Origin of the sequence: Geobacillus sp. FSL K6-3411 (genome assembly GCF_037965715.1) — a bacterium.
GTDB classification, from domain to species: Bacteria; Bacillota; Bacilli; order Bacillales; family Anoxybacillaceae; genus Geobacillus; species Geobacillus thermodenitrificans.
Window position 1 is genome coordinate 1,583,892 of record NZ_CP150187.1, and the last position, 461,373, is coordinate 2,045,264.

The following is a 461,373-nucleotide window of genomic DNA, read 5'->3' on the forward strand; positions in this document are numbered from 1 at the left end:
TCACTGCGCCACAATTTTTCCATCCAGATGGGCATTGGACGGTTGGAAAATCGTTCGATACGTTCACACCGCTAGGGCCGGTTATTGAAACGGAACTCGAGCCACGGTCGGTGTCGGTTAAAGCGCGGGTCAATGGCGAGGAAAAACAAAACAGTCCGACCGAGCTGATGATTATCTCGATCAGCAAAATGATTTCGTATTTGTCTTCTGTGATGACGCTGCAGCCGGGTGATGTCATTTTAACGGGAAGCCCAGTTGGCGCTGAGCTTGTCGGTCCGGGAACTGTCATTGAGTGCGAAGTGGACGGCATCGGCACGCTCCGCAATACGTTCGTCGCCGCCAAAGCGCCGGCCGTCTCTTCCTAGCAAGGATCACACGCTATGTTCCGCTGTTTAGGAGAGGCGCTTATCGGCGTAGTGCCCGACGTGACACGGCGTCGCCTTCTGTGCCCGCTGCTGCCGAGGCGCCTGCAAACGCCCGGCCGTTCGTGTATAATGGCGAGTGGAGAGAACAAATCGAGGTGAACAAAATGGAAAAAGAGAATATCGTCAAGTCTGTCAGCCGGGCACTTCAGATTATTGACATCGTCAGCACGAAAAAAGATGGGCTGGGTGTTACGGAAATCGCTAAACAAATGGACATTAACAAAAGCTCAGTGTACCGCATTTTAACGACGCTCGCCCAGCATGGTTATATCGAGCAGCATCCGGAAACAGAGCGATATAAGCTCGGTTATAAGTTTTTAGAAATTAGCTCGAAATTGCTTGATTCGATCGATTTGCGCCAAGAGGCGCGGCCGTATTTGCGCCAGCTTGAAAAAGAAACGAACGAAGTCGTCCATCTCGTCGTCTATGATCAAGGGGAAGTCATTTATATTGAAAAATTAGAGGGAACGGAAACGCTGCGCATGCATTCGAAAGTCGGCAAGCGGGCGCCGATGCATTGTACAGCGGTCGGCAAGGCGATTTTAGCTTATTTGCCGCCAACAGTTACCGCAGAGATCATCGATCGGAAAGGGCTGCCCAAGCATACCGATTTGACGATCACGGACCGCGAGGCGTTTTTCCGTGAGCTCGATTCCGTCCGGCAAAACGGATATGCACTCGATTTGGAAGAAAACGAGTATGGCATCCGTTGTGTGGCTGTTCCGATTTTTGATTACACCGGCAGTGTTGTTGCTGCTGTCAGCGTCTCCGGCCCGACGATTCGCATGACGGATGACCGTATCGCCGGGCTCGCTATGCGCATGCGCCAGATCGGCAAGGAACTCTCTGCTCGGCTTGGCCATCGATCGGCCCATTCCGTCCAGCTGTAACAGCTGGGCGTTTTTTTCTGTAGCCGGCTATAGCGTCGACAGTACATCATGGCGAGGCATGCCATCTAATAGGTGATAAGCGTTGTATCAAAAACTCCACACGGGCTATTTCCGTGAGCATCACGGGGCAAGCAGAGACAGGGGAAGGGGCATGGGGAGAGCAGTTTGCTTTGGCTGCCGCTGTTTTTTGCCATGCAAATAGAAGGAGTAGGCTATTCTCTCTTATTTCTTGTAAAATAGAAACGAGGTGATTTGCAACGTGAAAAAACAGACGCTTTCTGAATGGATCGAACAGCTCCGCCAAGATCCGAATGTCGTGTATTGGCACGAAATCGAACCAAAAGAAGCTGATACGGTCCCGTTTCCAGCCGAGATCGACGCGCGGCTGCGCGCGGCGCTTGAAGCGCGCGGCATCGCCTCGCTTTATACGCACCAAGCGGCGGCGTATGAGGCGGTGCAAAGCGGGCGGAATGTTGTTGCTGTGACACCGACTGCTTCCGGAAAAACGCTTTGTTACAATTTGCCTGTGCTTCAGGCGATCGCTAAAGCGCCCGAAAGCCGCGCCCTCTACTTATTTCCAACCAAAGCGCTCGCTCAAGACCAAAAAAATGAATTGAACGAAATAATCGCTGAGATGGACGTGCCGATTTATAGCTATACATATGACGGCGATACAGCACCGGCGTTGCGGCAAAAAATCCGCCAAGCCGGCCATATTGTAATCACGAATCCGGATATGCTTCATACGGCGATTTTGCCGCATCATACGAAATGGATTTCACTGTTTGAACAGTTGCGTTATGTCGTCATCGATGAACTGCATACATATCGAGGGGTGTTTGGCAGCCATGTGGCAAACGTCATCCGCCGCTTAAAACGAATATGTGCGTTTTACGGCAGCCAGCCGACATTTATTTGTACGTCAGCAACGATTGCTAATCCGCAAGAGCTGGCTGAGCGGTTGACCGGCGAGCCGATGACGCTCATTGACAACAACGGGGCACCGCGCGGGCGGAAACATATCGTATTTTACAACCCGCCGGTCGTCGAACGGACGATGAACGTTCGCCAAAGCGCAACAAAAACAGCGGTGGAACTGGCACGGCAACTGCTTGTCAATCGCATCCCGACGATTGTTTTTGCCCGCAGCCGCGTCCGTACCGAACTCATTTTGAGCCATTTGCAGGCGGCGGTGAAGGAACGGATTGGCGAAACGACGATTCGAGGCTACCGCGGTGGCTATTTGCCGAATGAACGGCGTGCCATTGAAAACGGGCTACGCAATGGGGACATTATCGGCGTGGTCAGTACGAACGCACTCGAGCTTGGCGTCGATATCGGCCAGCTGCAGGCGTGCATTTTGACCGGCTATCCGGGAACGATCGCCAGCACGTGGCAGCAAGCCGGGCGTGCCGGACGGCGTCATGGCGACTCGCTTGTGATTATGGTTGCCAGCTCGAGTCCGCTTGACCAATATATCGTCTCCCATCCGGAATACTTTTTCGCCCGTTCTCCGGAGACGGCCCGCATCAATCCAGACAATATGCTCATTTTGGTCGATCATTTGAAATGTGCCGCATATGAGCTTCCGTTCCGGCGCGGCGAGACGTTTGGCGGCATCGACGTTGAAGACGTGCTCGACTTTCTGGTCGACCAAGGAGTGCTTCACGAGCGGGCCGGGCGTTGGCATTGGATGAGTGATGCCTTTCCGGCGCAAAACATTAGCTTGCGCTCGGCGGCCCAGGAAAATGTGGTAATCATCGATATTTCAAATATAGCGCGCCACCGCGTCATCGGCGAAATGGACCGCTTCAGCGCCATGACGCTGCTCCATGAAGAAGCGATTTATTTGCACGAAGGGACGCAATATCAGGTTGAAAAGCTTGACTGGGAGGAGAAAAAAGCGTACGTCCGCCAAGTCGATGTCGAGTATTTCACCGATGCCAATTTGGCTGTACAGCTTGACGTGCTGTCTAATGACCGGAGCGAAGAGCGCGGGGCGATGGCGGTGCACTACGGTGATGTGTCCGTCCGGGCGATGTCGACGATTTTTAAAAAATTGAAACTGTCAACGTTTGAAAATATCGGCTCGGGACCGATTCGCCTTCCGGAAGAAACGCTTCATACGTCGGCAGCATGGTTTGAATGGAAAGAAGTTCCATCGGAATTTTCCCCAGCATTATTCGAACATTTGCTTGTCGGCCTCGCCAACGTGCTCAGCCATCTTGTTCCGATCTTTGTCATGTGCGACCGCTCGGACGTTCACGTTGTTCCACAGCTGAAGGCGCCGCACTCCGGACGGCCGACGATTTTTCTTTACGACCGCTATCCGGGCGGTGTCGGCTTATCGGAAGCTGTATTTGAACGGTATGAAGAAATACTCGAGAACGTAAAGGAATGGGTGAAGCGCTGTCCGTGCAGCGATGGTTGCCCGTCATGCATCGGCGTTTCCGACACAGGGGGGCAGCCGGTGAAGCGTGAGCTTATTCAGTTTTTAGATGAACAGCTTGCAGTATGGAGCGGCTCGCTTGTTTCGCACCGCAGTTGTGAAGAAAACTGAGTGGCGTCGCCAAGCTTGAGTGCCAGCGGGCGGGGAAACTAAAGCGGCTTTCTTGAGCGTTCGCGCGCTAAATTTAATTTATAGAAGGAAGAGAGCGAGCGGAAAGGAGGAGGGTGAATGAAACCGAAGCTGTCGCAGTGGAAAGAGCTGCTTGCCGCTCGGCACAAAAAAAAGACGGCGGATGAAAAGAACGAAATGGAACCGAGCGAACGTGGGGCGACGGACGTGCCTTATGTTGACATTTGGCAGGAATACGGGACGAAGCCGTACTGGTTTGCCGGGGATTATTGCCTCATCCGGGAGACGGTGTACCCGCTTGATTATCAGCATGGCTGCTATCGTCTTGGGGCGCTGCATGATGTGCACCGGCGCTGGCAGGAAGCGTCGTTTTCCCACCCGCTCTCGTGCCGCGGATTCGCTGTTAGCGACCTATTCTTTTTTGACACAGAAACGATGGGGCTTTCAAGCGGAGTGGGAACGGTCATGTTTCTGCTCGGCCATGCCCGCGTCCTTGGCGATCGCATCATCATCCGCCAGCACGTTTTGCCGCATCCGGGGGCGGAGGTGGCGCTGTATCAAAGCTTTTTATCCGATGTCGACTATACGACTCTTGTTACGTATAATGGAAAGGCGTTCGACTGGCCGCGGCTAAAAACACGCCATGCCCTTGTCCGCGACATGGTGCCGAAGCTGCCGGCGTTTGGTCACTTTGATTTGTATCACGCCGCTCGTCGTTTATGGAAAGACAAGCTCGATTCGCTTCGCCTAGCGGAGGTCGAAAAGCACATTCTTCAGATTGAGCGGGATGATGATGTGCCCGGCTTTTTGGCACCGATGATATACCAGGAATTTTTGCAAACGCCTCATCCGGATCGGATTATGCCGGTATTGCGCCACAACGAACAAGACGTGTTGTCGCTCATTGCGCTCTACATCCATTTATCGATTCAGTTGCTCGAAGCGATGCAGATCTCTGACCCGCGGGAGCAGCTGGCCGCGGCCCGTTGGCTCGAAGCGGTGGGGGAAACGGCGGCTGCTCGGGGTGTGTATGAACAAGCGAGCAGCAAAGAGGTGAAAGAAGCGCAGGCGGCGAAATGGCAGCTGTCGCTTTTGTATCGGAGAGAAAGGCGCTATGAAGAGGCGGTTGCCATTTGGCGCGACTTGTTCAATCATGGAAGCGCCTCTTGGAAGACGAAAGCCGGTCTTGAGCTGGCAAAAGCGTATGAGCATCATTTTCGCGATGCAGCCGAAGCGCACCGCTATGCCGCCGCAGCGTATGAAGCCTGGTGCTCGCTTGCCAAAGCAAGTCGGCAAGGCATGGAGAAGGAGGAACAGGAGTGGCGCAAGCGGCTTGAGCGGTTAACGCGCAAGAAAAATAAGTTAGGGAAATGATAGGCCCATTTCCCTGGCAAGCGCAAAATATGACAGAAAAATAAAAAAATTTTCCTTTTCGTTTCGAATCTTGTAGAAAAAAAGAAAAATGTGTACAATGGCATCGGAGTGAACGAAAACGATGGCAGGGAGAAGAGCGCGATGCGGAGCATGTACAAAAAAATTTTGTACCTCTTTTTTATTGTTATTGGCTTGACGTTTGTCGTTTTCCATTATGTGTATTAACGCAGTAATTCGTGAACGTTTTCCCAAATGAGGCTATGGCCGAACCGGGTTGCGCGGCGTCTTGAAATCGCGGGGCGGAGGAATAAGTGCGGCTGTCATTATGTATAAAATGGGTGCTTACACTAGTACAAGACCGACCTGTTCATCATAGGCTAGTATTGTCAATCAATAGCTTAGATGATGAAAGGAGAAGGATGCTATGCATTGCCCACCGTATGTGACGGCGCCGATCGTCCATCCGCCTCTATGCCGTGTTCAACACCATTTCCAAGCAACGATTGTACCACACATTCATCCATCACACACAACACACGTTTTTCATCACTTGTATGAACATCGTCATTATTTCCCGCATACGGAATCGGCTGTTGCTCAGGACGCCAACCGGCACTTGTGTTGTCCGGGGCCGATGGGGCCGTTTCCAGCTAGATACTAGATGTGAAAAACAGGGGCCGCTTCGTCGGCTTCTGTTTTTTTGGCGGCGAATGGCCAACGCTGCCGGTTGTGTCGTCTTGGTTAGCGAGCGTTTTTCCGCGCGGGCAGGAAGGTTGCCTTCTAGCGTTATGTTGTCTGATTCTACGTGTTCGGCAGCACAAACATCAATTGACAACCGGCGTAATTTCTGAAAAAATAAAGGAAAGATGATTGTTGAATGCGGATTTGAGGTGAAAAGCCATGTCAGCCAATCAGGTAAAACTGACACCAAAAGACATTTTGGAAAAGGAATTTAAGGTAAGTATGCGGGGGTACAATCAAGACGAAGTGGATCAATTTTTGGACATCGTTATTAAAGATTACGAGGCGTTCCAGCAAGAACTTGACGAGCTGCGCCAAGAAAATGCCCGACTGAAGCGGCAAGTTGAGGAGTTGCAAAAGCGGCCGACCACGCCGACAGGGACGACGAACTACGATATTTTGCAGCGCCTGTCGAACTTAGAGAAACATGTGTTCGGCCGGAAGCTGTATGAATAGATAGTTAGAAGAACAAGGTCAGTATATAAAAATAACAAAATTTCCCTCTTGATTTCATTCGAAAAATCATCTATACTGTAAGATGCTCGCAACGTTAATCATGTTCGGGTAATCGCTGCGGCCGGTTTCGGCCGTAGAGGAAAGTCCATGCTCGCACGGTGCTGAGATGCCCGTAGTGTTCGTGCCTAGCGAATCCATAAGCTAGGGCAGTCTGGCTTCGGCTGGGCTGACGGCGGGGAAAGAACCTACGTCCGAATGCGGATATGGTTCGATTACCCTGAAAGTGCCACAGTGACGGAGCTCTAAGGGAAACCTTAGAGGTGGAACGCGGTAAACCCCACGAGCGAGAAACCCAAATGATGGTAGGGGCACCTTCCCGAAGGAAATGAACGGAGGGAAGGACAGGCGACGCGTGTTGCCTGTAGATAGATGATTACCGCCGGAGTACGAGGCGAAAAGCCGTTGGCAGTACGAAGGTACAGAACATGGCTTACAGAACATGATTAACGTGGTGATGGAAGCGTGAAAAGCCCTCCTGCATGAAGGAGGGCTTTTCGTTTGCGTGTTTTTCGCAACTAGGTGGATATAATGGAAGTATGTCCAATTGGTGCAATACATACCGTTTGCGAGGGGGAATAGAATGAAATCATTTTCCATCATTGCGACGGCTGCGATGGGGCTCGAGTCGGTTGTTGCCGAAGAAGTGCGACGGCTCGGCTACGAATGCCGGGTGGAGAACGGCAAAGTGGCGTTCGAAGGCGATGCGCTCGCCATTTGCCGAGCCAACCTTTGGCTGCGCACCGCCGACCGCGTGAAACTGAAAGTTGGCGAATTTCGAGCGACGACGTTCGAGGAGCTGTTTGAACAGACGAAAGCATTGCCGTGGGCCGATTATTTGCCGAAAGACGCTGAGTTTCCGGTCATCGGGAAATCGGTGAAGTCGACGTTGTTTAGCATTTCAGACTGTCAAGCTATCGTCAAAAAAGCGGTCGTGGAAAGTTTAAAAGAGCGCTACCACCTGTCATGGTTTCCCGAAACCGGCCCGCTTTGCCGCATTGAAGTAGCCCTTCATAAAGACATTGCCACGTTGACAATTGATACAAGCGGTGTCGGGTTGCATAAGCGCGGCTACCGTGCTCGTCAAGGAGAAGCGCCGCTTCGGGAAACGCTTGCCGCTGCCTTAGTATTGCTCACGAACTGGACGCCGGATCGCCCGTTTGTCGATCCGTTTTGCGGTTCGGGCACGATCGCCATCGAAGCGGCGCTCATCGGGCAAAACATCGCCCCTGGGTTTAACCGCGATTTCGTTTCTGAACAATGGCCTTGGATCGGGGAGCGCGCATGGAATGAAGCACGCCAAGAAGTGGAAGATATGGCACGCTATGATGAGCCATTGGATATTTGCGGGATTGACCTTGACCCACACATGGTGGAAATGGCCAAGGCGAATGCAGCCGAAGCTGGGTTGGCCGATCTCATTTCTTTTCAAACAGGACGGGCGGAACAGTTTCGGACAGATAAATCGTACGGGGTGATTGTCAGTAATCCGCCATACGGTGAACGGCTCGGCGAACGGCGGGAGGTCGAAGCCCTCTACCGCGCCATCGGCCGCACTTTCTCCGCCTTAGACACATGGTCGGTATACATTTTAACTGCCCATCGCGGCTTTGAAACTCATTATGGCCGCCCGGCGACGAAGCGGCGCAAGCTGTTTAATGGCTTTATTGAGACGCATTACTATCAATATTGGGGGCCGCGGCCGCCACGCCGAAGCTAGAAGTTGACTTCTCGACGGTCATCCATCATAATATAATCTTGTTACTAGAATTAAGGCGCGCAACGATGTGGTTGCGCGCTTATGCATGATGATGCCGGGGGACTTTATGTCAATTGGAGGGGTGGCGGTGATGAGCCATAAACGTTATCCGTTTCTGTTAGAAAAAAACGAAAACTTTTTTGATAAGCTCAGCCAGTGGATCGGTGATGTCTTTTACGATACGTTGCCGGAGGCCGGCTTTGAGCTGCGCGATGAGCAAGTTTATATGGCGTTCCAGCTCGAGCGCGCATTTCGCGAAAAAAAGGTGATGTTTGCCGAAGCCGGAGTCGGTACAGGGAAGACGATCGTCTACTTGCTATACGCGATTTGTTACGCACGTTATACCGGCAAGCCGGCCATCATCGCCTGTGCAGATGAAACGCTTATTGAGCAGCTCGTCAAAAAAGAAGGAGATATCGCCAAATTGTCCAATGTGCTCGGGCTGCATATTGATGTCCGACTGGCGAAATCACCCGATCAATATTTATGTTTAAACAAGCTTGAAGAAGTGACGACATACGACGATGGCGATATTGAGCTATATGAACAAATTTATGACAATCTGCCGGCTTTCGTCCATGACAATAAAACGATGCAGTCGTTTTATCGTTACGGCGACCGGAAAGAATACGCCCATTTAACCGATGAGCAATGGAAAAAAATCGCCTGGGATCCGTTTCAAGATTGTTTTACGTGTGAAAAGCGGCACCGTTGCGGTCAGACGCTTTGGCGCGACTATTACCGGAAAGCGGCCGATTTGATCGTCTGTTCACACGACTTTTATATGGAGCATGTGTGGACGTACGAGGCGCGCAAGCGGGAAGGACAACTGCCGCTCTTGCCGGAGGCGAGCTGCGTCGTGTTCGACGAAGGACACTTGCTTGAGTTTGCCGCACAAAAGGCGCTTACATACCGAATGAAAGAGACGACGCTTGAGATGTTGCTGACGCGGCTTCTTGAAAACGATATTCGCGAAGAACTCGCCTATTTAATTGAAGAAACCATCGAAACGAGTGGGCGCTTTTTTACCGAATTGAAAGCGTGCGCGAAAGACATCCCTGGCTCAAACCGGAAAGAAATTTCACCGTCGCCGCAGCCCGAGCGCTGGGCGAAGCGGCTGCGTGACCAAATCGTTAGAATCGGCAATGAGCTCGTGTTTGAAAGTGAAACGTATACGATTGACCATTATCAGCTGAATATTGTTGACGAATACTTAGACCAAATTCACTATTTGCTCGACTTGTTTTTAACAAGCGCTGATGCCATCGCGTGGCTCGAGTCGTCGCGCCAAGAGGCCACACTTGTTGTCATGCCGCACACTGTGCAAGAAGTACTGCGTGAAAAAGTGTTTGCGAAACGCATGCCGTTTATCTTCTCATCGGCGACGTTATCGAACGGCAAGTCATTTCAATATATGGCTGACAGCTTAGGGATCGATGACTATTTATCGTTCAGTGTGCCGTCGCCATTTGATTATGACGAGCAAATGACCATTTATATGCCGACGTTCCGCGCTAATGAGGCGCTGTTTGCTGAAAAATACGCCTATGCGATGAAGAAATTGCGTGAAACGGGCGGACGGGCGCTCATCTTGTTTCCAACGCGCGAGGAGCTGCTTCAGTTTAAAGAAGCGGCGGCCGGGGAACCGTTCTCATTTTTGTTTGAAGGCGACCGCGAGATTAGCGATTTAGTCGCCGAGTTCCAACGCAACGAAGAAACCGTGCTTTGTTCGGAACATTTATGGGAAGGGCTTGACATTCCGGGATCGTCGCTGTCCAATGTTATCATTTGGTCACTGCCATATCCGCCAAACGATCCAGTGTTTCAGGCGAAGCGGAAGGCATATAGCGATCCGTTTTGGGATGTCGATGTCCCGTATATGCTTCTCCGTCTCCGCCAAGGGGTCGGACGGCTCATCCGCACGCGCGATGATCGCGGCATCGTCTCCATTTTTGTTACCGACCAGGAAGACAAGCAGGTCATCGCTGCGATCAAATCGGTCTTGCCAACATCTGTGAGGGAAGAGTAGCGTTCTTCCCTCTTTTCTTTTGGTGAAAAATGACGTTTCTTCGCGATCAAGGAGGAAAAGAGCACCTAGTTATGGAAATGATGATACGGCCATCCAAAACGAATAGGGGGACTGAGCATGGTGAAGCGAATGGAAGAACAGTTTTTGCAGTATGTCAAAAAAATGATGGGGTATCATGAGGCCATCAATTTAATGTATTGGGATTTGCGGACCGGTGCTCCGAAAAAAGGGGTGGAGCAGCGCTCTGAAGTGATCGGCATGCTGTCGGAAGAAGCGTTTAAAATGTCCACGTCAGAGGAAATGGCAGCGTTTATCGCCAAGCTGTCGCCAAAAGAGGTGTATGAACAGCTTGATGAAGTGACAAAACATACGCTTGATGAATGCAAAAAAGAGTATGAACGGAATAAAAAAATTCCAGTTGATGAGTATAAAGAGTATGTCGTGCTTTGCTCAAAGGCGGAAAGCGTCTGGGAAGAAGCAAAAGCGGCCGCCGATTTTGCCCGTTTTCGCCCGTATTTGGAGCAAATCATCGAGTTTCAGCGCCGCTTTATCAGCTATTGGGGATATGAAGGGCATCCGTACAATACGCTGCTTGATCAGTACGAGCCGGGCATGACGGTTGAGTTGCTTGACGGATTGTTCGGTCAATTGCGCGAACGCATCGTTCCCCTTGTGCACGCCATTTCTGCTGTGTCCGATAAGCCGGATACGTCGTTTTTGTTTGCGCCGTTTCCAAAGGAAAAGCAGCGCGCCTTTCTTTTGGAGTTGCTCAGGGAACTCGGCTACGATTTCGGCAAAGGGCGGCTTGATGAGACGGTCCATCCGTTTGCGATCGGGCTTAATCCGAACGATGTACGCATCACAACACGGTATGATGAGCGCGATTTTCGCACCGCTGTTTTCGGTACGATTCACGAGTGCGGCCATGCCCTCTATGAACAGCACATTTCTGAAGCGCTTGTCGGCACGCCGCTCGCGAGTGGGGCGTCGATGGGCATCCATGAATCGCAGTCACTTTTTTTGGAAAATATGATCGGCCGTCATCCATCGTTTTGGAAACGGCATTATCCACGTTTGCAGCAATACGCACCGGAACAGTTTGCGGACGTTTCACTTGATGCGTTTTATCGGGCGATCAATGAGGCGAAGCCGTCGCTGATTCGCATTGAGGCTGACGAGCTAACGTATTCGCTTCACATTATGGTTCGATACGAAATAGAAAAGCAGCTGTTTGCCGGAGAGCTCGAGGCTGCTGATTTACCGGACGTATGGAACGAGAAATATGAACAATATCTTGGCATCCGTCCGCATAATGATGCGGTCGGCGTTTTGCAGGATGTCCACTGGTCAGGTGGCAGCTTCGGCTATTTTCCATCCTATGCGCTCGGCTATATGTACGCGGCGCAGTTTAAACAGGCGCTCGAAAAAGAGTTGGATCTTGCCCAATTGCTTGAGGAAGGGAACATCACGCCAATTCGTGAATGGCTGACGGCCAACATTCATCGGTTCGGCAAAACAAAAAAGCCGCTTGATCTTGTGCGTGATGCGACGGGGGAACCGCTTAAAGCCGATTATTTAATTCAATACTTGGAAGCGAAATATAAACCTCTTTATAGACTGTAACATCGTTGCTGAGGAAGTCTTCGGATTCAATCGAGACGACGTGGAAGCAGCTCAAACAATATCCCCCTCTTCGGTGTGAAGAGGGGGATAGCTTTTACCATAATTTATATCCTTTCGACCCTGGCGGGGCGTTTTGAATAATGTCGATGAGCGGAACGGTATATGCGATCAAAATAAGCGCAACGACAATGCCGATCCAAAGTTTCCAGTTTTCAAACACCAACACGACCCGTTCCTGCGGGGTGGCCGCTTCGGCGACTGGAAATTCTGTTTCGCCTTTCGGAGCGAAAAACGCCAAATTGATGACGATGACGAGCATGAGAATAATGCCGATAAACAAGATCGTTCCGCCGACAGCTTGTGCGATTTGGTACGGAATCCATTCAAGTGCTTGCGGCGAATTGCCGTACGTTGAGAACGCTGAACGTCTCGGTGCCCCAAGCAAACCGGCAAAATGCATCGAGCCGGACATAAATGTCATCCCGACGGCCCAAACGATCGTTTGAATGATGGCAAGGCGGTTCATCGCCTTCGTCAGCACCCGACCGGTCAAATGCGGGATGAGCCAGTACGATGCACCGAAAAATGTTAAGACAACGGTTGTCGCCACCGTCAGATGGAAGTGCCCAGTCACCCAAATCGTATTATGGACGACTTGGTTGAGCTGATGCGAGGCGTTAATAATCCCGCCTGTACCGGCCGGAATGAAAAACAGCATTCCGACAAACGGTGCGAAAAAGCGCGCATCTCCCCACGGCAGTTTCCGCAGCCAGCCAAACAAGCCTTTTGCTCCTTGCGAGCGGCCGTATGATTCAAACGTCGCAAACATGGAGAACGCCGTCATCAATGATGGAATGATGACCATAAACGTCAAGACGACTTGCACGTATTTCCAAAACGGTGAAATCCCCGGCTCAAGCAATTGATGGTGGAAACCGACCGGAATCGAAAACAGCAAGAACAAGATAAACGCTAACCGTGCGAGCGAATCGGAGAACATTTTGCCCCCGATCACTTTCGGAATGACGGCGTACCAAACCATATACGCCGGTAACAGCCAGAAGTAAACGAGCGGATGCCCGAAATACCAAAACAGCGTCCGGCTTAACAGCACGTTCACCCGTTCAGAGAGCCCGAGCGACCATGGGATAAGCTGAAAGACGACGGTTGCGGCAACACCGAGCGTACAGATGAGCCATAGCGCCATATTCGTTACTGACATGAATGTCAACAACGGGCTCGCCTGGCCGCGATGCGCTTTCCGCCAGCGCGCATAATGGGCAAACATCGCAAAACCGCTCACCCAGCTGCCGACGACAACAAGCGCTAAACCGATGTAAAAGCCGGCATGCGCTTGCAGCGGGGCATAAAATGTATACAATACAGCCGCTTGCCCCGTGAGGATGAAAAAGGCGCTCATGGCTGTTCCAATCGTCATCAGCCAAAAACCAATCCATCCGACCCGGCGCGTGCTGTCCGTGAATGCCCCAGCCGTGCGGCTGACAGCAGCAAACTGAAAGCCGATAATGAAAAAGGTCGTCAGTACAAGTCCGAGCAAGACGCCGTGCGTTGTTAAAATCGTATAGTAGCTGATGCCACCCGGCAATTCAAACTTGCCGGAACGGACGAGCGTTTGCAATAAGCCGGCAAAGCCGCCTAATCCGAGAGCGATAAAAGCGACAAATAAATGCGCCAACGCCAGTTTGGCGTCGCGGCGATCGACTTTTTCCAACGGTTGTACCATGTTACTCCACCACCTTAATGCGTGCCGTCATCATATGATGGCCGGCGCCGCAATATTCATTACAAAGGATCGTATATTCGCCCGGTTCATCAAACGTAGCCGTCAAGCTGTTGACGTAGCCAGGTTCGACCATCATGTTTATGTTTGTTCCTGGAATTTGAAATCCATGGATAACATCCTTCGAAGTAACGTTAATCGTCACTTTTGCTCCTTTTGGAATTTCAATTGCATTTGGTGTAAAGGAAAAGGCAGCAACGACGATGTTCAGTTCGTATTCATTCTCTCCTTTTTTGACAAGACCCGGCTGATCAAATGGCGGGGTCGTGTCTACTTTCTCTGGATCGATTGTCGTCAGGCAGCTTGGCGGCTGCTGTCCGGCAGCGAAAGCGCTCACACCGACGACGGTTAAGAAGACAACGAGACAGCCGATACCAAACGTCAGCCAAATTTTTTCGTACTTATGAATGTGCACATCAAGTTCCTCCTTCGCCGCTTATATCCGGTTTAGAAATAAAAAGTAGACGCTGACCCAAGCGAAAATGATGAAAAAGCCGAGCAAAAATACGGACGCCAGCGTGCCGCCGAGACCCGGCTCTTTCTCTTTTTTCGTTTGCTGGATCGTCGTAGTCGTTTTTGTCCACTCCGGTTTTGCCATGCTGTATCCCTCCTCTTTTTCAAATTCATCCCCCAGAACAGTAGTGAGGCAGGAGCGCCAACCGGCGGATTTCCCTGCTTTGACACTATCATAACTGTAGGAAACTGTGGTCACAGTGACTTTTCTCACAAAAATGATGTAGGAAGTTTGAACAAATGGTGACGATTGTGAAAAATGTATGAACAAGATGGAAAAAAAGAGGTGCTGCAATGAATGATGGTTCTTCGTTGTGGCGTAGCTGGCATTGGTTTTGTTAATGAAAAGAATGAGAATGATAGTAAAAGGATAAAAGCGAATAATTGTCATTTTTTATCCATCAATGTTCGTCTTTTTTAGTAAAAAATGCTTCTCAACCGCTGTCGCTCATGGTATACTGCTAATAAATGAATCACGCTGACTCACTCATATAATCGCAAGAATACGGCTTGCGAGTCTCTACCAGCCGACCGTAAATCGGCTGACTATGAGTGGCAATGTCAGGAGGGAGGCGGTCATGGCCGCCTTGTGCCTTCCGTTTTGCTTCGGCTTAAAAGACATTGCCTGACTCATGGAATGGGTGAGGCCGGTGTTTTTTAAGCTTTTTTTATTGGAGGGAATCAGTATGCGCGAATTGCTCGAGAAAATTGCCGCCGAGGGGGAGGTCGTCGCGGACGGAGTGCTCAAAGTCGACCGCTTCTTAAACCATCAAGTCGACCCGCACCTTATGAAACGGATCGGTGAGGAGTTTGCTGCTCAGTTTCACCGTGAGCGGCCGACGAAAGTGCTAACGCTTGAGTCATCCGGTATTAGCCCGGCGCTTATGGCTGCCTATGAGCTCGGTGTACCTCTTGTCGTTGCCCGCAAGCGGCGACCGCTGACGATGACTAGTGAAGTGTATCGCGCGGAAGTATATTCTTTTACGAAGAAGGAGACGAACGAAATCATTGTTTCCCGGCCGCTACTGGATAGCAGTGACCGGGTGCTGATTATCGATGACTTTTTAGCCAACGGCCAAGCGGCGCTCGGGATGGTGGAGGTCGTCCGTCAAGCTGGAGCGGATGTTGTCGGCATCGGTATTGTCATTGAAAAAGCGTTTCAAGACGGCGGCCGGCTCCTTCGTTCGCAAGGATTCCGCGTCGTTTCGCTCGCCCGCATCGCCTCGCTCAGCGATGGCGTCATTCGATTTCACGAAGAGGTGATGAGCTGATGAAAATGAAATGGTGGCAAATCGGGTCATTAGGCATTCAGCACGTATTGGCAATGTATGCCGGGGCGATCGTCGTTCCGCTTGTCGTCGGCGGTGCGCTTCAGCTATCGGGAGAGCAGCTCACCTATTTAGTAGCCGTTGATTTATTGACGTGCGGCATCGCGACGTTTTTGCAAGTATGGAAGAATAAGTTGTTTGGCATCGGCTTGCCGGTCATGCTTGGCTGTACGTTTACGGCGGTCGGGCCGATGATCGCCATCGGCGGTCAATACGGAATGACAGCCGTATATGGTTCGATCCTTTGCGCTGGGCTTGTCGTCGTGCTCATCAGCCCGTATTTCGGCAAGTTGCGGGCGTTGTTCCCTCCGGTTGTCACCGGTTCGGTCGTAACAATTATTGGCTTGACGCTCATTCCGGCGGCTGTGAACAATATGGCTGGAGGACAAGGAGCAGAAGATTTCGGCGATCCAACCAACTTGGCGCTGTCGTTTGGCGTGCTCGCGCTCATTGTTGTATTGTACCGCTGTTTCAAAGGCTTCATTCGCTCGATTGCCATTTTGCTTGGAATGGCCGCCGGCACTGTTGTCGCGGCCGTGATGGGAAAAGTAGACTGGACGGCCGTCACCGAAGCATCGTGGGTTCATCTGCCGCAGCCGTTTTATTTCGGTGTTCCATCATTCCATGGCTCGGCCATCTTGACGATGGTGTTGGTCGCTATCGTCAGCCTCGTCGAATCGACCGGCGTCTACTTCGCGTTGTCTGATATTTGCCGTCGCCGGTTGACGGATGAGGATTTGGCGGGCGGTTACCGCGCCGAAGGGTTGGCGATCATCGTCGGCGGGCTGCTAAATGCGTTTCCGTATACGACATACTCGCAAAACGTTGGCCTCGTTCAATTATCGGGGGTGAAAACGCGAAACGTCATTTATGCTGCCGCTCTGTTTCTCATCTTGCTTGGATTTGTGCCGAAAATCGCCGCTGTGGCGACGATCATTCCAGCCCCGGTGCTCGGCGGGGCGATGCTCGCCATGTTTGGCATGGTCATCGCTTATGGCGTGAAAATGTTGAGCCAAGTCGACTTGACTGTGCAAGAAAACTTGCTGATTATCGCTTGCTCGATCGGCGTGGGGCTCGGGGTGACGGCGGTACCGAACTTATTCGCCGAGCTCCCGGCCGGCCTCCGCATTTTGACGGATAGCGGCATCGTCGCCGGCAGCATGACGGCCATCATCTTAAATGCAGTCTTCCATTTCGGTAAGGTAAGAAGATCGGCTACATTGCCGTTGCAGGAACAAAAAATTTCCTAATCGTGTTGTCCTTTCTAAATATCCAACATATTTAGACTCAAAATATGTTAGAGTGTCGTCTACATGTCATCAACGTTTTCTGATCAGATTGATTAAGAAAACGGGGGTGACATTTTTTTATTTGCCATGAAAAAAATCAACTATGTGTTTAGATAATGTGTGGTGAACCATATCAAAAGTAAATGAGGTTTTTGTGAAAATTTGAAAAAGCGAGTTTGAAGTTCAATTCTGATCTGGTAATTATTTGAATTTCGTGAGATTACATCTCTGTTATATGAATATAATAGGACTTAACATGCTTACTCTTGTTTCTTTCCCGATTCATAAACAAAACCCCTACTCATTAAAAGCAGGGGTTTTGCTATAAGTAAATGATGATTCGTTTGGTTCCAAAGTCGAAGCAACCTCTGAAATAATGACTACTCTCCCCCAGAACGGGGATCCTTGTTCGGTGTTACATCTTAAAAACTGAAAGAATCATCGCGTTTTAGTTTGCCATCTTCCATTTTATACACTTTATCGCAGTATTCCAGCATTCGTTCGTCATGGGTAACCATAATCGCTGCTTTGTTTCTTGTTTTTGTTTCTTTTGCTATGAGTTGAACCACTTCATGGGCGTTTTTCGAATCAAGACTTGCTGTTGGTTCATCTGCCAAAATAATAGAAGGATTGTTTATAAAAGCTCGAGCAATTGCAACTCGTTGGCGTTCTCCTCCTGATAATTGTTCGGGTAATTTTTCCATTTTTGCTGCTAAACCGAGGCTTTGTAACAATTCTTTAGCGAATTCCTTATCTTCCTTTACAAGTTTCCCTGACATTCTTTTCACGACAAGTAATTGTTCCAGAACATTTAAATAAGGGACGAGATTACTGTTTTGTAAGATAAATCCGATTTCCTTGAGCCGTAATTGGGCCAAATCCTTAGGTTTTAATTCATTCAGGCTCTTACCGTTAATGATGACCTCACCTTTCGTTGCATGAAGCAATGCACCTGCAATCGCTAGAAATGTACTTTTACCTGAACCTGATGGACCAATGACAGCAATAAACTCACCTTGTTCCACCGTTAGGGAGACATTATCAAGGGCAAGAACTTGATTTTCACCTTGTTGATACAGTTTAGAGACATTCTTGAATTGTATTACGGACATTATTCCATCCTCCCAATCGCTTGAAGCGGATCGATTTTTGTAATTTTTCGAACGGAAATCAAGGAACTTAAAATCGAAACTACAAGTAATAAAAGGGCATAAACAACAACTAATTTAGTATCAAGTGAAAATGGCATTTCATCCGGAAGAATAAGGGCTGTCCCATAAGTTAACAAGATTCCTACCACAATACTAATTGATGATAATAGAAATACTTGAGATACAATAGCTTTTCCGAGAAAACGATTGCTGGCACCAATGGCTTTTAAAATGCCAAACTGATTCGACTTTTGCAAGGTAAGTACATAAAAGAATACTCCGATTACAAATGCCGAGATAGCCAAAAGGAAGGCGAGCATCATCATAATCGTGCCATTCTCTTCTTTATAACCAGGCATTCCTTGTATGGCTGCGGCCTTGGTGACTGTTTCAGTATTCTTGAAGTGCTTATTTAATTTCTCTGGATCAATATTTTCCCCTTGCAGCATAATGGCATTTACAGGTTTTTCAATTCCTTTATCAGAGCCCGGTGCTGCAAATTGAATAGAGCGCCATTTATCTAGAGTAGTAAAAATAGCCGGTAAATGGTTGTATGTTTCATTTGTAACAACCCCTACAATTTTCACTTTTTCTAATGAGCCTTCTATTTCCAGCGTATCACCAATCTTAAAGCCTTTTTTCTTTAACGTATCATTGACTATAACTTCTAAAGGCTTATCTGCTTGAAGTGGCTTGCCTTCGATCACACTCGGTTCTAGAAAACTGCCAGGTGTGATTCCCAAGATGGCAACATCTACTTTTACTTTATCAGCAGAAGCAGACTTAAATACAGTTCCCATGGTTGCACCCATTGCTGATGCAGCTGTAACATTAGTTTGGTTTTCCAGTTCTTTTACCAATGATTCACTCAATAACGATCGGCTCATAGAGGCTCTCGATCCTTCTTCAAAAGTTACATAATGGGCATTCATATTTTTAAATGTTGCTGCACTAAGAGTGGAAAGGCCATTACCCAGTCCCGAAAGAATGAATACCAACCATGCAATCAGGACAGTAATAAGCCCAATCATTGAAAATCGTAATTTTCCATGCTTTAACTCTCTTATAGCAAGAAACAATGTACGCCACTCCTTCTATAAAAAATTTTTAATCACATTTGATTAATTAGAGTTTATTAGTTTTTTGTGATTAGTCAAATGTGACTATATGCAAAAAAATTATTTGTTTATTGCGTTGATGGTGTTGCAAAACTAGAGTAAAAACTCAAAATGATGGATGAGTATGCATAATTGCACATGTAATAGATAGCGATGAAGCCCGTGCCACCGAGGTTGTTCTAACCCATTCATCTTTCATTGGTTAAATACTCGTTCGATGGTGCTACGGAGACCAAACAGCCACTTTCCAAATCGAGTGTTCAAGAAGACGGGGATCACCCGGCCATAGGCATCGTGTCGTTCCTCGCTATTGCGTCAGTTCATCAGGGAAACGAAAAAGATGTCCCATTGCTCGGCCGTTTTACAGATCTGTTCCCTGTCATAGGCGGCATCCTCAAGTGCAAACTCGATGTCCCATCCTTGCAGAGACGAAAGCAGTTCCGGTGCCACTGCTGCGTCATTTCGATGGGCGGTAGTCAAAACATGGGATAAAATGGATCCCTTCCGTGGTGGTACACAGATGCAGTTTATCTCCTTTGAACCAATGGTACCGAGTCGACATGCCCTAATTTGCTTGGGAATCATACAGGCTGCTTCGAAGAGCTGTACGATCGATCATCACTACTTTTGGTTTTTGAACACCTAAATCGTTTAGAAGTTGGTCATTCCAATCGGAAAATCTTTGTTCTTGAAACCATTGACTGGCTCTTGAAAAAGTAGACAGATGAGGAACCTCCAGACGTTCACAAATTCGTCGGAAATAGCCAAACCGGTGGAGGATGTTCACCAACTGCCGTAAAGAATCCATCGCGAAGTAGGTTTTCAAAAAGAAACATGTGAGCAGTCCCTTTTTAGACACTGGGGGTCTTCCTGTCACATACGATGTTTCCAGAAAAGAAAGTTGGTCGATGTATCGAAATCATGCCTCTAAAAGAGGATCAATTTCACCCATCAGTGCATGTTCGATCACGAAATTAGAAATCATGATCGTGTCCACCCCCCCGGTAGTTTCTTTTGGTCACTGTATATGATTTCCAAGGTGGTGGATTTTTTATGTGCATTTATGCATTCGTTATGTGTTTTGTAACACGTTCTGCGTTGGTAATAAAAAAGAATCCTCGGTGGCTTTAACATCATAAGTATATAAAACTTAATTCGAATAAAGAAGAGATTGAATGGTTTTTTCAAGAAAGGAAATTTCTGCTTCTAACATTGTAATTTTATGTTCGACTGCAAGATTAACACCAGTTTGATTTACATGTACAGGGGTTTGTTTAAGTTGATCAATTAGTGTTTTGTTTTTCTTTAATCGTTCTTTCAAGGCTGGTATTGCTTGGTCCATAGGAAGAAAATCAATAAACATTAGCCCAATATCCCCTTGATAATTAACACTTTCAGCAGAAGACAGATTGTTTAATAGCAATTGGTAAAAATACTTTCGACCTCTTTCATTTATAGAATACACTTTACGGATGGGTCTATTTCCTTTTTGCTCAAACTTAATATCAATAAAGCCCTTTTGATGTAGTTTATCCAGCGTAGCGTAAGCAGTAGACTTTTTCATATCTGTAACTATACTTAGGTTTTTTTCGATGAATTCATTAATCTGATATCCGTGTTGGCTTTGTCCCATTAGTAACCCAAGTAGAATTAGTGAGCGGTGTTCCACCGATATCCTCCTTTCTTTCACACTCTTTCTACGTTCTCTCGTATATTTTATTGGTAGTCAATTGAATGTCAATTCAATATTTTGGAGTTTTGGGTAAAGTTTGGATTTTCTTCGTTATTTTTAGAAAGTTATCGACTGTTTAATATCTATATTAACAGGGCCCCATCATCATTTTTTAATCGGAATAATCATCTTTATCGATTTTTAAATTCATTATAGGATATAAGCAATCAAAGAACAAATAGTTAAATTGATCGATGGTCACAGACATTAAGGGACATGAAATATCCCGCCGCTTTTCGGCTAGGAAACCATCGCTCACAGAACGCAGCAAAAAGTCAACGAAGTGTCGCTAAACGAATCTGGCAAGGGCTCATTCCTCAATCATTTGTACTATGCTTGCTTGAGTAGGAAAGCGAAATCCGCATCTTGAAAGCTGGATACACAACAAACGTCTTTATAGATGTCCCCGCTTATGACCATTTTTCCTTCCAAAACAGGCTGGTTTTGCCCACACCTGTTTTTTTGTTTGCCATAACGTTTCTTTCATTTTTTATGCTGCTTTTCTGTCGGCCACGAAGAAAAGGAGAAAATCGACCTGCTGTTTCCGAAAAAATAGGCGTATAAATGTGTTTTCGCCTGCATATAGTCCGGCTTGTTGCACACTCTAATAGAAAAGAAGAACAAACCGAGGTGTTTGTATGCCGATCCTTTTATCTATCGGCACCGCAAAGATGCCATACATGGTTTCTCAACATGAGGTGAAACGTTATGTCGCCGAGTTGTTTGCCGGGCGTCTAATGCGCGCTGAACGGCTGCTGCAGGCGTTTGACAACGGCGGCATCCGCACGCGCACCTTTGTCAAGCCGCTTGCTTGGTATAGCCTGCCGCGCGGCTTCGGGGAGAAAAATGAGGTGTATATCGACAGTGCCGTTCGTTACAGTGGCGAGGCCGTCAACGACTGCTTGCATAAAGCCTCTACCGGCCCGATTCCGTATGAAGCGGTCGATGCGCTGTTTTACATCTCAACGACCGGTTTGTCGACGCCAAGCATCGAGGCGCGGCTGATGAACGTGCTGCCGTTTTCACCTTCTGTCGTTCGGGTTCCGATTTGGGGGCTTGGCTGTGCGGGCGGGGCAGCGGGACTGGCTCGAGCAGCCGATTATTGCCGAGCGTTTCCTAATGCCAAAGCGCTCGTGATTGCCGCTGAGTTTTGCAGTTTGACGTTCCAAGCGAATGACTTATCAAAAAGCAATGTAATCGGCACATCGCTTTTTTCTGACGGGGTGGCATGTGTGCTTGTCGCCGGCGATGAAGCGGCGCCAAAAAGCGGTGCGCTGCGTATCATCGCTGCTCGGTCGGTGCTTATGCCTCGTTCGGAGGACGTGATGGGTTGGGATATTCGTGATGAAGGGCTGTTTGTCATCTTTTCGAAAGATATTCCGTCAATCGTCCGCAGCTGGCTGCGACCGCAAGTGGAATCGTTTTTACAGGAAAACAAACTGCTGCTCAGTGACCTTCGCTATTTTATTGCCCACCCGGGCGGGAAGAAAGTGATCGAGGCGTACGAAGAAGCGTTCGGGTTCGGCCCGAAGCAGACAGAGGCTGCTAGAGAGGTGTTAGCCCAGTATGGCAATATGTCGTCAGCCACCGTTTATTTTGTGCTGGAGCAAGTGATGCAGAAGCCGCTTGCGCCTGGGTATGGGCTGCTCGTCGCCCTCGGCCCTGGCTTTAGCGCCGAGATGGTGCTGCTTAAATGGGAGGGATGATGATGCGGTTTGCATTCGTATTTTTGGTGGTGGCTGGGATGCGCTTGTTTGAGCTTGTGCTTGCAAAACGGAACGAACGGTATGTGAAAGCACTCGGAGCGAAAGAGGTTGGCGCCCGCCATTATCCGTGGATTGTATTGATGCATATACTCTTTCTTTTGTCGTTGGCTGTTGAGGCACTGCGAAAAGGCGCGCGCCCGTCGCCACGCTGGCCATTTTTGTTTCCGTTCTTTCTTGCTGTCGAAGGGCTGCGCGTATGGACGATTTTATCGCTCGGCCGCTTTTGGAATACGAAAATTTTGATCGTGCCCGACCGCCCGGTCGTGAAAAAAGGACCGTACCGGTGGATCCGCCACCCTAATTATGTCGTCGTCGCTTTGGAGATCGTGTTGCTGCCGCTTTTGTTCCAAGCACCTATGACCGCGCTTATCTTTTCACTTCTTAACGCAATCATGTTATCCATTCGCATCACCGCTGAAGAACAGGCGCTGTCAGCGTTCACTGATTATAAGGAGGCGTTTCAGGCTCGGCCGCGTTTTTTGCCGCTAGGAAGAAAAACGGTCGTGCGCGTTTAAGCAACTGCATGAAAAAACAGGAACAGCTAATCAGCGAAAGGGGACCGCGGATCGTTCTTATTTGGCAACAGCGGTCGCCCTTTTGCGGTTGACACAAAGGGAAACAAGCATATTTCCAACTAACTCCTGCTTGCCAAACGAACGGGCGGGATTTTTTTGTTTTTCTATTGGGAAATGGGACGAAATACAGTAAAATGAATGTAAACGATATTGACGGAAACAAGGGGTTTGGGTCATGGGATATGTTGCAACTGAGCGGCCGTCATTGCGGCCGTGGCTGGCGAAAATGATCGAGATGTATGAACAGCTTCAGACAACGGGGGACAAAGAAAACGCGAACAAAGTGAAGCAGCTTATGGAAAAAATGGCAGCCGGGGAGCTTATTGTCGCATTTTGCGGTCATTTTTCTGCCGGCAAATCAAGTTTGATCAACGCGCTGCTCGGCGAACCGCTGTTGCCGTCGAGCCCGATTCCGACGAGTGCGAATCTTGTGAAAGTGAAAGCCGGTCGGGATTATGTGCGCGTCTTTTACCACCGTGATGCGCCGGTCGAGTACGAACCGCCGTACGATCCGGAACTGATTCGTGCTCAATGCCGGGACGGGGAGACGATTGAATGGATTGAGATTAGTCGTGAAACAGACGCCATTCCGCCAGGAGTCGCCATCTTGGACACGCCGGGCATCGACTCGACGGACGACGCCCACCGACTGGCGACCGAGTCTGCACTTCATTTAGCTGATGTCGTCTTTTATGTCATGGATTATAACCATGTACAAGCGGAATTAAACTTTCAATTTACGAAACAATTAACGGACGAAGGAAAAACCGTCTATTTGATCATCAATCAAATCGACAAACACCGTGAGGACGAACTGCCGTTTGCTGCGTTTCGCGACTCGGCGGCTAGGGCGTTCCGAAGTTGGGAAGTCGAGGCGGCCGGCCTGTTTTTCCTCTCGTTAAAAGCGCCGGACCATCCGCATAACGAATGGCATGAGCTGTCAGCCTGTTTGCGTCAGTTGTTTGCGGACAAAGATGAGTGGCTCGTCCGCGGCGCCGAAGCCGGTTTAAAACGGATCGCCGACCGTCATATCGAACAGCTTTGTACCCGACATGAGCCGCTTGAACAAGAAATGCGCATGCAGCTTCAGAAGCTTGGCGGCGCGGATGATGAGGCGGCGGCTATGGAGGAGCTTGGACGGTTGGAGACGGAGTTGGCTAAGTGGCAGACGGCACCCAAGCGGGTGGAGGAGACATTTCGGACCGAACTTGAGCACGTGCTACAAAACGCCTATTTGATGCCGTTTGAAACAAGAGCGCGGGCGGAAGCGTACTTGCAGGCCATGCGGCCCGATTTTAAGGTGGGGTGGTGGTTTGCAAAGGCGAAAACAGAAGAGGAGCGACAACGGCGGTTCGCTGCGTTTTACGAAAGCGTCAAGGCACAAGCGGAGGCGCAAATTGAATGGCACGTCCGCCAGTTGCTTCTTCGGGTTGGAAACGAATGGAATGCTGACCGTGCTTGGCTTGGTAAGTGCCAGCAATGGACGGTGGAGTGGGAGGCGACGCTGCTCGCCAGCCTCGTCAAACAAGGCGCGGATACAAGCGGTGCGGCGCTATTAAACTATACGGATGAGGTCGCTGCAGCGCTGAAAAAATGTTACCGTGACTCGGCGTTCACCTTGTTTGCTGAGCTCTTGGAACAAATCGCCAAACAGGCGGCTGCCCAAATGGATGCATTGAGTGATGAGCTTTCGAGGGCGCGTGAAAAGGTGGAGCTCATCGGCCGCCTCGCCCGCCTCAAATTCGAGCGGGAAGAGCGCCAACGCTCATTTGAACAGCTCATCGCCGCTCCGGGTGATGACGCAACGCTTGATGAGACCCGCCTTGCTTTGCTGACTGCGCCGCCTGATTTCCGCAAGGCGCGCCATGTGGAAACGCCAAAACAGCAAGTCGCTGCCAAAGAGCAAGCGCTCGGTCAGAAAGGCGCGGTGGCTGGCAACGAATTGGAGGACGAAAGAACAGGGGAATCCCGTACGCCGTCAGCCGGTGGAAAACGGCGTAGCGAACAGGCCGCCGACCGGCTTGATGAAGCGGCGGCTTACCTTGAACAAGCGGATTTGTTGCGCCGTTTCGCTGGCCCGCTGCGCGACAAGGCGAGCCGGCTCCGCACGCGCGCGTTTACGGTTGCCTTGTTTGGCGCTTTCAGCGCCGGCAAGTCATCACTTGCCAACGCTTTGCTTGGCGCACCGCTTTTGCCGTCTTCGCCGAACCCGACGACCGCCGCTATCAGCAAAATCGCACCGCCCGACAAAGAGCACCCGCACGGTACGGCGATCGTAAAAGTGAAAAGCGAATCGCAAATTTGGGCTGATATACAAGCATCGCTCAGCCAGTTCGGCCATCAGGCGGATACATGGGAGGAAGCGCTTCGCCTCTGTGCCCGTCTTGCCGAGTCTGGGGCCGAACATCCGGCGCAAAAGCCGCATGTTGCCTTTTTGGCGGCCGTTGCGGCCGGCTACGAGCGGATGTGCGATCGATTTGGGGCAACGCTGTCGATCCGTTTCGAGGAGCTGGAGGGGTATGTGGCTGACGAAGCGGTGTCGTGTTTCTTAGATGAGGTTGTGCTGTATGCCGACTGTCCGCTCACCCGCCAAGGGGTGACGCTTGTCGATACGCCGGGAGTCGATTCGCTAAACGCCCGCCATACCGGAGTGGCGTTCCATTATATGAAACATGCGGACGCGCTACTGTTTGTGACGTATTACAACCATGCGTTTTCGAAAGCGGACCGCGAGTTTTTGCTTCAGCTCGGGCGGGTCAAAGATGCGTTTGCGCTTGACAAAATGTTTTTCATCATCAATGCGGCCGACTTGGCTCAATCAAAGGAAGAACTTGATGCTGTCATCGCCTACATGAACGATGAGCTCGCCCGTTTTGGCATCCGTTTTCCGCGTCTTTATGCTCTCTCAAGCCGCATGGCGCTGGCGGAAAAAATGGGGGTGGAGCCTAGCGCGCGCGGCGTCTTGGCGGATTCCGGTTTGCCCGCCTTCGAAGCAGACTTTTTCCGTTTCTTGACGGAAGAGCTGACTGAGGTGGCGGTCGAGAGCGCCTATGCTGAGCTCGAGCGGGCGTGGCAGACGGCGGCGGAATACGCGCGGGCCGCTGGGCAGAGCGAGGCGGAAAAAGCGGCGAAGCGGCGCGCGCTTGAGGAAGTCAAGGTAAAAATGCGCACCGTGCTCGCCGATGCCGTCGATGCCTACGGCCAGCACGCACTTGGCCAAGAAGCCGACGAACTGCTTTATTACGTGAAACAGCGTGCCTTTTTCCGCTTGAATGACACGTTTAAAGAGGCGTTCAATCCGTCGGTGCTTCGCGACGACCAAGGTCCAGTGCGCCGGGTGCTTGAGCGTTGTCTTGACGAGCTGCTTGCGTCCGTTGGCTTTGATTTGGCGCAAGAGATGCGGGCAACGAGCTTGCGTGTTGAGGCATTTTTGCATAAACGGCTTGCCGAGCAGTTCGCTCGCTTGAGCAGTGAGCTTCGCCGCCTTGATGAGGCGCTCGCACTCGTGCCGCCGGAGTCGTTTGCTTTTGCGGCACCGGAGTTCGCCAACGCCCTTAGCGATGTGGATCGGGGACGGTTTGCTAAGGCGCTTTCACTCTATAAAAACGCGAAATCGTTTTTTGAGCGCGATGAGAAGCGGCGGATGAAAGAAGAGATTGAAGCAGCGCTCGTTGAGCCGGTTGATCGGTATTTGGCCGAGCAAAAAGAGCGGCTCATCTCCGTATATGCCAAGCAATACGAGGATGCCGTCGCTGCGCTTACGGCTGCGCTCACCGATCAAGTTGACAGCTATATGGACGGTTTAATGGCAGCGCTCGCTGAAACAGCAGACTCCGAGGCGCTCAGCCGGATCGAAGCGGCGCTTCGCGGCCTTCTTTCTAGAGAAGACAGGGAGGCGCGCTGATGAACCGGTTTCACGCTTGTGCGACATGTATCCACTACGGCATAGAAAAGCGGGCCAACGGGTTATACACGTATTGCCGCCGGCTCGGCTATGCGACGAAACCGAATTACCAATTCAACTGCTGGATACCCAAACCTAATGTCCAGCGTTTGATGGAAAAAGAAGCAAGAAAGGACGAGAACCATTGAGTGAAGTGCATCAAGCGATTACTGCCCACGTACAAAAGCAGCACGCCATCTTAAAAAAGTTTGCCATGCTCGATGCTGAGCGCGAGCGGCATATCGAAGAAGCGGTCGAGCGGTGCCGCCGCGGCGAGTCGTTTACGGTCGAGCTGATCAATGAAGTGACGAAACAAATGAATGAACTGGCCAAAGGGGGCCTCGTACCGACCCGCCGGTACGTGACGCCGGAAATGGTGCGCGAATATGTGAGCCGCCTTGAAGGAAAGCGATCGTAACAGCGGGGAATAGATGAGGCTGTCATCAAGCTGCAGCCCATAGGAGCAGCGGCTGCCCGTCCATCCTCCTAGGGGCAGGCTGATTGGCAGGCAAAATGAAAAGGGGGAGAAGAACATGGCGTCTCTCGTTTCCCATGAATGGTTGCTTACTCATTTGTCTGAAGAAAACATCCGCATTCTTGATTGCCGGTTTTGGCTTGGTGATCCGTCTAAAGGAGCGGCCGTTTACCAGGACGATCATATTCCTGGAGCGGTGTATATGGATTTGGAACGCGATTTGTCCGGTCCGGTGGCGGAGCATGGGGGGCGTCATCCGCTGCCGTCCGCTGCTCAGGCGGCAGAGGTGTTTGGCCGTGCCGGCATCGATGAAACGGTGACGGTCGTTGTCTACGATGATCAACATGGGGCGATGGCTGCGCGCTGTTGGTGGCTGCTTCGCTATTTTGGCCATGAGCGCGTTTATGTGTTAGACGGCAATTACAGCGAATGGAAAAAGAAAGGGTATCCGGTGACCGACACGATTCCTGCCGTGTCGCCGCGGCGGTTTCAGCCGCAGCCCGATCGGTCATGGCTGGCAACGGTCGATGAGGTGCGCGCTGCTGTCCGCGATCGATCGGCCGTGCTCATCGATTCGCGCGAGTGGAAGCGATACGCCGGTTTAGAAGAACCGATCGACCGCCGACCTGGCCGCATTCCGGGAGCAGTGCATCGGTTTTGGAAAGATGGAGTGGCAGAAGGAGGCTATTGGAAAAGCGCAGCCGATCAAGCCGCTCGGTTTGCCGATCTTGACCGTGAGGCTCCGTTGATCGTCTATTGCGGCTCCGGCGTCACTGCCTGTCCGAACGTGCTCGCATTAAAAGAAGCCGGCTACCGAAACGTTCGGCTGTATGTCGGCAGTTTCAGCGACTGGATTTCCTACCCGGACCATCCGGTCGAAACGGACGATCCGTCATCTTCTGCATAAATGTTTTCAGGCAAGCGTATGGCAGGACCGCCGTCCCATGCATAGTTTTTCTCCGGCGGGCGATACTATGCGTGAATTGACTGAACTAGAGGAGGAGAGAGCGCATGGGACGGACTAAGCTCGGTAATGCCAATGCCCAACGGAACAACAACGCGAAAAAGAAAAATGGTTTTAACGAGTGGACGAGCGAATTCGCTTCCTACGCTGAAGTGGAAGCAGAAAAAATGAAAAATGACCATAAAAACATCCGTTAACGACGAGGGAGGTGTCCCTCGTTTTTTGGTGCAATCATTAGCGTTGGCAAGGACAAACGTATGTGCTATAATCATGGACAGAATGCCAAAGGACGCTGGCCGGCAGGGAGGGAAAAAGGTGCGAAAATGGTTGGTCATTTTGTTGTTTTTAACGGTTACTGGATACGGCCTTTGGAACGCGATGGCCGCGGAGAAACCGAATGAGGCAAGCGAAACCGAAACCGGCCCGAAAATCGGCCATGCTGCCCCCGATCTGACGCTGCCGACGCTTGGCGGCGAGCCGGTCAAGCTGTCTGATTTGCGTGGCAAGGCGGTCGTCCTCAACTTTTGGACGTCATGGTGCCCGCCGTGCAAAAAGGAAATGCCGGAACTTGAGAAGTTTTACAAACAGCATGGTCGTGAAGTCACATTGCTTGCTGTTCATTTGACTACACAAGACACGCTCGATAATGCGGAACGGTTTGTGAAAAGCAAGAAGTTAGCGCTGCCTGTCGCTTTAGATGTCCGCGGCGAAGCGCTTCATTACTATCGGGTTCAAACGATTCCAACGACCTATATCATTGATCCGAACGGCGTCATTCGGCAAAAAATCGTCGGTCCGGTGACTGCGGCTCGGCTTGAGAAAGAAACAGCGCGTTTCCGTTAACCATCAGTTGGTTTAACGGAAGGCGCTTTTTTTCATGACTCATTATTTTTCGAAAAGTTGTCATAATTTTTATCTTTTTTGGGCATGAATAAAAGTACAATAAAAGTGAGGGGAGGTTGGAGCAATGAAACGATCCCGCAAAATGACTCTCCAAGAATTGATCAGCGAGAATAAGCGGCAATTGCTAAATGACCGGGAAGCGCTCGAAAAGATCGAGAAAAAGCTGGAAGAGCGGATGCTTAAGAAAGCAGAATAACCCATGCATAGCGGTTCTCCGGGCGGACAGACTAGATGGCGAGGAGGCGAAGATGATGAGCAATCCGAAAAGAAGCCCCAACCACTTTGCGCCGAACCATATCGGCACACAGCCTCGCGCCGCTGGTGGAAACAAAGGCAAACAAATGCAAGACCAGTCCGGCCAACACGCTCAAGTCATCCAAACGAAGGGTGAATGAACCGAAACTTGCGTGAAGGAGGAAACGTCATGCCACGTCCGAAACCGGATGACCGCAGCGACAACGTCGAAAAGTTGCAAGATATGGTGCAAAATACAATTGAAAACATCGAAAAAGCCGAGGAAACGATGCAGTTTGCTTCTCCTGAAGAGCGGGAGCGAATCCGCGAGAAAAATCGCCGCCGCGAAGAGGCGATTGCCGCCATGCGCGCGGAAATTAAAGATGAAGCAGCTGCTCGCGAACACGGTTACCAATAAACGAAGCTGCCCCAATCGGGGCGGCTTTGTTTTTTCTGCTTGCCGCTTGAGCCGCCGGACGAACCAATGGTAACATAAAAGAGGAGAACCGGCAAAAAATGGAGGGAGAACGAACATGAAAGTAGCAGAAAAACAAATTGAAGTGCGCTATGCGGAAACGGACCAAATGGGCGTCGTTTACCATGCAAACTACTTAGTTTGGATGGAAGTTGGGCGTACGGAGTTAATCAAACAACTTGGCTTCCATTATGCCGAGATGGAGAAAGAGGGCGTCATTTCGCCGGTCATCGACTTGCAAGTGTCGTACAAAAAACCGCTTCATTACGGGGAAACGGCGACCGTCCGCACATGGATCGACGCTTATGATGGTATCCGTGTCACGTATGGCTACGAAATTCTCGCCCCGGACGGGGAGGTGGCAGTGACCGGCAAGTCGCAGCACGTTTGCGTCAAGCGCGATACGTTTCGGCCGATCGTCATTCGCAAATATTTTCCCGATTGGCACGAAGCGTATGAGCGGGCGAAACGGTAAAGGAGAGCATTGCGATGGCGTTTGGCATTCGCCGACATGAACTCGCGGCGTGGAAGGAGAAAGTGAGGCGCGGAGAAATCGCTTTTTTGACCCATTATTGGTATGACGAACGGTTTCCGCATTGCACGACGGTGACGAAAGTTGGTTGCGCCGATATTGATAAGCTGGCTGCTTGGGGACGGCAATACGGGCTGAAAGAAGAGTGGATCGACCGGCGCAATGAATTTCCGCACTTTGATTTGCTCGGAGAGACGCAAGCGCGCATTTTGCGGCAAGAAGGGCGGCTTGATGAGCTGGCACGGTTTACGAAACGGGGGAGGAAGGAATCATGATCGATTTGACAGTGATGAAAGAAATGGCGAAACATACGCTAATTGACACACTTGGCATCGAAATTGTCGAACTTGGTGAAGGACGCGTCGTGGCGACGATGCCAGTCGACCAGCGCACGCACCAGCCAGCTGGAATCTTGCATGGTGGGGCCTCAGTCGCGTTGGCTGAAACGGTGGCGAGCATCGGCGCGTACGCGCTTGTGGATCCGCAAACGGAAAACGTCGTTGGTTTAGAAATTAATGCAAACCATGTTCGCGCTGTTCGCAGCGGAACGGTGACGGCAACGGGAACAGTGCTGCACCGCGGCCGAACGACGATGGTGTGGGATGTACGCATCACGGATGAACAAGGGCAGCTCGTCTGCGTCTCCCGCTGCACGATCGCCATCATTCGAAAAAGCTAGCGCTAAGGCTAGCTTTTTCACTGTTTATTGGATCAGAAATACCGGTTCATCACCTTTTTCGTCTAAATCGATCGTCAAATCGTGCCCGTCAAAATACCATTGGTCGCTGTCTTCGACAAAAAAGGTCACGCCATCAACCGTCGTCTGCGCCGCTGGCTCTCCTGCCGGCTCGTCCTTTGCTATGCCGAGTGAAAACCCTTTTTGTACGGTGCCGCATCCCCCGTAGCGGGCGAACAGGCGAATCGCATCACCGGGTTTTAGTCCGAGCTCTCGCTTGTACCAATCGAACGCTTTTTTCGTGATCGTAATGTTCATGGCTTCCCCTCCTCACTTATTTATTATAAATGAACGGATGGAGCCGGTAAAATGATTGTGTGAACATTGGCTGACAATTTTAGGATAAAACGCTTTCCACAAAGTAGCACCCTCTTGCCTTGCTTCAATCGAGTAAAATGACGGCTAGCAGCAAACAGTAAAAGCAAAGGAGGTGAGAGCGGTGAATAAAAAGCTGCCATTTGCGCCAAGTTACGAATCCGATGGGGTAATGGGAAAGAGCAAAAAGCATCCGCGCCGTTCAGAACGAGGACAAACCAACAAACAAGCGTCTGATTTTTTCAACACAACGCCATCGAGTGAATAAGGCAGCCGGAGCAGCAATGTTTGAACATTATGCCGTTTGATGAATAAAGTAGCCAGTAGGCTGCTTTTTTTCATGGCAACTACTATACAAATGAACTGGTCCGCGTTATCATTACTTGAGGAACATTTTTTTGAAAGGAGTGGCGTTTTCGTATTATGAGTAGTTCAAGTTCGAACGAACCGGAACCGGAATATAGCGGGGAACGCGGCCTGTTCCTTTTCTCGCCCGCTGCTCATCATACGAAAACGGGCTCCGGGCGGAAAGGAAGAGGCGCCGCCTTCCTCGCGTGAAAAGGAGGAAGGATGCCAAATGATGAAAATGTATTTGTCCGATGCCAACGGAAAAATGCGGGAAATTGACCGGATTGAAAACGGCTGCTGGATCAATCTCGTTGCCCCGACGGAGGATGAAATTCGCTACATCGCTCACCATTTAGACATTCCGATCGATTCGATCAAAGACGCGCTTGATGACGAAGAGCGGTCGCGCGTCGAAAAAGAGGATAATCATGTGTTGATTATCGTCGACATCCCGATTGTCGCCCATGACGAAGTTGACGGCCCGATGTACGAAACGATTCCGATCGGCATGATCATTACGAATACGTGCTTTATTACGGTCTGTTTGCAAGAAAATCCGATTTTTGAGGAATTTTCAAAAAACAAAATCAAAAACTTTTACACGTTTATGAAAACACGGTTCGCTTTGCAAATGCTTTACATGATTTCGACATATTATTTGCGTTATTTGAAGCAGATTAACCGGCGGACGAGTGAAATTGAAAAAGAGCTGCACCAGTCGATGAAAAACAAAGAGCTGTTTTCACTTCTTAGCATGGAAAAAAGTTTAGTGTATTTTATGACGTCGCTGAAAGCGAACAATATCGTCATGGAGCGGCTCATGCGTCTGAACTATTTGCGCATGTACGAAGATGATCAAGATTTGCTGCAAGATGTTATTATTGAAAACAAGCAGGCGATCGAAATGGCGGAAGTATACAGCAGCATTTTAAGCGGCATGATGGATGCATTTGCTTCCGTCATCTCGAACAACTTAAACATTGTGATGAAATTTTTGACTGCCATTACGATCGTCATTTCGCTGCCAACGATGGTGGCGAGTTTTTACGGCATGAACGTGCCGATTCCGTTCCAACACTCCCCGTACGCCTTTGCCGTCGCTATGGTGCTTGCCGGTTCGCTGTCGGCAGTAACGGCATACATCTTTTGGAAAAAACGATATTTTTAACGGTCAGGACATATTTGAGTTGGCAAGAACGTATGTTGGTCGGAAATATGAACGGCTGCCCCAATGATAGGGCAGCCGTTTTTGTTTGCGGACCGCGACGCCGCCGGAGAGGATAAACTTCATTGCCTCTTCCGGCGAGATATCGATGACTTCGACTTGCTCTTTCGGGACGAGAAGGGTAAGCCCGGCGACTTGAAACGTCTGTGGAATATAGACGGCGACATAATCAGCAAGCGGATCGTGCCAGGCGCCGACATTGTCCATCGTAATGAAGCCAAGGCATTTCCAGCCGCTCTCCGGCATTGTGACGAGCACGACTTGCGAAAACGACCGTTTTTCTCCGACAAAAGAAGCAATCGTATCTTTAGCGACCGAATAAACGGTCTTCATCAAGGGAATGCTTTCAAGCAACCGATCGACAAGCCGAATGAGACGGCCGCTCACATATTGCGTCGATAGCCAGCCGCAAACAGTGATGAGCACCACTGTTGCGAGCAAGCCAAGGCCGGGGATGTAGCGGCCATCCAAATACGGCCGGACATACTGGCCGAGCAACCCGTCCAAAACAGCGAACACTTTATAGCATACATAGACGGCTAATAAAATCGGCACGATCGTTAGCATGCCGTTTACAAAATTTTTCACAAAAAAGCGCATCTGTTCTCCTCCCGTTCCTTTACCTTCTATCAACATACCAATTTTTTTCGATTTGCACAACCATTAATAATGTCGAACATTATAGATTTATATCGCTATAAAAGTTCGGTTTTTGTCTTGACGAATAGGTGAATGTCGCGTATACTTCCGAATGGAACATATGAAATGGGGGATGGCACAATGAACAACCATTACGATGTGATTGTGGTGGGCGCTGGACCTGCCGGCATTTTTACGTGTTACGAACTGACGCTCAAACTGCCTGGAGCGAATGTGCTGCTCATTGACAAAGGGCATGATATATATAAACGCAACTGTCCGATTTTGCAGAAAAAAATTGAGAAATGCCCGCCGCCAGCCGGCAAAAAAGATTATGCCGGCTGTGTGCCCGCCTGTTCGATCACGAACGGCTTTGGCGGGGCTGGAGCGTATTCGGACGGCAAGTTCAACATCACGAGCGAATTTGGCGGCTGGATGACCGACTATTTGCCGGCCTCAACCGTGCTTGAGCTCATCCGTTATGTGGATGAAATCAACTTAAAACATGGGGCGACGACGTCGATTACCGACCCGATGACGGACAAAGTGAAAGAGATTGAGCGGCGCGCTTATGCCGCTGGGTTGAAGCTGTTGCGCGCCTATGTTCGCCATTTAGGCACAGAGCAAAACTTAGCGATTTTACAAAGCATTTTTGAATATTTGCGCGAGCGGATTACGATGCGCTTTAAAACAGAAGTAGATGATATCGTGACGGAGCGGACGGAAGACGGCCATGAAGTGAAAGGGGTCGTCCTGAAAAACGGTGAAACGTTGACGGCGGAAAAAGTCGTCATCGCTCCGGGACGCGACGGCTCAGTCTGGCTGAGCAAATTGTTGCGCAAGCGCCGCCTGCGAATGATCAACAACCAAGTCGATATCGGGGTGCGCGTCGAAACATCGAACATTGTCATGCAAGAAATTAATGAGCATTTGTATGAAGGAAAATTTATCTTCAACACGTCGGTCGGGACGCAAGTGCGTACGTTTTGCAGCAATCCGTCGGGGCACGTGGTTGTCGAAAATCATTCTGGCATTATGCTTGCCAACGGCCACGCGTACAAAGATCCGAAGCTCGGCAGCAGCAACACGAACTTTGCGCTCCTTGTCTCGCATAAATTTGCCGATCCGTTTGATAAGCCGAATGAATACGCCCATGAAATTTCCCGGTTGGCGAACGCTTTATCTAACGGCGGCATCATTGTGCAAAAATACGGGGACATTTTAAAAGGACGGCGGTCGACGGAGAAACGGATCAAAGAAGGATTTATTGAACCGACACTAAAAGAGGCGGTGCCAGGCGATTTAGGTCTTGTCTTGCCGTACAACACGATGAAAAGTTTGATCGAGATGACAGAAGCGCTTAACCATGTCACTCCAGGGCTCGCGTCTGAGCATACGCTGTTTTACGGCGTTGAGGCGAAGTTTTATTCGGCGCGTCCAAAACTGAACGATCGGTTTGAAACAGAAATCGCGGGGCTGTATGTCGGTGGCGACGGCGCCGGCATTACGCGCGGCCTCGCCCAGGCAAGCGCTTGCGGCGTTTGGATCGCCCGCGACATCGTTGAAAAACTGACGCGTTAAGCAAAGGAACAAGACAGGCTGTCCCAAAACGGCGGCCTGTCTTTTTTGTGTTGAGCGAAGGTGGCCATTCACAACACCGCGGACGTTGCTGTTTTGGATGTTGAATTATAGTAAACCAAATTTATAAATAGGTTGACAATTATCTATCTTGTCCGCTACGATAAATGTAATGATGTGGAAAGGGGAGAGGGAAAATGCCGAATTGGCTGTCATTAGCCGAACAGGTGATGGAAGGATACGAGCTGGCCGATGAAGAGGCGTTGGCGATACTCGACTGTCCGGACGACGAGCTGCTCCTTCTTTTGCAAGGGGCGTACCGAATCCGCTCGGTCTATTACGGCAATAAGGTGAAATTGAATATGATCATGAACGCCAAATCCGGCCTTTGTCCGGAAAACTGCGGCTACTGTTCGCAGTCTGCCGTGGCGACGGCGCCGGTGAAGACGTATAAAATGCTCGATAAAGAAACGCTGCTGCGCGGGGCTGAAGAAGCGTACCGTTTGCAGATAGGGACATATTGCATTGTCGCAAGCGGCCGCGGTCCGAGCGATAAGGAAGTAGACATTGTCGTTTCCGCCGTGAAAGAAATTAAAGAACGGTTCGGTCTGAAAGTGTGCGCCTGTCTCGGGCTGTTGAAGCCGGAACAAGCAGCGAGGCTGAAAGAAGCGGGCGTGGATCGCTACAACCATAATATTAATACGTCGAAACAACACCATCCGAACATTACGACGTCTCATACATATGATGACCGGGTGCGGACGGTGGAAACGGTGAAGGAAGCCGGTCTTTCGCCGTGCTCGGGCGTTATTATCGGCATGAAAGAAACGAAGCAAGATATTGTCGATATGGCGCGCAGCTTGCGGGAGCTCGATGCCGATTCGATCCCGGTCAACTTTTTGCATGCGATCGACGGAACGCCGCTGGCCGGAACGAATGAATTAAATCCGCGTTATTGCTTGAAAGTGTTGGCGCTGTTCCGCTATATGAACCCGACAAAAGAGATACGCATCGCCGGTGGACGGGAAGTGAATTTGCGCTCGCTCCAGCCGCTCGGGCTGTATGCCGCCAACTCCATTTTCGTCGGCGATTATTTAACAACCCTCGGGCAGGAAAAGTCCGCCGATTACAAGATGCTTGAGGACCTTGGCTTTGAGATCGAGTTTTCTCCAGCGCCGCAAATCGGAGCCGTATAACGGTTGATAAGGTTGGCCTAAAAGGTTGCCCTTCCTTAAGAGGTGCAACATATTGTCTTACGGTATATGATGACGGAAAAGGGTGCCCCGGTTGTTTTTTGGGACACTCTTTTTTCATGTGCGCCGCTAGAAAGAATCATAGGTGTGGAGGCGGCATACTAGGAGTGAGATCTAGGGCAATCAATTATTGAGGCGGTTTGACCAACGGAGGGAGCTAGCCTATTTGTGCTTCTTTGTTGGCACGAAGGGATGGTTATAAAAGTCGCCTATCTTTGGCATGAAAAACGGGTTTAGCGCGTACGATGACAATACAAGCGGTGAAAAAAGGCTTCACAAACATGAAAAAGCTCATTATAATAGCAACAAAGAGAAAGGAAGAGGATGGGGAAACATGGAAAAATCGTTTTACCGCTACTTATTGCGCTTCCGCCATGGGTATGAAGAAGATCCTGTTGTGCGGTTTGCGAACGGGGCGTATGACGACCACGGCTTTCCGAAAGGATCAGCGGATTATGAAGAATTAAGCGGCTATTTGGAGTTAAACGGTGATTATTTGGAAAGCATGGTTATTTTTGATGAACTGTGGGAGCAGTTTTTGCATGAAACATAACTAGGAAGGCGTTCCTGTTTTGAATATTGGTAGCGTTTTCAATCTGCTTTTTCCGCGCTGGCAAAGGTGTCCACCCTTTCATGCATGCATATACTATACTAACCATTTGTTCAAAAGGGTGGGAGATGCCAATGAGCACGCCGAAACGCCCGAAGTTTTCCGTCGGCGATATCGTTGTCAATACATTGTACGGAACGGTCGGAACTGTGACGGATATTCAACAAATTGATGGCACGTTTTTATACGAAATTAACCATGGCCATAGTTTGTTTACCGAGCAGACGCTCGTTTTATTATCTGAATTTACAGATGATTTGTGGATCGCTGAAGAAATTGAAATCGAGTTGCCGTTTTTTCTCGGCGAAATTGTCCGTGTTCGTGATTATGACGGCCATTTGTTCAAAGTCGTCGGGGTTCGGACGGAAATTTACCGCTACTATGGAGAAGGATGGGAAGAGACGATTTATGAATTGAAGCGGCTGACGGACGGTTGGGAAATTGAAGTCCATCTTGAAGACATTACTCCGCTAGCTGATGGGGAAGAAACGTCCGTCACGCTTGTGCAAGATATTGTCATCGCTACGCCGATGAACGCATCGCTTCTGCTGCCGTCGGCTGATAGCGAAAACCGCGAACCATCGGTCGACGAGCTGCTCGACATGTACAACGACTATAAAGCGCTGTATAAATGGTTTGGCGATGATCAATATAAACGGATGATGGAAACGGTTGTTCAACGTTTACAAGAGATCGTCAATCACCAGAATAGAAACTGACAAAGAATAAAGAGAAAATATGGAATGCCGGCGAAAATGACGAGCGCAGCCAATCCGTTTACAACTGTTTCCATCATTTTATCCAATGCAGTCAGCTTGTCCATTTCGTTCCGACCTCCGTCTTTTTGTTTTGTTAATACATATGTATGGGGAAGGCCGAAAAAGTAGTACAACATGATTTTTGACATAAAACGGAAGACGGAGACATACAACATTACAAAGGGGGCGAAATGCGGTGAAGGAAATTGAAGTGATTATTGATACAGAGGAAATTGCCGAGTTTTTTTACCAAGAGCTCATTCGCCGCGGCTTTGTGCCAACGCAAGAGGAGCTGGAAGAGCTTGCTGATATCACGTTTGACTATTTGCTAGAAAAATGCATTATTGATGAAGAAATTGATGTCGACGACGAGTAAACCTCGTCGTTTTTATGATTTCTAAGGCGGGGTTAGACGCCCGCTGACTTGGCCGCCGCGATGGCGGCTGCTTTCATCATGGCCAAATGCCGTTTGTAACGATCGGTCATTTCACCTGACGCTGGAAGCGGAAGCGTCTCAAGCGCCCCCACGATCGTGTCATCGGTGAACCAGTCGCGCTGATCGCTAAAAGAGTGCGTAAGATCCGGCCACGCGGCCTCAAGACGAGGGCTGTAAAGGCGGCGGCCATCGTATGTTGCAGTGAACGATTGCGGCCAAAAGTCGGCGCGTGAACCGCTATGGGGAACACGGCGGGCAAAGCGATAAGCGCGGCGAAACAGGCGCGCATTAAACAGCAGTAAACTGTACAGCGTTTTGCCAATGTGGATGCGGTGATGAACATCAGCAAAATCGCGCACGGTCGTGCCAACTAAAGCACCGCGCCGGCCGCGCCCTAGAGGGATGAGCACATCATTGAACCCGAGCCATTGCTCAGCAATAAACGGCCAGCTGGACAGCACACGGGTGCGGAAAAACGGGTGCTCGATGACGCGAAGCTGGATGTACTGCTGTTCGTTAATGATTAAGGCGACAGTCAGCAGTGCCGCGTCGCCCGTTTCCCAAAAATGTTCCCAAAACGCTTTCATAAACCGGGAGACAGACAAAGATGGCAGCAAATGAAACAGCGGCGTTCCTTGACGCTTGCTTTCCTCATACAACAAGAGCTGCGGATAAGCGTCGTGAAAAATCAATGCATTGGCTCGCTCCAAAAACAAAAAGAGCGGCGCAGCCGTTTCTTTTGGCAATAAAAACGGGAGAAGGCCGCCGCGCAAGTCGGTCATGTTCCAGCCACCGTTACGCGAGACGAGATGAGCCAAAAACGCCCAATGTATTTCCGAATGGCGCTCGAAAAACGCCAAATAGGCCGCCGTACGTGTGACGTTATTGCGGTTATGTTCCGCTGTTTTCCGACGGATGGCTGCAACGATCGCTGTCTCCTCGGCGCTAAGTTGCCTAGGCGGCGAGGGCGAAAGGCGGGCGGTCATCCGGCGAAGCAAGTCAGCATCAGCAAGGCGAACCGGATGGCGGTATAAAAACGAACGATAAGCGTATTGGAGCGGGCGGCGCAACAAGGCGAGCGGGCGGTTGGGCATCTAGTGTTCCTCCCTTGTATAGATCGCAGATTTTGTCAAAAAAACCATGGCCGTTTCGACAAAAGGTGTGCCGTTTTGCCGAAGGAATCGACAAATGCAATCACTAATATTATAGGATAAAGACGACCGATTTATCGTGGGAAGGAAGAGGAAAACCATGGTTCGTTTATGGAGGAAAAAGATGTGGATGGCAAAACGTGCATATGAAGCGACTATTTTTCAAACGCCGCGCTTCGGGGAACCGAAATACCGACAAGTATGCCGGCTTACGGTGACAGCTTCAGATCATCACGAGGCGCTGTCAATCTTGTACCGAATGTTTAACGTTGTCGATTTGATGCCAAAAAACTGCCAGGCCCGATTTATGGGGACGGGTGATATTGTGCTCATCGATGAAGGACGCAAAGGGCAGACGTATTACCGTCTCTGCTCGGGTGGGTGGAAACCGGTGGAACGCCAGCGTGTTATTTTGACGGAATATTCAAAAATATAATCACACACGGATGGCTGATGGTGGTATAATAAAAGAAAAAATGTCGAATAACAGCTAGCGTTTTAGGGAACGGATAAGAAAGGAAAGGAGGCGGATTCGGTGGAAAATCAAAACCAGCGCCGCGACAACCGGATGGTGGCGCCGGGAATTGATGATGACGAGGAACTGAACGAAAAAGCAACGAAAGAAGAAATCGAACGCGGGGACTACACGAGAGTTGTCACGCTTGCTTGGGACGAAGTTGAGCCGTCGGAACCACGATAGAAACCCTTGTGTGGCACAAGGGTTTCTGCGATTTGTCACGATTCGGGGTTGTCGTGATGACCTGGACCGTTTTTCCGACCGCCGGCCGCGGAATATTCTTTGGCGTGCGCTTCGTCTTCGGCGATCAACGCTTCTTTTGGAATATGGTTATTCTTTTTCTGCCCGTTAATGCGGTTGCGGTGTTTTTTACCCACTGTTTTCCCTCCTTGAACCGTTGTCGTCGTTAGTGTATGCGGTCAAGGGGAGGTTCATTGGAGGAAAATGTTTGCAAACAGCTTCAGAACAGGCAGACCGGAATGAAGAGAGTAGAGGGAAGGGGACGAAACGATGGCCGCACTTGCGTTGTCACTGCTCTTATGTATTGTCTTGATCGCCGTGTCGCTTTGGGTGAAAGGGCAGATTGAACGGTTTTTGTTCCGCTGGAGAAACATTCCTCTTCTCCACGCCGCTAATATCGTAGCCATTGCCGCCATCGTCGCTGCTATATATTATCGATTGGGCGGCATTGACGTTTACTTGCGCAACTTGACGGAAATCAGCGGATTTTGGTATGTGTTCATCGGAGCCATGCAGCTGATTTTGCCGCTGTATTTGTTTGCTTGCTGGCTGCTCGCTAGGCAGCGCGAGCGTGAGAAAAAATATACACGCAGCAAAGATAAAAAGGTGCTGTATATCAATGAAAAGTATTTGGCGCGTCGCCACCGCGACCATTATCGGTCCAAAACGTCATAAAGGGAGAGCGGTTCTCCCTTAAAATTTTGTCTTCTCTTTTTTTGACGTCGACGGTTGGTTGTTGGCTTTTGACGACGGATTTGTTTTATTCGCATACTCCACCGCCTGCTCCAGTTTCTTTTTCACCGTCTTTCCTCCTTTCCTGACAAGTGAGCACGAATAGTATGCCCGATTGCCCCCACAGCTACTCGAGATAAGACTGCCATTTTCCGCAAACATATGATATGATAAACAACGTCTAGCTTGATCATGATAGAAGGAGGAATTGCATTGAGCGTTCATATCGGAGCAAAGCCAGGGGAGATTGCCGAACATATTTTGCTGCCGGGCGACCCGCTGCGTGCCAAATATATTGCTGAAACGTTTTTGGAAGGGGCGGTATGCTACAACGAAGTGCGCGGCATGCTCGGTTTTACCGGAACGTATAAAGGGCATCGCATTTCCGTACAAGGAACCGGGATGGGAGTTCCATCGATTTCAATCTATGTTAATGAATTGATTCAAAGCTATGGGGTCAAGACGCTCATCCGCGTCGGCACGTGTGGGGCGATTCAGCCGGATGTGCGCGTGCGCGACGTGATTTTGGCGATGAGCGCATCAACGGATTCGAACATGAACCGGCTCATTTTCCGCGGCCGCGATTATGCGCCGACAGCTGATTTCCACTTGCTGCGGACGGCATACGACGTTGGCATGGAAAAAGGGCTGGCACTTAAAGTCGGCAACGTCTTTACTGCGGATATGTTTTACAACGATGAGCCGAATTGGGAAACGTGGGCGCGTTACGGCGTGTTGGCCGTTGAGATGGAAACAGCGGCGCTCTATACGCTGGCGGCGAAATTCGACTGCCGGGCGTTGTCTGTGCTGACCGTGAGCGATCATATTATCACTGGGGAAGAAACGACAGCCGAGGAACGGCAAACGACGTTTAACGACATGATTGAAGTGGCGCTCGAAGCGGCGATTCGCAACGATGCGTAACAGTTGTGCCGAGACCGTCTAGCGCGCTTCAAGAAACAGAAAAGGGGAAGACGAATGAACCAACGATGGAAAATAGCAATGTTGGCGTGCCTGCTGCTCGCTGGCTGCCAAACAGGGGAAAGTGGTGATCGCAGCTCGGTCGGCTCGTCCGAACAGCCCCCGGAAAGCGCGGTGCAGCCAGGCAGCCATGAACCGGGTGAAACAGACCAACACCCGGTTGACCCAGTTGACCCCGACTTGCAGCTTGAGGCGAAATATTGGAACGTCATTAAGGTGGAAAACGGGAAAAAAGTGATTATGAACCCGGATAACATTTTAGTGCTCGTTAATAAAGAACAGTCGCTTCCGCCTAGCTACAAGCCGGCCGATTTAGTTGTGCCGAACGTGCGGTTCTCGTTTGATGACCCGAAGGCAGAGAAGCGGCATATGCGGGCTGAGGCGGCTGCGGCGCTTGAAGAGCTGTTTGCTGCCGCCCGCCGCGACGGCATTGAACTTGTGGCTGTCTCCGCCTACCGGTCGTATGAGCGGCAGCAAGTGGTTTTTGCGGAAGAAGTGCGGCAAAAAGGGGAAGCAGAAGCCGTCCAAGCGGTCGCCTATCCGGGGCAGAGCGAGCATCAAACCGGGCTTGCGATCGACATTAGCAGCCGCTCGGCCGGCTATCAGCTGACGGAAGCGTTCGGAGCGACAAAAGAAGGACAATGGGTCGCCGCCCATGCGCACGAGTACGGGTTTATTATCCGCTATCCGAAAGGAAAGGAAGCGGTGACCGGCTATAAGTATGAGCCATGGCATATCCGTTATGTCGGGCGGAAGGCGGCCGTGGTGATGAAGAAGCGTGACTGGACGCTTGAAGAATATTTTCAAGCAGTAAAAAAAGTGTAAACAGAACTAGGCGCCTCCTTTCGTGTGATGACACATGAAAGGAGGCGTTGTTCATTGACTGGAAAGGGGGCATCATTGTTTAGAACAGTGATGAATGTCTTGTAAGCTATGTTTCGCACCAAAACACGCAATAACCGAGCCGGTCGCTGAATTGTGCAGTCAGCTGCTGATGCATCTGCCACATCTTTGCCATTTCCGGCGTCGATGGAAAGGCGACGATGAACGGTGCTCCTTGGCTCGGCGCTTCCGCAGCGGCTGCGTAGGAAAAATGGCGGCAACGGAATCCGTTTTGTTCAAGCGCCTCTTTCCACCCAGCCGGCGTCATCAGCCGCCGGAAGCCATAAAAAGCGGCAATTTGCTGCTGCTCGGTTGCGGTTAACTTCTCATGACATGCTTCAATGCCGACGAACGTTCCACCTTTTTTGAGCACTCGGCGAATTTCAGCGAGCGCTTCTGGCAGTGAAACGAAGGCAAGCACTGACTCAGAAAGCACGAGATCGAATGTTTCGGCAGGAAACGGCAGCGCTTCGACCGAAGCGCGGTACAGGCAAACCGGGACGGCCATAGCGGCAAAGCGCTGTTTTGCTTTGGCGATCATTGTTGGATGGAGATCGATCGCCGTCACATCGGCACCGTACTGTTCGGCGATATACGCCGCTGTCTGTCCCGTTCCACAGCCGACGTCAAGCACCAAAGTTGAATGATCAATATAGAGTTTACGTAATATATTTTTTGTTAACATAAAACCTCCCGGGTGGGCGCCATCGATCCCCATTTCGGCCAACCAGTCCAAATACGAAGTCATGTTTTTCTCTCCTTTTTGCTTGAATTGGTTTATCATACGCAAAAGAGCTCGGTTTTGTCTTTAGGCAAAAAAGTTTGCTTGTCTCTATACTCATGAAGGGAGGCAATTTTCTTGCTATAGACCCAACCGATACCAAGCTGGTACACTGATACGTGCAAGAACGAAACAGCTAGGTTGGTGAAAAACGTGGAGTGGAAACAACGGGCTGAGGCCGGCGCGCTGTTAAGCATCGGTGTCTATCTTCTGCTGGCGGCCTGCAAACTTTTGGCTGGATCTTTAGCCGGGTCGGACGGAGTGAAGGCGGACGGCTGGAACAATTTGAGCGATGTGATCGCTTCAGTGGCTGTCTATATTGGCATGAAAATTGCCCAAAAACCACGCGATCGCAATCATCCGTACGGACATTCGCGGGCGGAGAACATTTCATCGCTTTTGGCCGCTTTTTTGATGATGTCGATCGGTATTGATGTTGTCATCAGCGGAGCTGGTGCGCTGCTTCATGGCGGAAAGGCGGACGCCCCTGATTGGCCGGCAGCGGCGGTTGCCCTTGCTTCGGCAGCGGTCATGTTCCTTATTTACACGGTCAATACCCGGTTGGCGCGGCGGACGAATAGTACAGCGCTCGCCGCTGTGGCGAAAGACAATTTATCGGATGCCCTTGTCAGCGTTGGAGCGGCAATCGGCATCATCGGGGCGCAGCTTGAGTGGCTCTGGCTTGATCCGCTGGCGGCTCTCATCATCGGCGCGATCATTTGTAAAACAGCATGGGAAGTTTTTATGGAAACAGCGCACACGTTGACCGACGGTTTTGATGAAAAGCGGCTTGCCGTTTACCGGGAAGAAATTGCTGCGGTGGAGGGTGTGCGTGATGTCGCTGACATTAAGGCGCGCACATTAGGTAATGATATTGTGCTTGAAGTGACGATCCGCGTTGATTCGCGTTTAACAGTGGCGAAAGGTCACGAAATCGCTGACGAAGTCGAACGTCTGATGAAAAAACGGCATAACATTCGTTCAACGCATGTCCATGTCGAACCAGAAGCGCGTGTGGATCGGCAAGGTTAAGGCGGCTCGCTTGTTCGTGTTTTACGGCGGACGTTTTCGACATAGCCAACGGCTCCTGCTAGGGGGGAAAGTCGTTGTTTGCACCATATCGGTCGAATGCTGTCGTGCTCACGACAAGCTTTGTTTTTAACGAAGGGCGGGGAGTCGTTTTTTGGCAAACAGCACACAATAGAACTGACACTGTACAGAAAGAGCATCAGCCTATGGCGATCAACCATTCCCCTCGTCCGTTGCTGGAAGGAACGTTCAAACGCCATGCACCGACGGGCGGCCAATCGTGTTGGTTTCATTTTATCGCTGCTGTCAAGTCCGATTTGGAGCGACTTCTCTCGTCATTGTCGATCCACCCGCTCGCCGAAAAACGGCTGATCGATGGAACAGGCATTCTAACCGTCGATGAGTATGAAGGATACATCTTTCTTTCGTTGTTTATCATCGACCCGTCCGGTCGGATGGCAAACGTCCGCCTGCTCGCCGCGGAGCGGCATATCATCAGCTACATGGATGAGTCTCACTCGTTCATCGACCCTGTGAAAGAACGGCTGTTGGACCATTGCGATCAGGTGCTTTACCCTGGTTATGTGTTATTACCACTTTTTAAACTTGGCTGCTGCCTGCTTTTTTGCAGGTGATTGACCAAATGGCTGACCGCATCCAAGGGCTCGAACGGCAAGTATTCGAGACTCTGTTCGCGAATGAAATCAGGCGCGATATTTATCGGATGAAAACGTATCTTCATGAGCTGCGGCAAGTCGCCGAAGCACAGGAAAAACGATTCGCCATGTTGAGCTTCCGTATATGAACGCAGAAACGAACCCGTATATCGACGAGGTGGCGTCCCGGTTTGCCTGCGTTCCGGCGGCGCTTGATGCATTTAAGGAATCGTTGTCCGCCATCTTCGATTTGCAGCTGTCGCTTAAATCCGACCATATGAACGTCATTATGAAGACGGTAACATTAGTGAGCGTCATGTTTTTACCGATGACGTTTATTGTCGATGTCTATGGCATGAATTTTACATTCATGCCGGAGTTGAAATGGCGATACGGTTATCCGTTCGCTCTGTTGCTTATGGCTGCTGTCGCCGCACTCATCGTCCTCTATTTCAAACGAAACGGCTGGTGGGGGGAGATAGAAAGAAAAATAGGCGTTTTTCCACAAATATGGGCATTTGCCCGGCCGTTTGGGCAGGTGGGCGCATATGATGGCTCCGTGAATCCATAAGGGGAGGTGCCCGCCATGAGCGGTTTCGTCAGCAACGGTTATACACTTGTTATCGTCTTATTCATTTTATTAATTATTGTCGGTTGTGTTTGTGTCGGTTGGTAAGCGCCAGCCTAGAAAAACATAAAAACGGAAACAGGCAAAACAGTGCAGCCAAGCAAGGCTGCAAAAGGAAGCGGGGACGAGCGCCGTCTCCGTTTTTCGTTTGCTCGTCGGACGGCGCGTCCTGTTTTTTGATAGATAAAATGAGGCGGCAGCGGTATAATGGAACGGAAATGATCAAGGAAAAGGGGAACGTGACATGGGGTATTTTCGGGAAGAAAAGCAAGGTATCATATATACCGCCGTCTCGTATTTGTTATGGGGTGTGCTGCCGCTCTATTGGAAACTGCTTGAGGCGCGCCCAGCGCTTGAAATTTTAGCCCATCGCATCATTTGGTCGTTTGTCTTTATGGTGATTCTTTTGGCGGGGACTGGCCAGCTCACTATCTGGAGACAAGAGCTTAAGGCGATGCGCCGCCGGCCGGCGTTGGCGTGGGGGATTGCCGCCGCCGCCCTGCTCATTAGTGCCAACTGGTTTATTTACATATGGGCGGTGACCAACCACCATATTGTCGAGGCCAGCCTCGGCTATTACATCAATCCGCTTGTCAGCGTGGCGCTTGGGACGATCGTATTGCGTGAACGGCTCAGCGTTGGACAATGGTTTGCCGTTTTTCTTGCTGCGGCCGGCGTGACCGTGATGGCAGCGGAATACGGCTCATTTCCATGGGTTGCTCTATCACTCGCTTTGTCATTCGGACTTTACGGCTTAGTGAAAAAGTTAGCGAGTGTTGACTCATCCGTCGGGCTGACGTTGGAAACGATGGTTGTGATGCCGCTTTCGGCCGTTTACTTATTATGGTTATACAATGAAACACCGGCGCTCGTCGAGGCAGCGGCATGGTGGCAATGGGTGCTCCTCGCCGGGGCCGGACCGGCTACGGCTGTGCCGCTTTTGTATTTTGCCAAAGGGGCAAAGCGCGTGTCGATGACAATGCTCGGCTTTTTGCAATACATTGCGCCGACAATCAGCCTTCTCCTTGGCGTCTTTTTGTTTGACGAACCGTTCACGAAAGCCCATTTGTACGCATTCAGCTGCATTTGGGCGGCGCTGATCTTGTTTTCTGTCGTACAAATTCGGCAGGCGTCGGGGCGAAAAAAATGGAAGCGAGATTCGCTGCAAGCGTAACGGCGGTCCGGGTGACGGGCCGTCTTTCTTTTTGCCTTCCGCGCGGCAAATACCCATTTTTGCTGAAACATCTAACCAATTTCTCGCTTCGTGAATAGTCTACTAGTACAAAAATGAAGGAGGTGCTGGCAAATGGGTGCAACTTACGGCGGCGGGTTTGCGTTGATCGTCGTTCTGTTCATTTTGTTAATCATTGTCGGATGTGCATGTATCGGTGGTTGGGTGTATTAATGCCCCCTACCTGCTAGCAAGGAGGTGACGAATATGCCATACGGCTTTTGCGGCTGGGGCGGCTGGGGCGGCTATGGCTTCGGTTATCCGGGCTATGGCGGCTACGGCTACGGCTTCGTGTTGATCGTCGTCTTGTTTATTTTGCTCATTATCGTCGGGGCAACTTGGTGCTAAGTGGATGATGGCACGGGGGAAGCAGCCAAGAAACGGTTGTTTCCCCTGCCATTTTTTCAAAAGAGACAGGAGGGAGGAAAGAGAGAAAGTGCGGTTCAAGGCGATATGTTAGCTGGAGAGGAAACCGGGCTGGCAATGGAAAAACGTTGAAACAGGCGAAAGGCCCGCTCGCCGCTCAGCTGTTAAGAGCGCTTCCAGCGGCAGAAGAGGATCACTTGCTTGTCGGAAAAGAAGGAGGGGATACAGCGGCTGCAACGATCGTTATTATCGATTGGCGCATCGATGACCATCCGCAGCCAATCGAGGAGTTGGTTCGTCTGCCCCAATGGCGCCAGCTATATTTTAAGATGCCGCGGGTGGAGAAAGCGGCAATGATGGAAGGGATGATCAAGGACGAGGTTGGCACCGTGCTGTTCCGTCTTGGCTGTTTGCGAGAAGAGGAGCCGGGGGATGGCGAGGAGCTGACTGCGTATGTACATACGAAAAGCTTTGAAGAGCGCGAGGTGGGAAAAGACAAGGATCGGCTTTGACGCGCTGGCGTATAGGAAACAGCAGCCATCGGCAAAAGTGGCGGACTAAACGGAAACCGGTTATCAACCGGAACGGTTCACCGGTGAATCGTTTTGACGTCGTCGTAAAGAGGACGCCCGTCTATGGGCATCCTCTTTTTGCTGATATAGACGCTGCCCGGACGTCCCTCACGAGATGTGCGGCGCGCGTTGGTTTCCGTGGCGGCGCCAGATGGCCTGCAGGCGAAAACTGAGGAAGAGCGCCCCGGCAGCCAGCCCGGCGATGAGGCCAATCCAATAGCCGAACGCTCCGGCAGGGGTCAGCAGGGCGAGCGCACAGCCGACGGGAAGCCCGATGCCCCAATAGGCAAGAAGGGCAGCCCAAAATACGGCGTTGACATCTTTATAGCCGCGCAGCGCTCCTTGAATGGGGGCAGCGATAGCATCGGAAAATTGGAAGAAGATTGCATATAACAAAAATTTTCCGGTCAACGCTGCCACAGCGGGATCGCTCGTGTACAGTCGGGCGACATGGCTGCGGAAGGCGTAAAGAAACAGAGCGGCAGCCGCGGCGACGGCCAAGGCGATGGCAATGCCAATCAAGCAAAACTTTTTCGCATCTTCATACCGTTTAGCCCCCGCTTCGAAACCGACTGCGATCGTCAGCGCCATTGACAAACTGAGCGGGATCATATACAACAGTGAAGCGAAGTTAAGGGCGCTCTGATGGGCGGCAACCGTTTCGGCGCCAAATCGCCCGACAAGCAGCGTTACAGCAGCAAAAATACTCGTCTCAAAAAAGATAGCCGACCCGATCGGCACCCCTGTTTTAAGCAGCTCTTTCCATGAGGCCCATGAAGGGCGGTAAACACGCACGAGCGCACGATACATAGCAAAACGGCGGAGTTTGATGGCAGCCAAGGCAGCGACAAAGCAGTACGTATACGTGATTGCTGTCGCATAGCCGGTGCCGATGCCGCCAAGACGTGGGAATCCGCCGTGTCCGTAAATGAACAGCCAGTTGAACAGCATGTTAATAGGCAAAGCGGTGAGCGTAATCCACATTGTCACTTTCGTCTGCCCGAGCGCATCGATCGAGTAGCGAAGCACTGAATAAAGGAACAGCGGGATAATTCCAAACGACAATGCGAGCAAATAGTGAGAGGCAATGTACCGGACATCCTCTTCGAGTTGCATCTGTTTCAAAATAAACGGCACGGCAACCGAGCCGGCCAGGACGATGGCGAGTGCAATCGCGACGGACAAATAAAGCGCTTGGACGACGGTGCGAGCGATATCTTCATGACGTCCGGCGCCGAAATGCTGGGAGACGATGGGGGACAGAGCGAGCAAAATGCCACCAACCCCGGTAAACACCGGCACCCATAGGCTCGAACCAATCGCCACGCCGGCCAGATCTTCGGCGCTCGCGTGGCCGGACATAGCGACATCGGTAAAGTTCATCATATATTGGCCGGCTTGCGAAACAAAAATCGGTAAAAACAAAGTGAACAAACGCTTCCACTTTCCGCTGGCTGAAGCGGTCATTGCCATCATGGCTCCTCCTTTGTCTAAAAACAGCACATTGTGCTAAATCATCAATCTTTCCGTCTCCCCCGAGCTAGGGGGAGCGATCCCCCTGGAGAAGCCGCTTATGACGAAAAATAAGGCGGCTGGCTACGAAGCGGAAATTCCATAAGAAAACAAGTGCCACATGCGTCACTTTGCACTTTTATCGTTCCTCGATGCAGTTCGACAATTTTTTTCGACAGCGAAAGACCAAGCCCTGTTCCCGTTTCTTTCGTCGAGAAAAATGGCTCAAAAATATGGTCGATGACCGGTGACGGAATGCCGGGCCCGTCGTCGCAGAAGCGAAGCTGGACGATATGGTTTACTTTCCGGCTGCTGACTTTCACATTCATTGTCTTTGCGACTTTCGCCTCGATGGCGTTGCGGAATAAGTTTAAAAACACTTGCAGCAGTTGGCTGCGGTCGCCATTCATTTCATAATCGTCAAGCTGTTCATCAAGATCAAAATGGACGTTGACGTTGTGAAGCAGCGCCTCACTTTGCAGCAGAACACCGACGTCATCACGCAAAAAGCGGTGCAAGTTGAACGTCTCCATTTTCACGTCCCGTGGTTTGGCGATATTTAAAAAGTCGGTAATGATGTCATTCGCCCGGTCGAGTTCGGGGATGAGCAGCCGCTCAACGAGCGATGTAATGCGATCTGGCAAATCGTTTTTCAACAACTGCAAATAGCCGCGTACTGTCGTCAGCGGATTGCGGATTTCATGAGCGATGCCGGCCGCAATGCGACCTGCGGCAGCCAATTTTTCCGTCTCTTTCATCATGTTGAGCGATTGGAATATGCTAATGACCCGTTTGACCGATCCGTCATCATTATAAATAAAGCGGGTGTTGACGATGCCGTAAAAGCGATCGAGCACTTCGCGATTGTAAAGAGGCTCGCGCTTTTCCAACGATTCTAGTGTTGCGATTAGCTCATCGGGAAGTTTCAGCAGCTCGCGAATATGTTTGCCGATGATGGCATCGCGGTCGACGCCGGTATCCATGGCCGCTTGTAAATTGCAAAGCGTAATGATTCCATGATCGTCGACGAAGACGATATGGTGCGGAACAAGGTCAAGCAGCGGTGTTAAAAACGCTTCGACTTTTTCAAACGGCACATCACGATATAAGTCAATGTCCCACTGCCATTCTGTTTCCTTTCCAGGGGCGATCCGAGCCGGCGAAAGGCGCGGTTGGACATCACCGCGCCTTTTTTCGATGGTGATTCCGGTTTCGTAATCGGTAAACATGAATGGGAACGGGAGTTTTTCGATGAGCCGCTCATAAGCGCGCAGCTTTCGTTCAAGCTCTTCAGTTTGCTGTTGTACCAATCGATCGTTCATCCTTCCAAACTCCTTAACTACACATCTCATTTCCTATTTTACAAAAGTGAATCGCCTTTGGCTATGACGAATGTCCCTATGTCGGGCACTAAGACGGCCGATGACGGTTGGCACCGTTGCTAACTGTTTCAGCGCAGGCCATCAAGCGCCTTAATAGAAAAATAGCTTGCGTCTTGTCCCTTTGCTGCCAAATAGGGGGGCTTCAAACACATCAAGCACTGACAAGTCGACGATTGTGCCAGCGTCAGACATCTGGCTGCCTTTTAGGTAAAACGTCGTTTCGGCCAATGTAACGACAGATGGATCACTGTCTTGCCGTCGTCGCCCTTGCTGCAACGTCCGGCGCTGCACAATGTGATTTTTCGGTCACAACCGTTTCATCCCTTCGCGTTCTGAATTCCTTTCTTTCATATTAGCAAATCCGCCTATGTTTTCCTATTCTCAAGCAAATTCATTTATCTTTAGAAAAACATGTGTCTATGACGACTGTTCAGTAATTACTTTATATTTTTATAAAACTATGTGCTAAATAACCAATAAAAAATCCGCCGTAGCGGATTAAGAAGACAAGCGCCCCACTTCGTTGCGGGCGGCAAACAACCCGTACAATCCTGCGCCGACAACGCAAAGAACGATGCCGAGCAAGTAAGGGAGCCCTGCCATATAGCTGAACAAGCCACCGCCGACAATCGGGCCGATGATGCGGCCGAGCGAGTCAAACGATGACAATAGTCCGGCAGCACTTCCTTGCCGACCGGCTGCCTGTTTCGTAATGAGCGATGAGACGCAAGGGCGGATGACGCCGTTTCCGATGCCGAAGATGGATAGAAAAAGAGCAGCCGTCCAAAAGTCTTGTACGAGCAAAATAGCTGCAAATCCAAGAGCCGAGACGGCAAGACCGCCCTGTAAGACACGTCCTTCACCGAACCGTTTAATCAGCCGTCCAAGGAGTCCTCCTTGAACGAGGGCGCTGGCGATTCCCATGATCATAAAAATATACCCGAGTTGAACGGAATCAAGACCGGCGCGGCGATCGGCGAAGTAAGCGAACGTTGCCTCAAGTCCGGCGAGGGCGAGCGTCGCCGTCCATTGCAGCAAATATAAATAAAGAAGCGGGCTTTGTATCATTTCTCTCAGCGACCGCTGGCCTTCCGATTTAGCGGTCGTTGACAGGCGCGAAGGTTCTGGCAAAGCGAGCCATACGAACAGCGCTGTCGCCGCTGATAGTGCTCCTGCGATGGCGAACGGCAGATGCAAGCTCGTTTGCGAAAACATTCCTCCGATGGCTGGCCCGCAAATAAAGCCGAGCCCGGTTGCTGCACCGATCGCTCCCATCGCTTTTCCCCGTTCATCTGGCGGCGTGACGTCGGCGGCATATGCCATTACCGTCGGCATCGCTGCCGCTGACAGTGCCCCACCAAGAAAACGGGCGACAAACAGCATGATGAGCGTCTCAGCTACAGAAAAAAGAAAAAACGATAACGACAGCCCGGTGATGCCGATGAGCAACACCGGCTTACGGCCATAGCGGTCGGACAGCTGTCCCCACACCGGGGAAAACAACAGCTGCATTAACGAATAAACCGCCATTAACAGCCCGAGCTCAAGTGGAGTAGCTCCCACTTCTTCAGCAAGAAACGGCAATACCGGAATAATGATGCCAAACCCTGACATGACCAAAAACATGACCATCCATAAAAGCAACAGCGGGCGTCGCCGCATAAATCTTCCCCTCCTTCACCCTATTATCGTACGTCATCCGCCGAGGAAAAAGCAATATTTGTCGGCGATGAAACGTTTTGTATATAATAAAGCCGGGTGAAAAAGAACCGGTTGCCTGATCAGAAAGGGTGGTTTAGTGATGTTGACGTTGACAGACATTGAGCAAGCGCGGTTGAAAATGAAAGGCATTGTTCATGAAACACCACTTGAGCATTCGCAAACGTTCAGCCGGTTGTCCGGCAATAATGTATATATGAAACTCGAAAACTTGCAAAAAACGGGCTCATTTAAAGTAAGAGGGTCATTCAATAAAATTATGTCGTTGACCGATGAAGAGCGGTCGCGCGGCGTCATCGCCGCCTCCGCCGGCAACCATGCTCAGGGGGTCGCCTATGCAAGCGGCATGCTTCATATTCCGTGCACGATCGTTATGCCAAAAGGTGCGCCGCTGAGCAAAATAGAAGCGACGAAAAACTATGGAGCGGAAGTCGTTTTGCACGGCGATGTGTTTGATGAGTCGCTCGAGTATGCGCTCGAACTGCAGCGCGAGCGGGGGATGACGTTTGTACATCCGTTCGACGATTTGGCCGTCATGGCCGGCCAAGGAACGATCGGCTTGGAGTTGGTTGAGCAGCTTCCTGATGTGGACGTCGTCCTTTGCCCGGTCGGTGGCGGCGGCTTGCTCGCGGGGTTAGCGTTTACATTAAAACAGCTGAAACCGTCTGTCGAGGTGTACGGCGTCGAATCGTCAGCCTGCCCTGGAATGACCGCAGCCCTCCGCCATAAACAGCCGGTCGCCATCGCTGCATCGGATACGATCGCCGATGGCATCGCCGTGAAAAAGCCAGGCAATATTACGTACCAATATATTGAGCAGTACGTCGATGGAATCGTTTGCGTTGAAGAGGCGGAAATTTCACGGACGATGCTTTATTTGCTTGAACGGAACAAATTGCTCGTCGAAGGGTCGGCGGCTTGTCCGCTGGCGGCGCTTTTGTACCAAAAGTTGCCGTTTCGTGATAAAAAAGTCGCCGCCATTTTAAGCGGCGGCAACGTCGACGTGACATTGATTTCCCGCATCATCGAGCGCGGTCTTGTCGAGGCCGGTCGGTTTGTGACGTTTACGACGATCATTTCCGATAAGCCGGGCCAATTGAACAAGCTGCTTCGCATTATCGCCGAACTAGAAGCAAATGTGATGTCGATCCACCATCAACGCATCGGTGCCAAAGTGTTGCCAGGCCAGGCGGAAATCCACTTTTCGCTTGAGACGAAAAATGAGGATCATATCCAGCAAATTTACCAAGTGTTATTGAAAGAAGGATATGATGTACAGTTTTATCGGTAGGTGGCTCGAAAACGTTTTTTCTTTATTCTTTATTTCAAAAGAAGCGCTCCGGTTTCTAAGCGGGGTGAAAGTGGGAGACTTATTCGCTGTGGGCTGATGACCGGGCACGTTCCGTACAATTCGCGGGGTTCGTCATTCCGTCAGAGATCTTTGCATGATAACGACCCGGTCTTTGCTCGTAAAATGTGGCTGTCCCCAGTGCAGACGGCTTTGTCTGGCGGGGACAGCCGTTTTTGTCAATGGATGCGCGGCCCTTCTTGCGGTCGTGTGGCGCCGAGGCCTTCACGAGCCATTTTCGCTTTCAAGCTTTCGAACAAGTACAAGCCAAACATGCCGAGCAGCTCTTCATCGGTCATCTCACCGATCAGCTTGAGCACATCGCGGCGGTTGAGTTCATCCAAAATCGACATCGCCACCGCTTCAGCGTCTTCTTCATCCCCGGTCAGCCGGTCTTTGTAATATTCGTACAGATCGTCAATAAACTTCATCTGCATGACCGTCTCGCAGACAGAGAGCGGCCTTCCTCCTTTCTTCACGGTCAGCCGAAACTAACCATTCCCTCATATTCCGCCATTGGCAGCGGATATACACTATAGTATAATGGAAAAAATATCATTCGAAAAGCGGGGGAGTGCTATGATTCGTCGGTTAACGGCCGAAGACCACCAACAACTATTTTCATTTTTGCAGCAAGATCCGTCGTTCAACTTATTTATCATTGGCGACATCGAGTCGTTTGGCTATGACGCTGATTTCCAAGACGTTTGGGGGCAATTTGACGATGCCGGTTCGCTGAAAGCGGTGTTGCTTCGTTATTATGATTCTTATATTTCATACGCGCCCGGCGATTTTGATGCTGATGGTTTTGCCCGCCTTATCGGTGAGACAGCCCGCACATTGACGATCGAGCTGTCCGGCAAAGAGGAAATTGCCAGGCAGTTTGAAGGACGGCTGGCGCTTGGGACGAAGCGGACGCTTTACTTTTGTGAGTGCCGGACGGACGAATATGCCCGTCAACAAATAGGGGCGTTCTCCATCAAGAAAGCTGGATTGGCCGATGTTGATCGGATTGTTGACTTGCGGCGCCGCATTCCTGAATTTGACACGAGACCGACGGCGCGCGCCATGCTGGTGAAGGGGATGGAAACGAATTCAGCGAGAACGTATTATATTGAACAAGATGGCAAGATGGTGGCGGCGGCATCGACAACGGCGGAAAATTCGCTGTCGGCGATGATCGTCGGCGTCTGCACCGATCCGGAACATCGAGGAAAAGGGTACGCGAGCGCCATTGTGGCGAAGCTCGTTTACGATTTGCTCGCCGAAGGAAAGATGCCATGCTTGTTTTACGACAACCCAGACGCCGGGCGCATTTACCATCGTCTTGGCTTTCGGGATATCGGACTGTGGGCGATGTACCGCTAGAAAGGCGGAAGCCCCGCCAGCTTGCTTGTGTGCAAAAGCAAGCTGGCGGTTATTGTCCGTCTGCGCCGTTAGGCGTGACTCGGCGAATGTGTTGGTCGCCGTGCTCCCGCATCGCTTTTGTCTTGTCGTTGACAAGCTGTTTTTGGTCAACGATTGAGGATGGTGTTTGTTTTTGGTTTGCCATGTTGATCACCCCAGTGGAGAAGATTTGGCGCGCTGAATGAACATGTCCGCATCTTCAATCAATCCGCAGACTCCGCATTGGACGCGGTAGCTTGGACCGCGGTACGGGAGATGAAACGGTTCGAGCGCTTCATTTGTGTACTCTTGTTCAATGTCACCGGTATGGGGGTCGAGCTTGACCGCCCGCGGTTGCTGCTCGATAAGGTGAAACCGCGTCCGGTTTGTTTTGCAATTTGGGCATAACATCGGTTCCAACAGAAGCCACCTCCGTTTTTATCTTTTGGAAAAACAGTCGTGATTATGTATGAGACATTTGTTTCGGTTCGTGCCGTTAGGAAACATGGTTCGAGCGATCGTTCCGGATGTCATGCGGCGAAAGACGCCTCCCATTTTTTCAGTCGGCGGAACAATTTTTATTGACAACAGCTACAACTGTCGAATATCTTAATAAACAGGAAGAATATTTTATCTTTTTAGAAATGTTTTACGATCGATGTGAAGGAGACTGTTATGGCCGATAAACCACTCAGAGATCGCATTATTGACACCGCTCTTCATTTATTTGAGAAATATGGCTACCACGGTGTAACGGTCGACCGTATCGTGGCGGAAAGTGACACATCAAAAGGTGGTTTTTACCATAATTTTAAATCGAAAGACGAGTTGCTTTACCATATTCATGACGTCTTTATCACGTATGCGCTTACAAAAGCACGGGAAGCGTATGAAAGCTGCTCGACGCCGACCGAGCGCTTGTACGCCATCGTTCAATCGTTTGTCAAAGTGTTTCATTTATATAAGCCGCATATTACCGTCTTTTATCAGGAAAGCACGTACTTAAAACCGGAATATGCCGAGCTGATCAATAAGAAGCGAGAAGAATTTAAACAAATTATTTTTCGTGTCATCCGTGAGGGGATTGAGGCAGGCGAGTTTCGTCCGGAACTGTCGGTGGAGATCGCTGGCATGTCGATCATCGGCATGGTGAACTGGACGTACAAATGGTACAATCCGGACGGACCGCTGTCAATTGAAGAGATTGCGAGCTATTTTGCCGATTTCATTTTGCATGCGGTGCTTCGTGACCCGGAGCATCCGGCGGCGGCACAGTTTTTGTTGCGGCCGATCGTCGAATAAGCCGCTTATTGTTTCCAGACCAACTAGTCGGTCTTGGTTGCTGGACAAAGCAACTCATTTTCAACGTGATTAAAAACCGACTAGTCGGTTTTTATATAGTTATTCTTCAAATGGGGGAGAGGGAGAATATGGATTTTTCGCTGACGAAAGAACAACAAATGATTAAAGAAATGGTTCGCGACTTTGCGGAGAAGGAAATTGCGCCATACGCGGCGAAATGGGATGAAGAGGCGTATTTTCCGCGTGAAGTGTTCCGCAAAATGGGCGAGTTGGGGCTGTTGGGCCTTCCGTTTCCGGAATCGTATGGCGGCGCCGGGGGCGATACGATTTCGTACGCCATTGCCGTCGAAGAAATCGGCCGCGCCTGCGGTGGCACGGGGCTAAGTTATGCGGCTGCCGTTTCGCTCGGAGCGAGCCCGATTTATTACTTCGGATCAGAAGAGCAAAAACAAACGTGGCTTGTGCCAATGGCAAAGGGAGAAACGCTTGGCGCTTTCGGCCTCACGGAGCCGAACGCCGGGTCGGACGCCGGCGGCACGCGCACAACTGCGGTGCTTGACGGCGATGAGTATGTCATCAATGGCGAAAAATGCTGGATTACAAACGCCCAATACGCGCGGCAAGTGATCGTCACTGCGGTCACGGGCAAAGATGCGCGCGGCAAAAACATCATCACCGCTCTCATCGTACCAACCGACTCCCCAGGATTTACGATCCGTTCAAATTATGACAAAATGGGTGTCCGCGCTTCCAATACGTGCGAACTCGTTTTTGAGAACGTCCGTGTGCCGAAAGAAAACGTGTTAGGCGACCCGCAAAAAGGGTTTAAGCAGTTTTTGTACACGCTTGATGGCGGGCGCATATCGATCGCCGCTTTAGCTGTCGGTATTGCACAAGCAGCGTTTGAGAAAGCGCTTCAATATGCGAAAGAGCGCGTTCAATTTGGGCAATCGATTTCCAAGTTCCAAGCGATCCAATTTAAGCTCGCGGATATGGCGATGGAAATCGAGCTTGCCCGCAATATGGTGTACAAAGCAGCCTGGCTGAAAGACCAGGGGAAACCGTTCACAAAAGAAGCGTCATTTGCCAAGCTGTTCGCGTCGGAAATGGGGTTTCGCGTCTGCAACCAGGCGATTCAAATTCATGGTGGCTACGGCTATATGAAAGAATACGGCGTCGAACGCCACTTGCGAGATATTAAGCTCATGGAAATCGGCGAAGGCACATCGGAAATCCAACGTCTCGTCATCGCCCGCCAGCTCGGATGCTAAAAGCGGAAATATGCGCATATCCATAACAGTGAATTCGGACAAAGGGGAGGAGACGGTCGATGTTAACGGTGACTGTGGGGAAATTGTTAGAGGAGCGTGCCAGGCAATACCCGGATCGTGAAGCGGTCGTGTATGCCGATCGCAATCTGCGCCTGACGTACCGGCAGTTTAATGACTATTGCCGCCTTGTGGCGCGCGGTTTGATGCGGCTTGGCATTGAAAAAGGGGAACATGTCGCTATTTGGGCGACAAACGTTCCAGAATGGATCGCCTGCCAGTTCGCGACGGGGAAAATGGGGGCGGTACTTGTTACGGTCAATACGAACTATCAAGCGGCAGAACTTGAGTATTTGCTTAAGCAGTCCGATTCGACGACGCTCTTTTTGATCGAACAATACCGCGATTCTTCGTATATCGACATTTTGTACAGCATTGTTCCAGAGTTGCGTACTGCCGAACCGGGGAAGCTCCAGTCCAAGCGGCTGCCGAAGCTGAAAAACGTCGTTTTGCTCGGCGATAAGCGTTATCCGGGCATGTTCACATGGAACGACATCTTGGCGATGGCGCATGAGGTGACGGAAGAAGAACTCGGTGAACGGTTAGAGAGCCTCGACCCGCACGATGCGATCAACATGCAGTACACATCTGGAACGACCGGATTCCCGAAAGGGGTCATGTTGTCGCATTATAACATCGTCAATAATGCCCACCAAGTAGCGCAATGTATGAAACTTGGCGAAGGCGACCGTCTTTGTATCCCGGTGCCGTTTTTCCATTGCTTTGGCTGCGTCATGAGCACCCTCGCGTGCGTCACCGTTGGAGCGACGATGGTGCCAGTGGTGGAGTTCCATCCAAAGCGGGTGCTCGAGACGGTTGCGGCGGAGCGGTGCACGGCGCTGCACGGCGTGCCGACGATGTTTATCGCTGAACTGAATGACCCGGATTTTGATCAATACGATTTGTCATCGCTGCGCACGGGCATTATGGCTGGTTCTCCTTGCCCAGTCGAAGTGATGAAAGCAGTCATCAACAAAATGGGTATGACCGATATTACGATCGCTTACGGGCAGACGGAATCGTCCCCGGTGATTACCCAGACGCGCACTGATGACCCGATTGAGCTGCGCGTCGAAACGGTCGGCCGCGCGCTGCCGGGTGTAGAAGTGAAAATCGTTGAGCCCGGCACGTGCAACGAAGTGCCGCGGGGCGTGCAAGGCGAGTTATGCACGCGCGGTTACCATGTGATGAAAGGATATTACAACAATCCGGAAGCGACCAATGAAGCAATTGACGAAGACGGTTGGCTGCATACCGGCGATTTGGCGACGATGGATGAAAACGGTTACTGCCGCATTACCGGCCGGCTGAAAGATATGATCATCCGCGGCGGCGAAAACATTTACCCGCGCGAGATCGAAGAATTCTTATACAAACACCCGAAAATTTTGGACGTCCAAGTGGTCGGGGTGCCCGATGAAAGGTATGGGGAAGAAGTGATGGCGTGGATCATCTTAAAGGACGGTGAAACGGCGACCGCTGAGGAAATTCGCGAGTTTTGCCGCGGCAACATTTCCCGCCACAAAATCCCGCGCTATATCGAGTTTACCGATTCCTATCCGATGACGGCGTCTGGGAAAATTCAAAAGTTTAAGCTGCGAGAAATGGCGAAACAGCGCCTCGGCTTGACGACTTAAACCGCCGCGCCGGGCGGGCGAACCGTCCGGCGCCGGCAGCCCACTTTTTGTGAAAGGGTGAGAGGATGTTTGCGAAAGTGTTGATTGCCAACCGTGGCGAAATCGCCGCCCGCATCATTCGCACATGCCAAAAGCTCGGCATCCAAACGGTTGCTGTCTACTCGGAAGCGGATGCGGATTCGCTCCATGTTCAGCTCGCTGATGAAGCGTATTTGATCGGCAAGCCGCGCGTAGCGGAAAGCTACTTAAATATCGAAAAAATCATCGAAGTCGCCAAAGCGGCGAAAGCGGAAGCGATTCATCCCGGTTACGGACTGCTCTCGGAAAACCCAGCGTTTGCCCGTCGCTGTGAGGAAGAAGGGATTGTCTTTATCGGCCCGAAGGCGGACGTCATTGCTGCGATGGGCAGCAAAATCGAAGCACGCCAGACGATGGAAAAAGCTGGCGTTCCGATCGTCCCAGGCGTTTCCTTTGCATTAGACAGCCCCGATGAAGCGGCTGCAGCCGCAGCTTCCATCGGTTACCCAGTCATGCTGAAGGCATCATCAGGCGGCGGCGGTATTGGCATGCACATCGCTCGCGATGAAGCCGACCTGCGCCAAGCGTTTGAAGGCAGTCAAAAACGAGCTGCTTCGTTTTTCGGCGACGGGACGATGTATATCGAAAAATATATTGAACGCCCGCGCCATATTGAAATTCAGCTGCTCGCCGATGGGCACGGCAACTGCGTCTACTTATGGGAACGCGAATGCTCGATCCAGCGCCGCCATCAAAAAGTGGTTGAGGAAGCGCCATCGCCGTTTTTGGATGAAGAAACGCGGCGGAAAATGGGCGAAGCCGCCGTCCAGGCAGCACGTTATATCGGTTATGCGAACGCCGGTACAATCGAGTTTTTGGTTGATGAACAAAAAAACTTTTATTTTCTCGAGATGAATACTCGTCTCCAAGTCGAACATCCGGTGACCGAGGAAATCACCGGCATTGACATCGTCGAAGAGCAACTGCGCATCGCTGCCGGCGAGCCGCTTCGGTATAAGCAGGAAGACATTCGCCGCGATGGACACGCCATTGAAGTGCGAATTTATGCGGAAGACCCGAACACGTTTTACCCGTCGCCTGGCCGCATTGCCGCCTTTTCCGTTCCTCAAGGTGAAGGGATTCGTCATGAAACGGCGGTTCAAAGCGGCATCACCGTTACGCCGTTTTACGACCCGATGATCGCCAAAATGATCGCCAAAGGTTCGGATCGAACATCGGCGATTGAACGCTTGCTCGAAGCGCTTCGGGATTATCGCGTCGAAGGCATTAAAACGAACATCCCGCTGCTTGAGGCGGTGTTGTCCCACCCGGCGTTCCATGCTGGGGAAACGACGACCGATTTTCTTTCGAACTATTGGCAGCCAACTAAAACAAAATGAAGCAGAAACGGAGGAAGAAACGATGAACAAAGTCACTGCCACAATGGCCGGAAGTGTATGGAAAATTGTTGTCGCCGTCGGTGACCGTGTTGAAGAAGGACAAGATGTCGTCATTTTGGAATCTATGAAAATGGAAATCCCGGTCGCCGCTGAGACATCCGGCACGGTGAAGAGCATTCATGTGCAAGAAGGGGATTTCGTCAACGAGGGCGACGTGCTTGTCGAGATTGAGTAGGAAAACATGCGCGTGAACCGTTCTACCAACAATGAAGTTCAGACTCGCCATCAGACGTGGCGAAAGGAACAAAAAGTACCTGAGGGACGGGGATAAAACGAAAAGGGGGGAGCGGACATGGGGCGATGGCCGACGAAGGTGACGATTAAGGAAGTCGGCCCGCGCGACGGTCTGCAAAACGAAGCATCACCGGTCGCCACGGCTGACAAAATTGCTTGGATCAATTTATTATCGGAAACCGGGTTGTCGTATATTGAAGTGACGTCATTTGTCCATCCAAAATGGATTCCGCAGCTTGCCGATGCCGCCGAAGTCGCAGCCGGCATCCGCCGCAAAGACGGCGTCACGTATGCTGCGCTCGTTCCGAATGAAAAAGGATTAGAACGGGCGCTTCGTGTCGGGGTGGATGAAGTCGGCGTCTTCATGTCAGCAAGCGAGACGCATAACCAAAAAAACATTAACAAAACAATCGCTGCTACGTTTCCGGTGTTGGAAGGTGTCGTGAAAGCGGCGAAGCAAGAAAGAAAAACGGTGCGCGGCTATGTTTCGACAGTGTTTGGCTGTCCGTACGAAGGGACGGTTGCTGTCGATCAAGTGCTCATGGTCGCTGACCGGTTGTTTGCGATGGGGGTCGATGAGCTGTCGTTAGGCGATACGATCGGTGTGGCGACGCCAAAACAAGTCGAAGACGTGCTTGCCGAGGTGCTCCGCCGTTTTCCGGCTGAGCAGATCGCCATGCATTTTCACGACACGAGGGGGACGGCGCTCGCCAATATTTTAGTCTCGATGGAGATGGGAATCACAACGTTTGACAGCTCTCTTGGCGGTCTTGGCGGTTGCCCGTATGCCCCCGGGGCATCAGGAAACGTTGCCACCGATGATTTAGTGTACATGCTGCATGGCATGGGGGTTGAAACCGGCATTGATGTGGAGCAACTGACGAAAGCAGCCTTGTTTATTCGCGACAAAATTGGTCGTCCGCTCCCAAGCCGCTATTTACAAACGATTTCATCATAAGCAAATTCATTTTGGGAGGAAGAGGAAAGTGGGAACGTTCGTATCGTTTGACATGCAGGAAAACGGCATTGGTATTGTGACGTTAAACCGCCCCGAGGCGGCCAATGCGCTTTCAAGAGCGCTTCTCCTAGAGCTTGGCAACTTGTTGCAAGAGATTAAGTTTCAAAAAGACGTGCGTGTCGTCATTTTGACCGGGGCGGGAGAAAAAGTGTTTTGCGCCGGCGCCGACTTGAAGGAGCGGGCGGGAATGAATGAAACGGAAGTGCGGCAGGCGGTCGCCTTGATCAGCAAAACAATCAATGAGGTCGAGAAAGTGCCGCAGCCGGTTATCGCCGCCCTAAACGGCTCGGCGTTTGGCGGCGGGCTCGAGCTCGCTTTAGCATGCGACATTCGTTACGCTGCTGATGACATCCAACTCGGATTGACAGAAACGTCACTTGGCATCATTCCAGGCGCGGGCGGCACGCAACGGTTGCCGCGTCTTGTCGGCATCGGAAAGGCGAAAGAGTTGATTTTTGCCGCGAAACGGATCACGGCCAAGGAGGCGGAGCGAATCGGCCTCGTGGAATACGCTGTACCACGCGCCGAACTAATGGAGCGGGCGCTTGAATTGGCTCGGCAAATCGCCGATAATGCACCAATTGCCGTCCGCCAAGCGAAACGGGCGGTGCAAAGCGTGTTTAACGTTGACTTGGAGACCGGATTGGCGATTGAGCAGCTCGCCTATGAGGCGACGATCCCGACAAAAGACCGACTCGAAGGCTTGCAGGCGTTTAAAGAGAGACGGAAACCGGTATACAAAGGGGAATAAGACGCTTCGACGCGGCCGGCTGAAAGCCCGGGGAACGCTACAGGCATAGGTTCAAATGGCCGTAAGCGCTTCAATGCCAAGGGGGAAACCGACGCGGCCAAGCGCGGCGTCAAAGCGGCTGCTTTGCGGTGCGGCACATTGTGAAATATGCCGCCAAAGCGCTGCCTCAAAGTAGCCGGCCGCGGTGTGCAATGCTGTTGGACGTATTGGCGATGACATTCGATGGATAAAAGTACCGCCTGAGAAAACAGCGGAATGAACGAAGCAAGGAGGCGACAACATGGGGATGAAGGAAATAGCTAATCAACGAGTCACGCTGGCTGAGGAGCTAGCGAAACGGGCAGCTGACATTAAAAAAGGTGGAGCGCCGAAATATCATGAAAAGAACGCTGCCCAAGGAAAGCTGTTTGTGCGCGATCGGTTGAATTTGTTGCTTGACGATGGCTTAGAAGTGGAAGACGGATTGTTTGCCAACTGTTTGGCGGATGGCCTGCCGGCTGACGGGGTGGTGACCGGGATCGGCAAAATCAACGGCCGCACCGTCTGCGTGATGGCGAACGATTCGACGGTCAAAGCCGGCTCATGGGGAGCGCGCACGGTCGAAAAAATCATCCGCATTCAAGAGACAGCGGAAAAACTGCGCTGCCCGATCATTTATTTGGTGGACTCGGCCGGCGCCCGCATTACGGACCAACTCGAAATGTTTCCCGGCCGGCGCGGGGCAGGGCGCATTTTTTACAATGAGGTGAAGCTGTCCGGCAAAGTGCCGCAAGTGTGCCTGTTGTTTGGCCCGTCAGCAGCCGGCGGCGCTTATATTCCGGCGTTTTGCGACATCGTCATCATGGTCGAGGGCAACGCCTCGATGTACTTGGGCTCGCCGCGCATGGCGGAAATGGTGATTGGGGAAAAAGTCACGCTCGAAGAGATGGGCGGCGCTCGCATGCATTGCACCGTCTCCGGCTGCGGCGACGTGCTCGTGAAAACCGAAGAAGAAGCGATTGCCTATGCGCGCCGTTATTTGTCATATTTTCCGTCCCATTACGGCGAAAAACCGCCGGTGGTCGAGGCGAAGCCGCCGAAATCGTTCGACAAAACGATCGAAGACATTTTGCCGGAAAACCAAAATGCGCCGTTCAACATGTATGATTTGATTGAGCGAATCATTGACGAAGGATCGTTTTGCGAAATCAAAAAACTGTTTGCGCCGGAAATCATTACGGGACTGGCGCGCCTTAACGGCCAGCCGATCGGCATCATCGCCAACCAGCCGCGCGTCAAAGGCGGTGTCTTGTTCCACGATTCGGCTGATAAAGCGGCGAAATTCATCACGCTTTGCGACGCGTTCCATATCCCGCTTCTGTTTTTGGCCGACGTCCCTGGCTTTATGATCGGCACGAAGGTCGAGCGGGCCGGCATCATCCGCCATGGGGCGAAAATGATCGCCGCCATGGCGGAAGCCACCGTACCGAAGATCTCGGTCATCGTCCGCAAAGCGTACGGCGCCGGGTTGTATGCCATGGCCGGCCCGGCGTTTGAACCGGACTGCTGCCTCGCGTTTCCGAACGCGCAAATCGCCGTCATGGGGCCGGAGGCGGCCGTCAACGCCGTTTATGCGAACAAAATCGCCGAGCTGCCGCCGGAAGAGCGGCCGGCGTTTGTCGAACAAAAACGCGAGGAATACCGGCGCGACATCGATATCTACCGGCTCGCTTCTGAATTGGTCGTTGATGGCATCGTCGCGCCGAACGACTTGCGCGACGAACTCATCCGGCGGTTTGCCGCGTATATGTCCAAATATATGGTCTTTTCCGAGCGGAAACACGGGGTGTATCCGGTTTGAAAAAACTGGATAAACGTCCCCCTTGTCAAACGAAGAAAGATTGTGTATGATAATAATCACCAATCCGTTGCTGCGTTGTGCGTTGTAGAATGAAGTTTCAACCGATGGCAATCAAAAGGGAGTTCTACATTGAAGCGGGAATGTCATGCCCCTTATTCGTCTGCGGGGACGACAGGAACGCTTCTGCGAACACCCACCTGGTGGAGCGTGGTTGAGAAACTGCATTCAGCCGACGGCAACCGCGGCGCGGATTCATGAATGAGAAGCGGGCAAAAGAGTCCGATTGGATGCCAAACATCCAGTCGGACTCTTTTTGTTGCGTATGTTTTTGCCAAGACAATGAAACAATATAGTTGATTTTCCTCGTTTTCATGTTATAATCATATTTCGTGCAGAAATAATTCGCATTGAAACTATTCCAACAAGAAAGATGAAGCAAGGAGGGGGGATGAATGGAAGGAATCAGCCGGGACATCATGTACGCCGTCTTCCGGACGCAAAAGGTGCTTTACCGCCTCATCCGCGAGGACGCGGCTCGCGTCGGAGTGACGGAGGTGCAGCTGATCGTCTTGTATACGCTGTTGAAAAAAGAACATATTCGCCTGAATGACTTGGCGGAAAAATTAAATTTAAGCAACAGCAACGTCAGCGGCACGGTCGATCGGCTCGTCGGCGCCGGCCTTGTTGTCCGCGAGCCGTCGAAGCAAGATCGGCGCGCGGTCATTTTGAGTTTGACGGAAAAAGGAAAAGAGACAGTGTCGGAAGCGTTTGGCGAGCAGTCGGTGCTGCGCCGGCGGCTTCGCCGCATTCAAGAACTCGTCTCTCCAGAGGAGATTGAACAGTTTTTGCATCTTCATGAAAAAATTAAAGCGATTTTACTCGGGGAGGAATAGACAGTGAACGTGAAACGATTGGTGGCGCTGAACATCATTGTGCTCATTTTGCTTGTCGGCGGCGGCTTTGCCGCTTACTACTATGTGAACGAAGCGACGAATTACATTAAAACAGACAACGCCCGCATCGACGGCCAGGTCATCTCGGTTGCGGCGCCGTTGTCCGGAAAACTGACATCCTGGCGGGGCGACACGGGAAAAACGTTCTCAGCCGGGGAAGAAATCGGTGAGGTGTTTGACGGCAAAACGACGGTGCCGGTGACAGTGCCTCATCGGATGACCATCGTGCAGCAAAACGCGGTCAAAGACTCGTTTGTCGCCGCGGGGACGCCGCTTGCCCGAGGGTTTGATTTGAACGATTTGTGGGTGACGGCGAACATTGAAGAGACCGATATTGAAGACGTGAAAGTCGGGCAAGACGTCGATATTTATGTCGATGCGTATCCGGACCGCAAATTCAGCGGCAAAGTCGAAAAGATTGGCAATGCGACAGCGAATACGTTCAGCCTGCTGCCGAGCTCCAATGCGACCGGCAACTACACGAAAGTGACCCAAGTGATTCCGGTCACGATTTCCATTGACAATTACAGCGGAGCCGGACTTGTGCCGGGCATGAACGTCACCGTCCGCATCCATAAGTAGGTGATGGGACATGACAACATTTGTCATTGGTTATATTGTGTTTGCCGTTTTGGTTTTGGCGGCGGTCAACATCGCGCTGCGCCGCCGCAAACCGGCTTCAGCTGCAGGGAAGGCGGCGGATGAAGCGGCGGAAGCCAACGCTCAACCGTTAGCGGAAACGAAAGCAGAGCCAGCGGCAGAAACGGATGGGCGCCCGGCCGCTCCAGCCGGGCAAGGCGGCCTCGGGGATATCGGCAGCCGCGGAAAAGTTGTGGCGACGGTCATGCTGGGCGCGTTTGTCGCCATCTTGAACCAAACGTTGATCAACGTCGCCTTGCCCCATATGATGCAAGATTTCAACGTGGAAACGTCGACGATTCAATGGCTCGTGACAGGATATATGCTCGTCAACGGGGTGCTCATCCCGATCAGCCCGTTTTTAATTGCGAAGTTTCCAGCGAAACGGCTGTTTTTGTCTGGCATGTCGTTTTTCGCCATCGGCGCGTTTGTTTGCTCGATCGCTCCAACCTTTGCCGTCATGCTCGCAGGGCGGCTGACGCAGGCGGTCGGGGCGGGCATCATCATGCAGCTGATGATGGTCATTATGCTGTCGATTTTCCCGCCGGAACGCCGCGGAGTGGCCATGGGGACGGTCGGAATCGCCATGATGTTCGCGCCGGCGATCGGGCCGACGTTATCCGGATGGCTTGTCGAACATTATACATGGCGGCTGTTGTTTTACGTCGTTTTGCCGATCGCGATTGTAGACATTGTGCTTGCCTCCGCCTGGCTGAAACATACGCCGCGCAAGGGCAATCCGGTGCTGGACGTGCAAGGGGCGGTCTACTCCACGATCGGGTTTGGCGGCGTTCTGTATGGCTTCAGCGAAGCCGGCAGCAAAGGATGGGGCGAGACGGAAGTCGTTGTGTCGCTTATCATCGGCGTCTTGTTCTTGATCATGTTCACATGGCGTTCGCTCCGCTCGGAGCATCCGGTGCTCAATTTCCGTGTGTTCCGCTACCCAGTGTTTACGTTGGCGACCGTCATCGGATCGGTCATCAATATGGCGATGTTTGCAGCGATGGTGCTGCTGCCGGTGTATTTGCAAAACTTGCGCGGCTTTACGCCGCTTGATGCCGGTTTGCTGTTGCTACCGGGAGCGATTGTCATGGCGATCATGTCGCCGATTTCCGGCTGGGTGTTTGACCGCATCGGCGCGCGGGCGCTGGCGATCGTCGGCTTGATCATCACCGCGGTCACGACGTGGGAATTCAGCAAGCTGACGATGGATACACCGTACAGCCAGTTAATTTGGCTTTATATTTTCCGCATGTTCGGCATGTCGATGCTCGGAATGCCGATTATGACGGAAGGATTGAACGCCTTGCCGCGCCATTTGTACAGCCACGGCACGGCGATGTCCAATACGATCCGCCAAGTGGCCGCTTCGCTCGGAACGGCGTTCTTGGTGACGATCATGTCCAACCGGGCCAAATTCCATGCGGACATGTACCGAAATGAGATGACGGAAAACAATCCGTTTTTCATGAGCCTTGTCGGCCAGCTGAAGCAGGCGATTCCGAGCGATGAAGCGGTGGTGCAGCTGCTGTATGGGCTCGTGCAGCAGAGATCGACTGTCGAAGGGATTAACGACGCCTTTTTCGTCGCCACCGGCTTGACGGTATTGGCGTTAATGATGGCGTTTTTCTTAAAGGGAAAAAAGCATAAATCGCCATCAGCGTAAACAAAGGAAGCGGCGCAGAAGCCGCTTCTTTTTTTGTTTTATGCCATATGGACAACAATGTTCTTGCTCCCTTTTTGCACACATATACATCATAAAGACAAGCGGATGACAAAAGAGGGGGGGGGAGCGCCATGGCGCATTTTGGCTCGAAAGGATGGCTTGTTGCCGAGTTGAAAAAGGCAGGCATCGCCCGCCATCCGGTCGGACGGAAAAAAATTGAGACATACAAAGCAGCCGAGCTGTATGGGCTGTACCGAAAATATGTGCAGAAAACGCGCTAGGCCGGATGAAACATCCGGCTTCTTTTTTGGGCAACCTAAAGGGGAAAGGAGGGAGGCGCGCCTGATGGTTGACAAACGCGCCGGAAGCGATGAAGAAAAAACGGTTTACGGTAGCGGAAGGGGAAACGATCGCCGCCTGTTTAGCGCGAATGAAACAGGAAGGCTACCGCCCCATCCGCCGCATCGAGCAGCCAATTTTCCGCGAAGTGGAAACGAACGGCGAAACGATGGTTGAGCCGTGCGGGCGCATCATCGAATTTGAGGGGGTGCGCGATGAGCCGTAGCAACAGGTCGTTAGCACGGTTGCCCGCCGCCGCCAACGATTTGAGGCGTCGGCCATAGCGGCAAATGGCGAATGGGACGTTGCAGCCGGTTGTCCGGGTCGCTACAATAAAGAAGGGGAAAAATATAAAGAGAAGGAGATGACGCCATGATTCATTCCACATGGGCGACCCGGCCGACGATCAAAAAAGTAAAGTGCGTTCACACGAACGCGGAAAAGTACATGGTCAGCAATGTATTGACGCCGGGCAAAGTATATGAAGTAAAAAACGAAACCGACGAGTTTTATTTTGTCATTGACAACAGCGGAAAAGTCGGCGGGTTTTACAAAGATTATTTTGAGGAAGTCAAATGATCGCGCCAATCACCAAGAAAAAACGGATGTCCAAAACAGGGCATCCGTTTTTTCGTTCAGCCGACGGCGCTTTGTTCTGCCGTCGGCGGTCCCACCCGACTTGCCGGCAGCGTGATCGTCAACGTCGTCCCTTTTTGTACGGCGCTTTCGATCGTCCACGTTCCTCCCATTTGTTCGATGATTTTGACGGCGACCATCGCACCAAGCCCAGTGCCTTTTTCTTTTGTGCTGAAGTATGGCTCGCCGAAGCGGCGCACTTGTTCTTTCGTCATGCCAACGCCGTTGTCGGAAATGGTAATGACGACTGATGCCCCCCGGTTCTCAGCCGCGACATGAAGCGTGCCGCCGTTTGGCATCGCTTCGATGCTGTTTTTTAACAAATTGAGGAAACACTGTTGGAAATATTGCACATTCCCAATGACGATGCCGTGTTCAAGGGAAGAAGAGAGATCGACCGAATGCATATGCGCCATCGGTGCGATCATTTGCAACACCTTGCGAAGCTCGACGGCCACATCGATCGGTTCGGTCTCTTTCGGTGCTGGTTTGGCAAACGTCAAATAGTCGCGGATGATGGCTTCCGCCCGCTCGAGTTCCTCTAAGGCGATGCGAATGTAGCGCTCTTCGGTTTCGCGCGGCAGCCGACCCGTTTGCATCAGCTGGATGAACCCTTTGACGACCGTCAACGGGTTGCGGATTTCATGGGAAATGCTCGCTGCCATCTGGCTGACGATCTCCATTTTTTCCATCTTCATCAGCTCCGCCCGAGCGAGCTGCGCCTCATGAAGCGTCTCCATCAAATAGACAGCGAACATCATGACGAATGGCGGCATCATAATAAAATACACGATATATGGCTTCGTTACCGGAAAATCAGCAACAATCACGGCGACAAATGTCGTCAGCACCGCGAGCAAAAACGTCAGCCAAAGCGACATAACGAGCTTGCTCGACTGCGGCAGCTTGCGAAACAGCGGCGAAGCGGCCGCCGCTATGGCAAACATGATGGCGTAAACGATCAACGTGAGCGGCTGAAATCCGTACAAAACGGTGCGTGCCAGCATCAAGACAACAAACAGCACCGCCCCGACTGCGCCGCCGCCATACAATGTTCCAAGCAAAAACGGAATTTGCCGGAAATCATGGACGCACAGCGGATCCATGTAAATCGGAAATTTCATGCACAACACGGCCGCCAACGCCAAACAAACCCCAAGCAGCGCCCGGCCATAGAGCGGGCGCTGCCGGATCGCTCGACTATGGTCATAAATAAAGGAAAAGGCAAAGATCGTGACCAAAATATAAAATAAGTTGTTCAAGACGTGCTGGTTAATGTATAAACCGGCCATACGAAAAATCTCCTAACTGAATAGACATCATCACCTTTCATTATAGCGGAAAGAGATTGAAAGAAAAATATGCATTGGCTATGTCCGGTCTTTCAGCAGCCAAACCGCCAAGGCGCCAAGGAGCGGCAGCGAGCGTAAACGAAGCCGCCGTCGAGCGCAAAATCGGAAAGAGCGCCGGGATGACCGCCTGCATCGCATCGTTCAAAAAGTGGCCGAGGCTGATGCGAACAAAATCGGGTAGACGGTCATGCTGACGGCGCTTGTTCGTTCCGTATGAACCCCCATCGTTCTCCCCCGTTCCAACCATAGATCTTAATATGGCTAAATTATACTTGATCCTTGCCACCAGAGAAAGCCCCATTTCCCAGCGTGAGCGCAGGCAAGAGGGCGCTTCATTTTTGTCTTTTCAATCGCCAGCGCGGTAATTCAGCTTTTCTTTTCCAGATGCACTGATGACGAGCTCGACGTTTACGAATAGCGTGTTGTTATGGAGTGGGATGAGGCCGTTGATCTGATGTTTTTTCCAGAGATCCGGACGCTGGCGATACAGTTGCTCCGCTAGATTCAATATATCGATCTGTTGCTCTTTCCCAAGTTTATATAAGCGGTGGATTTCTTGTTTCACCGTTTGTTCCGCCAGTTTGGTCAGTTGTTTTCGTGAGAGCGGTTCACGCAGTTCGAGGAGATTTCCTTGCGCCTTGACGTTTACAGTAAAAGCATACTTTCCGTTCTTCACGTCGACCGACCACTTCGTTGTTGGATTATGGACGATTAGGGAGGCAACGGTTTTCTCTTTTTGCTTGACATAAATCGGGGTGCGCCGAACGTCCTGCTCCAACCAACGAAGCCCTTGCAAATCGGAACGGCCCTCGCATCCTTGCAGGCGGTAATCGTGAAGAAAACAAATGCCGGATATAGCCAACATTTGTTTTGGCTTCTTATTTTCCACCCAACGATTGTCTTCAATTGTTAAATAAGGGAGTCTAGCTACATCAGCTTTTTCATCCATCGCAGCAATCAATCGGATGAGACGGATCGGGCGGATAAACGAACTTTGCTGGAAGATTTCCTCAGGATTGGACAACAGTGAATAATATGAGGAAGCATTGAGCAACGGTGTTGCTTGAAATAAGTCGGAAATCGGCTCATCGGTCGCGTACACCCACGCCGTATGGCGAATTTCATTGTAACGGTTCAGCACGTCGATCACATCGGCTACGATGCCTTTTTGCAAGGCCCGTTTGGTAAAGACAATGCTTTTTACATGGCCCCATGACACCCTTTGTTGAATGGAAGGGTAGATTTTGTCGGTCGCGATATTAAACGTTTCGCCAGCGGCTTTGCCGACGGAAATCGCCGCTTTTTCTCTGCCGCCCCCCGCTTCGACTTTGGCAAGGGCGGTGAAATCGATCAATTGCACGTAGGCGATTACTTGGCCATCTTTGTAGTCGATCCCGATTGAATGAATGTAGACAGCGTGATCGATGTTGCGTGTGTCCCAGCAACCGCCAAGCAGCATGATAGAGGCGATGATGGGAATGACTCGCTTCCTCATTTTCGTTCCCTCTCTTTTGCAATGAGATCATTTGGACGGATAATGCGGTCGCGCGTGCGGAACTGCTTCCATGTGCTCGGGATAAACACTTTCCTGATATCTTTGGACGGCGGCGCCAGCGGCATCAAGTACGGAATGCCGCAGGTGCGTAAGTTGACTGCATAAGTCAAGATGAAAAACAGCGACAGAATGAAGCCAAACAGGCCAAGAACGGTGGAAGCCGTCAAGACAATAAACCGCAGCAAGGTGACGCTTCCGGCCATATTTTGATTGACGAGCGTGAACGTCGAGATGACGGAAATGGCGGCAATCACGAGTGTGGCTGGGGCGGCAAGTCCAGCGTTGATCGCCGCCTGTCCGATGATCAAGCCGCCGACGACGGACAGCGTCTGCCCGATGGCGATTGGCAGACGCATTCCAGCTTCTTTAAACAATTCAAACAAAATCGTCATCACAAACATTTCAAGCGGCACCGGAAGCGGCACTCCTTGGCGCGACAAAATGAGCGTCGCCAATAAGGTGAACGGCAGCTGATCCGGATGGAAGGAGGTCAAGGCGACCCAGGCGCCCGGCAAATAAATGGCGACCGAAGTGCCGACAAGCCGGAGCAGGCGTTGAAATACGACAAACAAGAAAAACGTGTTGTCGTCTTCCGACGTGTTCAGCAAAAACGTTAAATTGCCCGGTCCGATCAAGGCGGTCGGCGCCCCGTCGACCAAGATGATAAAACGGCCGTTGAGGAGCGAATCGACGGCAAAATCGGGCCGCCCGGTATAACCGAACATCGGGAACAAAGAAAACCGGGTGTCAGACAACCACTCTTCAATTTGGTTGGTGCTTGTCACCGAGTCGATGTACAAACTGAGCAGACGGCTTCTCACCTCATCGATGATGGTCGTGTTGGCAATATCATCGACATAAAGGAGCCCGACTTTTGTCTGGCTGCGCGTGCCGATGACAAACGGTTCATAGACGAGCCGGTGCGAGCGCAGCCGCTTGCGGATGAGCGCCACGTTTTTGCTGATTTCTTCAATAAATCCATCTTTGGGTCCACGGATCGATACTTCCGTGTTTGGCTCCTCTGGGTCACGGTTGGGCGGACTCGCGAGCGGCATCGTGTACAAGACATCGGCTTCATGGAAATAAATGAGCAAATCACCGCTAAACAGCTTGAAGTTGAGATCATCGATCCGCACTTCTTTTCCCATATACTCAAGCGCCGCCGGTTTGCGGGCCTCGATGTCAGCAGCCGTAAAGCACGGATGCTGTTCGCACAGTTCACGGAACATCGGATAGACGGCTTTTTGCAGCATTTGTGCATCGCACAGTTCCTCGCAATAGATAAACAGCAAGTGCACGACAGCCGCCGAGCCGTCAAAAGAGGTTGGAATCGCGGCTTCCGTCATGATGACATCCGGGCATTTCGCGTACATCGTGCGCAACGCCTCTTCGGAGATGATGACGGTCTCGAGCCCCGTGTAATCGTCTTTCAACCGTTTGCCTTCGGCGGCTCGCATCGGTCGTTTCATCCTGCCACCCCTCTTTTCTTTTTGCGATATGCCAACAAAGTGAAACCACTTAACACAACGGACAGCGCAAGACTAAACAGCAGCGATGTCGGCAGCACCCCATGTTTGACAAAATGCAAAAACTGTTCATCGCTGACCGGTGCCAGCGCCGCCAATGTGATCGCCAAGTAGAGGACAATGAGCACCCAACGGCGGGTTTGCGGATGGCGGATCGGGAACAGCTCTACAATGAGCGCCATCGACAAGGAGATGCGGATAAAGGCGCCTGATATCCACTGGTAGATCGACATAAAGTCGACATGTTCAATGTACGTCCCTAAGCTGACCATCCGCCATTGCTCAAATGCCGGATAGCGAAGGCGCGTCGCCTGCTCGGGGCCAAACTCGGTGATGGCGCCAATCGTCGGCCCGATGCTCAGCCCGGCGGTGAAGAAGGCAATCGCGGCAAGCGCCTTCCATGAAAACGGGCGAGGCAGGCGATGAGAAAGAAACAAAAGAACAATCACTTCCGCATATCCGGTCCCCGCGTACATCATGGCGCGCCATACAGGCTCCATGCCGTGCTCAAGCATTGGTTTGAGCAGTGAATAATCTTTATGCGGTGTGGTCGAGAGCATCACGAAAAAGCCAAACACAATCACGAACGGGTAAATAATCATCGCTGTATTGGCAATGGAATCGATGCCCCGATACGTATTATAAAAACAAGCCATCACCATAAAGAGAATGAGCGCCCACTTCGGCGTCGCTGTCAAATAGGAGGTAGTGGTGAACGTGATCGTATCGTTTAACGTGACAAAACTATGAAGAAGCAAAAAAGCGCTGCTGACACCGGCCACCGCATAAGCAGCCGCGCTCGAAAACCGGCTTTTCAGCCAGTCAAACAGCCGCTCGCCGTTCAGTTGTCGGATGGTGAAATAAAGCAGCGGCAGCCAGAGGAGCAAACCTCCCAACGCTCCCAAGGCGGCGATCCACGCATCGCGGTGGGCGGCCTCAAGCATAAAGGGGATGATGATGACATGATTCATCAGCCCGACCGACAGCATGATCATGAATAACAATTGCAGGGCGCTAAGCGGTTGTCCGTTCATCATGAATCCCTTTCTTTCCATGCAATCTCCAAAGGGCGGGGGATGTAGGGCAAAAGGCTGCTGATTCCAGAAACCTTGCTGAACCGGCTTCTTTTCTGATGAAATGCCGCTGATTGGCTTTCTAAAACGATAGTGTTTCCAGTCCAGGGGAATTTATCCGTTCCAACGGCAAACCAACAGTGAAACTTCTCAGGAGGCAGGGGGCACAATACAGGGAAGAAAGGGCGAACATCAACGGCATGCAAGGGGGGCGCAGCATGAAATGGCTTCATTTGACGATCGGCGTGAAGATTTCCAGCTGCCGCCCCACCCGGTGTATGTCCCGGTGACGCTGATCCGCGATGGCCAGCTGTTGGCAGACGAATTAGCGGAGCTTGGGAAAACGGAGCAATGGCTGGCCGCCAAACTGCAAAAACAAGGAATTGCCTCGCCAAAAGACGTGTTGATCGCCGAGTGGCTCGAAGGAGATGGGCTGTTTGTTCAGACGTATCAGCCCGCCGAGCAGCAACGGTCAACACGGCGGCAAACGGCGCCGGAATGAGATGAAGAAAGAATCCGGGAATGGATTCTTTCTTTATTTTGGAAAAAATTCTTGCCTTTCTTCTGTTTTAAGTGTACTATTAGTTATAGTACGGTTGTGACGATGAGAGGAGGAGGGGAGATGTTTGAACTTGATGTACGAAGCCGGCAGCCGATTTATGAACAGCTGATCGAAAAAATGAAAGAAATGATCGTCCGCGAATTATGGCAGCCGCATGATCAGTTGCCGTCGGTCAGGGCGATGGCGAAACAACTGATGGTCAACCCGAATACGATTCAGAAAGCGTACCGCGAACTCGAACGCGATGGCTGGATTTATTCTGTTCCAGGGAAGGGGAGTTTTGTTGCGTCGCGCCCGAAAGAGCCAAACGCCGAGGCGATCGCTGCTGTTCATGAACAGTTCATCCGCCTCGTCAAGGAAGCGCGGTTTTTAGGAGTGACAAACGAGCTGTTATGGCAATGGATCATAGAAGGGGAGGAAGAGGAGGAGAACAATGATTCAACTCGTAGACGTGACGAAAACGTTTGATCGGTTTCCCGCTGTCAACGGTGCAACGATGACCGTGCCGAAAGGGGTGATTTATGGGCTGCTCGGACCGAACGGAGCGGGAAAAACAACGTTGCTGAAGCTAATGGCTGGCATTCTCCGCCAAGATCGAGGGACGATCGTGATCGATGGAGAAGAGGTATGGGAAAATACCAACGTGAAGCAACGCATTTTATTTTTGCCGGACTTCGTATATTTTTTTCCGCATACGACGATTCGGCAAATGGCGGACTTTTACGAACAAGTGTATCCGTCATTCAGCCGCGAGCGGTTTGTGGAGCTGCAGGAGGCGTTTTCGTTGGATCTTGATAAAAAAATTCAGCAGTTTTCCAAAGGAATGCAGCGTCAAGCCGCGTTTTGGCTCGCCTTTTCCGTTCAACCCGATGTGCTCATTATGGATGAGCCGCTCGATGGGCTCGATGCGTTCGTTCGTCGCCATGTGAAACAATTGTTGATTGATGAAGTGGTGGAACGGGAAATGACGATTGTCATCTCGTCACATAATTTGCGCGAGCTCGAAGATTTATGTGGCATTGTTGGGTTGATGGAGCGCGGCACGGTGCGGTTAGAACGAGATTTGGATGAACTGCGCGCCGGCATGCATAAGTTGCAGCTCGCTTTTCGCGATGGCTTTCCGAGTGAATTGGTGGAACGCCTCGATATTGTGCATCGCGAGGAACGAGGAAGCATCGTCCTGCTTGTCGTCCGTGGGGAAAAGCGGCGCATAGAGGAGACGGTTCGCGCGTTTCATCCTCTCATCCTTGATGTGTTGCCGCTATCACTTGAGGAAATTTTTATGTATGAAATAGGGAGGGGCGCTCATGTCTAGGAAACGGTGGTCGGCGAACCGCGCCATGTGGACGCAAAATATTCGCCAAATAGGTTGGATTGCGATCCTTCATTTGCTGCTATGGCTGGCGGCGATCGTGCTGCCGATCGCCTTGGTTTATTCCCAATATGACCCGAAAGTAGGCAATATGCCACAGTGGGACAGTGTATACCATATATCGAATGCGTTAGAAGCGCTGATCGCCTGGCTTGTTCCTGTGTTGGCGGCTGCCGGTGTGCTTCGCTATATGCATGACAAACGGTCGGCTGATTTTATTCATGGTTTGCCCATCCGCCGCACCGAGTTGCTCACAGGCCAAATCGTGTTTGGCTGGCTCATGTTGGTTATACCGCTCGTTATGGTGGCTCTTGTTGCCATCGGCTGCTTGTACGGGCTAGACCTCCCGTGGCGGCTCAAAGCGGCGGACGTATGGCACTGGTTCGGTGAAACGATTGTCATTGAAACGTTCATCTTTGCCCTTGGTATCGCTGTTGGTATTCTTGTCGGCCAATCAGTGCTCCATGTCGTGCTGACGAATATTTTTCTCTTTTTTCCAGCCGGCATGCTTGTTCTGATTTACAAGAATTTATCATTATTATTGTCTGGGTTTCCGGATATACACTATTATTTATCAACAGAATTGGAGCGGTTGGTGATCCCGATTCGTTACGTGATGTTAATGGATCAGCCCATGAGTGCAGGGGAGATAGGGCTGTTGCTCTTATTGTCACTTCTCTTTTTTGCCATTGCTGTTTGGTTGTATGAGCGGCGACCGACAGAAGCGGCTGGGCAGGCGTTGGCGTTTCGGGCGCTCCGTCCACTGTTTGTGTATGGAGTAGCGTTTTGCACGTGGCTTGTTGGCGGTTTTTATTTTGAAGAAGTGGAGCGGCAATGGGGTTGGATTGTATTCGGTTATGTAACGTTTTCTTTGCTTGGGTACGCAATTGCTCAGATGGTCATCGCGAAAACGTGGCGCGTATTTCACCGCTGGAAAGGGTATGTCGCGTTTATAGGGGTAATGGTCGTTCTTTCCTTCATCATTCGCGCCGATCTTACCGGTTACGAGCAGCGTGTGCCGGCGGAGGCAGACATTAAGCAAGTGTACTTTGGTCAGTCGACGATGAACTTTGAACGGCCAGAGCAGATCGGCCGCTCGTTCGTGGAATATGACCAATTTCTCCGCACAAAAGAAAACATCGAGGCGGTGCGGGCGTTTCACGAACAGCTCACGCACGATCAACCGTCGCCGTCCCATCTCAGCAACGTTCAGCGGGTGGTGATCGGTTATGTGCTCAAAGACGGCACGCGCCTCATTCGCTGCTATGAAGTACCGATCGAATCGTATATGACGCATTTTCGCCGCATCATGGAGTCGAAAGAATATAAACAGCAATACTATTTATTGCTTCGCCCAAGCGGCTACTCGCCAATCCGCGAGGTAACGATACGAAACATGAATACAGGACAGCCAGTGCTTGTTTTAGCTGAGCCGAAGGGAATTGAAGCGTTTATCGAGGCGCTCAAACAAGATTTATGGAACGAACCGGTTGAAAACATCATCATGGGGAGAGAAGTGTACGGAGAGATTGAGCTTTTGCAGAGCGATGGCGATACACTGTATTTTTCGATCAACGCGGATTATGTGCACGTTCGTCAATGGCTCAAACAACAAAAAGTATGGAACAAACTCACAGAATGACCGACTGAGTCAAAAGCGGGGAAGCGGATAGGATTCCCCGCTTGATTTGTCAAGAGGGCGTGTTTTTTCGCCGCCGAAGCCATACAGTAAGCAAGTTAAGCAGCCAAAAGGCGAAAAAAAGAAACAACAGAAACAGCTCAGCCGCTTCCATCATGGAAAATCGATTGAGTATGTTATCAAGCGATTGGTACACCGTTAATCCTAACAACATGTCCATTCCTAGAACTGTTCCGACTAACAGAAGCAGAAAGGTGAGGGAGGAGAATACGACTTTCAAAGCAAGCCACACCTGCCGTTTTTTGCTTAGTGTTCACCGGCTAGGGAGGAATGATGCACCCTCGTATATACTTTTGCCCGATTGCCTATAATGGAGGATAAAAGTGCCATGAAGCAAGGAGGAGAAGGGCATGTTGTTTCAATGGGGGATGCGTCGGCAAAAAAAACAGATGAACGATGGCGTGCAGCAAGAAGGCGCCGACCATAGCGGTGAAGCGGCGGATGTCCCACAAGAGCCAATGTCAGCTGAACTGGCGGTGAACATCGACATCATCCGGCGGGCGACCGGAGAAAGCGACGATGTCGTCATTCGCCGTTTTTCCCTCGGCCAGGAAAAGCAAATGAAAGCAGCCGTTGTCTTTGTTGACGGGCTCGTTGATGAAAAAAACGTGTACGAGTTTTTGCTCACGCCGCTGCTTACGGCGTCTTTTCCGATCGCACTCGAGGAAAAAGAGCGATTGCAATGGATCGAACAAAAGCTCGCTGCGGTTGGCGGAGTGAAGCATGTTGCTGACTGGAAACTACTGTTTTGCGAGTTGTTTTCCGGAGCGACGGTAATGATGATTGATGGGACATCGTTTGCCATTTGCGCGAGCACGAAAGGCGGACAATACCGTTCGATTGAAGAACCGCAAACGCAAATCGCTGTTCGTGGACCACGTGATGGGTTTACGGAATCATTGCGCACGAATACAGCGATGATCCGCCGCCGCATCAAAAACCCGAACCTTTGGCTTGAGACGATGCAAATCGGCACGGTGACGCAAACCGATGTGGCTATCATGTATGTAAAAGGGATCGCCAATGACGAAATCATCGAGGAAGTGAAGAAGCGCCTTCGCCGCATCGATATTGATGGTGTGCTCGAGTCCGGCTATATCGAACAATTGATTGAAGATCAGACGTTCACGCCGTTTCCAACTACTTATCATACGGAACGGCCCGATATTGTCGCCGCTAATTTGCTTGAAGGGCGGGTCGCCATTTTTGTTGAAGGGACACCGTTTGTCCTTGTTGCACCAGCATTGTTTATTCAGTTTTTTCAAGCGGTCGAAGACTACTACGCTCGCTTTGATATTGCAACGGCTCTTCGCTTTTTGCGCGTGCTCATTTTTTTTATTTCACTTGTCGCACCAGCAGCCTACATCGCTGGGACAATGTTTCATCAGGAGATGATTCCGACTCCGCTCGTGATTGCCATTGCTGCCCAGCGTGAGGCGGTGCCGTTTCCGGCGTTCGTTGAGGCGCTCATTATGGAAGTGACGTTTGAAATTTTGCGCGAAGCGGGTATCCGCTTGCCGCGCGCCGTTGGCCAGGCGGTATCGATTGTCGGAGCGCTTGTCATCGGTCAGACGGCGGTTGAGGCCGGTTTAGTATCGTCAGCAATGGTGATCGTCGTTTCAATTACGGCTATCGCCAGCTTTGCGACGCCATCGTTTGCTATTGCCATCTCGGCGCGGCTCATCCGGTTTGCTCTCATGTTTTTGGCGGCGATGTTCGGGTTTTACGGCATTATGATGGGTCTTTTGGTCATGACGATTCATCTGTGCAGCTTACGTTCGTTCGGCGTCCCGTACATGTCGCCGCTTGCTCCGTTTATGCCGTCGAATATGGGTGATACGCTGTTTCGCCTCCCGACATGGATGTTTCGTGAGCGGCCTCATCTTATCAGCCAAAAAAATATCGTTCGGCAATCAGGCGATCAAAAGCCACAACAGCCAACGCCGTCACGCCAAGGGAAGGGGGATGAGTCATGAAACGAGCCTTCGCCCTTTTTATATCACTCACCGCCTATGTTTGTTTGCTTGCGGGTTGCTGGAGTCAAAGAGAACTGACTGATTTGGCGTTTGTCATTGCCATTGGCCTTGATAAAACGGAAGAAGGCGAATATTTAGCCTCGCTTCAAGTCGTCAATCCGGGCAACGTTGCCGGGGCAATGCCGAGCGGTGGTGGGGCGGGAGGCGTGCCGGTGTCGATCTATACGTCGACCGGAGACAGTGTGTCCGAAGCATCCAGGAAAGCTACGGAAAAAGTGTCGCGTCTCTTGTATTATGCCCATACGAACTTAGTTGTCATCAGTGAAGAGCTGGCGCGCGAAGGATTGGATGAGGTGTTTGATGCCTTGGAGCGGCACTATCAATTCCGGACGACAGCCAAACTTGTCATCGCTCGCGGCCATTCAGCGAAAGAGGTGCTCTCGGTGCTAACGCCGATCGATAAAATTTCTGCCAGACAAATTATTCAAATGCTTAAGTTTTCCGAGCTGGCATGGGGAGAAACGAGCAATATCGATATATGGCAGACGGTTCGCGACATAGCCCTGTCTCAGAGAAACCCAGTGATGACCGGTGTAGCCATTGAAGGGGATCCTAGAAAAGGAAAACGGCAAGAAAATGTTCAGTCGTCCGTACCGGATGCACGCATCAAATTAGACGGGCTCGCTCTGTTTAAAAATGACCGCCTCGTTCGTTGGGTAGACGGGCCGACAGCAAGGGGCATGATGTGGGTATTAGAACGTATTCAGTACACAAATCTTACCGTTCCTTGGGAAGGAAAGAAAGAAGCGATCGGCTATCGGACGACGCGGTCAAAAACGAAGGTAAAGGCGAAAATCAAAAACGGCCGTCCGTCCATTTCGATCCATATCATAGCGGAAGGAGAACTCAGCGAGTCAAGAGTTCCTATTAACTTAGCCGACACTAGTTTGTTATTCCGCTTAGAAAAAGAACTTGAACGTAGCGCTAAGGAGGACGTCACAAAAGCGATTAAAGCGGCCCAGCGTGAAAAAACAGATGTTTTCGGGTTTGGCGCCGCGGTTCACCGCGCTGCTCCACGCTTATGGAAGAAGATCGAGAAAGAGTGGCACGATCGCTATTTTCCTGAACTTGATGTCACTGTGACAACAGATATGCATATCCGTCGCACGAGAATGGGGGATAAGCCGTATTAATAATCAATCGTCGCCGGCACAGCCGGCACGTGGGGATGGGGGGACTAGGCAAAGGCGGTGAATACGATTGGAATCGAGCAAAATCAACGTGCGCCAGTTATTTGTGTTAATTGTGCTATTCGAGCACGGCAGTGCCGTCGTCATTCCACTTGGTGTGAGCGCCAAGCAAGATATATGGATTTCCATTTTGCTTAGCTTGGCGATCGGACTGCTGTTATTTTTCGTTTATCGCCGTTTGTTTGAGTATTATCCCGATCAGCCGCTGACTGCTTATCTGCCACAAATTGTCGGAGCACCGCTCGGCAAGCTGTTAGCTATTGTCTATATTACATATTTTCTTTATATTGCCGCCCGTGTGCTGCGCGACTTTGGCGAACTGTTGTTGACGTTTGCCTATCCGGAGACGCCGTTGTTTGTGTTAAATGCGATTATGGCGTTGACTGTGATGTATGGCGTCTATAAAGGAATTGAAGTATTGGCGCGCACTGGTGAACTGTTTTTGATAGTGCTTTACTTTTTGGCAATCATCGGATTTGTCCTTGTTTTTGTTTCAGGGATCGTTGACGTGACCCAACTGCAGCCGATGTTGGAAGAAGGATGGAGGCGGGTATGGAAAACGGTGTTTACCGAAACGTTATATGTTCCGTTCGGTGAGATGATCGTGTTTACGATGCTGTTTCCCTATATCAATACTCCGACAAAAGTAGGACGAGCCGGGGTGGTCGGCATGGTGCTGAGCGGGATCAATTTGGCGCTCATTATGGCGATCAATGTGGCTGTCCTCGGACCGGACACGGTATCGCGCTCGTCGTTTCCGCTTTTGGATACGATCCGTCGCGTGCAAGTGGCTGATTTTTTAGAGCGTCTCGACGTCTTTTTTATGATTATCTTGATCGCCGGCGGCTTTTTTAAAATCTCTATCTTTTTTTACGCCGGGATCGTTGGGGCGGCCAACTTGTTTGGTATTTCGAGCTACCGGCGGCTCGTCTATCCACTCGGTCTGCTTATTCTCATTTTGTCCGTTGTTATTGCCAGCAATTATGCGGAACATATTCAAGAAGGATTGAAAATCGTCACCTTTTACGTGCATGTTCCGCTCCAAGTCATTATTCCGGTGTTGCTGCTCATCATTGCGGCGATTCGTCGGCGGTTTAACCAGCCGGCAAAATAAGAAAAACGGACTAGATGGTTTTTGGCGAAAAAAGAAGGAAAATGAATGAAAAAGAGCGAATGAAACAATAGCATTGTTTTTTATTTCGAAACAAATGGGTGGAATGGTGATAAAAATACATCCCGAAGGCGGGGTGGAAGAAGCACGGCGCCGAGACGCATCTTTCGTTTCGGAAAGCCGGTGTCGGCTGAGGAACTAAAGATTTTACTATTAAAAGAAAAAGGGTTGAACGATGGTGAAAGCGAATGTACAGGCGATCGACCAGCTAGACGCTGAACGGTTGGGCAGCGGCATGATGATTACGGACCGCCGATTTTTCATTCTTGCGGTCAGCGAGCGAATGACACAGCGGCTCGGATGGGCCAAAGAGGAATTGATCGGGCGGCCGGCCAGCTCTCTTTTTCCGGCAGAACGATCTGCCGGCTTGTTTGACCATATTGCCCAAGCGGTGAAAAAGGACGGATATTGGCAAGGGGAGGCGCACCATGTAGTCAAAGATGGGCAGATGTACGCGAGTCGGATGAGCGTTTATGCCCTGTCGGGGAGCGAAGGGGAATGGCTCGTTTGGGAGTTTGCTGAACGAAAGACCTCGCTCTCTGCCTCCACTTTGACGTCGGCTGAGGTGTTGCGCACCATTTATGCTTCTGCGCCGTTTGCCGTTGTTCCAGTGGCAGCGGACGGGACGGTGCAAGATTGGGGGAACGGTGCCGAAGCGCTGTTCGGATACCGAAAAGAGGAAGCGATCGGACGTCCGATATGGACGCTTTTCCGCCACAGCGGTCAAACGCCGCTCCCGTTTCCACCTGAGAGGCGGCAATGCGGTGAAGGAATTGTACAACGCGAAGACGGTACGCCGGTCTATATCGCCTATACGATCATTCCGGTGCCAAGTTCAAGCGGATATGTTGTTCTTGCAGAAGATATCACCAAGCGAAAACAAAAGGAAGGTGAGCGTCGGCGCCAAGTCGAGCTGGCGAAAAAAATTCAGCACAATTTGTTGACACCGCTCATCCAAAATAAGGAAGTAACGATGGAAGCGGTCTATATTCCGTCCGATGATTTGTCCGGCGATATTTATGCCTGCTACCAAATCGATTTATACCGCTATGGGGTGATCGTCATCGACGTAATGGGTCATGGCATTTCCTCGGCTTTAGTGAGCATGCTGCTCCGCTCGCTTTTACGTGGGTTGATTGTGCGAGTTATTGATCCCGTTTCCGTGGCAAGTGAGCTGGAGAAGCATGTGCAAAACTTATTCCCGGACGAGACGAATGACATGCGTTATTTATTTTCGATGATTTATTTAGTTATTGATACAAAAGAGCGCAAAATTGAATACACGAATGCCGGCCATCCTGCCGGGCTGCTTGTCTTTGAGGATGGGAGTGTGCATGAGTTGGATAAAGGCGGCTTGGCGATCGGCAGCCCGTTTTCTTTGCCGTTTGAAAAAGGGGTGATCGATTACAATAGGCGAGCCCGCCTGCTTCTATATACGGACGGCATTTTAGAGGAAATGGATCCGTCAATTTTGCGAAGTATTGAAAAAATTCGGACATGCACGCAAATGTACCGTCATTTGCCGGATAAAGGTTTCCTAGAACAATTAATCAGCCAAAGTCCTTCGCTCGCCAGGCCGACTGATGACGTTTGTTTGCTGTCAATTACAGTCCATGGGTAGGAGAGAGCTCACTTGGTGGCTGAGTGGGTGGTGCGCTGTAAGGCGAGCGAGGAGGCGATTGCATTTTGCGATCTGATCGCAGAGCAAACCGCCTGTTTATTTGCTGTCCGCGATGCCGAATTGTTTGTGCTGGCTGTGCATGAGGCGATTGTTAATGCGGTGAAAGCCGTTCGGCGGTTAGGACTGAACGAGGGGACGATTTTATTGTTTTTTTCCATTACAGATGATGAAGTGACGGTGGCGGTCGAGGATGACGGTGACGGTATCCCAAAGGAAATGTTCAAACAGCTTGGTAGAAAAACGCTTTCCGATGTGCTCCTAGCTGAATCAGGTCGCGGGCTATTGCTGATTCATGAAATTATGGATATGACGGCTGTAGTGGAGCGGGCGGATGGACGGCGGACGCTGGTGATGAAAATGCAAAGAGCGCAACAAAGACCGTTTTAGTCCAGCTTCTCGATGAACATAGGCGGCAGGGGCGGAGCAGGGTTGGTCAATGATAGGGGGATATGATGAAACAGCATTGGTTGTCGTTTGAACTGGAAATGATTACAGAACCTGCGTACGAGTGCATTAAGCTGACCGGGCGGCTCGCTTATGATACGCAGCTGGCTGCGGAACAAAAGCTGTTGGTTGCAGCAGCCGCCGTCAAGCGTCGCCTTGTTGTGATCGATGTAAGCGGCCTCCAATTTTTGGATAGCACCGGATTGGCGTTTCTTGTCCGCTTTTTCAAACAAGTGGTCAGCGCCAACCGTGCGATGGCCATGATCGTCCGGGATAATGCTGTGCTAAAAAAGATTTTGCTAATTGCCAAGCTTGACCGGCTATTGCCAATCGTTGCTGATGAACAGGAACTGCTATCGCTCCCTCCGTTGCGCTCCCCGGATTCTATCGGCCAAGAGGAGCTCTATTCGGCATGGCAACAATGCCGATCGTAAACCGGCCCCGTTGGGAACGGGATTATAAAAAGTGAGCCCCGGCTGTTTTGCAACTGCCGTTGGGTCAACTGTCGACTGGCAGCGTGAATGTTGACGCTGCGAGACCCCGAGCGGCCATGATCGGCTGTTCGGGGTTTTTTTGTTCACATCGCAAATAAGTTCTCAAGGCGTCATCATTGTCAAAGAAATGGTTCGAGTTTAGAATAAAACTAGAAATGAAGGTAAAGGGCGGCTCGGCACTTTGGCTGGAACAGGAGAGGGGAGGGGCGCAACGTGCGGCGAGTGCTTCTTTATTTGCGGCCGTATCGGAAGTGGATGGCTTTAGCTTGGCTGTTCATGTTGACAGAGCTGACGATTGAACTTTGGCAGCCGCTATTAATGGGGAAAATCATTGATGATGGTGTGATGAAACGGGATGTTACCGCCATTTTTACGTGGGGCGCCGTCATGCTTGGCGCTTCGCTGTTGGCGTTTGTCGCCGGCATTGCCAATTCGTTTGCCGCTGCTTACGTTGGGCAGGAGTACGGCTTTATGCTGCGCACAACGTTATTTGCCAAAATCCAGTCATTTTCGTTAGCGCGCATTGAACAGCTGTCGGCGGCTTCACTCATTACCCGGATGACGAACGATGTAACGCAAGTGCAAAACATGCTGTTTATGAGCTTGCGTATCGCTTTGCGTGCACCGCTTCTCGTCGTCTTTGGCGTTGCCATGGCGTTTGTCGTCCATTCCCGTCTAGCTCTTATTTTGGCAGTGGCTGTTCCGCTTTCAGCCGCTTTTTTATTATGGGTGATGAAAAAGGCGGTGTCATCGTTTTCCGCCGTTCAACGGGCATTGGACCGTGTCAATGGCGTGATGCGTGAAAATTTGGCCGGCATGCGTCTCATTAAGGCGTGGATGCGGGGAGGATATGAGCAGGAGCGGTTTACTGCAGCAAACGATGCACTTATGCGGCAGACGATGAGCGTGCTCCGCCTCGTTGAGACGATCGCGCCGGTATTATTGTTTGTCATGAACGCAGCCATCGTCGCGATTCTGTTTTTTGGACGCCTCGATATTGAGAGCGGGACGGCCAGCGCCGGGGAAGTCGTTGCCGTTGTCAATTATGCGACGCGGGCGACGGCGGCGTTATCGCTGTTTACGTTCATTACGATGGCGTTGTCGCGGGCGCGCGCCTCGGCCGCCCGCCTTGCCGAACTGCTTGATGCGCCGACAGAACAAACCGAAGCGAGCGAGACGGATGGGCTGACGATCCGGCGCGGCGAAATTCGGTTTGAGCGCGTGTCGTTCCGTTATCCGAACAGCAAGCATGATGCTCTTTCCGACGTATCGTTTGTCATCCGCCCACAAGAGACGGCGGCGATTTTAGGAATGACCGGATCCGGGAAATCGACGCTTCTTCAGCTGATCCCCCGCTTGTATGAACCGAGCGCTGGACGGGTGTTGATTGATGGCATCGATGTGCGTGAATTCTCAGCTAAGCAGTTGCGGACGGCCGTCCGTTTCGTCCCTCAGGAGGTGCTGTTGTTCTCTGGCACGATCGCCGATAACCTACGGTTCGGCCACACGTCGGCGACGGCAGAAGAGATGATGCAAGCGGCCACCGATGCGCAAATCCATGAAACGATCGCTCAGTTTCCGGACGGGTATGACGCTGTAGTCGGTCAAAAAGGCGTCAATTTATCGGGCGGGCAAAAGCAACGGCTGTCGATCGCCCGCGCGTTAGTCGGCGATCCAAGCATTTTGCTTTTGGATGACAGCACGAGCGCGCTCGACGCGGCGACGGAAGCGAAGTTGCTCGCTGCCTTGCGGCGATATGCGTGTACGACGGTGATGGTGACACAAAAAGTGAGTACAGCGATGGCGGCCGATACGATTTTGCTTTTAGAAGACGGGCGCTTAATCGCCCAAGGAAGTCATGAACAATTGCTGGCGACAAGCGAACGATACCGACGGATTGTCGCTACGCAGGAAGGAAAGAAGGGACAAAGCAATGTCACTACGGCATAGCCACCACGGAGCCCGCCTTGGGACGGGGCAGCGGGCCAAAAACAGCGTTGGCACACTGCGGCGGCTTTGGACGTTTATCGCCCCGCAAAAGCGAAAGCTGCTCGCGGCGGTGACGATGGTCGTCACCAGCTCGGCGCTGGCGCTTGCCGGCCCGTATGTGATCGGCCGGGCAGTCGATCTGTATATTGTCGAGCGGAAGACGGACGGTTTCATCGCGACGCTTGTTTTTCTGCTGTCAATTTATGCTGCCCTTGGCGCAACGACGTTTTTGCAAAACTATTGGATGGTCGACGTCGCCCAACGGACGGTGCACGCGATTAGAGAACAGCTGTTTCGCCATTTTCATGAGCTGCCGATTTCCTTTTTTGACCGCCGCCAGCAAGGCGAATTGATGAGCCGGATTACAAACGACATCGATAACATGAGTCAGACCTTTAACAGCACAGTGACCCAAGTGATCGCAAGTACGTTGACGCTGCTCGGCGCTATGGCGGTGATGATTTCGCTTAGCATAATATTGACGGTCGTAACGCTCGTCGTTGTGCCGCTCATGTACGCCGGGATGCGCTGGATTACGCGTCGGACGCAAGCGCGCTTCCGTGAGCAGCAGCGCGCCCTTGGCGAGATGAATGGCTTTATTGAAGAGGTCATTTCTGGACAAAAAGTCGTGAAACTGTTCTCGCAAGAAAAGCGGATGGAAGCCGAATTGGCGCGTAAAAATGCCGAGTTGAAACAAGCTGGGTTTTGGGCACAAACGTATTCGGGCTTCATTCCGAAGTTGATGAACTTTTTAAACAACTTGAGTTTCGCGCTTATTGCCGGCATCGGCGGATGGCTCGCGGCGAAAGGGGCGGTGTCAGTCGGAACGATCGTCGTATTTGTCGAATACGCCCGTCAATTTACCCGTCCGCTCAACGACTTGGCCAACCAATGGAATACGCTGCTGTCGGCATTAGCCGGTGCGGAGCGGGTGTTGGAAATTTTTGATACACCACGCGAAGCGGAAGATGAACAGGAAGCAGAAGCGATCGATCGGATCAATGGGCGCATCGAGTTTCGCGATGTCGTTTTTTCATATAACAAGCATCACCCGGCGCTTGTCGGTGTGACATTTTCCGTCTCCCCGGGAGAAACGGTTGCGCTCGTTGGCCCGACCGGAGCGGGCAAAACGACTGTGCTCCAACTATTGACTCGCTTTTACGATCCGGATGAGGGGGCTATTTTCATCGATGGCCGTGACAGCCGCACGATCAAGCGGGCAAGCTTGCGGCGGCATATGGCGTTCGTGCTTCAGGATACGTTTTTGTTTGAGGGAACGATTCGTGACAACATTCGCTACGGGCGGCTTGAGGCGACGGATGAAGAAGTGGAGGAAGCGGCGCGGAAGGCAAACGCCCATTCTTTTATTATGAAGCTGCCGAATGGCTATGACACCATCTTGACACCGGGCGGCGGAGGAATCAGCCAAGGTCAGCGGCAGCTGTTGGCCATCGCTCGAGCGATGATCGCCGACCCGGCAGTATTGATTTTGGATGAAGCGACAAGCAATATCGATACGGTGACAGAAGTGCGCATTCAAGAAGCGCTCACACGGCTGATGGACGGTCGGACGTGTTTTGTCATCGCCCATCGGCTGAACACGATCCAACATGCTGACCGCATTCTCGTGCTTAACGAGGGGAAAGTGATCGAACAAGGAACACACGATGAATTGCTAGCGACGAAAGGATTTTACTTCCATTTGTACCGCCGCTATTGGGAACGCGGCACACAGCAAGCATAGGACAAAGTGTAAAAGGCGCCCCGACAGGCAAACGGAGTCTTGCAAAGCAAGCAGGAGTGCCGTTCCAATAGGGGCGCCTGTGTTGTGATTGGTGATATTTCGCCAGTTGCGCTAAACAGGTGAACGATGTTATCTTAATGGTTTATCGTTTCCTCTGATTGGTGAGGCGGTGAAGAAACGCTTCGCACCAGCTCGTTGATAGGGCTGGGTGATGGGCGATTTGTTCTAGGGCTGCGATATTGTCCCGCTCATGATAGTAAATGTGATTCATATAGGCGATCGATAACTCCCCAGCGCCACGTTCAATGAGGATAAGCGGTGCATCCGGCTCGACGATGCCCTCTTTCAGCACCCGAAAATAAAATCCGCTTTTTCCCGTTTGACAGACGGCTTTCGGCAAATCCGGGAGCCGGTGGCGAAGTGCGAGTTTTGAACATGGTTGGCGCGGCTGCGACACTTGCACGAGCGCCGTGCCGGCGGCATAAATGTCGCCAAGGCATGCATTTTCTTCGGTCAGTCCAGAGAGCGTCCAGTTTTCTCCAAACGAGCTTGGGGGAAACGGACGGGCATATTTCTGTTCCCAATAGGCAAAATGTTCTGATGGATAGGCACAAATGGCTTTGTCTTCCCCGCCGTGATGGATAAGATCCGCTTGCCCGTCCCCGGCTACGTTTTGTTTGCCGACAGCGACCGGTCCGGCGACTGGTGTTTTGTAAATGCCGGTCACTAGCCGCTCGCCATTGACCTCCACTGTTTTTGGCTTTCCGATGTTAATCGAAAGGATTCGCATTCGTTTCACCCCCATACCGCCTCAGCGATCAGCCGAAAAGAGGTGAGCTTGTCATGAAAATCGTATGTAATCGTGACGAGCATGATCTCTTCTGTTTCATACGCTTCGCTTAACCGGTATAATTCGTCTTTGACGCGCGCTGGACTGCCGACGATCATTCGTCTCCGGTTGTCCGCGACCCGTTTGCGTTCATACGGACTGTATGAGTACGCCGCAGCTTTTTCTGGGCTTGGCGTACCGTTCACCGCCATCCCTTGCTCGAGCATGAGCAACGTTAAGTCTAGACTCCCGGCAATCCACTCTGCCTTTTCATCTGTCTCGGCGCAAATCGCAAACACGGCGACCATCGAGCGCGGCTCGGCTAAATACGGTGACGGAACAAACCGCTCGCGATACAAGCGCATATATTGTTCGCCGCCTTCACCGTTAATAAATTGGGCGAACGCATATGGCAATCCTTTAGCCGCGGCCAACTTAGCCGTTTCTGAGCTTGAACCGAGCAGCCATACATCAGGTGGCGATTGGACGATCGGCGTCGCTTTCACTCCGTAAAGCGGATGCACCGGTGGAAGGGTATCATACAAGTAGCTGAGCAAATCATCGATTTGTTCCGGATAACGGTCGACCGGTCGGCGTCTGTCGCCTTGCAGCGCGATCGTCGCCCGCGGCATGCCGCCGGGCGCCCGTCCAATGCCTAAGTCGACGCGGCCGGGATGGAGTCCGGCAAGTACATGAAAGTTTTCCGCGATTTTATAAGGGCTGTAATGCGGCAGCATGACGCCGCCGGAGCCGATGCGAATGCGCGACGTTTTCGCCCCGATATGACCGAGCAGCACTTCCGGAGACGAGCCAGCAAGGCTGGTTGTATCATGATGTTCCGACACCCAAAACCGCTTATAGCCGAGCTCTTCGACAAATTGTGCGAGTCGGACGGTGTTTGCAAGCGCCTCTTCTGCTGTCATGCCTTCAGCGATTGGCGATTGGTCAAGGACGCTGAGTTGCAACGGCATGTTCGTTCCTCCTCTTTGTTCAAGGTGAAAAATGGTTAGTTCTTATTATGCTTGGTTAGTCTTCGTTTTGTCTATTGATTTGCCCGACGTTGCAGCGGGCAAAAAATCATCCGCCGTTTCAAGGTGGCGGATTCTTCAAGAGTTTCCAAGGGAGCTTAGTTGTCGGCGATCGGTCGTGAAGTCAAATGGGGAAGAGTCTAAAGGTGAACGGATTCTTTCTGTTCGGCCGTTTGACGATTCGTTTTTTGATGGCGTGCGCGTCCGGGGAAGAAGGAATGAAAGAGTTGTTTAACGCTGTCAACGATAAATGAACACCGTTCGTATAGCGCTTCTTTTAAGCTGTCGAGCTGGCGGGTGATTTTGTATTGTGACGCCTCTTGCGCTTCGAGCCGTTCGATCACCGTCTGATGAAAGACTTGCTGCAACTCGAGCTGATCAATGAGCTGTTGGTATAGTTTTTCTTGCTCTTCAAGGCGGCTAGTCATCGCTTCGGTCAGCTGTTCCCGCTCAGCCGTTCGCTGTTCAAGCTGGCGCAACGTTTCGCTTTGTACTGTCAACGCTTCAATGACCGATTGGCGCGCTGTTTCTTCTTTCGCGAACTGCTCTTCCCATTTATGCTGTTGTTCGTTTTCTGTTTGCTGTTGAGCGATGAGCGATTGCTCAAGGCGAGCGAGCATGTCGGTGAGCTCGGCTTGCTCTGTCTGTCTGACAGCGAGCCGCTGTTCGATGCGGGTGAGCGCTTCTGTCCATCGTTCGTTTTGCTGTGTCTGCTGTTCTTGTCCGGTTTCAACGGATTGCAAGAGGAGAGCAAGCGTTCCGGCAAGCTCCTGATAGAGCCTTGTTTGCTCCGTCTGCCCCGCTGCCATCGTCTGCTTGAGATCAGCGAGCGACCGGACGAGCTGACCACCAAGCTCATTCTGTTCCGCCTGTTCATTGATAAGCGATTGTTCGAGGTGAGCCAAGGTGCCAGCCGTCTGTTCGTACTGTTGCGCCTGTTTCAGCTGCCCTTCTTCCACCGTTTGCTCGATCCGAGCGAGTGTTTCCGCCAACTGTTCAAATAACTGTTTTTGCTGGTCGAGCAGTTCGTCTGCGGCGGTTCGGCGGTGATAGAACACGACGTGTGAGGATGGAGGAGGAGTCGCGCTGTATACGCGCGGGGTCATCCGCTTGTTCATGTAAATCAATGCATGCAAGCCTCCTTTCCATTCGCCTATGTGTCATCATATGCCATGCTTTTCGGTTCGGTTTGGGCGGCATATTTGTCGGGGTGTTCGCTCTTTGGTATAATGAGGAAGAAAAAACGGGAGAAAGGGTGTTCATGATGCCAGCTGTCGAATCGAATATGTTTCCGCTTGGCAAACAGGCCCCGTCGTTTGCCTTGACGAACGCCGTCGATGGCCGACTCGTTCGCCTTGATGACGTGAAATCTGACGTGGCGACTGTCATTATGTTTATTTGCAACCATTGTCCGTTTGTGAAGCATGTACAGCACGAGCTCGTCCGTTTAGCGAACGATTACATGCCAAAAGGGGTGTCATTTGTCGCGATCAACGCCAATGACGCCGAACAATATCCGGAAGACTCACCCGAAAACATGAAAAAAGTGGCCGAAGAGTTCAACTATCCGTTTCCATACTTATACGATGAGACGCAGGAAGTGGCGAAGGCATATGATGCCGCTTGCACCCCGGACTTTTACATTTTTGACCGTGAACTGAAATGCGTCTATCGTGGCCAGCTCGATGATTCACGTCCAAACAACGGCATTCCAGTGACCGGGGAGTCGATTCGCGCAGCGCTTGATGCCTTGCTGGCGGGTCGTCCCGTGCCGGAAAACCAAAAGCCGAGCATCGGCTGCAGCATTAAATGGAAGCCAACATCATAGTGATTTACTTGACTTCTCATTGTCAAACGGGTATGATAGGAAGAACATCATTCGCTCATCAAGGAATCGTCAACGCCGTGCCGTTGCATGCGAGTGCAGCTGGCACGGCGTTTTGTTGCCGCCAATCGCTGACAAATTCACACTGGCGCCGCTTCGGAGCGGCAAGGATGGATGAGAGGAAGGGCTTCCATTGTTTTTGTTTCATTCTTTGAGTTTTCATAATTAACATTATGTAAACAACAAAGAGTGAGAAGATGGCGGCAAACGATATCGAGTATTGGTTTGTGAATAGCCTATTAGAAGAGAGAGGGGGAAGGCGCCTTCTTCCCCTAGTTACTCATTGGGCTCCGCCCTTCTCATTCGTTGCACCGGGGCCTCCTGCGCTAAAATGATGAAGATGGGCGGGATGCTGGCAACCGCTTATGAGGGGCGCATACGTTTATCGAGCGGTTTTCCGCTGATTCCGTTCGGATTATGGCAATGTGTGGAGAAAATGTAACATGGATAGCGAATGACTAAGAACGGCTTGGGAGAGATAATCATTTCCCAAGCCGTTCCTTTTTGCATAAACATTCGTTTTTTCACCCTTTTTTTTGAAACCGATTGCAAAAAACATTATAAAAATGCAGAAAAATTTTCGAAAAAAGGTTGCCAAATGATCGGTCTTTTTCTATAATAAAAACATGTTAGGAAAATAAACGTGTGAATGTGAGGTAATGTAACATGTTGAAATCGTTCGTTTCCTCTACCCAAGCGCCCCTGTTAGAACAAATTAAAGAAACGATCAAACAAAAAAGTGTTGAGCTTCTCCATTTGCAGTTCGTTGACATTGAAGGAATTTTAAAACATGTGACGGTGACGGTTGAACAGCTCGATGATGTCGTTGCGGGGAAAATCATGTTTGATGGTTCGTCGATCAAAGGGTTCTCGCCGATCAATCGTTCTGACTTGTACCTTGTTCCGGATTTAAATACGTTTGCGGTGTTGCCGTGGACGGTCGAGGAAGGTTATGCGGAAGCGCGCTTCCTCTGCTCGGTGGCTAATCCTGACGGCACGCCGTTTGAAGGTGATCCGCGCAACGTGTTGAAAAAAACGGTTGAGCGGGCAGCAGAAAAAGGATACGCGATCTCAGTCGGTCCGGAACTCGAATTTTTCCTGTTTAAAGCGGATGAAAATGGCAATCCGACGCTTGAGCTCCATGATAACGGCGGCTATTTTGAACCGTCCCCGAAAGACTTAGGGGAACGCGTCCGTCTTGAAATTTACCGCGCCCTCAAAGCGATGGGGTTTACGATCGAAGCATCGCACCATGAAGTGGCGGAAGGTCAGCATGAGATCAACTTCAAATACGCAGACGCGCTCGGCGCGGCAGACAATGCGACGACATACAAATGGGTCGTCAAAACGATCGCCGGCAAATTCGGTCTTCATGCGACGTTCATGCCGAAACCGGTTTTTGGTATTAACGGTTCAGGGATGCATGTGAATATGTCGCTCTTTAAAGACGGCGAAAATGCGTTCTTTGATCCGAATGATGCTAACCAGCTCTCGGAAACAGCGTACCAGTTTATCGCGGGGTTGCTGCATCATGTCAAACATTTCGCGGTGGTGACGAATCCGCTCGTCAATTCGTATAAACGGCTTGTGCCAGGTTACGAAGCGCCTTGCTACATCGCGTGGTCTGCTTCGAACCGCTCCGCGCTCATCCGCATTCCGGCGAAACGCGGTATGGCAACGCGTGTCGAGCTGCGCTGCCCAGACCCGTCGGCCAACCCGTACTTGGCGTACGCCATCATTGCTGCAGCTGGTTTGGATGGTGTGGAAAAAGGCCTAACGCCGCCGGCTGCAGTTGATGAAGACATTTTCCATATGTCAGAAGACCGCCGTGCCAAACTTGGCATTGATAACTTGCCGGAAAACTTAGGTGCTGCCATTGCGGCATTCGAAGGTGGAGAAATCGGCCGCGCAACGCTTGGCGAGCACGTATTCAATGAATACGTGGCGATGAAAAAAGACGAATGGAACAGCTACTGCACGGCGGTTCATGCGTGGGAAATCGAGCAATATCAAGGGAAGTTCTAATGGAACAAAGGGTGCTCTGCTTTGTTCAGGGCGTCCTTTTTATTTTTTTAAAAATTCATAGTTGACAACTATGTATAGTTGGAATTAAATTAAATGCATAAGTTACTCATGCCAAATCATGCAAACGGAGGGAGACGGATGAAAAAACTCATCGTTTTTGTGTTCGTTGGCTTCATCGCTCAGCTCATTGACGGATCGCTCGGGATGGCGTACGGCGTCACGTCAACGACGCTCTTATTGACGTTCGGCATTGCTCCGGCCGTTGCCTCAGCGTCCGTTCATCTGGCGGAAGTCGTGACGACTGCGGCGTCTGGTGTGTCTCATTGGAAATTTGGCAACATCGACCGCGATATGGTAGTTAAGCTGATCATTCCTGGATCGGTCGGCGCGTTTGTAGGAGCGTGCTTTTTAAGCAATTTGCCGGGGGATTTGATCAAACCGTACATTTCGTTGTTTTTATTGGCGCTTGGCTTTTATATTATTTATCGCTTTTTGTTTTTAAACGGCCGTTCGTCATCCAAATCGAAGAAGCAATGGTCAAATAAGCAGCTTATTCCGCTCGGATTGACGGCTGGTTTTCTTGATGCCACCGGCGGCGGGGGTTGGGGGCCGATCGCGACACCAATCTTGTTGGCGAATAAAAGCACGGAAGCGCGCAAAGTCATCGGCACAGTCGATACGTCCGAATTTGCCATCGCATTATCAGCGACATTGGGCTTTGCGATCTCCCTCGGTTGGGAGCAAGTGAACTGGTATTGGGTGCTGACGCTCATGGCTGGCGGGATTGTCGCTGCTCCGATTGCCGCCTGGCTTGTGCGCAAACTGCCGTCCCATTTGCTCGGAGTGCTCGTTGGCGGATTAATTATTTTGACGAATGCCCGCACACTCCTTCACGCTTGGGAGGTGCCGGCGCCAGTATATCCGACCGTTTATGGGCTTATCGTTATTGGTTGGGCCACCGCGGTATGGATGGCAATAAAAAACGGGCGGAAAGGGAAAGTGGCCAGCGGGGAGATGGTGTCATAAGCGTTCAAGAAAGTGTAAGTAGTAACAGTTTGAGTCAGATGATTGTTATGGATCATAGGTCATGGTATGGCATGAATAATGAAAAATGCTGGTGGGAGCAGCGATCGGTTGATTGGTGCAGGGATCGTCTCGCTCCCATTTCGTTTTTTGGGCAGATATAAGTCTGAATATTATAAAATGATTGACAGATAATTCAGTGAGTGATAAAATGCTTCTTGTAAAACGATTTACTAAAACGTTTTACAAAACGAATAATAAAGGGGGTGATGTGAATATGAGAAATGTTGTGATCCCGCTCAATGCTTTGGATAGAAACGAAGTGCGAGAAAAAGGGCAACGGTTTTTTATTCAAAAAATGTACGGGACGGGAGTTTCTGGAGTAGAGATTCGGAGGGAGCTGTTAACGGTTCACGATCATCCGCTTGGGCATTTGAAAACGATTGCTGACGAAATGGGGATGTTTCTTGTTTACTCTTCTCCCAGTCCTCTTTGGGCGGCAAACGGGCGGTTAAATGAAGAACTTCATCTTGTCATCCAGGAAGCAAAAGAGTTAGGAGCGGTGATGTTAAAAGTACCGTTAGGCTGTTACGATCCCCTTCTTTGCGAGATGGACGATTTAAAGACATTGTTAGAAGAAATCAAGGAACAGTTGCAACTGTTCATCGAAAATGATCAAACCCCTAATGGGGGGACCATTTCCTCTTTATACCGGTTTTTCAACGACATTCATGAGTATCAACTGCCTGTTTATATGACGTTCGATATTGGAAATTGGAAATATTGCGGAGAAAGTGCAGCGGTTGCCCTAAGCCATTTTCATCCCTTTATCCGTTACGTCCATCTGAAACATGTGGAAAAGTATGATGGGAGATTGAAAACGGTTCCGTTAACAGAAGAAAACTCGAAAGAATGGAAGGCGATTTTAAGGGCATTTTCGACTGACTTGCCGATTGCACTAGAATTTCCGATCAATGATGTTGAGTTCATACCATATTACATTCGTTTGCTTCAAGCACCGTAGAAAGAGGGGAGTCTGCGAATGGATGTTGTGACATTCGGAGAAGCGATGGTGATGTTTATTGCGACCGAAATAGGGCCGCTGCACCGTGTGCGTTGTTTTCATAAAGCGCTGGCCGGGGCGGAAGTGAATACGGCCATTGGTTTTGCCCGATTAGGTTTAAAAAGCGGATGGGTAAGTAAAGTTGGGAATGACGCCTTTGGCGCCTATATTATCGAACAGTTGCAAAGTGAGGGAGTCAATATTGAACAAGTAGCAATCGATCCGGAGCATCCGACCGGTTTTCAGCTGAAATCGAAAATGTCAGAGGGCGACCCGGAGGTGCAATATTTTCGGAAGGGATCTGCGGCCAGCTATATGCATATAGGTGATTTCAATGAAGCATATTTTCGGACAGCGAGGCATTTGCACATGACTGGAATTCCATTGGCTATTTCCGATTCAATGAGAGAGTTCGCTAAGCATGTTCAATCGTTCATGCGAAAAGAGGGGAAAACGATATCGTTTGATCCGAACTTGCGTCCTTCTTTATGGAAATCAAGGGAAGAGATGATCCGTGTGATTAATGAGGTGGCGTTGGAAAGCGATTGCTTCTTGCCGGGGGTGCATGAGGGGGAGCTATTGACGGGATGTGCCGACCCAAGAGACATTGCCGACTTTTACTTAGAAAAAGGAGTGCGGCTCGTTGTCGTTAAGCTTGGGGACAAAGGTGCTTTCTATAAATGCGCCAATGATGAAGGATATGTTCCAAGTTTTTCGGTTTTGAAAGTCGTCGATACCGTTGGAGCGGGGGATGGTTTTGCTGTTGGCGTCATTAGTGGCTTGCTTGAAGGGCTTCCGATACGCGAAGCGGTTTTGCGGGGGAATGCCATCGGGGCGTTAGCCGTTCAGTCAGAAGGGGACAGTGATGGATATCCAACTCGACAACAGTTGGAACAGTTTATCAACATTCGGGAGGAGGGCCTAGCGTGAAAGGGACATTGGCGAAATCGCGGTGGTACCGCCTGATTCCGGTCGTATTTATTACGTATAGTTTGGCTTATCTTGATCGGGCGAATTACGGATTTGGCGCAGCAGGAGGTTTGGCCGAAGACTTAAACATTTCCGCTGCCACCTCGTCTTTGTTAGGGTCGCTGTTTTTCCTTGGATATTTTTTATTTCAGATACCAGGCGCCCATTACGCAGAAAAGAAGAGTGCGAAGAAATTGATTTTCTGGTCGTTAATTCTTTGGGGCGGACTGGCGAGTGCGACGGGGTTAGTCAGCAATATTCATTGGTTGATGGTAATTCGCTTTTTATTAGGGGTTGTCGAAAGCGCTGTCATGCCTGCGATGCTTGTCTTTTTAAGCCATTGGTTTACGAAAGAAGAGAGATCTCGGGCAAATACGTTTTTAATTCTTGGCAACCCAGTGACGGTATTATGGATGTCCATTGTATCAGGCTATTTGATTGAATCATTCGGTTGGAGATGGATGTTTGTTATTGAAGGAGTTCCTGCTATCATATGGGCATTTATTTGGTGGAAGTTGGTTGAAGATGAACCGAAGATGGCCAAATGGTTGACAGGAGAAGAGAAAGAGCAATTGCAGAAGCAGCTAGAACAGGAGCAACGAGGATTAAAACCGGTGAAAAATTATCGTGAAGCATTTCGGTCCAAAATTGTCATTCTATTAAGTTTGCAATATGCGTTGTGGAGTATTGGAGTATATGGGTTTGTGATGTGGTTGCCATCCATTATTAAAGCGGCGCCGCATATGGATATTGTTACAACAGGGTGGCTGTCATCAGTGCCTTACATCTTTGCGGTTATTTTTATGATTGTTTCTTCTTACTTCTCTGATAAAACATTAAATCGTTCAGGATTTGTATGGCCCTCTTTATTAATTGGTGCCATTGCGTTTTACGCTTCGTATGCCATCGGGACGAACCATTTTTGGATTTCATTCATCCTGTTGGTCGTTGCAGGAGCGGCTATGTATGCACCGTACGGACCATTTTTTGCGATCATTCCCGAGATTTTGCCTCGGAATGTCGCCGGTGGGGCGATGGCGTTAATTAACAGCATGGGAGCGCTTGGGTCATTTGCAGGGTCGTATGTTGTTGGTTATTTAAACGGAGCTACTGGCGGATTTGGAGCATCGTATATTTTTATGGCAGCTTCATTGCTTCTTGCATCATGGTTAACCATCATTGCTGTTAAAGGGGGCAATAAACAAAAAAAGGTGCCTGATGAGTGGGTTGCCCATCAAGCACAAAAAAGCATTGGCAACTAAATATTATACTATAGATAACAGGTTCTTGCATAGTTAACGTATCATGAGGAGTACGTTCATTTTCGCTACAGCCGGCAGTCAGGCATTCACTAGTCGGCTGGCTGTAGCTGTTGTAAAGGGGAGAAAGTATGTCGGTTTATTTTGAAATTGAAAAAATTGGGATTATTGCTATCCTTCGCCATATTCAGCCACATATGATGATGCCGGTTGCCGAGGTGTTACAAGAGGCAGGAATCACCATATTGGAGGTAACAATGGAAACTCCTGGGGCCTTAAAAATGATCGAAACATTGCGTACGGAGTTTCCTGATCATTTAACGGTAGGGGCTGGCACGGTCTTGGATGCCGAGACAGCTAGAGCGGCTATGCTCTCTGGGGCGCAGTTTGTCGTTTCACCGACGGTCAATATCGAAATGATCCGTACTGTCAAGCGATATGGTGGATTATGCATGCCAGGGGCGATGACACCAACAGAAATCGTCATGGCCTATGAGAACGGAGCGGATATGGTGAAAATTTTTCCAGCCCATGTTCTTGGACCAATGTATTTTCGGGCGGTTTCCAGTCCGCTTCCACATATTCCATTCGTAGCAACAGGGGGAATCAACTTGGAAAATGCCGGATCTTACATTTCGGCGAGGGCTGTTGCGGTCGGATTAGGCCACTCGCTTTTTGATCCGCGTAAAGAAATGACGGATGAAGGATTCATTCAATTAAAAAAGACAGCTAGCAAATTTGTGGAAAATGTAAGGAATGCCAAACGCTCATCAACCAATAGGGCAGCCAAATAGCTCCGAATTTGGGGAGACTTTGTTATTCTTGCTAAAATAAAAGGGATGACAAAACCAATTCATGGATAACAAAGGATGAGGCAAGTGAAAAAGGTCACATTGGCTGATGTTGCAAAAGAGGCAGGAGTATCGAAAAGCACAGTATCGCAATTTTTAAATCAACGGTATGAACATATGGGCGATGAAACGAGGGAACGGATTAAAGCGGCCATTGAAAAACTTGGTTATCGCCCAAACTATGTTGCCCGAAGTTTAAAACAAAAACGGACATCTATGATCGGGATTATTATCGCCAATATTATGCATCGGGTGTCAACGGAGTTTAGCCGAGCCATTGAAGATTATTGTCATGAACATGATATGCAGGCGATCATCTGTAATGCAGATGATGACCCTGCCAAAGAGAGAAAGTATATTGAAGTGTTGCGTGCGCGTCAAGTAGATGGGTTAGTCATTGTTCCGACTGGAGGCAATATCGAGCTTTATCAACAAATGGAACGGGAAAACTATCCTGTGGTCTTTATGGACCGGAAAGTTGATGGGATCAATGTCCATACGATCGTAGTGAATAACAAGGGAGCGGCATATGAAGCGGTATCTCATCTTATTGAACAAGGGCATACACGCATTGGAATCGTAACCCCACCTTTAACCGTCTCTCCACGCATTGAGCGGATGAGTGGCTATAAACAGGCATTAATTGATCATGGAATTGAGATCAGACCAGAATATATGATTTCTGATGAAATTCATCGTCTTACATCGCGATTAGAGGAGATGTTCTCCCTGCCGCAAAAGCCAACCGCTTTATTAGCAGGAAATGATTTATCCTTCTTTGAAGTGATGGCGTTTATTAAGCAGAATCGGATCCGCGTTCCCGAAGACTTAGCGGTCGTTGTTTTTGATAATATTCCATTTGCCGCTATTTCAACTCCAACGATCACCACCATTGCCCAGCCGGCATATGAAATGGGCAAAAAAGCGGCCGAATTGTTATGGAAACAAATTCATAATGAATGTGACGAGGCGCAATTATATACGTTTTTCTGTCAGTTAATCGTTCGTGAGTCTTCGGGAACGAAAAAAGCTGATGGCTAACTTACAGGATGAATGGAGAGTGGAAGATGTATATTCAGCTTGCGCTTGATCGAATGGATATCAATCAAGCAATTCAAATCACTCAACAAGTTGAGAAGTATATTGATTGGATTGAAGTAGGAACCTCGCTGATTAAAGAGTTTGGCATCAAAAGTATTGAAGCGATAAAGCGTGCGTTCCCTAGCAAAATGATTGTCGCGGATACGAAAACGATGGATAACGCTGTGTATGAATGCAACCTATGTTTCGAGGCGGGGGCGGACGTGATGACAGTCATGGGCGTTGCACCGCTAATGACGGTGGAAGCGTGTTTGAAGGAGGCTAGCATCCGCGGAAAAAAAGTCATGATCGATTTATTAAATACAAACGAGTCGGTGAGGCAGCAACTATTGCAGTATAAGGAAGCGATTTTTTGCATCCATGTCAGCAAGGATGAACAGGAGTTTGCACAGCAGCACAAAAACTTCAATTTCGCACATTTTCATCGCCCAACTGGTTGCAATCTAGCGGTTGCTGGAGGAATTTCAGCTGCTACAATGAAACAAATTCAACCGCTTCACCCCTCGATTGTGATTATCGGTTCGGCCATCACGCGGGCGGAGCATCCGGAACGGGCGGCGAGAGAATTGAGACAATTGGTTCGAAATAGGGGGATCGATGATGCATCCAATTGAAGTCATTTTTTCAGAAATAGAACAAGTATTTGCCGAATTTGACCATATGAGCATTGAGTGTGTAGCGATGCGTCTGGCGAAAGCGAAGCGGATTTTTGTGGCTGGCGAGGGGCGTTCCGGATTCATGGGAAAGGCGTTTGCTATGCGGCTGATGCATCTCGGCGCAACGGTCTATGCTGTGGGAGAAACGGTCACTCCTTCACTGCAAAGCGGAGATACGTTAATTGCTATCTCGGGCTCGGGAGTGACAAAACAGACGGTGTGGATTGCAGAAAAGGCGAAACAACTTGGATGTGAGGTGATTGCCGTCACTACGGATTTATCGTCCGCTTTGGCGAATATCGCTTCTCTTACCGTTCATGTTCCGGCGGCCACCAAATACCGGCGTGGTCATGAGACGCAAAGTAAACAACCGCTAGGTTCCTTATTTGACCAATGTACGCACCTGATTTTAGATGCCATCTGCTTGCAATATGCGAACAATCAACAAGTTGAACACCAGAAAGCATTTCAACGGCATAGTAATTTAGAATAAGTGAAAGGAGCTCCAAGTCAAAAGGTGACTTGGGGCTCTTTTCATTTATGAAAAGTGAAATTGTTGGTTGATTTGTGTTAGGGTCATTAGTAGCGTGAAATCAATCTTTATGTTAGAATATTCTGCATATGACATGTGAGGGGAGGAGAACAATGACACAGCCAATTAGTCTTGGGCATCGTATGTCGCTCATCGATTTATACGACTTGCGTATGCCGCAGCGCACCGGTACATACGTGCTTCATGAAGAAAACTTAGCGATTATTGAAACGGGTCCAAGCCCGTCGGTGCCGCATTTGCTCGCTGGATTGAAAGCGCTTCATATTGATCCGGCTGATATTCGCTATATCATTGTTACCCATATTCATTTGGACCATGCCGGCGGTGTTGGGGTGTTGCTTGAACATTGCCCAAACGCTACGGTCATCGTCCATCCGAAAGGAAAGCGGCATTTGGCTGATCCGTCGCGTCTGATCGCCGGAGCGAAGGCGGTATACGGGGAGCAGTTTGACGCACTCTTTGATCCGATTGTTCCGGTTCCGGAAGAGCGGCTGCTCGTAAAAGAGGATGGGGAGACGCTTGTGCTGAGTGCGGAACGGACGCTCACGTTTTACGATACGCCCGGGCATGCCAACCATCATTTTTCCATTTATGATTCATACAGCGGTGGAGTGTTTACCGGTGATACGATCGGTGTTTTTTATCCGCAGTTGCAAGAAGCGGGGCTCGCGTTTTGCCTGCCGTCGACCTCTCCGAACCAGTTTAACCCCGAAGCGATGAAACAGTCGGCGGAGCGGCTCGAGAAGTTGAACCCGACGCGCATCTATTTTGGTCATTTTGGTGCGCTCGATCAACCGGAGGAGGCATTCCGCCAGCTTCGTTTTTGGCTGCCGAAGTTTGTTGCGGCCGGAAAAGAAGTAATCGCCCGTCATCCTGAGGCGCCGGCGGCTGAACAGGCGAAAGCGGTCACGAAACTGCTGCATAACGACATTACGGCGTTTCTTAACGAGTGCAGCATCCCGGCTTCATCACCGGTTTACAAGGTGATCGAGCTCGATTTACAAGTGTGTGCGATGGGGATCATCGATTATTGGCGGAAACAACGATAATCATTTGTCCTAGCTGATTCGGCTAGGCTTCTTTTTTGTAGGATGGCGTTTACATATGGAAGGCTTTGCGTCGTTTTTTGTATGGGAGGTTCTCTATGCAGTCGTATAGCCTGTCCGTAACAAATGGTATACATATTGATGCTCATACGTGTTTTGGCTGATTCCAACCGCTTCTCTCTGCTGATTGCCAAGATGTGCTCTTCACATGCTTGAAGCGGGAGTCTTCTTTCGGAACTATGATAAAATTGTGATACGTATGTTAGGGTGAAAATAAGTGGTCGACCATAAATGGAATGGAGGGGCACGAAAGGATGAAGCAGAGGCGGCCTGTCATGTACCGGATTGGCATCGGGCTTATCATTGCGTCGTTTGTTGTGTGGATCATTCCACCTCTTGCTCCGTTTTTGCCGCTTTCTGCGGCGGGCAAAACGTTGGTCGCTACCGGTGCCATTGTGGCGGCGGAAATCATGTTCTGGATAGGGGCTGTGTTGGTTGGAAAGGAAGCGGCCGCGAAGTTGAGAAAGTATTGGAATCCGAAACATTGGCGAATCAAACAGCGCCGCTTGGACGAAACAAATGATGACGAGACAAGTCGAGACCAAACGCAAGAGGGAATAATGCGGAAGTGAGGTGATTGGCATGCGACGCAACATTGTATCGCTTTTAATGATGGTTGCCGCGCTGTCTGCGCTGCTTTGGCTCGGCGGCCTTGCCTTAGTGGTGCAAGACCAGTTGTTTACGGCTGCCAAACCCTCGGTCGAACAAAAGCGGCCATCAGCCAACGAAGCAAAGAAGCGCGATGGGGAGATTGACATTGTCGCCTTAGGCGACTCGCTGACGCGGGGAACGGGCGATGAAAGTGGCAAAGGGTATATCGGCTATATGGTCGATGAGCTTCGCCAACAGACAGATGAACCGATTCGCGTCACCAATTTGGCGATCCGCGGCTTGCGCTCCGACGGACTGCTCCGTCAGCTTGGCCAGTCTGAGATTCAGCGGCAAATCGCCATGGCCGATCTGATTGTGATGACGATCGGCGGCAACGATTTGTTTCAGGGGGGAGAGGCGCTTGAGTGGAATGTGAAAGAGCTCGATGAGGCGAAACGGCAGTATATTGCGAACCTTGACCGCATTTTTGCCTTGCTTCGCCGCTTGAACAGCGAAGCGGTCATTTTTGCGATCGGCCTGTACAATCCGTTTAGCGATTTAGATGATGCCAAACGAACGTCGGCCATTGTTCGCGATTGGAATTTTGCATCAGCCGAAGTGGCGGCCCACTATCCGAATATCGTCGCTGTGCCGACGTTTGACTTATTTGCCTTGCATGTCAACGACTATTTGTATAGCGATCATTTCCATCCGAATAAGGAAGGGTACAAGCGGATCGGGGAGCGCGTTGCCTCGCTCATTACGTTGACGGAGGAGGATCGCCAGTGACGAAACAGGTAACGTTAGCAGTTAAAGAGCTGCGGAAAACGATTCGTGGCAAAGAAATTATTAAAGGGATTTCGTTTGAATTGCGCGAAGGGGAAGTGTTCGGATTTTTAGGACCGAACGGCGCAGGCAAAACGACGACAATCCGCATGCTTGTCGGACTTATTCGTCCGACGTCGGGAACGGTGGCGATTTGCGGGTATGATCTTCATCACCGGTTCACCGAAGCGATCCGTCATATCGGCTGTATTGTCGAAAATCCAGAAATGTATCCGTATTTAACAGGTTGGGAAAACCTTGAACATTTCGCCCGCATGATGCCCGAAGTGGGTGAGGAGCGGATCATGGAAGTGACGAAGCTCGTCGGCCTTGAACAGCGCATTCATGACCGGGTGAGCACGTATTCGCTCGGCATGCGGCAGCGGCTTGGCATTGCCCAGGCGCTGCTCGGGAAACCGAAGGTGCTCATTTTGGATGAGCCGACGAACGGCCTTGATCCGGCCGGCATTCGTGAAATGCGAGCCTTCATCCGCTTTTTGGCGGAAACGGAAGGACTGAGCGTTCTCGTATCGTCGCACTTGTTAAGTGAAATTCAGCTCATGTGCGACCGCGTTGCCATTATGGCGAAAGGGCGGCTTTTAGCTGTCGATACGGTCGAGCGGCTGTTAAAAGAACAGGCGCGTGTCGTTTGGAAAGCTGACCCTGTTGACAAAGCGCGGGCGCTGTTGGCCGAGGAAACGGAAGTGCTAAGAGCAAACGAGGAGATCATCGTCACGCCGTATGAGCCGGCCAAGCTTGCTGCTTGGAACACTAAACTCATTCGCGCCGGCGTGGCGGTCGCTCAAATTGAACCACGGCTGCCAACGCTCGAAGATTTGTTTATCGAGCTGACAGGGGGCGAAACGATTGATTAAGCTTGTGTACAATGAAATGCTGAAAATCGTCCGCAAAAAGCGGTTATGGGTGATCGCCGCCATTGTTGCGGTGCTTGTTGCTCTATTTACATACGCCCAATACCGGGAGACAGAAGAATTGAAGAAGCGGCTTGGCACGACTGATTGGCGGACGCAGCTGCAGCAGCAAATCGTCGACTTGCAAAACCGTCTCCAGTCACCAAGCATGTCAGAAGAGTGGCGCAAATATTTGCAAATCCGCCTTCAACAACAACAATATTACTTAGAGCATGACATTAACCCGTCCGCTCCCGGCGCGCCGACGTTTATGCGCGTTTTTATCGAAAACGCAATCGATTTGTTTTTGCCGCTGTTAGTGATGGTGGTGGCGGCTGATCTTGTGTCATCAGAGGCGAGCACCGGAACGATCAAACTGCTGCTCGTCCGGCCGGTGAAGCGATGGAAAGTGTTGCTAAGCAAATATATTGCTCTCTTGTTGTCTGTATCGTTTATTATGCTAACGACTGCGGTGTTGTCATATGTTATTTCCGGCCTTGTGTTCGGGTACGGCGGCTTCCGTCTGCCGCTATTGACCGGATTTGTACCTCAAGGGGAGGATCTCAATACAACGAACGTCCATATGATTCCTCAATGGGAATACGTGCTTATGGAGCTTGGTTTGGCAACATTTGTCAGTATTGTTGTCGGCACGTTGACATTTATGCTTTCCGTGCTCTTGCGGAGCACAGCGGCGGTAATGGGGATTATGTTGGCGTCGTTAATTTCTGGTGCCATTTTGTCCAATATGGTGTCGTCATGGCATTCGGCAAAATATTTGTTTATGGTCAATTTGCGTCTCACCGACTATATTAAAGGAACGACGCCACCGGTGGAAGGAATGACGCTCGGCTTTTCAATGGCGGTGTTGGCCGTTTGGGGACTCGTCGCTCTCATCGTGGCTTTTGTTGTTTTTACGCGGCGGGATGTGTATTGAGAAGCAAACGAAACCCGTGGGGGGACTCCCCACGGGTGTTTCAATGAGTGTTCATGCGTCGGAATCGCTCATCCGTTTCCCTGTTAAGGGAGCGCCTCCCCAATCGGCGCATCTGCTCGGTCAACGAGTCAATCCAGCTGATTCAAATCCACTGAACTGCGGTAGCTGTCCAAAAAGCCGTATATGTCGATCGCGACATAAAGCATGAGTCATCGCTCATCAAGCAGCGCTTTTGACTTTTCAAAATCACCAAGAAGCGAGTATAATATACGTGTGCTTTTCTATAAACAGCTCCCAAAAGATTAAAATAAAAGTCCGTGATATAACGATGTTGCCTTAAATTGCCGAACTAGGGAAAACGACGACGATCAGTGGGGGCATAAATGAATATGGGGATGGCAAGCTAAGAAAAATAAGCCTGTTTGCGCCGCGCCGGCGGAATGAGTGTCACAAAATCGCCTCCTTTTCCATGGTGCTGCATAATCGCCGCGTTGTTAATAGTTTTCTAAAAAGCAGTGACTATGTAGCTGGCAGTGGAAAAGCAATGGATTTCCGTTTTTTTACGCAAAAAAATATAAAAAACTATTGACTTTCTTAAAAGGTTCATATAGAATATGAATTGTCGCAAGGGAAAATAAACAAATGACGGGAAGTAGCTCAGCTTGGTAGAGCACACGGTTCGGGTCCGTGAGGTCGCAGGTTCAAATCCTGTCTTCCCGATCACTCTATACGGGGCCTTAGCTCAGCTGGGAGAGCGCCTGCCCCGCACGCAGGAGGTCATCGGTTCAAATCCGATAGGCTCCATTTGAACGCGGAGGAATACCCAAGTCTGGCTGAAGGGGGCGGTTTCGAAAACCGCTAGGGGTGTCACAGCCCGCGGGGGTTCGAATCCCTCTTCCTCCGCCATATTACATAGAAATACTAACCTGCCGATTATCGGCGGGTTTTTTGTTTTTGTTAGTCTCTATGACCACAAAAATGGAAGCAGATAATTTGCCTAGTTTTAACTAGATCGAGTACGATGAAGGGGAAGAGAGGCGGTTGGCCGGAGATCGGCTGTCTCCTCTCACGGCTGTGTCCAGAGTGGAAAAGAGGAGGAAGATGATATGGCTGTTCAACGCCACATTCGCCGTATCAAAACGGTGCAAATGACTGTCAACAGCCCGATTCACCAGAGCGGCCCAGTGCTCGAGCCCGGGAATTGGCAAGAGTATGATCCGTTTTTGTTGTTGATGGAGGACATTTTTCAGCGGGGCGCGTTTGATGTTCATCCGCACCGTGGCATCGAGACGGTCACGTATGTGATTCGTGGCGAACTCGAACATTTCGACAACAAAGCCGGTCACGACATGCTTGGACCTGGGGATGTACAATGGATGACTGCTGGCCGCGGCGTCGTCCATAAAGAAGATCCTGCACCCGGTTCGACCGTCCATAGTCTTCAGCTGTGGATCAACTTACCGAGCACGCATAAACTGACTGAGCCGCGCTATCAAAACTTGCGCGCCGAGGATATGCCTATACGGAAAGAAGAAGGGGCGGTGATCCGCGTCTTTTCCGGCTCATCAAAAGGGGTGCAAGCGCCGACGAAAAACATCGTTCCAGTGACGATGGTCGAAATGACTGTTGAGCCAGGAATAACGGTTGTGCAAGATTTGCCGGGCCATTACAACGGCTTTTTGTATATTTTGGAAGGGAGCGGCACGTTTGGCGCCGGCAACACGGAAGGAAAGGCCGGGCAAGTGTTGTTGCTAAGCCGCCACAGCCGCGGCGAGGAAACGGAGTTAAAAGTGACCGCTCGCGAAAAACTGCGGCTCCTTCTTTACGCTGGCGAGCCGGTAAACGAACCGGTCGTTGCTTACGGTCCGTTTGTCATGAATACGCCCGAGCAAATTCGCGAAGCGATTCGTGATTACCAAGAAGGGCGGTTTGAATAGTGAATATGAGAACAGAGCCGGTTGCTTTTCGGCTCTTTCTCTTTTGTGACCCTGTAAGTAAAGGATTTAGCCGCAATGATTTTGGAAAACTCTAAACATTAAGGTTTATCTATTAGAGAAATACCTTGTTGCATTGCCTATTTGATTGACATCACTACTCTTAAGAATGAACCGAATTTTTGGATGAGGAGGACAAGGACATGAATAAAGTCATCGAAACCATTTTACAGCACCGTTCGATCCGCCGTTTTGAAGACCGGCCGCTGACTGATGAACAAATTCGTATGATCGTTGAATGCGCTCAATCGGCGTCGACTTCAAGTTATATCCAAGCATATTCGATCATTGGGGTGAAAGACCCGGAGAAAAAACGAAAGCTCGCCGAACTGGCAGGGAATCAATCCTATGTCGAGCATAACGGCCATTTCTTTGTCTTTTGCGCTGATTTTCACCGCCACGAACAGATCGGTGAAATGGAAGAAAAAGACGTACTCCCATCGCTAGAAAGCACGGAAAAATTTATGGTGGCGCTCATCGATACGGCGCTTGCGGCGCAAAATGCGGCGATTGCTGCTGAGTCGATGGGGCTTGGCATTTGCTATATCGGGGGGCTTCGCAACAACCTGCCGGAAGTATGCGAACTGCTTAACATACCGAAACGGGTCATTCCGCTGTTCGGGCTTGCCGTCGGTTATCCAGCTGAACAGCCGGGAAAAAAACCGCGGTTACCGTTAGACCACGTGTATCATGAGGATGAATACGATCAAGACCGCGGCCGGTTCATCGAGCAGTTGCAGCGATATAATGAAACGGTGTCAGCTTACTATGAACAGCGGACAAATGGCCGCCGCTCTGATACATGGACGGGGCAAATGGCTGACATGCTAAGCCGCCAAGTTCGGATGTACATGAAAGAATTTGTGGAAGGGAAAGGGTTTCATTTGCGGTAGTCTTTCTTCAGGCGGAAGCAAAAAGGAGGGGAAACATGCAGCTGTTGTTTAAGAAGCGCGGAGCCATGCTGATTTTGATGTTCAATTTATTGCTGATTTTCATTGGCATCGGTTTGATTATCCCGATCATGCCGACGTTTATCGAGCAATTGGGCATCTCAGGAGGAACGGTTGGACTGCTTGTGGCCGTTTTCTCTTTAACACAATTTCTTTTTTCACCGGTAGCCGGCAGAATGGCAGATGCGGTCGGCCGAAAAAAATTGATCGTCTCAGGAATGCTGCTGTTTGCCTTTTCTGAGTGGCAGTTTGGCTATGCCGATCATGTTTTCGAGATGTTTTTTTCGCGGGTCATCGGCGGGATAAGCGCCGCCCTCACCATGCCAGCAGTGATGGCTTATGCTGCGGACATAACGACGAATGAAGAACGGGCGGCAGGCATTGGGTATATTAACGCAGCGATTACGATGGGATTTATGATTGGCCCAGGTATTGGCGGATACATGGCAGAATGGGGCATCCGCGTTCCGTTCAATTGTGCGGCGGCCGTTGGAGTGATGGCCGCTGTCATTACGGCGCTGTTTCTCCCGGAATCGCATTCATCTGCTTCCACGGGCACGGTTCAAAAGGATCACGTGCCGTTTTTTGTGCAGCTTGCCCAAGTTCATCGGCAACCGTATTTTTTCAGTTTGTTGATCATTTTTGCGCTGTCGTTTGGTCTTGCCAATTTTGAAACGATTTTCAGCTTGTTTGTCGATCATCGATTTGGCTTCTCACCGAAAGAAATCGCTTTGATCATTACAATTGGCTCGATTGGCGGCCCGCTCGTTCAGTTGACGACATTCGGCTGGTTGTTAGGCCACTTTGGTGAACAGCGCGTCGTTTCAGCTTGTTTGTTACTATCCGCCTTATTCATCGTGTTGACGTTGTTGGCTTCGACATGGACGATGCTTTTAGTGGCAACGGTGTTAGTATTTTTGGCAATTGATATTTTGCGTCCGGCGGTCAGCACGCAGATGTCTAAAATCGATGAGACCCAACAAGGCTATATCGCCGGCTTGAACTCCGCGTTTACAAGCCTTGGAAATATTATTGGTCCAGCTGTTGCGGGCGTTTTGTTTGATGTAGATATTCGTTTTCCTTATATTCTCGCAAGCGTTGTGCTTTTTCTATGCTTTGTGCTCTCATTACGGCAGGAAAAAGCGGTGCTCCACAAGGCCAGCAGCGATGCGTTGCGCATGACGAGAAAATGAAGAGAGACGCCAATAAAACAAGGAAGGATGATCGTGTGGAAAGTTGGCAGGCCAAAATATTTGGTGCTCCATCAACGAGGAAGTGGCAAAATCATCTGTCTTTTGCCTGTCGCCGTTGATTGTTGGTGGTTTTTTAGGTAGTAAAGGTAGGGACGCTCCATTTGCCTTAGCGGCAGATGGAGCGTAAGTGATACTCGATGATTTCTTCCATTTGTGAAGGAGATAGCTTGTCAGGTTGCATGATGCCGTGCATGGCCAAACCGTCAACCAAAGCGTATAGGCGCTCTGTTTCCAACTCAATCGACACGTCGGGTCTTAACAACCCGAGATTACGTAACAGTTCAAGCAACCTCTTTATTGCCGTTTGCAACTCGTTATAGATTTGCTCGCTCAGCGGTTGAAGTTCGGAATCCCAAAGCGCCCTTTGTGTAAAAACAAGCCACACCTCCATTTCTTTTTTCGTTTCATCGGTTAACGGCAAAATTTCAAGGAGACAACGTTTGATTCCTTCAAGAGGCGGAGTGGAGCGAGGGATGGCTTCAATCCGTTTCCGCACCCGTTCGGAGACAAGCTTCATCGAAAAGGCTAACAACTCCGATTGGGAAGAAAAGTAATAGCGTAGCGCCCCTGCAGACATCCCTGCCTCTTTAGCGATATTTCGTACGGTTGCTTTTTCGATACCGTCCCGCATGATCACGGCCCATGTCGCTTCTGCGATTCGTTCCCTCTGCTTTTCATGATCCACGATTTTAGGCATGTATCTAGTGTAACACAGTTGTTTTTTTGATACAATTGTGTTACTATTTTTTTGATACAATTGTATTAAAAAGGGGCGGCTGATATGATTGGGTGGTTGATTGTCGCGTGTGAAGTGCTGTTTTGGGTATTCGTCGTATCCGGATTGTTTACGCGTTATGTGTTAAAATGGAAAATGATCAGTGTATGTCTTTTTTCATGCACCATTTTGGCAGATCTTATTTTACTCGTAGTGTCGGTCGTAGACTTAGCACACGGCCAGACAGCGAAGTTATCCCATGCGTTGGCAGCTGTTTATATCAGTGTGTCCGTTGTGTATGGACGTCGTATGATTCAATGGGCGGACAATCAGTTTGCTCACCTTTTTTTGAAAATGCCTAAGCCGAAAAAAGCCCCGCTCTTTGGAAAGGAGCATGCAAAGCAAGAACGAGAAGGATGGTATCGCCATTTAGGGGCTTGGGCGATCGGTCAAGCGATTTTGTGGGGGATGGTTTGGTTTGCTGATGATGTGTCAAAAGCACAACAGCTGCTCGTGATGGCGGGCCGTTGGACGTTGGTGTTGGTGATTGATTTTGTATGGAGTTTCAGCTATACATTATGGCCTCGAAAAGAACCAAAGGCGACATTAGAAAAACCAAGCGATTGATAGGAAGGGAGAGAAACAACATGAATCCCATCGAACAGTTTGGACAGTGGATTCGAGAGGCTAACACGATCGCCGTCTTGACTGGAGCGGGGATGAGCACGGAGTCCGGCATCCCTGATTTCCGTAGCGAAAACGGCATTTACGCTCAAGAGGAACGTGTGGAATATTATTTGTCTGAGCATTATTATCAAAAAAATCCGGTTGATTTTTGGCGGCGGTTCAAGCGGATGTTTTCATTGAAACTGATGGGAGACTTTGCACCGAACGCCGGGCATCGGTTTCTTCGTTGGCTGGAGGATATTGGGAAAACAGTGGTGATTTTGACGCAAAATATCGATGGGCTGCACACAAAAGCAGGAAACACGAACGTCATTGAGCTGCACGGTACGTTGCAGACAGCGACGTGCCCATCGTGCGGCAAAACGTATGACTTGGCGTTTGTCAACCGCACCGATGTGCCGTGCTGCGGTGAGTGTGGGACGATTTTGAAACCGGATGTTGTTTTGTTTGGCGGACTCGTTCCCCATATCGAAGAAGCGTTTGCTAGGGCGGCGGAGAGCGACTTGTTGTTGGCTATGGGGACGAGTTTAGAGGTGGCGCCTGTGAATCAAATTCCGTTTTACGTTGCTGCTGAATCTCCGGCAACACGGAAAGTGTTAATTAACAAAACGGCGACAAGGATGGACGGAATGTTTGATCTTATCATTTATGGTGGAATCGGTGAAACGGTTGCCGCTGTACGAGAGCGACTCGAGCAAAAATAAATAAGGAGTAGAGCTGAAAACAGAAATGATTGGAAAAGGAAAGGACGATCATGGAGAAGCTACAATCGGTCTTGGGGCGATGGAATACTGCCAGCCAACGTCCCCAAAGACGCTTGTATCGTCGCTGATATGGAAAAGGCGGTCGGTTACCTTGCCAGTAAATCAGTATGGAACGCGGTGTTGGGCCATATCGTTCAAACGGCTGAACATCCTTGATTCGCAGCACTGGCACCAACAGGAGAACGTACTCAACGTTTTCCTGTTGGACAAAAGCATAAAAAAGTATTGTACTTTTCAGAACATTCGAATATAATGAAGGTAACATACCAACCGGTTGGTATTTATGGGAGTGGGAAGTCGCTTCAAAGTGTAATGAAAACGGGGGGAACCATTATGTACTTGCGCTTAACGGATGAGCAACGCATGGTCCAAAAGGCCATTCGCAAGTTTGTTGAAAAAGAGTTGATGCCGCTAGAAAATGAAGTATTGCGCAACGAGCGGGAAGGGAAGCCCGGGCTTACGCCGGAGAAATTAAAAGAGCTGCAATTAAAGGCGAAAGAGGCGGGTTTTTGGGGGATTAATACGCCAGAGGAGTACGGTGGCGCGAATCTTGGCCATGTCATGCAGGCGATTGTGCTCATGGAAGTGGCAAAAACGCTCGTTCCCTTCCAGTTTGGCGGGTCGGCGGATAACATTTTGTATTACGCCAACGAAGAACAAAAGAAAAAATATTTAATCCCAACGATCAACGGTGAGAAAAAATCGTGCTTTGCCATGACCGAGCCGGGGGCAGGGTCTGATACGCGCAACATTAAAATGACAGCGGTCAAAGACGGGGACGAATGGGTGCTCAACGGGGAAAAAACGTTCATCACTGGGGGCAATGACGCCGATTTCGTTATGGTCATTGCCATTACCGACAAAGAGCGGCATCAAGCGACAAACGGCCGTGAAGGGGTGACGTGCTTTATCGTCGACCGCGACATGGGCTGGCGCTCCGAGCCGATACATACAATGGGGCCGTCAACACCGGCTAGCTTAATTTTTGAAAACGTGCGCGTGCCGGAAGAAAACATTTTAGGTGAGCTGCACTACGGCTACAAGCTCGGTCTTGAGTGGATCGGCTATGCGCGATGGGTCGTCGGCGCACGCGCGGTCGGAACGGCCGAGCGGCTGTTGCAAATGGCGATCGATTATGCGAAAGAGCGTGTCACATTCGGCAAGCCGATCGCCGAACGGCAAGCGATCCAATGGATGATCGCCGATTCAGCAGTGGAAATTGAAGCAGCGAAATGGCTCGTCTTAAACGCAGCGTTTACGCTTGATGAAGGGGAGGACAACCGTCATTTGGCTTCGATGGCGAAACTGTTTGGTGCGAACATGGGCAACCGTGTGGTTGACCGGGTGATGCAAATTCACGGGGGCATGGGCTATACGAAAGAGATGCCGATTGAGCGTTGGTACCGCGAGGCGAGATTGTGGCGCATTTACGATGGCACCGATGAAATTCAACGTCTTATTATTGCCCGCAACTTAATTAAAGGACACGTCAAGCTTGGGCAGTTTCTCTAACAAAATGAAAGCGTTACTAAAAGGGGAGGAGAAAAACATGAGTCAACGGTTTGCAGGAAGAGTGGCGTTTGTGACAGGAGGAAGCCGCGGCATCGGAAAGGCCGTTGTTACCCGCTTTGCCGAAGAAGGAGCTAAGGTGGCGTTCATCGACCTAAACGCGGAGGCGCTTGAAGCAACGGCAGCTGAGTTGCGGGAAAAAGGATACGATGTTTACGCCAAAGTGGCGAGCGTCACTGACCGCGAACAAGTGGAAACGACGATTCAAGAAGTGGTTGAACGATTCGGATCGCTTGATATTTTGGTTAACAATGCCGGCGTCATTCGTGACAACTTGCTGTTTAAAATGACGGACGACGATTGGCAAACGGTCATGGACGTCCATTTGAAAGGGGCATTTTACTGTGCCCGCGCCGCGCAAAAATATATGGTCGAAAAAGGATATGGCCGCATCATCAACGTTTCGTCGACATCAGCGCTCGGCAACCGCGGCCAAGCGAACTATTCGGCAGCGAAAGCCGGCATTCAAGGGTTTACGAAAACATTGGCGATTGAGCTTGGCAAGTTCGGCATTACGACAAACGCTGTCGCGCCGGGATTTATTGAGACGGATATGACGAAAGCGACTGCCGAACGGCTCGGCATCTCGTTTGAGCAACTCATTCAGGCCAGCGTCGCCAACATCCCGGTCGGACGCAGCGGCCGCCCGGAAGATATCGCCAATGCGGTCGCATTTTTCGCTGATGAAAAATCATCGTTTGTCAACGGTCAAGTGCTGTACGTTGCCGGCGGTCCGAAATGCTGAAAAATGAGGAGGGCGAGTGATGTACCAAGACGATATTGGCAAACGGTCAGAGAAAGTAAAAAATGTCGTTGAGCGCGGAGCGGTGAAAAAATTCGCTGAAGCGATCGGCGACTTGAATCCGATTTATTGGGATGAAGAGACGGGAAAACGGTCGCGCTATGGGCGCAACATCGCACCGCCGACGTTTCCGCGCGTGTTTGACTACGGTGTGATTGAAGGGCTGAAATTACCGCCCAAAGGACTGATCCACGGCGAGCAGCGTTTCCGTTATGAGCGCCCGCTGTTTGTCGGTGAAGAGCTGTACTGCTATGCAGAGGTAAAAGACTATTATGAAAAACAAAGCAGCATGGGTCAGCTCGGCTTTTTAATCATCGCCAACAACGGCGAAGACACGAACGGGAATCTTCTATTCACTTCCACCTCGACGATTATTATCAACGAGGCGGTTAGAAAGGCGATGAGCGTATGACAACGATTCGCGAATGGCAAGTGGGACAGTCGCTTCCCGAGGTGACGCTTTCACCCGTATCCCGGCTTGACTTAATCAAATATGCCGGAGCATCGGGTGACTACAATCCGATTCATACGATCGATGAAGAGGCAAAAAAGGCCGGCTTGCCGGGGATTATCGCCCACGGCATGTGGACGATGGGCAACTTGGCGAAACTGTTTACGCCGTATTACGAGGAAGGGTTTGTTCAAGATTATTTCGTTCGCTTTCAATCAATGGTGTTTTTAAACGATATCATTACGTTAAAAGCAACGGTCAAAGAAAAGGATGACAAGACGATTCGGTTTGCCGTTGCCGCTGTCAATCAGCACGGGAAGGAAGTCGTCAAAGGCGAAGCCGTTTTTTCGCTGTATGAGTGAGGGGGCGCCGGGCACCGCTCCCTTTCCGCATACAGCACAAACGGGGGCTCGTCTCTCTCTGTTTAAACGCCGAGTCGATTCGGAGCCGTCTAAAAAAGTGAGGGGGGAATCGCGATGAAACGAGATGCCGTCATTGTGTCGGCTGTAAGAACGGCCATCGCCCGCCAAGGGGGCGCCTTGGCGACGCTGCCAGCGCACGTTTACGGTGCGGAAGTCATCAAAGAAGCGATGCGGCGGGCGAACATCGGCCCGGAACTTGTCGCTGATGTCATCATGGGCAATGTCTTAAGCGGCGGTGGCAACATTGCCCGGCTGACGGCGTTGCAGACGGGGCTGTCGCTTGAGCTGACCGGGCTGACCGTCGACCGCCAATGCGGTTCAGGCATTAATGCCGTCAATTTAGCGGCGCAAGCCATTTGGGCAGGCGACGGGGACGTCTATATCGCTGGAGGGGTGGAAAGCATGAGCCGCGCGCCGTATTTGATGGACCGCCCGGAAAAGCCGTACAGTTCGACGCCGCCAAGCTTCCGTAAATCGCAGTTGTCGCCGAAAGAGATTGGCGACCCGCCGATGGGCATCACGGCAGAAAATTTAGTGAAAAAATACGGCATCAGTCGTGAAGAACAAGATGCCTTTGCCCTGCGCAGCCAGCAGCGCATGGCGCGTGCTATGCAAGAAGGGCGGTTTGACGAACAAATTGTGCCGATTACCGTTCCGGTGAAAAAAGGGGAGCCGTTTGTCTTCGATACGGATGAACACCCGCGTCCGAACACGACGATGGAAGCACTCGCGAAACTGCCGCCGGCGTTTTTGGAAGGCGGAACAGTGACGGCAGGGAATAGTTCGGGACTCAATGACGCCGCTGCTGCACTCGTCGTCATGTCGCGGGAAAAAGCGGAACAGCTCGGCTTAACACCGCTTGCCGTCGTCCGCGCCTATGCGGTCGCCGGAGTCGACCCGAACATTATGGGCATCGGTCCGGTACCAGCGACAAGAAAGGTGCTTGAAAAGGTTGGACTGACGCTTGATGAGATGGATATCATCGAAATTAATGAAGCGTTTGCCGCTCAGGTGATCGCCTGTGACCGCGAGCTTGAGATGAATCCGGAAAAAGTAAATGTCAACGGCGGCGCCATCGCCCACGGCCATCCGCTTGGTGCGACGGGTGCAATTTTGATTACGAAAGCCGTGTATGAACTAAAGCGTCGCGGTGGGACATACGCCCTCATTACGGCGTGCATCGGCGGCGGCCAAGGGATCGCGACGATCATTGAACGAGCCTGAACACATGGAGACAATGGATATGAAAGAAAAACTGATGGAAGCCAGCATAGAGCTATTTGACCGCAAAGGGTTCAAAGAAACGTCTGTACAGGAAATCGTCGAAGCGGTCGGGGCAACAAAAGGGGCGTTCTATTACTATTACAGAAGCAAAGAAGAACTGTTGCGCGATATATGCATCTCCTATATCGAAGATTTGCTTGACCAGCAGAGTCGCCTGCTGCAGGAACCCGAGAAGAGCTGTACAGAAAAACTGCATGCGATCGTCTATATGGTGATTCGCAACATTCGCACACGGAAGAAAAGCGCCCGCATTTTCTTTCGCGAGATGCGGCATTTGGCTGATGAACATTTGAAGGAAATCCGCGAGAAGCGGCGGGCGTTCCGCAAGCAGTATGAACAGCTCATCCAGGAAGGGGTCGCCCGCGGCGAATTTAAGCCGTCGCTTCATGCAGAAATGATCACGTTCGGCCTGCTTGGCATCACGAATTGGAGCTACTACTGGTTTCAACCGGACGGGAGCGTTTCCGAAGAGGAGTTAACCGACATTTATGTCGACTTAATTTTAAACGGCATTCGAGGGCAGGAACGGCCAAAACGATAGGTTCTATCGAACTGTTCAAGTTGTTCACCTGTTTTCGGTGCAAGAGATAAGGGGGGGATCGGGGTGGAATTGTTTATCCAGCAGCTCATAAACGGGCTGACTGTTGGAAGCGTTTACAGTCTTGTCGCCTTAGGCTTAACGCTCGTCTACGGCATTTTGCATATTCCAAACTTTGCCCACGGCGCGCTTTATATGATGGGAGGGTATGTTACGCTCACCGCGATGAGCCAAGCCGGGCTGCCGTATGGGCTTGCCATTGTTGTGTCGATGGTCGTAGTCGGGCTGCTCGGTGTCTTGATGGAACGATTGGTGTTTTATCCACTCCGTGATGCGCCGCCGCTTCACGATAAGATTGCGGCGATCGGTATTTTGTTGTTTTTGGAAGCATTTGCCCAATTCGTCTGGGGGGCGGACTATCAAACGATGCCGACGCCATATGGGAATGTTGTCACTGTTTTCGGCTTGACACTCACTGTTCAACGCATCCTCATCATCGCATCCACTGTTGTCATCATGATGCTGCTCTACCTCTTCCTGAAAAAGACATTCATCGGTGCTTCGATCATTGCGATGGCGCAAAACCGCGAAGGAGCGAACTTAGTCGGCATTAACACAAACAAAGTCGCCATGATGACGTTCCTTCTTTCCGGCGGTTTGGCAGCACTCGCCGCTTCGCTCGCTTCGCCGATCAACCTCGTGTTTCCCGGTATGGGTCATCTCGTCATCTTGAAAGCGTTTGTCATCATCATTCTCGGCGGCATGGGAAGCATCCCCGGCGCGATTGTCGGCGGCTATATTTTAGGGTTTAGTGAAAGCTTAGGGGCAACATACGTGTCGAACGACTATAAAGACATTATTGCTTTCGCCATTCTTGTCATCATTTTAACGGTCAAACCGAACGGACTATTTGCCAAGGAGGGACATTGATGGCCGTTTTCGAAAAACGACACCTATGGCTCGCTGTTCTTGCGGTGTTGGCACTTGCCCTCCCGTTGCTTGTGGCCAACGGCTATTACTTGCACATGATGACGATGTCCTTTATTTGGATGATCGCCGTTTACGGGTTGAACTTATTTGCTGGCTACACCGGGTATTTGTCGCTTGCCCACGCTGGATTTTTTGCCGTTGGCGCCTATACGCTTGGCATTTTGACCGTGAAGGTCGGACTGCCGTTTTGGGGGGCGTTCGCGCTCTCATGTGCATTCACATCGCTGCTTGGCCTTGCCATCGGACTGGTCGCCTTGCGGACGAAAGAGCACTTTTTCGCCATTTATACACTATGTGTCGGATATATCATTTATTTAGTGATTGATAAATGGGACAGCCTAACCGGCGGAGTGCGTGGATTCATCGGCATTCCGGCGCCAAGCGACATCGGACCGCTGTCGTTTCAGACACCGGTTGCCCAATATTATTTAGTTTTGTTTTTCTTGTTCGCCGTCATATTTGTGATGTACCGGCTCGTCTATTCGCTGACTGGAAGGACGTATATCGCGATTCGCAACAGCGAGGAGCTCGCATTGACGCTTGGCATCTCAACGATGAAAAACAAGCTCGCCTCATTCGTTTTGTCGGTCTTTTTCACTTCGCTTGCTGGGGCGCTGTATGCATCATTCATCCGTTTTCTTGGACCGGATATCGCGTATGTCACTGTCATGTTTGACTTTTTAACGTACTTGCTTGTCGGCGGTATCGGTACGCTGGCCGGACCGGTTGTCGGCACGCTGTTGATCACGTTTTTATCGCAGCAGTTGCAATTTTTGCAAGACTATCGAATGCTCATTTTTGGCCCGGTGTTGACACTTTTAATCATCTTTTATCCGCACGGCATTGCTGGCGGCTTCATCCGTTATCAAGCGAAGCGTGCAGAGGCGCGGCGCCTTGAACGGGAGGCCAACCAGACCGCTGCTGAACTAGCTGCCTCGCGCCAAGGACGAGACGGTCGGTACGTCAAGGAGGGATAAACATGTTTTTGCACGTCGAACGGTTGACGAAACGATTCGGTGGGTTGTTGGCGGTCAATGACGTCACATTTTCCGTCGAACAAGGGAAAATCAACGCCATCATCGGCCCGAACGGTGCCGGTAAATCGACGTTCTTCAATTTGATTAGCGGCTTGCACCGGCCGACATCCGGGACGATTACGTTTAAAGGACGCGACATTACCCGCCTGCCGGCGAATGAGCGGGCGAAACTCGGCATCGCCCGCACGTTTCAAACGACCCATTTGTTTGAACAGTCGACGGTGATGGACAACGTCATCATCGGCCATCGGCTTCGCACCGAATCGAATTTGTTTGACGCCATTTTGCGTACAAAACGACATCGCCGCGAGGAGCAGGCGTGTAAAGAAAAAGCGATGGAAGTGCTCGATTTCGTTGGGCTCACCGGTGTGGCGGATCGGCTCGTTGCGAATTTGTCGCAAGAACAGAAGAAGCGAGTGGCGTTTGCGCTCGCCTTGGCGACCGACCCAGAGCTTGTCTTGCTTGACGAACCGGCTGCCGGCGTCAACCCAGACGAAACAGAAGGATTGGAAGAGCTGATCGTCAAAATGGTCGAGGGCGGCCTGACGGTTTGTCTTATTGAACATAAAATGTCGATGATTATGAAAATCGCTGACCGCATTATGGTGCTGAATTACGGCGAAAAAATTGCCGAAGGGACGCCGGAAGAAGTGCAAAATAACGAGGCGGTCATTCAAGCGTATTTAGGGGGGAGCACCGTTGCTTGAAGTGACAAACGTGTCTGTCCGCTACGGCAGCTTCACGGCGATTCGCGATGTGACGTTTTCCGTTAGGTCGGGGGAAATCGCGGTGTTGCTTGGCGCCAACGGAGCTGGGAAAAGCACGCTGTTTCGCACAATTAGCGGATTGCATAAACCAGCGCAAGGCGAAATTCGCCTTGACGGAGAGCGCATCGACTCACTGCCGCCTGATCGGATCGTTCAGCGCGGTGTCGTGCAATGCGCCGAGGGGCGCAAACTGTTTGCCCGCATGAGTGTATACGAAAATTTGCTGATGGGTGCGTACGTTCATCGAAAAGATAAAGAAGGCATCCGCCGTTCAATCGAACATGTATATGAGCTGTTTCCGATTTTGCATGAAAAGCGAAATGAGACGGCTGGATCGCTTAGCGGCGGCCAGCAGCAAATGCTCGCTATCGGCCGCGCCTTAATGTCGCGTCCTGCGGTGCTCTTGCTTGACGAGCCGTCGATCGGGCTTGCCCCCCTCATCGTTGAACAAATGTTTGCAACGATTAAACAAATTAACGAAGAAGGGACGACGATTTTGCTCGCTGAACAAAATGCTCATGCGGCACTATCCATTGCTCATCGAGGCTATGTATTTGAAAACGGAACGATCGTCGCATCAGGAACAGCAGAGGAACTACTCGCCAATGACGATGTCCGCAAAGCGTACATCGGAACATGACATGTCACTGCTAGGACATTTCTACAGACGTTTATGGACGAGTTTCAGTCCGTCATGAACGCCAAAAGATGCTAATCCATCAACGATGAAAGGAGGTGAGCAACGAGTACTACCTTCATTCATCTGAATATTCGGTATAAAAATGGGGGGAGCAGAATGAAAAAAAGAAAATGGCCGATCGCCGCTATGATGACAGCGGTCATGGCGTTGATGCTTGCGGGGTGCAACAGCTCGACGACGAACAATCATGCCGACAGCGGCAACAATGACGACGGGAAGAACGTCGTCAATATTGGTTACAGCGGCCCGTTAAGCGGACCAGCTGCCTACTACGGGGAGCGGACATTAAACGGCGTGAAAATGGCAGCGGAAGAAATCAATAAGAACGGCGGGTTTGAAGTGAATGGAAAAACTTATCAAATTAATGTTGTATCATTAGACGACAAATATTTGCCGAACGAAACAGCGGCAAATGCAAAACGGCTTGTCCAAGAACATCATACGCCAATCATCTTCACTCCGCACAGCGGCGGCGTCATGGCGATGCAAGTGTTCAACCAAACGGACAATTTCATTATCGCGGCCTATACAAGCGAGCCGAAAATTACAGAAACAGGGAACAAGATGACGATACGTATTCCGCCGCGGTATGATGGGTACATTCCAACATTTACCGACTATGTGATAAAGCGATTTGGCAAAAAGCTGGCTGCTTTGCCGACGGCGACGCAATATGGGAAAGATTGGACGGAACAACTGTTACCATATTGGGAAAAACAAGGCGGAGAAGTTGTTTACAACACATCCATTGACTTCACCAAAGACACCGATTTCTTCACGATCATCACGAACGCATTGAAAGAAAAGCCGGACGTCTTATTTATCGGTGGACCGTCGGAACCGACGGCGAAAGTGGTGAAACAGGCGCGTGAGCTCGGTTTTAAAGGCGGTTTTATTGTCATGGACCAAGCGAAGTTAGATGAAATGAAGCGGACCATCGGATCTTACGAGATGCTTGAGGGAGCGATCGGCGTCATGCCGCTTGTTGAGTCGAAAGAGGCGGGAGCCCCGCAATTTGCGGAAAACTATCGAGCGAAATACAATGCCGAACCGAGTTCGGAATCTGCCTATAACTACTTGGCTCTTTACGCCTTTGTCGAAGCGATGAAAGCAGCTGGCACGGTTGATGATCCGGTTGCTATCCGCGAACATATGAACGAAGGGTTGAAAAACATCCCGGAAGACAAGCAAGTGTATATCGTCCCGAGTGTTGGTGAGGACGGCGGATTTGAATCGAAAATTACCGTTGGAGCGGTGGAAAAAGGCAAAGTGGTGCCGATTGAACTGAAGAAATAAGCAAACCAACACACGCGGAAAACGGGATGATTTTTCCTGTGTTGCGAGGCGAGCGATGACCTGATCGCCCCATCTTTTCCAATCGATTTGGAGCAAACATAACGTGATTCCATTCATGATAGCCGGCAAACGATCATCCAAGCGCGTCCACCTTCTTGCGTGGACGCTTTTTTTACGGTTTGTTGCCGCAAAAGTGGCAAAATAATCATTCCGATATTAAGTAAAACTATGTTCTAAATAATCAACATAAAAACAACAAAATCCAAAATTATAATAGAGAAGAGGTGGAATCGATGCAAGAAACAGCCATCGGCCTTGTTGTTCCATTCTTTTTTGACATCATTGGCGAGGTCGAGGTGCTGTTCTTGTCAGCTCCGTTTCCGAACCGGTGAGCGTTGCTCGGCTTTGCTATCATTGTCACCGGAATTTGTCGGCATAGCTTTGAGTGAGTAAGAAGAGTGGAACAACCGGCGCCGCTCATTCCAACCGTTCAGCACTTCGGTTAGATAGGGGGAGAGCCATGAGAATCATCGTGTATGTACTGCTCGCCTGTCAGGCGGCCGTCATCTACTATTGGATCAGCGATTGGCGCCAGCTTGTTACCCCAGTTGGCCTCTTCATATGGGGTGGCACAATCGCTGTCAGCCTTGCCGTTCTTCGTATGGGGAGATCCATATCGCCAAGATGGCGAGGCATGCTGAAAATGACGACAGCAGGAGTCAGCTTGCTTGCCGTTGTTTCCCTACTCATTGAATGGGCCACTCGTTCGATGCCATAGTCAAAATAGATGTTGAGGCCCGCAAAGTTGGTAAACACCTTCTTTGCGGGCCTATGAAGAATGCACCATTTAACAGGGCGGGCACTCTATATGCTGTGCCAAACGAGACGAGCTGCTAACGGCTTTGATGGACAGAATCGAACATCCCCGGTGCCAAACGGCGGCCAACAGCATACATGATCGGCGCGCCGATTGCCATGACGACAAACTCGCCGATGGCTGTCGTCAGCCATGTGAGCCAAAATGGGAAGCCGAGCGCCAGTTTCAGTTCGAGGGCGATGATGCCCATGGTGACAGTAAACGACAACGTATTGATCGCCATACGAGCCCAAACGTTCTCAATATAGCGCATAGAAACAATTGTGATGAGAAGCGCCAACACCGATTGGCCGACGCCAAATACAAGATCATACGCAACGATCGGTGAGAAAAATAAATTGGCGAAAAAGACGCCAAGCACGATGCCGATGGCGTATGTTTTGCGAAATACGACTAAGTGGTTTAATAGTTCTGATGCGCGAAACTGAATGTTCGTAAAGCCAAACGGCTGGATGAGCATCGTCACCGCGATATACACAGCGGCGATTAACCCGTTTGTTGCCAGCATTCGAACGTTCATGATGTTCTCTCTCCTCTTGTCAATGATGATATGATTGTAGCATGACCATCTCACAAACGGAAGGGCCGAGATAGATGGCTATTGAGGTCAACCAGCAAACAGGCAAGCTCGGCTCCGTCTGTGAGGTCGGAATCACGCCGCTGCCTCGGTTTGACGTCGTTTGGCGGACTGATGGCTCACCTTGGCTATTTTTCGGAATGGCCGGTGTGGGCAGTTGTTCTCGTTTCCCTCGTTGGCGTTGACTTCGCCTTTTGTTCGGTTGATATTTGATGTCTAACGGGCGGGCGTTCGGGGGTGTTCCCCCATCCGTCTAGGGACAGACGATCTTCTTGTTAACACAGACATATGTAAGTAGATGTTAAGGTCGATCAACAGCAAGGCGAGCCATGTGCCGACGGCCAAATGGATGATCGCCCAGGAAAGACGAATTTCTGTCGCAACGGTGATCACTCCGATCACTACTTGCAGCAGTCCGACTGCTGCAGCCAAAAGGAGTCGTCGCTCTAGCGGGCGCCCCCAGCGGCGCTTGTGCGCAACAAAAGCCGTCCAAATGGTATACAACACCGTCGCAGCAGCGGCGGTTCGATGGGCGGTTTGCCACATTTGGGCTTCATTGGACGGCCATAGTTGTTCTCCGCATGTCAGCCATCCGCATGACAGACCGTAATGTTGATGTTTCACATAGGCGCCAAGCAGCAACGTAGCTGCCAACAAAACGAAAAGAAGATGGATATGCCGTTTCGCCTCTATTCCAATAGATGTCCGCTTGACTGGTTGGTGCAGGTGTGGAGAATGATGAGCGCGCCGCCAAATCCAAAGGAGACAGCCTAAAAAGAGAAACGCGATGAAGAAATGAGTCGTGACGACGATAGGCGGGAGGTCAAACCAAACGACGAAAGCCCCTAGTATAATTTGGATGGCAAGCAAAACCGCAGCGGCCGCTGAAACAAAACGATCCGTTCCACTTCGGGAAGAGCGCCATAAGCGAAGGCAAAGCATCACCGTCAACAGCGTGAGCAAAGCGCCGATCAATCGATGGGCGTACTCGATCAGCGTCGCTCCTTTTAACACCGGGATGAGCACCCCGTTGCAAAGCGGCCAGTCGGGGCCACACCCCATTCCTGAATTCGAGGACGCTACATACCCGCCAAATACAATGAGAAAGTACGTCGTACATAGGGTCCAAAAAGCCAACGATTTCATCTCCATTCCCCCCTAACACCATTTCTCCCATTATAGCAAGTCCGCTGTCACATAACTGTGTACTCTATCACATCAGACAAAAAAATCCAAATTGTGAGAAAAATTGTCTGTTTTGTGATGAAGTTAACTGTGAGAAAACGCTACCATGCCCTATAGTGAAACTATCTTGACGAGGGAAAAGGGGGAATGGATAGCCATGTACCAACAAGCAGCGTGGGTCATCTCCGTTGTTTTCATCTTGTTTGTCATTTTCGTTTTTTTATACGTCGTCGCTCATTCCGGCCAGCGCTCCGAATATGAGCCAATTCAGAAAAAAGGCTATCGGATCCGGAATGTATGGTTTTTGGTCGTCATTGCGGCCATGGGTCTAGCGACGTTTTATACGCTGCGCGATTTGCCGTTTGAAAGGCCAGCGCATGCTGCCGATCCGACCGTTGTTCAAGTGGAAGCGCGGCAATTTGGTTTTGTATTAAGCCGAAATGAATTTCGTGTCGGTGAGCCGATCGCCTTTCAAGTGACGAGCGTAGATGTCAATCACGGAGTCGGCATTTATGATGAAAACATGGAACTGTTGGCCCAGACGCAAGCCATGCCGAAGTATACCAATACGATGTATTACACGTTTGAGAAGCCGGGGACGTATCAAGTACTTTGTTTAGAATATTGTGGCATCGGCCACCATGTGATGACGGCGACCATTACCGTCGTGCCGTCCCAAGAAGGGGAGGGGAAATAATGGAAGCGAACGTTCGGAAGATGACCGCCTTGTACATGTTCGTCAGCGGTATTGCGATTTTGCTTATGATGGTGCTTGGGCTGTTGATGTTGTTGGCACAAGGAAAGATGATTCCGCTTGGACAAGATACATTTTATGAAATGATGACCGCGCATGGCACGTTTATGGTTGGAGCGGCTGCGTTTGCTGCGTCGACGGTTATGTGGTACTTTTTGCGCCAGTACGTCCGTTTATCGTTTCCGATTTTTGTGACCCATTTCGTGTTGTTTTTAACGGGGGCGGTGATGACAGCCATCAGTATTTTTGTCTTCCGTTTCGCTGGAGCATGGACGTTTTTGTACCCGTTGCCGGCGATGTCAGCCGGCATGTGGGGGAAAACAGGAGCGAGCCTGTACTTGATTGGCATGTTGCTGATTGGTGTCAGCTTTTTGCTTCTTTATCTTGATACGTCGCGAGCCATTATTCGCGAATACGGAAGCCTTGGTCACGGCCTTGGATGGCCGCAAATTCTCGGAAAAGTGAAAGGTTACGGTCCGCCGCCTACGGTAGTGGCGAGCACGATGGTTTCGATTGTCAATCTCGTTTCTTTAACGGTCGGGGCGAGCGTCCTAGTCATGAGCTTAATCAATTTGTTTCAACCATCGATTGAAATGGATCCGTTGCTGGCGAAAAACTTGATTTACGCCTTCGGACATATTTTCGCCAACTCGGTCATTTACATGGGAGTAATCGCTGTATATGAAATTTTGCCAAAATATACAAATCGTCCATGGAAATCATACAAAATTTTCCTTATTGCGTGGAACATGTCGACGTTGTTTACGATTATCGTTTATCCGCACCATTTATTGATGGACTTTGTCATGCCGAAATGGATGTTGATTATCGGACAAGTATTTTCCTATTTGAATGGCTTGCCGGTTTTGGTCGTGACCGCCTTTGGCGCGTTAATGATCGTCTATCGTTCCGGCATTGAATGGGATAGGGCGTCAAGCTTCATCTTCCTTTCAATGTTCGGTTGGGTTGCGGGCGTTATACCGGCGATTGCGGATGCGACCATCGTCATCAACCATGTGATGCACAACACGAAATGGGTGCCAGGACATTTCCATATGTATATGGGAGTCGGCGCGGTTTCTATGTTATTCGGTTTTATGTATTATTTCATTCGCGGAAATGAGCGAAAAATCGGCTATGCGGATATGGTCAGCTTCTGGGTGTATACGGTTTTCTTCCTCAGTTTATGCGGCACGTTCTTGCTTTCCGGTAAAGTGAGTGCACCGCGGCGGTGGGCTGTGCATTTTCCGGAATGGGTCCCGTATGACCGCATGGGAGCAGTGTTTGCCGTTGTCATTATCGCCGCGGTCACGGTGTTCCTTTACCGCTTTTTCGTTTCCGTGATCATCGTTCAGGCAAAGCAAAATATTGAGGTGGGGCCGCGTGCGTAACACCATAGCAATTGTCCTCACCCTTGTTTTTGGGTTTGGACTTCTATGGCACGGGACGGACGGGTTTCGCGCGTTTACGAGCGAAACCGCCCGTCGTCTTGCTATCTTGCAAGAGCCAAAACTGCTTCCGGCCGTTCAGTTGGAGGATCAAAACGGTCATACGTTTTCTTGGCAAGATCAGCGCGGCCAATGGGTTTTAGCCACTTTTATATATACAAGGTGCAGCGATGTGTGCCCGGTTGTTGAGATGAACTTGCGCCGCATTTATGATGCCATTCGCCAGTCTCCGCATAGTCATCGTCTTTCGTTTTTAAGTATTAGTTTCGACAGCCAAAACGATACCCCGGAGATGTTGATGCATCACGCCCATCATTATGGGGCAGATGGCGTCACTTGGCGTATGGCTCGTGTACCAAACGAGCGGGAACTTCAACGGCTATTAAACATGATGGGAGTCATTGTGATCCCCGATGGAAAAGGCGGGTATGAACATAACGCGGCGTTTTATTTGCTCGACAAAAAAAGGCGGCTCGTCCGCATTTTTGATTACAACAATCCGCAAGCGGTCATCGCTGAACTGAATCACCTGCTGGCCAAAGAGGCGTCCTCTAAGGTGGTGAAAAAGTGAGTGGAAAACGATATGCAGTTGGCGGGGCTTTCTTCATGGCGATACTCGTGCTGCCGCCGGTGTTGCGTTGGATGGAATCATCAATGATTGGCGTCATGCTCGGGCAAATTCCCGTGCTGGTGGTAGCCGGCTGGCTGTTTGGTTTCGCGTTGCCCCGCCGTTTCATCGAATGGCTCAACTGTTGGAACGAAAACGGCTTGCCTGGATTACTGTTGGCCATCAGCGTCCTCACTTTTTGGCTATTGCCGCGTTCGGTAGATGCTTCGTTGAACGAACCGTTGCTACGGCTTGCCAAATGGATGATGTTGCCGCTACTTGTAGGGATGCCGCTATCGTTAAGCTGGAAACGGCTTCACCCGATCGCCCGCGGCATCGTTCATACGAACGCGATTTCGATGCTCGTTGTCATGGGCTGGTTGTATTTATCTGTGCCAGTACGTGTGTGCAACAGCTACTTGCTCAGCCAACAAAATGCACTCGGCCGCATGATGATCGCGTTAGCCATCGTGCTCGCTGCTTTTTGGTCGCTGCGCCTGTTCGTTGCTACAACGCCAAATGAACCAACGACTCGCTAAGATAAATGAATCATTCCCTTTTGTTGGTGAACTCAGATTGACAGACATGCAGACGGATCTTTGTCATGAAGATTCGTCTGTTTTTTGTATCCTCTCCTTTTCGTTTGGGCGAAAAGAAGGATTTTTCATCGCCATGTCAAATACTTTTACCGATATTGGGGAAATGCGCTTGCTTCCGCTGCATGAACGCTAGATTTGGTTGGCAAGAAGGGGCATTCAAGTTAGATGATGCGGGTAAAAGAAGCGACAGTCCGTGCTTCTTTAAGCCGAGGTGGACGTTTGTCGAAGAAGGATAGCGAAAAGGGGAGGATAAAAGACAGATGAAGTGGCTATGGATGCTGATGGCTCTAGCGGCCGGGATGGCCGTCTCCATACAGGCAGGGGTGAACGGCGGCCTTGGCAGGCGGGTCGGGGTGTTGGAAGGGTCGTTCGTTTCATTTTTCATCGGAACGATCGTTTTATTTTTAGTGCAATTGTTTTTCGGAAAAGGCGAGTTGCTGGCCATGTTTTCTGTGCCGAAATGGCAGCTGCTGGGCGGCATTCTCGGCGCCTTTTACGTATTTGTCATCGTGCTGATCGTTCCGAAAGTCGGCGTGGCCAATTCGTTGATTGCCGTGATCGCCGGACAGCTTGTGATGAGTTCGATGATTGACCATTTTGGTTTGTTCGGCGGACAGCGCATTCCGTTTGATCTGACGCGCCTAGCCGCCCTAGGCTTTCTATTTTTGGCACTTTGGCTTTTTTTCCGTAAATGAACATAAGTGGCCCAGTTTCGTTTAGTTTTCATGGATTCGCTCATACTAACAAAGGTCATCTATCATCGAAGAAAGGAAAGCGGATCCGTTATGAGAAAAGCTCTGTCCATATACATGAGCGATTTGAAGCAGCTGACGACCAATTGGGCCGCGGCTGTATTGGCTGCCGGACTGATCGTTCTCCCATCGCTTTATGCATGGATCAATGTGGAGGCCTCATTGGATCCTTATGATAATACGGTGAACTTGCGCGTTGGTGTCGTCAATGAAGACCGTGGAGCGGAATTAGCCGGCCATCGATTCCATGCCGGTAAAGAAATCATCAACGCACTTCGAAACAACCATCGCCTCGGTTGGCAGTTTGTCACAAAGGCCAAAGGAATGGAGGGCGTACGAAAAGGGGACTATTTTGCGACGATCGTCATCCCCGAGGATTTTTCCGCCAACTTGGCGACCATTGTCCGCGACCGGCCAAAGCGAGCTGTGATTCATTACTATGAAAACGACAAACGAAACGCCATCGTACCGAAAATTACTGAACGCGGGGTCAGCACGCTGTCGGCGCAAGTCGGGGATGAGTTTACAGCGATTGTCAACACAGTGCTGTTTTCCTTATTCCATGAAGCAGGAGTGACGCTTGAGCAACAGCTCCCGGATATTCGTCATTTTGAAACGCTATTGTTTCGACTGCAAAACGATTTGCCGACAATTGAGAGGCAGCTCGATAAAGCCAGTCGTGACGCTGCACAGGCAAGGCAGTTCATCCAACGAGCAGAACAGCTGTTGCCGAAAGCGGAACAGGTAGTCAATCAAGGGAGAGAGTGGCTGGATGGGGCGGGACGTTTTTTTGCTCAAACAAAGGAAACTCCCCGGCTGTTTATGGCACCGACTGAAGCGTGGCTGCGCACTCTTGAAGAGCTCACTGTTTCGTTGGAACAGTGGGCAGCTGCCCCGCCTCGTTCTGATGATGATTTCGAACGGTGGGCAGCAACCGGCAAGGCAATAGCAACAGATGGCGAACAGCTTTTGTCCCAGTTGGACGATGCACTGCATCGGCTAGAAGGAGCTGCGGATATCGATCGCCCTGCTCATCTAAGGAATGCGCTGATTCGTTTGCGTCAGACGTTTGCGGACATGCAAGACATGGCAATGAGACCGGCTGGGCAATCATTTGAAACGATAGTTGAACATGTTCAAACGCAAGCTGCGGCTGTGGACGCTGCTGTGAAAGGCGTTCGGCAAGCATACGAACAACAGGCGTTGCCGCTCATCCAAACGAAATGGGCGGAAATGGCGCCGCTCTTTCAGCAGACGAAGCAAAGACTTGAAAACATGGCTGGAGTCATTTCTCGACTTGAACGTCTATTTACGAACGCCGACCGTGACCTTAAGGCAACCGAACAGTGGTTGACGGCGGCAAAAACGGAGTATCCGTTTCTTGCCCGCCATGTTAGCGAATTGACGGCGTTAGTCGCCAAAATGAAATCAGAAACGGACATCAATGAACTCATCCACTTATTGAAACAAGATCCGCAGGCGAAAGGTGCCTTTTTAGCCCATCCGGTCGATGTCAAAACTTATCGTCTCTTTCCGCTGCCGAACTATGGATCGGGCATGAATCCGTTTTATACGGTGCTAGCGATTTGGGTTGGAGGGTTGTTGCTTGTTTCAGTGCTAGTGATTGACCCATTTAGAGAAAACGGCAATACGGCACGAGCGATGTATATCGGCCGACTGCTCACATTTTGGACGCTCAATCTATTGCAGGCGTTTGTCGTTACGGTTGGTGCAGCCATGTTTTTGCCTCACATTTTCATTCGTGATCCGCACTGGTTTGTGATGTTCGGCCTGCTGGCCGGCATGGTATTTACGGTCATTATTTTTACTTTGGTGTCTTTGTTTGGCAATGTGGGAAAAGCGATGGCGATTATCCTGCTTGTCTTGCAAATCGCTGGAGCAGGGGGAACGTACCCTGTTGAGCTGATTCCCCCATTTTTTCGCCTGTTGAATCCTTGGTTGCCGTTTACGTACGCAATTGATTTGATGCGCGAGGCGGTTGGTGGCATCGTATGGGAAAACGTGAGGCGCGATGTGGTGCGACTCTGTTTGTTCGCGGTCGCAGCGCTTTTAGCCGGCCTGTCGTTCCAAGCTCCGCTTAGCCGATGGATGCGGGTGTTCAAAGAAAAAGTCGCTGAGAGTAAGTTGTTTCATTGAGTGCCTGCTGCCCGCGTCCATGCGGTCGAACCGGAACATACAGGCGTCTTATATCGGTTTGCCAAACAGCGGGTTCCTGCTGCCGCACTGTAAAGGCTGGTGATTGGATGAGGAATACGGATCAAAAAGACAGCTTCTGCAATGGAAAGGTTCACCTTCGCTTCCTTTGAAAACCGCTGTACGGCAGGGAATGATCGTTTTTCACTAGCCTGATGAGAAAAACCCCTATTTTCCTTTGGAAATGTTTGCTACAATACAAATGGGAATGAACGTCTTTATCGCCAACCGGGCAGCCCGCGGGCGGGAGCATCACTTTTCACTTCTTGACGGCTGCCTAATGGCCTGATGCATTTGATTTCGCCGCTTGTTGGAATCCAAACGTGGCGGGCGGCTAAAAGGGGAGAGAATCGTGTCAGTTTATCGACTGCTTGGCCTTGCTCTCATTTTCTTTGGCATTTCCTTGTTTGTTGAGCGCGTTTGGTGGGCCGGCGCGGTTTGCCTATTGATTGGCGGGGCCATGATCTTGATGCACCGGCCGCGGCGAAACCGTATGGCGGAAACAACAGAAGCTGAAAAGATGCTTGATGTTCGCAGCAAAGAACGTAGGGAAGAATCGATTCCACTTCGTCCAAGCGGCAAAAAGGGAAGTCGCCCCGTGCGCTGAAGCCTGAATGACACTAGCAAATGTTACGAATTTAGCATTGGGATGAAAGATTGAAGCCAATGCACAATCAAGAGATGGAACGGTTAAACAAATGAGAATGAGGGATTTAAACAGAAAAAAGCGCCTTAGACCGGGCGCACAGCACGACTAGCGCCAAGTAGGGGGCCCCCTCGAACGTGTTGTGAAATTTGAGACAGCGCCCATGTAAAGGCAATTGGAAACACTTGATTTCACACAAAAATCCCGTGGCTTTATCCATTGGGAGGTTCAGACTCGATAAAGGAGAGGGGAACGATGACGTCCATTATTCGTATGAACGATGTCTCGTGGGTGCGGGGAGAGCGCACGATTTTACACGGGGTTAACTGGGAAGTGAAAGAGGGAGAACAATGGGCCATTCTTGGTTTAAACGGCTCGGGGAAAACGTCGCTTCTCAATATCGTCACTGGTTATCAATACCCGACGCGCGGTGAGGTGGAAGTTTTAGGCTATCGATTTGGGCAGGTGAGCCTGCCGGAGTTGCGCCGGCAGATCGGGTTTGTGAGCAGTTCACTGGATCAGTTTCATGAAACTTTGCAAGCCGAGGCGGTCGAAGATATCATTGTGAGCGGCAAGTTTGCCACGATCGGCTTGTATGATGCCGTCACTGATGATGATCGGAGCATGGCGGAATCGTTCATCGAATCGTTCCGCCTTGAAGCCCTCAAAGGGAAACGGTATGCGACGCTGTCGCAAGGGGAAAAGCGAAAAACATTGATCGCCCGGGCGCTGATGGCGAATCCAAAGCTGTTGATCTTGGACGAGCCGACCGTCGGCCTAGATTTATTGGCGCGCGAAGAGATGCTTTCTTTGATCGAACAAATCATCGCTCGGCCGTGCCATGTGTTATACGTCACCCATTATATTGAAGAGATTGTGGAATCGATCACCCATGTGTTGCTCTTGCAAGACGGCCGCATCGCTGCCGCCGGCCGAAAAGAGGATGTGTTGACCGATGAGCGGCTCTCAGAGGCGTTTCGCCTCCATATCCGCGTTCATTGGGAAAACGGGCGGCCTTGGGTGTCCGTGCGCCGCTAAACCGGCCGATTCCATCATGGTGGGTTCAGTGTAAACAGACCGTGCCTCCGAGGAGATCGGCCGCTATGTTTGTGCAAACCGCCAATCCCTCTTGGCCAAGGTAGCGGCCGACCGTGCGGTTGCTCATAGTACTGTCATGTCAATCAGCATAGCCCCTTCAACACAAAGAGGATGTCCGAAAGACAGCGCGACATCCTCTTTGTGACTGTGACAGAAGGCGCTATGTCCTAACGCTTCAAAACGCCCGGTCAGCAGGTGGAAAATCGATATCGTCCGCATCTGCCTCTTGGCGACCGTCAGCTGGCGTGATTTCAATGACCGGCGGCCGCCCGTTTTCAAAGCCGCGGGCGATATCGCGAATCGGACTCATTTCATCAGGAACACCTGTTCCTGGAGTGTAGCGCGGACAGCCAAACGTAGCGCCTGATTCATCCCAGCGATCCATCATGCCAATGCACCTCCATTTTTAGTATCGCTGTTTCCCGACAGGATACGAATGGCAATGTCCTCCTCTCCGCCCAGCTCTTTTCGGAGCGGCAACCGTCGTCTGAGGCATACTATAAACGACAAGGCTTATGGGCAACGTAATGGTCGACTCGGAAGACACGCGTTATAAATGATGGCGGATTTGGCGACGTCAATGCAGAATGCAAGGGCGTAGCAATGTCGCTTGTGTTCCAGCGTTTTTGGCGGAATGTGTAGAGCTTGGCTCCACAAGGTAGCCCCAATTGGATCACATTGCGCACTTCGCTGAATCTGGCAGCGCCGCAGCTGTAGTGGATGCGGTGCTACACTAGGCGAACGAACATCCGTCGACCGACTCCCTCGATTTCATGGATTGGGGTGGAACATGAGCGGACATAAACGTCAATGATCATCAAAGCAAGGGGAAGAAAGGCGGTGTAGGGATGGTATGGGTCATCAAAGCGAAGCATGAGAGTGAAGATGGGAAGACCACTGCACTCGAACTGGAAAGCGAGGATGGTTGGCTTGACGCCAACGTCCGTTGGGACGGATGCATGGAAATTCATTTGTACTCGGTTACCGAGGAAGGACGTGAATGGAGCGATACGTTCCGCACGTGCGATTTGCAAGGGTTGATTGAACAACTGCAATCGCTTGATGCGCTCTGCCAATCATTTTTCGAGTCTCAAGACAACTGGGGAGAGGACAAAGGACGCACCGATGACGGTGCGGCTGATCTCATCGATCGATGAACGGAAAGCCCATATCGCGGCTTCCCCTCTTTTTGATGGTTCTCGCTTTCTTGCTTGCGATTCAAGCGTCCTTTCCGCGAAGCGAGCGGGTGATCATCGCCTCCGTTTCTCCTTTTACTGTGCTCGGAAGCGGAGGCTTCTCAATGAGGAGGATAAAAGGATTTAAAATATTCTAAATATATTGTATAATAAAAGAAACAACATACTGACCAGTTAGTATACATTGTTTTGAAAGCGGGTGTAAAAAGAGTGGAAAGGAGGGAGAAACGTGAGGTTGAACGGAAAAGCCGCCATTGTCACCGGCGGCGCCAGCGGCATCGGCCGGGCGACGGCGGTACGGTTTGCGGCTGAGGGGGCGAAAGTCGCTGTGAGCGATATTGATGAGGTAGGTGGAGAGGAGACGGTTCGTCTCATTCGGGAACGCGGAGGCGAAGCCATTTTTGTCAAGACGGATGTGTCCGATTCCAAGGGGGTGAACGATCTTGTTCAAACAACAGTCAATGCGTTTGGGGGCCTACATATTCTTTTTAACAACGCGGGCATCGGCCATTCGGAAGTGCGGAGCACCGATTTGTCCGAAGAAGAGTGGGATCGGGTCATCGACGTCAACTTGAAAGGGGTGTTCCTTGGCATCAAATACGCAGTGCCAGCCATGAAAACATCAGGTGGTGGGGCGATTGTCAATACATCGAGCTTGCTTGGAATGAAAGGAAAAAAATATGAATCGGCTTATAACGCTTCCAAGGCCGGTGTCATTTTGTTAACGAAAAATGCAGCGCTCGAATACGGCAAGTTCAATATTCGCGTCAACGCCGTCGCCCCAGGCGTCATTGACACAAATATTATCACGCCTTGGAAACAAGATGCGCGCAAATGGCCGATCATCTCGAAAGCGAACGCCCTCGGCCGCATCGGAACACCGGAAGAAGTGGCGAACGCTGTGTTGTTTTTGGCATCCGATGAGGCGTCCTTTATCACCGGAGCGACGTTGTCGGTCGACGGCGGTGGACTGACGTTTTAGAAGTGGGAAGGCTTATGAGAGCAACGACTGTATTTGAAATAGGTCCTGTGTGATCGAGGGAACAAAAGAGAAAGGGAGAGGAAAACGGTGCGTTTTTCGAATACAGTAGCAGTGGTCACGGGAGGGGGAAGCGGCATTGGCCGGGCGACGGCCATCCGCTTGGCTCAAGAAGGAGCGCACGTCGTGCTTGTTGGCCGCACCGCCGCCAAACTGGAAGAAACGGTACAAGAAATCGCGCGTCTCGAGGCGCCGGCGGCTGCAGACTGGTTTGCGGCCGATGTCACTGATCGCGAACAAGTGAAAGCGTTAGCCGAGTATGTGGAAAGCCGATACGGCGACTTGCATGTGCTTATCAATAATGCTGGCATTTCGACCCATACGAAATGGCTCGAGCTCACGGAACAAGAGTGGGATGATGTGCAACGCGTCAATATCAAAAGCGTCTTTCTCGTATCACAAACGCTCGCGCCGCTGATGATCGAAGGGGCGAAGAGGGAGCGCGTCAACCGGGCGATTGTCAATGTCGCATCGCTATCCGGACATCAGGCAGGAGCGCACATTCCGCACTACAGTGCCGCCAAAGCCGGTGTGATCAACTTGACGAAATCGCTCGCCTTGGAGCTGGCTCCATACGGCATTCGCGTCAATTCCGTTTCACCTGGCTTTGTCGAGACGCCGCTCACGGAGCAGGGCCTGCAAAACGAGCGGTTTGTTAAAGCCATTGAGCGCAACACCGCCTTAGGCCGGGTGGGGACGCCGGAAGAGATTGCAAGCGTTATTGCGTTTCTTGCCTCTTCGGAAGCATCGTACATGACCGGCTCCGATGTGTTGGTCGATGGCGGTTGGCTCATTAAATAGCAATCATGTTCATTGGAAATGAAAGAAGGAAAGGAAGAGGGACATGGAAACCATGCATTTGCTTGTGGAACAGTCCGGCTCGGTCTTATGGCTGACATTGAACCGTCCGGAGCGGCTCAATGCCTTCAGTCCGGAGATGATCGCTGGACTGACTCGTGCAATCGAACGCGCTGCGATGGACGACGCTGTTCGGGCGATCGTTCTATCCGGTGCCGGCCGGGCATTCAGCGCCGGCGGTGACGTCAAAGCAATGGGGCAGTCGAGCGCCTCGCAGGCGTATGAGCATATCGGCCGCCTTAATCGGCTCATTATGACGATGAAATCATGTGAAAAACCAATCATTGCTGCTGTGCATGGCGTGGCGGCTGGGGCAGGGTTCAATTTGGCACTGGCTTGCGATCTCATTTTGGCCGCCGAAGATAGTCAATTCATTTTGAGCTTTGCGAATGTCGGCCTTGTCTCCGACGGCGGTGGTTCGTATTGGTTGCCGCGGCTTGTCGGCCCTCATTTGGCCAAGCAATTTTTCTTCACCGCCGAGCCGATTTCGGCCCACCGTCTGTATGAACTCGGTGTGTTAAGCAAGATCGTTCCGGCCGAAGAGTTGCGCGAGGCGGTGGAAGCGCTCGCTGCCAAACTGGCCGCTAGACCGACAAAAGCGATCGGCAAACAAAAACGGCTGATCGAGCACGCTTTGACGGCGACGCTCGAAGAAATTCTCGAAGAAGAGCGGCTCATCCAAGGATTGATGGTCGAAACGGACGACCATCGCGAAGGGGTGGCGGCGTTTAAAGAGAAGCGAAAGCCGGTGTTTCAGGGAAAATAATCAGCAGTGAGAAACATGGTAACCGGTCTTATTCATATGGGATCTCGACATCTTGATGCCTAAGTGTGAAGCTTCTTGAAATGACATCAGCCCCTCCGTCGTGACGCAATGGGCGAGAGGGGCTTTTGTTCCGTTGATTTTAGAGCACCCTAGTTTGTGCTAGGTCGTTTTCGGCCAATAACTGTTTGACATCGGCGATCAATTCGTCAACGTGGTCATACGGCGCGTCTAGCTGCAGCATTTTCCGCAACATCGCTCGGGCTTTCGGGGATAAGTCGAGCTCTTCTTCCCAGCTTTTTTCGTCCTCACTTGTCGGTTCGTAAGCGGAATATAAGAGGAATAACGTGAAATGACCGAGCGCATAAAAGTCGCTTCGCGGGTGTGGTTCGCGCCGCAGCCGCTTTTCAAGCGGATCGTCATCGCGCAAATCTACTCGTTCACCCATGCGGCACGCCAACCCGAAGTCGATAATGGCTACCGTCCCATGGCGCCAAATGATGTTGGGGATGCGTAAATCGCGGTGGACGATGCCCGAAGCGTGAATATACCGCACGACGTCAAGCACATCGAGCAACAATCGAAACGCCGCTTGTTCCGTGTACGTGATCCCGAGCCCGAAAATTTGATCTTCTACCGTCTGCCCGTCGATATAGTCCATGACAAGATGCGGCTGTCCGCCTTCGATAAACGTATCGTATCGTGCCGGAATTTGTGGATGACGTAAACGCGATAGCACGTCCGCTTCACGTTGAAGCAGACGGCGGCCGTCTTCCCCTTTTGTCCGCCGCGCCTGTTTAATGACGACAAGGCGTCCGGTGTCGCGATCACGTCCTTTGTAGGCGATGCCGTAGCTCCCCATTCCGAGTTCTTCGATGATTTCATAGCGGCCAAAAAGCACCTTCCCGCTCCGGTGCGGGCGGTCAATCCAGCGGGCGATGAACGGATGGCGGTCAATGAATCGCTTCATCAGCTGCCAAAAAAGCTCGAGAAAAAGCTGCCGCTATGATGTTTCTTTTTGTAATGGTAATGGCCGTACTGGGACGGGTGCTTATAAGAATAAGATTTCGGCATATGGTAATCACTGCTGCTGTAATGTTTCTTATAGTACCAGGAGTGATGGTTCTGCCCCAAAAGCCCCTTTAACAACTTCTTGAACATCATGATCGCTCCTTTGCGGTAGATTTACTTATATATACGGAGTGAAGAGAAAGAAGGTTTCAGATTCAGCGATACAAAGAAACCGCCAGAGTCATAGCTTCTGGCGGTTGACAGTGATTATTCCTTTTTTTCAAGTGCCTGTTTGAGCAGCTCTCCTAAGCTTGTGCCAAACGATTCATTGGACGGGCTGTATTTTTTGAGCAACGCCCGCTCCGTTCCTTTCGCGGATGTGCGTTTCGTTTCTTCCGCTTTTTCTACAATGTTGCATGGGCGGCACTGGAAATAGAGCCCGGCCTTTCCTTCATGCATTTCCATGCGTCGGTGGCATTGCGGGCAACGGCGATTCGACAACTTCGGATCACGTCTTCGGCGGTAGCGGCATTCCAAGTTGGAACAGACGAGCATCCGTCCGTCTTTCGTTTTCCGCTCTTTTAAGAGTGAACCGCATTCCGGACAGGTGAGATTCGTGAGGTTTGGCGCTTTGTACGTCTGTTCACTCTGCTTGATTTCAGTGACGAGCTGCTCCGTTTGTCGGCGGATGTTAGCCAAAAATTGTTTTGGATTTCCTTTTCCACGAGCGATCGCCTCGAGCTCACGCTCCCAGCGGGCGGTCAACTCCGGCGATTTCAGTTCCTCGTTGACCAGTTCGATCAACTGTTTTCCCTTTTTCGTCGGATAAAAGCGTCCGTCTTTCCGCTCGACCACTTCCGTTTCGACGAGCCGCTCGATGATGTCCGCTCTTGTTGCCGGTGTGCCGAGTCCATATCTCTCCATTTGTGCAAGCAAATCGGCTTCTGAGTAACGGGACGGCGGTTCGGTGAACGATTGTTCCATCTCAAGTTGTACCGATGCGAGCGTCTGGCCTTCCGATAGATGTAACAACGTTGGTTTCGCTTCTGTTTCTTCTTTGCCAAGAACGGCTTTAAACCCTGCGTTCACGACCGCCGTCTCCCGGGCGACAAACGTTTCGTCGCCGATCTCGAAGACGACGGTTGCCGTTTCGTATTCATACGGTGGGTAAAACAGTGCCAAAAAGCGGCGGGCAATCATGTCATACAGCTTGCGTTCATCCACCGACAGCTTCGCGAGGTCCAATCGTTCATCGGTCGGAATGATGGCGTGGTGATCGGTCACTTTGTCATCTTGGAACACCCGGTTGGCTGCCTTGACGTTCTTTTTGGTGAGCAGGGAGGAGATCACGTCTTCATAGCCTGGCTTCATCGCCAAAAGCCGATCGGTCATCGTCGCTTTCATATCGCTTGGCAAATAGCGTGAATCCGTGCGCGGGTACGTAACGAGCTTGTGCTGTTCATATAGCCGCTGCAATACCGAGAGCGTTTTTTTCGCCGAAAAGCCAAACCGCTTGTTCGCCTCCCGCTGCAACTCGGTTAAATCATACGGCAACGGGACCGGTTCACTTTTCCGCTTCCGCTTGACCGATGTAACACGCGCCGGCTGGCCTTTGAGGCGAGTCATCAGCTCATTGGCTTCGTCTTTGTCAAACAGCCGTTTCCCACCGTGCCGTTCCCATACCGCAGTGACAGAACCGATGCGGGCGTGAATCGTCCAATACGGAACGGGAACGAACGATTGAATCTCCCGTTCGCGTTCGATGATCATCGCGAGCGTCGGCGTTTGCACACGCCCGGCTGAGAGCGGATCGTTGTATTTCGTCGTCAAGGCGCGGGTCACGTTCAACCCGATCAGCCAGTCCGCTTCGGCGCGGCAGATGGCTGATTCATACAGCCGGTCAAACTGCGTCCCGGGTTTTAACTGGCGAAAACCGTCGCGAATGGCTTGATCGGTTTGCGATGAAATCCATAAACGCCAAATCGGCTTCTTCCAGTCGATTTTTTGCAAAATCCAACGCGCGACCAGCTCCCCTTCGCGGCCGGCGTCGGTCGCAATAATGCAATCTTTCACATCGCGGCGTTTGGCTAAACGTTCAATGGCGCGAAACTGGTGGCTCGTTTGCCGGATCACTTTCAAGCCCATTTTTTTCGGAATGATCGGCAAGTCCTCGAGCCGCCACGTTTCATATTTCCGGTCATAGTCTTCGGGCATTTTGAGTTCAACCAAATGCCCAAGCGCCCATGTGACGATGTAGCGCGGCCCTTCCAAGTATGATTTATGTGTTTTTTTGCAGCCGAGCACGCGGGCGATGTCACGGGCGACGCTCGGCTTTTCCGCTAAAACGAGCGATTTCATAAAAAAACTCCTTTCTGTCGTCTCCCACTAGGTGCGGTCTGTTTATTAGTATAATGGAAGAAAGAAAAAGACGCACCCGCTAGGCTTGACCCTGAGCGAAAAGGAACAACGGTGGCGGCATGAAGATCTACTTAGGAAGAGCGATGATGCACAGCATCGTTCATTGAGTGCATTGCGTGGAGAATCCGAATGAATGCGGTTTTCCTCTTCGCTTGACCACTCACAACCGGCTCCATCGTATGCTCACCAGACTTCTAGAAGAACGGTGATAGAATAAAGAGAAGCATGTTGAATGAAAAAACGTCGTCAAACCAGCCTTTCCTCATATTCAAAGACGGGGACCGGACGGATATCACGGTTTTTTCCCATTCTTTTCGACCATATCCATACTTTCTGCACATTTTCAAGATAAAATAGCAAAATTGGAACAATCATACGGATTTGATCGATAAGGAGAGAAACACGTTCAAAAATCCCGTCTGTGCCTTTTCCGTGGCGAATGTTACATGTCATGATGCGCAGTTTCATCGGTGATCTTCCCTTCCTTTCACGCTCCATTTTGATCATCATGGACGCATCTTAGTCAGAAGGAAGAAGATAAAAAGTTGTCACTCCTTCTGGATACGCTCTCCATCATTTTCGTTTATGATGAGGAAGAGGGGCATACCTATGAAAAAAGTGGCGGGAGGCTTGTTGGCTATCGTGTTGGCGCTAAGGACAGGAACGGATTGTCTTGGCCAACACAAACGGTCTGCTCATGTTTGACTAAATGCCCCTCATATGAAAAGCATGCATCCGAACTTGTCGGAGCGACAGTTGCTAGATATGTATAACGTCTACCACAAAAGAAGCGACTTGCATCGCAAGGTAGCGGATCCATGAAAGAAAGGATAGAGGAAACGCCGTCTCCATCATCCGACGCTTATCGAAGTGTTTTTTTGTTACGAAAAGAAGATAACGTGTTGTAACTATATACCCCCTTCGGGTATAATGTATATAGACTAAAAAGAAGAGGTGAATAAGATGACTCACCCGTCACAAGAAGAACATGTGCTTCATGGAACGATGATCCCGCGTACGAAAGAGGAAATCGAAAACATTATGAAACGGCTAAAACGCATCGAAGGACAAGTGCGCGGGGTGCAGAAAATGGTGGAAGACAATCGCTATTGTATTGATATTTTAGTCCAAATTTCCGCCATCCAAGCGGCGCTGCGCCAAGTGGGGATGCAACTGCTTGAACGCCATGCGAATCATTGCGTAGCAAAAGCGATCCGTGAAGGAAGCGGCGAACAATCGCTCCGCGAGTTGATGGATGTGATCAAACAGTTTGCAAAATAAGGGAGGGTTGACCGATGGGAGAGCCAAAAACGGTGACGCTCCGCATCACCGGCATGACGTGCGCCGCCTGCTCGAACCGGATCGAAAAAGTGTTGAACAAACTAGACGGGGTCAAGGCGAACGTCAACTTGGCGATGGAAAGGGCGACGATTCAATATGATCCTGAAAAACAGCGCCTTAAGGATATTGAAACGAAAATTGAGCAATTAGGTTATGGCGTGGCGAAGGAAAAAGTGACGCTCGATATTGCCGGCATGACGTGTGCGGCGTGCGCGACGCGGATTGAAAAAGGGTTAAAACGAATGGACGGCATTACCGCGGCGACGGTCAACTTAGCGACGAACAGCGCTGTCGTTGAATACGAAGAAGGTGTGTTGTCCATCGAGGATATCCTAAAGAAAATCGAGCGGCTTGGCTACAAAGGACGCCTCCGTGAGGAGCGGTCGGGCGTTCGCAATGAAGACGAATGGAAACAAAAGCGGCGCCGACTCGTTTTGTCAACGGTGTTCTCACTGCCGCTGTTGTATACGATGATCGCCCATTTGCCATTCGATCTCGGTCTGCCGATGCCGCATGGGCTGATGAATCCGTGGGTGCAGCTTCTGCTGGCCACTCCGGTGCAGTTTTACATCGGCGGCCCGTTTTATCTCGGTGCGTACCGGGCGTTGCGCAACAAGAGCGCGAACATGGACGTTCTTGTCGCTCTCGGCACGTCAGTGGCCTATGTTTACAGCTTGTATGAGGCGCTCAAAACGTTGGCTGTCCCAGGCTATGCGCCAAGATTGTATTTTGAGACAAGCGCAGTGTTGATTACGCTTGTTTTGGTTGGCAAATATGTTGAGGCGCTCGCCAAAGGGCGGACGACGGAAGCGATTTCGAAACTGTTGAGCCTGCAGGCGAAAGAGGCGACGGTCATCCGCAACGGAAGCGAACAAAAGGTGCCGCTCGAACAAGTTGTTGTTGGCGATACGATCATCGTTCGGCCGGGGGAAAAAATTCCGGTGGACGGAACGGTCATTGCCGGAGCCTCGTCGGTCGACGAGTCGATGATTACGGGTGAATCGATTCCGGTCGATAAAAAAGAAGGCGATTCCGTCATTGGTGCGACGATCAACCAAAACGGCGTTTTGACCATCCGAGCCGAAAAAGTCGGGAAAGATACAGCGCTCGCCCACATCGTCCGCATCGTCGAGGAAGCGCAAGGGTCAAAAGCGCCGATTCAGCGGATGGCCGATGTCATCTCCGGCATTTTTGTCCCGATTGTTGTCGCCATCGCGACCGTTTCGTTTCTCGTTTGGTACTTGATCGTGGCGCCAGGAGATGTCACCGCCGCCCTTGAAGCGGCCATCGCCGTGTTGGTTATCGCCTGCCCGTGCGCGCTCGGCTTGGCGACACCGACATCGATTATGGTCGGCACCGGCAAAGGGGCGGAGTACGGCATTCTCTTTAAAGGAGGTGAGTACTTAGAGAGAACGCAGCAAATCGAAGCGGTGTTGCTTGATAAGACAGGAACGGTGACAAAAGGCAAACCGGAAGTGACCGATGTGATCACGCTCCGGGAAGACATGCTTGCCTACGCCGTTTCGGCCGAGAGCGCTTCGGAACATCCGTTGGCGCAAGCGATCGTTGCGTATGGAAAAGAAAAAGGAATTGCGCCAAAGCCGCTCCGCCGTTTCTCGGCCATGGCCGGGCATGGCATTGAAGCGGTGGTGGATGACCAATCCGTGTTGGTCGGCACGCGCAAGCTCATGACCGACCGTTCGATTGATGTAGCGAGCGCAGAGGAACGAATGGCGGCGTTGGAAGCACAAGGAAAAACGGCGATGCTTGTCGCCATTAACGGAGAGCTGGCCGGTTTAATCGCCGTCGCCGATACGGTGAAAGAGAGCTCGAAACGAGCCATTCAGACGTTAACGCAAATGGGGATTGATGTGTACATGGTGACCGGCGACAACCGCCGCACCGCGGAAGCGATCGCCAGCCAAGTTGGCATTCGTCATGTGTATGCGGAGGTGCTGCCGGAAGAAAAAGCGAACATCGTCGCCAAGCTGCAGCAACAAGGAAAGCGGGTGGCGATGGTCGGCGACGGCATTAATGACGCTCCGGCCTTGGCGAAAGCCGATATCGGCATGGCGATCGGCACCGGCACCGATGTGGCCATTGAAACGGCTGACGTGACGCTTGTCGGCGGTGATTTGGCTCATATTCCGCAGGCGATCGAGTTGAGCCGGAAAACGATGAGAAACATCCGCCAAAACTTGTTTTGGGCGTTGGTTTACAACACGATCGGCATTCCGGTCGCTGCCGCCGGCTTATTAGAACCATGGATCGCCGGTGCGGCGATGGCGTTTAGCTCCGTATCGGTCGTTGCGAATGCGCTTCGTCTGAAACGGGTGAAACTATCACAATAACGGGAGGAAAAAACGATGACGCTCACTTTACACGTGCAAGGAATGACATGCGGCCATTGCAAAGCCGCCGTCACGAACACCTTACAACAGCTCGATGGCGTCCGCCGGGTCGACGTCCATTTGGAACAAGGGACGGTCGACGTCGAGTACGATGAGGCGAAAGTGACCGTGGATCAGTTGAAAGCCGCGATTGAAGATCAAGGATATGATGTCGTCTAACGATTGGGCATTCCCTCTCCTTTGAGGGAATGCTTTTTTTATTTCGCCGCGGCATAGAGGCTGATCACGGCTTGCACCGGTGCTGGAAATGATGAAGCGGCGCCAAAAGAAAACGCCAGCCAAGAAGAAAACCCCCCATGATGCCGATCACGGGGAAATGAACCACTCCGGTTCAGGCGATGTCCCGGCCGGATTGGAAGAAGCCAAGCAACCCACCTACCTGGTCGGAAGCAAAATCATCATTCACGCTGACCATATGCCGGAGATGAGCGGGGCGGAAGCGACTGTTTCTGACGCGTTTGACACGACTGTCTATACAGTGACACACCCCCGACGACCGGCGGAAACTCGGTGAAAAACCATAGATGGGTCATTCATGAGGAAATCGAAAGCGCCGGGGAAGAGCCGTTTCAGCCAGGGGATGAAAGTCGTCTTGAACGCTGACCATATGGAAGGGATGAAAAGCGCGAAAGCCATCATCGATTCAGTCCAACAAACGACAATGTATATGGTTGATTACATCGATACAGAAACTGGCGAACAAGTACCAAACCACAAATGGGTGACGGAAGATGAACGGTCGCCCGTGAAATAGTGAATAAGCGACGTTTGCGTCACGTGCACAGCAAGAGTGTCTCCAAAGCGGTGAGAACCCCTTCTTCTATAGATCCCATACTGAACAACGTCACCATGGTACATTTCGTGATTCAGTACGGGGATGATCTTTAGAGCTCCTCGTGTTTCTCTTTTATGGAAATAAAGGTATAATGAAACCGATATGGAATGAAGAGTATGATAGATTACAAAAGGTGTGGGCGAGAAAACCTATCCCTTTTATGAAGATGAAAGCAAGCATTTTCCTATATGGAATGATTGAGGGGAGAGAAAACAATGAAATGGTTTTGGCTGGGGGTTCTGCTGTTTTGCTTATGCTGGTTCGTATATGGAGTCGGAGTCAGTTTGTATCGTTTATGGGTCGAGCAACGAGTGGACGGGCAAGCACTGATTTTGGCGCTCGGCATGGCGGTCATGAGCTGGCGGGCGTGGGATGAATGGCGCGGAAACAGTTGGGGGCAACAAGAAAATAGGCGCCGTCCATAACGACAACGGCACCTTTTCTTTGTGCATTCTTGTTCATGCGGATTGTTCGTCAATGTTCTGTTCCGGCAGCCGGCGCTGTTTTTCTTTGATGAATCCATACATTGCGAGAATCGCCAAAATCATCAGGCAAAGAACGGAGCCGATTCGATGCTCGCGCTGGAATAAAAAACTCACCCAAATCGCGCCGAGCGACACGACGGCGATGCTCGTCGTGTACGGAAATCCTTTGACGCGAAAGAACGGATTCGTGTCGTAATTCGGCCGCAGCTTGAGTTGGGCCGCTCCGATCATCATCCAGACGATCAGCACCGTAAACCCAGGGATCGTCATCAACTCGCCGATGATCCGCCCTGGCGCCAAGTACGCACCGACGACTCCTGCGGCAATGCAGAGAGCGACCATTCCCATGCCGTAAAGCGGCACCCCGTGTCGTGTCGTCCGTAACAAGCGGCGGCTTGCTTCTCCTTGTTCGGCCATTGAAAAGAGCAAGCGAGAAGTGGCGTACACCCCGGTGTTGGCTGCTGATAAGACGGCAATAAGCAGGATCGCGTTCATCACATGGGCGGCACCCGAAATGCCCGTTGCCTCGAGCACTTGGACGAACGGGCTGTTTTCCGCCGATACGGCGTTCCACGGCATGATGCCGCAAATGATGGCGATCGGCAGTACGTAAAAGCCGATGACCCGCCATATCGTGGTTTTGATGACCCGCGGCAGCACCCGGTCGGCGTCTTTCATCTCTGTCACCGCCACACCGATCAGCTCGGCTCCACCGTATGAAAACACAACCACAAGCAAGGCGCTGATCATGCCCCCAACCCCATGCGGAAACCAAGTATCGTAGGTCGCATAACGGGCCCATGGGTCTCCGTTCGCCCCTTCGATCACACCAAACCACATGCCGGCCCCAAGCAAGATGAATACAACTAGCGCCGCCACTTTCAATCCAGCGAGCCAAAATTCCGTTTCTCCATAGTATCGAACCGGAAACAAGTTCAGCACGATAATCAATAACGCGCAGCCAAGGGCGAGCAACCAAAGCGGCACAGATGGCATCCAATAGCGTAAAAAACTTCCTGCCGCAAGCAGCTCGACGACTGTGACCAATGTCCAGTTCGCCCAATACAGCCACCCGACGAGAAACGACCAACGAAAGCCAAACGCCCGGCGGATCAAATGTTGAACGTTTTCGCCCGGATAGGCGAGGGCCATCTCGGCTAATGCGGCCATAATAAGAAACAGCAGCGCCCCGCCGAGGAGATATGTGAGAACGACACTTGGTCCGGCGATGTGAATCGTATCGGCGCTTCCTTTGAAAATACCGGTGCCGATCATGCCGCCTAGCGCCATCAACTGTACATGGCGAGGCAACAGCCCTTTTTGCAACGATGGGCGCGAATGTTCCATACAGCAACAACCTTTCTCGTACGAAGTTCCTTCCATGATGCACTTTTTTGCTTTTATGCTTTTATGCAGTTAAGCAAAAAAGATAGTTTTAGAATATAATAGTTATGTTTTTCTGTCAATGATTCGTGAAAAACACATCGTCAGTATGGAAACGTTTTGTTATACTGGAAACAGGTTTTGAACTTGCCAAAAGGAGATTGATAGAATGCTTCGCAACAGCGGCAAACCGATTTCAGAAAAAGCCATCACCGTGTGGCGCTTGACCGGGGTGTTAGTAACGTTGGCGTCCGGGGGAGTCGTCGGCGGAATCGCATGGTTTCTGTCGCGCTTTCATGTTCCTAAGTGGTGGTTAGTGGTGTTGGTTGGCATCTGGGTAGTGGAAGCGATCTTATGGGTCGGATGGTTGCCTCCCTTGCGCCAGAAACGATGGCGTTATGATATTCGCGAGGAAGAAATAGAAATTCAGCACGGTGTTTGGTCAACGACATGGACGCTAGTTCCGATGAATCGCGTTCAACATGTCGATGTGCGGCAAGGCCCTTTTCTTAAACGGTACGGGTTGGCTTCGGTTGTGATTTTCACGGCCGCCACTGTCCATGAAATCCCTGCGCTATCTGAACCGGAGGCGGAAAAGCTCTGCCGGTTGATCGCTGAGTGGGCGAAGGTGGCGGATCGGAATGATGACTAAGCGCCGTCTTCATCCCGTTGCGATGGTAACCGGAGTAGGGAGAGAGCTGAAAAACGTGCTGCTCCCGCTTTTGGTAGTTGTCGTAGCTGGCAGCGGCGGCGATTTTTCTTGGCGGGATCTCGTCGTGCCGCTTCTTGTGCTCGCCTACACGATCGTTGCCGGCATTCTTTCCTGGGTTCGCTTCACTTACGGCTGGGATGATCAAACATTGCAAGTGGAAGAAGGAGTATTCGTCCGCAAAAAACGGACAATCCCGTTCGAGCGCATTCAAGGCATTTCCATAACGGAAGGAATATGGCAACGGCTGGCGGGGGTCGTGAAAGTCCATATTGAAACGGCTGGAAACGTGCCCGGAGAAGCAGAAGTGACGCTCGCGGCCGTGTCGAGGGAAGAGGTTCGCCGCTTGCAGCGCGATATCGAGCAGGCAAAAGAGCAGGCAGAGGAGTCTAATCCATGGAACGACCAGGAGAAGCGACTACTGTCTCCTCCCTTATTTACGCTTTCCGTAAAGGAAGTGTGGCTTGCCGCTGTGACAAGCGGGGGAGCGTTTGGCGTAGTGGCGGCCGTTTGGGCCTTTCTGTCTCAGCTCGGAGATCTTATCCCGTATGAAGCGCTCTTTCGCAATGTGCAGGCGACATGGAATGGACATGGGCGGTGGTACATCGGAATCATCGGTTTGGTTGCACTGTTGGCCGCGTATGGGGTGGCGATCGTGCAAAATATGATCCGCTTCGCTTCGTTTGCCGTGCGCAAGCAAGAAGATACGATTGTCATCACCCGCGGTTGGCTTGAACGCAAAACGGTATCCGTCCCCATTGGCCGCGTCCAAGGGGTGATGATCCATGAGAGCTGGCTGCGGCGTTTGTTCGGGTATGCGACCGTATCGCTCATTCATGCTGGTGGAGCGCTTGACGGCGGCCCACCGGGTGATGTGGTTCTTTGCCCGCTTGTAAAAAAAGAGCGCGTCTCCTCGATTGTTCACGCGTGCCTGCCGGAGTATGATCTCGATGTCACGTTCCACCCATTGCCGGAGCGCGCCAAAATCCGTTATATGCTTCGGCCGCTCTATTGGTTGATGGTCCCGGTGCTATTGGCCGCCTACATCGAGCGCCCGTGGGGAGCAGGACTTTTGCTTGTGTTGCCGCTCGCCGCGTGGATTGGGGTGCGTCGCTATCGGGCAGCCGGTTGGGCGCTTTCTTCAAGGCAGCTAACACTCCGGAGCGGCTGGTTCCGCCAAACGACAACATACATGTTGAAACGCCGCCTGCAATCGATTGAGGTGTCGGCGACATGGTGGCAAAAGCGAAAACGATTAGCAACCATTTCCGCCGCCGTTATGCCACTTGGTACTTCCGCTCGCGTCGTCGATGTGGATGGGCAAGACGCAGCAGCGGTGTATCGCTGGCTGCAAGCGGAAAGAAAGGATGAAACATGATGAGTGCGTTTGTTCATGGATTCATCTTGGCGTTGGGACTGATTTTGCCGCTTGGTGTGCAAAATGTGTTCATTTTGACTCAAGGAGCGGTTCAGCGGCGTTGGGTGCACGCCTTGCCCGCGGTGCTGACGGCGTCGTTGTGTGATACGCTGCTCATTTTGCTTGCCGTTTTGGGTGTCTCCTTCGTTTGGCTTGGTTCCTCCTGGACGAAAATGGTTGTGATGGGGGCGGGCGTCCTTTTTTTGCTGTATATGGGCTGGAGCACATGGAAGAGCGAGCCTGCAACAGGCGAAAGCGAAGCAGCGGAAATGTTTCCGCCTCGCAAACAAATCGCTTTCCGCCGCCTCAGTATCGCTGCTGAACCCTCATGCCATTTTGGATACGATCGGTGTCATCGGCACGAACTCGCTCCGCTATACGGGATTGGAGAAAGCGTTGTTTGCTGCGGCGTGCATTCTTGTCTCGTGGGCTTGGTTTGTTGGGCTTTCCCTCGCTGGAAAGATGCTTGGTCGCTTCGATGGCAGCGGGAGGGGATTGCGAACCATGAACCGGGTTTCCGCGCTCATCATTTGGGGAGTGGCTGGATATATGCTCATGGACCTGTTTCACGATCGGCTGCCCTAAGACGGCCGAAGGGATGGCGCGCTTAGCATGAATGTAACGAACCCGTATCCTGAAGCAAGCCGAGCGGTTTCCAACGAACGGATAATCTGCTAAAATAGGAAACAACGAAAGAAAAGAAGGGAAGAAAGATGCAAACGGAGCGCGAATCGCATGGGCGGATCATTTTTCATGTAGACGCCAATTCGTTTTTCGCTAGCTGTGAGATCGCCCGTGATCCATCGCTTCAGAAAAAACCGGTCGTTGTGGCAGGAGACCCGAAAGAGCGGAAAGGAATTGTGCTGGCGGCCAGCTATGTAGCGAAACAACAGTTTGGCATCTATACGACGATGCCGCTTTGGGAAGCGAAAAAACGCTGTCCATCGCTCGTCGTGCGGCCGCCGGATTTCGCGTTATACCGCGAAGTAAGCCGTCGCTTGTTTCAATGCTTACAGCGTTTCTCGCCCGTATTGGAGCGCGCCTCCATTGATGAAGGCTATTTGGACATGACCGGGCGGACGTCAACGGTTCACCCGCTCGCTTTGGCGCACCATATCCAACAAGAACTGCTTGAGCGGTTGTCGATTCCGGTGAGTATTGGTATCGCCCCGAATAAGTTTTTGGCGAAAATGGCAAGCGACATGAAAAAGCCGCTTGGCATCACCGTGCTGCGCAAACGCGATGTCCCGCGCGTGTTATGGCCGCTTCCGGTCGAACACATGCATGGCGTTGGTGACAAAATGGCGAAAAAGCTGCATGCGCTTGACCTCCATACGATCGGTGATATTGCAAAGGCCGATCGGGAGCGTCTTCGTCAGACGTTTGGCATCTATGGTTTGCGCCTTCAAGAGAAAGCGAACGGCATCGATCCGCGTCCGGTTGATCCAGTGGCGGCGGAAAAGAGAAAATCGATCGGACACTCAACAACGTTGCCGTACGATATGGATGAGGAACAGAACTTGCTCGTTGTCTTGCGCCAGTTGGCTGAGTCTGTCAGTGCGAGGATGAACGAAAAGCGGGTTGTCTCGCGGACCGTTCAACTGACCATTCGCTACTACGATTTTCAAACCATCACTCGCAGCCAAACCGGAATGGATCCGTTATGGGATGCGGAAGACATCTTTTCCTATGCTGCACGGTTGTTCCAAAAGCATTGGGACGGTCGTCCAGTGCGGCTTCTTGGCGTTGCTGCGCTCCATGTGTTTGACCGGACCGGGGCGGTGAAGCAGCTTGATTTGTTTCACTATGAAGAGGATGCGAAAACAGAAACTCTTTGGAAAACGGTTGAACAGCTGCGGGCGAAATTCGGTGTTCGCGCCCTGCAAACGGGCGCCGAACTGCTTTCGACTGACAGGAAAAAGAGGGAGGAGGAAGAACGTTGACGATATTCATAGTTGCTGCGTCTGTCGTGATGCTTGCAGGCCTAGTCGGTACGCTCGCGCTGTCTGGACGGGGAGACGAGCAGTACACATCAGCAACAAAAGGCAATCTCACCCGCTTAGTGTTGATTTATGCCGGATTAGCCATTGTCCTAGCGGCAGGAATTGGGATATACGTAGCGTTGTAACACGTGAAGGACTATACGACTATAATTGCCGACGATTTGCCTATTTGGATGCAGCGTTACTGGTTAGAGAGGGGGGGGTATGGACAATCGCTCCTATAATAACAAAGTCGCAATCGGTTCATTTCGTGCAAGGTGTTGCCTGTTTTCATCACGGAATGAACCGATTTTTTTGGCGCAGTTAAAAGGTTGGCACGGATGGCTAGCCCCAGGGCGATCCTCAACGGGCTGGCCTATTTTTTTTTTGTAGGTTGTTGACGGATGCCGATTTTCGCTGGATACGTATATATACAGTATGAATATCCCTTATGGACAACAGTATAGGAAAGGAGTATGGAAATGGTGGCGTATGACATGCATGGCGCGTCCATGCCGCTTGAGGCAAATCGCGAATTGCAATCATTAATTGGGAAAACCGTTACTGTCTACCGCGGTGGTCCCGAATCAAAAACAGGGAAACTTCTCGATGTTCAATCAGACTATCTTGTCCTTTTTGTTGAAAGCGAAGCAGCGATGATTTATTATGCGTTGCACCATGTTCAAAGCATTAGTGAAAATGTGAAAGCCAATTCCGTTTCGTCGCTTTCTTCATATAGCGACGAAACTGTTATGCCGGTAAGGGCGACGAGTTTTTATGAGCTGTTAAACAGTTTGGTCAATGAGCACATTCAAATTAACCAAGGGGGACCAGAGTCAAAACGAGGAACCTTACTAGGTGTCAACGACGATCATATTATTCTCTTCACAAAAGATGATGGGATTGTGTTTTACCTTCTCCGCCATCTGAAAAGCGTCCGTGTACAAATGAAAACCGAAGAGAACAAGGCGGTAGATGCCAAGACCCCAGCCGCGGAACTTGAAGCAAACGCAATGGAAGACGCCACAACAGAAGTCACGGGGCATAACGATATGGAAGCAGCAAGCGAAGCGCCGCATATACCAGGAGGGGAAGAGACACACGAAGACCAAGAACATGACCCGCTACCCCCGCCCGTTTATGTAAAGGCCGCAAACGTAACGGATCTATTTGAGAGACTCATCAATACATGGATAGCGATCAACCGCGGGGGGCCGGAAGCAGTAGAAGGAATCCTTGTTCCGGGAGGAAGCGGTTACTGTACGATTGTCAATCACGATGAAATTATCCGGGTGAATTATGAACACATCAAAAGTATCAGCTGTGGGCCTAAAGGAGCGTTCCAAGCAAATACCATGAATGCCGGAGACGGAAAGGAAACAGGTCAAGCTGAAGCAAAACAAGAGCCTAATCAAGCCGAGCGCGAGGCGAAAAAGGCACAGAAAAAAGAAGAAGAGGGGGTAAAAGCAAAGCAAAAAGAGCAAGGTGACAAGAAAAAAGAAGAAAAAGAGAAGGGCAAAGAGAAGGAGAAAGAGCAAGGCGACAAGGAAAAAGAAGAGAAAGAGAAAGAAAAAGAGAAGGAAAAGGAGAAGAAAAAAGAAAAAGAGAAGAAGAAAGAGAAAAAGAAAAAAGGATGATGAGGGAGGCAAACGAAAAAGAGAAAGGTGACAGGCCGAAAAAGGGGGACAATGGGCATCGGTGTAGGTAAACCTAGCATGATCGGCTCGTTCGTCCCTTAAAATCAGAGGGTGAAAGAACATGGACCTATTGAAAACATTACTCGGGAAGCAAGTCAAAGTGGAGATTTCCGGAGGAACTACAGTTCGGGGGGTTTTAATTGATCTTGGGCTCGATATTCTTGTCATCTATACCGGAAAAGAGTATTTGTACATTCCTCACCTGCATATTCACCACATTCAGCTTTACACGGATCCTGAATTCTTGATTACCCCCCCTTTTCCCGACGTTCCTTTGCAAGAGGATGCTGGAATTTCCTATCGAAAAACGTTATTGAACGCCAAAGGAAGGTTTGTGGAAGTTTACGTAATCGGAAACAAATCGATTCACGGTTACATCACCAATGTGCTGAACGATTACTTCACCTTTTATTCTCCGGTTTACAAAACGATGCTCATTTCGATGAATCATTTAAAATGGCTGACCCCTTACCAGAAAAACATCACACCGTATACATTAGGGAACGATGCGCTGCCGGTGCAGCCAACCCCTCTTCCTTTGCAGCGATCGCTTGAGGGGCAGCTCAAAAAAATGGAAGGCCACTTAGTCATTTTTGACTTAGGCGATCACCCGATGAAAATTGGTTTATTAAAGGAAGTGAAAAACAATATCATCCATCTAGTGACCGCGAGCGGGGAATCTGTTTATTGGAAAGTGATTCACTTAAAAACGGTGCACTTTCCATCATAAGATGAAGAACTCGCTTGATGTACGCTGGATAAATGGCGGCGCTAGATGCAACAAAGGAAATTTTATAAAAAAGCCCTCCTTCGTTCACCGCGTGAGGAGGGCTTTTTTTATAGAAGGTGGACCAAAGACAAAAAGAAAATCCAACTATACAGCATGGCAAGGGTAAACAACACCGTCGGTGGAATGACCAAAAGCGAGATTTTTGTATACGTGGACCAAGGAAGCGGATAACGGTATTTTTGTAAGATATGGAGCCAAAGCAACGTTGCGAGCGTCCCTGTTGGCAAAAGCAGTGAGCCGATATCGCTCCCAATGATCATTGCCAAATATGCTGCTTTTAAAATGAGTGGGTCGATACGCATTTCGGTCAATGTCAACGTTCCGATCATGAGCGCAGGGTGGTTGTTAAACACATTTGACAAAATGGACATCATGCTTCCCATGGTGAAAATGGCGTGAAATAAATTAGACACATAAGGCTGCAATTGTTGCACCAAATAATGTCCGAGGCCGGCACCGTTTAACCCGTACACAATAATATACATCCCAAAAGCAAAGATGAGAATATGCCAAGGCGCTTTCCGCAACACATCAAAAGGTTTCATCTGTAACGCGTACCACCGCCATCCGAGCAGCAAAACGGATCCCGTAACAGCTACCCATTCCACCGGGATATGCCAGTAGGAAGCGACAAATAAACTAACCCGCATGACCAACACAAAGAGAAGAATCCCCTTCATCTTTTGTTCCGATATTTTTAAATAATCATAGCCCTCGGAATGGCGGAGGGGGTGCTGATAAAACGAGAGAGGAGTGATTGGGACGGACAGCGGAGGAAGTGTTCTAGGAAGATCTTTGTAAAAAACAGCAAACAGCATTCCGACCAAAAAGAGCAATCCAAGCATGGAAGGAACAAACATCATCGTCGTTTGCAAGTACAGGCTCATATCAATAATCTTTAGCGAAATTAAGTTCACCATGTTGCTCACACCGATCGGTGCGCTTGAGGCGGTAGCGACGAGCGCACCGCTTATCAGGTACGGAAGCTGCTGATGCTTTTTGAGTTGAAAGCTTTTTAAGAGCAACAGCAAAATCGGGGTTGTGATAATGATGCTGCCGTCGTTATTGAAAAACAGTGTCATAAGAAAGCAAAGAGCATTCGTATACCAAAACAGCCGAATACCCGAACCGTTAGCTCGCTCGGCCAATATAGCGGCGATCCAATGAAAAAAGCCGATGCTCTCGAGAACAAGCGCCATGATAAAAGTGGAGATGATGGTGACCGCTGCGCCGCTCACTTTGGCGCTAATGTCGATGAGATTGGAAAAACTGACCGCTCCGCTGACAAGGATGATCGCTGCACCGATCGCGGCCGGAATGGCTTCATGCATTCCTTTCGGGTGCCAATAAATGAGCATCATCGTAAAGAAAAATGTAAACACGATGAGGAGTTCGATGATGGCCAGCCTCCTTTCTTATATTTTTTTCATTGAGGCCATATGTGTAAACTGTCTATAGTGCTCATTTGTACTGCATATATATGTGTCTGAGAGAAGACTTGTACTACGCGATTCGCTCAAATTCGACAAAATCCACATTTGTTCGTTATGAGAGGGCCCATCCATACTTTGAAAGACAGCTCAAGACTGCTGTCTGTTTTTCACTCCAAATCAAAAAACGTTGGCCGAACAAAAGGACGGCCAACTTTTTTTGATGGAAGACAGTTTATCTGTCAAGTCGTTCGCTCGGTTTCGAAAGCTCAAACGGCATCACTTCCTGGCCGATAACGAGCTGGAGACCGTTGCTGTACCCGGAACTGAATAAATGACTACCCGTTTTGCCTGAAAGCCTTTTAACGAAAAATCCGCCTGACTAAGCGGGTCATGTTCCCCGCATGTATAAAAGTCCAACGAAGCATCGTTCTCCTTCGGCCATGTATGAATCGACAGATGCGACGTGGTTAAAACGATCATGTCCGTCACACCTTGCGGATGAAACGGGTGAAAATACGAATAGAGCATGTTCATGCCAGTTTTGAGCGGCAGCTCTCAGCAGCTGTGCCAAATATACGTGATTGTTCCAAGGTGGACAGGTTGCACTCAAAGGCATCGAGAATCGGATGTTTCCTCTCCACCTTCAACGGATGATCATCGCCTTTCTACATTGGTTCTTCGTTTATTTCTATGGGGGGGCAGAATGCATGTCCGATGGTCTAAAACGTTATGAACGGGCGGCAGATGGGGAGCACTTAAGCGTAAGAAACCGGATCTGCCGATTGCCATATTCGCGGTGTGATGATCCTCACTCTGAGGTGATCCTTTTTAGGTTAAAATGTTAAAATAGATGGAAAAACAGAACGATTATGGAGGATGTATGGCACATTATATTTGGATCATCATCAATGCGTTGTTGGTGATCGGCACTACGCTCTATATATGGCTGTTTCGCCCGAATGACTCAGCTGCGGTGCTGGCAGGAAAATGGCTGGCACAAGTGGCGGTACTGCTGTTTTTGATCAATGTCAATATGTATTTTATTTTTCTTGTTATCCGTAAAACGAGAGTTCGGAAGGTCAAAGTTACCTTAGCGCGGATATCAAGAAGTATGATGAAAGCCCATATCCCGCTCGCGGTTGCCGGAACGGGCTTGATTGTCTTTCACGGAGTGGTGATGGCATGGAAACTCGGCACCGTGATCGGTTTGGGCCATGGGAAACTGGTGACCGGTTATGTAAGCATCGCGATGTTGGCCATCACCTTGTTTGCAGGCGTCCTTCGGCGGCAAAAAGCGTCCGGTTGGAGAAGAAGGTTTCATCTCACCTCCGCCATGCTGTTTGCCTGTTTCTTTCTCCTTCATTTGTTTTGGCCCATCTAATTACGTATAAGTGGGGAGAGGAAACGTGAGGGATTTGCTTTCTTTGTTGACGGAATACCGCCATGTCAAGTGGTCGGCAACGTCTATGAAGAAGACTGAGCTAGTGATGCGCGACGGTTTGTTTGATGTGTTGAGCGATGAGGATGGGGGCGCTCGTTTGTCTATTCAGTTGATGACCTCCAGACTGTGAGATCGTACATGATTTTCCAAGCCATGATCAGTGCTTGTACCCTGCAAACCAGCGTTGAGTTGCTGCATGGCATCCATTCATGATCCCGTTTGGCGATGTTCTGAGGATAAAAGTGGAAGAGGCAGGGAATATTCCCGCCTCTTAGCTATTGTAAGATTTTCACCTTTTTCAGCAGAGAGAACAGCCGCCATTTTTGATTATTCCCTTCTTCTGTAACGAACGATTCTTCGCTCTGAACCATGGTATCATCTTCATCTTTATCCTCGCTTTCCATCGATGCAGAAGGTGGATGGACGAAAGCAGCGGGAAAGACGAGTGAAATGGCATGATGGGCTTCAGCATGCGGTCTTTGTTCATTAGCAGAAATATCTTGTGTTGATACATCATCTTCCATTTTTATAGGTGTTTCTTGATCATTTGTCAACACTGGGGGTTCTTCACTATTCTGATGGTTTTCGTTCTCGCTGTCGTTGGTTTGATGTATTGCTTCAGCCGATTCTTCGTGTGGAGTTGTTTCAGTCGTGCTATTTCGGTGTTCCGAAAGGTTTGCCTCGTCCAATGGTGGCTCAATTTCAACAGAGTAAGAAGGAAGTGTTTCGCTTTCATTCGTCGATTCGTCTCTTGCCTCTGCTTCGGGTGGCGATACATCCTCAACATGTTCAACAATAGAATCACTGTCGTAGTCGTTTCGAATGTCTCTCTCCAAGAAAGTACAAGGAACGGCGCTGCTTAGCGCCCTGTCCTCATCCTCTTCTAAAGATGATTTGTGTTGGGATGGGTGCCGATGGTGATAAGACGGATGTTCAATTCGGACGCGTTTCACTAAGTTGGGTTTTTGGGGGGATAGATGGACTGTTGAAGAGTTGAAGGTATGTGATTCCTTTGTTTTTACAGGCGAGACCACGATGGATTGTTTTGTTTCATCGATAAACTCTTGTAATTTTAAAAAGGTATTAGAGGATGAGAACCTCTTTTCTGTTTGTTTTTTCGTAGGCGATGGATTTACTGGAGCGCTTGATGATGCTTGATGTGCTTCAGAGGGGGTATCATGATTTGCCGTCAACAATTGTATGATTTGAGACAACATATTCTTCAACTCGTCCATATCGTTGTGCGAGTATTCTTGGGTTTGTTCGCTCCATGCTTTTGTCAAATCAGCAATTTGGTTGGAGAGGCGTTTAATTTCTGTTGAAAAGTGCGATGTCTTTTCGATCATCGATTCTAACTCTACTTGTTGGTTCAAAATATGTTTTTGCAGTACCAATAAATCCTTTTGTCTTTCTTGATCTATTTGTGCCAACTTTTCTTCCATCGCATGAAGTTTGGCGGCTAGGATGTGAACTTCCTCTTTTAGTTCGTCCGTTTCAGGTTGATGGGTGGCCAATGTTTTTTTCAGTTCTTCAACATCCCTCAATATCCTATCCGTATGATTTTTTAAAAAACTGTAATCTTTTTCCATTGTTCCAATCCTTTCTTTCCATGATGATGTCAATGAGTCGAGTGTGGATTGAAATGAAACATATTCATTCCTTAAAGAACGGTGAACCGAAAGTTCATTCTCTAGTAATTGTTTCTCCTCTTCCAGTCTCCTCCTTTCCTTGTCCCATTCCGCTTGCTTTTGTTTAAACATATCGACTTCTTTTCTTAAAGATTGAATATGTTCATCTCTTAATTCGGCTTGTTCTTTCCAGTAAGCGTATTCTGTTTTGAATTGCTCAATCTCCTCACGCAACGATTCATTTTCTTGACTCGTCCTTTCTAATGTTTCGGACAAGTGCTTGATCTCGTCGGTTTGTCTAGACAACGCGTCTTCATAATGTTGGCATTTCGTGGTGAGTTCATCGTTTTCGGCCTTGAGTTGGTCTATTTGCTCGTGAAGATGGAGCCATTCTTCGCTAGATGCCAACGAAGCAACCAACGTTTTATATTTGTCCACTTCGGACTTCAGGTGGATGATTTTCTGCTGTAATTGGATGCTTTTATGCTCTCCGCTCACGGCTTCACCACCTTTTCAGCATTTGTCGTGAGGAAATTGACCATTCTTTAGAAATTATATGCAAAAACGGGATGGATATTTACACTATAAATCATTACATATAACGGAGAAAATGGGCGTTATAACTATCACTCCCATTATCCTATAACATACTATACAGTAGCCTGAAAAATTGAATGAAAGGAAGGTTATTGTATTATGCCCATTAATTTAGAGCAATTTGCTCAACAATTTGACCCTGAATGCATCCAAGTCTGCAAAGTATACGACTGGACAACACACGTTGTACAGCTTGCCCAAGATATCACCTTTACGTTTCCAGAAGGGGCTTTAGCCGACATTACGATCTCGCAGGTCAATTGTGCTGTCACCATGTTAGAGTGTGCCGAAGACGTTCGCCGCGATATCGAATGTACCGTAGGAAATCAACTTGTTACCTTGCAAGCCGTCACTTTAAGCAAAACGATTCAAATCGTGTTAGAGGTGACTGGAACAAATACAGATGGCGCTCAAGTTACCGTACTTAGCAACCCGGCATTGATCACGACCACCGAGGAAGTGATCCTTTGTGCTCCAGAAGGCACAACGGTATGTTGCAATGCTACACAAAACGCCTTCAATAATTGCCGCGTGGGATCGTTTACGCAAAACGGAGACAGCATTACTGCGAATGTTTCGGTAAGAATTTGCCAAAGCATTGTCGTGACATATGAAGTCATTTTGGAAGTGGCCGCAAGATTCTGCCAGCCTCGCCCGGAAATCATCTGCGAGGAAGAATGCCCTGTGGATGTCTTCCCGCCGCAATGTCCTGCTGTTTTTCCAACGATGATGTAATCACACCGTTTTGTTTGTCTCGTAAAAAAAAGAGGAGATTACTCCTCTTTTTTTCATACATATAACATGAGTAGTAAATCATCCTGCCAGGAAGGAGGAAAACGATGGTCAGTCGTCTTCCAGAAATAGAAAATAAAATCCACGCCATCGAGAAGGAGCTTTACATTGTCAAACAAGCATTAAAAGAGATAAAAAATTTGCGCCAACAGAACAAGCTTGATGGGATTCAAGCCATTTGTTATTTCACTTATTCATTATTGCTTCCGAATACAAAGGGGAATAAAGCGACGGTCGCTGCGAACTTCGTCATTCGTAATATGGGTTCTATTCCGTTGGACAATCCTTTCATCTGTTTACGGGTTACTCCGAAAGAACGCATCGCGTTATCGGCAAAATTAGGGGATGAGATTCAGTATGATCAACGGATTAATCCACTAGTGATGGAGCCGTGGAACTATATGAGCGAACAAGCGGAGCAAATGGTCGAAGAGAAAGGGGAGTTTTGGTTAAAGCCGGTTCGAGTATCACGAATTGAACCAGGGCAAACTCTCTCGTTTTCCAATTTCCAGTTCTACCTCGAGATGGGAGAAGAACGAATGACTTACAAAATGGAAGGATTTTTTTTCTGTCGCCAGTTTCAAGAAGGGGTTCGAGCATTAAATCATATTATCATTCATAGTTGACGTAATCCTTCTTACATGACAGAGCACATTTTACAATCGAGCTTCCATGTTCCACAAATTGTTAGAAACAAAAAAGCTGACTCAATGATTGTATGTCTCTTTCATTGAGTCAGCTTTTTTCGTTATGCGTTGTTTCTGACGACAAGAGCATTCAAGGCACGAGTTTCAGCTGTGATGTCGCTTAACAAGCTGCCTAGAATTGAACCGTCTGTTTCAATCACGATGCGATATACATGTGTGCCCACGCCTGGGTTATCGACCCACGTCAAGTTCGGGAACAGTGTCGTGTTGGCAGCAAGTGCTAATACAGGAAGCAGAGATTCGACGTCCAGCTCCGCAATGGGCGTAAACGCTCCTCCGTTCGTTGAACGTTCTAAGCGATACGTGATACCTGTCAAGGCTACACCAGATAGGAGCGCCAATACGGACAATTCCAGTTCAACCATCGAATCAAGTTTGACGAGATCGTTGCTGAGGGTTGTAATCGGCTCCAAACGAAGCACTTCTGTAACGGCTGTTCCTGCTACAGGGATTGTAATGGGTAGCTCGGTTGAAGACTGTGTAAAAAACAGCTGCGGGAACAATCCTCCATTGCACACACAAACCATCCATTTCTCATCCTTTCCCAATGGTTTAGATTTGGTACTACTGTATTAAATGATAATTTTTCAAAAAATGATTCGGGTGAATAACTATTTTTCGACCTATTTCTTGTAAATGGGAAGATGACTAATTAGACAAGATAACTGGGGTGACAACAATGGGTAGTGGAGAAAAGAGGATAGTGTTTGAAAATGGCCTAGCTTGTTGAATCATATTGTCGAATGTGGATGATTGCGCTGATCTATGTGCCATTGTGCTGGCTGTTACAAAACCATGTTCGTTCATAGGCATTATTCAGGCTGGGCATACTAACAGCCGCAATCGATGAACAGAACGGAGGAGAATGATGATGACGGTTGTCCGGCTTGGCTATGTCGCCATGAGCGTGCATGTTCCCCATTGCTCTCCCTCACAGACGATGACCGTAGCGCAATTTCGCGTGCTTCGCGACCGCGAGGCGGCAATTCGCAAGCTTGAACGGATTGCTCGTTCGAATATCAACAATTGCCTTCGCTTGCTCAAGCATAACAAGGCACATGAGATCCGGTTTTTTCGTCTCAGCTCACGGCTCATTCCGCTCGCCAATCATCCGGAATTAGAGAACTGGGATTATCTCGCCCCGATTCGCGAGGCGTTGCAAACGATCGCTCTGTTTTTGCAGGAGTATCCGATGCGTCTTGATTTTCACCCTGAGCATTTTGTTGTGCTCAATTCTCCCGATCCTGACGTGTTCCGCGCCTCATTGAACACGTTAAAGCTGCACGCGGAGCTATTGAGCGGGATGGGGATTGATCTCGAACACCGTTGCGTGCTCCATATCGGCGGCGGGTACGGTGACAAAGAGAAAGCGTTGGAGCAGCTGATTCACAATTGGGCGTACGTGCCTGTTTGGGGGCAGCGGATGATCATGTTTGAAAATGATGATACGGTGTTTACGTTGCGTGATGCACTGTATGCATGCGAAAAGCTCGGCGTGCCGCTCGTCTTTGATTTGCACCACCATCTCGCCAATCACGACGAAGAAGACTGGCGGCCGGACTGGGAACGGATCGTGGCGACATGGCACCACTCACCACTACCCATGAAAATGCATATCTCAAGTCCAAAAAGCGATAGACAGTTTCGCGCTCATCATGATTTCGTCGATGCCGAGATGTTCATCCGCTTTTTGCGGGAAGTGAAAGGCACCGTTAAGCAGCTTGACTGCATGATTGAAGCGAAACAAAAAGATGAGGCGCTGTTTCAGCTTGTGCGTGACCTCAAGCACTATAACGATCTTGAATGGATCGACGGGGCGAGTTTTTTCATTAAATGATCTTTCTTTTACCAGTGTTTATTTTCGTCCCAAGCACACTGCTCTCGTATGGCTAAATGCTTCAATGGAATGAGCAGATAAAAGCTTCTAAAGCGTAAAAGACAACCCGAATGGCCTCGCCCTCCGGTGGAGCACAGTCTGACAAACCGGGATGGTTTCATTGAGAAATCTCCTATTTCTAGGCATGACGCATAGGCAGAAGAAGTTCATCTTTTTTGTCCAAAACATGATGACAAGCAACAGAGGGACGAAAATGTGATGGACCGAAACGTATTCTCTGTCCGGATGAAATAATAAGCCGGCGGTAGAAGAAATAAGACACTGAGCGCGAAAGGAATAACTCACATCATAGTAAACGGACGTCAGTAACAAACACATCTGTGTATAAACCTACGTTATACAGATTCTTAGCAATATGACATAGTTCTCTAAGTATTCTTTTTTCGTTAAGCCTTTGAGTTGCTATTTAATGCAGAAATACATTTTTTCATCTCTTCACATTATGCTGTGTTTTTTTCTAAAATATTGTATATTCAGTAAAATGGATTAGCAGCGATTCATCCCCCACTTCCTTCGCTTCGCTACGTTGAAGTGGGAGTGTTCTCGCTTAATTTTGATAAAAAATGAGATGTATTGAAGATCATCTATCTAACTTACAATATACACTGAAATCGTTTTCGAATTTCTCGTTAACATTTGCCAACATCCGCAGTGAAGGCTTGCTAAAGGCGATTGATGGCCAATTGAATCTCATTCTGATCGACATCATCCTTCGGATATACTATATTGAACATGTTGCAACATCATGAACGAGCCGTATCCCGATGATGGTACTCAGTGCTAACGCTACGATGAAAAGTAGGATTTATAGACTATATAACGAACTCGCTTAACGCAAACTCATTTGTTGAAGAATTGGTAAAATTCTCCTCACAAAGAGGAGGATTTTTCGACATAAAACAAACACAACAAGGAAGAAATATGTCTTAAAATGTCGAAAAAAGGATGTAATATGTCCTTTTAGATGTAGATAAGGGGTATATGCATGCTTTTGACGTGTGTGTAAAGTTAGACAAATATATGGAAAAATATTATAGCAAAAATTGCACAAATAACTCATTTTTTCACAATGACTTTTGTGCTTAGTAACTTCTTTTAATAGGAAAAAAGAATTATAAAAGGAGTAGCAAAACGGTGACTTTCATTCCTGTTCGGAGTGTAATCGACAAACAACTGTTTGAACATGTTTATCAGCCACTATGGAATTTAATGAACTGGAGCATTTTCGGGTATGAATCGTTGCTGCGGGTGAATGGGGTCAAAAATATCGAACAGTTTTTTCAAAAAGCCCGGGAGGAAGGCTGTTTGTACGAGCTTGACCTTATATCATTAGAAAGCTCCATTTCGCAATTTCCTTTCTTGGAACAGAAAAGAGGACTACTGTTTGTAAATGTGTACCCATCCACGATCTCGCGGCGAGAGTTTGCACAGTTGTTAAAAAAAATGGTTGAACGTTTTCCATATATTAAAAACCGAATTGTGTTTGAGCTCAACGAAACAACAGAAGACGACGACAGATGGAAAGACGGCGAACTGAAGGCGGCTGTACAGTGGATCAGAGAGCACGGATTTTACATTGCAGTTGATGACGTTGGTAAAGGGGCCTCCACTTTACAAAAGATTATTGAACTACAGCCAGATTATATCAAATTAGACCGGTATTTCGCTCAAGGGCTAGCAGTCAACGTGGAAAAGCAAAGAATGCTCAGCTTGCTAGTAAACTATTGCAGTCCTGTGCTCGTGTTAGAGGGCATTGAAAAGGAAGTGGATCTTGCTCAGGCCAAGCTATTAAGAGTACCAGCAGCGCAAGGATATCTTTTAGGCAGGCCGGAACGGTTGACCTAAACTACTGCGTATGGATGCACCGACATAGCTTTTTCCTCCTCCTCTTTTATTCGATTGACAAAAATAGGGAGATAGAAGTGAGCGCATGTTCTCGAGGGGGAAAAAGCGGCTTAGCCAATCACGAGTGAGGGGATCTGAATGCATGGAAGACGGCGAGGAAAAAGCCTGGGTGGAAGAGGTGAATGCTATGGTCTTTGCTCATTACCGCAGGGGAGAGAGCATTCATAACACCGGTGGACAGATGACGGAAACAACAACTGCAGCGGAAGGAGAACGGTTTAGGGGACAAACTATGGAGGGGACGACCGAGACGAAATGGGAGATTGTTGTTGATGATGATAAACTGCATGTGATTTTGCGCGTTGAACCCGGGGCCAAAAAGCGGAAGGAATTGAACGAGGACGACCTTGGCGGCCAAATGGAGTCGCAAACCGAGCCGCTGCTTGAGGTGCAGAACGCTTTAGACTGCGAGTCTATTTTACAAAAACTCCGAGCCTTGCATATCGTTCAAGGGATCGATTTTGCCGCGATCATTGAAGCTACACAGGCGACACAACCGAGTGATTTTATCGTTGCTAGAGGAGTGAAGCCGCGGGAAGGAACAAACGGTTGGGTGGAGTTGATGGTCGATACAGATCACAAACAGAAACAGTTGTCGGGTGAAGGTGAGGATGTTCATTCCTTAAAAGGAGACCGTATTCCTTCCGTTCGAGCGGGGCAAACCATAGCAGTTATCCATCCCCCTCTTCCTGGTGCCCCAGGGATCACTGTGACGAACGAGCTGATTCCGCCTAAACCGGTTCGGCCAGTTACTGTTCATATAGGAAAAGGGGTAAAGATGGCTGAAAATGGGAAAAAAATCATTGCAGTAGATAACGGAAGGTTAGTATTTCGACAAGAAGGACTGGATGTGCATATTTCTGTCGTTGACACGTTCGTCCATGACGGCGATGTCAACAGGAGCTCGGGTTCTATTCGCTTTCACGGTGATGTGGATATTACCGGAAGTGTAGGAGACGGCATGGAAGTGGAAGCAGACGGACGCGTTATCATCTATCAAAATGTCCATCGGGCGATGGTCACCTCAAAACAGGCGGTGATCATTCGAAAGAATGTGATTGGAAGCACCATTTCAGCAGGAACAGATCGGGCAATGCCTTCTGAGCTTATCCGCTTGTTAGGCGAAATGGAAGAAGATATCGAAAACATGGTGATTTTGATCAAACAGTTGCTTCGTTCGCCGTCGTGGAAAACGTTCGCTTGGGCGAAAAGTGAACAACTTCTTTTCTTTAAACTAATCAAACTTTTAATGAACGATAAGTTTTCTGATTTAGAAAAGAAAGGAAAGAAATATATAGAGGCCGTAAAAAAAGAGGATGGCCAACAAATTTCATCCGTTTGGCGCGACTTGACAGAACGGCTGCAACGATGTTTTTTCTCAAGTGTTCCGAATGAATCTCATTCCTTCCCGCAACTTGTCAAGCTGCTTGATGATATAAAAGGGATAACCGGGTCCTATACATCGAAACAGAATGTGGATAACTATGTCGAGATGGCCTATGCGTTAAACAGCACCATTTATTGTCGCGGTGATATCGTTGTTTTTGGCCGAGGATGCCAAAACTGTACGATCCACTCCGATGGGTTTCTTGACATTAAAGGGTGATGCGCGGCGGCCGCGCTTACGCGAAAAAAGGCGCGTTCATTCAAGAGGCAGGATCCAATTTAGGGACCGCCACCTATATTACAGTGCCGCGCGGACAAACAGTGAAGCTTGGCATCGCGAAAGAGGGCACCATCGTTCAAATCGGTCAAACCGTCTATACTTTTCAAACAGAGCAACATCAAATCGAAGTGGCCTTGGGGGAAAACGAACAAATCATGTTCAACCCTCTCTTGTAAGTTTCTTGTTTGTACAAATATATTTGATCCAGATTGTCCAGAATAAGGGAAGGTGAGGGAAGAAGAGGGAAGGAGAGAGGATTCGTTGAATGATTTAAAAGTCGTGATCGCTGATGACGATGCAGTTTCAAGAGCGATTTTGCGGAATTTTGTTCGTTTGTTTCCGAACTACGATGTTGTAGCGGAAGCGGCTACCGGAAAGGAGCTGTTGCAGCTTGCATTCGAACTGCGGCCACATATTGTCCTCGTTGATATCTACATGCCTGAACTCGATGGGATGGAGGCGGTTAAACTATGCAGACAGTTTTTGCCGTCTGTTCAAGTGATTTTTACTACTGGGGATGACCAATTTGCTGTCAAAGCGTTTGAAATATCCGCGACCGATTATATCGTGAAACCAGTCGAGCGCATACGCCTCTTTCAAGCACTGGAAAAAGCGCGTACATTCATTGAAATCGTCAACCAACCGGTTGCATCAATGAAGCCGCTCGATAAAAGACTGGAGATCCGCACGAAACATTCCATTGTTTGGTTGCCAATGGAAGATATTTTGTTCGTGGAGAAAGAAAATAGAAAAACAATCATTCATACGGCTGATGAGCAATATGAGACAACCCTCCCTCTAAACGAGGTGGAAAAGAGGCTCACTCATTGTTTTTTTAAAACCCATCGTTCTTATATCGTCAATTTAAAAAAGGTAGTGAAAATTACACACGTTGGTGAAACGTACAAGGTCCACTTTTTCAGTTGTGAAAAAGTAGCCTATATTTCGAAATTGAAATTTCACGAGGTACAACGGAGAATGGTGACGATTCATTTTTAGTTAAGTGTTTCAAGTGAATGGGAAGGAAGCGCTGAACGGTATTCGCATCCTTTTGAAACCTTTCTTATGGAGGATTTGGAACAAGTGGAGACAACATTGATCGAGCAGCACTACGGGCTGTTATGGAGCATTTTTGATATGATCGACGACATGGTCTTTATTGTGCGGGCTGATGAACGAGGATTTCATTATGTATGGGCGAATCAAAAAGCGTGTCGTACCGTTGGAACGAATCATCTCGCTGGTAAGCGGTTCGAGGACGTTTTGCCTCCAACGCAGGCGGTAAAACTCGAAGCGCACTATAAACAGGCTGCGCAAATGAAGACAACGTTCGTTTATGAGGATGAGATCGACACTCCTTTCGGACGAAAAAGTTACGAAACCGTCCTTACTCCGTTTGTTTTGTCAAATGACGCACATCTCTCTGGTTCGTTGCCGTTGTCCGCGACATAACGGAACGAAAGGTTCGGGAATGGGAGCTGCAAAAGCTCAAAGAGCGACTGGAAGCGAGCAACGGTACAGAACGTTTCTGGAGCATTTGCCCGGGGCGGTGCTTGTTTTTGACCAAGATGGAATCATTATTTATGCGAACACGGGAGCTGTACAGCTGTTCGGAGCGAAACAAAAAAGCGAAATCGTAGGTGTCCCTATACGGAACATTTGCTGTGGGGTGGATGACACCGTATGGGAAACCTGCTGGAAGGATGAGCTTTCTTTTATCGAAAAAGTCCATACGTTGGATGACAGAACGATTTATGCAAGGATGGCGTTCTCCCCCATCGAATATGGTGACAAGACGGCTGTCCAAGTCGTCATGCTTGACGTAACCGAACGAGTCCATTATGAAGAACAACTAAAATATTTAGCGTTCCATGACGCATTAACCGGTTTTCCAAACCGGAGATTGTTTCTTGATGTGGTCCGTGAATCGATTGAGGAAGCCAAACAAACCAATGACCAGTTAGCCATTGTGTATATCGACATGGATCATTTTAAGGAAGTGAACGATACGTTCGGCCATGATATGGGAGATCAGCTTTTAAAGCGGTTTGCCCAAAGGGTAAAGGAGAATATTGAACCGAATGCCATCCCGTGTAGAATGGGAGGAGATGAATTTTTACTTTTGCTAAGGGGCGTAACGAATGATTGGGATATCGAGAAAAAAGTGTACAAACTGCACCAAAGCATGCAAAAGCCGTTTTTCATTAACGGTCATAAAATAGTTGTCACCACCAGCATCGGAATTGCTATTTATCCGTGGCATGGAAGCACAGCAAAAGAACTAATCCTCCATGTTGACCAAGCCCTCTATCGGGCAAAAGCCAAACGCAATCACTACCAATTCTACAGCCAAGAGGCCAAACAGGCGGCTAAATAAATTTGGAAGATGTGAAAAACATGCCCCTTTATTTTGAAAGAAGTTCCCCTATTTTCTAAACGAAGTGAAAGCAGAACATAAAAATGGTAACCGGGTCGCTCAGCTCACTGTTTGCCATAAGACGTGATGACCCAAGAAACTCCATCCCTTCAGTGAAATAACGGAGAGGGCATATGATGTTGTTTATACAAAAGAGAGGGGGAGGCCGGCTGCTCGAGGCACGCTGTCTGAGACAGTTTCCGGTTTGCTCCTCTTTAAATACCCGTGATTTCCTTAATCTCGGTCGCTTGTTTATTGTTCTTCTGGCGTACGTCTAGCAACCCTTTCACTGATTCCACATCACACGGATTGGGAGACGCCTCAGTCAACACAGCACATGATAACCTGCTGGCAGCCTCTCTTGAATTGGCTCCCCCAATCCCCCCTTACCCTCTAAGTCTCCGACAAGTAACATCGATTTCCGGGTGAAAAGTGACCGCTACAGCTCTGGCGGCTGCTTGATGTTTCCCGCTCCCATCTCCGCGCGGATGGGGCAAAAAGTGTTCACCGTTCTCAAGCAACAAGCCCCTAGCTTCTCTATGTCGCAAAAGCCAGAAGAAATGCCCCTTCCTCAAAGCAATGGGATTTCCGTGAACATGTGTGTTCCTTGGATCGCCAATTTTCATGCCGAGGTGGAGGGGAAACCATAACTATGGATCTTTCCGTGAAACATCAATGGGATCGTAAACGGTGATCTTAGTGCCGCTTTTGCTTTCTTCCGTTCCTCGTGTCTTTCGTCAGCGTGGCAGAGTCGGTCACGTACATGTCCATTCGATTCCGATCTTTACTTGCTTCAGCTGCTCATGAACACCGAACAGCACTCCGGCATTCCATTTTTTTAACGGATTGCCGTCGTGCATATTTCATCAAAAGGAATGCCGCCTTCTAGATCACGACGTTTTTTATAAATGGGGTAATCATTTTTGTATTGTCAAAAATAACTGAATTATAATTCGTTTTTGACATAAATTAATAATGGCATGTCTTGGGCTGTCATCGCAGCACTCATAAATCAAAAAGAAAATATATAACAAAAGATAATCTTTTTCATTTACTATTAAATTTAAATTTAGTATAATTCTAATGTACAAATCATTATCATTTGTGACTGGCGAAAAACAGTCAGAAATGGTAATGATGGCATTCCAATTTCATTTAAGCAAGGGAAAGGAGAAAAGGGGAATGGAAAATCAAAATCGCCAGAACGCATCTCAATGTCCGTTTCACGGAAGCATCACGAATCAATCTTCGAATCGGACGACGAACAAAGACTGGTGGCCGAATCAGCTGAACTTAAGCATTCTCCATCAACATGACCGGAAAACGAACCCTCATGATGAAGAGTTTGACTACGCTGCAGAATTTCAAAAACTAGATTACTGGGCGCTGAAAGAAGATTTACGCAAATTGATGACCGAAAGCCAAGACTGGTGGCCAGCCGATTATGGTCATTACGGGCCGCTGTTCATCCGTATGGCTTGGCATTCGGCGGGAACGTATCGCATCGGCGACGGCCGTGGCGGCGCATCGACGGGTACGCAGCGCTTTGCCCCGTTAAACAGTTGGCCGGACAACGCCAACTTAGATAAAGCGCGACGGTTGTTATGGCCGATCAAAAAGAAATATGGCAACAAGATTTCCTGGGCGGACTTGTTCATCTTGGCGGGCAATGTCGCCATTGAATCGATGGGCGGAAAAACGATCGGGTTTGGCGGCGGTCGTGTCGATGTCTGGCATCCGGAAGAAGATATTTACTGGGGAGCAGAAAAAGAGTGGCTCGCCTCTGAACGCCATTCCGACGATGGTGAGCTTGAACATCCGCTCGCCGCGTCAGTCATGGGGTTAATCTATGTCAATCCAGAAGGGCCGGACGGAAAGCCGGATCCGAAAGCAGCGGCGCGTGATATTCGCGAGACGTTCCGTCGCATGGGGATGAACGATGAAGAAACGGTCGCCTTGATCGCCGGTGGTCATACATTCGGCAAGGCGCATGGCGCCGGTCCTGCCACACACGTCGGTCCTGAGCCGGAAGCCGCACCGATTGAAGCCCAAGGGTTAGGGTGGATGAGTTCTTACGGAAAAGGGAAAGGAAGCGACACGATCACAAGCGGCATTGAAGGTGCCTGGACGCCGACGCCAACTCAATGGGATATGTCGTATTTCGACATGCTGTTTGGCTATGACTGGTGGCTGACGAAGAGCCCAGCCGGGGCATGGCAATGGATGGCGGTCGATCCGAATGAAAAGGATTTGGCGCCTGATGCCGAGGATCCGTCGAAGAAAGTGCCGACGATGATGATGACGACCGACTTGGCGCTGCGGTTTGACCCAGAATACGAAAAAATCGCCCGCCGTTTCCATCAAAATCCAGAAGAATTTGCGGAGGCGTTTGCCCGGGCATGGTTCAAGCTTACCCATAGGGATATGGGACCGAAAACGAGATATCTCGGCCCGGAAGTTCCGAAAGAAGATTTCATCTGGCAAGATCCAATTCCAGAAGTCGATTACGAATTGACAGAAGCGGAAATTGAAGAAATCAAAGCCAAAATTTTGAACTCCGGGCTGACGGTCAGTGAACTTGTGAAAACAGCTTGGGCCTCGGCCAGCACGTTCCGCCACTCCGATAAGCGCGGCGGAGCCAACGGTGCCCGCATCCGTCTCGCGCCGCAAAACGAGTGGGAAGTGAACGAACCGGAGCGGCTCGCGAAAGTGCTGTCCATCTATGAGGACATTCAACGCGAACTGCCGAAAAAAGTAAGCATCGCCGATTTGATTGTCCTTGGCGGCAGCGCTGCGGTGGAAAAGGCAGCCCGCGACGCCGGCTTTGATGTCAAAGTGCCATTTTCCCCCGGCCGCGGCGATGCGACACAAGAACAAACCGATGTCGAGAGCTTTGCGGTATTAGAACCGTTTGCGGACGGCTTCCGCAACTATCAAAAGCAAGAGTACAGCGTTCCGCCGGAAGAACTGCTCGTTGACAAAGCGCAGCTCCTTGGGCTGACCGCCCCAGAAATGACGGTCTTAGTTGGCGGTTTGCGCGTGTTAGGCGCGAACTATCGCGATCTGCCTCATGGCGTCTTCACCGACCGCATCGGGGTGCTGACCAACGACTTCTTTGTCAACTTGTTGGATATGGACTATGAATGGGTGCCGACAGACAGCGGCATTTATGAAATCCGCAACCGGAAAACCGGCGAAGTGCGGTGGACGGCGACCCGGGTAGATCTCATTTTCGGATCCAACTCCATTCTTCGTTCCTACGCGGAATTTTACGCCCAAGACGACAACCAAGAAAAATTTGTCCGTGATTTCATCAACGCTTGGGTGAAAGTCATGAACGCCGACCGCTTTGATCTGGTGAAAAAAGCAAGGGAATCGGTCACCGCTTAATAAAGGGAAGAAAAACAAGGCAGAGGGAGAAGATTCCCTCTGCCTCGTTTTTGTAGAATACCAAACGGCTGCATAGGCAAAGAAAATCTTCACCGTAAAAACTGATTTTGCGAAGAGCTAGGGGAAATATTACTAAATAGGATAAAATAGTACTAGATCAAAAGGAGATAACATAAAGCTGGGGGATGAGGAAATCAAAACGGAATCAACACTCACGAGTGAATCAGGATGTCGCGGTTTGGGCCATTCGTGTCTTGTTGCGAGAACAATAATGAAAGACAATGGAGAATACGATGGGATCCTATGCATCGCGAGTGCCATGCTACAATTCTCTCACCATGAGACTGATGACTTTGTCTAGCTGAAAATGATCATTGATATAGGGGGCAGCGTTTCATGAACATACGCAAATGTTCTAGAGCCGTAATCATCAATGAACGGAATGAAATTCTTCTTCAGAGATTTGAATTTCGGGATGTGGTAGGAAACAAAGTGTTATGGGTGACTCCAGGGGGAGGGATTGAAGAAAACGAGACGCCGGCGGAAGCGTTAAAAAGGGAGTTATACGAAGAACTAGGCATTGTTGTCGACCTTCTCGGCGAGCCCCTATTCCAACTGGATGTATGGATCGAAGGGAAACAAGGTCCTTTTATTAGTCGTGAGATTTATTACAAAATTGTGATTCCATCGGACACTAGATTATCGTTCGAAAATATGACGAAAGAGGAAAAGGAGGCATGGCAACAGGTAAAATGGTGGAGTAAGGAAGAATTGCAGAACATCAATGATTTTGCGCCGCGTGAACTATTGAACTACATATAAAACGATGGGGTTCTTCTCGTTGGGATGATGATGGACCTCATCCATAACCTGCAAACGGTGAAAGAACAGCGGCAGTGGCTCGAACAATATGTGCCGAAAGAACTGATCCAGTCGTTATGTCATCAGTCCGAGGCAGAGATGAGGGCTATAGATCAAGAATGGGTTCACCTGATCCAAAAAACAAAGCAGTTGCCAGGCATTCCTGTGGGTCATCCAGAGGTGAAAACATGAATCGAACAGTATATGATTGACGTTTGTTGGTCCCGATATGACGCAAACGCTTGGACAACTTGAACGTGTGGAGGAGATGGGGCGAGATGCCGAAGTGCTCAACTGGATGCCGTCTCCTTTCACAAAGAAAGAGGGACAATGGCTGCAGCAGGCCATGGAGCACTACATGATGAAAAAAGGTTAGTCGAATCAAAGAAATCGGCTCATCGCGGATTCGCGGAGCCGATTTCTTTATTCATGTGAAGCAATCGCTTGGTGTTTTCCAACAAATTGTCATAAAAGCCATGGATGTCATCAACTGTAACATATAGCTTTCGCACCGTTTTTTTTCGGCCGAACAGTTCTGTCACTTCCACCGGCTGCTTCAAGCGGATTTCTAGTTTTGGTTCTTCTTCAAAAAAACTAGGCAATGTCACTGAATAAGCATCAGTTTCTTTTTTTCGTTTTTGTTTCGCGGTCACTTCCCTTGTGATCTGCTCAATGTTGGTGTATTCCACTTCGACAAAACTGCGGATGCCCAATTGGATATGGAGTTTATCAGGCGCCAACACGACCGGGGATAGGGTAATCGCTCGATAATCGGCAATAAGAAGGAGCAGGAAGTACACATCAAAAAACGTGACCACCCAAGCAGCGATTTCACTCCATCTCATCACTAAAATATGAACAGCAATAATTTCAATCAGCATCGCATGCACGAGCATTAAAAAGAAACCAAAATATTCCGTTTTCTCATGATAGGAATAGGTGGGATATGGCAATGACAATTGGCGTGTTTTTTTGCGATATGTTAAGTAATACAAAGCAGCGGCCTCTGTTGTGAGGAGGCGCAGCAAAAAGACCGGACGCTTGAACACGGCTTCAATGGTATGCGCATAGGTGCTTAAAAAATAAAAATGGTTCGTTTTTTCAGCGCGAAAGGTGCGAATGAGTGCCCCGAGGTTTCGAACGATATACCAAGCGATCCATAATTCGATTAGAATGATCCCGCCTTCCATTACGAAAAAAACATATTTGATCACCTTGTATTGCTCGCGAAGCGGAGCGGGAATGATCCAATACGAGATACCGAGCCCAGATGCAACCACGCTCACGCACACTTTCCATGAATACTTCACCCGCCCAATAGTCATTCGGTAAACAACGGCTAAATAGAGTGGAAAAACGGTGACAAGCAACAATAGCACAGACGAATTTTCGAAAACATGAACATGTTTTCGTACCGTTACATAAAGAATGACCACAGCCAATACAGAAGCAGTGATAAATCGCATATAATGGACGTTCTGAGTTTTGTTCATAAGGTGTTCCTCCTTAATAATTAACCAATCTTAATTATTAAATTTACTTAAATATTGTGCAGATCCCTTCCTGAAAGAAGAAGGGATTACGACCGATGTTCTTTCATGATGAGATCATACAGTTTATCATTGATTTCCTTCAACTTCTCTAAGTCCTCTCGGCGAAGTTTCCCGTAATATTTCTCCATTAAATGCAATTCCACTTCATCCATTTTCTTATGATACGCTTGACCGGCTTGGCCTAGGCGCACGATAATTTCACGACGGTCAGCAGGATTGATGTCCCGGCGAACATAGGCTTTTTCCTCCATCTTTCGGACGAGCTGGCTGGCGGCGCTCGGAGTCATCGAAAAGGACTCAGCGATTTCATTGATCGTCATGGTTTGATGCCTCAATAACTCCAGCAACATCACTTGCTTTTGGGTTAAGTCTTGATACTCAGCGCCGAGCATCGCACGAATCTCTTGCAGCAAAAACGCGGTCACTGCATCGTTTTTTTCTTTAATGGCCAAATACAAAGCCTTGATATCGTCCATCTGACATCACCTTCGTTATGGTAAGGTTTTGTATTTATATTATAAAACAATCTAAATATTTAAGTGAAGTTAAATGTTTAGATTGTATGAGAAAAGAGGCGACGGCCCGCTTCTCAGTCAATCGGTTGCGAACGACAAATCATCACCGGTTGGTTAAGCAATTATGCCCATTTACCCTACAAGCAAACAAAAGAGGATCAAAACAATGTCCAACTAAGCAATGCTTTGCGCTAACGATCCGAATTTTGTAAGCTTGAATGAACGGAGTGAAAACATCCAAAGAACGTCATAAAAATGAAAATAAGGTGGCAACATGCCGCAAATTCACCGCTTTCTTGAGTCGGCGAAGCAAACTCTTTGTGTGACATACGTGGCACAATGTTATGTGCTGCTTTCATTTCCTTTTTCCGCGAATGGAATGCAACTTAGCGAACGGATGAGAATAGGATGGAAAAGAGGGCTCATAGAGGCTTGATCGGATGTTTAGCAATTGGTTTTGTGTTGTTTTTCCCTTTCTTTACGATCAATGCAAGTCGATGTCCACCTAACGTAAATGATTTACACAACAGTCAGAAGAATCACCACACGTATTATTGTGACTCTTCTTGGACCCATTCAAATTCTTCCTCCTCCAAGTGCGGATCATTCGATTCCGGAAGTCATTCCGACGGGTTTGGCGGAGGAGATGGCAGCTGTTCGTAAGGAAGAACCGTTGGGCCCTTTTTATTTATGAATTGACAATTTTTGATATATTATATAGAATAAATTTAAATAATGCGAACGGAAGGGTGAATCCTCGAACAATGAAGTGCTAATCCTATTTTGAAAAGACATTAATTGAAGGTGGTTTTTTTGCAGACAGATGAATGTGCTGCTTTCTTTGTGCTGCCTTCAATTAACGTTTTCAGAATAGGATTGCACGTTTATAGTGAGGTACACCCAAATGGAGTTAGTCTCTTTTTTTTGGCGTCCTGCTATAGTTGTGCCTCCTATTCTGAAAATGGATAGGGGGCTTTTTTGTCCCCGTAAAATCAAAAATGGGGATGATCATATGATTCTTCTAGAAGCGTTCAATATCAAACATTATGTGAAAGACCGGTTATTACTTGATGTCGATCGATTGACCATTTATAAAAATGACCGCATCGGTTTAGTGGGGCGTAATGGCAGCGGCAAGACGACATTGTTAAACATATTGGCAGGAATGATTGCCCCAGAAAAGGGAAGCGTGATTCGCCATGCTCGATGCGAATTGTTGCCACAGTTAAAGCAGATGGACACTACGAAAAGCGGCGGAGAAGTGACACAGGCCTATATTCGCGATTTGATGACTAAAGACCCGGAGCTTTTGTTGGCGGACGAACCAACGACCCATTTAGATCAAGAGCATATCGAATGGCTAGAAAAGCAGTTACAGCAATGGAAGGGAGCGTTTATCCTCGTATCACACGACCGGGCGTTTCTCGATGCGCTTTGCACCACCATCTGGGAAGTTCATGAAGGGAAGGTCAAAGAGTATAAAGGGCGTTACAGCGACTATGTGGAACAAAGAGAACAGGAACGCCGACAGCAACAGTTAGCTTATGAAAATTATGAAAAAAAGAAACAAGCGCTAGAGAGAGCATTGGAACTAAAAAAGCGAAAAGCGGAAAGAGCCACAAAAGTTTCCGGAAAGAAGGTGAGCCCATCGGAAGCGAAAATCACCGGGGCGAAGCCGTATTTTGCGAAAAAGCAAAAAAAGTTGCAAAAAGCAGCCAAAGCCATCGAAACAAGATTAGAGAAACTAGAAAAAGTGGAAAAAATAAAGGAACTGGCTCCCATCAAAATGAACTTGCCTAACGAGGATACGTTTAAAGATCGAATCATTATTCGAGCGCAAGAGGTCGCAGGCGTGATCGGCCAACGTGTTCTATGGAATAAAGCGAGCTTTCATGTACGTGGGGGCGAGAAGCTCGCGATTATCGGCCCGAATGGGAGCGGCAAAACTACTTTAGTGAAAAAGATCGTTGACCAAGAAGAAGGAATTATAGTTTCCCCAGCGGTGAAAATGGGGTATTTTAGCCAAAACTTAAATATTTTAGATGTTCATCAGTCGATTTTGGAGAATGTACGCTCCACATCGAAACAAGATGAAACGCTTATTCGCACCGTCTTGGCGAGGCTGCATTTCTTCCGAGATGATGTTTATAAACCCGTAGGAGTTTTAAGCGGCGGTGAGCGGGTAAAAGTCGCGCTTGCTAAATTATTCGTCAGTGATATCAATACGCTCATTTTAGATGAACCGACAAACTTCCTCGATATTGAAGCGATGAGCGCATTGGAATCGCTATTGCAAGAATACGAAGGAACCGTCATTTTCGTATCCCACGACCGTCGGTTCATTGAGAATGTCGCTACACGTATATTGGTGATTCGCCATAAAGAAATTCAACTGTTTGACGGAACATATAAACAATATAAGCAGCAAAAACATCGCGATACGCGCAATACGACAGAAGACGAGCGGCTTTTACTTGAGACGAAAATAGCAGAGGTGCTGAGCCGCTTGAGCATTGAGCCAAACGAAGAGCTTGAACAGGAATTTCAGCGGCTTTTGGCGGAAAAACGAAAACTGGGCATGTCATGAAGCACATATGGGCAACCACAGGCATTAGGACGATTCCTAATGCCTGTTTACATTTCATTCACATTCGGAACCGATAACATCGGAAAAACCGTATATCATATTGACAAATTCAAAACCAATCATTCCCGGGACCCTTGAATGGTTTTATGGGGGCTTGAGGAAAGGAATACTCAAACGGTGAGGAAATGATGCTCGTCAACTTACGCCTACTTTTTATCAAAAACAATTTGAAATCCATTTTCAAGGAGGTTTTTCATGAGTCGATTGTTGATGAATTTATTTGGTCGCCCATATGGTTTTTTGGGAAACATCGGTGGAAGGATTATGGCAGCTGCTAATAAAGAAATCAACGAATGGACGGTGTCATTATTGGATATACGAAGTAATGATAAGGTACTAGAGATCGGATTTGGTCCCGGAATTGCCGCTGAGAAGATAAGCAACATTATTAAGGAAGGGATATTCGTAGGAATTGATCCGTCCGAAGTCATGTTTTCACAGGCGCAAAAAAGGAATGAAGCCGCTATACGGGAAGGAAAAGTCAAGCTACAACTTGCGACTATTGAGCATCTTCCCGTGTTTAACGAAGCGTTTGATAAAATCTTTTCGATCAATTCGATTCTATTTTGGGAACAACCGATTGAACGATTAAAAGAGTTGCGGAATTTGCTGAAGCCAAACGGGCTGATTGCCATTACACTCCAGCCTCGTTCCAAGGGGGCAACGAACGAAACAGCATGCCAGGAAGGGGAAAAGTTAGTTCAGTATCTTAAAGAGGCAGGGTTCTCATCCATTCGACTTGAAGAGAAACAAACGAAGCCGGTTTCAGCTGTATGTGCTATCGGTGCTAACCCATCGAGCTGAACGACTCCCACTTCGTTGTGCTTGAAGCGGAAATTTCTCAGTTCCACGGCGAAAGCGACCTGTCGTCTCCTTAGGCGTCACTTCGAGTCGCCCTAACTCGAAGAGTTCTTTCGCACCTTGATGTATGCATGGAAGGGTTTGCTTAGTTTTTGCATTCGCTGTTTTCCATGTAACCCCATCTATCCCGTTTACAAGGAACGTGATTGTCGTTTATTTGCTTATATGTTTGGGCTGGTGCTAACCGATATTCATCTCCCACTTTCACTTTGTTTCGAAGTGGGAGACTTCTTTTGAAACGATGTTAAAATGAAGCCTGCCGTTTCGTCAACTAAGTCGCGCGCTTGCCTGATTGCGGTGTAGTTGACGACAGTCCATCAACGCATTTATTATAAGTAGGCGTCGTCAGTACTCGTGCATGAAACGCAAGTTTACACGATTCACTTACTCATTGTCGGTTGAGCCTTTGTTGATTGGTCGTGAATAAAGCTCTACGTGCGATTGTCGCGCGACTGATTGGGAGCATCGATATCGTTCGGGTCGGGAACACTACTAGACCAAAGGTCTGATCGGTCGTATTGTGAAAGAGCGCGCGTGGCCTCGAGTGATCATGCCGGCAGCCCAATGAAAGGAGAAGGTTGATGAAAAAGAAGAAGAGGCGTTTTTTCATCGGTGCGGTATTCGCTATTTTGCTGTTCGTGATCGGTTCATATTTTTACACGAATGTGACGTATATGGACAAGCCGCTGAAGGCGATGCGTAAAGCGGGCTTTACGGAAAAACAAGTGACGCTGAAGGACGGTACAGTGCTTAATTATGGGGAAGGTCCGGACAACGGCAAGCCGCCGCTGCTGCTGATCCACGGACAAGGCATGACATGGGAGGATTACGCAAAATCACTGCCGGCGTTGTCTGAGCGGTATCATGTGTTCGCTGTCGATTGCCATGGACATGGGGAGTCCGACTGGAATCCTGAAAAGTATTCGGTTAAGGCCATGGCGGCTGATTTTGCCGAATTTATCAAGACGGTGATCGGTGACAAGGTGATCCTTTCCGGCCATTCGTCGGGCGGCATGGTAGCGGCCTGGATCGCTGCGCATTACCCTGAACTTGTGCTCGGACTCGTTATCGAAGACTCACCGTTTTTCGCAACGGAGCCGGGCAGAAGAGAGAAAACGTTCGCCTGGGTGTACGGCTTTCAGCAGTACGAAGATTTCAAAAAACAGGATGAAATAGACGACTATTTTGAGTATTCCTTGAAACACAGCTACTGGAAGAAGGTATTCGGAGACTTTTTGTGGAATCGGTTTGCGAAGGATGCGGTCGCTTACCATAAGAAGCATCCGAATGAACCTGTACACCTGTTTTATCTGCCGCCTAACATCAATCGAATCTTCGAGTCCGCAACCTATCCATACGACAGAAGGTTTGGAGTGACCTTCTATGATAACAGCTGGTTTGAGGATTATGACCAAGCCGAAGTGCTTGCGAAGATTGAATGTCCCACTGTATTTGTGAAGGCACAGACCAATTATGACGGCGACCTGTTGCTTGCGGCTCTTACAGATGAGGACGCCCAACGTGTCGTCGAGTTGCTGCAGAATGGAAAGTTGGTAAAAGTGGATACCCCTGGACATGATATTCATTATGACAAGCCGGTTGAATTTACGAATATCATGATCGATTTTTTGGATGAAGTTTTGTGATGTCACTGTGCAGAGTTTTGGTGAAAAAGGGCCTGTAAAAGAGCCCTTTTTTCATTGAGAAATATATCTGGCATGGGCAACATCTGACGTTGTATGGTTCTTCTGAGCAATACGTTTGATCATGAAACGCCAGTAGGCTGCTATCCCCTCAACTTGATTTCAGCCCCATCTTCGAAGTTGTTGCGATGCTCTCCGTTCTTCTTTTCGAGCTCCGGGTTTTGCCGATGAATCCAAGAGACCATGTCCCCCAACGTTTCACGCTCTTCTTTTACCGTGATTACACCGTCCCACTCCGTTCAAGGCATGGGGAACTTTCATACAACCCGTACAGCATCGTCATAAGTTCACAACATTCCATTGTTACAATGAGACCGATAAAAAATGAACAAGGAGTTGGGAAGAGATGAAAGGTAACGGCCATTTGTCGCTAGCAATTGGTCTTGGTGCATTAGCGTTGATCCGACCGCTGATGAATATGTTGGGATTGCTTGAGAGAATCGGCCAACCGATGGCGAGTATTTCGGTCACCATACTCATCTCTGTCATCTGGATTGGTGCTGCTGTGCTGTTTCGCGTTGAAAATCCGTTGAAAACACTTCTGTATGCAGGAATCGTCTATGGGGGATTGGCGATCATAATCAGTGCGATCGCATCCCCGATTCTGGAAGGCGAGCTGCAAGGTCCGATTACCAATCCTTTTGCCATCGTCAGTGTCATCGTGACCAATGCTGTTTGGGGAGTCATAACTGGATGGATTGCTGCTGCCGTTCAACGAACAATGAGGAGGAACTAGCTATTTTTCGAGAAAAAGAGGGAGCTGAATGATGAAACGAAGACGCATATTTGCTACTCTTTTATTTGGATTGATCGCTTTATGTTTGACAGGATGTGATGGGGATACAACGACGAATGTCGGGAAGCTGACGTTTCAGAATGAATTGAACATCCCGCCACTTCTTGAACCGACAGTGGGCTCTGATGGCACGAAACACTTCACGTTAACGATGCAAACTGGAACCACCGAATTTTTTGAAGGTAAGAAAACACCAACTTGGGGGATCAACGGCTCTTACTTAGGGCCGACAATACGTGTGTCACGCGGTGACAAAGTGGCGTTTGATGTTGTCAATCACCTTCCAGAAACTTCAACCTTGCATTGGCACGGGATGCGTTTGCCGGCTGCGATGGATGGTGGACCGCACCAAATGATTGAAGCCGGATCGACTTGGAATCCTAGCTGGACGATTGAGCAACCCGCAGCAACTACGTGGTATCATCCGCATTTGCACGGCAAAACGGCACTTCATGTGTATCGAGGACTTGCAGGCTTGTTTTTAATCGAGGATCAAGATTCAAAAAAATTACCTTCAAATTATGGCGTTGACGACATTCCGATCATTATTCAGGATAAAATGTTCAACGGGGACGGTTCCTTCAATGAAAGCATGGATCTTACCCCGTTTGGAATGTTAGGGAATCAGATTTTGGTCAATGGAACTTATGATCCGTATTTACGCATCACTTCAAGCCAAGTCCGATTCCGGTTGCTCAACGGCTCGAATGCGAGAGCTTATCATGTCGGTTTTTCCGATAACCGTTCATTTTATCTAGTCGGAAATGATGCGGGATTGCTGCCGGAACCGATCAAAATGAAGCGCATTTTGTTAAGTCCGGGTGAACGTGCAGAGATTGTGGTCGAATTTAAGGAAGGAGAAGAAACGATCTTGCACAGTTTTGCCGGCAAAGACGGGATTGAAAATGGAGAGTTTGATCTCGTCAAATTGATCGCCGATCAGCGTCTGACCGCAGCAACGCCATTGCCTCAAACACTCACCAGCGAACCGCCGATCGAAGTTCCAGCGGATGCGAAGGTCCGAACGTTTGTACTGACTACCGAATCGGCGATCAACGGAAAGAAAATGGATATGAACCGGATTGATGAGGTTGTTCCTGCCAGATCGCGCGAAATTTGGGAAATAACAAATAAAGGCTGGGATCATAACTTTCATATTCACGATGCGACATTCACTATCCTTGATAAGAATGGTGAATTGCCGCCGAAATACGAACGGGGAAGGAAGGATACCGTTTTCATACCGAGCGGGACGAAAGTCAGATTGGCTGTTGATTTTGGAAGCTATCCAGACCCGACAACGCCTTACATGTATCATTGCCATCTGTTATATCATGAAGACAGCGGGATGATGGGGCAATTCGTGATCGTCGAGCCAGGAACAGAATCCCAAGTGTCACAACAACTTCATCGACGCCCTCATCATCATTAAGGGGATCTCATGGGATCGTGAGTATCGTAGTGTCATCTTTCGATCTAGGTCAGCTTCTTTCTCGGGGCGAACCTGAACGGTTTGCCCCCTTCCGCATTTGTTGCTAATGGGTGGGAAAAGTCTAAAAGAATATACGAACGTGCATGGAAGGATAGGTCTGCCTTTGTTATGGCAAGGGGAGGATTTGTATTAACGTTGGATGAAGAATAAGAAATCAGTAATTAACTCGTTTGTAGGTACGGCGTTGTGACATCGATATAAAGGGGGGGATTGGTCATGAATAATCTGAAAGTAGCTTTATTGCAGCTTTTGCCTGAAACTAACTTATATGACAACCTGAATAAAGGATTGGAATATTGTAGAAAAGCAAAGGATATGGGGGCTGATATTGCATTATTTCCTGAAATGTGGAGCATTGGCTATGACATTCCCGAGAATGTCGATGAATTAAAGGATCGTGCTCTATCTGCAGATAGCGAATTCGTCAGTTCATTTGGGAAGTTGGCTAAGGAGCTGAATATGGCTATCGGAATCACTTTTCTTGAAAAATACGATCCATTGCCAAGGAACACGCTCTGCCTCTTTGACCGCTTTGGCAACAAGATCTTTACATACGCAAAAGTACATACTTGTGATTTTGATGTTGAATGTAATTTGACGCCTGGGGATGACTTTTTCGTGGCAGATTTAAACACCTTGCAAGGCAATGTAAAAGTCGGGGCGATGATTTGTTATGATAGAGAGTTTCCGGAAAGCGCCAGGATTTTGATGCTGAAAGGCGCTGAGATTATTTTGGTGCCAAACGCCTGCCCGATGGAGATCAACCGAATCTCACAGCTGCGAGCGCGGGCTTATGAAAATATGGTCGGTATTGCCACGGTCAATTATCCGATTGGTCATCCCAACTGCAATGGACATTCTACTGCATTTGATGGGATGGCATACAGACCTTCAGAAAAGGGTTCAAGAGATACACTGATTATTGAAGCGGGAGAGCGAGAAGGAATTTATATAGCTGATTTTCCGATTCAAGAAATGAGAGAATATCGAAGTCGGGAAATACATGGCAACGCATACCGCTGTCCGCAGAAATACAAGCTCCTAATTTCTGAACATGTCGAGGAGCCTTTTATCAGAGAGAATTCTCGTTATAAAGGAGAAAGGGGTTGATATGTTTTTCAGAAATCATAACAGCAAATGGCGCAACTGGTTAAGCCAAAAGACTGTCACGAACGTTTCCTCCTCCGCTGTGATTTTTTATATCGAAAGGAAGAAAGCACATGACCAAAAAAACCAAAAGTGCAGAACGGGTTAGTCAATTTGTAGCGGCATTTCAATGTCCACTCTGTAAAAGCGCGATGAGGGTTGAGGAGCTGAAAAGCCTCGTATGCGCTAAAAACCATACGTTTGATTTCTCAAAACAAGGATATGTCAACTTGATGACTCGTCCCGCTCATAGCCATTACAAGAAGGAATTGTTTGAAGCAAGACACAAAATCATTATGGAAAGCAACGTATACACTTCCATGCATGAAACGATTGCGAAAGTAATAAAGGAGTATATGGATGTTTCGCTTAACCCTTTTATGGTTATAGATTTAGGATGCGGAGAAGGTTCTCACTTACAAAGGATTTTGGACGAATGTATGATTCCGTCAATGACTGGCGTTGGCCTCGATATTTCAAAAGAAGGCATCGCTATGGCTGCTAAAAGATACGAAGACCAAATTTGGCTAGTCGGTGACTTGGCAAAATCGCCGCTGGCGGATCAATCGTTTCATGTGATTCTTAATATTTTATCTCCTTCCAATTATAAGGAATTCAAGAGGATTTTAGTTAAAGATGGACTCGTGATTAAAGTGGTTCCTCGCCCGAATTATCTAAGAGAGCTACGAGAAGCACTCTTTGATGACAAGGAGAAAAAGGTCTATAAGAATGATGAAATCGTGTCGCTTTTTCAAAAACAGCTCCATTTACTGGATGTATTCCATTTATGTTATACAAAAGAACTTAATAATGCCGAACTTGAACATTTAGTCCAAATGACGCCGCTTGCTTGGTCTGCGGATCAAGCACACATTGATGCGTTTCTTCATCGGGATTTTGCGAAGATCACCGTGGATTTGGATATTTTAGTTGGAGTGAACAGGGGATGAAGCAGCATGTCTAAGATGGAGTGCGCGAACAAGCAATGTGTTGATCAATATCAGCACATTGCTTGTTCTTTTTTCGACAGAACTTACTGGTTACTATTTTTTGGTTGAGAAAACGGTTTGCGATCCCAATAATCCAGTTCATCACTGTATTCCCGAAAATAACGAATCCTCTATATGTCACTGAAGTTTTTTACAAGCTTTCCTAATTGGTTGCTCCGTCAGTCTGCCTGATTATCTATTTTCTTTCTCAAATAATATACATAAGAAATCGGAACGACTCCGCATAGAAAAACGATTCCGGCAATGAAAACACCATTCATTGCAGTAAATCCTTCAGTGAATGATGTAAGGATTCCTATTATAGTTGAAATCAATGTTAATACAACAAGTGATATTAGGAAGCTTTGTTTAGATGACCTTTTCCGACTTTCATATTCTACACTAATGTTCATTGATAAAAAAGCCGATACAACGGTTGTCAGGATAAACACAAACCATAACGGATTTTTCCTCATTCCATCTAGTCCTTTTGTGATGAAGTCATAGCCCAAGATTCCGATGATGCCAATCGTCTGTAACATGTAGGCGATTCGTAAATTTTGCAGATTTTTTAATAGTAATCGTTCGTCTTTTATTTTTTGCAATTTCACCACTCTCCCTTTTCTACCCAAAAAATTTCATCTAACGTTTTATTAAGCGCATAACAAATTTCGAGGCACAATTTTAAAGTAGGATTGTATTTTCCTTTTTCGATTAAACTGATCGTTTGTCGAGTTACCCCGACTTTTTCTGCCAGTTGTTGTTGGGTCAGGTTTGCTTGGATACGGGCAACTTTAAGATTGTTTCTCACAATTCCAACGACCCCTCCCTGAATGTAATTTATATATTACATTTTAAACAATATATATTACATAATTCAATATATATATTACATTAAGGATGAAAAATTTTACATTGTCTATATGTTTGATTTGCCAAAAAGGAAATGGTAGGTAGGACAAAGCAAGGGAAAGAGGCCGCCATATGATGGGGGCGATTGCTTCTTCAAGTGGAGTAGCCAGTTTGTTTCTTTTTTAATGGTTATGATGATGGGAATTCCCCGTCTACAAAACGAGTTGTAACATTCTTTTTCATCATATCTGTATGCTCAAAAAAGAACTTTAAAAATTTTTCTCTTTTGTTAAAATTATCAAGAGATGAAGAAAATCATTTTTTCTTTATCAATCTTGTCTTTATCATAGGTTACCTTGTAGATACTGGATTTCCCTTTGGTTCTTTTGTTTGTTGCTGGTATCGTCCTGTCCGTTCTGTTTCGTTATCGAAGGGGCTCGAATACTCATCTATTTTTATCGCTTGCTATCTTGTTAAGCAGCCTGAGTTTGTTAGGTCTTTGGAGTTTTTATTATTATTTCATTTGGGTTATGGGAGAATAAGAGAAGGTTGGGGAGGACATTCTCTTTTCATGAAAACCATTTATCTACCAGCAAATAAAATTGATGATGTTACTTGAAAGGGGATACCTATGGTTTTAGGTGTTGCTTTCGAGGAGGGCTCAATGTATGGAAATTAGAAAACCGAACGATGCGGAATATAAAAAGATTTTATCACTTTCACCGCAAGCATTATTTGAAGGTACATTAGGCGAAGTAAAACTGTCGGATGAAAAAGCCAAACAACTGATTGAAGCATTATTGCAGAAAGGGAGTGATTATTTAATCGCAACGGAAGGCGATCATCTCATGGGTTGGATTCTGATCGGAACAAAGAAAGACCAACTGACGGAAACGATATATGGGTTTATTTATGAATTGTTTGTGTTAGAGGAATTCAGGGGAAATGGCATTTCCAAACGGTTGTTAGAGGCTGGCATCGAACATCTTAAACGAGAGGGGTATTCAGAGGTTCGCTTAAGTGTATATGCAGGAAATCAAGCGATGAAACTATACGAAAAATTAGGATTCAAACATCGAACCATTACAATGAGTATGAACATCCCCCGCTCTTAAATCAGCATAGTTGGTTGTTGCCAACCGTTAAATGTGAAGGAACACCGCTATGAGCAAGGCAGGCACTCATCGGTGAATCATACGGGGGAGCAAGTTTCATTTTAAGTTATGTTTGTAGATTATACGGGTTCATTTCGACAAGTAGGGGGACGAACTGGTTAGCTGGTGGGGATTATGCGCCAGAAGCAGAGATGTTCTGCAGCGGCTGCCGTAAAATAGGGAGGTGAGTAATTTTGTTCCATATAAGAAGTTTAGAAGAAAATGATTTTGAATTCTTATTAGATATGATGTATGAATCCATTTATATTCCGCATAATAAGCCACCGAAAGAAGAATTGCTCAATTCACCGCATATTAAAAAATATCATGAAGGCTGGGGAAGAAAAGGGGATAGAGCTTTCATCGCTTTGAACAAGGACAATCAACCTGTTGGTGCCGCTTGGTATCGCTTATTCAAAGGCAGCCAAAAAGGATATGGATATGTTGATGACCATACTCCAGAACTAGGAATAGCTGTTATTGATATTGAACGAGGTAAAGGGATAGGTACGCTACTTATGAAAAAGTTATTTGAACAAGCTTTGAAAGATGGCTATAACTCTATATCTTTGAGTGTTGATCCAAATAACATTAAGGCTGTACAACTTTATAAAAAACTCGGATTTAAACGATGCGGTTCATCAGGAGCATCTTGGACAATGGTATATAACATTTCTTCGAATTCATTTTCAACAGATGTGATAGGTAAACAAGGCCATCCGCGGTAACGCAAGTGATTCGTCACCTTTGCTTATGTCTTCTGCTTTGAAGCATCTAGGTGAAAATATGTCAGATGAAGTAACTAAATATCGGTTGTAATATAGGCATGGTACATACGATGAGTGACACACAAACCCAAAGATAAAACGACCGAGGCGTATCTCCAGCTAGCTCATAACTTTTGAGAAGCTTGTTCTAAAGTTTTGTCTAATTTTTCTTCAATTCCATCCTATTCATGAGGCGAATGGATGGTATTTCGGAGGAGGAACAAAGCAAAACAGTAATGTATAGAGGAGCGAAGGAAAAAGCTCCTTCTTTTTTGTTAGTATTCCCTGGCCATTCTCGTCCCGTAAAAACTCCTGTCACCATACACGAAAATCACCAATACCATCGAAAAAGGATAGGAAACGAATATGCAAGAGGTTGATGTCAAATCAGGGGAGGCCAAGCTAGTTTTAGTGAAAAGTCAAAATTATAAATAAATAAAACTATGTGCTAAATAATCAATCAAAATACCTCAACAACGAAAAAGGAAGAAAAACGAATTTTGGCTGTTTTTTCGTGAAATCTGTAGCAACCAAAGGCGATTGCATAAAAGCATGGAACAGATTGGAGAAAAAACAAAATGACCGAGCTGTTAGAGAGATTAATGAAAGAATCACACACAATGAATCCACAGCTGATGATGATTGAGTCGTCACATTACGCGCCATGCAGTTGATTATGGCCGATCACTCCGCTGCATGTAAAACGAGTGTACTGTGGATTTGGCAATCCTGAGAAGGCAGAAGAAAGGACTGTGTTTCAGCATGTTCGCGATGAGATTGGAGAGAGGATAAAGCCAGTTTGCGGAGACGGGAGAATAAAGATGGCGTTAGTTACAAACGGTAAAAAAAGAGGGCGCCTGGCCTACATATTGATTTCTAGCCAGCCCCTCGAGCCATTCATCCTAGCATTTTTCCACATCGACGCGGCCGGAGAAAAAGGTCGCACCGCCGCCCATGTCGGCGATCCGATCGGGAGTAAGGGAGTTGACCAAATGTTTCGTGTCCGGAGAATCAGCCCATAACCCTTGCGTGACGACGACACCGGGGAGGACATGTTCTCCAACCGATGCTTTCAACACGCATTCTCCGCGATCGTTCCATACCCGGACTCGATCCCCATCTTGAATTCCTTTCGCTAGGGCATCTTTCACATTCATATACAAACGCGGTTCTTTTTCCAACGAAATGTGCTTTTCATTATTGGAGAACGTGGTGTTTAAAAAGTTGTGGTTAGGACCGGGCACAAAGAAAAACGGGAAATCTCCATCGTCAACAATCGGCGTATACGTTGGCAGCGGAGGATAGCCATCTTGTTCCATTTTCTTCGAATACAGCTCAATTTTTCCGCTCGGCGTTGGTAATGTTCCCGGCAGCAACCGTTTGACCTTTGCTTTGATATACTGTTTTTCTACCAATGTTTCATAACGGATTCCTTCCAAGAAAGGGTTGGTTGGGTTATCCAAGGCTTGCGAAATCATTTCTTCTTCTGTCTCGTATAAACACGGATCCTCAAACCCCATTCGTTTCGCCAGCAATTGGAACACTTCGACATTCGATTTAGACTCTCCGTATCGTTCAATCACTGGTTGTTGAATTTGAACATAGTGGTGCCAATAGGATGTATACAAATCTGTATTTTCAAATGAAGAAGTGGCTGGAAGCACAATATCGGCGTATTTGGCGGTTTCTGTGACAAACAAATCATGCACGATGACAAAGAGATCCTCTCTCGCCAATCCTTGTCGTACTTTGTTGCTGTTTGGGGCAACAACTGCCGGGTTTGTGCCGTACACGAATAACGAACGAATCGGCGGATCCAATTCCAACAATGCCTCACCAAGCCGATTCATGTTGATGATTCGTGTATGTTTGTTTTGCAATAGATCCGGGCGCTGCAAGCTTATTTGATTAAGAGCTAGGTAGCCGCTATTGGATTTGATGGCGCCGCCACCTTTGACCAGCCATTGTCCGGTCAGAGCAGGGAGACAAGCGATCGTTCGGATGCACATTCCTCCGTTATCGTGATGCTGCAAACCGTTGCCGATTCGAATGAAGGAAGGAGTTGTTTGCCCATACCATCTGGCGAGCGTATAAAGATCTTCAACAGGAACGCCTGTTATGTTGGAAACAGTGACGGGATCATATTGGACAACGTGCTCGCGCAGTTCCTCATAGCCGACCGTATACTTTCTCAAAAACTCATCATCTATGAGATTTTCCGCAAACAAAATATGCATCATGCCTAAAGCGAGAGCGGCATCAGTGCCTGGCAGAATCGGAATGAACCAGTCAGCGAGCTGTCCGGTTTGGTTTTTATGAACATCAATCACAACAATCTTCGCCCCGTTTTTTCGGGCTTTTTGGGCTAAGATGACTTGATGCATGTTGGTGCTGACCGCATTAATTCCCCAGAAGATGACGAGTTTGGCATGAATGGTTTCTTCCGGATCGATTCCAAAGCCGCCTCCCATCGTATATTGAAGCCCTTGAGATCCAGCGGATGAACAAATGGTCCGATCAAGCAAGGATGCGCCTAGCCGATGGAAAAAACGCCGGTCCATGCCTTCGGCGCTGAGTCTTCCCATGTTGCCATAAAAGCTATAAGGGAGGATGCTTTCAGGTCCGTATGTTTCAATCAATTCTTTCCATTTGGCCGCAATGGTCTCGAGCGCTTCGTCCCAGCTGATTCGTGCAAATTTCCCTTCCCCTTTGGCACCTATACGTTTCAGCGGGTATTTCAAACGTTTCGGATCGTAGATTCGTTCCATCATATTCCGCACTTTATTGCATATATGGCCTTTTGTCACAGGATGAGACGGGTCGCCTTGGATTTTTACGACTTTCCCATCCTTCTTATGCACGAGCAACCCGCATTGATCAGGACAATCGAGAGAACAGACAGACGGAAAGACGCCGGTTGGCTGTTGTACAAATGAACCCATCGTTTTCTCCTTTCTTGATCAAATCAATGATGGCGACTGAGTTAGATGGTTAATATGATAAAATAATTTGAAGAGTATGGCAACAATGATATATAAAACTTTTGGATTCTATGACATCTAAAACGAGAGAAGGATGGCTTTTGCCGCTGCATCAACTCGAGTTCATTTGATCATCACCCACTTACGCTCACATGTAGAAGTGCGGATGAATCGCTATTCGCGCTCAATCTCTCCCTTGCCTTCAACGACCAGAAGATGTAAAATAGAAAAAAGGAACAAATGTTCTGTGCGGAGAGAGGAAGGTCATGCACAACCGCTATTGCTTTCGATGGTATCCCACCCGAACACACGCAAAAACAGGATAAGCAGGAACAACGGAAACAGCTATACTGTGGGGCCGGGATCGATGGTGCATTCTATTTTGACTTAATATTTTATGAGGAGAATGCTGATGAAAAACAGTCGAATGAATCCTAAAGTTGATCAATATTTAACTGAGGGATGTGGACGCTGTCCGCTAGTGGGTACTCCCGATTGTAAAGTAAACAAATGGTCGACAGAATTAAGAGCATTGCGAATAATCGTTCTTGAATGTGGATTGACAGAAGAAGTGAAATGGGGAATTCCCTGTTATACATTCCAAAAGAGCAATGTCGTAACAATCAGTGCTTTGAATGAATACTGTGCACTTGGTTTTTTCAAAGGCGCCTTGTTAAAAGATGACCATCACATTCTAGAAAAGCCCGGGGAGAATACGCAGGCTGCACGACGGATTCGGTTTACAAATGTTCAACAAATCATCGAGCTTGAACCTGTGTTGAAAGCATATATTAACGAAGCCATGGAAATTGAAAAAGCGGGCTTAAAAGTGGAGTTCAAAAAGAGTCCAGAGCCAATTCCTGAGGAGCTTCAAAAAAAATTTGACGAAATGCTGGACTTAAAAACAGCGTTTGAATCATTGACACCTGGACGGCAAAGAGCGTACATCCTTTATTTTTCTGGAGCGAAACAATCGAAAACGCGAGAAGCAAGAATTGAAAAGCATATCCAGCGCATTCCATTCATCTTCACGCCTAGATACACGCCTGAAGTATGCCCAAATGCCTCCGTTCCCTTTTGTATCAAGGAGCGAGAGGCATTTTGTTTTGATAAGTTAACATACAAAAAAGTGCATGTAGATTCTGTATTCCATCGCTCGTTTACTGATTACAAAGAAGTAGTCAAAGGACTTGAGCTATTGAGCAAAAATGAAAAATGGGCAATACAACTAACGGAATACAAAGACTTAAAGATGGCTGAGCGGCTAAAATGGGTGAAATAGCATAAAGAATTGAAGATTTATGGAATCGCTATAACGGGAGCTGCCAAAGATGTTTTGGCTCTAGAAAAGATGAAGAAAGTGAATGTGATTCGATCAGGTCAGATTAATTTGCCATAGCACAAAAGGAGGATTGTCGAAAATGAAAATAGCAAGAATCAATATACTGAATACGCTGGTGGCTATATTTTTTGCTTATTTTGTTAAATGTACAAATTATAGCGGAGATTCCTGTTTTTGATATCCGTTATATTTGGATTTCATTGTTCAGATTGCTTATATGCTTGCTTGGTCTCCTAAAAGAAAATCGATTCCACTCCTATTTAGGCGGCATTCTTCACTTCATTCTAATCGTTTCTTGTATGGGAATGATTTGGTTTGGCTTAGGAATTAACTATCAGCCATAAGAAAACTCATGGAAATTAGTATTACAGCGGATGTCGAAGTTGCCATCCATTATATTGAACAAACGCAAGAGAAGGAAATAGTATGAAGCAGAAAAAACAGCAAGAAGTATATAGAGGACTGTATATATTTCCAATGATAATTAAGAAGTGGAACACGATGAATTTTGAGATAAGTTGATTAAAGTAAATGGATGGTATTTTGGAGGAGGTACAAAGCAGATAGATATAGAGGGGAACGTGGGTCTAGAGGAGCTGATTAAAAAGCTCCTTCTTTTTTTGTTAGCATTTTCGTCTATTCTCGTCCCGTAATGGCTTTTGTCAACAATATATGAAAACAGGATTGACAGTGAATATTCCAGTGGTGAAAACGTGATAGAAAACGTGATAGAAAACGTGATAGAAAACGTCAATAGTACAAATTTAAACATATCCAAATGTTGAATTTTAAATCGAGGGAGAGATGAAGGAAACAGACAAGCTGATTTTGGTGAAAAGTCAAAATTATGGAATAATAGAACTATGTGCTAAATAATCAATAAAACTAAACGAAAGAACTCTAAACAACTAAATGGATTAGTGTTATCGCTCATACAGAACCGGATGCCCAATTTGGGACAAACGACCCTGCAACCATGACACTTGTCTTTACATAACTGACAGTAATGATTTTGAATTAGCGTTTGTCGTAGCTATTGATGGTTTTGAGACCCATTCTCTAGTACAGCATTTGCCGCTGTCATTGGACCGCTGATGAAAGTGCCTGTCATGATTTCATTGGTCAACGTGGTACTATGGTTTCAACGAAAAAGCCAGTATCATACTACCGACGGAGATGGAATGAAACATGAAAGCCAAAAAGATCAGTTACTTCTTATGCACAGACAACTCTTGCCGCAGCCAAATGGCAGAAGGAGGGGCAAAAAATATCTTGGTGATGATTTGAAAGTGGTACAGTGCCACAAGCTAAATCCAAACGCGGCAAAAATTACATCCTTTGTGTTTGTCCGTTACCAAACTTTTACTCTAAATCATTTTAAGAAGGAACTTCAAATAAACATCTTGAAGATGATATTGGGCTATTCCTAAAGAAAGCAAGGTTGTTGCGATATTCAAATGAAAGAAAGCGAAGATGTTGCAGACAAAGCCACGATAGAATGTGAATGCCGCCCATCTACATTTCAACGTAAGTAGGGTTGCTAATGTAAAGGGCATTAGGGCGATTCCTAGCGCCTTCTATTATGAAAATAAAGGAGGGTCCATATGAACATTCGCCGCTTTCGCGAAGAAGATTGGCTGCAAGTAAAGGAAATTTACGAGCAAGGAATTGCGACAGGACAAGCAACATTTGAGACGGCAGCACCATCGTTCGAAAAATGGGTATCGACCATTGCGGCAAATTTATGTTTCGTCGCTGAAGACGAAGAAGGCATTCAAGGATGGTGTAAGATCAGTAAAGTATCGGATCGCTGCGTGTATCAAGGTGTAGGAGAGGTGAGTGTGTATGTTCGAGAGGGGAGTCGGGGAAAAGGAGTGGGAAAACGACTTCTAGAAGCCATAATCAAAGAATCAGAGGAAAAAGGATTTTGGACATTAACAGCAGGGATCTTCCCTGAAAACATACCGAGTTTACGTTTACATCAAAGTGTTGGATTTCGTGTAGTTGGTATAAGACAACGTATAGGAAAGTTATATGGAGTATGGCGTGATGTTGTTATGCTTGAACGTCGTAGTCAAATTGTGGGTATAGATTAATAATGACTTTTAAATATTCAATTAAATTATACGGGCTCATGGTGTTAGATGATAATAGACGTTAGTTAATTATGTATTCTCCACATGTCGTGATCACGTAGAAAAAGCGAATTATGAATTTTATTAAAAACAAAGCTCTGAGACAAAAGGAAAATCGAGCAATGAAAGATCATATAAAACACGACGTTTATATGCCTTTAAAAGATATTCGCAAAATAGTGAATTCTATTTTGCCAAATGCCATTATCCGAAGACATTTGTTCTGGAGATATTCTTTGATTTGGAAAAAAGAGGTGTAATAAATGATTATTTGGATAAATGGGGCTTTTGGTTCGGGAAAGACAACATGTGCTTATGAATTGAATAAAAGGTTGCCCAAATCTTTTGTGTACGACCCAGAAAATATTGGTTATTTTATAAGAAAAAATATACCGAAAGAACTGCATGAGTCAGATTTTCAAAATCATGGACAGTGGAGGTTATTCAATTATCAAATGTTAAAATATCTATCTGATACATATGATGGTATTATTATATCACCCATGACATTAATTAATCGTCAATATTATTATGATGAAATCATTGGACGACTTCTCGAAGATGGTATTGAGATAAAACATTACATTCTTTATGCGGAGAAGGAAACTATAGAAAAACGCCTTAACAAACGATTGGAATGGGGCAATTCATGGGCAAAATCACAAATTGATCGATGCATTTATGCATTTAATCACGAGATTACCGAGGAAAAAATAATAACTGACTACAAAACTGTTGATAACATAGTGGAGGAAATAGCTGAAAAAAGCGGTCTAACTCTACTAAATGACAAAAGAGGCCGCTTTAAAAAATTAATTGATAGATCCATTATTCTTATGAAGCACATACGGTAGTTCGCACTTATTTTGAAGAATAAATATGCTATTTAATTCGAAAATGTCCCCAGCGTGTACGTAGGGCGAGTCCATGACAGACCTTGACGGTGCCGGAGTTTTCGCAGCGCTTCAAGGGAAATGGAAACGCCGAAGTGCTTTTCGCCATAGGACTGCAGGAGTTTGGTGTTCCACGCCGAAGCCACACCCCACTCCCGTTCGGCGGGAGTTGTGGTGGGCACGAGCCGCTGGATCTCTCCCTGCTGTTCTTTAGTGAGAAACGGCTCGCGTCCGGGGACGAAATCCCGATGAGAGGTCCAGCCCACCTTCGTTGAACAACGAGACAGAATGGGAAACAGTTTGTCGACACACGTTGTGGAGGCCGCCTCTTTGCCTAAATCACCTTCCATGACCAGGCGAACGACCATCACTCGTTGACGGTAGAAGAACAGAATGTTTGCCTCAATCTGTGATGACTTGAAATGCGACATGGGTGGATAAACGAGCAGAAAGGTTGAAGGAGCAAGTAATTCATTTTTAGCTAAAACGGTTAAACAAAAGGGGATGGGGAAATGATTGTGCTTGAAACACAAAGGTTGATATTAAGGCAGTATGAGGATGAAGATATTACTCCTCTACATCATATTTTTTCTGACTCAGAGACCATGAGGTTTTATCCAGCTCCTTTTAGTATTGAGCAAACTCAAGACTGGATTAAACGAAATCAAGATCGATATCGGAATGATGGCTATGGATTATGGGCGGTTTGTTTGAAGGAAACGAATGAATTGATCGGTGATTGTGGTCTTGTGAAACAAAAAATAAATGACAGTATTGAAGTGGAGATTGGGTATCACATCAATAAAACGTATTGGTCAAAGGGATTCGCAACAGAAGCGGCCAAAGTGTGCAAGGAATATGCGTTTTACAAATTGGGCTTAAGTAAGCTGATCAGTATTATTGATCCAGGAAATGTTCCATCCATTCGTGTGGCGGAGAAGATAGGTTTCACTAAGGAAAAAGAAGTATTTATTTTCGGTAAGAACCATTATATATATTCAGGGGTTAAAGAGAAGGAGGATTGAACTGAGGCTCCACTATTATTTATATATTAATTTCATAATGATTAGGAGGTTTATATGGACAGTGATGCTCTCGTTTACTTCGTCTTGGGGGCATCCTTTTATTTTTGAACAGTAGGCTATCTTGCTGAATAACAAAATGCCTTTATGGTTATCCGGTTTGATTATCTGCATTTTTGGACCCGTCCTTGCATTGATCATAGGTACAACATTGGTAAAGTATAATCACAGTCAAGGCGGCACCAGCGAAGGTGCAGGATATGCAGCGGCATTTATCGGGTTGATGATTATAGGGATTATTTCAAAAATAAATCATTTCCTCAAAGAAAAAAAAAGATAAACCAGTAAGTTCTGCTCAAAAAAAGAACAAACGATGTGCTGATATTGATCAACACATGGCTCGTTCTCAAAACTCAATTTGAGCAAACAAAACAAAATGCCGCTTCTACTAACAAAGTAGCACCATATGCATAACCATCAACGGTGTGAAGTGAGTCTATGATCGATGCATTCGCAGTTGGTGAAGTATCGATCCTTTTATGAAAAAAATCAAGCGACAACTAGGAAAAGAAGGAAGAGAGAGAGACAAAAAAATAAAAAAGTGGATGGTTTCGGTCCTTACATGATGTATAATGTTGGAAAACGGAGGTGATTTTTGGTTGAATGAACGGATAGCTATTATTAAAAAGTTATGATCAACAAAGGGGGATTATCGTGTTAAATAAGAAAAAAGCAGGAAATATATTGGGTGTCGCGTCTTTGTTGTAACCGTCAAGTAAAATTGAACACTTTTTGCTCATTAATTTTGAACAGTTTCATCGCTGAAAATGGAAATTCTATGCTTCATGCGATAGCTGTCTCCGTTTAAATGAATCACCTCTGCCCGATGAATAATTCTATCTAATACGGCTGTAGTGATCGCTGGATCCCCCAGTAGTTCTCCCCATTCACTTGGTCCCTTGTTGGACGTTAAAATAATGGATGATTGATTGTACAAGTCATTGATCAAATGGAAAAACAAATTGGCTTCTCGTTGATCCATCGCCATAAACATGAGATCATCGATAATCACGAGGTTGGATTCTCTTAGACGCTGAAGACGAATTCGAGATTTGCGAGTGATTTCTTCTGTTTTTAACGCTTGAATCAACTCTCCCATGGTAATAAACGTCACTTTATACCCTTGATCAATCGCCTCCATCCCAAGTCCAATCGCTAAATGGGTTTTCCCTACACCTGGCGGTCCTAATAAAATTAAGTTAAAAAGTTGGTCTAACCATGCGAGTTCCCGCAATTGATGAAATTGCCGTTTTGTCAGTGATGGCTGTTCATCCAGCTGAAACTCGTCCAATGTCTTGTAATACGGGAAAGCTGCCCATTTTAGACGCCTTTCCCGTGCTTTTTTCTCCCGACAATCTTGTTCATACTGTAATACTATGGACAAAAAACGAAGATAGGTCATCTCGTTTGTTTCTGCTTGTTTCACTAGTACAGGCAGGTGAAAAGCCGTTTCTGTCAAACGCAACGTTCGCAATAACTCTTGTACTTTCGCCAGCTGGCTCATTTCGTTCTTCCCTCCAAAATCTCAATATATTCTTCGATGCTTCTGACAGCTGGTTGAGCTTCCAAAACCGAAAGGTTCCCCTCACGTAATGGTTGAATTCGGTTCACTGAAACGACTTTGTCGGAAGTGTTCCATCTATGTTGTCGTTGTAAGTAACCGACCATATCTGTAAATGCAGAGGCGCTATACAACTGTAATTCCATACATTTTTGCAGCGCTTGGCTGCACAGAGAGAGTGGAGATTGAGCCAGCTGCTTTTGAATGAGCTGTAATTGATCCCGTATATATCGTGGATAGTTTTTTCGTATACGTTCGAGATACTCCTTGGCCGCATCCGGATTTTCAAATTCATGGGCAATCCTCTCGAGATACACATCGATCCCTTTCGCTCGATCACGCAGATGATTCCGGTTTTGAATGAGTTTCCCTTTGCCGTGAGTGATCGGGTGTTTCCCTAAGTATTCCCCGGTTTCCAAATCATAGATCAGGAGTTCTTGTTCTGCCTCTTGAATGACGATTTGCACCGTTTTCCCAAACGATGTATAGGTTCCGCACGGAACCGTGTATCGATTGGATTTGTACAGAATGGTATTGTCCTTTCTCACCGTCCTTGTTATACTGTTGGTAAGGTTTGTTTTGGGGACACCAGTCACGTCCAATGATGGAGAGATCGGTCGTAAGTGTGCTTTTTCGAGTTCGAACACATCGGCCGGTCTCTTTTTTGTCGTATTATGAACTCTGCCGTTTCCTGTTCGGCGCAGCCAATTCCATCCTTGTTCATTCCATGCATCGATAGTAGTAAAGATCCGATGTTTGGCAAAGTTATGTTTGATAAATCCTACGACGTTTTCGATTTTCCCCTTACTTTCCGGATCTGCCTTTCGACATACATGAAGAGTCAAGTTTCGTTGTCTCCGATAGGCTTCAAATTCGGCCGTGAGAATGAGATCCCCGGCATTTTCGCTGACCACAATCAGGTTGTCCTGATCGTAAACCAGTTCGTTTGGGATTCCCCCAAACCATTGGAACGCATTCTCGTGCGCTTGGATGACATCTCTCGTCGTAAAAGGACGATTCAGCCACTCCATGTATTTATAACGGGAGTGCGAAAGAACAAAGGCGATAAAATATAACACGATATCCTTTCCTTGTTGATTTTTTACTTTGACTTTTCCAAAATCGACTTGCGCTTGGTGACCCATTGGTGGATCTGGCACTGCTTGATATTGGCGGACAGAAGTTTCTTTTGGGATGTTCCACTCCTCTCGTAAATTCCTCACATAGCTGCGGACCGTACTTTCTCCCACACGGAGATCGGGATATTGTTCCTCCAGCCAATCTTGTACTTGAGACGCTGATAGATCTGGATGCTTCTGAATCCAATGTAAAATAATCTCTCGGTAAGGGTCTAACTTTTTTCTTCGCTGCTTCGTAGAAGCCAGCCATATCGTCATTTCCTCTGGTGAACGTTTTAAATAGTTATATAATGTCGTTCTGGATATGTTTAATTTTTTAGCGATAGTGGCTTTACTAAATCCTTGCTTTAAGAGCTGATAAATTTCCATGTACACTTCCCACTTATCCACCTTTCCATCCCTCCAACAGCTAGATAGCATTCAACATCTATCATAGCTGTTCGGAGTAAAATTGGTAAATGAGTGTTCAATTTTATTTGTCGGATTCTGTCCATTTTAGTTTAGCAGTTACACTTTGTTGCCTATAATCATAAGTATCATTATTTTCTATATTGAAAGAGGTCCAAATGCTAATATTTATTTCGTGGTCACAATTTATTTGATCTTATCCATGATTGGTATTTTATTCGCAGTGTTCTCATGTTTGATGACTAAACGCTTCTTTCTGCTCATTATCAGCTTGATAGGAAATGGAGCGGTTTTGGTCGTTGCTTTTCTTTTGCTATTGGCAATGGGAATTAGTGAACCATAAAAAATATTCTTCATCAATTAGGGGATAGTTTAAATGACCGTCTTCAAAGTCGATTCCTCGATTGGGAAATCGGCTTTTTTATTTCATTAGCTCTGTTAAACAAATTAGTCCTTTGCTTGATTCCTTGTTGAACTAATAAAGCTCTCGTTTGCTGAAGATGGAATTTATCGCTTGCGAATATGTAAATCTAAATATCAGAAATGAATAAGCAATGCTCAATGAATCTTCAACTAGAAACCAGGAAAAGAAGGGAATAAGAAAAATAAAAAGGGTCTTCACCATTTTCTGTGATTTCTACTCAATCCTAGAGACATGTTAGCTGGATGAAATAGGTTCATCAGTCAGGATCCTTCTTCCGCATACACCACGAAGTTGGTAGAATGGAAACAGTCAAGTGCTTTCCTTGACGGGTTCCATTCTACCAACTATCATACCGATAGCGGAAGAAGGGAGTGCTTAGGCAGCCTGACTACCTGTAGTGTTCCCTGTACACTCCAGAAATACACGTAAACGAAACCGTTCTAGATTTCGATAGCCATATGCCCGGCGTTTGATATTTTTGATCTTGTGATTCGTCCCCTCGATTCGGGCATTCGTATATGGGCACAAAAAGTAGGAAAGAATAGGCTCCTTCCACCTTTCAAGCGTGTTGGCTGCTTCCTGAAAAGAAGCAAAAGGGCTCTGTTTGGCTAACTTAATCCATTCTTCCAAGCGTTCCTTTGCTTCGTTATATCCATCGGTTCGGTAAAAATCCCGAAACAACTCTTTCAGATAATAAGCAATGGAAAGTACCGGATACTCCTCCAAGATATCGTCTAATCGAAGCCGTTGGTCCTTACGAAGCTTTTCACAGCCTTTTAAGAGAAGATATCGAGCCTTTTTCAATGGAGAAAATTCCTTTCTTGCTTGATCCAAGGCTTGTGTCACTTTTTGAACCACATGGTACTTATCGATGACAATCGAAGCAGATGGAAACAGGGCGCGAACCGCCTTATGATAAGGTTCCCACATGTCAAGAATCACCGTTTGGACCATTTCTTTCGACAGGCCATTTTGGCTCAACAAGTTGATGGCGGAGTCACATTGGCGATCGGCATGCATTCCCATGACCGATCCGGCTCTGGCATCCATCAATACGGTTTCATACTGATGTCCCTTTTTTACAGCGATTTCATCTAAACTAAGCACCATTCCTTCTGGAGAAGAGACCTCCGTCGCTGTTTGACGCTCTTTTGCTTTTTTCGATGCGATGGAGTAATAAATGCGTTCCAATGTTGTATATGGAATACGGTGCTTTCGGCTAACCTCTTGAATGGTGGAGCCTTCGCAAAGTTCATACAAGTACTCACAAAATCGATTGGTGTAGTGTTGATTGGGTGGAATCGATTCCAAAGAGGCGGAAAACACTTGGGAACAATTCCAGCACCGATAGCGCTTTACCTTTACGAACAAGTACACCGGTTGATGGAAAATCGCCAAATCCCGTACTTTTCTTGTCCGTCTGTCGTGGACAGAGGAAGTAGCAAACCCACAATGAGGGCAACGTTCCTGTGTCTCTGTTTTCTCTACATGAATCGCATAACCATAGGAAAGAAGTTCGTGTTTAATAACTTTAAATTCTGGCAATCCTAGTGATATAGAAAGCACTTACGAGACCTCCCTAATGTTTATTTCACCGCTAACATTATTGCCAGGATCTCGTCAGTGCTTTCTCTTTTTTGTCACTAAATCACAAAATTTGGTGATGAACCCTTATTTTTTCAGTTTATGATGCACAGTAGTGAGAATACAGATTCGTTGTAATAAATTTCACAATAAAAGTGAAATCGTTCCTGACTGTTACATTTATTTAAATCCATAAATTCTGCAAATTTGGCTCTCCCCACTTTTTTTGCTGTGGTATTATTTATTTGACTGATAAGCTAGAGGAGGAAATAGTATGGAGCAGAAAAAACAGCTAGGAGTATATAGAGGGCTGTATATGTGCCAATGATGATAATAAATCTGTAGAACATGATGAATTTTGGGATAAGTTTATTGATTTTATAGAGGTTAATGGATGGCATTTTGGAGGAGGTACAAAGCAGATAGATGCAGAGGGGAATGAGGTCTAGAGGAGCTGATTAAAAAGCTCCTTCTTTTTTATCTGCATTTCCTGTCTATTCTCATCTTGTAATAGCTCCTGTCACAATACATAAAAATGACAGGAAAACGAGCAAAAATCGTGCCAAACCCCACAACACAAACATCATCAAAAAAGGATTGTAAGGGAATATTCAAATGGTGAAATCGTGATAGAAAATGTCAATAATACAAATAGCACTTAAATATACATTTCGTTCATCATACTTAAACGTATCCAAATGTTGAATTTCAAACCGGGGCAGGAGCACAGGAAACAGCCAAGCTAATTTTGATGAAAAGTTGAAATTGTAAAAAAATAGAACTATGTGCTAAATAATCAACAAAACTAAATCAAAAAATACCTAAACAACTAAAAAGGCAGGAAAAAACGAATAGAATGAAAAAGATTAGAATCTTCGACCTGACAATGTGCTGTCCTACGGATATATGTGGTCCGAGTGTCGATCCTGAATTAACAAGAATCGCGTTTGCTGTCTAAGTCATCAAGAAAAAAGGTATCCGATCAAACGATAATAATCTGCCAATGAGCCGGATGCATTTTAGATAATCAAGCCGTGCAGCGTATATTAACGGAAAAAGACCGGTTTGTTTACCTACTTTCATACTTTCGTTTGAATTTGTAAAGATTATGTTAAAATTGTTTTTTTCTCTTGTTTTATATAAGTATGTAGTTATATGCTTATTAAGGGAAGAGTAAGTATGGTTATACTACAATATCCATGCCGTGGATATGAAAGATGTGACATCGTTTATTTAGTGTGAGATAAACAAAATTGCAAATAAAGACATTTAGGAGTATCATATTTCATTTTCGTTCATATATAAGTAAATAACTATATAATCATACAAGAATAGGAGGTGTTCCCGTGCAAAAGACAGTAGTGGAAATAGAAAAAGCCTCACATGCTTTAAAGTTACTTGGTGATAAAACACGTTTAACGATCATGGCAATTTTAAAACAACGTGAGTGTTGTGTATGCGAGCTTCTTGAGGTGTTTGACATGAGTCAGCCGTCTATTAGTCAGCATCTTCGCAAGTTAAAAGATGCAGGATTAGTAAAAGAGGATAGGAGGGGACAGTGGATTTATTATTCCCTCAATCCACAAAATGAGTTATATGATTTCATCCAAGATATTCTGCAACACGTCCCAGATCAAACAGAGAATATTCGTAAGATTGAGGAAAACAACCCTACGCTCCGTTGTGGTTGTTAACCTACTAATTAAATTGGGAGGAAAAAATGAATAATACGGGGAAAAAACGTCTATCGTTCTTGGATCGATACCTAACGCTTTGGATTTTCCTTGCTATGGCAGCAGGAATTGGCTTAGGATTCGTCTTTCCGGGCTTTGTAGACGGAATGAATAGTTTGCAGGTAGGAACCACATCGATTCCACTTGCCATTGGCTTAATTTTAATGATGTATCCTCCGTTGGCAAAAGTTCGCTACGAGAAGATGGGACACGTCTTTAAAGACATAAGAGTATTGGGTTTGTCCCTTGTGCAGAATTGGATTATTGGACCAATATTGATGTTTGTATTGGCGATCGTATTCTTGCCGGATAAACCCGAATACATGGTCGGACTCATCCTAATCGGTCTGGCACGTTGTATTGCGATGGTGATTGTCTGGAATGATTTAGCGAAAGGAGACAGGGAGTACGCAGCTGGACTGGTGGCGTTTAACTCTGTATTCCAAATGCTATTTTACTCTGTTTATGCGTATGTGTTTGTGACGATCATTCCAGAATGGTTAGGACTAGAAGGTGCTGTCGTTGATATTACAATGATGGAAGTCGCCAAGTCGGTGTTCATTTACTTAGGAATTCCGTTTCTTGGCGGAATGTTGACGCGCTTTTTGTTGGTAAAAGCAAAAGGCAGACAATGGTATGAAAAAGTATTCATTCCAAAAATCAGCCCGATTACATTGATTTCTTTATTGTTTACGATTATCGTCATGTTCTCTCTAAAAGGAGACGCTATCGTAAGTTTGCCGTTGGATGTAGTGAGAGTTGCTATTCCATTGTTCATTTACTTTGTGTTGATGTTCTTCGTTTCCTTCTTCATAGGGAAGAAATTTGGAGCGAACTACCCTGTCACCACCACACTCGCCTTTACAGCTGGCAGTAATAACTTTGAGTTAGCGATTGCCGTAGCTGTTGGCGTGTTTGGGATCCATTCTGGTGCAGCATTTGCAGCTGTTATTGGACCACTGGTGGAAGTGCCTGTCATGATTGCGTTGGTCAACGTGGCACTATGGTTTCAACGAAAATACTTTAAAACAGAATCAGTATCATACTAACAACAGAGGTGGAAGGAAACATGAAAAACAAAAAGATCATTTACTTCTTATGCACAGGTAACTCTTGCCGCAGCCAAATGGCAGAAGGATGGGCAAAAAAATATCTTGGTGATGATTGGGAAGTGTACAGCGCTGGCATTGAAGCACATGGACTAAATCCAAACGCGGTAAAAGTCATGAAAGAAGTAGGGATTGATATTTCAAATCAGACATCGGATGTCATTGATCCGGAAATTTTAAACAAAGCTGATTTGGTAGTAACATTATGTGGTCATGCAGCAGACCATTGTCCAGTAACCCCGCCAAATGTGAAACGCGTACACTGGGGATTCGATGACCCGGCAAAGGCGGAAGGAACGGAAGAGGAAAAATTAGCTGTATTCCGTCGTGTTCGCGATGAAATCGGCGCGCGCATCAAAAAATTTGCTGAAACAGGCGAATAAGACTGAATGACAGCCGAGAAGAATCTTCTCGGCTGATTTTATTTAATAAATACTTCATACAAAACAAAGGATGAGACATGTCGATAAAATTTTCTTTATTTTTTAAAATAAAAAAGTTGCAATTTGCAAATAATGTGATATAAATAATTATAGAGGTGAAAAAAATGGAAAACATTAGAGAGTTGTTTCAAGTGATGACACGTCGTTTCGGATTGTTGAATAAAAATTGCTGTTCTATTGATGCTGTAGATATTTCTCTTGTTCAAAGCCATATTCTTTATGAAATTGACAAAAGAGAATCTCCTTCCATGCAACAAGTGGCTGAAGTATTGGGAATGGATATTACCACGTTCAGCAGACAGATTCAAAATTTAGTGAAAAAGGGATTAGTAAAAAAAACACCACTCCCTGAAGATCGAAGGGTATATATGTTATCGTTAACCACCGAGGGAAAGTTTATCGCAACAACCATCGATCGAGAAATAAATCGATATTTAGACGAGGTATTTTCCCATATGACTGATTTTGAGAAAGAAACCGTGATTCGTTCGATTAAATTGTTGAATGAGTGCATGGCAAAATCGAGCATTTGTTGTAAACCGTTATTTTAAGGCAAGCGTATCTAGGCTTGCCTATTCGTTAAACCGATATTTGCATTTTACAAATAAAATAAGGAGAGATAACAAATGAGCATAGCGATTCTTCAGGATTTTCTTTCTATTGTGTTGGAATTAACTCTTTTGTTTTTTGCTATTTCGTTCGTCATTCACTTTTTAGAAGGATATATTCCTTATGATAAAATGCAAAGTTTGTTAACAAAGCGCCATCCGTTATTCGGAGCACTGATTGCTGTCGCGTTTGCCTTTGTGACACCGTTTTGCTCATGTTCTACGATCCCGGTTGTCGTATCGCTTTTAAACCAGAAGGTCCGTTTCGGTATTGTGATGATTTTTCTCTTTGCTTCTCCTGTGCTCGATCCAACCATATTGACACTCATGGCTGCAACACTCGGAGTAAAAGTAGCGATTTCTTATACCATTATCACCACCATTTTATCCATACTGATTGGTTTCACGCTTGAAAAATTCGGATTTGAAAATCAAGTGAAGCAAGTAATGGTGAAAGGAGAAGTAGAGATCGGAAAGAAACGAAACATGAGAGAAGCTTTACAGGAGACCTTTCACTTAATAAAAACGGTTTATCCATATTTGCTTTTGGGTGCAGGCATTGGAGCCATTATTCATGGTGCTGTACCGACAGAATGGATTTCAACCTATATAGGGGGTGATAAGTGGTGGCTTGTTCCACTTGCAGCAATCATCGGAATTCCTTTGTATATCCGCCTTTCCACGATGATTCCCATTTCGCAAATGTTGATTGCAAAAGGCATGGCATTAGGACCAGTCATGGCGCTGATGATTAGCTCAGCAGGAGCAAGCTTACCGGAGATCACATTATTACACAGTATCTTTAGAAAGAAGCTGGTCTTTGCGTTTGTCGGCTCTGTCATGACGATGGCGACGTTATCAGGATTTTTATTCTATATCATTTAAGGAGGGAATTCACATGAACATCTTGAAAGTTATATTTGGCAATTCCAAAGAAAAGCAAGGTTGCTGCGATATTCAAATTGTGGAAGTAAAAGAAAGCGAAGATATTGCAAACAAAGCCACTATGGAACGTGAATGTTGCCCATCTACATCCAATCGTGAGTGTTGCTAATGTGACATGGAAAAGGCATTAGGCGATTCCTAGTGCCTTTTCTGTATGAAAATAAGGAGGGATTTTTCATATGAACATTCGCCGCTTTCGCAAAGAGGATTGGCTGCAAGTGAAGGAGATTTACGAGCAAGGAATTGCGACAGGACAAGCAACGTTTGAAACGACAGCACCATCGTTCGAAAAATGGGAATCGACCATTGCCGCAAATTTATGTTTAGTCGCTGAAGACGAAGAAAGCATTCAAGGCTGGTGTAAGATCAGTAAAGTATCGGATCGCTGCGTGTATGAAGGAGTGGGAGAGGTGAGTGTGTATGTTCGAGATGTGAGTCGAGGAAAAGGAGTGGGAAAACAACTTCTAGAAGCCATTATCAAAGAATCAGAAGCAAAAGGATTTTGGACATTAACTGCGGGGATTTTCCCTGAAAACATACCAAGTTTACGTTTACATCAAAGCGTTGGATTTCGTAAAGTGGGTATCCGACAACGTATAGGAAAGTTAAATGGGGTATGGCGTGATGTTATATTGGTGTTATGTCAAGAAAACGGACACGTTAAACAGAGAGAAATAGCTGAATTTATACAGCTACCTTTCTCTGATTAGCGTAGTAAGCAGCTTCAAATTCACATGGCGATACATATTCAAGAGCGGAATGACTTCTCTTACGGTTGTAGAAACATTCGATGTACTCAAAAATGGCTTGTTTCGCTTCTTTTCGCGTACGGAATCGATTCGGATAGATACATTCTTTCTTGATTAAGCTATGAAACGACTCGATACAAGCGTTATCGTAACAGTTCCCACGTCTCGACATGCTCACTTGAAAATGGTGTTCCTGTAAGAGCTGCTGATAGTCATTTGAAGCATATTGGCTCCCACGATCCGAGTGATGGAGGACTCTCCCTGTTGGTTTCTCGTTGTTTAACGCTCGTTGTAAGGCTTTAATGACTAACTCTTTCGTCATTTGGTTATCGATATACCATCCTACGATTTTACGGGTATATAAATCCATGATGCTCGCTAAATACAACCATCCTTCATCAGTAGGAATGTACGTGATATCGGCCATCCATACTTCATTTGGAGCCGTTGCTTGGAAGTTCTGTTCTAACAGATTCACATACACGTTGTAAGGATGATTACTATTCGTCGTTGCCTTGTATTTACGTACCGTAATGGATCTTAATCCTTCTTCACTCATGATGCGAGCGACTGTCTTTTGGGACACACCAATTCCTTGTTTGCGTAGTTCTTGCGTAATTTTCGGACTACCGTAAATCTTGCGTGACTTGAGATACTCATTTCGAATCTGTTGGGTCAGTTGTTCTTTTTTCTCTTTTTGGTTGCTTTTTGGTCGTTTCAGCCATGCATAATACCCACTTTTAGAAACACCGAGAACTTGGCACATCTTCACCACGCGAAATTCATTTCGATGTTGAAAAATGAACGCGTAAATCACTTCTGGTTTCTGGTGAAGATGCCTAACGCCTTTTTTAGGATCGCTAATTCCTCCTCCAGCTCTTGATTGCGACGGCGCAATTCGATGATTTCTTGGTTTTGTGGCTTGATATTTCCTGAACCTACAAAGCTTGTACCATTGCTTTCTTTGTATTCTTTGACCCAACGGTGAAGAGTGTTGTATGCCAAACCTAACTCTTTTGCCACTTGGGCGATGGACTTATCCCCCTCCAAGCATAACTCAACGGCTTGAATCTTGTATTCTTGATCAAATGTTCTCTTTTTCATGATTGGACACCTCGAACTGATTGTAATTAAGTTTATTATAACCCGTGGTGCTAGTTGAGCGTCAACGCTCCACTAGCCCAAGAACAACGAGAGAATGGGCCAATAAAATGCCATCAAGCGCTGTTTCAAATCCAGAAACCGAATTGGCACGAATTTCCGTAATCCGAAATGAATCCACTAAAACCGAGAACGCAGTTTCGACGATTTTGCGTTTTTGCTTCATCCATTGTTTCCATTTTTTTGATTGCGCAACTCGTTGATTTTTCCGAGCAGGCGTCCAAAAAGCGATTTTGTATTCATCGTATAGTTTCTTTTGCAAGGCTTGGCTCACATATCCTTTGTCGCCAAGTGTATACGGATGAGGAAGTTGGGCCATCACGGTTTCCGCAGCTGTCCGGTCGTGGCAGGATGCTTCGGTCAGGACATATCCCATCGGAAGCGCTTGGTCGGTAATCTGAAGATGAAGCTTAAATCCATAGTAAGCCATCTTTTTGGATGCACAATACCCAATATCTGCGATTCCTTGAAATCGTTTGACGCGATACATTCGTGCGTGGTGGCAGAGTTCAATGGGTAAGCTATCCACCACCGCATAAGCGTGATGTTGTCCACGTTTGGCGAGTTGGTGACGAATCCATTTGATCGCCCAACGCAACGACCGGCATCGACGGTTGTATCGAGAGCGCTCTGGGAACATTTCCTTTGTGAACAGGTTTCCAATGACAAATCGATGCCAAGCCCGTTCCGAAGTAAACCCCAGCAATTTTCCAAGAATGTGAATGGCGATGATGACCTCATCCTCTTGCTTCAACAAATGACAATTTCGACGTTGTAAATACATCTGGATACAAGGCAATTGTTCTGATACAAAGAATAAGATCGCGGCATATTGCTTTTGAATTTTTGCTTGGTCTATTGTAAAATGAAAGTGCTCTTGCATGGGACTTCTCCTTTTGGATGTTTGTTCGCACTTTCATTTTAAAGGAGATCCTCATGCAAGGGCTGTTTTTATGTCTTGAGATTTTATCTAGCACCACGGGTTTATTATAATCTCTCTGTTCTCCGTGTCCACTTTTTAGACTAACATCATTTATTACTTGTTTTACAATCACAGGCTTTTCTAAGAAATAAGAAGCCAATTAAATAAAATGTGCCTTGATTAATTGATGTTTTATTTCTTACACGATCGGGAATCGTTTCTGCAATAAGTTGAATTAGAAATGTGAGGAGGGTATCCCAAAAGCAATCACTTTTTGGACACCCTCCTTTATTTTTACATATGCATATGATGAGAATGGTCGCTGCCGATCGATGGGTCGAGCATTCCAAAAATCATGGCAATATGAGCTACTACTAGAAATATACCAACGAAAGTGGAATGATATTTAAACTTTTGTTCCTCGCTCCATCTACGCCCGATTATGCCTAAATCGATTAGACTTAATCCCAATAACGGAATGACGCCCATTAAATAAAATCCTACCGCAATCATCCGCGCCATTCCCCATTCAATGTAAATGGAATGACGGCACTCACCAATAAGTAAATAAAAATTCCTAAAAAGTAGACACCAACAATGATGCTGCATAATTTGTTGATTTTACGGATCATTCCATCGAAACGGCGAGTAAAAAGAATTGCCAGCTCCGTTATCGCAATGGTCTCGGCAAGAGCAACAGGAATAGCCATAAATAAAATCAAATTCCAAGGTTGATTCACCGCTAACAGTTCCATGTAATGCGTCATATTCATCTAATCACCTCCTGCATTTATACATCCACATCTATTAACCTTAATCACAATTTGTGCATTTTCTTTGGAAAATTTAAGAATAATTTGTGACAAGATTCACTGAATCTATCGGTGTGTTCAGCTGTAAATTAGCACATTATTTCAGAATCCCTTTTTCAAATTATTTCGGACGGATTCGGAAATAATGTGCAAAATCTTTGCGAATTATTCCAGGTTTTGCAGATTATTTCCGAACGTTTGCACATTATTTCGGATGATTAACTAGAATGAGGATGGATCGGGATGAAACATAACAGGGGCCGATCAGCCCCTGCTGTGTCAGTACCCCATTTCTTCGGCTGCCATACGCACAATGTCTTCGTCAATCATATGTTTTTTTAATTGAGCGCCGTATAACAGGCAAATGGTGGCGAGGTTGTTGATGATCCGCGGCCACCCCTGCGACTGCAGGGCAATCGCTTCTAAGGCAGCTGGGGTAAAAATCGGGTGTTTCGCCCCCGCCTGTTTCAGGCGGTGTTCGATATATCCTACCACTTCTTCCTTATCAAGAGGCCCCATCTGGTATCGCATGATGATTCGTTGGTGAAGCGGACGGTGTTGATTCAACCGTAGTTTTGCCTGTAAATGGGGCAGCCCCGCCAAAATCAAGACAAACGGATTCGTTGAGTCCATGTGAAAGTTGAACAGGATCGCGATATCCTGCAGAAAGGCATCCTTCGCTAAATGCATTTCATCGAGGATGAACACTGACGTTACCCGTTGTTCATGATACAAGCGCTCGATCCCTTGTTGGATTTGATAAAACAAGTCGACCTTGCGGTATTTCGGCTCTTCCCCGAGCCCGAAGGCAAGGCCGCGATAAAAGTCCATCACGCTTCCCGTTGACAATGGAAAATAAACGACGTGATACAGTGACGGATTCAGGGATTCCTTAAACGCCCGAAGGGCGAATGTCTTGCCGGCCCCTGGTTCACCAATCAATAGCCCGATCCCTCTTGTTCGTTTCATGTAGTCCAAAGCGGCGAGGGCCTCTTGATACGAGGCCCCTTGATAAGCCTCTGGTGAATTCGTCTCCTTCGAAAACGGCTCTCGGGAAAGGGAATAAAACGTTTTATACATCGTTTTCGCCTCCCTCTACCGGAACCGTCGCAAACGGTGACCGATGGCGTTTCACATAGGCATTGTCCTCGAAGCGAACAAGGACCGCTTCGGCGACCCGTTGACCGTCTTCGTACACATACACGCCTTGTTCATCATAACGGAGTTCGATCGATTGTCCGATGAACCGGGGCGGAACTTCATACAGCTGCTTGTTCAACGTGACCGTACCATCGGCCTTCACTTTACGGTATTCGCGTTTCAAAAAGATCGAGTCGAGCCAATCCGAATCCTCGACGAACGACACCAAATGGACTTGCGATTGAAACACTTCATGTGGCGTCTTCCCGTTCAACGAGGCATGCGGTTTTCGATGGTAATCTTCCTCCAACCACTTCCAAAATCGCTCGTTTAGCTCTTCGAGCGACTTCGGTGAATTCATTTCGAGCAACGGGTAAAACCGCGTCTGTACGGTGCGGAAAAATCGTTCGATTTTCCCTTTGCTTTGCGGATCGTACGGCTGGGTATGGATCAAGGTGATCCCTAACTCCGCGCAGGCGTACTGCAAGGGTTCCGCCCGATAAATCTTGCCGTTATCCGAGTAAATTCGCTTCGGCTTTCCGTATCGAAGCAGCGCTTCCTTGGTTACGATCCGCAACCCGTCAAATTTCTCGGAAGAGAAAAACTGAGCGTACGGCACGACCCGAGAGCAGTCATCGATATAGGCAATCAAAAACGTTTTTTGCGTTTTGCCATTCACGCGAATCAACGGGCCATGGGACAAATCACCTTGCCAGAGCTCATTGACCTGATCGTACGCGAATCGTTTTCGTTCAGGAATCGGTAAAATTTCTTTCCCCACGAGGTTGTATTTTTTTAAAAGTCGGTATATAGTGAAATAAGAGATGGATTGGATTTCCCCCTGCTCGATAAGGTGTTGGTAAAACACCGTCACGGGCATGTGGGGGTGTTTTTTTCTCAGGGCTAAAATGTGATCCTCTTCTTCAGGTGACAGCCTCCGGGAATGGCCACGGTCCGACCGTCGTTTCGGCTTCAGCGCCTCAAAGCCCCCTTTTTTGTACTGCGTGCACCAGTCGAGGATCGTTTTGGCGGCGATGCGTTTCTCTCCATGGTGGGGAACTTGATGGATCCGTTCCGCTACTTCCTTCAAGTACGTTTTTGGATCGACTTGTCCATTCACCAATGGAGCGATCAATCCATACCGAAATAAAGCGATCTCCTGTCTCATCGACTCATTCATTTCGATCTCCTCCTTCGTTCATCCCATTCTAGGACCTTATCGGTCCATCCTGTCTCTATCCTATCGGATCATTCCCCCGACCGTCGAGAGGAAAGGTTTGTGGAATCTATAAATGATTCCATATAAGGGGATATAAGTAAAATCAGGAACTGAATGTACGTGCAAAAAGATGCGTCGATCGGTGCTCCCATATCTCTTGGATGACGAAAAAGAGGCCGATCTCCTCCATCGTCTGGATCCACCATAGGGCTCGTTCTCTCGCTTGGGCGATGGCAGGACCAATTTTTCTCCAGCGCTCCGCAAAAAACCAATGAAGGTGGTTCAAATTTCGGAATAAACGTCGGACATAAAATAAAACCCCTTCATCCGTAGGAAGGAGTGGAGCCTCCTCCATCCCCCGTTTCGGAGTCAGGCCCAACCGTTCTTTCACCACTCTCCATATGGTGGGCAACGTATACTGAAAATAGGGGAGAAGAAATGAAGGCAACACGGCCACCGTCCTCCTGCACTCCGGGCAGCGATACCGAGCGATCCAAATGCGATAAGACTGATGCGACGTCACGGCATTTCGTTCGTAGTACCCATGGCGATAAAGAGGTCGTTTTGCCTGGCAATGAGGGCACCGCTTAAGAAGGGGAAAGTCGTTTTGTTTTCCCCGCTGGGCATATGTCTGGACATCGACCTGAAAGTCATGAAACCGAATCACGTCCTCGTCCCCCCTCTGGAAATCACCCATGTCCCATTCCGAAATAATTCACAAAAAATTTAGCACATTCTTTCGGAAAGGGGGAGAGGGATATTCCGAAGGAATGTGCAAAAAAGAGTCTTTTTTGTGCGGAAATAAAGTGATAATTTACATTCAGCAAAGAAAAAATGGTTCTTACGTTCTTTTGGTGAATGAAGGCTTTTTCTGTTTTTTGGAATTTGTTGAAGGTTTTTATAATGTGAATGGCGAATTTTGATTATTAATGAAAATTGGAGTTACATTGTTTCGAAGAGATATATCAATTACTAACACGAAAGCAGCGCCAATTTAGGATACTTTTACAAAGCCGGAGCAAAAAAAGCAAGTGGTTAGAAGTTTTAGCATTAAAAAAAGGAATTACAGTAGCAGAAGATATGGACACCAAACAAAACAATTGGAAGATATGTGGATGGGGGATACGGAAAGCGGCTGTTTCGTTGCAAATGTGGTATTGCCCCTTCAGTATCAGTACATTGTAACTCATAAAAAGCAGAATAAAACGTATAAGTTAGGGGAAACTTGTTTGGAAAATTGTGCCCATTTAACCCCAGAAGGTATTCGAGATATCAAAAAGGGGTTCTGTACGATACATTTAGAAATAATTATAAATGAACAGGAGATGATGGAATTTTGCCTTTAAAAAATTATGGAGTTTTAAAGGGGAAACCAGTCGACTCTATGATGGGAAGAGGACAAAATCCTCATTATCAAGTTCTTATCAAGGATGAAGAAGGTATTAAGTATCGAATAGCCATTAATATTAAATCTCAATCTTATCCTTCAGAAGTATTATATTTTGTTGGTGAGGATTTCCATTCGGAAGACATTACAAAGTTACCTGACTTAGAGTTTGGTTTTACTCCTATAAAAAATAATAATCCGGATATTGGACTTGATTATATCAGAGGAAGTTTGTTTGATCCTAGAAAAATGATTCCCCTACCAGCTGACGTAGAAGGTCCAGATAACGATTTGAACGAAAAGATTGAACATTATATTAAGCAAGCTATTGATAAGAAAGCAATAGTATATGCTTTTGGAGAGAGATGGGGACCAGAGCAAAATAAGCCTGATAAGTATTTTGGTTTTTTACCTGGTAATGGTATACATGATATTCATATGAATCAAGGAAATGTTGGAAGATGGAAAAAAGATAACGGGATATGGCAAGATGGGGGAATTCTAATACATTTTGAACAAGAGAAAAGATGGGTAGCCATTTTTCTAGCTTTCCAATCTCAATCCTGGTGTACAGATGAAAATGGGAATGCAATCAAAACAGTAGAAGAATGTAACTATAAAAATGTTAATAAAATAATGTCTTTATAAAATTAAAAAAATTTTTTCTATTGGGAAATATTTAATTCAAAATTCCTATTATTCTTTCTTTTACACAATTATTAAACTCGATTAAACAAGACTTAACATTTCCCCAATACAATTGTTCTTGAAAATTTTTGAGGAGGGTTTAAAATTGTTCAGAAAAAAAATCTTACCCTTGGCAGTTGTTTCTACCATTGCTTTAGGAAGTTTATTAGGAATAGGAAGCGTCACAGAAACAGATGCAAAAGAAAAGAAAGATCATGACCATGGAAAAGTAAAAAATATCATTTTTATGATTGGTGACGGAATGGGTGTATCTTATACTTCCGCATATCGTTATTTAAAAGACAACCCAAACACAAAATTCGTTGAGCGAACGGAGTTTGACAAATATCTTGTCGGTCAACAGATGACTTATCCTGAAGACCCTGCAGAAAATATAACTGATTCTGCTTCTGCTGCGACAGCGATGGCAGCTGGAATTAAAACATATAATGCAGCCATTGCTGTGGATAATGATGGTTCAGAAGTAAAAACCGTACTCGAAGCTGCAAAAGCAGCAGGTAAAGCAACTGGTCTTGTAGCCACTTCTGAAATTACACACGCAACTCCTGCATCATTCGGTGCTCATGATGAACACCGTAAAAATATGAACGCTATTGCCAATGATTACTATGATGAATTAATCAATGGCGAGCATAAAGTCGATGTTTTGCTGGGTGGAGGAACTGATCTATTTATCCGTGAGGATCGTAACCTTGTAGAAGAATTCAAAAAAGACGGATACAGCTATGTGACGAATCGCAACGAATTATTAAAAGATCAAAACGAACAAGTTCTTGGTTTGTTTGCGCCAAGAGGACTTCCGAAAATGATCGACCGAACTGAAGACATTCCTTCCCTTGAAGAAATGACAAAATCTGCGATTAAGCGTTTAAGCAAAGATAAAGATGGTTTCTTCTTGATGGTGGAAGGAAGCCAGATTGACTGGGCGGGACACGACAATGATATTGTTTCTGCAATGAGTGAAATGGAGGATTTTGAAAAAGCATTTAAAGCGGCTATAGAGTTTGCAAAAAAGGACAAGCATACGCTTGTTATCGCTACAGCTGACCACTCTACCGGTGGTTACTCCATTGGAGCAGACGGCATTTATAATTGGTTCGGTGCACCAATTAAAGCGGCAAAACGCACGCCTGACTTTATGGCCCAAGAGATTGCCAATGGCGCCGATGTTGAAGAGACGTTGAAAAAGTATATCGATTTGGAATTGACGGCTGAAGAAATACAATCTGTGAAAGATGCCGCTGAACAAGGGAAAGCGGACAAGGATAAAGGTGTAAAAAGAGTGGATGATGCGATCGAACATATTTTTGACAAACGTTCACATACTGGCTGGACAACAAGCGCCCATACCGGGGAAGACGTTCCTGTTTATGCATACGGTCCGGGAAGTGAACGTTTCGTTGGGCAAATAGAGAACACGGATCATGCCAAAATCATCTTTGATATTTTAGGAAAAGGAAAACAAAAAATTGTCATTGAAGATAAGTAGTGATCAAAAAAAGCATTGAAAAAGAACACACATCCCGTTGCTCGCTCAAGCAACGGGAACTTTTTTGATATGCATATGGAGGTTCAAATGATGAAAAAACTATTTTTGCTTACAAGTCTGATAACTTTGCTTGTCGGATGTGGCCAACATATAGATAACGAAAACAAGGCTTCTAATTCAGGTACTCAACAGCAAACAAAAAACGAACTAATTGATAAGTCTACCAAAGATACAAAGCAAGATAAGCTGACAAAAAAGACAAACGAATATATTTCAAATCCGCAGGTAACCGATGATCGGAATTTACAAAAACCAGGTGATTATTATATAGATGAAAAGGGAGAAGCTACTTTAAAGAAAATGAAAATCGTAAACAAGACATACAATGTTGGGCCAATTCAACTTACAGTCAAAGACGTGAAAGTGATCCATTTAGTTCCTGATTACAGCCTTATTGATTATTTTCATGCCTTAACACATGAGGAACAGTTCGACTTTATCAAAGTATTCGTAGAGATTAAAAATACATCTTCACAGAAAGTAAATTTCGCGCCGATAGCTTTATTTGAATCAAGCACAGGGGAGAAATTTGATTGGGAAAAAGATATTTATCTTGAAAACTTACATGGGGAAATTGAAGGAAACGGCAAGAAACAAGGTAATCTAGGGTTTATTCTCAAAGAGCCGAACGGGGAAGATGTACAATGGGTGAAAATGATTACGAGCGACGTTGTTGACCCAAACAAGAAAATCATCAGTAAAGCAAAAGAAATAAGATTGGAATTTTAAATGGATTCTGCTCTACCAGCTACAACGATATGATGTGCTACGTATGGTATAGAAGGATATGGTTGTGATATTGTTAGTTTTAATACCGAAGAAGATAGAACCAACTTCAAAAAAACAACAGTACATCAATCTCTAGGACAATTTGTCCTAGAGATAATTTTTATCTTCTGGCAAACACGTAGGTTGCCAGATAAACTTGCTCGATAATTCTCGATAATTAAACAACATTCCATCCTGTTTTTACTAATTTCTATGTTAAATCAGTTCTATATAGTTGTTGTAATTCTGGAACAAGGGAAGTTCTGAAATAATTAGAGCTTCCCTCATTTCATTCTTCTTTACTCGGAGAATCAACTAAACCTGTTATAATTATATCAACAAGGTAGCAAACGTATGCCGCAAATGATGGAGTGAGAAGCGTTGAGGTGACAGACCTGCTTTCTGTGAGATTTCCTTAAATATCTTATGTAAACCACACGGATTCAGTTTTTTGCCGTTTTTATTTAAAAATACCGGTCGGGAAGGGTGGAGCTGATATTCCTCTAAACTTTCCATATAGCTTTTCGTTAAAGGGACAACCATGGGATGAAGGGAGGAGTAAGCGCTCTTTTTTTCCTCTCCCATATATTACGTATCGTGTTGTTAGATAAATCAATTGTTTTTGTTGAAATTAAGGATTATGAAAGAAGGATTGCGGAATCTGCTCTTGTTTCATACAGGACGATGCCTCCACTCAATTTATCAGTAATTGTGAAAAGCAGCCTGGAGCATAAGGAATAAAGCGGCGTGATGAGACAGTACTTACACTTTACTGTCTCTTTTTTGTTTTGTGATTTATTTCCATTCATTAATTAAAGTGGGGAAGGGATTATTACGAATATTTTAATTTATATAGACAATAAGAACGTTTGTTCTTATAATATATTTTAAATAAATATGGAAGGGGTTTTAAAGATGACAAGAAAAAATATAAAACGAACGTTGGAAATAGACGAAATTATAAAACTTTATCTTGAAGGTACTAGTACTACTGAAATTGCAAAGCTTTCTAATGTGTCTCCGAGATATATAAGAATGATTTTGTCTGATCATAATATTGAAAAAAGGCCGTTTGGTAGTTGGAAGCGTAAGTATAAGTTAAATAATGAAGATTATTTCAAGACTTGGTCTAAAAATATGGCTTATATCTTAGGTTTTTTTATAGCGGACGGTTTTATCTCCAATGATTTTCAAACGATCGGATTCGCTCAAAAAGAAAAATATATTTTAGAACAAATCAGAGACGAATTAGGGTCTAATCAACCACTTTATCAAAATAAGCAAACCGGCGTTTATATGTTATATCTCAATAGCAAAGTTATGAAAAACGATTTAATGGAGATACATGGTATCACACCAAATAAATCACTGGATATAAAATTTCCGTATGTTCCAGAAGTGTATTTAAATCATTTTATAAGAGGCTATTTTGACGGTGATGGAAATATTTATTCTCGTGGCTATTTAGTCAGTTTTGTTGGCGGTTCTCTCGATTTCATGACGGTATTAGAACATCATTTAAAAGCGCGAGGATTTGACGTGTACTTAACCAAAAACGAAAAACATATTCGTTTATATATGAGCGGCAGAAAAACGATTAAGGAATTTTATGACTGGATTTATCACGATAAAGGATTATATTTAAAACGCAAATTTGAAGCGTTCCCAGATAAAAATATGGATGCAGAAACATTGCAAAATGCGAAATTTAAAAAGACAAAACAAGCTGTTGCAGCAAGAAAAAAAGCTTTTATCGATGAATATCGAAAAAGTTATTGCGTTCATCAAGCATGTGAAACAGTTGGAATTACATTAGGAACGTATTATACATGGTTGAAGCGTGACAAATCATTTAGCGAAGAATTTTATAAAATTAAAGAAAGGGAAGTTAAGTAACTAATAACTGCTTTATATTTTTTAAATTTCGGTTGACATAATATAAATTATGAGAAGTTATTGGGGTGACTGTCTCAATAATAAGTAATCTCATGATAGTGAGACAGAAACAAAAAATGGTCCTCTGATATAAACCAATTATCTTTGTGCATGTGCGTGATGGCAAACAAATCTGGGATGACGATGAGAACTTGTCCGTATTTGTTGGACAAGAAGTGTTGGGCCGGAAAATTAAGAGTCGTCGATTCAGCTTTTGTGTCGCTTATGATTGGTACCAGAACGATTTTATTTTATCCGCCGCATCTTCCGGATCGTTTGACCGTTGGCGTGTTTATTTCGATATATCCCCTTGCTGAGTTGAAAGCGATGCCAGTTTAAAACAGATCAGTCATATTGCTTGATTATGCAGGATAATCAGCCGGAGTAAAGTTCATCCCTCCCCCTATTTTGCGGTACAACGGGATGAGATAAGGGGCGCTTAGACAGCGTGTGCGCTTTGCGAGCATGGTATCGATGCGGGTTGTGCCCTGAGCATATTTCCGTATGCGCCACTTGCCGCTTGCCAAAGAGTGGCATCTGGATACGACGATTGCGTACAACGACGTCCTCCGCTTTCGCTTCAGCTCGTGTTTCTGTTTCGTCTGGTCCCTGATAAATGGTTCGCATATCGTCGTCACTCATTGCCCGAAAGATGATGAGATGTGTTTGCGAGGATAGCCGGTTCAGCAGGACGAACACAATCGCCACGATCTTGTTTTGGAATCGACAAGAATGCGACTATCATGCTGCTTTGTGCATACGAGTACAATAAAAACGTGCAGTGTTCTCGAATGACTCAAGAAACACTGCACGTTACCCGTTGCGTGTCGATTGTCGCAAGGAAAGCATGTTTCCATCCTTTCTTTATTTTGACTCTCAACGTTACGCAATATCAGTATAACGATAGCGGACACCTTTATATCGAATGCGAATCGGCACGCCTTTTTCCTGTTTATATTTCATAAGAAGCCGTTGGGCTTTTGAAAAGGCTTCCATCATTCCGGACGCTAAGATGGCTTCTTCCCATGCAGACGCCTTTTCTTGCTCTGTGTGAAAGGAAAAGACATACTGTTTCATCTTCTTCACCTCCCTATGTACTTATTATATCAAAGACTGTTTTTCCTAAACACAAAAACTGTTACAATTACGTTAACATTTTCTTTAACAAAAAAACCGATGATCTAGTAAGCAATGCAATCTACAGCTAGGTTCTTGCCCCCCTTATAAAGCCAAAGCCTCTTCCACATGCAAGAACAGACAATTTTGGAGAAATAGCTGCTTTTCATCCAATCTTCTAAACAGGGCGAGGGTGCCCTTTTTCAAGCATATAAAAACCGGCATCAACGCTCGATGCCGGTTTGTTGCTTATATTGCTTGACGGCTGCTGGGTAGTCGGCTTGAATGGTATCTTTGTCCCGCCCGAGCCGTGCGCTTAAAAATTCTAGCACAGTGGCATCGTGGGCGAGCCCTGCAGCAAACTGCCGCTTCAACCAGCGTTCACCTATCGTTTCTTCAGGGAATGTGCGAGTCTCTCCCCCATCGGCATACAAGGTCCATCCTTGTTCCGTCCGTCGGCTCAGCCACCATTGGCCATGATGATTCGTCCAAAACGTTCCTTCGGCTTCGTCCCGTTGGTTCAGCTGATTTTGTTCCGCATCGCCGTAAACCGGCAATAGCGGGAACGTCTCGACGACAAAGAGTGGGAACGTCGTGTCATCAACAAAACAGCCGGACGCTTTCGGATGGCCGCCGCCGCCAAACTGTTTAGCGAACTCAGCAACATTGACGTCGTCGTGAATGGTGCGAAAGCCGATATGTTTCGTTCCCATATTGACCATGGCAATCAAGTCGAGATGAGGGTATCGTTTCGATAAGGCGTTGCCGAGTTCCGACAAATGCCGCTCAGCAAATACAACGCCGATGCAATAATCACCGAGCGAGCGTTGGACGAGCTGCTTTTGTTTTTGTCGGATGTAGCGCTGGATCTTCTTTTCTTCCATATCCAAAATCAGCTCTTCTGTTTCGGTCAAGGTGAACGGTTCGCCGGAGGCAAGTCGCTCGCTCATTGTATCCCAAAAGCCGTCGAGCCCTAAAATCGTCAATAAATCATTAAGCCGTTTTGCTTGCAGATTCCCGTTTTCTTCCCATTCCCATGTATCGTATTGGCGGACGAGCTCGACGAACGTTGCTAATGAGTCGCTTGGTGCTAGTTTCCCTTCACGCACGAGATAGTCGTAAAAGAGCGAGGTCGCGGACGTTTTTTTGCCGTCATCATCAGCCGGTACGACCCAGCCCCACGGGTAGTCATTGAAATGAAGTGCCGTCACGTGGTGATCGATGACTTGCACGTGACCGCCGCGCTTGGCCCGTTCGGCGAGCTGTTCTTCGACGTCTTTGCCGACGGCCAAGTCGGTGATAAACAGCATGGCGTTGTCTGCTTCTTCGCTTTGCAGAAACTGGGTGACTCGCTCATCTAGATTCCGATAGGAGCAAAACGAAATGTTGACTTCCGTAAACGCCAGCTTCGCAAGCAGTCCGCAGCCGATGCCGTCTAAATCGCTGTCGGTAAATAATTTAATCATCGCTTCCCATCCTTTTTTGTTACAAGCTTTTTTGCAACCACGTTTTCAAAAGCGGAATCAGCCGGTCCGTCAGTTCACTGACATGCGGCACAAAGACGCGAAAACGGCCGTAAATGTTTTCGATCGTCCGCCGCGTCGATTCGTCATCCGCCCCACGTCCTAAAAAGAGGTTGACAACTTCGATGCCGTGGCGGCGCGCTTCGGCAACCGCTTCATGCGTATCAATGATGCCGTTTTGTTCATAGCCATAAGCAGCCGGCTCGCCATCGGAGAAAACAAGCAACACTTTTTGCGTTTCCGAGCGACGGAGGAGCTGCTCTGTCATCCAACGAATGGCCAGTCCATCGCGATTGTCTTCGCGCGGCTCAAGCTGCATGATCGCCGGGCCGCTTGATGGCTCCAATGACTGACGAAATGACACAGCTATTTGCATATAGTTTGGTTGTCGAGAGGCGGTCGCCTCGTTCGCATCTTCCCAAAATCCAACAATGGCATGCGGAACCCGCAACGTTTTCAGTGCCTCATGACAAAGAACAAGACCGGTTTTCGTCTCTTCTATTTTGTCATGCATGGAAGCGGAACAGTCAACCAATAACCCAAACACTGCATCAAACCGCCGCGCCGGCTCGCCTTTTTTGTAAAACAAACGCGGCCGCTCATCGGTGAAAAACGGTATCAACTGCTTACGCAGCCTCCCGGCGGGCAAGTTGGTGCGCCAAGCGCTGCGTTGATGCTCAAGCCATTGCTCCATCACCCGCACAAGCCGTTTCCGGTACGGGGCTACCGCCGTCTGCTTAGTTCGGTATTGCTGGAGATGGATCGGGCTTGGCGGCGATGAAGGAAGAAGAACAAGCTCAGCTTGACGGTTCGCCTCACCATACAAGGCACTGCTTCCGGCGGGTGGATGATCGTCAAAGGAGGCTTGCGCTTCGGGTCCATATTCATTTCGATTCGTCGGCCGCGACGTTCCTTGGACGATGGCGAGCGCCTGATCGCCGTCTTCTCCCGGCCGCGCCCCGTCGCTAAGCATCCCGGTGCGGGTGCCGCGTTCAAGCTCAAACCGAAGAACATTCCCGCCCGTTCGGCTCGTTTCCCGGTGCCAGGTCGACAACACTTGCCGATGTACTTCACTGTTTGTGGAATCATTCGAGGTATCACGATTTTCCAACGGATCCGTTCGCTTGAGATCTTGAAGCGTCATCTTCCGTTCATCTTCATCATCGTCAACGATCGGCAGCGACGTGTAGTTGTTTACCATGTCATTAGATAGCACGTCTCCCACCAGCTCTACAATCGCCAGCGTCCAACGGGCCGTTTCCGCTGTCGATGAAACGTCAAAAAACTGCGGCCATAGCGCCTCGAGGCGCGCTTGTCCCGCTTCATCTGCCATCGGAGCGAGCGGGACGTCATCAAGCGGCGAATTGTTGGTCAGCCGCAAGTACATGGCCGCCAAAAACTGATCAGTGAAGGCTCCCCGCGTCCGGTTCGCCTGCCATTGCTGGGCGAAATACTGGCGGTACAGACGACGGCGCGCGCGAAACCATCGTTTCAGTCCTGGCCGCTCCCGCTCACATATCGTTTCCAAACGGAGATCCTCAGCGAAGGAGAACAACTGTTTTAACAGTTTAGAGAGCGGCTGTGCCTCCGCTGTTTGCCGGAAGGTGCGGACAACAGCTATATCGGTATGCCGACGTGTGCCGATCATCCGCAAGACCACATCGCTTTTCATCGCCTGCTCTTTCTCTGAGGATGGATACACATCCCAAAATTGACTCACATATATCGTCTGCTTAGCCAAATGCACGCCGGAATGGGCGGCAAACTCCACCGTCCAACGACGGTCGCGGGCAAGCGTTTGAGCGAGATCGGAAAGCTGCATGACCAAAAACGAATCAATTGGCCGGTCGTTGAACATCATAAACCGTTCCATGCGCCGCCTCCTACTCGTCAAACCATGTTTCAGCAATGTTGCGCACAGCAGCGCGTTCGCGTTCGTCGTCTAGCTTATCGACAATGCTTCGTTCAATCGCGCGCAACGGCGGCATATACGCCGCCAAATCACATGCATCGAGCAACGCGCGCACCGAGGCGGCTTCTTCAGCGACTTGCCCGTTTCTCACTTGTGTCAGCAAATCTGCTGATAGAGAAACGAAACGGTCGATCAACGCCTCATCCGTTAATGTAGTTTGCGCCAATAGCACCGATTTTAACGTCGCTCCTTGCACGTACGGCACATCGATGACGACAAAACGGTTTTTTAATGCTTCATTGAGCGGCACAGTGCCGATATAGCCTTCATTGATGGCCGCAATGACGCCAAACGTCGACTTCGCCTGCACAACCTCTCCAGTGAGCGGGTTGGTGAGCCGCCGTCGGTAATCAAGCACGCTGTTTAAAATCGGAAGTGTTTCTGGTTTAGCCATGTTGATTTCATCAATATACAATAAATGACCTTTTGTCATCGCCTGAATGACCGGGCCAGGAACGTAATCGATGACTGCCTGACCGCCGCGGTGCACGATCGTCTTAAACCCGAGCAGCGCTTCGGCGTCTAGGTCGACGGAGCAGTTGATGCTATGCATCGGCTGTCCAAACAGTTCGGACAATGTTTCAGCAAGCCGCGTTTTGCCCGACCCGGTTGGGCCTTTTAAGAGCACATTTTTCCCAAGCGCAAGCGCGACTGCCGCATCATGGATGATTGCCTCATCTTCGGCCGTATACCCGCCGGCTCCGATCAACGCCTGATCCGGATCGTGGCGGAACTGCTCTTTTCGCTTTTCCATTTCTTTTGTTACAACTAAGGGCCATGTCCTCATTTGGTGTGCCTTCCTCTCTGTTGCCATATTCCCCTCTCATTCTACTAAATCGCCCGTCAGGACGCAAAACAAAACAAATAAACCATAATTATATTATGTAAATAGGATAAAAAGAAAAAACAAGGGCGCCCCTAGCTATAGTTGTCCTCAATGGCTTTGCGGATGAGCGCCGCACACCGGTCAAGCTCTGCTTTCAGCTGACGTTTATACAGCTTCGCTTTTTCTTGCCCACCCTCGGCAAACCGATAATACACGACTTCCTGGTACTTCATCCCTTCTTTTTTCTGTTTCACTTGCTTTAAAATGCCGTCTTCGATTAAATCGTGAAGCGCCTTGTACACTTCTGAATGGTTCGGACGATAGCCGAGCGGTTTAAACTCTTGGCGCAATACATCGAGCAACTTCAGTCCGTACAGCCGCTCCTGCTCCGTTAACGTGATCAAATACAATTTTAAAAACGCACGTTGTTTTAACAGAAAACCGCTTGGCGTCCGTTTCTCTCCCATCGATTTTTTTCCTCCTTTCCCTGATGTTCCATTCACCTAACCGAGAGCAAAGGGCTGTTTGATTCCGTTTTCTTTTCATTATACCATGCGGGAAAGGAAAAATCCTCTCCCGCCTATGTTCAATAAAAAACGATGGTTTTGTTGCCATGAATGATGACTCGGTCTTCCAAATGCCATCTCAGCGCCCGAGCGAGCACCGTCTTTTCGATCAAGCGGCCGATCCGTTTTAAATCGTCGGGATGATGGCGATGGTCAACACGGGCAACATCTTGTTCAATGATCGGTCCTTCGTCCAAATCATCGGTGACATAATGGGATGTGGCGCCGATCAGCTTGACGCCGCGCTCATAAGCCCGCTCATACGGCCGTGCGCCGATAAACGCCGGCAAGAACGAATGATGAATGTTGATGATTCGCCCTGGAAATTCAGCGACAAATGCAGGCGATAAAATTTGCATGTAGCGGGCGAGCACAATCGTATCGATCCGATAGTCGTGAAGCAGGCGGATTTGTTCAGCCTCCGCGTCCGCTTTCGTTTCTTTCGTCACCGGAATGTGCACATACGGAATCCCGAGCGGCTCGACCACATCGCACAAATCGGGATGATTGCTGATGACAAGGGCGATATCGGCGATCAGTTCCCCCGCTTGCCATTGCCAAAGCAGCTCAAGCAAACAATGTTCAGCCTTTGAGACGAAAATCGCGATCCGTCGAATTTCATTATGCAGTCGAAGCTGCCAAGTCATGCTAAATTCCTCGGCAATGGGGGCAAACGCCGTTTCGATCTCTTCCTTCCGACCCGCGATGTTCGGGCAATCAAACTCCAAGCGGAGGAAAAACGTCCCGCCTTCCGGATCGGTCGAGTATTGGCTTGATTCGACAATATTGGCCCCCTGTTCATAAAGAAACGAAGTCACCGCCGCAACGATGCCGGGGCGGTCCGGGCAGGAAATCAGCAACCGAGCCCGCTGCTCGTAGCCTTGCAAAAACGATTGCCAGCGATGTTGGCGAAATGTAGTCATCCGTTCTCTCTCCCTTTTCTTGCGATGATTTAGTTTCTTGCGATATTTAGTTTCCATCATACAAAAAATTGGCGGACTTGCCAACAGGGAAGCGCGGATGTTCTCTATAACAAAAGGCACCTCCCTATCTGGGAGATGCCTTTTTGATAAGCGGCCATTGATTAGTCTTTTGTTAAATCGCCGGCTGGACCGAAAAATTCGTAATGGATGCGTTCCTCAGGCACGCCCCATTGCTTCAGGGCGCGATAGACCGTTTTCATGAACGGAACAGGGCCACAGAAGTAAAAGTCAGCGTCTTTGGACGGAATGACCGTTTGCATCCATTCCAAATCGATCCGCCCTTCTTTGCTGAAGTGCGGGTGTTTTCGATCTTCATCTGACGGCGACTCGTAACAAATGTGATAAGAAAATACTGGATTTTTAGCTAAGGTCTGCAACTCTTGGTCAAACGCCTGTACGCGGCCATTGAGAGCAGCTTGCAGGAACGTAACCGGGCGGTTAGGCTGCCGAATGGCCAACGTATTTGCCATGCTCAAAAGCGGAGTGATGCCAACGCCGCCGCTAATGAAGACGACCGGCGTTTCTTTTGCCAAATCAAGCGTAAAGTCACCGGCTGGGGCGCTTAATTCAAGCACATCCCCTTCTTGGATATGATCATGCAAGTAATTCGAAACAATGCCGGCCGGTTTGTCAGCCGTCGCTGCTTCCCGTTTGACGCTGATGCGGTAATACCCTTTTCCTGGTGCATCCGATAAGCTGTACTGCCGGATGTGTGTGTACGTTTCGCCTGGTATTGACATTTTTACGCTGACGTATTGGCCTGGCAAATAGTCGCTAATGGCTTCGCCGTCTTCCGGTTTGAGATAAAACGAGGTGATGACGTCGCTTTCTTTCACTTTTTTGGCGACGACAAAGCGACGAAAATCACGCCAGCCGCCGCGTTTGGCCGCTGCTTCATCGTAGAGCTCCTGCTCGACTTGAATGAACACGTCAGCAATGACTTCATACGCTTCCGCCCACGCGGCAATCACTTCGTCAGTGGCGGCATCGCCAAGGACGTCTTTGATCGCCAACAGCAAATGCTTTCCGACGATCGGATATTGTTCCGGTTTGATGCCTAAACTCCGGTGTTTATGGCCGATTTGCCGTACGACCGGCAAGATGGCATCGAGCTGATCGATATAGCGCGCTGCTGCGTAGACTGCTGCAGCCAAAGCACGTGGCTGCCGCCCTTGTTTTTGGTGGGCATGGTTAAACACGTTCAGCAACTCTGGATGATTGGAAAACATGAGCTCATAAAACCGTTTTGTAATCTGTTCTCCATGCTTCTCCAATACCGGCACTGTTGATTTGACAATTTCGATCGTTTTTGGATGTAAAGTTGTGCTCGTAGCCATTGTTCCATCCCCTCACAAAACATGTATTTAAAATACATCTTTTATTCAATCATGAGCGATAATGAAAAGCAATATTTCAAATACATCTTTAACAAATTGTTCACAATTCCCCATATGAAGCGGATGTGATACAATTGGAATCGACCATGTTTAAAAGGTTGTGAACGGATATGCAGTTAACAAGCTATACCGAATACGCTTTGCGTGTCCTCTTGTTTTTAGGGACGCTTGATGAAGGAGAAAAAACCAACATTAAGGAAATTTCCACTGTATTTTCGCTGTCTGAGCATCATTTAAGCAAAATTGTCCATGAGCTCGGCAAGCTTGGCTACATCGAAACGATCCGTGGACGCAACGGTGGAATTCGCTTGGCGAAACGACCTGAGGAAATCATCGTTGGCGCGGTCGTTCGCGAGACAGAAGACAATTTGTCGCTTGTCGAATGCTTCGCTTCCCACGGCAATGAATGCATCCTCACGCCTGCGTGCCGGCTCCGTTTCGTGCTTCGCGAGGCGTTAGAGGCGTTTTTGCGTGTTCTGGATACGTATACGCTTGCCGATTTGCTGGAAAATCGCACATCGCTTCGTGCTTTGCTTAAGGAGCAGCGCGATGGATAAACACTCTCCGGCTGAATGCCGGGGAGTTTTATTTTGCCTGTTGACAGGCACACTATAAGCAAGCATAGCATCGCCGTACGGGATGGAGAAGTGATTGTCATACCCATACGATCGCACGATGGTTGCCTTGCAGACAGTGCTTTTTAGCTTCGCTGAGCGGTCGCAGACGATGTTTTTTATGCGCCGAGATGTTTATCGTTTGTTATCCGATTATTGGCCGACCGCTCCATGCGAAAGTGATTCTTTCCCGCGTCTATACGGAGGCAAAAACAGTCCGCCTGCTGCTTAGCAGGCACAAAAAACAAAGCCAGGTCTCCCATACAGGGGATGTCCATTCCCGCTCCTGGCTATGCCCTGCATCCTAGGTAACAAACCGATGGGTCCGGGTTTAGTGCCAGCAGGAAATGATATGCGTCATCTATACTTTGCGACGAACAATAGAAGCGGTCTTATCCAGATAGCGGTCACGCTTGGCGCTTTAGTGGATGATGAACACGAAAGGAGAAGGGAAAGATGCGAAAACGATGGATGCCGCTTGCTATCATTTGCACGTTATTGCTCAGCTTTTGCGCCAGCTGCGGCGGCCATAACGAGGAGCAGCCGGAAAAACGAAATCAATCATCGAACATGGGCGGTGGGATGAACACATCCGATACCGGCCGATAATCCCCTTTGTTTGCCACATTTCGCATAATATATTAAGATTAGAAAGGTGTGAGAAAATCTGCAAGACTAAGGAGGTAACAATGAAACACCAAGGAAACGCTTTGCCACCATATGTGCATTTGGACAATGGGGAGCTTTGGCTCACCGAAGATGACCGCGACAATTTAAAAATCAGCTATCGCATCAAAGAAGTAATCTTTGCCGAGCCGTCCGATTACCAGCATGTTATGATTTTGGATTCGTACGATTTTGGACGCATGCTTGTTCTTGACGGCGTCGTGCAAACGACTTCGATTGATGGCCATATTTATAACGAAATGATTACACACGTGCCGCTGCAGCTTCATCCAGAGGCAAAACAGGCGCTCATCATCGGCGGTGGCGACTGTGGAGCGGCTCGTGAAGCGGCCAAGTATGACCGTTTAGAGACGATCGAGATGGTCGAAATCGACGAAAAGGTCGTCCATGCATGCAAAGAACATTTACCGGCCGTCTCCGGCAACTTGTCTGATCCGCGCGTGAAGTTTATTTATGATGACGGCGTCGCGTTTGTACAAGGAAAAGAAGGCGTGTACGACGTCATTATGATCGACTCATCCGACCCAGTCGGCCCAGCCGAAGCGCTGTTTTCGTCGGAGTTTTATGCGAACGTGCACCGCGCGTTAAAAGAGGATGGGCTGATGGTGTGCCAAAGCCAGTCGCCGATTTTCCACCTAGATATTTTAAAGCGCACATACCGCAACATTCGTGAATTGTTCCCGCATGTGCTCGTGTATACGGCGGTCGTGCCGACATACCCGGGCGGAATGTGGAGCTTTACGATCGGCTCGAAACGGCCGCTAGATTTCCCGGCACAGACGACGATTCCAAACGATACGAAATACGTCAATGATGCCGTTTTCCGCCAATGTTTCTCCTTGCCGGAATTTTTGCGTTCGGCCCTGGAGGAGTAATGGTGCCAAAAAGAAGGGTGTCTCAAAAAAACAACGAGACACCCTCTTTTTTATATACACGTTAAATGATTTTGCTGTTCTATATAGGTGTTTAGCCGGCTCTTTGAATCCTCCCTTTTTGTGTTACCCGCATCTGATGCCTCCTCTTAGAGAAAGCTCTTTTATTGGTTGCTTGAGCCGCCTAGCGGGTGGTGAGATAGTGCTCGTTTAGCCAGCCATGCGAGCGTCAAGTCATCAGCGGGGGGGTTATGCAGCCCGGCGCGGATGTCGCGGTAATAGCGGCCGAGCGGATTGTCAGCAAACAAGCTTTGCCCGCCGACGATGCGCATCGCCATATCGACGACCTCGAGTGCTGTATTTGTGGCAACTAGCTTCGCGGCCGCCAGCTCCTCTTTCATCTCGGCTCGTTTATCCGGATAGCGATCCCATAAGTCAGCGATCGCGTACAGAAAATGGCGCGCGTGGGCAAGCCGCCATTCCATTTCGGCGATCTTTCGCTGCACTTCTGGCGTTGAAGCGATCGGATGGGACAATGTGTTCGGCTGATACGTCTGCGCGAAGCGGATCGCTTCATTGCGAGCCGCAATGGCGATGCCTAAGTAGCAAGCCGGAACGTGCAACAACCATCCTTGTGCTGGAGCGGTTTCATTCGACTTCCCGAGGATTTCCACAAGCGCATCCTTCTCGACTTCAACACCATCAAGGATGAGGTCGTCGCTACGCGTCGCCCGCATACCGAGCGTGTTCCATGTCGGCTCAATGCGCATGCCCGTAGCGGACATTGGGATGAGAAATTCACCGACTTCGCCGCTGTCTTCGATGGTGGCGGAAATCAATACGTAATCTAACGCCGGGGCCAACGAGGCAAACGATTTGCGCCCGCAGAGCATAAAGCGGCCATTGCGGAGGGCGGCTTTTGTTTCAGGTTTTCCGCCGCGCGCTGGGCTGCCGGTTGCCCGTTCGGAGTGGGCGCTGTTAATGAGCGCATGGCGTTTGACAACTTCTTCGGCCAAGCGGGCGAGCGTCGATTCCGGCCAGCGGCGGAGTAAAAACAGACGCATCAGAATGCTCGCGTGCCATCCGAACGACAAGGCGGTGGCGCCGCTGCCTTGAGCGAGCATTTCTTGCACAAGTACCAATTCATAAAGCGACGCCCCGTGGCCACCGTATTCGGTGGGAACCGTGAGCGAAAGAAATCCGGCTTCTTTTAAGTCAGCAAAATCAGCAAACGGGAACTCCGCCCGTTCGTCATAATCTGCCGCCCGCGCCGCAAAACGCTCAGCGAGGTGCCGAGCTTGTTCATACAGTTCCCGTTCCCGCTCGTTTCGCACGAGCAAATGATACAATTCGTTCATCGCTCTCCCCTTCTTTTGTTGTTAAGATGATTTCATTGTACCGGTTTTGATGAAGGGTGAAAACAAAAACGCTTAAACGCCCATCGATGCCCATGTCATCCTGAATTCGGGGAGATAAAAAATAGCCGTCTTGGTCTTCAGACGACCAGGACAGCAAAGAAAACCAAAACGAAGATTAAAAGAGAAAAAAATACCGAATATATCGATCATCGCCACGGTGAACAAACTCGTTTTTTGCTTCGTCATATTCGTATTCGTCTTGCCAGCGGCAGCCATCACGTGCAATTTGACGAACAGCATGAATAATCGTGTACACTTCTTCGTTTGTCATCGTCGGATGGAGCGATAAACGTACCCATCCTGGTTTGGCGAGGGCGTTGCCGCTTTTGACTTCCTCAAGCAAGGCAGCCGACTGTTCTTTGTCAATGCCAAGCAAGTAATGTCCGTACGGCCCGGCGCATGAGCAGCCGCCGCGCGCCTGAATGCCAAAGCGGTCGTTTAGCAGTTTGACGACAAGATTATAATGAAGTCCTTCGATTACAAACGAAACAATACCAAGCCGATCACTTCGATGCCCTTCTAGCACATGAACGCCGGGGATTTTCTGCAGCGCCGGCAGGAGAAGCGAAACGAGCTCTTTTTCCCGAGCGCGCATCTTCGCAATATTCATCTGTTCTTTCAGTTGAATGGCGAGCGCTGCTTTAATCGTTTGCCAAAACGGCGGTGTGCCCCCGTCTTCCCGTTCTTCAATCGCCTCTACGTACTCATAATGCCCCCATGGATCGGTCCAATACACCGTCCCACCGCCCGGATGATCCGGCGCATGCTGGCGGTAAAGGCGTCCGTCAAACACGAGCACGCCGGCACTCCCCGGCCCGCCAAGAAACTTATGCGGAGAAAAATAAATCGCATCAAGCTTTTCCATTGGATCATCCGGATGCATATCAATGCGGACGTACGGAGCGGAAGCGGCAAAATCAATGAAACAAAGCCCGCCGTATTCATGCATAAGTTTAGCTAGTTCATGGTATGGCGTCTCTAGGCCGGTGACGTTCGAGCAGGCAGTGAATGCACCGATTTTTTGCGGCCGATGGCGGTAGCGTTCAAGCAATTCGCGTAAATGGTCAAGGTCCACCTCGCCGCTAGCGGTCGGACGAACCGTTACGACCTCAGCGATCGTTTCGGCCCATGATAATAAATTCGAATGGTGCTCCATATGCGTGACAAAAACGACCGGTCGTTCGTCATTAGTAAGCGCCAGGCGCGATTTCCATTGTTCTGGCACACGCAAGCCAAGCAGGCGCTGCAGTTTGTTGACAGCGCTCGTCATGCCGGCTCCTTGCATGATCAACACATCGCCTCTCCCTGCGTGAACGTGCTGTTTGATAATTTCTTTCGCATATTGATACGCAAGCGTCATTTTCGTTCCGGTCACATTCGACTCCGTATGCGTGTTGCCGACAAACGGGCCGAGCTCGTGCACCATTTTTTCTTCAATCGGTCGGTATAACCGCCCGCTTGCTGTCCAATCGGCGTAAATGAGCCGCTGTTCACCAAATGGTGTAGAAAATGGGTGAAACCGGCCGATTGTTCCGTCGCGAAACGGCTGGAAGTGTGTCTCAAGCTCGCCGCGACATGTATATGTTGCGCTCCCGATCGTCGCGCGAATTGTCATGATCGTTCCTCCCTTTTCTGAGTCACCCTACTCATACCATATGTGGCCATTGGGCAGTTTGGTCCAGAGAAAACGAATGAAGACAAAAAAAACCGCCTTGTTGGCGGATGACACAATTCAAACGTTGTCATTGTTTTTTGCACCGAAGGGACGAACGGCCTCCTCGGCATCGGAGACGAGGTATTGCGCGAGCAACGCCCGCAAGTCATCAGGCAGCGGCTCACTCGCTTGTGTATGGAAATTGAAGTAAACGACCGCTGCTTCTCCGATGGCAATGAGTTTATTCGTCTCGTCTTCGATGATGCGGTGAATGCATTGAAAGCTTTTATGGCCGATGCGGGAAACGTTCGTCTCCACGCGAAGTCGCCGGCCAAAAAACCCTTGGTTGACAAAATCGCATTTCGCGGACGCCAAAATAAAGTGCCAATCACCAGTTTGTCCCCCGTAGCTCAATTCATCGAATAAACGAGTGCGTGCTTCTTCCAAATAAATGAAATAGCTAATATTGCTCAAATGTCCAAGCGCATCGGTTTCGCAAAAACGCGGGTTAACTGTAATCGTATGTGTTTTCATCGTTCTCCCTCTCCCCTTCTTTTTTGTCCCCGTTGTCCTTGAGGTCGTCCTTTTCACACCTTTGACAGAAGCTGATCAAGGGCGGCGAAGCTGCTTCTGGGAACAGTAGAAGCACCTGTGGGCAACCAAAGGCATTAGGAGGATTCCTAACGAATGAGTTCGTGTGGAGTGTTCATCAAACCATTTGACACTCCTTTTTTCGTGAAATCAAGCCCTAACGCTCGGTTACCGACTAGTCAGTATGTTGTTTTTATCATAGCTTGACTTGCTTATGGAATGCAACTGTTTTGTTTTCATTGATTATTTAGAACATGGTTTTATGTTATAAATGTTAGAAAAGAATGGGCCGGAACCTGCTCCTCCTAACCGGCCCAAAGCGGCAAAAATACGTATCCGGCAAGCGATAAACCAGCGCAAATAAGAGAGATGCGCAGTTTGTATTTGGCATAGCCCATTAAATCCATATCCATAATTGCTGCGGTCGTAATCGTTGTATCGCCAAGCGGCGAAGCGAATGCCCCGAACGTTCCACTTGCAAACACGGCGCCGACCGTCATCTCAAGCGGCGCTCCGGTCGCATGGGCAAGCGTGACGCCAAGCGGCATAAAAATGCCCCATGTCCCCCATGACGATCCGATAAAATAAGACAGAAACGAACCGGCTAAAAACACCGCCGCCGGCACGAACGGCCCCGGAATCCACGTGCCGAACGTCGATGCCACGTAAGTGGTAAATCCGAGCTCACCCGCCACCGCCGATACAGCCCAAACGAGAATCAACATGCCGATCGGCGCCATGAGCTCGTTGCCTCCGGCAAAAAAATGATAAATCAGCTCCGAGAGCGACTGCCTGCGCCACAAATAAAACACCATCGACAAAAGAATCGTCACAAACAGTGCCAGCAACATCGCCCATGTCGCATCGGCTTCGGAAAACGCCTCAAGCCAATCACTTGCCCCGCGTTGCCGTCCGTCATAGACAAAAAAGGCAAACGTCAATCCAAGCAACAACGCTAACGGCACGAAGAGATGAAGCGGCTCTCCGGCGATCAGTGCCAGTTCTTTGCGCAGCCCGAGACCGTGCAATTCATTCGTTTCCCCTTCCCCTTTTTTCGCCCGCGGTTTACCAATCCGAATGTTCAACATCGTCGTCAACAACCCGACAATAAGAGCGATGATGGCAAACAAGTTGTACGGCAAGCTACGCAAAAAGATATCATATGCCGATTCACCAATATCGTTTTGTGCCAGCGCTGCCGCCACGACCGAAGTCATAAAACCGACAAACGCCGTCGCTGCCGGCAAAAGCACGATAATCGGCTCGGTCGAAACATCGATGATGTACGCCATGCGGCGGCGGTCGATGCGAAACTGGCGAAGCACGGCTTTCATCACTGGACCAAGCAGCATAATGCGGAACATCGGCATGAAAAACGTCACTGGCACCGTCAGCCAAACAAATAAAAGCAGTCCACGCTTCGTGCGAATGCGCCCGGAAAGCCTCTCGACGAATCCTTTGACCCCGCCGGTAATTTGCATCATGCCGACAAGCGAACCGAACAAATAGAGAAACGCAGCGACTTTTATATGTTCAAGATCGCTGAGAGAACGAAGAATGGCGGAAACAGCCCGCTCGATAGCACCAATGACCGACTGTTCCAGACAGAGCGCCCCTACGAGCAGGCCGACCACCAACCCAGGCAAAATTTCTTTCAGCCAAATAGCAAGTGGAATGATGAGAAGAAAAGGCAATAGCGACCACCATGTTCCTTCCACGTCGGCGTCCCCCTTTCTGATGCCGCTGTTAACAAGGATAGCCATAACTGTGATTGTTTATGATTTTAATTGATTATTTAGAACATAGTTTTATTTTTTATCAAAACAAACAATAAAAAAACGCCGCGTCGTAAGACGCAGCGTGGCATCAAAACGTATCCGTCACCGCCTAATCTAATCACACACGGTCGGGCTCTGTCATTTCCGACGCGCGAAATCGACAAACCGGAACTTGTCAAGTCGGTGCCGCGATTCCGTGTATTGGAACAAGGTGGCGTCGTTTAAATAGACGTAGTTTCTAACGACGACGACGCGGTCATCGCCATTGAGATCCAAATAGCGACGGTCTTCCTCGGTTGCCTCATCGACGGACATTTCTTTTTTCGCAAAGCTGATCGGCAAATGCAGTTTGGTTTCTAAGTATTCATAAATCGAGTCTTCACAAATCTCTTTTGTCAACAGCGGGACGTTCTTTTTTAAGAAAAAGTCTTTATCTAAAATAATCCGCTCCCCGTCAATTTCACGGACACGCACGACTTTCCACACATCATCTTTGCTTGTTGCACGCAGTTGCTGTTTAAGCTCAGCATCCGGTTTGATCAGTTCCAGTTCATGGACGATCGTCCGCACCGGCTGTTTCATCGTTTGCGCCAGTTCTTTAAAGCTGACCAACCCGGAGACGGGAAAGGCGTATCTACCAACATCAAGCACGATCGACCCTTTTCCTTTCATTTTTTGAATATACCCGTGTTCGGACAATAAATTGAGCGCCTTACGGATCGTCTCGCGCGATGTCTTGTACCGAACAGCCAGCTCATTTTCTGACGGCAACTTATCGTACGCCTTCCATTCCCCGTCGCGGATGCGGGAAGCAAGATCGTGATAAATAGCTAAATATTTGTTTTCATGCATCATCATCACCGTCTGTATTGTATCATGGACGGCGCAGAAGATAAACAACCGATTCGTACGGACGTAGCGCCATACGACGGAAATCGGCCGGTGCGTCCGGATAATTGGCGATCAACAATTCACCCGTATAGTCATTCGCTTCTGCTTCTTCCGGCAGCGTAAACGTCGTTTCCACCGGGTAAAAGTTGTTGACGACAAGCAGCTTTTCCCCATCACCATGACGCATATAGGCGAAGAGATGCGGATCATCGGCAAGGAGCAGCTCATAACGGCCAGTCGTAATAATGTCATACTGCTTGCGCAGCTCAATGAGCCGCTTATAGTGATAAAAAATCGAATCACGATCGGCCAGTGCCTGCTTCACGTTAATGTGCCGATAATTATCGGCAACGCGAATCCACGGCGTCCCGGATGTAAACCCAGCGTGCAAGCTGTCGTCCCATTGCATCGGCGTGCGCGAATTGTCGCGCGATTTCCGCCGCAAAATCTCGAGTACTTCTTGCTCACTTTTGCCTTGCTCTTGCAAGATCCGGTACATATTGAGCGACTCCACGTCGCGATAGTCGCCAATATCGTTGAATTTCGGGTCGGTCATGCCGATTTCTTCGCCCTGATAAATGTATGGCGTCCCTTGCATGAGATGAATCGTCGTCGCCAGCATCTTCGCTGATTCTTTCCAATACTCCCCATCATCACCGTAGCGCGACACGATGCGCGGTTGGTCGTGGTTGCACCAAAAGAGCGCATTCCATCCTCCGCCTTCGTGCATTCGCACTTGCCACTCCGACAAAATGCGTTTTAAAGCGAGAAAATCAAACGGAGCGACGGCCCATTTTTCCCCGTTTGGGTAATCGACTTTCAAGTGATGGAAATTAAACGTCATGTTCAGCTCGTTATTTTCCGGATTCGTGTAACGGATGCAATGATCGATCGTCGTCGACGACATTTCTCCCACTGTCATGACGTCATATTTCGAAAACACTTCCCGGTTCATTTCTTGTAAAAATTCATGGATGCGCGGCCCATCCGTATAGAAGCGGCGCCCATCCCCCGGTGGAATCGAGCCGTCATCGTCTGGGAAATGTTGGTCTTTGGACAACAAGTTGATGACATCCAATCGGAAGCCGTCGACCCCTTTTTTCAGCCAAAAATGCATCATGTCATAAATGCGGCGGCGCAGCTCTTCGTTTTCCCAGTTCAAGTCGGCTTGTGTCACATCGAACAAATGCAAATAATATTGCCCGGTTTGTTCATCGTATTCCCACGCCGAACCGCCGAATTTCGACTGCCAGTTGTTCGGAGCGCTACCGTCCGCCTTCGGGTCGCGCCAAATGTAAAAATGACGGTACGGGTTCGTTTTCGATGTGCTCGCTTGCTTGAACCATTCATGGTCAGTCGACGTATGGTTGACGACCATATCCATGACAAGCTTCATGCCGCGCGCATGCACTTCCTCAAGCAACCGGTCAAAATCATCCATTGTTCCGTACTCGTGATGAATGGCGAAATAATCGCTAATGTCGTAGCCGTTATCGCGCTGCGGCGAAGCGTAAATTGGCGTCAGCCAAATGACATCGACGCCCAGTTCTTTCAAGTAATCGAGCTTTTCGATGATGCCCGGCAAATCGCCGATACCATCCCCATTCGTATCACGGAAACTCTTCGGATAAATTTGATAAACAACCGCCTTTTTCCACCACGTTGTTGTTGACACGTTTCTTCACCTCGTTTGTTGACTTCGACAATGAATGAAAAACATACCATTGGCGTTGGCAGCCAATGGTATGTCAGCGAATGCATCATTACCTCAATAAATGTGAACCATTAGCGTGCCACTTTGCGCACTTTGCCGAAAACAAATGTCAGCACAAACGGCACTACAATGGCAATCGCCATCCCGATAAAGAACGGGACCCATTTCTGTGGCACGATCGACAAGAAGCCCGGCAGACCGCCGACGCCGATCGATGGAGCAAGGACTTTATTGAGTGTGATAAACATGCCGGCAATCGCTGCCCCTGTCATCGCTGCAATAAACGGGAATCGGAAGCGCAAGTTGACCCCGAACATCGCCGGCTCGGTAATGCCGAGATAGGCCGAAACCGCTGAAGTGAACGACAATCCGCGCAGCTTTTCGTCTTTTGCGACAAACATCATCGCTAATGCCGCAGAGCCTTGAGCGATATTCGACATGACTAAAATCGGCCATAAGAACGTGCCGCCCGTGCTAGCAATCAGCTGCAAATCAACCGGCAAGAACGTATGGTGCATCCCGGTAACGACAAGCGGCGCATACAGCGCTCCATACAGCAAACCACCAATGGCTGGAACGTTGTCAAAAATTCCGACAAACAAGTTCGTAATCGCGTTCCCGATCGCGAACGTGATCGGTCCGATGGCGATAAACGCCAAGAAACCTGTCACGAGCAAGGCAAGCGGTGCGACAAGCAACAGTTGAAACGCATCCGGAATGCGGTTGCGCAAAAACAGCTCGATCTTCGCCAATACGTACGAAGCAACTAACACAGGCAGCACTTGCCCTTGATAGCCGACTTTTTGCACATCAAACCCGAATAAGTTCCAAACTGGGATTTCTCCTTCTTGTTTTGCTGCTCCCCAGCCCCAAGCATTCAGCAAATCCGGGTGGACGAGCATCAAGCCAAGAACAATCCCCAACAGCGGACTGCCTCCGAATTTTGTCACCGCCGACCAACCGATCAACCCCGGCAGGAAGACAAACGCCGTATTGGCGATCAAGTTGATCATATTCGCCAAATCTGCCCATTCTTGATGCACATCGACAAACGATTTCCCCTCATAAAAAATGTCTGGACCGGTCAAAACGTTATTAATTCCCATTAACAGACCAGCTGTGACGATCGCCGGCAAAATCGGGATAAAAATGTCAGCGAGCGTCTTAATGGCGCGTTGCAGCGGATTGAGCTTCGCTTCCGCCGCATCTTTAATTTCCTGTTTCGTCGCCCGGCCAATGCCAGTCAACTCAACGAGTTCGTTATACACTTTATCAACGAGCCCTTGACCGATGACAACTTGAAACTGGCCGTTTGCCGAAAACGACCCTTTCACTACATCAATGCGTTCAAGCGCTTCTTTATCCACTTTTCCTTCGTCTTTGAGCGCAAACCGGAGCCGTGTCACACAATGTGTGGCGGCGACGATGTTCTCTTTGCCGCCGATGGCCTCAACGATTTGTGCAGCTGCTTGTGCATATGCCCCCATTATGAATGCCTCCTTTTTCTTTCTCTCGCTTTCAATTGCGTTAAATCGCTTTCAGCAACCGGTTGCAAAAAACTTGTATATACATCCTGAACTCATTCTATCTTGTATATACAAGTTTGTCAACGTCTTTTTTCGATAAGAATTTACACGATTCGACAAAGATTGTTTGTTTTTTGCTAACTTCCACTTCTTTTGTTATGTTTTGTCAGACAGCAGGAAAATAAACTGTGGAGTGGGAAAATAAAACATAGCCATCATAAATGTGGAAAGAAAGGATGAGGGGAACGCCATGAAGACATATACACTCCGCGAAGCAGCGAAAAAAATCGGGGTCACAGCCCGCGACTTGAAACAATGGGAAAAACAATTTGCCCAATGGATTACAATCCCTCGCACCTCCCAAGGGGCACGCATTTACACCGAAGAGCTTATCAACCAGTTCCGCCATATCCGAACACTGCTCGCTGACGGTCGCCGCCCGCACGAGATCATTGCGGAATTGAAACAAGCGAACGAACCGTCCGCTCCCCCGGAATCTGCGGTCATGGAAGGGGAAATTATCGATGTTCCCCGCTTGCTGCGCCATGGCGCCCCATACATAGCCGAGCAGCTGGCTGCCCGCATGAAAGACGACATCGTCGACGCTCTGAAGCAGGAAACGGTCGCTGTCGTGCGCCAGGCGATGGATGAAGTAAGAGGGAAGCTTGATGATATCGGGGAGCAAACGACGTCAGCTGCTGAAACAGTGCGCCGCTCACTTCATGATTACAAAGAAGCTTGGCAACAAAAAACCGAGCAACTGCATGAACATTTGGAAACGGTCGTCGCATTTTGTCACGAGGAAAAGACAAGGCAGGAAGAAGAGCGAAAACAGCTCGAACAGCGCATTTTAGAGCGGGAGAAAGCGTTCCGCGAACTTGTTCTTTCCTTCCGTCAAACAGCGACAAGCGCCGTGGCCGCCCGAACCCGGACGAACAAATGGTGGAAGTTTTGGTGAAGGAACGAGTAGAGGATGTGCTTCTCCCCTTTTTAAGGGGGAGGAAACACGATGATTATCAACGAACTTGGGGCTGACCCAAAACAAAAGTACGTTTTGGGATCAGCCCCAATTCTTGCAAATTGATGTGAACCACTTTTACAAGTCTGTATCTTGTCTCTCTTTTGAAGACAGATGGCCTTTTGCATGGACTCCTTTTTCGCTCGAATTCACAAGAGCTGAACGGCTTCGTTTGACATGCCGATCTTGCTTATTACATCTGTTTTCCCTTACAAGTTTGCTACGAACCGTCAATGAATCCCCGCCTAGTACAAGTTTGACCAATCGTCGGCCCTCAGTTCAACCGACAGCGGCTCACCTTATGGATAGCGGATTCTTGGCGTTTCCCCCTCATTCCTCTTCCCCTTTTCCTAACAACTTCTCTGGCTCTTTCCAAACGTCGATCACCATCCCGGCTTCGTCGGTATCGATGAGGAATGAACCAGTGCCGTAGCGATCGGTCAAGCGGAGTGAAGCAACATCGACCGTTTCGGCGACCCCTTTTTCCGTCCGCATTCCGATCATTTCTTCACCATCATTAGTCATGACGGCTCCGACGATTCGGTGCGGGTTGGATTTCACCTCGCGCACAATCATCACTCCACGTCTCGCGCGCGATGTCGGTTCGAATTCGCTAAGAGCCATTTTTTTCACCGCTCCGCGCTGTGTCACGACAATGAGAGAACCGCTCTCTTCAGGACGAATCGGGCAGACCGCGGCAACAAAATCGCCCTCTTTAAGTTGAATGCCTTTCACCCCGGTGGCACGCACGCCGACCAAACTGATTTCCTCTTCAGCAAACAAGAGCGCATAGCCATCATGCGTCGCCATCCAAATAAGGCCGCGGCCGTCGGTCGCGTAGACGGCGATCACCTGATCATCGCCTTTTAGATTGACTGCCACAAGCGGGCGTGTATAGCGCTGCACTTGGTACTGCGAAAGCTCCGTCCGCTTTACCATCCCATGCTTTGTCACAAAGACAAGCTGCTCATTCGTTTCAAAAGAGGAAACCGGAACAACCGCAACAAGTTCATCATCGCGCTCGATCGGAATGAGGCTTGAAATATGCTGGCCAACGTCTTTCCAGCGAATGTCCGGCAACGTGTGCACCGGGCAATACAAATAATATCCCCGGCGGGTGAACAACAAGAGTACATCCGTCGTGTTCATCTCTAACTGGGCGAGCAATCGGTCTGTCTCTTTCATCCCGATGTCCTGGCCGTTGGACGCACTGTAAGAACGGTAGCTCGTTCGTTTCACATATCCTTCTTTTGTCACCGTCACGATGACATCTTCCGCTGGAATGAGTGCTTCGACGTTGACTTTCAGCTCCTCAATCTCCTCTTCAATGACCGTTCGCCGTTCATCAGCGTATTGCTTTTTCATCGACTTCAACTCTTTTTTAATGACCGCAAGAAGCTTTTTCTCATCAGCTAGAATCGCGGTCAGCTCGGCGATCGTTTTGTCGAGCCCTTCCGCCTCTTGACGGAGTGCCGTAATGTCCGTATTCGTCAACCGATACAGCTGAAGCGTCACGATCGCCTCCGCCTGCGCCTCGGTAAATCCGTAGTTAGCAATCAGCCGGTCTTTGGCGTCCCGCTTGTCGCTTGAGGCGCGAATCGTCGCGATCACCTCGTCCAAAATGGAAAGCGCCTTAATTAAACCATCAACAATATGTTTCCGCTCATTCGCTTTTTTCAGTTCAAAATGAGAACGGTTCGTGACGACGTCTTTCCGATGAGCGATATAGGCGTCAAGCAGCTCCGGCAAGCTCATCAATTTCGGCCGGCGCTCGTGAATCGCCACCATATTGAAGCTGTACGGCACTTGCAAGTCAGTATTCTTGTATAAATAGTTGAGAATCGCTTCCGCATCCGCATCTTTTTTCAGTTCAATCACGATCGACAGCCCGTTCCGGTCCGTTTCGTCACGGACATCAGCGATGCCATCCAGCTTTTTGTCCAAGCGAAGCTCATCGATTTTTTTTACTAAGTTGGCTTTGTTCACTTCATAAGGCAACTCGGTAATCACGATATGCCGTTTTCCGCCTTTTGCCTGCTCGATCGTCGCTTTGGCGCGGATGATGATTTTTCCGCGACCGGTCTCGTACGCCTTGCGAATGCCGTCCTTCCCTTGGATAATGCCGCCGGTCGGAAAATCGGGACCGGGAAGAACCGTCATCAAGTCATCGACGGTGCAATTCGGCCGGTCGATTCGCAATAAGACGGCATCGATGACTTCACCGAGCGCATGCGGCGGAATGTCGGTCGCATAGCCAGCCGAAATACCGGTCGAACCGTTTACGAGCAGGTTCGGAAACATTGCCGGCAAGACAGTCGGCTCGTTCGTCGTATCATCAAAGTTCGGCACAAAGGCGACCGTTTCTTTGTCAATGTCGCGAAGCAGCTCGGCGGCGATGGCTGACAGGCGCGCCTCCGTGTAACGCATCGCCGCCGGCGGATCGCCGTCCAAGCTCCCGTTGTTGCCGTGCATTTCGATAAGCACGTTACGTAGCTTCCAGTCTTGGCTCATCCGCACCATCGCCTCATACACTGACGAATCGCCATGCGGATGGAAGTTGCCGATCACGTTCCCGACTGTTTTTGCCGCTTTGCGAAACGGCTTATCGGCCGTATTGCCATCGACGTACATGGCATATAAAATGCGGCGCTGCACCGGCTTTAACCCGTCACGCGCATCAGGCAGCGCCCGGTCTTGGATGATATATTTACTGTAGCGGCCAAAGCGGTCGCCAAGCACATCCTCTAAAGGCAATTCCAACAATCGTTCTGCCATCATCATTCTCCTTTCACAACGAACTTCAGCGGCAAAAAGGCGGCTTGCCTCAAGCCGCCATCAGCCGATCCAACCTGGCTCTTCTTCGAGTCCAAAGGCGACGTGCGTTTCGATCCATTTGCGGCGCGGCTCGACTTTGTCACCCATGAGCGTCGTCACCCGACGCTCGGCGCGGGCGGCGTCTTCGATGCGTACGCGAATTAACGTGCGCGTCTCTGGGTTCATCGTCGTTTCCCACAGCTGATCGGCGTTCATTTCACCAAGCCCTTTGTAGCGCTGAATCGTATAGCCGCGCCCCATTTTTTTCGTGATCTCCCTAAGCTGCTCATCCGTCCACGCATACTCCACTGTTTCCTTTTTGCCGCTTCCTTTACTGATTTTGTAAAGCGGTGGCAAGGCAATGTATACTTTCCCTGCTTCAATAAGCGGACGCATATAGCGATAAAAAAACGTGAGCAGGAGCACTTGAATATGGGCGCCGTCCGTGTCGGCGTCTGTCATGATGATCACTTTGTCGTAGTTAATGTCCTCAAGCGAAAAATCAGCGCCGACACCGCCGCCAATGGCATGAATGATCGTATTGATTTCCTCATTTTTTAAAATATCGCCAAGCTTCGCTTTTTCAGTGTTAATGACTTTCCCGCGCAGCGGCAGCACCGCCTGAAAACGGCGGTCACGCCCTTGCTTCGCCGAGCCGCCCGCTGAGTCGCCTTCGACCAAATACAGCTCGTTTTTTTGCGGATTGCGCCCTTGTGCCGGCGTCAACTTGCCGCTTAAAAGTGCCTCTTTTCCTTTCCGCTTTTTGCCGCTTCGCGCTTCCTCGCGCGCTTTGCGGGCCGCTTCACGCGCTTGATACGCCCGGATCGCCTTTTTAATGAGCATCGCACTCACATCTGGGTTTTCTTGCAAAAAGTAGGTCAACTGTTCAGACACGACCGCATCAACAGCCGAACGCGCCTCGCTCGTCCCAAGTTTGCCTTTTGTCTGTCCTTCAAACTGCAACAAATGCTCCGGAATGCGCACCGAGACAATCGCTGACATCCCTTCACGAATATCAGTTCCTTCAAGGTTTTTATCCTTTTCTTTTAATAAGCCGACACGGCGCGCATATTCGTTAAAGACGCGTGTCATCGCCGTTTTCGCCCCGGCTTCGTGCGTGCCTCCGTCTTTTGTGCGCACATTGTTGACAAACGACAAGACGTTTTCCGAGTAGCCGTCATGAAATTGAAACGCAAACTCGACTTCAATGCCGTTTTGCTCGCCGGCAAAATAGGCGACCGGATGGAGCACGTCTTTTTCTTCATTCAAATAGGCAACAAACGCTTCAATCCCGTTTTCGTAATGAAACACCTCGCGCATGCCGGTCCGTTCATCGACAAGTTCGATTTTCAGCCCTTTTAATAAAAACGCCGATTCGCGCAGCCGTTCGCTTAACGTTTCATAATCGAACACCGTTGTGCTGAAAATCGTCGGGTCAGGCTTAAATTGAATGATTGTCCCCGTTTTGTTTGTCGTTCCGATGTTTTCAAGCGTCGTCACCGGCTTGCCGCCGTTCTCAAACCGTTGCCGATAGATAAAGCCGTCGCGATGAATCGTGACAACAAGCCATTCGGATAGGGCGTTGACGACTGATGCCCCGACCCCGTGCAAACCACCGCTCGTTTTATACCCGCCTTGACCGAACTTACCGCCGGCATGCAGCACAGTCAAAATCACTTCCGGCGTCGGTTTGCCGAGCTTATGCATTCCGACCGGCATGCCGCGCCCTTCGTCCAAAACGGTGACACTGTTATCTTTATGTATTTGAACAAGAATGTAATTTCCGTATCCAGCCAATGCCTCGTCAACGGAGTTGTCGACAATTTCATAGACAAGATGATGCAGGCCGCGGCTGTCAGTGCTGCCGATGTACATGCCCGGCCGCTTTCTCACCGCCTCAAGCCCTTCTAATACTTGAATCGCATCTTCGTTATATTCGTATACCGTTCGTTTTGCCACAAGGCCACCCCTTCCTGCCAAAACAAGAACATCTGTTTCTGTTTTATTGTACCATAAAATACCCGGCTGTCCATTGTCTTTTGACAACGCCTGACAAAATCGGACAAATGCGCCGAAAAAACGAAAGGACCATCTCGGAGAAGATGGTCGTTTCGTTCGTTACGCGCGCTTCGTGAGCGCATGTTCCACTTTAATGCAGCGGTCCATAATGACCGTATAGCCTTTTTCTTTTAAAAAGCGGTACGCTTCTTCGTTGACGACGCCAAGTTGAGCCCAAAACACGTCAGCGTCGATTTGCACAAACTCGCGGGCGAGTTCCGGCAGATGTTCAGAGCGGCGGAACACATTAACAATATCAACATGCCCTTGAATATCTGTCAGTTTGTCCACCGCCGGAATGCCTTCCCATTCATCAATCATCGGATTGACAGGAATAATTTCGTATCCGGCATCTTTCATCGCTTTCGTCACCATGTATGATTCGCGCTCCGGGTTGTTGGACAAACCGACTACCGCAATTCGCTTCGCCTTCCGCAAAATATCGCCGATCTCGTCCCGGCTTGGGTTTACAATGGACATCGGGTTCTCTCCTTCCTTCATTCCCTTTACTCGTCGTACTAGTTTCGCCGTCTAGAAATGAAAATCCTGCCGTGCTCATGGGAAATAAGAAAAAATCATCGGTCTTTCCTACGCGACGATAGGCGTAGTCCCAACGAACCGGCAACACACAGTTGTCCTTTATCTTCCCCGAAATAACGGCGTCTAAAACAGCTCCCTCCTCTTTTCCATGGTTTCCGCCGCCGAAGGTAGACGTTTTCCGCATATCTCGATCAACTATGTGAGATGCTAAGCAAAGACAAGGGAGGGTTGTTCGTGAATTATCAAGCATATTGGAAAGAAATCGACCAAACACGCGAACAGCTGCACAGGCTACTCCAATCGTATTGGAGCGACTACTCCGGCGTTGGAACGTGGCCGTTTTGGCTGATCTTCACTTTTCTCATCGTTCCTTTAGTGTTGCTTTTTTTCACCGTCGACCGGAAACGGATCTTCGAAATCTTTTTCTTTGGCTACACTATTCACATATTATGGACCTATACTTACATCGCTTTAGAAAACGCCATGTATTTGTCACCACGTTATTTTTTAACGCCGTTTTTGCCGTTTGCCTTAAACATTACCGCCTCGGTGTTGCCCGTCGGTTTTTTGTTGCTTTATCAATATTGTACGAACCACAACAAAAATTTTTATTTATATACGATATTGTTAAGCGCAATATTTGCTTTCGGACTCGCTTCGCTTGAGCAGTGGCTTGGTTTGCTTGAATTGCACGGAGGGTTGCGCAAGTTCCATCTTTTCCTTATCGACTTAATAATCGTGTTCATTACCTATGGGGCGACACGCCTTCTCGTTCGCATCCAGGCCAACCATCACGCTACCTGAACTCCTGATGACAAAAGAGCCGTTCACTTTTTGACGCAATGTGAACCGTATTCAACAGTCGATGCGTAAATGGCCGCAACAAGCCTAAGACACCACAAATACCGTTCAATCACAACAAGAAAAAGGGGACACCCCCCTTTTTTTGCACTAAAGCTTCCCTGATCGAAAGATCGAATAAAGCAACCACCCGAACATGAGCGCGACCACACCAAATCCAATTTCAATAATCGGAATTTTCCATAGGAGCATCGACTGCCGTCCTAGCGATGAAGCGATTAACATGCCGGCCATGACGATGCTCAAGGAAAGAAGGATGAGGCTGATGGACAATCGATTGCCAATTTGATCGAGTTTGCGCAAAAGCGCCTCAAGGTCTGAGGCTGTCATCTCAAGCTGAAGTTTGCCGCGCCGCATGACCTTCGTCAGTTCTTTGATACTGTCCGGCAGCCGAAGCAGCATTTCGCCATAACCCGCCACACGCTTCCACGCCGTTTCTGCCACGCGATCGAGTCGAAGCCGCTCTTTCAGCAATTTTCTTCCGAACGGTTCGGCAACGTCCATTACGCGAAATTGAGGGTCAAGCGTCGCCACCACTCCTTCAACCGTCAACAGCGCTTTCCCTAACAGCGTCAAGTCGCTCGGAATGCGAATGCCATGCCGAAACGCCACCGTTAAAAGATCCCCGATCGCTTCGCCAAGGCTCACCTCGCTGAGCGGAACACGATAATACTTCTCGCGCAACTCGTCAATATCGTCGCGCAGCTTCCCCTCATCGACCTCAGCCGGAACAAGCCCGAGGCCATAAATGGCGTTCAACACCCCGTCGGTGTTTTGCCGCATCAAAGCGATGATAAGTGAGGAAAGGTGATGCTTGACATTCGGACGGAGGCGTCCCATTAAGCCGAAATCAATAAAGGCAAGCATCCCATCGGGGAGAACGAATACATTGCCCGGATGAGGATCGCCATGGAAGAATCCATGTTCGAACATTTGCTTTAACATCGAGACAGTCAAGCGCTCAGCCAGTGTCTTTAACGAATGACCGCTCTCTTTCAGGCGCTCGATTTCCCCGAGCTTAACCCCCTCCACATATTCCATCGTCAGCACTAGTTTCGTCGTATACTCCCAAAAAACGCCGGGCACGTATACAGACGGGTCATCGGCAAATTGATTAGCAAACGTTTCCGCATGGCGCGCCTCGATGGTGTAATCGAGCTCCTGCCGCAGCGACTTTGCCAATTCGTCAACGATTTCAGTGAGCCGATAAGACGCCGCCCAATCTAAGCGCCGTTCCGCGAGCACTGCTAAGTCTTGTAAAATATCCAAATCCGTCTCAATCCGCGCTGCAATATGCGGGCGCTGTATTTTCACCACGACAGCTTGTCCGGAAGGAAGAACGGCCCGATGTACTTGCCCGAGCGAAGCGGCTGCTAGTGGGATTTCGTCAAATGATCGAAAAAGCTCCTCGAGCGGCCCTCCCAATTCTGTTTCCACAATCCGGCGGACCTCAGGAAATGGAAACGGTGGAACTTGATCTTGCAACTTTTCCAATTCGCAAATGATATATCGAGGGATCAAATCCGGTCGCGTGCTGGCGATTTGCCCAAGCTTAATAAATGTCGGACCGAGTTCCTCGAGCACAAGGCGCAGACGTTCTCCGACCGTTTTTCCTTCCCGTTTCCCTTGTTCGGTTCGCCCGCGCGGCGGCAAGGAAAGAAAGGACGAAAAACCGAGTTCATCGACGATCATCCCGAATCCGTGCCGAAGCAAGGCGACGGCAATTTCATGATATCGACCAATATGGCGCATCCGCTTTCCGATCATCCGACCATCTCCCTTACAACGGCAAAAAGCGAGCGGACAGGCCGTATTCGTTTACTGCCCGCTTTGTTCCTTTTCTTCAAGGCGGCGGATTCGCTCCTCGAGCTGTCGAACGTCTTCCTTCGTCGCTAAATCAAGCTTGTCAATCATTTGTTTGATTTGCTCGCGCACAAGTCGTTGCACTTCCGCTTTCCGCTCTTCGGTTTGCTGCTTCCATTGGTCGATTACTTCTTTCGATTCATCAAGCGACAACTCCCCTTTTTTGACCAACTCATCGATCAATTTTTCCACTTGTTCTTTGCTAGCAATGGCTAATCCAAGTCCAAATGCCAACCCTTTTTTCAAAATGCTCATCCGTTTTATCCTCCTTTATCCATCCTTTTTCCTTATCGTACCATTTTTCGATGATCCTTGTCGAGCTAGGTCGCGGATTTCCCGTACGGATCGAATGCTGTTTTGTATACCTCATGTGATCGGGCGGCATGCTATCGTTGGACGATCATTCATAGGAGGGGTCCCAATGACTGATGAACAGCTGCATTATGGAGAAGACTACCATTTCATTCCCGTGACATCGGCAGCAAGCGGTGTCGGCATTAGCGTGCTGCCCGATTTGTACTGTCACACGATCCAAATCGTGAACATTTGTCTTGTCGGCCGGCCGGACGACCGCACGTTTGTATTGGTCGATGCTGGCATGCCGGGGTCGGCTGATGACATTATTTCCGTTGTGGAACAACGTTTTGGAGAGAACAGCCGCCCGCAAGCGATTATTTTAACTCACGGCCATTTTGACCACGTGGGGGCGATTGTTGAGCTTGTGAAGCATTGGAATGTCACGGTCTATGCCCACCCAGCCGAACTTCCTTATTTGACCGGAAAAGCTCGCTATCCTGAACCTGACGCTGCTGTCGAAGGCGGCTTCATCGCCAAAATATCACCGTTTTTCCCAAACGAACCGATTCAGTTAGGCAACCGCGTTCAACCGCTTCCTGAGGACGGCACCGTCCCGCACTTGCCAGAGTTCCGTTGGATACACACACCGGGGCACACTCCGGGACACATTTCCTTATTCCGTTCACGCGACGCTGCCTTAATCGCGGGCGATGCGTTCGTCACCGTCCGTCAAGACTCGTTATATAAAGTATTGACCCAACAAACAGAAATTAACGGCCCGCCACGCTATTATACAATCGACTGGCCCGCCGCCCGCGAATCCGTGCGCAAGTTAGCCGCACTCTTTCCGTCAGTCGCCATCACCGGGCACGGTGCTCCTGTCGCCGGCAAAGAGCTGCGCGAAGGGTTGACAAAACTCGCCCGTGATTTTGACCGTATCGCTACCCCTGATTATGGAAAGTACGTCCATTAGGCAAACGGACCATCGTTCCGTGAACGGCTTCTAGTTTTGTTTGAAGCGGAAGTTTCTCTGCTGAAACCACTTTCAGAATGATGTAAAAAACAGGGGAGGGTGTCTGAACAGGGCACCCTTTCGTTGTTAAATGGCAGACACTAAAGGGACGTTTTGCTGCTGAAAATGAAGACCATGCACTCACATGTGAAAGTCAGAGGATTCTCCATGGAGATGGTAGAGCACATTATGCCTCGACAACGCAAAAAGGACGACAAGAATCACTCTTGTCGTCCATCATAATAGATGGGCCTAAGTGGACTTGAACCACCGACCTCACGCTTATCAGGCGTGCGCTCTAACCAGCTGAGCTATAGGCCCGTTTATAAGAAATAAAAATGGAGGGGGACGGATTCGAACCGCCGAACCCAAAGGGAGCGGATTTACAGTCCGCCGCGTTTAGCCACTTCGCTACCCCTCCATGATTAACAATGCCGACTGCAGGACTTGAACCCGCAACCTACTGATTACGATTCAGTTGCTCTACCAATTGAGCTAAGTCGGCATAATATTAAGAAGGCGACTCATTGTTGATGAATTTATGGCGGAGGAGGAGGGATTCGAACCCCCGCGGGCTGTGACACCCCTATCGGTTTTCGAAACCGACCCCTTCAGCCAGACTTGGGTACTCCTCCGTAACTATTTGGAGCGATGCGGTCGAGAGGACTTGAACCTCCACGGGGTCGCCCCCACTAGGCCCTCAACCTAGCGCGTCTGCCATTCCGCCACGACCGCATAATCAATGGAGCGTAGGGGATTTGAACCCCTGACCTCTTCGCTGCCAGCGAAGCGTTCTCCCCCTGAACTAACGCCCCATGATGGTGGAGTATACTGGGATCGAACCAGTGACCCCCACGCTGTCAACGTGGTGCTCTCCCGCTGAGCTAATACTCCGTATTCTATGCCTAGCAGCGACCTACTCTTGCAGGGGCGCTGGCCCCAACTACCATCGGCGCTGGAGAGCTTAACTTCCGTGTTCGGGATGGGAACGGGTGTTTCCTCTCCGCTATCACCACTAGGCAATGGCGACATTATTTATTATAAATGATTTTGATTTATTGTCAATAGTTTTTTTATTCTTTTTTTGTTTTGTTCCGTTCAACTTTCAAGAAACAAAACTATCTCTTGAACTTTCATTTTCGCAACCTTTTGTCGAGAAACTGACCTTTCCTGTTCCTGCTTGTAGGCGTAGACACAAGCAAAACCTCAAGCAGTTTACTAATATATCATTTTTCCAACAGATGTCAAGCGTTTTTTCTTAAAATCAATCTTCGCATAAAACCAAAACTTCAAAATCGGACAGTTTTTATTATATAGATAAAATATTTATTTTGTCAAGGTTTATTTTTTATTAAAGACCATGTTTCGTTGTTTTCTTTTGCTTCACCCTCATCTAACGAAGCGACAATTTTTATTATACTTATGAACTGATTCTAAGTCAATATTTATAATCCAGTTAATTTTATCCAAAATATTTCGCTATATTAGCCTGAGTAGAGAAGCTTTTTTCAAAGTAGCTTCCCCCCCTTTTACATCTATTTACTCAAATGATCCAGCCGATAGATGTACATTCTCCCCTTTTCATGCACAAATCATTTCTTGCCATGGCCATGGCCACCTGCGTATAATAAAAGGTAGATAGCGTAAAATGAAAACAGGGACATTGGCGGCCACCAATGCCCTGTCCATGCACAGCCCTGCAAGAAGTGCAGTGGCTCAAGCTTTGGGCATGATAACCTACCCTCGCCTCGGCCTAGCAGGGTGGGTTATTTTTTGTCTTTTGCTACGGCGATCACCGCGACGATGAGTGACGCAAACGCAATCATGAGCGTCAGCGCATCGGCAATCGTCATCACCAACACCACCCCCTTTCGTTTAGGGAGTGGCCACTGCCCACCCTGCATATGGCTGTGCATGTTTCATTATACCATCGAATCAATCAAATGCGAATATACATTCGTATGCTTGTTGAAAAATTAGGAACGTTTCCCTATCTGTAGGCATTGTGGCATCCTCAACCCGTTTGACAACAGCGCATCATGACATCCATCTCTATTTTGATAGCCACTAAACTTTGTCTATTTTCGCCGGGAGCTCGAAAAAACGTTGTTTCGCCCGCCTATATTCTTCCATATTTTTTCTGAGCTCATCATCGTTGACTCTGTATTCATCGTCAGCTAACCATATCTCGCGAAACCGGTGGATGTGAATGGTTTCTCCCTTCTTTCTTTCATTTTTTCAGTACAAAATTGGTGTAGTTCTTCTTCGTGTGAAAATGCTTCGTATAAAATCGGCGATTTTCCGAATAATGACAGTAGACTCATCTTGCTCTGCCAAGGAGGAAAACAAGTGGAACAGGCAAAACAACCCCGCGTTCATGGGCTGTTGTTGCTGGTCGTTGCCGCTGTGTTCGTTTGGTCGGCCATTCGTCCGACTAGCTATGCAGTGTGGGCGCTCGAGGTCACCCCGGCGCTGATTGGGCTTGTGATTGTAATCGCCCTATACCGACGCTTTCGGTTGACCACGATGTCATATGTCATCATTGCTATATTGGTGATCATCATGTTTATTGGCGGTCATTATATTTATTCCAAAGTTCCCTTTTTTAACTGGATCAAAGATGTATTTCATTTGGAACGCAACCATTACGACCGATTTGGCCATTTCCTCAAAGGGATGTTCGCTATCGTTCTCAGAGAGCTCCTCCTGCGGAAAACGCCGTTGCCGCGCGGCGCGTGGCTTTTCATCATCGTCACGGGCATGTCGCTCGCTATCGCTGCCCTGTATGAGATCATCGAATGGCTCGTCTCGATCATCTTTAAAGGTGGAAAGGCATCAAAGGACTTTTTGGGGATGCAAGGAAATATTTGGGATACACAATGGGATATGTTATGTACACTCATCGGGACAATGATTGCCCTATGGCTGCTCTCAAAGTGGCATGACAGGCAGCTTGCGCGATTGGATCATCACCGCAGCTAAGCTCATAAAACAGCGGCTTTTGCCTTCAGGAAAAGCCGCTGTTTTCAATTCACCTTATACAAGTAAATCGTCCATGCTGATTCGTCGGAAGTAAACACACGCTCAAGCGTCAGCCTGTTCTCAGCTGCATTATCGATCGGAACGGCCGAGAAAATATAGCGGCCGCCCATTTTTTTCAACTGTTCTGTATTCAGCTGCAAATTCTTCAGCCGCTTTTTCGACTGTTTCGTAAACATATACCGTTTGCCAAGCTCCGCCGTAAAGATGTAGCAACGCCCGCCCCATTCGTCAAAATACGTACGGATCGTCTTGCTTTTGGCCAGTTCACGTTCAATGATTTTACGGAACTCGTATTTGTATGACAACGGGTAAAAGTTGTTGTACGTATCGAGCGTGTAAAACCCGTTGTATTGAGCAATAGCCGGATGAATGCCGATGCTTACGACGCGGTAATCGGACACAGGAAGCCCGATGTATTGTTTGATTTGTTGAAACTGTTCTTCCGCATAAAATTGTTTCACCGTCGGTTCATAACGGAAGACGATTTCCTCGTTAATGAAAAACACGAGAATCATTTGCGCCGCTAACAACCGTTTCGCCCACGTTTTCCCCTTTCCGCTGTATTGCCACACGATTTTCAACGCCAGCGCAAATTGCACATAGATGATGAGCGGACGCAAAAAATGAAAACGGGCGAAATTAAACGTATCCAAAAAATGAAACCGCTCGGTCAGCGGCAGCCACCCTTTATAAAACCAAAAGGCGTACCATGCCGACAGCGCAAAGTTAAGACCGAACAAGAAAAGAAACAGCTGTTCCTCTTTCCATCGTTTTTTGGCGAAAACAATGAACAAAGCGATGAACCAGACCGGCAAAATGAAAAACGTATGCTCAGTCATGACGTGGTGATGGCCGAGAATAAAGTTTTTCCATGTTAAACGGACACAATTCCAAAACGTCAAGCGTGCATGGAAATACTCATCCCGGCTCGTCGGTTCATCTTCCCATAAAAACGAATAAACAAGCCGGTACTCGACAAGCAAATAAAGCAGCGTCATATAGGCAATTGAAGCGAAAAAGCGGATGTTCCATCCCTTTCCGCGCAGTACATCCAAAAGCCAAAGAGCGCCCATGGCGGCAAGAAAGAAAAAGAAACCAAGTACAAAACTTGAATAAAGCGGGAGAAGCGTCAACACCGCGTAATTTTTCCAAGACCGCTCCCCCTTTCGAATGTTCAAAAACGCCCAGAGCGCAAGCGGCATGCCTAGCGTGCTTAACATCCCTGACGGCCAAAAAAGCGTGAGGGAAAACGCCAGCGCCACCCCAATGCGGACAGCCATCCAGCGCCGCTCGGGCAAAATATGGGTTTTCAAAAGCAAATACATGCCGACAAACGCCACAACTCTTGTGATCGTTTGGCTAAGTGCATAAGCGATCATCGTCGGAAAAAAGGCATGCAGCCAGACGATGCCGGTCAACTCGGATCCGAGCGCGTTTCTCGATAATTCACCATTAGCGATTTGCGGAATTTTCGCATCAAGCGGTCCGGTGATTTGCCCGCTTTCAGCAAGCACTTTATACCAGGCGATGTTGGAATCCAAATTATCGTGGACACGAATATGCGCATTCTCACCAAGGATAAACAGCGGGGACACATAAAGGGCGATGACGCCAAGCGCTAAAAGCAAAAACCGTCGTTCTCTTTGTTCATCCATCGGCATCACGCTCCTGACTCCTCTGGGTTTGGTCATAAAAGCCCTATTGGATACGATGTGCATGAAAGGAAAAAATTATTCTTGCGGGCGAATGAAAGAGCGTGCGATAAGATGACGATGTTGTTTCGCGTTTCGTTTTTTCCCTTCTCTCGTTGCATCCTCTCCCTTTCCTTTCGTATCATTAAATGCAAGAAAACATTCTATTTCCAAAGGAGTGCGTATGATGGCAAAACAACTCCCTCCCGGCCAGTTCGAGACGGAAAAATGGCCGATTTTACATGAAGGGGACGTGTACGAATTTGATGAGACGACATGGAATTTTCGACTGTTCGGCGAGGTCAAAAAGGAGGTGTCCTTCTCCTATCAAGAAGTGATGGCGCTGCCGAAAACAATTTCCACCGTCGACATGCATTGTGTCACGACATGGTCGAAATTTGATACGACGTTTGAAGGCATCGCCTTTCGCGAGTTTTTGCGCTTCGTTGAACTAGAACCGGGTGTGAAGTACGTAAAAATTTACGGCTACTTAAACGGCGACCGGTTCGGCTATTCCGCGAACTTGCCACTTGAAGCGTTGATGGGTGACGATGCGCTGTTTGTCTATCGGTGGAAAGACAAACACCACGATTGGCAAGACATTTCGCCGAAGCACGGCTACCCGCTCCGTTTCATTCCACCAGCCACGTTTTACTTATGGAAAGGCGCAAAATGGGCGTCCGGCATCCGCTTTATGAAAGAGGACGAGCCAGGCTATTGGGAAGAGCGCGGCTATTCAATGACCGCAAATCCATTTAAAGAAGAGCGATTCGCCGAATCGATATCAAGGTTTCGATTTTGGTGAGGAAATCTGATGAAACCAGCAGTAGAAACAAAAAAACGAGGGTTTGAAGCAGAAACCCTCGTTTTTTTGTTTGGCTATGCCGCTCGGCGAGCGACAGCTTGTTTTTGCAGCCATGGGCGAAGGCGCAAAAAGAGAAGCATAAACACAACAGCCATGAGCACCCCTTTTGCCGCGTTAAACGGCAAAATAGCGGAAATGACCAACGCTTTTGTTTCCGGCGCACTCATCGCCGGAGCGCCAAGGAAGAGCGTATATGCCGGCAAAAAGACATAGTAGTTGAGCACGCTCATGACGAGAGCCATTGTCGCTGTTCCCGCCGCCAGTCCAAGTAGCATGCCTTTTTTTGATGCAGCTCTGCGATAAATATAGGAAACTGGCAAAATAAACGCCACCCCGGCAGTGAAGTTGGCGATCTGTCCGATTGGAACGCCAGTGGCGCTGCCGACAAGAAAATAGTTCAGCACGTTTTTCAACAGCTCAACAAACACGCCGGCAAGCGGGCCGTACAAAAGCGCGGCGACAAGCGCCGGGATGTCGCTAAAATCTACAAGCAAAAAGTTAGGAAATGGCGGAAGCGGAAAGTTGAGCATCATGAGCAAGTACGCACCAGCACTAAAGACACTGACAGCCACAAAGGTGCGGATGTTGAATGATTTCATGCTTGTTCTCCTCTCCTTCTCGTGATCCATCCTCACAAGAAGAAGGCTGCCGAGCGAACGCCAATAAAAAACCCCTTAAACCCAAGGGCTTAAGGGAGAAAAAGGGCGAACTCAACTAAGCGTCAGGCGCATGGCGCCAAACGCCGGCAAACCTTCATCTTCTCCCATCCAGACTATACTGTCGGCTCCGGACTCGCACCGGATCCTGCCTTGCGGCTCGCGGGCTGAGGGGCATCCACCCCATCACCGCCGGTCGGGAATTTCACCCTGCCCCGAAGATGAATCATATTCTTTTATTATTGATAATGATAAATTTAGTATACAATTTTCATATCATTTTGTCTACGATTAACAGCTTGATGACAAGTTGACCGAACATGCTGTGCTTTCGTTTCCCGCACAGTCGACTTGCCGCGACTAGTTGTCAACTTTATCTAATCAGCTCCTCCCCCAGCTCGAGTACCGGCGGATTGACATTGACCATATCAGCGTATTTCAATCCGGTTCCAGTATTTAGCACAACGACGGTCTCCCCGTCACGAATCCAACCGCTTTCGCGCAGCTGGCGAGCCGCCGCAAACGCCGCCGCTCCTTCCGGGCAAATGAACGCCCCTTCCGCTTTTGCCACCATCTGCTGTTGTGCCAAAATCGCCTCATCGTCGATAGCAATCGCACAGCCATCCGTCTCATACACCGCCTCAAGCACAAGAAAGTCGCCAAGCGCTTTTGGCACGTTAATGCCAAACGCCACCGTATGAGAGTTCGGCCAAAATTCCGACTCATGCTTTTTCTCGTTCCATGCCTTCACAATCGGTGCGCAATGCTCGGCTTGCACAGCGACAAGCCGCGGCATCTTGCCGCTTACCCAACCAAGCGCCTGCAGTTCTTTGATTGCCTTGTAAATGCCGATGAGCCCAACGCCGCCCCCGGTCGGATACAAGATGACATCCGGAAGCTGCCAAGAGAGCTGCTCGGCAATCTCAAGTCCCATCGTTTTCTTTCCTTCAATCCGATACGGTTCTTTCAATGTAGAAGCATCGTACCAACCGTATTCACGGATCGCTTTCGCCACGATTTGTCCAGCATCGCTGATCAAGCCGTTGACTAAATACAATTCCGCCCCTGCGATGGCACATTCCTTGCGCGTCAACTCCGGTGCATCCACCGGCATAACCACCGTCGCACGAATGCCGGCTCGAGAAGCATAAAGCGACCACGCCGCCCCTGCGTTGCCGTTTGTCGGCATAGCAAGCTGTTCGACCCCCAATTCTTTCGCTTTGGAAACGCCGACCGCCGCCCCGCGAGCTTTAAACGTCCCCGTTGGAATGACCCCTTCGTCTTTCATATAAAGTGAATCAATCCCGATGTTCCGGCCAAGGCGCGCCATTCGTACAAGCGGGGTCATCCCTTCACCTAAAGAGACGATATGTTTGGGATGTTTCACCGGCAATAGCTCATGATACCGCCATAAGCTCGGTTCACGTTCCTTGAGCGCTTCCCGTGCCACTTCTTGGCGCATCGCTTCCAAATCATAGGCGACTAGAAGTGGAGAACCGCATTCGCAAAGCTGGTGCACGTGATCGACATCATATGTACGTTCGCATTTCGAGCAGTAGAGATGGGATGCGTAACTAAATGACATCGGTTGTCCTCTCCTTCCGTCTACTTTGTCTGTACTGGACGGCTAAGCAGGTGTGAGCTTATTATGTAGAGGCTTGACGACACACCCGTCCTTTTCATTATACTGCACATTTGCGTATGCAGCCCATTGCTTTTGTGCATAATAGTAGGAAATGCGCAAATACTACAAAAATGATAGAAATGATTCTGTGCCGATCACGAACCGCTTTTTATGTCAAATGCGTCAATGGGCGAGGAATGTCCTCTCCCCGTGCTCCCAGTTTTCTTGCAAACAACTGCTCCTTCTTTTTTACCGTTTACACTGCGTGTGATAGAATAGAATGGAAAACACCGCCTTCGTTTCCTCATGGGTGGCAGAGCGGTTGATCCGTTGTCAAATTCGTGTATAACCAAGGGGGGACTCTTCATGAAACAAGAACTCATTGAACGCTTCACCCGATACGTCAAAGTCGACACCCAATCCGATCCGGAAAGCAACACGTGCCCTTCGACCCAAGGGCAATGGGATCTAGCGAGAATGTTAGTCGAGGAGCTAAAAGCAATCGGCATGGAAGAAGTGACCGTCGATGAAAACGGCTATGTGATGGCAACCTTGCCGGCCAATACGGACAAAAACGTGCCAACGATTGGCTTTTTGGCTCATCTCGACACGGCACCGGAATTTACCGGAACAAACGTCAACCCGCAGATCATTGAACAATATGACGGTGGCGACATCGTGTTAAACGAACAGCAGCACATCATCCTATCGCCGAAAGACTTCCCGGAGCTTGCCAACTACAAAGGACATACGCTCATTACGACGGATGGGACGACGCTGCTAGGCGCCGACGACAAAGCGGGAATCGCCGAAATTATGACGGCGATGAACTATCTCATTCAACACCCGGAAATTAAGCACGGCAAAGTGCGCGTCGCCTTTACACCAGATGAAGAAATCGGCCGCGGGCCGCACAAATTTGATGTCGCTCAATTTGGCGCCCAATTTGCATATACGGTCGACGGGGGACCGCTCGGCGAATTGGAGTACGAAAGCTTTAACGCAGCGGAAGCCAAAATCACCATTAAAGGAAAAAACGTCCATCCGGGCACGGCAAAAGGAAAAATGATCAACTCGATCAAAATCGCCTTGGAGTTCCAGCAACAGCTGCCAGCAAACGAAGCGCCTGAACATACGGACGGATATGAAGGGTTTTACCATTTGCTTTCGTTCCAAGGCAATGTGGAGGAAACAAAGCTGTATTACATTATCCGCGATTTTGACCGCGAGCAATTTGAGGCACGCAAGGCAAAAATGAAAGACATCGCCGCCGCGCTCGCGCAAAAATACGGCAATGACCGGATTTCTATTGAAATCAATGACCAATATTACAACATGCGCGAAAAAATTGAACCGGTGCACCATATCGTCGACATCGCCCATGAGGCCATGACAAACTTGGGCATCGAACCGAAAGTGAAACCGATCCGCGGTGGCACAGACGGGTCCCAATTGTCATATATGGGGCTGCCAACACCGAACATTTTTGCCGGCGGTGAAAATTTCCATGGCCGTTATGAATACATTTCCGTCGATACGATGGTGAAAGCCGCCGAAGTGATCGTGGAGATCATCAAGCTGTTCGAACAAAAAACATCCTAATCTATGGTTCGTTTGCCTATCGTCCAAAAGCCGTTTTACGCCATGATGAAAGAAACGGTGTCCCCGCTCATTGGGGATACCGTTTTCTTCATTATTACAAGCAATCTGTCCTCCCCATTTCGTTCTGTTATGAAAGCAGGGTGGTTTGCTCCTCAATCCGCACCGAAAAAGACTCCTCCTCCGAATACACACGACAAGAATAATCAAATTAACCTACTTGGCGTGTGATCCTTTCGGTCAACATAGCGAAGCCATTAGCAAGGAAGCTGTTGACTGTCACTGTGTATTCGTCGTCTAGATGAAGCGGTATACCGTCTTGGCAGCTGGATGTCAGCAAAAAGTATCGGCATCAAAACCAAGCTTGTGTTATCGCCTGTTTAGCTGACCATTCGCTGATCAAGTATCGCACTTACGACGAAGATGAAGGCAGCGCATCGTTTGAACAATGGAACCGACGTTTGATAAACAAAGAATGGGCAGAAGGGAAAACGCTTATCGCCTCTATTCGCCTGGCGCCAAAAGAGCAGCTGGTGACGTTTTGACAACTAAACAAGCGCAAAAGGAATGGATAAAGACATCGGTGGAAATGAAAAAAAGAAGTGCCCGCACAAAGCGACAGACGACTTGCGCACCCACCGCGATGAAAGCCGTCGACCTCATTGCCCACGAAACGGGCGGAAGCATCAGTAAATCGCATGAGGAGCTCGTCTTGCCGATCCGGCTCGTTGAAGAAATGAATGTCCATCCAAACGATCCATCGTCACTATGCGTTCGAATAAGAAAAGGTGCTTCGCTCGTGTCGACGAAACACCTTTTCCTCGCTCACAGGAATGAGTAGCTCATCCCCCACTGTAAGGGCCGGTGCGATAAGCAAGGACATGTTCACACTAGCGGCCCAAACAGCAACATCGCAAAGCCGCGCTTCGTTAGATGGTCTCCTTCCCGCGAATACCGTTAATGGAATAGCTCGCCGTAACAGCGGCGTTTAACGAATGGGAGACGGAACAATACTTTTCTTTTGACAGCCGAATGGCGCGGATGACTTTTTCTTCCGGCAAATCGCCTTCGAGCGCGTAATGAATATGTATGTCGGTAAATCGTTTTGGGTGGTCATCGGCGCGCGTTCCTTCCACCTCCATTGAAAACGAGCGGACATCAAGCCGCATTTTCTGCAAGATCAAAATGATATCAATGCCGGTGCAACCTGCCAACGCATGAAGCAATAGCTCCATCGGACGGGCACCCGAATCGTTGCCGCCGACATCCTTCGCGGCATCCATCGGGATCGTCACACCGGAAGCGCTTTGGCCGCTGAACGACATGTTTCCATTCCACGTAACGGTCGTTTTCATCATCATCGTCGCCCCTCTCTATTTGCTTTGGCTACGGAACGAACAACCGCCGCCTGGCCGTTCGTTTCCATCTGCTTTTCAGTTTACCGGTTGCCGGTTTGAAATGCAAAATTCCTGTCTAGCGTTTTTGCACGTGCATGATAAAATAGAAACATGTACAAACTTGTTCAGTAAAGGGTGTTTAACGAGATGACTGCACTAATTTTACTTATCGCTTATCTTCTCGGTTCGATTCCGTTTGGCCTTCTTGTCGGGAAAATTGGTTACGGAATCGACATTCGCGAGCACGGGAGTGGCAATCTCGGAGGAACGAACACGTTCCGCGTGCTCGGAGCGAAAGCGGGAACGATCGTCATTTTGGGCGATATGTTGAAAGGGACGTTGGCAGCGAGCTTGCCAATGCTTTTTTCTGTTCCCGTTCACCCGCTCTTGGCTGGAGCGGTCGCTGTTGTCGGCCATATGTACCCGATATTTGCTAAATTTCGCGGCGGCAAGGCAGTGGCGACATCAGGCGGAGTGATGCTGTTTTATTCTCCGCTGTTCTTTTTGTCACTGATCGCCGTATTTCTTGTCGTGTTGGCCGTTTCGCGCTACGTCTCCCTGTCATCAATGGCCGCAGCACTGTATGCGGTCGTGTACACTGTCTTCTTCACGGATGACATTCCATTGACGGTAGCGGTAGTATTGTTGGCTTCGTTTATTTTTTATCGTCACCACGCCAATATTCGACGCATCTTGAATAAAACGGAGCCAAAAGTGAAATGGCCAAGAAAGCGGAAATAACGACAGATGGAGAAAGGAGTTTGCTGTCCTTGAGATTGCCGGAAGCATTTGTCGCGAAAATGAAAAAGCTGCTTCATGAAGAAGCAGACGAATTTTTCGCCGTCTACGAAAATGAAAAAACGAACGGTTTGCGCGTCAATCCGTTGAAAACTAGCCCGGATTCATGGGCAAAAATGGCGCCATTTTCCCTCACCCCGGTGCCGTTTTGCCCAACCGGGTTTTATTACGACCGAAGCGAACAGCCAGGAAAACATCCATACCATGCAGCCGGGCTGTACTACATTCAAGAACCGAGCGCAATGGCAGTCGCCGAAGCGCTCCGTCCCGCACCCGGGGAGACGGTGCTTGATTTGTGCGCCGCTCCGGGCGGGAAAACGACCCAGCTTGGTGCCATGATGGAAAACAAAGGACTGCTTGTCGCTAACGAAATTCACCCGAAACGAGTTAAAGCGCTCGCGGAAAACGTCGAACGGCTCGGCTTGACCAACACCGTGGTCGTCAACGAAACGCCGGAAGCGCTCGCGGAGCGGTTCCCTGGCTTTTTTGACAAAATTTTAGTCGATGCCCCGTGCTCGGGTGAAGGGATGTTTCGCAAAGAGGAAGAGGCGGCTTCATTTTGGAGTCAGGCGTACGTAGAAGAGTGCGCGGCCCGTCAGCGGCGCATTTTGCAAAGCGCCTATGCGATGCTGAAGGAAGGGGGTATTCTCGTCTACTCGACGTGCACGTTCTCTCCAGAAGAAAACGAGCAGACGATCGAATGGCTGCTTCAGACGTATGACGACTTGCGGATGGTGCCGATTGAAAAAACCGGCGGCATAGAGCCCGGGCGGCCTGAGTGGACGAAAACGAACCGGGCTGAACTTGAACATGCCGCACGTCTTTGGCCGCACCGTGTCAAAGGCGAAGGCCATTTTATCGCCAAACTGCAAAAACAGCGACCGACTGCACCTTGGAACGGGCGGCGGGCAAAGGCGAACGCACCGAAAGCCGCGATTCGGTTGTACCGTCAATTCGAACAAGCGACACTGCGGACAGAACGGCACGGAACGGTCGTATCTTTTGGCTCCCAGTTGGTCATGCTGCCGGAGCAATGCCCCGATTGGTCAGGTTTGAAAGTGGTTCGCGCCGGACTTCATCTTGGCGAGGTGAAAAAAGAGCGGTTTGAGCCAAACCACGCCCTCGCTTTGGCGCTGCGGACGGATGAAGTGAACCATGTGCTTGATCTCCCAAGCACAGGCCATGAGATCATCCGATATTGGCATGGAGAGACGCTTCCGACTGGCGGCGACCGTGGCTGGTTGCTTGTTACCGTCGACGGTTATCCATTCGCTTGGGGGAAAGAAGTGAAAGGAACGGTAAAAAACTTTTACCCGAAAGGGCTGCGTCTTGTGTGAGCGACTCCCCTTTCTTTTCCTGAAGTAAGAGGATTCTTTCGAAACGATGTTACAACGAACGGCAAAGACTAGACCGTCTTGGAAGAAAACAGAGGCTGTCTCAAAAGGGGACTGCAACCTTTTGAAACAGCCTCTCATTTCTGTCATCGATGCCGAGTTGGGATCGTTAACGTAAACACAATTTCATCAGCAGCTAGGTCGATTTTTTTCGCTGCCACTTGATAACCGTTGCCAAATCGAATATCATCGAGCGCCACATAGACGCGGGCTCGATCCGGATCAACGACCACTTCATCCGGCAACGGAGCGTGCTTTTGCAAATAGCGAAGCACGTACGTCACCGGCAGCTTCCAATCGTCAAGCGAAATCGTTGGTTCCGCAAGCTCAACATTCCCCCCCTTGACGACCTTCGGCATAAACGAGACGACCAACTCCACATCGCGACCGAAAATGGGGATTTCGCTCGAGACATAGACGCGATCGGCAAGCCAAACATCGTATTGTAGCGGATGGTCTTTCATTTTTTCCGCCAAATAATCGTTAATGACAGCGTTCAAATGTGCCTTTTTTGAGTACACGGTAAACGAGGCCCCTTCCACGTGTGGGCGCATCGGACGTTTAACCTGTGGAGACGGCTGAAACAACCAAACAGCCACAAAGATGAGGATAGCGGCGTTGACGGCCGCCAATATCCAAAACGCTCGTTTCCAATTCATCACGACATACTCCTTATTCTCACCCGTTTTTCTTCAATCAGTTCACCCACCACTCTTTTTGCTCGTTTAACGCATGATATACGCGTGTGGCGATTTGTTCATACCCCGCGGCGTTCGGATGAAATTCATCACGGTGAAGAAGCTCATCGCGATCAGTAAAGATGTCTTGAATATCAACGAAGATCGTCCGGTCATAACGGGAAAGCACCACCTGACTTGCCTTGTTCCATTCGGCGATGACGTCATCGATTTCCGGGATGTTCGGTAGCGTCGTTGAAAACGGGTTGTATAAACCGACAAGCACGATGACCGCATCCGGATTGGCGATGCGCAGTGAAATCAACAAATGGTCGAGCCGGTCAGCAAACAACTTGCTTTCTTTCGCAAACCGCTCGTACGACAAATCAAAAAAATGCGAGCGGACTACATTCATCACATCGTTACCGCCAATCGTCAACAAAATCAAATCCGCCCGCTTAAGCTCTCCTTGGTGGGCGTCAACAACTGGCTCGAGTTCCCCACTGCGCCGGCCGCGCTTGCCCAAATTTGTCACCGTTACGGTCCGCACTCGGTCCTCTGCTGCAAGAAGCGGAACAAGACGGCCGACATACCCTCCTTTCCCTTCGCCGTCCCCAACCCCTTCGGTCAACGAGTCGCCTAAGGCGACGAGATGGATGTCTTTTGGCAGCGGCTTTGCCTCTGTCTGTTTGACGACAGCTTCCTGTGGTTGCTCCGGCTGTCCAACGGCTGAAAAGGCGGTGCAGCCGGCGAGAAACAAACTCACTATTATCATTAATCCCCATCGTTTCATGTTTGACACCTGCCTTCTCACGCAACAGGGGAAAAGACGAAAAGAAGGCAAAACGGTTGTAGCCGTTTTTGCCTTATCGCGACGATTGCAAAATCTCGATATGCTCTAAAATCGTGTCGTACGGCACGTCCTGCACACCGTTGTATGTTTGGACAATATTTCCATCCGGGCCAACTAGATAAAAGTTCGTGCCATGAATGACTTGATCGTCATTGGCCGGCTTTTGCACGATCGTTTTAAAGCTTTTTTGCGCCAGCTCATTAATTTCGGTTTGACTGTACCCGGTCAAAAAATGCCAGTTTGCTAGGTCGTCCGTAAACTGTTTCGCATAGGCGGTCAGTTTTTCTGGCGTGTCTACTTCCGGGTCGACACTGAACGAAACAAATTCGACATCCAGTCCCTTTTCTTCCGCCTTCTTCTTCAGCTTAGCCATATTGGCGGTCATTGGTGGACAAACCGTTTCACAATTCGTAAAAACAAAGTCAGCAACCCATATCTTCCCTTTTAGATCGCGAAGTCCAAACGGCTCACCCGACTGATCAACGAACGTAAAATCAGCGACCGGCCAGTTTTTTGCATCTGGAATTGTTTTTCCGCATGCAGCAAGCAAACAAACTGCTGCGATCATCATGATCCGTTTCCACATCGATGGCTCATCCTTTTCTTCATCGTTTTGCATTCAAACTCGCTTTACTCCCCGTTGGCTCTTTTTCCATATCGTACATGAACGCCAACACCCCAGAGGTGGTATGGATCGAAATAACAAGGGGCGTTTCGATGATCTCAACCGGCACATGTTCGCCCGTCCCCTTTTATGCTTAGCGTCATCTCGTTTCCATTATATAATGAAATCGACCAAAATCCCACCAAAAAAAAGTTGTTTTGCCGTTCAAGGCAAAACAACAGTTACGCGTTATGTTTCAAAATGGTTTCTTTAAAGATTTGTTCATATATCGGCCATTTCAACACTTTCTTCAAGTGTTCTCGGAACGAGTAAACAGAACGGGTCGTTCTTGATCGATACACCTTGGCAATAAACGTCTCCAAGCGAAGTTGGATCATAAATCGGTACGTGTTATCTTCCTCCAATACAGGAATTTCGATAATCTTCACTTTCTGCCCATACGCGTTTTTAAACTCGAGGCTTTTGAATAGCAAAATATCAATCCTCTTTTTCACCGATTTATTTATATTATACACCAAACCGGTGAAAAAGTATGTCGGAATACACCGAAAACTTTCCGACTTTTTTCGCGCTTTTTTGCTCAAATCAGCAAATGGAATAAGTTCGGGTCTTTATTTACTTCCTGGAACGGAAACCCTTTTTTCTTCATCCGTTCAATGAGCGGTGCGTAGTCTTCACGCCGTTTTAGCTCGATGCCGACGAGTGCCGGTCCGCTTTCTTTATTGTTTTTCTTCGTATATTCAAAGCGGGTGATGTCATCAGTTGGACCGAGCACTTCATCTAAAAATTCGCGCAGCGCCCCGGCCCGCTGCGGGAAATTAACGATGAAATAGTGTTGCAACCCTTCATAAATCATCGAGCGCTCCTTAATTTCCTGCATCCGGTCGATGTCGTTATTACCGCCGCTCACAACGCAAACCACTGTTTTGCCGCGAATTTGCTCTTTGTAAAACTCAAGAGCAGCGATCGGCAGCGCTCCCGCCGGTTCAGCGACAATCGCGTTTTCGTTGTACAGCTCTAAAATCGTTGTGCATACTTTCCCTTCCGGAACGACAATGATATCATCGAGCACCTCACGGCATAGAGCAAACGTTTTTTCCCCGACCGTTTTGACCGCGGCACCATCAACAAACTTATCAATCTCCCCAAGCGTCACAACATGCCCTTGCTCAAGCGCCGCTTTCATCGACGGAGCGCCGCCTGGTTCGACGCCGATCACCTTGGTCGCCGGCGAGATGCTTTTTACATATGTTCCCAACCCGGCCATCAGTCCGCCGCCGCCGATGCTGGCAAACAAAAAATCGATCGGTTCATCACAGTCGTTTAATACCTCAACACCGATTGTTCCTTGCCCGGCGATGACGTATTCGTCATCAAACGGGTGAATAAACGTGCGTCCTTCCGCTTCCGCACATTTTACCGCTTCGCTGTACGAGTCGTCAAACGTGTCGCCCACAAGGACGATCTCGACCTTGTCTTTGCCAAACAACTGGACTTGCGACACTTTTTGTCGAGGTGTTGTCGCCGGCATATAAATTTTTCCGTGCACCCCGAGTGCCCGGCACGAATAGGCGACTCCTTGGGCATGGTTGCCGGCGCTGGCGCATACGACCCCGTTTCTTCGCTCCTCATCAGTTAAATGTTTCATCCGGTTGTACGCTCCGCGCAACTTAAATGAGCGCACAACTTGCAAGTCTTCGCGCTTCAAGTACACATTGCACTCGTAACGCTCGGACAGAAGCGGGTTTTTTTGTAGCGGTGTATGGAAAACAACATCTTTCAGCGTATGATACGCGATCAAAATGTCCTCGACGTATACCGCCCCTTGTTTCCGTTTTAGTTGTTGTGCCATGCTCTCGTTCCCTTTCTTTTCTAAGTTGTCTTTGATTTGTAGATTATATCACAAATTTGCAAAAAGAAAAGGGAATTTTCGAAAAGTTTTCTGTTCTTTCATAAGAAAACGACCGGTGCTACGTCCGGTCGTCTTCTTTTTTAAACTCCTGTTCCTCAGCGAATTCCGTTGCCCATCTTCCTTCATCATACCAGCGATACGCTTCTTCCCGTCTCGCTTCTTCGAGTACATGGTTTTCCATATACAAATGGAAAAACGCTTCAACCGCACCAATAGCTAGTGAGCTGAAAAAGGCAGCGTATGCCATATTGACGGTCGGGGAAAGCAACGCAAAACTGGCAGGCCATACAAGCAAAAAGGAGAGCGGCACATCCAAAGCGGCGGCGACAAAGTGTCCGACGCGCGGCAAAACAACCAAATCGCCGATGACGTAGGAAACGATTGCCGTCATGAGCGTCATGAGTGAGATCAAAGAAAGCGGGGCATTAAAAATCGTAAACATCGAAAATAAAACGACACTCCAAGCAGCAAGCTTGACGATAAACGGAACGATATGCTTCATAATCTTCCTCCATTTCCATCGATGTTCTATATGGTTATCGTTCCTTTTTCACCCCGCTTCTATGCAAAAAAGGCGCGCCTTGCTGTTTCGCAAAACGCGCCCTGTTTTCCATTTGTAAGCATTCAGGGTGTGTTCATTCGGTCATTTTTCACTTGGTAACTGACCTCCGCACACTCATTTCCGCTCGTAAATGAGAAACGCGTGCTCATACGGATTTTTTTCGTCTTTTACTCCTGGCGTATAGGAAACGACTTTCCACTCTTTTTCGGAAATAGGCGGATAAAACGTATCGCCAGGGAATGAGGCGAAAATGTTCGTCACGTATAGTCGATCGGCGATCGGCATTGTTGCTTTAAACAATTCAGCTCCACCGATAATAAACACTTCTTCACCACGCGCTGCGATCCATTGCTTGACTTCCTCAAGCGAATGGAGCACAAGGCAGCCTTCCGGGCGAAATTGGGGATTGCGTGTCACGACGACGTTGTCTCGGCCGGGGAGCGGCCGACCGATCGCTTCAAACGTTTTGCGCCCCATCACGATGGCATGCCCCATCGTTACCCGCTTGAAATACGCTAAATCGGCCGGCAAATGCCACGGCAACTGATTATCTTTGCCGATCACCCGGTTTTCATCCATCGCCACAATGTGCGAAATCATCGTCTTCTCTCCTTTACACCGCCACTGGCGCTTTAATCGTCGGATGAGGGTCATAACCGACGATTTCAAAATCGTCATATTCATAGTCAAAAATGGACGACGGCTTCCGTTTCAGCACAAGCTTCGGCAGCGGTCGCGGCTCGCGCGTCAGCTGCAGTTTAGCTTGCTCAATATGGTTTTTATACAAGTGAACATCCCCACCGGTGAAAATCAATTCACCAACATCCAGCCCGCACTGCTCGGCAATCATATGCGTCAAGAGCGCGTAGCTGGCGATGTTAAACGGCAGCCCTAAAAATGTATCGACGGAGCGCTGCTGCCACATGCATGACAACCGGCCGTTAGCGACGTAAAACTGAAACGCATAATGGCACGGCGGCAACTTCATCTTGTCTAACTCCGCCACATTCCAGGCGTTCACGAGCAGTCGACGCGAGTTCGGATTTCTCTTGATCTCCTCAACGACCGAAGCGATTTGGTCGACCGTTTTCCCGTCCGCCCCTTTCCATGACCGCCATTGTGCTCCATAGACAGGCCCTAGATCGCCGTTTTCGTCGGCCCATTCGTCCCAAATCGTCACGCCATTCTCCTGCAAATAGCGGACATTGGTGTCACCTTTTAAAAACCAGAGCAATTCATAAATAATCGAACGAATATGTAATTTTTTCGTCGTCACGAGCGGAAACCCGTCCTGCAAGTTAAAACGGAGCTGGCGACCGAACACCGACAACGTGCCGACACCGGTTCGATCCTCCTTTTCGACACCGTTTTCCAAAATGTCTTCTAATAACTGTAAATATTGCCGCAATGTCCTCACCTCACGCTTTATCATATCATAAAGCACCTCATAAAGCACCGCCCTCATCACAAAAAAAAGAGCCTTCTTATGAGGCTCGTTCCGCCAGTTGACGGATGAACGTGTACGTACGCGGAGCCGCCATCCTCAGCGTTTCCTGCGTTTTTTCGCTCACATAGTAATAGGCGAACGACTCAGCAAAATACTCTTCCGGATACGTTAAAAAATAGTATTCGCGAGGAAACAACTGCGGTGCTTCTTCCCTCCAAAGCGCTTGAAATTCGTCTGTTTCGTGAATGTGGTCGAATACGATGTAATCTAACGAATGGGCAAACTCATGAAGCTCTAAGTTGATCGAGCCGTGCCCCTTTCCTTTTTCGCTATGGCCAAGACGGACAAGCACTAAATGCGCCCCGCCTATGCCCGGCACCTCATCCCACGTTTTGGATCCCGGCACATAGCCGCGCGGTGTTTTCCCGCGCAAATGGCGAGCAATCGGTTCATCGGTAATGGGATTTGTCAACAATTGAATATAAATATGATGATTCGCCGCTTGTTCTAAAATGCGGCGGTCAATACGGGCAAGCGTTCGAATCGTCTCGTTTGCCTCATCGAACGAAAAGTCCGTTTCCGGGACGATGACGATGCGGCCAAGCACATCGTGCGACGGGATCGTCTGAACATCAAGGCCGCTTTCTTCGAGCAGCACGCCGTGCGCAGCCGGGTACGGCGAAAGCGACAGAAGCGGAACGGCAAGCAGTGCCGCTAATAAACTAGTGAGTAACCGTCTCATCATGGTCCCCCGCTTCTTTCAATCTCGTATTCTACTAAATCAATGATAACATACGAAGAAGCGGGGAAAAACGCGCAAAATAAGGAAAGAACGACAGATGGCTACGTTCGCCAGTTCGGTGGTGTATTTTTCGACCAATAAATTTTTCCTAATTCATAGTGAGCTTGAAATCCGTCATCACGCGTATGGTAATGAAACTGAAACCAATACCCATCCTGCGGCGGATGTTCACGTCGGACATGGAAGCGAATGACATCTTCCCCCGTATCGGCGCGATAAATATGGAAAATGCGTTCGCCTTGCCCACCGGACGGATTTTCCGATACGGCTAAATAATGAAGCTCTTCTTCCGGATAGCGCCCGGCGAGTTCGGCGATCACTTCCTCCATGCGCGGCAAAATGACGGCGCGAAACTCGTCCTCAATAACGGGAGCAATTTTGCGGCCAAACTTTTCTTGCGACTGAGCCATCGCTTTTTCCACCGTCTGTTCGACAAATTGAGCGCGGGTGAGCGAAGCCGCTTCCGCTGCAGAACCAACGGCGCCATGTTGCCAATCGGAAGATGGTACATCATCGGCCGTCGGTTCCTCAGCCGCAAGAAGCGAGGCAGGTGGTGTCACAAGGCCAAATGTGCAGACAGTAATCGCGGCAACAAGCGTTTTTCGAAGCCATGCCGGTAGCTTCATCGCGTCCCACCTCCGTTATCGTTGGTCAGCAGCCAACCGCTCGAACAAACCGCTCGTCCGCAGTTTCTCAACGGCACGGCGCAACGTATCTTCCGGCTGAACGAGAGCGATGCGCACATAACCTTCACCGCTCGGTCCAAACGCATGCCCAGGCGTCACAACGACTCCAGCACGGTCGATGAGTTCCTTTGTGAACGAGAGCGATGTAAACCCAACGGGAATCTTCGCCCATACGAACATGCCAGCCGGCGGACAGTCGACCGTCCAGCCGATGTCGGCCAACCCACTGACAAGCGCGTTGCGGCGCGATTGGTAAATGGCGCGGCTTTCGGCGCAAAAGTCCCCTCCATAGCGAAGCACTTCCGCGGCTGCTTTTTGAATTGGCCAAAAAATGCCGTAATCTAAATTCGATTTAAACGCGGCAAACTCGCGAATCACGTCAGCGTTGCCGCACAAATAGCCGATTCGACAACCAGCCATGTTATAGCTTTTTGACAGCGAGTTCATTTCCACCCCGACGTCTTTCGCCCCGGGAACGGAAAGGAAGCTCACTGGTTTGTTTCCATCATAATACAGCTCACCATAGGCAAAATCAGAGACGACAAGCACGTCGTACCGCTTCGCAAACTCGACGACTTCACGATAAAACGATTCAGTCGCGAGGGCGGGCACTGGATTGCCCGGAAAGTTAAGAAACATAATCGCCGCCCGTTTGGCGATCTCCTCTGGAATCGCACGCAAATCGGGCAAAAAGCCGTTTTCTTCCTTTAAGGGCATAAAGTATGGCTCCGCTTCGGCCATCGCTACGCCGGTGGCATACGCTGGATATCCAGGATCCGGCACTAAAATGACATCACCCGGATCAGCAAACACCATCGGCAAATGGACAAGACCATCTTGTGACCCGATGACATACGTCACTTCCGTCTCCGGATTCAACACGACACCGTGCGTCGTCCGGTAATAATCAGCGACCGCTTCATGAAATTCACGAATGCCTTTTAATGTATATCCGTAGGCGTTCGGCTCCTCGGCGTAGCGGGCAATCGCCTCACGCACAAACGGCGCCGGCGGCAAATCCGGGCTGCCGACGCTTAAGTCGATCCATTCGTCATGAAGATGGCGCCGCTTTTGGCAATATGCCGACAATTCAGCAAAAATAGACGAAGAAAACGCATTCATCCGTTTCGCTTTTTTCATTATTCTTCCTCTCCCTTGCCAAGACAAAAACCGCTTTTCCTTTTTGTTTTTCTTGGTATATACTATGGTTATATGAATAGTGTACCATATGTTCAAGGAGAAAACATAGACAGAAAGGCGGGGAAATGAACATGACTACTATCTTTTTTGCGGCCAGCCTCATTACGTTGCTGTATTTTATTTACAGCTGTATCGCTAACGCCTAACAACGACTAAAGGAAAAGGAGCTCCGCACCGGGAGCTCCTTTTTAATCGATTTTCGTTTTTTTGCGGGCGGAGTCAAGCGCGAACGCCCCTGTCTCTGTTTCCGTCGTCCCTTGTCCTCTGACATTCGGGGCGCTGACACCCGTTTTCGAACGGTCTTTTTTTCGTTTCGACACGCCGATCACCTCCGCCTTTATCGTTCCCACCGGCGTGCCATTGTATGTAAATTCATCTGAGCATCCCCTGCTCACCCAAGATAAAAAAGCAGTGATACCTAGCTGTTAGCCAATCGGACAACTCACGATGGCAAAGTCCGTATTCAATCAGCCACAATATTTTTCAAAGGCAGCTAAAACGTTTTCCATAACCTCTTCCATCGAATGAAACTCGATGTCTTCACGCGGAATGAAATGAACAACTTCCTTTCCTTTCAAGAGCGCCATCGACGGCGAAGATGGCTCATAGCCGACAAAGTACTCGCGCATTTTTGCCGTCGCCTCTCTATCTTGGCCAGCAAACACGGTCACCAAATGATCCGGCTTTTTCTCGCTTCGCAACACTGCCTGTGTCGCCGCCGGGCGCGCCAATCCAGCAGCGCAGCCGCACACCGAGTTGACAAAGACAAATATCGTTCCTTCTGCTTGTTCCATAAACTGCTCAACTTCCTCGCTCGTGCGCAGTTCGCGGAAACCGGCGCGGACGAGCTCATCACGCATCGGCTGCACGAGCTGGCGCATATATTCTTCGTACGCCATCGACATGGCTAGCATCCCTCCATATGATCATCGTTGTGCTATCAGCATACTATACTTCGAACAGAAAAATCAACGAAGACAACCGCCAACCATGGTGAAAACGGTGATCCTTCTTTTTTCGACGCCGACAGCGAAATAAAGCTTTTGCTCGTCTAAAGGCTCGACAAACCTATCGCAAATGTGGTGCAACTATGCATTTCTCCAATGGAGAAAGCTTGATTGTCGAACACATAAAAATGACCGATAGAAGGAAAATAGAGATTTTCTACATCCATCAGTTGCTTTCCGCCTTCTAGAGCCACTGCAGCCGCCGATCACCATCGGAATGGAATAAGCAATCGGATGGAAAGAGAAAACGAGAGAAGCATAGTACATGGAATACATTGAAAAACTGCGAAACATCGTCGGGACCTAGCCGGTCATTTTAGCCGGCGTTGGGTCGTTGGCCATTACTGTTCCGGCTGACACGCCAACACACCTATTGTCTTGGAAATCACTGAATCTCTCCGACAGCCAGCTCCACTGTGGCCACGTCATCATTTGCTTTCAGTGCCCCAAAGAATATAGGCGCGCCCATCCGCGCGCCTATTTTTCCTCTTCTGTCTTGTTTTCTTTTTTTCGGCTTTCAGTCATTTGTTTCCAAACCGAGCCTTTCGCCTCTTCGCCGCCTTCGATCCGTTCGATGGCCATTTTTACTTGCAAGCTGACCTCAAATTCCGGATCGTTTTCCGCCGCTTTTAACGCTGGGAGCGCCGATTCATCGCCGACTTCATACAAAAACATAGCCGCGCGCCAGCGGACGAGCTTGCTTTCATCTTTTAACGCTTCCGTCATCGCTGGAATCGCTTCTGGGTCGCCGATGTCGGACAAACAGTCGCCGGCCGTGCGACGGACAGCAACCGCCGGGTCTTTCAACGCTTCATACAAATACGGCAGCACCTGTTTGCCGCCGATCATGCCTAGATACGCAGTCGCTAGGCGGCGAATGGCCATTCTCTCATCTTTCAGGGCTTTGGCTAACACGGGGATGTCGTCTTCGGTCGGCTCCGCCATTTGCTCAAGCGCGGCGTACCGTTTCCGCCAGTCTGGATCGTCGAGCATCTCGCTTGTCACTTTGATACCTGGCCGCTTCTGCGCCGTTTTTTCCTGCTCTCCGTGGCGGAACATATTGACGATCCGCTCCAGCCGCTCTGGCGGATAGGCAGCCGACAGCTCATCGACCACTTCGCGTCCAATTTCGTCGAACGTGCCGTAGCGCACCCCTTTTTCCACCCATTTGCGCTCAAGGACAATGTTGTCGGCATACTTTTGCGCTTCGATGACCGCATCGATAAACGGCTGCGGCAACCCGACGCGATGCTCGCGCTCACCATCGATCAGTTTCACTTGCATCGGCAAACCATACAACATTTGCACAAATACTTTCACTTCACCGAAATGTTCATTCACCTTCGGCTTTGCCTCGGCTCCGTCGTCTGCTTCTTCGCCGAACACTTCACGCACGTTCGCCAATATGTCGCGCCAATCGTACTTCGGATGGCGCTCAATGGCCAAAAAGTCGGCGACATGGTAAATGCCTTTTACTCCATTAATGCGCATCAACGTTTGAATGAGCGGCGGTGCTTCGCCGATGTTGTCGGGTTTGTAGTTATGGCGCATGCCGGAAGGCAGTTCTTCATCAAGTAATATTTTCATCGTGTTCGGACTTGGTGTCGGCTCAATCGCTTTAATGCGCAACCGTCATCCCTCCTTCACAAAAAGACTACAACAATTTTTCAATTTCCTTTCTCAGCTCGCTTGGCTTTGTTTGCGGTGCGAAACGAGCTACAACCTTGCCGTTGCGGTCGACCAAAAACTTCGTGAAATTCCATTTGATCGCCTTTGTTCCCAATGCCCCCGGCGCCTCTTCTTTCAAATATTGAAACAGCGGATGGGCGTGATCGCCATTCACATCCACTTTCGCAAACAGCGGGAACGTCACACCATAATTCAACTGGCAAAATTGCTCGATTTCCTCTTCCGTCCCCGGCTCTTGGCCGCCGAACTGGTTGCACGGAAAGCCGAGCACAACAAACCCGCGATCGCGATATTCGTCATACAGCTCCTGCAGTTCTTTATACTGCGGGGTGAAGCCGCAACGGCTCGCCGTGTTGACAATCAACAGCACGTTGCCTCGATAGACGGAAAGCGGTTGTTCCTCTCCGCGAATGGTTTTGGCGCTGAATTCATATACACTCATGATTTTTCACCTCATCTCCATCATAGCGGATTTCATGGTTTGTTTCTACTTTTTGCATCGTTACTGCCCGGCGAACAGCTGCAATTGTTCAAGTGATGAAACCATATACGGCACCATCTCCGGCAAATCGGCGGCGTTTTCCTCATAAATGAGGCGTGCAAATTCGACCACGGCTTCATTTTCATACGGGCCGCGTTCATGTGGAAATGGAAAGCGGAGCGTTTGCCGGATGATTCGCTCCTCCCCCCAAATCGTCCGCAGCGTTCCTTCAATGAGCGCACAAACGGACGAGCGGCGAACCGGAAGGGTAAACAGAAGAGCGAGCCGACAGCCGGCCCGGCCGTGATAGAGCCGCTCATTGACCAGCTCAGCAAAATCAAGAGAAAGCCGCGCGGTGCAGACGACGAGCGGATCGGGCGCATCATTCAGCCGAAATGAAATGGCGTACTCCCGAAACAAACGGGCCAAATCGACAAGGTCGCGGCGCTCGACCACGGCAATGCGCCCTTGCAAATCCGCGTCATATACCGCCCCTTCCAACACCGTTTTTAAATTGTCAAAGGCTGTCGGATCCAATCGGAATTCCCCCTTTTTGTTCACCAGCTGTTTAAGGTCAAAAAAATCAATTGAAGAATGTTGACAAAGTTTTTATAATTAAGGTATTTAGTAACGAGACAGAAACGGAGGGGACACCATTGCCAATCAACATTCCAAAAGACTTGCCGGCGAAAGAAATACTCGAACAGGAAAACATTTTCGTGATGGACGAAGAACGGGCTTACTCCCAAGACATCCGGCCGCTCAACATCATCATTTTAAACTTGATGCCCGAAAAAGAAAAAGCAGAGACACAGTTGCTGCGGCTGCTTGGCAACTCGCCGCTGCAAGTGAACGTCACCTTTTTGCGTCCGGCGACCCATGAACCGAAAACGACGAGTAAACATCATTTGGATCAATTTTACACAATTTTTCCTCACATCCGCCATCGGAAGTTCGACGGAATGATCATCACAGGAGCACCGGTCGAGCAAATGCCGTTTGAAGAAGTGACGTACTGGGACGAGTTGACCGACATTATGGAATGGACAAAAACAAACGTCACATCGACGCTCCATATTTGCTGGGGGGCGCAAGCCGGCTTGTATTACCATTATGGCATTCCGAAATATCCACTGCCGAAAAAATGCTTCGGCGTGTTCAACCATACACTGGAAGTAAAAAATGTAAAGCTTTTGCGCGGCTTTGACGACGTGTTCCGCATGCCGCACTCCCGCCATACGGACGTCAAGCGAGAAGACATTGAAAAAGTGCCGGAGCTCATGATTTTATCAGTCGCCGACAAAGCTGGCGTTTGCCTTGTCGCCTCGAACGACGGCCGTCATATTTTCTTGACCGGTCATCCAGAATATGATGCAACAACGTTAAAAGACGAATATGAGCGCGATTTGGCCAAAGGGTTACCGATTCAACTTCCGGAGTCGTACTTCCCGAATGATGACCCGAGTCAACCGCCGCTCAATACGTGGCGCTCACACGCCAATTTGCTGTTTGTCAACTGGCTCAACTATTACGTCTATCAGGAAACGCCTTATATTTGGGAATAAAAAGAAGTCCCATCCAACAACAAAAACGCCTTTGCTTTCCTAGCAAGGCGTTTTTGTTATTTTGCATTTTTCGACAATTTTCCCGTGCATTCATGCAATAAATTGCATACCATGTAATAGATTTTCCAAGGAGGTGAGCAGGATGAGCGCTTGGCATGGTAATAGCTTTGCATTGATCGTTGTCTTGTTTATTTTGCTTATCATTGTCGGCACTGCTTTCGGCCGGTACGCTTACTAAAAAATCATTTGTCTCCACCCCTCCCGTCCGCCATATTTGCCAGCATCCGGACGTATTTGCTCACGGGAACGCATGACAAACGCGCTTCCCGTTTTTCTTTTCTAGCCGCCGTCAATGTATAAAAACCGACGAGCAGCCTATGCTAATGATATGGTCATAGCGCCTAAAGGAGGTGTGGTCTGTGACAAAACGGCCAAACAAAGGAAGCCGGAATCAAAACGCGCCGACGCAAGACCCCATGGCCTTGCTTCACGGTCCGATATCCGGTGATAACAGCAAAGGACGGCGGCAAAATAAGGAACAAAACGACAAAACGGACACCGACGCATAGAAAAACCGTCATGAGCGAGTTTTCCCTCCTAGGAACCAAACGGCACCGTCCATCGAGATAAAGTTCGACAAAAAAGCGGCCGAATCCGGCCGCTTTTTCAATAGCATAAGACGCTGGCAGACGAGTGAGAAAGATTCCTCCGCCAACTGTTTCTTCTCAAAATTCAATTCCTTTCATGGCCGCCTCCCCTTGTTCATAGTCATGCTTGACAAGCGTCATCTCAGTGACAATATCGGCGACAGCAATCAGCTCTGGGCGAGCGGAGCGCCCGGTAATGACCAGATGGAGTGACGGCGGGCGCGTGCGGATCAGTTCGAGTACATCTTCCACCGATATGATGTCATCGACCGGGAATCGATCGATGGCTAACGCATTGTTCAATTCATCTAGCACGATCAGATCATACTGTCCGGAATGAACATATTGTTTCGCCAATGTCCATGCCCGTTGTAACGCTTGACGGTGAACATCGGCCGTTTTCGTCCATGTAAAGCCGGCGCCGAGCTGATGCACTTCGATGCCGAGGCGGCGAAGAGCAAGCTGCTCGCCGTATGTTCGTTCCGGCGATTTCAAAAACTGCAAAACCGCGACGTTCATTCCCCGGCCGACGGCACGCAGGGCAAGCCCCAATGCGGCCGTCGTTTTTCCTTTTCCGTCGCCCGTATAAACGATGACACGCCCGCTACGACGAGGCGTCGGCATCGACCACGCCCCCTTGCCGCTCCGGAAACCATTGGAGCGTCTCACGCAGACGAACGACATCGCCGATGATGATGATGGCCGGATGGGAAATGCCCGCCTGTTCCGCCTCGTCTGACAGCGTCGAAAGCGTCGCCGCCACCGTGCGCTGCCGCTCGGTCGTCCCCCATTCAATGATGGCCGCCGGCGTATCCGACGGCTTTCCGGCCGCCATCAAACGGCCGCAAATATCCGACAAGTTGGCCGCTCCCATGTAGACAATGATCGTATCGCATCCTCGAGTCAGCGCCTCCCAATCGATCCGCTCACTCCGATGCCCGCTGACCATCGCCACCGAGGCGGCGTAATCACGGTGGGTGACCGGAATGCCGGCGTACGCCGGCACAGCGATGCCGGATGTCACCCCTGGAACGATTTCAAACGGAATTCCGGCTTTCACCAACACTTCCGCCTCTTCACCAACGCGGCCAAAAATGCACGGATCGCCGCCTTTTAAGCGGACGACCGTTTTTCCTTGTTGCGCATGCCAAACGAGCAGCTCATGAATTTGTTCTTGAACCGTGTCATGTTTTCCCGGCTCTTTGCCGCAGTAAAGAAGCTCAGCGTCCGGCTTCGCGTAGCGCAGCAGCTTACGGTTGATGAGCCGGTCGTAAATAATGACATCCGCCCGTTCTAGGCATTCGCGGCCGTAAACCGTGATGAGCTTTTCATCACCCGGCCCAGCGCCGACTAAATACACTTTGCCGACGGTCATCGCCCCTTCTCCCCTTTCGCATTGGCCGTGGAAATGCCCGCCGAGGCGAACGTCGCCATTTCGTTCACCATCGCCATTGCTGAAATCAAGAGCGGAAACGCTACCGCCGCGCCGCTTCCTTCGCCAAGGCGCATGCCGAGATCCAAAAGCGGATCCTTCTCTAGCAAACGAAGGGCTATACTGTGCCCCGGCTCTTGCGAACGATGGCCGGCAATCATATAGTCTGTGACGTTCACGGCAAACTGGCGGGCCACAAGGGCAGCCACCGTGCAAATAAAACCGTCAAGCAAAATCGGGATGCGCCGTTCGGCGGCTGCCAGCATCGCCCCGGCCATAGCAGCGATCTCCAACCCGCCGATTTTCGAAAGCCATTCAAGCGGCTTCGCCGGATCCGGCCGATGAAGCAAGAGCGCCCGTCGGATCACGTCCTGTTTATGGGCAAGCATTTCCTCCTTAATGCCGCTTCCTTTGCCAACGATGCGCTCAAGCGGCTCATCGGTCAACGTGGCCAATAAGGCGCTCGCGGCGGTCGTATTGCCGATGCCCATTTCGCCGACAATGAGCGTGCGGACGCCTTGTTCAATGATGGACGCCGCCTGTTCGTAACCGACATGAAGCGCCTGTTCGGCCTCGGACGGCGTCATCGCTTCCGTTTCCGCGAAATTGTTCGTTCCCGGGCGCACCTTTTTCTGAATGACGCGCTCATCAGCAATCGGCACGGCGACACCGACATCAATCACCTGAAGCAACGCGCCGATTTGACGGCTGAAGGCGTTGATCGCCGCTCCGCCGTTGGCAAAGTTGTACACCATTTGCGCCGTCACTTCGGCCGGATAGGCAGACACCCCTTCTTCCGTGACGCCATGATCGGCCGCAAACACGAGCACTCCGGGCGGAGTGACGCGTGGAAGCAGCTCCCCGGTCATGCCGGCAAGCGTTGTCGCCACTTCTTCAAGACGGCCGAGGCTGCCGGGCGGTTTGGTCAATTGATCGATATAGGCACGCGCTTGTTCAACCATTTCACGGTGGATCGGTGGGATGGAAACATTCATCATGGGCGCACAATATCCCCCATCAAGCGGGAATATGCGCTTCCTCCTTTCTCGTCTATGATTGAGGGAACGCGTCAACTTTTCCATCCGAATCATGCCAACACCGTTGGCGAGGGCAAAACGGACGATTTGACGGCTGATTTTATGGTTTATATCCTTCATCCAGCAGGACTCTTTACGGCCGATTGTGCGAATCATATGGAGCTTCTTCGCTTTGCCCAACGTTCGCCGCAAAGCCGCATATCGTCGGCGAATGAAAGCGCATTGACTGTCCTTGAAAAACAACGATTTCGTTCCAATGCTGGCAACGGCGATATAACGAAGTCCCAAATCAACGCCCATTGCCTTGGTGTCTTCCCGTTGTTGGACTTCAACTGTGATCGCGACAGCCAAATTGACGCATCATCTGTTCGATCCGCTCGACCGCCACGTGCTGGCGGACATGAGCGGCAAGCCGGTCGAACGCCTTTTCTTTGAGCGAGCGAAAGAGTCGGACGCCAGAAGGAGCGATTCCTTTTTGGCGGCGAATGTTGTTGAAAAACGCGGTGCGGAACGCATCGTTATGAAACAAATCGTGCATGTACGTGCCCAGCACCCGCTCATCACTGTGCTTCGCCCCTTCATGGCGGCCGTCCGCCTCAATAAGCGGCGCATAGCCAGGAAGCGGCGCCGAGCGGCCCATATGAATCTCGTATCCTTGCACCGAAAGCCGCTCGCCCGCCCACGTAAGCATCCCTTCCGTACGGATCGTGATTTTCGTCCGCTCAAGCGTCGTTTCAATCGGCAGCAAACCAAGTCCTTTTACTTCGGGGAGCGGCGTCTCGACTCCATACGGATCGCGGATGACGGCGCCAAGCATTTGGTAGCCGCCGCATAAGCCGACGACTCTCGCTTTTCCTTCATTGACAAGCGACACAATGCGGGAAGCGAGTCCTCTTTTCTTCATATAAATCAAGTCCTCGATCGTGTTTTTGCTGCCGGGAAGCACGATCACATCCGGCGCGCCAAGCTCGTCGCCGTGCGTCACCAACCGGACGCGGCAGTCCGGTTCTGCCAGCAGCGGGTCGATGTCGGTGAAATTGGCGATTTTCGGACAGCGGATGACAGCGACATCAATCGCTTCCTCTCCCCCGACAGATGAAGCAAACCGCTCAAGCGACAGCGAATCTTCAGCATCGATCGCCAAATCAGGCAAATATGGAACGACGCCAAGCACCGGCACGCCGGTGTGCTGCTCAAACCAATCAAGCCCCGGCTTAAGCAGCGCCACATCGCCGCGAAACTTGTTAATGATGACCCCAATGACCCGCTTTCGGTCCTCAGGCTCAAGCAGCGACAGCGTTCCAACGAGGCTCGCGAACACCCCGCCCCGCTCAATATCGCCGATCAACACGACCGGGGCGTTGGCGAGACGGGCGACACGCATGTTGACCAACTCGCGGTCGTTTAAGTTTACTTCCGCCGGGCTTCCCGCTCCTTCAATGACAATCCGGTCATACTCGTTCATCAACGTTTCGAGCGACTGACGGATGACGGCCAGCCCTTGGTGGAAAAACTCGTTCCGGTAAGCGAACGCCTGCATATTGCCGTACGGTTTGCCAAGCACAACGATTTGCGATTCATGCTCGCGGCTTGGCTTAATCAAAATCGGATTCATCTCAGCGCGCGCCGCCACTCCGGCCGCTTCGGCCTGAATTCCTTGCGCCCGCCCGATTTCGTTTCCGTCCGGCGTCACGTAGGAGTTTAACGACATGTTTTGCGACTTGAACGGCGCCGTCTTCCAGCCGTCTTGGGCGAACATGCGGCAAAACGCGGTGGCGATGACGCTTTTGCCGGCATCAGAATGGGTGCCTTGAAACATAATCGGCAGCGCCTTAGCCATTGATGGTCACCTTCTCGCATTCGGCGAGCCACCGCTCAACCATCGCCGGGGCGGACGCGAAATGAAAATGGACATAGCCGGCGACAAGCCGGTGCGCCAAATAACCGTCAGGCTTCGTTCCTTTCCGGCCGCTCGTTTCGTAGGCAAACGGCGCCTCGCCCCGCGGTTCGTACACGGAATAGTGAAATTCATGCCCGCGCGCTGTTTCTCCTTCCGGCAATAGAAAATTTCCATTTCGACCGCGCACTTCGCGGTAGCCAAGCGCCGCGAGCTTCGTCTTCATCACGACCTTCCCCGGGATGACGCCCGCCATCTCATAGGCCGCACCGTCCGTCGCAACAAGCTGTTCGGTGAGAAACATAAACCCGCCGCATTCGGCCAACGTCGGCAACCCGTGTTCGATGGCGGCGCGGATCGACTGTTTGACCGCGGCTTGCCTGGCGAGCTCGGCGGCAAACTCTTCCGGAAACCCGCCGCCGATATACAATCCGTTCACCCCATCCGGAAGCGGCTCGCCGGCGAGCGGAGAAAAGTAGACAAGCTCCGCGCCGCAGGCAGAAAGCATCTCCAGATTCTCCGGATAGTAAAAATGAAAGGCGGCATCTTTGGCAACCGCCACGCGCACGCGATACGGCCGCGAAGGGCGAATGAGCGGCGCCGGAGAACAAAGGGCTGGCGCTTCTGCAATCGAAAGGAGCGTCTCCCAATCGATCGTGCGCGCCACCTTTCTCCCCAGTTCGGCAAAAAACGAATCCAGTTCGCCGCGCTCCACCGACGGCACGAGCCCTAAATGGCGCTCTGGCAGCGCCAACGCTTCGTCTTGCGTGAGAAACCCGACGACCGGCACCCCGCACGTTTGCTCGACCGCCGCTTTGACGAGCCGAAAATGCCCTTCGCTGCCGACGCGGTTGGCAAATACGCCGGCGAGGCGCACATCGGGGCGAAACGTTTGAAACCCATGGACGATGGCGGCGGCGCTGCGGGCCATGCCGGAACAATCGACGACAAGCAGCACCGGGCTTTCGGTCAACACGGCGATTTCAGCCGTCGACCCCTCGTCAGAAAGCGGCTGTTTCCCGTCAAACAGCCCCATCACCCCCTCGATGATGGCGATATCAGCCCCTTGACAACCGTTGGCGAGCACCGTTTTGACCGCTTCGCTTCCCATCATCCAACTGTCCAAGTTGCGCGCCGGCCGGCCGGTCACAGCCGTATGGTAAGTCGGATCGATGTAGTCCGGGCCGCATTTAAACCCTTGCACCGTATATCCTTGCTGCCTCATGGCCGCCATCAATCCAAGCGTCACGGTCGTTTTGCCGGCGCCGCTTCCCGGTGCGGCGATGACAAGCCGTCGCATGCCTCTTTCCCCTTTCCCTGCATGGTCGCTTTCTTTTGATGATCGATGAGCGCCACGGAAATCGTCACATTGCCGGACTTCTTTTTCACCAGCGCCAGCCGATCGGCCCCGCTGTACAATTTCGCCGCCGGCTCGCTCACCCCATACGCGCCGGTGTAGCGGTACACCGTTTCCGACGGCGCTTCGATCGACACCGTGTTCAGCTCTTCTGGCGTATACGCAACCAATTCCCATCTATATTTGTTGACTACCTCCAAAAGTCCTTGTTCATCCTTTTTCAAATCAATGGTGCACACCGCTTTGACGCTTTTCATCGAAAAGCGCAGCTCATTGAGCGTCTCATGGATGACCGCTTCGATTTCGTCAGCCGATGTGCCGCGGTTGCAGCCGATGCCAAGCGCGATTACTTTCGGGCGATACAAAACGCCGTTTTGCAAAATGGCCTCTTCTTCCGGCGCAAGCAAGCGATGAGTGACCACAAGCGCGGCCGCCGGGCGGGCAGCGAGCGCTTCCGCGATCGAGCCGTACACGGCAATGTTTTTGGGCAATGGCCGCCCTTCCGGCCACCAGCCGGTTTCCCCCGACTCTTGCACGATCGCGACAGGCTCTTCATTCACGACCGCGGCGCTCACCGGCGTCAGCTTGTCAGCTGATTCCCATTCCCAGCCGAACTGGCGACCGAACAGATCGACGGCGATTGTCTGCTGCACGTCAGAAGCGGTCGTAATGACCGGGCGGGCGCTTAAAATGGCAGCAACGCGCCGCGTCAGTTCGTTCGCTCCGCCCAAATGGCCGGAAAGAACACTGATCACATGTTCAGCCTTATCATCGATCACCACGACCGCAGGATCGGTCTTTTTGTCTTTTAACAGCGGAGCGATCATCCGTACGACAGCGCCGAGCGAAATGATGCAAATGAGTCCGTCATAGCGGGCGAACAACTCCGGCAACAAGGCCCTGACGTTGCCGGAAAACAAGCGGATCCCGTGCTTGGCTTCATCGCCGCGGGCGAATTTATCCGTATAATAAACGTCCGCTCCCGCAAGAGCGCCTCCAAGGCGTCGGGCGATCTCGACCCCGTGTTTCGTAATGGCCACGACAGCATAGGCGCCGTGTCTTTTGTTGTTCGCGGCAGCAACTCCCACCTTACTTCTCCCCCTTTCGATATCCGTGCGTAAACGTGCGGTCGTACAGCTTCGAACGGTAGCCGCGCTCATGAATATGGGGATCGAGCGCCCAACCGGCCAACATGATCGCGTGTTTCGTCACACCATGGCGCCGCATATCGTCAGCCATTGTGGCAACGGTGGAACGAATCACGACTTCATCCGGCCATGTCGCCTTATAGACGATCGCGACAGGCGTATCACCGCTCCAACCCGCTTCAAGGAGCGCCGCGCTTACTTTTTTGGCAAGCGTCGCGCTTAAAAAAAGAACGAGCGTGCAATGATGCTGCGCCAGCTCCTGCAATTTCTCACGCGGCGGCATCGGCGTCCGCCCCTCGGCGCGGGTGAAAATGACCGTCTGCGTCAATTCCGGAACGGTGAGCTCCGCCTGCACGGCGGCCGCGGCGGCAAACGCCGAACTGACGCCGGGGACGATTTCCACTTCAATTCCTTCTTCTTTCAACAAGGCGATTTGCTCAAGCGTCGCCCCGTAAATCGATGGATCACCGGTATGGACGCGCACGACAAGCCGTCCTTGTTTCACTTGCTCCGCCATTGCCGCGACCATTTCTTCTAAATGCATGCCGGCGGTATGGAAAACGTCAGCATCCGGCTTCCGGTAGCGCTCGATCAATTCCGCGCTCACTAGCGAGTCGGTGTAAAAAATGGCGTCGGCAGCAGCGAGAAGCTCGGCGCCGCGAACCGTGATCAAATCCGGCGCTCCCGGCCCCGCCCCTACGATATACAGCTTCACTTTCTCACCACCATCAATGTCAAATATTCGAGTTCCGCTCCGTCGAGCTCCTCGACCTTCCACACGACTTCCTCGCCGGACGTCACTTTCGTCACAACAGCGGCGCGATGAAGCAAATCGAGTTCCCGCAACAGACGAACCAGCAAATCGATCACTTTCGCCACTTTAAAAAAGACAACGCAATCGTGCTCAAGAAGCACTGCTTTCATCGCCTCAACATCGTCGCGGGCGGGCACGATCGCCACGGTTTCATCACCATCCGCCAGCGGCAGACGAAGCCTAGCGGCAGCAGCGTTGGCCGAACTGACGCCGGGGACGACTTCAATCGGCGCTTCCGGATAGCGGCGCTCCATTACGTGCATCAAATGGATGAACGTGCTGTACAACAGCGGATCGCCTTCGGTCACAAACGCGACATCGCGCCCGGCCGACAGCTCCGCCCAAATGGCGTCCGCCGCCTCGTTCCACTTCGGCTCAAGCAAGGCTCGGTCTTTTGTCATCGGAAAATGCAGGCCGAGCCGCCGTTTTTCCTCTGGCGCAAAATACGCATCAATAATTTGTTCCGCATAGCTTTTGCTTTGCCGCCCTTTTTTTGGATAGGCGATGACATCCGCTTCTTTTAGGCGGCGGTATGCTTTCACCGTCATGAGCTCTGGATCGCCCGGGCCAACACCGATGCCGTACAACGTGCCGGTCATTCGTCTCCCTCCCGCTTGGCTGTCATGATATACACCGGATTGAGCGCCTCAAAGCGCGTCAACTCTAAAATGGGCTTGCTTCGCGACACTTGCGCGAGCGTGATGTCAACATGAAATCCACGGCTGCGCAGCTCGCAGCCCGCTTCAGCAAGCGTCTCAACCGTTGCCGCGTTGATCACGATGCGTCCATTTTTCTTCAGCCGTTTCGCACAGACATCCAACAACGGCGACATCGCGCCTGACGTGCCGCCGATAAAGATGGCATCCGGGTCGGCAAACTCATCGAGCCGATCGGGCGCCCTGCCGTGCACAAGCGTGATGTCAACGCGGAATTTGCGCAAGTTTTGCCAGCAAATCTCGAGGTCGTATTCATTTTTTTCAATCGCAAACACCGCCCCGTCGCGGGCGATTTTCGCCGCTTCAATCGCGACCGAACCGGTGCACGTCCCAATGTCCCAGACGACGCTGTCCGGGCGCAAGCGCAAGGCGCTTACGCTTAAGACGCGAATTTCTTTCTTTGTAATCAGCCCTTTGTCCGGCTTGCGTTGGAAAAATTCATCATCGTCAATGCCGAGCGGCCAAATCGGACCAGGAGCGGTTTGCCTCAAAATGACTATATTTAATGGAAGAAACTCGGTTTCTGCCATTTCTTCTAGCTTGAAAAACCGGCATCGCTCATTCGGCCCGCCGAGCTCCTCGCCGACAAACGCCTCATATTCCGTCATGCCGTACTCGAGCAAATAGCGGGCGATGGCGGCCGGCGAGTTCGTCTCATCGGTTAAGATGGCGACTTTGCGCCGCCCGTCGATCCGCTGAGCCAAACCGGTGAGCGGCCGGCCATGGACGCTGACAAACGCCGCGTCTTGCCAAGACTCGCCCATTTTCGCAAACGCCCATTGCACTGAGCTGACGGCCGGATACACGTCGATCGGCAATTTGCCGGCCAAATAGCTGCCGATGCCGTAAAAGAGCGGATCGCCGGAAGCAAGCACGACCGTGTTGCGCGTCTCATGGCGGAGCCGCTCCACCAGCTCCGCCAGTCCGCGGCGGATGATGATCGTTTCTCCTTTGTATTCAGGAAACATCGCCAGCTGCCGTTCGCCGCCGACAAGCAGCTCGCTTTCATCAATCCAGCGTCGATACAGCTCAGGAAGACTTGCTTGCCCATCAGCACCCACACCGATCAACTTCATCGTCCCCATCGGTCTGCACCGCCTTTCCTAATTGTTGTCCGTTCATTGTGTAAATGGACGTCGCCACCGTCAGACCGCCTCCCACTTCGTGAAGCGCCGCCTGGCAGCACGCTTCGCACAAAAGCTCGAAAAACTTCATGCAACCGGCCTCTTGCATCATGTCGCCGACTTGCGCCGCCGTATTCGCGCCGCGCACCGCAGCCACCAGTTCTGGGCCAGCACCTGCCTGCTCGGCGATGGCAGCCAAAAAGCCAAAGTCGACCGGGGCGCTTTTCGAGTGCACCATCATCACTCCTTGAGCGACTTTCGAAAATTTCCCCATCATCCCGACCATCGACACCATCTTGATGCCAAGCCGTTTGCATTGTTTCAGCGTAAAGCCGACAAAATCGCCCATTTCGATAAACGCTTCTTCCGGCAAATGTGGATATTCTTGCATGGCGTATTTCTCGCTCCGCCCCCCGGTCGTGATGACAACATGGCGGCAGCCGTTCGCTTTCGCCACTTGAAGCGCCTGCACGATGCTCGCCCGGTAGGCGGCGGTGGAGAACGGAACGACGATGCCGCGCGTCCCCAAAATCGAAATGCCGCCAATGATGCCTAGTCTCGGGTTCAACGTTTTTTTGGCGATTTCCTCGCCGCCGGGCACAGAAATGACGACCTTCACCCCGCGATGTAGACCGTATTGCGCCAGCACTTCATTGACGGCTTCGCGGATCATTTGCCGCGGCACTGGATTGATCGCCGCTTCCCCGACCGGCACCGGCAAGCCGGGTTTGGTGACGCGTCCGACCCCTTCACTGCCGTCGATATGAACGCCCGGCGACGAGGCCCACGAGACAGTGGAAACGATGAGCGCGCCGTGCGTCGCATCTGGGTCATCGCCGCCATCCTTCACGACCGAGGCCGTCGCCGTTTCGCCATCGAACGAACAAGAGGCGAGCGAAAAGGTCACCACCCGCCCGATCGGAATCCGAATCGTCGCCTCCGCCTGCACTTGGCCAGTGATGAGCGCCGTGAGCGCGGCTTTCGTTGCCGCTGTCGCGCATGATCCGGTCGTATACCCTTCACGCAGCGTTTTTTTCGTTTCCATCGTTCGTCACCCTCGCTCGGCGAGCAGCGATAAAGCATTCAAGGCAGCGACGGTCACGGTGCTTCCTCCTTTGCGGCCGCGGTTGGTGATGAACGGCACATCGAGCTTCGCCAATTCTTCTTTTGATTCCGCCGCCGAGACGAATCCGACCGGCAAGCCGATCACCAATCCCGGCCGCGCCTCTCCTTCTTTGATGAGGCGAATGAGCTCCAATAACGCTGTCGGAGCGTTGCCGATGGCAAAAATGCCGCCTTCCGCTTCTTTCACCGCTTTGCGCATCGCCACAATCGCCCTCGTCGTATTCAACCGTTTCGCTTCAGCGATCACGTCTTCATCAGAAATATAGACGCGCACCGCACCGCCGAACTTCGCAAGCCGCGCTTGATTGACGCCGGCTTGCACCATTTGCACATCGGCGACGACGAGCTTGCCGCTGCGAATGGCATCAATGCCTGAGCGGATCGCATCCGGGTGGAAAATGAGGCTTTTGCCCAGCTCAAAATCAGCCGATGCATGGATGACGCGCTGAACGATTCGGTATTGTTCTTCTGTAAATGAATGCTCGCCGATCTCTTCATCAATGATTTGAAAGCTGCGCGCTTCAATTTGTTCCGGCTGCACCGTCGCCGGACGAAATGTTGTATGGAAGTCCATGACAATTCTCTCCTTTCTTCATGATCGCTTGCATGAGCGGCCGCTAGAATCCCATTCTTTACACGGCCGGAAGCGGCGCATGCTGCTTCAACGCCTCGAGCACGCCGGCAAAATCGTGATGCACGATGCCGTATGACAACCGTGGGCGGCGGATGACGATGACATCAATGCCGAGCTCCTCGGCGGCAGCGATTTTCTCATCGACAAACCCGACTTTGCCGCTTTCTTTCGTGACGACGACCGTGACGCCAAAATGGCGGTATAGCGCCCGATCGAGCTCTTTCGTAAACGGCCCTTGCATCATGACGATCTGCTCTTGGGAAAACCCGAGCCGCTCGCATTTGTCGAGATTGTCTTTCCGCGGCAGCATCCGCGCAATCACCTTGACGTCCGGGCGACCGATGAGCCTCGCGGCGAAAATGTCGAGCGTTTTGCTGCCGGTCGTCAGCATCACGACGCCGCCTTTTTCCGCCGCCAAGTCAGCCGCTTCTTCATAGCTGTCGACAAATGTCACCTTCTCGGATGAAAACGAAGACGCCTGCCGCTCGTAGCGAATGTAGGGCAACCCGGCGTCTGCTGCCGCTTGCATGGCGTTTTTTGACGCCTCTTCAGCAAATGGATGGCTCGCGTCCACAATCGCTTTGGCCCCCTCGGCTTTGGCCAGATCGGCAAGCTGGGACGCATCCAAGCGGCCGACATAGGCGCGAATGCCGGCCGATCGGAGCTGTTCGGCCGCGTGATCGGTGACGACCGTCGCGGTTACGTTATAGCCGGCTTGTTGGATCATCACCGCCAATTCGCGGGCATCGCTTGTTCCAGCTAACAATAAAATCATCGGACGCTTCCTCCTTCAATGATGGTGATGATGGGCGGCGTGCAGCCGATATTGACAGATGTCGCAATTCATCGCCACCGTTTGGCCGAGCACCTCGTTGAGGCGGTCAAGCACGATCTCCTCAAGCTTCGGATGAAATCCAAAATAGCCGGCAAGCGCAAACGAGATATGCGAGTGCTCAGCTTGGTATTGCGCCATTTGCTGCTCAAGCCGCTTAATCAGGATGCCGGTGAATAAAAAATACGGAAGAACAACGATCCGCCTAGCTCCGAGCATGAGACAGCGGCGGACAGCATCATCAAGCGACGGCGTCGTCACGCCCATAAACGCCGGCTCGATGAGCGCATAGCCGGTCTGTTCCCAAAAGAGGCGGGCGATTTTATACAAGTCGCTGTTCGCATCCGGATCGCTCCCGCCGCGGCCAAGCAAAATGACCGCTGTTCCGTCATCCGGCTGCTCCGGCCGCTCGCCGATTTCTTGCAATCGTTCGCGCAAAATAGCAAATGTCTGCTCATGGACGCCGATGGGGCGGCCGTAGCGGAACACCATATGCGGATAGCGCGCTTTGGCCTCATCGATTTCCGCCGGGATATGCAGCTTCGAATGCCCGGCCGGCAATAAAATGAGCGGAATGACCGCCACTTCCATTGCCCCGGCTTCGGCGCAGCGTTCGATTCCTTCGCCGATCGACGGACGGCCAAATTCTAAAAAACTTGTTTCAATATGAAACGAATCGCGCAAACGCGGCCGCAGGCGGTCGACAAACTGCCGCACTTGCTCGTTCCCTTCCGGGTCGCGGCTGCCATGGCCGACAAATAAAATGGCTCTCATCCTTGTTTTCCCCCTTTTGTTAGCGGACGTCTTCCGCCGTTCCCTATAAGCGCAATGACTCGATGGGCGCTTCATCCAAATGCGAGGCGCCCATCTATGCTCTTTTATGGAACCAGCCGGTTATTCGATCGACTGTCGGAAAAAGATGCGTCGCTTCGACACCAACGACATCTGCAGACGTTCAAGCTGCACTTATATAACACATGCTTCCGTCACTCGCCGCAAGCCGGCATTTCGATGGACGCGGCCGGTTTTGCCTCTTCGTGTGAAAAACGTCCGACTTGCTTCACGCGGCGGAAAAACTTATGAAACCGTTCATTTGGATGTGCTTGTTCTTGATACTGTTCGATGATTTCTGCCATAACCGCCACAATTTCTTCCGGCGGAATGCCTTCCGCGACGAGCTGGCCGGGATGGGCGTTGCGGCCGACCGTTTTCCCGCCCAAAAACAAATCAAATTTCCCTTTCCGGTACACAAGCCCGATGTCTTCGTGCACCGCGCCGTAGCACGCCATCCCGCAGCCGTTGATGCCAAGCTTCAACTCTTTCGGCAGCGCCATGCCGCCAAACCGGCGCGCCAATTCCTCCGCGTATGGAATGGCGTCTTTTTTCTCTCCATCGCAAAAATCACATGCCTTCACCGTCAGCACATCACCGACCGGCATCACGATCAGTCCGGCGTCAACGAGACGGGCCACAAGCCCATCTGGGTCCTCTGTCAACCGTTCGATTTTCATATAATGATCCGGTGTGTAGGTCATTTTTCCATCCATCCCTACCACTTCCGCAAGCACGATGAGCTGTTCCGGGGTGAACTGTTTATTGGCCACGCCCGGGCTCACCGCCGCTTCCAACAACACGGCCGCCGTCTTTCTTGTTTTCCGTCTCTCTAAAGCGGCGAGCGCGTCTTCGGCTGTTTCTTTCACCCGTTTTGGCGCGGCGGTCGGCTGCCGTTTGGCTGTTTTTGCCAGCGGTGCAGCAAGCGTCGGCAAAACGGCAGCCAGCGGCGTTGGCTCGGCCTCCTTCGTGGCCGCGGCAACAGACGGCGGTCGAACCGCGGTGGCCAAGGCGGTGAAAGCACGATCCTTCTGGTTGTCCCCGGCGAGGACAGCCGCTTCGGACGGTCCTGATGCCCCCGTGCTTCCTTCGTCCTCATCTTCTAGCGGTTTCGTCTGGTCAAGCGCCCACGGCTCCGCTTCTTTGCGCAGCCGTTCATGCGGTTTGAGCGGCTGGACGGCGGCTGCTAGTTGATACTTGCGCTGGTAGCCGCGCGGCGTGATCATCACGCCGTCATGGACGAATGTCGTTGAGTTGCCGATAATCACCGTCGTCAACATGCCGATCTCATGGTCAAGCATATGCGCCAAGTCGGTGAGGACGATATGCTGCCGCTCGCGGTACGCGCTTTTCACCAGACCGACCGGGGTTTCCGGAGACCGATGGCGGAGCAGGATGCGCTGTGCTTCCACAATCTGTCTAGTGCGCCGTCCGCTTTTCGGGTTGTAAAGCGCGATGACAAAATCGGCCGCGGCGGCGGCGTCAATCCGCTTTTCAATCAGCTCCCACGGCGTCAAATGGTCGCTCAAGCTGATCGTGCACGCATCGTGCATAATCGGTGCGCCAAGCAGCGCGGCGCACGAATGGATCGCGGAAATGCCGGGGATGACTTCGACTTCAATCGAGCTGTCTTTCGTCCACCCTTTTTCGATCAGCACTTCATACACGAGCCCGGCCATGCCGTACAACCCGGCGTCACCGCTTGAAATGACGGCGACCGTTTTGCCGCGCTCCGCCCATTTCACCGCCGCTTGGGCGCGGCTCACCTCTTCCGTCATGCCCGTGCTGATGATTTCCTTTCCGACAATCAGATCGCGCACAAGTTCGATGTACGTTTTGTAGCCGATGATGACGTCGCTTTCTTCAATCGCTTCCCGAGCCCGTTTCGTCATATGGTCGACGCTTCCCGGGCCAAAGCCGACAATGAGCAATTTGCCGCTCATCATGATCCCCCTCCTTTGCCAATTAGGCCCACTTTCCATAACGAATTCGCCGCCGCTTATTTCCCTTCATGGTACAAAACATCGGGGCACGTTCTTTTCCTTTGGCCGCCACTCTTGCCAAAGCCGCACAAAAAGCGGAACATCCAAACGAATGTCCAAAAGCCGCTGACGGTCGGCAAACACGTCTTCCGGCTCCCCTTGCATCACGACGCGTCCTTCGTGCATGACCGCGACGACATCCGCCCACTGCCAGACGAAATCCATGTCATGGGTGGCGATCAACACCGTCGTCCCCGCCTGGTGAATCGCATCAATTTGCTTGAGAAACTGCTTTGTCTGATGCTGGTCCAAGTAGGCGGTTGGTTCATCAAGCACGAGCAAGTCCGGCTTGGTGGCCATCGTGCAGCAAAGGGTCAGCCATTTTTTCTGCCCGAGGCTAAGTTGGTGGGTCGGACGGTCCAACCAAGAATGGAGTTTGTATTCTTCTGCGATCGAAACGAGCGCCTTCTTCATGCTTTCCGCATCGACACCGGCATGAGTGAGGCTGATCGTCAATTCATCGCGCACAAGCGGGGCCAAAATTTGATGCTCCGGGTTTTGAAAGACGATGCCGACTTCCCGTCGCCATTGCGCCCAATCAGCGCCGCGTTCATACATGTTGCGCCCTTTCCAATATACCGTTCCTTCCTGCGCCCGCAACAGCCCATTCAAATGAAGAAACAGCGTCGTTTTGCCGCATCCGTTCGGCCCGATCAAAGCGTACTTTTTTCCTTCTAGAATCTCCCAATCAATCCCATTCAGCACATAATGCGTTGAATGGTAAGCATACTTCACCTGTTCCATTCGCAATAGCAACGTTTTCACCCTTTCCGCCATGCCACCCCAAGCAGCAGAGCCATTATGATGCCGGCCGCAATATCAACAGGGCGCACACTCGCTTTTTTCGCTTGATGCGTATATGCGACCGTCGCCATCCCGCCCCGGGCGGCAAGTGAACGGCTATATGCTTCATACGATTGCCACGTTTTCATCCATAATTGATACATCAGCATCACACCGTGGCGCCAATGCGCCCCCCCGCTGCGGGCGCGCAACGCCAACATAAGCTCAGCGGCCGCCTGTTCCAATAAAAAGATGAAGCGGTACATAAGAAAGCAAAGTTCAACGAGCGCAGCTGGGAGGTGCATTCTTCGCAGTACGGAAAATAACTCCGGCATCGGAGTCGTAATGAGGGCGAAAAACAGGCACGACCAGGCGGCGAGAGAGCGAATGGCCAGCTCTGCAGCCAGTTGCAACTGGCTATCCATCATTGAAATTCGAAACGGAAAAGACACCGACACGACAAGCGTCAGCAAGCTGGGGGCCAAGAAGGCACAGGCGGCCAACATTGCTTTTCCATACAAGGAAAACGGTACACCTGCACTCCCCATAATCCAGTATGCCATCCCGCCAAGCACGATCAATTGCTCGCGCCAGCCCCCGGTCATGACGATAAGAAGCAGAACGGAGGCCATAAGCCATTTCCATTCCGCTCCCCAAGAGCGGAGTCGATTTTCATACGCCCAACGATCAAACTCGCGAATCATGGCTGTTTTTCCGCTCCGATCGTCCTTTGTACAACCCGATGACATAGCCGATCACACCGGCGCCAAGCGCGGCTTGCAACGAGAACAACAGCGTTTCGACTTCGCCTCCAGGAGGGGTAAAAATCGACTCAAACCACGGGCGATACTGCGGATGAAGTGCTTGAATGGCTTTTTCCGCTTGGTCGTCTGTTCCTCCGAACTCCGATCCGCGCGCCCACCAAAGCGGCCCGATGATGAGCAAAGCAGCGAGCAAGATGAGCAAACCATTTTTCTTCATATCCTCACGCCCCCTTTTCTCTTTGGAACAGCGGAGAAGCTTGGTAGGAAGCAAGCCAGTTCCAGACGATCACCGTTACAATGCCTTCTGTCACCGCCAACGGCACTTGCGTGATCGCGAAGATGCCCGCAAATTTCCAAAATGAGGCCACGATTCCGCCATCAGGTGCGGGAAACGCCAAGGCGAGCTGCAGGGAAGTCATGACGTACGTCGCCAAGTCTGATAAGCAAGCGGCGAGAAACAATGCAACACGATTTGACAGCGCCCCTTTTCGGCACAATTGATACAGCCCGTAGGCGACGAAAGGTCCGATGATTGCCATCGACATCGCGTTCGCTCCAAGCGTTGTCACCCCTCCATGGGCAAGAAGCAACGCTTGAAACAGAAGGACGATCGTACCGATCACCACCATCACCCACGGCCCAAACAAAATGGATCCAAACCCGATCCCGGTCGGATGAGAACTGCTGCCAGTGACCGACGGGATTTTCAGCGCCGATAGCACAAACGTAAACGCACCAGCTAAAGCCATCAGGAGCTTATGCTCGAGATGCTGCTTCGAAGCATGAACAAGCCTGCGCAGCCCAAACAAGAAAAACGGCAAAAACAGGATCCACCAAAACAGCGCCCATTTGACAGGCAAAAAACCTTCCATAATATGCATGGCATTTACTTCGTTTTCATTGGTGAGCCAAAAATATACAACGAATAAAGCCATCATCCCGCTCCATCGAACGGTTCTTTTCATTTATCTGCTTGCTCCTTTCTCGATATGCTCGTTTTTTCGTTTTCCACTTGCCGCCTCACGCTCGCCGATCGGCGTCAACACCAATTCCCCTTCATACTCATACGTCGCCCACTCCCGCAGCGGAACACCCTCACCCAAATGGACGCGCGCGACTTCTTTCGCCTTCTCTGGCGTCATCTGCCGGTACCAGACGCCGTCCGGGTAGACGATCATCACGCATGCGTCTTGGCAACGGCCGTTGCAGCGCGTCCTTGTTGTATGGACAGCGTCGTCAAGCCCAAGGCGGGCGATTTCCTCGCGCACCGCGGTTGTCACGTCATCTCCGCCATGGCGGAGGCACGTCCCTCCGTTGCAAATGAGCACATGATGCTTCATTCCCCGCAAATCCCACGTCGCCACCAAATCCCCCCTTTTGCTAGAATGGTAGAATGAAATGCGGCAGACGGACGGTTTTTCGACAAAAGAAAAAGCACCTCTACAGCAGAGGTGCAGAAAAATGTATACGAAAGCCGTAAACGGCCCAAACAGGGCCCCTAAAGCCGTCATTCTCCCGCACGTCTGCCTATAGTCCCGTAGGCATCCGTCCGATCCAAACAAGGCAGGTCTCCTGACTTAGGATCATCGCTTGGCGGCGTCTTCCCGAAGCATCCTTCAGTGACTTGTTGCCGCAAAGCTCCCCATCACAGTGGCGGGCACCGTGCCGGATTTTCACCGAGCTTCCCTTTTCACCCAAGCCCTAAGCGGGCTAGGCACCTTGTTTGTCTTACCGCCATATATGCGCTGTCATGGAACAAGCATCCGTTTTCATCGTAGTACAACCAATGCGTTGCCGTCAACCGTTTTTTGCCGACAAATCTTTGTTGGCGACGACAACGCCGTCCGCATCAGCGTACACGTACGCCCCTGGCTCCCAGCGGACGCCGCCAAACTCGAGCGCAACGTCGCGGGCGCCTTTTCCTTCTTTTTGGCATTTCGAGCGGGCGTTCCATTTCAACCAGAACGATACATCTCCAACTTGTCCAGGTCTAAGACAAATCCAGCGCCCAGCAATATATCCAATCCTAACAAACCGTTAATCCCCTCATAGTCCATCCCGCTAAAATCAATTTCATACTCTCTTAGCTGGAAAGAATCTAGCTGAATACAGTCTAATTTTTTTGTAAACGCGTACTCTTTCCCACCGATTCCGTAATAAGCCACAATACGATCGCCCGGCTCTACCCGCAAATGAATATCTTCTACTGCATTTTGAGAAATCACTGTTTTCGCCGCACCAGTATCAATCACCATATTATGAATCAACTTAGACCTTCCTTGATAAACGATTTCGATCGATGCAAACAGCAAGCCTTCACGATATTCAATCTGCATAATGAAATTTCCCTCTCAGGCCAATCGCTCCCCGAACTTTTAAAACAATCTCCTTGTGGCTAGTATGATAAACAAGCTGATTCCCTTTCGATTGCAGCAACTCACGAGTTGCATCCTTGTCCGAAACCGTTCCGATAACAGCCACCTCTTCAATGATTTCTTGATCTCCCTCTAAATGGGACTTTAATACTTGTAATTTCACAAATTGATTTGGATACAATGAACGCACTTCCTGCCATTCCATCTCCATCGCCTCAACCTGTTCGTTGTATTGAACGAGACTCGACCGCAGCCGTCAACCATTTTTCGCCAACAAATCTTTGTTGGCGACGACAACGCCGTCCGCATCAGCGTACACGTACGCCCCTGGCTCCCAGCGGACGCCGCCAAACTCGAGCGCAACGTCGCGTGAGCCTTTTCCCTCTTTTTTGCTTTTCACCGGGCATGTGCCGATCGCCATCACGCCAATCGGCATGGCGCCAATTTCCGCTGAATCGCGGATGCAGCCGTGGATGATGACGCCAGCAAGCCCCCTCTCGCAAGCGATTTGCGCCAGCCGGTCGCCTAATAGCGCGACGCGGCGCGAGCCTTTTCCATCGACCACGAGCACCGTCCCCGGCGGCACCGTCTCCAGCGCTTCTCGGACAAGGACGTTGTCTTCAAACACATCGACCGTCGCAATCGGCCCGGAAAACGCCCGCTTTCCGCCGTACGATTGGAACGGCAACTCGCATACTTGCAACTCGTCAAGAAATTGGTCGCATAAATCAGCAGTTTTCACCATCATTCCTCTCCCTTCGTTTTTTTTACATTCGCCTCCATTCGTCAAAATCCTGCCGTCGTGATGATTTTTTAGCAGCCATCCTTTCTTTGATTTCAAATCACCAAGACATAACGGCGCAAAACTGCTTTTCATACGAAAAAACGGCCTCATGCCGAAATGGCAGAGACCGTTTTTGCCAGCCAAAAGCCGATCCGCCCTAGCCGGCTCATTTAGCTGGGCTAGCTGGATTCGAACCAGCGCATCACGGAGTCAAAGTCCGTTGCCTTACCACTTGGCTATAGCCCAACGTGTTTGTCGTCATTCACAGTATGCAGCATAGTGGCTTCCTTTATACGTAAAAACGAATATCGTTTTGCATCAAGTGGAAAAATACGGATAAGCATTCACGTTCCGCACGTTTTACCATCTCTTCATCTTGTCTTCACAACCGTTTCATTCCAATAAGGTATGCTGGAAACAGAAAGGGGGGATGACGTTGCATCGAATATGGCTTTATGTCTCATTCTTGGTATGGTTGCCGCTAGGCTTAGCCTCCTCTGCTGCTCCACAACAGCCGTCTGTCACCCGCGAGCCGATCATCATCGCCCATCGCGGTGCTTCCGGACATGCACCGGAGCATACACTTGCCTCCTACCGGCTTGCCGCCCGCATGCACGCTGATTATATTGAGGTTGACGTGCGCATGACGAAAGACGGAAAACTCATCGCCATGCATGATGCAACACTCGCCCGAACGACGAATGCCGAAACCGTCTACCCTCGCCGTTCTCCGTGGCAGGTTGGCGATTTTTCACTCGCCGAGCTGAAGCGTCTTGATGCCGGCTCCTGGTTTGGTAAGCGCTTTGCCGGCGAATCGATCCCGACACTTGAGGACATCATACACACGCTGAAATCAGAACGAATCGACGCCCCGTTGTATATTGAACTAAAGCAGCCCGGCATCGAAAAATCGGTCGTACAGCTATTGCAAAAACACCATTATTTACAGCGCGGCCGCATCATGTTTCAATCGTTTCACCCCGAGAGTTTGCAGACGCTAAGGCCGCTCATCCCAAATGGCATTCCGCTCATTCAGCTCATTGGAGAACGCGAGACGGCTCGTATAAGCCCGAACGAGCTGCTAGAGCAGGTCGCCGTCTATGCCGATGGCGTTGGCTTGCCGCTTTCACTCGCCAATCAAGAGTGGGTGGATGCCGCTCATAGCCGCGGGCTCATCGTGCATGTCTACACGGTGAACAACCCACACGATTTGGCACGTCTATGCTCCATCGGCGTTGACGGCTTGTTCACCGACTACCCGGACCGCCCCGCCCGCATTGCTGCTTGCCACCAGCCGCCCCGTGGTTAACAGATAGTTGGGCGGCTCCTCTTTTGTTAACATAATATAATTACGGTTTATTTGATTAAAAGCATTTCTCCTTTCATTTATCATCAAAAAAGCAGATCGATGTAGCCGATTGCTGATGACACAAACGGCCTATTTACGATCACAATAGACCACCGCCATCCGCAAGGTAATGTTTGCGGATGGTTGTACAAGCCGTTCAGCTTTGCCACATCAAACACCCTCGGCTGGTTAGCGAGCGGATTTAAAAATGAAAAAAAGCGGACCGTCCACGGCCCGCCTTTTTGCGAAACGCTTTTTCACAAGCAGCATGCTTTATCTGCCTTCCGTCACCGTTTCGGAAACTGAAATGACAGCTTCTTATCGTTTTCATCCCACACTAGGACAGCGTCAAACGTTTTTCCACCTTTTTTGAATCCTTTGATGACATTCGTTTTGCCCTTCGCAAGCAGCTTTTTCATATTCGCCGCCGAAATCGACTTGCCGAGAATACGTTTTGAGACCGTAAACGAGCAGCTCGTTTTCACATATTGGTCACAGCCGTATAACGTTCCTTTGTCAACGACGGTTCCGCCGCAAAGCGGACAGCGCCCGAGCGGTTCACCAACCGTTTTTTTCGTTTTCGTCCGCTGGATCGAAGCGGTGTCAAGCCCGCTGAAATTCCAGCTTGGCGCAGCGGCGATGGCATCAGCAACCACTTTTTGCGCCAGCTTTTTCGCCTGTTCCATAAACGCGGCGGAGGAGGCCGCTCCTTCACCAATTTCGCTTAAACGCTGTTCCCATTTTGCCGTCATTTCCGGTGAAGCGAGAATCGTGCCACCGAGCGCCTCGATCAATACTTTGGCCTTGTCCGTCGCATACACAAGGTTGTTTTTCACCTCGATATACTTCCGCTCTTTCAGCATCGTAATGATCGCCGCCCTTGTCGCCTCTGTGCCGAGCCCTTCCGTTTTGGCGAGCACTTTTTCAAGCGCTTCATCATCTAAAAACTTCCCGGCTGTTTTCATGAGCGTAATGAGTTGCCCTTCCGTATACCGTTTCGGAGGTTCCGTTTTTCCTTCTTTTACTTGGATGTCCGCCACTTCGCCGGCTTCACCTTGGCAGAGTAGCGGAAGCACCGTTTCCTTTTCCTCCTCATGCGGGCGAATGACAGCGCGCCATCCTTCCTCAATGACTTGTCTTCCTTTTGTGATGAAACGAGCACGTCCATCAACAAGCGTCGCCACCGTTGTATAATCGATAACCGCCGCCTGGTGATGGGCGGCGATGAGTCGGCGGACGATCAAATCATACACTTTCCGCTCATCGGCCGACAGCTTTTCTGGGTCAACGACTTGTTCGGTCGGAATGATGGCATAATGGTCAGTCACTTTCTTTTCATTTACATAACGTTTGTTATGTAAAATCGAAGGCTGCGGCAGCGGAAAATACGAAGCGTACGCTGAAAACGCCGACAGCTTTTGTAAAATAGCCGGGAACGTTTCCGCCTCTCCCCTGGTCACATGCATCGAATCAGAGCGTGGATACGAGACGATTCCTTTTTGATAGAGCGACTGCAACACATCGAGCGTTTTTTTGGGGGAAAAGCGATAGAGTTTGTTCGCTGTCGCCTGCAGTGTCGACAGGTTGAACAACAGCGGCGGTTGGAACGTTTTCCGATCCGTACGGACGTCGGCGACTACCGCCTGCTTCCCCCGACAGAAAGCGGCGATGTTTTTTGCCATCGCTTCGTCCTTGAGACGCGTTTGCCCGTTTTCATCTATCCATTTTCCTTCATACTGCTTATCGCCGATGACAAACGAAGCGACCACTTCCCAAAACGGCTCAGGGCGAAACTGTTCAATTTCCCGCTCACGCCGGACAATTAAGGCCAATGTCGGCGTTTGCACGCGCCCAACGGAGAACACATCGTTCATCCCCCGCTCCTTAAGCAACAGGCTGTAGGCTCGTGAAGCGTTCATGCCGACGAGCCAATCCGCGCAGGCGCGGGCGTACGCTTCCTCATACAATGGACGCGTCGTCCGCTCGTCGAGCAAGCGGCGAAACCCTTCTTCAATCGCTTTCGGGGTCAATGACGACAGCCAAAGCCGCTTCATCGGTTTATTGACGCCGCTCAGGCGGATGATGTTGCGCACAATGAGCTCCCCTTCACGCCCGGCGTCGCCGGCATGAATGATTTCCTTCACTTCCGGCTTCCGCAGCAGTTCTTTCACGACTTTGAACTGCTTTGCTTTCGCTTTTTCCACTTCGTATTCAAATCGTTCTGGAATGATGGGCAGCGCCTTCAACGTCCACCGCTTCCATTCCGAGCGATACCGCTCAGGCGGCGCAAGCTGGCAAAGATGGCCGATCGCCCATGTCATGTACGCTCCGTCCGGAAACAAGTCGTTTGGCAAAATTTCGATATAACCTTGCCGTTTTTTCGTGCGAAAAATGGAGGCGAGTGTTGCCCCTTGATCTGGTTTTTCTGCAATAATGACTTTCATCGACTTCTCTCCTTACGGTACATCATGCCCCATCGAACTTTGCAAAATGGCGAACCATTGCTCACGGGACAACGAGAAAGATAATGCTCGCACCGCCCGCTCGATTCGTTCTTGTTTCCCTGAGCCGACAATCGGCATCATCCGCGCCGGATGGGCGAAAAGCCACGCGTACAGCACTTCATCGATCGTCTCGGCGCCGAGCTCACCCCGCACTTGTTCTAAGGTGGCGCGCAACCGCACCGCTCGGTCATCATCAGCGGAAAAGATCGCTCCACCGGCGAGCGGCGACCAGACCATTGGCGGCATTCGCTTCTCCAAGCAAAGATCAACCGTGCCGTCTTCAAGATTTTCCAGCCGGTACGCTGATACTTCAATTTGATTGGTAACGAGCGGAAATGGTAAATACGACTCGAGCATTGAAAGCTGTGAACGCTTAAAGTTCGAGACGCCGAAATAACGCACTTTTCCGTCTGCCTTTAGCTGGCAAAACGCCTCAGCCACCTCTTCCGGATTCATGAACGGATCCGGGCGATGGATGAGCAAGACATCGATATAATCGGTACGAAAATTCCGCAGCGATTGCTCGACCGAGGCGATGATATGATCTTTGCTTGTATCGTACAATTTCATCCCATACTTCGATGGCAGCTTAATGCCGCATTTCGTCACGATCTCAATCTGACTGCGCAAACTTGGTTTTAATGTCAGCGCATCGCCAAAACGTGATTCGCACGTGTAGTTGCCATAAATATCGGCATGGTCAAATGTGGTGATGCCACGCTCAAGGCAAAACTCAATTAATGAAAGCAGCTGCCTGGCCGAATAGCCCCAGTCGGCGAGCCGCCAGCAGCCGTAAATGACGCGGGAAAAAGACAAGTTGTCCGCTAACTGAACTCGTTCCATCATCCTCTTCCTTTCTTCTTTTTTGGCTAAAACGTTCCTGTTTGCACATACTACAGACGAGAGGAAAAAAACGGAAAGGACGTGATCATATGAAGCGCCGGCTCGTCTCGCTGTTGGCGATGCTTCTTTTGGCCATTCCATGGCCAACGTCGGCCGCTGACACGGCATACGAATGGAATTTAGCCGACATTTATCCGTCCGAAGCGGAATGGATGCGCGACTATCAAGCGGTAAACAACGCTTTACCGAAACTGGCAGCCTTTGAAGGAAAACTTAACGATGCCAAAACGATCGCCAAGCTGTTCGCCTTGAATGAACAAACGGCCCGCAAGCTTGAAAAACTGTCGCTTTATGCCCATTTAAAACGCGACCTCAACATTAAAGACAAAACAGCCGCCCAGCTTGAGGCAAAAGTGAAAGCGCTCGCCACTCAATATGCGGAAAAGACCGCATTTATCGAGCCGGAGCTGCTCGCCCTTCCGGAGCAGACGCTCAAAAAGCTCCAAAACAGCAAGCCGCTCAAGGCCTATCGCTATTACTTCACCGAACTGCGCGAACAAAAGCCGCATACGCTCACAAAACGTGAGGAACGACTGCTCGCCAAACTGGCGCCGGCTCTTGGCGAAGCGGAAAACATTTACGACCACGCTTCTCGCGGCGATTACGAGCCGCCGTCTGTCCGCATGCCGGACGGAAAAACAGTGACACTGACGGATCATAACTATGCCACCCTCCTTCAGCATCCGGACCGCCGTTACCGGAAAGCCGCGTTTGAAGCAAAAGCCAAAAGCTACGAGGCGCTTGAACAGACGGCTGCAGCGACGCTATACGCATCCGTTAAAGCGGATGAGCTGTATGCCGAAATTCGCCGCTATCCATCCGGCCTAGACGCTGCACTCGCTGCTGACGATGTGCCAAAGAAAGTGTTTGACAACTTGATCACTGCCGTCCATCGCCACTTGCCAACGCTTCATCGTTATATTGAGTTGCGAAAACAGGCGCTCGGCCTCGACCGTGTCCATAGCTACGACTTATATGTGCCGCTCGCTGGTAAAACAGAGGAATCCATCCCTGTGGAGACGGCAAAAACCCTCTTATTGGAAGGGCTCCGACCGCTTGGTGACGACTATATCGAGCATGTACACCGAGCGTTTACGGAACGATGGCTTGATGTTTACCCGCGCCCAAAAAAATATACCGGCGGCTACAATACGGGAGCGTATGACACCCATCCGTTCATCTTGCTTAATTACAACGGATCGCTTGACAGCGTGTTGACGATGGCACATGAGCTCGGGCACGCCATGCATTCCGTGTACACGAACCGCACACAGCCGTACCATTATTCCGGCCATTCGATTTTCACCGCAGAAGTGGCATCCACTGCCAATGAATGGCTGATGCTTGATTATTTGTACAAACAAGCGAAAACAAAAGAGGAAAAGTTCCGCCTGCTCATCGAACAGATCGAGCAAATTCGCGGCACGTTGTACACGCAAGTGATGTATTCTGAATTTGAACGGGTGATCCATGATAAAGTGCGTCAAGGCGGCAGCTTGACGGCAGATGAACTCAACCATCTTTGGCTGGAGTTGCTGAAAACGTATTACGGTCCGGCATACGCCGCCGATCCGGGAGCCGCACGCGGCTGGCTGCGCATCCCCCATTTTTATGACGCGTTTTATGTATACAAATATGCGACCTCCCTCGCCGCCTCATATGCCATCGTCAGTGACATCAAAGCCGACAAAAGCGGCGAGGCGTTGAAGCGGTACAAACAGTTTTTGCGATCCGGCACGTCAGACGATCCGCTTCGCCTGCTCAAGCGAGCTGGTGTCGATATGACAAGCTCCGAACCAGTCGAGCGTGTCTTGCGTCATTTCGCTAAGCTCGTTGACGAACTGGACAAGCAGCTACAAGCTCAAAAAACACAGCCGTGATGTGGAAAAGTGCCCCGCTTCAACGCGGGACACTTTTTTCCTTGACAACCCTTTCATCTTAGCTATTTTCAGCTCGGGGCTTGTTCTAGTGACAGCCAAACGCTTTGTTGTCGGCACGTTCCACTCCTGGCACTATGTAAGCATACACCTTGTTCTATTTTGACAGCTTTGAAACTGGTGTGGTTGCTTACTCGTTTGCAGATGAGTGCCCAATCTTTTCTTTTACTTTACGAATGTTTTCCATCTTATTGTCCCAGCACGCTTGGCTCAAATCGACGGGATATTGCTCCGGGTTGAGCGTTCGTTTGTATTCCTCCCAAAATAAACGTAAACTCTCCTTCGCATATGCCTGAATGTCCGGAAGCGGCGGCGATGTGTAAACGAGTTTGCCGTTGTCAAAAATCGTTTCATGCAAGTCGCGCGCTTCAAAATTCGTGACGAATTTGCTGATGAATGTGTACACCGGATGGAACATTTTCAGCCGCTCTTCTTGCTGCGGGTTTTCGCTTTCTAAGGCAATGTAATCGCCCTCTGCTTTATGATTGATTTTATTGACGATGCGATACACCCGCTTTAGCCCCGGCGTCGTCACTTTTTCTGGATTGCCGCTGATTTTGATCGTATCGACCATCTCACCGGCTTCGTTTTCAATCGCTACGATTTTATATACCGCACCTAACGCCGGCTGGTCGTATGCCGTGATCAGCTTCGTGCCGATCCCCCACACGTCGATTTTCGCCCCTTGCGATTTCAAGTTTAAAATCGTATCTTCATCCAAATCGTTCGAAGCAAAAATTTTCGCGTTCGGGAACCCAGCCTCATCAAGCATTTTCCGCGCTTCTTTTGATAAATAAGCCAAATCGCCGCTGTCAATGCGAATGCCGATGAAATTGATCTTATCACCAAGCTCTTTAGCGACGCGAATGGCGTTCGGCACCCCGGATTTTAACGTATCGTACGTATCAACAAGAAATACGCAGTCTTTATGGCGGCGTGCATATTTGTAAAATGCTACGTATTCGTCTTGATACGCTTGAATCATGGAATGAGCGTGCGTCCCGGCGACTGGAATGCCAAACAGCTTCCCGGCCCGCACGTTCGATGTCGCTTCAATCCCGCCGATATACGCCGCGCGCGCACCCCAAAGAGCAGCGTCCATCTCCTGCGCCCGGCGGCTGCCAAACTCCAATGCTGGTTCGTCCCCGAGAATATGCTTAATGCGCGACGCTTTCGTAGCGATGAGCGTCTGGAAATTGATGATGTTTAAAATGGCTGTTTCAATGAGCTGCGCCTCCGCAAGCGGTGCTTCAATGCGCATAATTGGCTCGTTGGCAAAGACGATTTCTCCTTCCTTCATCGAACGAACCGTACCAGTAAAGCGAAGCGTCCGCAAATAGTCCAAAAAATCGTCGCGGTAACCAAGCTCATTGCGCAAATAATTGATATCGCTGTCGGAAAAACGGAATCCTTGCAAAAACTGTATCACGCGCTCAAGCCCGGCAAAGACGGCATAGCCGTTGCCAAACGGCAACTTGCGAAAAAACACCTCAAACACGGCCCGGCGCTCGTGTATCCCGTCTTCCCAATATGTTTCAACCATATTAATTTGATATAAGTCCGTATGGAGCATCAAACTGTCGTCTGCATATGTTCCACCCATTTTTGCAACCTCCAACAACCAAATGAACACGCCACCGGATGAAAAAGAATGTCCACGGTCTATTCTACCATGTTTCGACCATTATTCCACTATTTCTGCGCCTAGCGCATGGCGAAAATGCCGAAGCGCCCACTCGTGCCCGGCCGCATCAAAGCTCGCGACCGCCCGCCGATAAACGACGATGCGAAATCCTTTGTTGTATGCATCAACCGCCGTATGAAGGACGCAAATATCGGTGCAGCACCCGACCAAATGCACTTCCGTGATGCCTCTCTCGCGCAACTTCAGCTCTAAGTCGGTTCCGGCGAACGCGCTGTAGCGCGTTTTATCCATCCAATACACATTCTTCTTATGCTTATTCGCTTGGTACAACGTCTCTAGCTCCCCATACAGCTTCCGTCCTTTCGTCCCCTCGATATTATGCGGCGGAAACAGCTTTGTCTCCGGATGATAATGGTCTTCTTCCGTATGCTTGTCAATGGCAAAAACGACAAAGTCGCCATGGTCAATAAACTGTTTCGTTACCCGCACAAGCTCGTCCTCAATCACTTGTCCCGGCTTCCCGCATGTGAGCGCACCGTCATCGGCAATGAAATCAACGGTGTAGTCGATGTTAATCAGTGCTTTCCCCATTTTGCATCACTCCCCCTTTTTTTCTTCTCCTGTATCCAAGCAGTCAACATCCGAGCAAACGGAATCTCCCGAACAGAGCACCTCTTGCTCTGAGTTGAACATGTCTAGTTTTTGAAAAATTCTATTCTCTTTTCCTTTCCAAATGTGAATATTTTGGACAGGAAGAGATACGGCTTCGTTGCGATGTTTCCATCTCGGCCGCGTCCTTTTTAGCGTTTTCTATATTATATCACAACAGTAAAAGCGTTTTCTTGCCTGAGAGCCCAACTGCGCGTATGATGGGCCTGCAACTAGAAAAATAAAAAACGATCCTCCTTTCCCTTTTCATCCGAAAAGCGAAGCGGAGGATCGTTTCATTTCATTGTCGTTAGCTGTTTTCTGCCGTTTTGGCTGCTTTCAGCTGGCTGCGCAACATAAGCGATTGGATGATCGAGAAGCAACCGCCGACAACCCAATAGAGTGACAGCGCCGACGGAACGGAGCTAGCACCGATAAAAATCATCACTGGCATGATGTAGGACATCATTGCCATTTGCGGCATTTGTTCTTCAGTCATGGATGGCGACAGGCGAAGCGAGAGAAATGTCGTCAATGCCGCCAAAATCGGCAAAATGAAATACGGATCGCGATGGCCGAGTTCGACCCATAAGAACGAATGGGTTTTGATTTCCTGCGTCCGCGAAATCGCATAATAAAGCGCCATAAAAATCGGCATTTGGATAAGTACCGGCAGGCAACCGCTCGCCGGATTGATCCCATGCTTTTGGTACAGTTGAACCATCTCTTGCTGGAGCTTGCGTTGTGTTTCTGGGTCTTTGCTTTTATATTTTTCTTGCAGTTTCAACAGCTCCGGGCGCAGCTTTTGCATAGCAATCGAGGTGCGGAACTGCTTCAAAATAAGCGGCAGCAAACAAAAACGGACAATGAGCGTCAACACGATAATGGCAATGCCGTAGTTGTCGCCAAACCAATGGCCAAACGTCAACAACAGCTTGGACATCGGATAGACAAAGTAATGATTCCAAATCCCTTGGCTATGTTCGTCGATCGGTTCATTCGAGCTGCAGCCAGAAAGAAGCAAGGCAACACTAAGCAACACTACTAACCATTTTTTCATGAAAAGCCCTCCTTGATCATGTCAAAAAATCATGTCGTTTCATCAAGAAAAGGGCCTTCCATCCTCATCGGTCCGGTTCGTCCGTTCGCGAATGGGGATTTTCCGTCGCTGCGGCAAAAACAGCGGACGTGATGGAAGCGCAACGAAACCCGTAGCTGCTCCTGCCCGATACTCGCGAACCGTAGTCCATGCCGATTCGTAAGATAACGATTTCGTCACCCGGTGTATGCCCATATAGCCTTTAACGATGACAAACAGCACACCAACAAGTGACATGTACCAAAGCAGCTCGATCGGCGCTTCCATGCATTCCCCTCCTTTCCGCCTGACGATTCTCTTCTTCTCATAACAATACCAAACTTTCTTTTAAAAGAAAAGCAATGATCCATCACATTTGTTTCATTCGATGAAACGCCGGCTCCTCAGCCGCTAACGCAGCAAACTCTCCACTCTCATCGGCCGCCCACACGGCATCGAGCTCTTGCTTCGCCTCATCGAAACGCCCAAGAAGTGAAAGATAGCGAGCGCGCTCGTAACGAAGGTGGATATCTTCCGACACATGAGCATGCCGTTCAATGGTCGCAAGCGCCTGATTGAGATGCCCCATTTCCTCGTAAATAGCGGCCAACTGCAGGTGCCATTCTGTATCTTCAACATACCAATGGGCGCAATGCTCCCAAAGCGCTGCCGCTTCAGCGTAGCGGCCGGTCTCCATATATTGTTCGCTAAGCAACATAAATGCTTCGCGAGCAAGCGGCTCCTCAGCAACGATCACCTGCAATTGCCGCTCGGCTTTCTCCTGTTGTCCGCTCTTGAGCCAAATGACCGCCTGCCATGTGAGCAATTCCAAATCATCCGGTTCGTCCGTGAGCAATCGATCAAGCCATGACTGTGCTTCTTGCCGTTTTCGAACATCATCAGCCGCCAATAAGTATTCTACAAATTCACGCGCCAACGAAGGATCCCAAACGTTAGCAAGCGCTTTGCGCCACATTTTGACAGCATCGCCCTCCAGCTCGGCAGCCGCATAAAGGCGGGCGAGCTGCCCATAGGCTTCGTGATGGCCGCGGTCGAGACGGATCGCTTCCTCATACAAATCCATGGCGATCGAAAGCACAGAAACTCTTCCAACCCATTGTTTCGCTTTTGTCCACCAGCGCGCCCCCGCCTCGTTTTCGTTCCGCTCTCCTTCCAAATACGGAAGGAGAGCGGCGGCCGCATTTCGATAAACAACACTTTTTTCTTGACGATCGATGGTTAGCCGCTCCAACCGATGGCGAAGCTTTCCTAAACCGCGCATGGTTTTCGGAAAAAGAGCGACATATGCCGAATACAACGATTCATCGTCAGGATGATGCATCATCAATCGTTCGAATAACTCGATCGCCTCTTTCGTACGGCCTTCTTGGTGAAGCACATTCGCGTAATGGCGAAGCGCTTCACGGTGATCCGGCTCAAGAGCAAGTGCTTTCTCGACGGCCATCTTTTCTTGATCTTCGCGCCCAAGCGCCCCGTATACATACCCGAGGCTGTCATAATACCATACATCCCCGGCCAGACGGCGGGCATCGGCTAACGCTTGAAGCAACACAGATGGCTCGAGGAGCGCCGCTAACGATTCGATATCTGCACGCAGCGGGGCAAGCCGGACCGCCTCAAGCAAATGCGCGTGCTGCTGCTCTTCATTTCCTTCCATCTCGTATAGCGCGGCCAGACGAAAATGGCAAAAGGCAAACGACGGATCGGCATCCAAACACGATTCATAATGCTGTTTTGCCTCTTCGTAGCGGCCGAGGGCGCTGCACAGCTCCGCCAACCGGTATAATGAAAGCGGATGGCCCATGGCAGCGGCTTTTCGATAAACTGCCATCGCCTTGGACGGCCGGCTTTGCCGCTCGTAAAGGACACCGAGGGCCGAATGAGCCGGAGCTAGGCCGGGACGAGCGGCAATGAGCTGTTCCAAAAACGTCCGGCCGCGCTCTCGAAGAGCTGGCGTTGTCAGCTGGTCAATGTAAAACTCGTACACTTCTTCGATATCAAATTCGGCGAGGCGAAGCCCGTTCTCAAGCCATGAGAGCGCCAGTTGTTTTCCCTCCGCCTCATTGGCAACCCCATGGACCAATAGCCACTTGCCGGCGTTTAGCCAATATTCGCTATCATCGGCAAAACGAGTGCGCTGTTCCATCACGTGCCGTTTCGCCGCTTCAACGTTTCCGCGCTCCATCAGGGCAGATGCCAGCCCAAGATGGGCAAACACGTCGTTGTCATCGTGACGAATGGCTTTTTCGTAGCATGAGGCGGCCTGTTCCACCTCCCCTTCGTCCATATAAGCGTCGCCGAGTCGAACGTAAAGCGGCGCCAACCGTTCCGCGGCCGCGAGCCCTTCTTTGAGCACTGCTTTCGCCTGTTCCCGTTTACCATCGTCATCATACAAGTCAGCAAGCATGACATACGGGTACGGCTCCCGCGGATCGAGCGCCTTGGCAACACGAAAGCCGCGCTCGGCCTTACGCCGGTGGCCAAGCTCCAGATCACAGCGGGCGCGCTCATACCAAAGATGAGCGTCGCGCCGCTCGCGGCGCACGAGGTGATCAAACCATTTGCGCGCTTCAGCCAAACGCTTCGCGTGGAACAACAACAAGCCATGGTTCGTTTCGATAAACAGATCGCCCGGGTGCAAATGGACAGCGATGCGTGAACAAACCAGCCCCCTTTCAGTATAGCCAGCATATGCCGAAGCGAGCGCCGTGTAGCTCCACACTTCCGGCTGATCCGGATCAAGCTGAAGCGAAGCGCGAAAATGGCGGACCGCTTCTTCATAGCGGCTCATAAAAAAGGCAATGCGTCCGCGCAAGTAATGGTACAGTGGGCTTTGCCTTTTTCCTTTTGCCTGTTTCAGCGCCTGTTCCGCCCGCTCCATTTCTTGTATATAAACATAAGCTTTCGCTGTTACTAGCAATAAATCGTTATGCTCGGGATATCGTTCCAAAACCCGCTCAGCATAGTCAAGCACAAGCGTCTTCGCCTCATCACTGCCAAAATGTTTGACCGTATATAGCCATGTGTACGGAATATGCTCATGCTGGCGCAAAAAAGCAACAAACGCATCGAAATACGCCTGTTCATCTTCATCCATCTTTTCCGCAAAGGCATGCAGTTCCCGGAAATAACGGTCTTCCTCAATAGGAAGCTCCGCAGCAAGGGCAACTTTTTCCCGGGGAAGCGCAACAATCGACAAATAATGCGTCCCGGCGTACCATTTTTCGAGCTCTTCTTCTGGAACGACAAAGGGTTCGAATACGTTTGGATCTTGCACGTAAAACGCCCCGAGCCGCTCATCATAGCCAAACAACACTTGTACGTGCGACGACTGCTCGTAATCAACGCTCAAGAGCACTGGAATCCCTTCATCAATGAGCCGCTTCCAGTGCGGTGGTGAACCGATGAAAAAGCGGCAAACAAACCCGAGCTTCTCCAAATAATGAACCGTCGTTGATAATTTAGAACCACGCACATCAAAAATATGCTCCGCCACTTCATCTTGCGTCCGGGGAGAACCGAGCAAGCGAAGCATCATTTCTAAACTCGCCGGCACACAATAGTTATGCTTTTGAACAACTGAAACAAGCGGCAGCACGACCGCCCGCTCCCTTTGCCGCCCAAGCGCGCGGGCGTACGGCGTTTTCTCAAGCCTCGGCTCGGCTCTCACCAACGACTCAAGCTTCTCCCATTCCTCTAGCTGATAATACAGTTCTGCGCGCACATGGGCGAAATAACGGCGATGCATATGAAGTGGATTCAAGCGGTCAAGCTCTTCCATCGCCGTGAGCGCCTCACGGTAGGCGCGCACATCACGCAAGCGGCGCACGCGTTCCGCGTAAAACGACAACACTTGCGGGAAACGCCGTCTTCCTTCCTCAAGAACGGCCAACGCCTCGTGATGACAGCCATCAAGCGCATACAGGTCAGCCAGAAGCAAATAGCACATATCGCCGCGCTCCGAGTCGTCCAGCCCGGAGCGGATCACTTGTTCCGCTCGCTTCCGGTCGCCGGTTTCGATATAAAAATAGCCCCATTTGTCATGGATCGACACCGTCTCATAACGGGAGACCACATTCATCCATTCACGTGCCTCATCGACTCGCCGCATATCCAACAAGGCGCGCACTAACGTAAACGCCGCCCGGGCGATTGCTTCGTCGGGCTCGTCGGTCTTGCCTTGAAGCGCTTTGGCAAGGCGCGGTAGGAGCGCCTCTTCAACATCAAGTGGCCGGCGGTTCTCAAGCCATTCATCACACACCCAAGCCAACGTCTGCAATGTGTTCAACTTGCGGTGGACGTAGCGGGCGATAAGCCCGCTATGGCGGTACATAAGCGCATAATCAAACAGCCGGATGAGCACCCGGAACGGTTCGATGCTGTCCCATGACGCCAACAGTGACCGCCATCCAAACAATCCGACCTTTTCTAACTGTGGCCGCACTTCAGCGAGGGCGTCTACAATTCGTTTTTCTTCAACGAGCGATGCGATATGTTCAATATGGTTCATGCAACAAAAACTCCTTTATCATGTTCCGGCAAAAAGCTGCCTCCTTAAGGAATATGTAGGTTGCGGGCGGTAGGAGATGAATGTCAATCGATATCATTGAAACCGCTGATGTTTCGAACAAATACATGATCCTACCTGCGCACATTGTTCTTCGAAATAAGAGAAAATAGAGGATAAGAAGCCATCTTGTTCTTCTCTCTTCCCCTTCTACTTTAGTAATAAGTTTAGAACAAGCCACCTAAAACAACCATATATTTTTTTAGAAAAATAACGACAAAGAAACAAGAAATGACCCACCCTGTTTTCGACAGAATGGGTCGCAAGCAGACACATGCATCATCGCGAACGGAAAAGATCTCCCCTTCTCAGCGTGAGCGTAGACGGGAGAGCGTTCAAGCATGTTTGGCGAAAAACTGAAGTGACCGTTCGATAATCGTTTGCTGATCATAATCTAATGTTGCTACATGGTAGCTGTTGTGAAGACGGACGATCTCTTTCTCTGACGATTGAACGCCTTGAAAAATGATATCGGCATTCCCAGGCGGCACAACATGGTCTTCATCGGAAACGAAAATCAACGCCGGGCACGTAATGCGTCCAAGCTCTTCTTTCACATGCTCCATCAATTGAGCCAGCTGAAGGAGCGATGCAGTTGGCGTTTTCTCGTATGATAATTCTTTCACATCTGGATTTTTCAAATCTGAACCGATCGAGTCAAGATACCTCGGCACCTCGCCCCCACCCGTCATCCCAGCGGCGATGGCCGGAATATCGACAGCGGCGTTAATCGGTACGATGCCGCAAATCTCCGGGTGCTGTTCCGCCAAATAAAGCGTGAGCGTCCCACCCATCGACAGCCCGGTGACAAAAATGGTTTGGCATCGTTGTTTCAGCCATTCATATCCTTCCTCGACCGAGGCAATCCAATCGTGGAACGTCGTTCGTTCCATGTCTTCGTAGTGCGTCCCATGCCCCTTTAAGCGCGGCAAGCAAACGGTATAACCGGCTTGGGCATACGCTTCAGCAAGCGGACGCATGCTGTGTGGCGTGCCCGTGAACCCGTGCGACAACAGCACCCCGACCGGCCCGTTTTCAGCGTAAAACGGCTCTGCGCCGGGAAGTACAGGATATCGTTCTTTCATCGTGTCCTCTCCCTTATCTGTCTTTTTCATCCATATACATTCGCCGCCCCCATCTCCATTTCCTTTTTCAACCTCTCACCAAATGAATAAAATCGATTGCCACCACTCGCGGAACAATCCGTTGGCCACGAAATAAACGAAGCCGGTTAAGGCAGCGTAAACCAACACTTTTTCCATCCCTTTTCCCGTCCGATAAAGCGGCACTTTCCACCGCTTCGAAGAAAACGGCCAAAACAAAGGCACCCCTTGGACAGAAAAAAAGTCTTCAATAATATGAAACAAATAGCCAAGCACGATCCCGGCGGCGAACGGCGACGATGAGTCGCGCCACACGAGGGCAGCAAGCACGCCCCAGACGATGAACGAATGCGTCATGCCACGATGGCCAAATGCTTCTTTGACTTTACTTGCGACGCCAAACGAACGGCGTCCGACATACGACGACGGCTCGTCAATATCAGGAAGAAGGCTGCCGATGACAAGACCAGCCGTATAGGCAGCAGTAAACGGAAGCGCCGTATACGTGGATACCGACGCCCCGAGGCATAATGAAACGATCACATGACTCGAATACCGCAACGAACATCCCCTCAAACTTCCTTGTTTTTCCCATTATACCATAACAAAGAATATTTGTTCGCTTCTTTGACGAATTTGTGACAATGCGACCAAATGTGACAAAATTAACATCGCGTTATTGACATCATGGCTATAGTTAAAAGTACAAAACGCTAATTAAGGAGTGAACAAAATGAAGCGAAGACGATCTCCACTCGCTAACCGTTTCAAATATATTCGTCCGATCGAGCGTCAAGCCGATGGACATAGCGAAGTAACCTACGGCGACCGCGCCTGGGAAGATGCATACCGCCGACGCTGGCAGCACGACAAAGTCGTCCGTTCAACTCATGGCGTCAACTGTACTGGGTCATGCAGTTGGAACATTTACGTCAAAAACGGCATTGTCACGTGGGAAGGACAGCAGCTCGACTATCCGTCGACCGGACCGGATATGCCAGACTTTGAACCACGCGGCTGCCCGCGCGGCGCGAGCTTCTCATGGTATATGTACAGCCCGCTGCGCGTCAAATACCCGTATGTTCGCGGCATCTTGCTTGACATGTGGCGTGAGGCGCTTACCTATTACCCAAACAATCCGCTAAAAGCGTGGAAAAGCATCGTCGAAGACCGGGAAAAAGCAAAGCGCTACAAACAGGCGCGCGGGAAAGGTGGATTCGTGCGCGTCAGCTGGGACGAAGCATTGACGCTTGTCGCTGCTTCCTTATTATATACGGTCGTAAAATACGGCCCAGATCGCAATGTCGGCTTCTCTCCGATCCCAGCGATGTCGATGGTCAGTCATGCCGCTGGGTCACGGTTTATGCAACTGATGGGCGGACCGATGTTAAGCTTCTATGATTGGTACGCCGATTTGCCGCCGGCATCGCCGCAAATTTGGGGCGATCAAACGGACGTGCCGGAATCAAGCGACTGGTACAATGCCGGTTACATCATCACGTGGGGCTCAAATGTCCCGCTCACCCGGACGCCGGACGCTCACTTTTTAGCTGAAGTGCGCTACCGCGGCACGAAAGTTGTGTCCGTCAGCCCTGATTACGCCGAGTCGACGAAATTTGCCGATGATTGGCTGTCGGTGAAACAAGGAACGGACGGCGCTTTGGCTATGGCAATGGGGCACGTCATTTTAAACGAATATTATGTCAAACGGACTATCCCGTACTTTGAACAATATGCAAAAACGTACACCGATTTTCCGTTTATCGTCACTTTAAAACAAGACGGCGGTGCATGGACGGCCGGCCGCTTCTTGTTGGCCAAAGATCTTGGCAAACATACCGAAAATGCTGAATGGAAGCCGGTTATCTACGACGAGAACACCGACTCGTTTGCCGTGCCGAACGGAACGATCGGCACGCGCTGGGAAGACAAAGGAAAATGGAACTTGCGTCTTGTTGATGAGGAAACAGAACAGCCGCTTGAGCCACGCCTGTCGTTTTTAGGGAGCGAAGATGAAGTCATCTCGATTCAGCTTCCATATTTCACCGCTGACGGCGGAAAAACGATCGAACGCGCGGTTCCAGTGAAAAAAGTGCAAACCGTAACGGGAGACGTTTACGTCACGACCGTCTATGACTTGATTTTGGCCAACTATGGCATCGACCGCGGCATCGGCGGCACAGTCGCCCGTTCGTACGATGACGATGTGCCGTTCACCCCGGCATGGCAAGAAGCCATCACCGGCGTCAAGCGCGAACTTGTCGTGAAAATCGCCCGCGAGTTTGCTGACAATGCGATCGACACGAACGGCCGGTCGATGATCATCGTCGGTGCTGGCATTAACCATTGGTTTAACTCGGATACGATTTATCGCGCTGTGCTGAACCTTGTCTTGTTCGTCGGCGCCCAAGGGGTCAACGGCGGCGGTTGGGCCCATTACGTCGGGCAAGAGAAACTGCGCCCAGCGGAAGGATGGCAGACGATCGCCACCGCTCGCGACTGGGTTGGACCGGCAAAATTGCAAAACGGCACGTCGTTCTTCTACTTTGCGACTGACCAATGGCGCTATGAAGAGCGGCCAATCGATGAACTCATCTCGCCGTTGGCTAAAAAAGCGCGCTATTCGCACCCTGGCGATTACAATGTTTTGGCCGCCCGGCTCGGCTGGCTGCCGTCGTACCCGACGTTTAACAAAAATGGCATCGAGCTGTATAACGAAGCAGTAAGCCATGGAGCTCGCACGCCGGAAGAGATCGGCGCCTATGTCGCGAAACAGCTGAAAAATAAAGAATTGCAGTTTGCTATCGAAGATCCGGATCATGAAGCGAACTTCCCGCGCAACTTGATCGTTTGGCGCGCTAACTTAATCTCAAGCTCCGGCAAAGGGCATGAATATTTCTTAAAACATTTGCTTGGCACGACGAACGGCTTGTTAAACGATGACCGCGACAGCCTGCGCCCGGAAGAAATCCGCTGGCGCGATGAAGCGCCGGAAGGCAAGCTCGATCTGCTTGTCAACTTGGACTTCCGCATGGCCGGCACAGCGCTCTACTCCGATGTCGTCCTGCCGGCAGCGACATGGTATGAAAAACATGACTTAAGCAGCACGGATATGCATCCGTTCGTCCATCCGTTCAATCCAGCCGTGCCTCCGCTCTGGGAAGCACGCTCGGACTGGGATATTTTCAAATCACTCGCTAAAGCCGTATCTGATGTCGCCAAACAAGCCGGCTTGAAGCCGATGAAAGAAGTCGTCGCCACCCCGCTTTTGCACGATACGGCGCAAGAACTGGCGCAGCCGTTTGGTGAAGTGAAAGACTGGAGCAAAGGCGAGATCGAACCGATTCCGGGCAAAACAATGCCGAACATTCACGTCATTGAACGCGACTATACCCTTCTTTACGACCAAATGACCGCTTTAGGTCCGAATGTCGCCCGCCAGCCGATCGGTACAAAAGGGATCGCCTGGACGGCGAAAGACGAATACGAACAGCTGAAACGCCGGCTTGGCACTGTCCGACGCGCTTCCATCGCCGATGGTTGCCCGGACATTAGCGAAGCGAAAAAAGCAGCTGAAGCGATTTTGACGCTGTCGTCGACCACAAACGGAAAAATGGCCGTCAAAGCATGGGAAGCGCTCGAGAAAAAGACGAATTTGGAGCTTGCTGACTTGGCGAAAGAACGCGAAGAAGAGTGCTTCACGTTTGAACAAATCACCGCTCAGCCGAAAACGGTCATCACTTCACCGGCCTTTAGCGGTTCGGAAAAAGGCGGACGGCGTTACTCGCCGTTTACGACGAACGTCGAACGGCTCATTCCGTGGCGGACACTGACCGGCAGACAGTCGTTTTACATCGACCATGAACTGATGCACGAGTTCGGTGAAACGATGGCAACGTTCAAGCCAGTCTTGCCGCACCGCCCATTCTCGAACAAACGGCCGACGGAAAACGGAAAAGAGGTCGTCTTAAACTATTTGACACCGCATAACAAATGGTCGATTCACAGCATGTATTTCGATTCGCTGCCAATGTTGACATTGTTCCGCGGCGGACCGACCGTCTGGATGAACAAAGACGACGCAGCCGAAGCCGGCATTACAGACAACGACTGGATCGAATGTTTCAACGAAAACGGCGTTGTCGTCGCCCGCGCCGTCGTCTCGCACCGTCTCCCGCGCGGCATGGCGTTTATGCACCACGCGCAAGACCGCCATATTAACGTGCCGGGCACGAAGCTGACGAACAACCGCGGCGGCACGCACAACAGCCCGACACGCATCCATGTGAAACCGACGCATATGATCGGCGGATACGCGCAGTTAAGCTACGGATTCAACTATTACGGACCGACGGGCAACCAACGCGACTTGTTCGTTGTCATCCGCAAATTAGAGGAGGTTGATTGGCTTGAAGATTAAAGCGCAAGTCGGCATGGTCATGAATTTGGATAAATGTATCGGCTGCCATACGTGCAGCGTCACATGCAAAAACACATGGACAAACCGGCCCGGCGCCGAATATATGTACTTTAACAACGTGGAAACAAAGCCGGGGATCGGCTATCCGAAACAGTGGGAAGATCAAGATAAATATAAAGGCGGCTGGGAATTAAAAGACGGCGAATTGCGGCTTAAATCCGGCCCGAAAGCCATGCGGCTCGTCAATTTGTTCTACAACCCGTACCAGCCGACGATCGACGATTACTACGAACCATGGAACTACGACTACGAAACGTTGACGAACAGCCCGCAAAAGCGGTATCAGCCGGTTGCCCGGCCGAAATCGGCCATCACCGGTGAATGGATGGAAGTATCGTGGGGACCGAACTGGGAAGACGACTTGGCCGGGGCCCATGTCACCGGCTTGCGCGACCCGAACGTTGTCAAAATGGAGCAGGCGATCCAAGCAGAATTCGAAGATGTCTTTATGATGTATTTGCCGCGCATTTGTGAACATTGTCTCAATCCGTCATGCGTATCGAGCTGCCCATCGGGCGCTATGTACAAACGCGACGAGGACGGCATCGTCCTCGTCGACCAAAACGCCTGCCGCGCTTGGCGATATTGCGTCACCAGCTGCCCGTACAAAAAAGTATATTTCAACTGGCAAACGAACAAAGCGGAAAAATGCACGCTCTGTTTCCCGCGCATCGAAGCCGGCTTGCCGACAATTTGCTCGGAAACATGTGTCGGCCGCATCCGTTACATCGGCGTCATGCTGTATGACGCGGATAAAGTGAAGGAAGCGGCGAGCGTCACAGATGAGAAACAGCTGTATCACGCCCAACTTGATATTTTCCTTGACCCAAACGATCCGACTGTCATCGCAGAAGCGAAAAAAGCCGGCATTCCGGACGAATGGATTGCAGCGGCGCAGCGCTCGCCGATTTACAAAATGATCGTTGACTGGAAAATCGCTTTGCCGCTGCACCCGGAATATCGGACACTGCCAATGGTATGGTACATTCCACCGTTAAGCCCGATCATGAATACGATCGAAGGAAAAGGAAGCGGCGCGAACGCCGATGACATCTTCCCAGCCATTGATGAAATGCGCATTCCGATCGAATATTTGGCGAATTTGCTGACGGCCGGCGATACAGCGCACATCCGCACGACATTGAAAAAAATGGCGGCGATGCGTTCGTACATGAGGGCGAAACAGACGAACAAACAGCCGGACATTCGTCTCATCGAGTCACTCGGCTTAAGCCATGAGGACATCGAAGAGATGTACCGCTTGCTCGCGATCGCCAAATACGAAGATCGCTTTGTCATCCCGGCGTCACACCGCGAGGAAGTAGCGGATCTCTACACCGAACAAGGCAGCTGTGGGCTCGCATTTGCCGGCGGTCCGGGCGCTTGCGGCACGCTTTGATGAGGGCGGGCTTCGCCCCCTTCCCCTCAAACAACGAAAATGGAGGATGCATGATGAACAGCGAACAACGGCAAACCATCTTTTTATGTGTGTCCTATTTGTTGTCCTATCCGGACGAACAGTGGGCTGAATCGCTTCCTGACTACTTGGAAGCCATCCGTTCGCTCGAAGATGAAACCGTCCGCACGCCGCTTTTGGCGGTTGCCGAGCAGCTTGCAGCCACTCCGGCTCGAGATCGGATGGAGCAATATGTCGAAACATTTGACTTCGGCAAAAAAACGAATTTGTATCTTACGTATATGACAAATGGTGAACAACGGGAGCGCGGAATCGAACTCGTCGCCTTAAAAGCACGTTACGAGGCGGCCGGATTCACCGTCTCCGAGCACGAACTGCCCGACTACTTGCCGCTTATGCTTGAATTTCTCGCCTATGCGGAGGAACCTCATGCCATCTCCTTGCTCGCCGATTATGCCGACCATATCCGCGAAATCGGCGAGCGGTTGGCAGCCGCGGGCAGCCCGTACGTACAGCTATTTGAAACGCTCAACCTTACCTTTACTCAACTCGGCGTCACGCCGATACCGAAAGGAAGTGCAACGGCATGGCTCGTCAATTTCTCTGGGTAATTGTTCCTTATTTGTCGCTTGTGCTCTTTATTGCTGGCCATATTTGGCGCTACCAACGCGACCAGTTCGGCTGGACATCAAAATCAAGCGAACTGCTCGAAAAACGGCAGTTGCGCCTTGGAAGCCTTCTCTTTCACTGGGGTATCTTGTTCGTTTTCGTCGGTCACGTGATGGGAATTCTCATTCCTGAATCATTTTATACAGCGTTAGGCATCACCGAAGAGATGTACCACGTCATCGCCTTGGCGGGCGGCATCCCAGCCGGCTTGGCCGCGCTCGTCGGTTTAGTGATCCTTTTCCGTCGCCGCCTCACGGTGAAACGTGTGCGGGCGACAAGCAGCACTGGTGACTGGGTGGCGCTCGGATTTTTAGCCATCGTCATCGCCAGCGGACTATCATCGACATTTCTGAACGTCGATTCGCACGGGTTTGACTACCGGACGACGATCGGCCCGTGGTTCCGTGGCCTTCTTACGTTCCGTCCGAACCCAGCCTATATGGAAACGGTGCCGCTTTGGTTTCAAATCCATATTCTCGCCGCGTTCGGCTTGTTCGCTTCGTGGCCATTCACCCGTCTCGTTCACGTGTTCAGCTTTCCGATCCGCTACTTGCAGCGCAGCTATGTCGTTTATCGCAAGCGAATGCCAAAACAAGCAGAACCGTTCAAACGCGCTCAATGAGCGAGCGGCGAGCTACACCAGGAACGCCAAACACGGCGATCATGGAGCAGGCGAGGACAAGTTGCCCTCGCCTTCTTATACGACTGCGGCTCTTCAACCTTGATAGCAGCTGAAATAAAGAAACATACGCGTTCATATCCCAACAATCATCCATCACCATCCGCCAACAAGATCACACCATGAATGAAATACAAACAAAAAACGGGATGCTCTCAATCAGGAGGCATCCCGTTTTCCATTCGTTACTCATTAATGCGCACAAACAGTTCCTCTTTCTCCTCGTCCGACAACAGCCGCTCGGCCATCGGGAAGAGCACATTTTCTTCTTTCATGAAATGCTCATCCAAAATATGATGCGCCTCAATGACCGCGCCAGCGAGCGTCAACGCCTGATCGGTGTCAACTTTCTCTGGCAGTTGGGCAGCTTTTTCTAAAAACATGGAAAGACGTGCTTTTGCCTGTTCGTGTTCGTATTCCATGACGGCGATTGGTCCGGTCGTCCGCCCGATGTACTCGGCCATCATCGGGAACAACACTCCCTCTTCCCGCTCTGAATGCGGATCTAAAACCGAGACGAACGATTCGACTTTTTCTCTCAATTCGGCGAGCGGCTCGCGCCAGTTGCGGTCATCTGCCCCTTGTCCGATCGCTTCCGCTGTAGCGAGTAGCTGCTCCATTTGGACGCGCAGCGGGCCGTGTTCCTGTTTTAATTGCGCCAAGCCAGCGCATAGCTTTACCCCTTCAGGGCCGCCCATATGACAAAATGAATGCATCAACGTTTCCCCCTTTTGATGATCTGTTCGTTGTCTCCATTATACCGTGCGCATCCTCTTCCCCGTTGTGAGCCATATCACACCAACCAAAGGGCAAGCATAAAAAAACAGCACGCGCACAGCGTGCTGCGACACCCTTTTATAGATACGGATGTTCATGCTTCGCTTTTAAGATCGTCCATCTCCGTTCCACTTCCTCCTCCAACTCGCGCAGCAAATCTTTGTTTTCTTCCCGAAGCAAATGCTTCGTTTTTCCCATATATTTTAGCCATTCACTTAACGGGATGCGGCGTCCTTTTGCTTCTGGATTGTACGTAATCGTCGTTTTCCCCCGCTCCACTTCATACAGCGGGAAAAAGCATGAATTCACCGCTGCCTGCAAAATGGTTTCCCCGTACCGCTCCTCCGATTTCCAGTTGAGCGGACAAGTAATGAGCAGCTTACCATACACCGTTCCTTCATGCTGCGCGTACCATTGCGCTTTCGCCGCTTTTTTCACCAAGTCTTGCGGAAACGCTTCTGTCCCGGTGAAAACGTACGGGATGTTCGTTGCTGCCATAATTTGCGGCGTATCTTTATGATGGAACGATTTTCCACGTTGTCCTTTTCCAACCCCGGTTGTTGTGGTCATATGGCCCATCGGGGTCGAGTACGACATTTGTGCCCCGGTGTTCATATAACCTTCGTTATCATATTCAATGATGATCAGCTTATGGTTGCGTAGCGCCGTCCCGATGGCGGACCCCATGCCGATGTCCATCCCGCCGTCACCGGTGACCATGACAAACGTGACATCATCCGAGACATTAAGCTCGCCGCGCCGCTTCAGTTCGAAGAACGCTTCAACCATGCCCGAGAGCGTTGCCGCCCCGTTTTGGAACAAATTGTGCACCATCGTTTGTTTATGCGAGCTGTACGGATACGCGGCTGAAACGACGTACGCGCATCCGGTTTGGAACAAGACGACGATATCGCCTTCAATTCCTTTGAAAAACAGCTCGAGCCCCGGGAAAATGCCGCATCCTGGGCATGCCCCATGCCCTGGGGCAAGACGCTTCGGCTTGGCGGTCAGCGCCCGCAGCGGCGGAATTTTGACGTTTAGCCGTTTCGTTTTGTCATCGACCGTCACGTGGATGAGCCCGCTGCGGAACGCATCGCCATGGATCGGTTCAAGCAGCCGTTTCGGTTGCTGCTCAAGACGTCCAGGCACGTGGCCGAAATAGTCAAACGTTTTTTCCGCTTTTCCTTTTTCCATCGCATCAATGGCCATCCGGAACAATGCTTCAGCGTCTTCGGCGTAAAAATCTTTGCCGCCAAGGCCGTAAACACGGCTTAATACGATCGTCTGATTATCGCGGTCTTCCTGCAGTGCCGCTTTCACTTCATGCGTCATATTCGCCCCGTGCGCCCCGTACGAATCGGCCCGCTCACCGATCAACAGTGCTTTCACATGTTTTAGCGCTTGGCGGATCTCCTCGGCCGGGAACGGGCGAATAATGTTCGGACTGATGACGCCCGCTTTTATCCCTTGTTTTCGCAGGCGGTCGGCTACGTCTTTCGCCGTCTCTGCCGCCGAGTTGAGCAAAAACAGCGCCACTTCGGCATCTTCCATCCGGTATAAATCGAGCGGCTCATAGCGACGCCCCGACCATTTTTCATATTCCGCGGCCACTTGCCGGAATACGTCGCCAGCCCGGTACAAGGCGACAGACTGTTGATAATGGTTGTTGATCAAATCATCGCCGCCCATATGTGCTCCGATCGTCACAGGGCGTTTCGGATCGGCTGCTGTCGGGAACCCTTCTTTGCGCGGACCGATGAACGCCTGCACCGTTTCACGATCGCGGAAATAATGCACTTTCCGTTTTTGATGTGAGGTGAAAAACCCGTCATACGCGATGATGACCGGCAGGCGGACGTCCTCATGTTCGGCGATTCTGAGCGCCATGACGTTCATATCGTAAACGGCTTGCGGCGTGCGGGCTAGCAGCACAACCCAGCCGGTGTTGAGCGTAAAATACAAATCGGAATGGTCGCCGTGAATATCGAGCGGACCGCTGACCGAGCGGGTGACGAGATTCAATACCATCGGAAAGCGGGTGCCTGATTGCACTGGCAGTTGTTCAAGCATGTACATCAGCCCGTTGGCACTCGTGGCGTTCAGCACGCGCGCCCCCATGAGCGACGCGCCGTAGCAAATCCCGGCTGAACCGTGCTCACCATCCGCTGGAATGAGCATCGTTTCATGTTCGCCCCGCCCTTTCATTTGATCAAGCAGCTGGGCGATTTCCGTTGACGGCGTGATTGGGAAGTAACCCATAATGTGATAGTTAATTTGACTCGCCGCTAACGCCGCCATTTCATTGCCGGAGGCAAACGTCATCTCTTGTACTGCTTGGTTGGCCATCTCAACATCTTTTTCAATCATTGCCATGCTTCCATTCCCCCTTTCATAAACGAAAACGAATGTTTCAAGGAATGTGCTTCGGCAAATCCCGGCACTTCCCGTTCGGCCACAAGCGCAGCCGTCGGACACGCTTCGACACATTTTAAACAACCTTTGCAATATTGATAGTCAATGCCAGCTAAAAACATCTGTTTGCGCCCTTTTTTGTCCACCCGTTCCTCCCAAACGAAGCAAAGATCGGGACAGACGTTGTCACAGGCGACACAATGAATACATTTGTCGGCTTCCCAACGTGGCAAAAACCCTTGACGGGAACCGCTTACATTTTTCAACAAACTATTTCCGCCAGCGACAATCACACCGCCGATCAGCTGTGTTTCATATCCAAATCGAGGGCTAGGACGGACGAACGTTCTTTCCTCCGTCGGAGCGGGAGATGCTTGAATCCGCACTTCCTCATACCCGCGACGAAAAGCGCGAATATTTGCTTCGACGAGATGCGGCGCTTTTGTGGCGAACGTCCGGCGAATGACCGTCTCCATCGCTTCCGGTTGGATAAAAGAACAAACGCGCAACAGCGCCCCTACCATCGGCATGTTGATTTTCACTCGCTCCTCGACAGCGATGCCGAGCGCATCGACTATCACCAACGTCCCGTAAGGCAGGCGTAAATCGCGGCGAATGTCATCGAACTCGCGCGTTGAATTCACGACGGCCGTTCCGTCAGCGACAAGACCGCTCGTCACATCGACCATTTTGGCGAGTGCCTCATGAAACACACCAATGACGTGTGGAGTGGCGATCGGACTATGATCACGAATTTCAATATGCGGCTCGCAAAAGCGGATAAAGCTTTTGACCGGTGTTCCTTTTTTCTCGGAACCGTACGAAGAAAAGTTCGCCCCATTCAGCCCCGACCACAACACGCCAGCCTCAGCGAACATTTTCCCCGCCAAGTTCGCCCCCAACCCGCCGATCGACTCGAGGCGAATCTCAAAAAAACCTTGCTCATTCGTCTTTGGCAGCATCGTCATCCCCTCCCATGTGAAAAATACATCCCCAGTTTTATTATAAGTGGAAAATGTTCGAAAAACTGTGACAAAAATCAAACAGTTTGTAGATTTTGGTGAAACACGTAATATAAAACAGTGAATAACAAGATAACTTCTTATATAACAGATGGGACAATTGATATAAAACAAAAAGCCCCAACGGGGCTTATTGTTGAAAATAACGGGCAAGCGTCACGATCATCGCTCCCATCCGCTCATGTTCAGGGGCGATGACGCGGCTGACTCCTTCCTCTTCCAGCGCTTCTTTCGTCACTTTCCCGACAGCACAGGCGACGACATCGGTGCAGAACGCCTCAAGCAGCGGAGTGATATCTTGTTTCTCCCGGGCAAACGAAAAGAAAAAGCGGACTTGTATCGCCGATGTAAAACAGACCGCATCAATTTCGCGCCCGACGACTTCGTTGTATAGCGTCTCCAGCATCTCGTGATCTGGGGCGACATGCCGATACGGGAATAGCTCTGTGTAAGACGCACCGCGCGTAAGGAAAAATTGCTTCAAGACTGGCGCCGTATCACCGTATAGCTGCGCGACGACGCTCTTGCCGGCAAAGTCATACGCGTTAAGGGCGGAAATCAATCCCTTCGTCGTCCCGTCTTCGCTCACCGCTGTTGGGATAACGCCGATGTTTTTCAATGCCGCCACCGTTTTATAGCCGCGCGCAGCGATATCAGCATTCTCGATCACGCGCTTCCACTCAACCGCGATCCCTTCCCTTTCAGCCGTTTTCCAGAGCGCTTCAACCCCAATGCCCGTTGTAAACACTATCCAGTCCGGCCGCATCATAATGATCGCGCGCATTTCCTCACTGAGTTCACTTCCTTTTAAAAAAACCGTCCCTTGCGCCGGGCGGATGACGGCCGTTCCTCCTTGCTTTTCAATGAGTGTTGTCATTTCGTCTAACTTGCGCGAAGCGCATAAGGCGACCCGTTTGCCGCGCATTCGTTTCCCTCCCGTCGTCGATCATTCGTCCTTTCCATTCTAAAAGATCGCCCCCGCCTAGGCAATGAAAAAACACGCACCCTAAAAGGCGCGTGTCACCGTCTCAGCGAGTATGTACGATGGCTTCCTCTCCCCGGCGGTCAAACGAACCGGTAATGCGCGTCGGCTGCACAGAAATAATCCCATCTAACGGAATGTTCATCAACCGCATTTGCCGATTATAAACGAACAGTTTGCGTGCTTCCTGATACAACTTGACCGGCAGCACAACCGTCTCCTCCCCTTGCGCCGTTTGCACGCGCACTGGCTGCTTCTGGGCAATCCACACCGAAAGCTGTTGGCACAATTCTTTCATTCTAATTGCTCTCCCCTCTCATCCATTCCTACTTATGATTATAAAAGGAAAAAACGGAAAAAGGAGTGAAGAAAAATCAACAAATTCGGCAAATGAATGACAAATGGTGTCGAGAAACATTCATCAACGCCACACAAGCGTTCCCCACTTTCGATAAACTAAGCACTTTAGTTGTTTTCCCTATATCGGCTAAAAAGAAAGATGCTGCTCCCCAAAAATCTTCTGTCTTCAAGAAAGACACAAGAGATAAACTGTTTGAATGGTTCCGTGCGTATATACAAAAAGGGTGCCCATTTTGGAACACCCTTTTGGCTCGATTAGCGGTAAATCAACACACGTGCCGCAGTGCGGTCGGCACTTTCACCGACGACGCGAATTTTTAAACCGTACGTCGGCACGTTCCGCCCCGCATCAACCGCTCCTTTGTTACGGTACGACCGGCTGTCATCAAAAACCGGCAACGGCGACGTGTCGTTGTCGATCAGTTTCGATCCGTCAATTTCAACGCGAAACGGCACGCCTTTTTGCAAACTAAATGCCGCATCATGCACTTGATAGCGCGTGGAAGCCACCGTATTGCCTGACCATTTCAACGTGTGCTGATTAGCATCCACGACACCAAGGAACCCTTCACCCGGATGGACGCCTGTCCAGTTGTTGTCATATGACTCATCCACATACCAAACAACAAGGCCCGGGTCGTACGACAGCAATTGATCGCCGCGCAAAATATGCGCCAGTCCTTTATCAACGCCACGGTGGTTGCGCCATTCCAACAAATAGTAATGCTTCGAACGCAGCGTACCGTCGCTTTTCGCAAAACCATCCAACACGAAAATGCTCTCGTTTTCCGCTCCGTCCGTAAGTATGGCTGTTTTGTCTGCCATCACTTGAACATTATCAATATACCAGCCAGCTTCCGATACATACGCATCGGTCACGTAACGGAAACGCAGCTCAATCGTTTGGCCTGCGTACGCCGACAAGTCAAACTCGGCTTTCACCCAACCGTCCGATGTGCCGGTAATGCCGTTGCCTGGGTTTTGCCCATTTGGGTCGTCGGTCGTTGTAATATTTCCTGAAACCGTTACCCATTGATTCGAACTTTGTTCCTTCACTTCAACCACGCCGTAATCCCAATCTTTCTCAATCGCATACCATGCATCAAACGTCAATACTGCTTGCGATGCGCCTGTCAAATCAACTGTGGTGGACATAGAGCTGTTCAAATTATTCCCTTTGCCGGAGAAGTATGCATAGGCGCCGCTGGCTGGAGAAACGATGGTAGTTTTCTTATCCGGCAAGTTGATGCGCACGGCATCGTTGTTTGTTCCTTTCGTATTGGCTTCATCCAATACAACCTCTACTCCTTGTTTCGTCACTTCATCCCATTCCACGGTCGTTCCGTGCAGCCAGTTGCTTCCCGGCATGGTTGACTGCAAAAACTGTTTTGCCCAGGCGCTGAAACCGGTCGGCTCCGTGCCCGGAATGCGCCCCGCCCAGCTGCCGCTCGACATGATCGACCAATACGCAATCGGTTCGCCCAAGCCGGAGTAAATGGTATCATATTCATCCGGCAACCCTAAATCGTGACCGTATTCGTGGGCGAACACCCCCGCAGCCCCGTCGGCCGGCTCGACCGTATAGTCATAAGCAGCCAGCTGACCATTCCAATACGGCACCTCAGTCGTCGTGTTCGGAATCGGGTATACCGATCCTAAATTCCAACGGTGCGACCAAATAGCATCACCGCCGAGCGAACCGCCGCCCGCCTCTTCACCGACGCTCGAGTGGATGATCATCAAATGGTCGATCAAGCCGTCTGGCTCGCGGTAATTGCCGTCACCGTCCAAATCATACCGATCCTCTTGGTCAAACTCGCTTAAATCAATGGTCGGATCGTTGGCTGCCGCCATCAGCGCTTCGCGCACAAGCTCACGCGGGTTGGCATCGTTCCCGTCCGGCGCCGGCACGTTGCCGCCGTAATATTTGGCAGGATGTTTGGCTTTGTACCAACCAGCCACCTTTCCTTCGATCGAATAGCTGCCTCCCGATTGTTCTTCGTAATATTGTTTCACCGACATGAGTTTTTCGCCGTTTGGCCCTTCGTAATAGCCATCATCGCCGCCAAAAATCATGTCTTCATAGTGCTCGCGTGTATAATCTTTGTAATACATGTCTGTTTCATTTGGTTGAATGCTGTTGTGCGGAAAATCCGGATATTCAATGAGCAAGACGAGCACTCGATCGACCCGTTTGCCTCCGTTCCACGGCTCCGGATGGACGGGCGGCACGGAAGCTGTCTTTGATTGCCCTAGTTTTTTCCCTTTCCCATTCAGCACGCCGTTTGTCCGCAATTTTTGTCGCAACACTTCGGTGCGCTTCTTCTCTTTTTCGTACAGTTCCCCCTTTGCCCGCGGCATGTGAGCTGCCTTTTGCCGCAAATACTTGCGCACCTCCTGTTCTGCCTCAGCGGGAGTCGCATTGGAGCGAAGCGTTCCGTTTCGTTTTAACATTTCCGTCAGTTTGTCTTCGTTGGCAATGGCAAAATCGACTGGCCCGCCTTGCTTCACCGCCGGGATCGCCGCGGTGTTGGCTGCTTGCGGCGCTTTTGCCGGCGCCGCCCACAGCCCTATTCCGAGCGACAGCGCCGCTGTCAATGAAAGAATCGATCGTTTTTTCAAAAAGCCCCCTCCTATCAAATAATTAATATAATTTTATATATTTAAAATATTACAAAATTACTAGAAAAGAAAGAGAACTTTTTCATAGATGCAAAACATTTCTTTTTACCTATCGTTGTCGAAAAAACAAGATTTATATCAAAAAAAGGCTATGGATTCTACCTTAACATCTCGCGCATTTTCCGGTTACAATGTAATATATTCGCAGTTTTTGTAGGAATTCGCGCTATGCAGCTGACGATGGGAAAGAGGGTGTCGCGATGCTTAGTATTTTCAAAGATTTTTTGCTCAACTTATTTTTTATTCTCCTACCGGTATTTCTCGTTCCGTTTTGGACAGAGCAAGAAAAGGGACCAAAACGCCTCCGCCTTTATTTGCCAACCGTCTGCTACGCGATCGTGATCGTCTTATGCATCACTCTCCCCGTCGGCACGGGAAACAGCTATATTTTTGATTTGCGGCAAATTCCGCTTTGGCTCGGCAGCTTGTATGGCGGGACGGGGGCGGCAGCGTGCTTAGCGATCGTCACCATCACTTACCGAACTTTATTTGGAGGAATCGGCATCTTTATCACTGCCATCGTTTCCATCGTCATTGCAGTAGCAAGCAGTTTACTGACCAAAAAGTTTGAGCGGTTGCCAACCAAGCAACGAATATTGCTCACCACAACGCTCAGCTTCGGTTCTGGCCTGTTGACGGTCGCTCTGACGGGAGGGATGGCGCCCTCTGCTCTCCCCCCGCTTTCAGTGTCACTCATGTTTTTGCTTGTGCAACCAGCGAGCATGTTCATCGTCTGCGCTTTTCGAGAGATGGCGCGCCACAATATTGCGCTGCGCAAGCGGATCATTCGTGCTGAGAAAATGGAAGCGGTCACCCATTTGGCGGCCTCAATCTCTCATGAAATCCGCAATCCACTCACTGCGGCACGCGGGTTTATCCAACTGATTGAAGAACAGCCGCTCGCCGCCGATAAACGACGCCAATATGCACGCATTGCTATGGAAGAGCTCGACCGGGCCGAGGCGATCATTACCGATTATTTGACCTTCGCAAAACCCGCGCCGGAAACGCCAGAAAAACTGAACGTCAAGCTGGAGATTGAACGAGTCATTGACATCATTCGTCCGTTGGCTAATATGAGTTGTGTTGATATCAAAACGACGCTGTCCCCTTTCTCTGTCATGGGCGAACGTGAAAAATTCCGCCAATGTTTGCTCAATGTCATGAAAAACGCCATCGAAGCGATGCCAAACGGCGGAACGTTGCAAGTATACGTCTCGATCGACGATGGGCGCGTGCTCATCCGCATTGCCGACACTGGCGTCGGCATGACGAAAGAACAGCTTGAACGGCTTGGCGAGCCATACTTTACGACCAAAGGGGTAAAAGGCACCGGTCTTGGAATGATGGTTGTATACCGCATCATTGAATCGATGAACGGCACCATTCGAATCGAAAGCGAAATACATAGGGGGACGACCGTATCGATTTATTTGCCGCTCGCTTCGTCCCTGTCCTCTTCTCGAATTTCTGATAAGGAAAAACAGCTGTTTGCCGTACTGTAAACATAACTGTCCGGATTGTTAGCGCTCTCCTTTTTCGTTTGAAAGCAAAACAACAAAAGGATGATCACAACTTCTATCGTCCAAAAAGGATGCCTCATTTTTCAGGCATCCTTTTCATCTATTCTCTGTTCATTTCATCGTGGTTTATCACCGCCGTTGTTTTTGTTACAATACTATAGGAGTGGAAACACATCGAGAGAAAAGGAGACGTTGGGATGATTCACGTCAAAACAGAACGGGAAATTCAATTGATGCGCGAGGCAGGGAAGCTGCTCGCTGCCTGCCATCAAGAAATCGCCAAACGCATCGGACCGGGGGTAACTACTATGGAGATCGACCGGTTCGTGGAAACGTTTTTGGCCAAATACGGCGCCAAGCCGGAACAAAAAGGATACCGCGGCTATCCATATGCCACATGTGCTTCGGTAAACGATGAAATTTGCCACGGGTTTCCGCGCAAAGAACCGCTTAAGGAAGGGGATATCGTTACCATCGATTTTGTCGTCAATTGGCGCGGAGCGCTCGCCGATTCCGCTTGGACGTACGCCATCGGCGATATCGACGAAGACGTGCAAACTTTGCTTCATGTCACCGAGCAGTCGCTATATAAAGGGATTGAGCAAGCGGTTCTTGGCAACCGGATCGGCGATATCGGCCATGCCATTCAAACGTACGTCGAATCGCACGGGTTTTCCGTCGTCCGCGATTTCACCGGGCACGGCATCGGGCCGAAAATTCATGAAGAGCCGTACATTCCCCATTTTGGCGAAAAAGGAAAAGGGATGCGCTTAAAAGAAGGAATGGTCATTACGATCGAACCGATGGTCAACATGGGGGCTTGGCAAAGCAAAATGGACGCGAACGGTTGGACGGCGCGAACCATTGACGGCTCGTACTCAGCGCAATATGAACATACGATCGCCATTACGAAAGACGGGCCGCTCATTTTAACAACGCTGGCATGAGCACGCCAATGGCTTCCTAGCGGCTAACTTCGATGAGAAAAACCCGGGAGACGTTCACCCGGGTTTTTCATCCTCTTCTGATGATTTCTGTTATGCGGTGATTTTTAATTAAGTTTACATAATATAATTATGGTTCTCTATCCCTCGAGCACTTTGATGTAAACGGTGCGCTGACGTGGTCCGTCATACTCGCAAAAATAAATGCCTTGCCAGCGCCCAAGCAGCAGCCGACCTTCGTGAATAATGACGTGCTGCGACGCTCCGACGGTGCTTGCTTTCATATGAGCGGCTGTGTTCCCTTCCATATGACGGTCAAGTGGGTGCTCCCACGGATACGTTTCATCAAAACGGCGCATCATGTCGCGTTTAACATCGGGGTCCGCGTTTTCATTAATCGTGATTCCTGCCGTCGTGTGCGGACAATAGACGACAGCCATCCCCTCTTCTACTTTAGACAGGCGCACCGTCTCCTCGACAAATGAGGTAATATCAATCATTTCATCCCGCTTCGCCGTGCGGATCGTAAAGGAACGAAGCATCGATTCCACCACCTGAACAAAGATTTTGTACCGGAAAGAAATGTTTGCTACTCTAATTATAGCGCAAAACGAGCAAGGAGAGAAAAACGATGCCGAAACGGTATGAAAATTTAGATAACGTATCCATGCAAAAAACGTGGGCCGATTTTCGCCGCTGGCAGCGAGAACGGAAGCAAAAGCGAAAAGACTTGTCCTATGTCGTACCGCACGCCGTGCCGCCGCAATGGGACCGGCTTCATCAGCCGAACGGACGACCGCAGCTTTGTTGGATCGGCCATTCGACGTTCGTCGTGCAAGTAAACGGCATCACAATCGTCACCGACCCCGTCTGGGCGAAGCGGATGGGAACGGCCAAACGCCTGTCGGCCCCAGGCGTGCCTCTTGAAGAGATGCCACCCGTTGACGCCGTTTTAATCTCCCATGGCCATTACGACCATTTGCATTTCAGCAGCCTTCGCCGATTGCCCGGTGACCCGCATATATTCGTTCCGGCCGGCCTCAGCCGCCTGTTCCACCGGCGTGGCTACCGTCATGTCACTGAACTGTCATGGTGGGAAACAACTACTTTTCGCAACGTATCGCTAACATTTGTTCCTGCTCAACATTGGACGCGGCGGACGCTTTGGGATATGAATACATCACACTGGGGCGGATGGGTCATCGAAGCCAACGGCGCCCCGACGGTTTATTTCGCTGGCGACAGCGGCTATTTCCGCGGTTTTCGCGACATCGGTGAACGCTTTTTGATCGACTATGCTCTCCTGCCGATCGGTGCGTATGAGCCAGAATGGTTCATGGGGCCGCAGCACACAACACCGGAAGAAGCGGTGCAGGCGTTTTTAGATTGCCGCGCCCGTTTGTTTGTTCCAATGCATTACGGTGCCTTCCGGCTCGCCGACGATACACCAAAAGAAGCGCTCGACCGCTTATGGGCCGAGTGGCGGCGGCGCGGATTGGATGACAGCCGCCTGCTTTGCCTGAAGCTCGGCGAGGTGATGGACATCGCTGCTCAACTAGCCGCTAAGCGTGAATATGGGCATGCTGAATCCGACGGAAACGAGCAATGAACGTCCGCAACTGAGGCAAAGAAAAAAGCGCTCCGCTGCCCGCGGAACGCTTTTTCTCTTATTCTTTCACTTCTTTTTTCCACAACCCTACCATCAGGGCTGTCACGGCCGAGCCGATCAAAATAGCGAGGATGTACAGCCATGCGCTTCCTTTGACAATTGGAATGACGAAAATGCCGCCGTGCGGCGCCGGAAGGCCGATGCCAAACAACATCGTCAACGCCCCAGCTACAGCCGAGCCGACGATAATCGACGGAATCACCCGCATCGGATCAGCTGCCGCAAATGGAATCGCTCCTTCCGTAATGAACGAAGCGCCCATAATATAGCACGTTTTGCCAGCCTCGCGTTCGGCTTTCGTAAATTTCTTTTTAAAGAACGTCGTCGCCAGCGCCAACCCGAGCGGCGGCACCATCCCGCCAGCCATAATGGCCGCATGTGGCGCATAGTTGCCAGCATCGATCATGGCGATTCCGAACGTAAACGCCGCTTTGTTAATCGGGCCGCCCATATCAACCGCCATCATGCCGCCTAACACCGCGCCAAGCAGCACTAAGTTCGCCGTCCCCATGCCGGAAAGCCAATGTTTCAACCCTTCATTCAACGCTTTCACTGGATCGATGACAATATACATCATAATGATACCGGTCAAGAAAATGCCGAACAACGGATACAATAACACCGGTTTAATTCCTTCTAACGATTGCGGCAAGCGGCTGAATAATTTCCGCAGTCCGACGACCAAATACCCGGCCAAAAAGCCAGCGATCAATCCGCCGAGGAAACCAGCGCCGCCGTTGGCTGCCATAAAGCCGCCGACCATCCCTGGCGCAAATCCTGGCCGATCGGCAATGCTCATCGCGATAAACGCAGCAAGCACAGGAATCATTAAGGCAAATGCATTGCCGCCGCCGATGTCCATCAATGCTTTAGCAAATGGATGGTACGACGGGTCGTTCGGGTCAAACGCCTTAATGCCGAAAGTGAAGGAGAGCGCGATCAAAATCCCGCCACCGACGACGAATGGAAGCATATTCGAAACGCCGTTCATCAAATGTTTATAAAAGCCAGTGCGCGGTTTTGCCGCCCCCGCGCCGCCCTGCGGAGCACCGCTCGCTCGGTAAATTGGCGCATCTTGGCGCAGCGCTTGCTCAATGAGCGTTTCCGGCTGGCGAATCGCTTGGGCGACCGGTACTTGGATCACATGTTTGCCATCGAAGCGATCCATTTCGACTTGTTTATCAGCCGCGACAATAATCGCCGCAGCATCTTCAATCTCCTGTGCGGTGAGAGCATTTTTCACCCCATCAGATCCATTGGTTTCTACTTTTATCATCACACCCATTTCCGCTGCTTTTGCTTTCAGTGCATCAGCAGCCATATACGTATGGGCAATCCCGGTCGGGCAGGCGGTAACGGCGAGCACTTTCCGTCCGTTGTCAGCTGACGCTGTCCCTAGCGATGGCTCTTCCTCTTCGCTCTCTTTTGCCGCCAACAAACGGACGATTTCCTCTTCATTTGAAGCGTTTTCAAGAGCAGCGCGGAACGACGCGTCCATCAACATCGAAGACAACCGAGCCAACGCCTGCAAATGCGTTTGCTCCCCACCTTCGGGGGCGGCAATCATGAAAAACAAATGGCTCGGCTTGCCATCGAGCGATTCGTAATCAATGCCTTCCGCTGAACGGCCGAATGCCACGGCCGGGCGCTTGACCGCCGCCGTTTTGGCATGCGGAATGGCAATGCCCTCTCCGACGCCGGTCGTGCTTTGCTTTTCACGCGCCCAGATCGCTTGTTTGAACGCCTCGACATCGCTGACTGCTCCCACCTCAGCGAGCTTGGCGGCCAATTCATCAATCACTTCGCTCTTTGTCTGCGCTCGAAGTGCAAGAATGATTGTTTCTTTTGTCAACAAATCGGTGATGTTCATTTTGGCGATCCCCCTTTATTTCCGTTTATAAACGTATGACGCGAATGCGGTCGACGAGTGCTTCCACTTCTTCTTTCGTGCATAAATCTTCGGAAAACGCCGTCGCACTTCCAGCCGCCACGCTGTAAGCGAACGCTTCTTCGATCGATTTCCCGCTCTCTTGGGCGGCCAAAAAGCCAGCGACCATTGAATCGCCCGCTCCGACCGAGTTTCTCACCGTTCCTTGCGGCGCTTCGGCAAACAGCGCGACTTCCTTGCCGAAATAAAACGCTCCGTCACCGCCCATCGACACGATGACATGGCGAATTCCCATCTCGGTCAAACAACGGCCATAGATGACGATTTCTTCTTTCATAAGCTTAGAGGTGTCAAACAGCTCAGCGAGCTCATGATGGTTCGGCTTGATAAGAAACGGCCGGCAAGCGAGCAGCGCTCGGAGCGCCGGACCGCTCGTATCGACGACAAGGCGGGCTTTCCGTTTCGCTGTCTCCGCTGCCATCTGCTCATATACATCCGCCGGCAGTGATGACGGTACGCTTCCCGCCAACACGAGGACATCACCAGTCGAAAGCGTCTCGATTTTCGCCATCAGCTGCGCGGCATCTTCGCTAGCGATGGTCGGACCTTGACCGTTAATTTCCGTCTCTTGCTTGGCTTTCAACTTTACATTAATGCGCGTCTGGCCGGAGACGTGGACAAAATCACAGCGAATGCCTTCTTTTTGCAATTCCGTTTCAATAAACTGTCCCGTAAATCCGCCGGCAAACCCGAGCGCCGTGCTGTCGACACCGAGACGTTTGAGCACTCGCGACACGTTAATTCCTTTCCCTCCTGGGAATGTCAACGTTTTCAGCGCACGGTTCAGTTCGCCGACACGCAATTCATCAACATGAACCACATAGTCAACAGATGGATTAAACGTACATGTGTAAATCATACGCGAACAACCTCGACAATCGTTTTTGCTTCATATCGTTCTTGCCACTCTTCATCCAACTCATCAGTAATCAACACAGCCTCGTTTAAATCAGCAATTTTGGCAAACGCGCTCTCATTGAGTTTCGAATGATCCGCAAGCACATACGCGCGTTGCGCCAGCTGCATTGCCGTATATTTGACCAGCGCCTCTTCCGGATCCGGCGTCGTGTAGCCATACTCGTCATGAACACCGTTAGCACCGATAAAGCATTGGTCAAAGCGGTACTGCCGCAGCGACTCGATGGCCCCTCGCCCAATCAACGCTTTCGTCTTTGGCTTAATCATGCCGCCGACTAAGTACGTCGTTATGTTATGTTCAAGCAACCGTTCCACATGCATCACACCATTCGTGACAACAGTGACCTCTTTGTCAGCCAAATGTGGAATCATTTCCCACGTTGTCGTTCCTGCATCCAAATAAATACAGTTTCCTTTTTGTACCAAACTGGCCGCATAAGCGGCGATTCGCTGCTTTTCTTCTATATACTTCAGCGATTTTTCCGACACGCTTAACTCTTCACGTTTTTGTTGCAACAAGGCTGCTCCACCGTGCACGCGGCGCAGCTTTTTTTCTTTTTCAAGCTGCGTCAAATCGCGACGAATCGTCGACTCGGAAGAACCGGTCGCCTCCACGAGCTCTTGCAGCTTGACAATTTCTTTTTGCGCCAAAAGTTCCAAAATGAGACGGTGGCGCTCTTCGGTCAGCACGTTTCCACCTCCCATGATGATCGATATCGCTTGTATCCCTATCATAAGCGAAAACAGAGAAAAAATCAATCAAAATCATTCATTAACACTCAATATTAATCAAAAATATCATTTAAAACGGTCATGATCATTCATCACCAACAACAAAAAAACATTGCCTTTCATTTCGTCAGGCAATGTTGCTGAACTATAATTCGGAAAGATATAGTTGAATGTGCAAGGAGTCGATTTGGGAAACGAGCAATTCATCGTACTTCTTTTGTGCTAAAAAACGCATCTCCGCCTCCGTTACATCCGGATGCTCATTTTTGACTTGTTCCACCATGTCATTCCACACGTTTTGCGCCAGCAAAACAAGCCGGACATATCGCCGTTCTTGCTCCCAAAATGCCGATTCACCGTATTGGCGGAGGAGCGTTCGAGCGGTTTCGCTCCCTTCGTATTGACGCTTTCTTTTTTCTACTTCACGATCAACGACCGGTTCATCTACCGAATAGCCTTTTTCTTCAGCAAGCAGCGCCATCGAATGCAGTTCAATGAGACGGGTAACAGCGGAGCGAGGCTCAGCCGTCTCATTCAGCTGCCGCTCCCAATAACTGATCCGCTCGTTGAGCTCTTCGCCCCGATACTTCTTTTTGACCGCCTCCATGGCCGAGGAGATCTCAATTTGCCAGCGTGTTTGATAAAACTTGACATCTGCCGTCGTAATCGCCATGCCATTGATCATCGCCGCTACGTCTTGCCGCTTCACCTCTAGTGTAACAAGCTTTTCGATCGTCTCATTACCGTCTTTGATTTGCAACAAAACATCCCATTCCCCTTCCATCGGCAGCTGCACATCCCCTTCATAAAGGCCGTCTTCCTTCTCCTCCAACGAGGCAACGATTTGCCCATGATCCATATTCGCCATCTCAAATATCGCCGTCACTTCAAGCCCGCTGGCTGGTTTCCCATCCTTTTGAATGGCAATCGCAAACGAAGAAGCTGTCCCCTCCTTATAAAAGGGAGACGTTTTCACCGACACGGTCCAATCGTTTCCTTGGCATCCGGCAAGCAAGAAGAGAAGAGCAGCCATAACGAGCATCCATCGTTGCTTCACTTTATTCTCCCCCCATCAGTGCGCTCAGTTCAAATTCTTCGATTCGATATTTCGTGATTTTCCCGTTTTCCAAGTAAGCGACATGGGTGCAAAGCTGCCTTACTTCATCGATATGGTGCGACGACAGCAATATCGTTTTGTTCGGCAAAGAGCGTAAAATCATCAACACCTCCGCCCGTCCTAACGGATCGAGCCCGCTTGTCGGCTCGTCTAAAATCAGCAAGTCAGCATCATAGTAAAGCATAATGGCAAGCCCAAGCCGCTGCAGCATCCCTTTCGAATACTGTTTGCTTTTCATATGACGTGCTTCCCATAACCGAACGGTGTGCAAAACGTCTTCGATCCGCTGTTCATCGACCACACCGTGCAACGAGGCAAAAAAGCGAACATTTTCCTCACCCGTTAACTGGGGATACAACTGAAACTTTTCCGGCAAATAAGCGACTTTCTTTTTCCACTCATGCCGCCGATGATCAATGCCATCAATATATACCGTTCCGCGCACTGCCGGAAGCAAATTCAACAAACTATGAATCAATGTCGACTTGCCAGCGCCATTCCGCCCAACTAAGGCACACCGCTCCCCTTTATGAATGACAAGATCGACGTCATCAAGCACTTTATTGTTTCGGTAGGAAACCGTCAACCCTGTCACTTCAATCATCGTTCTTCCCCCTTTCGACTCCATACCATCGATGCCGCCAATGCCCCAAGCCCCCAGACGAACATATTCAACGCAACAAGAGCGCCGGGAGGGAAGGAGAAAAATTTTTTCATCGTCCGTGACAAATAATCAAGCGAGAACATCCCGAGCGACGTCTCTAAGTAAAAACGGAGCGCATGAAGCGGCTGCAGAAAATAAACCAATGAGAACACATGCACATTGTCATACGTCACCGACGGCAAAATATAAAGCAGTACAAAGTCATACAAATAAATGAAAAAGAATGCGGCAAACAAATTGGCGCCAATCAATTGAATTTTCGTCTTGCACGCGAACCCTAGCCCAATTCCGATTTGGTTAAAAATGAACACGAGCACCACCGTGGCGAGCAAAAAGTAGAGAAAATACGATAAATGAAAGACAAACCAAAACTTGGCTGGAATAATCAAAACGAAGTACCAGACGACAAACACCATCATCGTAATGAGCTGGATCGCCGCGCTTTTTTTCCATAAAAACTGCCAAGGTGATCCACTTTTTGCGACAATCATCACCATCGTCCGCTGCTCCTTCTCCTGCATGACGGAAAAAGAAGCAAAAAATAAACAAAGAAGCGGCACAATGTATGCATTCATGTCAAACATCATCTGCAAAAAAATCGTCAATCCATGCTCAGCCGGCAATGACTTAGCGCTCATCAACACGGAAAGCGATGCGGCAACAACCAGCAGAAAAAACAACCAAAACGCCTTCCCCCGCGAAAGCTCAAGCCATTCTTTCCAAATGTAGCTCATCTCCTCCCCCTCCTTTGCAGACCAATCACCGTGATGGCTCCAAAGCCAAGCAATCCCCACCACCAACTAGCCGATGCGCTCTTTTTCACAAGCGGCGCATGATCGACCGCCATCACTTCGCCTGCTTGCCGCCATTCGTTGATGGCCTCATAGACGCCTAAGCTTGGCGACGATAAAAACAAGTACGCCAGTTCATTTTCTTCCGCTAACTTATGAAAGGAAGACGCATAGCGAAACGGGGAATCTCCTTTCCCATCTTCGTTCAAATCAAGCAACGCCGCTTCGTCGCCCCAATCATTGCCAACGCCGCGAAAATCCCAGCTGTTATTGTCCTCGCCGCCAAGGCGCGTAACGGCAATCGTATTTTTCCAAAGCCGGTTTTCCGTAAACGTTTGGCGCTGTGAACTCGCCCAAAGCTCAATACCGATCTCATTTTGCAAAAAAACGTTTCGTCGCACAAAATTATCGTTCGACTGATCGACATACAGCCCCCGCTCGTTTTGATAAAACGTATTGTCAATGATTCGGTTATCGTTCGCCATTTGCAGCAACAACCCAAACGAACGCATTCCTTTATTGAATAAAAAGCAGTTGTTTTTCAAGATAATCCGGTTCGAGTTCATGATCGCCGCCCCGCCGTTATTGAGCATAAACGTATTGTCATAAAACGCATTGTCATCCGAATACATGTAATGAAGCCCGTAACGGGTGTGCGACACTTTGTTTCCCTTCGCGACGTTATGGTTCGCATAGTCAAAAAAGATGCCATCCCTCGTTCCGACAATGGTGTTGTTTTCGAGCTTATTAAAATTAGAATAATAAATATGCAGCCCATTTCCTTGTCCAGCGATTTCCCCGTTTTGTTCGCCGATCACTCGCACATTGGCGATCCGGTTATGATGCGCCTGACTCAAGTAAATGCCATGAAACGATTGTTTTACCGTTATGTGTTCTAGCGTATTATAATCGGAATAAACTTTGATGCCGGCGTATTCCTCTTGCGTGCTCCGGCTTTTTCCGCTGTTCGTGACGGTCACATGTGTAATGGTGACATGCGGCGCTTTGATCGAAATCACATTGCCGCGCCCGCTTCCTTGAATGACCGTGCCTTTTGTGCCGATGATGGTCAGCGGTTTGTCGATGACAATATCGCCAATGTACGTTTGGCCTGTTAGGCGAATCGTGCCGTGAGCCGGAGCAGCGTCAATCAGCTGCTGCAGCGTCTGGCCGGCAGCCGCTTCTTTCGGAACATCGAAAAAGAAAAAAATGAACAAGGAAATGAGCAGCCATCGCTTCATGTTTTTCTCTCCTTCCATAGCGGAACGAGCAGGCAAACGAACGCGGCACCGACGAGATACGCACCGGTCGCAAAATAGCTGAACGTCGTAAAGTTGGCGATCCGGTTTTCTCCGAAAATCGGCGGCACAAACGGATCGATATCGATCGGGGCGTTATCGTTTAAATTCGTTCCAAAGTCAGCGAGCCAGCGATGAATATCGTAAAGACCGAGCGCCCCGCCAATGAGAAAGGCGGCGATGAACACGTACAGCCCTCTTTTGCTTCTCGTGAACGCGATGATGAATGCCGCTATGGCCATAGCGATCACGATGTAGGACAAATAGCCAAGTTCCGGAAAGCTCTCTTCACTAAACGGCTTCATGCCGATATAGTGATTGAGTCCGTTAATAATGTCGATATCCCCTTCAAGCCGATTCGGATAAACGATAATCTCTAATCCTTCCGGATATTGCGGAGCGATGAAATCCATCCCCCACCAAGGAAACGCTAAAGACAAAAGCAGCAATCCTCCGGCCGCGCCGACAAAGACGGCAGACAACGGAGACAGTTTCGCTGCAGCCATTTTCTTCACACCTCTTTTGTTAGTCAGGGGGGCGCGTCCGCCCCCTCGGTTTATTGTTTCGGCTTTACCAACAAATACCCGGTCATTTCTTGGTGCAGCGCTGAACAGAAGTTCGTGCAATACAACGGGTACGTTCCCGGCTTATTGGCGGTAAACTCGATCGTGTTCGTTTGTCCCGGCTGAATTTCCATATTCAAGTTATACTGGTTGATGGCAAAACCATGGGTAATGTCCTCATCAAAGTCAAGGTTCGTCAGGTGGATGACAACTTTATCTCCTTCATTCACTTCAATGACGTCCGGCCGCTTCGCATTGGCATCAAAAATAAACTTCGAACGCATTGCGATGCCGTAGACGTGCACCTCATTTCCTTTCCGGACGATGCGGGCGTCTTTTTGGTTGTACACAGCGTCTGGATTGTTGTTCTCTTTCGGGTACACTTCAACCGTTTTAATTTTATCGGCCTTGATCATTTGCCCATAGTGCGGTTCCGGATCGACCGGCGACGATTGGATCACTTTCATTTTGTCACCGCTAATGTCAATGAGCTGCATCGATTCCGGGTGGGACGGCCCGACCGATAAATAGCTGTCTTTCGCCAACTTGTTGAGCGACACTAAATATTTGCCGTCCGGAGATACGGTATCCCCTTCCGCCGCGACGGCATGCCCCGGCGAATATTGAACCGGAACGCGGTCAAGCACTTCGCCGGTTTCCGGATTCCATTTCACAATTTCAGACGAAATAAACATCGTCGTATACGCCATGCCTTTGTCATCAAACTGCGTATGCAGCGGCCCAAGCGCGTTTTCCGGATTGACTTCCCGCTCCATCACCGATTCGTATTTCAAAATCGGGATGCCGTTCCGCTCGCCGGCAAACTCTTTCTTTTCAATCGCCTGAAACGCCTTTTCAAACGAAAATACCGTCAACAACGGGGCGAGCTTCCCGGAGGCGATGAAATATTTCCCGTCTGGGGTAACGTCGACGCCATGCGGCGATTTGGCGACCGGCACTAAATAAATGCCCCCTTTATGCTTTTCCGGAAAGATCATTTTTTGACCGCCGACATTGTCATATTTCCCCGCTTTCACCATGTTCTCAAGCTCTTTCCAGTTAAACAGCACGATAAAGTCGCGGTCTTCTTGAGACGCGTTGATTTCCAAGTTTGTTGTCGCTTCTTCCGTATTGTACGTTGTCAGCACGGCCCAATCTTTTGAGATTTTTTTCCCGGCATCGGACAAATCGTACGACCACGGCGGCAACGCAACTTGATAGGCAATGTGCAGCTTTTGCGCCTTTTCATCGAACGTGACCGCACTCATCACACCGCGGTATTTTTCGCTATACTCATCAAGCGAGGCGTACTGATGGCCGAGCGGAACGGAAAATCGGGTCGGCAAAAATAAGTATTCGGTATTCTCCGTCACAAACGCGGCACAGTGCGGACCGCTCGTATTGGGGACTTCGATCATGTCTTTGACCGTAAACGTTTTCAAATCCATCACTGCCGCCCGGCTGTTCGCCACATCGGTCGCAAACATATACTTGCCGTCATATTCTCCATTCGTTTCCGAGAAAGCCGGATGATGCAAATCGCCCCACGTATAGCCGCCAAGCATTTTTTTCGAATGGGTATCCCAGCCGTAGCCGGTCGCCGGATCGGGCGAAAAGACAGGAACCGTGCGAATGCGCCGCATCGACGGCACCCCGTAAATAAACATTTGCCCCGAGTGGCCACCAGAGGCGAACAAGTAATATTCATCTTTTTCACCAAACGGAACGTACACTTTTTCCGCATCGGTTTTGGCCGATGCAGTCGAAACGGTATCAGGAGTGGAAAAATTGCCGAAAAAGACAGTTGACGCCAACACTCCAACTGCCAACCCTGACAACGCGGAAATCACTTTTTTCTTCACTCTCGTTCCTCCCATCGTTTCTTACTTTTCGGATGCTTCTTTTAAGAGAGCAATAATTTCGGCCCGCTCCTCATCTGTCAGCGGATTCGATTTGATCACCCCAGACATCACCGCAGACGTCGGCGCTTTTAAAAACTCTTCAATCGGCTTGCCGTGTTTGCCCTCGACTTCTCGATAAGCGTTCGATAAATCCGGACCGGTCGTCCCTCCTTGCAAGTTAAGCTTGGAAACAGAGTGGCAAGAGAGACAACCTTTTTGTTGCAGGATAGTCCCGTCCTGCGTACTAGCGTTTGTTGTCTTGCCCGCCCCCTTCCCATCCTCTGTCGAAGCTGATGGTTGGGACGATTGAGCCGTCTCTTGTTTTCCTGCCTGCGTCGCATTCGTCTCTCCTTTCGTTCCTCCCAACTGAAAATACGAATAACCGCCAGCCAAACCGATCAAAGCGCTAATGAGAAAAATGACGACCGTTTGTTTCATGCCCCTCCTCCTTCTACAGTGAGAAATTCGTTTACCATTATAGCCACCCGCCCTTGACCTCCCCTGTGCAAAAAGTCACTTCATTTCCAAGATCAGTGAACATTATTTGGCAAAAGCGTGGCAAAACGGTGAAAAACAAAAAACACTTGCCACCGGCAAGTGTCCTTTCCCTTGTTCAATTCAGTTGTTGCATCTCAGCTAGCGGCAAATAACGCTCGCGCACAAACGCGACAAACTTCGCCGCATACACGGGATCAAACTGCGTCCCAGCGCAACGCTCGATTTCCTCAAGCGCCTCTTCAAACGTTTTCGTCGGCTGGTACGGCCGCTCGGTCGTCATGGCGTCAAATGAGTCGATAATACACAAAATGCGGGCCAATTTCGGGATTTCTTCCCCCTTCAGCCCGTACGGATACCCTTTCCCATCATATCGTTCGTGATGCAGCTCGACAAGCGGAAGCAACTCATCAAACCGCTTCTCCGCCGCTACAATCTCGCGCCCCCACGCCACGTGCTTTTGGATGATCTCCCATTCGTGCTTTTCCAATTTTCCGGACTTATTTAAAATATCCCGGGGCACTTCGATTTTTCCAATGTCATGAATGATCGCTCCCAGGGCAAGCGTCTGCCGTTCATGGACCGTCAATTCGTCAAGGCGGCTGCCAAATTCAAGTGCATATTTAAACACCCGTTTGCTATGGCGGTATGTATAGACATCTTTCGAAAGAAAGAATTTCACTTGTTGCTCGAGCGCTTCCAAGTCTTGTTTAAACTTAATTTCATCCAAGCACATATTATGTTTATCATACAACTGAACGTTGTTTTTCCCTTGCGCCTTCGCGTAATAAAGCGCCTGATCGGCGCGGTGGATGAGCTCATCGCTTTCATGCATATCTTTTTCCATCTCGGCGATGCCGCACGAAAACGACAGGCAACGATACGGAATATGCTCGACGCCGTCAAAATATGTATCGTTCACTTCTTTGCGCAACCGGTTTAAAAACGCGTACGCGTCTTCTTTCGTCGTGTTGGGCATTAAAATGGCAAACTCTTCGCCGCCATAGCGGGCGACCGTGAAGTTCGTCCCTTCCACCGCTTTTTGCAGCAGCTTCCCAAAAAAAGCCAACAAACGATCTCCTTGCAAATGCCCGTTCCGGTCATTGTATTTTTTAAAATCGTCCAAATCCAGAAATGCCAAGGTCAACGGCTGTTTCAACAGCTTGCAGTCGGAAAACTGCTCCTTGAGCGTTTCTTTGAAAAAACCGTGGTTGTATAGGCCGGTGAGGTGATCTCTGTTGGCGCGGTTGGATACTAACTGGTATAATTCCAAAAATTTCCTAAAAACAATAGACAATATCGTTACTAAAATAATAAATAAGGACAAGCCAAAATATTTCTCTTCCGACAATAAAATGGCTAAAACCATTGAAAGAAGCAATGTTACTGAATAACCAACACACGCCTCTTTTAAGACGCCTAACTCTAGAGCACCTTTAAATATTTGTCCAATGAAATAGAAGAAAAGAAAAATCAATAATACATTAATACTAAAATAAACTAGCAAACTAATCAAATAAGGAAGTAAATGATGGACATTTATCTTCCCAATATTCCCATCGAAGAATAAAAATGAGTAATAAGCACCTGATATCATCAAACAATACATTGAGAAATTAAATAAATGTCTCCATGCAGACATTCGTTGATTACGATACAATTCTATCAAACTAAAAATAAAAAGAACCTGTAACGTAAAGTTCAATCCATATAAAAACAGGGTAGCCAAGTAAACAGCAGAATCCATTGAAAAAGAATTAGCTTTAGGGGGCAAGATAATAGGAAAAAGATTCAACAAAACGACAGAACCAGTCAATATATATACTAAAACCCAATCTTTTAAGGATTGAGAATGGATATCAACCTCTGTAGCAAATATACACATCCCTAAAAGAGAGACAACAACAGTATATAGTTTTTCTTTGTTTTTTAACCGTTCAAAAACCATACAAAATCACTCTCAGCTAAAAAATTTTAAAGAAGGAGTATCGCCTCCCTCTTTATTATATAGGTTGTAATAAAGAATTTCCGACCTCCATGTCCCGTCTTTACTTTATCACCTAACAAGCTGGCACGGTGACAAGAAGAGCGAACAATGCCATGTAAAACAAAATTGCAACTTATATAGATCAACATTATTATTTTCTACTCAATGAGTTTAAACCCCGACGTCAACGCCACAATCACCGAACCAAGGATGAACAAATTGATCAATACTTGTTTTACTTTGGATTTCATGTCCTTTTCCCCCTTAACATTTTATTTATTGATTCGCAGGAGCGGCCGTTGTTTCTTTCTCAGCATCGTCTGCCCCATGCCGCGGTGCGCTGAGCATCAGATGCTGGATGAACAAGAACGCCCCTACGTTCATCACGACGTCGCCGATGCTGATGACTTGCTGGCGCGGATACGGTGGAGACAGCGGAATGATGTCGCCGAGAAACGGCAGAAGCGTATCCGATGTGATCGCCTGGTGCTTGCCGTACAGACCGGCTTTTAACGCTTCGATATATTCGCGGCCGAGAAATTGGGCGGCTTCGATCGAGACCGGCATCCGTCCGCCGTTTACGGCCATGACGATAAAGTTGAGCAAGACGCCGGCGAAGATGACCGGAAACCCTGGCTGATGGCGGTTGAGCCATAAAAACGCGAGCCCGGTGATGTAGACGAGGAGAAAAATGCCGTTGCTCATGCTCGAGATCCATGCGACCCGCTCTTGCAGGAAAAAGACCACAAACTGCACCGCCAATAAGATCGGGAACAGCCAACCGAAGCGCAATTTCATGTTGGCCAACCCTTTCAGGCTTCCGCCGCGAAACCAGCCGATCAACAACGACAAAATGATTCCATCGTAAACCATAATGCTGTCCCCTTGATAAACAGAATTTTCTCTTTTTTCTAAACTGCTATCCTCACTTCTATTTTTACCGTTTTTTTATTCCATGTAAATAGTCCGTTCGTCCTAACTGCAAACAAATTTTAATCAATACCGTCTTATTTCCTCTATTTTCGTCATTTTTCAAAACAAAAAAATGACAAAAAACAGCACGATATGTATCTAAAGAAGTATAAAAAAATAACTATTTTATGGAACACTCCCCCATCTACATAAGCGCTTGTAAAGAAGCTCTTGGGCGCGCTTCACCATGGCAGGCGGCTAGGTGATCTTCATTCCCTTCACCGTTTCGTTGTTTCCACTTACGCTAGAACAGAGATTCACAATAAAGATGAGAAACGAGCCGTTCGTTGAACCGACTGGCCGCCTATGTCTCCGGCTTATTGTTAATGATGCCCTATACAAATGAGAGTCTTCTTTCCAAAAATAGAAAAAACGGATTCCTATCACCGTCAGGAACCCGTTCACCCATCAATCTTACCGCTCTGGCCCGCAGCTGCCAGAGCAACGGTCGGCCAAATGGCACGCTGCGCATGTCCCTTTGGCGCTTTTTTTCACATGGCGAACCAACCCCCACCCGGCATAGGCGAAAATCGCCCCGCCAATGATGATATTAGCAATCATCACACTCTCCCCTTTCATTGAAAGTGAAACATCATTCCAACTTGATAGACAAGGAATGAAATCATATAAGCGACCGTTAAGGCGATGCCGATCGACAGCAGCGTCCATTTCCACGATCCGGTTTCTTTACGGATCGTCGCCACCGTCGCTAAGCATGGTGTATATAAAAGAACAAACACCATAAAGCTGAGTGCCGATAACGGAGTGAAATGGGCGGCAATCATCTGCTCGAGACCGTTTGCCTCACGGACGTGGTAAATAATATTCATCGTTGATACAACGACTTCTTTCGCCAAAAAGCCGGTGATTAACGCGGCCCCTGCCTGCCAAGCACCGAAACCGAGCGGCGCTAACAGCGGAGCGATCAAACCGCCGATCGCAGCGAGCAAACTATCATCCATCGGAACGCCAACTCCGTGCGGTCCAACATATGTCAACAGCCAAATGGCCACCGAACCGCCGAAAATAAATGTTCCGGCTTTACGGACAAATCCTTTCCCTTTCTCCCATGTGCTGCGCCATAATGTGAGCGCCTGCGGCACGCGATATGGCGGCAATTCAATGACAAAGAGCGAGCTTTCATTTTTGAATACTGTCGATGAAAACAACTTGGCGAGCCCCAAGGCCACCACGATACCAAGCACATAAAGCGAAAAGACGACAAGCGCCTGCTCATGAATAAAAAACGTTCCAGCAAACAATGCGTACACCGGCAAGCGGGCGGAACACGACATAAACGGCAACAGCAACATCGTCAGTAGCCGTTCTTTCGGCTGCTCGATCGTGCGTGCCGCCATCACCCCAGGAACGTTGCAACCAAAGCCGATGATCATCGGAATAAACGCTTTGCCGTTTAACCCGATCGCTTCCATCAGCCGATCCATCACCATGGCCACGCGTGCCATATACCCGGAGTCTTCTAGCAAAGAAATGAAAAAGAACAAAATGAAAATTTGCGGTACAAACACAAGTACACCGCCGACCCCAGCGACAATGCCGTCTAACACAAGCGCTTCGATAAACGGCGACGCCCCCGCCCAATCAAGCAAGCGCGACAGCCAATCGGTGAGCGGTCCAGAGAAAAAGGTGTCAAGTTGATCAGCAAGCGGCGTGCCGAGCCAGTTGAACGTCAACATAAACACGATATACATCAGCGCCAAAAAAATCGGCAAACCAACATAGCGGTTCGTCACCACTGCGTCCACTTTTTCCGTCAGCGTGAGCGGTTTTGGCTTAAACTCGATGGCCGCAGCAGCGATCGTTTCGCTGATCCATCGGTCGCGCGTTTCATAAATATGTTTCGCCGCCTGACAACCAATCGCCTGTTCCGTTTCCTTGCGGATCGCCAAAAGCGGTGACAAATCGAAGCGGTCGCGCAAATAGGCGGCAAGGCGCTCGTTTCCTTCTAAAAATTGCAACGCCATCCAGCGCTTATCTCCCGGCACGTCATCCGGCAGTTGCTCAGCAATGCGGCGGATCGCACGTTCCACTTCGACGCCATAGTCAATGAACATGCGGGAATGGTGTCCATCTTTCGCCGACAAAATGGCACGCTCTAATTCCTTTGCCCCTTTCCCCGTTCGAGCGATGACCGGAACAACTGGGACGCCAAGATGACGCGACAACTTGACTGCATCGATTTTGATGCCGCGTTTTTCCGCGACATCCACCATGTTCAAAGCGATGATGAGCGGCCGGCCAAATTCCAATAACTGAACCGTCAAATGCAAGTTGCGCTGAAGTTGCGACGCGTCAACGATATTAACGATCGCCGAACACGGCTCGGTCAATAAAAAATCGGTCGCCACCCCTTCATCGCGGGACAGTGGCTGGAGCGAGTAAATGCCGGGCAAATCAACGACCGGCACGCCGTGTTGGCGAAGCACTCCCACTTTCTTCTCAACCGTCACCCCGCTCCAGTTGCCAACATATTCATAAGAGCCGGTTAAACAGTTAAACAATGACGTTTTGCCAGTATTCGGATTACCAAACAGCGCTACGTACGACATATTTATTTCACCTCAATCGATGACGCCTCTTTGCGCCGTAAGCCGATTGCCTGCCCATCGACTTCAACCATTACCGGGCCGCCAAACGGCATCGCGGCTTTCACCCGCACCATTTTTCCTTCTTTAACCCCTAGATGAAGAAGACGCTGTTTCAGTGCCTCATGCTCAACGGCCAAGCGGACAACGACCGCCGTTTCTCCTTTATGCAAATCGGTCAGCACCATCGTCTTTTCCCCCTATTTCCCTGTCTATTCTCATTTGTGTCAAGAATGATTCTTTTTCTCAATTCCTATCATAGCATAACCAAAGAAAAAGGAAGTGACTTTTTTCACAATCATTCTATATAAGTTGAATTAAAGATTTACAACTGAACACACAAACGATCGATCGTTTGTTCTGGTTTCTGGTTGATTCGCTGAATAAAGGCTTGGACATTCTTTCTAATTTCTTGCACACTCGAATAGAACACGTTGTAAATCACGTCTGATTTCAGCCATTTCCATAGCCCTTCAATCAAGTTCAATTGCGGACTGTATGGTGGCAAAAAGACGAGCTCTAACCGATCTTCGTGTTCTTTTAAAAATGGCTGAATGAGTTTGGCATGGTGAATTCGAGCGTTATCTAAAATCATCACTATTTTGCCTGTGGGATAGCGTTCTAACACAAGTTGAAGAAATCGAAGAAATGTTTCCGCGTCATAGCATTCTTCTTCGATGCAAAACACTTCCCCTGTTTCGTAGTTCAACGTGCCAATCAGCTTCAGCCCTTGATGTTTTCCAAACGTCGGAATGATTCGTTGTTTTCCTTTGACAAACCATGTTTTTTGAATCGCTTGGTAATCACGAATCATCGACTCATCTTGAAAGAGGACATGGGCGATGTTCCCATCTACCAGTTTTTTTTTACTTCAGGGAAGGTGATTTCGACGAATTCTTTTTGTTTCTCTTCATCGGCATTGGCTAGTGTATAGGTCGGTTTCGTATAGCTTAGCCCTAACCGATGCAGAATGTCACTTGTTCCGCGAAGCGTGTATGTTGGCCCCCACTTTTGTTGAATGAGTTCAGCGATTATCGCAAGCGTCCAATTATATTTTGCTTCGAATCCCACATCTACGGGGAGCTGATGTTCAATGATCAAAGCCAGCTCTTTTTCCTGCTCAGGGGTCAATCGACGTGGGGCGCCAGGTGAGTATTTCATCTCCAGTCCATCAAGACCGCGCTGGGCGTAGGCATGAATATAGTTATAAATAGTTTTCTTGGATCGACCAATAATCGTTGCGATTTCTCCTTTGGTATATCCCTGCAAATGAAGATAAATCGCTTGGTAGCGTTCATATGCTCGTTTACTTTTTGCTTCTTTCATGGCAGTGGACAACTTTTCGATCTCGTCTTTGTGATTTGGCATCATATTTTCTCTCCGTTCCCCTATTTTCTCTTTGTATTTATTCGCCGTGGAACGGGAGAAAACCTTTATTTCAATTTATATATATTGTCAACATTTTTTCAAAATTCTCTGCAAGATTAGTTGAACTTTTCGAAAAAATATATATAATTTCTTGTATATCTTTCCCATCTTTGCTCAAGGAGGAAATGCAGTGAACACAATCGGGAGAATCAGCAACTTTGTCGGCAATACGTTTGCGATTTGGGTGCTTCTCTTCGGCGCACTTGCCTTTTTCGTTCCAAGCGCGTTTACGTGGATCGCCCCGTATATTGTGCCGCTCTTGGGGATTGTGATGTTTGGCATGGGGTTGACGCTGTCGGCGAACGATTTCAAAGAAGTATTCAAGCGCCCGCTGGATGTGCTCATCGGCGTCATTGCCCAATTTCTCATCATGCCGCTCATTGCGTTTTTGCTCGCCTACTTTTTGCCGGTTTCGCGCGAAGTGGCGCTCGGCATTATTTTAGTCGGCTGTTGCCCGGGCGGAACGGCATCCAACGTCATGACATACTTGGCGAAAGGAGATACGGCGCTGTCGGTTGCCGTCACCTCTGTGTCTACGATTTTAGCGCCGATTTTGACGCCTTCACTCATTTTGCTTTTAGCCGGGAAATGGCTGTCCGTATCCGCTGCCGCTTTATTTTGGTCGATCGTCAAAGTCGTACTGATTCCGATTCTTTTAGGACTTATCGCGCAAACACTTTTCCAAAAGCAAGTAAAAGCGTGCATCCCGGCATTGCCGCTCGTTTCTGTCATCGCCATCGTTGCTATCGTCGCTGCCGTCGTCGGACAAAACCAAGCAGCCATTGCCAAAAGCGGACTCCTTATTTTTCTTATTGTCGTTGCCCATAACGGGTTGGGCTTGTTGATTGGGTACTGGTTTGCCAAACTGTTTCGCCTGTCGCCGCCAAAGCAAAAAGCGATTTCCATCGAAGTTGGCATGCAAAACTCTGGACTTGGTGCGGCCTTGGCGACCGCCCATTTTTCGCCGCTCGCTGCCGTTCCGAGCGCCCTTTTCAGCGTCTGGCACAATATTTCTGGTCCGATCGTCGCGACATACTTCCGCAAACAAGCAAACCACCAAACAGCGAATGACAAAACGATTTCCACTTAACTTCTCACACTTTGTCTAGCAGCAAGGAAAAAGCTGTCTCCTGAAATGAACGACCATCTTTCGGAGACAGCTTTTTTATGCCCGCCACCGCTCACGTTCCTTCTCGCCACCAGCGGTCTAACGTTTCTTTGACAATCATGTACACGTTAAAAAAAACGAAAAGGCGGACATCCGCCTTCACCTTCGTTTTATAACATCCGTTCAAACGGAAACACGATCCGCCTAGCCAATTCAGGAAAATCGATGAACGGATTTCGGTTGCCTTGAATGAAAAAAATGGCGCTGTTGCGATGGTATTCATATACCGTCGGTGGGAATTGCTCGTGCCACCGGACAAGAAGTGGAATGTCGATTTTACGCCGAAACGATTTCTCAATCGCCTTCGGGTAACGGAGCAAAAAATACAACATCGCCCGTGCCGCCGTCCCTTTGCCGTACTCCGGCTCGAAATAACCGTTATGGGCGACGCCGCATCGGTTCTGGATCTGCTCGCCTGGATCTTCCGGATTGTAAAATGGAAAATCAGCGTACGGGAAGTTCGACCGAAGCGTATTGCATTCCGGCTGGCAAACGAATAAATGATGCAAATCGCCTTTCATCGGTTCACGGGCACCGAACCATGACTGCGGCACGACATGCTCAGCATTAAATTTCCATTGCTTCTCGATCGTTTTCACTCGCTCGCGTACATCACCCGGCCCATGTTTCGCTTTTTTTAATAGTTGGCGAAACTCATCGTAACGTCGTTTCATCGTTTCGACATCTTGGACAATCAACGTTTTCGGATCTTTTCGCTCGCCGGAATACAAACTGCGCACCGTCCCATCCGGCTGCAAGTCAACCCATGTGTACAAATACTCGTCTTTGCTGAAAAAATACGGCAACCGTCGCTTATGGGTGTGCGCCACCAGCTCGTGGTAACGGACAAACAGCATCAATCCGTCCCCATCAAACGGTACATAACGGTAATACCGTTCGCGCGCCTGTCGGTCTTCTTCGGCGCGATAATACGCGTCTTCCAAAGCAAGTCGCTCGTTCAGATGCTCAAGCTGCGCCACAGCATCATCCATTTGCCATTGGCGAAGCTCATTAAGCTGTCGTTCCGCCTCTCCCATCGCTGTTCCCCTCTTTCTTTTCCTTTAGTTTACCATGGGAAGGGGGGATGACCGCAACATGACTAACCAAAAAGAAACAGCGATGAACGACACGATCACCTTCATACATAGACGACTGGATTCGAATCTCCCTAATGGCGAAACGATTTGCTCTAGCGACATCTGCGGGGCTTTCATGATCAGAACTACGGTCATGCTAAGGAACGATTCGCCTTGTCGCACGTTTATGAAATCGGTCCAAAAAAAATAAAAAGCTGCCTTTTAGACAGCTTTGACTGTTTCGCTTTGCGCAACAGACGGTAACGACAACAAGTGAAGGGTCACTTCCGGCTTTGAACCAACCCGGATGTTCACTCCGGTTTGCCCGAGCCCTTCATTAATATAAAACGGCTTTCCTTCCCATTCATGATAGCCTTTAATCATGTTCCGCTTGGTGAGCGTTTTACTCATTTTTGCCAAATGGTACGGCTTAGGCCAATGAATTTGCCCGCCATGGAAATGACCGGAAAGCAAATAATCAAAATGGTAGGCACCCATATGCGGAACGATGTCTGGATCGTGCGTCAATACTATGTTGATGCCGTCTTTCACGCCGGCGTACGCCTTTTTCATATTGCTGCGTCTCGTGTAAAAATCATCAATGCCGATAATATTAACGGTTTGACCGTGAACTGTAATCGTCTTCATTTCGTTTTGCAGCACGATGCAGCCATGCTCCTCAAGCGTCGCCTTCAAACGCTCAAACGGCTCGCCTTGAAGCACGTAATCATGGTTGCCGAACACCGCATACATGCCATAAGCTGGCTGCAACTTTTTCAATGCCGTCAAATACGGACCGAGCTTAGGAATGCTCGCTTCACGGTCTAGGAAATCACCGGTCAAAGCAATGAAATCAATCGGTTCCCCTCTAAGCTTTTCGTATAAATCGTCCGGAGAAATGGATAACTTTTCTAAATGAAGGTCAGACAGCTGTAAAATGCGGATAGCACCGTTCCCATCCTCCGGGCTGCCGACCTGAATTTTATGCAAAACCGCTTCATACGTGTTGCGGTGTGCTTTTCGCAGACCAAAAGCCAACAACAAAAAGAATGATAGAATGATCAACAAGAACGCCATTGTCTTCTCTCCTCCCTCGATAACCATTATAGTGAAACGGAGGAGAGAAGAAAGAGGGAGTTAGTGGATAAGATGGTAACCGTATAAGGAAAACAGCTTTTCTTTCGACATCAACAAATATTTTGGCGGACGGCCAAATGGCGACAACCCAGGTCGAGCCACCGCCATCATCGGCACGAGCGCCATTGTTTTGAACCAACGATACAACGGATTGGCAATATCCACCGTTTCAAATCCGAGCCGTTCGCATCCTTTGTTTAACATTGTAATACCAATAATCCCTTTCATCCGTTCAGAATGTTTATGGTGATAAAGATGGTAGGCGACATACGGCAAGCCGGATTTGACTTGTTCAAGAATATAGCGCCCTTTTTTAATGTCACTGTCATATCGAAACAGTTCACGCACGAGCCGGACGTTGTGGAGATGAATTTTCAACAGCCAATCATTCGCCGCAATCGTCGTTCCGTCCGAAAGATGGATCGTCTCCCCTTTGTATTGGAGCGGGCGGACGCGGAAAATGGAACGGCGTCCATCCTGCGCTTCACCAGCGTATTCGAGTCGAGAACAGGCGTAATAAATCGGATCGATGATTCCCCACATCGCCAACAAACATTCGACCGCTTTTTCCTTCATGCCTGCATCCTTCCTTTATCTCATATCTTATGTATTAACATTTTGGAACATTTGCCGACACATTATAAATGGGGAAAAAAGGCGCATCACGCCGGCGCATAACCGGTCGTGGGCCGCACATACTGAAATCAAACTCCAAATTTTCGCCTAGGTTGTGATTATCATGACAACAGTGCTTTTTCTCCCGCTACTTCAGCTTCCGTCCGGCCATCATCGGGTTGCTGAGGCGCTGGTGGAAGGGTTGCGGTCCATCGATCGCGCCGTGAAGTGCGAAAAAATCGAATTGCTTTCCTCGCGACTTGGCGCCAAAGAACAGTGGATTTCCCGCCTCTATTTGCGCTGCATTCGTCATGTTCCTAAAGCATACAGCATCGCCTATCGTCGTTCCGTTTTGCATCCCTCATCCAAACCGCCGTCCTTCCCACCTTATGAGTGGCTGTTTGGCGGCCATCTGAAACAACTGATCCGTCGCCTAACGCCGGCGCTGATTGTCTGTACTCATGCGTTTCCATCATATTTGCTCGACCTTCTTAAGCAACGTGGGGAAATCGATGTTCCCGTCGTCAACGTGTATACTGATTATTTTGTCCCAGGCGTGTTGATTATCCAATAAAATCCAAAGGGTATAGAAAAAAGAGCACCTTTCCTGTAGAATGTGAGTAGCGACACAAACAAACCCAGGAGGTGCTCTCTATGAACAAGCATACCACACTCCCGAATTTGATGCAAAAACTTGTTTCGGATGAAGAGATTCAACTGATTGCCGAAGCGGTTGGGTATCGTGATTCGTCTCGAACCTTTACGTTGCGCGAGTTGATTCACTTCTTCCTGCTGGCCGCCATGCATCAATGGAAAAGCTTTCGCCACGGAGCCGATGTGGGGCCTCTGTATGGATTGCCGCGATTCCATTATTCAACTGTATCCAAGAAAGCGAAAGAAGTTCCCTATGACATCATGAAACGCTTGTTGGCGTTGATCATTTCCAAGTGCAACCGCCAAACCCGCCGCTCGCTTCGGTTTCCCAAACCGCTTCGGGTGGTGGATTCGACGACCGTCACGGTCGGGAAAAACCGCCTGCCATGGGCGCCGTATCACGGCGAACGCGCCGGAGTGAAGCTGCACGTCGCGTATTCGCCGGAATCCTCGTTGCCGGCAGACGTGGTGGAAACCATCGGACTGCGTCATGATGGCCCGGTGGGAGAACAGTTGACGAACGCTCAACAAGTGCTGGTGGAAGACCGGGCGTATTTCAAAATCGAACGCCTCGATCGATTTGTGGAGCAGCATCAGCTCTTTGTCATTCGGATGAAGGACAACATCGAACTTCATCAGAAAAAAAGCTTGAAACGCCTTTCCAGCACATCCTCATCGGTTCAAGCCGACTTCACGTGCCAGTTGGGGACGAAACAATGCCGCTCCACCAAGCGTCACCGGGTGGTGATCTTTCGAGATGCGAATGGCCGCGACATTCGGGTCGTGACGAACCTCTTCCATGCGTCTGCGGAAACCATTGCCGACATGTACCAACAACGTTGGACTGTTGAGGTCTTTTTCCGTTGGGTGAAGCAATATCTGAATGTCCCGACCTTGTTTGGCACGACGGAAAATGCGGTATACAACCAACTGTTTGCGGCGTTCATCGCGTATGTGTTGCTGCGATGGCTGTATGATCAAACCAAAAAACAGACGAACGTCTCTCTTTCCTTCATTTCGTTCGTTCGCCGTTTTTTCTCTGGGCAGCTTCCTCTCGATTGGAAATCCGGGATGGCCGCTGCTTTGTTTGAGTATGCCCAAATTTATGGAAGGCGTATGTCTAATTTTGGATAATCAACACTCGTGATTTTGTCCATAATTTATGGGGAAAAACAGCCATTGATGTCCATTTTGTCGGTCATCCGGCCATGAAGGCAAAACTAGAAGAAAAAGGAGTAACAAGCGAGCGGATCGTCGTTACCGGCATTCCCGTTCACCCAGTGTTTTCCGTCCGGTCGGCGGCACCGGCGGCGCGTTCCCGCTACACCGGGCTCATTAGCGGCGGCAGCCTAGGTCTTGGCGATTGGGAACGGCTTTTAAGTAAAATCGCACCGGATGATCCGGTTGACTATTATGTGTTATGCGGCACAAACGAACAGCTGTATGAGCGGTTGAAGAAGAAAAACCATCCGCGCCTCCTTCCGCTCCGTTACATTTCATCTCCTGCGGCAATGAGTGCGCTTTATGACGAAGTCGATTTTGTACTCACAAAGCCAGGCGGCGTCACCTTAAGCGAATGCCTTTGCAAGCGAAAACCAACGTTTATTTATGCGATGTTGCCTGGGCAGGAGGAAATCAACTTTCGTCTCTTGTGCGACGACGGGCTCGTTTTCGATTTCCGCCATTGGCGCTCACTCCCGTCACTGTCGGAAGCTATCATCTCCATGCTACACTCGCCAACTCTTGTCCGCTGCCTTGCCAAGATGGACGACTATCACCGCGCACTCTCCCCAGCCGATCCGGCGCTTGTCATTTACGAGCGCTTTTTAGCGGCCGTGCCGTCCCGGCAAAAGTCGTAACCGCTTTGGCTTCACCGCCTCTTCCATATATAGAAAAAGGCGCCTGCCTCAAAGCAGCTGGGCAGACGCCTTTTAGCGACGGGTGCTGACGGTGACAAACACGAACTTATCATACCGATGGCGGGAAAACGAATATTCAAACGGTTTGCCGTTGTTTAAAAAGCCAACCTGCTCCAATTCCAACACAGGATCATCGGGCGCGCATTGCAAGTATTGCCGATCAAGCTCGTTCGGTTTATCGGCACGAATCTTTCGGTGCGATCCGGCAATGGTTAACCCAAGCTCATGAGTAATGTAATGATAAATCGAGCCATGAAGCACCGTTTCATTGAGTCCCGAAATCAAATGGACAGGCATATACGTCCGTTCAATGACGTACGGCTCCCCATCGACCTTGCGCAGTCGGATTAAGTGATACACCGGTGTGTTTGCATCAATACACAAATGCGAAGCCACCTCATCAGTGGGAAACAACACTTCAAAGGTGATAATATGGCTTGTCACCTTTCGTCCTTCCAATAAGCTCGTTAAGCCGAGCGTTTCGTTGCTGACAACGTTCACTAGCCCGTTAAGCATCGCGGATTTCACAATAAATGTGCCATGACCGCGCTTTCGATACAACAGCCCTTCGGACACAAGCACATCAAGTGCTCGTTTTACAGTCATCCGGCTGCAGCCAAACTCCTCAGCGAGCGAGATTTCATCAGGAATCGGCTCGTCTAGAGAATACATCCCCTCTTTAATTCGCCTACGTATTTCATTTGAAATTTGTTCATACTTTGGCATCATTTTCATCCCTCGCCATTATCTTATCTTCATTGTACGAACAATCATCTGTTTACACAATAGCCAGTGTGACTTTCCCCCTCATCCCTCTTTTCACGCTGCCTCATCCATTCAATCTAGAAAAGGCGCCCCGCTGCCCCGGGACGCCTTTTCCTTCATTCAAAATCCGTTGTTTTCCGCGACTGTTTTAAACCAATAGCCACTTTTTTTGATCGTTCGCTTCAAGCCGTTGTCCAAATCAACCGCGACGAGCCCGTACCGATTTTTATAGGCATTGGTCCACGACCAGTTGTCCATAAACGTCCAAAGGTGATAGCCTTTCACATTGACCCCTTCTTCCACCGCGCGATGCACCCATTTTAAATGTTCGCGGATGAAAGCAATCCGGTAGTCGTCATCAATCATGCCGTTTTCATTACGAAACCGATCTTCCCCTTCGACGCCCATGCCATTTTCAGAAATAAAGCACTCAATGTTTCCATAGTTTTCTTTGATATTGATTAAAATATCATAAATGCCTTTTTCATAAATTTCCCAACCGCGATACGGATTCATTTTCCGTCCAGGCATAGCATAATAATCGAAAAATCGCTCCGGCAAAAACGGGGCATCCGGGTTGGGGAGATGCTCTTTTGCCTTAACGCGGCGCGGTTGATAGTAGTTGATGCCGAGCAAATCGATCGTGTTTTCTTTGATCAGCTCGCGATCACCGGCTTCCGTTACAGGCAAAAAGCCATGTTCATCCAACAGTTCAATCAAATCTTGCGGGTATTCTCCTTTCACCGCCGGATCTAAGAAACTCCGGTTAAACAACAAATCCGCAATATGTGCCGCTTTTACATCAGCTGGGTGCTGGCTGCGCGGGTAAGACGGCGTCAAATTCAAAATGATGCCAATCTGTCCTCCCTGGATGGCCGCCTTGCGGAAGGCAGCAACCGCTTTGGCATGGGCAATCACCGTATGGTAAGCCACTTGTACAGCACGGCGGAAGTCTACGATGTTTGGGTAATGAAAATCGTATAAATACCCTCCTTCCACCGGAACGATCGGTTCATTGTGGGTAAACCATTTTTTTACCCGATCCCCGAACAACTCAAAACAAATGCTGGCGTAACGGGCGTATGCATCCACGACTTCGCGGTTTTCCCAACCTCCGATATTTTGCAGTGCTAACGGCATATCAAAATGATACAAATTCACAAATGGCTCGATCCCACTCGCCAATAGTTCATCGATGACTGCATTGTAAAACCGCACGGCTTCCGGATTGACCTCACCGATTCCCTTTGGAATCAAGCGTGACCATGAAATCGAAAACCGGAATGAATTATGCCCGATCTCCTTCATCAAAGCAATATCCTCTTTGTAGCGGTGATAAAAATCTGATGTAGTTGACGGGCCGACGCCGTTAAAAAAGCGATGTGGCTCCTTTTCATACCAATGATCCCAAATATTTTTCCCTTTCCCCCCCTCGTTGGCTGCCCCTTCCATTTGCGTTGCGGACGTCGCGCTTCCCCACCAAAAACCGGCAGGGAAGCGGTACGTGATTGGCTGCTTCGATTGTTGTTCCATCGCGATTCACCTCGTTTGCTGCGTAGTTATGATGCACTTTTTGCAGAGGCTTGTTCCTCTTCTCTCTCCTTTTGCAAGTTCATCCGGTCAATGAATTTTAAGAACGGGAACCAAATGACGAGCACAATCAAGAAATTGACCAATTGCAATAGTCCACCAGCTAGCGAGTTTGTCGCCATAATACCGTTAATAAAAATCGGCACGGTCCATGGCACCGCCACACCATTTGGAGGCGGCACAAGCCCTGAGGACATCGCCAAATAGGTGACCAACGTAACGATCATTGGCGCCAAAATCCACGGGACGATAACAAGCGGATTCATCACTATTGGCAAACCGAAAATGATCGGTTCATTGACATTGAAAATTCCGGGTCCGAGCCCAAGCTTAGCTACCTGCTTCATTTGCTTGCTCTTCATAAAGAGCAATATCGCAAAAATGACCGCAAGCGTCATTCCCGTTCCGCCCATCCCGACCGTGTAAATTTCAATAAACTGTTTGCTGACGATATGCGGAACTTCCCCGGTTTGTGTGTACGCATTTAAGTTTTCAAGCGACAGTGTGTTCCAAATCGGATCCATCACCGAGTTAATGATGATTTGCCCATGCAATCCGAAAAACCATAAAATTTGTGCGACAAAAATAGCGACTAACGTTGGAATAATGCCGCTCCCGAGACCAACAAGCGGGGCTTGTACAGCGTTGTAAATCACATCATGCATGTTTGTTTGAAACATTTGTGTTACAATAATATTGACGACGAGGAAAAAGGTCAGGGTGACCACTGCCGGTATTAATGCCGCAAACGACTTCGCAACCGCCGGTGGCACCCCGGCCGGCATTTTAATTGTAATGTTTTTTTGCACAACTTTTCTGTAAATTTCCCCAGCGATAAAGGCGGTAATCATCCCAAGGAACATTCCTTTCGCTCCAAGACGGTCAAGCGGAATGACTCCTTGCACCGCTTCCTTTCCTTCTATTTGGACCACAAACGGCGTCAATAAGAGAAATGAAGCTAAAGCAATCGCGCCGCCAAAAATCCCCTCGACTTCATAACTTTTCGACAAATAATAACCTATGCCGAACACGACGAAAACCGTCATCACCCCCATTGTCGCATTCGGGGCAACACCAAGCATGTCTTTTAACATATTCAGGCTGCTTTCGCTCATGATCTTATCTAAAAACGGCAAGTTGGCGATGACGACCGCGATCGAACCGAAAATCGTCAACGGAAACGCCAACATAAACGCATCACGCAACACTTGCAAATAACGACTGTTATTCAACTTTCCAGCGACCGGAACGAGCACTTTGCTCAATTTCTCAAATAAAGCACCGTTCATTTGACAGCCCTCCTTTTTATATATTCCGCTCCTTTAACAAAGCAAGCATCTCTTTCACAATCTCTTTCATCGCCAACGTTGACATAACATGGTCTTCCGCATGCATAAGAAGCAAGGTGATCGTTGTTGGCTTTCCGCTCGCTTCCTTTTGGATAAGTTGAAAATGGACATCGTGCGCGACACCTAACTCTTGTTCCGCTTCTTCGATCAATCGTTCTGATTCCTCAATTTGGCCTGAGCGGTATTCACGGATAGCTTGGACAATTTTACTGCGAGCGTTGCCGCTATGCAAAATGATGTGAAAAGCAATTTGTTCATTCGTGAGTTGGTGTATGTCCACTTTTTCCATCTTATTTTTCCTCCATTAATTTCAGCGCTTGTTCGTACACTTTTTTTCCATCCGCCATCCCATAGGCCACCATATCAATGACGTCCACTTGAATGCCATATTTTTGTGCCTCTTTTTGCAATTCCCCTTTTAAAAAGCTCATTTGCGGGCCAATCAACACGACATCAGCGTTCTCCATTTCCTTCTTCGCCTGATCTTGACCGACCGCCCAAATCTCTGCCTCTTCACCAATCGACTTGACGTATTCCTGCATTTTCGTCACCAATAAGCTCGTTGACATTCCGGCGCTGCATGCCAATAAAATTCGTTTCATGATTCATTCCTCCCCTTGTATTGAATGAAATAAATGTTATCGTTTTCAATTTTAATTATATACATTTAAATATATTTGTCTAGTCATTTAATTAAAAAGATTAATATTTTCATCTTCCCCATTTCCACAACTAAAATAGCGCGCACTCACCTTCTTGTGCGCGCAAAACGCTAAATGTTCTAGCTGTTGTTTTATAGCATGCGAGTATAATTAGATGGTCTTTTCGATTCTCTGATGATAAAGCAAGAGGGGATGTTGGGCATTTGACTCTTTCCTTACGAACGCATCCGAAAATGGGCATTCATTTGCCCTTTTAGCATCCGCTCACGCAATTCTTTGGTCATCTCTTGACGAATTTCATAGGTGGATACGCCTTCCTCGCGCTGATCAGCGATTCTCATGAGCTGCTCAACATCCGCAAACGAATATTTGCGACTTCCTTTCGATCGATCAGGAAACACGAGTTTCCGCTCCTCATAATATCGGATTTGACGTGGCGACAATCCGGTTAGTTCACTGACAATACCGATTGAAATCACTTTTTTATATTTGTAACTCTCTTCTTGCCGATTCACCGTCATTTTCCTCACCCTTTAATGTAACTTTTTCTAACATCATTATATAAAAAATGAATGTGATCCGTTATCTTTTGTAAATAAAATTAACATATTTTTTGAATTTCTTGTAAATGAGCTTAACACATTCGCTGTACACTGAAGAAGGCGATGATATAGTAAAGGTAAAAAACACGGAGGGAATCGAATGGGAAAATGGATGCGAAGCGCCATACAGCGGCAAAAACAGTTTTACATTCAACAGCTCATGCAGTCCGGCTTGGTTAACGACCATGAGCGACTCGAGCAATGGACGATGGCCGAACTGCGTCGCGAATATGAACGATTCAATCCCGCTTACAACGCGGAAGGAGGAAGCCGGCATGGACAAACAAGCCCTCGAACTGGCGAAGCGCATCATTGAATTGGACTTAGAGCGCGACGCCATGTTTGAACAGCTGATCGCACTCGTTGGCAGCCAAGCTGATGAACTGCTCCGCTTTTTGCAAAACCGTTAGTCACACATTCAGCCGCAACCATCCGGAACGAAAGGAGCCAGCCAATATGCCATCTGTCTTTCATAGACTTACAGAATCGTTCATCGCGACATGTAAAAAAGAAATGGTCTCCAGCTCAGCGACTGGAGACCGTTTCACACTGAAAATTGCTCACGGGAGATCGTCAGTGGAATAGAGCAGGAAGCAAGCTTCTTGTCCATTTGCTCCCACGGGTTATTTCCTTTCAGCTAATTTACTCGCCCGGCTGCCAGAGATGTTCACGTAATTTTCTTCGAATATCATCAGGAATTGGCTCAGGCCGCCCGGTGTCAAAATTGAAATTGACATACACTGCCCGTCCTTTGGCACAGACCACCCCATTTTGATGAATTTCTTCATAAATCGTAAGGCTCGTGTTGCCGATGCGTTCAACGCCAGTGTACACCGTCACATCTTGTCCGTAATACATTTGGTTGACATAGTCAACTTCCATGCGGATGATTACCATCCGCCAGCGCCGAAACGACAAATCCGGCGTAAACAGTTTAAAAATTTCATGCCGCCCCGCTTCAAACCAGACCGGAACGGTCGTATTGTTAATATGACCGACACCGTCCGTTTCCGACACACGCGGCGTAATCGTCGTTGTAAACATCTCCTACCATCCCCCTCCACCGTTTCCTTCCATTGATTCGCGTTATGTCATAGGGATTCCTGCTTAAAGAATCATGGGTTTAACAGATCATACAGAACGAAGGCCCCAATGTGCAAGGATATATTCAATCTACATAACAAACAGGCGCCGTTTGCAGCGCCTGTTTCCCAACGGTTTACGCCTTGTGCGGCTCTACGATCGTCCCGGCAAACGCGGCTTCGTAAATCGCACGGATGTCGGCTTCCAACAGCGGCAACGGACTGCGGGCAAGCAAACGTTTCTGTTGGACAGCATCTTTCGTCAAGCTTTCTAGCGCGCTTTCGGGGATGCCAAATCCCCCCAATGTTTTCGGAATGCCGACATCGGCGACGAACCGTTCTAGTTCCTCGACGCACCGATAAGACGCTTCCACTTCGGACAAAAAACTTGAGTTGCCGCCAAGCGCGTTGAAAATATCGGCCATTCTCTTCGTACAGCTTTGACGGATGTAGCCCATCACATACGGCAACAGCACAGCATTCGATTCACCATGAGCGATATGAAACTGACCACCGAGCGGATAAGCGAGCGCATGCACACCGGCTACCCCGGCGTTGAAAAATGCCAAGCCGGCCAAATAACTGCCGTTCGCCATATCAATGCGCGCCTGTTTGTCCGAACCGTTGGCCACCGCTTTGCGCAGTGAGCGTGAAATCAGCCGAATAGCGGCAACGGCCAATCCATCCGATGTTGGGCTCGCATTGACCGACACATACGCCTCAACTGCATGGGTGAGTGCATCAATTCCCGTTGCGGCCGTTACCCGCGGTGGAACGGAAACGGTCAGCTGCGGATCAACGATCGCGACGTCGGCCAATAAGTAATCGTGCGTCACGACATCTTTCGTCGTTTCCAAAGACAAGACAGAGATGTTTGTCACTTCCGACCCGGTGCCCGATGTCGTGGGAATCAAAATTTTCGGCAACCCTTTTTTCTCAAGTGTTCGCGTTCCTGTCAAATTTAAATAGTCAGCGACCGAGCCATCATGCACCGCCAAAACAGCCGCCAGTTTCGCCAAATCCAGCGCGCTGCCACCACCAACACCGATGACAAGGTCAAACTTTCCGTCGCGGGCAAACGCCACTGCCTTTTCCCCTGTCTCAAGCGGCGGCTCTGGCACAACATCCGTATACACATGCACGCTATACCCTTCTTGACGGAGCGGGGACGTCACTTGATCGACTAGGCCGATCTTCACAAGCATCGGGTCGGTAATCACCAAAATATGTTTTGCTCCCAACCGCTTCACTTCAGGAACTAACTGGTCAAGCGCTCCCCAGCCGACATGGCTGAGCGGCGGAAAGACAATGCGGGCTACACTCATGGTTCTCCTCTCCCTTCCTATTTGGTTGATTAAACAGCGTCATTCCAAAACTCGCTCAACACAATGCGCTTCTCTTCTTCTAGAGCCGAATGCAAAGATTGATTTAGCGACCCTGTGCCTCCTCGAGCTCCCGCTTCAATTCGCGCACGAGTTCCCCCGCGGGAAGTTCTCGCGCCATTCGGTACCCTTCTCCAGCCCAAAGCGCCATCCGCTCTCGGTCACCCACCTTGGCGGCCGCAGCGCGCATCGGCTTTGTCATATGGTGCACTTGCGGATACGCCGCCGGCGCTAGATCGCTATATTCAGCCATAAACCGGTTCGCCAGCCCGCGCGCCGGCCGGCCGGTAAACGCCCTTGTTACCGCTGTTTCGGTAAAGCGCGGATCCACAAGCGCCTGTTTATGGAGCGGATGCGCCCCGCTCTCAGGACAGCGTAAAAACGCTGTCCCGAGCTGCACCGCACTCGCCCCCGCTTGAAGCGCCGCTGCGATACCGTACCCATCCATGATCCCACCCGCCGCCACAAGCGGGAGACGAACCGACGCGTGTACATCGGCCAACAGCGGGAACAACGTCAATACTTCATCTTTTTCCGGATCGTTGCGAAACGACGCACGATGACCACCCGCTTCTGCCCCTTGCACACAAAGGGCATTCGCACCAGCTTCTGCTGCGATTTGGGCTTCCTCCACCGATGTAACTGTCACGATTACAAACGCCCCAGCCTTTTGCAAGGCAGTGATCACCGCTGTTTCCGGGCAACCAAACGTAAAGCTGACGACCGGTACCCGCTCTTTAAGGAGCACATCGAGTTTCGCCTCCCAATCATCGTCATCCCATTTCGGCTCTCCGACTGTTGCGCCGAGCCGTTCCGCCTCAGTCGCCAGTACAGCGCGATAACGACTAAGCGTCTCTTCATCGACCGTTGTTTCCCCTGGCACAAACACATTCACTCCAAACGGACGGTCCGTCAATGTTCGCAGCTTGTGAATCTCCGTTCTCATCCTCTCCGCCGTCTGGTACCCGCCAGCCAAAAATCCAAGCCCTCCGGCATTTGACACCGCCGCTGCCAGTTCGGGCGTTGACACCCCTCCTGCCATCGGTGCTTGGATAATGGGGACGGGAAGCGTAGAGAACATAGCTAATCTCTCCCCTCATATAAGTAACCACCCTAGCTCAGTTAACTCCCCTTTACTCTTTCGTGCTTGGCGCAGAAAATCCCTTTCTCTTAGCCAATCAATCTATCTAAGATTTTCGAATTCTTTTCGAATGTCCATGTTTCGCTCTCACCTTTCAAGTTCTCCTTGGACAAACCTAGCGGGTCAGCCTGTCTGATTACCTGAGTAAACAAAAACCTCCCCAAACCATCAATTGATTCGGGGAGGTTTTGTCGTCACGGCCGAAACGCTTTTAACCGTTTCGCTATCTCTTTTGTGTGTGGATATACGTCTCGATAGATGGAAAACAGCTCTTTGTACTTCGCAACGGCATCCGACTGCGGTTCAACAACGGCATCGACTTGTTTGAACGCATCGGCGCATTGGTTGAGCGAGTCAAACCAGCCGACGCCGCACGCGGCAATCATGGCGGCGCCAAGTCCTGGCCCTTGTTCGTTTTTCAGTTTTTCCACTGGGATGCCGAAAATATCCGCTTGGATTTGCAGCCACTCGGCGCTTTTCGCCCCACCGCCAATGGACACAACCGAATCGATCGTTTTGCCGCTTGCTTTGATGATCTCAACCGATTCGTTCAGTGAAAACGTAATCCCTTCGATAACCGCACGGGCAAAATCCCATTTCGTCTGTGCCGAATCAACACCGATGAACGACCCGCGAATATCGGCGTCGGCATAAGGCGTCCGCTCACCGACAAGGTATGGTGTAAACAACAAGCCGTTGGCGCCAATCGGCGACTCAGCGGCACGCGTTACAATCTCGGCAAACGGCACGTCTTCCGCAAACGTCCGCTTCCACCAGTCAAAGCTGTACCCAGCCGCCAACGTGACACCCATAATATAGTAGGCATCTGGTTCGGCATGGTTAAAGTAATGCACTCGTCCAGCGAAATCTTTTTCACCGCTTTGTTCATACGCCAAGACGACACCGGATGTGCCGATGCTCGACATCATCTTCCCTTCCGCCAAAATGCCGGCGCCCACCGCGCCGCAGGCATTGTCCGCCCCGCCGGCAAATACTTTCACCGATGCCGGCAGCCCGGTCTGTTCTGCTACATCTGGCCGCAACGTCCCAACCAATGCCGTTGCCTCGACAAGCGGCGGACAAAGGGCAAGATCGACATCAACGGCCCGTGCAATTTCCTCGCTCCATGTTTTCTTTTCGATATCCAGCAATAGCGTTCCCGCTGCATCGGATACGTCCATCGCGATGTGCCCAGTCAAACGGAAACGGACATAATCTTTTGGCAATAAAAACGTTCGCGCCCGCTCGTAAAGATGAGGCTCATGTTTTTTCACCCACAGCAATTTCGGCAGCGTAAACCCTTCGAGCGCCTCATTTTTCGCCGTTGCGAGCAGCGCCTTTCTGCCAACTTTCTCCTCAATTTCCCGGCACTCAGCTGTCGTTCGCGTGTCGTTCCACAAAATCGCGTTGCGAACGACGTTCCCATCACCATCAAGCAACACAAGCCCGTGCATTTGCCCGGAGAAACTCAATCCCACGACCGACTCTGGAGAAATGCCGGCGGTCTCCCAAACGCGGCGCAGCGCTACAATTGTCTTCTCCACCCAATCGTCTGGGCGCTGCTCACTATATCCGGAATGCGGCTGGTAGAGGGGATAGGACTCGGTCCATTCCCCTCTAACTTGCCCGTTTCGGTCGACAAGCAATACTTTGACCGCACTTGTTCCTAAATCGACGCCAATGACATATTCCAACGCTCATCCCTCTTTCACAAGCGGGCTTTACTCGGCACGCTGACTTCCAACAAGTATTGGTTCAGCAGCGTTTTCAAGCGCTCGAGACGGCCGGACGTATTACGAATTTCGCCGAGCTGTAACGCATATTGCTCCAATTTGTGGAAGTCCGCTGTTCCTTCGACGATCTCGCGGCCGATACCTTCCGTATAGCTTTTATACCGTTCTTCGATGAATTGTTCAAACACGCGGTCTTCCAGCAAGCGATGGGCGACTTTCAAACCGATCGCAAAGCTGTCCATTCCGGCGATATGAGCGTAGAACAAATCTTCCGGTTCAAACGAGCCTCTCCGCACTTTCGCGTCAAAGTTCAAGCCGCCACGCCCAAGGCCGCCGTTTTGTAAAATTTCATACATCGCCAACGTCGTCGCATACAAATCGGTCGGGAATTCATCCGTGTCCCAGCCAAGGAGCATATCGCCTTGGTTCGCATCGACCGAACCGAGCATGCCGTGAATGCGGGCGACGCGCAGTTCATGTTCAAACGTATGGCCAGCTAACGTCGCATGGTTCGCTTCGATGTTGAATTTGAAATAATCCTTGAGCCCGTACGTTTGCAAGAATGCTAGCGCCGTGGCCACGTCAAAATCGTATTGATGTTTCGTCGGCTCCTTCGGCTTCGGCTCGATTAAAAACTGACCATCAAAGCCGATCTCTTTCGCATAGTCGACCGCCATATGGAAGAAGCGGGCCAAATTGTCAAGCTCTAGCTTCATGTCCGTGTTCAGCAGCGTCTCGTATCCTTCGCGGCCGCCCCAAAACACGTAGTTTTCCGCTCCGAGCCGCTTCGCAATCTCCAGCCCTTTCTTCACTTTCGCCGCCGCATAGGCGAACACATCAGCGTTGCACGATGTTGCCGCCCCGTGAACGAAGCGCGGATGGCTGAACAAGTTCGCCGTATTCCAAAGCAGCTTCGTTTTGCTTGTTTTCATGTACTCTTCAATCATGTCGACAATTTCGTCTAAGTTTTTGTACGTCTCGCTGAGCGTCTCCCCTTCTGGGGCGATGTCGACGTCATGGAAGCAGAAAAACGGAACGTTCAACTTTTCAAACAGCTCAAACGCTGCCTCGACGCGCGCCTTCGCTAAGTCCATGCCGCTGTATTTGTCCCACGGACGAATCATATTGCCAACGCCAAACGGATCCGATCCATCCCCCGTAAACGTATGCCAATACGCCACCGAAAAACGCAAATGCTCCTCCATCGTTTTGCCGCCAACTTTTTCTTCCGGATTGTAAAACTTAAACGCGAACGGATTGCGCGACTCCGGGCCTTCATACGCAATCTTGCCGATATTCGGAAAATAAGCCATGTCTAGATCCCCCTTAATCACGAATAGTGAAAATGACTTGTGCTAGTTTTTATTATAACGCTTTCATATTTGTTTGTCTATCATATAAACAAAGTATTCTATAACTCTTTGTACAAAAAGTAGTCAAAATCCGCGTAATTGTTTTGCCCGGAACCGTCCCGGCAATGCATGCCCACAAACGCCCCGGTAAACGCAGCATTGCTTTTGATATAGTCGTCTGATAGTTTATATGATTCAAAGGTGACAGGAATCTCCTTCCAATCCACCCCGTCGAAAGAATACGAATATTTGTACGTGGTCATTTGTACGTTGACTCGTAAATACACATACTCGACATCATCGGGGACAACAATTTCTCGGCCGCGCAAGGGCTGTTCAACCACAAGATGGTCGCATGCCATTAATTCGAGGATCCGTCCTTTTTCCTCATGCCATGTCAATTGCAGCGTTGTCCAGTTTTGCGTATTATAGTAGTTCACTAGCCCAGCCGATTGTTGGATGGTCGTTGGACGAAACGCAACTTTCGTTTCCGCTATGAAGTGAAAATGCTGCCATCGTCTAGCGACAAACGCCTGTGTAAATCGGGAAGTCAGCGATTCTCTTCCGTATAGCCGCAAATGTCCCGGACGGGCTTTTAAGGTGGCGATGTCTTCTCCTAAAGGAATTCGTAATGTTTGAAAATGGTGGTTTAATGTATCGCCATCAAAATCATCTTTTTCATCGTAATCTCTTTCCCACGGAACTTCCTCAACGTTCGGCCCGTCGATTTCTAACGAAGGCCCGTTTCCTCCGACTACATAAGGCCATCCATCTTTCCATTCAAGCCGCTGAATCGCTGTTTCACGTCCGAGCGGGCAATAGCCGCGGTGATCCAATAGCGGCTGTCCTTCTCTTGGCAGCGGCCGGCCGGTTAGATGCACAAGAAACCATTCATCTGTATGAGTATGGACAATCGAAGCATGACCAGCCTTTTGCAGCGGGTTGCGCGGATAAGGCCAAGACGTAATCAACGGATTTTCCGGATGCACCTCATACGGACCATACAGTGACGCTGATCGGGCAATCGTTGCCGCATGGTTGTACCGCGTCCCCCCTTCCGCCGTCAGTAAATAATAATAACCGTCGATTTTATACAAATGTGGTCCTTCTGTAATTCGTAGGTCCGTTCCTTTGAAAATGATCTTCGGCTCACCAATCAATTTTTTCTGTTCAACACTGTATTCTTGAAGTACAATACCATAAAATGGATGATGTCCCACTCGATGATCCCAATACATGTTCACTAAATATTTTCTTCCGTCCTCATCATGAAATAAAGACGGGTCAAACCCAGAGCTATTCAAATAAATGGGATCGGACCACTCGCCATCGATCGTATCACACGTCACGAGATAGTTATGACCATCCTTCCACTGGCCTTCGACGACTTTCACATCCGTATAAATGAGCCAAAACTTCCCGTCGCTATATGACAGGTGCGGAGCCCAAATCCCTCCAGAATCTGGGTTTCCAATCATATTTAATTGACTTAACCGGTTTAATGGACGCGCTACTAAACGCCAATTCTTTAAATCTTTCGAATGGTAAATTCTCACCCCCGGGAACCATTCAAACGTCGAAACGGCAATGTAATAGTCATCTCCCGCCCGGCAAATGGACGGATCGGGATGAAAACCAGTTAAAATGGGATTTTTAATTTTAACCATGTTTAACCCTCCTAAAAAGATAGAATGTCACTTTTTCGAAGAATGGCATACATTTACACTTTATTTTTTGTCGGCCAACACTTGTTAGGCCAACAATTTGACTACATTGGACAATATCCCAATCTCAGGGTCTGAAATTCTATCCAATCCCCGTCTTGGAGGGGAAACTCGTTAGACAGAATAATCAATGCCGTCAAACTCTCAAACAAAAATCCAGTATTCCCTTTCCTAACGATTTTGGCAACCGTATGAGCGCAATGCATGCTCTGAACTGGTTAACTGTTAATGAAATCTTCCCATATTCATTCAGCCACCGATGCAAGTCCTTTCTAATTGCACGGGATTTTCTTTTTGATGAATAATGGTATTTTAGTAACCTTAAACATCAATATATGCACCTCATCTTTTATTTTTTTATCAACCTGGTTTTAGACTAGTCCTTACTTCATCCGTTGGATTTGTTCCAATCAAAACCGATGGCGTTCAAAAATGCTCTTGCCAGAATCATATGTCCGGCAACAGACGGATGAACGCGATCCCAAGCCAATGCCGCCGGATAAAGTGTCTTTAATACCTTGTTAAAAGCGGCTTGGGTATCAACGAATATACTATCTGTTTCTTCAGCAATTCGCTTGACAGCGAGACCATACTGATCCATTGTCCGGCGCATCGAATCGTGTTCATTCCCTTCTATATAAAACGGGGTCATAAGGATGATTCCTGTAACGAGCGGCTTTGTTTCAATGACAAGACTACGGAGCGTTTCTTCGTATTCATCTAAGTATACATGCTTTTCTTTAATGAATGGCAAATCGTACTGTCGCCAAACATCGTTAATTCCAATCATGATCGATACCCAGTCCGGTTTTTGAGCAATCACATCCTCCTGCCATCTTGCTTTTAAATCTCGAACCGTATTGCCGCTAATTCCTTTATTCACCACTCGAATCCCCAGTTCTGGATAAACCGCCTGCAGAAGCCCGTCCACATACGCGACATATCCAGTTCCCAGCGCTCCAATCCCCCCTTCTCCTTCTGGTTTAGCCCGGCCACAATCCGTAATGGAGTCGCCAATAAACAGCAATTTTTCTCCTTTGCCAAGTATCATTGTTCTCCCTCTCCTTGATCAATTACATGAAATGAAAAAGTGGTTTTTCTGAAATAAAATGCACAGGAATCGTGGGAAACATTTCTCTTAACTTTTGAGCCAAATATCTCATGCCAGGCTCTTCGCTTTCTGCATGCCCTAGCACCACTAACACCTTTCGTTTTCCTTGATGCACGGCGTCTCGAACATATTCCGGCGTTTCCCATTCCGGCCCTTCCCCATAAATGATCGCATCAAGCTTCTCTTTTTCAAACAACGGGATCGTCAAAGATCCGTGGCCACGATATCCTGCCAGCAACCCTATGCGGGTACATATAGTCGATAAATCTCCAGCAACCCGTATAAATGAAATACTTAATCTCTCTTTCACATACTTCACCATATCCCTTGCTAATATCCGAGGAATCGTTACAATCGTAGCCGCTGATTGGTACTCAGAAACATACGACTCCCATCCCAAAGCACGAACTAAACCAACCATAATCCCATCCGGTTGATATCGGTGCCATTGGTCGTGAAAACGATAAATCGCAATGCCTGACTCACAAATCAAGCGAACCTTTTCCTGATACACTGGATCATTTTTCATTGTTTCAGCATCGCCAGCATGACTATAAAACAATCCTTCATGAGAGATGAGAAGATTTGCCCCCGCTTGAACAGCTTGTTCAATGACACGATACGTAGGCATGAAACTGACCGCAATCCCCTTTACTTCCATGCTTGAATCACCATATTTAAGCGTATCCACAGTAGGAGAACGGGTCTCTACGCAAGCTGTTAATCGTTCCATCACAGTTTGCACAGTAATAGCCATCGTTCTATTCCCTTCTGAAATTTGAATAGATTCAATCGATTCCATCTGTTTAAGTATGTTGATTATATAAACTAATTTTATAAAGAATTTTTCAAACTTTCAAGTGTTTGTATACTATATGGTAGGCAAGATCAATTGCTACTTCTCTCCGAGTCCAACTTTCAACGTAATCTACGTCATGATTTATGTTTCTTCCTCTTTGTTGCAAAGGTTGATGATCGAATAAATAAGCCCTCTAGCTCCGACTTTTACAGTTAAGGAAGATTAATAAAAGCCCTTTCTTAGGATATTTTTATAAATTTTAAAAAAATAACAAAACTTAGTATATTTAATTGATAAACCAAGATGGCGTTGTTAAAATAAAATCAGGTCAACCTCCCTACAAACATCTTCTTCTCGCGATAAGACACCTTCCCATTACAGGTTGGAACAATGAAAGGAAGGGAGTGATAAGCGCTTTCTGTTTTTTATGTTGTTTGGCTATGAATCATAACTATACAAGGAGGAGACAAAATCATGTTGAAAAGATCGCGAAAAGCGATAATAGTTGGATTCTCATTTATGCTGTTGCTCCCTTTAGGGATGACGAATGCATTGGCAAAAACTGAACAATCATACGCTAAAAAGCCTCAAATCAGCGCATTGCATGCCCCACAATTGGACCAGCGCTACAAAGATTCATTCACTATTGGTGCGGCTGTTGAACCTTATCAGCTACTAAACGAGAAAGACGCACAAATGCTAAAACGCCATTTTAACAGCATTGTCGCTGAGAACGTTATGAAGCCGATTAATATTCAACCGGAAGAAGGAAAATTCAATTTTGCTGAGGCGGATCAAATCGTTCGGTTTGCTAAAAAACACCATATGGATATCCGTTTCCACACGCTCGTTTGGCATAGCCAAGTACCTCAATGGTTCTTTCTTGACAAGGAAGGCCAACCAATGGTCAATGAAACGGACCCTGTGAAACGCGAACAAAATAAACAGCTGTTATTAAAACGGATCGAAACCCATATTAAAACGATTGTCGAGCGGTATAAAGATGACATCAAATATTGGGACGTTGTAAATGAGGTAGTCGGGGATGATGGAGAATTGCGCGATTCCCCATGGTATCAAATCGCTGGCATCGATTATATTAAGGTAGCGTTCCAAACATCGAGAAAATATGGCGGCAACAAGATTAAACTTTACATTAATGATTACAATACGGAAGTTGAACCAAAGCGAAGCGCTCTTTATAACTTGGTGAAACAATTAAAAGAAGAGGGCATTCCCATTGATGGTATTGGCCATCAGTCCCACATCCAAATTGACTGGCCTTCTGAAGAGGAAATCGAAAAAACGATTATCATGTTTGCCGATCTAGGGTTAGACAACCAAATTACTGAGCTGGATGTGAGCATGTACGGCTGGCCGCCGCGGGCTTACCTGTCGTATGACGCCATTCCGGAGCAAAAGTTTTTGGACCAAGCGGATCGCTATGATCGATTGTTTAAGCTGTATGAAAAACTCAGCGATAAAATCAGTAACGTCACCTTCTGGGGCATCGCCGACAACCATACGTGGCTCGACAGTCGAGCGGATGTTTACTATGATGCTGATGGGAATGTGATTGTAGACCCGAAAGCCCCATATACGAGAGTGGAAAAAGGGAATGGAAAAGATGCGCCATTTGTGTTCGACCCCGAATACAACGTAAAACCTGCGTATTGGGCTATTATCGATCATAAGTGAGGCTTATCACAAATTGAAAGAAGAGGCTGTCTCAAAAGGTCGTTAAACCGACCTTTTGGGGACAGCCTCTGTTTCTTTTCTTTACTATTTGGTTATTTATTCCTTTTTTGAAGCAGGAATTTCTCCTTATTTCTGAATTTTATCCTGTTTTTTCTTTGTTGGATCGGTTGTGGCCGCCCACTTTCTCAAATTGTGAGCAGCACAAATAAGCCCCCATTCCAAGGTAATTTTTGGGAGCCCTCTTAACAAAAAGCGCTGAAATTGCTGGTTGTGCTTGATTTGCCCAAACACCGGCTCGTTTTCGATTTGTCGTTTTCGGTACGTCGCCGCCCCTTCTTCCGTGGACAGCCGTTTACGGATCTCCTGCCGTTGTTGTTGATTTTTCAAGGAAACGCGGATGGTTTTCGTGTCTTTGCCTTTGGCGCATGCCGTCTGAAACGGGCATCCGGCACAAGCCGTACAACGATACGTCCGTTTGACGGTAACGTACCCGTTGTCGGTCGTTTCCTTCCGTTCATACACAAACACCAACCGTTCCCCTTTGACGCAAATCCACTCATCCAGCTCCTCATCATACGTCATGTTCTCGATTCGGCCGATCTCCTTCGCCCACGCTTTCGTTTGTTCCCGATCCAACGTGTTGTACTTGATCAGGGCGACTATCTCCTTTTTCTCACAGTACGTGTAGTTCTCCTCACTCCCATAGGCGGAATCCGCAATGGCTTGTTTAGGCATTGGACGCCCATAGGCGGCCAATTGCTCCAAATGCGGAATGAAACATCCGGCATCCCCTGCCCGTTGATGCACGCTAAATCCAGTGATGAATTGGTTCTCTGTCCCAATCTGCACATTGTACCCCGGTTTGAGCTGGCCGTTTTTCATATGGTCGTCCTTCATCCGCATAAACGTGGCATCCGGATCCGTTTTCGAAAAACTGTTCCGTTCGCCTAATCTTTCTTTGTATTCTTCATATTTTTTCTTACGGGGGAGAAGATCTTGTTCCAATTGCCGTTTGGCTTTCTTTAACGTACGATTCTTCGGCTCTTTCTTTAGGCGCTCTTCCACTTGTTCGATGACGGCTTCGATCCTTTCGGACGTGATCGGTGAAGCTTCCAGCTTTTCTTGAAAATCCCCCTCTTGTTCCGCCTCTTCATCTTCTTTCGTCACCTGTTCGATCGAGGCAACGATTTTCCGGAATTTCTCCTCCAGTTTCTGATCGTACTTTTCCGTTGATTTGCGCCAAACGAATGTATATCGGTTGGCATTGGCTTCGATTTTCGTTCCATCCAGAAAATAATCCTCTAACTTGACCAGCCCTTCTTGACGCAGAAGATCGACAATGGAGAAAAACGTTTCGTAAATGATGTCCTTCATCCGTTCCGACCGAAATCGGTTGATCGTGCGAAAATCCGGTGTTTGATGGCCGGATAGCCACATAAAGTAAATGTTTTCTTTCAACTGCTTGGCGATTTGGCGAGAGGAGTAGATCCGATTGGCGTAGGCATACAGGATGACTTTCAACATCATTTTCGGATGATAGGCTGGACGCCCTCCGCCAGGATAGAGGGAAACGAACAGAGCCGGATCCATTTTTTCCACTGCCAGATCCACGATCCGGCAAAGATGATGTTTGGGAATGAAAATTTCAAGATCCATTGGCAAAATGAGTTGATCTCGGTTATAATAAATGTACATAAGAAAACCGTCCTTTCTTTGGTAGGGTTGTGGTGACTCTATTATACCAAAAGAGGAACGGTTTTCTTCTTTTTTATCCAAAAAAGTGTCCCAAAAGCGAACGCTATGCGAACACTTTTGGGACATCCTCTTCTTTATGACTATATATACGTGATGAACAATTCCAACAAAACAATATCCTATATTCTTCCTCGAAAAAGACGCTCCTTTGGCTCAGTCCATTTTTCAATATATGCGTCAAACCTCTTCATAATGGTATACCTGTATTTCACCGGAAGATGATGTTATTTTCCTTGTTGCCATATCGCCTGTTTTTCTTCCATTTTTCGAAACACACGCAATGCGCTTCCCATAACAACCAATGCCGCCAAACTGATACTGAAAAATGGAATTAAACCCGGGATATACATCAAGATGAGAAACAGTATTCCCACACTAGCCAACATGATAAGTGTCATAAGCGGATTGGCCATTCCAATCATAAAAGCATACTTCATATATTGCCAAAAACGCAATTCGTAATGCACATAAATAGGAAACACATACAGCAACATCACCATATAAAAGAGAAAAATAATGAGCAAAGCGACAGAAAACGGAAGTTTCCATTCTGGCGGAACATGAGCGAGATAGATGATATCAATATAGAAAATATACGCTATCGCCATAAGCAACAGCCCAATCCGATTCGCTCTCCAAAATTCACACTTATATGTACGGGCAAACGTTTTCAGCACTGGAATCTCTGTATCATGAAAAAATATCCATTTCCTTATAATTGTAAACAGCGCCACTGTCGCTGGAGCGATCCCGAAGATCACCAGCCCGATGATAGTAAAAAAAATCCATAACAAATTAACGTATGCGAGCCTTGTAATCCATTCGCAGATCCGATAGAGCTTCCCATCCACCAAACCGGTACGCATAACTCATCCACCTTTGATTTCTTTTAAAATTAGTATATCATAAGACAAAAAAAGAAGGGAGACTTTGTTTATTCTCCCTTCAAACTCCGGCATAAGCCAAAAAGCCGCCGTCAACAGGAACAACCGCCCCAGTGACAAACCCGCTTGTCTGAGAATCTACCAGCCAAAGAAGTGTCCCCAATAAATCTTCCGGTTTGCCTAACCGCTTCATCGGTGTATGGGATAAAATTTTCTCTGTTCGTTCTGTATACGATCCATCTGAGCGTTTGAGAAGATGTTCGTTCTGCTTCGTTAAAAAGAAACCTGGCGCGATCGCATTGACACGAACTCCAACTTCGGCCACGTGTACAGCCAGCCATTTCGTGAAGTTTTCGATCCCCGCTTTAGCTGCGCTGTATGCCGGCACTTTCGTCATCGGCCTTGGGGCGCTCATCGAGGAAATATTGATGATAGTCCCTCCCCTACCGATCATCTGTTTCAGAAATTGTTGCGTCGGAATGATGGTCCCAAGAATATTTAAGTCAAAAACATAAGAAAACCCTTTTGCCGTTAAGTCAAAAAACGTTGTCATCTCTCGATTTTCAAGATCGTGTGGCTCCAATATTTCCTTTGTCGTTATCCCTTGTGGATGGTTGCCACCCGCTCCGTTAATCAAAACATCGCAAGGTCCGTATACTTCTGCCACTGTCTCCGCAGCCTGCCTGACACGACCGGCATCAAGTACATCACATTGAATGGCTAACGCCTCTCCCCCTTGTTCAACAATCTCATTCTTGACTTTTTCCGCTTTCTCCAATGTACGATTTAAAATCACTACTTTCATCCCTTGGCGGGCAAGCTCTTTTGCCATGCAGCTGCATAGCACCCCACCTCCACCTGTGACGACCGCTACTTTTCCTTTTAAACTTGGATGGATTGGGAGCATGTTTTGTCTCCTTCCCGTTTTCTTTTCTCATTTTCCAAACTATCCCAAATACCTAACAAGTACATAATGCCAAGCGCCCGATCATACAGTCCATAGCCCGGGCGAGCTTGTTCCCCCCAAATCATCCGGCCGTGGTCTGGGCGAATGTATCCTTGAAAATCCGATTCGTGTAACACTTTTACGATTTCACATATATTCAATGAACCATCACAGCTGCGATGGGATGTTTCCTCAAAATCGCCATTCGTATGAATTTCAATATTGCGTACATGGACAAACGGCACTCTCCCCATACGCAAAAAATAACGAAAGATGTCTGGAATATCGTTGTCCGGATTCGCACCGAGTGAGCCAGAGCATAGCGTCAGTCCGTTCGCTGGGCTATTGACCATATTGATAATTTTCTTCAAGTTTTCTTTATTTGTTACAATCCGCGGCAGTCCAAACACTGACCACGGTGGATCGTCAGGGTGAATCGCCATTTGGATGCCACATTCCTCCGCGACCGGAACGATTTGCTCCAAAAAGTAACGCAAATGGTCAAGCAAATCATCCTCCGTTACTCCTTTATATAGAGCGAAAAGCGGTTTAATCGTTTTCAATCGTTCCGGCTCCCATCCCGGAAGCAAAAAACCATTCGCTCCGTTTTCAATGCGGCGGATCATTTCCTCGGGGTCAATTTGTTCAACTTTTTGCTTCTCATAAGCAAGCACTGTTGAACCGTCAGGCCGTCTTTTCGCCAAATCAGAACGAGTCCAGTCGAAAATCGGCATAAAATTATAACAGATCACTTTCACTCCGGCTTTCGACAAGTTGCGAATCGTTTGTTTATAGTTTTCGATATACCGTTCCCGCGAAGGCAGGCCAAGTTTAATATCTTCATGAACGTTGACACTCTCGATCACCTCGAGGTGAAATCCGTTCTTATTCACTTGCCGCTTTAATTCCAATATGTCTTCTAGTGGCCATACTTCCCCGACCGGAATGTGATACAAAGCTCCTACAATTCCTTCTACTCCTGGAATTTGACGGATATGAGCCAATGAAACCGTATCATAATCCTTACCAAACCAGCGAAATGTCATTTTCATTGTGGTCTCACCTCCCCCGTTCACGATAAATCAAAATACTGTTTCGCATTGAAATAACATATATCTTGGACAATTTTCCCTAAAAAGGCATAATCTTGCGGTGCCTCTCCTTTTTCAATCCACGAGCCGATTAAATTGCATACGATTCTGCGAAAGTATTCATGACGCACATAAGATAAGAAGCTTCTCGAATCGGTTAACATGCCAACAAATGTGCTGAATACTCCCACATTGGCCAGATCATTGAGATGGCGTATTATGCCATCCTGATGGTCGTTAAACCACCAGGCTGCCCCAAATTGGACTTTCCCTTTTACCCCTTCTGATGGAAAGTTGCCGATCGTTGATGCAACAATATAGTTATAAGCAGGGTTTAATGTATACACAATCGTTTTTGGCAACTGACCGTCACGTTCCAATCGATTGAGAAAAGCGTTTAACGGCTGGGCAAAGAAAAAGTCGTTAATCGAATCATACCCAGTATTCGGCCCAAGCTGTTGGAACATCTTTTGATTGGTATTTCGAATCGAACCAATGTGCAGCTGCATCACCCAACCAAGAGAATAGTATAAACGGGCTAAGAAACATAAAGTGAAAGTTTGATATTTTTCTTCCTCCTCTCGGCTAAGGGCAAATCCTTCTTTTCTTTTTTGAAAAATGACCCTCGCCTCATCCAAGGTGCATTCAGCGTACGGCATCGATTCAAGACCGTGATCGGCCATCCGGCATCCTGCCTCATGAAAATAACGAACTCGATTTTCGAGCGCTTGCAATAGTTGGCCATAATCGTCGACCGATAGGTCAGCCACTTCCCCTAGTTTACTTACGTAATCCAAGAAAGACGGCCGATTGATTTCGATAACGGCATCAGGCCGAAACGATGGCACAACCTTGATCGAAAATGACGAGTCTTGGGCGATTTTTTTATGATCCATTAGGTCATCGAGCGGATCATCCGTCGTCCCGATCCACTCCACGTTTGATTGAATCATGAAAGAACGGGCTGAATATCCTTCTTGTTGGAGCAACTCGTTGCAATGATCCCATACTTCCTTCCACGTCTGCTCATTTAAGAGGACACCGACTTGGAAATAGCGCTTCAACTCTAAATGCGTCCAGTGATAAAGTGGATTCCCAATGCAATACGGCACCGTTTTCGCCCATGCTTGAAACTTTTCCTCAGGAGAAGCGCTTCCTGTAATATATTTTTCTTCTATCCCCAACGCCCGCATCGCCCGCCATTTGTAGTGATCTCCTTCGAGCCAAAGCTCTGTCATATCATGAAACCGTCGGTCCTCGGCAATCTCTTTCGCACTTAAATGGCAATGGTAATCAATAATCGGCAACGATTTGGCATAGTCGTGGTACAACACTTCGGCATGTTTATTTTGCAGCAAAAAACGATCATCAATGAACGGCTGCATCGTTTCTCCTCTCCCTTCACGTCAATGGGATTTTTAGCCACTTAAACAAAGTAATGCGGATATTGCCTTTTCAACATATCTTTTTCAATCTCAACAAGCCGCAAATGTTCCTCCATCACTTGACGCACCTTATCTGCTTCCTTATTCGCAATCAATTGGCAAATTTGCTTATGATGAGAAATAATAATATCCCAATCTAAATTTGAAGAGAGTCGGAGCACACGCAAACGATTAAAATGAATGTTTAAATTTTGAATCATTTTCCATGAACGAGACATACGGCATCCGTCATAAATAAGCTGATGAAACGCTTCATCCAGCTCAAAAAGTTCAAGGAAGTTCCCTCTTTCGACACATAACTCTTGCATCGTAATATTTTTTTCCAACTGAAATAAATGATCCTCGCGAAACTTTACGCACGCTAAAGCAGCTACTTCCTTTTCAACGACCTCACGAATCAATCGTCCTTCTTCCACATATTCCAAATTAATACGTGAAACAATCGTTCCACTTTGAGGAATAATATCAAGCAACTCATCTTGCGCCAGTTTTAAGAACGCTTCCCGCACTGGAGTACGGCTAATATGGAGCTGTTCGGCAATTTCTTTTTCTGAAATTTTCGTTCCCGGTTCCAGCTCAAGCCGTAAAATCTTTTCCTTCAACATGTCATACAACTGGTCACGTGCCGAACCTCTGACAGAATTTTTAATTTGTTGGCTTTGTTGAGCAGAAAAAATCACCTTTTGATTCTCCTTTTTTATATACTAGTATGGTAGAAACAAGCTTCGTTCGTTATATACTGTTTCTTTTTTACAAATGTAATAAAAGGAATATTTCCTGTCAAATTTCTCTACGGTCTACGCATGCATTTCCTCTTTCCGTTCCTTTTGTATGATTGAAACAAGTTCGGTAGCCCGTTGGGTAATGGCTTCTAATTCATCGGCCGCCCACCCGTGTTTGACATTCACTAACGAGCCTCCAATACCAGCCACATCTGCCCCTGCTTTTATATACTCTCCGACCGTTTCTCGGTTTATCCCTCCTGTTACCATTAGAGGAATATGAGGGAGCGGATCTTTTAAACTTTGAATATACTTTGGCCCAAAGACATGAGCCGGAAATATCTTCACCATATCAGCCCCATGTTGAAACGCAGTGACGATTTCTGTCGGCGTCAGTCCACCGGCAATACTTATAGCTTGATGCTGTTTTGTTACCTTAATCACATCGACAGAGAGTGACGGTGAAACGATAAATCGTGCTCCCGCAAAAATAGCTTGCTGCGCTGTCTCGGAATCAAGCACCGTCCCAGCTCCGATAAGCATATCGTTTAATTCATTTGTAGCCTTTTCCAGTGCTGCTAGGGCTTCAGTGGTTTCCATCGTAATTTCAATGATTGGAATCCCTCCCTGACGCAGGGCAGAGGCAATCGGGAGAATATTGTCCACTGTCGCGCCACGGACAACAGGCACGATGCCAATTTTTTTGATCGTTGTCAATACATCCATAAAGATCTTCCTCCTTCTTACCGGGTGACATCTTCCCCTTGGCGGTCAATGAGCCGCTTTACTTCATCCCTCTCCGGCATCCCGTCCACATCGCCTTCAACCATCGTTACTAGCGCCCCGACTGCATTCCCCCGTCGGACAGCCTCGGTCAGACTGAGTCCATCAAGCAATCCAGATAACAATCCAGCTGCAAATCCGTCACCAGCACCGACCGGATCAATAATCTGCTCAACAGGAAATCCAGGAACATATTCATTTGCACCGCTTGTAAAATAATGTGCTCCGCTTGCACCAAGTTTAATGACAACAAGCGATGCGCCAGCATCGAGCAACCGTTTCCCCCACTCTTCAATCGATCGATCACCGAACAAAAACGCAGCTTCACTAACCCCAGGGAGAACGATATCTGCTTGAACAGCAATACGAAGAAGCATCTCCCTCGCTTCATTTGCTTCGCGCCACAGCTTCAAGCGCAAATTCGGATCAAAGACAATTTTCACTCCGTGACGGCGAGCCATGGCAATTGCCGCAAAAATCGTTTCTTGGCAGCTCCTGCTTAGCGCTGGAGTAATCCCGGTAATATGCAAATACTTCGCCTTAGCGATATATTCCTCATCCAAATCATTAGGCGTCAACCGGCTTGCCGCCGATCCCCGGCGATAGTAATACACCCTAGTATCGCCTGGACGTCTTTTTTCCTTAAAGTAAATACCGGTTGGCGCTTCCAGATCGGCTTTCACCTGGCTGATATCCACGCCTTCACCTTGCAGAAAAGACAAAATCGCTTTCCCGAACTCATCGTCTCCCACTTTGCTAATCCAACCGACTCGATGGCCTAAGCGGGCAAGGCCGACAGCCACATTCGATTCCGCACCACCGATTTGTCTTGTAAAGGTGATCGCCTGCCTCATGAATCCACCGCTTGTCGGTGTCAATACGGCCATCGATTCCCCAATCGTGACGACGTCCATCTCATCCCTCCGCTGCAACGATTTGTTGTATATCATTCAGATGAAGAATACGATGTCATTTCACTATCATCTAAGCCGATATAGGTGCTTGTTTCATCCCGAACCTGCTCAATCTCGATTAACGTCACTTCATTTTTTGTTAGAATAATAGATAAGTGAATCATGCCGTCTGTTGCCTTTCTCTGCTCTGTCATCACATGAGGCTGCGCTACTTGTCGAAGCGTTTCCACTGCTTGTCGATTCGGAAAGCGAGGCCGCCCCATCTGCTTCCAGACCCTCCACGGGTTCCCGTACTGTTCATTAACCGTTTGCCGTTTGATAAATGCGATTGAAGAAAACGGAACTGGGACGACGAGTTGCACTTCTTTTGTAAATCCTCCTCCTTTTTCCATTACTAAATTCCAAATCACCGCGGCAATCGATCCATCTTTTCGCCTTGTCACAATCATCTCTGCATCCCGGTACAACACTTCATCGCCTAGCGCATTAAAGAACATAAACGTGTGAAACGTCGGTTTTGGAATCGAATGAAGCGCTACTAAACCGAATCCACCGTGGAACAATGCTTTCGGAACGTCCATCTCCTCAAATACATCACTGAACGTCCAATACGAAAACGAGTCAACGTACTCTCCCCCCTCGCTCAAAATACGGGCGATGTACGCGGCATTGAGCGCTGTGTCATGAATCGGGTTGATCGGACTGTAAGATGTATTATATTCCGTAATATGCAATGGCAAATGCGGGAAAGGCGACTGACGGATTAGCGCGCGAACCGTTTTGAACTGCTCCAACATATCCTCAGGCGGTTCGAGCTCTTGATAGTAATACTCAAACGTTTTTTTATGCGGTGCCTTCGATGTATAAGCATGACGGCTGACAAAATCAACAGGAACCTCCCGTTCGGCACAGAAATGGAGAAAGTCCGTAATCCATTCATCACTTCCTCCGCAAATGGCTGGTCCCCCTACTTGCAGATATGGATCTACACTTTTTACCGCTCTTGCTGTTATTTCATACAGCTTGAAATACTCTTCCTTATCAGCGTCTTTCCAAAAGTTTACTAAATTCGGTTCATTCCATACTTCAAACGGCCACGTTCGCACTTCCTCAACTCCATATCGCTCCACGAAATGAGAAACGACCGCTACAATGAGGTCACGCCACTTGTTATAATCGTTTGGAGGCGTAACGTTACCTTTCCAATAAAAAACGGTTTGATCTCCCGATGCAAGCGCGTTTGGCATAAATCCAAGTTCAATAAACGGCCGGATATTCAAAGCTAAATACGAGTCAAAAATTCGATCGATGTACGTAAAGTTGTAAAACGGCCGGATTTCCCCGTTGATTTCGACTTCCCGATAAATTCCGACATCATCGGAGAGCAAACCATGGCCGCGGATGTATTGAAATCCGATTTTCTCTTGCACGAGCTTTAAGTGATCAAGATATTCCTTTTGCAAGGCAAGACCCAGTCGCCCAGTACCAACACAAAACTTCCAGTTCTTTTTAAATCGCATTTGCCCGCTATTTGGCACTTTCACGACCTTCATCCGCTCCCCCTCCTATTCATCGATAAATTTTCCGCCCATATTGGTCAGCAATCCCCGACTTACGGTAAAAGTATGTGTTGATGACATCTCTCCATTCTTTGGCATGCTCAATTTGAAGAATGAGTCGATTTAACACATCAGTGTACCGTTTTTCATCAATTTTTCCTTTTAGCTGTTCCCACCGCTCCTTTAACCGCCTTGCTTGTTCCACCCCATCAAAGTGGGTGTTATAAATATGTTGGATCACTGTTTCGCCTGATTTTAACCGATGAGTATATGGAACATGATGGAAAAATAAGAGCAACTCATCAGGACACGTATCTAACGATTCATACATAGCTGCATTCTCTGGAAAGTATTGCGCTGTATACCCTGTCCCCGTCGCAACCGTCCGGTCTACTCCGATTCCATCACGGTCAGCATAGTGGTACGTTCCCCAGTGTGAGTATTCATATCCATCCACATTCGGTCCATAATGATGTCCCGGATTCACCATCCAACCAACACCGAGCGGAGCGGTATAGCTTTCGTAAATTCGCCACGAATCTAGCAACATCTGGCTGATCTGTTCGACCACTTGCGGATCATCTCCAAACGTTTGCACAATCCATTCACTCGTAATCTCTTCGGTCGACAAATCTGGATTCCAAGCAAGTCGCCCAAACCCGTATAAGTTGGCTTGCGCCAATGTATGCCCGGTCCAGTTCGGATCATCACCAATATTTGACACCCCGACCATCCCACTATATCGATAACCAAATAGCGAGCCGCCAATCACCTTCTTCACTTCTGAACCTTTTCCTTTAGCATACGTATCAAATTCCAGTACCTCTTTCCATTGTGGAACGAGGTAGCATAAATGCTTTTGTTGACCGGTATATTCTTGAGTGATTTGCACTTCTAGAATTTGATTCGTTTTCGGCATGGCTCCGAATAACGGAGAAACTGGCTCCCTTACTTGAAAATCCATTGGACCGTTTTTAATTTGCAAGATGACATTCTCATGAAACTGTCCATCTAACGGCTGAAAGTGATCATATGCCGCTTTCGCCCGGTCAGTTGTCCGGTCACGCCAATCTTGCTGGCAGTTATAAACAAAACATCTCCACATGACAATACCACCAAACGGTGCCAATGCTTCTGCCAGCATGTTTGCTCCCTCGGCATGGTTACGTCCATATGTAAACGGGCCAGGTCGAAACTCAGAATCTGCCTTGACTACAAAACCTCCAAAATCAGGGATATAGCGGTAAATGCGTGCAACGGTCTTCTTCCACCACTGCTGTACATTTGGATCAAGAGGATCCGCGGTCGAAAGCCCTCCGATCTCTATAGGGCTGGCATAGTTAATGCTCAAAAACAGTTTGATGCCATACACCCGAAAAATATCAGCCACTTTCGCCACTTCTGGCAGCCACTCTTCCGCAATTAATTTTGTCTCTAGTTGGTGAACGTTCACATTATTGATCGAAATGGCGTTAATACCAACTGAGGCAAGCAACCGGGCATAATCTTTGATCCGCTGTTTTTGTTTCACAAACTGACCATCAGCAAAGAAAACCGACTGTCCCGCATACCCGCGTTCTATGCTGCCATCCATGTTGTCCCAATGATTGATCATTCGCAATTTATTTTTTGGTTGCTCAACGATCGACAAATTGTGTACATTCTTTTTCATTTGCAACAGACGGAGGAAATGAAACACCGCATACAACACACCTTTGTCTGTCTTCCCAGCAATGTAGATACGTGATTGTCCATCGTGGACATCTGATCGGATGACATACCCTTCTGGATGAATAAGTGCTGCCCTCTCCCTGTCGAGCGATTGCTGTTTTAGCTCCTCATCGTCAAGTGTTCCAAGCCAAATGAAGCTTGTTTGTTTCATCTCTGGCACCACCTGCGGCTCGAGGCCTAGCATCGATGTAATACCAATTCTTAACTCTTCCACCGCAGCGCCGAAGATCGGAGACTCTCCTTTTGCTACGATCGTTGTAAACACCAATTGATTATCTTTATACTTATCATTTTGCACATATCTTAGCCAGCAAGGTTCGTATTCCGTTGGCATGTTCACTTCCCCCTCTTATTCTTTTTCCGCTCCTAAGACAATCCCCTTGACAAAGAATTTTTGTACAAATGGATAAACGGCTAGCATTGGCAACGCAGCAATAAAAATTTGTGCAGCTTTCACTGTTCGTTCGGACAAGTTTTGTAATGTCTCTGCATCAACACTCATTTTAGTAAAGTCTTGTTGGACAATAATCGTTTGCAAAAAAGTGGACAACGGATAATGCTTGACATCGGACATATAAATTATGCCGTCAAACCATGAATTCCAATGGAATACCATTGTAAAGAGTGAAATCGTCGCAATCGCTGGCACAGAGATTGGTAAATAAATTTTCCAGAAAATCGTGAAGTGATTTGCCCCATCCATTAAAGCAGCTTCCTCAAGCGATTTTGGCACCGATGTACGGAAAAAGTTAATAAGCAAAATTAAGTTGAACGAGCTGACCGCAGACGGCAAAATGAGCGCCCAAATCGTATCAGTCAATCCGAGCTTTGTCACAACCATATAGGTCGGAACAAGCCCACCATGGAACAGCATAGTAAAAACGAAAAACCACATATAAATTTTTCGTCCACGAAATGCTTTGTCGCTTTTGGATAACGGATAAGCTGCGCACAACATGACTGCCATGGAAATGGCCGTCCCTAATACGACCCGTAAAAAGGAATTCCAGAGGGAGCGCAAAAAGTTTTCGTTCCCGATCGTTTTTTCGTACGCATCAAGCGTAAAATCGACTGGCCAAAGCCCGACAAGATTGGCCGTTGCTGCTGCACTACCGCTAAAAGAAACAGCTAAAATATGAATAAGAGGCAAAATACAAAGCAAAGCAGCAACCGTTAAAAAAGTATAGTTAAAAATAGTAAATATTTTGTAGGACAAGCTTTTTTGATAATGATGATGCATATGCCTCCCCTCCCTTAAAAAATTTTATAGTTAGCATACTTATAGGCGAGACGATATCCTGTCACTACTAAAATAAAGCTAATGATCGATTTAAATAACCCAACGGCCGTCGCATAGCTAAAATCCCCGTTTAAAAGACCGACGCGGTAAACGTACGTATCGATAATATCACCCGTTTTGTAAACGAGTGGGTTGTACAAGTTTAAAATTTGATCAAACCCCGCATTTAAAATGTTTCCTAACGATAAAGTCCCCACAACGATGATAATCGGCAACATGGAAGGCAAGGTAATGTAAATGGTTTGCTGCCAACGATTCGCCCCATCAACAATTGCAGCTTCATACAATGATGGATTAATTGAAGTAAGAGCAGCTAAAAACACGATCGTATTAAACCCACATTCTTTCCAAACATCAGTCACGACAACAACTGTGCGAAACCAATCATTATCACCGAGAAAGAAAATCGGCTCAATACCAAATAATGCCGTCAGCACGCGATTGACCATGCCCCCTTCTGGGGAAAGCATATCAATCAAAATACCGCCTAAGATAACCCAAGACAAAAAATGCGGTAAATAAACGATCGTCTGGACAGTCCGTTTAAACTTCATTACATATATTTCATTCAGTAGTAAAGCGAACGCAAGCGGTATGGCAAGATTAAAAATGATTTTCAAAGTGGAAATTACAAGTGTATTCCATATCACTTGACGAGCATCTTCATATTCAAACATCGTTTTAAAATGTTCAAGGCCAACCCAAGGTGAATGCAAAAAACCAAGCCACGGCTCATAATCTTGAAATGCCATCACTAATCCAAGCATTGGAATGTACTGAAAAACGAATACAATGACAAGGGCTGGAAGCAACATCGTATGCAACTGCCATGTCCCTTTCAACTTCCATTGTTTCCGCGTTCCAACCGCCGCTGTTTGCTGTTTTAGATCTACTGTCGGCTGCATTATTTCCTCCCCCTTTCTCTTCGTTCAAAGCGCATTTCCCAAGCATACCCATATTAAGAAAAGATAGGTGCAGACACCGATTGTCATAATGGATTATGCCAACCATGTCCGCACCGCTATACCATGCTCTTTTACTTTTCTCCTTTCACTGATTGATACCATTCGTTCACTTCTTTTGTAATCTCTTTACCGCCAGATTCTTCCCACTTTTTCACGAAATCATCAAATGCACTGAGAGGAGCCCGGCCATAAATAATGTTGGCAAACGTCTCACGCTCCATTTTCGTTAGGAATTCAAAGCGTTTTTGCATTGTTTTTGTCGGCGGTCCAGTAAATTCATTTTCGATGCGGTATTGGTTTTGCTGATTAACAATTGTTGCTGCTTTCATGTAAGAATCGCCTTGAGAAACAATTTTTGTATATTCGTACGCATTCTTAGCATCGCGTTTTGTTGTATACAATTCTTCTGCTAATTCGTAAAGCATGTACGGAACAGTCGGGATATCTTCTATGATAAAATACTTTCCTGGATCGATTTTTCCTCCAGGAATTTGATCTACATCATAAACAGGCTTTCCATCTTTAATGACATAATCATAACCTTCAGCCAATCCATACTCGAAATATGTCGAATCATTGTAAATGTAGCCATAAATAGCATCTAAGTATTCAAAAAACTTATCCATATGTTTAAAATCTTTACTAAACAAAAACATTCCCGTGACAAGCCCTTCACCGCGCCGCCCAATTTTGCCGTCTGGGCCGCTTGGTAGCGGATATGGCTCAACTACAGCCCCTGGATTATTTTTCAATGCATCTGTGATCGGCCAGCCAGCTGCCCAAGGCGGGGCGGAAATAATCCCAGACTTCCCGGCAACAAAGCTTTCAATTGCCGTTTGTTCATCTAAAATACCTACTTCTTTATCTAAATATCCCTTTTTATACCATTCATTCAATTTTTCTAGAGCCTTTTTCATAGACGGTTGAACGGAACCATAGACCAAAGAACCATCTTCTCCTTTTGACCATGAACCGGGCACATAATTGCCGTAAGCGCCGAAAATAAAGCTGCCATCAGCAAGCCATGTCGCCAAGCCATTTTTGCTGGCTAGCGTTAAGCCGATCGTATCCTTTTTTCCGTTTCCATCCGGATCTTTGTTGACAAACGCATCCATAATTTTTTCAAGATCTTCGATCGTTTTTGGTGGCTGGAGTCCTAACTTGTCGAGCCAGTCTTTGCGAATCCAAAGCAAGGAGTCAGAGCCATTTCCTCCAGAGAACCGTGGAATCCCGTAACGTTTCCCATCTACCGTAGCCGGATAAAACGCTTCCGGAAATTTCTCATAAATCTCTTTTAATCTGGGTGATGCATATTTCTCAATAGCTTCATCAACTGGCATCACTTTCCCAGAACGGATTAAATCGTTGATTAATTGCCCATCGGACACTTTAAATACGTCAGGCAACTTTTGCCCTGATGATAAAGCCAAACGGATTTTGTTGTTGTATTGTTCATCATTTGGAACAGTCCAAAGCGTTTCCCATTTGATGCCTAACTCTTTTTCCGACCACCGTGTAATCGGGTTATTATTAAGATCTTCCCCATCACGAAATTTTGTATCATCTTTTAGCGTACGCACGGTTGTAATAGTAACTTTTCCATCTTTCGACTCGCTAGAGCTGCCTGATGAAGCTGATTCGTTGTCTGTACATCCCGCAAGCACTCCAGCTGTCAGCACGGTTACCGTTAAAGTGGTAAAAACCTTTTTTAACACCTTTCTCCCTCCAATCCCGTTTTCTAAATCCCCCTTACTCGCAACCACCATAAAGAAAAACGATATCGGTCTCTCTCTAAATAAATCCCCCCTTTCAAGCCTTAGATAGTAAGCGGTTTCAAACGAAATATTAATAAATTTAACCGAAGGCCCTGCTTTCCTGTGGTGTTTTTCAAATGGAGAAATATAGCAACTTTCCTATTGGATGAATTGTACGCTAGCTAAAGGGATGGCCGTTTTTCACTAGCCTTGTAAACAACCTGCTTTTTCTCTTTTGGTCATACAAATTTGATTATCGGTCACAAAATTAACATTCTAGTATACTAGTTTGGAAATAATATCTCCTAGTTCGAAAAGGGCAAACATACCGTCTTACATAAAATTTGATTACTAGTAACACTAGTATACCAGTTTTATTTTGATTATAACGAAAAATCTTCCCTAATTCAACATTTTTCTGAAAGTTCCTTAATTATTATGGAAGAGGGGAACTAAACTCTATTTTCTCCCCTCTTCGCTATATAGTATGCTTTCAAAGCAACTAGAAGTTAGATACTCGCCACTCTCCAAAAAGCTGACTTCGGTTCGTGTTGTTCATCAAACAAAAATGGCCAGTTTTTTCTCCCTTGCACCGGAAAGTGATCGAGCCACGTATAGTCATCGGCCATTCCCCAAAATGTTACACTTTCAATTACGTCACGATACTCCTTGAATAGAGTGAAAATTTGTTCGTACCGCTCTGCCTGTCGTTCGATCATTTCGTTTGTAGGGGCAGCTAAGTCCTTGCGATGGTCGTGAAATTCAAACATAGATACATCAAGCTCCGTAATGTGAAGAACCACATCGAGAGACGCATATCGTTCAATGGCTGCTCGAATTTCGTCCAATGACGGGCGCGTCAGGCTCCAATGCGCCTGCATACCGATGCCGTGAATGGGAATCCCTTTGTCTCGCAAAGATTTAACTAGTGTATAGATCTTCTCGCGTTTTTTCGGAAAACATTCATTATAATCATTGTAAAACAACAACGCGTCTGGGTCGGCTTCATGAGCACAGAGAAACGCCTGTTCAATAAAATCGTCCCCAATGATTTGGCGCCACTTCGATGAACGCAACCATTCGCTCCCCTCGTCAGCCACCGCTTCGTTGACCACATCCCAGCAATACACTTTCCCCTTGTACCGCCGTACAACTGCGGAAATGTGGGACTTCATCCGCTCAAGCAACACATCCCTGCTGATGAAATGACCTTGACCATCCTGAAACACCCAATCCGGCGTTTGGTTATGCCATACGAGCGTATGCCCGCGAACCGCCATGTGATGGGAACGAGCGAAATCGACGATTCGATCGGCGATGTCAAACGTGAACCGCCCTTCTTCCGGCTGAAGGTGTTCGAACTTCATATGGTTTTCGGCTGTAAGGCTGTTGACGTGGCTAATCAACAGCTGTTTTTGTGATTCAATGGTCACCGGATTAACTGCCGCTCCAATGCGAAAGTCATTCGCAAATACTTCACGGAGGGAGGGGAGCGATTGACTCACGCTCATTCCCCCTCCTCAAGCCATAAAATGCTTGTCACGCCGCGCGGATAATATTTGCTGGCTTTAATTTCACCAGCGATGATTTGGTCACTCCAACTCCAAATCGAAAGCGTTGGATGAGTAAGCCATGCAACATGGGCAGCATCGGCCCGTTTGCCTTGTTCGTCCCACTCCCAACCTAACAGATGGCGGGCGATAAACTGGCATAAGTAAATTTTGCTCAGCCACGAGTTGTTGCTCGTTGAGGAAATCTTCCATCCTCCATCCGGGAACAAACAAATTCCTTCCCGAAGCACATAACGCAAATGAGCGTTCAAGGCTTGAATATATTCTCCGAAGCGGCCGTCTTTGTTTAACGCCTCATGACAATTAGTGAAATAAGGGAACACAAGCCCCTCGATAGCTGGGATGATTTTGGAGTCGTTTCCTTCTCCCATGACAGCCGGGATGTACCCATCATCAGTCACATAGCTGACGATTGTCGCCGCACATTTTTCTGCCTGCTCTCCCGCCAGCGCGGCCAATTCTTCCTTGCCGACATCATGGAATAATTTCTCAAGCGCTACATAGGCTGCCCAACATTTACCTGCTAAATATAAATTGTTGCGGGCTTGGCCGAGGGAAACGTCCAAACTGTCATACGTCGTAATTTCCGCTCCGCCCATCGTGCGAGTACTATCCAATCCCATAATGCCATTCCGTTTTTCCGGATCGGGATGATCGCGGCGAACCATGCTTTCTAGACACTGTTCTAAGATGGCAAGCCGCTTGTCGCGCCATGCCCAGTCTTTGGTTTGTTCAATGTACACCGCAGCGCAAAGCACCCAGTTGACGAGCTGTTCGTGCGTCATATGCGAGAAGCAACCGCTAAGGCCATATAGCTCGTATGACGAGTGGTGCGGGCGCAAGAACGTATTCGCTACTCCCATGTCATGAGTAAAACTGATGCCACCCGGATATTCTGTCTCTTCTCCCGGAAAACGAACACCATCCTCGTAACTATAGCGTTCGACATATAAGTCAAGGACATTTTTCACCGTCCATGGATTCATCTTCAACTCAAAAAACAGTTGGTCGACGGTCAAATCAAACGTATTCATCATGCGGTACTCGCCTTCGTTGACAACCCAAATCGGCTTTCCTTCATGCTCAAGCAGCTGTGTATTGCCGTAATAACTGCGAATGGCATGCGCCATCATAAACTTTTGATCATCGGAGAGCCATTCTTTTTCAATGAGTTCGTTCGAACGAAACGATTGCTCCTTCAGCACTTCTGCCTTCTCTAACGCATAAAGGCCGACTTCCTCAATATTATTAAAGAAACGAGTATAGAAATAAGAAGTATCCATTCCCGCTGTCACGTAACCGCCACGATAAAAACAAACAGCAAACTGATACGTTTTCTTTTCACCCGCTGGAACATCGACAATTAACGCACCGACTTTTCCAAGCCCAAACGTCCAGTTTTCTTCGAGCTGCGCCGTTAAAATATCTTCCATACTAAAATGCAACGCGGAGCGAACATCCTCGTCTTTGGAAACGATGCCAACAATTCGCCCTTGCCCAACTCCGCGCAGTTGCGGGCATGTCTCATCGATTCGCCGCATCGAAGTATACGGATCGGTGCCTTCGAACCCGAAAAACGCCCGCCGTGCTCTCGTTCCATTTGTATTATCAATCTTCATCTCAACGATTACAGCTGGAACCAACGCCAGCTTGAGTGCTTCCTCGTCCGCGGTTTCCGGATCTGGCACCGCTTTTACAGGAGAATAAATCGTAAACGTTAAATCTCCAGCCTTCCATGTATCTGTTGCCACATGAAATTCGCGTTGAATCTCCTCTTTGGCAAACGGGATTAAAATGTTCGGTTTTTGCGGATTCGGGTCGGGATTTTCAATGTCATACCGTTTACTTTCATCTTCTCCCGATGTCTCCCAAAATGGTAGAACGTGATATAATCCCGATTCATGTAACGATTCTACGCCAATAAATACGTTTTGCCGCGGTGGACGGGCGAGTTCGAGATCCAATCCCCCGCTTTTTCCCGGAAACCCTAATGTGAAGCTGGAAAACGCTCCAACCGGTGAATGGTGGGCGTTAAAAAATAGATTGTTTGGCATAATCATTTTTCTCTCTCCTTTTCTCCTCTTTATCCTTTTATCACGCAAACAGCATCATTTTAATAGCAATCGATAGAATGTTAATTTGGTAGAGGGATCACCTAGATTATTTAATCCATCGTCTGCAACTGTAATAACTCGCTGATGGTGACAAATTCATATCCTTGCAACCGCAACTCTGAAACGAGTATTTTAACAGCTTGGATCGTTTGCGAACGATCCCCAAATCCATCATGGAAAAGCAGGATGCTTCCATTTTTTATATGATTGCGGGTCTTCTGAACAATATAATCGACACCAGGTTGCTCCCAGTCTAGCGCATCAGTATTAAGAGCACCAATCATCTTATAGCCGAAATGATGGCACATTGACATAACAGTTTCATTATAGTCAAGATAGGGTGGACGGAAGACAACAGCCTTTCTTCCAGTCATAGCGGCAATCATTGCATCCGTTCGCTCCATCTCTTGCAAGCAGTCATCTTCATCTAAAGAGGTCAGTCTAGCATGCGAATACGTATGATTGCCAATTTCATGCCCCTGTAATTTGACAGCTTCTACAATTTCGGGATGTTCCTCCATATGACGCCCAATCATGAAAAAGGTCACCTTTCCCGCTATCTTCTCAAATATATCTAGCACCTTTAACGTATAAACCGGATTTGGTCCATCATCGAACGTTATGGCGACCACCTTGCGAGGCGTCTCAACATGTTCAATCATTTCCAATCTAGACATGCCATCCTCCCATTTATTCAGCTATGCCAAACCGATACATCGTCGTTGATACCCGCTCCTCATTTGCTGACAGTACCCAAGACGGAAACTGTGCATGGTGAATCGCATCTGGCAACCCTTGGGTTTCAAGGCAGATGCCCAAATATTTTCGCGATGGCGCACCGTTAAGATCGAGCCCTTCCGGCAATTGGTTTGACGTGTACACCACCACACCGACTTCATCCGTCTCGACTGTCAACATCCTCCCACTCTCGTCGTCATAGAGCACAATTTCTTTGTCATGATGCCGGTCAAGCCAAAACGGATGATCGTATCCTTGCCCGACAAGTTCAATTTGCGGATGTCCCGATTCGACTGCCTCTCTTACTCTCTTTCCTTGACGCAAATCAAACGGTGTGCCGGCGACATCGATGACTGCTCCGGTTGGAATCAATTCCTTATTCAACTCTAACACGCGCGAACTTTGGATCGTTAACGTATGGTCCAAAATATCCCTTTTTAAGTTACCGCTTAAGTTAAAATACGTATGATTTGTCAAGTTGAACAATGTCGTTTGGTCCGAATGGGCTCGATAGGTGACGATCCATTCGTTGTCATTATTAAGCCAATACGTCACTTGAACATTCACTGTTCCAGGATATCCTTCTTCCCCGTCTGGACTCGTATAGGAAAAGATCACCCCGACCCCATTGTCGCGCTGGATGGGCTCCGCCTCCCAAAGTACGCGGTGGAATCCATTCGGACCGCCATGCAGATGGTTGTTGTTTTCGTTTTTCGCTAATTGATACGTGACGCCATCAAGTTCAAAGCTAGCCCCTTGAATACGTCCTGCTACCCGGCCGATCACCGCCCCAAAGTAAGGGGTATTCGTCAAATATGGATCAAAGTCGTTAAATCCAAGTACAACGTTCTCGACGTTTCCATTCCGATCCGGGACAAGCAGTTTCGTCACAATGCAGCCATAATTCGTCGCCGATAGTTCCATGCCGCGGTCATTCATCAACGTGAACAAAAGAACGTCTTTTTCATGAAGTTGAGTCCATATTTTTTTGGAAATATCCAAAATTCCTCCCCCTTTCCCAACTGAGCAAAGCAATCCTTTCTACGTTTATACTGTGGTTAGAATAGTTTGTATATATCACAAACAAACTTTATATAACGACTCTTTACACAGACGAGTTGGCATGCGAAGTATATAGATGATATAGAAATAGAATCTTGAAAAGAGATAAACTTGCTGGCTAGAAATAACCCTATTTGCATACTCCCTACTGAATATTACCCTTTTACCGAACCAGCAACTAATCCCTCAATAATACGATCACTCAAGAACAAATAAACAATCAAAATCGGCAAAATACTGATCACTAGGGTAGCTCCAATGGCTCCCCAATCGGTTAAGTATTGCCCAACAAAGTTATTTACCCCTACTGTAATTGTTTTCCATTTCTCCGAACTAATGAACGTGTTCACAAACACGAATTCATTCCAATTGTAAATCATGTTAATGATGGCTGTGGTGGAAAGAATCGGTACAGTCATCGGTAATGTAATTCGGAAAAAGATTTTATGGATCGAGCAGCCATCGATAACAGCTGCTTCTTCAATTTCCCTCGGCAATGATTGGTAAAAACCTAATAAAATCATAATGGTAATCGGCAAGTTAAATGTCGTATACGAAAGAATAATAGAGACTGGATTATCAATTAAGTTAATTTTATTGTAAATATTAAATAATGGAATTAATGTCGAATGCAGCGGAATCATATAGGCGATCATAAATAAAGCTAAAACAACACCTTTCAATTTCCACTCCATTCTCGTCAATGCAAACGTAACAAAACTTGCTAGAATCAATGTTAACAAAACGGCAACAACGGTATACCAAACACTATTTAAAAAGTATTTGTTAATCCCTCCATCAAACCATGCATTGATATAATTCTCCCAACGTGGAGATTTCGGTAAAGCAAATGGCGACATTCCAAATACTTCCTGATTTGTTTTCAGTGACAACTGAAATAACCACACTAACGGGTATAGTTGAACAAGCGCTACAATGACCAATACGAAGTAAAGAATTCCCATTCCTATTCGTCTTAAGGGTGATTGGTGTTCGGATCTTGAGCCGCTCTTCCCTTTCATTGTAAATTCCCCTTTTACTCTTTATTTGTTCTTAGCATTTTTTGAATCATCCATGTTGTTCCCATACTAATGATCAATAGTCCAAAGCCAATCGCACTCCCATATCCGAAATTAAATTTTCCAAACGCCTCTTTGTACATATAGGAAGCAATCACTTCTGTAGCATGGCCGGGCCCGCCCCCCGTCATGACATAAATGAGGTCGAAATATTTCAAGGAACCAACAACAGCGAGAATAGTTAGCACTTTCAGTACTCCCGAAATAAGGGGTACTTTAATTTTATAGGCAATTTGAAATGCATTTGCTCCGTCAATTCTTGCTGCCTCAATAAGCTCTTGAGGAACATTGATTAATGCTGCATAAATAATAATGATATAAAACCCGGCATATTGCCAGACAATGGGAACAAAGATCGCATATAACGCCATATCAGGATCTGCTAACCAAAGTGGAGTATCCTTTATTCCAAACATAGACAACAAGCTGTTAATCAGTCCGTTCATGGGATCAAAAATTTTGATCCAGAGCTGAGCAATAGCGACAGACGACATCAGCATTGGGATAATGTAAATTTTTCTAAATAGATTAGCTCCCTTAATCTTGCTCGCCAATACTAATGATACAATCAAATAGCCAACTAAGCTCAGGACAGAAAATATCGCCAACAGGACGGAGTGCCAAGTGCTTTCCCAAAACAGCTTGTCATGAATCAGTTTTTTGTAATTTTCCAAGCCAATAAACTTCATCTGGCCTACCCCGCTCCAATCCATCAAGCCATAATATCCCGTTAATACAATCGGGATATAAATTAAAAACAAGACAAGAAGAAGCGACGGTAGGACATAAAGAACAATCGCTGTTTTATTGGACATAACATTTTTCATCGCCAATAACCCCTTCTCGGTTTACAAATGAGGGGGCATATGTTGCCACCCATGCCCCCAAAATTCTTGTTCACTTTATTTCTTTGCTTCCTCAGCGAGCGCTTCATCATGTTGCTTTGCAAATTCCTCCGGTGTTACTTGTTTACCAAACAGAGCCGTCATCAAATCGTGGTGCAATTCGGACACATTCGGGCTTGCTTGAGTGTCAAACCAAGTCGTGATATTTGTTGCGTTGTTAATATCATTTAAGACATCAAGATACATTTCTGGCACGTCTAATCCTTCCGTATTGACTTTCGTAGCCGGAAGAATGCCTGCCCCTTCAACCGAACGTTTGCCCCATTCTTTTACAAGAAACGCAGCGAAATCTTTGGCTTGTTCTTTATGTTTCGAATTTTCTGCAACAAACGCTCCTAACCCTGGGCCGCCGACATAGCTGTTCACATCTGTTCCTTTTCCGCCTTCGTACAGCGGGAATTTAAAATAACCGACTTTTTCTTTAAATTCTTTTGGAACATCTGGGCTTGTCGTAAAGTTCGGCAATTCCCATGTAGCCGTTAAGAACATTGCCGCTTTTTCGTTTAGGAAATAACCCTTGGCATCGTCATTCGAGAAGGCAGTATTTCCTTTCACGAAGAATCCCATATCGACAAGATTTTGAATTTCTTTCGCCGCTTTTACAATGGCTGGATCAGACATTTTTACTTTCCCATGAATGACGTCCGTCAAAATCGTCGGGCCACCAATCCGGTCAGCGAGGTACATAAACCACATTGATGCCGGCCATCCGTCCTTCGAACCAACCGTTGCTGGGATGATACCATTTTTAGCTAACGTTTTTCCGATATTTTTCAAATCTTCAAAGTTTTTCGGTTCTTGGAGACCATATTTTTTGAAAATCTCTTTATTGTAGAAAATATAAGTAATGTTCATTTCCATTGGCAGCGCATAAAATTTTCCATTAAACGAATACGATTCTGCTGTACCAGGTACAAACTGGTCTTTAAATTCTTTTTCTATAATATCATCTAACGGGGCAAACTGTCCTCCCGTTGCATACGGTTCAGCAAAACCGTTGGACCACGTCAACCCCACATCAGGCAATTCATTCGAAGCAGCCAACACTTTTAATTTATCCCGATATTGATCAGGATTTAACACTTCCACATCGATCACAACATTTGGATTTTTCGCTTCATAGTCTTTAATAATTTCTTCGACGAGATTATAGTAAGCTGTCGAACTTCCTTTCGGCCAATCATGCATAAACTTGAGATGGATTTTCCCGTCTCCCGATTTGTCCCCGCTTGCCGATTCACTCGACGAAGAGCAGCCAGACAATGCAAAACCGATCATAAGCGTAAATAAAACCAACAATGTTAACGCTTTCTTTTTCACTAATTTTGCCCCCCTTTTTGTTATTTAAAATTAATAAACTTGCTTACGAATACAGTGTACCATTGCAACAGGAGGCAAAAAAGGTAACAACGATTAGGGAAAGTACCATTATTTTCAGATAATTGAAACCCCTTTATTTTGCCGTTTTCGGTAGCTATTCGGCGTCTCTCCTTCCATTTCTTTAAATAACCGAATGAAGTATTTAGTTGTTTTGTATCCGCATTCTTCAGCAATTTCCGACACAGTCATTCTTGTCGTAATCAACAATTCTTTCGCTCGCTGCATTCTCCTTCTTGTAAGATATTCACTAAATGTCAGTTTCATTTGTTCTTTAAACAGCGTGCTAAAATAACTTGGGTTCAAATGGACATGTTCTGCTACATCTTTTAACGATAAGTCCTGCTTTAGATGGTGATCAATAAACTGAATGGCTTCCCGGACTGGCTCACGTGTTTGGCTACTTTGATCAAAAGCGTTTATCAATTTATCATCAATCACTTTTTCGATGACCCTTTCTCTCTCTTTCTTATTAGAAACATGTATGGCTTTTTCAATCGCATCGATCAACTCACTTTTTTTAATGGGCTTCAATAAATAATTCAATACACCAAGGCCGATGGCTTTTTGCGCATAATCAAAATCAGGATAGGCGGAGATGATAATCACAACGGGAGAAACTTCTTCTTCATTCATCCTTTCCAACACTTCAAGACCCGTGATCTCTGGCATTCGAATATCCGTCAATAATACATGTACCTTTTCTTGTTGTAAAATCGTTAATGCCTCCTTCCCATTGGAGGCTGTCATAATTCTATGTTTGCCAGAGGCCCACTTTTCCAACGCCCTTTTAATCCCCTCTCTCGCTCTTGGTTCATCATCTACGACTAAGATCGTCTTATCGTACATTACGTTTCACCTCCGTTAACAGGAATTTTCAGCGTTATCTTCGTTCCTTTGTTTTTATGGCTGCAAATTGTTATACTATCACTTATTTCCTCATTATAGTAAAGCTGCAAGCGTTTTTTGACATTATGCAAAGCCATTCCCTTCCCACTTTTTGAAATAATATCACCAGTATCCATTGCCTGTTTGACAGCCTGCAGTCTTTCCTCGTCCATCCCGACCCCGTCATCCTCCACAACGATCTGTATATAACTATCTGAAGCTAGCTCGGCCGCTACCGTAATGGTACAAGAAGCTAATTGATTTTCCGAACCATGTACGACCGCGTTCTCAACCAATGGTTGAATTAAAAGCTTAGGGATTTTTACATGCTCTAGCGCCTCCGGTAACAGCAAACACCACTTTATGCGGTCACCAAACCGAAATTTTATAATTTCTATGTAATTCCCAATATGATCAAACTCTTCTTTCAACGTGACCCAATCGTCGTTTGAATTTCTACTGATAGTATAACGAAATAAATCCGACATCGAAACGACCACATCAGCTAAGTCTTCTTCCCCCTTTTCTTCTAAGGACCAACGCAACGATTCCAAAGTATTATATAGAAAATGAGGATTAATCTGTGCCTGCAACGCTTTTAACTCACTTTGGCTACGAATAATTTCTTTTTGGTATACCGTTTTAATCAGATGGTTCGTTTCCCTCACCAATTGGTTGTATGTGCTATTCAGTTCTCTTATTTCATTAACAGTGATCGTTTCCGGATCAATAGTTAATAATCCCTCATTAGCAAGTCGCATCGTTTTTGTCAAGTTGACAATCGGCTTTGTAATCATATTGGAAAGAAATAAAGAACATAAGAAGTAAATCACTATCCCAATGATACCGGCAAAAATAATTCCCAGACGGATGCCATTCATTCCCTTTGTAAGAGCACTAACAGGAGTTAATATAACAACGGTAAATCCTTTAGTAGAGGATTGCTTCGTCACCATATATTCAATCTGATTAATCTTTGTAGTTGACTGATGTTTCAAAGAAAGAACATCGATTGATTTTGAAAAGTTAGAAAAAATCGGATTCCACTCATGATCCAATACAAATAAATATTGTTGCGTATTTACTTCGGTAATTGAAAAATATGGTTTATTAATCCGGACCAATAAATAGCCGCCATTCTCAAAATTATGCTCGATCAAGGATATTCGTCTAATCGCCAAATAAAAATCGTCATTTTTCGGATCTTCTCCTATCCAAACCAACTTACCTTTCGCTTGTTCGGCTTCATGGATCCATTTTACATTGATACGCTGAAACATTTTAGTTGAGTCGTTCAGCGGAAAAATCTGCTTTAAATCTGTAGTATATAATTCAACTGAATAAACTCCTTCAGAGTTCGCCTGAATATTATTTACAATGCTTTTTAGTCCCTGTAACTCCGCAAACGTTACGCTCTTCCCTAAATACATTCGTTCAAATAGTTTTTGAACTTCGTGATTCGTCATAATAGATTTTGTTGCCGTATTTAACTGTTCAAACAGTGAATCAATCCTCCCGCTCGCCTCGACAGCTGTCTGCCTGATTTGATCTTCCGCATTATTCTTGATAAGTAAAGATACTTGTCTGAGGGTAATGATACTGACTATAGACAGTACGATGATCATAACAAATAAGAATATAACTAATATTTGATTCCGCAGCGTGTTCCATTTTTTTATACGATCTACCATAACGTTACGTACCTTTCTATAGTAAAATTGCCGTCCTACAAGTTATGATTAACACAACGTACGTTGAAATGTTAATTTCTCAACCGCACCTGTACCATCCAAGCATTCAATGTATAACTGTGACATCCTCCAACACTACGGAAAAGAGTTATAAAACAAAAATGCATCACTTCATCAGAAAGCTAGTTGCTTAAACTATGCTTATGTTAGATTGGTTGCTAATAATTCCACGCTCACGAGTCGAGTATCTTTCCGTTTTGGTTATACCTTACTTTTGCCTGAATAATTAAAGAGAACAGACTCTTCTAACTAAACAGTATAGTAGTTTTTAAATAGTTTGTATATAACCTAAACAAAGATTACATTTAAATTCATTATTAACCAATAAAAAAACGCTGGTTGAGATACACTCACCGATCTACTCAACCAGCGATTACATTTTTGCCCTCAGTTTTCGTTAATCCTGTTCTACACCACTTCTCATACGTAAAGGGTGCTTCTTTCCTTATAACCTTACGATCGTTCCCGTCTTCATCGATGTACGCCAAGCATCTAACACCTGCGCTTGTTTGATCATGCGCTCTGGAGAATACAACAGCAGTGTGCCTCCAAGAATACCGCGCGAGAAGTGCTCGATTTGCAGCGCGTATTGATCGCCTTCCCTTACATTTCCGTCATCGGTCACAACGGTGATTCTCCCCTCACCGCCATCGGTACTGTCAAACGTTTATCCTCCACACTAACATTTTTTCCTTGAGTTTTAACGATTGAAAGAAAAAAGTTCTCGATCCCTATTTTTTCGGCCATCATTGAGGTAGCCACATACTCAACAGCCAAAACAAAGGAGTGACAAGCTTGTTACCTCAATGATTAGCCTATTTGCTCGAAATAATCAAGACCCAATATCAAATCATTGTATACTTAATGGGTATGATATTTGGAAAATCCTTGAATCTTGAGGACTTGGACGAACCCGTCCAAAAGCCGTACCGGAAACTTCAGGTCGATGACCTTCCGATCATCGATGTGCCGAAAACGATCGACTTTCGAAAGCTTCTAACAGACTACGAGGCGCAGCACAGCCGTCCTTTGTAGCCCATTCAACGTCGCCCGAAGGCGAAACACGGTGTTCCTGATTCACTGATCTGCCATCGCTGCCAGGCTCCCTCCTCCTACCTGTACACCATCAATGGTAGAAAAGGGCAAAAACCATGCAAAGTGTGCCAGTGCCGGTTCAACCACCGAAATCGGTTCACCAAGCAAGTGGTCTTTCGTTGCCCGCACTGCAAAAAGACGTTGAAAAAAATCAAGGAATGTAAAGATTGCCCGTTTTACCAGGCCAACCTTCGACGGATGACGAACAAGAAACACCGATGTTTTCTCCAAGATCCACAATCCTTCAATGTGGGATATTGGTTTCGAGAATTCTTGTTTGACTTTCTCCCACTGACTTCCTTGCCGCCCATCAATCCGAAGGTCGATTTGTCCCGGATGGCTGTGTCACCGCACATGTTAGGACTCAGGCTGACGTATCATATCAACTTCGAGGATGTCCTCCCACATGACGGCAGCCGCCATGAAGGAGATCCATGGCAAGGTCGATCTCGAATTAGACGGTGCTTAACTATGCCAACAACGCCGCACTTTGAATCAAGTCCTTTGTGACCGGTTCCCGTATGAACAGGTCGCTTCGTTCTGTGGGGACGAGACGCATATTCGTGTGAAATGCCGTTGGCATGACCTGTTCTTTATATTCGACACGGTGAAAAAGATCGGACTGTCGTATCGCATCTCCACCCAGCCGAGACACGCTCTCGGCTATCAAGGCCATGGATGATGTCCTGCAGAAGCTGCCGTCCCTTCCCAGCGACTTGTCGTTCGTCGTGGATGGCAATCTCATTTACTGTCTGGCGCAGCAATTATTCGCCCAGCATGGGATCTCGTTCCATGTCCACCAAGTGATCGGGCTGACCAATGAGGATCCGGTGTTAGAAGAGTTTCGCCCTCTCAAGCCAATCATTGAGCGATTCAAACAGACCTTTAAAGACAACTACCGCCCGACTCATGGAGTTGTACGGAAGAAGGCTCCAGTGTCCTTTGTGACGCTGTTTGCGGCGTACTTCAACTTTCTGCGCCCAACACGGCGCGCTCGAAGTCTAGGTACCGGTCGTCATCCTGGAACTGACTGATCTTCCACATATGCCGACCCGCTAGACAAAGCTTATCGCCTTGGCTCAGAACTCTCTTCGAAACAAGGCAGCCTAACTTTTTTTGTCCTCCAGAACCTACTGAAGAGAAAACCTGATGGAGTCGGGAACCCTTGACCAACCGAACACCGCCAAAAGCAACATTCGGTAAGGGCAAGAGTGGCTTTTCGATTGTCTTCTTTTTTGTCCCCATCTCCCTTAGCGACTCTTTCGCTCCTTTGGCAAGTGTTGGTCAAGGGTGAATCCGGCCTTAGGCATCCCTAAGATGCTCAAGGGGATAGTATGTGTAGAGTTTTCATAAAACCTTTGACGCTACCCTTCCATCAACATACATTCGTTTAAACAATAGAGCATCGTGAAACGATTCAGACGCAACCGATGGGCTTCCTTCAAACTACGCTCTACTAACAATGGATCGATACCGAGCTGTTGTGGAGCAACCGCCCCGCCTACTTTCTCTACCATTGCCCGAATACGCTCTGGGGAGGGCAACGATTCAAGCAGCTCCTGAATAGAATCCGTATAGGTTTTGAGCCGTTCCCATATGGTTTCGTCCATTGACTTTGGGCGTTGCTTTAATTCGCTCAACAAAGGCCAAAAGACACGTTGGTAGTGCTCCACAATAATCGGAGTCGATACCCCCACTTTTGCTCCATGGAGCACCTGCCGTTTATTCTGACGTAAAAATTCCATTTCCCAATAGTGAGAAAGATGATGCTCGGCACCGGAAGCGGAGTACGATTGACCCATGAGTAACATGGCGATGCCCGACTGAAGAAGCGCATCCATTAATACATGAATCCCCTTTTCATTCCCCGCAGCAATATCCTCCATATGGTCGACACAAGCGTTCAGCGACTGTATCGTCAGCTGATAAACAAGCGGGCAATACGGCTCGTTCGCCATCCAATGGGCAAACTGCCAGTCGGCCAATGACGTATACTTTGCCACCATGTCACCGAATCCAGCAGCGATCATCGCTTTAGGTGCTTGGCATAACACATCCGTATCGGCAAACACAGCAATCGGCGCCTGTGCTTGAATGGTCTTTTTCACCCCGCGAATGATGAGCGGAGCGCCCATGGACGTAAATCCATCGACCGATGGAGCAGTAGGAACCGAAATGAACGGAACTTTCATTTTGTAACTACTAAAACGAGTAATGTCATGAACCGTTCCCGCTCCTACGGCAATGAAAGCATCGACATCATTCGGCGTTTCTAGCAGCACTTGCATGATCGCACGCTCATCGGCGATGACATCTTCATTTTCATCTGACTGAATAAGGCACACTGTATAGAGAACCGATTCGTTTTTCAGTTTGTCGCACAATGATCGCCCTGCCGCCGTAAACGTGCGATTGTCAGCCACCACAACGACTTTCTTATACTGTTTGTATCGCAAATAAGCGGCCAACTGGTTAAACGCCTCATGGCTTACGACGATTTGTTCAATCGAAATATCATAATGATGATGCCCGCACTGACATTGCTTGGCTAATGAAACGATGTTGTCCAATGTTTGATTCATTGCATGATCTCCTTCCCTAAGCGGATGATGTCGCCAATCGAGTCCAACACATAATCGGGCCGTTCCTTGGCTCTCAATGCGTCAAGCTGACTCGGCTTTGTATTACCGGTCAACACGAGAGCGGTTCTCATCCCATGCATCCGCCCCATGCGAATATCTGACTCCACACTGTCACCAATGATAAGACAACGGTTAGGCGGCACTTGTAACTGACGTAAGGCCGCTTCAGCCATAAAGCAGGTTGGCTTTCCAAATACGAATTCCACCTTTCGCCCCGTCGCCGCTTCAATCGCCCCGACCATCCCCGCTACATCAATGGCATTCCCATGTTCATTAGGGAACGTTTTATCAATGTTGGTCGCCATGATACGCGCTCCATGAGAAACAGCGCGAAACGCTAAATTCAAGTCTTGATATGTCATTGTCTCATGCAGTGTAATAACAAGAAAGTCCGCTTCCTCCGGCACGGCTGCCAATCGAACTTGGTGAAGGCGCAACTCTTCGCGCAGCCCCTTATCCCCCAGCGTCCAAACTTGACAGAGCGGATAGTGTTCGCGCAAAAATTGTGCTGTGACCGTTGAGGATAAAATAATCTCCTCTTCTGTTACGGCCATCCCGAATCGTGTGAGCTGTTCATAGCACATGCGCCGTGACCAATTGCCGCGATTGCTGACGAACACGATGCGTTTTCCAAGAGAGCGGAGGTGGGCGATCGCCTCATCCGCATGCGGAATCAGCTGATTCCCTTTCCATATCGTCCCGTCCAAATCAATCAACACACCTTCAATTTCATCCGTCACCGGCATCCCCCTCTTCTTTGCCTTCGTATGTAAGTATGTAATATCTCTGTGAACTTTGCTCCCTTATAACCGTACAATATTTCCTGTCTCCATCGATGTGCGGCAAGCGTCAAGCGCCCGCGCCTGTTTGATCATTTGTTCCGACGAATACAACAGCGGTAAACCTTCAAGAATGCCGCGCGAAAAGTGTTCGATTTGCAACGTGTATTGATCACCTGGCACTGTTTCTTCTCTTATATTTCCATCGTCAGTCACAACCGTAATCCGCCCCTCACCTTCATTGACATCTGGACGGTACGCCCGCGAGACAACGATTTTTCCCTTTGTGCCAACCACTTCATATTCATTTTGTGGAAACATATCAAAACTGCACGTGAACTGGGCGAGAACACCGTTTTCCATCCTCATCCAACTATTCGTCGTTAAATCGACCGAACGGTGCGGATCAAAATAGGATTGAACGAATAATTCGATTGGTTCGGCGTCAAGGATGTGTCTTGTCGAGTGCACGCAATAGCAACCGACATCAAACAAGCTTCCCCCGCCAAGCTCATGGTTCATACGGATATTCGTTTCCCGGTCTTGCAAGTAAAAAGAGAAATGGGCACGCATATACTTGATGTCGCCAATCTCCCCAGCAGCTAAAAGCTGCTTCACTCGCTCATGCTGCGGATGAAACTGGTACATAAATGCTTCCATGAATAAAACACCGTTTTTCCCGCACGCCTCGATCATGCGTCGGACATCCTCTTCACATAAGGCAGCCGGTTTTTCGCAAAGCACATGTTTTTTCTTCTTTGCCGCTTTGATCGTCCATTCAGCGTGCAGGCTGTTCGGAAGCGGAATGTACACTGCGTCGATGTCCGGATCATCAAGCAGCTGTTCGTAGTTGTCATACGCCTTTGGAATGCCGAGCTCCCGTGCCACTTGGCTGGCTTTCCCGCTTTCGCTGGCGATCGCCACGACTTCAGCGTGATCCGCCCGGCGAATGGCCGGAATCATAGCGTCTTTGGCAATGGCGGCTGTACTCATAATACCAAAGCGGACTTTATGTTCCATGTTTCGTCTCTCCTTCCTGTTTGCAATGGGAGAGGCTGGCCCTCAGACCAGCCTTCATTTCCTTATCGTTTTCCTAAACGGATGACATTCCACGATAACTTCGGCAGCGTAGCCGACACTTTTCCAGCGGACATCTGGGCATTGCCGTTGCGGTGCGGAACAACCGGAGAAGATTGCGCTGAATTCGTTTGTTTCACGTTTTCATGTTCCAACACGATATGTTCAATGACGCGATAATCCTCAAAATTGCGGGCATCGCATTCAAGCAATAACGAATCTTCCATATCACGGTTGACGGCGAAAATCGTTACTTCTTCTTTTTCTTCATTGTAAACCGCAATCGACTCTAAGTACGGCACATCCGTAAAGTCTTTGCTGTCGTATTTCGGGCTTGAAATGACTGGGTGCAGCGCCACCCCTCTGCCATAAACAGAGGCATGCATAAACGGATAGTAAATCGTTTGTTTCCATGCCGGGCCATTCTTTTCCGTCATGATTGGTGCAATGACATTCACTAATTGAGCCAAGCAGGCAATTTTCACCCGATCGGCATGTTTCATGAGCGTAATAAGCATGCAGCCGACAAGAAGTGCATCTTCAAAGTTATAAATATCCTCCAACAGAGGCGGCGCGACGGTCCACGGTTCAATTTGCTTATCCGCCTCATTTGAGTGATACCATACGTTCCATTCATCAAACGAAAGATGAATCGTCTTCTTGCTTCGTTTTTTCGCCTTCACATAATCAGCAATGGCCACAACCGAACGGATAAAATCATCCATTTCCAGCGACATCGCCAAATAATTCGCCGTGTCATTATCTCGATTTCCAAAGTATTGATGGAGGGAAATATAATCGACATGCTCATACGTATGATCAAGAACGATCGCTTCCCATTCCGCAAATGTTGGCATATTTCTACCTGAACTTCCGCACGCAACAAGTTCAATTGTCGGATCCACCCATTTCATCACTTTGGCCGCTTCACAAGCGATTCGTCCGTACTCAACGGCCGTCTTATGGCCGATTTGCCACGGACCGTCCATCTCATTGCCTAGACACCATGTTTTAATTTTATGCGGCTCTTTATAGCCGTGGGAAATGCGCAAATCGCTGTAATACGAGCCCGATGGATGGTTGCAGTATTCAACCAAGTTGCGTGCCGCATCAATGCCGCGCGTTCCTAAGTTGACGGCCATATTCACTTCGGCCCCGACCATCTTTGCCCAATCAACAAATTCATTCAACCCGATTTCATTGGTTTCCACCGACTTCCACGCCAAATCAAGACGCCGCGGCCGCTTTTCTTTCGGTCCGACTCCGTCTTCCCAGTTGTAACCGGACACAAAATTCCCGCCCGGATAACGGATAATCGGTACTTGTAACTCTTTCACCATTTCAATGACATCCTGCCGGAAGCCGTTTTCATCCGCTTGTGGATGACCCGGCTCATAAATCCCTCCGTATACCGCGCGGCCGAGATGTTCGATAAAAGAGCCATAAATCCGTTTGTCGATTTCAGCGATTTTGAAGTCTTTTTCGATGATCATTTGGGCTCTTTTCACACTCATAATTAATACATCCTTTCCATATGGTTTAAATCATTGCTATTAACCTTTCACTCCTCCTACCGTTAAACCAGAAATAAAGTAACGTTGGAAAAACATGAATAATACAATAATCGGGAGAATCGTTAACAAAGATCCAGAAATTAAAATATCGTAGTTATTACCATAAGGTGTTAACAACCCTGATAAGCCGATTGGTAACGTGAACATATCCTCTGTTCTCAGAATGACGGTCGGCCATAGAAAGCTATTCCAATAACCCATTGCCTGTAAAATAGCCATCGCTCCAAACGCAGGCTTCATTAACGGAACCATAATGCTGAAAAAAATTCTAAATTCGGAACATCCATCTATTCTAGCTGCATCAAGCAATTCCTTTGGCAATCCTAATGCGTATTGCCTAAAAAAGAAGATAGCAATAGGGGCTACCATGGTGGGGACAATAACCCCCCAGTATGTGTTAATCATTTTGAAGGACACCATCAATTTGTATAAAGGTAACATCAAAATTTCGATAGGAATCATCATTACAGTCAAAACAAGAATAAAAATTGCATTCCTACCCTTGAAATCGTACACTGCCAATGCATACCCAACCATAGAAGAAAAGAGTAAAGATAACACAGTTCCCACAGCGGTAATAATCAAACTATTTTTATACCAAGCCAGATATTTTGCCCCTTCCTGGAAAAGGTAGATATAGTTTTTAAATGACAGCAAATGTGCCTGTAATTTTAAATTTAAGCCATATCTGAGCAACTCCGTAGATGGCTTAAAGGATGCAAGTAATAAGGCAAAAAACGGAAAAAGTGCAACAATAGCTAAGAACAACAGTATTAATACAACTATCACCTTTGCGATCGGGTGGATTTTGGCCGTCTGCGTCAAACCTTACCCCTCCTTCTTGAAGGCGCCAGTAACCTTCAACTGAATGATATTAATAACAAACACGATGATCAGAAGCACGATCCCGATAGCAGAACCGAATCCCATGTCATTATTTATAAACCCTTCCCGATAAATGTAACCTACTAAAGTAAGTCCAATATCACCAGGAGACTGATTTTGCCAAAACACAAAACTTTCCTCGTACATTCTGAACCCGCCAAAAATACTAATCGTTAACACATAGATGACTACGGGTTTTAAAAGTGGAAGTGTAATATAAAAAAACTTCCTGAACATCCCAGCTCCGTCTATCTCTGCCGACTCATAGAGTTCTTTCGGAATACTTTGCAACCCCGAGAGAAAATACAAAATATTCACCCCTAGCCACTTCCAAGAAGCTAAAAATACCATTAAAAACATTCCTGTTCCCCAATGCATCGTCCACTGTTGGGCTGGCATTCCTAGCAATTTCAATAGCGCATTCGCAGGCGCCGATTCCAACTCTCCAAAGATTAAGCGGAACACTACCCCGACTACAATGGTAGAAGTTAAGGCCGGGATGAAATAGGCAGAGCGAAAAAAATTACGTCCTGGTATAGCCTTAGAATTCAATATGACCGCTAGCACTAAAGGAAGTGGGATTAGAATAATTAGTGTCCAAATAGTGTAAATTGTTGTATTACGCAAAGCTGCATAAAAATGTGGATTGAGTAGTTTTTTATAATTTTCTACCCCAATAAACTTTGTTTCACCAGGTAATACTTCTTGAAAACTCATTATAATCGTCGAAATGGAAGGATAAAGGAAAAATATTAAAAAGGACAGGATAAACGGCGATACAAAAATATACGGAGCAACTTTTTGAGAAAAAATAATCCTATTTCCTTTTCGTTTCTGGGGTACTGCCTGTACTGAGTAGTCTAATTTATTTTCCACCGATACTCCCCCCTTATTCCCAATGTTATACTCTTCCCAAGCCGGGAAACATTAAATGGCGAGGGAAGACTCAAAGCTATGGCGTCACTCGAATCTTCCCTCGAGAATCCAAACCACTTTTGCTTATTACTTTCTCATTTCATTTGCGACATTTTTCAAAGCTTGTTCCGGGGACATGCTCTTCTCTTTTAAAACCTTGTACAACACAGTTTGGACAACTAACTCATTCATTTTTGGAGTATTTTCGGTAACTGTCGGCGAATCGATCTCATCTTTCATGCTCATAAGAACATCGAAAATATAATCTCCAAAGTATTCTGTATATTTGTTTGGTTCTTTCAACGCAGGATCACTCCAAACATCCCAACGAATCGGGTCGAACCCAAGCTCTTTCCAAATTTGAATGTTGGCTTCCTTAGATAATTTAGCAAACGCTAAAAACTCCTTTGCAAGCTCTACATTCTTACATTGGTTAGTGATAGCGGTTCCAGTACCGCCCATACCTGCTGAACGCTTTCCATCTGCCGTCCATTTTGGCATTGGTTTAATCACTATCTTCCCTTTTAAGTCCGGCATGTAGTCCGTAAACCGCACCATGTACCACATCGGCATCACAACAGAGGCAGCTCCCCCTTTGTTCATAAACCCATAATATTCTTCTGCATGATGATCCCCACCCGGAGCAGCTATAGCAATTTTTTCATCTAACAGTTGTTTTAAAAATGTTAATGTTTTTATGTTGATATCGTTATCTAAAATTACATTCCCATCCTTATCGTAAAAATCAGACCCTTGTTGTACAACTAGAGGCCAGTAAGTCCATGGACCGTCTGTTTCAATTGTAATCATAGGCTTCCCTGTGGCGCTAACTACCTTCTTACCCGCCTCTTTAAAATCATCCCATGTAACGATTTCATCGGGATTTACCCCTGCTTTATCCAATAATTCTTTATTATAGTAAATGACGGTTGCACCTACGTGAAAATCAATTCCATAGTATTTTCCATCTTTAGAGTAGATGTCGAACCTCGATTGAATGGTTTTGTCTTTCACGGGGTCTATAATATCATTTAACTCTACTAACTGCGGCTTTCCTTTTAAATAGTTGGAGAAACGAGAGATCTCAATATCTACAATGTCCGGCGCTCCTACTCCGGATTGCAAAGATAAAAGCAGTTTGTTATGCATGTCATCATACGGATAAGTGGTAGTTTCAAGCTGAATCTTTTTGTCAGGGTGTGTTTTATTCCACTCATCAGCCATAAGCTCAAAAAACTCAGCATGTTGCTCTCCAAATGTCCATAATGTTAGTTTATTAACACCATTTGTATCTTTACTTGATTGACCGGAATTGCTTGTGTCACTTGAACAACCAGCTAAAAACGCTGATACAGCCATAATGAATACTAGTAGTAATAAAGACAACTTCTTCATCGGTTTACCTCCCCCCCTGATTTCGAACGCGGATCAATGACCCCTATCAGCAACAATTCTCTTGAAGACATGATTTCTACTTACTATATGTTGCCGCTATTGTTGAAAACGCTTTTAAAATTAACCACCTCTCCTCTGAAGTTTATTTCAAATCCTTTTTAAAGGATCCGAAAACAATTTGACCTTACAAATAAATATCCATTTCTGGTTGTATGATTTTTTGTACGTATAACTTTTAACTTAATTGTACCATTATGTCTATTTTTTTCAACCAAAAATTTAAAAAAGTCAGTAAATGTTTTTTTACGCCTCAAAATGGTGCTAAAACATGTCCATATAACTTCTCTCACATTGATTACTTTTATTAAACATTAGAGCTTACTTCCTCTATTGATCAGCAACTTTTTACATAACATTAGTTGGTAAAAAACAAAGACACGGGCTCTTCTTCCAACCCGTGTCCTTGATTTCGCGCTATATGAATTACGTGCTATTTAACCTTACCTCCCTCGCCAAAATACCTCATTCCACCTCAGTTCGTTTTTGAATGACGAGACGGAAGTATGTTCATTGATCACGACACATTCAATGCCGGTCATTTCCGCAAAGTCTTCCAGCTGTTCAGCCGTGACGGCAAACGAGAAGCATGTGTGATGAGCACCGCCGGCTAAAATCCATGCTTCAGCTGAATCACGCAACGACGGGCGCGGTTTCCATAAAATACGGGCAACCGGCAATTTCGGCATGTCGTATTCCGGTTTCACCGCATCGACTTCATTGACAATGAGACGGAAACGGTGCCCTAAGTCAATCAGCGAAGCATTGACCGCTGCGCCCTCACCGCCGTCAAACACGAGACGGGCTGGATCTTCTTTTCCACCAATCGAAAGCGGATGAACTTCGATGCGCGGTCGCGTTGCCGCGATCGTCGGGCATACTTCGAGCATATGAGCGCCAAGAATCATTTCGTTGCCCGGCTCAAAGTGGTACGTGTAGTCTTCCATGAACGATGTTCCTTTGCCATCCGCCATGACTTTCATCAACCGAACGAGAGCAGCCGTTTTCCAGTCGCCTTCGCCGCCAAATCCATATCCCTCTGCCATAAGCCGTTGAACCGCTAGTCCTGGAAGTTGCTTCATGCCGTGCAAATCTTCAAACGTCGTCGTAAAGGCAGTGAAGTTCCCGTCTTGCAAAAAGGCTTTTAACCCAAGCTCAATCCGCGCCTGCTCACGGATCGACTCACGAACCGGTCCATCTTGACGGCCAGCAGGTACAATGTCATATAGTTCAGCATATTCATCAAGCAGTTCGTTGACGCTTTGTTCAGAAACATCGCGAATAGATTGCACCAAATCCCCAATGCCATAACCGTTGATCGACCAGCCGAATTGAATTTGCACTCCCACTTTGTCCCCTTCCGTTACCGCCACTTCACGCATGTTATCGCCGAAACGGGCAACTTTAAGATGTCGGCTTTCCGCAAAGGCGACGGCCGTCCGCATCCATTTCGCCAGCCGCTCGCGGACTTCTGGGTCTTCCCAATGACCAACGACGACTTTCCGGGCAACTCCCATTCTCGCACCGATAAATCCGTATTCTCGGTCACCGTGAGCCGATTGGTTTAAGTTCATAAAGTCCATATCGATGCTGTCCCACGGAATATCACGGTTAAACTGAGTGTGAAGATGCAATAACGGTTTTCGCAACTCCAAAAGGCCGCCAATCCACATCTTCGCTGGCGAGAACGTATGCATCCATGTGACAACGCCGGCACATTGTTCGCTCGCATTCGCCTCAAGACAAATGTTGCGAATTTCTTCTGGGGTTGTGACGATCGGTTTGAAAACGAGTGGGAACGGAAACACCGAATCACGGTTCAACTCATTGACGATCGTTCTTGAATGTTCTTCAACTTGTTTTAACGCTTCTTCCCCGTATAAGTGCTGGCTTCCTGTCACAAACCAAAATTCATAAGGACGTAATGATAACATGATTGCCTCTCCCCATTCACGATAAAGTCATAGATTCTTTTGCCGCCCGCGCGGTCTCTTTCCAATGTTTGAGCCGTTTCATCACATCGTTTTCTCCGCGGCCAAAGTAGTCATGCAGTTTCGTATATTCTTGATACAGCTGTTCATAAATGGCGACATTCTCCGGAATCGGTTTGAACGTCTCTTCACGCACTTTCCCCATGTTTTGTGCTGCTTCAACGATCGACTCATATCCACCGTTTTCTTTGCCGGCCGCGACCGCCGCAAACATGGCAGCCCCCACTGCCGGGGTTTGCTTCGACGCCGCAATTTTAATCTCGCGGTTGGTCACATCGGCATAAATTTGCATGAGTAGCTTATTTTTTTGCGGCAATCCGCCGCATGCGTACAGTTCATCCACGTTGACACCGTTTTCAACAAAGGCATCGATAATTTTGCGTGTTCCAAAGGCCGTTGCTTCAAGCAATGCACGGTAAACCTCTTCTGGTTTCGTTAGCAGCGTATAGCCAATGATCAACCCGGTTAAATCGGTGTCGACCAATACCGAACGGTTCCCGTTCCACCAGTCTAAAGCGAGCAATCCGGTTTCCCCCGGCCGGTAAGCAGCAGCACGCTTTTCCAGCCACTCATGGACACTAACCCCTTCTTTTTCCGCCGCTTCTTTCACATAAGCCGGAACGCCTTGTTCAACATACCAAGCGAAAATGTCGCCCACCGCTGACTGCCCGGCTTCATAGCCGAAATATCCCGGAATGATGCCATCCTCGACAACCCCGCACATTCCTTCCACATACTTTTCTTCCGTACCAAGCAACATATGGCAGATCGATGTTCCCATCGCCATCACCAATTTGCCTGGCTCAACGACCCCGACACCCGGTACAGCCGCATGGGCATCAACATTTCCGACCGCAACGGCGGTTCCGGGAAGGAGACCCATCATGGCAGCCATTTCCTTTGTTAACACTCCGGCTCTTGTGCCGAGTGGAACGATCGGACCACGCAGTTTCGTTTCTGTTAAATGTTCCAACCGCGGGTCAAGCGCCCGGAAAAACTCCTTACTTGGATAGCCGTCTTGTTTATGCCAAATCGATTTATAGCCAGCCGTACAGCTATTTCGCACCATTTGACCGGTCATTTTGAAGATTACCCAGTCGGTTGCCTCTAAAAAAAGATCGGTTTGATCGTAAATATCAGGCGCCTCGTTCAGAATCTGCCAAATTTTCGCAATCATCCATTCAGATGAAATCTTTCCACCGTAGCGCGGCAAAAACGCTTCGCCTCTTTTCGCCGCGATTTCATTGAGCAAGTTCGCTTCATCCTGGGCAGCATGATGTTTCCACAATTTCACCCAGCTGTGTGGACGATGCTTGAATTCGGGCTTCAGGCAAAGCGGCTCACCGGAAGCATCGACCGGCAGCATCGTGCAAGCGGTAAAATCAATACCAATCCCAATCACATCCGCCGGGTTGACCCCTGACTTTTGCAATACAGCCGGAACAGCAGTCGCCAACACTTCGATATAATCACCTGGGTGCTGTAGTGCCCAGTCTGGTTCTAATTGTACGTTCGATTCCGGCAATACTTCATCAATGACTCCGTGAGGATACGGAGTGACATGATCCGCAATTTCGTTTCCCTCTAGATCAACGAGAACGGCGCGCCCCGATTCCGTCCCATAGTCAATACCGATGACGTACTTTTTCCCCATCGCAGTCTCCCTCCCTTATTGTCCATAGTAAGCGTTTACACCATGCTTGCGTAAATAATGACGGTCAAGCAGCGACTGGCTGATCGGCTGTGCATTTGGATTGAGCATGTACGTTCTTGCCGCCATTTTCGCCACTTCTTCCAAAACGACAGCATTGTGGACAGCATTGGCCGGATCTTTTCCCCAGGCAAATGGTCCATGGCCATGCACCAAAACGCCTGGCACTTGCAATGGGTCGAGGAAGCGGAACGTTTCGGTGATCACTTTGCCGGTTTCAAGTTCATACGCCCCTTGAATTTCCTCGCTGGTCATCGGCCGAGTGCACGGGATTTCGCCATAAAAATAGTCGGCATGCGTCGTCCCCAACGGAGGAATCCCTTTCCCGGCCTGCGCCCAAACAGTCGCCCAAGTCGAATGGGTATGCACAATTCCTCCGATTCCCGGAAATTGTTTATACAGCCAGAGATGGGTCGGAGTGTCCGATGACGGTTTCCACTCTCCTTCCACCACCTCGCCGTCTAAATTCACGACCACCATATCTTCCGCAGTCAGTCTGTCATACGCCAACCCACTTGGCTTAATGACAACCAACCCGCGCTCCCGGTCAATCCCGCTCACATTTCCCCATGTAAATGTCACAAGGCGGTATTGTGGGAGCTGCAGGTTGGCCTCAAATACAGCCCGTTTCAGCTCCTCAAGCATAACTCCCACTCCCTATAAAAGTCTCTTCACCTCCATTATAATTTTGTACGTACAATTTTTCCATACTTTTTTCTTTATTTTGGACATATTTTTATATTTCTTTAGTAGAGTTCCGGACAATTAACTCAGGTTTATAAATAATATCCCTGATCGTTTCAGCCGTTGGCTGTTCGATCATTTGAATAAGCAGTTGCGCTGCTTCGATCCCCATTTCCATTTTTGGATGACGGATCGTCGTTAACTTCACTTCCGTCGCTGTCGCAAACGTCGAGTCATCAAACCCGACGATCGAAAGGTCATCAGGAACGGATAATCCTTGTTGACGAATCACCTCAAGAAGTAAAATCGCCAGCTCATCGTTATAGCAGACAAAGGCAGTTGGTCGCTCCCCTTTTGGGCGTTGCAAAAACTGTCTTGCCACCTCAAGCGGTTTTGTCATTTTCTCCTCTGTTGCATAAGAAAGAAGATAGTCTGTTGCAACAGGCATCTCGTGTTGCTGGTGAGCGCGAATAAAGCCGCGCAAACGGTCCACTCCTTGCAAATCGTCGGTTTTAAAGAAACCAGCAATCCGGCGGTGCCCTAAACGAATAAGATGATCGGTCAATAAAAATCCGCCCTGCTCATCATCCATTTTCACGCATGGACAGCTCACTTCCAAATAGCGAGCGTTAATCATGACATACGGAATATGGAGGTTATTGAGCGACAAGTAGTAGCCTAGGTTCGGATTCCCTTGTGCACTTTTGGTTGGCTCGATGATCAACCCACTTAATGGTTCTCGAATCATCTCCTCAAGCTGCTCTTTCTCTCGCTGTTTATCATTATTCGTACTGGCCAGCAAAAGACGGTATCCCTTTTCCCGCAACGTCTCCTCCGCCCCGCGGACAATATGCGGAAAAATATAGTCGGAAATATAAGTAGTGATGATCCCAATGGTTTTCGTATCCACTTGTTCTTTTGACTTCGGCCGGGACACAAATGTGCCGCTCCCTTGAATTTTGTACAGCCACCCTTCCTTCTCGAGCTCCCCGAGCGCCTGCCGAACCGTATGACGACTTAACTGAAACTGGTTGGCGATTTCATGCTCAGTTGGAATTTTCTCATCCGGCTTCATTTTTCCAGACACGATCCAAGATAAAATTTCTTGCTTTAATTGCACATATTTTGGCACCATTTTCTCCTTCATAAGTCCACCTCAACGACAAAAATGAGATACAAATTAATTTTATTATAGCAATTCTCATTTGTTCGTATCTATTTTTAATAACAAAGGGCCAAGCAGATTGGCTTGACCCTTTGTTTTGCTTACGCAGCTTTGTTTTTGTTGTAAATATCAAAGGCAACAGCGGCAAGCAGAACAAGTCCTTTAATGGCTTGTTGCCAGTCGATGCCCAGTCCAAGTAAGGACATCCCGTTATTCATTACGCCCATGACAAGACCACCGATGATCGCCCCACCGATCGTACCGACGCCGCCATAAGCAGATGCACCTCCAATAAAGCATGCCGCGATGGCATCGAGTTCAAACAAATTTCCTGCTTTTGGCGTCGCTGCGTTGAGACGGGCAGCAAAAATTAGTCCGGACAAAGCGGCCAATACCCCCATATTCACAAACACCCAAAAAGTGACACGTTTTGTTTTAATCCCTGACAGTTGGGCTGCCTTTTCATTGCCGCCAATAGCATAAATGTGACGCCCAACGACCGTTCGATTAGCGACAAATGAATAAGCGATGATCAACGCAGCCAAAATAACTAAGATTGTCGGAATTCCTTCGTACGTCGCCAAAATATAAGAGAAGATCATAATAACGGCAACAATGACGGCCATTTTTATCCCAAACACCGGGGCAGGACTGACCGCAAAGCCGTATTTTTTTTGGCCGTTTCGTTTTCGCCATTCCAATGCGATAAATAAGACAGAAATCGCTAAACCGACCACAAGAGTGAAAAGATGAAGAGATCCCCCATTAAATAGATCCGGAAGAAACCCAGAACTAATATTTTGGAATGTTTTCGGAAACGGGGCGATTGATTGCCCCTCTAAAATGACCATCGTCAACCCGCGAAACAGTAACATGCCTGCCAACGTCACAATAAACGCCGGGATTTTCACGTAGGCAACCCAAAATCCTTGCCATGCCCCAATCAAGGCTCCTAGCACTAAGCAAATGAGAACTGTCATCCAAACCGGTACATGATGTTGAACCATAAGAATGCCAGCCAAAGCCCCGACAAAGGCTGCCACCGATCCGACCGATAAGTCGATATGTCCAGTAATAATGACAAGCATCATTCCAACAGCCAACACTAAAATATAACTGTTTTGCAAGATTAAGTTCGTAATATTTAGCGGCCTTAATAAAATGCCTCCCGTTAATAATTGAAACAATAACATGATCAAGACAAGAGCGATCACCATGCTATAGCTTCTCATATTGCTTTTTATCATCTGTTTGAAAGTTAACCGTTCGTCCTTTGTTGACCGCTTTGAAGGTTGGTGTACTGTTTTTTGCATCGGTGCTTCCATCTTATACTCCCTCCCGAATAGCCGTTTTTGTCATTAGTCTCATTAATTTTTCCTGTGTCGCTTCTTCCCGTACAACTTCACCAGTGATGCGTCCTTCGCTCATCACGTAAATCCGGTCGCACATCCCGAGAATTTCTGGAAGCTCGGAAGAAATCATTAAAATGCCTTTCCCTGCATTCGCCAACTGATGAATGATCGTATAAATTTCATATTTCGCCCCTACATCAATTCCCCTTGTCGGTTCATCCAAAATCAAAATATCCGGTTCGGCAAAAATCCATTTACTTAAAACGACTTTTTGCTGATTTCCACCACTAAGCGCTTCCGCTTTTTGAAACACGCTTGGGGTTTTAATTTTGAATTGGTTACGGAATCGTTCCGATTCAATAATTTCCTTATTTTCATCGACCACAAAATGGTTCGAGATTTTTCCTAAGCGAGAAAGCGTAATATTTTTCCGAATGTCTTCCATTAAGATAAGGCCATTTCCTTTCCTGTCTTCGGTTACATAAGCGATCCCGTTGGCAATGGCTTTACTAACATCGCTTACATCGATTTTGGCCCCATTTTTCCATATCTCACCGCTGATTTTCTTTCCGTATGATCGACCAAAGATGCTCATGGCCAATTCAGTTCGACCTGCCCCCATGAGACCGGCGATTCCCACAATTTCTCCTCTGCGAATTGACAAATGAACATTATCAATTACTTTGCGTTCGGGATAAACAGGATGATGTACGGTCCAGTTTTTTACTTCAAATATAACTTCACCGATCTTCGGCGTTCTTGTCGGATAACGGTTCGTTAAATCACGCCCCACCATTCCGCGAATGATTCGATCCTCGGTCACTTCATCGCGCTTCATATCCAATGTTTCAATCGTTTTTCCATCCCGTAAAATCGTGATCGAATCGGCGACCTTGGCAATTTCATTCAACTTATGAGAAATAATAATGGCAGACAAACCTTGTTTTTTAAACTCTAAAAGCAAGTTTAATAAATTTTCACTGTCATCTTCATTCAATGCCGCCGTCGGCTCATCCAAAATAAGCAATTTTACTTCTTTGGATAATGCTTTCGCGATTTCCACCAATTGCTGTTTGCCGACTCCAAGTTGACCGACCAACGTGTGGGGGGATTCATCCAATCCAACTTTCTGCAACAGCTCTTTTGTTTGTGCAAACGTTTCGTTCCAGTTAATGACTCCTTTTTTCGCCCGTTCATTCCCTAAAAAAATGTTTTCAGCAATGGACAAATAGGGGATTAGGGCAAGCTCTTGATGGATGATGACAATCCCTAATTGCTCGCTCTGTTTAATATCTTTAAATTTGCATACTTCTCCTTTAAATAAAATTTCCCCGTCATACGTCCCATGTGGATAAACGCCACTTAACACTTTCATCAATGTCGATTTTCCTGCCCCATTCTCCCCGCAAAGCGCATGAATTTCTCCTTCTCGCACCTTTAAATTCACATTATCAAGCGCTTTCACTCCGGGAAATTGTTTCGTAATCCCCCTCATTTCCAAAATAAATGCACACATACTCCCCCGCCTCCTCGTAAGAGAGCACGGATATAAGGGACGGCAGCCCTTATATCCGCTTTTTCTCTCAAGCTTATTTCAAATCTTCTTTTTTGTAATAGCCACTATCGACTAGCACTTTTTCATAATTCGATTGATCGACGGAAATCGGTTCCAACAAGTAAGACGGCACGACTTTTACCCCATTATCATATGTTTTGGTGTCGTTTACTTCCGGCTTTTTGTCCTTCAATACTGCATCAGCCATCTCAACAGCTTTTTTCGCCAATTCCCGCGTATCTTTAAATACCGTTTGTGTTTGTTCACCAGCAATAATCGATTTTATTGAAGCCAATTCCGCATCTTGTCCCGTGATTACCGGCATCGGTTTGCTCGCGGTCCCATAACCGACCCCTTTTAAGGAAGAAATGACCCCGATGCTAATACCGTCGTACGGAGACAGTACGGCATCAACACGAGCGTCCGTATAATGCGCGCTCAGCAAGTTATCCATACGCGCTTGAGCTGTCGCCCCATCCCAACGGAGTGTTGCAACTTGGTCGAATTTTGTTTGACCGCTTTTTACCACTAGCTTTCCTGAATCGATGTACGGTTTTAAAATCGACATGGCTCCATCAAAGAAGAAATAAGCGTTATTGTCATCTGGAGATCCAGCAAACAACTCAATATTGAACGGGCCTTTTCCTTCTTTAAGACCAAGCTTTTGTTCAATGTATTGGCCTTGCAGCACACCAACTTTAAAGTTGTCGAATGTCGCATAGTAGTCCACATACTTGCTATTCTTGATTAAGCGGTCGTACGAAATCACCTTAATCCCTTGTTTATTCGCTTTTTCCAATACGTCGGTCAACGCTTCCCCATCAATCGGTGCAATGACTAACACGTTAACGCCTTTGGTGATCATATTTTCAATTTGAGATACCTGGTTTTCGACTACGTCTTCAGCATATTGCAAATCCGTCTTATAACCGAGCTTCTCAAACTCTTTCACCATACTTTCCCCATCACGCACCCAGCGCTCCGATGACTTTGTTGGCATCGAAATACCGACAAACCCAGCGTTCTTTCCGCCACTCGTTCCGATGCCGCCACATGCAGACAACGCCAATACAAGGAACAGTAACGTTAGTGTAGATAAAAACCTTTTCATTTTTCCCCCTCCTAAAATTTGTACGTATATTTTCTTCGTGCTTTTACTATATCATTGATTAAATTGTACGTCTTTTTAATCAATTAACGATTTTTATAAAAATTTAACTTTATTGAAGCGTTTTCAAAAAAAGAAAGATGTCCCTACAAATTGGGACACCCTTTTTGATTACCATATGTAAACAATGAATCTTCCTTGAATCGATATCTAGTATGTCTGTGGAAGGCAGGCGGCTTTTGAGGTCAGCTCCCGCAAAAAGAAAACGTGATCTGTTTTGCTACTAGCTATGCCTCACGTTCTAGATGTATCTTCCGATATTGGTTTGGAGGCACTCCCATCGCTTTTTTAAAGGCCGTGCTAAAATAATGTTGTGTATCATAGCCGACTCGCTCGGCAATTTCGTGAATAGGTAGTTCCGTAGATAAAAGTAGCTCAACCGCCTTCGTCAGTCGAATTTTCGTCAATAAGTGAACAAAAGAAATGCCTAGCTCTTGCTTGATCATTCGGCTCAGGTAAATGGGAGAGACATTGAGAAATTGAGCAACCGACTCAAGTGTCAGTTCTGACTGGCTAAAATGTGTCTGTATATACTGTTTGGCGCGGCGGACAACCGGAGAAAGACGCTTTTCTTCCTCCATCTTCCTCTTACATTTTTCATACGCCGAAATCACCCCGGTCACCCCTCCCTCTACCATTTCCATATAAGCGCTAGCTCCAATGTACAAATATTGCTTTAATGCGGCTTCAATCCCCCTACGCTGTTCTTCACTAATCGGTGTCCAAACTATGACAACAACGAACCCATTTGAATCGCGAAAAACCAACATTTCATGATTCACCAACAATTCAGACACGATGTTTTCTATCGCAAACAAAAGAATGTATCGATCCCGATCGTTCATAATGGGTTGATTTTTAAACGAGAACCATTGAATGACAACAACTTGAACAGGACAAAATGATGGAAGGCCAAGCAAAGGCAACTGTCTCATCATTTCCTCTTCCCTCAATCTTCCTTCTACCCATTCGACTCCTAATTGCTGGCGAAGCAACCCGACATTTTTTTGTACTTGACTCGTTAATAGCTCTACATATCCTCTCTCCTGATGCTCACGTTCAAGTTTCTCTTTCACCTTCGCCACTACTTCGCGCAATTGCTTTGGGTCCGTTGGTTTTAACAAGTAATCATCCACCTGGAGACGGAGTGCTTCTTGCGCATATGAAAACTCATCGTAACCAGTAATCACGATCATATGGCAGTGCGGCAGCCTCTCTCGCACATGTTTCATAAGTGTCAGCCCGTCCATAATCGGCATGCTCAAATCTACAAATAATACGTGCACTTCATGTTTTATCGCTAATTCTAGCGCCTCTTCCCCATCTTCCGCTTCCGCGATCACTTCCATATTGAATTGAGCCCAGTCGATCGATTCTCGAATTCCTTCACGAATAATCATCTCATCATCCGCAATTAGCACTTTCCACATTTCTTCGTCCCTCCTAGGAGAGGTTCATGATCATTGGATGCACAATCATCACGGTCGTTCCTTTCCCTTCTTCACTGTCAATATACAACCGATAAGACGGACCGAATGTTAATTGCAACCGAGCCTGTACATTGACCATTCCGTATCCTTTTATATTTCTCATCTTGCCTTCCTGATCTCCCGCTGTAAAGTCAATCGTTAGACTTTTCCGCAGCTCCTCAAGCCGCTCCCGGGACATTCCAATCCCATCATCTTTCACGCGAATATACATCGTTCCATCTCGCTCTTCTGCTTGAATCGAAATATGCCCCGGTCCTCTTCGCTGTTTAATGCCATGATAAATAGCATTTTCCACAATTGGCTGCAACAACAATTTTAACACATAGAACTGTTGCAAATGTTCAGGAATATCAAATGTGTAGTTTAACTTATCTTTATAACGAACTTTCTGAATGTGCAAGTAACTTTTTATATGTTCGATCTCCTCAGCGAAAAGAATCATGTTCCTTCCTTTGCTCAACCCGATGCGGAACAGCTTTGCCAGCGCACCCACCACTTCCGCTACATCATCCGCCCCTTTTTTTCGCGCCATCCACTGAATCGTATCTAACGTATTGTAAAGGAAATGCGGCTTAATTTGGGCCTGCAGCTCCCGCAACTCCGCTTCCCAACGCTGTCGCTCCTGCCATTCTGCCAAAGAAATAAAACGTTGCATTTGATCCAACATATGGTTGAAGCTTCGGCCTAATATCCCAATTTCATCCATACGTTCATCATGATAACGGACCGTTAAATCGCCTGCTTGCGCTTTTTTCATAAAAGCTGTTAGCTGGCTGATTGGGCGCGATAACGAAAAAGATAAGTAATACGAGGCGCCGAGCGCAATAAAACAGACGAAAAAGATGAAGCTGATGATATAAAAACGGATTTCCATCACTTCTAACGCCGATTCATTGCCAGAAAATACTCCGATAATCGTCCAATTGGTAAACGGGGAGCGTTGATAAATCAACTGGATATGTTGTCCGTTTATTTCTTTCGAAAACGTACCACTATTCCCTTGAACCCATCGCAGCGGAATTGTTCGAAGCGGCGATGGGCTTGGAGTATAAATACTCTCGCCTCGCTCATCTATCACTAGCAAATGTCCCCATTTCCCAAGACGGACGTTTTTTGTCGCTTCTGCAATGACTCGCAGCTTTAAATCAATAAGCACGACTCCCTTCACCTTTTGTGTCTCAGGCTCTAAAATCGCCCGTACTGCGGATACGACCTCTTCGCTTGAATAATTGGCATGGGAAAGGACATTTCGCCCACCAGGATGGCCAATCATTTTAAAAATCCCTTTATTTTTAACCGCCTCCTGATACCACGATTCCTCTGTCAACGGTTGCGAGGAGCGGCTGTACATTTCATTGCTAATATAATCGCCATGTTGGTTGACAACCAAGATTCCAGCAATTTCAGGATATAACGTTGTAATCCCTTGCAAAAACTGACGAATCTCATACTCATCACTAGAGGTGGAGCGGTCAAAAAATGCTTTCGTCTCAGGATTAAATGCAATTAAATACGTAATATTTTGCATATTATTAACATAAAACTCTAATGTTCTATTGACTTGGCTAATTAACTGTAACGTATTTTCGTTAACTTGCCGCTCGATGATTCGGTCAACCGCCCAGCTCACTAGGCCTCCAAGCCCGAGAGCAGGGACAATCATAGAAATCAGCAACAAGGAAACAAACTTGTACCGTATCGGCCAATGACGAACTCGCCAACGTTTTCGTACTCCCAACATCGATCACTCATTTCTTCTTTATCTGGCATAAAAACGATCCACATTTTCTTTCGTAACAACCGTGATCCCTGTATCGACATACACCGGCAGAGGCAAATCCCCTGACCGCGAAGAAGACGTAAGGCGATGATGAAGTTGAAATAAAAACTGCAGCGACCAGTATCCCATATTCCATGTTCCTTGCGCCAATGTCGCAGCAATGACACCCTTCTTCACCAAATCTAACGTTTGTTTTTCCGTATCAAAACTAATCAATTTTACATGCTTTTTATTCAACATCACAACGGCCTCGGCCATGCCAACTCCCCCATTCGCTTCCGTTGCGAAGATCCCCTGCACATCTGGGTAATCCTCTAAGATCTCTATCGCCGCCTGTTTGGAAGCCCTAACATCCCCTTTCCCATTTTTTACAGCCACCACATGCATTTGTGGGTATTTTTGATAAATTGTCTCGACAAACCCTCTTGTTCTCTCTTGGTGATTAAGCTGATAAGGCGAAGTAATGATCCCGACATTCCCTTTATTCCCCAACAGTTTCGCCATTTCATGAGCTGCTGTCACTCCAGCATTATAGTTATTCGTCCCTAAAAACGAAAACGCCTTGCTTCCCGAAGCATTCGAATCAAACAACACAACTGGAATTCCTTTCTCCACTGCCTTGTTGATCGTTTTCGTCAACGCTGTCGGATTAATCGCTGAAATAGCAATACCCGCTGGCTTCCTTGCGATCACCTGTTCTAGCACCGTCACTTGTTCATTGACATCATACTGTGTCGCTCCGCGATATTCTACAGAGACGTTCAACTCCTCGGCGGCGTCTTCAAACCCTTTGAGACAGCGCTTCCAATAATCCATTCCTGATTGGAAGGTGATCATGACGTATTTTTCGTTAGGTTGGCCTTGAAATGCCGTCTCTTCTTGGGAGGATAAACGAAGGTGAGAAATTTCGAAATGATAGCGATATATATAAAGAAGAAACAAACCAATCAAGCAGACATAAATAATTGCTAATTTTTTCATATTAACCCTCCCCCCTGCAATATTCTCAAATCTCTTTAATAAAAACTTTCATCAATCGAAACCAATGGGATGACGTATTATTCCCTAAGTATAGGTGACGTTTATTCTAAGTGCAATAGGGGAGGTGGAAACGCTCCTTATTCATGTGTCATGTCTCAGCATCAAAATCCAAAACAAAAGAGGTGTCTCAAAAGCAGCGAGACACCCCTTTGTCACTACTATAAATATACAATATACGTATCAACAGATTCATAATTCTATATCTCTTGTTTCTCTGAGAAGGAGCAAACACCCTTTGTCGTGACTCCCTCTACTATCTTGTTATGCTTCAGGAATCCAGACAATCATTTGACCCGGCTGCCGGTTATCCCATACGTAATAAGGGATAGCTGTAAACTCGAACGGTTTGGCAGTAGGTGGAGTATTTCGATATAATCCTCCGTCCCAATCAGAATCATCGCACCTCAGCACTTGACCTGCTCTTTTTACCATTCCTCCGAGCAAACGCTCATCAAATTGTGCTTGTAGTATTGAAGTTCTCGGAAGGGAAATCGCATATAACGGTTCTGGGTTATCCGCCCCTTCTAGACATTGAACGTTCGCCCGCCTACGCTAACACTTAGAGGTGAGAGATTCTTGGGAACTTCCACTCTACGGCAGGCGGTTCACCAAGCCATCCCTGTCCCGCAGTTCAATAACTGCAAACGAAGCCCTTCCTGCAAAATATTTCGAGCAGCGTTGTGATCCCGGTCGCGTTCGACTCCGCAGTTTCGGCACGCCCTCGAACGGATGTTGAACGATTTCACCTCCACCTGCCAATGCCCGCAGCCACGAGCACCATTAACTCGATGAAAACGTGTAGCCGACACGGATCACCGTCCGCCCCTACCATTTCGCTATATATTCCACTCCCCTGAGCGATCGTCCCCCATGCGGAATCGGAAATGCGTTTGGCCAGTTTGCGATTCTTCTGCATGTTCGGCACGCACAAGTCCTCCATGCACACTACTTGATTTTCGCCGATCAAGCGGGTGGACAGTTTGTTCGGGAAATCGTTCCGGCAGTTGGTGATTTTCTCATGAAGCTTGGCCCCTTTTCAGCGGGCTTTGCGCCTGTTCGAACCGCTTGGCTTCCGGCGCGACAGCTTGTGCATCGTTCTTTTTACAATGAAGACAACACCCCTTCTTTCGCTTTCCCTACCGAACCGAATTCGCGAATTTTTTGTCTTACGGTCTGTTTTACTTCTTCTCTTCCTGCCCCAAGGTATTTTCTCGGATCATACAGGCCGTTATTCTCATTGAGTAAAGAACGAACTCCCCTAGTAAACGCCAATTGATTTTCCGTGTTGACGTTAATTTTAGCTGTTCCTAACGAAATGGCTCTGCGAATATCCTCCAAGGGGATTCCTGTTCCTCCATGCAGCACAAGCGGCACGCCAGTTAAGCGCTGGATTTGTTCCATTTGCGCAAATCCTAATTTCGGTTTCCCTTTATACGGACCGTGAACCGAACCTAATGCCGGTGCTAGGCAGTCAACTCCGGTTTCTTTGACTAACCGCTCACATTCTTCCGGAATGGCGTACATCGCTTCCGCTTCATCGACCACTACGTCATCCTCTTGCCCTCCGATTCTTCCGACCTCTGCTTCAACGGAGACACCAAAAAACCGAGCCGCCTCAACAACTTTTTTTGTCATCGAAATATTTTCTTCCAAAGGGAAATGGGAAGCATCAATCATCACGGATGTAAACCCAGCTTCCATCGCTTCGAGGCATTGCTCATAGGAGGAGCCGTGGTCTAAATGGAGAGCGACAGGTACAGTAATGCGGTATTCTTTCACGAGTTCTTTAACCATGGCCGCTGCCGTCCGGAGTCCGCCAAGATGCCCGATATATCCCGGACTCACAGCCAAAATGACGGGTGCTTCCTCTTCTTCGGCCCCTAGGAGAATGGCTTGGGCGAATTCTAAGTTGTTCACGTTAAAATGGCCGACAGCATAGTTTCCCTGTAAAGCACATTGTAACATTTCCTTCATTGAGACAAGCGGCATTTCGATTCCCCTTTCTGTTTACACATTCGTGAAAAAGCATCAAGCGCCCTAAGGCGCCTGATCGTTTTTCCATCGCTCTTACCAGCGAGCAGTGAGCATTTTCTTACGTGTATAAAACTCCACACCGTCCATGCCGTTAGCGTGAAGATCGCCGTAGAACGAATTCTTCCACCCAGAGAACGGGAAGAAGGCCATCGGTGCTGGGACCCCTAAGTTGACCCCTAACATCCCGGCATCGATTTCATCACGGAACTTACGGACATTTCCGCCATCTCTTGTGTAAATGCATGCCCCGTTGGCAAATGGAGACTTGTTGGCCACTTCAATGGCTTCATCCAACGTGCTAACCCGCACAATCGAAAGAACAGGAGCAAAAATTTCATCTTTCCAAATCGTCATGTCGGTGGTGACTCGGTCAAAGATGGTCGGTCCGATAAAGTATCCCTCGCCTTGGACAGCAGCATCTTTTCGCCCGTCGCGCACTAAAATAGCTCCTTCTTTTTCTCCCAGTTCAATATAGTTGACCGTCCGTTGTTTATGAGCTTCGCGAATGACCGGGCCTAAAAAGACGCTCTCCTCCAATCCGTTGCCTATCTTAATTTCATTTGCGGCCGCTACTAATCTCTCAACTAATTCATCAGCAATGTCCCCAACCGCGACAACAACCGACGCCGCCATGCACCGCTCTCCAGCCGAGCCGAACGCCGCATTAATAATTTCACGGACAGCCACTTTCAAGTCCGCATCCGGCATGACGATCGAATGGTTTTTCGCTCCTGTCAACGCCTGAACACGTTTGCCATGAGCCGCTGCTGTTTTGTACACATACTCGCCGACTGGTTGGGAACCGACGAACGAGATCGCCTTCACATCTGGATGCTCCAAAAGTCCGTTCACGACATCATGCGCCCCGTGAACGATGTTGAGTACTCCATCTGGAAGCCCGGCTTCTTTAAAAAGTTCAGCTAGGCGATTGGCCAACATCGGTGTGCGTTCGGACGGTTTTAGGACGAACGTGTTTCCGCACGCAATCGCTAGCGGGAACATCCAGCAAGGCACCATCATTGGGAAGTTAAACGGCGTGATGCCCCCAACGACACCAATTGGATAACGGTACATTCCTGATTCAATGCCGGTCGCAATGCTAGGAAGTTGTCTTCCCATCATGAGCGTCGGCGCACCTGCCGCAAATTCTACGCATTCAATTCCGCGCTGAATTTCCCCATAGGCTTCGTTGTAGCTTTTGCCGTTTTCTAACGTCACCAACCGGGCCAGCTCTTCCCAATGTTCAACAAGCAACTGCTGGTATTTGAATAAGATTCGCGCCCGGCGCGGCACTGGCGTTTTGCTCCATGTCTTGAACGCTTCTTTTGCTGCCGCAACCGCACGATCCAAATCCTCGCGGGTCGAAATCGGAACGTAAGCGAGCACTTCGCCTGTCGCAGGGTTTGGAACCGCTTCTGTCTTCGCAGAACGAGATTCCACCCATTGCCCACCAATATAGTTTTTTAAAGTTTGTACTCCCGTTGTCATTGTCATGTTCGTCGATCCCCTTTCATTTATGATTTTGCAGCGGTCGAGCTGCTTTTATGTTGTTGAATGAACTGTTCAATTTGATCTAACGTCGGCATTGCATCGGAACAACTATGGCTCGAGATGACAATCGAAGCAGCAGCTGCACCATATTCCATCGCCTTTGGAATCGGCCATCCATTCATTAATCCGTAGATAAACCCAGCAGCGTAAGAATCGCCTGCTCCAAACGTTTTGACAATATTCGCCGGAAAAATCGTACCGACAAACGTTTCCCCTGTTTTCGTATAGGCGATCGATCCATCTTTGCCATGTTTAATGACGACGATTTTCGCGTGATAATCAAACCATTTTTGCGCCGTTTTCTCGTCATCATGCTGATGAACAGCAAACTGCTCCATCATGTCAAATTCTTCTCTCGTGCCGATGATCACGTCGCATTTTTCGGCGGCCAAGTTGTAATAAATCGCCGTTTCCTCTTTGGATTGCCACGTATAAGGGCGATAATCCAAATCGAAAAAGACAACGACTCCATGGCGTCTTGCATATTCCAACGCTAAAAACACCGCTTCTCTTGACGGGCTTTTCGCCAAAGCCGTCCCGGAAATCAATAAGCATTTTGCCTGCCGAATATAGTCTTCATGAATGTCGTTCGGTTCCAGTTTCAAATCAGCGACATTATCGCGATACATGAGGATGCTGCAGTCGGTCGGACTCTTAATCTCGGTGAACGCCAAGCCTGTTACACTGCCGGACTTGTCGGTAATGACATGGGATGTATCAATGCCATTGTTTTTTAAGTATTGAACGATAAATCGGCCCATTTGGTCGTCGGCCACTCGGCCGATAAACCCTGTTTTCATGCCAAGCCGGGCCATGCCGATGGCAATATTCGCCGGAGATCCGCCGACATATTTCGTAAACGTCACCGTTTCTTCCATCGGCCGGTGAATCTCATTGGCATTTAAATCGATGCATAGTCGGCCGACAGCGATAAAATCCAACGGTTTTTGCTCGTCAAATGGGAGTAAATTCATCGAACCGCCTCTTTCCTGTCGTCTTTTTAGATCGTTTCTACTTCTGTTTGGCCGCGAGTTTGCTTTCCATCACCCACTCATGGTCCGGATCATTGCGGAACTTCCACGTCCGTACGGGCCCGGCCATGACGTTTAAGTAATACCCCTCATACCCTGGGGGAGCGGAAACCGGATGGTAGCCTTTCGGGACTAAGACGACATCCCCGTTTTTCACGACCATCGTTTCGTCGATGGAACGATCATCGGTGTACACACGCTGCACCATAAAACCGTGACCGGGATTGATTTTATGATAATACGTTTCTTCCAAATACGACTCATGGGGCAAGTTGTCTTGGTCATGTTTATGTGGGGGGTAACTCGACCAGTTTCCTTCCGGCGTAAATACCTCAACGACAAGCAAGCTGTCGGCCGGTTGGGATTCCGGAAGAATGTTATGCACCCGCCGTTCAATATTTCCTGCTCCCCGTATTTCGACTCCTACTTCGCTTGGGGGGATCAATCGCGCCGGATATGTACCTTTCCCCGGCGCTAAACAAACCGCTACTTCCACATCCGTCATCGCTTCGACTTCATACACATCGTTTGCCGGAACATAGACCGAGTATGGCGGAACTTTCTCAAACACATCCATTCTCAATCCGATCTGTTCCCACCGCTCCAGCTTCGTAGATATGTTCGCTTTCCCTTTGAGAAGAACAAGGCAGGCTTCCTGATCGATCGTCTCTTTTCGCAATGTTTGTCCTTTTGTTAACGCATACACTTCAAATCCAACATACTCCCATCCCGCCGATTCCGGCGTTACGCGGACGACGTTCCCCTCTTCATTCGGCGAATGGCTTGGTATGATCAGTCGGCTCATCGTTTCATCCTCCCCCCTTACCGCTTTTGGGCCGCCAAGAGATGATGAACAAGGCGGTCAATATATTCTTTGGCCATTTTGGCGTACGTGTACGGGTGCGCCACAGCCGGGTCCTGTTCTGCTTCGACGATGATCCAGCCGTTATAGTCCATCTCAATCAATTTGGCAAAAATCGGAACAAAGTCAATGCATCCATCTCCAGGAACCGTAAACATGCCACGCAACACCGCCGTGCGAAAGTCGAGTTGTTCCCGTCTCACCAGCTCGAGCACATCGTGCCTTACGTCTTTCAAATGAACGTATTGAATGCGATCCGCATACCGATGCAACAGTTCAACTGGATCATATCCGCCATATAACGCATGCCCTGTGTCATACAAGAGATGGACAAGATTCGGATCCGTCAACTCCATTAAGCGATCGATCTCTTCCGCCGTTTCGACGACTGTTCCCGCGTGAAAGTGGTAAACAAGTTTCATTCCTAGCTCTTGACATATATGCGCGGCGCGATGCAATCCGTCAACAAGGGACTCCCATTCGGAATCCGTGAGCCGTTGAATCGTTTTTTCTTCTGGCGCCCGGCGCGGATCCCAGTGCATCGATCCCCCCATCTCGCAGACAATCGCATACTTGCATCCCATATCGTGCAAATATTCCGCCCAAGACCGGAACGTCTTGAGTTCCTCTTCAAGACGAGAACGGTCTGAAAAGAGCACGCCGATGAATTTGCTGGCGAGCTCGATGCCATATTGGTTCAGTTTTGCCCTCAATGACGGGGGATCTTGGGAAAAGAGGCGCCCCATTTCCGTTGCAACATACCCAAGCTCCGCCATTTCGGATAAGACTTGATCTTGGGTATAGTGATCACCCAGTCCCGGAATATCATCATTGACCCAGCTGATCGGGGCAATGCCGATACGAAAAGGATTAACCGTTTTTTCCATCTCTCTCACTCCAGTTGTTCAATATTTTCTTGCCCTTTGCAATTGTTGTTCTTTCCGCTTGTATGCCTCCGCAATTTTTGGGTTCCGGGACACTTCCGCCACCCCGACATGCCACCATGACTCATAATCATGGGTCATCGTTTTTGGAAGCACCTTAATATCGATCAATGTCGACACCGATTGTTGTTTGGCATCTTCGAGCGCTTCTTTTAATTGCTCGAGCGTGTGCACTTTATACGTTTTCACCCCGTAACCGGCCGCGCTTTGCGCGAAGTCAATCGGAATCAAGCTCCCGTCTAAGCGCCCGGTTTCTTCGTTGCGGTAGCGGAATTCTGTGGCGAAACTGCCCATTCCATGACCCATTTGCAAGTTGTTAATGCAGCCGAATCCACCATTATCAAATAGGAGAACATTGATTTTTTTCTTTTCCTGAATGCTCGTTACAAGCTCCGAGTGAAGCATTAAGTAGCTGCCATCGCCGACCATCGCATAGACTTCTTTATCCGGCTCCGCCATTTTCACGCCAAGCGCACCAGCAATCTCATACCCCATGCACGAATAGCCGTACTCCATATGATACGTATTGGGCCGGCGCGCCACCCACATGCGCTGCAAATCCCCCGGCAAACTGCCTGCCGCTCCGATGATAATGGCGTCGTCATCGATCCACTCGTTAATCGCGCCAATGACTTCCGTTTGCGTTAACGAAGAATCGAAAAACTCGGAATACTCAGTCAAAACCTCATCGAGATGGCCGGCCACCTCCGGCTGAAAGCCCGACTGGCGGTAGCGGACGTGATGCAGTCGGTTAAGCTCTTCTTCCCACGCCTTTTTCGCGATGTCTATTTCATTCGTATAGCCGGATCGATACCCGATTTTCTCCAACTCTTCGGTTAAGGCGAGAAGAGCAAGTTTCGCATCTGCCACTACGCGGACGGCATCCAATTTGCAAGCATCAAAGACCGAGACATTGATCGTCAAAAATTCTACTTCAGGATGTTGGAAAAGCTGTTTCGACCCTGTCGTAAAATCGGTGTAACGGGTGCCAATCCCAATGACCAAATCGGCTTCCTTCGCAATTATATTGGCGGCAAGGTTGCCGGTGACGCCAATTCCCCCGAGATTGTATGGGTGGGCGCTTTCCACCGCGCTTTTGCCGGCTTGCGTTTCCCCGTAAGGAATGTGAAATTTCTCGGCAAACTGTTTCAGTTCTTCCGCTGCTTCCGAATAGCGGACGCCGCCGCCGCAAATGATGATCGGTTTTTTCTTTCTGCGAATGAGCTCCACCGCCTCATGAATCGCCGCTTTCGCCGGAACGCGGCGTTCAATGCGGTGAATCCGTTTTTGGAAAAAGGATTCAGGAAAATCGTACGCTTCCCCTTGCACATCTTGAGGCAAGGCAATGGTGACTGCTCCGGTGTTGGCGGGATCGGTCAGTACCCGCATCGCTTGAATCATCGCCGGCATCAGCTGCTCGGGGCGGCTGATGCGATCCCAATATTTGCTGACGGCACGAAACGCATCGTTTGTGGAAATGGTCAAATCATGCCAGTGCTCGATTTGTTGAAGCACGGGATCGGGCTGTCTTGTCGCAAACGTATCTCCCGGAAGCAATAACACCGGAATGTGGTTCGCCGAAGCTGTCGCCGCTGCCGTCACCATATTCGCCGCCCCGGGACCGACGGATGACGTGCATGCCATGATTTGCCGACGGTGTTTTTGTTTTGCAAAGGCAATCGCCGCATGTGCCATTCCTTGTTCATTGCGCCCTTGGTACACTTCGAGCTCTCCGGGATCTTCCTCAAGCGCTTGACCAAGGCCGAGTACATTACCATGGCCGAAAATCGTAAAAACACCTTTGACAAATTTCTGTACACGACCATCGAACTCCACGTACTGCTGGTTTAAAAACTTGACTAATGCTTGGGCGGTTGTTAAGCGGATCGTTTTCATTTACTTCCCCCCTCCTGAAAAGGATTAAAGACTCAGACTTTTCTCGTTAAAAACCTCTTTGACTCTCATATGAATATCATCACATTCAACCTTCTCTACCCCCTCTATTCCCCTCAAATGAGTAAGCAAACCAATAAGATTATCTTGACTCTTTAGCTTTAATCGGAATGTAATATTAACTAAATTATCACTCAGCTCCTTTGTATCTAAAAAGTAGATATGTTTAATTACTGCCTTGCTCTCTCTGAAAAAGTTCGATATTTCCTTTAACGCATCTATTCCATCTCCGTCTTTAACTGTTATATGAATTGTAATTGCCTTAGCTGATGATAGCAGCTTTGACTCTATCCCTCGAAGAACAAAAGCGTTTATCAAAATGATCACCGTTCCCACCAATGCAGGTACATAAAATCCCGCTCCAACACATAAGCCTATGGAAGCAACAACCCACAAGGTAGCTGCAGTGGTGATTCCTGAGACTCTATTTGATTTACGCATGATTACCCCTGCTCCCAAGAAACCAATACCACTTATTACCCCATGAGCCAGGCGCGCTGGATCAAATCTTGCGTTCCAGTGACCTATTGTTTCATTAAATCCATAAATTGAAAGTATCATAATCAAAGCAGAACCAACGGAAACTAGAAGATGGGTTTTTACCCCTGCTTGTTTATCCCTTAAATCGCGCTCCCATCCAACGATACCACCAAGTATAGCTGCTAAAACTGTTCTCTCTATAATGGTATAGATAGAGATTGTAAACAATATAACCACCTCCTTAGTTGTCATTTGGTATAACGATTATAACTTCCGCAACCAAAAATCTTATCACCATTAGAAGGATAACCTCACATGTTATCAATTTAATTGCCATAAGTTTAGTTGTTGATAAATTTCTATTTTTGAATATATATAAAATTTTTAGAATGGAAACTTGTGAAAACGATCCGGCCATTCCATTTTAGGATGAAAGTTGTAAGGTAAACATTGCGTAAATATAACAGCGTTTACCCATCTTGTTTTATACATGAGGGGTTTTTTATCAAGCCAATTTAATGGATCTAGTCTTACGGAAAAATCAATATATTCCTCAAAGGTACCCTCAAATCCTTTGGGCCAATATTTCTTTAATGGATGAGAAGGTACTCGTCCGCCTTTCTTTACATGTTCATAAGTTTCTTTAAGCCAATCAACTAGCATCACACCTGTTAGTGGCTCTTTCATACTTTCCCATCCACATAAAAGAGAACCGTGCTTCCCCCACTCAACTCTAATGATGGCTCTTTGATTGTTATCCCATGCCTCTTTGACCGCATCCTTAGAGCTAAGAACACGGGAATGGAACCAACACATAACATTAGTTATGGTCTCATTTTCAGGATTGTACTCAATCCAAATTTCTTCATGGTCGCACGGTTCATAATCATCAGGGAAATCATAGTCATCCTCCCAAAACAAGTGATAGCCAATCATTGGTTTGGTTGGATGATGCACTGCTACAACATCTTTCAACGGAAAACATTCTTTCTGGGTAAGGAGCAATATTGGACAAAATTTCCTAATCATCTGTGTTTCCTTCTCAGTAAGCGGAGTTAACGGATCCATCTGTAATACTAGACGGTACTGTTCTCCAGCCCTACGTATATTACCATCTAAGTGCAAGAGCTCCGCTAATCGTGATACATAATTCACATTATCAGGGATTACCCTTCTTAGAAACTCCAATTGGCAAATCGCTAGTTGGTAGAAATCATTAGTAGAAACTCCTTCCCTGATTAACCCCGTAATTTCCTCATTTCTCTTTTTCCACTCATATAAAAGCGTATCGATCATTTTAAATACCTCCTGGAGTTTCCTAGTTATTTCGCTTGGTTCCCTAGCTCCACTAGTATTTTTACTTCATTAGTAGTTATGGAATAAACACCCATATCGAGGAATTTTTTCATTACATCAGGTTCATCGATTGTCCAAACCCAAACAGGAATACAACGAATCGTGGCATAACTAACCAATGACTCGTCACAGAATTGATAGTTTATGTTTATACCGCAACATGAAGCTTCAATAGCTTCCCAACACGTTTTCCTGATAAAGGATTCATAATCCTCCTTATAGGTTTCATACAAACTTATACCTACATTTAGTAATACTTGATATAAACGGTAATGATTTTTTAAATAATTCGCTCTTTCCCTTTCACATCCAGAAATAATCACATAATCTCTCATCTTATGTTTTTCAATTGTTTCTATCATTGGATCAATAGCACTATCTTCTTTTACATCTAGATTAATAATCCGGTGATGCTCTTTGACAATCGATAAAGCCTCCTCGAGCCGAAAAATCCTACTAGATCTATCGAGATCATGGAGTTCCTTAAACGATAAATCTCCTACCCTCCTTACTCCCTTTGGAGTTACAATCTTTTCATCATGCAGAAGAACAGCAACCCCATCCTTTGTAGCACGAACATCCACTTCAATAATATCCGCTCCTGCTTTTATTCCTTCTAATATAGATTCAATAGAATTAGGCGGCGTATTCATGCAACCAGTATGAGCAGTAATTAATGGTCTTTTCAACAAAATCCCTCATTTTTTATAATTTTATTGTTTCTATTAATTCGCCATGAATTCTCCCGTTAGAGGCGATCAGTGAATCATGAGAGAGGCGATAAGGATTTCCATCTTTATCTGTGGCTTTCCCCCCCGCTTCTGTCAAGATTAAGATCCCCGCCGCTGTATCCCATGGATTTAGACCATCATGCCAAAAACCTGTGATCCTTCCAGATGCCAATAAACATAGATCTAGACTCGCTGAACCAAATAGACGGATATTGCGGCTTCTCCCTGCCAATTGGTCTATTTGTTGAACGACACGAGACCCCGATCTAAAATCGCTAGCCTGAAATCCGGTTGCTATGACCGCTTCAGCCAAAGTCGATTCTTTTCCAACCCGAATGGGGCGTCCATTCAAATAAGCTCCAAATGTCTTTCTTGCCGTATAAAGTTCATCCGTGACTGGGTTGAACACAACGCCGATGACAGGCTCTCCATCCTTTACAACTCCGATCGAAATAGCGAAATACGGGATGCCATGAATAAAGTTGGTCGTACCATCAATGGGATCGATGATCCAACCGTAATCCGAATCATGATTTTTAAACATCTCATATGCGTTGGCTTGACCGCAATTTTCTTCAGATAAAATCCAATGGCTAGGGTAATCCTTGTGAATCTTTCGCCGAAGTAAGTCTTCACTTCGTCTATCAACCTCTGTTACCAGATCAAAGGCATTCTTTTTTTGCTCAATTTTTCCTTTATTCCCCAAATGACTCCTAATTAATTGTCCTGCTTGTAATACGTATTCAATCGCTGAGTTATACAAAACATGTTCTACACTGCATTTTACACTAACACCCATTTTTTAATTTCTCTCCTTTAGTTATAGACAGATTCTTTAACAAGCCCCTTGTTCATACCATCTTTTTTTAAACTTCTTCCCGTTACTGCATCAAATAAATGGATAGATGAGGTCTGAGTTGATATCTCGATAACCGAGCCATATTCGATACTAATATTGGGTTCAGCAAAAAAACGAACCTGTTCATTACCAACCTTTACACTAATCATTTTTGAATGCCCAACAAGTTCAACCATACTTACAGTACCTTTTATATAAACATTCCCATTTTTACCTAATTTTAAATCATAAGGGCGAATACCTACATGGACTTCTGTTTCCTTTCTATTGAACTCCCAAAATTCACAATCTAATTCAACAGTGCTATTTGGTAGATGAAGCTGGTTGTTCAGTAATTTTCCTTTTAGAAAATTCATCGGAGGTGTTCCGATAAATTGAGCTATAAAGTAGTTTTTTGGATTATAATACAATTCCATTGGGGTATCGTACTGAATAATCTGTCCCTCCTTCATAACAGCAATACGGTCAGCCATCGTCATCGCTTCTTCCTGGTCATGAGTAACCAAAATGGTTGTGATGCCTAATTCTCTTTGGATGCGGGAAATCTCCTCTCTCATTTCGATTTTTAATCTAGCATCGAGATTAGACATTGGCTCATCTAATAATAATACTTTGGGTCTTTTTACGATAGCACGTGCCAAAGCAACTCGTTGCTGTTGCCCCCCGGATAATTCACTCGGTTTTCGACCTAATAAATGCTCAAGTTGTACCATTTCGGCAGCCCGTTTTGCCCGTTTTATTCGTTCTTCCTTTGGAACTTTTTGTTGTTTCAATGGAAATGCAATATTATCTAAAACCGTCATATGCGGATATAAGGCATAGCTTTGAAACACCATGCCAATATTCCGATCCTTAGGTTCCAAGTCATTTACAATTTGGCCATCAAAATAAATTTCGCCCCTATCTGGCTTATAAATTCCCGCGATCATAAGCATCGTCGTTGATTTTCCGCAACCGCTCGGTCCAAGCAAAGCAACGAACTCCCCGTCATTAATCGTCAAATTCATGTTATCGATAGTATTGGTTTTTTTGTTAAATGATTTACAAATATTTCTCAGTTCAATTTTCATATCCCTTTTCCTCCCCCAGCACTCATTTGCATCAATGACTTCTGTGTAAAAAGGAAAAACAGTAAAACCGGGAACATATAAAACAGTGATACAGCACTTAACATCCCATAATTGACCATATTCGGATCGCTGATAAGTTTTTGTAAGTAAGACGACAGGGTTACATTTTCATCACTTAAAATAAAGGTATACAGCAGTAAGAATTCAGACCAACCCGACAAGAATGAAAAAATGCTAACTGCTGCTATCCCTGGCTTAATCAATGGAAGGACAATTGAAAACCAAACCTTAAAACGACTGCAACCGTCAATTAATCCAGCCCATTCCACATCCCACGGTACATCATCAAAAAATCCCTTTATGATCCACGCTGTCATCGGAATTTGTAAGGCTGTCTTAACTAAAACAACCCCCCATAGTGAATCGAACAATCCCATAAAATTTAAAATGTAAAACACAGCAATCAGTAAAGCAACACTTGGAAATGCATGTAAAAGTAATATAGTCTTCATTAGCGCTTGACGTCCCGGAAATTCAGTCCGGGCTAAAGCATACCCAGCCATAACACCGATAATGACCTCAAGGATAGTAAGGGTACCTGAAAATACGAAAGAATTCCAAGTTGCCCTCCAAATACTTGGAAGCATGCTCCCTCCATGCTCCACATTAGTCCATAAAAACTCCCAGTTTTCTAAGGTAAAATGAACAGGAATAAAGCCGAATTTCATTTTCTCGAAAAATGAACTCACCAAAAGCCACAAATACATCAAAATAATAGGCAACGTTGTCAGCACTAAAACTCCGTAGGCAATGATGAAAGTAATACGTTTTTTCCACCTAGAAGAAGATATAACCATGGTCGTCGATTCTGTTTGATATCCTGTTATCTCCATAATTATTACCCCCTACTCTATTCTCGAAGAACTGATCATTTTTTTCATTCCAAAAGTTTTCCATGTAATCAGCGAAAAGATGAGAGCAATTAAAACGAGGACGAGGGAAATAGCAGCCCCGTATCCAAACTCAAAGTTTTGAAAAGCTTTGTGATAAGAATATAAAGCTAGCACTTCGCTTTCAAACAATGGTCCACCATTTGTCAACAGGAGAATATATTCATACGATGTGAGCAAGGACAAGCATTGCCATAATGTAACAAACATCAACGGCCAACGGACAGCAGGGATAATGATGTCTTTGATAATTGACCATTGTGAAGCACCATCTACTTGTGCAGCCTGAAACAAGTCTCTCGGAATAGATTTAATGGCAGATGAAAAAATAATCATTCCAAATGAAGCACCAATCAATCCATTTGCTAAAATAATAGCTATCATCGGGTAATCCGAAAGCCATTCAATAGGAGGCATACCAAAAAAAGATCTCAAACTATTTAAAACACCATATTCACTAGGGTCAAAAAACCATAACCAAAGAAGTATATACACGACCGGTGGAGAAATTCGTGGTAGCATCCAAATAGCTCTGAAAGTGAGGCCGATGAATTCCCTTTGAACAAAGTAAGTCGTTAAAATACCTAAAGCTAAGCCAAAAAACACATTAATCAATAATGTGAAGAAAACATAAATTGCTGTATTTTTTACAATCAACAAAATATTAGGGTCAGTAATAATACTCCGGAAATTTTCCAAACCGTTAAAATCCCATTTCATAGAAGAATCCATACTAGTGAATGCTAATATAGCTGTCAATAGAACAGGAAGAAAAAAGAACAGAAATATAAGAATTATAAACGGCCCTAGCATGATAGCAGGTAGTTTCCATTTTTTGTAAAAAGAAACCACTTCATTAACCTCCCTCTGAAATGAAAATATTGATGTATTAAAGATCTCTGCGAGAATGAGAATGTGAATGTGAAGAGGGAGATACCTGGCAGGAGCCAGGTATCATTTTGCTTTCAATTTTAATCTACGATTTTTAACTGATCACCAAGATCATTCTGCAACTGTACCTCTAAATCTCTCAATGCCTCCCGAGGCGTCTTTTTTCCAAGTTCAACCGCTTGAATAGCATTAAACACTGCCTTTGAGTATTTGGGAAATCCTTCATGATTTGGGGGAAATGTTGTATAATCAGACATGTATGCTACTTTTCCTAGTGTTACATCCGCTTTAAAATCTGGATGCTCAGCACCACCTTTTGTAACAGGGAGATGAAATGTTTTTATATTATGTTCCGTTTGTAGTGCAGGAGTAGCCACAAGTTCTAACAACCGTTTCACTAGTTCAGGATGCTCCGTCTGCGCTGAAACAGTATACACAAATGGATGGGAAAGGGTAAGAGGTTTTCCTCCTTTTTCCGCAGCAGGAATTAACATCATTCCCAGATGATCATTAACCCACTTTGCATCAACTTTTCCTAACTTTTCATGGAAGTTATCTTGCCCCCAGTTAAACACGTTCCAAATTCCGCCATAGTAGAATAAAGTTTTTCCGTTAACAACTATTTTGTGGATATTACTCCACTCCATCTGTGTAAGATTGCTTGGAATAAGTTTTTTCTTCGCGATTTCATAGTAGTAGTTCAATTGTTTTTCCACCGCTTTTTTATCTAATACAATTTTGTTTTCCTCAGGATCATATACTTTCCCACCAAAGTTATAAGCTATTGCCTGAAAATCAGGCCCATCAACTGGACGGTGGATAATCCCATATTGAACTAAACCTTTTGTTTTCGCTTCTTCCGCTAGTTTTGTCATATCTTCTAATGTAAATTCACCATTACGAACTTTCTCTGGAAGACTATCTATTTCCTCCTCGCTCCATCCAAGCTTTCTTAAAACATCCTTATTATAGAAAACAGGCCTCGCCTCTGTGTCCTGTAAAGCGCCCCAAATGTGCCCTCTATAAGTTACAGATTCCCATAATTTAGGGAATACATCCGAATACTCCTTCGACTTTTTTAATTCATCTAACGGAATTATATAATTCCCATCGGCTAACCAACCAATATTTTCATGTCCTGTTGCATAAATATCTGGTTCCTTTTTAGCTTTAAAAGCCAGCATAAATTGCTTAGCATATTCTTCCCAGCTGCCATTAAACGAACTTGTCTGCACCTTTACCTGTATATCCTTCCCTTGCTCTTTCAATTCCTTATTTAACATTTCCGCAGCCTTAACAAGGTTCTCAACTCTTGTCAATTCTGCACCCGCTGTCTGAGCTCTAATTGTTACTATTTTAGTCCCATCTACATCTGTACTGCTCTTCTTTGATAGACTAGGCTGTTCACATCCTGCAATGATTAGTACTACACAGATAAATACCACAAACAAAATATTGGATATTAATCTCTTTTTCACCTTTCTCCCTCCATACCCAATTTTATCCATAAAGACAACTCACGCTTAGACATTGAGTTTTCTAAAAGGCTGGTGATTTAACAGAAAGTGTAGCTTCATCATACCGCGTTTCAAATTGAGAAGTCTTATAAAACGTTGCTCCTCTTCGCAACCGAGGATAGTCAATTTAAAAGAAATGTCTATTTTTCATCACCCTTCTAAAGATGGCTTAAGATTTCGAAGAGTTCACCTCCTCGTACATACATCTTACTATCTTAGTTTTTTGATAAATTTAATTAAATGTAAAAAATTCTACAATTATATTATTTTTGTAAGATACTCGGATTTTTTATTTGTCTATCCCTTAAATTTATGATAACGTTGTTTTTAGCACTTTCATAAATCGCCTCTAGCAATTGAATCGAGCGGAAGCCATCTTCAGCTGTCACCGGAGGCTTTGTTCCATGGATAATGGCATCAATAAACAGACGATCCTCTTCCTTATATCCCCATTTTTCTTCAATGGATAATTGATAGAAATCATGAATGTGCGCCGCCTGCTGCAACCCTGGGGCATACATGACTTTTTCGAGTTCTTGGGTTGCGACCGTGCTATACTTCCCATAAACCTCCAAACTCTCAAACGGAAAGCTCCATCCAGCATGAGCATACGTCACAAAATTGACGATCGTCCCCGAGACAAATGTCATCATAATCGCGAATGTATCTAATTCCTCTGTCGAAATGTTTTGTTTTGCTTCGCAGTAAACCGTTTGTACTTCACCAAATAAATAACGGCATAGATCCATCAAATGGAAAGGAGTTTCATACAAGAAGCCTCCCGTCACCTTCGGGTTTGCCGTCCAAGGAGGATTTAACAGTTCGCCGCGGTTCATTTTTACATGAGCCAAATAGGGGGTTACCTCCCCGGAATCAACCAATTCCTTGACTCTTTTATACACCGACGCATACCGGCGGTTCATTCCCAAGTTGTAAATCGCCTTTGATCGTTCAGCCGCTTGCCTGATCTGCTCTGCCCCCTCCAAAGAAGTCGCCATCGGTTTTTCTGAGAACACATGCACATTGTTTTCCAGACATTTTAGTACCGGCTCAACATGCATCGTGTTTGGCGTCGTCACGTAAACAGCATCTACACCAAGATCAAATAATTCCTCGAGGCTTTTGACCGCTTTTGCTTCCCCGGCTTCCTTCGCCAATGAAGCGGCTCTTTCTTCCACAATATCCGCTACCCCAATAATTTGAACCCGCTCATCTTTCTTTAGGATCGACGTATGTACCTTGGCAATCCCTCCGGCTCCCAAAATCCCTACTTTCACCCGAGTCATTATTTTCTCCTCCTCATCTCCGTTGTAGCAGGGAAGCGCTTTCTAATACATCGAAAACAATGGTTATTATGTCCATTAATAATAGTGCAATCTAATCTCCATCGAACTTTTTTGAGCAAGCGCTTTCCTTTTGTTTTTTATTTTACCCTCAACCTATTATTTTATCAAGTATTTTTTTCTAAATTTATAGAATTTTTATTAAAAAATAAAAGAACAGCTATTTACAGCTGTTCTTCTCATTAAATTTAACGTTTTCTCCGGTGACATCTATTATTCCATAAAAACAATCTGCTCACATCCTTACGATTTCACTTTAGCGATATGACAGGCCGATTTCCTTACCACTAGATGAGGCGGCAAAATGATCCGCTGTTTCGTATGATTGGTCTCTTCAATTTGGGCAATTAGCAGGTCAACCGCTTGCCTTCCCATTTCTTCAATAGGTTGGGCGACTGTCGTCAACGGCGGGTCGATAATGGCCGATAAAATCGTATTATCAAATCCAACCACTGACAGATCATCGGGAATGCGGAGTCCCAACTCTTTGGCCGCCTGATAAATGCCAACGGCAAGAGAATCAAAACAGGCAAAAATCGCTGTCGGCCTTGGGGTCGACTGCAACAGCTCCATCGCCGCCCTTTTTCCATCAGCCATCGAATAGTCCGTATATACAATCCAAGATTCTTCGCATTTCAAGCCGTTCTCTTGAAGCACCTGCTGATAGGCCTGCAGCCTGTATTTATCGCTTGTGCGACTTAAATTCCCAAGCATGATCGCGATCTGTTGATGTCCTAGGGAAACAAGATGCGAGACAGCCTGATATCCCCCTAAAAAATCATCAACTCTCACCACGTTAATGGCCAGCTCCGGGATGTCTTGGGCAATAAAAACCAAAGGGAAATTCTCTTCCAACAGCTCTTTGATCATTGTATAATTGTTCGTTGTGGTTCCGATAATGATGCCATCCACGCTTTTTTGGCGCAATAAAGAAAGATACATTTCTTCCGTCTCCGGGTTGTTATCCGTATTGCACATCAGAACGTTAAATCCCTGTTCTCTCCCCCGATCTTCCACTTTCCTAGCGATTTCAGAAAAAAATGGGTTTGCTACGTCAGGGATGACAAGGCCAATCGTTCTTGTCCGCTTCCCAGTCAACGCCGAGGCGACCATGCTCGGTTGATAATGCAGCTCTTCCATTACCCGAAGGACTCTTTTTCTCGTTCTTTCACTAATGCGCCCGGTATTATTGAGCACCCTTGATACCGTTGAAATGGATACACCCGCTTTTTTTGCTACATCGTAAATGGTTACTTTCATCGCTCATCATTCTCTCCATCTGTTGTAGTCAAGCTCGTTAGGTAAAGCGCTTGCTCTCTTTAATGTTATTCTAATCCTTTTTCCACTTTCTTTCAATGATTTTTTCGATTTCGTAATAAATGAAACCCATATAAAAACCGGCCTAGATTGACCGGTTTTAAGCAAAAATATTGTCATTTCTCCTACCTCCCCCGAAACACCGGCTTCCGCTTTTCTAAAAAGGCGCGGACGCCTTCGCGGTGGTCTTCGGTTTGCCGCATGCGCTGTTGGGCGTCGGTTTCGAGTTCGAGCACGCGAAGCAAATCTTCTTTTGTTTGTTCGACGTACAACATTTTCGTGGCGATCATGGCTTGAAGCGGTTTTTCTTGCAAGGAAGCGATTGCTTGTTCCGCCTGTTGTTCATCTTCGACGATGAAGTCAATCAGCCCGAGCTGCTGCGCTTCGTCCGCGCTCATCGGTTTTCCTTCCCAAATGATCTGTTTGGCTTTCGCCGTGCCGACCCGCTGGGCCAAGAAGAAATGCCCGCCGCCGTCTGGGATGAGGCCGATGCCGATGAAATTCATCGCCAAGCGCGCTTCTTTCGTGGCGATGAGGTAATCGCTCGCCAAGGCAAAGCTGAACCCAAGGCCGGCCGCTGGGCCATGGATGAGCGAAACGGTGATTTTCGGCATCGTATACAAGAGCATGATCATCTCCTGAATCGTTTTCATCACGGTTTGAAATTGGCTCGGGTCATCAACCGCCAGCATTGTCTTAATGTCGCCACCCGCAGAAAATCCTCTCCCTTTGCCGCGGATGACGACAACGGAAGCATCACTTTCCTTGATTTTCCGCAGCGCGTCGACGAGTTCCGTTAGCATTTGCACATCCATAGCATTTAACGCCTGCGGGCGGTTCAGTTCCAATATCGCTTTGTTTTGGTCAAATGTCAGCACAACCGTTTCCATGGCTCTCCTCCTCTGAATGATGATTCATTTCTTTTCATTCGCCATGAAGATTGTTTTTTCCTTGTTGGCGGCAAAAATATCATGTTCTCCAACACATCCATGCTTGACATCTTCATCTACTTGTAATAGCTTCTATGTCGGTGTTGCTTTTTTTCGAAGCACAGCGTGCCGATAAAGGAGTGGATCGCATGAGAAATCCAAGTGTACGAAACATCTCGTTTTATGCAGCGGCGGCGTTGATCTTCTCGATGATGGTCTACAACGTCTTTTATCATCTAGGAACATTCCCGATTTCAAGCTGGGACGAAGCGCGTCATGGCGTCAATGCATACGAAATGCTGAGGCATGGAAACTTGATCGTCAACACATACCTTGGGCATCCTGATTACTGGAATTTAAAGCCTCCTGTTAGCTACTGGGCGATCATGATTGGCTATAAACTCGTTGGGATGAACGCGCTTGGTTTGCGGCTGATGTCTGGCATTTGCGCTACGCTCACGGCCGTTGCCATTGCGCTATTTGTGAAAAAACGGTTTGGAAGCATGGCCGCGATCGTCTCATTGCTTGCCTTGTCTACTAGCACCCAATATCTTCTCAACCATTGCGCTCGCACAGGAGATGCGGATTCGCTCTTTGTATTCTTCTTTACGTTATCCATCCTTTCTTTGCTGGCCGCCAGACGGCAGACGCGATGGTTGTATGCAGCGGGCCTTGCCTGTTCACTTGCTTTTTTAACGAAAAGTTGGCATGTGGGGAACATTCTGTTGATCATGGTCTTATATTTTCTCATCACTAGGCAGTGGGAGTCAGGACGCTGGCGCGCATGGTGGAGGGCAGCGCTCACCTTCGTTGTTCCTGTGCTCGCTTGGGCTTTTGCCCGCTATCACTATGATGGATTCAGTTTTTTTAAACAAATGATCGGATATGACTTGTTGTTGCGCTCCACTCGGCCCATTGAAGGTCATATCGGCGATGAAACCTACTACGGCATCATTCTTGTTCATTTTTTCTTTTGGTGGCTGGCGCTCTTGGTCGGAATCATGGTCATCAGTTACATGCAAGGCGTTCGTCTTTTAGCGTTTGAAGGAACAGACCATCGATTGAAAGAAGATGTGATCGGGATTTTGCTTTGGATTTGCGTCCCGCTTCTCATGTTTACCATAGCTAAGACGAAAATCAGATGGTACATCCTCCCTGTCTATCCGCCGCTTTGCATGTTGATGGCATTTGCGCAAGTCAATTATGGAGAAAAGGAACGTGGGGAGCGCGGGGAGTGTTGCTGACTGGACTGTTGTTCGTCGCATCGTTTTACGAAACGTTCAACATTATATCCATCATCCCAAGCCAAATTTCGAACTGGCATTGCTTCAGCAGACCGCCCAAATGCCTGTTCATGGATACGAACTGTTTATGTACCATCCGTTGCACGAGAAGGGTCGCTGGCCGCAAAATGCGGTCTTGACAGCAGAGCTTGCGAATGACCTCAAACCTCGGCACGGAGGGCTGAAAACGTTCTTGCATACAAGCCGAAGCCTGCTTCTCGTGAAAAAAGCATGGTTCAGCAAACAGCTCGAGCATAAATACCACCTGTCTGTTCTCGCCTCGAACCGTTGGGGATATATTTTGGAAAAGCACGCTTAAACATACAGCCTTGGAGTGCCACTCTCTCCAAGGCTGCGCAACTATTCTTCTAGAATTTTAGGAACAAACTTTACTCCAATCTCTTCTCATCCCGCTTAATTCTGGTTAAAAATAATCAATTTCAACTCCGTCATTTCCTCGATCGCATAGCGAATCCCTTCGCGGCCAAACCCGCTTTCTTTCACGCCGCCGTACGGCATATGGTCAACGCGGAACGTTGGGATGTCGTTGATCAACACGCCGCCAACGTGCAACTGTTTTGCCGCTTTCCACGCGGTATGAACATTATCCGTGTAGATGCCCGCCTGCAAACCGTAGCGCGAGTCATTGACAAGCGCAATCGCCTCGTCGATCGAGCGAATGCGGTTGATCAAAACGATCGGAGCAAACACTTCTTGACATGACACTTTCATTGTCGGTTTGGCATCGACAATGACCGTCGGAAGCAGAATGTTGCCGTCACGCTCACCGCCAAGAACGACATTTGCGCCGCCTTGTTTCGCTTCCTCAATCCAAGAGAGCGCCCGATCGACATCGCCTGGCGTGATTAATGCCGACACATCGGTCGCTGGATCAAGCGGATCTCCCGTTTTTAACCGCTTCGCTTCGGCGACGAATTTTTCGACGAACTCATCATAGCGATTTTCATGGACATAGATGCGCTGAAGCGAAATGCACACTTGCCCTTGGAACGTGAAAGCACCAAATACGCAACGCGGGATGACGCGATTCAGATCGACCTGCTCGTCGACGATCACGGCTGAGTTTGAGCCAAGTTCCAACGTAACCCGCTTTAAGCCCGCTTTATTGCGGATCGCGATGCCCACTTCCGGGCTGCCGGTGAACGTAATCATACTGATGCGCGGGTCGGTGACGATTGCATCGCCGACCGTTCGGCCGCTTCCGGTGACGACGTTGAGCGCCCCTTTCGGCAAGCCCGCTTTCTCAAATAGCTCGGCGATAAAGTAGGCCGACAGCGGTGTTTGGCTAGCCGGTTTCAACACAACGGTATTGCCTGAAGCGATAGCCGGCCCAAGTTTATGGGCGACTAAGTTCATCGGGAAGTTAAATGGGGTGATCGCCCCGATGACGCCGATCGGTTCACGAACGGTCATGGCGATGCGATTTTCCCCACCCGGCGCCGCGTCAAGCGGCAACGTTTCCCCATGGACGCGCTTCGCTTCTTCGGCGGCAAATTTATACGTCTGAATCGTGCGGGCGACTTCTCCTTTCGCCGTCGTAATCGGTTTGGCTGCTTCCAGCGCGATCAGCTTCGCTGCCTCTTCTTGCCGCTCTTTCAGCTGCTCGACGACCCGTTCTAAAATCGCTGCCCGCTCATAGGCCGGCATGGCGGCCATTGTCTGCCGCTTCGCGTACGCCGCAGCGATCGCTTCATCCACTTCTTGTTCCGTTGCTGCTGGGATTTCGGCAATCGTCTCGCGTGAATACGGTGATTTCAGTTCAGTGTAAGACTTCGCTTCCCGCCATTCGCCGTTGATGTATAATTTCATTCTTTCCACTACTCTTCCATCCCCCTCTAAACTTGTATTGCATAAAATATCATGTCCATCATTGTTTAGTTCGTCATTTGTTGAAAGGAATCCTCTTTCCAATCCGAAAACCGTTTGAATGGTCAAAGGACGCTTTGACGCTCCTCTAAAGCCTCATTGCCTGTATCCAAATTTGAAGACGGGAATAAATAGGACAAAACAATGATGGAAACGATGCTCGCTCCAATTCCATACATAATCGGATAGGTTGAACTTAATCCCTCTACCGCCAGCCCAACTAACACAACGATGGAACTAAGGACGATGGAATAAAAACCGGCTTTCGCTGTAACACGTTTCCAGAAAAAACCGAGAATCACTGGGACGAAAATGGCTCCTGACAAAATGGCATAGGCGACATCCAACGCGACAAGCACGTCTTGAATCCAAATGGCAAAGGCAATCGCAATGATGCCAATCGTTAATGTCATGATTCTAGACAACAGAACAAACTTCTGATCGCTGATATCTTTTAACCAATACTGCTTCAAAATATCATGTGATAAGAGGGTAGAGGAAGCAAGCAACGTTCCTGAGGCAGTGGACATAAGAGCGGAACATACGCTTGCCAAAATGAGCCCTAATAAACCGTGTGGCAACATCTGTAATGACATGCTGGCAAATACATTTTGCGGATCGCCAATATTTGGGAAAACAATCACGCCGCACATACCGATGACGCTTAACGCTAGTGCATAGGCAATGCTGTATAGCCCAGCATATACCGCACCACTCCGAGCAATTTTCTTCGTTCTTGCCGTAAACACTCGCTGCCAAATATCTTGTGATACAACCATTCCTAATGTATAGAGCAAGAAATATTGGAAAATATTCGCCCATCCCATGGAGGTGAGATCAAAATGGGATGCTGGCAATTGTTCCAAAAGTGATTCCCATCCGCCGACATGGGACAAACTTATCGGCAACATAATAAAGAAAATACCAATGGTCATGACGATAAACTGAATGATGTCCGTCATCGTCACGCTCCACATTCCTCCGAGAATCGTGTAAAACAACACAATTCCGCCCCCGACTAACATCGAAACAGTCATGTCCCAACCTAAAACGGCATGAATGATGGTGCCCATCCCAATCACTTGTGTCACAGACACCATCAACGTATAAATGGCCGCAACTAACGCGCTGATCAAACGAGTTTCCTGGTTGTACCGGCGCCCAAGGAGCTCACTAATCGTTGTCACATTGGCGCCGTAAATTTGGTTCGTAAAAAACAAACCGAGCACCGTGATGCCCAAGCCGATCATAAAGACAAACCACATGCCTGAAATCCCAAATTGATATCCTAACTTCGCCGTCCCAATCGTTGAAGCACCACCCAAAATCACAGCGGACAGGCAGCCAAGATAAACAAATAGCCCAAGATTTCGTCCCGCCAATGCAAAATCTTCCGCTGTCTTCGCACGCCTTGCCCCCAAAATCCCTGCGACAACCAATACGAGAAAATAACATAAAAGAACCCCTGTATCCAGTGTACTCATCGCCATTCCCCCATCCTCTTTTGTCAAAAGCCTCTCCCTTTTCGGCGACTCAATCATCAATGCGATCAAAGAAAGAGGCTCCTTCAGCTGAAGAAAATGATAGAAGGTGCTCTCCATCTCTCGTTCAAGAACCGTTGGATGGTGAGCCCCCTCCTAAACACTTTTTGCTTCTAAAGGCAGACTGCATTCATTGAGTGAGGTGTGATATCCATCCTTGAATCCGTCAGTCCAAGTAGTTCTATCGCTTTTTACCTTTAAGCCGTAGATGACACGCCCCCCAAAAATCTCTTTCATTTTCCAGACACGAATGAATGTACACCGATTTCTGCTTCATATTCTGTCAACGCTTCATCCAACATGCTTAATCCTTCGTCAATCTGTTCTTTTGTCACGATCAGCGGTGGGATCATACGAATCACTTCACCTTGATTACCGCATAGATAAAAGAGAACTCCTTTTTGCAGACAACGGTTTAAAATATTCATGACTCCTTCTCCATTTGGTTCGAGGGTGTGCGGATGGACGATTTCGATGCCGATCATGAGTCCAATCGAACGCACGTCTCCAATGACTGGATGGTTTCTTTTTAACACGTCCAGCTTTTTTCGTGCGTATTCCCCCATTTCCCTACAACGTTCCAACAACTTTTCTTCTCGAAATACTTCTAACGTTGCCAACGCCGCCTCACATGCAATGGGGTTGCCGCCAAAAGTTGTCCCATGGCTGCCGAGCGGCCATTGTTTCATCAATTCTTTCGAAGCCACTGTTGCACTTAGCGGCAGTCCAGAAGCGATCCCCTTCGCAATGGCCATAATGTCCGGAGTGACGCCAAATGTTTGAGCGGCAAACCATTCCCCTGTACGTCCAAATCCTGTCTGCACCTCATCAAAAATAAGCAAAATACCATGGCGGTCGCAAATTTCCCTCATTTTGCGTAGCCATCCTTTCGGAGGAACGATATATCCCCCTTCTCCCAATACCGGCTCGACAATCATGCATGCCACTTCTTCCGGCGTCACTTGATGGGCAAATAAAGACGCCACATCACGTTCAAGCTTACGGGCGAAGTACACGTCCAGATCCTCTCCTGCTGGACAATGTTTTGGATTGGCATATGGAAGTTGATACGTCAAGCCGTTGGGCTGCAAGTATTTCCGGTATTTACTTTTCGATGTACTGACGCTAAGCGCTCCTAATGATCGTCCATGAAAACACCCTGTAAAGGAAATGACATACGGCCTTCGCGTCACATGCTTGGCTAGTTTTATAGCTCCTTCAATTGCCTCCGTTCCGCTATTCGCAAAAAAGAAGCAATCAAGCCCTTCAGGCATAATGTCGGCAAGCTCCTCGGCCAAGCGGAGAATCGACTCATACATGATGACGCCGCTTGGACCATGCATTAGGCGGTCTGCCGCCTCTTTGATGGCCTGCACCACCTTTGGATGACGATGACCCGTATTGGCCACAGCAATACCAGAAGTAAAATCAAGATATTTTTTTCCATCCAATCCGTAATAGTAGCAACCTTCTTCCTTGATCACCGGCAAGTTCGGATGATCTTTCGCCATCGTTGGCGCAAGCAAATCATGCATTTTGTGAAAGAGAGGCATCCAGTTGCCCTGTTTCATGTACATCCTCCTTCAATCAAATGATTGATTCATAGAACCCCACATGAACAAAGTATTGCTCCCCCATCTAAGCATGAAAAGCGGTGGTTGGGGGGATGTGTATTTTCATAGACCAGATTCGCAAGTTTCGTGCCATCTTTTTGTCTTTTTTATATTTTCAGTCAATATTCTATATCGATCCCTATCCCTCCTGCTTTAATCAGTTCCTATCATGGCTCTCCCTCACATCCTACCAACCGATCTAATTCGTTTTTGAATCAAAAAATTCATTTTTGAATCAATATCAGATCACTTTTTCTTCAGCCCCCTTTAGCATCATAGTGCTTGTCAAATGAAAAAACCGTACCACGAAAAAGTGGTACGGACGTGATTCTTGGAGCTTTTTAACTGTACAACTAGATTTCCATCAAATAGCGCCCCCTTCTCTTTGGACCGGCTCCATAATGATCGCAGCCACTTCTTCTACTGGAACTTCCAAGAGAAAAAATCCCCAAAAAACTTCACGGCAAATCTACAGCCAGAAAAAAGGGTTTTTCACTTCTTTGATAAAGTTAGTAATAGAAAGGTCGATAGACTTACGAGGAGGGAAACTATGCAACGTGTCACCGACATCTTGGAACTAGAGTTGGATGCGATATTAAAATCATCCACAGACAATATTGTGATTACAGACGAAAACGGCATTGTTCTTCGCGCCAGCCCGAATTGCTTATCCATTTACGGAAAAGATGTCTCATGTTTAGTGGGAAAGTCTGTTTATCAATTGGAAAAAGAAAATATCTTTTGTCCTTCCGTTACAGCCAGAGTATTACGAGAGAAAAAAGAGGTCCAATTGATGCAGCAAACCACAACCGGGCGGGTTGTCATGGCGACAGGCGTACCCGTGTTTGATCAACAAAACCGCATTGTACGTGTGATCAGCTTTTCCCATGATTTAACCGAGCTGGAACGCTTGAAAGAAGACTACGAAAAGCTGAGAAAACAGATGGAACATTATCAAACCGAAATCGAGGAATTGAAACCACAAAATATTGTCATCCAAAGCAAAGCGATGGAACGAGTTTGGAAGTTAGTGCGCCGTGTCGCCCAGTCCGATGCGACTGTTCTTTTCCTCGGTGAGTCTGGAGTCGGAAAAAACGTGTTTGCCCGTTTCCTTCATCTTAGCAGCTCCCGTCGAAACGAACCATTTATTGAAGTGAACTGCAGCGCGATTCCCGAGTCACTGTTCGAATCAGAAATGTTTGGGTACGAAAAAGGCTCGTTTACTGGCGCACAAAAAACCGGAAAACCAGGATTGATCGAATTAGCTGACCAAGGAACGCTTTTCCTTGATGAAATTGGCGAACTTCCACTTTCCATGCAAGCCAAACTACTCAAAGTACTGCAAGAGAAAAAAGTGATACGCGTTGGCGGAGTAAAAGAACGAACCGTTGATTTCCGCTTAATCGCCTCCACCAATCGAAACTTAGAGGAGATGGTAAAACAGGGAATTTTTCGCCAAGATTTGTTTTATCGCTTACATGTGATCCCGATTTATGTCCCTTCCCTGCGCGAGAGAAAAGAAGATATTTTTATGTTAGCGCAATACTTTTTAGAAAAGTGTAATCAAAAATACCATATGGATAAATACTTCCATCCGTCCATTGTGGACCATCTCGTTCATTATCACTGGCCAGGCAATGTGCGGGAGTTGGAAAATATGATCGAACGATTGGTCATTACTTCCGAAACAAAAGCCATTTATCCGGAATATCTTCCTTTTTCTGTCCAGAAGCATTCAGAGGTTGCGTCAACCCCTTCACTAGCAGAAAAAAGAAGTGAACCATCGACACTAAAAGAAGCCGTTGAACAAGTAGAACGGCAATGGCTGCTGCGTGCAGCCCAACAATGCAAAACAACATACGAGATGGCTGATTATCTTGGCATTAGTCAACCGACGGTCGTACGAAAGTTAAAAAAGTACCGTATTGATTCAAAAATGAATTAAGATTCATAGCTCCCACCCCGTTGTTTCGTTTCAAAAATCTGTAAGAGACGGGCTCATCATTATTAAAGAAACGAAGCCGTTTGCGAATGGTTTGTTTTTCCCTTCTTGGCACGTGTTTTGCTTAAACGAATTTGAGAGCATTTTCACTTCCTAAGGAGGTTGGGACATGTACAAACCAAAAGATTCTTCCCAGTCGCCCCGTTTTTGCGGGGTTCGTACCTTTATGCGATTAGAACAGGTCAAAACAACCGACCATGTGGATTTTGTTGTGCTCGGTGTGCCGTTTGATACCGCGGCCTCAAACCGCACTGGTCAACGATACGGCCCGCAGCATATTCGAAATTTTTCCGTCCTGCTTCGCCCTTACAATCCCGACATGGATATTGATATTTTTGCTTATTGTTCGGGTGTCGATTACGGGGATGTGGATGTCGTTCCCGGCAATGTGCTGCGCACATACGATCGTATCGTTGAAGAGCTGCGCCCATTGTTGAAGAAAGATATCATCCCGATTCTCATGGGCGGTGACCACTCTATTACATTGGGACACTTGCGCGCTTTTTACGAACGCTTTGGGCCTGTCGCACTCGTTCATTTTGACTCGCATAGCGATACGTGGGATCATTACTATGGAGAAAAATATATGCACGGTACGCCGTTCCGCCGCGCTGTTGAGGAAGGATTGCTCGATGTAGATCATTCCATTCAAGTCGGTATGCGCGGACCGCTTTACAGCGCCGATGATATCGAAGACGCACGGCGGCTTGGTTTTGAAGTCATTCCGATGAAAGAAGTCCGCCAAATTGGTTTTACAGAAGTGATGCGTCGCATTCATCAACGCGTTGGGAACAAACCCGTTTTCGTTTCCTACGATATAGACTTTGTTGATCCTGCGTTTGCGCCAGGTACCGGCACACCAGAAGTGGGCGGGCCGACGAGCTACGAGGCGCTTGAATACGTAAGAGGACTCGATGGGCTAAACATCGTCGGATTTGATCTCGTCGAAGTATTGCCTGCTTACGACAGCGGAGAAATTACAGCAGCATTGGCCTCTGCAATTATGTACGAGATGATTACGCTTGTGGCATTAAAGAAAAAGCGGTCACAGGCCAACAATTTGTCAGCAGCGACAACACCATAAAAACCATTTGGTTGAAAAGGAGTGGCCTTCCCTGGCGTACATCAGTGAAGAATAGGACAAAGGAAGAGGATTCGCCGCTTTTCCTGAAACAAAATATGTTAACATCAGCCAATATAACAAACCGCTCGGATGTTGTCCGTCATACTTCTGATTTCGTCCTTAGGACGAAATCAGTGCATTTTTTATTCTTAATATTAAAATAAATTTAACGGTTTATTAACAAAGGATTGATTCCCCTTCCTCTTTCACTTCATTATGCTGATGGCCACATTATTCATTCCTGTGTTTGTCATTGTGCTCGCTAATTATGTTTTATTAAAAAAGAGATACAACGCGAAAAAGATTTTGTACGCTACAATCCAGGGGTACTTAAAGAGACGACTTGGGCATAAGATGACTCGATTTTCGACCTATGAGCCAGCTGTTTCAAACATTTCTTACATAGCTTACGAATGCATGGAAAATATATACTAATCTCTTATGTTGTATCGAAAATGACCGAAAAGTCCATTTCCCCCTTTTGAAAAAGCCTCGTTTTCTCCGGAATCCGAACTAGTATTGGTGGATACGGCCCTTGGATGCGTCAGTCTGCTGATTTGTTGGACGTGTCTTTTTCGAAACGAGCCAGATATTTGACAGTTCGCGAGGCCGAGATTCTTGCTGCCTCACTCGCCTGGGAATCCCCCTTTCATGAAATTCCCCATGGCACAAGTAATCAATCATAACACGGTTTATATCGATGCAAGCAATCCAACAGAAACGTCTTCATCTTTCCGTTTTTTTCGTTTATCTTCGATTTAAGGAGCGGATAGAGAGGAAATGACCATAGCTAACATACATGGGCGAGCAGAAATCGTTCAAACAACTTTAGATCTGTGCCGATGTCAAGCATTAACAAAAGCTTTCCACACTACGATGAGTGAGCAACAAACAGCTCTTGGTCAAAAAGAGGTTGGGAGGGAACGACGAAAAATGAACATCAAAAAACTTATCGACCTCTCCATGCCGCTGACATCCCAAACTCCCGTTTATCCGGGAGATCCAAAGCCGCACCTCGAACCGATAGCGACGTTTTCCGCTGACGGCTACCATGTCAGCCGCCTTGTGCTCGGTTCGCATAGCGGCACCCATGTCGATGCACCGTTCCACTTTTGCGAGCACGGCTGGCGGTTGGATGATGTGCCGCTCACCTATTTTTTAGGTCGCGGCGTTGTGATCGATGCCACGGGGAAAACGGAAGGAGAAGCGGTGACGATGATGGATGCCGCCGTGTATATGCCAAAGTTGTCGCCGGGAACGATCGTTTTGTTTCACACCGGTTGGTCGTCATACGTCGGAACGGAGCGGTATTTTCGCCACCCATACGTCGCGCCGGATGTCATTGAAGCGATGCTCGAACGGGGTGTTCGCACATTTTTTATCGATGCCCTGAACATCGATCCACCGGACGGCTCTTCATTTCGCGCCCATGAACTTATTCTCGGCGCCAATGGGGTGATTGGGGAAAATTTCGCAAACTTTGATCAAATCGATTTTGATGACCCGTACATTATCGCCCTGCCCCTTTCCTTGCCTGGCTGCGACGGTTCACCTGTTCGGGCAGTGGCGGTGCAGTGGGAGTGACAGAGGGAATCAAACATATGAAACGCCCCGTATCTTTTTTGATGCGGGGCGCGCTATCTTTCGTTATTTGATCCACTTGATGACTCTCGCCGGATTTCCGCCAACGACCGCGTTAGCGGGAACGTCTTTCGTCACAACGGCGCCTGAGGCGATGACAGCGTTGTCACCGACTGTGACGCCCGGGTTGATCACAGCCCGGCCCCCGATCCAAACGTTATCGCCGATAGTGACCGGTTTTCCGTATTCGCGGCCGCTGTTCCGCTCGTGCGGGTCAAGCGGATGCGTCGCAGTATAAATGTGCACGCCAGGACCGATAAAACAATGATTGCCGATCCGCACTTCACAGACGTCCAAAATGACGCCATCAAAGTTCATGAAAAAATGTTCACCGACATGGATGTTATATCCATAATCACAGCGGAAGTTCGGTTCGATGTACAGCTGTTCTCCTGTTGAGCCGAACAATTCTTTTAACAACTGAACCCGCTTTTCATATTCTGTTTCCAATGTTTCATTATACAAGCGAACGAGTCGTCTCGCCCGCTCCCGCTCTTTCACGAGCTGCGGATCGGCAGGATTGTACAAGCGGCCAGCCAACATATTTTCTTTTTCTGTGCTCATCAGATAACCTCCATCTGCAAACGTATTTCCTGTGCGAAACCTAACCTGTCTTGCCTTGTTAGGATGGCATCACCCTCTTTGCCGGCGTTTCCCTTCCTTATAGTAGGCGTCCATCACGTCCTTAGGCACCATACTTCCACCCGTGGCCCAGCAAATATGGGTGGCTTGGTTCATTTTTTCTTTCAAATGGTGCTGCTCGAGATACATGTGCGCCGCTTGGTCTTGACACAAACGAACAGGCCCTGCGACCCCTGCCAATGCCGACGGCTCTAATCGGATCTTCTCCGTATCAATCATCGCCGCAAGCAGCTGATAAAGAGTGGAATCGTCCACTGTATATACGCCGCTGATAGCGTTTTCCAACATCTTTCCGACAAATCCCGACGGCCGGCCGACCGCTAGTCCGTCGGCTTCCGTCTTGTTATCAATACCAAAATCCTGCACCGATACGCGATCGTGTTCTCCTGTCATCAGCCCAAGCAGCATGCAAGGCGAGTGGGTCGGTTCGGCGAAAAAGCAATGCACATGATCTCCATACACAAGTTTTAAGCCAAACGTCACCCCACCCGGTCCGCCGCCCACTCCACAAGGAAGGTACACAAACAGCGGATGTTCTTCATCGACGATGATGTTCATATCCTCTAATTGTTGTTTCAACCTCAACGCTGCCACTGCGTATCCTAAAAACAACTGAGTTGAATTCTCATCATCGATAAAATACGATGTTGGGTCCTCAGCCGATTGTCTTCTCGCCTCTTCTACCACTTTGTTATAATCGGTGAGATGTTCGACCACCGTCACCCCTTTGCTTCGCAACAACTCCTTCTTCCATTGTTTGGCATCCGACGACATATGAACCGTCACATGAAATCCAAGCCGTGCTCCAATGATCCCGATGCTAAGGCCTAAATTTCCCGTCGAGCCGACAACAAGCGAATAGCGGGAAAAGAACTGTCGAAACTCCTCGTTAGCTAGGAGCGTGTAGTCATCTTCTACAGAAATCATGCCGTTTGCGAGCGCGAGGTCTTCGGCATGTTTCAAAACTTCATAAATCCCCCCTCTCGCCTTGATCGATCCGGAAATAGGAAGATGGCTGTCGCATTTGAGCCATACTTCTCCTTCGATTGGTTGCCGAAACGTCTCTTCCAAATATCGTTGCATCTTTGGAATTTTCACTAACGGCGATTCAATGATTCCACTAGTGTTTCGCGTTTCCGGAAACACTTTAGCGATATACGGGGCAAAGCGCGCTAACCGCTCTTCGGCCTCCTTAACATCGCGTTCACCGAGCGAAAGATGTCGAGCAGCTTGATCAAATGAATGATAGTTTGGATTTGTCCAAAACACTTCTTCCGTCTGCATCATCTGTTCCAGCAACGGAAGTTCCTTTACCCATTTCTCGATCGTTTTGCCTGCCACAATCCCGTTCTCCATCTGGCTCCTCCTTGTCCATATGCGATGTAAAAAACATCTATTTCTAGTATAATAGAAAACAATGATCACTGGTATAGAGGGGGGAACTCACCTTGAACATCGTCCCAACGAAACAATTGGACCGCGCTCTGGTCAATCAGTTTTTCACCGACCATTGGGGGAGTCCGGAAATGGTTGTCTCGACTGGTGTTTATCACTGCAACGAGCTGGATGGATTTGCCGCTGTCGAGAATGGACAGCGAATCGTCGGGCTCATTACGTTCCTCATTCGCGAAAACGAATGCGAGATCATCTCGTTAGACAGCATAGTGGAAAATCAGGGCATCGGCAGCGCCCTTTTGCGTGCGGCAGAGACATGGGCGAGACAACAAAGATGTGCCGCTGTTCGATTAATTACGACGAATGACAACTTGCATGCGCTTCGTTTCTACCAAAAGCGTGGCTATCAAATCGTCAATGTCTTTCCGAATGCTGTCGACAAAGCACGGCAAATCAAGCCAAGCATTCCCTTCATGAGCCCCGATGGCATTCCGATTCGGGATGAGCTGTTGCTTGTGAAACGGCTTGATGATAGGTAAAAGCGGCTTGATGAAAACAAACCATTTTCTTCTGTAAATAATTTTTTATTGTACTAAAAACTATTCTTTCTCAATCAAAAAAAGTATTTTTCGCTGCACTTGCCATGGAAGCACTGTGCCTTTTGAATATATAGTGACAAACCATTGGTCTCCGATGGAACACGAGATATAGAACTGCAAAGTCGCCCAGTGTGTATATCATAGTAAGAAAGGGTGTCTCGTTGCTTTTGAGACACCCTCTATCCAAATCCTCTTCTTTCTTCTTACTCGTTTTTATGACACAAACAAACTCAAAATCAATACAACGACAAAACCGACAAGTGCAATCAACGTCTCCATGACCGTCCACGATTTCAGTGTATCTTTCACATCGAGACCGAAATAACGGTTGACGAGCCAAAAACCAGAGTCGTTGACGTGTGAAAGGATCGTTGCCCCGGCAGCGATGGCAATAACAATCATTCCTAAAATCGGACCACTTAATCCTAGTGTTTCAATTAACGGTGCTATCAGGCCAGCAGCTGTTACCATGGCCACAGTTGCCGAACCTTGGGACACACGGACGATCGCAGCGATAAGAAACGCCAGTACGATCGGTGGCAAGGAAGAAGTTGCCATCATGTCAGCTAACACTTTTCCGACGCCGGAATCGATCAAAATTTGTTTGAACACACCCCCGGCTCCGGTGACAAGAATAATAATGCCAGCCGGTTCCAATGATTTTGTGGCAATATCTTGTACTTCTTGCTTAGTGAACCCTCTTTTTTGCCCAAGCAAGTAAAACGCCAACAATGTCGCAATCGTCAGCGCGACAAACGGATGGCCTAAAAAGGTTAAGAACGTCCTTATCCCGTTCCCCTCTGGCAAAACAGCTCCTGAAACCGTATTCAACAAAATCAACACGAGCGGAATAAAAATGATGCCGGCAATCGTCCCAAACCCCGGGAGGTCTTTCTCCCATTGCTTTTCTTTCATATCCATATAATCTGGAACGGTAGCGTGAATTTTTTTGGCAATATATTTTCCAAACAGTGGGCCAGCTACAATCATCGCTGGAAGACCGGCGATAAAACCGAATAAAATGACCCATCCAAGATCAGCACCAATCAAATCTGCAACAGCAATCGGACCTGGCGTTGGTGGCACAAAACTATGCGTGACAGCTAACCCAGCTAGAAGCGGGATGCCATAATACAAAAGTGAACGCCCTGTTTTCCGCGCCAAGCCATAGACAATGGGAACAAGAATAATGAAACCAACATCAAAAAAGACCGGAATCGCAACAATAAACCCTGTCAGACCGAGCGCCCATTGTGCTTTATTCTCTCCAAACTTATTGATGAGCGTCTGAGCCAGCCGTTCGGCTCCCCCAGATACTTCTAGCATTTGCCCAAACATAGCGCCTAACCCAACAACCACTGCCACAAAGCCAAGTGTACCACCCATTCCATTTTGAATTGACTCGATGACTTTGTCTAGCGGCATGCCAGCAGCTGCACCGACAAGCAAACTAACAAGCAACAAGGCAACAAACGCATGAAGCTTTGAGCGAATAATCAAAAACAATAGTAAACTAATCCCGGCAATGACGATAAGGATCAAGGCTGAGTCAGACATTTTTCTTCCTCCTGTTCATCAAAGTCGCCTCAACTGCAAGTAGGAGAGCGGAAGAGAAAGCGTTGCTGGCAAACTCACTCTCTTCCGCTAATAAACCGATTTAGTTCAAAAATGCTATTCTCCACTCCGCCGCTGAAACGCAGCGATGATATCAAACTCCGCTTTTAACCGCTCATACAAACGGGCATACAAATCAAACAACTCTGCGTAAATAAGCGTATGTTCCTCCTTCGGTTCATGGCGAGCCGTCGTATCAATCCACGTTTTCACCATCTCTAAGGACGGCACTTCACCTAACGCATGAAGCGCCACCGCCGCTGCTCCTAATGCCGATGCCTCGTGCGTTTGCGGCACAATGAGCGGCTTACCGAGCATATCGGAAAGCATTTGCCGCCAAAATGGAGATTTTGCAAAACCGCCTGAGACGCGGATTTCCGCCATTGGTCCTGTCACGTCGCGAATGGCAAGCGCCACCGATACGATGCTGAAGCAGACGCCTTCCATCACGGCACGAATGAAATGTTCGCGCTTATGGTGAAGGCCAAGGCCAAAAAATGTTCCGCGTGCATTCGCGTTCCAATATGGGGCCCGCTCGCCCGATAAAAATGGCAAAAACACCAATCCTTCCGCTCCGGGTGAAACGCGTTCCGCATACTTCGTCAACAAGTCGTATGGATCGACGCCAAGCTTTTTCGCCACTTCTCGCTCTTGGGCGCCAAACTCATCGCGCAGCCACCGAAGCAAAATACCGCCATTGTTCGTCGGCCCGCCAACGACCCAATAACCAGGGGTTAACGCATAACAAAACGTTCGGCCTTTTTCATCGGTTGTCGGTGTGGTCGCAATCGTCCGCACCGCCCCGCTCGTCCCGATCGTAATGGCCGCCTCACCTGGGAGCACGGCACCGACACCGATGTTGGCGAGCACGCCATCGCTCGCACCGATGACGACTGGAACATCAGGAGATACCCCCATTTTATCGGCCCATTCTTTGTTCATTCCTTGCAGAATGTGCGTGGCTGGAACCAAACGAGGCAGGCGTTCGCGGCCAATGCCAAGAAGTGAAAGCACATCCTCATCCCAATCGAGCGTATCGAGGCGGAACAAGCCCGTCGCTGAGGCGAGCGAATGGTCGGTGACATAGTCACCGTACAGCCGATACAGCACATAATCTTTCACCGACACGAAACGGTGCGCCTGTCGGAATACATCCGGCTCCTCCTCTTTCAGCCAAAGCAATTTCGGCAATGGGGACATCGGATGAATTGGCGTCCCCGTCCGCCGGTAAATATCAAGTCCATGATGCTCTTTCAACAATCGCTCCGCCTGAACGACGCTCCGGTTGTCGGCCCAGATGATTAAGCGAGTGAGCGGCCGTCCTGATTCGTCAAGCGCCATCATCGAGTGCATCGCCGCACTCAATCCAATCGCCTTCACCTGCTGGGGACGAATCCCATGGCGGACCGTCACCGCCCCGACCGCTTGAATGACCGCGGCAAACAGCTCTTCCGGGTCCTGTTCCGCAAATCCCGGATGCGGCTGGATGATTGGATAATCAACCGCGTGGGAAGCTAATACCCGCCCACGTTCTCCGAAAACAACCGCTTTCGTGCTTGTCGTTCCAATATCAATGCCAATGACAACATCCTCAGAAATCGCCATCGTTTCTCCTCCCTCCTTATCTGCTTTCTCATCTGATCGATGTCCGTTCCACCAATGTCGGGGAGAAACGAAACACACGCGGTTTGCGCGTTCGCTCCTGATCCATTTGCTCGAACACGCGTTCAGCTGCTTTTTTCCCCATCGCAAACGTCGGCTGGGCGATCGTCGTCAGCATCGGCGTGTAAATATCGGCAAATGGCACATCATCAATGCTAATCAGTCCTAACTCATCCGGCACGCGAATGCCAGTTTCTTTCACGAACCGTAAAATGCCCATTAATGTTAAGTCGTTAATTGCAAACAACGCGTTCGGCCGTTCAGGGGCAGCGAACCGCTTTTGCAATTCCCCAGGCAGCTCGGCGGCCTCGGCAGCGATCACACTCCTATCATCAACTTTAAGGCCTCTTTTTTCCATCGCCATCCGAAACCCTTGAAGCCGTTCCATCCGCGGCACGTTGTGGGCGACAAGCGGCGGAGTGACAATAGCGATACGGTCATAACCATGGGCGGCCAAATAATCAACCGCCATCTCTGCCGCACCAAAGTTGTCCAACAGCACACTATCGGCCTCAACCCCCGGCACCATCCGGTCGACAAAGACGATCGGAAACCGCTCGGCGACAAGGCGATGGTAAACGTCTTCGTTTTTTCCCGTCGGAAAGACGATCAACCCGTCCACTTGTTTCGCGAGCAGCATATCGATATATTTTCTCTCTTTTTCCGGGTCATCGCCGGAGTTGCAGACGA

General features: G+C 48.5%; 448 protein-coding genes, 11 tRNA genes, 1 rRNA gene, 2 other RNA genes, 13 pseudogenes and 3 riboswitches (2 of these 478 running past the window's edge). Of the genes and pseudogenes, 223 read left to right on the plus strand and 252 right to left on the minus strand.

The window, feature by feature from the left end; genetic code table 11:
• From NSQ22_RS07960 to NSQ22_RS08010, 11 genes are all read left to right on the plus strand, one after another.
• Window positions 1–365, plus strand: the 3' end of a protein-coding gene (locus NSQ22_RS07960) for a fumarylacetoacetate hydrolase family protein (protein ID WP_011887305.1). The gene continues 415 nt to the left of window position 1, outside the view; only the last 365 of its 780 coding nucleotides appear in the window; its start codon lies off the left edge, out of view; the stop codon is at window positions 363–365.
• Between the two features lie 164 nt (window positions 366–529).
• Window positions 530–1,315 (plus strand): IclR family transcriptional regulator, encoded by a 786-nt coding sequence (locus NSQ22_RS07965; protein ID WP_008879327.1) that lies wholly within the window; start codon window positions 530–532, stop codon window positions 1,313–1,315.
• A gap of 259 nt (window positions 1,316–1,574) precedes the next feature.
• Window positions 1,575–3,875: a DEAD/DEAH box helicase gene (locus NSQ22_RS07970; RefSeq protein WP_108437824.1), complete on the plus strand. Its 2,301-nt coding sequence runs from the start codon at window positions 1,575–1,577 to the stop codon at window positions 3,873–3,875.
• A gap of 117 nt (window positions 3,876–3,992) precedes the next feature.
• Window positions 3,993–5,267 carry a ribonuclease H-like domain-containing protein gene (locus NSQ22_RS07975; RefSeq protein WP_108437823.1) on the plus strand — a complete coding sequence of 425 codons (1,275 nt, stop codon included), beginning with the start codon at window positions 3,993–3,995 and terminating at the stop codon, window positions 5,265–5,267.
• 90 nt (window positions 5,268–5,357) lie between these two features.
• Entirely contained in the window at window positions 5,358–5,492 is a 135-nt protein-coding gene (locus NSQ22_RS07980; protein WP_255505869.1) for a hypothetical protein, read from the plus strand.
• A 199-nt stretch (window positions 5,493–5,691) separates the two neighbouring features.
• The gene (locus tag NSQ22_RS07985) at window positions 5,692–5,928 is read left to right on the plus strand and encodes a CotD family spore coat protein (protein WP_108437822.1); all 237 of its coding nucleotides are present in this window, start codon (window positions 5,692–5,694) and stop codon (window positions 5,926–5,928) included.
• Window positions 5,929–6,167: 239 nt separating this feature from the next.
• Complete coding sequence (gene gpsB, locus NSQ22_RS07990; protein ID WP_008879323.1) at window positions 6,168–6,464, plus strand: cell division regulator GpsB; 297 nt, start codon at window positions 6,168–6,170, stop codon at window positions 6,462–6,464.
• Window positions 6,465–6,564: 100 nt separating this feature from the next.
• An RNA gene (rnpB, locus tag NSQ22_RS07995) (RNase P RNA component class B) lies at window positions 6,565–6,962 on the plus strand.
• A 142-nt stretch (window positions 6,963–7,104) separates the two neighbouring features.
• Window positions 7,105–8,241 (plus strand): class I SAM-dependent RNA methyltransferase, encoded by a 1,137-nt coding sequence (locus tag NSQ22_RS08000; protein WP_008879322.1) that lies wholly within the window; start codon window positions 7,105–7,107, stop codon window positions 8,239–8,241.
• Between the two features lie 130 nt (window positions 8,242–8,371).
• The gene (locus tag NSQ22_RS08005; RefSeq protein WP_008879321.1) at window positions 8,372–10,309 is read left to right on the plus strand and encodes an ATP-dependent DNA helicase; all 1,938 of its coding nucleotides are present in this window, start codon (window positions 8,372–8,374) and stop codon (window positions 10,307–10,309) included.
• A 117-nt stretch (window positions 10,310–10,426) separates the two neighbouring features.
• The gene (locus NSQ22_RS08010; protein ID WP_008879320.1) at window positions 10,427–11,932 is read left to right on the plus strand and encodes a carboxypeptidase M32; all 1,506 of its coding nucleotides are present in this window, start codon (window positions 10,427–10,429) and stop codon (window positions 11,930–11,932) included.
• A 94-nt stretch (window positions 11,933–12,026) separates the two neighbouring features.
• On the opposite strand, the gene NSQ22_RS08015 is transcribed toward NSQ22_RS08010, so the two are convergent.
• Genes NSQ22_RS08015 through NSQ22_RS08025 form a run of 3 tightly spaced genes read right to left on the minus strand, consistent with a single transcriptional unit; the run spans window position 12,027 to window position 14,331 of the window.
• Window positions 12,027–13,676 (minus strand): b(o/a)3-type cytochrome-c oxidase subunit 1, encoded by a 1,650-nt coding sequence (locus tag NSQ22_RS08015; RefSeq protein WP_087959980.1) that lies wholly within the window; start codon window positions 13,674–13,676, stop codon window positions 12,027–12,029.
• 1 nt (window position 13,677) lies between these two features.
• Window positions 13,678–14,148 (minus strand): cytochrome c oxidase subunit II, encoded by a 471-nt coding sequence (locus NSQ22_RS08020; RefSeq protein WP_008879317.1) that lies wholly within the window; start codon window positions 14,146–14,148, stop codon window positions 13,678–13,680.
• Between the two features lie 21 nt (window positions 14,149–14,169).
• A complete protein-coding gene (locus NSQ22_RS08025; RefSeq protein ID WP_008879316.1) occupies window positions 14,170–14,331 on the minus strand; it encodes a cytochrome c oxidase subunit 2A in 162 nt (53 codons plus the stop codon).
• 382 nt (window positions 14,332–14,713) lie between these two features.
• Window positions 14,714–14,815, plus strand: a riboswitch (purine riboswitch).
• 117 nt (window positions 14,816–14,932) lie between these two features.
• Between NSQ22_RS08025 and NSQ22_RS08030 the strand changes: the two genes are divergently transcribed.
• A complete protein-coding gene (locus tag NSQ22_RS08030; protein ID WP_029760862.1) occupies window positions 14,933–15,517 on the plus strand; it encodes a xanthine phosphoribosyltransferase in 585 nt (194 codons plus the stop codon).
• Window positions 15,517–16,824, plus strand: a complete 1,308-nt coding sequence (locus NSQ22_RS08035) for a nucleobase:cation symporter-2 family protein (protein ID WP_008879314.1) — start codon at window positions 15,517–15,519, stop codon at window positions 16,822–16,824. Before NSQ22_RS08030 ends, NSQ22_RS08035 begins: the two co-directional genes overlap by 1 nt.
• A gap of 461 nt (window positions 16,825–17,285) precedes the next feature.
• On the opposite strand, the gene NSQ22_RS08040 is transcribed toward NSQ22_RS08035, so the two are convergent.
• The 5 genes from NSQ22_RS08040 to NSQ22_RS08060 all read right to left on the minus strand — a co-directional run bounded on the left by NSQ22_RS08040 (window position 17,286) and on the right by NSQ22_RS08060 (window position 20,801).
• On the minus strand, window positions 17,286–17,975 hold the full coding sequence (locus NSQ22_RS08040; RefSeq protein WP_008879313.1) for an ABC transporter ATP-binding protein: 690 nt from the start codon (window positions 17,973–17,975) through the stop codon (window positions 17,286–17,288).
• Window positions 17,975–19,093 (minus strand): ABC transporter permease, encoded by a 1,119-nt coding sequence (locus NSQ22_RS08045; RefSeq protein WP_339264458.1) that lies wholly within the window; start codon window positions 19,091–19,093, stop codon window positions 17,975–17,977. Before NSQ22_RS08045 ends, NSQ22_RS08040 begins: the two co-directional genes overlap by 1 nt.
• Window positions 19,094–19,447: 354 nt before the next feature.
• Window positions 19,448–19,717, minus strand: a complete 270-nt coding sequence (locus tag NSQ22_RS08050; RefSeq protein ID WP_327986585.1) for a transposase — start codon at window positions 19,715–19,717, stop codon at window positions 19,448–19,450.
• The gene (locus NSQ22_RS08055; RefSeq protein WP_327986587.1) at window positions 19,698–20,009 is read right to left on the minus strand and encodes a transposase; all 312 of its coding nucleotides are present in this window, start codon (window positions 20,007–20,009) and stop codon (window positions 19,698–19,700) included. Before NSQ22_RS08055 ends, NSQ22_RS08050 begins: the two co-directional genes overlap by 20 nt.
• A gap of 273 nt (window positions 20,010–20,282) precedes the next feature.
• On the minus strand, window positions 20,283–20,801 hold the full coding sequence (locus tag NSQ22_RS08060; RefSeq protein WP_008879311.1) for a PadR family transcriptional regulator: 519 nt from the start codon (window positions 20,799–20,801) through the stop codon (window positions 20,283–20,285).
• Window positions 20,802–21,502: 701 nt separating this feature from the next.
• On the opposite strand from NSQ22_RS08060, the gene NSQ22_RS08065 reads away from it, so the two are divergent.
• The 14 genes from NSQ22_RS08065 (at window position 21,503) to NSQ22_RS08130 (ending at window position 31,410) form a co-directional block, all read left to right on the plus strand.
• Window positions 21,503–22,570, plus strand: coding sequence for a 3-oxoacyl-[acyl-carrier-protein] synthase III C-terminal domain-containing protein (locus tag NSQ22_RS08065; protein WP_108437820.1), 1,068 nt, complete (start codon window positions 21,503–21,505; stop codon window positions 22,568–22,570).
• Complete coding sequence (locus tag NSQ22_RS08070) at window positions 22,567–23,145, plus strand: isoprenylcysteine carboxylmethyltransferase family protein (protein ID WP_011887309.1); 579 nt, start codon at window positions 22,567–22,569, stop codon at window positions 23,143–23,145. Before NSQ22_RS08065 ends, NSQ22_RS08070 begins: the two co-directional genes overlap by 4 nt.
• Before the next feature lie 235 nt (window positions 23,146–23,380).
• Window positions 23,381–27,109: a dynamin family protein gene (locus tag NSQ22_RS08075; RefSeq protein WP_060475819.1), complete on the plus strand. Its 3,729-nt coding sequence runs from the start codon at window positions 23,381–23,383 to the stop codon at window positions 27,107–27,109.
• Complete coding sequence (locus NSQ22_RS08080; protein ID WP_008879307.1) at window positions 27,109–27,297, plus strand: hypothetical protein; 189 nt, start codon at window positions 27,109–27,111, stop codon at window positions 27,295–27,297. The genes NSQ22_RS08075 and NSQ22_RS08080 overlap by 1 nt, the downstream gene beginning before the upstream one ends.
• Entirely contained in the window at window positions 27,294–27,566 is a 273-nt protein-coding gene (locus NSQ22_RS08085) for a YpbS family protein (protein ID WP_029760855.1), read from the plus strand. The genes NSQ22_RS08080 and NSQ22_RS08085 overlap by 4 nt, the downstream gene beginning before the upstream one ends.
• 115 nt (window positions 27,567–27,681) lie before the next feature.
• Complete coding sequence (locus NSQ22_RS08090) at window positions 27,682–28,530, plus strand: sulfurtransferase (RefSeq protein ID WP_081157530.1); 849 nt, start codon at window positions 27,682–27,684, stop codon at window positions 28,528–28,530.
• 104 nt (window positions 28,531–28,634) lie between these two features.
• The gene (locus tag NSQ22_RS08095) at window positions 28,635–28,784 is read left to right on the plus strand and encodes a hypothetical protein (protein WP_008879304.1); all 150 of its coding nucleotides are present in this window, start codon (window positions 28,635–28,637) and stop codon (window positions 28,782–28,784) included.
• Window positions 28,785–28,902: 118 nt separating this feature from the next.
• On the plus strand, window positions 28,903–29,430 hold the full coding sequence (locus NSQ22_RS08100; protein WP_029760853.1) for a TlpA disulfide reductase family protein: 528 nt from the start codon (window positions 28,903–28,905) through the stop codon (window positions 29,428–29,430).
• 124 nt (window positions 29,431–29,554) lie between these two features.
• Window positions 29,555–29,686, plus strand: a complete 132-nt coding sequence (locus tag NSQ22_RS08105) for an FbpB family small basic protein (RefSeq protein ID WP_008879302.1) — start codon at window positions 29,555–29,557, stop codon at window positions 29,684–29,686.
• A gap of 55 nt (window positions 29,687–29,741) precedes the next feature.
• Window positions 29,742–29,885: an acid-soluble spore protein N gene (locus tag NSQ22_RS08110; protein WP_011887312.1), complete on the plus strand. Its 144-nt coding sequence runs from the start codon at window positions 29,742–29,744 to the stop codon at window positions 29,883–29,885.
• A gap of 29 nt (window positions 29,886–29,914) precedes the next feature.
• Window positions 29,915–30,142 (plus strand): small acid-soluble spore protein Tlp, encoded by a 228-nt coding sequence (gene tlp, locus NSQ22_RS08115; protein ID WP_008879300.1) that lies wholly within the window; start codon window positions 29,915–29,917, stop codon window positions 30,140–30,142.
• A 115-nt stretch (window positions 30,143–30,257) separates the two neighbouring features.
• The gene (locus tag NSQ22_RS08120; RefSeq protein ID WP_008879299.1) at window positions 30,258–30,674 is read left to right on the plus strand and encodes a thioesterase family protein; all 417 of its coding nucleotides are present in this window, start codon (window positions 30,258–30,260) and stop codon (window positions 30,672–30,674) included.
• Window positions 30,675–30,688: 14 nt separating this feature from the next.
• Complete coding sequence (locus NSQ22_RS08125) at window positions 30,689–31,006, plus strand: hypothetical protein (protein WP_008879298.1); 318 nt, start codon at window positions 30,689–30,691, stop codon at window positions 31,004–31,006.
• Window positions 31,003–31,410, plus strand: coding sequence for a hotdog fold thioesterase (locus NSQ22_RS08130; RefSeq protein ID WP_008879297.1), 408 nt, complete (start codon window positions 31,003–31,005; stop codon window positions 31,408–31,410). The genes NSQ22_RS08125 and NSQ22_RS08130 overlap by 4 nt, the downstream gene beginning before the upstream one ends.
• Before the next feature lie 24 nt (window positions 31,411–31,434).
• Here NSQ22_RS08130 and NSQ22_RS08135 read toward each other — a convergent pair whose 3' ends face one another.
• Window positions 31,435–31,725 carry a HesB/YadR/YfhF family protein gene (locus NSQ22_RS08135; protein ID WP_008879296.1) on the minus strand — a complete coding sequence of 97 codons (291 nt, stop codon included), beginning with the start codon at window positions 31,723–31,725 and terminating at the stop codon, window positions 31,435–31,437.
• 181 nt (window positions 31,726–31,906) lie between these two features.
• Between NSQ22_RS08135 and NSQ22_RS08140 the strand changes: the two genes are divergently transcribed.
• Together NSQ22_RS08140 and NSQ22_RS08145 are read left to right on the plus strand one after the other, a co-directional pair.
• Window positions 31,907–32,050, plus strand: coding sequence for a hypothetical protein (locus NSQ22_RS08140; protein ID WP_165478175.1), 144 nt, complete (start codon window positions 31,907–31,909; stop codon window positions 32,048–32,050).
• Window positions 32,051–32,359: 309 nt separating this feature from the next.
• Window positions 32,360–33,298 carry a magnesium transporter CorA family protein gene (locus NSQ22_RS08145; RefSeq protein WP_008879295.1) on the plus strand — a complete coding sequence of 313 codons (939 nt, stop codon included), beginning with the start codon at window positions 32,360–32,362 and terminating at the stop codon, window positions 33,296–33,298.
• A 69-nt stretch (window positions 33,299–33,367) separates the two neighbouring features.
• Here the strand turns inward: NSQ22_RS08145 and NSQ22_RS08150 are convergent.
• A pseudogene (locus NSQ22_RS08150) lies at window positions 33,368–33,955 on the minus strand (DUF502 domain-containing protein); the annotation flags it as partial.
• A gap of 180 nt (window positions 33,956–34,135) precedes the next feature.
• On the opposite strand from NSQ22_RS08150, the gene NSQ22_RS08155 reads away from it, so the two are divergent.
• From NSQ22_RS08155 to NSQ22_RS08170, 4 genes are all read left to right on the plus strand, one after another.
• Window positions 34,136–35,575 (plus strand): NAD(P)/FAD-dependent oxidoreductase, encoded by a 1,440-nt coding sequence (locus NSQ22_RS08155; RefSeq protein WP_041264397.1) that lies wholly within the window; start codon window positions 34,136–34,138, stop codon window positions 35,573–35,575.
• 194 nt (window positions 35,576–35,769) lie between these two features.
• On the plus strand, window positions 35,770–36,768 hold the full coding sequence (bioB, locus tag NSQ22_RS08160) for a biotin synthase BioB (protein ID WP_339264463.1): 999 nt from the start codon (window positions 35,770–35,772) through the stop codon (window positions 36,766–36,768).
• 391 nt (window positions 36,769–37,159) lie between these two features.
• Window positions 37,160–37,378 (plus strand): YozE family protein, encoded by a 219-nt coding sequence (locus tag NSQ22_RS08165; RefSeq protein WP_008879290.1) that lies wholly within the window; start codon window positions 37,160–37,162, stop codon window positions 37,376–37,378.
• Window positions 37,379–37,509: 131 nt separating this feature from the next.
• Complete coding sequence (locus tag NSQ22_RS08170; RefSeq protein ID WP_008879289.1) at window positions 37,510–38,154, plus strand: hypothetical protein; 645 nt, start codon at window positions 37,510–37,512, stop codon at window positions 38,152–38,154.
• Here the strand turns inward: NSQ22_RS08170 and NSQ22_RS08175 are convergent.
• Complete coding sequence (locus tag NSQ22_RS08175) at window positions 38,136–38,342, minus strand: hypothetical protein (RefSeq protein ID WP_190300703.1); 207 nt, start codon at window positions 38,340–38,342, stop codon at window positions 38,136–38,138. The genes NSQ22_RS08170 and NSQ22_RS08175 overlap by 19 nt on opposite strands.
• A gap of 47 nt (window positions 38,343–38,389) precedes the next feature.
• On the opposite strand from NSQ22_RS08175, the gene NSQ22_RS08180 reads away from it, so the two are divergent.
• A complete protein-coding gene (locus NSQ22_RS08180; protein WP_008879287.1) occupies window positions 38,390–38,569 on the plus strand; it encodes a YozD family protein in 180 nt (59 codons plus the stop codon).
• A 32-nt stretch (window positions 38,570–38,601) separates the two neighbouring features.
• Here NSQ22_RS08180 and NSQ22_RS08185 read toward each other — a convergent pair whose 3' ends face one another.
• The gene (locus NSQ22_RS08185) at window positions 38,602–39,723 is read right to left on the minus strand and encodes a DUF2515 domain-containing protein (RefSeq protein WP_008879286.1); all 1,122 of its coding nucleotides are present in this window, start codon (window positions 39,721–39,723) and stop codon (window positions 38,602–38,604) included.
• A 157-nt stretch (window positions 39,724–39,880) separates the two neighbouring features.
• Here NSQ22_RS08185 and NSQ22_RS08190 point away from each other — a divergent pair, with 157 nt between their 5' ends.
• Window positions 39,881–40,216 (plus strand): hypothetical protein, encoded by a 336-nt coding sequence (locus tag NSQ22_RS08190; protein ID WP_011887321.1) that lies wholly within the window; start codon window positions 39,881–39,883, stop codon window positions 40,214–40,216.
• Window positions 40,217–40,315: 99 nt separating this feature from the next.
• Entirely contained in the window at window positions 40,316–40,480 is a 165-nt protein-coding gene (locus tag NSQ22_RS08195; protein WP_008879284.1) for a hypothetical protein, read from the plus strand.
• Window positions 40,481–40,515: 35 nt separating this feature from the next.
• On the opposite strand, the gene NSQ22_RS08200 is transcribed toward NSQ22_RS08195, so the two are convergent.
• On the minus strand, window positions 40,516–40,674 hold the full coding sequence (locus NSQ22_RS08200) for a hypothetical protein (protein ID WP_008879283.1): 159 nt from the start codon (window positions 40,672–40,674) through the stop codon (window positions 40,516–40,518).
• Window positions 40,675–40,807: 133 nt separating this feature from the next.
• Between NSQ22_RS08200 and NSQ22_RS08205 the strand changes: the two genes are divergently transcribed.
• The 3 genes from NSQ22_RS08205 to NSQ22_RS08215 all read left to right on the plus strand — a co-directional run bounded on the left by NSQ22_RS08205 (window position 40,808) and on the right by NSQ22_RS08215 (window position 43,075).
• Entirely contained in the window at window positions 40,808–41,212 is a 405-nt protein-coding gene (locus NSQ22_RS08205; RefSeq protein WP_008879282.1) for a hypothetical protein, read from the plus strand.
• A 270-nt stretch (window positions 41,213–41,482) separates the two neighbouring features.
• Window positions 41,483–42,193, plus strand: coding sequence for a purine-nucleoside phosphorylase (deoD, locus tag NSQ22_RS08210; RefSeq protein WP_029760844.1), 711 nt, complete (start codon window positions 41,483–41,485; stop codon window positions 42,191–42,193).
• 54 nt (window positions 42,194–42,247) lie between these two features.
• Window positions 42,248–43,075, plus strand: a complete 828-nt coding sequence (locus NSQ22_RS08215) for a M15 family metallopeptidase (protein WP_011887322.1) — start codon at window positions 42,248–42,250, stop codon at window positions 43,073–43,075.
• A 106-nt stretch (window positions 43,076–43,181) separates the two neighbouring features.
• Here NSQ22_RS08215 and NSQ22_RS08220 read toward each other — a convergent pair whose 3' ends face one another.
• Complete coding sequence (locus tag NSQ22_RS08220; RefSeq protein WP_108437818.1) at window positions 43,182–43,880, minus strand: class I SAM-dependent methyltransferase; 699 nt, start codon at window positions 43,878–43,880, stop codon at window positions 43,182–43,184.
• A gap of 177 nt (window positions 43,881–44,057) precedes the next feature.
• Between NSQ22_RS08220 and NSQ22_RS08225 the strand changes: the two genes are divergently transcribed.
• The 9 genes from NSQ22_RS08225 to NSQ22_RS08265 all read left to right on the plus strand — a co-directional run bounded on the left by NSQ22_RS08225 (window position 44,058) and on the right by NSQ22_RS08265 (window position 48,335).
• Window positions 44,058–44,945, plus strand: a complete 888-nt coding sequence (locus tag NSQ22_RS08225; RefSeq protein ID WP_223812846.1) for a cation diffusion facilitator family transporter — start codon at window positions 44,058–44,060, stop codon at window positions 44,943–44,945.
• Window positions 44,946–45,019: 74 nt separating this feature from the next.
• On the plus strand, window positions 45,020–45,577 hold the full coding sequence (locus tag NSQ22_RS08230) for a CorA family divalent cation transporter (protein WP_099232802.1): 558 nt from the start codon (window positions 45,020–45,022) through the stop codon (window positions 45,575–45,577).
• Window positions 45,568–45,747: a hypothetical protein gene (locus NSQ22_RS08235; protein WP_339264662.1), complete on the plus strand. Its 180-nt coding sequence runs from the start codon at window positions 45,568–45,570 to the stop codon at window positions 45,745–45,747. Before NSQ22_RS08230 ends, NSQ22_RS08235 begins: the two co-directional genes overlap by 10 nt.
• Window positions 45,744–46,169, plus strand: a complete 426-nt coding sequence (locus NSQ22_RS08240) for a CorA family divalent cation transporter (protein WP_339264468.1) — start codon at window positions 45,744–45,746, stop codon at window positions 46,167–46,169. Before NSQ22_RS08235 ends, NSQ22_RS08240 begins: the two co-directional genes overlap by 4 nt.
• A gap of 15 nt (window positions 46,170–46,184) precedes the next feature.
• Complete coding sequence (locus NSQ22_RS08245; protein ID WP_078172624.1) at window positions 46,185–46,274, plus strand: YjcZ family sporulation protein; 90 nt, start codon at window positions 46,185–46,187, stop codon at window positions 46,272–46,274.
• Window positions 46,275–46,470: 196 nt separating this feature from the next.
• Complete coding sequence (gene rarD / locus NSQ22_RS08250; RefSeq protein ID WP_099232799.1) at window positions 46,471–47,400, plus strand: EamA family transporter RarD; 930 nt, start codon at window positions 46,471–46,473, stop codon at window positions 47,398–47,400.
• A gap of 132 nt (window positions 47,401–47,532) precedes the next feature.
• A complete protein-coding gene (locus tag NSQ22_RS08255; protein ID WP_008879272.1) occupies window positions 47,533–47,631 on the plus strand; it encodes a YjcZ family sporulation protein in 99 nt (32 codons plus the stop codon).
• 33 nt (window positions 47,632–47,664) lie between these two features.
• Window positions 47,665–47,805 carry a YjcZ family sporulation protein gene (locus NSQ22_RS08260; RefSeq protein ID WP_008879271.1) on the plus strand — a complete coding sequence of 47 codons (141 nt, stop codon included), beginning with the start codon at window positions 47,665–47,667 and terminating at the stop codon, window positions 47,803–47,805.
• Between the two features lie 146 nt (window positions 47,806–47,951).
• A complete protein-coding gene (locus NSQ22_RS08265) occupies window positions 47,952–48,335 on the plus strand; it encodes a hypothetical protein (RefSeq protein ID WP_236927502.1) in 384 nt (127 codons plus the stop codon).
• A gap of 168 nt (window positions 48,336–48,503) precedes the next feature.
• On the opposite strand, the gene NSQ22_RS08270 is transcribed toward NSQ22_RS08265, so the two are convergent.
• From NSQ22_RS08270 to NSQ22_RS08285, 4 genes are all read right to left on the minus strand, one after another.
• Window positions 48,504–49,868 carry an MATE family efflux transporter gene (locus tag NSQ22_RS08270; RefSeq protein ID WP_099232797.1) on the minus strand — a complete coding sequence of 455 codons (1,365 nt, stop codon included), beginning with the start codon at window positions 49,866–49,868 and terminating at the stop codon, window positions 48,504–48,506.
• A 98-nt stretch (window positions 49,869–49,966) separates the two neighbouring features.
• Window positions 49,967–51,229 carry an ATP-binding protein gene (locus NSQ22_RS08275; protein ID WP_008879268.1) on the minus strand — a complete coding sequence of 421 codons (1,263 nt, stop codon included), beginning with the start codon at window positions 51,227–51,229 and terminating at the stop codon, window positions 49,967–49,969.
• 150 nt (window positions 51,230–51,379) lie between these two features.
• Complete coding sequence (locus NSQ22_RS08280) at window positions 51,380–51,580, minus strand: hypothetical protein (RefSeq protein ID WP_327993651.1); 201 nt, start codon at window positions 51,578–51,580, stop codon at window positions 51,380–51,382.
• 207 nt (window positions 51,581–51,787) lie between these two features.
• Complete coding sequence (locus NSQ22_RS08285; RefSeq protein ID WP_008879267.1) at window positions 51,788–52,951, minus strand: tetracycline resistance MFS efflux pump; 1,164 nt, start codon at window positions 52,949–52,951, stop codon at window positions 51,788–51,790.
• Window positions 52,952–53,090: 139 nt separating this feature from the next.
• Between NSQ22_RS08285 and ilvA (NSQ22_RS08290) the strand changes: the two genes are divergently transcribed.
• Window positions 53,091–54,299 (plus strand): threonine ammonia-lyase, encoded by a 1,209-nt coding sequence (gene ilvA, locus NSQ22_RS08290; RefSeq protein WP_008879266.1) that lies wholly within the window; start codon window positions 53,091–53,093, stop codon window positions 54,297–54,299.
• Between the two features lie 236 nt (window positions 54,300–54,535).
• On the opposite strand, the gene NSQ22_RS08295 is transcribed toward ilvA (NSQ22_RS08290), so the two are convergent.
• On the minus strand, window positions 54,536–54,793 hold the full coding sequence (locus tag NSQ22_RS08295) for a DUF6154 family protein (RefSeq protein WP_008879264.1): 258 nt from the start codon (window positions 54,791–54,793) through the stop codon (window positions 54,536–54,538).
• Between the two features lie 142 nt (window positions 54,794–54,935).
• Between NSQ22_RS08295 and NSQ22_RS08300 the strand changes: the two genes are divergently transcribed.
• Window positions 54,936–55,724, plus strand: coding sequence for a GNAT family N-acetyltransferase (locus NSQ22_RS08300; RefSeq protein WP_339264475.1), 789 nt, complete (start codon window positions 54,936–54,938; stop codon window positions 55,722–55,724).
• Window positions 55,725–55,773: 49 nt separating this feature from the next.
• On the opposite strand, the gene NSQ22_RS08305 is transcribed toward NSQ22_RS08300, so the two are convergent.
• Together NSQ22_RS08305 and NSQ22_RS08310 are read right to left on the minus strand one after the other, a co-directional pair.
• The gene (locus tag NSQ22_RS08305; protein ID WP_255350169.1) at window positions 55,774–55,908 is read right to left on the minus strand and encodes a hypothetical protein; all 135 of its coding nucleotides are present in this window, start codon (window positions 55,906–55,908) and stop codon (window positions 55,774–55,776) included.
• Window positions 55,909–55,913: 5 nt separating this feature from the next.
• A complete protein-coding gene (locus tag NSQ22_RS08310) occupies window positions 55,914–56,162 on the minus strand; it encodes a hypothetical protein (protein WP_008879262.1) in 249 nt (82 codons plus the stop codon).
• 255 nt (window positions 56,163–56,417) lie between these two features.
• Here NSQ22_RS08310 and NSQ22_RS08315 point away from each other — a divergent pair, with 255 nt between their 5' ends.
• From NSQ22_RS08315 to NSQ22_RS08345, 7 genes are all read left to right on the plus strand, one after another.
• Complete coding sequence (locus tag NSQ22_RS08315) at window positions 56,418–57,044, plus strand: TetR/AcrR family transcriptional regulator (protein WP_008879261.1); 627 nt, start codon at window positions 56,418–56,420, stop codon at window positions 57,042–57,044.
• 128 nt (window positions 57,045–57,172) lie between these two features.
• Window positions 57,173–58,315 (plus strand): acyl-CoA dehydrogenase, encoded by a 1,143-nt coding sequence (locus NSQ22_RS08320; protein ID WP_008879260.1) that lies wholly within the window; start codon window positions 57,173–57,175, stop codon window positions 58,313–58,315.
• 59 nt (window positions 58,316–58,374) lie between these two features.
• Window positions 58,375–60,009, plus strand: a complete 1,635-nt coding sequence (locus NSQ22_RS08325) for an AMP-binding protein (protein ID WP_339264477.1) — start codon at window positions 58,375–58,377, stop codon at window positions 60,007–60,009.
• A 65-nt stretch (window positions 60,010–60,074) separates the two neighbouring features.
• Window positions 60,075–61,427, plus strand: a complete 1,353-nt coding sequence (gene accC, locus NSQ22_RS08330; RefSeq protein ID WP_339264479.1) for an acetyl-CoA carboxylase biotin carboxylase subunit — start codon at window positions 60,075–60,077, stop codon at window positions 61,425–61,427.
• 22 nt (window positions 61,428–61,449) lie between these two features.
• Window positions 61,450–61,662, plus strand: a complete 213-nt coding sequence (locus NSQ22_RS08335; RefSeq protein ID WP_008879257.1) for an acetyl-CoA carboxylase biotin carboxyl carrier protein subunit — start codon at window positions 61,450–61,452, stop codon at window positions 61,660–61,662.
• 117 nt (window positions 61,663–61,779) lie between these two features.
• Window positions 61,780–62,679: a hydroxymethylglutaryl-CoA lyase gene (locus NSQ22_RS08340; protein ID WP_011887330.1), complete on the plus strand. Its 900-nt coding sequence runs from the start codon at window positions 61,780–61,782 to the stop codon at window positions 62,677–62,679.
• A gap of 28 nt (window positions 62,680–62,707) precedes the next feature.
• Window positions 62,708–63,490, plus strand: a complete 783-nt coding sequence (locus tag NSQ22_RS08345) for an enoyl-CoA hydratase (RefSeq protein WP_008879255.1) — start codon at window positions 62,708–62,710, stop codon at window positions 63,488–63,490.
• A gap of 51 nt (window positions 63,491–63,541) precedes the next feature.
• Here NSQ22_RS08345 and NSQ22_RS08350 read toward each other — a convergent pair whose 3' ends face one another.
• On the minus strand, window positions 63,542–63,709 hold the full coding sequence (locus NSQ22_RS08350; RefSeq protein ID WP_339264482.1) for a hypothetical protein: 168 nt from the start codon (window positions 63,707–63,709) through the stop codon (window positions 63,542–63,544).
• Window positions 63,710–63,770: 61 nt separating this feature from the next.
• Here NSQ22_RS08350 and NSQ22_RS08355 point away from each other — a divergent pair, with 61 nt between their 5' ends.
• The 7 genes from NSQ22_RS08355 to NSQ22_RS08385 all read left to right on the plus strand — a co-directional run bounded on the left by NSQ22_RS08355 (window position 63,771) and on the right by NSQ22_RS08385 (window position 69,153).
• Window positions 63,771–65,330 (plus strand): acyl-CoA carboxylase subunit beta, encoded by a 1,560-nt coding sequence (locus tag NSQ22_RS08355; protein ID WP_339264484.1) that lies wholly within the window; start codon window positions 63,771–63,773, stop codon window positions 65,328–65,330.
• Window positions 65,331–65,394: 64 nt separating this feature from the next.
• A non-coding RNA gene (gene ssrS / locus NSQ22_RS08360) (6S RNA) lies at window positions 65,395–65,582 on the plus strand.
• A gap of 200 nt (window positions 65,583–65,782) precedes the next feature.
• The gene (locus NSQ22_RS08365; RefSeq protein WP_033012203.1) at window positions 65,783–66,223 is read left to right on the plus strand and encodes a MarR family transcriptional regulator; all 441 of its coding nucleotides are present in this window, start codon (window positions 65,783–65,785) and stop codon (window positions 66,221–66,223) included.
• Window positions 66,224–66,226: 3 nt separating this feature from the next.
• The gene (locus NSQ22_RS08370; RefSeq protein ID WP_033012202.1) at window positions 66,227–66,865 is read left to right on the plus strand and encodes an HlyD family efflux transporter periplasmic adaptor subunit; all 639 of its coding nucleotides are present in this window, start codon (window positions 66,227–66,229) and stop codon (window positions 66,863–66,865) included.
• Between the two features lie 10 nt (window positions 66,866–66,875).
• The gene (locus NSQ22_RS08375) at window positions 66,876–68,588 is read left to right on the plus strand and encodes a DHA2 family efflux MFS transporter permease subunit (protein ID WP_033012201.1); all 1,713 of its coding nucleotides are present in this window, start codon (window positions 66,876–66,878) and stop codon (window positions 68,586–68,588) included.
• Window positions 68,589–68,719: 131 nt separating this feature from the next.
• Window positions 68,720–68,869, plus strand: coding sequence for a DUF2639 domain-containing protein (locus NSQ22_RS08380; RefSeq protein WP_079936670.1), 150 nt, complete (start codon window positions 68,720–68,722; stop codon window positions 68,867–68,869).
• An 89-nt stretch (window positions 68,870–68,958) separates the two neighbouring features.
• On the plus strand, window positions 68,959–69,153 hold the full coding sequence (locus NSQ22_RS08385; protein WP_033015194.1) for an NETI motif-containing protein: 195 nt from the start codon (window positions 68,959–68,961) through the stop codon (window positions 69,151–69,153).
• A gap of 10 nt (window positions 69,154–69,163) precedes the next feature.
• Here NSQ22_RS08385 and NSQ22_RS08390 read toward each other — a convergent pair whose 3' ends face one another.
• Window positions 69,164–69,301 (minus strand): hypothetical protein, encoded by a 138-nt coding sequence (locus NSQ22_RS08390; protein WP_014195729.1) that lies wholly within the window; start codon window positions 69,299–69,301, stop codon window positions 69,164–69,166.
• Here NSQ22_RS08390 and NSQ22_RS08395 point away from each other — a divergent pair.
• Window positions 69,300–69,506, plus strand: coding sequence for a DUF6501 family protein (locus tag NSQ22_RS08395; protein WP_339264487.1), 207 nt, complete (start codon window positions 69,300–69,302; stop codon window positions 69,504–69,506). The genes NSQ22_RS08390 and NSQ22_RS08395 overlap by 2 nt on opposite strands.
• A 56-nt stretch (window positions 69,507–69,562) precedes the next feature.
• Here the strand turns inward: NSQ22_RS08395 and NSQ22_RS08400 are convergent, their stop codons facing one another.
• The 5 genes and pseudogenes from NSQ22_RS08400 to NSQ22_RS08420 all read right to left on the minus strand — a co-directional run bounded on the left by NSQ22_RS08400 (window position 69,563) and on the right by NSQ22_RS08420 (window position 75,030).
• Window positions 69,563–70,855: a HAMP domain-containing sensor histidine kinase gene (locus tag NSQ22_RS08400; protein ID WP_339264489.1), complete on the minus strand. Its 1,293-nt coding sequence runs from the start codon at window positions 70,853–70,855 to the stop codon at window positions 69,563–69,565.
• Between the two features lie 148 nt (window positions 70,856–71,003).
• Window positions 71,004–71,140: pseudogene (locus NSQ22_RS08405) on the minus strand (MFS transporter); the annotation flags it as partial.
• Between the two features lie 121 nt (window positions 71,141–71,261).
• Complete coding sequence (locus NSQ22_RS08410; RefSeq protein WP_339264490.1) at window positions 71,262–72,410, minus strand: Ger(x)C family spore germination protein; 1,149 nt, start codon at window positions 72,408–72,410, stop codon at window positions 71,262–71,264.
• Window positions 72,407–73,939, minus strand: coding sequence for a spore germination protein (locus tag NSQ22_RS08415; RefSeq protein ID WP_339264492.1), 1,533 nt, complete (start codon window positions 73,937–73,939; stop codon window positions 72,407–72,409). Before NSQ22_RS08415 ends, NSQ22_RS08410 begins: the two co-directional genes overlap by 4 nt.
• On the minus strand, window positions 73,936–75,030 hold the full coding sequence (locus tag NSQ22_RS08420; RefSeq protein ID WP_339264617.1) for an endospore germination permease: 1,095 nt from the start codon (window positions 75,028–75,030) through the stop codon (window positions 73,936–73,938). Before NSQ22_RS08420 ends, NSQ22_RS08415 begins: the two co-directional genes overlap by 4 nt.
• A gap of 262 nt (window positions 75,031–75,292) precedes the next feature.
• On the opposite strand from NSQ22_RS08420, the gene NSQ22_RS08425 reads away from it, so the two are divergent.
• From NSQ22_RS08425 to NSQ22_RS08440, 4 genes are all read left to right on the plus strand, one after another.
• Window positions 75,293–75,571: a YetF domain-containing protein gene (locus NSQ22_RS08425; RefSeq protein WP_339264494.1), complete on the plus strand. Its 279-nt coding sequence runs from the start codon at window positions 75,293–75,295 to the stop codon at window positions 75,569–75,571.
• 120 nt (window positions 75,572–75,691) lie between these two features.
• On the plus strand, window positions 75,692–76,099 hold the full coding sequence (locus NSQ22_RS08430) for a GntR family transcriptional regulator (RefSeq protein WP_327054295.1): 408 nt from the start codon (window positions 75,692–75,694) through the stop codon (window positions 76,097–76,099).
• On the plus strand, window positions 76,065–76,946 hold the full coding sequence (locus NSQ22_RS08435) for an ABC transporter ATP-binding protein (protein WP_327054296.1): 882 nt from the start codon (window positions 76,065–76,067) through the stop codon (window positions 76,944–76,946). Before NSQ22_RS08430 ends, NSQ22_RS08435 begins: the two co-directional genes overlap by 35 nt.
• A complete protein-coding gene (locus NSQ22_RS08440; protein ID WP_339264497.1) occupies window positions 76,939–78,645 on the plus strand; it encodes an ABC transporter permease in 1,707 nt (568 codons plus the stop codon). Before NSQ22_RS08435 ends, NSQ22_RS08440 begins: the two co-directional genes overlap by 8 nt.
• A 49-nt stretch (window positions 78,646–78,694) precedes the next feature.
• Here NSQ22_RS08440 and NSQ22_RS08445 read toward each other — a convergent pair whose 3' ends face one another.
• A complete protein-coding gene (locus tag NSQ22_RS08445) occupies window positions 78,695–78,862 on the minus strand; it encodes a hypothetical protein (protein ID WP_339264498.1) in 168 nt (55 codons plus the stop codon).
• Between the two features lie 190 nt (window positions 78,863–79,052).
• On the opposite strand from NSQ22_RS08445, the gene NSQ22_RS08450 reads away from it, so the two are divergent.
• The 8 genes from NSQ22_RS08450 (at window position 79,053) to NSQ22_RS08485 (ending at window position 89,451) form a co-directional block, all read left to right on the plus strand.
• The gene (locus tag NSQ22_RS08450) at window positions 79,053–80,678 is read left to right on the plus strand and encodes a spore germination protein (protein ID WP_339264499.1); all 1,626 of its coding nucleotides are present in this window, start codon (window positions 79,053–79,055) and stop codon (window positions 80,676–80,678) included.
• The gene (locus NSQ22_RS08455) at window positions 80,675–81,871 is read left to right on the plus strand and encodes a Ger(x)C family spore germination protein (RefSeq protein WP_339264501.1); all 1,197 of its coding nucleotides are present in this window, start codon (window positions 80,675–80,677) and stop codon (window positions 81,869–81,871) included. Before NSQ22_RS08450 ends, NSQ22_RS08455 begins: the two co-directional genes overlap by 4 nt.
• A gap of 67 nt (window positions 81,872–81,938) precedes the next feature.
• Window positions 81,939–83,042, plus strand: a complete 1,104-nt coding sequence (locus NSQ22_RS08460; RefSeq protein WP_339264503.1) for a GerAB/ArcD/ProY family transporter — start codon at window positions 81,939–81,941, stop codon at window positions 83,040–83,042.
• A gap of 232 nt (window positions 83,043–83,274) precedes the next feature.
• Complete coding sequence (locus NSQ22_RS08465) at window positions 83,275–84,720, plus strand: SpoIIE family protein phosphatase (RefSeq protein ID WP_327054302.1); 1,446 nt, start codon at window positions 83,275–83,277, stop codon at window positions 84,718–84,720.
• A 15-nt stretch (window positions 84,721–84,735) separates the two neighbouring features.
• Complete coding sequence (locus NSQ22_RS08470; RefSeq protein WP_223812850.1) at window positions 84,736–85,167, plus strand: ATP-binding protein; 432 nt, start codon at window positions 84,736–84,738, stop codon at window positions 85,165–85,167.
• Window positions 85,168–85,232: 65 nt separating this feature from the next.
• The gene (locus tag NSQ22_RS08475) at window positions 85,233–85,658 is read left to right on the plus strand and encodes an STAS domain-containing protein (RefSeq protein ID WP_008879231.1); all 426 of its coding nucleotides are present in this window, start codon (window positions 85,233–85,235) and stop codon (window positions 85,656–85,658) included.
• A 273-nt stretch (window positions 85,659–85,931) separates the two neighbouring features.
• Window positions 85,932–87,668, plus strand: coding sequence for an ABC transporter ATP-binding protein (locus NSQ22_RS08480; protein WP_029760820.1), 1,737 nt, complete (start codon window positions 85,932–85,934; stop codon window positions 87,666–87,668).
• Window positions 87,652–89,451 (plus strand): ABC transporter ATP-binding protein, encoded by a 1,800-nt coding sequence (locus NSQ22_RS08485; RefSeq protein ID WP_008879229.1) that lies wholly within the window; start codon window positions 87,652–87,654, stop codon window positions 89,449–89,451. The genes NSQ22_RS08480 and NSQ22_RS08485 overlap by 17 nt, the downstream gene beginning before the upstream one ends.
• A gap of 142 nt (window positions 89,452–89,593) precedes the next feature.
• Here NSQ22_RS08485 and NSQ22_RS08490 read toward each other — a convergent pair whose 3' ends face one another.
• The 3 genes from NSQ22_RS08490 to NSQ22_RS08500 form a co-directional block, all read right to left on the minus strand.
• On the minus strand, window positions 89,594–90,241 hold the full coding sequence (locus tag NSQ22_RS08490; protein ID WP_339264618.1) for an MOSC domain-containing protein: 648 nt from the start codon (window positions 90,239–90,241) through the stop codon (window positions 89,594–89,596).
• 5 nt (window positions 90,242–90,246) lie between these two features.
• A complete protein-coding gene (locus NSQ22_RS08495) occupies window positions 90,247–91,251 on the minus strand; it encodes an LLM class flavin-dependent oxidoreductase (protein ID WP_339264506.1) in 1,005 nt (334 codons plus the stop codon).
• Window positions 91,252–91,448: 197 nt separating this feature from the next.
• Window positions 91,449–92,426: a hypothetical protein gene (locus NSQ22_RS08500; RefSeq protein ID WP_339264620.1), complete on the minus strand. Its 978-nt coding sequence runs from the start codon at window positions 92,424–92,426 to the stop codon at window positions 91,449–91,451.
• A 146-nt stretch (window positions 92,427–92,572) separates the two neighbouring features.
• On the opposite strand from NSQ22_RS08500, the gene NSQ22_RS08505 reads away from it, so the two are divergent.
• Window positions 92,573–93,136: a thioredoxin family protein gene (locus tag NSQ22_RS08505; RefSeq protein WP_029760814.1), complete on the plus strand. Its 564-nt coding sequence runs from the start codon at window positions 92,573–92,575 to the stop codon at window positions 93,134–93,136.
• A gap of 58 nt (window positions 93,137–93,194) precedes the next feature.
• Here NSQ22_RS08505 and NSQ22_RS08510 read toward each other — a convergent pair whose 3' ends face one another.
• On the minus strand, window positions 93,195–93,341 hold the full coding sequence (locus NSQ22_RS08510; protein WP_339264507.1) for a hypothetical protein: 147 nt from the start codon (window positions 93,339–93,341) through the stop codon (window positions 93,195–93,197).
• 518 nt (window positions 93,342–93,859) lie between these two features.
• On the opposite strand from NSQ22_RS08510, the gene glnA reads away from it, so the two are divergent.
• The 20 genes from glnA (at window position 93,860) to NSQ22_RS08610 (ending at window position 111,200) form a co-directional block, all read left to right on the plus strand.
• Window positions 93,860–95,218 carry a type I glutamate--ammonia ligase gene (gene glnA, locus NSQ22_RS08515; RefSeq protein ID WP_008879224.1) on the plus strand — a complete coding sequence of 453 codons (1,359 nt, stop codon included), beginning with the start codon at window positions 93,860–93,862 and terminating at the stop codon, window positions 95,216–95,218.
• Window positions 95,219–95,356: 138 nt separating this feature from the next.
• A complete protein-coding gene (locus NSQ22_RS08520) occupies window positions 95,357–96,244 on the plus strand; it encodes a sulfite exporter TauE/SafE family protein (RefSeq protein ID WP_029760812.1) in 888 nt (295 codons plus the stop codon).
• A 274-nt stretch (window positions 96,245–96,518) separates the two neighbouring features.
• Complete coding sequence (locus NSQ22_RS08525) at window positions 96,519–97,265, plus strand: xylose isomerase (protein WP_029760810.1); 747 nt, start codon at window positions 96,519–96,521, stop codon at window positions 97,263–97,265.
• An 18-nt stretch (window positions 97,266–97,283) separates the two neighbouring features.
• Entirely contained in the window at window positions 97,284–98,234 is a 951-nt protein-coding gene (locus tag NSQ22_RS08530; protein ID WP_081157128.1) for a sugar kinase, read from the plus strand.
• Window positions 98,231–99,535, plus strand: a complete 1,305-nt coding sequence (locus NSQ22_RS08535; protein ID WP_100660410.1) for an MFS transporter — start codon at window positions 98,231–98,233, stop codon at window positions 99,533–99,535. Before NSQ22_RS08530 ends, NSQ22_RS08535 begins: the two co-directional genes overlap by 4 nt.
• Before the next feature lie 128 nt (window positions 99,536–99,663).
• Entirely contained in the window at window positions 99,664–100,326 is a 663-nt protein-coding gene (locus NSQ22_RS08540) for a bifunctional 4-hydroxy-2-oxoglutarate aldolase/2-dehydro-3-deoxy-phosphogluconate aldolase (RefSeq protein WP_339264511.1), read from the plus strand.
• Window positions 100,327–100,410: 84 nt separating this feature from the next.
• Window positions 100,411–101,424 (plus strand): substrate-binding domain-containing protein, encoded by a 1,014-nt coding sequence (locus NSQ22_RS08545; protein WP_008879218.1) that lies wholly within the window; start codon window positions 100,411–100,413, stop codon window positions 101,422–101,424.
• A 26-nt stretch (window positions 101,425–101,450) separates the two neighbouring features.
• Window positions 101,451–102,098 (plus strand): 3-hexulose-6-phosphate synthase, encoded by a 648-nt coding sequence (gene hxlA / locus NSQ22_RS08550; protein ID WP_171355377.1) that lies wholly within the window; start codon window positions 101,451–101,453, stop codon window positions 102,096–102,098.
• Window positions 102,082–102,633, plus strand: coding sequence for a 6-phospho-3-hexuloisomerase (hxlB, locus tag NSQ22_RS08555; protein WP_081133266.1), 552 nt, complete (start codon window positions 102,082–102,084; stop codon window positions 102,631–102,633). Before hxlA ends, hxlB begins: the two co-directional genes overlap by 17 nt.
• 152 nt (window positions 102,634–102,785) lie before the next feature.
• Window positions 102,786–103,742 (plus strand): MBL fold metallo-hydrolase, encoded by a 957-nt coding sequence (locus NSQ22_RS08560; RefSeq protein WP_008879215.1) that lies wholly within the window; start codon window positions 102,786–102,788, stop codon window positions 103,740–103,742.
• A 311-nt stretch (window positions 103,743–104,053) separates the two neighbouring features.
• Entirely contained in the window at window positions 104,054–104,371 is a 318-nt protein-coding gene (locus tag NSQ22_RS08565; RefSeq protein ID WP_011887355.1) for a transporter suffix domain-containing protein, read from the plus strand.
• A 10-nt stretch (window positions 104,372–104,381) separates the two neighbouring features.
• The gene (locus tag NSQ22_RS08570; RefSeq protein ID WP_011887356.1) at window positions 104,382–105,179 is read left to right on the plus strand and encodes an SGNH/GDSL hydrolase family protein; all 798 of its coding nucleotides are present in this window, start codon (window positions 104,382–104,384) and stop codon (window positions 105,177–105,179) included.
• On the plus strand, window positions 105,176–106,090 hold the full coding sequence (locus tag NSQ22_RS08575; RefSeq protein WP_008879212.1) for an ABC transporter ATP-binding protein: 915 nt from the start codon (window positions 105,176–105,178) through the stop codon (window positions 106,088–106,090). Before NSQ22_RS08570 ends, NSQ22_RS08575 begins: the two co-directional genes overlap by 4 nt.
• Window positions 106,083–107,063, plus strand: coding sequence for an ABC transporter permease (locus tag NSQ22_RS08580; protein ID WP_100660414.1), 981 nt, complete (start codon window positions 106,083–106,085; stop codon window positions 107,061–107,063). Before NSQ22_RS08575 ends, NSQ22_RS08580 begins: the two co-directional genes overlap by 8 nt.
• A gap of 646 nt (window positions 107,064–107,709) precedes the next feature.
• Window positions 107,710–107,783, plus strand: a tRNA-Pro gene (locus NSQ22_RS08585).
• An 11-nt stretch (window positions 107,784–107,794) separates the two neighbouring features.
• Window positions 107,795–107,867: transfer RNA gene (locus NSQ22_RS08590), tRNA-Ala, on the plus strand.
• A 9-nt stretch (window positions 107,868–107,876) separates the two neighbouring features.
• Window positions 107,877–107,969, plus strand: a tRNA-Ser gene (locus tag NSQ22_RS08595).
• 200 nt (window positions 107,970–108,169) lie between these two features.
• Complete coding sequence (locus NSQ22_RS08600; protein ID WP_011887358.1) at window positions 108,170–109,000, plus strand: pirin family protein; 831 nt, start codon at window positions 108,170–108,172, stop codon at window positions 108,998–109,000.
• A gap of 200 nt (window positions 109,001–109,200) precedes the next feature.
• Window positions 109,201–109,950 (plus strand): oxygen-insensitive NADPH nitroreductase, encoded by a 750-nt coding sequence (gene nfsA, locus NSQ22_RS08605; RefSeq protein ID WP_008879209.1) that lies wholly within the window; start codon window positions 109,201–109,203, stop codon window positions 109,948–109,950.
• A gap of 35 nt (window positions 109,951–109,985) precedes the next feature.
• Window positions 109,986–111,200 carry an MFS transporter gene (locus NSQ22_RS08610; RefSeq protein WP_011887359.1) on the plus strand — a complete coding sequence of 405 codons (1,215 nt, stop codon included), beginning with the start codon at window positions 109,986–109,988 and terminating at the stop codon, window positions 111,198–111,200.
• A 166-nt stretch (window positions 111,201–111,366) separates the two neighbouring features.
• Here NSQ22_RS08610 and NSQ22_RS08615 read toward each other — a convergent pair whose 3' ends face one another.
• Entirely contained in the window at window positions 111,367–111,957 is a 591-nt protein-coding gene (locus tag NSQ22_RS08615) for a TetR/AcrR family transcriptional regulator (RefSeq protein ID WP_011887360.1), read from the minus strand.
• Window positions 111,958–112,041: 84 nt separating this feature from the next.
• Here NSQ22_RS08615 and NSQ22_RS08620 point away from each other — a divergent pair, with 84 nt between their 5' ends.
• The 14 genes from NSQ22_RS08620 to NSQ22_RS08685 all read left to right on the plus strand — a co-directional run bounded on the left by NSQ22_RS08620 (window position 112,042) and on the right by NSQ22_RS08685 (window position 124,060).
• Window positions 112,042–112,602 carry a hypothetical protein gene (locus NSQ22_RS08620; protein ID WP_008879206.1) on the plus strand — a complete coding sequence of 187 codons (561 nt, stop codon included), beginning with the start codon at window positions 112,042–112,044 and terminating at the stop codon, window positions 112,600–112,602.
• Between the two features lie 20 nt (window positions 112,603–112,622).
• Window positions 112,623–113,366: an NAD-dependent protein deacylase gene (locus NSQ22_RS08625; protein ID WP_029760802.1), complete on the plus strand. Its 744-nt coding sequence runs from the start codon at window positions 112,623–112,625 to the stop codon at window positions 113,364–113,366.
• A gap of 393 nt (window positions 113,367–113,759) precedes the next feature.
• Window positions 113,760–114,938 carry an acyl-CoA dehydrogenase family protein gene (locus tag NSQ22_RS08630; protein WP_008879204.1) on the plus strand — a complete coding sequence of 393 codons (1,179 nt, stop codon included), beginning with the start codon at window positions 113,760–113,762 and terminating at the stop codon, window positions 114,936–114,938.
• 37 nt (window positions 114,939–114,975) lie between these two features.
• Entirely contained in the window at window positions 114,976–115,740 is a 765-nt protein-coding gene (gene fabG, locus NSQ22_RS08635; RefSeq protein ID WP_008879203.1) for a 3-oxoacyl-ACP reductase FabG, read from the plus strand.
• Between the two features lie 19 nt (window positions 115,741–115,759).
• Window positions 115,760–116,209 carry a MaoC family dehydratase N-terminal domain-containing protein gene (locus NSQ22_RS08640; RefSeq protein ID WP_029760800.1) on the plus strand — a complete coding sequence of 150 codons (450 nt, stop codon included), beginning with the start codon at window positions 115,760–115,762 and terminating at the stop codon, window positions 116,207–116,209.
• Complete coding sequence (locus NSQ22_RS08645; protein ID WP_008879201.1) at window positions 116,206–116,610, plus strand: MaoC family dehydratase; 405 nt, start codon at window positions 116,206–116,208, stop codon at window positions 116,608–116,610. The genes NSQ22_RS08640 and NSQ22_RS08645 overlap by 4 nt, the downstream gene beginning before the upstream one ends.
• A gap of 114 nt (window positions 116,611–116,724) precedes the next feature.
• Entirely contained in the window at window positions 116,725–117,894 is a 1,170-nt protein-coding gene (locus NSQ22_RS08650; RefSeq protein ID WP_008879200.1) for a thiolase family protein, read from the plus strand.
• A gap of 19 nt (window positions 117,895–117,913) precedes the next feature.
• Window positions 117,914–118,495, plus strand: coding sequence for a TetR/AcrR family transcriptional regulator (locus NSQ22_RS08655; RefSeq protein ID WP_011887364.1), 582 nt, complete (start codon window positions 117,914–117,916; stop codon window positions 118,493–118,495).
• 63 nt (window positions 118,496–118,558) lie between these two features.
• A complete protein-coding gene (locus tag NSQ22_RS08660) occupies window positions 118,559–119,422 on the plus strand; it encodes a branched-chain amino acid ABC transporter permease (RefSeq protein WP_008879197.1) in 864 nt (287 codons plus the stop codon).
• Window positions 119,422–120,459 carry a branched-chain amino acid ABC transporter permease gene (locus NSQ22_RS08665; protein ID WP_008879196.1) on the plus strand — a complete coding sequence of 346 codons (1,038 nt, stop codon included), beginning with the start codon at window positions 119,422–119,424 and terminating at the stop codon, window positions 120,457–120,459. Before NSQ22_RS08660 ends, NSQ22_RS08665 begins: the two co-directional genes overlap by 1 nt.
• A gap of 2 nt (window positions 120,460–120,461) precedes the next feature.
• Window positions 120,462–121,226 (plus strand): ABC transporter ATP-binding protein, encoded by a 765-nt coding sequence (locus NSQ22_RS08670; RefSeq protein WP_008879195.1) that lies wholly within the window; start codon window positions 120,462–120,464, stop codon window positions 121,224–121,226.
• A complete protein-coding gene (locus NSQ22_RS08675) occupies window positions 121,219–121,926 on the plus strand; it encodes an ABC transporter ATP-binding protein (protein ID WP_108437803.1) in 708 nt (235 codons plus the stop codon). The genes NSQ22_RS08670 and NSQ22_RS08675 overlap by 8 nt, the downstream gene beginning before the upstream one ends.
• 156 nt (window positions 121,927–122,082) lie before the next feature.
• Window positions 122,083–123,282, plus strand: a complete 1,200-nt coding sequence (locus NSQ22_RS08680) for an ABC transporter substrate-binding protein (protein ID WP_008879193.1) — start codon at window positions 122,083–122,085, stop codon at window positions 123,280–123,282.
• Window positions 123,283–123,802: 520 nt separating this feature from the next.
• Window positions 123,803–124,060, plus strand: coding sequence for a hypothetical protein (locus NSQ22_RS08685; protein WP_008879191.1), 258 nt, complete (start codon window positions 123,803–123,805; stop codon window positions 124,058–124,060).
• A 115-nt stretch (window positions 124,061–124,175) separates the two neighbouring features.
• Here the strand turns inward: NSQ22_RS08685 and NSQ22_RS08690 are convergent, their stop codons facing one another.
• Window positions 124,176–124,679: a QueT transporter family protein gene (locus tag NSQ22_RS08690; RefSeq protein ID WP_008879190.1), complete on the minus strand. Its 504-nt coding sequence runs from the start codon at window positions 124,677–124,679 to the stop codon at window positions 124,176–124,178.
• Window positions 124,680–124,799: 120 nt separating this feature from the next.
• On the opposite strand from NSQ22_RS08690, the gene NSQ22_RS08695 reads away from it, so the two are divergent.
• A complete protein-coding gene (locus NSQ22_RS08695) occupies window positions 124,800–124,949 on the plus strand; it encodes a hypothetical protein (protein WP_155121001.1) in 150 nt (49 codons plus the stop codon).
• Between the two features lie 3 nt (window positions 124,950–124,952).
• Here the strand turns inward: NSQ22_RS08695 and NSQ22_RS08700 are convergent, their stop codons facing one another.
• A complete protein-coding gene (locus NSQ22_RS08700; RefSeq protein WP_008879189.1) occupies window positions 124,953–125,882 on the minus strand; it encodes a COX15/CtaA family protein in 930 nt (309 codons plus the stop codon).
• Window positions 125,883–126,078: 196 nt separating this feature from the next.
• Between NSQ22_RS08700 and NSQ22_RS08705 the strand changes: the two genes are divergently transcribed.
• The 9 genes from NSQ22_RS08705 to NSQ22_RS08745 all read left to right on the plus strand — a co-directional run bounded on the left by NSQ22_RS08705 (window position 126,079) and on the right by NSQ22_RS08745 (window position 133,979).
• Window positions 126,079–126,618, plus strand: coding sequence for a cytochrome-c oxidase (locus tag NSQ22_RS08705; protein WP_008879188.1), 540 nt, complete (start codon window positions 126,079–126,081; stop codon window positions 126,616–126,618).
• Window positions 126,618–128,066, plus strand: a complete 1,449-nt coding sequence (locus NSQ22_RS08710) for a cbb3-type cytochrome c oxidase subunit I (protein ID WP_339264525.1) — start codon at window positions 126,618–126,620, stop codon at window positions 128,064–128,066. Before NSQ22_RS08705 ends, NSQ22_RS08710 begins: the two co-directional genes overlap by 1 nt.
• Window positions 128,059–128,694 carry an SCO family protein gene (locus tag NSQ22_RS08715; RefSeq protein ID WP_008879186.1) on the plus strand — a complete coding sequence of 212 codons (636 nt, stop codon included), beginning with the start codon at window positions 128,059–128,061 and terminating at the stop codon, window positions 128,692–128,694. Before NSQ22_RS08710 ends, NSQ22_RS08715 begins: the two co-directional genes overlap by 8 nt.
• A complete protein-coding gene (locus tag NSQ22_RS08720) occupies window positions 128,691–129,269 on the plus strand; it encodes a hypothetical protein (protein ID WP_008879185.1) in 579 nt (192 codons plus the stop codon). Before NSQ22_RS08715 ends, NSQ22_RS08720 begins: the two co-directional genes overlap by 4 nt.
• Window positions 129,250–129,462 carry a hypothetical protein gene (locus tag NSQ22_RS08725; RefSeq protein ID WP_190300637.1) on the plus strand — a complete coding sequence of 71 codons (213 nt, stop codon included), beginning with the start codon at window positions 129,250–129,252 and terminating at the stop codon, window positions 129,460–129,462. Before NSQ22_RS08720 ends, NSQ22_RS08725 begins: the two co-directional genes overlap by 20 nt.
• Window positions 129,463–129,589: 127 nt before the next feature.
• Window positions 129,590–130,024: a DMT family transporter gene (locus NSQ22_RS08730; RefSeq protein ID WP_008879184.1), complete on the plus strand. Its 435-nt coding sequence runs from the start codon at window positions 129,590–129,592 to the stop codon at window positions 130,022–130,024.
• Between the two features lie 114 nt (window positions 130,025–130,138).
• A complete protein-coding gene (locus NSQ22_RS08735) occupies window positions 130,139–132,238 on the plus strand; it encodes a YhgE/Pip domain-containing protein (RefSeq protein ID WP_223812851.1) in 2,100 nt (699 codons plus the stop codon).
• Window positions 132,239–132,647: 409 nt separating this feature from the next.
• Window positions 132,648–132,902 carry a hypothetical protein gene (locus NSQ22_RS08740; RefSeq protein WP_008879182.1) on the plus strand — a complete coding sequence of 85 codons (255 nt, stop codon included), beginning with the start codon at window positions 132,648–132,650 and terminating at the stop codon, window positions 132,900–132,902.
• Window positions 132,903–133,196: 294 nt separating this feature from the next.
• Window positions 133,197–133,979, plus strand: a complete 783-nt coding sequence (locus NSQ22_RS08745; protein WP_011887368.1) for an ABC transporter ATP-binding protein — start codon at window positions 133,197–133,199, stop codon at window positions 133,977–133,979.
• A gap of 235 nt (window positions 133,980–134,214) precedes the next feature.
• Here NSQ22_RS08745 and NSQ22_RS08750 read toward each other — a convergent pair whose 3' ends face one another.
• Window positions 134,215–134,427 (minus strand): hypothetical protein, encoded by a 213-nt coding sequence (locus NSQ22_RS08750; RefSeq protein ID WP_008879180.1) that lies wholly within the window; start codon window positions 134,425–134,427, stop codon window positions 134,215–134,217.
• A 460-nt stretch (window positions 134,428–134,887) separates the two neighbouring features.
• Here NSQ22_RS08750 and NSQ22_RS08755 point away from each other — a divergent pair, with 460 nt between their 5' ends.
• From NSQ22_RS08755 to NSQ22_RS08770, 4 genes are all read left to right on the plus strand, one after another.
• Window positions 134,888–135,196: a hypothetical protein gene (locus tag NSQ22_RS08755; RefSeq protein WP_008879179.1), complete on the plus strand. Its 309-nt coding sequence runs from the start codon at window positions 134,888–134,890 to the stop codon at window positions 135,194–135,196.
• Between the two features lie 268 nt (window positions 135,197–135,464).
• Entirely contained in the window at window positions 135,465–136,217 is a 753-nt protein-coding gene (locus NSQ22_RS08760; protein WP_008879178.1) for a glucose 1-dehydrogenase, read from the plus strand.
• Between the two features lie 87 nt (window positions 136,218–136,304).
• On the plus strand, window positions 136,305–137,075 hold the full coding sequence (locus NSQ22_RS08765) for an SDR family NAD(P)-dependent oxidoreductase (RefSeq protein WP_008879177.1): 771 nt from the start codon (window positions 136,305–136,307) through the stop codon (window positions 137,073–137,075).
• A 43-nt stretch (window positions 137,076–137,118) separates the two neighbouring features.
• Window positions 137,119–137,898 carry an enoyl-CoA hydratase-related protein gene (locus NSQ22_RS08770; RefSeq protein ID WP_008879176.1) on the plus strand — a complete coding sequence of 260 codons (780 nt, stop codon included), beginning with the start codon at window positions 137,119–137,121 and terminating at the stop codon, window positions 137,896–137,898.
• A 139-nt stretch (window positions 137,899–138,037) separates the two neighbouring features.
• Here the strand turns inward: NSQ22_RS08770 and NSQ22_RS08775 are convergent, their stop codons facing one another.
• The 4 genes from NSQ22_RS08775 to NSQ22_RS08790 form a co-directional block, all read right to left on the minus strand.
• Window positions 138,038–138,865: a serine/threonine-protein kinase gene (locus NSQ22_RS08775; RefSeq protein WP_008879175.1), complete on the minus strand. Its 828-nt coding sequence runs from the start codon at window positions 138,863–138,865 to the stop codon at window positions 138,038–138,040.
• A complete protein-coding gene (locus NSQ22_RS08780; RefSeq protein ID WP_029760787.1) occupies window positions 138,865–139,056 on the minus strand; it encodes a hypothetical protein in 192 nt (63 codons plus the stop codon). The genes NSQ22_RS08775 and NSQ22_RS08780 overlap by 1 nt, the downstream gene beginning before the upstream one ends.
• A 117-nt stretch (window positions 139,057–139,173) precedes the next feature.
• Window positions 139,174–141,264 carry a DNA topoisomerase III gene (locus NSQ22_RS08785; RefSeq protein ID WP_008879173.1) on the minus strand — a complete coding sequence of 697 codons (2,091 nt, stop codon included), beginning with the start codon at window positions 141,262–141,264 and terminating at the stop codon, window positions 139,174–139,176.
• Window positions 141,265–141,570: 306 nt separating this feature from the next.
• On the minus strand, window positions 141,571–141,792 hold the full coding sequence (locus tag NSQ22_RS08790) for a hypothetical protein (protein WP_230459231.1): 222 nt from the start codon (window positions 141,790–141,792) through the stop codon (window positions 141,571–141,573).
• A 495-nt stretch (window positions 141,793–142,287) separates the two neighbouring features.
• On the opposite strand from NSQ22_RS08790, the gene NSQ22_RS08795 reads away from it, so the two are divergent.
• The 5 genes and pseudogenes from NSQ22_RS08795 to NSQ22_RS08815 all read left to right on the plus strand — a co-directional run bounded on the left by NSQ22_RS08795 (window position 142,288) and on the right by NSQ22_RS08815 (window position 146,336).
• Complete coding sequence (locus NSQ22_RS08795) at window positions 142,288–142,605, plus strand: metal-sensing transcriptional repressor (RefSeq protein ID WP_008879170.1); 318 nt, start codon at window positions 142,288–142,290, stop codon at window positions 142,603–142,605.
• Between the two features lie 14 nt (window positions 142,606–142,619).
• Entirely contained in the window at window positions 142,620–145,016 is a 2,397-nt protein-coding gene (locus NSQ22_RS08800) for a heavy metal translocating P-type ATPase (protein ID WP_339264532.1), read from the plus strand.
• 15 nt (window positions 145,017–145,031) lie between these two features.
• A complete protein-coding gene (gene copZ / locus NSQ22_RS08805) occupies window positions 145,032–145,235 on the plus strand; it encodes a copper chaperone CopZ (protein ID WP_060475834.1) in 204 nt (67 codons plus the stop codon).
• A 60-nt stretch (window positions 145,236–145,295) separates the two neighbouring features.
• Window positions 145,296–145,830, plus strand: a pseudogene (locus NSQ22_RS08810) (YdhK family protein).
• A 296-nt stretch (window positions 145,831–146,126) separates the two neighbouring features.
• Entirely contained in the window at window positions 146,127–146,336 is a 210-nt protein-coding gene (locus NSQ22_RS08815) for a hypothetical protein (RefSeq protein WP_008879165.1), read from the plus strand.
• A 33-nt stretch (window positions 146,337–146,369) separates the two neighbouring features.
• Here NSQ22_RS08815 and NSQ22_RS08820 read toward each other — a convergent pair whose 3' ends face one another.
• Window positions 146,370–147,743: an amino acid permease gene (locus tag NSQ22_RS08820; protein ID WP_081157131.1), complete on the minus strand. Its 1,374-nt coding sequence runs from the start codon at window positions 147,741–147,743 to the stop codon at window positions 146,370–146,372.
• A 205-nt stretch (window positions 147,744–147,948) separates the two neighbouring features.
• Here NSQ22_RS08820 and NSQ22_RS08825 point away from each other — a divergent pair, with 205 nt between their 5' ends.
• The 7 genes and pseudogenes from NSQ22_RS08825 (at window position 147,949) to NSQ22_RS08855 (ending at window position 154,314) form a co-directional block, all read left to right on the plus strand.
• Window positions 147,949–148,431 carry a PH domain-containing protein gene (locus NSQ22_RS08825; RefSeq protein WP_008879163.1) on the plus strand — a complete coding sequence of 161 codons (483 nt, stop codon included), beginning with the start codon at window positions 147,949–147,951 and terminating at the stop codon, window positions 148,429–148,431.
• The gene (locus NSQ22_RS08830; RefSeq protein WP_081157132.1) at window positions 148,421–149,866 is read left to right on the plus strand and encodes a PH domain-containing protein; all 1,446 of its coding nucleotides are present in this window, start codon (window positions 148,421–148,423) and stop codon (window positions 149,864–149,866) included. The genes NSQ22_RS08825 and NSQ22_RS08830 overlap by 11 nt, the downstream gene beginning before the upstream one ends.
• Window positions 149,866–150,490: pseudogene (locus tag NSQ22_RS08835) on the plus strand (LysE/ArgO family amino acid transporter). The gene NSQ22_RS08830 and the pseudogene NSQ22_RS08835 overlap by 1 nt, the downstream one beginning before the upstream one ends.
• A 128-nt stretch (window positions 150,491–150,618) precedes the next feature.
• A complete protein-coding gene (locus NSQ22_RS08840; protein ID WP_008879160.1) occupies window positions 150,619–151,848 on the plus strand; it encodes a DNA polymerase IV in 1,230 nt (409 codons plus the stop codon).
• On the plus strand, window positions 151,845–152,033 hold the full coding sequence (locus tag NSQ22_RS08845; RefSeq protein ID WP_008879159.1) for a hypothetical protein: 189 nt from the start codon (window positions 151,845–151,847) through the stop codon (window positions 152,031–152,033). The genes NSQ22_RS08840 and NSQ22_RS08845 overlap by 4 nt, the downstream gene beginning before the upstream one ends.
• 336 nt (window positions 152,034–152,369) lie before the next feature.
• On the plus strand, window positions 152,370–153,524 hold the full coding sequence (locus tag NSQ22_RS08850; protein ID WP_008879158.1) for a spore coat protein CotH: 1,155 nt from the start codon (window positions 152,370–152,372) through the stop codon (window positions 153,522–153,524).
• A gap of 121 nt (window positions 153,525–153,645) precedes the next feature.
• Window positions 153,646–154,314, plus strand: a complete 669-nt coding sequence (locus NSQ22_RS08855; protein WP_011887377.1) for a hypothetical protein — start codon at window positions 153,646–153,648, stop codon at window positions 154,312–154,314.
• Window positions 154,315–154,421: 107 nt separating this feature from the next.
• On the opposite strand, the gene NSQ22_RS08860 is transcribed toward NSQ22_RS08855, so the two are convergent.
• The gene (locus NSQ22_RS08860; protein WP_171355649.1) at window positions 154,422–155,756 is read right to left on the minus strand and encodes an arsenic transporter; all 1,335 of its coding nucleotides are present in this window, start codon (window positions 155,754–155,756) and stop codon (window positions 154,422–154,424) included.
• Window positions 155,757–156,083: 327 nt separating this feature from the next.
• Window positions 156,084–156,341, minus strand: coding sequence for an S-adenosylmethionine decarboxylase (locus NSQ22_RS08865; RefSeq protein WP_099232782.1), 258 nt, complete (start codon window positions 156,339–156,341; stop codon window positions 156,084–156,086).
• Between the two features lie 346 nt (window positions 156,342–156,687).
• Between NSQ22_RS08865 and NSQ22_RS08870 the strand changes: the two genes are divergently transcribed.
• The gene (locus NSQ22_RS08870; RefSeq protein ID WP_029760779.1) at window positions 156,688–157,188 is read left to right on the plus strand and encodes a hypothetical protein; all 501 of its coding nucleotides are present in this window, start codon (window positions 156,688–156,690) and stop codon (window positions 157,186–157,188) included.
• 335 nt (window positions 157,189–157,523) lie between these two features.
• On the opposite strand, the gene NSQ22_RS08875 is transcribed toward NSQ22_RS08870, so the two are convergent.
• Entirely contained in the window at window positions 157,524–159,374 is a 1,851-nt protein-coding gene (locus NSQ22_RS08875) for a hypothetical protein (protein WP_011887380.1), read from the minus strand.
• Between the two features lie 198 nt (window positions 159,375–159,572).
• Between NSQ22_RS08875 and NSQ22_RS08880 the strand changes: the two genes are divergently transcribed.
• Both NSQ22_RS08880 and NSQ22_RS08885 read left to right on the plus strand, forming a co-directional pair.
• The gene (locus NSQ22_RS08880; protein ID WP_008879152.1) at window positions 159,573–160,208 is read left to right on the plus strand and encodes a hypothetical protein; all 636 of its coding nucleotides are present in this window, start codon (window positions 159,573–159,575) and stop codon (window positions 160,206–160,208) included.
• A 104-nt stretch (window positions 160,209–160,312) separates the two neighbouring features.
• Complete coding sequence (locus tag NSQ22_RS08885) at window positions 160,313–160,891, plus strand: hypothetical protein (protein ID WP_008879151.1); 579 nt, start codon at window positions 160,313–160,315, stop codon at window positions 160,889–160,891.
• A 122-nt stretch (window positions 160,892–161,013) separates the two neighbouring features.
• Here the strand turns inward: NSQ22_RS08885 and NSQ22_RS08890 are convergent, their stop codons facing one another.
• Window positions 161,014–161,499 carry a hypothetical protein gene (locus NSQ22_RS08890; protein ID WP_029760777.1) on the minus strand — a complete coding sequence of 162 codons (486 nt, stop codon included), beginning with the start codon at window positions 161,497–161,499 and terminating at the stop codon, window positions 161,014–161,016.
• 344 nt (window positions 161,500–161,843) lie between these two features.
• On the opposite strand from NSQ22_RS08890, the gene uvsE reads away from it, so the two are divergent.
• The 12 genes from uvsE to NSQ22_RS08950 all read left to right on the plus strand — a co-directional run bounded on the left by uvsE (window position 161,844) and on the right by NSQ22_RS08950 (window position 173,483).
• Entirely contained in the window at window positions 161,844–162,809 is a 966-nt protein-coding gene (gene uvsE / locus NSQ22_RS08895; protein ID WP_060475841.1) for a UV DNA damage repair endonuclease UvsE, read from the plus strand.
• Between the two features lie 1,194 nt (window positions 162,810–164,003).
• Window positions 164,004–164,714 carry an EAL domain-containing protein gene (locus NSQ22_RS08900; RefSeq protein WP_008879147.1) on the plus strand — a complete coding sequence of 237 codons (711 nt, stop codon included), beginning with the start codon at window positions 164,004–164,006 and terminating at the stop codon, window positions 164,712–164,714.
• A gap of 142 nt (window positions 164,715–164,856) precedes the next feature.
• Window positions 164,857–166,380: a FapA family protein gene (locus NSQ22_RS08905; protein ID WP_339264537.1), complete on the plus strand. Its 1,524-nt coding sequence runs from the start codon at window positions 164,857–164,859 to the stop codon at window positions 166,378–166,380.
• Window positions 166,380–166,616: a hypothetical protein gene (locus tag NSQ22_RS08910; RefSeq protein ID WP_008879145.1), complete on the plus strand. Its 237-nt coding sequence runs from the start codon at window positions 166,380–166,382 to the stop codon at window positions 166,614–166,616. The genes NSQ22_RS08905 and NSQ22_RS08910 overlap by 1 nt, the downstream gene beginning before the upstream one ends.
• Window positions 166,617–166,701: 85 nt before the next feature.
• A complete protein-coding gene (locus NSQ22_RS08915; RefSeq protein ID WP_339264539.1) occupies window positions 166,702–167,439 on the plus strand; it encodes a LytTR family DNA-binding domain-containing protein in 738 nt (245 codons plus the stop codon).
• A gap of 66 nt (window positions 167,440–167,505) precedes the next feature.
• Complete coding sequence (locus tag NSQ22_RS08920; protein WP_339264541.1) at window positions 167,506–167,892, plus strand: PAS domain-containing protein; 387 nt, start codon at window positions 167,506–167,508, stop codon at window positions 167,890–167,892.
• 19 nt (window positions 167,893–167,911) lie between these two features.
• Window positions 167,912–168,817: a sensor domain-containing diguanylate cyclase gene (locus tag NSQ22_RS08925; RefSeq protein ID WP_339264543.1), complete on the plus strand. Its 906-nt coding sequence runs from the start codon at window positions 167,912–167,914 to the stop codon at window positions 168,815–168,817.
• Between the two features lie 527 nt (window positions 168,818–169,344).
• A complete protein-coding gene (locus NSQ22_RS08930; RefSeq protein ID WP_339264545.1) occupies window positions 169,345–169,506 on the plus strand; it encodes a hypothetical protein in 162 nt (53 codons plus the stop codon).
• 532 nt (window positions 169,507–170,038) lie between these two features.
• Window positions 170,039–172,246, plus strand: coding sequence for a catalase/peroxidase HPI (gene katG / locus NSQ22_RS08935; protein ID WP_327054341.1), 2,208 nt, complete (start codon window positions 170,039–170,041; stop codon window positions 172,244–172,246).
• 396 nt (window positions 172,247–172,642) lie between these two features.
• Window positions 172,643–173,068 (plus strand): NUDIX domain-containing protein, encoded by a 426-nt coding sequence (locus NSQ22_RS08940; RefSeq protein WP_008879139.1) that lies wholly within the window; start codon window positions 172,643–172,645, stop codon window positions 173,066–173,068.
• 27 nt (window positions 173,069–173,095) lie between these two features.
• Window positions 173,096–173,299: a hypothetical protein gene (locus NSQ22_RS08945; protein ID WP_223812632.1), complete on the plus strand. Its 204-nt coding sequence runs from the start codon at window positions 173,096–173,098 to the stop codon at window positions 173,297–173,299.
• 37 nt (window positions 173,300–173,336) lie between these two features.
• Window positions 173,337–173,483 carry a MerR family transcriptional regulator gene (locus NSQ22_RS08950; protein WP_223812633.1) on the plus strand — a complete coding sequence of 49 codons (147 nt, stop codon included), beginning with the start codon at window positions 173,337–173,339 and terminating at the stop codon, window positions 173,481–173,483.
• Window positions 173,484–173,502: 19 nt separating this feature from the next.
• On the opposite strand, the gene NSQ22_RS08955 is transcribed toward NSQ22_RS08950, so the two are convergent.
• Both NSQ22_RS08955 and NSQ22_RS08960 read right to left on the minus strand, forming a co-directional pair.
• Complete coding sequence (locus NSQ22_RS08955) at window positions 173,503–174,600, minus strand: hypothetical protein (RefSeq protein ID WP_339264547.1); 1,098 nt, start codon at window positions 174,598–174,600, stop codon at window positions 173,503–173,505.
• Window positions 174,601–174,686: 86 nt separating this feature from the next.
• Entirely contained in the window at window positions 174,687–175,136 is a 450-nt protein-coding gene (locus NSQ22_RS08960) for a MarR family transcriptional regulator (RefSeq protein ID WP_014195805.1), read from the minus strand.
• A gap of 1,051 nt (window positions 175,137–176,187) precedes the next feature.
• Between NSQ22_RS08960 and NSQ22_RS08965 the strand changes: the two genes are divergently transcribed.
• The 7 genes from NSQ22_RS08965 to NSQ22_RS08995 all read left to right on the plus strand — a co-directional run bounded on the left by NSQ22_RS08965 (window position 176,188) and on the right by NSQ22_RS08995 (window position 184,770).
• On the plus strand, window positions 176,188–177,762 hold the full coding sequence (locus NSQ22_RS08965) for a Vga family ABC-F type ribosomal protection protein (RefSeq protein ID WP_011887390.1): 1,575 nt from the start codon (window positions 176,188–176,190) through the stop codon (window positions 177,760–177,762).
• A gap of 255 nt (window positions 177,763–178,017) precedes the next feature.
• The gene (locus tag NSQ22_RS08970) at window positions 178,018–178,626 is read left to right on the plus strand and encodes a class I SAM-dependent methyltransferase (protein WP_339264550.1); all 609 of its coding nucleotides are present in this window, start codon (window positions 178,018–178,020) and stop codon (window positions 178,624–178,626) included.
• A 638-nt stretch (window positions 178,627–179,264) separates the two neighbouring features.
• Window positions 179,265–180,329: an alpha/beta hydrolase gene (locus NSQ22_RS08975; protein ID WP_327054342.1), complete on the plus strand. Its 1,065-nt coding sequence runs from the start codon at window positions 179,265–179,267 to the stop codon at window positions 180,327–180,329.
• A 403-nt stretch (window positions 180,330–180,732) separates the two neighbouring features.
• On the plus strand, window positions 180,733–181,122 hold the full coding sequence (locus tag NSQ22_RS08980; protein ID WP_011887391.1) for a hypothetical protein: 390 nt from the start codon (window positions 180,733–180,735) through the stop codon (window positions 181,120–181,122).
• A 28-nt stretch (window positions 181,123–181,150) separates the two neighbouring features.
• Window positions 181,151–182,614: a multicopper oxidase domain-containing protein gene (locus NSQ22_RS08985; protein ID WP_087960006.1), complete on the plus strand. Its 1,464-nt coding sequence runs from the start codon at window positions 181,151–181,153 to the stop codon at window positions 182,612–182,614.
• 276 nt (window positions 182,615–182,890) lie between these two features.
• Window positions 182,891–183,784, plus strand: a complete 894-nt coding sequence (locus tag NSQ22_RS08990; protein ID WP_008879130.1) for a carbon-nitrogen hydrolase family protein — start codon at window positions 182,891–182,893, stop codon at window positions 183,782–183,784.
• 110 nt (window positions 183,785–183,894) lie between these two features.
• A complete protein-coding gene (locus tag NSQ22_RS08995; protein WP_008879129.1) occupies window positions 183,895–184,770 on the plus strand; it encodes a putative RNA methyltransferase in 876 nt (291 codons plus the stop codon).
• Window positions 184,771–184,988: 218 nt separating this feature from the next.
• Here the strand turns inward: NSQ22_RS08995 and NSQ22_RS09000 are convergent, their stop codons facing one another.
• Together NSQ22_RS09000 and NSQ22_RS09005 are read right to left on the minus strand one after the other, a co-directional pair.
• Window positions 184,989–185,414 carry a hypothetical protein gene (locus NSQ22_RS09000; RefSeq protein WP_008879128.1) on the minus strand — a complete coding sequence of 142 codons (426 nt, stop codon included), beginning with the start codon at window positions 185,412–185,414 and terminating at the stop codon, window positions 184,989–184,991.
• Window positions 185,415–185,416: 2 nt separating this feature from the next.
• On the minus strand, window positions 185,417–185,620 hold the full coding sequence (locus NSQ22_RS09005) for a helix-turn-helix transcriptional regulator (protein ID WP_008879127.1): 204 nt from the start codon (window positions 185,618–185,620) through the stop codon (window positions 185,417–185,419).
• A gap of 327 nt (window positions 185,621–185,947) precedes the next feature.
• Between NSQ22_RS09005 and NSQ22_RS09010 the strand changes: the two genes are divergently transcribed.
• From NSQ22_RS09010 to NSQ22_RS09025, 4 genes and pseudogenes are all read left to right on the plus strand, one after another.
• Window positions 185,948–186,280: a hypothetical protein gene (locus tag NSQ22_RS09010; protein WP_339264554.1), complete on the plus strand. Its 333-nt coding sequence runs from the start codon at window positions 185,948–185,950 to the stop codon at window positions 186,278–186,280.
• Window positions 186,281–186,329: 49 nt separating this feature from the next.
• Window positions 186,330–186,776, plus strand: a complete 447-nt coding sequence (locus NSQ22_RS09015) for a GNAT family N-acetyltransferase (RefSeq protein WP_008879126.1) — start codon at window positions 186,330–186,332, stop codon at window positions 186,774–186,776.
• 233 nt (window positions 186,777–187,009) lie between these two features.
• Window positions 187,010–187,543 carry a GNAT family N-acetyltransferase gene (locus NSQ22_RS09020; protein ID WP_339264556.1) on the plus strand — a complete coding sequence of 178 codons (534 nt, stop codon included), beginning with the start codon at window positions 187,010–187,012 and terminating at the stop codon, window positions 187,541–187,543.
• Between the two features lie 719 nt (window positions 187,544–188,262).
• Window positions 188,263–188,401 (plus strand): annotated as a pseudogene (locus NSQ22_RS09025) (arsenate reductase); the annotation flags it as partial.
• Between the two features lie 83 nt (window positions 188,402–188,484).
• Here the strand turns inward: NSQ22_RS09025 and NSQ22_RS09030 are convergent.
• Window positions 188,485–190,524, minus strand: a complete 2,040-nt coding sequence (locus NSQ22_RS09030; protein ID WP_011887393.1) for a molybdopterin oxidoreductase family protein — start codon at window positions 190,522–190,524, stop codon at window positions 188,485–188,487.
• A 451-nt stretch (window positions 190,525–190,975) separates the two neighbouring features.
• Between NSQ22_RS09030 and NSQ22_RS09035 the strand changes: the two are divergent.
• From NSQ22_RS09035 to NSQ22_RS09055, 5 genes and pseudogenes are all read left to right on the plus strand, one after another.
• Window positions 190,976–191,578, plus strand: a pseudogene (locus NSQ22_RS09035) (DUF1801 domain-containing protein); the annotation flags it as partial.
• Window positions 191,579–192,907: 1,329 nt separating this feature from the next.
• A pseudogene (locus tag NSQ22_RS09040) lies at window positions 192,908–193,056 on the plus strand (arsenical-resistance protein); the annotation flags it as partial.
• 37 nt (window positions 193,057–193,093) lie between these two features.
• A pseudogene (locus tag NSQ22_RS09045) lies at window positions 193,094–193,233 on the plus strand (arsenate reductase); the annotation flags it as partial.
• Window positions 193,234–193,509: 276 nt separating this feature from the next.
• The gene (locus NSQ22_RS09050; protein ID WP_327054345.1) at window positions 193,510–194,001 is read left to right on the plus strand and encodes an N-acetyltransferase family protein; all 492 of its coding nucleotides are present in this window, start codon (window positions 193,510–193,512) and stop codon (window positions 193,999–194,001) included.
• A gap of 302 nt (window positions 194,002–194,303) precedes the next feature.
• Window positions 194,304–194,894 carry an AAA family ATPase gene (locus NSQ22_RS09055; RefSeq protein WP_327054346.1) on the plus strand — a complete coding sequence of 197 codons (591 nt, stop codon included), beginning with the start codon at window positions 194,304–194,306 and terminating at the stop codon, window positions 194,892–194,894.
• A gap of 32 nt (window positions 194,895–194,926) precedes the next feature.
• Here NSQ22_RS09055 and NSQ22_RS09060 read toward each other — a convergent pair whose 3' ends face one another.
• On the minus strand, window positions 194,927–195,301 hold the full coding sequence (locus tag NSQ22_RS09060; RefSeq protein ID WP_339264559.1) for a winged helix-turn-helix domain-containing protein: 375 nt from the start codon (window positions 195,299–195,301) through the stop codon (window positions 194,927–194,929).
• A 144-nt stretch (window positions 195,302–195,445) separates the two neighbouring features.
• On the opposite strand from NSQ22_RS09060, the gene NSQ22_RS09065 reads away from it, so the two are divergent.
• Both NSQ22_RS09065 and NSQ22_RS09070 read left to right on the plus strand, forming a co-directional pair.
• Window positions 195,446–195,958, plus strand: a complete 513-nt coding sequence (locus NSQ22_RS09065) for a GNAT family N-acetyltransferase (protein ID WP_008879116.1) — start codon at window positions 195,446–195,448, stop codon at window positions 195,956–195,958.
• A gap of 136 nt (window positions 195,959–196,094) precedes the next feature.
• Window positions 196,095–196,295 carry a hypothetical protein gene (locus tag NSQ22_RS09070; RefSeq protein ID WP_311089695.1) on the plus strand — a complete coding sequence of 67 codons (201 nt, stop codon included), beginning with the start codon at window positions 196,095–196,097 and terminating at the stop codon, window positions 196,293–196,295.
• Window positions 196,296–196,754: 459 nt separating this feature from the next.
• Here NSQ22_RS09070 and istB read toward each other — a convergent pair whose 3' ends face one another.
• From istB to NSQ22_RS09085, 3 genes are all read right to left on the minus strand, one after another.
• Window positions 196,755–197,519: an IS21-like element helper ATPase IstB gene (gene istB / locus NSQ22_RS09075; protein ID WP_081157650.1), complete on the minus strand. Its 765-nt coding sequence runs from the start codon at window positions 197,517–197,519 to the stop codon at window positions 196,755–196,757.
• The gene (gene istA / locus NSQ22_RS09080) at window positions 197,516–199,105 is read right to left on the minus strand and encodes an IS21 family transposase (RefSeq protein ID WP_311088183.1); all 1,590 of its coding nucleotides are present in this window, start codon (window positions 199,103–199,105) and stop codon (window positions 197,516–197,518) included. Before istA ends, istB begins: the two co-directional genes overlap by 4 nt.
• Window positions 199,106–199,922: 817 nt before the next feature.
• The gene (locus NSQ22_RS09085) at window positions 199,923–201,113 is read right to left on the minus strand and encodes an ISL3 family transposase (protein ID WP_008878914.1); all 1,191 of its coding nucleotides are present in this window, start codon (window positions 201,111–201,113) and stop codon (window positions 199,923–199,925) included.
• Between the two features lie 874 nt (window positions 201,114–201,987).
• On the opposite strand from NSQ22_RS09085, the pseudogene NSQ22_RS09090 reads away from it, so the two are divergent.
• The 8 genes and pseudogenes from NSQ22_RS09090 to NSQ22_RS09125 all read left to right on the plus strand — a co-directional run.
• A pseudogene (locus NSQ22_RS09090) lies at window positions 201,988–202,086 on the plus strand (arsenic metallochaperone ArsD family protein); the annotation flags it as partial.
• Between the two features lie 391 nt (window positions 202,087–202,477).
• Complete coding sequence (locus NSQ22_RS09095; protein ID WP_100660429.1) at window positions 202,478–202,825, plus strand: metalloregulator ArsR/SmtB family transcription factor; 348 nt, start codon at window positions 202,478–202,480, stop codon at window positions 202,823–202,825.
• 26 nt (window positions 202,826–202,851) lie between these two features.
• The gene (gene arsB, locus NSQ22_RS09100) at window positions 202,852–203,913 is read left to right on the plus strand and encodes an ACR3 family arsenite efflux transporter (RefSeq protein ID WP_339264562.1); all 1,062 of its coding nucleotides are present in this window, start codon (window positions 202,852–202,854) and stop codon (window positions 203,911–203,913) included.
• 20 nt (window positions 203,914–203,933) lie between these two features.
• Window positions 203,934–204,356 carry an arsenate reductase (thioredoxin) gene (gene arsC, locus NSQ22_RS09105; RefSeq protein ID WP_011887409.1) on the plus strand — a complete coding sequence of 141 codons (423 nt, stop codon included), beginning with the start codon at window positions 203,934–203,936 and terminating at the stop codon, window positions 204,354–204,356.
• A gap of 164 nt (window positions 204,357–204,520) precedes the next feature.
• On the plus strand, window positions 204,521–204,967 hold the full coding sequence (locus tag NSQ22_RS09110) for a MarR family transcriptional regulator (protein ID WP_339264563.1): 447 nt from the start codon (window positions 204,521–204,523) through the stop codon (window positions 204,965–204,967).
• A gap of 75 nt (window positions 204,968–205,042) precedes the next feature.
• Window positions 205,043–205,909 carry a permease gene (locus tag NSQ22_RS09115; protein WP_097354527.1) on the plus strand — a complete coding sequence of 289 codons (867 nt, stop codon included), beginning with the start codon at window positions 205,043–205,045 and terminating at the stop codon, window positions 205,907–205,909.
• Window positions 205,910–205,922: 13 nt separating this feature from the next.
• The gene (locus tag NSQ22_RS09120; protein WP_161939248.1) at window positions 205,923–206,078 is read left to right on the plus strand and encodes a hypothetical protein; all 156 of its coding nucleotides are present in this window, start codon (window positions 205,923–205,925) and stop codon (window positions 206,076–206,078) included.
• A 70-nt stretch (window positions 206,079–206,148) separates the two neighbouring features.
• On the plus strand, window positions 206,149–206,679 hold the full coding sequence (locus NSQ22_RS09125; protein WP_339264567.1) for an N-acetyltransferase family protein: 531 nt from the start codon (window positions 206,149–206,151) through the stop codon (window positions 206,677–206,679).
• Here NSQ22_RS09125 and NSQ22_RS09130 read toward each other — a convergent pair.
• From NSQ22_RS09130 to NSQ22_RS09160, 7 genes are all read right to left on the minus strand, one after another.
• Window positions 206,654–207,822 (minus strand): IS3 family transposase gene (locus NSQ22_RS09130; protein WP_087959838.1). Its coding sequence is split into 2 segments (ribosomal slippage): window positions 206,654–207,555 and window positions 207,555–207,822, totalling 1,170 coding nucleotides; the frame shifts between segments, so codons are not numbered across the junction. The two genes, NSQ22_RS09125 and NSQ22_RS09130, sit on opposite strands and share 26 nt — an antisense overlap.
• A gap of 61 nt (window positions 207,823–207,883) precedes the next feature.
• Window positions 207,884–208,762 carry an IS982 family transposase gene (locus tag NSQ22_RS09135; protein ID WP_008881892.1) on the minus strand — a complete coding sequence of 293 codons (879 nt, stop codon included), beginning with the start codon at window positions 208,760–208,762 and terminating at the stop codon, window positions 207,884–207,886.
• A gap of 333 nt (window positions 208,763–209,095) precedes the next feature.
• Window positions 209,096–209,323, minus strand: a complete 228-nt coding sequence (locus NSQ22_RS09140) for a DUF6803 family protein (protein ID WP_339264568.1) — start codon at window positions 209,321–209,323, stop codon at window positions 209,096–209,098.
• Window positions 209,311–209,574 carry a DUF6803 family protein gene (locus tag NSQ22_RS09145; protein WP_339264569.1) on the minus strand — a complete coding sequence of 88 codons (264 nt, stop codon included), beginning with the start codon at window positions 209,572–209,574 and terminating at the stop codon, window positions 209,311–209,313. Before NSQ22_RS09145 ends, NSQ22_RS09140 begins: the two co-directional genes overlap by 13 nt.
• Before the next feature lie 318 nt (window positions 209,575–209,892).
• A complete protein-coding gene (locus tag NSQ22_RS09150) occupies window positions 209,893–210,693 on the minus strand; it encodes an AAA family ATPase (RefSeq protein ID WP_339264571.1) in 801 nt (266 codons plus the stop codon).
• Entirely contained in the window at window positions 210,686–211,933 is a 1,248-nt protein-coding gene (locus tag NSQ22_RS09155; protein WP_014195809.1) for an IS481 family transposase, read from the minus strand. The genes NSQ22_RS09150 and NSQ22_RS09155 overlap by 8 nt, the downstream gene beginning before the upstream one ends.
• A gap of 142 nt (window positions 211,934–212,075) precedes the next feature.
• Complete coding sequence (locus NSQ22_RS09160; RefSeq protein ID WP_011229674.1) at window positions 212,076–212,639, minus strand: DUF6431 domain-containing protein; 564 nt, start codon at window positions 212,637–212,639, stop codon at window positions 212,076–212,078.
• A 669-nt stretch (window positions 212,640–213,308) separates the two neighbouring features.
• Between NSQ22_RS09160 and NSQ22_RS09165 the strand changes: the two genes are divergently transcribed.
• The 3 genes from NSQ22_RS09165 to NSQ22_RS09175 all read left to right on the plus strand — a co-directional run bounded on the left by NSQ22_RS09165 (window position 213,309) and on the right by NSQ22_RS09175 (window position 216,345).
• Window positions 213,309–214,007, plus strand: a complete 699-nt coding sequence (locus tag NSQ22_RS09165) for a YukJ family protein (protein ID WP_339264572.1) — start codon at window positions 213,309–213,311, stop codon at window positions 214,005–214,007.
• Window positions 214,008–214,152: 145 nt separating this feature from the next.
• Window positions 214,153–215,556 (plus strand): alkaline phosphatase, encoded by a 1,404-nt coding sequence (locus NSQ22_RS09170; protein WP_339264574.1) that lies wholly within the window; start codon window positions 214,153–214,155, stop codon window positions 215,554–215,556.
• 90 nt (window positions 215,557–215,646) lie between these two features.
• Entirely contained in the window at window positions 215,647–216,345 is a 699-nt protein-coding gene (locus tag NSQ22_RS09175; RefSeq protein ID WP_339264576.1) for a hypothetical protein, read from the plus strand.
• A 369-nt stretch (window positions 216,346–216,714) separates the two neighbouring features.
• Here the strand turns inward: NSQ22_RS09175 and NSQ22_RS09180 are convergent, their stop codons facing one another.
• Window positions 216,715–216,969 carry a tyrosine-type recombinase/integrase gene (locus NSQ22_RS09180; RefSeq protein WP_339264578.1) on the minus strand — a complete coding sequence of 85 codons (255 nt, stop codon included), beginning with the start codon at window positions 216,967–216,969 and terminating at the stop codon, window positions 216,715–216,717.
• A 330-nt stretch (window positions 216,970–217,299) separates the two neighbouring features.
• Between NSQ22_RS09180 and NSQ22_RS09185 the strand changes: the two genes are divergently transcribed.
• Window positions 217,300–218,280 carry an LAGLIDADG family homing endonuclease gene (locus tag NSQ22_RS09185; protein WP_339264580.1) on the plus strand — a complete coding sequence of 327 codons (981 nt, stop codon included), beginning with the start codon at window positions 217,300–217,302 and terminating at the stop codon, window positions 218,278–218,280.
• A gap of 159 nt (window positions 218,281–218,439) precedes the next feature.
• A complete protein-coding gene (locus tag NSQ22_RS09190; protein WP_146179288.1) occupies window positions 218,440–218,658 on the plus strand; it encodes a hypothetical protein in 219 nt (72 codons plus the stop codon).
• Between the two features lie 543 nt (window positions 218,659–219,201).
• On the opposite strand, the gene NSQ22_RS09195 is transcribed toward NSQ22_RS09190, so the two are convergent.
• The 7 genes from NSQ22_RS09195 to hmpA form a co-directional block, all read right to left on the minus strand.
• Window positions 219,202–219,396 carry a hypothetical protein gene (locus NSQ22_RS09195; protein ID WP_029761313.1) on the minus strand — a complete coding sequence of 65 codons (195 nt, stop codon included), beginning with the start codon at window positions 219,394–219,396 and terminating at the stop codon, window positions 219,202–219,204.
• Window positions 219,397–219,659: 263 nt separating this feature from the next.
• Entirely contained in the window at window positions 219,660–220,901 is a 1,242-nt protein-coding gene (locus NSQ22_RS09200; RefSeq protein ID WP_327986660.1) for an oligoribonuclease, read from the minus strand.
• 19 nt (window positions 220,902–220,920) lie between these two features.
• Window positions 220,921–222,831: a hypothetical protein gene (locus NSQ22_RS09205; protein ID WP_327054372.1), complete on the minus strand. Its 1,911-nt coding sequence runs from the start codon at window positions 222,829–222,831 to the stop codon at window positions 220,921–220,923.
• 10 nt (window positions 222,832–222,841) lie between these two features.
• Entirely contained in the window at window positions 222,842–223,717 is an 876-nt protein-coding gene (locus tag NSQ22_RS09210) for a MoxR family ATPase (protein ID WP_029761310.1), read from the minus strand.
• Window positions 223,718–223,848: 131 nt separating this feature from the next.
• Window positions 223,849–224,223 carry a helix-turn-helix transcriptional regulator gene (locus NSQ22_RS09215; RefSeq protein WP_008881855.1) on the minus strand — a complete coding sequence of 125 codons (375 nt, stop codon included), beginning with the start codon at window positions 224,221–224,223 and terminating at the stop codon, window positions 223,849–223,851.
• 119 nt (window positions 224,224–224,342) lie between these two features.
• Window positions 224,343–225,245 (minus strand): formyltetrahydrofolate deformylase, encoded by a 903-nt coding sequence (gene purU, locus NSQ22_RS09220; protein ID WP_087960021.1) that lies wholly within the window; start codon window positions 225,243–225,245, stop codon window positions 224,343–224,345.
• A gap of 161 nt (window positions 225,246–225,406) precedes the next feature.
• The gene (gene hmpA / locus NSQ22_RS09225) at window positions 225,407–226,642 is read right to left on the minus strand and encodes an NO-inducible flavohemoprotein (protein WP_339264584.1); all 1,236 of its coding nucleotides are present in this window, start codon (window positions 226,640–226,642) and stop codon (window positions 225,407–225,409) included.
• 170 nt (window positions 226,643–226,812) lie between these two features.
• Between hmpA and nsrR the strand changes: the two genes are divergently transcribed.
• The 4 genes from nsrR (at window position 226,813) to speE (ending at window position 228,878) form a co-directional block, all read left to right on the plus strand.
• Window positions 226,813–227,259 carry a nitric oxide-sensing transcriptional repressor NsrR gene (gene nsrR, locus NSQ22_RS09230; RefSeq protein WP_339264585.1) on the plus strand — a complete coding sequence of 149 codons (447 nt, stop codon included), beginning with the start codon at window positions 226,813–226,815 and terminating at the stop codon, window positions 227,257–227,259.
• Window positions 227,260–227,353: 94 nt separating this feature from the next.
• Complete coding sequence (locus NSQ22_RS09235; RefSeq protein ID WP_339264587.1) at window positions 227,354–227,548, plus strand: hypothetical protein; 195 nt, start codon at window positions 227,354–227,356, stop codon at window positions 227,546–227,548.
• A gap of 224 nt (window positions 227,549–227,772) precedes the next feature.
• Window positions 227,773–227,925 (plus strand): hypothetical protein, encoded by a 153-nt coding sequence (locus tag NSQ22_RS09240; RefSeq protein ID WP_327054375.1) that lies wholly within the window; start codon window positions 227,773–227,775, stop codon window positions 227,923–227,925.
• A gap of 80 nt (window positions 227,926–228,005) precedes the next feature.
• Window positions 228,006–228,878: a polyamine aminopropyltransferase gene (gene speE / locus NSQ22_RS09245; RefSeq protein WP_008881848.1), complete on the plus strand. Its 873-nt coding sequence runs from the start codon at window positions 228,006–228,008 to the stop codon at window positions 228,876–228,878.
• Between the two features lie 161 nt (window positions 228,879–229,039).
• Here the strand turns inward: speE and NSQ22_RS09250 are convergent, their stop codons facing one another.
• The 7 genes from NSQ22_RS09250 to treP all read right to left on the minus strand — a co-directional run bounded on the left by NSQ22_RS09250 (window position 229,040) and on the right by treP (window position 238,408).
• A complete protein-coding gene (locus NSQ22_RS09250; RefSeq protein WP_029761307.1) occupies window positions 229,040–230,233 on the minus strand; it encodes an acyl-CoA dehydrogenase family protein in 1,194 nt (397 codons plus the stop codon).
• Window positions 230,234–230,408: 175 nt separating this feature from the next.
• Window positions 230,409–231,908 (minus strand): aminotransferase class V-fold PLP-dependent enzyme, encoded by a 1,500-nt coding sequence (locus NSQ22_RS09255; RefSeq protein ID WP_060475861.1) that lies wholly within the window; start codon window positions 231,906–231,908, stop codon window positions 230,409–230,411.
• A gap of 117 nt (window positions 231,909–232,025) precedes the next feature.
• The gene (locus NSQ22_RS09260) at window positions 232,026–232,481 is read right to left on the minus strand and encodes a thioesterase family protein (RefSeq protein WP_008881843.1); all 456 of its coding nucleotides are present in this window, start codon (window positions 232,479–232,481) and stop codon (window positions 232,026–232,028) included.
• 362 nt (window positions 232,482–232,843) lie between these two features.
• Window positions 232,844–234,256 (minus strand): Na+/H+ antiporter NhaC family protein, encoded by a 1,413-nt coding sequence (locus NSQ22_RS09265; protein WP_327054378.1) that lies wholly within the window; start codon window positions 234,254–234,256, stop codon window positions 232,844–232,846.
• A 198-nt stretch (window positions 234,257–234,454) separates the two neighbouring features.
• Window positions 234,455–235,168, minus strand: a complete 714-nt coding sequence (treR, locus tag NSQ22_RS09270; protein ID WP_011887441.1) for a trehalose operon repressor — start codon at window positions 235,166–235,168, stop codon at window positions 234,455–234,457.
• Window positions 235,169–235,190: 22 nt separating this feature from the next.
• Complete coding sequence (treC, locus tag NSQ22_RS09275; RefSeq protein ID WP_327054379.1) at window positions 235,191–236,882, minus strand: alpha,alpha-phosphotrehalase; 1,692 nt, start codon at window positions 236,880–236,882, stop codon at window positions 235,191–235,193.
• 110 nt (window positions 236,883–236,992) lie between these two features.
• A complete protein-coding gene (gene treP, locus NSQ22_RS09280; RefSeq protein WP_008881839.1) occupies window positions 236,993–238,408 on the minus strand; it encodes a PTS system trehalose-specific EIIBC component in 1,416 nt (471 codons plus the stop codon).
• A gap of 289 nt (window positions 238,409–238,697) precedes the next feature.
• On the opposite strand from treP, the gene NSQ22_RS09285 reads away from it, so the two are divergent.
• Complete coding sequence (locus NSQ22_RS09285; RefSeq protein WP_008881838.1) at window positions 238,698–239,405, plus strand: MerR family transcriptional regulator; 708 nt, start codon at window positions 238,698–238,700, stop codon at window positions 239,403–239,405.
• Window positions 239,406–239,795: 390 nt separating this feature from the next.
• Here the strand turns inward: NSQ22_RS09285 and parC are convergent, their stop codons facing one another.
• From parC to NSQ22_RS09300, 3 genes are all read right to left on the minus strand, one after another.
• Window positions 239,796–242,240, minus strand: a complete 2,445-nt coding sequence (gene parC / locus NSQ22_RS09290; protein WP_339263340.1) for a DNA topoisomerase IV subunit A — start codon at window positions 242,238–242,240, stop codon at window positions 239,796–239,798.
• 60 nt (window positions 242,241–242,300) lie between these two features.
• On the minus strand, window positions 242,301–244,238 hold the full coding sequence (gene parE / locus NSQ22_RS09295) for a DNA topoisomerase IV subunit B (protein WP_327054380.1): 1,938 nt from the start codon (window positions 244,236–244,238) through the stop codon (window positions 242,301–242,303).
• Window positions 244,239–244,397: 159 nt separating this feature from the next.
• Window positions 244,398–244,817, minus strand: a complete 420-nt coding sequence (locus tag NSQ22_RS09300; protein ID WP_008881835.1) for a CoA-binding protein — start codon at window positions 244,815–244,817, stop codon at window positions 244,398–244,400.
• A gap of 294 nt (window positions 244,818–245,111) precedes the next feature.
• Between NSQ22_RS09300 and NSQ22_RS09305 the strand changes: the two genes are divergently transcribed.
• The gene (locus NSQ22_RS09305) at window positions 245,112–245,681 is read left to right on the plus strand and encodes a hypothetical protein (RefSeq protein ID WP_060475864.1); all 570 of its coding nucleotides are present in this window, start codon (window positions 245,112–245,114) and stop codon (window positions 245,679–245,681) included.
• Window positions 245,682–245,828: 147 nt separating this feature from the next.
• On the opposite strand, the gene NSQ22_RS09310 is transcribed toward NSQ22_RS09305, so the two are convergent.
• Together NSQ22_RS09310 and NSQ22_RS09315 are read right to left on the minus strand one after the other, a co-directional pair.
• Complete coding sequence (locus tag NSQ22_RS09310; protein WP_011887446.1) at window positions 245,829–247,505, minus strand: AarF/ABC1/UbiB kinase family protein; 1,677 nt, start codon at window positions 247,503–247,505, stop codon at window positions 245,829–245,831.
• A gap of 51 nt (window positions 247,506–247,556) precedes the next feature.
• Window positions 247,557–247,856: an ATP synthase subunit B gene (locus NSQ22_RS09315; protein WP_008881832.1), complete on the minus strand. Its 300-nt coding sequence runs from the start codon at window positions 247,854–247,856 to the stop codon at window positions 247,557–247,559.
• 166 nt (window positions 247,857–248,022) lie between these two features.
• On the opposite strand from NSQ22_RS09315, the gene NSQ22_RS09320 reads away from it, so the two are divergent.
• The gene (locus NSQ22_RS09320) at window positions 248,023–248,871 is read left to right on the plus strand and encodes an MBL fold metallo-hydrolase (RefSeq protein ID WP_339263343.1); all 849 of its coding nucleotides are present in this window, start codon (window positions 248,023–248,025) and stop codon (window positions 248,869–248,871) included.
• A 286-nt stretch (window positions 248,872–249,157) separates the two neighbouring features.
• Here NSQ22_RS09320 and NSQ22_RS09325 read toward each other — a convergent pair.
• The 9 genes from NSQ22_RS09325 to NSQ22_RS09365 all read right to left on the minus strand — a co-directional run bounded on the left by NSQ22_RS09325 (window position 249,158) and on the right by NSQ22_RS09365 (window position 250,763).
• A tRNA-Ile gene (locus NSQ22_RS09325) sits at window positions 249,158–249,231 on the minus strand.
• An 18-nt stretch (window positions 249,232–249,249) separates the two neighbouring features.
• Window positions 249,250–249,331, minus strand: a tRNA-Tyr gene (locus NSQ22_RS09330).
• A gap of 11 nt (window positions 249,332–249,342) precedes the next feature.
• Window positions 249,343–249,415, minus strand: a tRNA-Thr gene (locus tag NSQ22_RS09335).
• A gap of 37 nt (window positions 249,416–249,452) precedes the next feature.
• Window positions 249,453–249,545, minus strand: a tRNA-Ser gene (locus NSQ22_RS09340).
• A gap of 17 nt (window positions 249,546–249,562) precedes the next feature.
• A tRNA-Leu gene (locus NSQ22_RS09345) sits at window positions 249,563–249,645 on the minus strand.
• An 8-nt stretch (window positions 249,646–249,653) separates the two neighbouring features.
• Window positions 249,654–249,725, minus strand: a tRNA-Ala gene (locus tag NSQ22_RS09350).
• Window positions 249,726–249,729: 4 nt separating this feature from the next.
• Window positions 249,730–249,804 (minus strand) — tRNA-Val (locus tag NSQ22_RS09355).
• 9 nt (window positions 249,805–249,813) lie between these two features.
• A 5S ribosomal RNA gene (gene rrf, locus NSQ22_RS09360) occupies window positions 249,814–249,930 on the minus strand.
• 746 nt (window positions 249,931–250,676) lie between these two features.
• The gene (locus tag NSQ22_RS09365) at window positions 250,677–250,763 is read right to left on the minus strand and encodes a putative holin-like toxin (protein WP_223812931.1); all 87 of its coding nucleotides are present in this window, start codon (window positions 250,761–250,763) and stop codon (window positions 250,677–250,679) included.
• A gap of 496 nt (window positions 250,764–251,259) precedes the next feature.
• On the opposite strand from NSQ22_RS09365, the gene NSQ22_RS09370 reads away from it, so the two are divergent.
• Window positions 251,260–251,892 carry a DUF2238 domain-containing protein gene (locus NSQ22_RS09370; RefSeq protein WP_008880195.1) on the plus strand — a complete coding sequence of 211 codons (633 nt, stop codon included), beginning with the start codon at window positions 251,260–251,262 and terminating at the stop codon, window positions 251,890–251,892.
• 44 nt (window positions 251,893–251,936) lie between these two features.
• Here NSQ22_RS09370 and NSQ22_RS09375 read toward each other — a convergent pair whose 3' ends face one another.
• Entirely contained in the window at window positions 251,937–253,607 is a 1,671-nt protein-coding gene (locus tag NSQ22_RS09375; protein WP_339263345.1) for a DUF6044 family protein, read from the minus strand.
• A 223-nt stretch (window positions 253,608–253,830) separates the two neighbouring features.
• Here NSQ22_RS09375 and NSQ22_RS09380 point away from each other — a divergent pair, with 223 nt between their 5' ends.
• Window positions 253,831–254,448 carry a sulfite oxidase-like oxidoreductase gene (locus NSQ22_RS09380; RefSeq protein WP_029761299.1) on the plus strand — a complete coding sequence of 206 codons (618 nt, stop codon included), beginning with the start codon at window positions 253,831–253,833 and terminating at the stop codon, window positions 254,446–254,448.
• A gap of 74 nt (window positions 254,449–254,522) precedes the next feature.
• Here the strand turns inward: NSQ22_RS09380 and NSQ22_RS09385 are convergent, their stop codons facing one another.
• Complete coding sequence (locus tag NSQ22_RS09385; RefSeq protein WP_008880192.1) at window positions 254,523–255,107, minus strand: ECF transporter S component; 585 nt, start codon at window positions 255,105–255,107, stop codon at window positions 254,523–254,525.
• Between the two features lie 152 nt (window positions 255,108–255,259).
• Window positions 255,260–255,391, minus strand: a riboswitch (FMN riboswitch).
• Between the two features lie 146 nt (window positions 255,392–255,537).
• A complete protein-coding gene (locus NSQ22_RS09390; protein ID WP_060475866.1) occupies window positions 255,538–256,749 on the minus strand; it encodes a threonine synthase in 1,212 nt (403 codons plus the stop codon).
• Window positions 256,750–257,154: 405 nt separating this feature from the next.
• On the opposite strand from NSQ22_RS09390, the gene pepT reads away from it, so the two are divergent.
• The 3 genes from pepT (at window position 257,155) to NSQ22_RS09405 (ending at window position 259,228) form a co-directional block, all read left to right on the plus strand.
• Window positions 257,155–258,390 carry a peptidase T gene (gene pepT, locus NSQ22_RS09395; RefSeq protein WP_008880190.1) on the plus strand — a complete coding sequence of 412 codons (1,236 nt, stop codon included), beginning with the start codon at window positions 257,155–257,157 and terminating at the stop codon, window positions 258,388–258,390.
• Window positions 258,391–258,432: 42 nt separating this feature from the next.
• A complete protein-coding gene (locus NSQ22_RS09400) occupies window positions 258,433–258,618 on the plus strand; it encodes a hypothetical protein (RefSeq protein ID WP_339263347.1) in 186 nt (61 codons plus the stop codon).
• A 412-nt stretch (window positions 258,619–259,030) separates the two neighbouring features.
• On the plus strand, window positions 259,031–259,228 hold the full coding sequence (locus NSQ22_RS09405; protein WP_311088100.1) for a hypothetical protein: 198 nt from the start codon (window positions 259,031–259,033) through the stop codon (window positions 259,226–259,228).
• An 88-nt stretch (window positions 259,229–259,316) separates the two neighbouring features.
• On the opposite strand, the gene NSQ22_RS09410 is transcribed toward NSQ22_RS09405, so the two are convergent.
• The gene (locus NSQ22_RS09410; protein ID WP_029761295.1) at window positions 259,317–259,742 is read right to left on the minus strand and encodes an OsmC family protein; all 426 of its coding nucleotides are present in this window, start codon (window positions 259,740–259,742) and stop codon (window positions 259,317–259,319) included.
• A gap of 189 nt (window positions 259,743–259,931) precedes the next feature.
• Here NSQ22_RS09410 and plsY point away from each other — a divergent pair, with 189 nt between their 5' ends.
• Entirely contained in the window at window positions 259,932–260,525 is a 594-nt protein-coding gene (plsY, locus tag NSQ22_RS09415) for a glycerol-3-phosphate 1-O-acyltransferase PlsY (RefSeq protein WP_008880188.1), read from the plus strand.
• A gap of 29 nt (window positions 260,526–260,554) precedes the next feature.
• Window positions 260,555–261,919 carry an RsmF rRNA methyltransferase first C-terminal domain-containing protein gene (locus NSQ22_RS09420; protein ID WP_041264442.1) on the plus strand — a complete coding sequence of 455 codons (1,365 nt, stop codon included), beginning with the start codon at window positions 260,555–260,557 and terminating at the stop codon, window positions 261,917–261,919.
• Window positions 261,920–262,062: 143 nt separating this feature from the next.
• Here NSQ22_RS09420 and NSQ22_RS09425 read toward each other — a convergent pair whose 3' ends face one another.
• The 16 genes from NSQ22_RS09425 to NSQ22_RS09500 all read right to left on the minus strand — a co-directional run bounded on the left by NSQ22_RS09425 (window position 262,063) and on the right by NSQ22_RS09500 (window position 274,454).
• A complete protein-coding gene (locus NSQ22_RS09425) occupies window positions 262,063–262,635 on the minus strand; it encodes a YpmS family protein (protein ID WP_008880186.1) in 573 nt (190 codons plus the stop codon).
• 37 nt (window positions 262,636–262,672) lie between these two features.
• On the minus strand, window positions 262,673–263,446 hold the full coding sequence (locus NSQ22_RS09430) for an SGNH/GDSL hydrolase family protein (RefSeq protein ID WP_008880185.1): 774 nt from the start codon (window positions 263,444–263,446) through the stop codon (window positions 262,673–262,675).
• A gap of 73 nt (window positions 263,447–263,519) precedes the next feature.
• Window positions 263,520–264,092 carry an SCO family protein gene (locus tag NSQ22_RS09435; protein WP_029761293.1) on the minus strand — a complete coding sequence of 191 codons (573 nt, stop codon included), beginning with the start codon at window positions 264,090–264,092 and terminating at the stop codon, window positions 263,520–263,522.
• A gap of 260 nt (window positions 264,093–264,352) precedes the next feature.
• Complete coding sequence (locus NSQ22_RS09440; protein WP_008880183.1) at window positions 264,353–264,604, minus strand: YpmP family protein; 252 nt, start codon at window positions 264,602–264,604, stop codon at window positions 264,353–264,355.
• A gap of 107 nt (window positions 264,605–264,711) precedes the next feature.
• Window positions 264,712–265,983, minus strand: a complete 1,272-nt coding sequence (gene ilvA, locus NSQ22_RS09445; RefSeq protein WP_008880182.1) for a threonine ammonia-lyase IlvA — start codon at window positions 265,981–265,983, stop codon at window positions 264,712–264,714.
• 118 nt (window positions 265,984–266,101) lie between these two features.
• A complete protein-coding gene (locus NSQ22_RS09450) occupies window positions 266,102–266,545 on the minus strand; it encodes a YndM family protein (RefSeq protein ID WP_008880181.1) in 444 nt (147 codons plus the stop codon).
• A 174-nt stretch (window positions 266,546–266,719) separates the two neighbouring features.
• Window positions 266,720–267,205, minus strand: a complete 486-nt coding sequence (locus NSQ22_RS09455; protein ID WP_008880180.1) for a dihydrofolate reductase — start codon at window positions 267,203–267,205, stop codon at window positions 266,720–266,722.
• Between the two features lie 13 nt (window positions 267,206–267,218).
• On the minus strand, window positions 267,219–268,013 hold the full coding sequence (gene thyA, locus NSQ22_RS09460) for a thymidylate synthase (protein ID WP_011887460.1): 795 nt from the start codon (window positions 268,011–268,013) through the stop codon (window positions 267,219–267,221).
• A 76-nt stretch (window positions 268,014–268,089) separates the two neighbouring features.
• Window positions 268,090–268,794, minus strand: coding sequence for a hypothetical protein (locus NSQ22_RS09465; RefSeq protein ID WP_008880178.1), 705 nt, complete (start codon window positions 268,792–268,794; stop codon window positions 268,090–268,092).
• A gap of 101 nt (window positions 268,795–268,895) precedes the next feature.
• Complete coding sequence (locus NSQ22_RS09470) at window positions 268,896–269,480, minus strand: YpjP family protein (protein ID WP_008880177.1); 585 nt, start codon at window positions 269,478–269,480, stop codon at window positions 268,896–268,898.
• A 15-nt stretch (window positions 269,481–269,495) separates the two neighbouring features.
• The gene (locus tag NSQ22_RS09475) at window positions 269,496–270,680 is read right to left on the minus strand and encodes an LL-diaminopimelate aminotransferase (RefSeq protein ID WP_008880176.1); all 1,185 of its coding nucleotides are present in this window, start codon (window positions 270,678–270,680) and stop codon (window positions 269,496–269,498) included.
• 248 nt (window positions 270,681–270,928) lie between these two features.
• Window positions 270,929–271,060 (minus strand): YuzL family protein, encoded by a 132-nt coding sequence (locus NSQ22_RS09480; protein WP_008880175.1) that lies wholly within the window; start codon window positions 271,058–271,060, stop codon window positions 270,929–270,931.
• A gap of 147 nt (window positions 271,061–271,207) precedes the next feature.
• The gene (locus NSQ22_RS09485) at window positions 271,208–271,645 is read right to left on the minus strand and encodes a BrxA/BrxB family bacilliredoxin (RefSeq protein ID WP_011887464.1); all 438 of its coding nucleotides are present in this window, start codon (window positions 271,643–271,645) and stop codon (window positions 271,208–271,210) included.
• A gap of 579 nt (window positions 271,646–272,224) precedes the next feature.
• Window positions 272,225–273,376 (minus strand): conserved virulence factor C family protein, encoded by a 1,152-nt coding sequence (locus NSQ22_RS09490; protein WP_100660457.1) that lies wholly within the window; start codon window positions 273,374–273,376, stop codon window positions 272,225–272,227.
• Between the two features lie 25 nt (window positions 273,377–273,401).
• Window positions 273,402–273,878, minus strand: a complete 477-nt coding sequence (locus NSQ22_RS09495; RefSeq protein ID WP_014195888.1) for a glutathione peroxidase — start codon at window positions 273,876–273,878, stop codon at window positions 273,402–273,404.
• A gap of 60 nt (window positions 273,879–273,938) precedes the next feature.
• Complete coding sequence (locus NSQ22_RS09500; RefSeq protein ID WP_014195889.1) at window positions 273,939–274,454, minus strand: hypothetical protein; 516 nt, start codon at window positions 274,452–274,454, stop codon at window positions 273,939–273,941.
• A gap of 119 nt (window positions 274,455–274,573) precedes the next feature.
• On the opposite strand from NSQ22_RS09500, the gene metA reads away from it, so the two are divergent.
• The 3 genes from metA to NSQ22_RS09515 all read left to right on the plus strand — a co-directional run bounded on the left by metA (window position 274,574) and on the right by NSQ22_RS09515 (window position 276,051).
• The gene (gene metA / locus NSQ22_RS09505) at window positions 274,574–275,482 is read left to right on the plus strand and encodes a homoserine O-succinyltransferase (protein ID WP_008880169.1); all 909 of its coding nucleotides are present in this window, start codon (window positions 274,574–274,576) and stop codon (window positions 275,480–275,482) included.
• Window positions 275,483–275,624: 142 nt separating this feature from the next.
• The gene (locus NSQ22_RS09510) at window positions 275,625–275,720 is read left to right on the plus strand and encodes a YjcZ family sporulation protein (RefSeq protein WP_008880168.1); all 96 of its coding nucleotides are present in this window, start codon (window positions 275,625–275,627) and stop codon (window positions 275,718–275,720) included.
• A gap of 181 nt (window positions 275,721–275,901) precedes the next feature.
• Window positions 275,902–276,051, plus strand: a complete 150-nt coding sequence (locus NSQ22_RS09515) for a hypothetical protein (RefSeq protein ID WP_169817286.1) — start codon at window positions 275,902–275,904, stop codon at window positions 276,049–276,051.
• 156 nt (window positions 276,052–276,207) lie between these two features.
• Here NSQ22_RS09515 and cobO read toward each other — a convergent pair whose 3' ends face one another.
• The 24 genes and pseudogenes from cobO to NSQ22_RS09635 all read right to left on the minus strand — a co-directional run bounded on the left by cobO (window position 276,208) and on the right by NSQ22_RS09635 (window position 296,070).
• Complete coding sequence (gene cobO, locus NSQ22_RS09520) at window positions 276,208–276,753, minus strand: cob(I)yrinic acid a,c-diamide adenosyltransferase (RefSeq protein ID WP_008880166.1); 546 nt, start codon at window positions 276,751–276,753, stop codon at window positions 276,208–276,210.
• The gene (gene cobA, locus NSQ22_RS09525; RefSeq protein WP_008880165.1) at window positions 276,734–277,504 is read right to left on the minus strand and encodes a uroporphyrinogen-III C-methyltransferase; all 771 of its coding nucleotides are present in this window, start codon (window positions 277,502–277,504) and stop codon (window positions 276,734–276,736) included. Before cobA ends, cobO begins: the two co-directional genes overlap by 20 nt.
• Window positions 277,501–278,559: a nicotinate-nucleotide--dimethylbenzimidazole phosphoribosyltransferase gene (cobT, locus tag NSQ22_RS09530; protein WP_078172627.1), complete on the minus strand. Its 1,059-nt coding sequence runs from the start codon at window positions 278,557–278,559 to the stop codon at window positions 277,501–277,503. The genes cobA and cobT overlap by 4 nt, the downstream gene beginning before the upstream one ends.
• 367 nt (window positions 278,560–278,926) lie before the next feature.
• Window positions 278,927–280,438: a cobyric acid synthase gene (locus tag NSQ22_RS09535; RefSeq protein WP_008880163.1), complete on the minus strand. Its 1,512-nt coding sequence runs from the start codon at window positions 280,436–280,438 to the stop codon at window positions 278,927–278,929.
• The gene (locus tag NSQ22_RS09540; protein ID WP_008880162.1) at window positions 280,431–281,795 is read right to left on the minus strand and encodes a cobyrinate a,c-diamide synthase; all 1,365 of its coding nucleotides are present in this window, start codon (window positions 281,793–281,795) and stop codon (window positions 280,431–280,433) included. Before NSQ22_RS09540 ends, NSQ22_RS09535 begins: the two co-directional genes overlap by 8 nt.
• The gene (locus tag NSQ22_RS09545) at window positions 281,741–282,940 is read right to left on the minus strand and encodes a cobalamin biosynthesis protein (protein WP_008880161.1); all 1,200 of its coding nucleotides are present in this window, start codon (window positions 282,938–282,940) and stop codon (window positions 281,741–281,743) included. The genes NSQ22_RS09540 and NSQ22_RS09545 overlap by 55 nt, the downstream gene beginning before the upstream one ends.
• Window position 282,941: 1 nt before the next feature.
• On the minus strand, window positions 282,942–283,715 hold the full coding sequence (cobM, locus tag NSQ22_RS09550) for a precorrin-4 C(11)-methyltransferase (protein ID WP_011231288.1): 774 nt from the start codon (window positions 283,713–283,715) through the stop codon (window positions 282,942–282,944).
• On the minus strand, window positions 283,712–284,413 hold the full coding sequence (gene cobI, locus NSQ22_RS09555) for a precorrin-2 C(20)-methyltransferase (RefSeq protein ID WP_008880159.1): 702 nt from the start codon (window positions 284,411–284,413) through the stop codon (window positions 283,712–283,714). The genes cobM and cobI overlap by 4 nt, the downstream gene beginning before the upstream one ends.
• Window positions 284,410–285,615: a bifunctional cobalt-precorrin-7 (C(5))-methyltransferase/cobalt-precorrin-6B (C(15))-methyltransferase gene (locus NSQ22_RS09560; RefSeq protein ID WP_008880158.1), complete on the minus strand. Its 1,206-nt coding sequence runs from the start codon at window positions 285,613–285,615 to the stop codon at window positions 284,410–284,412. The genes cobI and NSQ22_RS09560 overlap by 4 nt, the downstream gene beginning before the upstream one ends.
• Window positions 285,581–286,699: a cobalt-precorrin-5B (C(1))-methyltransferase gene (locus tag NSQ22_RS09565; protein ID WP_339263354.1), complete on the minus strand. Its 1,119-nt coding sequence runs from the start codon at window positions 286,697–286,699 to the stop codon at window positions 285,581–285,583. The genes NSQ22_RS09560 and NSQ22_RS09565 overlap by 35 nt, the downstream gene beginning before the upstream one ends.
• Before the next feature lie 6 nt (window positions 286,700–286,705).
• Window positions 286,706–287,353: a precorrin-8X methylmutase gene (locus NSQ22_RS09570; protein WP_008880156.1), complete on the minus strand. Its 648-nt coding sequence runs from the start codon at window positions 287,351–287,353 to the stop codon at window positions 286,706–286,708.
• A gap of 58 nt (window positions 287,354–287,411) precedes the next feature.
• Window positions 287,412–288,188 (minus strand): precorrin-6A reductase, encoded by a 777-nt coding sequence (cobK, locus tag NSQ22_RS09575; RefSeq protein ID WP_008880155.1) that lies wholly within the window; start codon window positions 288,186–288,188, stop codon window positions 287,412–287,414.
• 15 nt (window positions 288,189–288,203) lie between these two features.
• Window positions 288,204–289,019 carry a sirohydrochlorin chelatase gene (locus tag NSQ22_RS09580; RefSeq protein ID WP_327993821.1) on the minus strand — a complete coding sequence of 272 codons (816 nt, stop codon included), beginning with the start codon at window positions 289,017–289,019 and terminating at the stop codon, window positions 288,204–288,206.
• A gap of 212 nt (window positions 289,020–289,231) precedes the next feature.
• Window positions 289,232–291,019 (minus strand): precorrin-3B C(17)-methyltransferase, encoded by a 1,788-nt coding sequence (gene cobJ, locus NSQ22_RS09585; RefSeq protein ID WP_031213079.1) that lies wholly within the window; start codon window positions 291,017–291,019, stop codon window positions 289,232–289,234.
• A 66-nt stretch (window positions 291,020–291,085) separates the two neighbouring features.
• Entirely contained in the window at window positions 291,086–291,895 is an 810-nt protein-coding gene (locus NSQ22_RS09590) for an ABC transporter ATP-binding protein (protein ID WP_023634355.1), read from the minus strand.
• Entirely contained in the window at window positions 291,880–292,605 is a 726-nt protein-coding gene (locus NSQ22_RS09595) for a CbiQ family ECF transporter T component (protein WP_008880151.1), read from the minus strand. The genes NSQ22_RS09590 and NSQ22_RS09595 overlap by 16 nt, the downstream gene beginning before the upstream one ends.
• On the minus strand, window positions 292,589–292,882 hold the full coding sequence (locus NSQ22_RS09600; RefSeq protein WP_008880150.1) for an energy-coupling factor ABC transporter substrate-binding protein: 294 nt from the start codon (window positions 292,880–292,882) through the stop codon (window positions 292,589–292,591). Before NSQ22_RS09600 ends, NSQ22_RS09595 begins: the two co-directional genes overlap by 17 nt.
• Before the next feature lie 4 nt (window positions 292,883–292,886).
• Window positions 292,887–293,603: an energy-coupling factor ABC transporter permease gene (locus NSQ22_RS09605; RefSeq protein ID WP_231926061.1), complete on the minus strand. Its 717-nt coding sequence runs from the start codon at window positions 293,601–293,603 to the stop codon at window positions 292,887–292,889.
• A 27-nt stretch (window positions 293,604–293,630) separates the two neighbouring features.
• Window positions 293,631–294,029 carry a (2Fe-2S) ferredoxin domain-containing protein gene (locus NSQ22_RS09610; protein WP_008880147.1) on the minus strand — a complete coding sequence of 133 codons (399 nt, stop codon included), beginning with the start codon at window positions 294,027–294,029 and terminating at the stop codon, window positions 293,631–293,633.
• A gap of 180 nt (window positions 294,030–294,209) precedes the next feature.
• Window positions 294,210–294,402: riboswitch (cobalamin riboswitch) on the minus strand.
• A gap of 60 nt (window positions 294,403–294,462) precedes the next feature.
• Window positions 294,463–294,681, minus strand: a pseudogene (locus NSQ22_RS09615) (hypothetical protein); the annotation flags it as partial.
• Complete coding sequence (locus NSQ22_RS09620; protein ID WP_008880146.1) at window positions 294,621–295,001, minus strand: retropepsin-like aspartic protease; 381 nt, start codon at window positions 294,999–295,001, stop codon at window positions 294,621–294,623. The pseudogene NSQ22_RS09615 and the gene NSQ22_RS09620, both read right to left, overlap by 61 nt.
• Window positions 294,991–295,245, minus strand: coding sequence for a hypothetical protein (locus NSQ22_RS09625; protein WP_008880145.1), 255 nt, complete (start codon window positions 295,243–295,245; stop codon window positions 294,991–294,993). The genes NSQ22_RS09620 and NSQ22_RS09625 overlap by 11 nt, the downstream gene beginning before the upstream one ends.
• Window positions 295,246–295,296: 51 nt before the next feature.
• A complete protein-coding gene (gene rraA, locus NSQ22_RS09630; protein WP_008880144.1) occupies window positions 295,297–295,782 on the minus strand; it encodes a ribonuclease E activity regulator RraA in 486 nt (161 codons plus the stop codon).
• Window positions 295,783–295,998: 216 nt separating this feature from the next.
• Window positions 295,999–296,070 (minus strand) — tRNA-Gln (locus NSQ22_RS09635).
• Between the two features lie 184 nt (window positions 296,071–296,254).
• Here NSQ22_RS09635 and NSQ22_RS09640 point away from each other — a divergent pair.
• Window positions 296,255–297,133 (plus strand): glycerophosphodiester phosphodiesterase family protein, encoded by an 879-nt coding sequence (locus tag NSQ22_RS09640; protein WP_339263357.1) that lies wholly within the window; start codon window positions 296,255–296,257, stop codon window positions 297,131–297,133.
• A gap of 326 nt (window positions 297,134–297,459) precedes the next feature.
• Here NSQ22_RS09640 and NSQ22_RS09645 read toward each other — a convergent pair whose 3' ends face one another.
• Window positions 297,460–299,616 (minus strand): DNA topoisomerase III, encoded by a 2,157-nt coding sequence (locus NSQ22_RS09645; RefSeq protein ID WP_008880142.1) that lies wholly within the window; start codon window positions 299,614–299,616, stop codon window positions 297,460–297,462.
• A 12-nt stretch (window positions 299,617–299,628) separates the two neighbouring features.
• Window positions 299,629–300,519, minus strand: coding sequence for an aldo/keto reductase family oxidoreductase (locus NSQ22_RS09650; RefSeq protein WP_029761281.1), 891 nt, complete (start codon window positions 300,517–300,519; stop codon window positions 299,629–299,631).
• A gap of 89 nt (window positions 300,520–300,608) precedes the next feature.
• On the opposite strand from NSQ22_RS09650, the gene pepF reads away from it, so the two are divergent.
• Entirely contained in the window at window positions 300,609–302,459 is a 1,851-nt protein-coding gene (gene pepF / locus NSQ22_RS09655; protein WP_087960041.1) for an oligoendopeptidase F, read from the plus strand.
• Between the two features lie 187 nt (window positions 302,460–302,646).
• Here the strand turns inward: pepF and NSQ22_RS09660 are convergent, their stop codons facing one another.
• The 7 genes from NSQ22_RS09660 to NSQ22_RS09690 all read right to left on the minus strand — a co-directional run bounded on the left by NSQ22_RS09660 (window position 302,647) and on the right by NSQ22_RS09690 (window position 312,139).
• On the minus strand, window positions 302,647–304,119 hold the full coding sequence (locus NSQ22_RS09660) for a nicotinate phosphoribosyltransferase (RefSeq protein ID WP_008880139.1): 1,473 nt from the start codon (window positions 304,117–304,119) through the stop codon (window positions 302,647–302,649).
• A gap of 81 nt (window positions 304,120–304,200) precedes the next feature.
• Window positions 304,201–304,752: an isochorismatase family cysteine hydrolase gene (locus tag NSQ22_RS09665; protein WP_011887485.1), complete on the minus strand. Its 552-nt coding sequence runs from the start codon at window positions 304,750–304,752 to the stop codon at window positions 304,201–304,203.
• 367 nt (window positions 304,753–305,119) lie between these two features.
• Window positions 305,120–305,869: a membrane protein insertase YidC gene (yidC, locus tag NSQ22_RS09670; RefSeq protein ID WP_008880137.1), complete on the minus strand. Its 750-nt coding sequence runs from the start codon at window positions 305,867–305,869 to the stop codon at window positions 305,120–305,122.
• Window positions 305,870–305,911: 42 nt separating this feature from the next.
• Complete coding sequence (locus NSQ22_RS09675; protein ID WP_008880136.1) at window positions 305,912–306,175, minus strand: hypothetical protein; 264 nt, start codon at window positions 306,173–306,175, stop codon at window positions 305,912–305,914.
• A gap of 82 nt (window positions 306,176–306,257) precedes the next feature.
• Entirely contained in the window at window positions 306,258–310,418 is a 4,161-nt protein-coding gene (locus NSQ22_RS09680; RefSeq protein WP_339263361.1) for a tetratricopeptide repeat protein, read from the minus strand.
• A gap of 392 nt (window positions 310,419–310,810) precedes the next feature.
• Entirely contained in the window at window positions 310,811–311,560 is a 750-nt protein-coding gene (locus NSQ22_RS09685) for an alpha/beta fold hydrolase (protein ID WP_011887488.1), read from the minus strand.
• A gap of 75 nt (window positions 311,561–311,635) precedes the next feature.
• Window positions 311,636–312,139 (minus strand): metal-dependent hydrolase, encoded by a 504-nt coding sequence (locus NSQ22_RS09690; protein WP_008880133.1) that lies wholly within the window; start codon window positions 312,137–312,139, stop codon window positions 311,636–311,638.
• A 172-nt stretch (window positions 312,140–312,311) separates the two neighbouring features.
• On the opposite strand from NSQ22_RS09690, the gene NSQ22_RS09695 reads away from it, so the two are divergent.
• From NSQ22_RS09695 to narI, 4 genes are read left to right on the plus strand one after another with little or no spacing between them, the layout of a single operon-like run.
• Entirely contained in the window at window positions 312,312–315,998 is a 3,687-nt protein-coding gene (locus NSQ22_RS09695; protein ID WP_011887489.1) for a nitrate reductase subunit alpha, read from the plus strand.
• Window positions 315,988–317,457, plus strand: a complete 1,470-nt coding sequence (gene narH, locus NSQ22_RS09700; protein WP_029761275.1) for a nitrate reductase subunit beta — start codon at window positions 315,988–315,990, stop codon at window positions 317,455–317,457. Before NSQ22_RS09695 ends, narH begins: the two co-directional genes overlap by 11 nt.
• A 53-nt stretch (window positions 317,458–317,510) precedes the next feature.
• Window positions 317,511–318,086, plus strand: a complete 576-nt coding sequence (narJ, locus tag NSQ22_RS09705) for a nitrate reductase molybdenum cofactor assembly chaperone (RefSeq protein ID WP_008880129.1) — start codon at window positions 317,511–317,513, stop codon at window positions 318,084–318,086.
• Entirely contained in the window at window positions 318,062–318,766 is a 705-nt protein-coding gene (gene narI, locus NSQ22_RS09710) for a respiratory nitrate reductase subunit gamma (RefSeq protein WP_008880128.1), read from the plus strand. The genes narJ and narI overlap by 25 nt, the downstream gene beginning before the upstream one ends.
• Window positions 318,767–319,008: 242 nt before the next feature.
• On the opposite strand, the gene NSQ22_RS09715 is transcribed toward narI, so the two are convergent.
• The 6 genes from NSQ22_RS09715 to NSQ22_RS09740 all read right to left on the minus strand — a co-directional run bounded on the left by NSQ22_RS09715 (window position 319,009) and on the right by NSQ22_RS09740 (window position 326,998).
• Window positions 319,009–319,539 carry a hemerythrin domain-containing protein gene (locus NSQ22_RS09715; RefSeq protein ID WP_008880127.1) on the minus strand — a complete coding sequence of 177 codons (531 nt, stop codon included), beginning with the start codon at window positions 319,537–319,539 and terminating at the stop codon, window positions 319,009–319,011.
• Window positions 319,540–319,678: 139 nt separating this feature from the next.
• Entirely contained in the window at window positions 319,679–321,973 is a 2,295-nt protein-coding gene (locus tag NSQ22_RS09720; RefSeq protein ID WP_339263363.1) for a thiamine pyrophosphate-dependent enzyme, read from the minus strand.
• Window positions 321,964–322,980: a 2-oxoacid:acceptor oxidoreductase family protein gene (locus tag NSQ22_RS09725; protein ID WP_172825306.1), complete on the minus strand. Its 1,017-nt coding sequence runs from the start codon at window positions 322,978–322,980 to the stop codon at window positions 321,964–321,966. The genes NSQ22_RS09720 and NSQ22_RS09725 overlap by 10 nt, the downstream gene beginning before the upstream one ends.
• A gap of 184 nt (window positions 322,981–323,164) precedes the next feature.
• Window positions 323,165–323,959, minus strand: coding sequence for a uroporphyrinogen-III synthase (locus NSQ22_RS09730; protein WP_081157149.1), 795 nt, complete (start codon window positions 323,957–323,959; stop codon window positions 323,165–323,167).
• Window positions 323,960–324,062: 103 nt separating this feature from the next.
• On the minus strand, window positions 324,063–324,314 hold the full coding sequence (locus tag NSQ22_RS09735; protein WP_011887492.1) for a hypothetical protein: 252 nt from the start codon (window positions 324,312–324,314) through the stop codon (window positions 324,063–324,065).
• 317 nt (window positions 324,315–324,631) lie between these two features.
• The gene (locus tag NSQ22_RS09740; protein WP_099232752.1) at window positions 324,632–326,998 is read right to left on the minus strand and encodes an immune inhibitor A domain-containing protein; all 2,367 of its coding nucleotides are present in this window, start codon (window positions 326,996–326,998) and stop codon (window positions 324,632–324,634) included.
• 260 nt (window positions 326,999–327,258) lie between these two features.
• On the opposite strand from NSQ22_RS09740, the gene NSQ22_RS09745 reads away from it, so the two are divergent.
• Both NSQ22_RS09745 and map read left to right on the plus strand, forming a co-directional pair.
• Complete coding sequence (locus NSQ22_RS09745; protein WP_081157151.1) at window positions 327,259–328,563, plus strand: ATP-binding protein; 1,305 nt, start codon at window positions 327,259–327,261, stop codon at window positions 328,561–328,563.
• 215 nt (window positions 328,564–328,778) lie between these two features.
• Window positions 328,779–329,528, plus strand: coding sequence for a type I methionyl aminopeptidase (gene map / locus NSQ22_RS09750; protein WP_008880119.1), 750 nt, complete (start codon window positions 328,779–328,781; stop codon window positions 329,526–329,528).
• Window positions 329,529–329,665: 137 nt separating this feature from the next.
• Here map and NSQ22_RS09755 read toward each other — a convergent pair whose 3' ends face one another.
• Window positions 329,666–330,067, minus strand: coding sequence for a secondary thiamine-phosphate synthase enzyme YjbQ (locus NSQ22_RS09755; RefSeq protein ID WP_008880118.1), 402 nt, complete (start codon window positions 330,065–330,067; stop codon window positions 329,666–329,668).
• Window positions 330,068–330,156: 89 nt separating this feature from the next.
• Here NSQ22_RS09755 and NSQ22_RS09760 point away from each other — a divergent pair, with 89 nt between their 5' ends.
• Entirely contained in the window at window positions 330,157–331,134 is a 978-nt protein-coding gene (locus NSQ22_RS09760) for an MBL fold metallo-hydrolase (protein WP_008880117.1), read from the plus strand.
• Window positions 331,135–331,192: 58 nt separating this feature from the next.
• On the opposite strand, the gene NSQ22_RS09765 is transcribed toward NSQ22_RS09760, so the two are convergent.
• From NSQ22_RS09765 to NSQ22_RS09840, 16 genes are all read right to left on the minus strand, one after another.
• A complete protein-coding gene (locus tag NSQ22_RS09765; protein ID WP_029761267.1) occupies window positions 331,193–333,064 on the minus strand; it encodes a fructose-specific PTS transporter subunit EIIC in 1,872 nt (623 codons plus the stop codon).
• Between the two features lie 25 nt (window positions 333,065–333,089).
• On the minus strand, window positions 333,090–334,001 hold the full coding sequence (gene pfkB / locus NSQ22_RS09770) for a 1-phosphofructokinase (protein WP_029761266.1): 912 nt from the start codon (window positions 333,999–334,001) through the stop codon (window positions 333,090–333,092).
• On the minus strand, window positions 333,998–334,750 hold the full coding sequence (locus NSQ22_RS09775) for a DeoR/GlpR family DNA-binding transcription regulator (RefSeq protein ID WP_029761265.1): 753 nt from the start codon (window positions 334,748–334,750) through the stop codon (window positions 333,998–334,000). Before NSQ22_RS09775 ends, pfkB begins: the two co-directional genes overlap by 4 nt.
• A gap of 187 nt (window positions 334,751–334,937) precedes the next feature.
• Complete coding sequence (locus NSQ22_RS09780; protein WP_100660466.1) at window positions 334,938–335,849, minus strand: FixH family protein; 912 nt, start codon at window positions 335,847–335,849, stop codon at window positions 334,938–334,940.
• 1 nt (window position 335,850) lies between these two features.
• The gene (locus tag NSQ22_RS09785) at window positions 335,851–336,513 is read right to left on the minus strand and encodes an ABC transporter ATP-binding protein (RefSeq protein WP_008880111.1); all 663 of its coding nucleotides are present in this window, start codon (window positions 336,511–336,513) and stop codon (window positions 335,851–335,853) included.
• Complete coding sequence (locus tag NSQ22_RS09790) at window positions 336,510–337,307, minus strand: ABC transporter permease subunit (RefSeq protein WP_081157154.1); 798 nt, start codon at window positions 337,305–337,307, stop codon at window positions 336,510–336,512. Before NSQ22_RS09790 ends, NSQ22_RS09785 begins: the two co-directional genes overlap by 4 nt.
• Window positions 337,304–338,605, minus strand: a complete 1,302-nt coding sequence (locus NSQ22_RS09795; RefSeq protein WP_081157155.1) for a nitrous oxide reductase family maturation protein NosD — start codon at window positions 338,603–338,605, stop codon at window positions 337,304–337,306. Before NSQ22_RS09795 ends, NSQ22_RS09790 begins: the two co-directional genes overlap by 4 nt.
• Window positions 338,602–339,168, minus strand: coding sequence for a hypothetical protein (locus NSQ22_RS09800; RefSeq protein WP_042382788.1), 567 nt, complete (start codon window positions 339,166–339,168; stop codon window positions 338,602–338,604). Before NSQ22_RS09800 ends, NSQ22_RS09795 begins: the two co-directional genes overlap by 4 nt.
• A gap of 50 nt (window positions 339,169–339,218) precedes the next feature.
• Window positions 339,219–341,087 (minus strand): Sec-dependent nitrous-oxide reductase, encoded by a 1,869-nt coding sequence (gene nosZ, locus NSQ22_RS09805; protein WP_081157156.1) that lies wholly within the window; start codon window positions 341,085–341,087, stop codon window positions 339,219–339,221.
• A 21-nt stretch (window positions 341,088–341,108) separates the two neighbouring features.
• Window positions 341,109–341,564: a cytochrome c gene (locus NSQ22_RS09810; protein ID WP_033010814.1), complete on the minus strand. Its 456-nt coding sequence runs from the start codon at window positions 341,562–341,564 to the stop codon at window positions 341,109–341,111.
• 175 nt (window positions 341,565–341,739) lie between these two features.
• A complete protein-coding gene (locus NSQ22_RS09815) occupies window positions 341,740–343,569 on the minus strand; it encodes a diguanylate cyclase (protein ID WP_087960052.1) in 1,830 nt (609 codons plus the stop codon).
• Window positions 343,570–343,884: 315 nt separating this feature from the next.
• Window positions 343,885–344,481 carry a DUF5317 domain-containing protein gene (locus NSQ22_RS09820; RefSeq protein ID WP_021322452.1) on the minus strand — a complete coding sequence of 199 codons (597 nt, stop codon included), beginning with the start codon at window positions 344,479–344,481 and terminating at the stop codon, window positions 343,885–343,887.
• Window positions 344,482–344,994: 513 nt separating this feature from the next.
• Window positions 344,995–345,141, minus strand: a complete 147-nt coding sequence (locus tag NSQ22_RS09825) for a FeoB-associated Cys-rich membrane protein (RefSeq protein ID WP_339263370.1) — start codon at window positions 345,139–345,141, stop codon at window positions 344,995–344,997.
• 14 nt (window positions 345,142–345,155) lie between these two features.
• Window positions 345,156–347,150 (minus strand): ferrous iron transport protein B, encoded by a 1,995-nt coding sequence (gene feoB, locus NSQ22_RS09830; RefSeq protein WP_081157477.1) that lies wholly within the window; start codon window positions 347,148–347,150, stop codon window positions 345,156–345,158.
• Between the two features lie 2 nt (window positions 347,151–347,152).
• Window positions 347,153–347,374, minus strand: a complete 222-nt coding sequence (locus tag NSQ22_RS09835; protein ID WP_008880100.1) for a FeoA family protein — start codon at window positions 347,372–347,374, stop codon at window positions 347,153–347,155.
• Window positions 347,375–347,511: 137 nt separating this feature from the next.
• Window positions 347,512–348,557 (minus strand): IS630-like element ISBs2 family transposase gene (locus NSQ22_RS09840; protein WP_076611651.1). Its coding sequence is split into 2 segments (ribosomal slippage): window positions 347,512–348,051 and window positions 348,054–348,557, totalling 1,044 coding nucleotides; the frame shifts between segments, so codons are not numbered across the junction.
• A 187-nt stretch (window positions 348,558–348,744) separates the two neighbouring features.
• Between NSQ22_RS09840 and NSQ22_RS09845 the strand changes: the two genes are divergently transcribed.
• Window positions 348,745–349,704: a bile acid:sodium symporter family protein gene (locus tag NSQ22_RS09845; RefSeq protein WP_008880099.1), complete on the plus strand. Its 960-nt coding sequence runs from the start codon at window positions 348,745–348,747 to the stop codon at window positions 349,702–349,704.
• A 188-nt stretch (window positions 349,705–349,892) separates the two neighbouring features.
• On the opposite strand, the gene NSQ22_RS09850 is transcribed toward NSQ22_RS09845, so the two are convergent.
• The 3 genes from NSQ22_RS09850 to NSQ22_RS09860 all read right to left on the minus strand — a co-directional run bounded on the left by NSQ22_RS09850 (window position 349,893) and on the right by NSQ22_RS09860 (window position 352,571).
• Entirely contained in the window at window positions 349,893–350,819 is a 927-nt protein-coding gene (locus NSQ22_RS09850; protein WP_008880098.1) for an endonuclease, read from the minus strand.
• A gap of 261 nt (window positions 350,820–351,080) precedes the next feature.
• Window positions 351,081–351,935 carry a metallophosphoesterase gene (locus NSQ22_RS09855; protein ID WP_041264463.1) on the minus strand — a complete coding sequence of 285 codons (855 nt, stop codon included), beginning with the start codon at window positions 351,933–351,935 and terminating at the stop codon, window positions 351,081–351,083.
• Between the two features lie 60 nt (window positions 351,936–351,995).
• A complete protein-coding gene (locus NSQ22_RS09860; RefSeq protein ID WP_008880096.1) occupies window positions 351,996–352,571 on the minus strand; it encodes a hypothetical protein in 576 nt (191 codons plus the stop codon).
• Between the two features lie 163 nt (window positions 352,572–352,734).
• Between NSQ22_RS09860 and NSQ22_RS09865 the strand changes: the two genes are divergently transcribed.
• The 3 genes from NSQ22_RS09865 to NSQ22_RS09875 all read left to right on the plus strand — a co-directional run bounded on the left by NSQ22_RS09865 (window position 352,735) and on the right by NSQ22_RS09875 (window position 355,123).
• Complete coding sequence (locus NSQ22_RS09865) at window positions 352,735–353,184, plus strand: hypothetical protein (RefSeq protein ID WP_339263373.1); 450 nt, start codon at window positions 352,735–352,737, stop codon at window positions 353,182–353,184.
• An 80-nt stretch (window positions 353,185–353,264) separates the two neighbouring features.
• Window positions 353,265–354,398 (plus strand): IS4-like element IS5377 family transposase, encoded by a 1,134-nt coding sequence (locus NSQ22_RS09870; RefSeq protein WP_015374614.1) that lies wholly within the window; start codon window positions 353,265–353,267, stop codon window positions 354,396–354,398.
• 44 nt (window positions 354,399–354,442) lie between these two features.
• Window positions 354,443–355,123 carry a hypothetical protein gene (locus NSQ22_RS09875; protein ID WP_339264621.1) on the plus strand — a complete coding sequence of 227 codons (681 nt, stop codon included), beginning with the start codon at window positions 354,443–354,445 and terminating at the stop codon, window positions 355,121–355,123.
• Window positions 355,124–355,195: 72 nt separating this feature from the next.
• On the opposite strand, the gene NSQ22_RS09880 is transcribed toward NSQ22_RS09875, so the two are convergent.
• From NSQ22_RS09880 to NSQ22_RS09905, 6 genes are all read right to left on the minus strand, one after another.
• The gene (locus NSQ22_RS09880) at window positions 355,196–355,909 is read right to left on the minus strand and encodes a GntR family transcriptional regulator (protein ID WP_029761257.1); all 714 of its coding nucleotides are present in this window, start codon (window positions 355,907–355,909) and stop codon (window positions 355,196–355,198) included.
• A 159-nt stretch (window positions 355,910–356,068) separates the two neighbouring features.
• Window positions 356,069–357,481: a glycoside hydrolase family 1 protein gene (locus NSQ22_RS09885; protein WP_029761256.1), complete on the minus strand. Its 1,413-nt coding sequence runs from the start codon at window positions 357,479–357,481 to the stop codon at window positions 356,069–356,071.
• Window positions 357,482–357,507: 26 nt separating this feature from the next.
• Window positions 357,508–358,827, minus strand: a complete 1,320-nt coding sequence (celB, locus tag NSQ22_RS09890) for a PTS cellobiose transporter subunit IIC (RefSeq protein WP_029761255.1) — start codon at window positions 358,825–358,827, stop codon at window positions 357,508–357,510.
• Window positions 358,828–358,843: 16 nt separating this feature from the next.
• Window positions 358,844–359,176 carry a PTS lactose/cellobiose transporter subunit IIA gene (locus tag NSQ22_RS09895; protein ID WP_029761253.1) on the minus strand — a complete coding sequence of 111 codons (333 nt, stop codon included), beginning with the start codon at window positions 359,174–359,176 and terminating at the stop codon, window positions 358,844–358,846.
• 1 nt (window position 359,177) lies between these two features.
• Complete coding sequence (locus NSQ22_RS09900) at window positions 359,178–359,489, minus strand: PTS sugar transporter subunit IIB (RefSeq protein WP_008880090.1); 312 nt, start codon at window positions 359,487–359,489, stop codon at window positions 359,178–359,180.
• 275 nt (window positions 359,490–359,764) lie between these two features.
• Complete coding sequence (locus NSQ22_RS09905; protein ID WP_060475884.1) at window positions 359,765–360,070, minus strand: MerR family transcriptional regulator; 306 nt, start codon at window positions 360,068–360,070, stop codon at window positions 359,765–359,767.
• 181 nt (window positions 360,071–360,251) lie between these two features.
• On the opposite strand from NSQ22_RS09905, the gene NSQ22_RS09910 reads away from it, so the two are divergent.
• Together NSQ22_RS09910 and NSQ22_RS09915 are read left to right on the plus strand one after the other, a co-directional pair.
• Window positions 360,252–360,467, plus strand: coding sequence for a Fur-regulated basic protein FbpA (locus NSQ22_RS09910; RefSeq protein ID WP_078172629.1), 216 nt, complete (start codon window positions 360,252–360,254; stop codon window positions 360,465–360,467).
• Window positions 360,427–360,561, plus strand: a complete 135-nt coding sequence (locus NSQ22_RS09915) for a hypothetical protein (protein WP_008880087.1) — start codon at window positions 360,427–360,429, stop codon at window positions 360,559–360,561. The genes NSQ22_RS09910 and NSQ22_RS09915 overlap by 41 nt, the downstream gene beginning before the upstream one ends.
• A gap of 232 nt (window positions 360,562–360,793) precedes the next feature.
• Here NSQ22_RS09915 and NSQ22_RS09920 read toward each other — a convergent pair whose 3' ends face one another.
• From NSQ22_RS09920 to NSQ22_RS09955, 8 genes are all read right to left on the minus strand, one after another.
• Window positions 360,794–361,195: a thioesterase family protein gene (locus tag NSQ22_RS09920; protein WP_008880086.1), complete on the minus strand. Its 402-nt coding sequence runs from the start codon at window positions 361,193–361,195 to the stop codon at window positions 360,794–360,796.
• A 175-nt stretch (window positions 361,196–361,370) separates the two neighbouring features.
• Window positions 361,371–362,558: an iron-containing alcohol dehydrogenase gene (locus NSQ22_RS09925; protein ID WP_008880085.1), complete on the minus strand. Its 1,188-nt coding sequence runs from the start codon at window positions 362,556–362,558 to the stop codon at window positions 361,371–361,373.
• Between the two features lie 103 nt (window positions 362,559–362,661).
• The gene (locus NSQ22_RS09930; RefSeq protein ID WP_339263376.1) at window positions 362,662–363,696 is read right to left on the minus strand and encodes a nitronate monooxygenase; all 1,035 of its coding nucleotides are present in this window, start codon (window positions 363,694–363,696) and stop codon (window positions 362,662–362,664) included.
• 254 nt (window positions 363,697–363,950) lie between these two features.
• Window positions 363,951–365,450, minus strand: coding sequence for a xylulokinase (xylB, locus tag NSQ22_RS09935; RefSeq protein WP_008880083.1), 1,500 nt, complete (start codon window positions 365,448–365,450; stop codon window positions 363,951–363,953).
• A gap of 14 nt (window positions 365,451–365,464) precedes the next feature.
• On the minus strand, window positions 365,465–366,802 hold the full coding sequence (xylA, locus tag NSQ22_RS09940) for a xylose isomerase (protein ID WP_008880082.1): 1,338 nt from the start codon (window positions 366,800–366,802) through the stop codon (window positions 365,465–365,467).
• Window positions 366,803–366,900: 98 nt separating this feature from the next.
• Complete coding sequence (locus NSQ22_RS09945) at window positions 366,901–368,508, minus strand: glycoside hydrolase family 43 protein (protein WP_008880081.1); 1,608 nt, start codon at window positions 368,506–368,508, stop codon at window positions 366,901–366,903.
• 445 nt (window positions 368,509–368,953) lie between these two features.
• Window positions 368,954–369,616: an SGNH/GDSL hydrolase family protein gene (locus tag NSQ22_RS09950; protein ID WP_008880080.1), complete on the minus strand. Its 663-nt coding sequence runs from the start codon at window positions 369,614–369,616 to the stop codon at window positions 368,954–368,956.
• 22 nt (window positions 369,617–369,638) lie between these two features.
• Window positions 369,639–370,433, minus strand: coding sequence for a Nif3-like dinuclear metal center hexameric protein (locus NSQ22_RS09955; RefSeq protein ID WP_081157668.1), 795 nt, complete (start codon window positions 370,431–370,433; stop codon window positions 369,639–369,641).
• A gap of 516 nt (window positions 370,434–370,949) precedes the next feature.
• On the opposite strand from NSQ22_RS09955, the gene NSQ22_RS09960 reads away from it, so the two are divergent.
• Window positions 370,950–372,173 carry an endo-1,4-beta-xylanase gene (locus NSQ22_RS09960; protein WP_339263378.1) on the plus strand — a complete coding sequence of 408 codons (1,224 nt, stop codon included), beginning with the start codon at window positions 370,950–370,952 and terminating at the stop codon, window positions 372,171–372,173.
• Window positions 372,174–372,299: 126 nt separating this feature from the next.
• On the opposite strand, the gene NSQ22_RS09965 is transcribed toward NSQ22_RS09960, so the two are convergent.
• From NSQ22_RS09965 to NSQ22_RS10080, 24 genes and pseudogenes are all read right to left on the minus strand, one after another.
• Window positions 372,300–373,868 carry an IS1182 family transposase gene (locus tag NSQ22_RS09965; protein WP_339263380.1) on the minus strand — a complete coding sequence of 523 codons (1,569 nt, stop codon included), beginning with the start codon at window positions 373,866–373,868 and terminating at the stop codon, window positions 372,300–372,302.
• Window positions 373,869–374,152: 284 nt separating this feature from the next.
• Window positions 374,153–374,794, minus strand: a complete 642-nt coding sequence (locus NSQ22_RS09970) for a YesL family protein (protein WP_008880077.1) — start codon at window positions 374,792–374,794, stop codon at window positions 374,153–374,155.
• A gap of 79 nt (window positions 374,795–374,873) precedes the next feature.
• Complete coding sequence (locus NSQ22_RS09975; RefSeq protein WP_011887510.1) at window positions 374,874–375,719, minus strand: SDR family oxidoreductase; 846 nt, start codon at window positions 375,717–375,719, stop codon at window positions 374,874–374,876.
• Complete coding sequence (uxuA, locus tag NSQ22_RS09980; protein ID WP_081157503.1) at window positions 375,695–376,810, minus strand: mannonate dehydratase; 1,116 nt, start codon at window positions 376,808–376,810, stop codon at window positions 375,695–375,697. The genes NSQ22_RS09975 and uxuA overlap by 25 nt, the downstream gene beginning before the upstream one ends.
• Window positions 376,811–376,830: 20 nt before the next feature.
• On the minus strand, window positions 376,831–378,234 hold the full coding sequence (gene uxaC, locus NSQ22_RS09985; protein WP_081157502.1) for a glucuronate isomerase: 1,404 nt from the start codon (window positions 378,232–378,234) through the stop codon (window positions 376,831–376,833).
• 41 nt (window positions 378,235–378,275) lie between these two features.
• Entirely contained in the window at window positions 378,276–378,974 is a 699-nt protein-coding gene (locus NSQ22_RS09990) for a GntR family transcriptional regulator (protein ID WP_008880073.1), read from the minus strand.
• A 117-nt stretch (window positions 378,975–379,091) separates the two neighbouring features.
• Window positions 379,092–379,742, minus strand: coding sequence for a bifunctional 4-hydroxy-2-oxoglutarate aldolase/2-dehydro-3-deoxy-phosphogluconate aldolase (locus tag NSQ22_RS09995; RefSeq protein WP_087960053.1), 651 nt, complete (start codon window positions 379,740–379,742; stop codon window positions 379,092–379,094).
• 17 nt (window positions 379,743–379,759) lie between these two features.
• Complete coding sequence (locus NSQ22_RS10000) at window positions 379,760–380,713, minus strand: sugar kinase (RefSeq protein WP_087960054.1); 954 nt, start codon at window positions 380,711–380,713, stop codon at window positions 379,760–379,762.
• 32 nt (window positions 380,714–380,745) lie between these two features.
• A complete protein-coding gene (locus NSQ22_RS10005) occupies window positions 380,746–382,266 on the minus strand; it encodes a xylan 1,4-beta-xylosidase (RefSeq protein WP_087960055.1) in 1,521 nt (506 codons plus the stop codon).
• Window positions 382,267–382,282: 16 nt separating this feature from the next.
• A complete protein-coding gene (locus NSQ22_RS10010) occupies window positions 382,283–384,337 on the minus strand; it encodes an alpha-glucuronidase family glycosyl hydrolase (RefSeq protein WP_087960056.1) in 2,055 nt (684 codons plus the stop codon).
• Window positions 384,338–384,352: 15 nt separating this feature from the next.
• On the minus strand, window positions 384,353–385,243 hold the full coding sequence (locus tag NSQ22_RS10015) for a carbohydrate ABC transporter permease (protein WP_008880068.1): 891 nt from the start codon (window positions 385,241–385,243) through the stop codon (window positions 384,353–384,355).
• Window positions 385,244–385,257: 14 nt separating this feature from the next.
• The gene (locus NSQ22_RS10020; RefSeq protein WP_011887514.1) at window positions 385,258–386,208 is read right to left on the minus strand and encodes a sugar ABC transporter permease; all 951 of its coding nucleotides are present in this window, start codon (window positions 386,206–386,208) and stop codon (window positions 385,258–385,260) included.
• Between the two features lie 131 nt (window positions 386,209–386,339).
• Complete coding sequence (locus tag NSQ22_RS10025; RefSeq protein ID WP_008880065.1) at window positions 386,340–387,983, minus strand: extracellular solute-binding protein; 1,644 nt, start codon at window positions 387,981–387,983, stop codon at window positions 386,340–386,342.
• 548 nt (window positions 387,984–388,531) lie between these two features.
• Window positions 388,532–389,527, minus strand: a complete 996-nt coding sequence (locus NSQ22_RS10030) for an endo-1,4-beta-xylanase (RefSeq protein WP_081157505.1) — start codon at window positions 389,525–389,527, stop codon at window positions 388,532–388,534.
• A gap of 2 nt (window positions 389,528–389,529) precedes the next feature.
• Window positions 389,530–391,647, minus strand: a complete 2,118-nt coding sequence (locus NSQ22_RS10035; RefSeq protein WP_081157504.1) for a glycoside hydrolase family 52 protein — start codon at window positions 391,645–391,647, stop codon at window positions 389,530–389,532.
• A gap of 110 nt (window positions 391,648–391,757) precedes the next feature.
• On the minus strand, window positions 391,758–392,384 hold the full coding sequence (locus tag NSQ22_RS10040) for a polysaccharide deacetylase family protein (RefSeq protein WP_008880061.1): 627 nt from the start codon (window positions 392,382–392,384) through the stop codon (window positions 391,758–391,760).
• 13 nt (window positions 392,385–392,397) lie between these two features.
• Window positions 392,398–393,447, minus strand: a complete 1,050-nt coding sequence (locus tag NSQ22_RS10045) for an aldose epimerase family protein (protein ID WP_008880060.1) — start codon at window positions 393,445–393,447, stop codon at window positions 392,398–392,400.
• A 215-nt stretch (window positions 393,448–393,662) separates the two neighbouring features.
• A complete protein-coding gene (locus tag NSQ22_RS10050) occupies window positions 393,663–394,529 on the minus strand; it encodes a carbohydrate ABC transporter permease (RefSeq protein ID WP_008880059.1) in 867 nt (288 codons plus the stop codon).
• A 14-nt stretch (window positions 394,530–394,543) separates the two neighbouring features.
• Window positions 394,544–395,413, minus strand: a complete 870-nt coding sequence (locus NSQ22_RS10055) for a sugar ABC transporter permease (RefSeq protein ID WP_008880058.1) — start codon at window positions 395,411–395,413, stop codon at window positions 394,544–394,546.
• 75 nt (window positions 395,414–395,488) lie between these two features.
• Window positions 395,489–396,811 carry an extracellular solute-binding protein gene (locus NSQ22_RS10060; protein ID WP_008880057.1) on the minus strand — a complete coding sequence of 441 codons (1,323 nt, stop codon included), beginning with the start codon at window positions 396,809–396,811 and terminating at the stop codon, window positions 395,489–395,491.
• 114 nt (window positions 396,812–396,925) lie between these two features.
• Window positions 396,926–397,717, minus strand: a complete 792-nt coding sequence (locus NSQ22_RS10065) for a response regulator (protein ID WP_008880056.1) — start codon at window positions 397,715–397,717, stop codon at window positions 396,926–396,928.
• Window positions 397,717–399,447: a sensor histidine kinase gene (locus NSQ22_RS10070; protein WP_008880055.1), complete on the minus strand. Its 1,731-nt coding sequence runs from the start codon at window positions 399,445–399,447 to the stop codon at window positions 397,717–397,719. Before NSQ22_RS10070 ends, NSQ22_RS10065 begins: the two co-directional genes overlap by 1 nt.
• A 505-nt stretch (window positions 399,448–399,952) precedes the next feature.
• Window positions 399,953–400,164, minus strand: a pseudogene (locus tag NSQ22_RS10075) (gfo/Idh/MocA family oxidoreductase); the annotation flags it as partial.
• Between the two features lie 420 nt (window positions 400,165–400,584).
• Entirely contained in the window at window positions 400,585–400,833 is a 249-nt protein-coding gene (locus tag NSQ22_RS10080; protein WP_311088110.1) for a hypothetical protein, read from the minus strand.
• A gap of 443 nt (window positions 400,834–401,276) precedes the next feature.
• On the opposite strand from NSQ22_RS10080, the gene NSQ22_RS10085 reads away from it, so the two are divergent.
• Window positions 401,277–401,636, plus strand: coding sequence for a hypothetical protein (locus NSQ22_RS10085; RefSeq protein ID WP_311088111.1), 360 nt, complete (start codon window positions 401,277–401,279; stop codon window positions 401,634–401,636).
• Between the two features lie 330 nt (window positions 401,637–401,966).
• Here the strand turns inward: NSQ22_RS10085 and NSQ22_RS10090 are convergent, their stop codons facing one another.
• From NSQ22_RS10090 to NSQ22_RS10265, 36 genes and pseudogenes are all read right to left on the minus strand, one after another.
• Window positions 401,967–403,184: a sn-glycerol-1-phosphate dehydrogenase gene (locus tag NSQ22_RS10090; RefSeq protein WP_081157617.1), complete on the minus strand. Its 1,218-nt coding sequence runs from the start codon at window positions 403,182–403,184 to the stop codon at window positions 401,967–401,969.
• Entirely contained in the window at window positions 403,181–403,984 is an 804-nt protein-coding gene (locus tag NSQ22_RS10095) for an HAD-IIA family hydrolase (RefSeq protein ID WP_099233537.1), read from the minus strand. Before NSQ22_RS10095 ends, NSQ22_RS10090 begins: the two co-directional genes overlap by 4 nt.
• 63 nt (window positions 403,985–404,047) lie before the next feature.
• Window positions 404,048–405,043 carry a Gfo/Idh/MocA family oxidoreductase gene (locus tag NSQ22_RS10100; protein ID WP_081157616.1) on the minus strand — a complete coding sequence of 332 codons (996 nt, stop codon included), beginning with the start codon at window positions 405,041–405,043 and terminating at the stop codon, window positions 404,048–404,050.
• A gap of 62 nt (window positions 405,044–405,105) precedes the next feature.
• A complete protein-coding gene (locus NSQ22_RS10105; protein WP_081157615.1) occupies window positions 405,106–406,614 on the minus strand; it encodes an alpha-N-arabinofuranosidase in 1,509 nt (502 codons plus the stop codon).
• 39 nt (window positions 406,615–406,653) lie between these two features.
• Window positions 406,654–407,499, minus strand: a complete 846-nt coding sequence (locus NSQ22_RS10110) for a carbohydrate ABC transporter permease (RefSeq protein WP_008880047.1) — start codon at window positions 407,497–407,499, stop codon at window positions 406,654–406,656.
• A gap of 3 nt (window positions 407,500–407,502) precedes the next feature.
• Entirely contained in the window at window positions 407,503–408,435 is a 933-nt protein-coding gene (locus NSQ22_RS10115; RefSeq protein WP_099232738.1) for a sugar ABC transporter permease, read from the minus strand.
• 126 nt (window positions 408,436–408,561) lie between these two features.
• Window positions 408,562–409,869, minus strand: a complete 1,308-nt coding sequence (locus NSQ22_RS10120; protein WP_099232736.1) for a sugar ABC transporter substrate-binding protein — start codon at window positions 409,867–409,869, stop codon at window positions 408,562–408,564.
• Window positions 409,870–410,369: 500 nt separating this feature from the next.
• Window positions 410,370–411,860 (minus strand): L-arabinose isomerase, encoded by a 1,491-nt coding sequence (araA, locus tag NSQ22_RS10125; RefSeq protein WP_081157485.1) that lies wholly within the window; start codon window positions 411,858–411,860, stop codon window positions 410,370–410,372.
• 16 nt (window positions 411,861–411,876) lie between these two features.
• Window positions 411,877–413,571, minus strand: coding sequence for a ribulokinase (locus NSQ22_RS10130; RefSeq protein ID WP_081157484.1), 1,695 nt, complete (start codon window positions 413,569–413,571; stop codon window positions 411,877–411,879).
• Window positions 413,572–413,586: 15 nt separating this feature from the next.
• Window positions 413,587–414,273 (minus strand): L-ribulose-5-phosphate 4-epimerase, encoded by a 687-nt coding sequence (gene araD, locus NSQ22_RS10135; RefSeq protein WP_339263385.1) that lies wholly within the window; start codon window positions 414,271–414,273, stop codon window positions 413,587–413,589.
• Window positions 414,274–414,364: 91 nt separating this feature from the next.
• Window positions 414,365–415,459 (minus strand): GntR family transcriptional regulator, encoded by a 1,095-nt coding sequence (locus NSQ22_RS10140; protein WP_011887526.1) that lies wholly within the window; start codon window positions 415,457–415,459, stop codon window positions 414,365–414,367.
• Between the two features lie 119 nt (window positions 415,460–415,578).
• The gene (gene mmsB / locus NSQ22_RS10145) at window positions 415,579–416,802 is read right to left on the minus strand and encodes a multiple monosaccharide ABC transporter permease (protein ID WP_011887527.1); all 1,224 of its coding nucleotides are present in this window, start codon (window positions 416,800–416,802) and stop codon (window positions 415,579–415,581) included.
• A gap of 1 nt (window position 416,803) precedes the next feature.
• A complete protein-coding gene (gene mmsA / locus NSQ22_RS10150) occupies window positions 416,804–418,345 on the minus strand; it encodes a multiple monosaccharide ABC transporter ATP-binding protein (RefSeq protein ID WP_008880039.1) in 1,542 nt (513 codons plus the stop codon).
• Between the two features lie 73 nt (window positions 418,346–418,418).
• Window positions 418,419–419,495: a multiple monosaccharide ABC transporter substrate-binding protein gene (chvE, locus tag NSQ22_RS10155; RefSeq protein WP_008880038.1), complete on the minus strand. Its 1,077-nt coding sequence runs from the start codon at window positions 419,493–419,495 to the stop codon at window positions 418,419–418,421.
• A 284-nt stretch (window positions 419,496–419,779) separates the two neighbouring features.
• The gene (locus NSQ22_RS10160; protein WP_011887529.1) at window positions 419,780–420,982 is read right to left on the minus strand and encodes a response regulator; all 1,203 of its coding nucleotides are present in this window, start codon (window positions 420,980–420,982) and stop codon (window positions 419,780–419,782) included.
• A gap of 13 nt (window positions 420,983–420,995) precedes the next feature.
• A complete protein-coding gene (locus tag NSQ22_RS10165; protein WP_081157483.1) occupies window positions 420,996–422,783 on the minus strand; it encodes a sensor histidine kinase in 1,788 nt (595 codons plus the stop codon).
• An 18-nt stretch (window positions 422,784–422,801) separates the two neighbouring features.
• Window positions 422,802–423,803, minus strand: a complete 1,002-nt coding sequence (locus NSQ22_RS10170; RefSeq protein ID WP_008880034.1) for a substrate-binding domain-containing protein — start codon at window positions 423,801–423,803, stop codon at window positions 422,802–422,804.
• A 321-nt stretch (window positions 423,804–424,124) separates the two neighbouring features.
• Window positions 424,125–424,388 (minus strand): annotated as a pseudogene (locus NSQ22_RS10175) (glycoside hydrolase family 127 protein); the annotation flags it as partial.
• A gap of 80 nt (window positions 424,389–424,468) precedes the next feature.
• Window positions 424,469–424,672, minus strand: a complete 204-nt coding sequence (locus NSQ22_RS10180) for a zinc ribbon domain-containing protein (RefSeq protein ID WP_081157481.1) — start codon at window positions 424,670–424,672, stop codon at window positions 424,469–424,471.
• A gap of 292 nt (window positions 424,673–424,964) precedes the next feature.
• On the minus strand, window positions 424,965–425,852 hold the full coding sequence (gene fba / locus NSQ22_RS10185) for a class II fructose-1,6-bisphosphate aldolase (RefSeq protein WP_008880032.1): 888 nt from the start codon (window positions 425,850–425,852) through the stop codon (window positions 424,965–424,967).
• 78 nt (window positions 425,853–425,930) lie between these two features.
• Window positions 425,931–427,391: a CoA-acylating methylmalonate-semialdehyde dehydrogenase gene (locus NSQ22_RS10190; RefSeq protein ID WP_008880031.1), complete on the minus strand. Its 1,461-nt coding sequence runs from the start codon at window positions 427,389–427,391 to the stop codon at window positions 425,931–425,933.
• A gap of 20 nt (window positions 427,392–427,411) precedes the next feature.
• On the minus strand, window positions 427,412–428,422 hold the full coding sequence (iolC, locus tag NSQ22_RS10195) for a 5-dehydro-2-deoxygluconokinase (protein ID WP_029761229.1): 1,011 nt from the start codon (window positions 428,420–428,422) through the stop codon (window positions 427,412–427,414).
• 37 nt (window positions 428,423–428,459) lie between these two features.
• On the minus strand, window positions 428,460–429,284 hold the full coding sequence (iolB, locus tag NSQ22_RS10200; RefSeq protein ID WP_339263387.1) for a 5-deoxy-glucuronate isomerase: 825 nt from the start codon (window positions 429,282–429,284) through the stop codon (window positions 428,460–428,462).
• 17 nt (window positions 429,285–429,301) lie between these two features.
• Window positions 429,302–430,228 (minus strand): myo-inosose-2 dehydratase, encoded by a 927-nt coding sequence (gene iolE, locus NSQ22_RS10205; protein WP_011231380.1) that lies wholly within the window; start codon window positions 430,226–430,228, stop codon window positions 429,302–429,304.
• Between the two features lie 18 nt (window positions 430,229–430,246).
• Entirely contained in the window at window positions 430,247–432,181 is a 1,935-nt protein-coding gene (iolD, locus tag NSQ22_RS10210; protein ID WP_081157479.1) for a 3D-(3,5/4)-trihydroxycyclohexane-1,2-dione acylhydrolase (decyclizing), read from the minus strand.
• Window positions 432,182–432,205: 24 nt separating this feature from the next.
• A complete protein-coding gene (locus NSQ22_RS10215) occupies window positions 432,206–432,946 on the minus strand; it encodes an MgtC/SapB family protein (protein WP_158083262.1) in 741 nt (246 codons plus the stop codon).
• A gap of 156 nt (window positions 432,947–433,102) precedes the next feature.
• The gene (locus NSQ22_RS10220; RefSeq protein ID WP_171355670.1) at window positions 433,103–434,014 is read right to left on the minus strand and encodes a hypothetical protein; all 912 of its coding nucleotides are present in this window, start codon (window positions 434,012–434,014) and stop codon (window positions 433,103–433,105) included.
• Window positions 434,015–434,040: 26 nt separating this feature from the next.
• Window positions 434,041–434,763, minus strand: a complete 723-nt coding sequence (locus NSQ22_RS10225) for a glycerophosphodiester phosphodiesterase family protein (protein WP_190300651.1) — start codon at window positions 434,761–434,763, stop codon at window positions 434,041–434,043.
• Between the two features lie 16 nt (window positions 434,764–434,779).
• The gene (locus NSQ22_RS10230) at window positions 434,780–435,604 is read right to left on the minus strand and encodes an inositol monophosphatase family protein (protein ID WP_081157693.1); all 825 of its coding nucleotides are present in this window, start codon (window positions 435,602–435,604) and stop codon (window positions 434,780–434,782) included.
• Between the two features lie 17 nt (window positions 435,605–435,621).
• Entirely contained in the window at window positions 435,622–436,734 is a 1,113-nt protein-coding gene (locus NSQ22_RS10235) for an ABC transporter ATP-binding protein (RefSeq protein ID WP_171355778.1), read from the minus strand.
• Window positions 436,731–437,627 carry a carbohydrate ABC transporter permease gene (locus NSQ22_RS10240; protein ID WP_129446864.1) on the minus strand — a complete coding sequence of 299 codons (897 nt, stop codon included), beginning with the start codon at window positions 437,625–437,627 and terminating at the stop codon, window positions 436,731–436,733. The genes NSQ22_RS10235 and NSQ22_RS10240 overlap by 4 nt, the downstream gene beginning before the upstream one ends.
• Window positions 437,628–437,639: 12 nt before the next feature.
• Window positions 437,640–438,536: a sugar ABC transporter permease gene (locus tag NSQ22_RS10245; protein WP_339263394.1), complete on the minus strand. Its 897-nt coding sequence runs from the start codon at window positions 438,534–438,536 to the stop codon at window positions 437,640–437,642.
• Between the two features lie 119 nt (window positions 438,537–438,655).
• On the minus strand, window positions 438,656–440,053 hold the full coding sequence (locus tag NSQ22_RS10250; RefSeq protein ID WP_223812867.1) for an extracellular solute-binding protein: 1,398 nt from the start codon (window positions 440,051–440,053) through the stop codon (window positions 438,656–438,658).
• A gap of 302 nt (window positions 440,054–440,355) precedes the next feature.
• The gene (locus tag NSQ22_RS10255) at window positions 440,356–441,378 is read right to left on the minus strand and encodes a Gfo/Idh/MocA family oxidoreductase (protein WP_081157275.1); all 1,023 of its coding nucleotides are present in this window, start codon (window positions 441,376–441,378) and stop codon (window positions 440,356–440,358) included.
• A gap of 300 nt (window positions 441,379–441,678) precedes the next feature.
• Window positions 441,679–442,695, minus strand: coding sequence for a LacI family DNA-binding transcriptional regulator (locus tag NSQ22_RS10260; RefSeq protein ID WP_011231391.1), 1,017 nt, complete (start codon window positions 442,693–442,695; stop codon window positions 441,679–441,681).
• Window positions 442,696–442,877: 182 nt separating this feature from the next.
• A complete protein-coding gene (locus NSQ22_RS10265; protein WP_011231403.1) occupies window positions 442,878–443,642 on the minus strand; it encodes an enoyl-CoA hydratase in 765 nt (254 codons plus the stop codon).
• Between the two features lie 188 nt (window positions 443,643–443,830).
• Between NSQ22_RS10265 and NSQ22_RS10270 the strand changes: the two are divergent.
• Window positions 443,831–445,283: pseudogene (locus NSQ22_RS10270) on the plus strand (glycosyltransferase family 39 protein).
• Window positions 445,284–445,378: 95 nt separating this feature from the next.
• On the opposite strand, the gene NSQ22_RS10275 reads toward NSQ22_RS10270, so the two are convergent.
• The 3 genes from NSQ22_RS10275 to NSQ22_RS10285 form a co-directional block, all read right to left on the minus strand.
• Window positions 445,379–446,794 (minus strand): aldehyde dehydrogenase family protein, encoded by a 1,416-nt coding sequence (locus NSQ22_RS10275; protein ID WP_339264623.1) that lies wholly within the window; start codon window positions 446,792–446,794, stop codon window positions 445,379–445,381.
• 122 nt (window positions 446,795–446,916) lie between these two features.
• Complete coding sequence (locus tag NSQ22_RS10280) at window positions 446,917–448,335, minus strand: sodium:solute symporter (protein WP_339264624.1); 1,419 nt, start codon at window positions 448,333–448,335, stop codon at window positions 446,917–446,919.
• Window positions 448,336–448,625: 290 nt separating this feature from the next.
• Complete coding sequence (locus tag NSQ22_RS10285; RefSeq protein WP_060475917.1) at window positions 448,626–449,963, minus strand: aspartate aminotransferase family protein; 1,338 nt, start codon at window positions 449,961–449,963, stop codon at window positions 448,626–448,628.
• Window positions 449,964–450,555: 592 nt separating this feature from the next.
• Here NSQ22_RS10285 and NSQ22_RS10290 point away from each other — a divergent pair.
• From NSQ22_RS10290 to NSQ22_RS10300, 3 genes are all read left to right on the plus strand, one after another.
• Window positions 450,556–451,950 (plus strand): sigma 54-interacting transcriptional regulator, encoded by a 1,395-nt coding sequence (locus tag NSQ22_RS10290; protein WP_339264627.1) that lies wholly within the window; start codon window positions 450,556–450,558, stop codon window positions 451,948–451,950.
• Between the two features lie 166 nt (window positions 451,951–452,116).
• Window positions 452,117–453,091, plus strand: coding sequence for an agmatinase (gene speB / locus NSQ22_RS10295; RefSeq protein ID WP_008880004.1), 975 nt, complete (start codon window positions 452,117–452,119; stop codon window positions 453,089–453,091).
• Between the two features lie 972 nt (window positions 453,092–454,063).
• Entirely contained in the window at window positions 454,064–454,714 is a 651-nt protein-coding gene (locus NSQ22_RS10300; protein ID WP_029761214.1) for a cyclase family protein, read from the plus strand.
• A 63-nt stretch (window positions 454,715–454,777) separates the two neighbouring features.
• Here the strand turns inward: NSQ22_RS10300 and NSQ22_RS10305 are convergent, their stop codons facing one another.
• A complete protein-coding gene (locus tag NSQ22_RS10305) occupies window positions 454,778–455,335 on the minus strand; it encodes a sugar O-acetyltransferase (protein ID WP_008880002.1) in 558 nt (185 codons plus the stop codon).
• 69 nt (window positions 455,336–455,404) lie between these two features.
• Window positions 455,405–456,769 carry a D-serine ammonia-lyase gene (locus NSQ22_RS10310; protein WP_029761212.1) on the minus strand — a complete coding sequence of 455 codons (1,365 nt, stop codon included), beginning with the start codon at window positions 456,767–456,769 and terminating at the stop codon, window positions 455,405–455,407.
• 92 nt (window positions 456,770–456,861) lie between these two features.
• On the opposite strand from NSQ22_RS10310, the gene NSQ22_RS10315 reads away from it, so the two are divergent.
• The gene (locus NSQ22_RS10315) at window positions 456,862–457,347 is read left to right on the plus strand and encodes a GNAT family N-acetyltransferase (protein ID WP_008880000.1); all 486 of its coding nucleotides are present in this window, start codon (window positions 456,862–456,864) and stop codon (window positions 457,345–457,347) included.
• Between the two features lie 273 nt (window positions 457,348–457,620).
• On the opposite strand, the gene NSQ22_RS10320 is transcribed toward NSQ22_RS10315, so the two are convergent.
• The 3 genes from NSQ22_RS10320 to NSQ22_RS10330 all read right to left on the minus strand — a co-directional run.
• Complete coding sequence (locus NSQ22_RS10320) at window positions 457,621–458,964, minus strand: GntP family permease (protein ID WP_011887549.1); 1,344 nt, start codon at window positions 458,962–458,964, stop codon at window positions 457,621–457,623.
• A 114-nt stretch (window positions 458,965–459,078) separates the two neighbouring features.
• Window positions 459,079–460,626 (minus strand): gluconokinase, encoded by a 1,548-nt coding sequence (gene gntK, locus NSQ22_RS10325; RefSeq protein WP_011887550.1) that lies wholly within the window; start codon window positions 460,624–460,626, stop codon window positions 459,079–459,081.
• A gap of 28 nt (window positions 460,627–460,654) precedes the next feature.
• A protein-coding gene (locus tag NSQ22_RS10330) for a LacI family DNA-binding transcriptional regulator (RefSeq protein ID WP_011887551.1) crosses the window boundary here: on the minus strand, window positions 460,655–461,373 show its 3' portion. It continues 286 nt past the right edge of the window; the window shows 719 of its 1,005 coding nt (coding positions 287–1,005); the start codon falls outside the window, past its right edge — the gene reads right to left on this strand; it ends in the stop codon at window positions 460,655–460,657.

Bases quoted from the DNA above. Each gene is read 5' to 3' on its own strand.
- NSQ22_RS08270 (WP_099232797.1), bottom strand. From the start codon at position 49,868: ATGGCAATGACCGCTTCAGCCAGCGGAAAGTGGAAGCGTTTGTTCACT.
- NSQ22_RS08340 (WP_011887330.1), top strand. From the start codon at position 61,780: ATGGGGCGATGGCCGACGAAGGTGACGATTAAGGAAGTCGGCCCGCGC.
- NSQ22_RS09695 (WP_011887489.1), top strand. From the start codon at position 312,312: ATGAAGCGAAGACGATCTCCACTCGCTAACCGTTTCAAATATATTCGT.
- NSQ22_RS08415 (WP_339264492.1), bottom strand. From the start codon at position 73,939: ATGAAACGACCGATGCGAGCCGCCGAAGGCAAACGGTTGAAAGACGAT.
- NSQ22_RS10090 (WP_081157617.1), bottom strand. From the start codon at position 403,184: ATGAATCAAACATTGGACAACATCGTTTCATTAGCCAAGCAATGTCAG.
- cobK (WP_008880155.1), bottom strand. From the start codon at position 288,188: ATGATTTTATTGTTAGCTGGAACAAGCGATGCCCGCGAATTGGCGGTG.
- NSQ22_RS09910 (WP_078172629.1), top strand. From the start codon at position 360,252: ATGGGAAAATGGATGCGAAGCGCCATACAGCGGCAAAAACAGTTTTAC.
- NSQ22_RS09650 (WP_029761281.1), bottom strand. From the start codon at position 300,519: ATGGAACGAGTTCAGTTAGCGGACAACTTGTCTTTTTCCCGCGTCATT.
- NSQ22_RS09680 (WP_339263361.1), bottom strand. From the start codon at position 310,418: ATGAACCATATTGAACATATCGCATCGCTCGTTGAAGAAAAACGAATT.
- NSQ22_RS07985 (WP_108437822.1), top strand. From the start codon at position 5,692: ATGCATTGCCCACCGTATGTGACGGCGCCGATCGTCCATCCGCCTCTA.
- NSQ22_RS08980 (WP_011887391.1), top strand. From the start codon at position 180,733: ATGAAAGGTAACGGCCATTTGTCGCTAGCAATTGGTCTTGGTGCATTA.
- NSQ22_RS09215 (WP_008881855.1), bottom strand. From the start codon at position 224,223: ATGGGAGAGAAACGGACGCCAAGCGGTTTTCTGTTAAAACAACGTGCG.
- cobT (WP_078172627.1), bottom strand. From the start codon at position 278,559: ATGATGAATGTTTCCATCCCACCGATCCACCGTGAAATGGTTGAACAA.
- NSQ22_RS09430 (WP_008880185.1), bottom strand. From the start codon at position 263,446: ATGAAACGATGGGGATTAATGATAATAGTGAGTTTGTTTCTCGCCGGC.
- NSQ22_RS09945 (WP_008880081.1), bottom strand. From the start codon at position 368,508: ATGGTTAAAATTAAAAATCCCATTTTAACTGGTTTTCATCCCGATCCG.
- NSQ22_RS08905 (WP_339264537.1), top strand. From the start codon at position 164,857: ATGGAAGACGGCGAGGAAAAAGCCTGGGTGGAAGAGGTGAATGCTATG.
- NSQ22_RS09540 (WP_008880162.1), bottom strand. From the start codon at position 281,795: ATGCGACGGCTTGTCATCGCCGCACCGGGAAGCGGCGCCGGCAAAACG.
- NSQ22_RS09755 (WP_008880118.1), bottom strand. From the start codon at position 330,067: ATGCTTCGTTCCTTTACGATCCGCACGGCGAAGCGGGATGAAATGATT.
- NSQ22_RS09885 (WP_029761256.1), bottom strand. From the start codon at position 357,481: ATGGAACAACAATCGAAGCAGCCAATCACGTACCGCTTCCCTGCCGGT.
- NSQ22_RS08220 (WP_108437818.1), bottom strand. From the start codon at position 43,880: ATGACTTCGTATTTGGACTGGTTGGCCGAAATGGGGATCGATGGCGCC.
- NSQ22_RS09495 (WP_014195888.1), bottom strand. From the start codon at position 273,878: ATGAGTGTATATGAATTCAGCGCCAAAACCATTCGCGGAGAGGAACAA.
- NSQ22_RS08185 (WP_008879286.1), bottom strand. From the start codon at position 39,723: ATGCCCAACCGCCCGCTCGCCTTGTTGCGCCGCCCGCTCCAATACGCT.
- NSQ22_RS08570 (WP_011887356.1), top strand. From the start codon at position 104,382: ATGCGACGCAACATTGTATCGCTTTTAATGATGGTTGCCGCGCTGTCT.
- chvE (WP_008880038.1), bottom strand. From the start codon at position 419,495: ATGAAAAGGTTTTTATCTACACTAACGTTACTGTTCCTTGTATTGGCG.
- hxlB (WP_081133266.1), top strand. From the start codon at position 102,082: ATGATGCATCCAATTGAAGTCATTTTTTCAGAAATAGAACAAGTATTT.
- NSQ22_RS08120 (WP_008879299.1), top strand. From the start codon at position 30,258: ATGAAAGTAGCAGAAAAACAAATTGAAGTGCGCTATGCGGAAACGGAC.
- pfkB (WP_029761266.1), bottom strand. From the start codon at position 334,001: ATGATTTACACATGTACGTTTAATCCATCTGTTGACTATGTGGTTCAT.
- ilvA (WP_008880182.1), bottom strand. From the start codon at position 265,983: ATGGCACAACAACTAAAACGGAAACAAGGGGCGGTATACGTCGAGGAC.
- NSQ22_RS09660 (WP_008880139.1), bottom strand. From the start codon at position 304,119: ATGGGTGGAACATATGCAGACGACAGTTTGATGCTCCATACGGACTTA.
- NSQ22_RS08385 (WP_033015194.1), top strand. From the start codon at position 68,959: ATGAAGAAAAAACGGTTTACGGTAGCGGAAGGGGAAACGATCGCCGCC.
- NSQ22_RS08165 (WP_008879290.1), top strand. From the start codon at position 37,160: ATGGAAAAATCGTTTTACCGCTACTTATTGCGCTTCCGCCATGGGTAT.
- NSQ22_RS10170 (WP_008880034.1), bottom strand. From the start codon at position 423,803: ATGAAAAAATTAGCAATTATTTATGTCTGCTTGATTGGTTTGTTTCTT.
- NSQ22_RS09180 (WP_339264578.1), bottom strand. From the start codon at position 216,969: ATGGGAGAGGAAAAAAAGAGCGCTTACTCCTCCCTTCATCCCATGGTT.
- NSQ22_RS09030 (WP_011887393.1), bottom strand. From the start codon at position 190,524: ATGGGTTCATTTGTACAACAGCCAACCGGCGTCTTTCCGTCTGTCTGT.
- NSQ22_RS08380 (WP_079936670.1), top strand. From the start codon at position 68,720: ATGGCGCATTTTGGCTCGAAAGGATGGCTTGTTGCCGAGTTGAAAAAG.
- arsB (WP_339264562.1), top strand. From the start codon at position 202,852: ATGAATAATACGGGGAAAAAACGTCTATCGTTCTTGGATCGATACCTA.
- NSQ22_RS09120 (WP_161939248.1), top strand. From the start codon at position 205,923: ATGAACATCTTGAAAGTTATATTTGGCAATTCCAAAGAAAAGCAAGGT.
- NSQ22_RS08940 (WP_008879139.1), top strand. From the start codon at position 172,643: ATGAACATACGCAAATGTTCTAGAGCCGTAATCATCAATGAACGGAAT.
- cobO (WP_008880166.1), bottom strand. From the start codon at position 276,753: ATGCCGACGCCTCGTCGTAGCGGGCGTGTCATCGTTTATACGGGCGAC.
- NSQ22_RS10260 (WP_011231391.1), bottom strand. From the start codon at position 442,695: ATGAAAGTAACCATTTACGATGTAGCAAAAAAAGCGGGTGTATCCATT.
- NSQ22_RS08465 (WP_327054302.1), top strand. From the start codon at position 83,275: ATGGTGAAAGCGAATGTACAGGCGATCGACCAGCTAGACGCTGAACGG.
- nsrR (WP_339264585.1), top strand. From the start codon at position 226,813: ATGCAGTTAACAAGCTATACCGAATACGCTTTGCGTGTCCTCTTGTTT.
- NSQ22_RS08655 (WP_011887364.1), top strand. From the start codon at position 117,914: ATGAAAGAAAAACTGATGGAAGCCAGCATAGAGCTATTTGACCGCAAA.
- NSQ22_RS08735 (WP_223812851.1), top strand. From the start codon at position 130,139: ATGAGCGATTTGAAGCAGCTGACGACCAATTGGGCCGCGGCTGTATTG.
- NSQ22_RS08650 (WP_008879200.1), top strand. From the start codon at position 116,725: ATGAAACGAGATGCCGTCATTGTGTCGGCTGTAAGAACGGCCATCGCC.
- NSQ22_RS08135 (WP_008879296.1), bottom strand. From the start codon at position 31,725: ATGAACATTACGATCACGAAAAAAGCGTTCGATTGGTACAAGCGAGAG.
- NSQ22_RS10230 (WP_081157693.1), bottom strand. From the start codon at position 435,604: ATGGGTGTTAGTGTAAAATGCAGTGTAGAACATGTTTTGTATAACTCA.
- NSQ22_RS09765 (WP_029761267.1), bottom strand. From the start codon at position 333,064: ATGAACATCACCGATTTGTTGACAAAAGAAACAATCATTCTTGCACTT.
- NSQ22_RS08785 (WP_008879173.1), bottom strand. From the start codon at position 141,264: ATGAAATCGCTCGTTTTAGCGGAAAAGCCGAGCGTCGCCCGTGACATC.
- NSQ22_RS09140 (WP_339264568.1), bottom strand. From the start codon at position 209,323: ATGGCGCGGATGATTGCGGTAGGATTTTATTTAATGGGCGTCATTCCG.
- NSQ22_RS09150 (WP_339264571.1), bottom strand. From the start codon at position 210,693: ATGTATAAAACGTTTTATTCCCTTTCCCGAGAGCCGTTTTCGAAGGAG.
- glnA (WP_008879224.1), top strand. From the start codon at position 93,860: ATGTTGAAATCGTTCGTTTCCTCTACCCAAGCGCCCCTGTTAGAACAA.
- NSQ22_RS09190 (WP_146179288.1), top strand. From the start codon at position 218,440: ATGGCAAACAAATCTGGGATGACGATGAGAACTTGTCCGTATTTGTTG.
- NSQ22_RS08725 (WP_190300637.1), top strand. From the start codon at position 129,250: ATGAACCAACGACTCGCTAAGATAAATGAATCATTCCCTTTTGTTGGT.
- NSQ22_RS08890 (WP_029760777.1), bottom strand. From the start codon at position 161,499: ATGGTTTGTGTGTGCAATGGAGGATTGTTCCCGCAGCTGTTTTTTACA.
- NSQ22_RS08620 (WP_008879206.1), top strand. From the start codon at position 112,042: ATGATTGGGTGGTTGATTGTCGCGTGTGAAGTGCTGTTTTGGGTATTC.
- NSQ22_RS09485 (WP_011887464.1), bottom strand. From the start codon at position 271,645: ATGTCGATGGCGTACGAAGAATATATGCGCCAGCTCGTGCAGCCGATG.
- NSQ22_RS08670 (WP_008879195.1), top strand. From the start codon at position 120,462: ATGTTTTTGCACGTCGAACGGTTGACGAAACGATTCGGTGGGTTGTTG.
- NSQ22_RS10105 (WP_081157615.1), bottom strand. From the start codon at position 406,614: ATGAGTGTGAAAAGAGCCCAAATGATCATCGAAAAAGACTTCAAAATC.
- uxuA (WP_081157503.1), bottom strand. From the start codon at position 376,810: ATGAAAATGACATTTCGCTGGTTTGGTAAGGATTATGATACGGTTTCA.
- cobJ (WP_031213079.1), bottom strand. From the start codon at position 291,019: ATGAGCGGCAAATTGCTCATTGTCGGCTTTGGCCCGGGAAGCGTCGAC.
- NSQ22_RS08955 (WP_339264547.1), bottom strand. From the start codon at position 174,600: ATGAACAAAACTCAGAACGTCCATTATATGCGATTTATCACTGCTTCT.
- NSQ22_RS08065 (WP_108437820.1), top strand. From the start codon at position 21,503: ATGCCGATCCTTTTATCTATCGGCACCGCAAAGATGCCATACATGGTT.
- NSQ22_RS08030 (WP_029760862.1), top strand. From the start codon at position 14,933: ATGCGCGAATTGCTCGAGAAAATTGCCGCCGAGGGGGAGGTCGTCGCG.
- NSQ22_RS08105 (WP_008879302.1), top strand. From the start codon at position 29,555: ATGAAACGATCCCGCAAAATGACTCTCCAAGAATTGATCAGCGAGAAT.
- NSQ22_RS10010 (WP_087960056.1), bottom strand. From the start codon at position 384,337: ATGCCAACGGAATACGAACCTTGCTGGCTAAGATATGTGCAAAATGAT.
- NSQ22_RS09855 (WP_041264463.1), bottom strand. From the start codon at position 351,935: ATGGCGTTCTTGTTGATCATTCTATCATTCTTTTTGTTGTTGGCTTTT.
- araD (WP_339263385.1), bottom strand. From the start codon at position 414,273: ATGCTTGAGGAGCTGAAACGGGCTGTATTTGAGGCCAACCTGCAGCTC.
- NSQ22_RS09860 (WP_008880096.1), bottom strand. From the start codon at position 352,571: ATGAAGGAAAAAGCGGTCGAATGTTTGTTGGCGATGTGGGGAATCATC.
- NSQ22_RS08560 (WP_008879215.1), top strand. From the start codon at position 102,786: ATGACACAGCCAATTAGTCTTGGGCATCGTATGTCGCTCATCGATTTA.
- speB (WP_008880004.1), top strand. From the start codon at position 452,117: ATGTACAAACCAAAAGATTCTTCCCAGTCGCCCCGTTTTTGCGGGGTT.
- NSQ22_RS09720 (WP_339263363.1), bottom strand. From the start codon at position 321,973: ATGGCAATGATTGAAAAAGATGTTGAGATGGCCAACCAAGCAGTACAA.
- NSQ22_RS09795 (WP_081157155.1), bottom strand. From the start codon at position 338,605: ATGAAGCGATGGCTGCTCATTTCCTTGTTCATTTTTTTCTTTTTCGAT.
- NSQ22_RS09070 (WP_311089695.1), top strand. From the start codon at position 196,095: ATGCCTTTATGGTTATCCGGTTTGATTATCTGCATTTTTGGACCCGTC.
- NSQ22_RS09565 (WP_339263354.1), bottom strand. From the start codon at position 286,699: ATGGAAACGAAAAAAACGCTGCGTGAAGGGTATACGACCGGATCATGC.
- NSQ22_RS09785 (WP_008880111.1), bottom strand. From the start codon at position 336,513: ATGATTGAAGTGACAGGGTTGACGGTTTCCTACCGAAACAATAAAGTG.
- NSQ22_RS08125 (WP_008879298.1), top strand. From the start codon at position 30,689: ATGGCGTTTGGCATTCGCCGACATGAACTCGCGGCGTGGAAGGAGAAA.
- celB (WP_029761255.1), bottom strand. From the start codon at position 358,827: ATGAACGGTGCTTTATTTGAGAAATTGAGCAAAGTGCTCGTTCCGGTC.
- NSQ22_RS08505 (WP_029760814.1), top strand. From the start codon at position 92,573: ATGCCAGCTGTCGAATCGAATATGTTTCCGCTTGGCAAACAGGCCCCG.
- iolC (WP_029761229.1), bottom strand. From the start codon at position 428,422: ATGAATTTACTCCCATTTGACGAGCAAAAACCGTTGGATTTTATCGCT.
- yidC (WP_008880137.1), bottom strand. From the start codon at position 305,869: ATGAAAAAATGGTTAGTAGTGTTGCTTAGTGTTGCCTTGCTTCTTTCT.
- arsC (WP_011887409.1), top strand. From the start codon at position 203,934: ATGAAAAACAAAAAGATCATTTACTTCTTATGCACAGGTAACTCTTGC.
- NSQ22_RS08325 (WP_339264477.1), top strand. From the start codon at position 58,375: ATGTTAACGGTGACTGTGGGGAAATTGTTAGAGGAGCGTGCCAGGCAA.
- NSQ22_RS08410 (WP_339264490.1), bottom strand. From the start codon at position 72,410: ATGAGGAAGCGAGTCATTCCCATCATCGCCTCTATCATGCTGCTTGGC.
- iolB (WP_339263387.1), bottom strand. From the start codon at position 429,284: ATGAGCCGACTGATCATACCAAGCCATTCGCCGAATGAAGAGGGGAAC.
- NSQ22_RS08920 (WP_339264541.1), top strand. From the start codon at position 167,506: ATGGAGGATTTGGAACAAGTGGAGACAACATTGATCGAGCAGCACTAC.
- NSQ22_RS09950 (WP_008880080.1), bottom strand. From the start codon at position 369,616: ATGATACTTGGCAAAGGAGAAAAATTGCTGTTTATTGGCGACTCCATT.
- NSQ22_RS08815 (WP_008879165.1), top strand. From the start codon at position 146,127: ATGAAATGGTTTTGGCTGGGGGTTCTGCTGTTTTGCTTATGCTGGTTC.
- NSQ22_RS09375 (WP_339263345.1), bottom strand. From the start codon at position 253,607: ATGGATGAACAAAGAGAACGACGGTTTTTGCTTTTAGCGCTTGGCGTC.
- NSQ22_RS09665 (WP_011887485.1), bottom strand. From the start codon at position 304,752: ATGGGGAAAGCACTGATTAACATCGACTACACCGTTGATTTCATTGCC.
- NSQ22_RS08855 (WP_011887377.1), top strand. From the start codon at position 153,646: ATGGACCTATTGAAAACATTACTCGGGAAGCAAGTCAAAGTGGAGATT.
- NSQ22_RS09605 (WP_231926061.1), bottom strand. From the start codon at position 293,603: ATGATGGCTTTATTCGTTGTATATTTTTGGCTCACCAATGAAAACGAA.
- NSQ22_RS08615 (WP_011887360.1), bottom strand. From the start codon at position 111,957: ATGCCTAAAATCGTGGATCATGAAAAGCAGAGGGAACGAATCGCAGAA.
- NSQ22_RS08690 (WP_008879190.1), bottom strand. From the start codon at position 124,679: ATGAACGTTCGAATGCTGGCAACAAACGGGTTAATCGCCGCTGTGTAT.
- NSQ22_RS09135 (WP_008881892.1), bottom strand. From the start codon at position 208,762: ATGCAAGAGCACTTTCATTTTACAATAGACCAAGCAAAAATTCAAAAG.
- NSQ22_RS08600 (WP_011887358.1), top strand. From the start codon at position 108,170: ATGGCTGTTCAACGCCACATTCGCCGTATCAAAACGGTGCAAATGACT.
- NSQ22_RS10000 (WP_087960054.1), bottom strand. From the start codon at position 380,713: ATGGACGTCGTCACGATTGGGGAATCGATGGCCGTATTGACACCGACA.
- NSQ22_RS09060 (WP_339264559.1), bottom strand. From the start codon at position 195,301: ATGGTCGTTCGCCTGGTCATGGAAGGTGATTTAGGCAAAGAGGCGGCC.
- feoB (WP_081157477.1), bottom strand. From the start codon at position 347,150: ATGTCGTACGTAGCGCTGTTTGGTAATCCGAATACTGGCAAAACGTCA.
- NSQ22_RS09310 (WP_011887446.1), bottom strand. From the start codon at position 247,505: ATGATCGGAAAGCGGATGCGCCATATTGGTCGATATCATGAAATTGCC.
- NSQ22_RS08395 (WP_339264487.1), top strand. From the start codon at position 69,300: ATGATTCATTCCACATGGGCGACCCGGCCGACGATCAAAAAAGTAAAG.
- NSQ22_RS08985 (WP_087960006.1), top strand. From the start codon at position 181,151: ATGATGAAACGAAGACGCATATTTGCTACTCTTTTATTTGGATTGATC.
- accC (WP_339264479.1), top strand. From the start codon at position 60,075: ATGTTTGCGAAAGTGTTGATTGCCAACCGTGGCGAAATCGCCGCCCGC.
- NSQ22_RS08435 (WP_327054296.1), top strand. From the start codon at position 76,065: ATGATTCAACTCGTAGACGTGACGAAAACGTTTGATCGGTTTCCCGCT.
- NSQ22_RS09065 (WP_008879116.1), top strand. From the start codon at position 195,446: ATGATTGTGCTTGAAACACAAAGGTTGATATTAAGGCAGTATGAGGAT.
- rarD (WP_099232799.1), top strand. From the start codon at position 46,471: ATGGGGTATTTTCGGGAAGAAAAGCAAGGTATCATATATACCGCCGTC.
- nfsA (WP_008879209.1), top strand. From the start codon at position 109,201: ATGAATAAAGTCATCGAAACCATTTTACAGCACCGTTCGATCCGCCGT.
- mmsB (WP_011887527.1), bottom strand. From the start codon at position 416,802: ATGGAAGCACCGATGCAAAAAACAGTACACCAACCTTCAAAGCGGTCA.
- NSQ22_RS09970 (WP_008880077.1), bottom strand. From the start codon at position 374,794: ATGCGTACCGGTTTGGTGGATGGGAAGCTCTATCGGATCTGCGAATGG.
- NSQ22_RS08530 (WP_081157128.1), top strand. From the start codon at position 97,284: ATGGATGTTGTGACATTCGGAGAAGCGATGGTGATGTTTATTGCGACC.
- NSQ22_RS09955 (WP_081157668.1), bottom strand. From the start codon at position 370,433: ATGGCTATTACTGTGCAAACTGTGATGGAACGATTAACAGCTTGCGTA.
- NSQ22_RS10085 (WP_311088111.1), top strand. From the start codon at position 401,277: ATGGATGATGTCCTGCAGAAGCTGCCGTCCCTTCCCAGCGACTTGTCG.
- NSQ22_RS09365 (WP_223812931.1), bottom strand. From the start codon at position 250,763: ATGACGATTGCCGATGCGCTGACGCTCATGATTGCGTTTGCGTCACTC.
- NSQ22_RS08485 (WP_008879229.1), top strand. From the start codon at position 87,652: ATGTCACTACGGCATAGCCACCACGGAGCCCGCCTTGGGACGGGGCAG.
- NSQ22_RS08610 (WP_011887359.1), top strand. From the start codon at position 109,986: ATGCAGCTGTTGTTTAAGAAGCGCGGAGCCATGCTGATTTTGATGTTC.
- NSQ22_RS08700 (WP_008879189.1), bottom strand. From the start codon at position 125,882: ATGAAATCGTTGGCTTTTTGGACCCTATGTACGACGTACTTTCTCATT.
- NSQ22_RS09730 (WP_081157149.1), bottom strand. From the start codon at position 323,959: ATGCGCGGCAAACGGGTCGCCTTATGCGCTTCGCGCAAGTTAGACGAA.
- copZ (WP_060475834.1), top strand. From the start codon at position 145,032: ATGACGCTCACTTTACACGTGCAAGGAATGACATGCGGCCATTGCAAA.
- NSQ22_RS08850 (WP_008879158.1), top strand. From the start codon at position 152,370: ATGGTGGCGTATGACATGCATGGCGCGTCCATGCCGCTTGAGGCAAAT.
- NSQ22_RS09055 (WP_327054346.1), top strand. From the start codon at position 194,304: ATGATTATTTGGATAAATGGGGCTTTTGGTTCGGGAAAGACAACATGT.
- NSQ22_RS09405 (WP_311088100.1), top strand. From the start codon at position 259,031: ATGAAAGCCGTCGACCTCATTGCCCACGAAACGGGCGGAAGCATCAGT.
- NSQ22_RS09115 (WP_097354527.1), top strand. From the start codon at position 205,043: ATGAGCATAGCGATTCTTCAGGATTTTCTTTCTATTGTGTTGGAATTA.
- treP (WP_008881839.1), bottom strand. From the start codon at position 238,408: ATGGGGGCATATGCACAAGCAGCTGCACAAATCGTTGAGGCCATCGGC.
- cobI (WP_008880159.1), bottom strand. From the start codon at position 284,413: ATGACCGGCACGTTGTACGGCATCGGTGTTGGCCCGGGCGATCCAGAG.
- NSQ22_RS09455 (WP_008880180.1), bottom strand. From the start codon at position 267,205: ATGATTTCGCACATTGTGGCGATGGATGAAAACCGGGTGATCGGCAAA.
- NSQ22_RS08745 (WP_011887368.1), top strand. From the start codon at position 133,197: ATGACGTCCATTATTCGTATGAACGATGTCTCGTGGGTGCGGGGAGAG.
- NSQ22_RS09110 (WP_339264563.1), top strand. From the start codon at position 204,521: ATGGAAAACATTAGAGAGTTGTTTCAAGTGATGACACGTCGTTTCGGA.
- NSQ22_RS10190 (WP_008880031.1), bottom strand. From the start codon at position 427,391: ATGACAATGACAACGGGAGTACAAACTTTAAAAAACTATATTGGTGGG.
- NSQ22_RS10320 (WP_011887549.1), bottom strand. From the start codon at position 458,964: ATGTCTGACTCAGCCTTGATCCTTATCGTCATTGCCGGGATTAGTTTA.
- NSQ22_RS08840 (WP_008879160.1), top strand. From the start codon at position 150,619: ATGCAAACGGAGCGCGAATCGCATGGGCGGATCATTTTTCATGTAGAC.
- ilvA (WP_008879266.1), top strand. From the start codon at position 53,091: ATGTTGACGTTGACAGACATTGAGCAAGCGCGGTTGAAAATGAAAGGC.
- NSQ22_RS09125 (WP_339264567.1), top strand. From the start codon at position 206,149: ATGAACATTCGCCGCTTTCGCAAAGAGGATTGGCTGCAAGTGAAGGAG.
- uvsE (WP_060475841.1), top strand. From the start codon at position 161,844: ATGACGGTTGTCCGGCTTGGCTATGTCGCCATGAGCGTGCATGTTCCC.
- NSQ22_RS08865 (WP_099232782.1), bottom strand. From the start codon at position 156,341: ATGAACATGCTCTATTCGTATTTTCACCCGTTTCATCCGCAAGGTGTG.
- NSQ22_RS10240 (WP_129446864.1), bottom strand. From the start codon at position 437,627: ATGGAGATAACAGGATATCAAACAGAATCGACGACCATGGTTATATCT.
- NSQ22_RS10285 (WP_060475917.1), bottom strand. From the start codon at position 449,963: ATGAAACAGGGCAACTGGATGCCTCTCTTTCACAAAATGCATGATTTG.
- NSQ22_RS09210 (WP_029761310.1), bottom strand. From the start codon at position 223,717: ATGAGGACATGGCCCTTAGTTGTAACAAAAGAAATGGAAAAGCGAAAA.
- NSQ22_RS08640 (WP_029760800.1), top strand. From the start codon at position 115,760: ATGTACCAAGACGATATTGGCAAACGGTCAGAGAAAGTAAAAAATGTC.
- NSQ22_RS08790 (WP_230459231.1), bottom strand. From the start codon at position 141,792: ATGAAACTGCGCATCATGACATGTAACATTCGCCACGGAAAAGGCACA.
- NSQ22_RS10070 (WP_008880055.1), bottom strand. From the start codon at position 399,447: ATGGTAGATCGTATAAAAAAATGGAACACGCTGCGGAATCAAATATTA.
- NSQ22_RS10265 (WP_011231403.1), bottom strand. From the start codon at position 443,642: ATGGAAACGGTTGTGCTGACATTTGACCAAAACAAAGCGATATTGGAA.
- NSQ22_RS09825 (WP_339263370.1), bottom strand. From the start codon at position 345,141: ATGATTGCTAATATCATCATTGGCGGGGCGATTTTCGCCTATGCCGGG.
- NSQ22_RS09185 (WP_339264580.1), top strand. From the start codon at position 217,300: ATGACAAGAAAAAATATAAAACGAACGTTGGAAATAGACGAAATTATA.
- NSQ22_RS09050 (WP_327054345.1), top strand. From the start codon at position 193,510: ATGAACATTCGCCGCTTTCGCGAAGAAGATTGGCTGCAAGTAAAGGAA.
- NSQ22_RS09895 (WP_029761253.1), bottom strand. From the start codon at position 359,176: ATGGAAAAAGTGGACATACACCAACTCACGAATGAACAAATTGCTTTT.
- NSQ22_RS09145 (WP_339264569.1), bottom strand. From the start codon at position 209,574: ATGAATATGACGCATTACATGGAACTGTTAGCGGTGAATCAACCTTGG.
- NSQ22_RS08040 (WP_008879313.1), bottom strand. From the start codon at position 17,975: ATGTCCGTAATACAATTCAAGAATGTCTCTAAACTGTATCAACAAGGT.
- NSQ22_RS08075 (WP_060475819.1), top strand. From the start codon at position 23,381: ATGGGATATGTTGCAACTGAGCGGCCGTCATTGCGGCCGTGGCTGGCG.
- NSQ22_RS09925 (WP_008880085.1), bottom strand. From the start codon at position 362,558: ATGAGTGTAGCCCGCATTGTCTTTCCGCCGCTCAGCCATGTCGGCTGG.
- NSQ22_RS08400 (WP_339264489.1), bottom strand. From the start codon at position 70,855: ATGGCCGGTTTATACATTAACCAGCACGTCTTGAACAACTTATTTTAT.
- gpsB (WP_008879323.1), top strand. From the start codon at position 6,168: ATGTCAGCCAATCAGGTAAAACTGACACCAAAAGACATTTTGGAAAAG.
- NSQ22_RS09835 (WP_008880100.1), bottom strand. From the start codon at position 347,374: ATGGTGCTGACCGATTTGCATAAAGGAGAAACGGCGGTCGTTGTCCGC.
- NSQ22_RS08390 (WP_014195729.1), bottom strand. From the start codon at position 69,301: ATGGCGTCATCTCCTTCTCTTTATATTTTTCCCCTTCTTTATTGTAGC.
- NSQ22_RS10160 (WP_011887529.1), bottom strand. From the start codon at position 420,982: ATGTGGAAAGTGCTAATTGCGGATGATGAGATGATTATTCGTGAAGGA.
- NSQ22_RS08750 (WP_008879180.1), bottom strand. From the start codon at position 134,427: ATGATGGATCGCTGGGATGAATCAGGCGCTACGTTTGGCTGTCCGCGC.
- NSQ22_RS09685 (WP_011887488.1), bottom strand. From the start codon at position 311,560: ATGAAAGAACGATATCCTGTACTTCCCGGCGCAGAGCCGTTTTACGCT.
- NSQ22_RS08315 (WP_008879261.1), top strand. From the start codon at position 56,418: ATGGCCGATAAACCACTCAGAGATCGCATTATTGACACCGCTCTTCAT.
- NSQ22_RS08245 (WP_078172624.1), top strand. From the start codon at position 46,185: ATGAGCGGTTTCGTCAGCAACGGTTATACACTTGTTATCGTCTTATTC.
- NSQ22_RS08510 (WP_339264507.1), bottom strand. From the start codon at position 93,341: ATGAAACAAAAACAATGGAAGCCCTTCCTCTCATCCATCCTTGCCGCT.
- NSQ22_RS08305 (WP_255350169.1), bottom strand. From the start codon at position 55,908: ATGGCAAACCAAAAACAAACACCATCCTCAATCGTTGACCAAAAACAG.
- pepT (WP_008880190.1), top strand. From the start codon at position 257,155: ATGAAACAAGAACTCATTGAACGCTTCACCCGATACGTCAAAGTCGAC.
- NSQ22_RS10165 (WP_081157483.1), bottom strand. From the start codon at position 422,783: ATGTTGGGAGTACGAAAACGTTGGCGAGTTCGTCATTGGCCGATACGG.
- NSQ22_RS08450 (WP_339264499.1), top strand. From the start codon at position 79,053: ATGTTGTTTCAATGGGGGATGCGTCGGCAAAAAAAACAGATGAACGAT.
- uxaC (WP_081157502.1), bottom strand. From the start codon at position 378,234: ATGCAGCCGTTCATTGATGATCGTTTTTTGCTGCAAAATAAACATGCC.
- NSQ22_RS08870 (WP_029760779.1), top strand. From the start codon at position 156,688: ATGGCACATTATATTTGGATCATCATCAATGCGTTGTTGGTGATCGGC.
- NSQ22_RS10280 (WP_339264624.1), bottom strand. From the start codon at position 448,335: ATGAGTACACTGGATACAGGGGTTCTTTTATGTTATTTTCTCGTATTG.
- NSQ22_RS08995 (WP_008879129.1), top strand. From the start codon at position 183,895: ATGACCAAAAAAACCAAAAGTGCAGAACGGGTTAGTCAATTTGTAGCG.
- NSQ22_RS09255 (WP_060475861.1), bottom strand. From the start codon at position 231,908: ATGACAATTCGCGCGACGATCGGGAGCGCAACATATACATGTCGCGGC.
- NSQ22_RS08035 (WP_008879314.1), top strand. From the start codon at position 15,517: ATGAAAATGAAATGGTGGCAAATCGGGTCATTAGGCATTCAGCACGTA.
- NSQ22_RS08680 (WP_008879193.1), top strand. From the start codon at position 122,083: ATGAAAAAAAGAAAATGGCCGATCGCCGCTATGATGACAGCGGTCATG.
- NSQ22_RS08015 (WP_087959980.1), bottom strand. From the start codon at position 13,676: ATGGTACAACCGTTGGAAAAAGTCGATCGCCGCGACGCCAAACTGGCG.
- NSQ22_RS08630 (WP_008879204.1), top strand. From the start codon at position 113,760: ATGTACTTGCGCTTAACGGATGAGCAACGCATGGTCCAAAAGGCCATT.
- araA (WP_081157485.1), bottom strand. From the start codon at position 411,860: ATGTTATCATTACGTCCTTATGAATTTTGGTTTGTGACAGGAAGCCAG.
- NSQ22_RS08110 (WP_011887312.1), top strand. From the start codon at position 29,742: ATGAGCAATCCGAAAAGAAGCCCCAACCACTTTGCGCCGAACCATATC.
- NSQ22_RS08255 (WP_008879272.1), top strand. From the start codon at position 47,533: ATGGGTGCAACTTACGGCGGCGGGTTTGCGTTGATCGTCGTTCTGTTC.
- NSQ22_RS08730 (WP_008879184.1), top strand. From the start codon at position 129,590: ATGAAGTGGCTATGGATGCTGATGGCTCTAGCGGCCGGGATGGCCGTC.
- NSQ22_RS08710 (WP_339264525.1), top strand. From the start codon at position 126,618: ATGGAAGCGAACGTTCGGAAGATGACCGCCTTGTACATGTTCGTCAGC.
- iolD (WP_081157479.1), bottom strand. From the start codon at position 432,181: ATGAAAACGATCCGCTTAACAACCGCCCAAGCATTAGTCAAGTTTTTA.
- NSQ22_RS08525 (WP_029760810.1), top strand. From the start codon at position 96,519: ATGAGAAATGTTGTGATCCCGCTCAATGCTTTGGATAGAAACGAAGTG.
- NSQ22_RS08350 (WP_339264482.1), bottom strand. From the start codon at position 63,709: ATGTCATCGCCAATACGTCCAACAGCATTGCACACCGCGGCCGGCTAC.
- NSQ22_RS08705 (WP_008879188.1), top strand. From the start codon at position 126,079: ATGTACCAACAAGCAGCGTGGGTCATCTCCGTTGTTTTCATCTTGTTT.
- plsY (WP_008880188.1), top strand. From the start codon at position 259,932: ATGACTGCACTAATTTTACTTATCGCTTATCTTCTCGGTTCGATTCCG.
- NSQ22_RS09475 (WP_008880176.1), bottom strand. From the start codon at position 270,680: ATGAAAAAAGCGAAACGGATGAATGCGTTTTCTTCGTCTATTTTTGCT.
- NSQ22_RS08095 (WP_008879304.1), top strand. From the start codon at position 28,635: ATGGGACGGACTAAGCTCGGTAATGCCAATGCCCAACGGAACAACAAC.
- mmsA (WP_008880039.1), bottom strand. From the start codon at position 418,345: ATGTGTGCATTTATTTTGGAAATGAGGGGGATTACGAAACAATTTCCC.
- gntK (WP_011887550.1), bottom strand. From the start codon at position 460,626: ATGGCGATTTCTGAGGATGTTGTCATTGGCATTGATATTGGAACGACA.
- NSQ22_RS09570 (WP_008880156.1), bottom strand. From the start codon at position 287,353: ATGGACTTCCATACAACATTTCGTCCGGCGACGGTGCAGCCGGAACAA.
- NSQ22_RS08495 (WP_339264506.1), bottom strand. From the start codon at position 91,251: ATGCCGTTGCAACTCAGCGTCCTTGACCAATCGCCAATCGCTGAAGGC.
- NSQ22_RS08490 (WP_339264618.1), bottom strand. From the start codon at position 90,241: ATGCGAATCCTTTCGATTAACATCGGAAAGCCAAAAACAGTGGAGGTC.
- NSQ22_RS08440 (WP_339264497.1), top strand. From the start codon at position 76,939: ATGTCTAGGAAACGGTGGTCGGCGAACCGCGCCATGTGGACGCAAAAT.
- NSQ22_RS08800 (WP_339264532.1), top strand. From the start codon at position 142,620: ATGGGAGAGCCAAAAACGGTGACGCTCCGCATCACCGGCATGACGTGC.
- NSQ22_RS09915 (WP_008880087.1), top strand. From the start codon at position 360,427: ATGGACAAACAAGCCCTCGAACTGGCGAAGCGCATCATTGAATTGGAC.
- NSQ22_RS09715 (WP_008880127.1), bottom strand. From the start codon at position 319,539: ATGCATTCATTTTGTCATATGGGCGGCCCTGAAGGGGTAAAGCTATGC.
- NSQ22_RS10020 (WP_011887514.1), bottom strand. From the start codon at position 386,208: ATGCAGCCGACAGTAGATCTAAAACAGCAAACAGCGGCGGTTGGAACG.
- NSQ22_RS08455 (WP_339264501.1), top strand. From the start codon at position 80,675: ATGAAACGAGCCTTCGCCCTTTTTATATCACTCACCGCCTATGTTTGT.
- NSQ22_RS09535 (WP_008880163.1), bottom strand. From the start codon at position 280,438: ATGGCTAAGGCGCTGCCGATTATGTTTCAAGGCACCCATTCTGATGCC.
- NSQ22_RS09200 (WP_327986660.1), bottom strand. From the start codon at position 220,901: ATGATTAAATTATTTACCGACAGCGATTTAGACGGCATCGGCTGCGGA.
- NSQ22_RS09675 (WP_008880136.1), bottom strand. From the start codon at position 306,175: ATGGAAGCGCCGATCGAGCTGCTTTGGTACATGTCACTTGTTGGTGTG.
- NSQ22_RS09465 (WP_008880178.1), bottom strand. From the start codon at position 268,794: ATGAGACGGTTACTCACTAGTTTATTAGCGGCACTGCTTGCCGTTCCG.
- iolE (WP_011231380.1), bottom strand. From the start codon at position 430,228: ATGGAAAAAACGGTTAATCCTTTTCGTATCGGCATTGCCCCGATCAGC.
- NSQ22_RS09625 (WP_008880145.1), bottom strand. From the start codon at position 295,245: ATGGAATGGCAGGAAGTGCGTTCATTGTATCCAAATCAATTTGTGAAA.
- NSQ22_RS08365 (WP_033012203.1), top strand. From the start codon at position 65,783: ATGGAAGGAATCAGCCGGGACATCATGTACGCCGTCTTCCGGACGCAA.
- NSQ22_RS09760 (WP_008880117.1), top strand. From the start codon at position 330,157: ATGCCGAAACGGTATGAAAATTTAGATAACGTATCCATGCAAAAAACG.
- NSQ22_RS08355 (WP_339264484.1), top strand. From the start codon at position 63,771: ATGGGGATGAAGGAAATAGCTAATCAACGAGTCACGCTGGCTGAGGAG.
- NSQ22_RS08755 (WP_008879179.1), top strand. From the start codon at position 134,888: ATGGTATGGGTCATCAAAGCGAAGCATGAGAGTGAAGATGGGAAGACC.
- NSQ22_RS08445 (WP_339264498.1), bottom strand. From the start codon at position 78,862: ATGGACATGTTGTTAGGATTAACGGTGTACCAATCGCTTGATAACATA.
- NSQ22_RS08375 (WP_033012201.1), top strand. From the start codon at position 66,876: ATGACAACATTTGTCATTGGTTATATTGTGTTTGCCGTTTTGGTTTTG.
- NSQ22_RS08000 (WP_008879322.1), top strand. From the start codon at position 7,105: ATGAAATCATTTTCCATCATTGCGACGGCTGCGATGGGGCTCGAGTCG.
- NSQ22_RS09300 (WP_008881835.1), bottom strand. From the start codon at position 244,817: ATGTCCATTGTAAACCCAAGCCGGGACGAGATCGGCGATATTTTGCGG.
- NSQ22_RS09195 (WP_029761313.1), bottom strand. From the start codon at position 219,396: ATGAAACAGTATGTCTTTTCCTTTCACACAGAGCAAGAAAAGGCGTCT.
- NSQ22_RS08685 (WP_008879191.1), top strand. From the start codon at position 123,803: ATGAGAATCATCGTGTATGTACTGCTCGCCTGTCAGGCGGCCGTCATC.
- NSQ22_RS09800 (WP_042382788.1), bottom strand. From the start codon at position 339,168: ATGGCTGCAGCGAAACTGTCTCCGTTGTCTGCCGTCTTTGTCGGCGCG.
- NSQ22_RS08010 (WP_008879320.1), top strand. From the start codon at position 10,427: ATGGTGAAGCGAATGGAAGAACAGTTTTTGCAGTATGTCAAAAAAATG.
- NSQ22_RS08965 (WP_011887390.1), top strand. From the start codon at position 176,188: ATGATTCTTCTAGAAGCGTTCAATATCAAACATTATGTGAAAGACCGG.
- NSQ22_RS08425 (WP_339264494.1), top strand. From the start codon at position 75,293: ATGGCTTCATTTGACGATCGGCGTGAAGATTTCCAGCTGCCGCCCCAC.
- speE (WP_008881848.1), top strand. From the start codon at position 228,006: ATGAAACACCAAGGAAACGCTTTGCCACCATATGTGCATTTGGACAAT.
- NSQ22_RS09435 (WP_029761293.1), bottom strand. From the start codon at position 264,092: ATGTGGAAACGGATCATGATGATCGCAGCAGTTTGTTTGCTTGCTGCA.
- NSQ22_RS08090 (WP_081157530.1), top strand. From the start codon at position 27,682: ATGGCGTCTCTCGTTTCCCATGAATGGTTGCTTACTCATTTGTCTGAA.
- NSQ22_RS08500 (WP_339264620.1), bottom strand. From the start codon at position 92,426: ATGAACAAGCGGATGACCCCGCGCGTATACAGCGCGACTCCTCCTCCA.
- NSQ22_RS09390 (WP_060475866.1), bottom strand. From the start codon at position 256,749: ATGTCATTTAGTTACGCATCCCATCTCTACTGCTCGAAATGCGAACGT.
- NSQ22_RS08880 (WP_008879152.1), top strand. From the start codon at position 159,573: ATGCCCATTAATTTAGAGCAATTTGCTCAACAATTTGACCCTGAATGC.
- NSQ22_RS08420 (WP_339264617.1), bottom strand. From the start codon at position 75,030: ATGAACGGACAACCGCTTAGCGCCCTGCAATTGTTATTCATGATCATG.
- NSQ22_RS09510 (WP_008880168.1), top strand. From the start codon at position 275,625: ATGAGCGCTTGGCATGGTAATAGCTTTGCATTGATCGTTGTCTTGTTT.
- NSQ22_RS08645 (WP_008879201.1), top strand. From the start codon at position 116,206: ATGACAACGATTCGCGAATGGCAAGTGGGACAGTCGCTTCCCGAGGTG.
- istB (WP_081157650.1), bottom strand. From the start codon at position 197,519: ATGAGCCAGCTGGCGAAAGTACAAGAGTTATTGCGAACGTTGCGTTTG.
- NSQ22_RS08080 (WP_008879307.1), top strand. From the start codon at position 27,109: ATGAACCGGTTTCACGCTTGTGCGACATGTATCCACTACGGCATAGAA.
- NSQ22_RS10120 (WP_099232736.1), bottom strand. From the start codon at position 409,869: ATGAAGAAGTTGTCTTTATTACTACTAGTATTCATTATGGCTGTATCA.
- NSQ22_RS09920 (WP_008880086.1), bottom strand. From the start codon at position 361,195: ATGTTTACAACGACGATTACGCCGCGTGTGTCGGAAACGGACGGTGTC.
- NSQ22_RS09175 (WP_339264576.1), top strand. From the start codon at position 215,647: ATGAAAAAACTATTTTTGCTTACAAGTCTGATAACTTTGCTTGTCGGA.
- NSQ22_RS08430 (WP_327054295.1), top strand. From the start codon at position 75,692: ATGTTTGAACTTGATGTACGAAGCCGGCAGCCGATTTATGAACAGCTG.
- NSQ22_RS08260 (WP_008879271.1), top strand. From the start codon at position 47,665: ATGCCATACGGCTTTTGCGGCTGGGGCGGCTGGGGCGGCTATGGCTTC.
- NSQ22_RS08145 (WP_008879295.1), top strand. From the start codon at position 32,360: ATGATGAAAATGTATTTGTCCGATGCCAACGGAAAAATGCGGGAAATT.
- NSQ22_RS09960 (WP_339263378.1), top strand. From the start codon at position 370,950: ATGTTGAAAAGATCGCGAAAAGCGATAATAGTTGGATTCTCATTTATG.
- NSQ22_RS08285 (WP_008879267.1), bottom strand. From the start codon at position 52,951: ATGCGGCGACGCCCGCTGTTGCTTTTATGGATGGTCATGTTTTTGGTC.
- NSQ22_RS09155 (WP_014195809.1), bottom strand. From the start codon at position 211,933: ATGAATGAGTCGATGAGACAGGAGATCGCTTTATTTCGGTATGGATTG.
- fba (WP_008880032.1), bottom strand. From the start codon at position 425,852: ATGCCGCTTGTCTCAATGAAGGAAATGTTACAATGTGCTTTACAGGGA.
- NSQ22_RS08240 (WP_339264468.1), top strand. From the start codon at position 45,744: ATGAACGCAGAAACGAACCCGTATATCGACGAGGTGGCGTCCCGGTTT.
- NSQ22_RS09450 (WP_008880181.1), bottom strand. From the start codon at position 266,545: ATGAAGCATATCGTTCCGTTTATCGTCAAGCTTGCTGCTTGGAGTGTC.
- hxlA (WP_171355377.1), top strand. From the start codon at position 101,451: ATGTATATTCAGCTTGCGCTTGATCGAATGGATATCAATCAAGCAATT.
- NSQ22_RS08295 (WP_008879264.1), bottom strand. From the start codon at position 54,793: ATGCAGATGAAGTTTATTGACGATCTGTACGAATATTACAAAGACCGG.
- NSQ22_RS09790 (WP_081157154.1), bottom strand. From the start codon at position 337,307: ATGAGCTACATTTGGAAAGAATGGCTTGAGCTTTCGCGGGGGAAGGCG.
- NSQ22_RS09865 (WP_339263373.1), top strand. From the start codon at position 352,735: ATGACAACAGTGCTTTTTCTCCCGCTACTTCAGCTTCCGTCCGGCCAT.
- NSQ22_RS09975 (WP_011887510.1), bottom strand. From the start codon at position 375,719: ATGCTCCCAATCCATCCAAGTTTAAAAGGAAAAGTAGCGGTCGTCACA.
- NSQ22_RS10065 (WP_008880056.1), bottom strand. From the start codon at position 397,717: ATGTACGATAAGACGATCTTAGTCGTAGATGATGAACCAAGAGCGAGA.
- NSQ22_RS07965 (WP_008879327.1), top strand. From the start codon at position 530: ATGGAAAAAGAGAATATCGTCAAGTCTGTCAGCCGGGCACTTCAGATT.
- NSQ22_RS10005 (WP_087960055.1), bottom strand. From the start codon at position 382,266: ATGAAGGTCGTGAAAGTGCCAAATAGCGGGCAAATGCGATTTAAAAAG.
- NSQ22_RS09870 (WP_015374614.1), top strand. From the start codon at position 353,265: ATGAACAAGCATACCACACTCCCGAATTTGATGCAAAAACTTGTTTCG.
- NSQ22_RS08005 (WP_008879321.1), top strand. From the start codon at position 8,372: ATGAGCCATAAACGTTATCCGTTTCTGTTAGAAAAAAACGAAAACTTT.
- NSQ22_RS10300 (WP_029761214.1), top strand. From the start codon at position 454,064: ATGAACATCAAAAAACTTATCGACCTCTCCATGCCGCTGACATCCCAA.
- NSQ22_RS09820 (WP_021322452.1), bottom strand. From the start codon at position 344,481: ATGGTTTACGATGGAATCATTTTGTCGTTGTTGATCGGCTGGTTTCGC.
- NSQ22_RS08930 (WP_339264545.1), top strand. From the start codon at position 169,345: ATGGGGCAAAAAGTGTTCACCGTTCTCAAGCAACAAGCCCCTAGCTTC.
- NSQ22_RS08780 (WP_029760787.1), bottom strand. From the start codon at position 139,056: ATGTTCAAGAAGTTGTTAAAGGGGCTTTTGGGGCAGAACCATCACTCC.
- NSQ22_RS09205 (WP_327054372.1), bottom strand. From the start codon at position 222,831: ATGGAACGGTTTATGATGTTCAACGACCGGCCAATTGATTCGTTTTTG.
- NSQ22_RS08625 (WP_029760802.1), top strand. From the start codon at position 112,623: ATGAATCCCATCGAACAGTTTGGACAGTGGATTCGAGAGGCTAACACG.
- NSQ22_RS08155 (WP_041264397.1), top strand. From the start codon at position 34,136: ATGAACAACCATTACGATGTGATTGTGGTGGGCGCTGGACCTGCCGGC.
- NSQ22_RS09930 (WP_339263376.1), bottom strand. From the start codon at position 363,696: ATGTTCTCTACGCTTCCCGTCCCCATTATCCAAGCACCGATGGCAGGA.
- NSQ22_RS09880 (WP_029761257.1), bottom strand. From the start codon at position 355,909: ATGCCAAAGTATGAACAAATTTCAAATGAAATACGTAGGCGAATTAAA.
- NSQ22_RS08885 (WP_008879151.1), top strand. From the start codon at position 160,313: ATGGTCAGTCGTCTTCCAGAAATAGAAAATAAAATCCACGCCATCGAG.
- NSQ22_RS09850 (WP_008880098.1), bottom strand. From the start codon at position 350,819: ATGGGAGAGGCGGAACGACAGCTTAATGAGCTTCGCCAATGGCAAATG.
- NSQ22_RS10255 (WP_081157275.1), bottom strand. From the start codon at position 441,378: ATGACTCGGGTGAAAGTAGGGATTTTGGGAGCCGGAGGGATTGCCAAG.
- NSQ22_RS09315 (WP_008881832.1), bottom strand. From the start codon at position 247,856: ATGAGCATTTTGAAAAAAGGGTTGGCATTTGGACTTGGATTAGCCATT.
- NSQ22_RS09425 (WP_008880186.1), bottom strand. From the start codon at position 262,635: ATGAATTGGAAACGAGCGTTTTGGATATTGGCGGCCGTCAACGCCGCT.
- bioB (WP_339264463.1), top strand. From the start codon at position 35,770: ATGCCGAATTGGCTGTCATTAGCCGAACAGGTGATGGAAGGATACGAG.
- NSQ22_RS09905 (WP_060475884.1), bottom strand. From the start codon at position 360,070: ATGACGGTGAATCGGCAAGAAGAGAGTTACAAATATAAAAAAGTGATT.
- NSQ22_RS08205 (WP_008879282.1), top strand. From the start codon at position 40,808: ATGGCCGCACTTGCGTTGTCACTGCTCTTATGTATTGTCTTGATCGCC.
- NSQ22_RS08960 (WP_014195805.1), bottom strand. From the start codon at position 175,136: ATGGACGATATCAAGGCTTTGTATTTGGCCATTAAAGAAAAAAACGAT.
- NSQ22_RS09240 (WP_327054375.1), top strand. From the start codon at position 227,773: ATGCGAAAACGATGGATGCCGCTTGCTATCATTTGCACGTTATTGCTC.
- NSQ22_RS08520 (WP_029760812.1), top strand. From the start codon at position 95,357: ATGAAAAAACTCATCGTTTTTGTGTTCGTTGGCTTCATCGCTCAGCTC.
- NSQ22_RS09400 (WP_339263347.1), top strand. From the start codon at position 258,433: ATGATGAAAGAAACGGTGTCCCCGCTCATTGGGGATACCGTTTTCTTC.
- NSQ22_RS09815 (WP_087960052.1), bottom strand. From the start codon at position 343,569: ATGGTTTTTGAACGGTTAAAAAACAAAGAAAAACTATATACTGTTGTT.
- NSQ22_RS09900 (WP_008880090.1), bottom strand. From the start codon at position 359,489: ATGAAACGAATTTTATTGGCATGCAGCGCCGGAATGTCAACGAGCTTA.
- NSQ22_RS08770 (WP_008879176.1), top strand. From the start codon at position 137,119: ATGGAAACCATGCATTTGCTTGTGGAACAGTCCGGCTCGGTCTTATGG.
- NSQ22_RS09645 (WP_008880142.1), bottom strand. From the start codon at position 299,616: ATGAAAGTCATTATTGCAGAAAAACCAGATCAAGGGGCAACACTCGCC.
- narJ (WP_008880129.1), top strand. From the start codon at position 317,511: ATGAACAGCGAACAACGGCAAACCATCTTTTTATGTGTGTCCTATTTG.
- NSQ22_RS09385 (WP_008880192.1), bottom strand. From the start codon at position 255,107: ATGAAATCATTCAACATCCGCACCTTTGTGGCTGTCAGTGTCTTTAGT.
- NSQ22_RS08170 (WP_008879289.1), top strand. From the start codon at position 37,510: ATGAGCACGCCGAAACGCCCGAAGTTTTCCGTCGGCGATATCGTTGTC.
- NSQ22_RS10140 (WP_011887526.1), bottom strand. From the start codon at position 415,459: ATGAAGGAGAAAATGGTGCCAAAATATGTGCAATTAAAGCAAGAAATT.
- NSQ22_RS07975 (WP_108437823.1), top strand. From the start codon at position 3,993: ATGAAACCGAAGCTGTCGCAGTGGAAAGAGCTGCTTGCCGCTCGGCAC.
- parC (WP_339263340.1), bottom strand. From the start codon at position 242,240: ATGGCAGAACGATTGTTGGAATTGCCTTTAGAGGATGTGCTTGGCGAC.
- NSQ22_RS08825 (WP_008879163.1), top strand. From the start codon at position 147,949: ATGCTTCGCAACAGCGGCAAACCGATTTCAGAAAAAGCCATCACCGTG.
- NSQ22_RS10130 (WP_081157484.1), bottom strand. From the start codon at position 413,571: ATGGGGAAAAAGTACGTCATCGGTATTGACTATGGGACGGAATCGGGG.
- NSQ22_RS08070 (WP_011887309.1), top strand. From the start codon at position 22,567: ATGATGATGCGGTTTGCATTCGTATTTTTGGTGGTGGCTGGGATGCGC.
- NSQ22_RS08475 (WP_008879231.1), top strand. From the start codon at position 85,233: ATGAAACAGCATTGGTTGTCGTTTGAACTGGAAATGATTACAGAACCT.
- NSQ22_RS09725 (WP_172825306.1), bottom strand. From the start codon at position 322,980: ATGACGATGCTGCCAAAGACGAATGAGCAAGGTTTTTTTGAGATTCGC.
- NSQ22_RS08565 (WP_011887355.1), top strand. From the start codon at position 104,054: ATGAAGCAGAGGCGGCCTGTCATGTACCGGATTGGCATCGGGCTTATC.
- NSQ22_RS09380 (WP_029761299.1), top strand. From the start codon at position 253,831: ATGGCAAAACAACTCCCTCCCGGCCAGTTCGAGACGGAAAAATGGCCG.
- NSQ22_RS10100 (WP_081157616.1), bottom strand. From the start codon at position 405,043: ATGGAACATAAAGTCCGCTTTGGTATTATGAGTACAGCCGCCATTGCC.
- NSQ22_RS10015 (WP_008880068.1), bottom strand. From the start codon at position 385,243: ATGCATCATCATTATCAAAAAAGCTTGTCCTACAAAATATTTACTATT.
- xylA (WP_008880082.1), bottom strand. From the start codon at position 366,802: ATGGCTTATTTTCCGAATATCGGCAAGATTGCGTATGAAGGCCCGGAG.
- tlp (WP_008879300.1), top strand. From the start codon at position 29,915: ATGCCACGTCCGAAACCGGATGACCGCAGCGACAACGTCGAAAAGTTG.
- katG (WP_327054341.1), top strand. From the start codon at position 170,039: ATGGAAAATCAAAATCGCCAGAACGCATCTCAATGTCCGTTTCACGGA.
- NSQ22_RS10050 (WP_008880059.1), bottom strand. From the start codon at position 394,529: ATGAAAGGGAAGAGCGGCTCAAGATCCGAACACCAATCACCCTTAAGA.
- pepF (WP_087960041.1), top strand. From the start codon at position 300,609: ATGAAGCGCCGGCTCGTCTCGCTGTTGGCGATGCTTCTTTTGGCCATT.
- NSQ22_RS09745 (WP_081157151.1), top strand. From the start codon at position 327,259: ATGCTTAGTATTTTCAAAGATTTTTTGCTCAACTTATTTTTTATTCTC.
- NSQ22_RS08970 (WP_339264550.1), top strand. From the start codon at position 178,018: ATGAGTCGATTGTTGATGAATTTATTTGGTCGCCCATATGGTTTTTTG.
- NSQ22_RS09965 (WP_339263380.1), bottom strand. From the start codon at position 373,868: ATGTACATTTATTATAACCGAGATCAACTCATTTTGCCAATGGATCTT.
- NSQ22_RS09015 (WP_008879126.1), top strand. From the start codon at position 186,330: ATGGAAATTAGAAAACCGAACGATGCGGAATATAAAAAGATTTTATCA.
- NSQ22_RS09285 (WP_008881838.1), top strand. From the start codon at position 238,698: ATGAAGACATATACACTCCGCGAAGCAGCGAAAAAAATCGGGGTCACA.
- NSQ22_RS09810 (WP_033010814.1), bottom strand. From the start codon at position 341,564: ATGAAACAAACGGTCGTCATTTTTCTCATTAGCGCTTTGATCGGTTTG.
- NSQ22_RS08665 (WP_008879196.1), top strand. From the start codon at position 119,422: ATGGCCGTTTTCGAAAAACGACACCTATGGCTCGCTGTTCTTGCGGTG.
- map (WP_008880119.1), top strand. From the start codon at position 328,779: ATGATTCACGTCAAAACAGAACGGGAAATTCAATTGATGCGCGAGGCA.
- NSQ22_RS08820 (WP_081157131.1), bottom strand. From the start codon at position 147,743: ATGGAACATTCGCGCCCATCGTTGCAAAAAGGGCTGTTGCCTCGCCAT.
- treR (WP_011887441.1), bottom strand. From the start codon at position 235,168: ATGCATGAAAACAAATATTTAGCTATTTATCACGATCTTGCTTCCCGC.
- NSQ22_RS10220 (WP_171355670.1), bottom strand. From the start codon at position 434,014: ATGATCGATACGCTTTTATATGAGTGGAAAAAGAGAAATGAGGAAATT.
- NSQ22_RS08130 (WP_008879297.1), top strand. From the start codon at position 31,003: ATGATCGATTTGACAGTGATGAAAGAAATGGCGAAACATACGCTAATT.
- NSQ22_RS08215 (WP_011887322.1), top strand. From the start codon at position 42,248: ATGAACCAACGATGGAAAATAGCAATGTTGGCGTGCCTGCTGCTCGCT.
- NSQ22_RS08050 (WP_327986585.1), bottom strand. From the start codon at position 19,717: ATGATTCCCAAGCAAATTAGGGCATGTCGACTCGGTACCATTGGTTCA.
- NSQ22_RS10040 (WP_008880061.1), bottom strand. From the start codon at position 392,384: ATGTCTAGATTGGAAATGATTGAACATGTTGAGACGCCTCGCAAGGTG.
- NSQ22_RS08795 (WP_008879170.1), top strand. From the start codon at position 142,288: ATGACTCACCCGTCACAAGAAGAACATGTGCTTCATGGAACGATGATC.
- NSQ22_RS10055 (WP_008880058.1), bottom strand. From the start codon at position 395,413: ATGAAAAATGTTATGTCCAATAAAACAGCGATTGTTCTTTATGTCCTA.
- NSQ22_RS08175 (WP_190300703.1), bottom strand. From the start codon at position 38,342: ATGTCAAAAATCATGTTGTACTACTTTTTCGGCCTTCCCCATACATAT.
- NSQ22_RS09250 (WP_029761307.1), bottom strand. From the start codon at position 230,233: ATGAACGAATTGTATCATTTGCTCGTGCGAAACGAGCGGGAACGGGAA.
- NSQ22_RS09620 (WP_008880146.1), bottom strand. From the start codon at position 295,001: ATGCAGATTGAATATCGTGAAGGCTTGCTGTTTGCATCGATCGAAATC.
- NSQ22_RS08275 (WP_008879268.1), bottom strand. From the start codon at position 51,229: ATGAACGATCGATTGGTACAACAGCAAACTGAAGAGCTTGAACGAAAG.
- narI (WP_008880128.1), top strand. From the start codon at position 318,062: ATGGCTCGTCAATTTCTCTGGGTAATTGTTCCTTATTTGTCGCTTGTG.
- NSQ22_RS08190 (WP_011887321.1), top strand. From the start codon at position 39,881: ATGGTTCGTTTATGGAGGAAAAAGATGTGGATGGCAAAACGTGCATAT.
- NSQ22_RS08975 (WP_327054342.1), top strand. From the start codon at position 179,265: ATGAAAAAGAAGAAGAGGCGTTTTTTCATCGGTGCGGTATTCGCTATT.
- NSQ22_RS10305 (WP_008880002.1), bottom strand. From the start codon at position 455,335: ATGAGCACAGAAAAAGAAAATATGTTGGCTGGCCGCTTGTACAATCCT.
- NSQ22_RS09470 (WP_008880177.1), bottom strand. From the start codon at position 269,480: ATGAAGCTACCGGCATGGCTTCGAAAAACGCTTGTTGCCGCGATTACT.
- NSQ22_RS09260 (WP_008881843.1), bottom strand. From the start codon at position 232,481: ATGAAAACACATACGATTACAGTTAACCCGCGTTTTTGCGAAACCGAT.
- NSQ22_RS08830 (WP_081157132.1), top strand. From the start codon at position 148,421: ATGATGACTAAGCGCCGTCTTCATCCCGTTGCGATGGTAACCGGAGTA.
- NSQ22_RS09320 (WP_339263343.1), top strand. From the start codon at position 248,023: ATGACTGATGAACAGCTGCATTATGGAGAAGACTACCATTTCATTCCC.
- NSQ22_RS09735 (WP_011887492.1), bottom strand. From the start codon at position 324,314: ATGAAAGAATTGTGCCAACAGCTTTCGGTGTGGATTGCCCAGAAGCAG.
- NSQ22_RS09410 (WP_029761295.1), bottom strand. From the start codon at position 259,742: ATGAAAACGACCGTTACGTGGAATGGAAACATGTCGTTCAGCGGCCAA.
- NSQ22_RS09600 (WP_008880150.1), bottom strand. From the start codon at position 292,882: ATGAAGAAAAATGGTTTGCTCATCTTGCTCGCTGCTTTGCTCATCATC.
- NSQ22_RS08950 (WP_223812633.1), top strand. From the start codon at position 173,337: ATGACGCAAACGCTTGGACAACTTGAACGTGTGGAGGAGATGGGGCGA.
- NSQ22_RS10275 (WP_339264623.1), bottom strand. From the start codon at position 446,794: ATGAAATTATACATCAACGGCGAATGGCGGGAAGCGAAGTCTTACACT.
- NSQ22_RS08025 (WP_008879316.1), bottom strand. From the start codon at position 14,331: ATGGCAAAACCGGAGTGGACAAAAACGACTACGACGATCCAGCAAACG.
- NSQ22_RS08945 (WP_223812632.1), top strand. From the start codon at position 173,096: ATGATGGACCTCATCCATAACCTGCAAACGGTGAAAGAACAGCGGCAG.
- cobA (WP_008880165.1), bottom strand. From the start codon at position 277,504: ATGACCGTCGGCAAAGTGTATTTAGTCGGCGCTGGGCCGGGTGATGAA.
- NSQ22_RS09640 (WP_339263357.1), top strand. From the start codon at position 296,255: ATGACGTTGCATCGAATATGGCTTTATGTCTCATTCTTGGTATGGTTG.
- NSQ22_RS08540 (WP_339264511.1), top strand. From the start codon at position 99,664: ATGTCGGTTTATTTTGAAATTGAAAAAATTGGGATTATTGCTATCCTT.
- NSQ22_RS09580 (WP_327993821.1), bottom strand. From the start codon at position 289,019: ATGAGAGCCATTTTATTTGTCGGCCATGGCAGCCGCGACCCGGAAGGG.
- NSQ22_RS10310 (WP_029761212.1), bottom strand. From the start codon at position 456,769: ATGGAGAACGGGATTGTGGCAGGCAAAACGATCGAGAAATGGGTAAAG.
- NSQ22_RS10035 (WP_081157504.1), bottom strand. From the start codon at position 391,647: ATGCCAAACAATCTATTTTTTAACGCCCACCATTCACCGGTTGGAGCG.
- NSQ22_RS09560 (WP_008880158.1), bottom strand. From the start codon at position 285,615: ATGGGGACGATGAAGTTGATCGGTGTGGGTGCTGATGGGCAAGCAAGT.
- NSQ22_RS09590 (WP_023634355.1), bottom strand. From the start codon at position 291,895: ATGGCGGAAAGGGTGAAAACGTTGCTATTGCGAATGGAACAGGTGAAG.
- fabG (WP_008879203.1), top strand. From the start codon at position 114,976: ATGAGTCAACGGTTTGCAGGAAGAGTGGCGTTTGTGACAGGAGGAAGC.
- NSQ22_RS08300 (WP_339264475.1), top strand. From the start codon at position 54,936: ATGATTCGTCGGTTAACGGCCGAAGACCACCAACAACTATTTTCATTT.
- NSQ22_RS10290 (WP_339264627.1), top strand. From the start codon at position 450,556: ATGCAACGTGTCACCGACATCTTGGAACTAGAGTTGGATGCGATATTA.
- NSQ22_RS08320 (WP_008879260.1), top strand. From the start codon at position 57,173: ATGGATTTTTCGCTGACGAAAGAACAACAAATGATTAAAGAAATGGTT.
- NSQ22_RS08925 (WP_339264543.1), top strand. From the start codon at position 167,912: ATGGGAGCTGCAAAAGCTCAAAGAGCGACTGGAAGCGAGCAACGGTAC.
- NSQ22_RS08910 (WP_008879145.1), top strand. From the start codon at position 166,380: ATGCGCGGCGGCCGCGCTTACGCGAAAAAAGGCGCGTTCATTCAAGAG.
- NSQ22_RS08335 (WP_008879257.1), top strand. From the start codon at position 61,450: ATGAACAAAGTCACTGCCACAATGGCCGGAAGTGTATGGAAAATTGTT.
- NSQ22_RS08775 (WP_008879175.1), bottom strand. From the start codon at position 138,865: ATGAAGCGATTCATTGACCGCCATCCGTTCATCGCCCGCTGGATTGAC.
- hmpA (WP_339264584.1), bottom strand. From the start codon at position 226,642: ATGGCTACGAGCACAACTTTACATCCAAAAACGATCGAAATTGTCAAA.
- NSQ22_RS08990 (WP_008879130.1), top strand. From the start codon at position 182,891: ATGAATAATCTGAAAGTAGCTTTATTGCAGCTTTTGCCTGAAACTAAC.
- NSQ22_RS09595 (WP_008880151.1), bottom strand. From the start codon at position 292,605: ATGATTCGCGAGTTTGATCGTTGGGCGTATGAAAATCGACTCCGCTCT.
- NSQ22_RS10235 (WP_171355778.1), bottom strand. From the start codon at position 436,734: ATGAAAATTGAACTGAGAAATATTTGTAAATCATTTAACAAAAAAACC.
- purU (WP_087960021.1), bottom strand. From the start codon at position 225,245: ATGACTACATTTCGCCAACATCGCTGGCAATCGTTTTTGCAAGGCTAC.
- NSQ22_RS09995 (WP_087960053.1), bottom strand. From the start codon at position 379,742: ATGGATGTATTGACAACGATCAAAAAAATTGGCATCGTGCCTGTTGTC.